At 69.5% G+C, this 446455-nt stretch carries 418 protein-coding genes, 2 tRNA genes, 1 other RNA gene and 7 pseudogenes (1 of these 428 running past the window's edge); 211 read left to right on the top strand and 217 right to left on the bottom strand.

Annotated features, from left to right (window positions below; translation table 11 throughout):
• Positions 1-378, bottom strand: partial view of a response regulator gene (locus ACQ66R_RS09185; protein WP_430421252.1) — the start only. Its footprint begins 3045 nt before the window's first position; the window shows 378 of its 3423 coding nt (coding positions 1-378); its start codon is at positions 376-378; the stop codon falls past the left edge of the window.
• A 313-nt stretch (positions 379-691) separates the two neighbouring features.
• Between ACQ66R_RS09185 and ACQ66R_RS09190 the strand changes: the two genes are divergently transcribed.
• The 10 genes from ACQ66R_RS09190 to ACQ66R_RS09235 all read left to right on the top strand — a co-directional run bounded on the left by ACQ66R_RS09190 (position 692) and on the right by ACQ66R_RS09235 (position 12968).
• Complete coding sequence (locus ACQ66R_RS09190; RefSeq protein WP_430421254.1) at positions 692-1285, top strand: RNA polymerase sigma factor; 594 nt, start codon at positions 692-694, stop codon at positions 1283-1285.
• The gene (locus tag ACQ66R_RS09195; RefSeq protein ID WP_430421256.1) at positions 1212-2186 is read left to right on the top strand and encodes a FecR family protein; all 975 of its coding nucleotides are present in this window, start codon (positions 1212-1214) and stop codon (positions 2184-2186) included. Before ACQ66R_RS09190 ends, ACQ66R_RS09195 begins: the two co-directional genes overlap by 74 nt.
• 160 nt (positions 2187-2346) lie before the next feature.
• Positions 2347-5067 (top strand): TonB-dependent receptor plug domain-containing protein, encoded by a 2721-nt coding sequence (locus ACQ66R_RS09200; protein ID WP_430421258.1) that lies wholly within the window; start codon positions 2347-2349, stop codon positions 5065-5067.
• A gap of 197 nt (positions 5068-5264) precedes the next feature.
• Entirely contained in the window at positions 5265-7280 is a 2016-nt protein-coding gene (locus ACQ66R_RS09205) for a penicillin acylase family protein (RefSeq protein ID WP_430421260.1), read from the top strand.
• A 16-nt stretch (positions 7281-7296) separates the two neighbouring features.
• Positions 7297-8787 carry a CRTAC1 family protein gene (locus tag ACQ66R_RS09210; protein WP_430421262.1) on the top strand — a complete coding sequence of 497 codons (1491 nt, stop codon included), beginning with the start codon at positions 7297-7299 and terminating at the stop codon, positions 8785-8787.
• A gap of 69 nt (positions 8788-8856) precedes the next feature.
• Positions 8857-10113 carry a P1 family peptidase gene (locus ACQ66R_RS09215; RefSeq protein ID WP_430421264.1) on the top strand — a complete coding sequence of 419 codons (1257 nt, stop codon included), beginning with the start codon at positions 8857-8859 and terminating at the stop codon, positions 10111-10113.
• A gap of 145 nt (positions 10114-10258) precedes the next feature.
• The gene (locus ACQ66R_RS09220; protein ID WP_430421266.1) at positions 10259-10954 is read left to right on the top strand and encodes an OmpW/AlkL family protein; all 696 of its coding nucleotides are present in this window, start codon (positions 10259-10261) and stop codon (positions 10952-10954) included.
• Positions 10954-11619 carry a DUF2490 domain-containing protein gene (locus ACQ66R_RS09225; protein ID WP_430421268.1) on the top strand — a complete coding sequence of 222 codons (666 nt, stop codon included), beginning with the start codon at positions 10954-10956 and terminating at the stop codon, positions 11617-11619. Before ACQ66R_RS09220 ends, ACQ66R_RS09225 begins: the two co-directional genes overlap by 1 nt.
• A gap of 37 nt (positions 11620-11656) precedes the next feature.
• Positions 11657-12310: a hypothetical protein gene (locus tag ACQ66R_RS09230; RefSeq protein ID WP_430421270.1), complete on the top strand. Its 654-nt coding sequence runs from the start codon at positions 11657-11659 to the stop codon at positions 12308-12310.
• Between the two features lie 94 nt (positions 12311-12404).
• A complete protein-coding gene (locus ACQ66R_RS09235; protein WP_430421272.1) occupies positions 12405-12968 on the top strand; it encodes a hypothetical protein in 564 nt (187 codons plus the stop codon).
• A gap of 26 nt (positions 12969-12994) precedes the next feature.
• Here the strand turns inward: ACQ66R_RS09235 and ACQ66R_RS09240 are convergent, their stop codons facing one another.
• From ACQ66R_RS09240 to ACQ66R_RS09250, 3 genes are all read right to left on the bottom strand, one after another.
• Positions 12995-13714, bottom strand: coding sequence for a response regulator transcription factor (locus tag ACQ66R_RS09240; protein WP_430421274.1), 720 nt, complete (start codon positions 13712-13714; stop codon positions 12995-12997).
• A gap of 9 nt (positions 13715-13723) precedes the next feature.
• Positions 13724-15343, bottom strand: coding sequence for a sensor histidine kinase (locus ACQ66R_RS09245; RefSeq protein WP_430421276.1), 1620 nt, complete (start codon positions 15341-15343; stop codon positions 13724-13726).
• A gap of 67 nt (positions 15344-15410) precedes the next feature.
• A complete protein-coding gene (locus ACQ66R_RS09250) occupies positions 15411-15929 on the bottom strand; it encodes a DUF4255 domain-containing protein (protein WP_430421278.1) in 519 nt (172 codons plus the stop codon).
• A 157-nt stretch (positions 15930-16086) separates the two neighbouring features.
• Between ACQ66R_RS09250 and ACQ66R_RS09255 the strand changes: the two genes are divergently transcribed.
• Positions 16087-17715 (top strand): ABC-F family ATP-binding cassette domain-containing protein, encoded by a 1629-nt coding sequence (locus tag ACQ66R_RS09255; protein WP_430421280.1) that lies wholly within the window; start codon positions 16087-16089, stop codon positions 17713-17715.
• 27 nt (positions 17716-17742) lie between these two features.
• Here ACQ66R_RS09255 and ACQ66R_RS09260 read toward each other — a convergent pair whose 3' ends face one another.
• The 4 genes from ACQ66R_RS09260 to ACQ66R_RS09275 all read right to left on the bottom strand — a co-directional run bounded on the left by ACQ66R_RS09260 (position 17743) and on the right by ACQ66R_RS09275 (position 24162).
• Complete coding sequence (locus ACQ66R_RS09260) at positions 17743-18711, bottom strand: hypothetical protein (protein WP_430421282.1); 969 nt, start codon at positions 18709-18711, stop codon at positions 17743-17745.
• 288 nt (positions 18712-18999) lie between these two features.
• Positions 19000-22008: a hypothetical protein gene (locus ACQ66R_RS09265; protein ID WP_430421284.1), complete on the bottom strand. Its 3009-nt coding sequence runs from the start codon at positions 22006-22008 to the stop codon at positions 19000-19002.
• 196 nt (positions 22009-22204) lie between these two features.
• Positions 22205-23092 carry an RNA polymerase sigma factor RpoH gene (gene rpoH, locus ACQ66R_RS09270; protein ID WP_421937259.1) on the bottom strand — a complete coding sequence of 296 codons (888 nt, stop codon included), beginning with the start codon at positions 23090-23092 and terminating at the stop codon, positions 22205-22207.
• Positions 23093-23460: 368 nt separating this feature from the next.
• Entirely contained in the window at positions 23461-24162 is a 702-nt protein-coding gene (locus ACQ66R_RS09275; RefSeq protein ID WP_430421286.1) for a hypothetical protein, read from the bottom strand.
• Positions 24163-24352: 190 nt separating this feature from the next.
• Here ACQ66R_RS09275 and ACQ66R_RS09280 point away from each other — a divergent pair, with 190 nt between their 5' ends.
• Entirely contained in the window at positions 24353-25078 is a 726-nt protein-coding gene (locus tag ACQ66R_RS09280; RefSeq protein ID WP_430421288.1) for a CPBP family intramembrane glutamic endopeptidase, read from the top strand.
• Here ACQ66R_RS09280 and ACQ66R_RS09285 read toward each other — a convergent pair.
• Complete coding sequence (locus tag ACQ66R_RS09285) at positions 25075-26055, bottom strand: RluA family pseudouridine synthase (protein ID WP_430421290.1); 981 nt, start codon at positions 26053-26055, stop codon at positions 25075-25077. The two genes, ACQ66R_RS09280 and ACQ66R_RS09285, sit on opposite strands and share 4 nt — an antisense overlap.
• The gene (locus tag ACQ66R_RS09290; RefSeq protein ID WP_430421292.1) at positions 26045-26362 is read right to left on the bottom strand and encodes a ferritin family protein; all 318 of its coding nucleotides are present in this window, start codon (positions 26360-26362) and stop codon (positions 26045-26047) included. Before ACQ66R_RS09290 ends, ACQ66R_RS09285 begins: the two co-directional genes overlap by 11 nt.
• A gap of 62 nt (positions 26363-26424) precedes the next feature.
• Between ACQ66R_RS09290 and ACQ66R_RS09295 the strand changes: the two genes are divergently transcribed.
• Entirely contained in the window at positions 26425-28071 is a 1647-nt protein-coding gene (locus tag ACQ66R_RS09295; RefSeq protein ID WP_430421294.1) for an alkaline phosphatase D family protein, read from the top strand.
• Here ACQ66R_RS09295 and ACQ66R_RS09300 read toward each other — a convergent pair.
• From ACQ66R_RS09300 to hisI, 4 genes are read right to left on the bottom strand one after another with little or no spacing between them, the layout of a single operon-like run.
• Positions 28068-28748 carry an HTTM domain-containing protein gene (locus ACQ66R_RS09300; RefSeq protein WP_430421297.1) on the bottom strand — a complete coding sequence of 227 codons (681 nt, stop codon included), beginning with the start codon at positions 28746-28748 and terminating at the stop codon, positions 28068-28070. The genes ACQ66R_RS09295 and ACQ66R_RS09300 overlap by 4 nt on opposite strands.
• A complete protein-coding gene (locus tag ACQ66R_RS09305) occupies positions 28745-29173 on the bottom strand; it encodes a hypothetical protein (RefSeq protein ID WP_430421299.1) in 429 nt (142 codons plus the stop codon). The genes ACQ66R_RS09300 and ACQ66R_RS09305 overlap by 4 nt, the downstream gene beginning before the upstream one ends.
• Positions 29174-29187: 14 nt before the next feature.
• Positions 29188-29817, bottom strand: coding sequence for a LysE family translocator (locus ACQ66R_RS09310; protein ID WP_430421301.1), 630 nt, complete (start codon positions 29815-29817; stop codon positions 29188-29190).
• A complete protein-coding gene (hisI, locus tag ACQ66R_RS09315) occupies positions 29814-30209 on the bottom strand; it encodes a phosphoribosyl-AMP cyclohydrolase (RefSeq protein ID WP_430421303.1) in 396 nt (131 codons plus the stop codon). The genes ACQ66R_RS09310 and hisI overlap by 4 nt, the downstream gene beginning before the upstream one ends.
• A gap of 90 nt (positions 30210-30299) precedes the next feature.
• Between hisI and ACQ66R_RS09320 the strand changes: the two genes are divergently transcribed.
• Both ACQ66R_RS09320 and ACQ66R_RS09325 read left to right on the top strand, forming a co-directional pair.
• Positions 30300-31154 (top strand): DUF817 domain-containing protein, encoded by an 855-nt coding sequence (locus ACQ66R_RS09320; protein WP_430421305.1) that lies wholly within the window; start codon positions 30300-30302, stop codon positions 31152-31154.
• 73 nt (positions 31155-31227) lie between these two features.
• Positions 31228-32448 (top strand): amidohydrolase family protein, encoded by a 1221-nt coding sequence (locus tag ACQ66R_RS09325; protein ID WP_430421307.1) that lies wholly within the window; start codon positions 31228-31230, stop codon positions 32446-32448.
• Between the two features lie 70 nt (positions 32449-32518).
• Here the strand turns inward: ACQ66R_RS09325 and folE are convergent, their stop codons facing one another.
• Positions 32519-33148, bottom strand: a complete 630-nt coding sequence (gene folE / locus ACQ66R_RS09330) for a GTP cyclohydrolase I FolE (protein ID WP_430421309.1) — start codon at positions 33146-33148, stop codon at positions 32519-32521.
• A gap of 165 nt (positions 33149-33313) precedes the next feature.
• On the opposite strand from folE, the gene cysS reads away from it, so the two are divergent.
• Complete coding sequence (cysS, locus tag ACQ66R_RS09335; protein WP_430421311.1) at positions 33314-34738, top strand: cysteine--tRNA ligase; 1425 nt, start codon at positions 33314-33316, stop codon at positions 34736-34738.
• A 2-nt stretch (positions 34739-34740) separates the two neighbouring features.
• Complete coding sequence (locus ACQ66R_RS09340) at positions 34741-35313, top strand: SRPBCC family protein (RefSeq protein ID WP_430421313.1); 573 nt, start codon at positions 34741-34743, stop codon at positions 35311-35313.
• Here the strand turns inward: ACQ66R_RS09340 and ACQ66R_RS09345 are convergent.
• Entirely contained in the window at positions 35310-36380 is a 1071-nt protein-coding gene (locus tag ACQ66R_RS09345) for a sensor histidine kinase (protein WP_430421315.1), read from the bottom strand. The two genes, ACQ66R_RS09340 and ACQ66R_RS09345, sit on opposite strands and share 4 nt — an antisense overlap.
• A gap of 142 nt (positions 36381-36522) precedes the next feature.
• On the opposite strand from ACQ66R_RS09345, the gene ACQ66R_RS09350 reads away from it, so the two are divergent.
• The 8 genes from ACQ66R_RS09350 (at position 36523) to ACQ66R_RS09385 (ending at position 45265) form a co-directional block, all read left to right on the top strand.
• On the top strand, positions 36523-38754 hold the full coding sequence (locus ACQ66R_RS09350) for a sulfatase-like hydrolase/transferase (RefSeq protein ID WP_430421317.1): 2232 nt from the start codon (positions 36523-36525) through the stop codon (positions 38752-38754).
• Between the two features lie 12 nt (positions 38755-38766).
• Positions 38767-40020, top strand: coding sequence for an aminotransferase class V-fold PLP-dependent enzyme (locus tag ACQ66R_RS09355; protein ID WP_430421319.1), 1254 nt, complete (start codon positions 38767-38769; stop codon positions 40018-40020).
• 36 nt (positions 40021-40056) lie between these two features.
• Positions 40057-40497: an iron-sulfur cluster assembly scaffold protein gene (locus tag ACQ66R_RS09360; protein ID WP_430421321.1), complete on the top strand. Its 441-nt coding sequence runs from the start codon at positions 40057-40059 to the stop codon at positions 40495-40497.
• A gap of 5 nt (positions 40498-40502) precedes the next feature.
• Entirely contained in the window at positions 40503-40793 is a 291-nt protein-coding gene (locus ACQ66R_RS09365) for a hypothetical protein (protein ID WP_421937247.1), read from the top strand.
• A gap of 220 nt (positions 40794-41013) precedes the next feature.
• Positions 41014-41682 (top strand): hypothetical protein, encoded by a 669-nt coding sequence (locus tag ACQ66R_RS09370; protein ID WP_430421324.1) that lies wholly within the window; start codon positions 41014-41016, stop codon positions 41680-41682.
• A gap of 393 nt (positions 41683-42075) precedes the next feature.
• Entirely contained in the window at positions 42076-42393 is a 318-nt protein-coding gene (yidD, locus tag ACQ66R_RS09375; protein ID WP_430421325.1) for a membrane protein insertion efficiency factor YidD, read from the top strand.
• Positions 42390-44330: a threonine--tRNA ligase gene (thrS, locus tag ACQ66R_RS09380; RefSeq protein WP_430421327.1), complete on the top strand. Its 1941-nt coding sequence runs from the start codon at positions 42390-42392 to the stop codon at positions 44328-44330. The genes yidD and thrS overlap by 4 nt, the downstream gene beginning before the upstream one ends.
• Positions 44330-45265, top strand: a complete 936-nt coding sequence (locus ACQ66R_RS09385; protein ID WP_430421329.1) for a glycosyltransferase family 2 protein — start codon at positions 44330-44332, stop codon at positions 45263-45265. The genes thrS and ACQ66R_RS09385 overlap by 1 nt, the downstream gene beginning before the upstream one ends.
• A 97-nt stretch (positions 45266-45362) precedes the next feature.
• Here the strand turns inward: ACQ66R_RS09385 and ACQ66R_RS09390 are convergent, their stop codons facing one another.
• Positions 45363-46265, bottom strand: coding sequence for a hydroxymethylglutaryl-CoA lyase (locus tag ACQ66R_RS09390; RefSeq protein ID WP_430421331.1), 903 nt, complete (start codon positions 46263-46265; stop codon positions 45363-45365).
• On the bottom strand, positions 46262-47947 hold the full coding sequence (locus tag ACQ66R_RS09395) for an ArnT family glycosyltransferase (RefSeq protein WP_430421333.1): 1686 nt from the start codon (positions 47945-47947) through the stop codon (positions 46262-46264). The genes ACQ66R_RS09390 and ACQ66R_RS09395 overlap by 4 nt, the downstream gene beginning before the upstream one ends.
• A gap of 46 nt (positions 47948-47993) precedes the next feature.
• On the opposite strand from ACQ66R_RS09395, the gene ACQ66R_RS09400 reads away from it, so the two are divergent.
• On the top strand, positions 47994-48731 hold the full coding sequence (locus ACQ66R_RS09400; protein ID WP_430421335.1) for a glycosyltransferase family 2 protein: 738 nt from the start codon (positions 47994-47996) through the stop codon (positions 48729-48731).
• A 222-nt stretch (positions 48732-48953) separates the two neighbouring features.
• Here ACQ66R_RS09400 and ACQ66R_RS09405 read toward each other — a convergent pair whose 3' ends face one another.
• Complete coding sequence (locus tag ACQ66R_RS09405; protein ID WP_430421337.1) at positions 48954-50771, bottom strand: DUF885 domain-containing protein; 1818 nt, start codon at positions 50769-50771, stop codon at positions 48954-48956.
• A 232-nt stretch (positions 50772-51003) separates the two neighbouring features.
• Here ACQ66R_RS09405 and ACQ66R_RS09410 point away from each other — a divergent pair, with 232 nt between their 5' ends.
• Positions 51004-51936, top strand: coding sequence for a DUF808 domain-containing protein (locus tag ACQ66R_RS09410; RefSeq protein WP_430421339.1), 933 nt, complete (start codon positions 51004-51006; stop codon positions 51934-51936).
• Positions 51937-52242: 306 nt separating this feature from the next.
• Here ACQ66R_RS09410 and argF read toward each other — a convergent pair whose 3' ends face one another.
• Positions 52243-53181 (bottom strand): ornithine carbamoyltransferase, encoded by a 939-nt coding sequence (argF, locus tag ACQ66R_RS09415; RefSeq protein ID WP_430421341.1) that lies wholly within the window; start codon positions 53179-53181, stop codon positions 52243-52245.
• Entirely contained in the window at positions 53178-54401 is a 1224-nt protein-coding gene (locus ACQ66R_RS09420; RefSeq protein ID WP_430421343.1) for an aspartate aminotransferase family protein, read from the bottom strand. Before ACQ66R_RS09420 ends, argF begins: the two co-directional genes overlap by 4 nt.
• Before the next feature lie 282 nt (positions 54402-54683).
• On the opposite strand from ACQ66R_RS09420, the gene ACQ66R_RS09425 reads away from it, so the two are divergent.
• The gene (locus tag ACQ66R_RS09425) at positions 54684-55358 is read left to right on the top strand and encodes a PEPxxWA-CTERM sorting domain-containing protein (protein WP_430421345.1); all 675 of its coding nucleotides are present in this window, start codon (positions 54684-54686) and stop codon (positions 55356-55358) included.
• 78 nt (positions 55359-55436) lie between these two features.
• Here ACQ66R_RS09425 and ACQ66R_RS09430 read toward each other — a convergent pair whose 3' ends face one another.
• From ACQ66R_RS09430 to ACQ66R_RS09450, 5 genes are all read right to left on the bottom strand, one after another.
• Positions 55437-58394, bottom strand: a complete 2958-nt coding sequence (locus ACQ66R_RS09430) for a TonB-dependent receptor domain-containing protein (protein ID WP_430421347.1) — start codon at positions 58392-58394, stop codon at positions 55437-55439.
• Positions 58395-58646: 252 nt separating this feature from the next.
• A complete protein-coding gene (locus ACQ66R_RS09435; protein WP_430421349.1) occupies positions 58647-59027 on the bottom strand; it encodes an ArsR/SmtB family transcription factor in 381 nt (126 codons plus the stop codon).
• Between the two features lies 1 nt (position 59028).
• Positions 59029-59400: an ArsR/SmtB family transcription factor gene (locus ACQ66R_RS09440; protein WP_430421351.1), complete on the bottom strand. Its 372-nt coding sequence runs from the start codon at positions 59398-59400 to the stop codon at positions 59029-59031.
• Positions 59397-60320 (bottom strand): LysR family transcriptional regulator, encoded by a 924-nt coding sequence (locus ACQ66R_RS09445; RefSeq protein WP_430421353.1) that lies wholly within the window; start codon positions 60318-60320, stop codon positions 59397-59399. Before ACQ66R_RS09445 ends, ACQ66R_RS09440 begins: the two co-directional genes overlap by 4 nt.
• 70 nt (positions 60321-60390) lie before the next feature.
• The gene (locus ACQ66R_RS09450) at positions 60391-60879 is read right to left on the bottom strand and encodes a hypothetical protein (protein WP_430421355.1); all 489 of its coding nucleotides are present in this window, start codon (positions 60877-60879) and stop codon (positions 60391-60393) included.
• Positions 60880-61043: 164 nt separating this feature from the next.
• Here ACQ66R_RS09450 and ACQ66R_RS09455 point away from each other — a divergent pair, with 164 nt between their 5' ends.
• Positions 61044-61898 carry a helix-turn-helix transcriptional regulator gene (locus ACQ66R_RS09455; protein WP_430421357.1) on the top strand — a complete coding sequence of 285 codons (855 nt, stop codon included), beginning with the start codon at positions 61044-61046 and terminating at the stop codon, positions 61896-61898.
• Between the two features lie 140 nt (positions 61899-62038).
• Here the strand turns inward: ACQ66R_RS09455 and ACQ66R_RS09460 are convergent, their stop codons facing one another.
• Positions 62039-62857 carry an ABC transporter permease gene (locus tag ACQ66R_RS09460; protein ID WP_430426247.1) on the bottom strand — a complete coding sequence of 273 codons (819 nt, stop codon included), beginning with the start codon at positions 62855-62857 and terminating at the stop codon, positions 62039-62041.
• A 220-nt stretch (positions 62858-63077) separates the two neighbouring features.
• Between ACQ66R_RS09460 and ACQ66R_RS09465 the strand changes: the two genes are divergently transcribed.
• The 3 genes from ACQ66R_RS09465 to ACQ66R_RS09475 all read left to right on the top strand — a co-directional run bounded on the left by ACQ66R_RS09465 (position 63078) and on the right by ACQ66R_RS09475 (position 65589).
• Positions 63078-63581: a GcrA family cell cycle regulator gene (locus ACQ66R_RS09465; RefSeq protein ID WP_430421358.1), complete on the top strand. Its 504-nt coding sequence runs from the start codon at positions 63078-63080 to the stop codon at positions 63579-63581.
• Between the two features lie 159 nt (positions 63582-63740).
• A complete protein-coding gene (gene xseA, locus ACQ66R_RS09470; RefSeq protein WP_430421360.1) occupies positions 63741-65345 on the top strand; it encodes an exodeoxyribonuclease VII large subunit in 1605 nt (534 codons plus the stop codon).
• A gap of 28 nt (positions 65346-65373) precedes the next feature.
• Entirely contained in the window at positions 65374-65589 is a 216-nt protein-coding gene (locus ACQ66R_RS09475) for a DUF2093 domain-containing protein (protein WP_293362610.1), read from the top strand.
• A gap of 146 nt (positions 65590-65735) precedes the next feature.
• Here the strand turns inward: ACQ66R_RS09475 and ACQ66R_RS09480 are convergent, their stop codons facing one another.
• Positions 65736-66650 (bottom strand): lysophospholipid acyltransferase family protein, encoded by a 915-nt coding sequence (locus ACQ66R_RS09480; RefSeq protein WP_430421362.1) that lies wholly within the window; start codon positions 66648-66650, stop codon positions 65736-65738.
• A gap of 103 nt (positions 66651-66753) precedes the next feature.
• Here ACQ66R_RS09480 and ACQ66R_RS09485 point away from each other — a divergent pair, with 103 nt between their 5' ends.
• Together ACQ66R_RS09485 and hisN are read left to right on the top strand one after the other, a co-directional pair.
• Positions 66754-67143, top strand: a complete 390-nt coding sequence (locus ACQ66R_RS09485) for a helix-turn-helix domain-containing protein (protein ID WP_430421364.1) — start codon at positions 66754-66756, stop codon at positions 67141-67143.
• 116 nt (positions 67144-67259) lie between these two features.
• Positions 67260-68075, top strand: coding sequence for a histidinol-phosphatase (gene hisN / locus ACQ66R_RS09490; protein ID WP_430421366.1), 816 nt, complete (start codon positions 67260-67262; stop codon positions 68073-68075).
• A gap of 1 nt (position 68076) precedes the next feature.
• Here the strand turns inward: hisN and ACQ66R_RS09495 are convergent, their stop codons facing one another.
• The 4 genes and pseudogenes from ACQ66R_RS09495 to ACQ66R_RS09510 all read right to left on the bottom strand — a co-directional run bounded on the left by ACQ66R_RS09495 (position 68077) and on the right by ACQ66R_RS09510 (position 71067).
• Positions 68077-68328, bottom strand: coding sequence for a hypothetical protein (locus ACQ66R_RS09495; RefSeq protein ID WP_430421368.1), 252 nt, complete (start codon positions 68326-68328; stop codon positions 68077-68079).
• 581 nt (positions 68329-68909) lie between these two features.
• A pseudogene (locus tag ACQ66R_RS09500) lies at positions 68910-69740 on the bottom strand (alpha/beta fold hydrolase); the annotation flags it as partial.
• Positions 69741-69747: 7 nt separating this feature from the next.
• Complete coding sequence (locus ACQ66R_RS09505; RefSeq protein WP_293362606.1) at positions 69748-70056, bottom strand: SCP2 sterol-binding domain-containing protein; 309 nt, start codon at positions 70054-70056, stop codon at positions 69748-69750.
• A gap of 174 nt (positions 70057-70230) precedes the next feature.
• Complete coding sequence (locus ACQ66R_RS09510; protein ID WP_430421370.1) at positions 70231-71067, bottom strand: class I SAM-dependent methyltransferase; 837 nt, start codon at positions 71065-71067, stop codon at positions 70231-70233.
• Positions 71068-71273: 206 nt separating this feature from the next.
• Here ACQ66R_RS09510 and ACQ66R_RS09515 point away from each other — a divergent pair, with 206 nt between their 5' ends.
• Positions 71274-71729: an Hsp20 family protein gene (locus tag ACQ66R_RS09515; protein WP_430421372.1), complete on the top strand. Its 456-nt coding sequence runs from the start codon at positions 71274-71276 to the stop codon at positions 71727-71729.
• 213 nt (positions 71730-71942) lie between these two features.
• Here the strand turns inward: ACQ66R_RS09515 and ACQ66R_RS09520 are convergent, their stop codons facing one another.
• From ACQ66R_RS09520 to gpmA, 3 genes are read right to left on the bottom strand one after another with little or no spacing between them, the layout of a single operon-like run.
• Positions 71943-73205: a pentapeptide repeat-containing protein gene (locus ACQ66R_RS09520; protein ID WP_430421374.1), complete on the bottom strand. Its 1263-nt coding sequence runs from the start codon at positions 73203-73205 to the stop codon at positions 71943-71945.
• Positions 73206-73242: 37 nt separating this feature from the next.
• On the bottom strand, positions 73243-73707 hold the full coding sequence (locus ACQ66R_RS09525; protein WP_430421376.1) for a bifunctional diaminohydroxyphosphoribosylaminopyrimidine deaminase/5-amino-6-(5-phosphoribosylamino)uracil reductase RibD: 465 nt from the start codon (positions 73705-73707) through the stop codon (positions 73243-73245).
• 54 nt (positions 73708-73761) lie between these two features.
• Positions 73762-74472 carry a 2,3-diphosphoglycerate-dependent phosphoglycerate mutase gene (gpmA, locus tag ACQ66R_RS09530; RefSeq protein ID WP_430421378.1) on the bottom strand — a complete coding sequence of 237 codons (711 nt, stop codon included), beginning with the start codon at positions 74470-74472 and terminating at the stop codon, positions 73762-73764.
• A gap of 84 nt (positions 74473-74556) precedes the next feature.
• Here gpmA and ACQ66R_RS09535 point away from each other — a divergent pair, with 84 nt between their 5' ends.
• The 5 genes from ACQ66R_RS09535 to ACQ66R_RS09555 all read left to right on the top strand — a co-directional run bounded on the left by ACQ66R_RS09535 (position 74557) and on the right by ACQ66R_RS09555 (position 79369).
• Positions 74557-74802, top strand: coding sequence for a hypothetical protein (locus ACQ66R_RS09535; protein WP_430421380.1), 246 nt, complete (start codon positions 74557-74559; stop codon positions 74800-74802).
• 10 nt (positions 74803-74812) lie between these two features.
• Positions 74813-75778, top strand: coding sequence for a KpsF/GutQ family sugar-phosphate isomerase (locus tag ACQ66R_RS09540; protein ID WP_430421382.1), 966 nt, complete (start codon positions 74813-74815; stop codon positions 75776-75778).
• A 156-nt stretch (positions 75779-75934) separates the two neighbouring features.
• Entirely contained in the window at positions 75935-77437 is a 1503-nt protein-coding gene (locus ACQ66R_RS09545) for a phosphomannomutase/phosphoglucomutase (protein ID WP_430421384.1), read from the top strand.
• Between the two features lie 104 nt (positions 77438-77541).
• Positions 77542-78840 carry a UDP-glucose dehydrogenase family protein gene (locus ACQ66R_RS09550; protein WP_430421386.1) on the top strand — a complete coding sequence of 433 codons (1299 nt, stop codon included), beginning with the start codon at positions 77542-77544 and terminating at the stop codon, positions 78838-78840.
• A 25-nt stretch (positions 78841-78865) separates the two neighbouring features.
• On the top strand, positions 78866-79369 hold the full coding sequence (locus ACQ66R_RS09555) for a DUF6886 family protein (protein WP_430421388.1): 504 nt from the start codon (positions 78866-78868) through the stop codon (positions 79367-79369).
• Between the two features lie 7 nt (positions 79370-79376).
• Here ACQ66R_RS09555 and ACQ66R_RS09560 read toward each other — a convergent pair whose 3' ends face one another.
• The 3 genes from ACQ66R_RS09560 to glmM all read right to left on the bottom strand — a co-directional run bounded on the left by ACQ66R_RS09560 (position 79377) and on the right by glmM (position 82037).
• Positions 79377-79535 carry a hypothetical protein gene (locus ACQ66R_RS09560; RefSeq protein WP_430421390.1) on the bottom strand — a complete coding sequence of 53 codons (159 nt, stop codon included), beginning with the start codon at positions 79533-79535 and terminating at the stop codon, positions 79377-79379.
• 112 nt (positions 79536-79647) lie between these two features.
• On the bottom strand, positions 79648-80523 hold the full coding sequence (locus ACQ66R_RS09565) for a c-type cytochrome (RefSeq protein ID WP_430421392.1): 876 nt from the start codon (positions 80521-80523) through the stop codon (positions 79648-79650).
• Positions 80524-80684: 161 nt separating this feature from the next.
• Positions 80685-82037, bottom strand: a complete 1353-nt coding sequence (gene glmM, locus ACQ66R_RS09570; protein ID WP_430421394.1) for a phosphoglucosamine mutase — start codon at positions 82035-82037, stop codon at positions 80685-80687.
• Positions 82038-82188: 151 nt separating this feature from the next.
• Here glmM and glmS point away from each other — a divergent pair, with 151 nt between their 5' ends.
• Positions 82189-84009 carry a glutamine--fructose-6-phosphate transaminase (isomerizing) gene (gene glmS / locus ACQ66R_RS09575; protein ID WP_430421396.1) on the top strand — a complete coding sequence of 607 codons (1821 nt, stop codon included), beginning with the start codon at positions 82189-82191 and terminating at the stop codon, positions 84007-84009.
• Positions 84010-84229: 220 nt separating this feature from the next.
• Here the strand turns inward: glmS and ACQ66R_RS09580 are convergent, their stop codons facing one another.
• Positions 84230-84481 (bottom strand): hypothetical protein, encoded by a 252-nt coding sequence (locus ACQ66R_RS09580; RefSeq protein WP_293362591.1) that lies wholly within the window; start codon positions 84479-84481, stop codon positions 84230-84232.
• Between the two features lie 162 nt (positions 84482-84643).
• On the opposite strand from ACQ66R_RS09580, the gene ACQ66R_RS09585 reads away from it, so the two are divergent.
• The gene (locus ACQ66R_RS09585) at positions 84644-85513 is read left to right on the top strand and encodes a UTP--glucose-1-phosphate uridylyltransferase (protein ID WP_430421398.1); all 870 of its coding nucleotides are present in this window, start codon (positions 84644-84646) and stop codon (positions 85511-85513) included.
• Between the two features lie 193 nt (positions 85514-85706).
• Complete coding sequence (locus ACQ66R_RS09590; RefSeq protein ID WP_430421400.1) at positions 85707-86531, top strand: response regulator; 825 nt, start codon at positions 85707-85709, stop codon at positions 86529-86531.
• Here ACQ66R_RS09590 and ACQ66R_RS09595 read toward each other — a convergent pair whose 3' ends face one another.
• Positions 86532-89180: an adenylate/guanylate cyclase domain-containing protein gene (locus ACQ66R_RS09595; protein ID WP_430421402.1), complete on the bottom strand. Its 2649-nt coding sequence runs from the start codon at positions 89178-89180 to the stop codon at positions 86532-86534.
• A gap of 170 nt (positions 89181-89350) precedes the next feature.
• Positions 89351-90637 (bottom strand): adenylosuccinate synthase, encoded by a 1287-nt coding sequence (locus ACQ66R_RS09600; RefSeq protein WP_430421404.1) that lies wholly within the window; start codon positions 90635-90637, stop codon positions 89351-89353.
• A gap of 164 nt (positions 90638-90801) precedes the next feature.
• Here ACQ66R_RS09600 and ACQ66R_RS09605 point away from each other — a divergent pair, with 164 nt between their 5' ends.
• The 4 genes from ACQ66R_RS09605 to ACQ66R_RS09620 all read left to right on the top strand — a co-directional run bounded on the left by ACQ66R_RS09605 (position 90802) and on the right by ACQ66R_RS09620 (position 93543).
• A complete protein-coding gene (locus ACQ66R_RS09605; protein WP_430421406.1) occupies positions 90802-91221 on the top strand; it encodes a VOC family protein in 420 nt (139 codons plus the stop codon).
• Positions 91218-92210 carry a threonine ammonia-lyase gene (locus ACQ66R_RS09610; RefSeq protein ID WP_430421408.1) on the top strand — a complete coding sequence of 331 codons (993 nt, stop codon included), beginning with the start codon at positions 91218-91220 and terminating at the stop codon, positions 92208-92210. The genes ACQ66R_RS09605 and ACQ66R_RS09610 overlap by 4 nt, the downstream gene beginning before the upstream one ends.
• Positions 92211-92272: 62 nt before the next feature.
• Complete coding sequence (locus tag ACQ66R_RS09615; RefSeq protein ID WP_430421410.1) at positions 92273-93259, top strand: flagellar hook-length control protein FliK; 987 nt, start codon at positions 92273-92275, stop codon at positions 93257-93259.
• Complete coding sequence (locus ACQ66R_RS09620) at positions 93256-93543, top strand: EscU/YscU/HrcU family type III secretion system export apparatus switch protein (protein WP_430421412.1); 288 nt, start codon at positions 93256-93258, stop codon at positions 93541-93543. The genes ACQ66R_RS09615 and ACQ66R_RS09620 overlap by 4 nt, the downstream gene beginning before the upstream one ends.
• A gap of 8 nt (positions 93544-93551) precedes the next feature.
• Here ACQ66R_RS09620 and ACQ66R_RS09625 read toward each other — a convergent pair whose 3' ends face one another.
• From ACQ66R_RS09625 to ACQ66R_RS09640, 4 genes are all read right to left on the bottom strand, one after another.
• Entirely contained in the window at positions 93552-94451 is a 900-nt protein-coding gene (locus ACQ66R_RS09625) for a hypothetical protein (RefSeq protein ID WP_430421413.1), read from the bottom strand.
• 140 nt (positions 94452-94591) lie between these two features.
• Positions 94592-97717: an efflux RND transporter permease subunit gene (locus tag ACQ66R_RS09630; RefSeq protein WP_430421415.1), complete on the bottom strand. Its 3126-nt coding sequence runs from the start codon at positions 97715-97717 to the stop codon at positions 94592-94594.
• Positions 97714-98790, bottom strand: a complete 1077-nt coding sequence (locus ACQ66R_RS09635; RefSeq protein ID WP_430421417.1) for an efflux RND transporter periplasmic adaptor subunit — start codon at positions 98788-98790, stop codon at positions 97714-97716. Before ACQ66R_RS09635 ends, ACQ66R_RS09630 begins: the two co-directional genes overlap by 4 nt.
• Positions 98791-98798: 8 nt before the next feature.
• Positions 98799-100229 carry an efflux transporter outer membrane subunit gene (locus tag ACQ66R_RS09640; protein ID WP_430421420.1) on the bottom strand — a complete coding sequence of 477 codons (1431 nt, stop codon included), beginning with the start codon at positions 100227-100229 and terminating at the stop codon, positions 98799-98801.
• A gap of 182 nt (positions 100230-100411) precedes the next feature.
• On the opposite strand from ACQ66R_RS09640, the gene ACQ66R_RS09645 reads away from it, so the two are divergent.
• The 3 genes from ACQ66R_RS09645 (at position 100412) to ACQ66R_RS09655 (ending at position 103847) form a co-directional block, all read left to right on the top strand.
• Positions 100412-101185, top strand: coding sequence for a TetR/AcrR family transcriptional regulator (locus tag ACQ66R_RS09645; protein ID WP_430421422.1), 774 nt, complete (start codon positions 100412-100414; stop codon positions 101183-101185).
• Positions 101186-101244: 59 nt separating this feature from the next.
• Positions 101245-102900 carry a M28 family metallopeptidase gene (locus tag ACQ66R_RS09650; protein ID WP_430421424.1) on the top strand — a complete coding sequence of 552 codons (1656 nt, stop codon included), beginning with the start codon at positions 101245-101247 and terminating at the stop codon, positions 102898-102900.
• Between the two features lie 122 nt (positions 102901-103022).
• Positions 103023-103847 carry a DUF72 domain-containing protein gene (locus ACQ66R_RS09655; RefSeq protein WP_430421426.1) on the top strand — a complete coding sequence of 275 codons (825 nt, stop codon included), beginning with the start codon at positions 103023-103025 and terminating at the stop codon, positions 103845-103847.
• Between the two features lie 6 nt (positions 103848-103853).
• Here the strand turns inward: ACQ66R_RS09655 and ACQ66R_RS09660 are convergent, their stop codons facing one another.
• On the bottom strand, positions 103854-105335 hold the full coding sequence (locus ACQ66R_RS09660; RefSeq protein ID WP_430421428.1) for a sensor histidine kinase: 1482 nt from the start codon (positions 105333-105335) through the stop codon (positions 103854-103856).
• 148 nt (positions 105336-105483) lie between these two features.
• Here ACQ66R_RS09660 and ACQ66R_RS09665 point away from each other — a divergent pair, with 148 nt between their 5' ends.
• Complete coding sequence (locus ACQ66R_RS09665; protein WP_430421430.1) at positions 105484-106407, top strand: SDR family oxidoreductase; 924 nt, start codon at positions 105484-105486, stop codon at positions 106405-106407.
• A 136-nt stretch (positions 106408-106543) separates the two neighbouring features.
• Here ACQ66R_RS09665 and ACQ66R_RS09670 read toward each other — a convergent pair whose 3' ends face one another.
• Positions 106544-106852 carry an energy transducer TonB family protein gene (locus ACQ66R_RS09670; RefSeq protein ID WP_430421432.1) on the bottom strand — a complete coding sequence of 103 codons (309 nt, stop codon included), beginning with the start codon at positions 106850-106852 and terminating at the stop codon, positions 106544-106546.
• Between the two features lie 173 nt (positions 106853-107025).
• Here ACQ66R_RS09670 and ACQ66R_RS09675 point away from each other — a divergent pair, with 173 nt between their 5' ends.
• The 3 genes from ACQ66R_RS09675 to ACQ66R_RS09685 all read left to right on the top strand — a co-directional run bounded on the left by ACQ66R_RS09675 (position 107026) and on the right by ACQ66R_RS09685 (position 110840).
• Positions 107026-108963, top strand: coding sequence for a methyl-accepting chemotaxis protein (locus tag ACQ66R_RS09675; RefSeq protein WP_430421434.1), 1938 nt, complete (start codon positions 107026-107028; stop codon positions 108961-108963).
• A 194-nt stretch (positions 108964-109157) separates the two neighbouring features.
• On the top strand, positions 109158-109781 hold the full coding sequence (locus tag ACQ66R_RS09680) for a TetR/AcrR family transcriptional regulator (RefSeq protein ID WP_430421437.1): 624 nt from the start codon (positions 109158-109160) through the stop codon (positions 109779-109781).
• A gap of 78 nt (positions 109782-109859) precedes the next feature.
• Positions 109860-110840 carry an NADPH:quinone oxidoreductase family protein gene (locus tag ACQ66R_RS09685; protein ID WP_430421439.1) on the top strand — a complete coding sequence of 327 codons (981 nt, stop codon included), beginning with the start codon at positions 109860-109862 and terminating at the stop codon, positions 110838-110840.
• On the opposite strand, the gene ACQ66R_RS09690 is transcribed toward ACQ66R_RS09685, so the two are convergent.
• Positions 110837-112057, bottom strand: coding sequence for a hypothetical protein (locus ACQ66R_RS09690; protein WP_430421441.1), 1221 nt, complete (start codon positions 112055-112057; stop codon positions 110837-110839). The two genes, ACQ66R_RS09685 and ACQ66R_RS09690, sit on opposite strands and share 4 nt — an antisense overlap.
• Positions 112058-112152: 95 nt before the next feature.
• Here ACQ66R_RS09690 and map point away from each other — a divergent pair, with 95 nt between their 5' ends.
• From map to ACQ66R_RS09725, 7 genes are all read left to right on the top strand, one after another.
• Positions 112153-112902 carry a type I methionyl aminopeptidase gene (gene map, locus ACQ66R_RS09695; RefSeq protein WP_430421443.1) on the top strand — a complete coding sequence of 250 codons (750 nt, stop codon included), beginning with the start codon at positions 112153-112155 and terminating at the stop codon, positions 112900-112902.
• Positions 112903-112978: 76 nt separating this feature from the next.
• The gene (gene rpmH, locus ACQ66R_RS09700; RefSeq protein WP_068877158.1) at positions 112979-113113 is read left to right on the top strand and encodes a 50S ribosomal protein L34; all 135 of its coding nucleotides are present in this window, start codon (positions 112979-112981) and stop codon (positions 113111-113113) included.
• A gap of 27 nt (positions 113114-113140) precedes the next feature.
• Entirely contained in the window at positions 113141-113509 is a 369-nt protein-coding gene (rnpA, locus tag ACQ66R_RS09705; RefSeq protein WP_430421446.1) for a ribonuclease P protein component, read from the top strand.
• 39 nt (positions 113510-113548) lie between these two features.
• Positions 113549-115354, top strand: a complete 1806-nt coding sequence (yidC, locus tag ACQ66R_RS09710) for a membrane protein insertase YidC (RefSeq protein ID WP_430421448.1) — start codon at positions 113549-113551, stop codon at positions 115352-115354.
• A gap of 56 nt (positions 115355-115410) precedes the next feature.
• Positions 115411-116010: a ribosome biogenesis GTP-binding protein YihA/YsxC gene (gene yihA, locus ACQ66R_RS09715; RefSeq protein WP_430426249.1), complete on the top strand. Its 600-nt coding sequence runs from the start codon at positions 115411-115413 to the stop codon at positions 116008-116010.
• Positions 116011-116090: 80 nt separating this feature from the next.
• Positions 116091-117224 (top strand): acyl-CoA dehydrogenase family protein, encoded by a 1134-nt coding sequence (locus ACQ66R_RS09720; RefSeq protein ID WP_430421450.1) that lies wholly within the window; start codon positions 116091-116093, stop codon positions 117222-117224.
• 68 nt (positions 117225-117292) lie between these two features.
• Positions 117293-118045 (top strand): Crp/Fnr family transcriptional regulator, encoded by a 753-nt coding sequence (locus ACQ66R_RS09725; protein WP_430421452.1) that lies wholly within the window; start codon positions 117293-117295, stop codon positions 118043-118045.
• Positions 118046-118054: 9 nt separating this feature from the next.
• Here the strand turns inward: ACQ66R_RS09725 and ACQ66R_RS09730 are convergent, their stop codons facing one another.
• A complete protein-coding gene (locus ACQ66R_RS09730) occupies positions 118055-119323 on the bottom strand; it encodes an amidohydrolase family protein (protein WP_430421454.1) in 1269 nt (422 codons plus the stop codon).
• Between the two features lie 107 nt (positions 119324-119430).
• On the opposite strand from ACQ66R_RS09730, the gene argB reads away from it, so the two are divergent.
• The 5 genes from argB (at position 119431) to ACQ66R_RS09755 (ending at position 122613) form a co-directional block, all read left to right on the top strand.
• On the top strand, positions 119431-120345 hold the full coding sequence (gene argB / locus ACQ66R_RS09735) for an acetylglutamate kinase (protein WP_430421456.1): 915 nt from the start codon (positions 119431-119433) through the stop codon (positions 120343-120345).
• Positions 120342-121004, top strand: a complete 663-nt coding sequence (locus ACQ66R_RS09740; RefSeq protein ID WP_430421458.1) for a pyrimidine 5'-nucleotidase — start codon at positions 120342-120344, stop codon at positions 121002-121004. Before argB ends, ACQ66R_RS09740 begins: the two co-directional genes overlap by 4 nt.
• Positions 121005-121012: 8 nt before the next feature.
• On the top strand, positions 121013-121843 hold the full coding sequence (dapD, locus tag ACQ66R_RS09745) for a 2,3,4,5-tetrahydropyridine-2,6-dicarboxylate N-succinyltransferase (protein WP_430421460.1): 831 nt from the start codon (positions 121013-121015) through the stop codon (positions 121841-121843).
• Positions 121844-121908: 65 nt separating this feature from the next.
• Positions 121909-122175, top strand: coding sequence for a type II toxin-antitoxin system prevent-host-death family antitoxin (locus ACQ66R_RS09750; protein ID WP_430421462.1), 267 nt, complete (start codon positions 121909-121911; stop codon positions 122173-122175).
• Entirely contained in the window at positions 122176-122613 is a 438-nt protein-coding gene (locus ACQ66R_RS09755) for a type II toxin-antitoxin system PemK/MazF family toxin (protein ID WP_430421464.1), read from the top strand.
• Between the two features lie 3 nt (positions 122614-122616).
• On the opposite strand, the gene ACQ66R_RS09760 is transcribed toward ACQ66R_RS09755, so the two are convergent.
• A complete protein-coding gene (locus tag ACQ66R_RS09760) occupies positions 122617-123081 on the bottom strand; it encodes a cupin domain-containing protein (protein WP_430421466.1) in 465 nt (154 codons plus the stop codon).
• Positions 123081-123557 carry a cupin domain-containing protein gene (locus ACQ66R_RS09765; protein WP_430421468.1) on the bottom strand — a complete coding sequence of 159 codons (477 nt, stop codon included), beginning with the start codon at positions 123555-123557 and terminating at the stop codon, positions 123081-123083. Before ACQ66R_RS09765 ends, ACQ66R_RS09760 begins: the two co-directional genes overlap by 1 nt.
• A gap of 42 nt (positions 123558-123599) precedes the next feature.
• Between ACQ66R_RS09765 and dapE the strand changes: the two genes are divergently transcribed.
• Positions 123600-124763: a succinyl-diaminopimelate desuccinylase gene (gene dapE, locus ACQ66R_RS09770; protein WP_430421470.1), complete on the top strand. Its 1164-nt coding sequence runs from the start codon at positions 123600-123602 to the stop codon at positions 124761-124763.
• A gap of 124 nt (positions 124764-124887) precedes the next feature.
• Here the strand turns inward: dapE and ACQ66R_RS09775 are convergent, their stop codons facing one another.
• The 4 genes from ACQ66R_RS09775 to fmt form a co-directional block, all read right to left on the bottom strand.
• Positions 124888-125835, bottom strand: coding sequence for a serine hydrolase domain-containing protein (locus ACQ66R_RS09775; RefSeq protein WP_430421472.1), 948 nt, complete (start codon positions 125833-125835; stop codon positions 124888-124890).
• 83 nt (positions 125836-125918) lie between these two features.
• The gene (locus ACQ66R_RS09780) at positions 125919-126749 is read right to left on the bottom strand and encodes a TIGR00266 family protein (RefSeq protein ID WP_430421473.1); all 831 of its coding nucleotides are present in this window, start codon (positions 126747-126749) and stop codon (positions 125919-125921) included.
• A 220-nt stretch (positions 126750-126969) separates the two neighbouring features.
• Entirely contained in the window at positions 126970-127707 is a 738-nt protein-coding gene (gene truA, locus ACQ66R_RS09785) for a tRNA pseudouridine(38-40) synthase TruA (RefSeq protein ID WP_430421474.1), read from the bottom strand.
• Entirely contained in the window at positions 127707-128633 is a 927-nt protein-coding gene (gene fmt, locus ACQ66R_RS09790; RefSeq protein WP_430421476.1) for a methionyl-tRNA formyltransferase, read from the bottom strand. The genes truA and fmt overlap by 1 nt, the downstream gene beginning before the upstream one ends.
• A gap of 86 nt (positions 128634-128719) precedes the next feature.
• Here fmt and ACQ66R_RS09795 point away from each other — a divergent pair, with 86 nt between their 5' ends.
• Positions 128720-129019: a hypothetical protein gene (locus ACQ66R_RS09795; RefSeq protein WP_430421478.1), complete on the top strand. Its 300-nt coding sequence runs from the start codon at positions 128720-128722 to the stop codon at positions 129017-129019.
• Positions 129020-129125: 106 nt separating this feature from the next.
• Here the strand turns inward: ACQ66R_RS09795 and ACQ66R_RS09800 are convergent, their stop codons facing one another.
• Positions 129126-129635, bottom strand: a complete 510-nt coding sequence (locus ACQ66R_RS09800; RefSeq protein WP_430421480.1) for a peptide deformylase — start codon at positions 129633-129635, stop codon at positions 129126-129128.
• A gap of 68 nt (positions 129636-129703) precedes the next feature.
• Positions 129704-130918: a DNA recombination protein RmuC gene (locus tag ACQ66R_RS09805; RefSeq protein WP_430421481.1), complete on the bottom strand. Its 1215-nt coding sequence runs from the start codon at positions 130916-130918 to the stop codon at positions 129704-129706.
• Positions 130919-131075: 157 nt separating this feature from the next.
• Here ACQ66R_RS09805 and ACQ66R_RS09810 point away from each other — a divergent pair, with 157 nt between their 5' ends.
• The gene (locus ACQ66R_RS09810; protein ID WP_430421482.1) at positions 131076-131759 is read left to right on the top strand and encodes a PEPxxWA-CTERM sorting domain-containing protein; all 684 of its coding nucleotides are present in this window, start codon (positions 131076-131078) and stop codon (positions 131757-131759) included.
• Between the two features lie 124 nt (positions 131760-131883).
• Positions 131884-133134 (top strand): MFS transporter, encoded by a 1251-nt coding sequence (locus tag ACQ66R_RS09815; RefSeq protein ID WP_430421484.1) that lies wholly within the window; start codon positions 131884-131886, stop codon positions 133132-133134.
• On the opposite strand, the gene recR is transcribed toward ACQ66R_RS09815, so the two are convergent.
• The 5 genes from recR to ACQ66R_RS09840 all read right to left on the bottom strand — a co-directional run bounded on the left by recR (position 133118) and on the right by ACQ66R_RS09840 (position 136566).
• On the bottom strand, positions 133118-133720 hold the full coding sequence (gene recR, locus ACQ66R_RS09820) for a recombination mediator RecR (protein ID WP_430421486.1): 603 nt from the start codon (positions 133718-133720) through the stop codon (positions 133118-133120). The two genes, ACQ66R_RS09815 and recR, sit on opposite strands and share 17 nt — an antisense overlap.
• 37 nt (positions 133721-133757) lie before the next feature.
• The gene (locus ACQ66R_RS09825) at positions 133758-134084 is read right to left on the bottom strand and encodes a YbaB/EbfC family nucleoid-associated protein (RefSeq protein WP_430421488.1); all 327 of its coding nucleotides are present in this window, start codon (positions 134082-134084) and stop codon (positions 133758-133760) included.
• Positions 134085-134177: 93 nt separating this feature from the next.
• A complete protein-coding gene (locus ACQ66R_RS09830; RefSeq protein WP_430421490.1) occupies positions 134178-135992 on the bottom strand; it encodes a DNA polymerase III subunit gamma/tau in 1815 nt (604 codons plus the stop codon).
• 65 nt (positions 135993-136057) lie between these two features.
• An RNA gene (ffs, locus tag ACQ66R_RS09835) (signal recognition particle sRNA small type) lies at positions 136058-136156 on the bottom strand.
• Positions 136157-136224: 68 nt separating this feature from the next.
• Positions 136225-136566, bottom strand: coding sequence for a hypothetical protein (locus ACQ66R_RS09840; RefSeq protein WP_430421492.1), 342 nt, complete (start codon positions 136564-136566; stop codon positions 136225-136227).
• Positions 136567-136798: 232 nt separating this feature from the next.
• Here ACQ66R_RS09840 and ACQ66R_RS09845 point away from each other — a divergent pair.
• Positions 136799-138406: pseudogene (locus ACQ66R_RS09845) on the top strand (ATP-binding protein); the annotation flags it as partial.
• Here the strand turns inward: ACQ66R_RS09845 and ACQ66R_RS09850 are convergent.
• The 4 genes from ACQ66R_RS09850 to ACQ66R_RS09865 form a co-directional block, all read right to left on the bottom strand.
• Positions 138403-138915: an SRPBCC family protein gene (locus ACQ66R_RS09850; protein ID WP_430421494.1), complete on the bottom strand. Its 513-nt coding sequence runs from the start codon at positions 138913-138915 to the stop codon at positions 138403-138405. The pseudogene ACQ66R_RS09845 and the gene ACQ66R_RS09850 sit on opposite strands and share 4 nt — an antisense overlap.
• Positions 138916-138996: 81 nt before the next feature.
• Positions 138997-140037: a DUF7064 domain-containing protein gene (locus tag ACQ66R_RS09855; protein ID WP_430421496.1), complete on the bottom strand. Its 1041-nt coding sequence runs from the start codon at positions 140035-140037 to the stop codon at positions 138997-138999.
• 95 nt (positions 140038-140132) lie between these two features.
• Positions 140133-141020, bottom strand: a complete 888-nt coding sequence (gene yghU / locus ACQ66R_RS09860) for a glutathione-dependent disulfide-bond oxidoreductase (RefSeq protein WP_430421498.1) — start codon at positions 141018-141020, stop codon at positions 140133-140135.
• A 63-nt stretch (positions 141021-141083) separates the two neighbouring features.
• Positions 141084-141848, bottom strand: coding sequence for an SDR family oxidoreductase (locus ACQ66R_RS09865; protein ID WP_430421500.1), 765 nt, complete (start codon positions 141846-141848; stop codon positions 141084-141086).
• Between the two features lie 135 nt (positions 141849-141983).
• Between ACQ66R_RS09865 and ACQ66R_RS09870 the strand changes: the two genes are divergently transcribed.
• Both ACQ66R_RS09870 and nudC read left to right on the top strand, forming a co-directional pair.
• Positions 141984-142556, top strand: a complete 573-nt coding sequence (locus ACQ66R_RS09870) for a DUF1353 domain-containing protein (RefSeq protein WP_430421502.1) — start codon at positions 141984-141986, stop codon at positions 142554-142556.
• Positions 142557-142598: 42 nt separating this feature from the next.
• Complete coding sequence (gene nudC / locus ACQ66R_RS09875; RefSeq protein ID WP_430421504.1) at positions 142599-143525, top strand: NAD(+) diphosphatase; 927 nt, start codon at positions 142599-142601, stop codon at positions 143523-143525.
• 98 nt (positions 143526-143623) lie between these two features.
• On the opposite strand, the gene ACQ66R_RS09880 is transcribed toward nudC, so the two are convergent.
• The 3 genes from ACQ66R_RS09880 to ACQ66R_RS09890 form a co-directional block, all read right to left on the bottom strand.
• Complete coding sequence (locus ACQ66R_RS09880; RefSeq protein ID WP_430421506.1) at positions 143624-144286, bottom strand: PEPxxWA-CTERM sorting domain-containing protein; 663 nt, start codon at positions 144284-144286, stop codon at positions 143624-143626.
• Between the two features lie 305 nt (positions 144287-144591).
• Positions 144592-145449, bottom strand: a complete 858-nt coding sequence (locus ACQ66R_RS09885) for a prephenate dehydratase (protein ID WP_430421508.1) — start codon at positions 145447-145449, stop codon at positions 144592-144594.
• Positions 145446-146168, bottom strand: coding sequence for a 3-deoxy-manno-octulosonate cytidylyltransferase (locus ACQ66R_RS09890; RefSeq protein WP_430421510.1), 723 nt, complete (start codon positions 146166-146168; stop codon positions 145446-145448). Before ACQ66R_RS09890 ends, ACQ66R_RS09885 begins: the two co-directional genes overlap by 4 nt.
• 124 nt (positions 146169-146292) lie before the next feature.
• Here ACQ66R_RS09890 and ACQ66R_RS09895 point away from each other — a divergent pair, with 124 nt between their 5' ends.
• Positions 146293-147042, top strand: coding sequence for a c-type cytochrome (locus tag ACQ66R_RS09895; RefSeq protein ID WP_430421511.1), 750 nt, complete (start codon positions 146293-146295; stop codon positions 147040-147042).
• A gap of 144 nt (positions 147043-147186) precedes the next feature.
• Here the strand turns inward: ACQ66R_RS09895 and ACQ66R_RS09900 are convergent, their stop codons facing one another.
• From ACQ66R_RS09900 to ACQ66R_RS09935, 8 genes are all read right to left on the bottom strand, one after another.
• Entirely contained in the window at positions 147187-148020 is an 834-nt protein-coding gene (locus ACQ66R_RS09900; RefSeq protein ID WP_430421513.1) for a C40 family peptidase, read from the bottom strand.
• Complete coding sequence (locus tag ACQ66R_RS09905) at positions 148017-149411, bottom strand: leucyl aminopeptidase family protein (protein WP_430421515.1); 1395 nt, start codon at positions 149409-149411, stop codon at positions 148017-148019. Before ACQ66R_RS09905 ends, ACQ66R_RS09900 begins: the two co-directional genes overlap by 4 nt.
• 39 nt (positions 149412-149450) lie before the next feature.
• The gene (locus ACQ66R_RS09910; RefSeq protein ID WP_430421517.1) at positions 149451-149966 is read right to left on the bottom strand and encodes an A24 family peptidase; all 516 of its coding nucleotides are present in this window, start codon (positions 149964-149966) and stop codon (positions 149451-149453) included.
• 126 nt (positions 149967-150092) lie between these two features.
• Positions 150093-150272, bottom strand: a complete 180-nt coding sequence (locus tag ACQ66R_RS09915; protein ID WP_293362531.1) for a Flp family type IVb pilin — start codon at positions 150270-150272, stop codon at positions 150093-150095.
• A 211-nt stretch (positions 150273-150483) separates the two neighbouring features.
• Positions 150484-151920, bottom strand: a complete 1437-nt coding sequence (locus tag ACQ66R_RS09920; protein WP_430421519.1) for an MFS transporter — start codon at positions 151918-151920, stop codon at positions 150484-150486.
• A gap of 142 nt (positions 151921-152062) precedes the next feature.
• Positions 152063-153232 (bottom strand): pyridoxal-phosphate-dependent aminotransferase family protein, encoded by a 1170-nt coding sequence (locus tag ACQ66R_RS09925; RefSeq protein ID WP_430421521.1) that lies wholly within the window; start codon positions 153230-153232, stop codon positions 152063-152065.
• A 45-nt stretch (positions 153233-153277) separates the two neighbouring features.
• Positions 153278-154069 (bottom strand): tyrosine-protein phosphatase, encoded by a 792-nt coding sequence (locus ACQ66R_RS09930; RefSeq protein ID WP_430421523.1) that lies wholly within the window; start codon positions 154067-154069, stop codon positions 153278-153280.
• Entirely contained in the window at positions 154070-154843 is a 774-nt protein-coding gene (locus tag ACQ66R_RS09935; protein WP_430421525.1) for a tyrosine-protein phosphatase, read from the bottom strand.
• A gap of 191 nt (positions 154844-155034) precedes the next feature.
• Between ACQ66R_RS09935 and ACQ66R_RS09940 the strand changes: the two genes are divergently transcribed.
• Positions 155035-156165, top strand: coding sequence for a helix-turn-helix domain-containing protein (locus ACQ66R_RS09940; RefSeq protein WP_430421526.1), 1131 nt, complete (start codon positions 155035-155037; stop codon positions 156163-156165).
• A gap of 140 nt (positions 156166-156305) precedes the next feature.
• Here the strand turns inward: ACQ66R_RS09940 and ACQ66R_RS09945 are convergent, their stop codons facing one another.
• Positions 156306-157754 (bottom strand): AMP nucleosidase, encoded by a 1449-nt coding sequence (locus ACQ66R_RS09945; protein WP_430421528.1) that lies wholly within the window; start codon positions 157752-157754, stop codon positions 156306-156308.
• 98 nt (positions 157755-157852) lie between these two features.
• On the opposite strand from ACQ66R_RS09945, the gene ACQ66R_RS09950 reads away from it, so the two are divergent.
• The 3 genes from ACQ66R_RS09950 to ACQ66R_RS09960 all read left to right on the top strand — a co-directional run bounded on the left by ACQ66R_RS09950 (position 157853) and on the right by ACQ66R_RS09960 (position 161137).
• A complete protein-coding gene (locus tag ACQ66R_RS09950) occupies positions 157853-159109 on the top strand; it encodes a dicarboxylate/amino acid:cation symporter (protein WP_430421529.1) in 1257 nt (418 codons plus the stop codon).
• Between the two features lie 167 nt (positions 159110-159276).
• Positions 159277-160659, top strand: a complete 1383-nt coding sequence (locus ACQ66R_RS09955) for a putative bifunctional diguanylate cyclase/phosphodiesterase (RefSeq protein WP_430421531.1) — start codon at positions 159277-159279, stop codon at positions 160657-160659.
• A gap of 181 nt (positions 160660-160840) precedes the next feature.
• Positions 160841-161137 carry a DUF805 domain-containing protein gene (locus ACQ66R_RS09960; RefSeq protein ID WP_430421533.1) on the top strand — a complete coding sequence of 99 codons (297 nt, stop codon included), beginning with the start codon at positions 160841-160843 and terminating at the stop codon, positions 161135-161137.
• A 61-nt stretch (positions 161138-161198) separates the two neighbouring features.
• Here the strand turns inward: ACQ66R_RS09960 and ACQ66R_RS09965 are convergent, their stop codons facing one another.
• Positions 161199-162395: an acyl-CoA dehydrogenase family protein gene (locus ACQ66R_RS09965; RefSeq protein WP_430421535.1), complete on the bottom strand. Its 1197-nt coding sequence runs from the start codon at positions 162393-162395 to the stop codon at positions 161199-161201.
• A 116-nt stretch (positions 162396-162511) separates the two neighbouring features.
• Between ACQ66R_RS09965 and ACQ66R_RS09970 the strand changes: the two genes are divergently transcribed.
• Positions 162512-163129 carry a DUF938 domain-containing protein gene (locus ACQ66R_RS09970; RefSeq protein WP_430421537.1) on the top strand — a complete coding sequence of 206 codons (618 nt, stop codon included), beginning with the start codon at positions 162512-162514 and terminating at the stop codon, positions 163127-163129.
• Here the strand turns inward: ACQ66R_RS09970 and ACQ66R_RS09975 are convergent.
• Positions 163126-163545, bottom strand: coding sequence for a PaaI family thioesterase (locus ACQ66R_RS09975; protein ID WP_430421539.1), 420 nt, complete (start codon positions 163543-163545; stop codon positions 163126-163128). The genes ACQ66R_RS09970 and ACQ66R_RS09975 overlap by 4 nt on opposite strands.
• Positions 163546-163636: 91 nt before the next feature.
• On the opposite strand from ACQ66R_RS09975, the gene htpX reads away from it, so the two are divergent.
• Positions 163637-164569 (top strand): zinc metalloprotease HtpX, encoded by a 933-nt coding sequence (gene htpX, locus ACQ66R_RS09980; RefSeq protein WP_430421541.1) that lies wholly within the window; start codon positions 163637-163639, stop codon positions 164567-164569.
• Positions 164570-164573: 4 nt separating this feature from the next.
• On the opposite strand, the gene ACQ66R_RS09985 is transcribed toward htpX, so the two are convergent.
• Together ACQ66R_RS09985 and ACQ66R_RS09990 are read right to left on the bottom strand one after the other, a co-directional pair.
• On the bottom strand, positions 164574-165545 hold the full coding sequence (locus ACQ66R_RS09985) for a DUF6607 family protein (RefSeq protein WP_430421543.1): 972 nt from the start codon (positions 165543-165545) through the stop codon (positions 164574-164576).
• A 14-nt stretch (positions 165546-165559) separates the two neighbouring features.
• Complete coding sequence (locus ACQ66R_RS09990; RefSeq protein ID WP_430421545.1) at positions 165560-167749, bottom strand: TonB-dependent hemoglobin/transferrin/lactoferrin family receptor; 2190 nt, start codon at positions 167747-167749, stop codon at positions 165560-165562.
• Positions 167750-168035: 286 nt separating this feature from the next.
• Here ACQ66R_RS09990 and ACQ66R_RS09995 point away from each other — a divergent pair, with 286 nt between their 5' ends.
• The gene (locus ACQ66R_RS09995; protein ID WP_430421547.1) at positions 168036-168473 is read left to right on the top strand and encodes an SRPBCC family protein; all 438 of its coding nucleotides are present in this window, start codon (positions 168036-168038) and stop codon (positions 168471-168473) included.
• A 42-nt stretch (positions 168474-168515) separates the two neighbouring features.
• On the opposite strand, the gene ACQ66R_RS10000 is transcribed toward ACQ66R_RS09995, so the two are convergent.
• The gene (locus ACQ66R_RS10000) at positions 168516-169463 is read right to left on the bottom strand and encodes an SDR family NAD(P)-dependent oxidoreductase (RefSeq protein WP_430421549.1); all 948 of its coding nucleotides are present in this window, start codon (positions 169461-169463) and stop codon (positions 168516-168518) included.
• A gap of 174 nt (positions 169464-169637) precedes the next feature.
• On the opposite strand from ACQ66R_RS10000, the gene ACQ66R_RS10005 reads away from it, so the two are divergent.
• Positions 169638-170540, top strand: coding sequence for an AraC family transcriptional regulator N-terminal domain-containing protein (locus tag ACQ66R_RS10005; RefSeq protein WP_430421551.1), 903 nt, complete (start codon positions 169638-169640; stop codon positions 170538-170540).
• 59 nt (positions 170541-170599) lie between these two features.
• Positions 170600-170803 carry a hypothetical protein gene (locus tag ACQ66R_RS10010; protein WP_293362513.1) on the top strand — a complete coding sequence of 68 codons (204 nt, stop codon included), beginning with the start codon at positions 170600-170602 and terminating at the stop codon, positions 170801-170803.
• Between the two features lie 9 nt (positions 170804-170812).
• On the opposite strand, the gene ACQ66R_RS10015 is transcribed toward ACQ66R_RS10010, so the two are convergent.
• The 3 genes from ACQ66R_RS10015 to ACQ66R_RS10025 are packed head-to-tail and all read right to left on the bottom strand — an operon-like array spanning position 170813 to position 171993.
• Positions 170813-171196 carry an MmcQ/YjbR family DNA-binding protein gene (locus tag ACQ66R_RS10015; RefSeq protein WP_430421553.1) on the bottom strand — a complete coding sequence of 128 codons (384 nt, stop codon included), beginning with the start codon at positions 171194-171196 and terminating at the stop codon, positions 170813-170815.
• 21 nt (positions 171197-171217) lie between these two features.
• A complete protein-coding gene (locus ACQ66R_RS10020; protein ID WP_430421555.1) occupies positions 171218-171607 on the bottom strand; it encodes a nuclear transport factor 2 family protein in 390 nt (129 codons plus the stop codon).
• Positions 171604-171993, bottom strand: a complete 390-nt coding sequence (locus tag ACQ66R_RS10025) for a hypothetical protein (protein ID WP_430421557.1) — start codon at positions 171991-171993, stop codon at positions 171604-171606. Before ACQ66R_RS10025 ends, ACQ66R_RS10020 begins: the two co-directional genes overlap by 4 nt.
• Before the next feature lie 58 nt (positions 171994-172051).
• Here ACQ66R_RS10025 and ACQ66R_RS10030 point away from each other — a divergent pair, with 58 nt between their 5' ends.
• Positions 172052-172591, top strand: a complete 540-nt coding sequence (locus tag ACQ66R_RS10030) for a TetR/AcrR family transcriptional regulator (RefSeq protein WP_430421559.1) — start codon at positions 172052-172054, stop codon at positions 172589-172591.
• Here the strand turns inward: ACQ66R_RS10030 and ACQ66R_RS10035 are convergent.
• Both ACQ66R_RS10035 and ACQ66R_RS10040 read right to left on the bottom strand, forming a co-directional pair.
• A complete protein-coding gene (locus ACQ66R_RS10035; RefSeq protein ID WP_430421561.1) occupies positions 172588-173472 on the bottom strand; it encodes a hypothetical protein in 885 nt (294 codons plus the stop codon). The genes ACQ66R_RS10030 and ACQ66R_RS10035 overlap by 4 nt on opposite strands.
• Positions 173473-173582: 110 nt before the next feature.
• Positions 173583-174842: a serine hydrolase domain-containing protein gene (locus ACQ66R_RS10040; RefSeq protein ID WP_430421563.1), complete on the bottom strand. Its 1260-nt coding sequence runs from the start codon at positions 174840-174842 to the stop codon at positions 173583-173585.
• A 116-nt stretch (positions 174843-174958) separates the two neighbouring features.
• Here ACQ66R_RS10040 and ACQ66R_RS10045 point away from each other — a divergent pair, with 116 nt between their 5' ends.
• On the top strand, positions 174959-175921 hold the full coding sequence (locus ACQ66R_RS10045; RefSeq protein WP_430421565.1) for an exonuclease domain-containing protein: 963 nt from the start codon (positions 174959-174961) through the stop codon (positions 175919-175921).
• 63 nt (positions 175922-175984) lie between these two features.
• Positions 175985-176620 carry a NeuD/PglB/VioB family sugar acetyltransferase gene (locus ACQ66R_RS10050; protein WP_430421567.1) on the top strand — a complete coding sequence of 212 codons (636 nt, stop codon included), beginning with the start codon at positions 175985-175987 and terminating at the stop codon, positions 176618-176620.
• 11 nt (positions 176621-176631) lie between these two features.
• Here ACQ66R_RS10050 and ACQ66R_RS10055 read toward each other — a convergent pair whose 3' ends face one another.
• A complete protein-coding gene (locus ACQ66R_RS10055) occupies positions 176632-177411 on the bottom strand; it encodes an SDR family oxidoreductase (RefSeq protein ID WP_430421569.1) in 780 nt (259 codons plus the stop codon).
• Positions 177408-177731, bottom strand: coding sequence for a hypothetical protein (locus tag ACQ66R_RS10060; RefSeq protein WP_430421571.1), 324 nt, complete (start codon positions 177729-177731; stop codon positions 177408-177410). The genes ACQ66R_RS10055 and ACQ66R_RS10060 overlap by 4 nt, the downstream gene beginning before the upstream one ends.
• A gap of 94 nt (positions 177732-177825) precedes the next feature.
• Here ACQ66R_RS10060 and ACQ66R_RS10065 point away from each other — a divergent pair, with 94 nt between their 5' ends.
• Positions 177826-178731: a LysR family transcriptional regulator gene (locus ACQ66R_RS10065; protein ID WP_430421573.1), complete on the top strand. Its 906-nt coding sequence runs from the start codon at positions 177826-177828 to the stop codon at positions 178729-178731.
• Positions 178732-178752: 21 nt separating this feature from the next.
• On the opposite strand, the gene ACQ66R_RS10070 is transcribed toward ACQ66R_RS10065, so the two are convergent.
• Genes ACQ66R_RS10070 through ACQ66R_RS10080 form a run of 3 tightly spaced genes read right to left on the bottom strand, consistent with a single transcriptional unit; the run spans position 178753 to position 182798 of the window.
• Positions 178753-181155, bottom strand: coding sequence for a TonB-dependent receptor (locus ACQ66R_RS10070; RefSeq protein ID WP_430421574.1), 2403 nt, complete (start codon positions 181153-181155; stop codon positions 178753-178755).
• A 13-nt stretch (positions 181156-181168) separates the two neighbouring features.
• Positions 181169-182179: a FecR family protein gene (locus tag ACQ66R_RS10075; RefSeq protein ID WP_430421576.1), complete on the bottom strand. Its 1011-nt coding sequence runs from the start codon at positions 182177-182179 to the stop codon at positions 181169-181171.
• Between the two features lie 55 nt (positions 182180-182234).
• Positions 182235-182798, bottom strand: coding sequence for an RNA polymerase sigma factor (locus tag ACQ66R_RS10080; protein WP_430421578.1), 564 nt, complete (start codon positions 182796-182798; stop codon positions 182235-182237).
• Positions 182799-182918: 120 nt separating this feature from the next.
• On the opposite strand from ACQ66R_RS10080, the gene ACQ66R_RS10085 reads away from it, so the two are divergent.
• The 6 genes from ACQ66R_RS10085 (at position 182919) to ACQ66R_RS10110 (ending at position 187916) form a co-directional block, all read left to right on the top strand.
• Complete coding sequence (locus ACQ66R_RS10085) at positions 182919-183602, top strand: thermostable hemolysin (RefSeq protein WP_430421580.1); 684 nt, start codon at positions 182919-182921, stop codon at positions 183600-183602.
• Positions 183599-185056 carry an AMP-binding protein gene (locus tag ACQ66R_RS10090; RefSeq protein WP_430421582.1) on the top strand — a complete coding sequence of 486 codons (1458 nt, stop codon included), beginning with the start codon at positions 183599-183601 and terminating at the stop codon, positions 185054-185056. The genes ACQ66R_RS10085 and ACQ66R_RS10090 overlap by 4 nt, the downstream gene beginning before the upstream one ends.
• 10 nt (positions 185057-185066) lie before the next feature.
• The gene (locus ACQ66R_RS10095) at positions 185067-185738 is read left to right on the top strand and encodes a TenA family transcriptional regulator (protein ID WP_430421583.1); all 672 of its coding nucleotides are present in this window, start codon (positions 185067-185069) and stop codon (positions 185736-185738) included.
• Entirely contained in the window at positions 185728-186483 is a 756-nt protein-coding gene (locus ACQ66R_RS10100; RefSeq protein WP_430421585.1) for an SDR family NAD(P)-dependent oxidoreductase, read from the top strand. Before ACQ66R_RS10095 ends, ACQ66R_RS10100 begins: the two co-directional genes overlap by 11 nt.
• Before the next feature lie 17 nt (positions 186484-186500).
• A complete protein-coding gene (locus ACQ66R_RS10105) occupies positions 186501-187148 on the top strand; it encodes a tetratricopeptide repeat protein (protein WP_430421587.1) in 648 nt (215 codons plus the stop codon).
• 99 nt (positions 187149-187247) lie between these two features.
• Positions 187248-187916 carry an alpha/beta hydrolase gene (locus ACQ66R_RS10110; RefSeq protein WP_430421589.1) on the top strand — a complete coding sequence of 223 codons (669 nt, stop codon included), beginning with the start codon at positions 187248-187250 and terminating at the stop codon, positions 187914-187916.
• Between the two features lie 15 nt (positions 187917-187931).
• Here ACQ66R_RS10110 and ACQ66R_RS10115 read toward each other — a convergent pair whose 3' ends face one another.
• Positions 187932-189041, bottom strand: coding sequence for an amidohydrolase family protein (locus ACQ66R_RS10115; protein ID WP_430421591.1), 1110 nt, complete (start codon positions 189039-189041; stop codon positions 187932-187934).
• Between the two features lie 141 nt (positions 189042-189182).
• Here ACQ66R_RS10115 and ACQ66R_RS10120 point away from each other — a divergent pair, with 141 nt between their 5' ends.
• Positions 189183-190013 carry an SDR family oxidoreductase gene (locus tag ACQ66R_RS10120; protein WP_430421593.1) on the top strand — a complete coding sequence of 277 codons (831 nt, stop codon included), beginning with the start codon at positions 189183-189185 and terminating at the stop codon, positions 190011-190013.
• Here the strand turns inward: ACQ66R_RS10120 and ACQ66R_RS10125 are convergent.
• Positions 189976-190992, bottom strand: coding sequence for a hypothetical protein (locus ACQ66R_RS10125; protein WP_430421595.1), 1017 nt, complete (start codon positions 190990-190992; stop codon positions 189976-189978). The two genes, ACQ66R_RS10120 and ACQ66R_RS10125, sit on opposite strands and share 38 nt — an antisense overlap.
• Before the next feature lie 31 nt (positions 190993-191023).
• A complete protein-coding gene (locus ACQ66R_RS10130; protein WP_430421597.1) occupies positions 191024-192019 on the bottom strand; it encodes an AraC family transcriptional regulator in 996 nt (331 codons plus the stop codon).
• A gap of 96 nt (positions 192020-192115) precedes the next feature.
• Between ACQ66R_RS10130 and ACQ66R_RS10135 the strand changes: the two genes are divergently transcribed.
• A complete protein-coding gene (locus ACQ66R_RS10135) occupies positions 192116-192994 on the top strand; it encodes a TauD/TfdA dioxygenase family protein (protein ID WP_430421599.1) in 879 nt (292 codons plus the stop codon).
• Between the two features lie 385 nt (positions 192995-193379).
• Here ACQ66R_RS10135 and ACQ66R_RS10140 read toward each other — a convergent pair whose 3' ends face one another.
• The 3 genes from ACQ66R_RS10140 to ACQ66R_RS10150 form a co-directional block, all read right to left on the bottom strand.
• Positions 193380-195977, bottom strand: coding sequence for a polynucleotide kinase-phosphatase (locus ACQ66R_RS10140; RefSeq protein WP_430421600.1), 2598 nt, complete (start codon positions 195975-195977; stop codon positions 193380-193382).
• Entirely contained in the window at positions 195974-197350 is a 1377-nt protein-coding gene (locus tag ACQ66R_RS10145; protein WP_430421602.1) for a 3' terminal RNA ribose 2'-O-methyltransferase Hen1, read from the bottom strand. Before ACQ66R_RS10145 ends, ACQ66R_RS10140 begins: the two co-directional genes overlap by 4 nt.
• 306 nt (positions 197351-197656) lie before the next feature.
• On the bottom strand, positions 197657-198706 hold the full coding sequence (locus tag ACQ66R_RS10150) for a ribonucleotide-diphosphate reductase subunit beta (RefSeq protein ID WP_430421603.1): 1050 nt from the start codon (positions 198704-198706) through the stop codon (positions 197657-197659).
• A 130-nt stretch (positions 198707-198836) separates the two neighbouring features.
• Here ACQ66R_RS10150 and ACQ66R_RS10155 point away from each other — a divergent pair, with 130 nt between their 5' ends.
• A complete protein-coding gene (locus ACQ66R_RS10155) occupies positions 198837-199499 on the top strand; it encodes a glutathione S-transferase family protein (RefSeq protein ID WP_430421605.1) in 663 nt (220 codons plus the stop codon).
• On the opposite strand, the gene ACQ66R_RS10160 is transcribed toward ACQ66R_RS10155, so the two are convergent.
• From ACQ66R_RS10160 to putA, 4 genes and pseudogenes are all read right to left on the bottom strand, one after another.
• Positions 199500-200177, bottom strand: coding sequence for a lipid A-modifier LpxR family protein (locus ACQ66R_RS10160; RefSeq protein ID WP_430421606.1), 678 nt, complete (start codon positions 200175-200177; stop codon positions 199500-199502). It abuts the gene before it with no gap.
• Between the two features lie 140 nt (positions 200178-200317).
• Positions 200318-202177, bottom strand: coding sequence for a ribonucleoside-diphosphate reductase subunit alpha (locus ACQ66R_RS10165; protein ID WP_293362483.1), 1860 nt, complete (start codon positions 202175-202177; stop codon positions 200318-200320).
• Between the two features lie 226 nt (positions 202178-202403).
• The gene (locus tag ACQ66R_RS10170; protein WP_430421608.1) at positions 202404-204185 is read right to left on the bottom strand and encodes an SLC13 family permease; all 1782 of its coding nucleotides are present in this window, start codon (positions 204183-204185) and stop codon (positions 202404-202406) included.
• A gap of 196 nt (positions 204186-204381) precedes the next feature.
• A pseudogene (gene putA / locus ACQ66R_RS10175) lies at positions 204382-207478 on the bottom strand (bifunctional proline dehydrogenase/L-glutamate gamma-semialdehyde dehydrogenase PutA).
• Positions 207479-207581: 103 nt separating this feature from the next.
• Here putA and ACQ66R_RS10180 point away from each other — a divergent pair.
• Positions 207582-208052 (top strand): winged helix-turn-helix transcriptional regulator, encoded by a 471-nt coding sequence (locus ACQ66R_RS10180; RefSeq protein ID WP_430421610.1) that lies wholly within the window; start codon positions 207582-207584, stop codon positions 208050-208052.
• Positions 208053-208200: 148 nt separating this feature from the next.
• Here ACQ66R_RS10180 and ACQ66R_RS10185 read toward each other — a convergent pair whose 3' ends face one another.
• Complete coding sequence (locus ACQ66R_RS10185; RefSeq protein WP_430421612.1) at positions 208201-209400, bottom strand: OmpA family protein; 1200 nt, start codon at positions 209398-209400, stop codon at positions 208201-208203.
• A 561-nt stretch (positions 209401-209961) separates the two neighbouring features.
• A complete protein-coding gene (locus ACQ66R_RS10190; RefSeq protein ID WP_430421614.1) occupies positions 209962-211743 on the bottom strand; it encodes a cation:proton antiporter in 1782 nt (593 codons plus the stop codon).
• Between the two features lie 83 nt (positions 211744-211826).
• On the opposite strand from ACQ66R_RS10190, the gene ACQ66R_RS10195 reads away from it, so the two are divergent.
• From ACQ66R_RS10195 to ACQ66R_RS10220, 6 genes are all read left to right on the top strand, one after another.
• Positions 211827-212207: a DUF2946 family protein gene (locus ACQ66R_RS10195; RefSeq protein WP_430421615.1), complete on the top strand. Its 381-nt coding sequence runs from the start codon at positions 211827-211829 to the stop codon at positions 212205-212207.
• A gap of 63 nt (positions 212208-212270) precedes the next feature.
• Entirely contained in the window at positions 212271-214325 is a 2055-nt protein-coding gene (locus ACQ66R_RS10200; RefSeq protein WP_430421617.1) for a TonB-dependent receptor family protein, read from the top strand.
• A 52-nt stretch (positions 214326-214377) separates the two neighbouring features.
• Entirely contained in the window at positions 214378-215100 is a 723-nt protein-coding gene (locus ACQ66R_RS10205) for a DJ-1/PfpI family protein (RefSeq protein ID WP_430421619.1), read from the top strand.
• An 8-nt stretch (positions 215101-215108) separates the two neighbouring features.
• Entirely contained in the window at positions 215109-216464 is a 1356-nt protein-coding gene (locus ACQ66R_RS10210; protein WP_430421621.1) for a PepSY-associated TM helix domain-containing protein, read from the top strand.
• Entirely contained in the window at positions 216461-216907 is a 447-nt protein-coding gene (locus ACQ66R_RS10215) for a copper chaperone PCu(A)C (RefSeq protein WP_430421623.1), read from the top strand. Before ACQ66R_RS10210 ends, ACQ66R_RS10215 begins: the two co-directional genes overlap by 4 nt.
• Positions 216908-216993: 86 nt before the next feature.
• On the top strand, positions 216994-219069 hold the full coding sequence (locus ACQ66R_RS10220) for a M13 family metallopeptidase (RefSeq protein ID WP_430421625.1): 2076 nt from the start codon (positions 216994-216996) through the stop codon (positions 219067-219069).
• A gap of 392 nt (positions 219070-219461) precedes the next feature.
• On the opposite strand, the gene hisG is transcribed toward ACQ66R_RS10220, so the two are convergent.
• The 5 genes from hisG to ACQ66R_RS10245 all read right to left on the bottom strand — a co-directional run bounded on the left by hisG (position 219462) and on the right by ACQ66R_RS10245 (position 225005).
• Complete coding sequence (gene hisG, locus ACQ66R_RS10225) at positions 219462-220412, bottom strand: ATP phosphoribosyltransferase (protein WP_430421627.1); 951 nt, start codon at positions 220410-220412, stop codon at positions 219462-219464.
• Positions 220409-221539 (bottom strand): ATP phosphoribosyltransferase regulatory subunit, encoded by a 1131-nt coding sequence (locus ACQ66R_RS10230; RefSeq protein ID WP_430421629.1) that lies wholly within the window; start codon positions 221537-221539, stop codon positions 220409-220411. Before ACQ66R_RS10230 ends, hisG begins: the two co-directional genes overlap by 4 nt.
• Entirely contained in the window at positions 221539-223011 is a 1473-nt protein-coding gene (gene hisS, locus ACQ66R_RS10235) for a histidine--tRNA ligase (protein ID WP_430421631.1), read from the bottom strand. The genes ACQ66R_RS10230 and hisS overlap by 1 nt, the downstream gene beginning before the upstream one ends.
• A gap of 265 nt (positions 223012-223276) precedes the next feature.
• A complete protein-coding gene (locus tag ACQ66R_RS10240) occupies positions 223277-224056 on the bottom strand; it encodes a DUF2189 domain-containing protein (RefSeq protein WP_430421632.1) in 780 nt (259 codons plus the stop codon).
• Positions 224057-224180: 124 nt separating this feature from the next.
• The gene (locus tag ACQ66R_RS10245; protein WP_430421634.1) at positions 224181-225005 is read right to left on the bottom strand and encodes a helix-turn-helix domain-containing protein; all 825 of its coding nucleotides are present in this window, start codon (positions 225003-225005) and stop codon (positions 224181-224183) included.
• Between the two features lie 102 nt (positions 225006-225107).
• On the opposite strand from ACQ66R_RS10245, the gene ACQ66R_RS10250 reads away from it, so the two are divergent.
• On the top strand, positions 225108-225833 hold the full coding sequence (locus ACQ66R_RS10250; protein WP_430421636.1) for a hypothetical protein: 726 nt from the start codon (positions 225108-225110) through the stop codon (positions 225831-225833).
• 44 nt (positions 225834-225877) lie between these two features.
• Entirely contained in the window at positions 225878-227374 is a 1497-nt protein-coding gene (locus tag ACQ66R_RS10255) for a CoA-acylating methylmalonate-semialdehyde dehydrogenase (protein ID WP_430421638.1), read from the top strand.
• 15 nt (positions 227375-227389) lie between these two features.
• Here ACQ66R_RS10255 and ACQ66R_RS10260 read toward each other — a convergent pair whose 3' ends face one another.
• Both ACQ66R_RS10260 and ACQ66R_RS10265 read right to left on the bottom strand, forming a co-directional pair.
• Entirely contained in the window at positions 227390-228190 is an 801-nt protein-coding gene (locus ACQ66R_RS10260) for an arginase family protein (protein WP_430421640.1), read from the bottom strand.
• Positions 228187-229086: a TylF/MycF/NovP-related O-methyltransferase gene (locus ACQ66R_RS10265; RefSeq protein WP_430421642.1), complete on the bottom strand. Its 900-nt coding sequence runs from the start codon at positions 229084-229086 to the stop codon at positions 228187-228189. The genes ACQ66R_RS10260 and ACQ66R_RS10265 overlap by 4 nt, the downstream gene beginning before the upstream one ends.
• 126 nt (positions 229087-229212) lie before the next feature.
• Between ACQ66R_RS10265 and zapE the strand changes: the two genes are divergently transcribed.
• Both zapE and ACQ66R_RS10275 read left to right on the top strand, forming a co-directional pair.
• Positions 229213-230334: a cell division protein ZapE gene (gene zapE, locus ACQ66R_RS10270; RefSeq protein ID WP_430421643.1), complete on the top strand. Its 1122-nt coding sequence runs from the start codon at positions 229213-229215 to the stop codon at positions 230332-230334.
• Positions 230334-231026, top strand: a complete 693-nt coding sequence (locus ACQ66R_RS10275; protein ID WP_430421645.1) for a class I SAM-dependent DNA methyltransferase — start codon at positions 230334-230336, stop codon at positions 231024-231026. The genes zapE and ACQ66R_RS10275 overlap by 1 nt, the downstream gene beginning before the upstream one ends.
• Here ACQ66R_RS10275 and ACQ66R_RS10280 read toward each other — a convergent pair.
• A complete protein-coding gene (locus tag ACQ66R_RS10280) occupies positions 231016-231897 on the bottom strand; it encodes a LysR substrate-binding domain-containing protein (protein WP_430421647.1) in 882 nt (293 codons plus the stop codon). The genes ACQ66R_RS10275 and ACQ66R_RS10280 overlap by 11 nt on opposite strands.
• A gap of 168 nt (positions 231898-232065) precedes the next feature.
• Between ACQ66R_RS10280 and sdhC the strand changes: the two genes are divergently transcribed.
• From sdhC to ACQ66R_RS10305, 5 genes are read left to right on the top strand one after another with little or no spacing between them, the layout of a single operon-like run.
• A complete protein-coding gene (sdhC, locus tag ACQ66R_RS10285; protein ID WP_430421649.1) occupies positions 232066-232473 on the top strand; it encodes a succinate dehydrogenase, cytochrome b556 subunit in 408 nt (135 codons plus the stop codon).
• The gene (gene sdhD / locus ACQ66R_RS10290; protein ID WP_293362459.1) at positions 232473-232856 is read left to right on the top strand and encodes a succinate dehydrogenase, hydrophobic membrane anchor protein; all 384 of its coding nucleotides are present in this window, start codon (positions 232473-232475) and stop codon (positions 232854-232856) included. Before sdhC ends, sdhD begins: the two co-directional genes overlap by 1 nt.
• A 3-nt stretch (positions 232857-232859) precedes the next feature.
• On the top strand, positions 232860-234647 hold the full coding sequence (sdhA, locus tag ACQ66R_RS10295) for a succinate dehydrogenase flavoprotein subunit (protein WP_430421652.1): 1788 nt from the start codon (positions 232860-232862) through the stop codon (positions 234645-234647).
• A gap of 16 nt (positions 234648-234663) precedes the next feature.
• Positions 234664-235449, top strand: a complete 786-nt coding sequence (locus ACQ66R_RS10300) for a succinate dehydrogenase iron-sulfur subunit (protein WP_430421654.1) — start codon at positions 234664-234666, stop codon at positions 235447-235449.
• Positions 235449-236396, top strand: a complete 948-nt coding sequence (locus tag ACQ66R_RS10305) for a tetratricopeptide repeat protein (RefSeq protein WP_430421656.1) — start codon at positions 235449-235451, stop codon at positions 236394-236396. Before ACQ66R_RS10300 ends, ACQ66R_RS10305 begins: the two co-directional genes overlap by 1 nt.
• 42 nt (positions 236397-236438) lie before the next feature.
• Here the strand turns inward: ACQ66R_RS10305 and ACQ66R_RS10310 are convergent, their stop codons facing one another.
• From ACQ66R_RS10310 to ACQ66R_RS10320, 3 genes are all read right to left on the bottom strand, one after another.
• Complete coding sequence (locus ACQ66R_RS10310; protein ID WP_430421658.1) at positions 236439-237119, bottom strand: PEPxxWA-CTERM sorting domain-containing protein; 681 nt, start codon at positions 237117-237119, stop codon at positions 236439-236441.
• 125 nt (positions 237120-237244) lie between these two features.
• Positions 237245-237826 (bottom strand): TetR/AcrR family transcriptional regulator, encoded by a 582-nt coding sequence (locus ACQ66R_RS10315; RefSeq protein WP_430421660.1) that lies wholly within the window; start codon positions 237824-237826, stop codon positions 237245-237247.
• A gap of 153 nt (positions 237827-237979) precedes the next feature.
• Entirely contained in the window at positions 237980-239254 is a 1275-nt protein-coding gene (locus ACQ66R_RS10320) for a cytochrome P450 (protein ID WP_430421662.1), read from the bottom strand.
• Between the two features lie 336 nt (positions 239255-239590).
• Here ACQ66R_RS10320 and ACQ66R_RS10325 point away from each other — a divergent pair, with 336 nt between their 5' ends.
• On the top strand, positions 239591-240823 hold the full coding sequence (locus tag ACQ66R_RS10325) for an NAD(P)/FAD-dependent oxidoreductase (RefSeq protein ID WP_430421664.1): 1233 nt from the start codon (positions 239591-239593) through the stop codon (positions 240821-240823).
• Positions 240824-240864: 41 nt separating this feature from the next.
• Complete coding sequence (locus ACQ66R_RS10330; RefSeq protein ID WP_430421666.1) at positions 240865-241185, top strand: 2Fe-2S iron-sulfur cluster-binding protein; 321 nt, start codon at positions 240865-240867, stop codon at positions 241183-241185.
• Positions 241186-241365: 180 nt separating this feature from the next.
• Here ACQ66R_RS10330 and ACQ66R_RS10335 read toward each other — a convergent pair whose 3' ends face one another.
• Complete coding sequence (locus tag ACQ66R_RS10335; RefSeq protein WP_430421668.1) at positions 241366-242625, bottom strand: cytochrome P450; 1260 nt, start codon at positions 242623-242625, stop codon at positions 241366-241368.
• Positions 242626-242729: 104 nt separating this feature from the next.
• On the opposite strand from ACQ66R_RS10335, the gene ACQ66R_RS10340 reads away from it, so the two are divergent.
• The gene (locus tag ACQ66R_RS10340) at positions 242730-243335 is read left to right on the top strand and encodes an NUDIX hydrolase (RefSeq protein ID WP_430421669.1); all 606 of its coding nucleotides are present in this window, start codon (positions 242730-242732) and stop codon (positions 243333-243335) included.
• Positions 243336-243338: 3 nt separating this feature from the next.
• Here ACQ66R_RS10340 and ACQ66R_RS10345 read toward each other — a convergent pair whose 3' ends face one another.
• Positions 243339-244580, bottom strand: coding sequence for an LLM class flavin-dependent oxidoreductase (locus ACQ66R_RS10345; protein ID WP_430421671.1), 1242 nt, complete (start codon positions 244578-244580; stop codon positions 243339-243341).
• A gap of 140 nt (positions 244581-244720) precedes the next feature.
• Here ACQ66R_RS10345 and ACQ66R_RS10350 point away from each other — a divergent pair, with 140 nt between their 5' ends.
• Together ACQ66R_RS10350 and ACQ66R_RS10355 are read left to right on the top strand one after the other, a co-directional pair.
• Entirely contained in the window at positions 244721-245989 is a 1269-nt protein-coding gene (locus tag ACQ66R_RS10350) for an MFS transporter (RefSeq protein ID WP_430421673.1), read from the top strand.
• A gap of 66 nt (positions 245990-246055) precedes the next feature.
• Positions 246056-247375: an aspartate aminotransferase family protein gene (locus tag ACQ66R_RS10355; RefSeq protein ID WP_430421675.1), complete on the top strand. Its 1320-nt coding sequence runs from the start codon at positions 246056-246058 to the stop codon at positions 247373-247375.
• On the opposite strand, the gene ACQ66R_RS10360 is transcribed toward ACQ66R_RS10355, so the two are convergent.
• Both ACQ66R_RS10360 and ACQ66R_RS10365 read right to left on the bottom strand, forming a co-directional pair.
• Complete coding sequence (locus ACQ66R_RS10360; RefSeq protein WP_430421677.1) at positions 247356-248135, bottom strand: aminotransferase class IV; 780 nt, start codon at positions 248133-248135, stop codon at positions 247356-247358. The genes ACQ66R_RS10355 and ACQ66R_RS10360 overlap by 20 nt on opposite strands.
• Entirely contained in the window at positions 248132-249490 is a 1359-nt protein-coding gene (locus ACQ66R_RS10365) for an anthranilate synthase component I family protein (RefSeq protein ID WP_430421679.1), read from the bottom strand. The genes ACQ66R_RS10360 and ACQ66R_RS10365 overlap by 4 nt, the downstream gene beginning before the upstream one ends.
• Positions 249491-249580: 90 nt before the next feature.
• Here ACQ66R_RS10365 and ACQ66R_RS10370 point away from each other — a divergent pair, with 90 nt between their 5' ends.
• Entirely contained in the window at positions 249581-250432 is an 852-nt protein-coding gene (locus ACQ66R_RS10370; protein ID WP_430421681.1) for an enoyl-CoA hydratase-related protein, read from the top strand.
• A 241-nt stretch (positions 250433-250673) separates the two neighbouring features.
• On the opposite strand, the gene ACQ66R_RS10375 is transcribed toward ACQ66R_RS10370, so the two are convergent.
• The 3 genes from ACQ66R_RS10375 to ACQ66R_RS10385 form a co-directional block, all read right to left on the bottom strand.
• Entirely contained in the window at positions 250674-252995 is a 2322-nt protein-coding gene (locus tag ACQ66R_RS10375) for a TonB-dependent receptor (protein WP_430421683.1), read from the bottom strand.
• Between the two features lie 39 nt (positions 252996-253034).
• Positions 253035-254846, bottom strand: coding sequence for a sulfotransferase (locus ACQ66R_RS10380; RefSeq protein WP_430421684.1), 1812 nt, complete (start codon positions 254844-254846; stop codon positions 253035-253037).
• Positions 254847-254907: 61 nt separating this feature from the next.
• Positions 254908-255906 (bottom strand): dipeptide epimerase, encoded by a 999-nt coding sequence (locus tag ACQ66R_RS10385; protein WP_430421685.1) that lies wholly within the window; start codon positions 255904-255906, stop codon positions 254908-254910.
• Between the two features lie 93 nt (positions 255907-255999).
• On the opposite strand from ACQ66R_RS10385, the gene ACQ66R_RS10390 reads away from it, so the two are divergent.
• Complete coding sequence (locus ACQ66R_RS10390; protein ID WP_430421687.1) at positions 256000-256815, top strand: hypothetical protein; 816 nt, start codon at positions 256000-256002, stop codon at positions 256813-256815.
• 13 nt (positions 256816-256828) lie between these two features.
• On the opposite strand, the gene ACQ66R_RS10395 is transcribed toward ACQ66R_RS10390, so the two are convergent.
• From ACQ66R_RS10395 to ACQ66R_RS10420, 6 genes are all read right to left on the bottom strand, one after another.
• The gene (locus ACQ66R_RS10395; protein ID WP_430421689.1) at positions 256829-257740 is read right to left on the bottom strand and encodes an RDD family protein; all 912 of its coding nucleotides are present in this window, start codon (positions 257738-257740) and stop codon (positions 256829-256831) included.
• Complete coding sequence (locus ACQ66R_RS10400; protein WP_430421691.1) at positions 257737-258735, bottom strand: stage II sporulation protein M; 999 nt, start codon at positions 258733-258735, stop codon at positions 257737-257739. Before ACQ66R_RS10400 ends, ACQ66R_RS10395 begins: the two co-directional genes overlap by 4 nt.
• On the bottom strand, positions 258735-260048 hold the full coding sequence (locus tag ACQ66R_RS10405) for a DUF58 domain-containing protein (RefSeq protein WP_430421693.1): 1314 nt from the start codon (positions 260046-260048) through the stop codon (positions 258735-258737). Before ACQ66R_RS10405 ends, ACQ66R_RS10400 begins: the two co-directional genes overlap by 1 nt.
• Positions 260049-260127: 79 nt before the next feature.
• Positions 260128-261084, bottom strand: a complete 957-nt coding sequence (locus ACQ66R_RS10410) for an AAA family ATPase (protein ID WP_430421694.1) — start codon at positions 261082-261084, stop codon at positions 260128-260130.
• Entirely contained in the window at positions 261071-262291 is a 1221-nt protein-coding gene (locus ACQ66R_RS10415; RefSeq protein ID WP_430421696.1) for a hypothetical protein, read from the bottom strand. The genes ACQ66R_RS10410 and ACQ66R_RS10415 overlap by 14 nt, the downstream gene beginning before the upstream one ends.
• Positions 262288-262920: a DUF4129 domain-containing protein gene (locus ACQ66R_RS10420; RefSeq protein WP_430421697.1), complete on the bottom strand. Its 633-nt coding sequence runs from the start codon at positions 262918-262920 to the stop codon at positions 262288-262290. Before ACQ66R_RS10420 ends, ACQ66R_RS10415 begins: the two co-directional genes overlap by 4 nt.
• 101 nt (positions 262921-263021) lie before the next feature.
• On the opposite strand from ACQ66R_RS10420, the gene ACQ66R_RS10425 reads away from it, so the two are divergent.
• Both ACQ66R_RS10425 and ACQ66R_RS10430 read left to right on the top strand, forming a co-directional pair.
• Positions 263022-263702, top strand: a complete 681-nt coding sequence (locus ACQ66R_RS10425) for a class I SAM-dependent methyltransferase (RefSeq protein ID WP_430421699.1) — start codon at positions 263022-263024, stop codon at positions 263700-263702.
• Between the two features lie 188 nt (positions 263703-263890).
• The gene (locus ACQ66R_RS10430) at positions 263891-264904 is read left to right on the top strand and encodes an adenosine deaminase (protein WP_430421701.1); all 1014 of its coding nucleotides are present in this window, start codon (positions 263891-263893) and stop codon (positions 264902-264904) included.
• Here ACQ66R_RS10430 and ACQ66R_RS10435 read toward each other — a convergent pair.
• Positions 264883-265311 (bottom strand): GNAT family N-acetyltransferase, encoded by a 429-nt coding sequence (locus ACQ66R_RS10435; protein WP_430421703.1) that lies wholly within the window; start codon positions 265309-265311, stop codon positions 264883-264885. The two genes, ACQ66R_RS10430 and ACQ66R_RS10435, sit on opposite strands and share 22 nt — an antisense overlap.
• 88 nt (positions 265312-265399) lie before the next feature.
• Between ACQ66R_RS10435 and ACQ66R_RS10440 the strand changes: the two genes are divergently transcribed.
• From ACQ66R_RS10440 to ACQ66R_RS10450, 3 genes are read left to right on the top strand one after another with little or no spacing between them, the layout of a single operon-like run.
• A complete protein-coding gene (locus ACQ66R_RS10440) occupies positions 265400-266623 on the top strand; it encodes a parallel beta-helix domain-containing protein (RefSeq protein ID WP_430421705.1) in 1224 nt (407 codons plus the stop codon).
• A gap of 3 nt (positions 266624-266626) precedes the next feature.
• A complete protein-coding gene (locus ACQ66R_RS10445) occupies positions 266627-267679 on the top strand; it encodes an SO2930 family diheme c-type cytochrome (RefSeq protein WP_430421707.1) in 1053 nt (350 codons plus the stop codon).
• A gap of 10 nt (positions 267680-267689) precedes the next feature.
• On the top strand, positions 267690-268487 hold the full coding sequence (locus ACQ66R_RS10450) for a CAP domain-containing protein (RefSeq protein ID WP_430421708.1): 798 nt from the start codon (positions 267690-267692) through the stop codon (positions 268485-268487).
• A gap of 153 nt (positions 268488-268640) precedes the next feature.
• Here the strand turns inward: ACQ66R_RS10450 and ACQ66R_RS10455 are convergent, their stop codons facing one another.
• Positions 268641-269003 (bottom strand): DUF6152 family protein, encoded by a 363-nt coding sequence (locus ACQ66R_RS10455; protein WP_430421710.1) that lies wholly within the window; start codon positions 269001-269003, stop codon positions 268641-268643.
• Between the two features lie 119 nt (positions 269004-269122).
• Here ACQ66R_RS10455 and ACQ66R_RS10460 point away from each other — a divergent pair, with 119 nt between their 5' ends.
• On the top strand, positions 269123-270196 hold the full coding sequence (locus ACQ66R_RS10460; RefSeq protein ID WP_430421712.1) for an NADH:flavin oxidoreductase: 1074 nt from the start codon (positions 269123-269125) through the stop codon (positions 270194-270196).
• Positions 270197-270394: 198 nt separating this feature from the next.
• Here ACQ66R_RS10460 and ACQ66R_RS10465 read toward each other — a convergent pair whose 3' ends face one another.
• The 4 genes and pseudogenes from ACQ66R_RS10465 to ACQ66R_RS10480 all read right to left on the bottom strand — a co-directional run bounded on the left by ACQ66R_RS10465 (position 270395) and on the right by ACQ66R_RS10480 (position 274356).
• Positions 270395-271093 (bottom strand): heterodisulfide reductase-related iron-sulfur binding cluster, encoded by a 699-nt coding sequence (locus ACQ66R_RS10465; protein ID WP_430421714.1) that lies wholly within the window; start codon positions 271091-271093, stop codon positions 270395-270397.
• A gap of 403 nt (positions 271094-271496) precedes the next feature.
• A pseudogene (locus ACQ66R_RS10470) lies at positions 271497-271709 on the bottom strand (4Fe-4S dicluster domain-containing protein); the annotation flags it as partial.
• Complete coding sequence (gene glcE, locus ACQ66R_RS10475) at positions 271706-272875, bottom strand: glycolate oxidase subunit GlcE (protein WP_430421715.1); 1170 nt, start codon at positions 272873-272875, stop codon at positions 271706-271708. The pseudogene ACQ66R_RS10470 and the gene glcE, both read right to left, overlap by 4 nt.
• Complete coding sequence (locus ACQ66R_RS10480; RefSeq protein WP_430421717.1) at positions 272875-274356, bottom strand: FAD-linked oxidase C-terminal domain-containing protein; 1482 nt, start codon at positions 274354-274356, stop codon at positions 272875-272877. The genes glcE and ACQ66R_RS10480 overlap by 1 nt, the downstream gene beginning before the upstream one ends.
• A gap of 81 nt (positions 274357-274437) precedes the next feature.
• Between ACQ66R_RS10480 and ACQ66R_RS10485 the strand changes: the two genes are divergently transcribed.
• Positions 274438-276102, top strand: coding sequence for a SpoIIE family protein phosphatase (locus ACQ66R_RS10485; RefSeq protein WP_430421720.1), 1665 nt, complete (start codon positions 274438-274440; stop codon positions 276100-276102).
• Positions 276103-276104: 2 nt separating this feature from the next.
• Here ACQ66R_RS10485 and ACQ66R_RS10490 read toward each other — a convergent pair whose 3' ends face one another.
• The gene (locus ACQ66R_RS10490) at positions 276105-276887 is read right to left on the bottom strand and encodes an enoyl-CoA hydratase/isomerase family protein (protein ID WP_430421722.1); all 783 of its coding nucleotides are present in this window, start codon (positions 276885-276887) and stop codon (positions 276105-276107) included.
• A gap of 170 nt (positions 276888-277057) precedes the next feature.
• The gene (locus ACQ66R_RS10495; protein ID WP_430421724.1) at positions 277058-278209 is read right to left on the bottom strand and encodes an acyl-CoA dehydrogenase family protein; all 1152 of its coding nucleotides are present in this window, start codon (positions 278207-278209) and stop codon (positions 277058-277060) included.
• 94 nt (positions 278210-278303) lie between these two features.
• Between ACQ66R_RS10495 and ACQ66R_RS10500 the strand changes: the two are divergent.
• Positions 278304-278680, top strand: a pseudogene (locus ACQ66R_RS10500) (GxxExxY protein).
• A 118-nt stretch (positions 278681-278798) separates the two neighbouring features.
• Positions 278799-280451: an AMP-binding protein gene (locus tag ACQ66R_RS10505; RefSeq protein ID WP_430421726.1), complete on the top strand. Its 1653-nt coding sequence runs from the start codon at positions 278799-278801 to the stop codon at positions 280449-280451.
• An 8-nt stretch (positions 280452-280459) separates the two neighbouring features.
• Here the strand turns inward: ACQ66R_RS10505 and ACQ66R_RS10510 are convergent, their stop codons facing one another.
• Both ACQ66R_RS10510 and ACQ66R_RS10515 read right to left on the bottom strand, forming a co-directional pair.
• Complete coding sequence (locus ACQ66R_RS10510; protein WP_430421728.1) at positions 280460-281674, bottom strand: CoA transferase; 1215 nt, start codon at positions 281672-281674, stop codon at positions 280460-280462.
• A gap of 90 nt (positions 281675-281764) precedes the next feature.
• Positions 281765-282694 (bottom strand): aldo/keto reductase, encoded by a 930-nt coding sequence (locus tag ACQ66R_RS10515; RefSeq protein ID WP_430421730.1) that lies wholly within the window; start codon positions 282692-282694, stop codon positions 281765-281767.
• Positions 282695-282952: 258 nt separating this feature from the next.
• Between ACQ66R_RS10515 and cpaB the strand changes: the two genes are divergently transcribed.
• From cpaB to ACQ66R_RS10550, 7 genes are read left to right on the top strand one after another with little or no spacing between them, the layout of a single operon-like run.
• Entirely contained in the window at positions 282953-283897 is a 945-nt protein-coding gene (gene cpaB / locus ACQ66R_RS10520; protein ID WP_430421732.1) for a Flp pilus assembly protein CpaB, read from the top strand.
• A gap of 14 nt (positions 283898-283911) precedes the next feature.
• Entirely contained in the window at positions 283912-285267 is a 1356-nt protein-coding gene (locus ACQ66R_RS10525; RefSeq protein WP_430421734.1) for a type II and III secretion system protein family protein, read from the top strand.
• Between the two features lie 8 nt (positions 285268-285275).
• Positions 285276-286475: an AAA family ATPase gene (locus ACQ66R_RS10530; RefSeq protein WP_430421736.1), complete on the top strand. Its 1200-nt coding sequence runs from the start codon at positions 285276-285278 to the stop codon at positions 286473-286475.
• A 2-nt stretch (positions 286476-286477) separates the two neighbouring features.
• On the top strand, positions 286478-287872 hold the full coding sequence (locus ACQ66R_RS10535) for a CpaF family protein (protein ID WP_430421738.1): 1395 nt from the start codon (positions 286478-286480) through the stop codon (positions 287870-287872).
• Positions 287872-288843 (top strand): type II secretion system F family protein, encoded by a 972-nt coding sequence (locus ACQ66R_RS10540; RefSeq protein ID WP_430421740.1) that lies wholly within the window; start codon positions 287872-287874, stop codon positions 288841-288843. Before ACQ66R_RS10535 ends, ACQ66R_RS10540 begins: the two co-directional genes overlap by 1 nt.
• Positions 288844-288847: 4 nt before the next feature.
• A complete protein-coding gene (locus ACQ66R_RS10545) occupies positions 288848-289801 on the top strand; it encodes a type II secretion system F family protein (protein ID WP_430421741.1) in 954 nt (317 codons plus the stop codon).
• A 58-nt stretch (positions 289802-289859) separates the two neighbouring features.
• Positions 289860-290429, top strand: a complete 570-nt coding sequence (locus ACQ66R_RS10550; RefSeq protein ID WP_430421742.1) for an energy transducer TonB — start codon at positions 289860-289862, stop codon at positions 290427-290429.
• Here ACQ66R_RS10550 and ACQ66R_RS10555 read toward each other — a convergent pair.
• Positions 290426-291538: a hypothetical protein gene (locus ACQ66R_RS10555; protein ID WP_430421743.1), complete on the bottom strand. Its 1113-nt coding sequence runs from the start codon at positions 291536-291538 to the stop codon at positions 290426-290428. The two genes, ACQ66R_RS10550 and ACQ66R_RS10555, sit on opposite strands and share 4 nt — an antisense overlap.
• A gap of 105 nt (positions 291539-291643) precedes the next feature.
• On the opposite strand from ACQ66R_RS10555, the gene ACQ66R_RS10560 reads away from it, so the two are divergent.
• The 3 genes from ACQ66R_RS10560 to ACQ66R_RS10570 all read left to right on the top strand — a co-directional run bounded on the left by ACQ66R_RS10560 (position 291644) and on the right by ACQ66R_RS10570 (position 294510).
• Positions 291644-292957 (top strand): cytochrome P450, encoded by a 1314-nt coding sequence (locus tag ACQ66R_RS10560; protein WP_430421745.1) that lies wholly within the window; start codon positions 291644-291646, stop codon positions 292955-292957.
• A 147-nt stretch (positions 292958-293104) separates the two neighbouring features.
• Positions 293105-294130, top strand: coding sequence for a phosphotransferase family protein (locus ACQ66R_RS10565; RefSeq protein ID WP_430421747.1), 1026 nt, complete (start codon positions 293105-293107; stop codon positions 294128-294130).
• Positions 294127-294510: a hypothetical protein gene (locus tag ACQ66R_RS10570; RefSeq protein ID WP_430421749.1), complete on the top strand. Its 384-nt coding sequence runs from the start codon at positions 294127-294129 to the stop codon at positions 294508-294510. Before ACQ66R_RS10565 ends, ACQ66R_RS10570 begins: the two co-directional genes overlap by 4 nt.
• A gap of 32 nt (positions 294511-294542) precedes the next feature.
• On the opposite strand, the gene ACQ66R_RS10575 is transcribed toward ACQ66R_RS10570, so the two are convergent.
• Positions 294543-295442 (bottom strand): DsbA family oxidoreductase, encoded by a 900-nt coding sequence (locus ACQ66R_RS10575; RefSeq protein WP_430421750.1) that lies wholly within the window; start codon positions 295440-295442, stop codon positions 294543-294545.
• A 108-nt stretch (positions 295443-295550) separates the two neighbouring features.
• Between ACQ66R_RS10575 and ACQ66R_RS10580 the strand changes: the two genes are divergently transcribed.
• Positions 295551-295721 carry a hypothetical protein gene (locus ACQ66R_RS10580; protein ID WP_430421752.1) on the top strand — a complete coding sequence of 57 codons (171 nt, stop codon included), beginning with the start codon at positions 295551-295553 and terminating at the stop codon, positions 295719-295721.
• On the opposite strand, the gene ACQ66R_RS10585 is transcribed toward ACQ66R_RS10580, so the two are convergent.
• A complete protein-coding gene (locus tag ACQ66R_RS10585) occupies positions 295718-296026 on the bottom strand; it encodes an NIPSNAP family protein (protein ID WP_430421754.1) in 309 nt (102 codons plus the stop codon). The genes ACQ66R_RS10580 and ACQ66R_RS10585 overlap by 4 nt on opposite strands.
• Positions 296027-296130: 104 nt before the next feature.
• Here ACQ66R_RS10585 and ACQ66R_RS10590 point away from each other — a divergent pair, with 104 nt between their 5' ends.
• Both ACQ66R_RS10590 and ACQ66R_RS10595 read left to right on the top strand, forming a co-directional pair.
• Positions 296131-296835 carry an ArsR/SmtB family transcription factor gene (locus ACQ66R_RS10590; protein ID WP_430421755.1) on the top strand — a complete coding sequence of 235 codons (705 nt, stop codon included), beginning with the start codon at positions 296131-296133 and terminating at the stop codon, positions 296833-296835.
• Between the two features lie 51 nt (positions 296836-296886).
• Positions 296887-297081, top strand: coding sequence for a hypothetical protein (locus tag ACQ66R_RS10595; RefSeq protein WP_430421757.1), 195 nt, complete (start codon positions 296887-296889; stop codon positions 297079-297081).
• Here ACQ66R_RS10595 and ACQ66R_RS10600 read toward each other — a convergent pair.
• Positions 297078-297521: a DUF1810 domain-containing protein gene (locus ACQ66R_RS10600; RefSeq protein WP_430421759.1), complete on the bottom strand. Its 444-nt coding sequence runs from the start codon at positions 297519-297521 to the stop codon at positions 297078-297080. The two genes, ACQ66R_RS10595 and ACQ66R_RS10600, sit on opposite strands and share 4 nt — an antisense overlap.
• A gap of 106 nt (positions 297522-297627) precedes the next feature.
• Between ACQ66R_RS10600 and ACQ66R_RS10605 the strand changes: the two genes are divergently transcribed.
• The 3 genes from ACQ66R_RS10605 to ACQ66R_RS10615 all read left to right on the top strand — a co-directional run bounded on the left by ACQ66R_RS10605 (position 297628) and on the right by ACQ66R_RS10615 (position 300766).
• Positions 297628-298035, top strand: a complete 408-nt coding sequence (locus ACQ66R_RS10605; protein WP_430421760.1) for a Zn-ribbon domain-containing OB-fold protein — start codon at positions 297628-297630, stop codon at positions 298033-298035.
• A gap of 4 nt (positions 298036-298039) precedes the next feature.
• Positions 298040-299182: a thiolase C-terminal domain-containing protein gene (locus ACQ66R_RS10610; protein WP_430421762.1), complete on the top strand. Its 1143-nt coding sequence runs from the start codon at positions 298040-298042 to the stop codon at positions 299180-299182.
• A 222-nt stretch (positions 299183-299404) separates the two neighbouring features.
• Positions 299405-300766: a CehA/McbA family metallohydrolase gene (locus ACQ66R_RS10615; RefSeq protein WP_430421764.1), complete on the top strand. Its 1362-nt coding sequence runs from the start codon at positions 299405-299407 to the stop codon at positions 300764-300766.
• Between the two features lie 106 nt (positions 300767-300872).
• Here the strand turns inward: ACQ66R_RS10615 and ACQ66R_RS10620 are convergent, their stop codons facing one another.
• Together ACQ66R_RS10620 and ACQ66R_RS10625 are read right to left on the bottom strand one after the other, a co-directional pair.
• Positions 300873-302012, bottom strand: a complete 1140-nt coding sequence (locus ACQ66R_RS10620; protein ID WP_430421766.1) for a pentapeptide repeat-containing protein — start codon at positions 302010-302012, stop codon at positions 300873-300875.
• 244 nt (positions 302013-302256) lie between these two features.
• A complete protein-coding gene (locus ACQ66R_RS10625; protein WP_430421768.1) occupies positions 302257-304752 on the bottom strand; it encodes an ATP-binding protein in 2496 nt (831 codons plus the stop codon).
• A gap of 323 nt (positions 304753-305075) precedes the next feature.
• On the opposite strand from ACQ66R_RS10625, the gene ACQ66R_RS10630 reads away from it, so the two are divergent.
• Positions 305076-306245 carry a Gfo/Idh/MocA family protein gene (locus ACQ66R_RS10630; protein WP_430421770.1) on the top strand — a complete coding sequence of 390 codons (1170 nt, stop codon included), beginning with the start codon at positions 305076-305078 and terminating at the stop codon, positions 306243-306245.
• A 128-nt stretch (positions 306246-306373) separates the two neighbouring features.
• Here the strand turns inward: ACQ66R_RS10630 and ACQ66R_RS10635 are convergent, their stop codons facing one another.
• Both ACQ66R_RS10635 and ACQ66R_RS10640 read right to left on the bottom strand, forming a co-directional pair.
• On the bottom strand, positions 306374-307126 hold the full coding sequence (locus ACQ66R_RS10635; RefSeq protein ID WP_430421772.1) for a PIG-L deacetylase family protein: 753 nt from the start codon (positions 307124-307126) through the stop codon (positions 306374-306376).
• A complete protein-coding gene (locus ACQ66R_RS10640) occupies positions 307126-307551 on the bottom strand; it encodes an Lrp/AsnC family transcriptional regulator (protein WP_430421774.1) in 426 nt (141 codons plus the stop codon). Before ACQ66R_RS10640 ends, ACQ66R_RS10635 begins: the two co-directional genes overlap by 1 nt.
• Before the next feature lie 122 nt (positions 307552-307673).
• Here ACQ66R_RS10640 and ACQ66R_RS10645 point away from each other — a divergent pair, with 122 nt between their 5' ends.
• Both ACQ66R_RS10645 and amaB read left to right on the top strand, forming a co-directional pair.
• Positions 307674-308780 carry a saccharopine dehydrogenase C-terminal domain-containing protein gene (locus ACQ66R_RS10645; RefSeq protein ID WP_430421776.1) on the top strand — a complete coding sequence of 369 codons (1107 nt, stop codon included), beginning with the start codon at positions 307674-307676 and terminating at the stop codon, positions 308778-308780.
• 3 nt (positions 308781-308783) lie between these two features.
• Complete coding sequence (amaB, locus tag ACQ66R_RS10650) at positions 308784-310307, top strand: L-piperidine-6-carboxylate dehydrogenase (RefSeq protein ID WP_430421778.1); 1524 nt, start codon at positions 308784-308786, stop codon at positions 310305-310307.
• A 9-nt stretch (positions 310308-310316) separates the two neighbouring features.
• Here the strand turns inward: amaB and ACQ66R_RS10655 are convergent, their stop codons facing one another.
• The 3 genes from ACQ66R_RS10655 to ACQ66R_RS10665 form a co-directional block, all read right to left on the bottom strand.
• On the bottom strand, positions 310317-311300 hold the full coding sequence (locus tag ACQ66R_RS10655) for a sensor histidine kinase (protein WP_430426251.1): 984 nt from the start codon (positions 311298-311300) through the stop codon (positions 310317-310319).
• A 91-nt stretch (positions 311301-311391) separates the two neighbouring features.
• Complete coding sequence (locus ACQ66R_RS10660; RefSeq protein WP_430421780.1) at positions 311392-311880, bottom strand: group I truncated hemoglobin; 489 nt, start codon at positions 311878-311880, stop codon at positions 311392-311394.
• On the bottom strand, positions 311880-312749 hold the full coding sequence (locus tag ACQ66R_RS10665) for a DUF3034 family protein (protein ID WP_430421782.1): 870 nt from the start codon (positions 312747-312749) through the stop codon (positions 311880-311882). Before ACQ66R_RS10665 ends, ACQ66R_RS10660 begins: the two co-directional genes overlap by 1 nt.
• 85 nt (positions 312750-312834) lie before the next feature.
• On the opposite strand from ACQ66R_RS10665, the gene ACQ66R_RS10670 reads away from it, so the two are divergent.
• Together ACQ66R_RS10670 and ACQ66R_RS10675 are read left to right on the top strand one after the other, a co-directional pair.
• Complete coding sequence (locus tag ACQ66R_RS10670; RefSeq protein WP_430421784.1) at positions 312835-313455, top strand: methylamine utilization protein; 621 nt, start codon at positions 312835-312837, stop codon at positions 313453-313455.
• 119 nt (positions 313456-313574) lie between these two features.
• On the top strand, positions 313575-314702 hold the full coding sequence (locus tag ACQ66R_RS10675) for a ferritin-like domain-containing protein (protein ID WP_430421786.1): 1128 nt from the start codon (positions 313575-313577) through the stop codon (positions 314700-314702).
• A gap of 56 nt (positions 314703-314758) precedes the next feature.
• Here the strand turns inward: ACQ66R_RS10675 and ACQ66R_RS10680 are convergent, their stop codons facing one another.
• Positions 314759-315841: a citrate synthase/methylcitrate synthase gene (locus tag ACQ66R_RS10680; RefSeq protein WP_430421787.1), complete on the bottom strand. Its 1083-nt coding sequence runs from the start codon at positions 315839-315841 to the stop codon at positions 314759-314761.
• A gap of 82 nt (positions 315842-315923) precedes the next feature.
• Here ACQ66R_RS10680 and ACQ66R_RS10685 point away from each other — a divergent pair, with 82 nt between their 5' ends.
• Positions 315924-317093, top strand: a complete 1170-nt coding sequence (locus tag ACQ66R_RS10685; RefSeq protein WP_430421789.1) for a citrate synthase — start codon at positions 315924-315926, stop codon at positions 317091-317093.
• A 12-nt stretch (positions 317094-317105) separates the two neighbouring features.
• Here ACQ66R_RS10685 and gltB read toward each other — a convergent pair whose 3' ends face one another.
• The gene (gene gltB / locus ACQ66R_RS10690) at positions 317106-321644 is read right to left on the bottom strand and encodes a glutamate synthase large subunit (RefSeq protein ID WP_430421791.1); all 4539 of its coding nucleotides are present in this window, start codon (positions 321642-321644) and stop codon (positions 317106-317108) included.
• A 5-nt stretch (positions 321645-321649) separates the two neighbouring features.
• The gene (locus ACQ66R_RS10695) at positions 321650-323095 is read right to left on the bottom strand and encodes an NAD(P)-dependent oxidoreductase (RefSeq protein WP_430421793.1); all 1446 of its coding nucleotides are present in this window, start codon (positions 323093-323095) and stop codon (positions 321650-321652) included.
• Between the two features lie 228 nt (positions 323096-323323).
• On the opposite strand from ACQ66R_RS10695, the gene ACQ66R_RS10700 reads away from it, so the two are divergent.
• A complete protein-coding gene (locus ACQ66R_RS10700) occupies positions 323324-324124 on the top strand; it encodes an undecaprenyl-diphosphate phosphatase (protein WP_430426253.1) in 801 nt (266 codons plus the stop codon).
• A 3-nt stretch (positions 324125-324127) separates the two neighbouring features.
• Here the strand turns inward: ACQ66R_RS10700 and ACQ66R_RS10705 are convergent, their stop codons facing one another.
• On the bottom strand, positions 324128-325105 hold the full coding sequence (locus tag ACQ66R_RS10705; protein WP_430421795.1) for a complex I NDUFA9 subunit family protein: 978 nt from the start codon (positions 325103-325105) through the stop codon (positions 324128-324130).
• Positions 325106-325320: 215 nt separating this feature from the next.
• On the opposite strand from ACQ66R_RS10705, the gene ACQ66R_RS10710 reads away from it, so the two are divergent.
• Positions 325321-325407 (top strand) — tRNA-Leu (locus ACQ66R_RS10710).
• A 32-nt stretch (positions 325408-325439) separates the two neighbouring features.
• Here the strand turns inward: ACQ66R_RS10710 and ACQ66R_RS10715 are convergent.
• The gene (locus ACQ66R_RS10715) at positions 325440-326711 is read right to left on the bottom strand and encodes a cytochrome P450 (RefSeq protein ID WP_430421797.1); all 1272 of its coding nucleotides are present in this window, start codon (positions 326709-326711) and stop codon (positions 325440-325442) included.
• Between the two features lie 100 nt (positions 326712-326811).
• Between ACQ66R_RS10715 and ACQ66R_RS10720 the strand changes: the two genes are divergently transcribed.
• Both ACQ66R_RS10720 and ACQ66R_RS10725 read left to right on the top strand, forming a co-directional pair.
• The gene (locus tag ACQ66R_RS10720; protein WP_430421799.1) at positions 326812-327453 is read left to right on the top strand and encodes a TetR/AcrR family transcriptional regulator; all 642 of its coding nucleotides are present in this window, start codon (positions 326812-326814) and stop codon (positions 327451-327453) included.
• A complete protein-coding gene (locus ACQ66R_RS10725) occupies positions 327450-327629 on the top strand; it encodes a rubredoxin (protein ID WP_430421801.1) in 180 nt (59 codons plus the stop codon). Before ACQ66R_RS10720 ends, ACQ66R_RS10725 begins: the two co-directional genes overlap by 4 nt.
• Positions 327630-327662: 33 nt before the next feature.
• Here the strand turns inward: ACQ66R_RS10725 and ACQ66R_RS10730 are convergent, their stop codons facing one another.
• Entirely contained in the window at positions 327663-328022 is a 360-nt protein-coding gene (locus tag ACQ66R_RS10730) for a CZB domain-containing protein (RefSeq protein WP_430421803.1), read from the bottom strand.
• Positions 328023-328207: 185 nt separating this feature from the next.
• On the opposite strand from ACQ66R_RS10730, the gene ACQ66R_RS10735 reads away from it, so the two are divergent.
• The 6 genes and pseudogenes from ACQ66R_RS10735 (at position 328208) to ACQ66R_RS10760 (ending at position 332920) form a co-directional block, all read left to right on the top strand.
• Positions 328208-328825 (top strand): ribonuclease D, encoded by a 618-nt coding sequence (locus tag ACQ66R_RS10735; protein ID WP_430421805.1) that lies wholly within the window; start codon positions 328208-328210, stop codon positions 328823-328825.
• A 9-nt stretch (positions 328826-328834) separates the two neighbouring features.
• Positions 328835-329485: an LPS export ABC transporter periplasmic protein LptC gene (gene lptC, locus ACQ66R_RS10740; RefSeq protein WP_430421807.1), complete on the top strand. Its 651-nt coding sequence runs from the start codon at positions 328835-328837 to the stop codon at positions 329483-329485.
• Between the two features lie 20 nt (positions 329486-329505).
• On the top strand, positions 329506-330090 hold the full coding sequence (locus ACQ66R_RS10745; protein WP_430421808.1) for an LptA/OstA family protein: 585 nt from the start codon (positions 329506-329508) through the stop codon (positions 330088-330090).
• A 29-nt stretch (positions 330091-330119) separates the two neighbouring features.
• Positions 330120-330863 carry an LPS export ABC transporter ATP-binding protein gene (lptB, locus tag ACQ66R_RS10750; protein WP_430426255.1) on the top strand — a complete coding sequence of 248 codons (744 nt, stop codon included), beginning with the start codon at positions 330120-330122 and terminating at the stop codon, positions 330861-330863.
• A 563-nt stretch (positions 330864-331426) separates the two neighbouring features.
• Positions 331427-331672, top strand: a pseudogene (locus ACQ66R_RS10755) (LPS export ABC transporter ATP-binding protein); the annotation flags it as partial.
• Between the two features lie 342 nt (positions 331673-332014).
• Positions 332015-332920 (top strand): hypothetical protein, encoded by a 906-nt coding sequence (locus tag ACQ66R_RS10760; protein ID WP_430421810.1) that lies wholly within the window; start codon positions 332015-332017, stop codon positions 332918-332920.
• 176 nt (positions 332921-333096) lie between these two features.
• Here the strand turns inward: ACQ66R_RS10760 and ACQ66R_RS10765 are convergent, their stop codons facing one another.
• The 3 genes from ACQ66R_RS10765 to ACQ66R_RS10775 form a co-directional block, all read right to left on the bottom strand.
• Positions 333097-333567 carry a hypothetical protein gene (locus ACQ66R_RS10765; RefSeq protein WP_430421812.1) on the bottom strand — a complete coding sequence of 157 codons (471 nt, stop codon included), beginning with the start codon at positions 333565-333567 and terminating at the stop codon, positions 333097-333099.
• Positions 333568-333792: 225 nt separating this feature from the next.
• The gene (locus tag ACQ66R_RS10770) at positions 333793-334344 is read right to left on the bottom strand and encodes a hypothetical protein (RefSeq protein ID WP_430421814.1); all 552 of its coding nucleotides are present in this window, start codon (positions 334342-334344) and stop codon (positions 333793-333795) included.
• 82 nt (positions 334345-334426) lie between these two features.
• Positions 334427-335266, bottom strand: coding sequence for a helix-turn-helix domain-containing protein (locus ACQ66R_RS10775; RefSeq protein ID WP_430421816.1), 840 nt, complete (start codon positions 335264-335266; stop codon positions 334427-334429).
• A gap of 196 nt (positions 335267-335462) precedes the next feature.
• On the opposite strand from ACQ66R_RS10775, the gene ACQ66R_RS10780 reads away from it, so the two are divergent.
• Positions 335463-336464 (top strand): hypothetical protein, encoded by a 1002-nt coding sequence (locus ACQ66R_RS10780; RefSeq protein WP_430421818.1) that lies wholly within the window; start codon positions 335463-335465, stop codon positions 336462-336464.
• 6 nt (positions 336465-336470) lie between these two features.
• On the opposite strand, the gene ACQ66R_RS10785 is transcribed toward ACQ66R_RS10780, so the two are convergent.
• Positions 336471-336962: a chemotaxis protein CheW gene (locus tag ACQ66R_RS10785; RefSeq protein WP_430421820.1), complete on the bottom strand. Its 492-nt coding sequence runs from the start codon at positions 336960-336962 to the stop codon at positions 336471-336473.
• A complete protein-coding gene (locus tag ACQ66R_RS10790) occupies positions 336962-338689 on the bottom strand; it encodes a methyl-accepting chemotaxis protein (RefSeq protein ID WP_430426257.1) in 1728 nt (575 codons plus the stop codon). The genes ACQ66R_RS10785 and ACQ66R_RS10790 overlap by 1 nt, the downstream gene beginning before the upstream one ends.
• Positions 338690-339276: 587 nt before the next feature.
• Here ACQ66R_RS10790 and ACQ66R_RS10795 point away from each other — a divergent pair.
• A complete protein-coding gene (locus tag ACQ66R_RS10795) occupies positions 339277-340737 on the top strand; it encodes a cryptochrome/photolyase family protein (protein ID WP_430421822.1) in 1461 nt (486 codons plus the stop codon).
• On the opposite strand, the gene ACQ66R_RS10800 is transcribed toward ACQ66R_RS10795, so the two are convergent.
• Entirely contained in the window at positions 340730-341101 is a 372-nt protein-coding gene (locus ACQ66R_RS10800; RefSeq protein WP_430421824.1) for a DUF3597 family protein, read from the bottom strand. The two genes, ACQ66R_RS10795 and ACQ66R_RS10800, sit on opposite strands and share 8 nt — an antisense overlap.
• Before the next feature lie 117 nt (positions 341102-341218).
• Between ACQ66R_RS10800 and ACQ66R_RS10805 the strand changes: the two genes are divergently transcribed.
• Positions 341219-342043 (top strand): transglutaminase-like domain-containing protein, encoded by an 825-nt coding sequence (locus ACQ66R_RS10805; protein ID WP_430421826.1) that lies wholly within the window; start codon positions 341219-341221, stop codon positions 342041-342043.
• A 7-nt stretch (positions 342044-342050) separates the two neighbouring features.
• Here the strand turns inward: ACQ66R_RS10805 and ACQ66R_RS10810 are convergent, their stop codons facing one another.
• Entirely contained in the window at positions 342051-343901 is a 1851-nt protein-coding gene (locus tag ACQ66R_RS10810) for a M3 family oligoendopeptidase (protein WP_430421827.1), read from the bottom strand.
• 282 nt (positions 343902-344183) lie between these two features.
• A complete protein-coding gene (locus ACQ66R_RS10815) occupies positions 344184-344912 on the bottom strand; it encodes a helix-turn-helix transcriptional regulator (protein WP_430421829.1) in 729 nt (242 codons plus the stop codon).
• A gap of 92 nt (positions 344913-345004) precedes the next feature.
• Here ACQ66R_RS10815 and ACQ66R_RS10820 point away from each other — a divergent pair, with 92 nt between their 5' ends.
• The 5 genes from ACQ66R_RS10820 to ptsN all read left to right on the top strand — a co-directional run bounded on the left by ACQ66R_RS10820 (position 345005) and on the right by ptsN (position 349348).
• The gene (locus ACQ66R_RS10820; RefSeq protein WP_430421831.1) at positions 345005-345736 is read left to right on the top strand and encodes a glutathione S-transferase family protein; all 732 of its coding nucleotides are present in this window, start codon (positions 345005-345007) and stop codon (positions 345734-345736) included.
• Positions 345737-345907: 171 nt separating this feature from the next.
• A complete protein-coding gene (rpoN, locus tag ACQ66R_RS10825) occupies positions 345908-347413 on the top strand; it encodes an RNA polymerase factor sigma-54 (RefSeq protein ID WP_430421833.1) in 1506 nt (501 codons plus the stop codon).
• A 90-nt stretch (positions 347414-347503) separates the two neighbouring features.
• The gene (locus tag ACQ66R_RS10830) at positions 347504-348145 is read left to right on the top strand and encodes an exopolysaccharide biosynthesis protein (protein ID WP_430421835.1); all 642 of its coding nucleotides are present in this window, start codon (positions 347504-347506) and stop codon (positions 348143-348145) included.
• A gap of 32 nt (positions 348146-348177) precedes the next feature.
• Positions 348178-348813, top strand: coding sequence for a ribosome hibernation-promoting factor, HPF/YfiA family (gene hpf / locus ACQ66R_RS10835; RefSeq protein WP_430426259.1), 636 nt, complete (start codon positions 348178-348180; stop codon positions 348811-348813).
• Positions 348814-348883: 70 nt separating this feature from the next.
• Complete coding sequence (ptsN, locus tag ACQ66R_RS10840) at positions 348884-349348, top strand: PTS IIA-like nitrogen regulatory protein PtsN (RefSeq protein ID WP_430421837.1); 465 nt, start codon at positions 348884-348886, stop codon at positions 349346-349348.
• Positions 349349-349540: 192 nt separating this feature from the next.
• On the opposite strand, the gene ACQ66R_RS10845 is transcribed toward ptsN, so the two are convergent.
• Both ACQ66R_RS10845 and ACQ66R_RS10850 read right to left on the bottom strand, forming a co-directional pair.
• Complete coding sequence (locus ACQ66R_RS10845; protein WP_430421839.1) at positions 349541-349966, bottom strand: globin; 426 nt, start codon at positions 349964-349966, stop codon at positions 349541-349543.
• Between the two features lie 4 nt (positions 349967-349970).
• On the bottom strand, positions 349971-351257 hold the full coding sequence (locus tag ACQ66R_RS10850; protein WP_430421841.1) for a cytochrome P450: 1287 nt from the start codon (positions 351255-351257) through the stop codon (positions 349971-349973).
• A gap of 147 nt (positions 351258-351404) precedes the next feature.
• On the opposite strand from ACQ66R_RS10850, the gene ACQ66R_RS10855 reads away from it, so the two are divergent.
• Positions 351405-352001, top strand: coding sequence for a TetR family transcriptional regulator (locus tag ACQ66R_RS10855; RefSeq protein ID WP_430421843.1), 597 nt, complete (start codon positions 351405-351407; stop codon positions 351999-352001).
• A 12-nt stretch (positions 352002-352013) separates the two neighbouring features.
• On the opposite strand, the gene ACQ66R_RS10860 is transcribed toward ACQ66R_RS10855, so the two are convergent.
• From ACQ66R_RS10860 to ACQ66R_RS10905, 10 genes are all read right to left on the bottom strand, one after another.
• A complete protein-coding gene (locus ACQ66R_RS10860; protein ID WP_430426261.1) occupies positions 352014-352283 on the bottom strand; it encodes a DUF1150 family protein in 270 nt (89 codons plus the stop codon).
• Between the two features lie 97 nt (positions 352284-352380).
• A complete protein-coding gene (locus tag ACQ66R_RS10865; protein ID WP_430421845.1) occupies positions 352381-352803 on the bottom strand; it encodes an Hsp20 family protein in 423 nt (140 codons plus the stop codon).
• Between the two features lie 98 nt (positions 352804-352901).
• The gene (locus ACQ66R_RS10870; protein WP_430421847.1) at positions 352902-353291 is read right to left on the bottom strand and encodes a GtrA family protein; all 390 of its coding nucleotides are present in this window, start codon (positions 353289-353291) and stop codon (positions 352902-352904) included.
• Positions 353292-353301: 10 nt separating this feature from the next.
• Positions 353302-354030, bottom strand: coding sequence for a class I SAM-dependent methyltransferase (locus ACQ66R_RS10875; protein ID WP_430421849.1), 729 nt, complete (start codon positions 354028-354030; stop codon positions 353302-353304).
• Positions 354030-354989, bottom strand: a complete 960-nt coding sequence (locus tag ACQ66R_RS10880) for a glycosyltransferase family 2 protein (RefSeq protein WP_430421851.1) — start codon at positions 354987-354989, stop codon at positions 354030-354032. The genes ACQ66R_RS10875 and ACQ66R_RS10880 overlap by 1 nt, the downstream gene beginning before the upstream one ends.
• 53 nt (positions 354990-355042) lie before the next feature.
• Entirely contained in the window at positions 355043-355564 is a 522-nt protein-coding gene (locus ACQ66R_RS10885; RefSeq protein WP_430421853.1) for a hypothetical protein, read from the bottom strand.
• 65 nt (positions 355565-355629) lie between these two features.
• Positions 355630-356988 (bottom strand): hypothetical protein, encoded by a 1359-nt coding sequence (locus ACQ66R_RS10890; protein WP_430421855.1) that lies wholly within the window; start codon positions 356986-356988, stop codon positions 355630-355632.
• Between the two features lie 2 nt (positions 356989-356990).
• Positions 356991-357560: a hypothetical protein gene (locus tag ACQ66R_RS10895; RefSeq protein ID WP_430421857.1), complete on the bottom strand. Its 570-nt coding sequence runs from the start codon at positions 357558-357560 to the stop codon at positions 356991-356993.
• A 206-nt stretch (positions 357561-357766) separates the two neighbouring features.
• Positions 357767-357842, bottom strand: a tRNA-Ala gene (locus ACQ66R_RS10900).
• Between the two features lie 136 nt (positions 357843-357978).
• The gene (locus ACQ66R_RS10905) at positions 357979-358440 is read right to left on the bottom strand and encodes a TIGR02300 family protein (RefSeq protein WP_430421859.1); all 462 of its coding nucleotides are present in this window, start codon (positions 358438-358440) and stop codon (positions 357979-357981) included.
• 121 nt (positions 358441-358561) lie between these two features.
• On the opposite strand from ACQ66R_RS10905, the gene aroA reads away from it, so the two are divergent.
• The 12 genes from aroA (at position 358562) to ACQ66R_RS10965 (ending at position 370895) form a co-directional block, all read left to right on the top strand.
• The gene (aroA, locus tag ACQ66R_RS10910; RefSeq protein ID WP_430421861.1) at positions 358562-359899 is read left to right on the top strand and encodes a 3-phosphoshikimate 1-carboxyvinyltransferase; all 1338 of its coding nucleotides are present in this window, start codon (positions 358562-358564) and stop codon (positions 359897-359899) included.
• Positions 359899-360555, top strand: a complete 657-nt coding sequence (locus tag ACQ66R_RS10915) for a (d)CMP kinase (protein ID WP_430421863.1) — start codon at positions 359899-359901, stop codon at positions 360553-360555. Before aroA ends, ACQ66R_RS10915 begins: the two co-directional genes overlap by 1 nt.
• Positions 360556-360732: 177 nt before the next feature.
• Positions 360733-362442: a 30S ribosomal protein S1 gene (rpsA, locus tag ACQ66R_RS10920; protein WP_430421865.1), complete on the top strand. Its 1710-nt coding sequence runs from the start codon at positions 360733-360735 to the stop codon at positions 362440-362442.
• A gap of 213 nt (positions 362443-362655) precedes the next feature.
• Complete coding sequence (locus ACQ66R_RS10925) at positions 362656-364608, top strand: DUF3857 domain-containing protein (RefSeq protein WP_430421867.1); 1953 nt, start codon at positions 362656-362658, stop codon at positions 364606-364608.
• A 132-nt stretch (positions 364609-364740) separates the two neighbouring features.
• Positions 364741-365031 carry an integration host factor subunit beta gene (locus tag ACQ66R_RS10930; protein ID WP_430421869.1) on the top strand — a complete coding sequence of 97 codons (291 nt, stop codon included), beginning with the start codon at positions 364741-364743 and terminating at the stop codon, positions 365029-365031.
• Positions 365032-365082: 51 nt separating this feature from the next.
• Complete coding sequence (mscL, locus tag ACQ66R_RS10935) at positions 365083-365493, top strand: large-conductance mechanosensitive channel protein MscL (protein WP_430421871.1); 411 nt, start codon at positions 365083-365085, stop codon at positions 365491-365493.
• Positions 365494-365534: 41 nt separating this feature from the next.
• On the top strand, positions 365535-366179 hold the full coding sequence (locus ACQ66R_RS10940) for a phosphoribosylanthranilate isomerase (protein ID WP_430426263.1): 645 nt from the start codon (positions 365535-365537) through the stop codon (positions 366177-366179).
• 15 nt (positions 366180-366194) lie between these two features.
• On the top strand, positions 366195-367415 hold the full coding sequence (gene trpB / locus ACQ66R_RS10945) for a tryptophan synthase subunit beta (protein ID WP_430421873.1): 1221 nt from the start codon (positions 366195-366197) through the stop codon (positions 367413-367415).
• Between the two features lie 12 nt (positions 367416-367427).
• Positions 367428-368255, top strand: coding sequence for a tryptophan synthase subunit alpha (gene trpA / locus ACQ66R_RS10950; protein WP_430421875.1), 828 nt, complete (start codon positions 367428-367430; stop codon positions 368253-368255).
• Positions 368256-368263: 8 nt separating this feature from the next.
• Positions 368264-369184, top strand: coding sequence for an acetyl-CoA carboxylase carboxyltransferase subunit beta (locus ACQ66R_RS10955; RefSeq protein WP_430421877.1), 921 nt, complete (start codon positions 368264-368266; stop codon positions 369182-369184).
• Between the two features lie 156 nt (positions 369185-369340).
• Positions 369341-370681 carry a bifunctional folylpolyglutamate synthase/dihydrofolate synthase gene (locus ACQ66R_RS10960; protein ID WP_430421879.1) on the top strand — a complete coding sequence of 447 codons (1341 nt, stop codon included), beginning with the start codon at positions 369341-369343 and terminating at the stop codon, positions 370679-370681.
• A gap of 4 nt (positions 370682-370685) precedes the next feature.
• Positions 370686-370895, top strand: coding sequence for a hypothetical protein (locus ACQ66R_RS10965; protein WP_430421881.1), 210 nt, complete (start codon positions 370686-370688; stop codon positions 370893-370895).
• Between the two features lie 136 nt (positions 370896-371031).
• Here the strand turns inward: ACQ66R_RS10965 and trxA are convergent, their stop codons facing one another.
• The 11 genes from trxA to ACQ66R_RS11020 form a co-directional block, all read right to left on the bottom strand.
• Positions 371032-371361, bottom strand: coding sequence for a thioredoxin (gene trxA, locus ACQ66R_RS10970; RefSeq protein ID WP_293360493.1), 330 nt, complete (start codon positions 371359-371361; stop codon positions 371032-371034).
• Positions 371362-371445: 84 nt separating this feature from the next.
• Positions 371446-371883 (bottom strand): PD-(D/E)XK nuclease family protein, encoded by a 438-nt coding sequence (locus ACQ66R_RS10975; RefSeq protein ID WP_430426265.1) that lies wholly within the window; start codon positions 371881-371883, stop codon positions 371446-371448.
• A complete protein-coding gene (gene addA / locus ACQ66R_RS10980; RefSeq protein WP_430421884.1) occupies positions 371804-374944 on the bottom strand; it encodes a double-strand break repair helicase AddA in 3141 nt (1046 codons plus the stop codon). The genes ACQ66R_RS10975 and addA overlap by 80 nt, the downstream gene beginning before the upstream one ends.
• On the bottom strand, positions 374941-377949 hold the full coding sequence (addB, locus tag ACQ66R_RS10985) for a double-strand break repair protein AddB (RefSeq protein WP_430421886.1): 3009 nt from the start codon (positions 377947-377949) through the stop codon (positions 374941-374943). The genes addA and addB overlap by 4 nt, the downstream gene beginning before the upstream one ends.
• On the bottom strand, positions 377946-378677 hold the full coding sequence (locus ACQ66R_RS10990) for a nucleotidyltransferase family protein (protein WP_430421887.1): 732 nt from the start codon (positions 378675-378677) through the stop codon (positions 377946-377948). Before ACQ66R_RS10990 ends, addB begins: the two co-directional genes overlap by 4 nt.
• Positions 378674-379768, bottom strand: coding sequence for an N-acetylmuramate/N-acetylglucosamine kinase AmgK (gene amgK, locus ACQ66R_RS10995; protein WP_430421889.1), 1095 nt, complete (start codon positions 379766-379768; stop codon positions 378674-378676). The genes ACQ66R_RS10990 and amgK overlap by 4 nt, the downstream gene beginning before the upstream one ends.
• Positions 379752-380192, bottom strand: coding sequence for a tRNA (adenosine(37)-N6)-threonylcarbamoyltransferase complex ATPase subunit type 1 TsaE (tsaE, locus tag ACQ66R_RS11000; RefSeq protein WP_430421891.1), 441 nt, complete (start codon positions 380190-380192; stop codon positions 379752-379754). Before tsaE ends, amgK begins: the two co-directional genes overlap by 17 nt.
• A gap of 10 nt (positions 380193-380202) precedes the next feature.
• Positions 380203-381075 carry a GNAT family N-acetyltransferase gene (locus tag ACQ66R_RS11005; RefSeq protein WP_430421892.1) on the bottom strand — a complete coding sequence of 291 codons (873 nt, stop codon included), beginning with the start codon at positions 381073-381075 and terminating at the stop codon, positions 380203-380205.
• Positions 381076-381097: 22 nt separating this feature from the next.
• Entirely contained in the window at positions 381098-382714 is a 1617-nt protein-coding gene (gene pgi / locus ACQ66R_RS11010; RefSeq protein WP_430421894.1) for a glucose-6-phosphate isomerase, read from the bottom strand.
• Between the two features lie 10 nt (positions 382715-382724).
• The gene (locus ACQ66R_RS11015; protein ID WP_430421896.1) at positions 382725-383342 is read right to left on the bottom strand and encodes a redoxin domain-containing protein; all 618 of its coding nucleotides are present in this window, start codon (positions 383340-383342) and stop codon (positions 382725-382727) included.
• A gap of 52 nt (positions 383343-383394) precedes the next feature.
• A complete protein-coding gene (locus ACQ66R_RS11020) occupies positions 383395-385512 on the bottom strand; it encodes a protein-disulfide reductase DsbD family protein (protein ID WP_430421897.1) in 2118 nt (705 codons plus the stop codon).
• Positions 385513-385650: 138 nt separating this feature from the next.
• Between ACQ66R_RS11020 and ACQ66R_RS11025 the strand changes: the two genes are divergently transcribed.
• Positions 385651-386043: an acyl dehydratase gene (locus ACQ66R_RS11025; protein WP_430421899.1), complete on the top strand. Its 393-nt coding sequence runs from the start codon at positions 385651-385653 to the stop codon at positions 386041-386043.
• 154 nt (positions 386044-386197) lie between these two features.
• On the opposite strand, the gene ACQ66R_RS11030 is transcribed toward ACQ66R_RS11025, so the two are convergent.
• A complete protein-coding gene (locus tag ACQ66R_RS11030; RefSeq protein WP_430421901.1) occupies positions 386198-386995 on the bottom strand; it encodes a SapC family protein in 798 nt (265 codons plus the stop codon).
• 174 nt (positions 386996-387169) lie between these two features.
• Between ACQ66R_RS11030 and ACQ66R_RS11035 the strand changes: the two genes are divergently transcribed.
• The 3 genes from ACQ66R_RS11035 (at position 387170) to ACQ66R_RS11045 (ending at position 389126) form a co-directional block, all read left to right on the top strand.
• Positions 387170-387934 (top strand): acid phosphatase, encoded by a 765-nt coding sequence (locus tag ACQ66R_RS11035; RefSeq protein ID WP_430421903.1) that lies wholly within the window; start codon positions 387170-387172, stop codon positions 387932-387934.
• 110 nt (positions 387935-388044) lie between these two features.
• Positions 388045-388650 (top strand): response regulator transcription factor, encoded by a 606-nt coding sequence (locus ACQ66R_RS11040; protein WP_430421904.1) that lies wholly within the window; start codon positions 388045-388047, stop codon positions 388648-388650.
• Complete coding sequence (locus ACQ66R_RS11045; RefSeq protein ID WP_430421906.1) at positions 388647-389126, top strand: hypothetical protein; 480 nt, start codon at positions 388647-388649, stop codon at positions 389124-389126. The genes ACQ66R_RS11040 and ACQ66R_RS11045 overlap by 4 nt, the downstream gene beginning before the upstream one ends.
• On the opposite strand, the gene ACQ66R_RS11050 is transcribed toward ACQ66R_RS11045, so the two are convergent.
• The 4 genes from ACQ66R_RS11050 to ACQ66R_RS11065 form a co-directional block, all read right to left on the bottom strand.
• Entirely contained in the window at positions 389123-389656 is a 534-nt protein-coding gene (locus ACQ66R_RS11050; RefSeq protein ID WP_430421908.1) for a GNAT family N-acetyltransferase, read from the bottom strand. The genes ACQ66R_RS11045 and ACQ66R_RS11050 overlap by 4 nt on opposite strands.
• A gap of 17 nt (positions 389657-389673) precedes the next feature.
• Positions 389674-390552, bottom strand: coding sequence for an N-carbamoylputrescine amidase (gene aguB, locus ACQ66R_RS11055; RefSeq protein WP_430421909.1), 879 nt, complete (start codon positions 390550-390552; stop codon positions 389674-389676).
• A complete protein-coding gene (locus ACQ66R_RS11060; RefSeq protein WP_430421911.1) occupies positions 390552-391541 on the bottom strand; it encodes an agmatine deiminase family protein in 990 nt (329 codons plus the stop codon). The genes aguB and ACQ66R_RS11060 overlap by 1 nt, the downstream gene beginning before the upstream one ends.
• A 122-nt stretch (positions 391542-391663) precedes the next feature.
• Positions 391664-394153, bottom strand: a complete 2490-nt coding sequence (locus tag ACQ66R_RS11065) for a TonB-dependent receptor (RefSeq protein WP_430421913.1) — start codon at positions 394151-394153, stop codon at positions 391664-391666.
• Positions 394154-394387: 234 nt separating this feature from the next.
• On the opposite strand from ACQ66R_RS11065, the gene ACQ66R_RS11070 reads away from it, so the two are divergent.
• The gene (locus ACQ66R_RS11070) at positions 394388-395968 is read left to right on the top strand and encodes an ArnT family glycosyltransferase (RefSeq protein WP_430421915.1); all 1581 of its coding nucleotides are present in this window, start codon (positions 394388-394390) and stop codon (positions 395966-395968) included.
• Here ACQ66R_RS11070 and msrA read toward each other — a convergent pair.
• Both msrA and ACQ66R_RS11080 read right to left on the bottom strand, forming a co-directional pair.
• Entirely contained in the window at positions 395934-396524 is a 591-nt protein-coding gene (gene msrA / locus ACQ66R_RS11075) for a peptide-methionine (S)-S-oxide reductase MsrA (RefSeq protein WP_430421917.1), read from the bottom strand. The genes ACQ66R_RS11070 and msrA overlap by 35 nt on opposite strands.
• 119 nt (positions 396525-396643) lie before the next feature.
• The gene (locus ACQ66R_RS11080) at positions 396644-396997 is read right to left on the bottom strand and encodes a phage holin family protein (RefSeq protein ID WP_430426267.1); all 354 of its coding nucleotides are present in this window, start codon (positions 396995-396997) and stop codon (positions 396644-396646) included.
• Positions 396998-397197: 200 nt separating this feature from the next.
• Here ACQ66R_RS11080 and ACQ66R_RS11085 point away from each other — a divergent pair, with 200 nt between their 5' ends.
• Together ACQ66R_RS11085 and ACQ66R_RS11090 are read left to right on the top strand one after the other, a co-directional pair.
• Entirely contained in the window at positions 397198-398937 is a 1740-nt protein-coding gene (locus ACQ66R_RS11085) for an ATP-binding protein (protein WP_430421919.1), read from the top strand.
• A 93-nt stretch (positions 398938-399030) separates the two neighbouring features.
• Positions 399031-399933: a YARHG domain-containing protein gene (locus ACQ66R_RS11090; protein WP_430421921.1), complete on the top strand. Its 903-nt coding sequence runs from the start codon at positions 399031-399033 to the stop codon at positions 399931-399933.
• Between the two features lie 173 nt (positions 399934-400106).
• Here ACQ66R_RS11090 and ACQ66R_RS11095 read toward each other — a convergent pair whose 3' ends face one another.
• Both ACQ66R_RS11095 and ACQ66R_RS11100 read right to left on the bottom strand, forming a co-directional pair.
• Positions 400107-400946: a TIGR00282 family metallophosphoesterase gene (locus ACQ66R_RS11095; RefSeq protein WP_430421923.1), complete on the bottom strand. Its 840-nt coding sequence runs from the start codon at positions 400944-400946 to the stop codon at positions 400107-400109.
• A gap of 10 nt (positions 400947-400956) precedes the next feature.
• On the bottom strand, positions 400957-401505 hold the full coding sequence (locus ACQ66R_RS11100; RefSeq protein ID WP_430421925.1) for a 5-formyltetrahydrofolate cyclo-ligase: 549 nt from the start codon (positions 401503-401505) through the stop codon (positions 400957-400959).
• A 260-nt stretch (positions 401506-401765) separates the two neighbouring features.
• On the opposite strand from ACQ66R_RS11100, the gene ACQ66R_RS11105 reads away from it, so the two are divergent.
• From ACQ66R_RS11105 to ACQ66R_RS11115, 3 genes are all read left to right on the top strand, one after another.
• Positions 401766-402899, top strand: a complete 1134-nt coding sequence (locus ACQ66R_RS11105) for a serine hydrolase domain-containing protein (protein ID WP_430421927.1) — start codon at positions 401766-401768, stop codon at positions 402897-402899.
• A gap of 59 nt (positions 402900-402958) precedes the next feature.
• Positions 402959-404017, top strand: coding sequence for a fatty acid desaturase family protein (locus ACQ66R_RS11110; protein ID WP_430421929.1), 1059 nt, complete (start codon positions 402959-402961; stop codon positions 404015-404017).
• Positions 404018-404125: 108 nt separating this feature from the next.
• On the top strand, positions 404126-404530 hold the full coding sequence (locus ACQ66R_RS11115; RefSeq protein ID WP_430421931.1) for an endonuclease domain-containing protein: 405 nt from the start codon (positions 404126-404128) through the stop codon (positions 404528-404530).
• Positions 404531-404579: 49 nt separating this feature from the next.
• Here the strand turns inward: ACQ66R_RS11115 and ACQ66R_RS11120 are convergent, their stop codons facing one another.
• Both ACQ66R_RS11120 and ACQ66R_RS11125 read right to left on the bottom strand, forming a co-directional pair.
• Complete coding sequence (locus ACQ66R_RS11120; protein ID WP_430421933.1) at positions 404580-404909, bottom strand: cell division protein ZapA; 330 nt, start codon at positions 404907-404909, stop codon at positions 404580-404582.
• 5 nt (positions 404910-404914) lie between these two features.
• Positions 404915-405190 (bottom strand): DUF4164 family protein, encoded by a 276-nt coding sequence (locus tag ACQ66R_RS11125; RefSeq protein ID WP_430421935.1) that lies wholly within the window; start codon positions 405188-405190, stop codon positions 404915-404917.
• Positions 405191-405344: 154 nt separating this feature from the next.
• Here ACQ66R_RS11125 and tkt point away from each other — a divergent pair, with 154 nt between their 5' ends.
• Together tkt and purT are read left to right on the top strand one after the other, a co-directional pair.
• Positions 405345-407312: a transketolase gene (tkt, locus tag ACQ66R_RS11130; RefSeq protein WP_430421937.1), complete on the top strand. Its 1968-nt coding sequence runs from the start codon at positions 405345-405347 to the stop codon at positions 407310-407312.
• 208 nt (positions 407313-407520) lie between these two features.
• Positions 407521-408717 carry a formate-dependent phosphoribosylglycinamide formyltransferase gene (gene purT, locus ACQ66R_RS11135; RefSeq protein ID WP_430421939.1) on the top strand — a complete coding sequence of 399 codons (1197 nt, stop codon included), beginning with the start codon at positions 407521-407523 and terminating at the stop codon, positions 408715-408717.
• On the opposite strand, the gene ACQ66R_RS11140 is transcribed toward purT, so the two are convergent.
• Both ACQ66R_RS11140 and ACQ66R_RS11145 read right to left on the bottom strand, forming a co-directional pair.
• Entirely contained in the window at positions 408698-409678 is a 981-nt protein-coding gene (locus ACQ66R_RS11140) for a TerC family protein (protein WP_430421941.1), read from the bottom strand. The genes purT and ACQ66R_RS11140 overlap by 20 nt on opposite strands.
• Positions 409679-409749: 71 nt before the next feature.
• Positions 409750-409932 carry a YdcH family protein gene (locus ACQ66R_RS11145; protein WP_430421943.1) on the bottom strand — a complete coding sequence of 61 codons (183 nt, stop codon included), beginning with the start codon at positions 409930-409932 and terminating at the stop codon, positions 409750-409752.
• A gap of 266 nt (positions 409933-410198) precedes the next feature.
• Here ACQ66R_RS11145 and ACQ66R_RS11150 point away from each other — a divergent pair, with 266 nt between their 5' ends.
• From ACQ66R_RS11150 to ACQ66R_RS11175, 6 genes are all read left to right on the top strand, one after another.
• Positions 410199-410513 (top strand): autorepressor SdpR family transcription factor, encoded by a 315-nt coding sequence (locus ACQ66R_RS11150; protein ID WP_430421945.1) that lies wholly within the window; start codon positions 410199-410201, stop codon positions 410511-410513.
• Entirely contained in the window at positions 410513-411127 is a 615-nt protein-coding gene (locus tag ACQ66R_RS11155) for a hypothetical protein (protein ID WP_430421947.1), read from the top strand. Before ACQ66R_RS11150 ends, ACQ66R_RS11155 begins: the two co-directional genes overlap by 1 nt.
• A 167-nt stretch (positions 411128-411294) precedes the next feature.
• Positions 411295-412305, top strand: coding sequence for a type I glyceraldehyde-3-phosphate dehydrogenase (gene gap / locus ACQ66R_RS11160; protein ID WP_430421949.1), 1011 nt, complete (start codon positions 411295-411297; stop codon positions 412303-412305).
• Positions 412306-412314: 9 nt separating this feature from the next.
• Positions 412315-413508: a phosphoglycerate kinase gene (locus ACQ66R_RS11165; RefSeq protein WP_430421952.1), complete on the top strand. Its 1194-nt coding sequence runs from the start codon at positions 412315-412317 to the stop codon at positions 413506-413508.
• Between the two features lie 20 nt (positions 413509-413528).
• Positions 413529-414614, top strand: coding sequence for a class II fructose-bisphosphate aldolase (gene fba / locus ACQ66R_RS11170; protein WP_430421954.1), 1086 nt, complete (start codon positions 413529-413531; stop codon positions 414612-414614).
• A gap of 33 nt (positions 414615-414647) precedes the next feature.
• Positions 414648-415256, top strand: coding sequence for a response regulator (locus ACQ66R_RS11175; protein ID WP_430421956.1), 609 nt, complete (start codon positions 414648-414650; stop codon positions 415254-415256).
• Positions 415257-415266: 10 nt separating this feature from the next.
• On the opposite strand, the gene ACQ66R_RS11180 is transcribed toward ACQ66R_RS11175, so the two are convergent.
• From ACQ66R_RS11180 to ACQ66R_RS11215, 8 genes and pseudogenes are all read right to left on the bottom strand, one after another.
• Positions 415267-417024 (bottom strand): hybrid sensor histidine kinase/response regulator, encoded by a 1758-nt coding sequence (locus ACQ66R_RS11180; protein WP_430421958.1) that lies wholly within the window; start codon positions 417022-417024, stop codon positions 415267-415269.
• A 61-nt stretch (positions 417025-417085) separates the two neighbouring features.
• Positions 417086-417901, bottom strand: a complete 816-nt coding sequence (locus ACQ66R_RS11185) for a PEPxxWA-CTERM sorting domain-containing protein (RefSeq protein WP_430421960.1) — start codon at positions 417899-417901, stop codon at positions 417086-417088.
• Positions 417902-418052: 151 nt separating this feature from the next.
• Positions 418053-418160: pseudogene (locus ACQ66R_RS11190) on the bottom strand (PEPxxWA-CTERM sorting domain-containing protein); the annotation flags it as partial.
• Between the two features lie 1029 nt (positions 418161-419189).
• The gene (locus ACQ66R_RS11195) at positions 419190-419612 is read right to left on the bottom strand and encodes an SgcJ/EcaC family oxidoreductase (protein ID WP_430421962.1); all 423 of its coding nucleotides are present in this window, start codon (positions 419610-419612) and stop codon (positions 419190-419192) included.
• 31 nt (positions 419613-419643) lie between these two features.
• Entirely contained in the window at positions 419644-420483 is an 840-nt protein-coding gene (locus tag ACQ66R_RS11200) for a helix-turn-helix domain-containing protein (protein WP_430421965.1), read from the bottom strand.
• 91 nt (positions 420484-420574) lie between these two features.
• Positions 420575-422233, bottom strand: a complete 1659-nt coding sequence (locus ACQ66R_RS11205; RefSeq protein ID WP_430426269.1) for an MFS transporter — start codon at positions 422231-422233, stop codon at positions 420575-420577.
• 97 nt (positions 422234-422330) lie between these two features.
• Positions 422331-422813, bottom strand: coding sequence for a bacterioferritin (gene bfr, locus ACQ66R_RS11210; protein WP_430421967.1), 483 nt, complete (start codon positions 422811-422813; stop codon positions 422331-422333).
• Between the two features lie 153 nt (positions 422814-422966).
• Positions 422967-423152 carry a (2Fe-2S)-binding protein gene (locus ACQ66R_RS11215; RefSeq protein WP_421937049.1) on the bottom strand — a complete coding sequence of 62 codons (186 nt, stop codon included), beginning with the start codon at positions 423150-423152 and terminating at the stop codon, positions 422967-422969.
• 172 nt (positions 423153-423324) lie between these two features.
• Here ACQ66R_RS11215 and ACQ66R_RS11220 point away from each other — a divergent pair, with 172 nt between their 5' ends.
• The 4 genes from ACQ66R_RS11220 to thiE are packed head-to-tail and all read left to right on the top strand — an operon-like array spanning position 423325 to position 426509.
• Positions 423325-424707, top strand: a complete 1383-nt coding sequence (locus ACQ66R_RS11220) for a cytochrome ubiquinol oxidase subunit I (RefSeq protein WP_430421969.1) — start codon at positions 423325-423327, stop codon at positions 424705-424707.
• On the top strand, positions 424704-425723 hold the full coding sequence (gene cydB, locus ACQ66R_RS11225) for a cytochrome d ubiquinol oxidase subunit II (RefSeq protein WP_430421971.1): 1020 nt from the start codon (positions 424704-424706) through the stop codon (positions 425721-425723). Before ACQ66R_RS11220 ends, cydB begins: the two co-directional genes overlap by 4 nt.
• A complete protein-coding gene (locus ACQ66R_RS11230) occupies positions 425707-425853 on the top strand; it encodes a hypothetical protein (RefSeq protein ID WP_430421973.1) in 147 nt (48 codons plus the stop codon). The genes cydB and ACQ66R_RS11230 overlap by 17 nt, the downstream gene beginning before the upstream one ends.
• Before the next feature lie 8 nt (positions 425854-425861).
• Positions 425862-426509 carry a thiamine phosphate synthase gene (gene thiE, locus ACQ66R_RS11235; protein ID WP_430421975.1) on the top strand — a complete coding sequence of 216 codons (648 nt, stop codon included), beginning with the start codon at positions 425862-425864 and terminating at the stop codon, positions 426507-426509.
• 286 nt (positions 426510-426795) lie between these two features.
• Here the strand turns inward: thiE and ACQ66R_RS11240 are convergent, their stop codons facing one another.
• On the bottom strand, positions 426796-427206 hold the full coding sequence (locus ACQ66R_RS11240; protein ID WP_430421977.1) for a GFA family protein: 411 nt from the start codon (positions 427204-427206) through the stop codon (positions 426796-426798).
• An 86-nt stretch (positions 427207-427292) separates the two neighbouring features.
• Here ACQ66R_RS11240 and ACQ66R_RS11245 point away from each other — a divergent pair, with 86 nt between their 5' ends.
• The 3 genes from ACQ66R_RS11245 to ACQ66R_RS11255 are packed head-to-tail and all read left to right on the top strand — an operon-like array spanning position 427293 to position 429415.
• The gene (locus ACQ66R_RS11245; protein ID WP_430421979.1) at positions 427293-428087 is read left to right on the top strand and encodes an inositol monophosphatase family protein; all 795 of its coding nucleotides are present in this window, start codon (positions 427293-427295) and stop codon (positions 428085-428087) included.
• 16 nt (positions 428088-428103) lie between these two features.
• Positions 428104-429138, top strand: coding sequence for a glycerophosphodiester phosphodiesterase (locus ACQ66R_RS11250; protein WP_430421981.1), 1035 nt, complete (start codon positions 428104-428106; stop codon positions 429136-429138).
• A 43-nt stretch (positions 429139-429181) separates the two neighbouring features.
• On the top strand, positions 429182-429415 hold the full coding sequence (locus tag ACQ66R_RS11255) for a hypothetical protein (RefSeq protein WP_430421983.1): 234 nt from the start codon (positions 429182-429184) through the stop codon (positions 429413-429415).
• Positions 429416-429518: 103 nt separating this feature from the next.
• Here ACQ66R_RS11255 and ACQ66R_RS11260 read toward each other — a convergent pair whose 3' ends face one another.
• Positions 429519-431378: an ABC transporter transmembrane domain-containing protein gene (locus tag ACQ66R_RS11260; RefSeq protein WP_430421985.1), complete on the bottom strand. Its 1860-nt coding sequence runs from the start codon at positions 431376-431378 to the stop codon at positions 429519-429521.
• 115 nt (positions 431379-431493) lie between these two features.
• Here ACQ66R_RS11260 and rpmE point away from each other — a divergent pair, with 115 nt between their 5' ends.
• Positions 431494-431718, top strand: a complete 225-nt coding sequence (gene rpmE / locus ACQ66R_RS11265; protein WP_430421987.1) for a 50S ribosomal protein L31 — start codon at positions 431494-431496, stop codon at positions 431716-431718.
• A gap of 250 nt (positions 431719-431968) precedes the next feature.
• On the opposite strand, the gene ACQ66R_RS11270 is transcribed toward rpmE, so the two are convergent.
• Positions 431969-432478 carry a DUF1465 family protein gene (locus ACQ66R_RS11270; protein WP_430421989.1) on the bottom strand — a complete coding sequence of 170 codons (510 nt, stop codon included), beginning with the start codon at positions 432476-432478 and terminating at the stop codon, positions 431969-431971.
• Positions 432479-432568: 90 nt separating this feature from the next.
• On the bottom strand, positions 432569-432775 hold the full coding sequence (locus tag ACQ66R_RS11275) for a DUF1192 domain-containing protein (protein WP_430421991.1): 207 nt from the start codon (positions 432773-432775) through the stop codon (positions 432569-432571).
• 82 nt (positions 432776-432857) lie between these two features.
• On the opposite strand from ACQ66R_RS11275, the gene ACQ66R_RS11280 reads away from it, so the two are divergent.
• Positions 432858-433850: an NAD(P)H-quinone oxidoreductase gene (locus tag ACQ66R_RS11280; protein WP_430421993.1), complete on the top strand. Its 993-nt coding sequence runs from the start codon at positions 432858-432860 to the stop codon at positions 433848-433850.
• Positions 433851-433995: 145 nt separating this feature from the next.
• Positions 433996-435504, top strand: coding sequence for an MFS transporter (locus ACQ66R_RS11285; protein WP_430421995.1), 1509 nt, complete (start codon positions 433996-433998; stop codon positions 435502-435504).
• A 150-nt stretch (positions 435505-435654) separates the two neighbouring features.
• Here ACQ66R_RS11285 and ACQ66R_RS11290 read toward each other — a convergent pair whose 3' ends face one another.
• Together ACQ66R_RS11290 and ACQ66R_RS11295 are read right to left on the bottom strand one after the other, a co-directional pair.
• Positions 435655-436887 carry a TetR/AcrR family transcriptional regulator gene (locus tag ACQ66R_RS11290; RefSeq protein WP_430421997.1) on the bottom strand — a complete coding sequence of 411 codons (1233 nt, stop codon included), beginning with the start codon at positions 436885-436887 and terminating at the stop codon, positions 435655-435657.
• Positions 436888-437156: 269 nt separating this feature from the next.
• A complete protein-coding gene (locus ACQ66R_RS11295) occupies positions 437157-438572 on the bottom strand; it encodes a helix-turn-helix domain-containing protein (protein ID WP_430421999.1) in 1416 nt (471 codons plus the stop codon).
• Between the two features lie 152 nt (positions 438573-438724).
• Between ACQ66R_RS11295 and ACQ66R_RS11300 the strand changes: the two genes are divergently transcribed.
• Both ACQ66R_RS11300 and ACQ66R_RS11305 read left to right on the top strand, forming a co-directional pair.
• On the top strand, positions 438725-440317 hold the full coding sequence (locus tag ACQ66R_RS11300) for an isocitrate lyase (RefSeq protein WP_430422001.1): 1593 nt from the start codon (positions 438725-438727) through the stop codon (positions 440315-440317).
• A 122-nt stretch (positions 440318-440439) separates the two neighbouring features.
• Complete coding sequence (locus ACQ66R_RS11305) at positions 440440-442599, top strand: malate synthase G (RefSeq protein WP_430422003.1); 2160 nt, start codon at positions 440440-440442, stop codon at positions 442597-442599.
• Between the two features lie 151 nt (positions 442600-442750).
• Here the strand turns inward: ACQ66R_RS11305 and ACQ66R_RS11310 are convergent, their stop codons facing one another.
• The 3 genes from ACQ66R_RS11310 to ACQ66R_RS11320 form a co-directional block, all read right to left on the bottom strand.
• Positions 442751-443113, bottom strand: a complete 363-nt coding sequence (locus ACQ66R_RS11310; protein ID WP_430422004.1) for a YdbL family protein — start codon at positions 443111-443113, stop codon at positions 442751-442753.
• Between the two features lie 12 nt (positions 443114-443125).
• Complete coding sequence (locus ACQ66R_RS11315; protein WP_430422006.1) at positions 443126-443311, bottom strand: YnbE family lipoprotein; 186 nt, start codon at positions 443309-443311, stop codon at positions 443126-443128.
• A gap of 69 nt (positions 443312-443380) precedes the next feature.
• Positions 443381-446320: an intermembrane phospholipid transport protein YdbH family protein gene (locus ACQ66R_RS11320; protein ID WP_430422008.1), complete on the bottom strand. Its 2940-nt coding sequence runs from the start codon at positions 446318-446320 to the stop codon at positions 443381-443383.
• Positions 446321-446455: the final 135 nt, after the last annotated feature.

The following is a 446455-nucleotide window of genomic DNA, read 5'->3' on the forward strand; positions in this document are numbered from 1 at the left end:
GAGACTCGCTCGAAGCTTCGCGATGTTGGTCTGCTGAACCACGTTTTCGCGCGTCAGAGTCGCCAGTTCATCCAGCCCCGGCGTCACCGAGGCGACGGCCTTCTGGTAGGGCTCGAGGTAGCGATCATCGCCGGTGAGCAGATAGCCGCGTTGGCCGGTCTCCGCGTCCTGGATGACCAACATCAGGTCGTCCAGCGCGACGATCACGTCGTGGGATTGCCGGATCCGCGCGTTGTTCTCCTGCAGCGTCGCGATGTTCCAGTACGAGATGGCGCCGCTCAGCAGGAAGAACGTCAGGACGGCGGCCAGGCCCAGGCTGTTCCACAGTTCGACCCGCGATCGGCCAGGTTGGGCGGGGTGGGAAGGCGGCGTCGGCATCGTCGTCCTGCAAAAGGTTGGATCCGGCGCCAGCGGCGACCCTGAGACGCGGACATGACGGGTCGATATCGGCAGAGCCGATGCCATCCCCGGCCGATGAAATGGCTCAGCTTGGCTTAGGTTCCCGGGAAATCGACAAGACTTGCCGTGGCCGTCATGGCGGCGAGTGTCGTGAGGCTGGCCGGCGGGCGCCTGCCGTTCCGACAGGCCGGCCGGTTCGAGCCGCCTCCCGTAGCGGAGGACTGGACGGAGGCGGCCAAGCGTGCCTCGACTGTCACACTGATGTCGTCATGGCCGCCTGGGGGAGCGCGGGGTGAGCGAGCTTCTCGTTCGGCTGGAATGGTTCAAGGCGGTAGTGCTGCCGCACGAAGCCGCCGTGCGCGCGCGGCTGAAGCGGGTCTGTCCGCCGGGCTTCGACGTGGACAACCTGGTCGCCGAGAGCCTGGCCCGGGCGTACCAGGCACACGACATCGAGCGGATCACGGCGGGCCGCGCCTACCTCTTCGCGATCTCGCGCAACCTGCTGATCGACGCCCTTCGTCGCGAGGCGATCGTGTCGCTGGACTTCGTGGCCGACCTCGACGTGCTGCGGTCGGACGAGGCCATGACCGTGCGGCAGATCCAGGCGCGGGACGAACTGCGCTGGCTGCAGGCGCTGGTCGACCGCATGCCGACGCAATGGCGGCGGGTCTTCCTTATGCGGCGCGTGCACGATCTTTCGCCCGCGACCATAGCGGGCGAGATGGGCTTGTCCGTTTCAACGGTCGAGAAGCACCTTGCCAGGGCGCTGAAGCTCGTCGCTCAGGCGCGGGCGGAACGTGAGGATCAAGAGTTTGGGCGAAACGCCCCCCAAGAGTCGCAACGACCGGCCGGCGATCGACGAACAGGCCGCCGCCTACGTCGCTAGGCTGGCCTGCGACGCCGACCCCGTCGAGCGGCAGGAGATCTACGCGTGGGTCTCGGCCGATCCGCGCAACGCCGTTGCGTTCGCGCGGATGGAGGCGGCGTGGGAAGCGTCGGAACGCCTGCGCGCCGCGCCCCCGTCGCTCGAGCCGATGTCGGGCGGTAGTCGCAGAACATTCATGCTCGGGGCTGCGGCGGCCGCCAGCGCGGCCGTCGCCGCGACCGTCGGCTGGCGCCTGCTGGACGATGGGGAGCGGTACCGCACGCGCGTCGGCGAGCGCCGCGTCATCGCCCTGAGCGACGGCTCCACGGTCACGCTGAACACCGCCTCGACGGTGGATGTGGCGTTCACGGCCAAGGCGCGACACCTGAGGCTGGTCCGTGGCGAGGCTCTGTTCGAGGTCGCGCACGATCCTTCGAAGCCCTTCCTGGTCGAGGCCGGCGCGGCGCGGTTCCGCGCGCTGGGGACCGCCTTCAACGTCCGGGTTCGCCCCGATGTGGTCGAGCTCACGGTGACGCAGGGCGTGGTGGCCGTCGTGGCCGGCGAAGCCGACGTCGATCGGATGCCTGGCGCGCGCCGCATCGTCGCCGGCGGCGGCGCGGTCGTGCGGTCGGGCGCGGTGGCCGCGACGGCGCTGGACGAGCAACTCCTGCGCCAGCGGATAGCCTGGCAGGACGGCGTCCTGGAGTTCGACGGCGAGTCGCTGGCCCAGGTGGTGGGCGAGTTCAACCGCTACCGCCGCCAGCCCATCGTGATCGGCGACGCGCGGCTGGAGTCCTTGCGCATCGGCGGGCGGTTCGAGGTGGACGAGGCCGACAAGTTCCTGACGGCGCTCACCAGCAGCTTCCCGATCGAAGCGGTCGCGACGTCGGACGGCGGCGTGCTGTTGGTCGAAAGACCCTAGCCGCAGATTTTTCAACGGCGGGATGGCGGCGACGCGCGCCCGGCCCGTTCCATCAGGCAAGGGCGTCGCACTGGGGGTTTGCTACATGCCGCGGAATTTCGATCATCTCGTCTGGGCCTCACCGATCGCAGCGGCCGTCGCCTTGGCCGCGGGGCCCGTCATGGCCGCGGAGTCCGTGACCAGCTTCGACATCGCGCCCCAGCCGATGCAGAGCGCGCTGAACGCGCTGTCGGCCCAGTCGGGCGTGCGGCTGCTCTATCCCTACGACCGCATCGCGGGCCTGAGCTCGCCGGGCGTTCGCGGCCGGATGGCGACCCGCGACGCGCTGGGCCAGATCATCGCCGGATCGCCCCTGCGGGTGGCGATGGCGCAGAAGGACATGATCGCGCTCACCGCTGCGGCGCCGCCGTCGGCGGGCCTGATCCGGACGGCGTCGACAGGTCCCGTGTTCGCCACCGCGACCATCGCCGCTCAGGACGCCGGCGGCGGCGCGGCGGCGCCCGCGGCCGAGCCTCAGGATGTCGAGGCGGTCGTCGTGACCGGCGTGCGCGGCGTGGCCCGCACGGTGATGGAAAGCCCGACGCCCATCGACGCCTTTACCGCATCCGACCTCGAGAAGTCGGGCCGGGCCGGCGTCTTCCAGGCGCTGCAGACGCTGGCGCCGTCGTTCAACCTGCCGTTCCGCGCCGGCGGCGGTACGTCCACCATCATCGCCACCGGCGGCCTGCGCGGCCTGAACCCAGACCAGACGCTGGTGCTGGTCAACGGCAAGCGCCGCCACAAGACCTCGCTGATCAACGCGGTGTCGTCGCTCTACAACGGCTCGGTTCCCGCCGACCTGGACATGATCCCCACGGCGTCGATCGAGCGGATCGAGGTGCTGCGCGACGGCGCCGCGGCCCAGTACGGATCCGACGCCATCGCCGGGGTGATCAACATCATCATGAAGGGCGACACAGACGCCGGCCTGATCAGCGCCACCTACGGCCTGAACTTCGACCGCAAGGACGGGGACCTCACCCAGTACGCCTTCAACAAGGGCGTCAAGCTCGGCGACGCCGGCTTCGTGAACGTCTCGGTGAACCACAAGGACCAGAGGCTATCGAACCGCGCCTATCCGATCGCCTCCACTGTCCAGCTGTTCCCGCGCCTCGCGGGGGGCGTGCCCGATCCGCGCGAGGCGACGATCGACCGGCTGGTGACGAAGAACTACGGCCAGCTGCCGCAGACCAACACGACGGTCGGGTTCAACGGCGAGTACGATTTCGGGAAGATCGCCGTCTATGCCTTCGGCACCTGGTCCAAGCGCGAGTCCGACCTGCCGTTCACCTACCGCACGCCCAACAACGTCAACACAACGCCCCAGCTCTATCCCCTCGGCTATCGCCCCAACGAGGTGGTCAACGAGGACGACTACGAGTTCACGGGCGGCATGAAGGGCGACCTCGGCGGCTGGGACTGGGACCTGTCCACCAGCTACGGCAAGAACAAGGCGACCCTGAACACCTCCAACACCGAGAACGCCAGCCTGGGGCCGGCCAGCCCCACGGTGTTCTACGTGGGCACGCTGAAGTCGGACGAGGTCACCAGCAACCTCGACGTGACCCGCGGCTTCGACCTGGGCGGCTCGACGCTTCAGGTCTCGTTCGGCGCCCAGTATCGCCGCGAAGGCTACAAGATCCTCGCCGGCGAGCCCGCCAGCTATGCCGAGGGCCTCTACCGTGCGCCGGCCGGCCAGCCCTTCGCCGGCGTCGCCCCGCAGACCGGCGCCCAGGCGACGCCGGGCTTCCGCCCCGCCGACGCCAGCACCAGCCACCGAGACTCCAAGGCCGTGTACGGCGAGCTGGGCTGGGACGCGACCGAGCAGCTCTTCATCGGCGCGGCGGTCCGCTACGAGGACTACAGCGACTCTTCGGGCGACACCCTGACCGGCAAGCTGACCGGCCGTTACGAGCTGACGGAGTGGCTCTCGATCCGCGGCGCCATCAGCAACGGCTTCCGCGCGCCGGGCCTGGCCCAGCAGAAATACGCCGCCACCTCCAGCCAGTTCCGAACCGTCAACGGCGTGCCGAACCAGCTGCTGCTCATCAAGACCCTGCCGGTCAGCGCGCCCGAGGCCATCGCTCTGGGCGCCGAGCCGCTGACGCCGGAAGAGTCGACCAACATCAGCGGCGGCGTCACGCTCCAGCCGCTTCCCGGCCTCGACATCACCGTCGATGGCTACCAGATCAAGGTGGACGACCGGATCGCCATCACCAGCACGCTCACGGGCACGGCGGTGAGCAACATCCTGATCTCCAAGGGTCTCTCGGGCGACCTGTCGGCCCAGTACTACACCAACGCCATCGACACCCGGACGCGCGGCATCGACGTGGTGGCCACCTATCGCTACGACCTGGGCGACTGGGGCCGGCTGCGGGCCAACGCCGGGTTCAACTACGGCAAGACCAAGATCACCAACATCATCCCGAACCCGCCCGAGCTGACGGCCCTGGGCGCCGGCTTCGTACTCTTCGCGCGCGGCAGTCAGGGCTTCCTCACCACCTCGTTCCCCAAGAGCAAGGTGGCGCTGGGCCTGAACTGGGACTGGAACAGGCTCAACGTGAACCTCCGCTCCACCCGGTACGGCAAGTTCACCGTGATCGCCGACCTGCCGATCAATGACCGCAGCTATGGCGCCAAGTGGATCACCGATCTGGAGGTCAGCTACAAGGTGCTGGACCGCGTGACCGTCGCCGCCGGCGCCAACAACCTCTTCAACGAGTACCCGGACAAGAACGGCCAGTACAACGCGGCGCTGGGCAGCGGTCAGTTCCCCGGCACCTCGCCGTTCGGGTTCACCGGGGGCTCCTGGTACGCCCGGGTGCAGTACAACTTCTGACGGGACGGATGATGCCGCAGCGCCCCCTCCACCACTTCGTGGTCCCCCTCCCCCGAAGTGTTCCCTTCGGGGGAGGAACTGAACGTCGTCACCCTGTTCCTCCCCCGTACTCACGGGGGAGGGGGACCACGAAGTGGTGGAGGGGGCGCTGGAGCGCGCTGGGCCTTGCCCTGGCCCTTTTTGCCGCCTCGCCCAGCTTGGCGGCGCCGCCGGTCAAGGGCGAGATTCTGTACGACAGCTACGGCGTGCCGCACATCTACGGGAAGGACGAGGCCTCGGTCTTCTACGGCTTCGGCTACGCCACCGCGTCCAACCACGGCGACGTGGTGGTGAAGCTGTACGGCCAGGCCCGCGGCCGCGCGGCCGAGTACTGGGGCCCCGCCGAGATCGAGTCCGACAAGTGGGTCATCGCCAACGACATCTATGAGCGGGCCAAGACCTGGTACGCGCAGGAGCCCGCCAGCTTCCGCGCCAATCTCGACGCCTTCGCCGAGGGCATGAACGCCTACTTCAAGGCCCATCCCGACAAGCTGGACCCGTCGGTGCGGCAGGTGTTCCCGATCAGCGGCGTCGACGTGATGGCGCATGCCCACCGGCTGATGAACTACGTCTACGTGGCGCCCCAGGCCCGAACCATGGGCGCCAACGCCGACGCGGGCTCGAACGCCTGGGCGGTGATGCCGAAGAAGTCGGCCAGCGGGAACACCCTGCTGCTCGCCAATCCGCACCTGCCCTGGGCCCCCAGCCAGCTCACCTACTTCGAGGCCGACCTGAACGGGCCCGGCATCAAGATGTACGGCGCGACCCAGGTGGGGCTGCCGGTGCTGCGCTTCATGTTCAACGACCGCATGGGCTTCACCAACACGGTCAACGGCATCCTGGGCGCCACCAACTACGAACTGAAGCTGGCCGACGGCGGCTATGTCTACGACGGCAAGGTGCTGCCCTTCACGACCCGCACGACGACCCTCAAGGTCAGGCAGCCGGACGGCTCGCTGAAGACCGAGACGCTGGAGCTCAGGTCCTCGGTCCACGGGCCGGTCTTCACCCGCGCCGACGGCAAGACCGTGGCCCTGCGGGTCGCCGGCCTGGATCGCCCGGGGGGCGTGCGCCAGTACTGGGACATGGGCAAGGCGAAGTCGTTCGCCGAGTACCAGACGATCATGAAGCGCCTGCAGGTGCCGTCCTTCAACATCGTCTACGGCGACAAGGAAGGCCACGTTCAGTACCTGCACAACGGCATCCTGCCCAAGCACGCCGACGGCAACGTCGCCAAGTGGGGCGGCCTGGTCCCGGGCGACACCTCATCGACTCTCTGGACGCAGGTGCACCCCTACGAAGACCTGCCCAAGGTCATCGACCCGCCCAGCGGCTACGTCCAGAACACCAACGACCCGCCCTGGGTGGCCACCTATCCGCAGGTGATCCACGCCAAAGACTATCCGGCCTATGTCGCCAACCCGGGCCCGCTGTCGCTGCGCGCCCAGCAGTCGTCGCACCTGATGGCCGACCCGCCGAAGATCACCTTCGACGACTTCGTGGCCCGCAAGCTGACCAGTCACGTCCTGATGACCGACCGCGTGCTGGATGAACTGCTGGCCGCCGCGGCCCAGAGCACGGACCCCGAGGTCACCGAGGCCGCCGCTGTGCTCAAGGCTTGGGACCGCACGGTCAACGCCGACGCCCGGGGCGCGCTGCTGTTCGAGGCCTGGGCGCGGAAGTTCGCCGGGCCGAACTACATCAGCGACGCCAACTACCGGGTGCGCTGGGATCCCGAGAAGCCCATCGACACGCCGATCGGCCTCAAGGACCCCGCCGCCGCCGTGGCGATGCTGAAGGCCGCCGCCCAGGAGGCCAAGACCAGCTACGGCGCGCTGGACCGGCCGTTCGGCGACGTCTCGCGCTTCGCCCTCGGGAAGGTGGACCTGCCCGGCAACGGCGGGTTCGGGAACCTGGGCGTCTTCCACGTGATGACCTGGAGCCCGCTGAAGGACGGCAAGCGCACGCCGGTCCACGGCGAGACCTGGATGTCGATGGTGGAGTTCTCGACGCCCATCAAGGCCCAGGGCCTGATGAGCTACGGCAACTCGACCCAGCCCGGCTCGCCCCACCGCAGCGACCAGCTGGAACACCTGTCCAAGAAGACGTTCCGCACCCTCTGGACCACCCGGGCCGAGGTCGAGAAGCACGTGAAAGAACGCGTCGCCTACTGAGTTCGAGGAGATGAGGATGTCCAAAGGCATGAAGCCGGCGCTGCTCGCGGGCGCCGCCCTGCTGCTGGTCGCCGCGGGTCCCGCGAAGGACCCGCCGTTCGCGTCCGTCCAGCCCGAGCTCCTGGGCCTGCCGGGGTCGCTGTCCAACGCCTGGGCCGATTTCGACAACGACGGCGACCTCGACCTGGCCGTCTCGCTGAAGAGCGGCGAGATCCGGCTCTACCGCAACGACAAGGGCGCCCTGACCAGCATCGGCGGAGCCATGGGCCTGCCGACCTCCGGCGGCGAGTTCCGGGCGCTGAGCTGGGGCGACTTCGACGCCGACGGCTGGATCGACCTGCTGGCCGGCTCCAGCCTGCCTGAGAAGCCCACCGCGGTGTTCCAGAACAAGGCCGGCAAGCGCTTCGAAAACGTCGCCGCCGAGATCGGCCTGACCATCCCCGGGCGCGCCTCGCGGCAGAACAACTGGATCGACTACGACAACGACGGCGACCTCGATCTCTACGCCACCAACCGGATGGGTCCGAACAAGCTGTTCCGCAACGACGGCGGCAAGTTCGTGCAGGTGTTCGCCGACGGCGGACCCACTGTCTTCCGGTCGACCGTCGGCGCCTGCTGGCTGGACTATGACAAGGACGGCGACCTCGACCTGTTCCTGGCCAACCAGTCCGGCAAGGCCGACAGCCTGTACCGCAACGACGGCGCGGCCTTCGTGGACGTGGCGCCTCAGCTGGGCATGGACCAGCCTGCCCGCAGCCCCGAGGACGGCGGCGTCGGCTGCGCGGTCGGCGACTACGACAACGACGGCGCCCTCGACCTCTTCGTCCCCAACTACGGCCACAACACCCTGTGGCGCGGCGACGGCAAGGGCGGCTTCTCCAACACCGCCCAGGCGATGGGCGTGGGCCTCGAGAACCACGCCGTCGGCGCGGCCTGGGGCGACTACGACAACGACGGCTTCGTCGATCTGTCGGTGATGTCCTACGAGGGTCCGCCCAACCAGCAGACGCCGCTGGACAGCCTGTTCCACAACGACGGCGGCAAGGGCTTCACCAACGTCCTGACCAAGGGCGGCCCGCTCGACGCCGGCGATCACGGCGTCGTCTGGGTGGACTACGACCGCGACGGCGCGCTCGATCTGTCGGTCACCCGCGGCTACAGCCCTGTCGGCGGCCACTTCCTCTTCCGCAACCTCCTGCCCAAGGCCCAGGCCCGCCAGAGCCTGCAGGTCACCGTGCTGGATGCGAAGGGCCGCTTCACCCAGCCGGGCGCCGAGGTCCGCGTCTACGGCCCGGGCGGCAAGCTGCTCGGCACGGGCCAGGTCTCCACCGGCGGCGGCTACGGCGCTCAGGGCGCGACCCCCGTCCACTTCGGCCTGCCGGGCGCCGCCAAGGTCGCCGTGGAGGTCACGTTCATGAGCAAGAGCGGCCGCAAGACGCAGACCGTCCGCAACGTCGACGTCGCATCCTACGCCGGCAAGTCCCTGGTCGTCCGGCGAGCGCCCTGAGCCGCATCCCGTCGCCGATGGCGTCCCGGACCGCCAGCGCGTAGCCTCCCCGTCTTCACGGGGGCATCCATGCGTACGACGGCGATCCTGGCGGCGATCTTCACCCTGGCGGCGGCCGCTCCGGCCCTGGCCGCCGAGCCGCGGGCGCGAGATCTCGGCGTGCCCTTCGACGGGACGCCCGGGCCGCTCAACGCTATCACCGACGTCGCCGGCGTCGAGGTCGGGTTCCGGACGATGATCTCGGGCGAAGGCGCGCTGGTCCGCGGCCAGGGCCCGGTGCGCACTGGGGTCACGGCGGTGTTCCCGCGCGGCAAGGCCGATGCCCGGGCGGTCTTCGCGGGCTTCTTCGCCGGCAACGGCAACGGCGACATGACCGGCACGCACTGGGTCGAGGAGAGCGGCGTCCTGGAGACCCCGATCCTGATCACCGGCACGGGCAGCGTGGGCGTGGTGCGCGATGCGGCGTTCCAATGGCTGGCCGACCACCGGCCCGGCGGCCTCTTCTGGTACCCGGTGGTGGGCGAAACCGCCGACGTCCCGCTGCACGACATGGCCGGCCAGCACGTGACGGCCAAGGACGCCTTCGCCGCGCTGGACTCGGCCAAATCAGGGCCGGTGGCCGAAGGGAACGTCGGCGGCGGCGTCGGCATGGTCTGCAACGGCTTCAAGGGCGGGACCGGCACGGCGTCGCGTAAGCTGAACACCCTGGCCGGCGGCTACACCCTGGGGGTTCTGGTCCAGTGCAACTACGGCTCGGCGCGCGGCCTGCGGATCGCGGGCATCCCGGTGGCCCGCGAGATGACCCTGCAGCGGCCCTGCGTCGCCAAACTGACCACGCCGCCGCAGTCGGTGATGGGAAACACGCCGCCGGTCTGCGATCCCAAGAAGCTGGCCATCGCCGACCTGCCCGACCAGGAGCACCGCGGCTCGATCATCATCGTCATCGCCACCGACGCGCCGCTGACGCCCGAGCAGCTGAAGCGCCTGGCGCGCCGCGCGGCGGTGGGGCTGGGCCGCCTGGGCGCCTACGAGTCGGACGGCTCGGGCGACATCTTCATCGCCTTCTCCACCGCCAATGCGGGCGCCGACGACGGCAACTGGACCACCGACGCGGCCAAGCCCGCCGCCCTCCAGCGCCTGAAGAGCGCCGCGCTCAATCCGCTGCTCGAGGCCACGGTCCAGGGCGTTGAGGAGGCGGTCGTCAACGCCATGGTCGCGGCCCGCACGATGACCGGCGCCGACGAGTGGACCGTCTCGGCCCTCCCCCACGACCAGCTGCAGAGCGTGCTCAAGGCGCACGGGATGCTGACGCCGCCGGCAAAGTAGCCGCCGCCCGCGGACGACGGCGCACCCCAAGACCCGGAGCTTGGCTGTAATCTGGCGTTAATCCTGGCGACAGGCGCGGTTCACAACCGCTGCATAGATGACTCTCCAACGGCGGCTCACCGCCCGCTTGAGGAGAGTATCGTCTATGAAATCAAGGTCTTGGTCCTTCGCCGCCGCACTCCTGGCCGCCAGCGCCACCGCGACGTCCGCCGCCGCCGCCGCCGCCGCCGCCGCGCCTGAGGCAGGCGATATCCAGATCAAGGCGATGGCCACCATGGTGGACGTCGACGGCGGGATCACCTCCGTCGTCCGCGACCGCATCCCGCTGCCCGCCCGCGCCGACACCAAGGCCGACACCGCCTACGTGCCCACGGTCGCAGCGGAGTACTTCGTCACGCCGAACATCTCGGTCGAGACCTACTGCTGCGTCAGCCGCCACGACGTCACCGGGACCGGCTCGGTCAAGGGCGTTCGGCTGATCGACAACGCCGAGGTCATCCCGGCGACGGTGACGCTGAAGTACCACTTTCCGCTGGAGAACGGCGTGAAGCCCTACGTCGGCGCCGGCGGGTCCTACTTCATCTTCTTCGGCGAGGGCCTGGGCGCCGGCGCCCGCAGCCTCGGCGCGACGCGGGCCGATCTGTCCAACGAACTCGGCGCGGTGATCCAGGCCGGGATCGACGTCCCGCTGAAGGGCATGCCGTTCGGCCTGTCGCTGGATGTGAAGCAGTACTTCATCGACACCACGGCCCGGTTCGACGCGGGCGCCACGACGGTCCTCAAGACCAAGCACAAGCTTGATCCGTTGGTGGTCAGCGCGGGGCTGGCATGGCGGTTCTGATGCGGTCTGCTGGCGTCGCGATCGGGCTCAGCCTGATCGCCGGCGCCGGCCATGCGGCCGATGTCGACAACCAGATCTGGACCGTCGCCCAGTTCAGCACCGACCTGGGCCCGCGCACCGTGGCGACCCTCGACACCCAGGCGCGGTTCTTCGACGACGCCTCGCGCCTGGGTCAGGCGGTCTTCCGCCCGGCCCTGGGCCTGCGCCTCAGCGACACCACCACGGCCTTCGTGGGGTACGCCTATGTGCGCAACAGCCCTGCGGGACGGCCGGTCACCCACGAACACCGGGCCTGGCAGCAGTTGACGTACCGGGCCGCCGGCGACGGCAAGGGCCTGACCCTGAACGGCCGGACCCGCGTGGAGCAGCGCTGGGTCGAAGGTCGCGACGACACCGGTCTGCGGTTCCGCCAGCAGTTCCGGCTCACCGCGCCCCTCACCGGCAAGGTCCGGGCGGTGGCGTCGAACGAGCTGTTCTTCGGCCTGAACAACACCGACTGGGGCCAGCGCGACGGCCTGCACCTGGTGCGCAACTTCGTGGGGGTCTCGGTTCCGGTCCGGGAGGGGCTCTCCCTCGAGCCCGGCTACCTCAACCAGTACGCGGTGCGCGCCGGACGCAACGCCTTCCAGCACGCCTTCAACGTCACCGCGAATGTCCAGTTCTGACCGATCGGGCCGCGTCCCGAAAACCTTGGAGATGACAATGAACCTCAGGCATCCGAGGGTCGGCGCGCGGCGCCGGCTGGCCGGCGCAGGGGTGCTGATCGGCCTGCTGGCGGCCGCGCCCGCGGCCAGCGCGATCGAGCTGCCGCGCTCGCTCGCCGGCCTGTCGCCACAGGACTTCGCCAGCCGAGTCACGGTGATCGACGATCCGCTGGAAGACAGCGTCGTGCTCTCCACCAAGCCGGCCTATCGGCGCGATCGCAGCGTCAGTGGAGCCCACGTCGGCGACGCCCACCTGCAGGCGGTCGTCGAGCGCAAGACCGGCGCGACGTCATGGCGGGTCTCGTACGACCTCTACTACGCCGGCCCGAAGAAATCGCTCGACGTGGCCCAGTTCCGCTCGGGCGGCGAGCTGCGCAGGGTGACCCCGCGCATCGCCTACCACTGGCAGGACGAATGCTACGAGGCGATCTCGACCTGCAGCCAGTACGTCCGCGTCGTGGTCGACATTCCCGAGGCGACCGTCCGCGAGATCGCCGGGTCCTACCGCGCCGCGGACCGCACCCCCTGGCTCATGCGGCTCAAGGACCGGAACGGCGCCGACGTCACGTTGGGCCTCGCCCCCGCGGAGGCCGCCGGCCTCCTCGCCGCCGTCCAGAAGAACAACGTCGCAAGGCCGCTCGCCGCCGACTGACCCTACCCCTCGCCGTCCCTCGGGGCGGCCTCGGTTCGCCCCCAGCCATCCTTCATCGGCGGCGCCGCCGTCGACCCAACCGGAGACCTAGACCATGAAGACCAAGTCCTTCGTCCTCGCCGCCTCGCTGCTCGCGGCCACCGCCCTCGTCCCCGCCAGCGCCTCGGCCGACGCCGTCTACCGCGGCACGCTCACGGAATCCGAGGTGCTGGCCGCGCAGAAGGCCTGGGGCGAAGCCCTCGTCGCCATCTCGAAGGAGTATGAGGCCGGCGGCATCGACAAGGCCCGCAAGCTCGCCAGCACGGTGCTCGACAAGGCCTACGGCTACAATCTCGGCCCCGTCCTCTTCAAGCCGACCCTGACCCAGTCGCCGCAGACCTTCCGCACCACCAAGGAGGGCGCGCTGGCCTACTTCGTGGGCCACGACTCCAAGTATCCGGCCGACACCGGCTTCGCCCTCAAGGGCTGGCGCTCGGTCGAAATCAAGAACGCCGCCCTGCAGATCCATGGCGACACCGCCAACACCATGGGCAACGTCATGATCACCGACAAGGACGGCAAGGTCACCAAGGTCGACAAGACCTGGACCTTCAAGAAGACCGACGACGGCGTGGTCCGCATCGTCCTGCACCACTCGTCCCTGCCCTACGGCAGCTGATCCGGCGATGGCGTACGGGTCCCGGCTCAGCCCGGGGCCCGGGTGCTCGTCTCCATCCGATAGCCCAGCCCTCGCACGGTCGAAATCAACGAGGGCTGGTCGCTGTCGTCGATCTTGGCGCGCAGCCGCCGCACATAGACATCGACGACGTTCGTCAGCGGGTCCTCGTCCACGCCCCAGACGTTGGACAGGATGCGCTCCCGGCTCAGGATCCGCCCGGGCGACGACATGAACAGCTCCAGCAGCGCCAGTTCGCGCGCCGTCATCACGATCTCCCGCCCGTCCCGCAAGACCCGCATGGTCGAACGGTCCAGCTCCAGGTCCTGCACCCGCAGCTGCCGTTCCGGCGCCGCGCGCTGGTTCCGGGGCCGACGCAGCAGCGCCTCGATGCGCGCCAGCAGCTCCTCGAAGGCGAACGGCTTCACCAGATAGTCGTCGGCGCCCATGCGCAGGCCCGACACCCGGTCTTCCACGGTTCCCAGCGCCGTCAGCATCAGCACCGGGGTCATGTTGCCCGCGGCCCGCAGCGTCTGGCAGACCTCCATCCCGTTCATCACCGGCAGCATCAGGTCCAGCAGGATGACGCCCGCCTGGTCCAGCTCGGCCAGCATCATCGCCATCTCGCCGGCCGCCTTCAGGCCAGAGGGCCCGTCGCGGGCGACGCGCACCTTGTAGCCTTCGGCCCGCAGCCCGCGGTCCAAGAAGTCGGACACCCGCGAGTCGTCTTCGACGATCAGAATATGCATGGCGCTGCTTTAGCCGACGGGCGCCAAAGCGCCAGTCAGCGGCAGGCTGAGGGTCGCCACCGTCCCTTCCGCGTTAGAGCTTTGCAGCGACACCGTTCCGCCCTGTCGCTCGGCCAGGGCCCGCGCGATGGAGAGGCCCAGGCCGGTGCCGTCCGGCCGGTGCGCCCGCGCATTGGCGGCCCGGAACCCCCGTTCGAACACCCGCGGCAGATCCTCGGCGGCCACACTCACGCCGCGGTTGGAGATCCTGAGGCGCCAGGTCCCCGGCGCGTCCGGATGGGGGCCGGCCGTCACCGTCACCTCGCCGCCGCGCGCCGAATAACGCAGGGCGTTGTCCAGCAGCAGCACCATGATCTGCTGCAGCCTCTGACCGTCGCCGCGCACCATCGCCGGCGCCGGATCGATGGCCGCCGACAGCTTCAGGTCCCGCTGCCGCGCCATGGACGACGCGCCCGCCAGGGCCTCCTCCAGCGGCGCGTTGGCGTCCAGGTCCGTCAGATCCAGATACAGGACCTCCGCATCGCTGCGGGCCATCATCAGCAGGTCCTCGATCAGCGTCCCCATCTGCCGCGACGCCTGGCTGATCCGCGACAGCGCCTCGCGATACGTCTCGGCCGCCTTCGCCCCGCCGCGCAGCGCCACTTCGGCCTCGCCGCGGATCGCCGTCGTCGGGGTGCGCAGCTCGTGGCTGATGTCGCCCAGCAGCTGCCGCCGCCGCGTCTCGGCCTGACGCAGCTCGCCCAGCGCCGCTTCCAGCTCTCGGGTGCGCGCCGCCACCTGGACCTCCAGCTGGGCCCGGGCGCCCGCCTCCTGCTCGCGTCGGGCCAGCAGCTCCTCGGCCATGCGGTTGATGCTGTCCCCGAAGCGGGCGAACTCCCGGTACCCGCCGGCGGGCATCCGATGGGTCAGCTGGCCCTGCTCGAACGCCTTGGCCACCGCCGACATCTCGGCCAGCGGCCGCCGCAGGGCGCGGGCGAAGTAGAACGCCAGCACCAGCGCCGTCAGCCCCAGCAGCACCGCCGTGGCCGTGGTCATCAGCGCCACCCGCTCCAGCGATCGGTCCGCCGCCGCCCGCGCCCGTTTGAGGATCTCGGCCTCGGTTTCGATGCGCTGGTTCAACAGCTCGCGCAGGTCGCGTCCGGCGCCCCGGTCGAACACCGACTCGATCGCCGCCCAGGCCGTCCGCGCGTCACGGGTCGGGCCGCGCCGGTTGATCTCGGCGATGGGCTCCTTCAGCGCCACCACGCTGGACTCCAGCAGCGCCAGGGTCTCGTCCCGCGCCGGTCCTTCGGCCGAGCCCACGCCCGCCTGCCGGTCCATCCGGTCAGCCTCGGCGCTCAGGCCTTGCAGCCGGTCGATGATCGCGGCCATCCGCAGGCGCAACATCTCCCCGTCGCCGGGCGCATGGTCGGCCCCAATCAGCGCCCTGAGCGACCAGGCCCGCAGCCGCTGCTTGGTGGCCGACAGCTCCCAGAACCCGGATTGCAGGTCGCCGGCCACGCGGCCGCGCATCACCTGATGCTCGGCGCGGTTGGCGTTCCAGCCCGCCAGCATCCCCTGGGCCAGCGCCAGCGAGGCCATGATCGTCAGCGCGATCACCAGCTGAGTGGAAAAGAGCCGTCGGGCCATCGCTCGCCTTCGCCTTGCGCCTCCACGCCAGATGGGGCGCGCAAGCGTCACCGTCCAGGGGCGCCGATCAGCTGGCCTCCGCGGCCCCGTACGAGAGCATGCGCAGCCTGTAGAAGACGCTCGGCAGGTAGGCGACGCCCATCATGCGCATAACCGCGCTGACGTCGGCCGGGGCCAGGGTTTCGAAGTCCAGCGTGATCCGCTCGATCCCGGCCGCCAGTCCGGTTTCGGCCGGCCGCGTGAACACCGGCGTCTGCTGGAAGAACGCGATCACGCGCGACAGCGCCGCAAGCCCGTCGGGGTAGTTGCGCTCGGTGAAGTTCGCCAGGAACATCAGGTGGACATCGAGATGCAGCGGCGGGCCGCTTCCTGGGTCCGCTGCCGACGGCTGCTGGCTCAGAAACGTTTCCTGCGAGAGGCCGTAGACGCTCATCACGACCTTGTCGCGCACAGCCTCATTCCGAGAACCCGCGTGGTCGACCAGGCTCGTCAGCGAGACCCAGTCGTCAGGCCGGCGGTCGATGTCCTGCAGGTGCTCGTTCAGTCGCCCGCAGACGGTCTCCAGGGCGTTGCGAAGAAGGTCCATGGCGATCTCGACCCTCCCGCCGCGCACGGCGCGTCACTGGGGGTGATGATACAGGGCCGCGCTGGTCCCTGGCAAACGACCCGCGCCCACCCCTGAGACCATCCGCCCACCGCCTGACGCTGGCCTTCTCCGCGCCCCCGCGCTAGCAGGCCGCCCCATGATCCGCCTCGACAACATCTCCAAGCAGAACGGCCACCAGATCCTGTTCATCGAAGCCTCGATGGGCGTCCAGAAGGGGGAGAAGGTGGGGCTGGTCGGGCCGAACGGCGCCGGCAAGACCACGCTGTTCCGCATGATCACCGGCCAGGAGCAGCCCGACGACGGCCTGGTGGTGATCGATCCCGGGATGACCATCGGCTACTTCAGCCAGGACGTCGGCGAGATGTCGGGCCAGAGCGCGGTCGCCGCGGTGATGGACGGCGTCGGCCCCGTCAGCGCCCTGGCCGCCGAGATGGCCACGCTCGAGGCCGCCATGGTCGATCCCGACCAGGCCGACCGGCTGGACGCCCACATGGAGCGCTACGGCGAGGTGCTGGAGCGTTTCCAGGAGCTGGATGGCTACGCCCTGGAAGCCCGCGCCCGCGAGGTGCTGGCGGGCCTCAGCTTCAGCCAGGAGCGGATGGACGGCGACGTCGGCCTGCTCTCCGGCGGCTGGAAGATGCGCGTCGCCCTGGCCCGCATCCTGCTGCAACGTCCCGACGGCATGCTGCTGGACGAGCCCAGCAACCACCTCGACCTGGAAAGCCTGATCTGGCTGGAGGCGTTCCTCAAGAATTACAGCGGCGCGCTGCTGATGACGTCGCACGACCGCGCCTTCATGAACCGGATCATCGGCAAGGTGGTCGAGATCGACGGCGGCGAGCTGATCACCTACTCGGGCGACCTCGACTTCTACGACCAGCAGCGGGCGCTCAGCGAACAGCAGCGCCAGGCCCAGTACGAGCGCCAGCAGGCGATGCTGGCCAAGGAAATCAAGTTCATCGAGAAGTTCAAGGCGCGCGCCAGCCATGCCGCCCAGGTCCAGAGCCGGGTCAAGAAGCTGGACAAGATCGAGCGCGTCGAGGCCCCGCGCCGCCGCCAGTCGGTCCAGTTCGAGTTCCGCAGCCCGCCGCGATCGGGCGACGACGTCATCAGCCTGAAGGGCGTCCACAAGGGCTACGGCGCCCAGCCGATCTACGAAGGCCTCGACTTCCTGGTGCGCCGCAAGGAGCGCTGGTGCGTCCTGGGCGCCAACGGCGCCGGCAAGTCCACCCTGCTCAAGCTGGTGGCCGGCGCGACCCAGCCCGACCGCGGCGCGGTCAACATCGGCGCCAGCGTCCGCATGGGCTACTTCGCCCAGCACTCCATGGACCTGCTCGACGGCGAGGAGACCATCTTCGAGTCTCTCGACAGCTCATTCCCCCAGGCGGGCCAGGGCGCCTTGCGCACGCTGGCGGGCTGCTTCGGCTTCTCGGGCGACGACGTCGAAAAGCCCTGCCGCGTCCTCTCCGGCGGCGAGAAGGCGCGCTTGGTCATGGCCAAGATGCTATTCGACCCGCCAAACCTCCTGGTCCTGGACGAGCCCACGAACCACCTCGACATGGTGACCAAGGAAATGCTGGTCGCCGCCCTGGCCGACTTCGAGGGCACGATGCTCTTCGTCAGCCACGACCGCCACTTCCTGGGCGCCCTGTCCAACCGCGTCCTCGAGCTCACCCCCGACGGCGTCCACCAGTACGGCGGCGGCTACACCGAGTACGTCGCCCGCACCGGCCAGGAAGCCCCGGGCCTCCACCCCGGCGGATAAGGGGGCCAAAGGCCGTCGCCGCCGGCCTCAGGTCTCCCCCGGCGGCGAGACGATGATGAACCTGGGCCCCTCCGGCGCCCCCCGCCGCGGCAGTCCCGGCCGCCGCTTCAGCCCGCCGATCCGCCGCAACGCCTTCCGGCGGCGCGACTGCCCCCGCGGCCCGCCCCCGGTCTCCGGCCCGATCAACTCGAACCCGTCGGCCAGGTCGCGATCGTCATAAGCGGTCCACACCGCGCGCGCGAAGTCGGGCCGCTGCCGCATCCAGCGATACAGGGTCGAGAGCGCCGGCATCTCCGCCTCGCGCGCCGCCGAGGCCAGCGAGCCGCCCCAGGCCACGTGCTCGATCACCCGGTCGCGCATCGCCTTCGAATACAGCGTCTCCCGCCACGGCGGCCGCGCCTGCGCGTGTGTGCGCCGCCAGCAGGCCATCGCCTCCCGGATCCCCTTGTCGAACTCGGGCTGCTCGCGCCGCCAGCGCGCGACGATCGACGCGCAGGGCATCCGCGCGTCCCCCGCCAGCGCCTTGGCCATCGACCCCCGGATCCACAACCGCGCATAGATCGCGTCGGCCAGCTCGGGGTCGTACGGCCGATACGCCGCCCGTCCCCCGGCCGCCAGCGCCGCCCGTTGCCCGGCGCGGATCAGCCCCATCTCGTGCGCGAACATCGCGTCCGTCGCCCGCCAGTGGAAATAGGTCGTCCGCCCGGGCATCCCGGGCTTGCCCCACAGGTCGGCCACCTTCTCGCCCGCCTTCACCCGCGCCAGGAAGGCCGCCATCCGCATCGGATCGGGCCCCCGCATCCAGCGCGCCCGCCCCGTCGCCACCGCCTGCGTCAACGCCGCCCGAAACCCCGCGTCCCGCTTCGCCCAGCTCTGCGCCGCCGTCGCCCCCAGCCCCAGCGCCCGCATCACCCCCGTCACCGCCTCCCCCTCCGCCACCCGCGCCAGCACCAGCGGCTTCAGGCGCGCAATCTCAGGGGCAGGTAGGCGGGGCATGAGGGCAGTGTAGCGGGGATTGAGGCAGATTGGAACAAATAAAGAACATTGCCGCGCCGTGACGGTCGCTAGTTGACTCTGAGGGGACGTTGGGAAGGGCCGCTAGTTGGCCCCAAGGCTTGTGTCGGTTCGACTGAGACCGTCCGCCCCGCGATACTGGCCAGACTAACACAATGGGCGGCAATTGGTGCGTCGGCCCGAACGAAGCTGGAAGCCATCGTGGCCTGCAGCATGTGCTTTCGCCGGGTCTGGACCGATCGCGCCGCCCACATTCCCGCCTGCATCACCTCAGTTGGGCGGCGACTGATGCCGGGCCCAAAATTCCTTCGTCCAATCCTTATCGCCCGCTTCGTTCAGGGCGCGAACAAATGCGTCGCGTTTGCCCCGCACATAGGTGTCGCGATCGGGATTCCGACCAGCGTCAATCACCGCTTTCCGGCTCCCGTGCCAGATCGCCTCTAGCCTGTGAAGGACCTCCGGTCCCACGCTGCCCGTGCCGTCTAGCAGGCCTTCGTGAATCGCTTCTTCTACCGTCTCCTTCATCAACTCGATGGCCATCCGCGGCTTTACCCAGCTGGAGAGCCGATAGGCGCGGTCGACACCTACCTCGTCATCGGTTTCGTCTCTGGCAGCGTAGAGAAGCGCATCCGCCGTGATTTTCGCGAGCACGGGCAGATCGCGACGCTCTCGGCTGCGACGTTGCAATTCGGCAAGGGCGTCATCGAGATCAACGATGTCTTCGTCGACTGCGGAATGAGCCAGAACTTCGGCGGCGACAGTCGCGAGGTCTTCTCGATCCTCATACGCCGGGGTCCACAGGATCCGCTCAATGGCTTCACGATTCGCCTTGTCGCGGTCCTCGCGAAAGCGCTGCCACATGGCCAAACCGAGGGAGGCTGCATATCGCAACATCTGCCGCCAATCGGCGTCTGGCGTCCGGCGAAAGTCCTCGGCCTGGGTCCGCATCCGTTCTAGGAGCGAAAAAGCGCGGTAAGTCTCGCCCCGGTCGACCAGCGCGCGTCCTACAGAATAGCCCGCGCGGCTCAGTTCATGTGCGGCGTCGATGAACTCGGGCGCCCCGGGCAACCAGTCAAGACGATCCAACAGCTCCGTTGCGCGGCTGACTAGGCCGGCATCGACCTTGATCGCGGCATATACACCGATGAAGGCGGTCGCGCTCACCCGGACGTCCTTGTTGGCCTGCATGCCTTCGCGCGCAACGACGACCGAGGCATACAAGTCTTCAAGCCATCCTTTGGGGGCGTGCGGCGCGAGATCGTCCAACGCATTGGCGAGCACCGCCATCCAGGTGGCGACCACGGGCGCAGATGCCCCCGGTGGAGGGGCGTTGTATAGTCCGCTGTGGAACGCCTCGCGGGGGAAGTCCTGGGCTAGCCGAGCCCGGAATCCGGCGTAGCCGTAGCGAAGCTGCGCGAAGGTCTCGATCAACGATCCGACGGCCTCGACCAGAACATCCGGCCGCGGATCCAGAGCATGTTGCTTGCCAAGTTGACGTAGCGTGAACCATTCACCGAGAATGTCAGGCTCCAGTGCGGCGAACTGGTCATCGCTCGGCGGGCGGCCCGTGATCGCGTCGGCCAGGTCACGATTGAACCTGTCGGCGTGGAAGGGAAGTTCTGGCGACGGTGTGTGATCGCGCGCCTTCGTCAGAACCAAACCACCGACCATCGTCGCGAGCGCGGCACCCAGCTCGTGTCGAGAGAGGTCGTTGCGATCGCGAGAAATCCGCTCCCAACGCGCCCGCTCCCGCAGGAAGATGTCGTTCAGCAATGCATCTCGGTCGAACTGCCAGATCTTCCGTCCCGCTACGGTTGCCTCCGCGGCAAGCGAAGTGAACAGAGGCGTACCTCTCGGATCGATCCGGTCGAGGCTGGTAAGGATCCTGTCGCGATCCCCTTCGCTATGCCTACCAGCGATCCGCTCAAACAGCGTGAGGCGGTCATCCCTCCCAAGCCCCCCGAGGTCGAGGAACTTTGCGCCATCCAGCCGCGATGCATGCCCCAGGAGCCGTGATAGTTGGCCGGCGTGGAAGCCTTCCCACCAGGGCGAGGCCGGTCCTGTGCGCTCGAGCAACAACACACGGATTGGTGAGGTGAATGGACGTTGAACACCGCCGTCAATGAGCGTGCGGATGACCTCTCCAGCCCATTCGGCCGCGAGGCTCACGTAATCGATGACAATAAGGGTCGGCCGCGTAGGGCGAAAGGCGGAGAATCGCTCAGCCGTCGCCAGCGCCGACCCCGGTGATAGGAAGCCGGCGTGCCAGCCATCGTTGGCAAGCTCGTGGCAAACCTCGAGGGCCAGGCGGCTCTTGCCCATGCCGCCGGCGCCAGTGACGAGGGTCCAGCTCAGCTCGCTCCCCTTGCGCGCCCAGCTCAGCAGCTTCCGCCGCTCCGCCTTGCGGCCCAAGAAAGCGACCCGATCGGCGGCACCGAAGAAGAACAACTTGCCCGCTGGATCGTCACGTGTGCGATCAGTCAGCGGTGGTGAATAACTGGGTGACTCAGGCTGCAGTCGACGCAGCAGGTCTGGCGGGACGAGGACGAGGTTTGCGTTGCGCATAATCCCCTCCAAGTCGGCCCGGCGAAGAACGCGGGAGCCAGCCGAACAGCTCTCCTTGATAACTTTGAACAGTACCGCGGTTCCCGCTCGGCGCGCCTCCATGGGAAGCTGCTGCAACTGGCCTCCACGAGCTATGATTGCCTCGTCGAAGCGCCTTTCAAGCTCGCCTGAATCGGCGGCTCCCAATCGCCAGGAAATGCGGCTCAGCAAGTCTCGTTGAAGTTCGTCCGGCGTCGCCTCGGCGATCCAGGTTTTAAGATCCTTCGGAAGGTTGAGGTTTCGTAGGAGCGCAACGAGTGGGGGCGGCACCTTGCCCGTGGCGGCTCGATTCCACGCCTCCAACCCGGTTTCGCCGGCTGGCAGAGGTGAGGCCTGCTCCCGCGCCGGTGGCGCGGTCGTGAGATAGACTGATCGAACAAGGCGCCCCTTGTTAGCCATCGCCAGCGACCAGTGATTCGCGATCAGCTGGCGGACCGACTTGGCACGAAGCGAGACCGGTCGCCGGGTCCGCTTTACCTGTACTAGCTCGATACTGCCGCGCGCCACCCGCGCGAAATCCTCGGCCACTTCAACTTGAAGGAACTCGTCCGCCGCGAGCGCGAGCCATGCGAGGGCCGTTGCGTAGGCTTGGTGAACGTAGCCACCCAGAGCATCGAGGGCTTGTTGCGCTTTGAGCTCATCAGGTACCAGCAAGAGCTGTTCAGTCTGAACCATGCTATACAGGTAACTCGCGGCAAAGCTGTGGGTCGAGGTGCTACGAGCAGAGCGCGTTGAACGGACGAAGGTCTACTTTTCGTGCCGACCTCAATGTCTGCACCTGGCGCAAAGCCGCCCTCGCCCCACCCCAACGAAAAGGGCGGCCAGGTCGCCCCGGCCGCCCCTCTCGTCTCTGACACCGGACCGTAAGGCTTTAAGCCTCGATCAGGTTCCGTTCGCTGGCCGCGGCCCGCATGTTCTTCTGGAGCTTCTCGAACGCGCGCACCTCGATCTGGCGCACCCGCTCGCGGCTGACGCCGTACTCGGCGGCCAGCTCTTCCAGGGTGGTCGGTTCGTCCTTCAGCCGGCGCTCGGTCAGGATGTGACGCTCGCGCTCGCTGAGGTCGGTCATCGCCGCCTGCAGCAGGGTCATGCGCAAGTTCATTTCCTGGTTGTCGCCGATGACGGTTTCCTGGCTGGGCGTCTGGTCGTCGACCAGCCAGTCCTGCCATTCGCTCTCGCCGTCCGAACGCAGCGGGGCGTTCAGGCTGGCGTCGCCCCCGCTCAGGCGGCGGTTCATCGACACGACCTCTTCGTCCAGCACGCCCAGCTTGGTGGCGATCTGGCTGACCTGGTCGGGGCGCAGGTCGCCCTCCTGCAGGGCGGCGATCTCGGACTTGGCCTTGCGCAGGTTGAAGAACAGCTTCTTCTGCGCCGCGGTGGTGCCCATCTTCACGAGCGACCAGCTGCGCAGGATGTATTCCTGGATCGAGGCGCGGATCCACCACATGGCGTAGGTCGCCAGGCGGAAGCCCTTGTCCGGGTCGAACTTCTTCACCGCCTGCATCAGGCCGACGTTGCCCTCGGAGATCACCTCGCCGATCGGCAGGCCATAGCCGCGGTAGCCCATGGCGATCTTCGCCACGAGGCGCAGGTGGCTGGTGACCATCTGGTGGGCGGCCTCGGTGTCGCTGTGCTCCTGCCAGCGCTTGGCCAGCATGAACTCTTCGTCCTTGGCCAGCATGGGGAACTTGCGGATTTCCGACAGGTACCGGCTGAGCCCGCCTTCCGGCGACATCACGGCAATAGCGTTCGCGGCCATGGTCTATCCCCTCAATCCAAAAGGACTTTCTTCGGGCCGCCACGCGCCTGGTCCGGTTCAACCCTCCGGGCGCGCGTCGACGATCGTCCCCTCTCAACCCTCAGATAGGTACGCGGTTGCGGTGACGCTAGGTCGCTGGGAGGAACGACCCGACGAAAGCCTGACTTCCATAGTCGGGATTTTTACGCTGCTCAGATGGCAGCAACAAGGCGCCGTTCCTCATCAGCCGGATAGGAAAACTGCATGACCGTGCGCTTTTGAGATCGTTCGGATCAGAATGATTGGGTGGCTCGACACCACCAGTTCCTCCCCGCTGGCGGGGGAGGGGGACCACGACGTGGTGGAGGGGGCGCTGAAGCGGCCGCGGCCTAGCGGAAATCCACGTGCAGGTGGTCGTCGTGGCGGGCGGCGGCGCAGCCTGCGAAGCGGATCCGACTGTCGCTGGCATACCCCAGCCGGCGCTTCAGGTGTGGCTCGAGGAAGATCCGGCGCACGCTCCGCTCGGCCAGCAGGGCGTCGATCAGCGCCTGGGTGCGGGCCGCGTCCATCCGCCAGCCTCGCGCCGCCGGCGGATCGGGCGCGCTGGCCGGGCCGCCCGCGCAGACCCGCTCGGTCTCCCGCTGCGGCGGCTCATAGGCGCCGTAGCCGCGCAGCAGGCGCACGTTCGGCGCGGGCGGCGGGCGATCCAGCGCCCGTCCCGCCCGGTCCTCATAGAAGGTGGCCAGGTCGATCTGGCGGCCGTCGCCGTGGCTGCGGTGGGGCGGCATCGGGCGGACGCCACGGGGCCACGAGGCCTCCATGTACCGGACAACCGCGCCGGGCCGCTCGCGCGCCACGCGCTCGGCAGCCCGCAGCAGCGCCTCGCGGGCGGCGGGCGTGACGTAGTGCCTCGCCTTCCGGCAGTAGACCGGATCGGCGGGCCGCAGCGGTCCCGCCTCACCGCACGGCAGCGGGACGAGCCCGCTCGGCGCATCTGCGAGGGCCGGCGCGCTCGCAAGCCACAGCGCCGCCAGAGCGCCGAGAGCGGCGCGTCGAGCCGGGCCATGTCGGGGGGCAGCGGGCTTTTGCACGGTTCGTCTCGCCGGTGATCGGGTGGACGCAGCCCAACACCGGGGCGTGCAGGGCCTGCCGGTAAAGCTGTGCAGTTTCGATGGCCGCTATCCCGACGCCTCGGCGTAGCGCGTTGGCCGACGGCCCGGCGCTCACGTCCATCGGAACAGGCGCGCGCCTGTCCGGTTGGCGTGCGAGTGTGGCCGCCCGATGCCGTACGTCCTGCTCGTCATCCTGCTCTCGCTGCCGTTCTGGGCCCTGGCCCAGGTGGCGCAGGCTGAGCCGCTGCCGGGGCTGCCTCTCAGCGGCCTGATGGCCTTCGTGCCCGCGGTGGCCGCCATCCTGCTGGTTGCGCGGGCGCAGGGCGCCGCCGGGGTCCGCGCATTGCTGGCCCGGTCGTTCGACGTGCGCCGCGTGCAAGGTCGTGGCGCAGCGTGGGCGCTGGTTCCGCTGGCCGTGGTCGTCACCTGGGCGCCGGCCCTGGCGCAGGGTGGGCTCGCGCCGCAGTCGTCGGCCGTCTACTGGGCGCCGTTGGTCATGCTGGCGGCGTTCTTCGTGGCCGCCCTGGGCGAGGAGCTGGGCTGGTCCGCCTACCTTCTCGAGCCGCTGGAAAACCGGCGGGGCGAGCTGGTCGCGGCGCTGCTCATTGGAGCGTTCTGGGCGGCGTGGCATCTGATCCCGTTCCTCCAGGCCGACCGGAGCTGGGAGTGGATCGCCTGGCAGACCCTCAAGACCGTCGCCGCCCGCGTGATCATGGTGCGCCTGTACGTCGCGTCGGGCCGCAGCGTCTTCGCCGTCACCCTGTTCCACGCCCTCGACAACGTCGCCGCCTTCTCGCTGCCGATGTGGGGCGCGACCTACGACCCACGGCTGACGGCGCTGGCGATGACCGTCGTGGCCGCGGCCCTGACGCTGGCGCGGCGGCGCGCCGGCTAAAGCGCCGAGAGCAACTGCTCCAACCGCGCCATGTCGGGGGGCAGCGGGCTTTCGCAACGGATCGTCTCGCCGTTGATCGGGTGGACGAAGCCCAGCACCGCAGCATGGAGGGCCTGCCGCGACAGCTGCGCCGCCTCCAGGGCCGCCTTCACCGGCCCGGCCGGACTGCCCGAGCCATAGACCGGATCGCCCAGGCAGGGCGTGCCCTTGCTGGCCAGGTGCACCCGGATCTGGTGCGTGCGGCCCGTCTCCAGCCGGCACGCCACCCGCGCGGCCAGCGGCCGCTGGACCGGGCCGAACGTGCTGACGACGGTGTAGTGGGTGACCGCGTGGCGGCCGCCGCTCTTCACCATCGCCATCTTCTTGCGGTCGTTCGGCGAGCGCCCGATGGCCCCCTCGATCGTGCCCTTGATCGGCGACGGCGCCCCGCGGGTGAAGGCCACATAGACGCGGTCGATGTCGTGGGCCGCGAACAGCGTCGATAGCCCCTGGTGCGCCGCGTCGGTCTTGGCGACCACGACCACGCCCGAGGTCTCCTTGTCGATCCGGTGCACGATCCCCGGCCGCGCCACCCCGCCGATGCCCGACAGCGTGTCGCCGCAGTGGTGCAGCAGGGCGTTGACCAGGGTGCCGCTTTCGCTCCCCGGCGCGGGGTGCATGGCAATGCCCGCCGGCTTGTCGATGACGATGAGGTGCGCGTCCTCGTACAGCACGACCAGCGGGATGTTCTCCGCTTTCGGCTCGGCGGCGACCGGCGGCGGGATCAACAGCCGATAGTCGCCCGCGACCGCCTTGGTCGAACCGTCCGAGACGGGCGCGCCGCCGCGGCTGACCCGGCCCTCGGCCATCAGCGCCTGGATGCGGGCGCGGCTGAACTCGGGCAGCGCCTCGGCCAGCGCCTTGTCCACCCGCCCCCCGCCCGCGAGCGTCACCACCCGCAGTCCGAGGACCTCGTCGTCGTCGGCTTCAGAGGCCATGCTTGTCGGCGGCGCCTTCCTCATGGCCCGCGATCGAGCCGTCCTTGAACAGATACTCCCGCAACTGCTCGTCCGTCTCCGGGTCGTTGCGCCGGATCCACTCCAGCACCATCGCCGCGTGCTCCAGCTCCTCGCGGGCATTGTGCAGGAGGATCTTCTTCAGCTCCGGATCCTCCGTGTCATCGGCCCGCTGGCGGTACCAGTCGACCGCCTCGAACTCCTCCATCAGGCTGGCGATGGCGTAGTGAAGCTCCAGGGTCTTCTTCGAGAGCTTCTCGCGGGGAACGTGCAGGCCTTCGCTCGACATGGACTGTCGCACTCCTGTGGTATGGATCGGTCATAGGGCGTTCGAAGCGGGGAGCAACGAACATGCGGATCGACCGTCGCAAGGCGCTGGCGCTGCTGGGTCTGGGGGCTGCAACGCCTGCGGCCGCACAAAGCTCCACCGTGAGCTTCAAACATGGCGTCGCCTCGGGCGATCCCCGGCAGGATCGGGTGATCCTCTGGACGCGCATCACGCCCGAAAAGCCCGGCGCCGACATCGCCTACACCTGGAGACTCAATCCCGTAGACCGCCGCGCCGGCGGCGCGAAGCGCGGTTCCGGCGTCACCGGCCCGGCGCGGGACTACACGGTCAAGGTCGACGTCACGGGGCTCGACGCCGGCCGCGCCTACACCTTCACGTTCGAGGCCGCCGGGGTGACGTCGCCGATGGGGCGCACGCGCACCCTGCCCAAGGGCGCGACCCAGGACGTGGTCCTCGCGGTCGCCTCGTGCTCGCTGTTCCCCAACGGCTACTTCAACGCCTACCAGGCCATCGCCGACGCGCCGCGCATCGACGCGGTCCTCCACCTGGGCGACTACATCTACGAGTACGGCGGGCCGGGCACCTACGGCATGGACTCGCCCGTCGCCGCCGAGCGGCCGCACGATCCGCCACGCGAAATCGTCAGCCTCGACGACTATCGCCGCCGGCACGCGCAGTACAAGACCGACCCCGGCCTGCAGGCGGCCCACGCCAAGGCCCCCTGGATCGTCGTCTGGGACGACCACGAGACCGCCAACGACAGCTTTTCGATGGGCGCCCAGAACCACACGCCCGGCGCCGAAGGCGACTGGACGGCCCGCAAGGCCGCGGCGCTCAAGGCCTACTTCGAGTGGATGCCGATCCGCGAGCCGGCGAGCGGCGGCCTGGCCGAGGCGGCTATGCGCAGCTTCGACTTCGGCGACCTGGCCAGCCTGATCATGATCGAGACCCGACTGACCGCCCGCGACCAGCAGGTCACTCTCGACGGCGACGCCCCCGAGGTCGACGGCAAGCGCGATCTGACGAAGCTGAAGGCCAAGCTGGCCGACCCCAAGCGCCGGATGATGGGCGAAAAGCAGGAGGCCTGGGTCGCCGGCGAGCTGGCCCGCTCGGTCAAGGCCGGCCACGCCTGGCAGGTGATCGGCAACGAGGTGGTCATGGCCCACGTCATGTTCCCCAGCCCGAAGAAGGAGCTGACCGCCGAGCAGTACGCGGCGATCTCCGCCTCGGCCCAAGGCCGGGTGCGCCGCTACGAGGCGGCCAATGCGCTGGGCCTGCCGGCCGGCCTCGACATGTGGGACGGCTATCCCGCCGACCGCGAGCGGGTCTACGGCCTGTTCCGCAAGAGCGGCGCGCGCCCGATCGTGCTGACCGGCGACAGCCACGCCTTCTGGGCCAACGAACTGCACGACGCCTCGGGCCAGCGGGTCGCCTGCGAGTTCGGCACGACCGGGATCACCAGCCCCGGCGCGGGCGAGCTGTCGCCCGGCATCAACGCCGGCGACCTGATCGCCAAGGCCAACAAGGACGTGGTTTTCAACGACCAGGTCTCGAAGGGCTACCTGCTGCTCACCCTCACCCGCACCGAGGCGCGCGCCGACATGATCGCCGTCTCGACCATCACCTCGAAGAGCTTCGAGACCAAAATGGTGAAGAGCTTCAAGGCCAGGCCAGAGGGCAAGGGCGTCTCGGCGCTGAGCGAGGTCTAGAAGAACCGCGCCTGCAGCCAGAGGATCGCAGGATAGGCTGCGAGCCATGTCCAGAAGAAGCGGTTGAGCCCGAACAGGCAGGCGTTGGCGAGGTGAAAGGCCGCTGCCACCGCCAGGCCCGCGATCAGCGTCTCGCGGGAGATCAGCGTCAGCGGCATGGCCAGCTCGAAGCCCATCACCGCCCAGGACATCGCCGCCAGCACGCGCGGCCGATCCGCCCACGCGCGCAGGTCTTCGCTCACCGGATAGGCGCTGAACCGGAACACGTCGCCCAGCGCCCGGCCGCTGCGCCAGTCGTGGTTGATCACCTTCACCCAGCCCGAGATGACGTAGCTGAGCACCAGTTGCAGGCCCAGGTAACCGAACGCCAGCTCGCGCCAGGCCGGCTCGGGCAGGACGCGGGCCAGCGTCAGGCACCACAGCGCCAGCAGTCCCATCCGGTCGCTGCCGCCGTTGTAGGGCCCCTGGTAGCGTTGGAGGATGGCCAGCGACAGGACCGCCAGGCCCACCAGCGGCCAGGGCTGCGCCACCCCCAGGATCACCAGCCCGCACAGCCCGATCCGGCCGGCGAACAGCAGCCGGTCGCGCCGTGGTCCGTGCAGATGCTCCAGGCTCTGCTGGACGAGGGCCAGCGCCAGCAGGATTTCGGTCAGGCGGACCGCGCTTTCGAGCGTCACGGGACCAGCTCCGCCAGCCGCCGCGGCTGCGCCTCGAACAGCACCTCGCGCTCGATCGCCTCGCCCTGGCGGCTGACGAACACCAGCCGGAACGCCAGCCAGGGCTCGCCGGGCTCGCGGATCAGGTCGGCGGCGATCCGCCGGAAGATCTCGTCCTCGCTGTGGGGCGTGGGGTGGTCGACCAGCCGCTCGGCGCAGCTGACCAGGAACAGGGTCTCGTTCCAGCGCGGGTTCCAGACCAGCCGGCGCACCATCTCCAAGGGCGAGACGCGCTGCGGCCGAGGCCGGAACTCATGCCAGGCGCGCGCATCGTCCGGCGCAGCAAACCGCGCGATCTCGATCCGCGGCGACGGCGCGATGACGTCGAAGAAGTTCCACGACGGGATCAGCGCCGGCAGCAGCAGGGCGAAGGGCCGCAGGATCACCGCCGCGCGGGCCGCTACCGTCGTTCCAGCGCCAGCCGCACGCCGAACGCCAGGAACAGGCCGCCCGTCACCCGGTCGAGCCAGCGCACCACCGCGGCGCGTTGCAGGACCCCGGCGATGGGCCGCGTCGCCAGGATCAGGGTCGCGGACCAGCAGCTGCCGATGACCACGTGGATCACCGCCAGCAGGAAGATGAAGGGCGCGGCCTGCACGCCCGTCGGCAGGAACTGGGGCAGGAACGAGACGTAGAAGACACCGACCTTGGGGTTCAGCAGGTTGGTCAGGAAGCCTCGCCGCATCCAGGCCACGTCGCCGCCCGTCATCAAGCCCGCTGGAGCCGTCAGCTGGAACGACTCGCGCGGCTTCAGCAGCAGGTTCAGGCCCAGCCAGACCAGATAGGCCGCGCCGACCCACTTGAGGATGTTGAACGCCAGCGTCGAAGCGGCCAGCAGCGCGCCCAGGCCAAGCGCCACCGCCGCGCCCCAGAGCAGGCAGCCGATGTTGATGCCCAGGGCGGCGAACGCGGCGCGCTTCGGCCCCTCGACCGCCGCCGTCCTCAGGATCAGCGCGGTGTCCAGCCCTGGCGTCAGCGTCAGCAGGCCGGCGGCGACCACATAGGCCGACAGCGCCTGGACGACCGTCACGGCCGCTTCACCAGCTTGCCGCCTTCCACCACGCGGTAGAAGCACGAGCGCGCGCCGGTGTGGCAGGCCCCGCCGTCGCCCTGCGGGAACACCTTCAGCCAGACCGCGTCCTGGTCGCAGTCGATGCGCATCTCGTCGATCACCTGCACCTGCCCGCTGGTCGCGCCCTTGTGCCAGAGTTCGCCGCGCGAGCGGCTCCAGTAGTGGGCCTCGCCGGTGGAGAGCGTGAGCTTCAGCGCCTCCTCGTTCATCCACGCCAGCATCAGCACCTCGCCGGTCTCGGCGTGGGTCGCCACCGCGGCGATCAGGCCGTTGGCGTCGAAGCGCGGACTGAGCGAGTTGCCCTGCTCGAGGGCTTCGGCGGAGCGGGCGGTCGGGAAGCTGCTGGTCATCCCTCCATATGACCCAGCCGCGCCACAAGCGCACCGGGTTTCAGCGCGGCGTGCACACGCACTCGACCCCCGCCGTCTACGACCGCCGGCATGAGCCTCAATGCCTGGGCCAAGGGCCGCTTGCTGGCCTTCGACGCCGTCGCCCGTCCCTGGGCCGAGCGCGGTCGCCTGCGGGCCTGGGGCTACGAGTTCCTGCGGTTCGGGTTGAAGCAGGCCTGGGCCTGCCTGTTCGGAGGGGCGCTGTTGGCGCTGTTGATCGCGACGCGTCTCTGGTGGCCCGAGGATTTCGCGCTCAGCCGCTACGATTTCCTGGTCCTGGCCGCGCTCGCTCTGCAGGTCTTCCTACTCGTCACCCGCCTGGAACGATGGGATGAGGCGCTGGTGATCCTGGTCTTCCACGTCGTGGGCACCGCCATGGAGGTGTTCAAGACCGCCCAGGGCTCGTGGATCTATCCTGAGACCAGCCTCCTGCGGATCGGCGGCGTGCCGTTGTTCTCAGGCTTCATGTACGCCGCCATCGGCTCGTACATCGCCCGCATCTGGCGGCTGATGGAGTTCAGGTTCGTGGCGTATCCGCCGCCCTGGGCCCCGGCGCTCCTGGCCGTGGCCGCCTACGTGAACTTCTTCACGCACCACTATGTGACCGACATCCGCAATGTCCTGTTCGTGCTGTCGGTGATGCTCTTTGCGCGCACCTGGGTGCAGTTCACGCCCGACCGGACGCCGCGGCGCATGCCGCTTCTGCTGGGCTTCGTATTGGTCGCCCTGTTCATCTGGATCGCCGAGAACGTCGGCACCTTCGCCGCGGCCTGGACCTATCCGGACCAGCGCGCCGGCTGGCGGCCGGTTGGCTTGGGCAAGCTGGGCGCCTGGTATCTGTTGATGCTGCTGAGTTTCGTACTGGTCTCGTGCGTCCACCGGCCCCGGCCGCCGGCGCCCGACTGACGCGGGGTTCGGTCTCGCCCCGCCGACGAATCGGCGTTAGGTCCGGCGCGGGGTGCAAAGGGATGGCGTAGGCATGCGACGGCGATGGCTCGGCGGGCTGGCGATGGCGGCCGCGGTCCTGGGCGCGGTCCCGGCCCTGGCGCAGCCTCTGGCCCTCGTCGGCGTCCGCGCCTTTCCCGCGCCGGACGCCGCGCCCATCGAGGACGCCGTCGTCCTGGTGGACGGCGGGCGGATCGTCCAGGTGGGCGCCCGGGCGGCGACGCCGATCCCCGCCCGCTATCGGATCCTGTCCCAGCCGGGCGGCAGCGTGATGGCCGGCTTCTGGAACAACCACATCCACCTGACACGGCCGGCCTTCCTGAAGGTGGAGACGGCCTCGGACGCCGAGGTCCAGGCCGAGCTGCAAGCCGACTTCACCCGCTGGGGTTTCACCACCATCGTCGATCTCGCCTCGACGACCGAGGTGGCCAACGCGCTCAAGGCCCGGCTGGCGGAAGGTCGGGTGACGGGGCCGCGTCTTCTCAGCGTCGCCGAGCCCTTCTATCCCCCGGGCGCGACGCCCGTGTACGCCCGCCCCCTGTACCAGGCCTTCAACCTGCCATCGGCCGAGATCGCGGGCCCCGCCGACGCCGCCGCCCGCGTCGAGCGCCAGGTCCGCGCCGGCGCCGATGCGGTGAAACTGTTCACCGGCTCGATCCAGGGCGGTGCCGAGGCGGTGGCCTACATGAGCCCGCAGGCCGTCCGGGCGATCACGACGGCGGCCCATCGCAAGGGGGTGCTGGCCTTCGCTCATCCCACGGATCGCCGGGGCCTGGAGGTCGCCGTGGAGAACGGCGTCGACGTCCTGGCGCACGCCGCCCCGCTGATGGGCTCCTGGTCGGCGGACGACGCCCGGCGCCTCGCCAGGCGCAAGGTTGCGCTGGTCCCGACGCTGTCGCTGTTCGAGGCGGCGGCCAATCCCCAGACGCCCGCAGCGGTCGCGGTCCAGCAGGCGCGCGCGTTGGCCCAGGCCGGCGGCGTGGTGCTGTTCGGAACGGACGCGGGCTTCACGGACGACTTCGACACGACGGCCGAGATGCGGCTGATACGCGAGGCCCTCGGCTGGCGCGGGTTGCTGGACTCCCTCACCTCTGCGCCGGCGCGCGCCTTCGGCGACGCCCGCCGGGGCCGCCTGGCCAAGGGAATGACGGCCGATCTGGTGGTGGTGGACGGCGATCCGGCCCAGGACGTCGGCGTCATGAGCCGGGTCCGGCTGGTGATCCGGGACGGGCGGGTGATCTACGCCCGGCCCTGAACCGTGATCGTCCCCGCGGTCGCCCGGCCCGGCGGCGGGCGCCAGGGCGGGAGCCGAGCGGCGGCGCCGATTACCGGTTCACGAAGTCCAGGAAGCGCTGGCGCAGCGTGGCGTCGGTCTTGAAGACGCCGGTGAACTGGGTGGTGATCGTCGAGACGTGACGGTGGTGCACGCCGCGGGTGGTCATGCACTGGTGCGCCGCGTCGATCAGGACCGCGACGCCCGCCGGGCGCAGGCTGTCGGTGATGGCGTCGGCGATCTGTTGGGTCATTGTCTCCTGGGTCTGGAGACGGCGGGCGAAGATCTCGACCACCTTGGCCAGCTTGGAGATGCCCACCACGCGGTTCGTCGGCATATAGGCCACGTAGGCCTTGCCCAGGAACGGCGCCATGTGGTGCTCGCAGTGGCTCTCGACCTCGATCTCGCGCAGCATGACGATGTCGTCGTAGCCCTGCACGTCCTCGAACGTGCGGCTCAGCTCCTTCGACGGGTCGAGCCTGTAGCCCTCGAACCATTCGCCGTAGGCGTCGACGACGCGCTTGGGCGTGTCGATCACGCCTTCGCGGCGCGGATCATCGCCGGCCCACGCGATCAGCGTACGCACGGCGTCCATAGCTTCTTCGCGGGTGGGCCGCTTGAAGGGCTCAAGAGTACCGTCCTCGGACCCGATCAGGGTTCGGTCGCGGGCAGGAGCGTCCATGAGAGAGCGTTTCTTTCCAGGGCTGAGTTGCGCCAGGACGATGGTCCCGGAGATTACGCGTGCCACCCTTCACTGCGGACTTGGGCGCTTGGCCTCGCGTCCGGGCGATCTGTATATGGGCGCGAGCCCATCCTGGGCAACCGTTCCGCAGCGTAACCGTGAGATATGACCCTTAGCCTCTACGACACCATGAGCCGTTCGAAGCGGCCCTTCGTCCCCAAGGATCCCAGCCGGGTGACGATGTATGTCTGTGGGCCCACGGTCTACAACTTCGCCCACATCGGCAACTTCCGGCCCGTGGTGGTCTTCGACCTGCTGTTCCGCGTGCTGCGCGACGCGTACGGCGACCACGCCGTGCTCTATGCGGCCAACGTCACGGACGTGGACGACAAGATCAACAAGAAGGCCGCCGACGAAGGCGTGCCGATCCGCACGATCACCGACCGCTATCTCGACGCCTACAACGCCGACGCCGCGGCGCTGGGGGCGCTGCGGCCCACGTTCCAGCCGCGGGTCACCGAGACCATGGACGCGATCATCTCGATGATCAGCGACCTGATCCGTAACAACGGCGCCTACGCCGCCGAGGGCCATGTGCTGTTCGACACCCAGGCGTTCGCCGACTACGGCAAGCTGTCGAAGAAGCCCATGGACGACCTGATCGCCGGGGCTCGCGTCGACGTCGCGCCCTACAAGAAAGACCCGCGCGACTTCGTGCTCTGGAAGCCGTCCAAGCCCGGAGAGCCCGAGTGGGAGAGCCCGTGGGGCAAGGGCCGGCCCGGCTGGCACATCGAGTGCACCGCCATGATCGAGGAGGCCCTGGGCCTGCCGATCGACATCCACGGCGGCGGCGTCGACCTGATCTTCCCGCACCATGAGAACGAACTGGCCCAGGGTGTCTGCTCGGGCCACGGCGAGCGCGAGTACGCCCACTACTGGCTGCACAACGGCTTCCTCAACATGGGCGAGGAGAAGATGAGCAAGAGCCTGGGCAACGTCGCCCTCGCTCACGACCTCCTGAAGTCCTATCCGGGCGAAGCCCTGCGCTGGGCGCTGCTGGCCGGCCACTACCGCCAGGAGCTGGAGTGGACCGACAGCCTGATCGAGCAGGCCAAGAGCGCGCTGGACCGGCTCTACCGGGTGCTGGACGACTCCGCCCGGTTCCTGGCCGGCGAGCCGTCGGCCGACGGCTGGCAGAACGCGTCCGCCGCCGCCGACCACGCCGCCGTGCGCGCCGCCCTACACGACGACCTCAACACGCCTGCCGCCTTCGCCGCCCTGTTCCAGCTGGCTGACAAGGTCCGCGCGGCCGTGATGGCCAAGGACGCCCGGGCCGCCGCCAGCGGCCGCGGCCTGCTGGTCGAGGCGGGTAACCTCATGGGCTTCCTGACCGCCGACCCGCAGTCCTGGTTCCAGAGCGGCGCGGACGACGACCTGAAGTCCCGCGTCGAGGCCCTCATCGCCGACCGGCACACCGCCCGCGCCGCCAAGAATTGGCCCGAAGCCGACCGCATTCGCGGCGAACTCGCCGCGCTCAATGTGGAGGTTATGGACGGCCCCACCGGCGCCACATGGCGGATCAAGGAGTAGGCATGAGCCCCTTCAAGTCCGGCCCCGACCTTCTGGCCAAGCCCGGCGGCCGGAAGGGCGGCATGGGCCCCCAGATCATGAACCTGAGGACCGAGGGCCGGCCGCCGCCGCCCAAGCCCCCATCGGGCCTGCGGGTCGAGGACCGGATCGGCATCCAGGCGCCGGCCGAGGTGATCTGGGACGTCGTCTATGACCTTGGTCGTTGGAGCGAGTGGAACCCCACCTATCCCAAGGCCGAGGGCCAGATCCGCATCGGCGAGATCCTGACGGTCTCCCTGGCCCTCCCCGACCAGCCCGTCCAGGAACTGAAGCCCAAGGTGCTGGAGTGGGTGCCCAACGAACAGCTGCACTGGCGGCTGACCATGATGGGCGGCCTCATCAAGACCCTGCGCTATATCGAGATCTCGCCCGTCTCCGCGTCGGGCTGCATCGTCGACAACGGCGAGATCTTCGGCGGCTTCATGGGCCCCTCGCTGGGCAAGCGCGTGGGCCGCGTGGTCCGTCGCGGCTTCCAGGCCATGAACCAGGCCCTCAAGGAACGCGCCGAAACCGAGTGGGCGCGGCGCCGCCCCTAGGCCACAGACTTCATCACCTGCATCCGCTCGCTCGCCGGCGCATGGATCGTGCAGACCAGCCCGGCCTCCTGGAAGTCCAGGTCCACCTGTCCGTGCACCTCCATGGCCACGCCGCGCTCCAGCAGGCGTGACCCGAAGCCGCGCCGCGTGGGGGGCGGCACCGGCGGGCCGCCGCTCTCGCGCCAGACGATGGTCAGGGCCTGATCGCCGTCTAGGCCCACGTCGATGTCCACCCGCCCCTCGCCCAGCCAGGCCCCGTGCTTCACCGCGTTGGTGGCCAGCTCGTGCAGCGCCATCCCTAGGCTCACCGCCAGGTTGGCGTCGAGGCGGAGGTCCTCGCCCGCCATGCCGTAGGGTCGCCCGTAGGGCCGCAGCGTCGCCTCGACCAGCTCGCGAAACGAGGCGCTCTCCCATTCGCGCGTCACCAACAAGTTGTGCGTCGACGACAGCGCCATCAGCCGCTCGATGAACAGGTTGCGCGCGGTGTCCGGATCGCGCGTGTCCGAGAGCGTCTGCACCGCCACCGACTGCACCGAAGCCAGCGTGTTCTTCACGCGGTGGTTCAGCTCGTCCAGCAGCAGCTTCTGGCGCGCCTCGTGGACGCGCATCTCCATCATCGTCTTCATCGCCGTGCGCAGCTCCTCGAGCGCCGCGTCGCGTTCGGCCAGCCCGGCCTGCAACGCCGCCGTCGACGGCAGCGCGATAGCCTTGGGCAGCAGCGGCCAGAGCGCCGCCGCGGTCACCAGCGACGCCGCCGCCGTCGCCGCCTTGATGATCGCCTCGACCCCGTAGTCCGGGTTCCACAGCGTCCAGATCATCATGAAGTGGGTGACGCCGCACAGCATGATGAAGGCCACGAACAGCCAGATCGCCCAGCTGAAGCGGACGTCCCGGCGGTGGTACAGGAACACGCCCAGCGCCAGCGGAATCGAGAAATAGGCGACGCCGATCAGCAGGTCCGAGATCGCATGGGTCCAGATCAGCTCGGGTCGCCAGAGCAGGCAGATGCCGTGCGGACTGAGCGCCTCGGTCTCGAACAGCGAGCGAACGGAGTCGAATAGGCCCATCGAAGGTCCCCCCGGCCGGGTCGACGTGACACGCCTAGCAATCCCAGGCTGAGACTGATCCAGCAACAACCAACGCATACGGGCCATTGGCGTTTCTGACTTTTTAGTTCAATATTTTGGAGAACACCGAGGGAGACGGGACATGGCGGGCAGGATCGGACGGACGGTGGCGGACTCGACGCCGCAGTGGCCTGAGCCCCCGCAGCCGCCCAAAGGCGCGCCCAACATCCTGGTGGTGCTGTTCGACGACGTCGGCTTCTCGGACTTCGGCTGCTACGGCTCGCCGATCCGCACGCCCAACATCGACAAGGTCGCCGCCCAGGGCCTGCGCATGGCCGGCTTCCACACCACCGCCATGTGCTCGACCACGCGGGCCGCCCTGCTCACCGGGCGCAACCATCACTCGGTGGGCGTGGGCTGCCTGGCCAACTTCGACAGTGGCTATCCCGGCTATCGCGGCAAGATCGCCAAGGAGGCCGGAACCCTGCCCGAGATGCTGCGCCCGCACGGCTATCGGAACTACATGCTGGGCAAGTGGCACGTGACGCCGCTGACCGAGACCGGCCCGTCGGGGCCCTTCGACGGGTGGCCGCTGGGCCGCGGCTTCGACCGCTTCTACGGCTTCATGGACGCCGAGACCGACCAGTATTCGCCCGAGCTGGTGCGCGACAACACACCGATCACGCCGCCCGGCACGTTCGAGACCGGCTACCACCTGACCGAGGATCTGGTCGACCAGTCGATCCGCTACCTCGCCGACCACATGGCCGACGCGCCCCAGACGCCGTGGCTGCTCTGGCTGGCCCCCGGCGCCTGCCACGCGCCCCACCAGGCGCCGGCCGACCTGATCAAGAGCTACGACGAGGTCTTCGAGGGCGGCTGGGACGCCGAGCGCGAGCGCCGGCTGGCGCGCCAGAAGGCGCTGGGCATCGTGCCGCGCGACACCCGCCTGCCCGAGCGCAACGAGGGCATCCGGCCCTGGGAGAGCTATTCCGACGACGAGCGCCGGGTCTTCACCCGTCTGCAGAGCGCGTTCGCCGCCATGCTGGACCACACCGACCAGCACCTGGGCCGCCTGTTCGACTTCCTCGAGCGGGCCGGCGTGCGCGACGACACCCTGATCCTCATCCTCAGCGACAACGGCGCGTCGCAGGAAGGCGGCCCCCTGGGCTTCGTCAACGCCATGGGCCCCTTCAACTTCCGCGGTGAGCCGATGGAGGAGAAGCTGGCCCGGATCGACGACATCGGCGGGCCCGACACCCACTCCAACTTCCCGCAGGGCTGGGCGATGGCGTCCAACACGCCGCTGCGCCGCTACAAGCAGAACACCCATGGCGGCGGCATCCGCGATCCGCTGGTCATCTCGTGGCCCAAGGGGCTGCCCGCCCGCGGCGAGGTGCGCGACCGCTTCGCCCATGCCAGCGACCTGGTCCCGACCCTGCTGGACCTGATCGGCATCCAGCCGCCCGAGCACGTGGCGGGCGTCGCCCAGATGCCGCTGGAGGGCGAGAGCTTCGCCGCCGCCCTGACCGACCGGGCCGCGCCGGCGCGGACGAAGCCGCAGTACTTCGAGATGTTCGGCCACCGCGGCCTCTGGAAGGACGGCTGGAAGGCCGTCGCGTTCCACCCGCCCGGGACGCCCTTCGACAACGACAGGTGGGAGCTGTTCCACCTCGACAAGGACTTCTCCGAGACCGACGACTTCGCCGCGCGCGAGCCGGCGAAGCTGCAGGCCATGATCGACGAGTGGTGGGCCATGGCCGAGGCCCACAACGTGCTGCCGCTGGACGACCGCTTCGGGCCCCGCTTCGCCGAGAACTCGGAACGGTTCCGCGCCAGCCGGTCGCGCTTCGTCTTCCACGCCGGCATGGGCCACCTGCCCACCGACGTGGCGCCTGACGTGCGGGCGCGCAGCTATGTGATCGAGGCCCACGTGGCGCTGACCGGCGGCGAGGAGGGCGTCCTGCTGGCCCACGGCGACGCCACCAGCGGCTACAGCCTCTACCTCAAGGACGGCCGGCTGCATCACACCCTGAACATCGGCGGCCAGAAGACCACCGTCAGCTCGGACCGCCCGGTCCCGCCCAACGCCACCCGCCTGGGCGTCTCGGCCCGGCGCAGCGACGAAGGCCCGCGCACCTTCACGCTGACCATCGATGGCCAGCCCGCGGGCAGCGTCACCGCCACCACCGGCTTCGTCACCCTGATCTCGTGGTCCGGCCTCGACATCGGCCTGGATCGCGGCAGCCCGGTCGCGGACTACCCTGCCCCGTTTTCGTTCACCGGGGTGCTGAAGAAGGTCACCGTGAACCTGGCCGACGACCAGACGCTTGACGGCGATGCGGTGGGCGAGGCGGAGATGGCGCGCCAATAGCCGGAGCCCGCCATGGACCTGTCCCGCCGCACGATCCTGGCCGCCGCCGGCGCGGCGCCTGCGGTCGGCGGGATGGCCCTGGCGGCCGACGCGCGGGCGGACGACGAGGCCTACTGGGCCAAGGTCGCGACCCTGTTCGACCCGCCGCCGCCCGGCGTGATCCAGCTCGAGAACGGCTACTTCGGCGCCATGGCGCGTTCCACCCGCGCCGCGTTCGAGCGCAACATCCTGCGCGTCAATCGCGAGACCTCGATCTACGCCCGCGACGCCTACAACGCCGACCTCGAGACGGTGCGGGCCCGCTGCGCGAAGCTGCTGCAGGTCGACGCCGACGAGATCGCCTTCACCCGCGGCGGCACCGAGTCGATGGTCACCCTGATCGGCGGCTACAACCGGCTGAAGCCCGGCGACGCGGTGCTGTACGCCGACCTCGACTACGACAGCATGAAGACCAGCATGGCGGCGCTGGAGCGGGTGCGCGGCGTGCGCGTGGTCCGTATCGACCTGCCGGAACCCGCCAGCCGCCAGAACCTCATCGACGCCTATGAGCGCGCGCTTGCCGCCAACCCCGACGTGCGGCTGATGCTGCTCACCCACCTCAGCAACCGCACGGGACTGGTCCCGCCGGTGAAGGAGATCGTGGCGCTGGCCAAGGCGCGCGGCGTCGACGTGCTGCTGGATAGCGGCCACGCCCTGGGCCAGACCGAGTTCACGCTGCGCGACCTTGGCGTCGAGTTCGCGGGGCTGGGCCTGCACAAGTGGATCGGCGCGCCGGTGGGCGTGGGCGTGGTCTACATCAAGAAGGACCGTATCCCCGACATCGACGTCTCGATCCTGGAGGCGCCGAGCAACCCGCGCATCGACGCGCGGGTCCACACCGGCACCGTGAACTTCGCCGCCATGCTGACCGTGCCCGACGCCATCGCCGCGCATGAGGCGATCGGCCTGGGCCCCAAGGCGCGCCGCCTGCGCTACCTGCGCGACCGCTGGGCCGAGGCGATCCGCGGCCATCCCGGCGTCGAGGTGCTGACGCCGCCCGATCCGGCCCTGCACGCCGGCATCACCTCGTTCCGCCTAACCGGGCGGACCAGCATGGACGACAACCGCGCGCTCCGGGCGCGGCTCTTCGAGCGCTATCGGATCTTCACCGTCGAACGCGCCGGCGTGGCCAAGGGCTGCTGTATCCGGGTCTCGCCGTCCTTCGTGAACACCGCTGCCCAGATGGACGCCCTGACGGCCGCGCTTCGCGACCTGGCGAAAGCCTGATTTGACTTCGGCGCCCCGAACCCCGACCTAGGGGCCATGATCGACGACCTCTACTCGGCGAGGCTTCTCAAGCTCGCGGCGAACCTGCCGCGGGTGGGACGGCTGGCCGATCCCGACGCCACGTCGGAAAAGGTCTCCAAGCTGTGCGGCAGCCGCGTCACGGTCGATGTGAAGGTCGAGGGCGATCGGGTCGCCGACTTCGCTCAGGACGTGAAGGCCTGCGCGCTGGGCCAGGCGTCGGCGGCGGTGCTGGGCGCGCACGTGATCGGCGCCAGCCTCGCGGAAATCGAGACCACCCGTGATGCGTTCCGGGCGATGCTGAAGGCGGATGGCCCCGCGCCCGAAGGCCGCTTCGCCGAACTGGCGTTGCTGGCTCCGGTGAAGGATTATCCGGCCCGTCACACCTCGACCCTGCTCGCCTTCGAGGCGGCGGCCGAGGCGGTGAAGAACGCGATCGTGAGTGGTGGAGAGCGATAGACGGCATGCGGGATTTCATCTTCCTCCATCATGACGACGCGGCGGGCGGCGACGGACTGGACTGGGACCCGTACCTGTCGCGCCTGCGCGAAGCCGGCGTCTTCCAGGGCGGCAGCTCCATCGGCCAGGGCTGCTGCGTGAAGAAGTCGGGCGACGCCCCCGAACCCACCGCCCACATCTCGGGCTTCATCCGCGTCACCGCCGCCACCCTGGCCGACGCCCGCGAGCTGTTGCAGGGCAACCCGGTCTACGAAGCCGGCGGCACCGTCGAAATCCGCGAACTGCCCAAGGGCTAGCGGCCCCTCCCGCACCCGCCATCCCCCCAGAACGTCATGGCCGCGCCTGTCCCGGCCACCCAGATACGAGGCGCTGGCCGCAAGGCGCCCGGACCTTTCCGCCCGCGCCCTCTCCGGAAACGGCGGCGCTTCTGGGTGGCCGGGACAGGCCCGGCCGTGACGTTCAAAGAAAAGTTGGAAGCGAGGCGCGGTTCTACGACCGCTTTTGTCGTAGGGCCGTGTGCCACTCCCGATCATGTCCGAGCCCGCGCCCGACATCTTCGAGGAAGACCAGCTGCTGGCCCGCGCGGCCCGCATGGACTTCGCCTTCGCCGAGCGCCTCCACAACAAGGCGCTCGCCACCGACGATGTGGCCGAACTCTCCGACCTGGCCCGCGCCTACACCCGCCTGACCCGGTCACTCCGCCAGACGCTCGCCCTGCTCAGCAAGCTGCGGGCCGAGCGCGCCAGGGCCGAACGCGAGGCGCCCCGCGCTTCCGCACAAGACATCCAGGATCAGGCCATCGATGAGCGCACCGCGCAGGTGCAGGACGCCGTCGAGCGGGTGATCTCCGCCGCCGCCGACGGCGACGAGCAGCTCCACACCGACTGGTGTCACCGCTTCGACCGCGAAGTGGACGACTGGACCGAAAAGCCCGACTGGATCGTGGACGACGTCGACGCCGTCATCCGCCGCGTCTGCAAGGCCCTGGGCCTGCCTGACGACTATGCCCAACGCTGGCGAGACCTGCCGGCCCCCACCTTCTTCCCCGACCCCGAACCCGCCACACCCGAAGACATCGCCGCCGCCAACGCCGCCGCCCGCGCCTTCACCGCCGGCCTGCGGCCCATGGCCCCGGATCACACCCCGGCGCGTCCCGCGAAACCGCCCTGGCGCCCCTCCGGCTGACGCGCCGCCCGCGCGAAGCGCCCTAAATCCAAACCACGAAATACACGAAATACACGAAAGCGAGCCGGCTCCCGCCGCCCGCGGGCCGCCTCATGCCCTTTCGTGTATTTCGTGTATTTCGTGGTTGAATCCAAACAGCGCCTGCGGCGCGCACGGCGTCCGAGGCCCAGCGCCCCCGTGTCTTTCCCGCTCCAAACCCGGAAGGTTCCGTTTTCACCCCGCCTGTGATACCTGCCCCCGCATGGTTCGCCAGATGGACATCGCCGCCCTGGTCGCCCGGACGTTTGCGCCGGCGCTGACGGCTGGAACGCGAACTACTACCGCCGGCGCGGCTTGAACCTCTCGGGGTTCTGGGCGTAAGCCCGGGCCTGCAATCGCAAGACCGCAGCCGGCATGAGCTTCTACGAGAGATGCGTCCGTGGGCTCCTCAAGGCCTACAAATGGACGCTGTCGCCGCTGATCGGGCGGTCCTGCCGGTTTGCTCCGACGTGCTCGGAGTACGCCGCGGAAGCCCTGATCGGCCACGGCCCTGTGCGAGGAACGGTCCTCACGGTGCGCAGGCTGTGCAGATGTCATCCCTGGGGCGGTGCGGGCTGGGACCCGCCGCCGCCGTCGCCCCGGAGGGGCGCAAAGGGAAAACTGACGCGCCATAAGGCCGAGCCCATGGAAGGGCAGGCCGGGGCGCGCGATTGGAAGTGTGAAGAACCATGATCGACCTGATTTTCCCCGACGGCTCGAAGCGCGAGTACGAGCCCGGGACGACGGGCAAGCAGGTGGCGGCCTCGATCGCCCCCTCGCTGGCCAAGCGCGCCGTCCTCATCAAGCTGGACGGCGAACTGCTGGACGTAGACCGGCCGCTCGCCAAAGGCGGCAAGTTCGAGATCCTGTCGCGCGAGGCGCCTGAGGCGCTGGAGACGATCCGCCACGACGTCAGCCACATCCTGGCCGAGGCGGTGCAGGAGCTGTTCCCCGGCACGCAGGTGACCATCGGCCCTGCGATCGACGACGGCTTCTACTACGACTTCGCCCGCGACGAGCCGTTCAGCCTGGACGACCTGGCGAAGATCGAAGAGCGCATGAAGCAGATCGTCGACCGCGACGAGCCGATCGTGCGCGAGGAGTGGGACCGTGACGAGGCCATCGCCCACTTCAAGTCCATCGGCGAGCACTACAAGGCCGAGATCATCGGCGGCATCCCCGCCGGCGAGGCGGTCAGCGTCTATCGCCAGGGCCAGTGGAAGGACCTCTGCCGCGGGCCGCACCTGCCGTCCACGAAGGCGGCGGGCAAGGCGTTCAAGCTGACCAAGCTGGCGGGCGCCTACTGGCGGGGCGACAGCAACAACCCGATGCTCCAGCGCATCTACGGCACGGCCTGGGCCAACGAGGCCGACCTCGAGGCCTACCTCAAGCGTGTCGAGGAAGCCGAGAAGCGCGATCACCGCAAGATCGGCCGCCAGATGGACCTCTTCCACATGCAGGAAGAGGGCCGCGGCATGGTCTTCTGGCACGAGAAGGGCCTGACGCTGTGGCGCACGGTCGAGGCCTACATGCGTCGCCGCCTCGAGGACGCCGGCTACGTCGAGGTGCGCACGCCGCAGGTGCTGGACCGCGTCTTCTGGGAGAAGTCGGGTCACTGGGAGAACTACCGGCCCAACATGTTCGTCTGCGAGACGGTCGAGGGCGAGGAGCTGGCGCTCAAGCCGATGAACTGCCCGGGCCACATCCAGATCTTCAGCTTCGGCCAGAAGAGCTACCGCGACCTGCCGCTGCGCATGGCCGAATTCGGCGCGTGCCATCGGTATGAACCTTCCGGGGCCCTTCACGGGTTGATGCGGGTGCGCGCCTTCACGCAGGACGACGCCCACATCTTCTGCCGGGAGGATCAGATCGTCGACGAAGTGGCCTCCTTCATCGAACTCGCCACGTCCATCCACGAGGACTTCGGCCTGACGCGCGACCACATCACGCTGGGCACGCGGCCCAGCCCGCGCGCCGGCACGGATGAGTTCTGGGACATGGCCGAGAACCAGCTGCTGGACGCCGCCCGCAAGGCCGGGGTCGAGCCGGTGGTGGCCGAGGGCGACGGCGCCTTCTACGCGCCCAAGCTCGACTTCCAGCTCAAGGACGCCATCGGCCGCTCGTGGACGTGCGGCACGATCCAGAACGACTACGTGCTGCCTGAGCGCCTCGGCGCCGAGTTCGTCGGCGAGGATGGCCAGAAGCACAAGCCGGTCATGCTGCACCGGGCGATCCTGGGCTCGTTCGAACGCTTCATCGGCGTGGTGATCGAGAACTACGCCGGCGCCTTCCCGCTCTGGCTGTCGCCGGTGCAGGTGGTGGTGGCCACGATCACCTCCGATGCCGACGACTTCGCGCGCAAGGCGGCGGCGCAGCTCCGCGCCGCGGGCCTCCGCGTCGAGACCGACCTTCGCAACGAGAAGATCAACTACAAGGTCCGCGAACACAGCCTGGCCAAGACGCCGATCATCGCCGTCGTCGGCCGCCGCGAGGCGGAAGAAGGCAAGGTCGCGTTGCGCCGCCTGGGCTCCGACGGTCAGCAGATCCTGGGGTTGGACGAGGCCTGCAACGTCCTTGCCTTGGAGGCCCAAGCGCCGGATGTTCGGCGTAAGGGCGGGTTGGAGGCCTGATGAACGGTATCGCCACACCGATCGTCGCCGCTTCGCCGGCGTCGAGTGCGGACTCCCTGCGGCCCCGCCGCAGCGTGTCCGTGGTGATGGTGGTCTACATGACGGGCGAGGCTCTCGAGCAGAGCCTCGCCTGCGTGCTCGCCGATCCGCTGGTGGACGAGCTGGTCGTGGTCGACAACGGCTCGGCGCCGGTCCAGCTCGAACGCCTGCGGGCGCTGGCCGCCCAGGATGGCCGCGTGGTGCTGGTCACGGGCCACGGCAACGTGGGCTTCGCCAAGGGCGCCAACCTGGGCGCGCGGACGGCCAAGGGCGACCATCTCGTCTTCCTGAACCCCGACGCCTTCCTGCAGCCCGGCTGCGTGGCCGCGCTGGTGCGCGAGATCGACGGCCAGCCGACGCCGTCCATCGTGGGCGGCCGCGTGCTGAACCCCGACCGCACCGAACAGCGCGGCGCCCGGCGCGGCGAAATCACGCCCATCAGCGCCCTGCTCTCGCTGAGCGGCCTGGCCAAGGCCGTGCCCGCCTGGGGCCGTTTCGAGGTGCACTGGGAACAGGACGCCCTGCCCGACCAGGTGGCGCCCGCCCCCACCATCTCCGGCGCCTGCTTCTGCATGCGGCGCGCGGACTTCGACGCCGTCGGCGGCTTCGACGAGGGCTACTTCCTGCACGTCGAGGACGTCGACCTCTGTTGGCGCGTCCGCGAGGCCGGCGGCAAGGTCCTGTTCCACCCCAAAGCCGAGGTGGTCCATATCGGCGGCACCAGCCAGACCAGCCCGCTGAAGGTCGAATTCCATAAGGGCGTGGGCCTGGCCCGCTACTTCCGCAAGCGCGCCGGCGCCAACCTCAGCGGCCACCTCGCCGCCCTGGTCCTGGGCCCCGTCGTCATCGCCGCCGCCGTCGCGCGGCCGCTGATGCGGCGGCTGAAGAAGCGTTGACGCTCGCCCCCTTGTGCGAAGGGCAGGTAAGCGACCGATTCTGACGTAGCCGCATGGCTCAGTGCTCGACATGCGACACATGTCTCTTCGCCGGTCGTCAGGCCGGCTGCGGGAATCCCCCGGCCTTGGCCACCGACGACGCGACCCGCTTGCCCAGAAGGTCCGAGGCCCAGACGCCGATCTCGATGAGCTGCTCAAGGTCGTAGCCGGTCTCGTAGCCGGCGCGCTCCAGCATGTAGACGAGGTCCTCGGTGCCGATGTTGCCCGTGGCGTTCGGCGCGAAGGGACAGCCGCCCAGGCCGCCCACCGAGGCGTCCAGCACATCGACCCCGGCCTCGACGCCTGCGAAGGCGTTGGCGAGGCCCGTGTTGCGGGTGTCGTGGAAGTGCAGGCGCAGCGGGATGTGGCCGGCGGCCTTCTTGGCGAGTTCGACTCGGCGGCGCACGGTCCAGGGGTCGGCCACGCCGATGGTGTCGGCCAGCGCGATCTCGGCCACACGCAGATCGGCGGCGGTCCGGACGATCTCCATGACCCGTTCCTCGGGCACCTCGCCCTCGAACGGACACCCGAAGGCGACCGAGACGGTCACGCTGATCGGCGGGTCTTCCTTCTTCCGGGCGGAGACGATGTCGGCCATGGCCTCGACCTGCTCATCGACCGAAGCGCCCTGGTTGCGGATGCCGAAACCGTCCGAAGCGCAGACCACCACATTGGCCTCGTCGCACCCGGCCGCCACGCAGCGCTCCCAGCCCCGCATATTCAGCACCAGCCCGATGCGCGAGCGGCCGTCCTGGTGCGGCAGGGCGGCCATGATCTCCTCGGCGCCGGCCATCTGCGGCACGCGCTTGGGGTTCACGAATGAGACCACCTCCATGCGCCGGGCGCCCGCGGCCTCGAGCCTGCGGATCATCTCCAGCTTCTGGTCGATCTCGAAGAGGGTCTTCTCGTTCTGCAGGCCGTCGCGCGGCCCGACTTCCACGATCTCGATACGCCGGCTCATGGCTGCAACTCCCTGATGGGCGCCATGTAGACCCGAAGCGTCATCGGATCACCCTTCGAGTAGTTCACGCCTTTCACGACCGCCACTTCGATCGCCTTGCCGCCACGTGCGGCAAGCGCCTTTCGGAACTCGGCCTCGTCGGCCTGCTCGACGATCGCGGGGCGGCGCTCGACCACCGCCTGGGCGGCCTCGGCGGGGCCTTCGAGGCCGGTGTCGGTGCCGAGCGCGAAGACCAGGCTGGGCTCGGCGTAGCCGGCCACCGCCACGGGCGCCTCGGCGATGCCCTGGCGCGGCAGCAGGCGGGCGTCTCCCAGCGCGCGCTCCAGCCGCGCCGACAGCCAAAGGGGGTCGAGGCGCGGCGCGAACAGGGCCGCCAGCGCGCCGTGACCCAGCAGCCCCAGGGCCAGCGCCGCGGCGATCGCGGTCTCGGCGTCCCGTCGCAGCAGCAGCCAGCCGCCCACCAGTCCCGCCGCCGCCAGCAGTCCGGCCGACAGCACCGCAGCCCAGGCGTCCGGCGCTTCGCCGTATTCCGCCAGCAGGTAGAAGACCCCGCCGGCCAGCGCGAGGCCCACGAAGGCGGTCAGGCCCGCGCCAATCGCCTTCGCCACCGCGCCCAACGGCTCGCCGAGCGCGCGCGCCGCCAGCCAGGCGATCGCGCCATAGGCCGGCATCAGATAGTGCGGCAGTTTGGTGGGCAGGAGCTCGAACATCAGCCAGGTCGGGACCAGCCAGGCCAGGGCGAACCGCACGCCCGGCTCACGGCGGAACCGCCACGCCGCCACCGCCGCGGCCGGCAGCAGCAGCGTCATCGGGAACGCCAGGATCGGCGTCAGCAGCAGGTGGTAGCCGGGCGGCGCGCCGTGGCTCTCCTGCCCGCCCGCCAGCTTGGGCGCCAGATCCGAGCCCACGGCCTCGCTCCAGAACCCGCCGTCGGTGGCCACCGTCACCGCGCCGGCCCACGGGCCCACGACGGCCAGGATGATGATCAGGCCCCACCACCACTTCAGCCCGCCGATCCAGCCGGCGCGGCGGTCCCAGACCGCCAGCACGATCATCGCCAGGCCCACCACGAGCAGCGCCACCGGCCCCTTGATCAGCATCGCCACGGCCAGCGCGCTCCAGAAGGTCCAGATCACCCACCGCCCAGCCGGAGGTCCGCCGTTCCGCGCGGCGTAGAGCCGCGCCAACGCGGCCATCGCCAGGGTGGTCGCGCCGGCCAGCGCCGCGTCGGTCTTGGCTATGAAGGCCTCGGTGGAGAGCAAAAAGCTCGCGCCCAGCATCGCGCCCGCCATCACCGACGCGCGGCGGCTGAAGAACGCCGCCGCGCCCCAGGCGCTGGCCGCCGCCGCCAGCATGGCGCCCAGCAGCGAGGGGATGCGATAGGCCCAGATCTGCCGCGCCTCGGGGCTGGACAGCACGCTGACGCTGGCGGCCTGCAGCCAGTGGATGCCCACCGGCTTCTTGAAGCGAGGATCATCCTGGAAGCGGATCACGACATAGTCGTCCTGCTCCAGCATCTGGGCCGTGGCCTGGGCGAAGCGCGCCTCGTCCCGATCCAGCGTCGGCATGGCCATCAGGCCCGGCAACCCGGCCAGGAAGGCGACGAAGGCGGCCAGCGCCGGCCCCCGCCAACCGCCGCTCCAGCGCGCCAGGATCCTGTCGAGACTCATCTCGCCGTGCATAGCACGATCCTTTCGCGAGCCGGCTTTTCCGCTATGGAGGGCGCACATGGCCCAGACCTCCGGCACATCACCCGACATCTCGATTGTGGTCCCCGTCTTCGACGAGGAGGGCGCTGCGCCTGCGCTGGCGCGCGAGATCGCCGCGGCGTTCGCGGGACGGGCGTTCGAGATGATCTTCGTGGACGACGCCAGCCGCGATGGGACCCGGGCCGCGCTGAAGGCGCTTTCGGCCGAGATCCCGCAGCTGCGCGTGCTGGCTCACCGCCGGAATTCCGGCCAGAGCCGCTCGATCCGCTCGGGCATCCTGGCGGCGCGCGGCGCGGTCGTCGTCACGCTGGACGGCGACGGCCAGAACGACCCGGCCGACGGCCCGGCGCTGGTGGACGCGCTACTGGCCGGTCCGCCCCAGCTGGCCCTGGTGGGCGGCGAGCGGGTGAAGCGTCAGGACAGCCAGGCCAAGAAGCTGGCGTCCAAGGTCGGCAACGGCGTGCGAAAGCGGCTGCTCAAGGACAGCGCCAACGACACCGGCTGCGGGCTGAAGGCCTTCCGGCGCGAGGCGTTCCTGCGCCTCCCCTACTTCGACCACATCCACCGCTACCTGCCGGCGCTGATGCTGCGCGAGGGTTACGAGGTGGCGTTCCGGCCGGTGAACCACCGCCATCGCCAGACGGGCCGCTCGAAGTACACGAACCTGGGCCGCCTCTGGGCCTCGGCGTCAGACCTGTTCGGCGTGATGTGGCTGCAGTCCCGCGCCCGCAACCCGGACGGCGTTGACGAGGTGTAGGGCCCTACACGGTCGCCAGCAGCCAGACGGCGACGCCCGCGAACAGCAGGCTCCCGGCGAAGAGCAGCTGGGCCCACGCGGCGGGGGCCTGAGCAGCGGATTTGGCGGAAGCGGGCTTGGACATGACGACCCTGGACGCTGGAACAACCGATGGTCCCAGCGTCGCGTTCGCCGCCTGAACGCAGCCTGAAATCCCTGTTTAGGTTTTGCTGACGATCTTCGTCAGGCGCGGCTGCGGATCCAGGCCCGCACGCGGGTGTCCAGCACGCTGAGCGGCAGCGCGCCGGCGCCCAGCACCGCGTCGTGGAAGCCCTTGATGTCGAAGCGCGGCCCCAGAGCCGCCTTCGCTTCCTCGCGCAGCGCCAGGATGCGGACCATGCCCACCTTGTAGGAGGTCGCCTGGCCCGGCGTGACGAAGTAGCGGCGGATTTCCGAGCGGATCTTGGCCGTCGGCTGCGGCGAGTTGGCGGTGTAGAAGTCCAGCGCCTGGGCCTCGCTCCAGCCTTTGGCGTGGATACCCGTGTCGACCACCAGGCGGATGGCCCGCCAGATCTCGCGGCCCAGCCGCCCGAAGTCGCTGTACGGGTCGACGTACAGCCCCGCCTCCTTGGCCAGCAGCTCGGAGTAGAGCCCCCAGCCCTCGGCGTAGGCGCCGTAGTTGCTCTGGCGCCGGAACAACGGCACGCCGGTCATCTCCTGGGCGAGCGAGATTTGCATGTGATGGCCCGGCCAGCCCTCGTGGTAGGCGGTGCCTTCCAGCTCGTAGGTGGGCGTGGCCCCGGTGTCCGACAGGTGGACGTAGAACACCCCCGGCCGCGATCCGTCAGGCGCGCCCGACGAATAGTGCGCCGCGCCGCCCGGCTCTTCCCGGAACGCCTCGACCCGCTTCACCACCAGATCCGACCTGGGCATGCGGGCGAAGTACTGCGGAAGCTTGGCCTCCATGCCCGTGAGGTAGCCGTCGGCCAGGCGCAGGTACTGCTCGCGCCCGTCGGCGTCGTTGGGCAGATAGAAGCGCTTGTCGGTCCGCATGAAGACGAAGAACTCGGCCAGCGACCCCGCAAAGCCGATGTGGGCCTTCAGCGCCTCCATCTCACCGCGGATACGGGCGACCTCGCGCAGACCCAGCTGGTGGATCTCCTCGGCGGTCATGTCGGTGGTGGTCTCGTCCCTAAGCTGGGCGGCGTAGAAGGCCGCGCCGTCGGGCAGCGAGCCGGCGCCCTTCGGATCGGCCGCCGCGTTCCCGCGATCGGCGGTCAGCCACGCCGACAGGCGGTCGTAGGCCGGCTTCACCTCGCCGCCCAATGTGGCCGAGACGGCGGAGATGACCTTGGGCTCCGCGGCGGCGTCGATCAGGCCCCGCTCGCGCAGCCTGCGCAGCTTGGCCATGGCGTCGACGAAGAGCGCCGACTCTCCATCCCCGGTGAACGGCGTCCCGGTCGTCAGGCGGGCGACCTCGGCGATGGTCTGGTCGTAGGCGAAGCGCGGCATCCGCACGCCCGCCGCGGCGGCGGCCTTCGCCCGGTCCAGGTTCTGGTCCAGCACCTTGGCCATGGCCGAGAGGCGCGCGACGTACGCGTCCATGTCGGCCCGCGTGTCCACGCGGTGGGCGTTGATGAGGAAGTTCGGCAGCGTCGTGTGCGGCCCGCCGCGATCGAAGATGTACTTGTGGTTCCGCCACTTGCGCGCCGCCTCGGCCCGATCCAGCGCCAGCGCCCAGAGGTCGTAGCTGACCTGGGCGTCGGGCCCCAGCCTGGCGCGGTCGAACTGGGCCTTCATGCGGGCCACGCTGCCCCGCCGCCAGGCCAGCCCGCGATCGGCGGCCGCATCCGTGGGATCCGACAGCTTGTCGTATAGTTCCTTGCGGCCCAGTCGGGTCAGTTGCTCGGGGCTCTGGCGCAGGGCTGCCTCGAACTCGGCGTCGAGAAAGGCGGTCAGCTGGGCGTCGGCGCCCTTCGCGGGCTGGGCTGTCGCCGAGGCGGACAGCGCCAGGGCGGTCGCCGCCGTGCCGAACCCGAAGTCACGCCGTGTGAGCCGCATGGTGATCCTCTTTCGCGATACGCGCGTTCACCTCGCCTAGAGCATTCACCGGTTCGCTTGAACCGGTGAATGCTCGAGAGTCTTACAAAGGCAGACCATTCGTCGTTTTGAGCCTGAACCGACCACCGCGACGAGTGGTCGGCCGGCTTTGTGCGGACGGGACAAGGGCCGCTTTACGCGCGCGCCGCTTGCCTCTACCGACCCAGGGGATAGATCGAGAAGAGGATCGCATATGGCTTCGGGACTGGTCGCCCTGCTGGACGACGTCGCCGCTATCGCCAAGATCGCCGCGACGTCGCTCGACGATGTCACGGCCGCGGCGGGCAAGGCGGGGTCCAAGGCCGTGGGCGTCGTGATCGACGACGCCGCCGTGACGCCCGGCTACGCCGTCGGCTTCACGCCCGATCGCGAGCTGCCGATCATCGCCAAGATCGCCTTGGGGTCGCTGGCCAACAAGTTCCTGCTGCTGCTGCCGGGCGCGCTGCTGATCTCGGCCTTTGCGCCCTGGCTGCTGACGCCGCTGCTGATGCTGGGCGGCGCCTACCTCTGCTTCGAGGCCGCCGAGAAGCTCTACGAGGCGGTGGTCAAACACGAGGACACCGACACGGTCGAGGAGCTCGCGCTCAGCTCGAAGGAACTTGAGAAGCAAAAGGTGACCGGAGCGATCCGCACCGATCTGATCCTGTCGGCCGAGATCATGGCCATAGCCCTCAACGACGTGGCCGACCAGCCGCTGGCGCTTCAGGCCGGCGCCCTGGCGCTGGTGGGCCTGCTGATCACCATAGGCGTGTACGGCGTCGTCGCGCTGATCGTGAAGATGGACGACATCGGCCTGCACCTCTCCAAGGGCCGCGCCGCCGCGATGCGGGCGCTGGGCCGCGGGATGGTCAAGGCGATGCCCGTGGTCCTGGACGCGCTCACGCGGATCGGCACGGCCGCGATGCTGTGGGTGGGCGGCGGCATCATCGTCCACGGCCTGGAGCACTACCACTTCAGCCCCATCCCGACCTGGGTGGAGGGCCTGTCCCACTGGGCCGCGACGGCCCCGGCGGTGGGCCCGGTCACCGGCTGGCTGGCGTTTGCGGTGGGCTCGGCGGCGGTGGGCTTGGTGGTCGGCGGCCTGATCGTGGCGGCCCTGCATCTCGTGCCGAGCAAGAAGCACTGACGCCAGACACCACCTTCTCCCCTTGCGGGAGAAGGTGTCGGCCGAAGGCTGACGGATGAGGGGTCGCGCTGGACTTGCCGCCGCTGCGCGCGCCGTCGGCGCAGTCTTGTTGACCACGAACCACACGAACGGAGTTTGCAGCTCGCAGGCGTGCGGCTTTGGAAGCCTTCGTGTGGTTCGTGTGGTTCGTGGTCAATCTGATCGGCGCTGGCGCGCCACCCCGGCTGAAGCGGTGGCGCGACCCCTCATCCGACCTGCTGCGCAGGCCACCTTCTCCCGCAAGGGGAGAAGGAACCGGCTACGTGGTCAGATCGCGCCAAAGCACCAGGCCAGGATCGACTTCTGGGCGTGGATGCGGTTTTCCGCTTCGTCCCAGACCAGGCTCTGCGGGCCGTCGATGATCTCGTCCGTCACTTCCTCGCCCCGGTGCGCCGGCAGGCAGTGCAGGAAGACCGCGTCCTTCGACGCCTCGTCCATCAGCTTGCGGTCCACCTGGTAGGGCTCGAGCGCGTCGAGGCGCTCGTCGTGGTCGGTGTCGCCCATCGAGACCCAGGTATCGGTGATCACGCAGTCGGCGCCGCGCACGGCTTCGCGCGGGTCATGCGTGGTCGTGACCTGGCCCTGCTGCTCGGCCGCCCGCGCCAGGTCCATCATGTCGGGATGGAAGACCGCCGGGGTCGCGATGTTCAGCTTGAAGCCCAGCTTCGGCGCGGCGTGGATGAAGCTGGAGCAGACGTTGTTGCCGTCGCCCACCCACGCGAACGTCTTGCCCGTCACCGGGCCGCGATGTTCCTCGAAGGTCATCAGGTCGGCCAGGATCTGGCAGGGGTGGCTCTTGTCCGACAGGCCGTTGATGACCGGGATCGTCGACCACATGGCCAAGCGCTCGACGTCCTCGTGCACGTTCGACCGGATCATGATCGCATCGACCATCCGCGAGAGCACGCGGGCGGTGTCCTCGATCGGCTCGCCGCGGCCCAGCTGCATATCGACCGCGTTGGAGATGATCACGTCGCCGCCCAGCTGGCGCATGGCCGCGTCGAACGAGAAGCGGGTCCGGGTGGAGTTCTTCTCGAAGATCATCGCCAGCGTCCGGTCGGCGCCGGGCCGATCGGCGTCGGGGCGCCCCTGAGGCCAGCCCTTGCGGGCGGCCTTGCGGGCCTTGGCGTCCTCCAGGATGGCGCGAAGTTCGTGGCCTTCGAGCTTCCAGATGTCGAGGAAGTGCCGCGGAGCCGCGGCGCTCATGCCGGGACCGCCGCTCTGGCCTTGGACTGGGCCGCCTCGCAGGCGCCTTCCAGCCGCGTGATCGCTTCGCGCGCCTCGTCCAGCGACAGCGTCAGCGGCGGCAGCAGCCGCACGCAGTTGTCGCCGCCGCCGGCGATCAGCAGGTGCTGGTCGCGGGCCAACTGCATGAACTCGCGGTTGGGCGTCTTCAGCTTCACGCCGATCAGCAGGCCCTTGCCACGGACATCCTCGACCACGTCGGGGAAGCGCTCCTTCAGGCCCGTGAGCTGCTGGTTCAGGTAGCCGGCCACCTCGCGGACGTGGGCCAGCAGTTCCGGCTTCACCAGTTCCTCCATCGAGGCCACGCCCACGGCCATCGCCAGGGGGTTGCCGCCGTAGGTCGAGCCGTGGCTGCCGGGCGTCATGCCGCGGGCGGCCTCGGCAGTAGCCAGGCAGGCGCCGACCGGGAAACCGCCGCCCAGGGCCTTGGCCACCGCCATGATGTCCGGCGGCGCGTCGGCCCACTCGTAGGCGAACAGCTTGCCGGTCCGGCCCAGGCCGCACTGGATCTCGTCGTAGATGAGCAGGATGCCGTGTTCGTCACACAGCTCACGCAGGCCGCGCAGGCAGCTCACCGGCAGAGACCGCGCCCCGCCCTCGCCCTGCACCGGCTCGATGATGATCGCCGCGGTCGTCGGGCCGATGGCGGCCTTCAGCGCCTCGTGGTCGCCGTAGGGCAGATGGACGAAGCCCGGCATCGGAGGGCCGAAACCCTCCAGATAGCTGGCGTTGCCGGAGGCGTTCACCGCCGCCAGCGTCCGGCCGTGGAACGAGCCGTCGAAACCGATGATGTCGATCCGCTCGGGCTGGCCCTTCACATAGTGATACTTGCGCGCGGTCTTGATCGCGCACTCGATCGCCTCGGTCCCCGAGTTCGTGAAGAAGCAGACGTCGGCGAAGGTGTTGTCGGTAAGCAGCTTCGCCAGCTTCTCCTGGTTGGGGATCCGGAAGATGTTGGACGTGTGCCAGAGCTTGTCGGCCTGATCCTTCACCGCCTGCACCAGCTTGGGGTGGTTGTGCCCCAGCGCGGTCACGGCGATGCCGGCCATGCAGTCGAGATAGGCCTCGCCTTCGGCGGTATAGAGTCGCGAGCCCTCGCCTCGCTCGAACGCCAGCGGGGCGCGCGCATAGACGCCCATGATGTGATCGCTGGGAACGGGGGCGGTGGTCGACTCGGCCACGGCGTTAGCCCTCCTCAAAAGGAAGCGTCCCCGACGCGGTGGCGACGGGGACCGGAAGGCTTGGCGTTTTCGTCTCGAAGCGCCGCCAAGTCAATGTTTTGCGACGGGGACGCGCGGCGCGCAGCTCCCCTGAAGTCTGCCATGCGCGGGTTGCCGGGTTAACAGAAGTTCACCCATTGGGGGAATTCGGTTTGCGAATGGCAGAGCTTGGGTTCAGCTAACGATGTTCAACCACGCGCCCAGGATGGGGACTGGCGCAATGCAATCTGGGGTGCATCGCAAATGAATATCAAAACTTTCCTGGCCGCTGGCGCTGGGGCTCTGGCCCTCGCGGCTTCCGCGGCGCCCGCGCACGCCTATCTGTTCGGCTACTCAGATGGGGGCAACAACGGCACCATCGTGCAGCTGACGCTGGATGGTACGACGGTCGTGAACTCGTTCGACACCGGCTGGTACAATGGCGCGGATCACACGACCGACAACACCAACTATATCGTCGTCCGGCCGGGTGACTTCGGCACCAACGGCTACAACAACTGGTTTGCCTTCGACCTGTCGAACCTGACGGGCTCGTTCTCGACGGCGACCCTGACCTTCAATTCCTATGATGTCACCGAGACGGCCAACTATCAGCTGTTCGATTTCGGCGGCAGCATCAGCAGCCTTGTCGCCGGGACCGGCGGCCTGTCCGCTTTCAATGACCTCGGCAGCGGCAACAGCTACGGCGTTTTCGGCTACAGCCCGTCGGACAGCTACAACTCGCGCACCCTCGCGCTGAACGCGGCGGCGGTCGCGGACATCAACCGGGCCGTCGGCGGCCAGTTCGCGCTGGGCGGCACGCTGGAGCCGAGCTCCGGCGCCGTGCCCGAGCCGGCCACCTGGGCGATGATGCTGCTGGGCTTCTTCGGCCTCGGCGGCGCGCTGCGGGCCCGCAAGGCGGCCGCCGCGGTCGCCTGATCGATCTAACGAGTCAGCGTAGCAAAGACGCCGCCGTCCCGACGGGGCGGCGGCGTTTTTCGTTGGGTCGGCAGCGACCTAGAAGTCGATCGTCGCGCCCACGAACAGGAACCGGCCCAGCGCGTCGTACACCTGGGGCCAAGTGTTGCCGTTGCAGGGCCCGGAGGGGCAGTTCGACGAGCCGTTGAGCGGCGGATCGTTGTCGAACAGGTTGTTGACGCCAGCGCGCATGTTGACGTTGTCGCGCATGGTCCAGCTGAGCGAGAGGTCGAAGTAGCTCTGCGCCGCCAGTTTCAGGTCGGTCGCCGGGCCGCCGGGAGACGCGCCGCCGAGCCCAGGCTGGCTGGACGTGGTGTCCAGGTCGACCTTGCCGAAGTAGCGCCACTGCAGCGAGACGCGGACGTCCTTGACCCATTCGTCGTAGGTGAGCGGCGTGGTCCAGGTGATCCGGGCCTTGTGCCGCCACTCGGGGTTCGGGACCGGCGAGCCGCCCAGTGACGAGCAGAGCGCGCCGTAGAGGCCCGCGCAGTCGGTCGGCTTGTCGCCCTTCAGCGAGGCCGCCTCCAGCTTGTCGAGCCAGGTGCCGACGAAGTTGAAGTTCAGGCCGCCCATATCGCCCATGCCCAGATCGGCCAGGTCGGTGCGGTAGTTGACCTCGAAATCCATGCCTCGGGTGTGCAGCTTGCCGGTGTTGAGCGTCGTGTCGGTCACGAAGCCGGCCGGCGATAGCCACAGCGAACCCGCGTTGTCACGGCGCACCAGCGAGCAGAAGTCCGGATCCAGCGTGCTGATGCAGCGCTGGATGATCGTGTCGGCGCCGATGCCCGAGATGAAATCCCGGACCTCGATGTCGAACCAGTCGGCCGAGACGTTGAAGCCGGGGAGGAACGACGGCTGCCACACGACGCCGGCGGTGAAGGTGTCGGCGGTTTCCGGATCCAGGTTCGGGTTGCCGCCGGTCAGGCCGTTGTACTGGTTGGCAGGGTTGGCCTCGATCGCCAGCACCTGGGCCGTCGTCAGACCGAAGGCCTGCGAGCAACGCGCCACCAGCGGGTTGGTCGCCGTCAGGCCGGCGCAGGGGTCGGTGTTGCCGTCGAGGACGACGTTCTGCGGGCTGAACAGCTCGAGCACGTTCGGGGCGCGGACGGCGCGGTTGTAACCGCCGCGGATCCGCAGGCCGTCGATCGGCTCCCACTCGCCCGAGAGCTTGTAGGTCTCGGTCGTGCCGACGGAGGAGTAGTCCGAGTAGCGGAAGGCGAGTTCGGCCGTCAGCGACTTGGCGAACGGCGCATCCTGGACCAGCGGGATGCGGGCTTCGGCGAACACTTCGTAGACGTCGAAGCCGCCGCTCACCGGCGGCGACGCCCCGCCCGAGCCGTTCAGCAGGCCGGCGCGCGAGACGAAGTCGGACGTGAAGTCCAGGTTCTCGCGGCGGTACTCGGCGCCCACCGACACGCCCACGCCATCGTCCGACCAAGGCGTCTTCACGCCGTAGGAGGTGAGATCGCCCGCGATCGAGAAGTTGACGACCCGCTCCTTGGTCGTGCCCTCCGTGAAGCTGGGCGTCGTGAGGTAGTTCAGCGCGGCGGGCGTGACTCCGCCGTTCTGCCAGATGTTGTAGGGCACGCAGGCCGGGTCCGTGCCGGTCAGCACCGACAGGCAGGTCGGTTGCCCCGCCGCGTTGCGGCCAACCAGTAGAGAATTCTGGATCCGCTGGGTCTGGAAGAAGCCGCCAGTCGACGCGTCGAACTGGACGGTGCCGTACTGCATGTAGAAATCGTAGTTCCAGTTCTCGTTCAGGTCGCCGCGCAGGCCGATCAGGGCGCGGTACGAGGCGCGCTTGAAGTCGGTGGTGCGGCCGCCGCCTTCCACGTTCCGGCGCGCGACGATCAGGGTCCGCGTCGCGGCCGTGCCAGCGTCGGCGCCGCAGAGCTGGGTGAGCTGGGCCGCGGTGGCCAGGGCGTTGTTGCAGTTGATCTGGAAGTTGCCGGCGAAGATGCCACCGGGCGCGATCTGGGCCAGCGACCGGTCGTCCATGAACATCAGGTCGGCATAGGCCTCGGCCCACGGCGCGATCTCATAGTGGGCGAAGGCGCCCAGGCCGTAGCGTTCGTCCGGCCGCATGTAGAAGTTGGTGGGGCCGAAATTGTAGACGTCCCGCGCCGCCACCCGCGGGCGGAACTGCTGGTTCGGCGAGGTGATGTCGACCACGAAGCTGCCGAAGCGGGCCGGGAACGCCGTTCCTGAGCCGCCGCACGAGAAGGTGTCGCCCGAGTTCAGCGTGCACGCCGAGTAGTCGCGGTCGCGCTGCAGGATCTTCTCGTTCTGGCGGTACATGGCGTAGGCGGTGATGTTGCCCTTTCCGTCGCCGCTGTTGACCCCGAACGTCAGCGTGACCTGGGTGGCCTCGCCGTCGCGGACGTTGTCCTTGGGCACCACGAACTGGGTCGCATCGGCCGCGCCGACGGCCCGGGCGCGGATCACGTCGGCGATGTCGCTCGAGTTGTCGTGCTGGTAGATCGAGTACTGCGCGTCGACCCGCACCCCCTCGAAGTTCTTGTTCATGATGAAGTTGACGACGCCGGCCACGGCGTCGGCGCCGTACACGGCCGACGCGCCGCCGGTTAGGACGTCGACGCGCTCGACCAGAGCCGTGGGGATGAAGTTCACATCCGACGCCAGGTTGGCCGCATTGGCGGCCGGGTCGCCCGGCATCAGGCGGCGGCCGTCGATCAGCACCAAGGTGCGCGAGACGCCGAGACCGCGCAGGTTCAGGGTGGCCGCCCCGGTCGCGCCGTTCGAGATCGTCGAGCCCTGGGCGGCGAAGGCCTGCGGCAGGCTGTTGATCATGTCTTCGACCCGGGTCACGCCCTGGGCCTTGATGTCGGCGGCGGTGATCGCCGTCACGGGACTGACGCTCTCCAGGTTGGGCGAGGGGATGCGGGTGCCGGTGACCACCACCTCGGAGATCTCCTCGGTCCCGGCGGCCTGCGCGAGGGCCGGACCGGCGGCCGCGACGGCGATGCCACAGATCATAGAAGACGCCATAAGGCGCGCGCGTACGGATTGGCTTTTCACGATCAAAGATCCCTCCGCGGACCCCCACCCGAAGGCGGCTCCGCTCCCCAAAATATAAGGTTTCAAGATCCCCCAGCGGGATCTAATGATCGTGAGTTACGTTTCGGTCATGAATACGGTCAATCAATTACCAGACAACAGACGATGACTGTAAAGCAACACGCCCGGTGAACCGACACAATTTGCTGATTCCGCATTTTATTCAGTTGACTACGATATTTGATTTGTCGGATTCTGTGCTTCCCGCGCCACAGACCGAGACATGTCCGGCGCGCTGATCGCGGCCGTCGTCAACGCCATGTCGAAGTACCGCCGAAGCCGCGTCAGAGCGTCGGGACGCACCGCCGCGCGGCGCCCTCGCAGGTCGATCAGGCCGGCCTCGGCCAGGACGCCCAGGTGGTGGCTCACGTTCACGCGCGGCAGACCCAGGCGTGAGGCGAGTTCGCCCGCCGAGGACGGGCTGGAGACCAGATGCTCGAGGAGCCGCCGGCGCGTCGGGTCGGCCAGGGCCCGGAACAGCTCGGCGGGCGCCTCGCGCGCGGCGCTCCGCCAGGCTTCGCCCAGGCCGTTCGCCAGGGAAGCCGCCTCCACGTCAGGCCGTCCGCGAGCGCGGTGAGGTCGGCTGCGCGCCCAACGCGTACAGCCGCCGCGAGACGGCGAAGCGCTCACGCAGCCAGCCCTCGCCGACCGAGGCCTCGAACCACAGGCGATCGAAGTAGGTGCGCAACTGCGGCAGGGGATCGACCACCGCCACCAGCAGGCCGTCCTCCTCACGGACCAGCCCTGAATCCTTCAGGACTCGCACGTGGTGCGACACCGCCGGCCGGGTGACCGCCACGGCCGCGGCCAGCGCCGTGATGCGGGACGGCCGGGCCAGGATGCGCTCGTAGAGGTCGCGCCGTGTCGGATCGCCCAGGGCGTCCAGCGCCGCGCCCAGTTCTCCCGCCTGCGTCGGCCCGCTCACCGCTGGCCACCGGCGGCGCGCAGCGGTTTCACCACCGAGGCGTCCAGCGGCAGGGTGCGCAGCAGGCTGACGAACCGGCGCAGCGCCGGGTTGTCGTGATCGTTGCGCCACGCCGCCGTCACGCTGAGGGAAGCAGGATGCCCCGGCAGCGGGGAGAAGGCGACGCTGGCGCGGGTGGCGTGGACGACGCTCTGCGGCACGATCGCGTGGCCGGCGCCGGCCGCGACCAGGCTGAGGACGCCGTCGTGCGAGGTCATCTGGACGCGAACGCCGGCGCGGGCGGCGCCCCGCTCGGCGACCAGGCGCTGAATGCGGCTCCAGTCGTCCCCCGCGGCGCACAAGACCGGGGCCTGGCCCAGGGGCTCGTCAGGGGCGTCCAGCGACCGGGCCACCAGCCACGGCTCGGACCAGAGGTGCAGACGGTCCAGGCCCGGGGGCGCATCTTCGACATCGATCAGGACGGCGTCGAGTTCACGGTCCAGGACGGCGGCCACCAGGTCGGCGGCCGATCCGACCCGCAGCTCCATCTCCACATCGGAGGCCGAGCGGCGGTAGGCGCGCAGCACGCCCTCGGCCGGGCCGGCGGTCACCGGCCAGACATGCCCCAGGCGCAGCCGACCCACCTCGCCCCACCCGGCGGCGCCGGCGCGGACCGCGGCCTTGGTGATCAGTTCGAGGGCGCGCTCCACCTCGGTGAGGAAGCGTTCCCCCGCCCCCGTGGGCCGCGCGCCGCCCGGGGTGCGCTGGAACAGCGAGACGCCCAGGGCGTCCTCCAGAGCCAGGACCCGCCGCGAGAGCACCGAAGGGTTCACGCCCAACACCTCGGAGGCGCGGCGGAATCCCAGGTGCTCGCGAACCAGGAGCGCGGAGCGCAGGGCGACGATGTCCTGAGCCGCCGTGGCCTCGGCCGAACGCTTCATCGCGAAAACCTGTGACGTGACGGGTGCATGCGCTTTCCTTAGGACCGCCCCTGGCGACCCCGCTTGGGGATTATTGCGGCCGGCGGCGGGTCACGACGGCCACAATGGCCACGGCGACGCCGACGTGGGCTGCGATATCGAGGACGGAGAGGACGCCGTTCCATCGCCAAGGGGCGCCGAACCGCAGGGGAAGAACGCCAAGGTACATGACGGCATAGAGGACCAGGCCGTAGGCCGGCGCCGTCGCCCAGGGCCGCGCAACGACGGCGGGAGTCCGGCGGGCCAGGTGGATGTAGGCGGCGGCCATGGCGGTCGCGACGCCGAAGTGGGTGAGGATGCCGAGGCCGGTGACCATGGGTCCGCCCTCGACGGCGGCGCGGCCGATCCAGCCGCTGGCGACCATGTCCCAAGGACGCGTCCACGGACGGCCCCGCGAGAGCGCCACCCCGCTGGCGTAGACAAAGTCGACGCCGCCGCCGGCGAGCCCCGCGGTCACAAGACGCAGCAGCGTGTCTCGCAGGGGCTGGGAGACGCTGGAAGCGGCGACGACGGCGGTCATGCGGGGTCCCTCTCTGCAACGGCATGAGGGTGAAGAGCCGCCGCCGACCCGTCGCGCACGTTCGGACGGTCAAAAGCACGTTCCGATGATGACGGCCGGCGAAACGGGCGTTGACCTTTGACTCGGCGGGATTCTGGCGTTGGTCTTGCAGCCGAGACAGCCCGATGACCTACCCGTTCAAGTTTCCAGACACTGCGCCGCCGACCCTCTCGCTCGGTCGATCCCGCACGTGGGGTCCGCTGGCGGCGACCGAGGTCCACGCGTCCCCGGGCCGGTATCCCGGCCTGGTCGCGCCGGACCACCGGCTGATCTTCTATCTGACGCCCGACGTGCCGACCGACTGCGCCTGCGAGGGCGTCAAGCAACGGCGCATCCAGACCCCTTATGACTTCGACATCGTGCCGGCCGGCGCCTCGGGCTTCTGGGAAGACCACCTGCCCTGCGACATGGTCGCGGTGCGTTTGGCGCCCAAACTCATGACCTCTACCGCCGAAGCGCTGGCGCTGCCGCTGGACCGGATCGAGCTGGCGCCGCGGCTGGGCGCACGCGATCCGATGATCGAGCACGTGGTGCGCGCCCTGGTCGCCGAGCTGGCCGCGCCGGCGCCGGCCGGCCGCATCTATGCCGACAGCCTGGCCACCGCGCTGACCACCCGCCTGCTGCAGAGCTTCGGCGTGTTGGGGGCGGCCGGCCGCCAGACCCTGTCCAAGCCGCAGGTGCGCCGCATCGTGGAGTTCGTTGACGCCAACCTGGACGGCGAACTCACCCTGGAACAGCTGGCCGAGGTGGCGGGGATGAGCATCCCGCACCTGACCACGCTCTTCCGCCGCACCATGGGCCAGTCGGTGCATGCCTATGTGATGGAGCGCCGCGTGCAGCGCGCCCGCGCTCTGTTGCTGGAGCGGCGGATGACCATCGCGCAGGTCGCACTGGAAACCGGCTTTGCCCACCAGAGCCACATGGCCCGTTGGATGCGCCGTCTCCTGGGCGTGACGCCCTCAGAAGTTCTGCGGGTGTAATCCCTCCTGTTGTGGGGAGGGACAGATCGCGAAGCGATCAGGGTGAGGAGGTGTTGATCCTCACCAACGTCAGCACTCCGGCCCCTACTCCCTCACCCTGGCCGCTCCGCGGCCTTCCCTCCCCATCAAGGGAGGGAAGGCTACGTCTTGATCTTGTAGCCGACCTTGAACATCCACAGCGACACCCAGCCGAGGGCCAGGACCAGCACGGCGGTCATGATCGCGCCGACCATCAGGTTGCTCTCGGCCTGGCCGGTGAACCCGTAGCGGAAGCCGTCGATCAGGTAGAAGAACGGGTTGTAATGGCTGGCCGTGCGGAACGGCTCGGGCAGGCGCTCGACCAGGTAGAACGTCCCCGACAGGAACGTCATCGGCATGATGACGAAGTTGGTCACCGCGGCCATGTGGTCGAACTTCTCGGCCCACAGCCCGGCCATGATGCCGATGAAGCCCATGATGAAGGCCGCGCCCAGCCCGAAGTAGAGGATGGCCCAGGGCTGAGCGATGGGCAGGCGCGCGAAGGGCAGCACCGCCACCATGCTGACGAGGCCCACAAGGATGCCGCGGGTCGCCGCGCCGCCGCCGAAGCCCGCCACGTGCTCGGCCGGGGTGAGCGGCGGGGTCAGGAAGTCGCCCATCAGCCCGTTGAACTTGGCCTGGAGCAGCGATGACGAACTGTTGGCGAAGGCGTTCGACAGGATCTGCATCATGATCAGGCCGGGCGCCACGAAGGTGCCGTAGGCCACGCCGTGCACCTCGCGCCCGCCGCCGACCGCCACCACGAACACCAGCATGTAAAGCAGCGCCGTGACCACCGGCGCCGCCAGCGTCTGGGTGCCCACCTTCAGGAAGCGGCGGATCTCGCGCACGTACAGGGTCTTCAGACCCTCCCAGTTCACCCCGTGATAGGCGCGCGGCTGGGGCGGCAGGATGGTCGGGGCGTCGGGCAGATCTCGCATGGCCGAGATGTGCGCGCTGCGGCGCCGTGGCGCAAGTGCGTCCAAATCCGACTCAACATCTAGTTCCTGTGGATGATCGCGATGGCGCCTATTGTGGGTCTTAGGCGTTTGTTTACTACTGATGGTGGTTGGTGGGCAGCGAGAGTGCTGGTCGCCACAAGATGTTGATTACCGGCGCAGTCCTGGGGCGCGCCGGACCCTCTGGGTGGGAGGCGGGACCATGGGCTGGACCGACGAACGGGTCGAACTACTGAAGAAGCTCTGGCAGGACGGCCTTTCGGCCAGCCAGATCGCCAAGCAATTGGGCGGGGTGACCAGGAACGCTGTGATCGGCAAGGTCCACCGTCTGGGCCTGTCGGGTCGCGCGACGCCGTCCAAGCCGCAGCGCACGGTGTTCAAGGCGCCGCGCCCGGCGCGTCCGGCGGCGGCTGCGCCGTCGGCCCCGCGCCGCATCGCCGAGCCGGTGACCGCGCACCCGGCGCCCGCGCCGGTGCGCTACGTCGATGAGTCGCCCGGCACCGCCACGGTGCTGACCCTGGGCGCCCACATGTGCAAGTGGCCGATCGGCGACCCGTCGCTCGACAACTTCACCTTCTGCGGCCGCCGCTCGGAAGAGAACGGCCCCTACTGCCACGAACACGCGACGGTGGCCTACCAGCCGGCGCAACAGAAGAAGAAGTCCAGCGCCGCCGAGCTCGCCCGGAGCCTGCGCCGCTACATCTGAGATCCGCTGGAGAGCGGTCGTCTATCCGTTGGGGATGGGGGACGCGGTCGGAGCCGAAGCTGGCGCAAGCCTGCTTAAGGCCCCGACCGCGTTCCTTTCTGTTTCCGGCTTTGCGCCGCCAAGGTTTGGCCGGGTCGCGCAACCCGCTAGGTTGGGCGGATGACCGACTCGGCGACCCTCGCTGACCCCGGCGGCAACGCCCAGCCCTACTCCGTCTCGGAGCTGGCGTTCGCGCTGAAGCGGACGCTGGAGAACGCCTACGGCTTCGTGCGCCTGCGGGGAGAGCTGTCGAAGGTGACCCACCATTCGAACGGTCACGTCTATCTGACCTTGAAGGACGACCGTTCGGCCATCGACGGCGTGGTCTGGAAGGGGTCGGTCCGGAACCTGTCGGTGCGGCCCGAGCACGGGCTGGAAGTGATCGTCACCGGCAAGATCACGACCTATCCGCAGGGCTCGCGCTACCAGATCGTCATCGAGACGATGGAGGTGGCCGGCGTCGGCGCCCTCCTGGCGCAACTGGAACGCCTGAAGCAGAAGCTGCACGCCGAGGGCCTGTTCGACAGCGCCCGCAAGCGGCCCCTGCCCGACATGCCCGCCGTCGTGGGCGTGATCACCAGCCCGACCGGCGCGGTGATCCGAGACATCCTGCACCGCATCCGAGACCGGTGGCCGTGCCGGGTGATCGTGTGGCCCGTGGTGGTGCAGGGCGACGCCGCCGCCCTGCAGGTGGCGAACGCCATCCGCGGCTTCAACGCGCTGTCGCCCGGCGGCCCGGTCCCGCGGCCCGACGTGCTGATCGTGGCGCGCGGCGGAGGCTCGGTGGAGGACCTCTGGGCGTTCAACGACGAGGCGCTGGCCCGCACCGTGGCCGAGGGGACCATCCCGCTGATCAGCGCCGTCGGCCACGAGACCGACACCACCCTGATCGACTTCGTCTCGGACCGCCGCGCCCCCACGCCGACCGGCGCCGCCGAGATCGCGACGCCGGTGCTGGCCGAGCTGAAGGCGCTGGTCTCGGACCTGGGCGCGCGCATGCACCGGTGCGGCGGTCGGGTGGTGGAAGATCGGCGCGCGCGCATCGAGCACGCGGACCGGGCGCTGAAACGTGTGCCCGACCTGGTCCGGCTGGCCGAGCAGCGGTTCGACATTGTCTCGGGCCGCCTCGGCGCGGGCCTGGCGAAGAACGCCGCCGTCCATGAGCGCGACCTGGTCCGCGTGGCCTCGCGCCTGTCACCGCTGCTGCTGCAGCGTCCGCAGGCGGTGCAGAAAGACCGGCTTTCGGGACTTTCAGGGCGCCTCTCCACGGCGCTTGAGCGCAACGCCGCCGCGCATGGCCGAGACTTGGCCCAGGTCTCCGCTCGCCTGACGCCCACGCTGCTGGCGCGCCCCCTGGGCCTCCAGCAGGAGAAGCTCGACGGCGTTGCGTCGCGGCTGACGCCGTTGTTCGCGCGGAAGCTGGATCGGCTGGCCGAGCGGCTCGAAGGGGCGTCGCGGATCCACCTGTCCCTGAATCCCGACGGGCCGCTCAAGCGAGGGTTCGCGCGCGTGACCCGAGCCGACGGCTCGCTCGTCCGCGCCGGGGCGTCGCTGGCGCCCGGGGAAGCTGTCGCCATCAAGTTCGGTGATGATGTCACCCGCCAGGCGGTGATCGATGGCGCGGGCGAGGCTCCGCCGCCGGTCGCGCCGCCCCCGCTCGCGGCCCCCCGGCCGGTGCGCGCCAGGCCCAAGTCCGAGGCCCCCGAACAGGGCGATCTGTTCTGACGCCGCTACACGCGCTAAACAGGCGGCCATGAACGCCCATGACCGCAACCTCGGGGCCAACGACCTCGCCAAGCTGCACTACGGCGACGGCGACTACGCCGTGCTGCGCCCGGGCCGCTACGTGCTTTGCGCCGTGACCGGCCAGAAGATCCCGCTGGAGCAGCTCCGCTACTGGAGCGCCGAACTTCAGGAGGCCTACGCCAGCCCCGCGGAGTCGCTGAAGCGCTGGCAGGAGACGCGCTGAGCCGCGCGCATCCCTCCCCGCCGGGGAGGGATCGGCCGCACAGCGGCCAGGTTGGAGAAGTCGATCCTCCCAGACCGCGGCGCCCCGGCCCACACATCCCCACCCGTCTCGCTTCGCTCGCCACCCTCCCCGAGAGGGAGGGAAGTTCACATCTTGCGATACACCTCGCTGGGCCAGCGCCGGTGGACCCAGAACCAGTCGTGCGGCCGAGCGCGGATGCGGTCCTCGATGAATGCGTTGATGCGCCTGACGCCCGCCTTGAGGTCGGCCGCCTTGTCGCCGGTGTTCTCCAGGACGATCGGGTCGTGGACGATGATCTTGAACCGCGCGGCCTCGCCCACCCGCTGCACGCTCATCGGCTGCAGCGGAACGCCGAAGCGGAGGGCGAAGGTGGAGGGCCCCGGCGCCGTGTGGGCCATGACGCCGAACAGCGGCGCCTCGACGCCACCGTTGAACTTCTGGTCGTTCATGAGCGCCACGGACTCGCCGCGCTCCAGCGCCCGCATCAGCTCGCGCGCCCCCTCCAGGCCCTTCGGCGCGAACAGGCGCACGCCGTAGCGGTAGCGAATGCGGCGCACCCGCTCATCCACATAAGGGTTGTTCATGGCCCGGTAGGTGATCTGGGACTTCACGCCCGCACGCACGATGGCGGCGGCCATGAGTTCGAAGTTCGAGAAGTGGCCCGAGATGAAGACCGCCGGCCCATCGCCCGCCGCAATCGCCTGCAGGCGCTCCAGGCCTTCGATCTCGATACGGCCTGTGTCGGCTACGATGCGGTCGATGATCATGAATTCGACTAGGGATCGGCCCAGTTCAGACCACTGAGCCCGCAGGAGTCGCGCAATCTCGGGGTCGTCCGCGTTAGGGAAGGCGATGCGCAGATTCCGCTCGGCCACCCGGTGCGCGCGGGTCAACGGACCCAGCGTGCGAAATAGTCCGGCGCCAAAATTCGACACAGAATCAACAGCAAACAGACGCGCCAAGGCGCTAGCTGCATCAAACAGCAGAGCCTGAAGCATCCAAATCGCGGTTGCGACGTATGAGTGATTAGGGGCCGCCATTCACCTTGTTAGGCATGGCAGACCCCGGTGGGCAATGGAGGCGGCTGGCGTGGGAATTGCGATGTCTCAACCACGGAGTCCCGAAGCGGGACGAAGGGAAATCATGGTCGGGGATTCCATGGACGAGATCGACATCCATCTGGGCCGGCGCCTTCGTCGCCGTCGTCGCCTTCTGGGCCTGACCCAGCAGGAGCTCGCGCACGCCTGCGGCGTCCGCTTCCAGCAGATCCAGAAGTACGAGTGTGCGGCCAACCGCATGTCGGCCGCCCGCCTCTGGCAGCTCGCCGAGGTGCTGGAAGTGCCGATCAGCTACTTCTACGAGGGCCTGACCCGTGACCAGCGCGAAAGCCTGGAACGCGAGAGCTCGTCGAACGAGACGATGGCGAGCAAGGAAACCCAGGATCTCATCCACGCCTACTACCAGCTCGGCGAGCGCCCGCGCCGCCGGCTGCTCGACCTCGCCAAGGCGATGAACGGCGAGATCGAGGCCTGAGCCCCGCTTCCCGAGCCTGTTGAAAACAGGCTCGAATTCAAGAGTCTGAGCGCGTTCCGGACGCAATCGCAGTGTCCACTTTTGCGGATCGCGCTGGGGCAGGGTAAGCGAGGGCCATGACCCTCTCCGCGCCCCGCCTCGCCGAGCTCGACGCCTTCTGCCTCGAGCTCAATCGCGCCGCCGCCGGAGCAATACTCCCCTTGTTCCGCGGCGCACACGGCCTCTCCAACAAGTTCGAGGTGACGGGCGGCTTCGACCCGGTCACCGAGGCCGACAAGGGCGCCGAGCGCGCCATCCGCGCGCTGATCACCGAGCGCTATCCCGATCACGGCGTCATCGGCGAAGAGTACGGCGAAGACCGTCCCGACGCCGAGTTTGTCTGGGTTCTCGATCCCGTGGACGGGACCCGGGCGTTCATCGCCGGCCTGCCGCTCTGGTGCACGCTCATCGGCCTGCGCCACCAGGGCAAGCCCGTGCTGGGCTCCATAGGGCAGTCGTACCTGGGCGAGATCTACATCGGCCACGCCGGCGGTTCGCGCCTGGTGACCGCCGCGGGCGAGCGACCCCTCAAGGTCCGGACCTGCCCCCGGCTGACCGACGCCGTCATCGCCACCACCGATCCCGAGGCCTGCTTCACCGGCGCCGAGCTGGGCGCCTGGCGCCAGGTGCGAGCGGCGGCGCGCCTCGCGCGGCTGGGCTGCGACGCCTACGCCTACGCGATGGTGGCGGCGGGCACCATGGACATGGTGATCGAGGCCGGGCTCAAGAGCTGGGACATCGAAGCCGCCATCCCGCTGATCGCGGGCGCGGGCGGGCTCACCACCGACTGGCGGGGCGAGCCCGTGGGACAACATGGCGGCCAGATCGCCATCGCCGGCGACCGCGCCTGCCTCGAAGAGGCGCTGGTCGCTCTGAAGCGCTCGGCCGTCTGACCTATTTTTTCGCCGGCGCCTTCTTGGCGGCGGCAGGCTTCTTCGCAGCCGCAGGCTTCGTGGCCGCAGCGGCCTTCGGCGCGGCCGGGGCCTTCGCCACGGGCTTCGCAGCCGGCTTGGCGGCGGCCTTGGCCGGCGCCGCCTTGGGCGCGGCGGCTTTCGGGGCGGCCTTCGCCGCAACGGGCTTTGCCGCGGGCTTCGGAGCCTTCGGGGCGGCCTTGGACGCAGGCTTGGCCGCGGCAGGTTTGGCCACAGCAGCCTTGGTCGCCGGTTTCGCGGCGGGCTTCGCGGCCGCCTTAGGCGCAGCCGTTTTGGCCGGGGCGGCCGCCTTTTTCGCCGGAGCCGCCTTCGCCGGCGCGGGCTTCGCAGCCGCTTTGGCCGGAGCCTTCGCGTTGGCGGCGGGCTTGGCTGCGGTCGGCTTCGTCGCCGCGGGCGCCTTCGCGGCCGCCGGCTTGGGCGCGGCCGCCGGTGCGGCGGCCGCTCGCCGAGCGCCGCGGCCTTCGGCGTCGCAGGCGTCTTCGCGGCCGGCTTCTTCGCCGCCGCAGGCTTGGCCGCTGGAGCCGCCGCGGCCGGAGCCGGGGTGGCGGCCGGCGCCGGAGCGGGAGCCGGAGCGGGCCTCGGCGCTTCCGCCACCGGGGCGGGCGCAGGGGCAGGCTTGGGAGCCGCTGCGGCGGCCGGGGCCGGCGTCGGCGCGGGCTTCGGAGCCTCGGCGGGCTTCGGCGCGGCCTTGCCGGTGAGCGCGTCGAACACTCGCAAGAAGATGTTACGCATGTCGTCCGTCTCCATCAGGATTTCGTGGTGGGCGCCCGGAACGGTGATCAGGCGGCCCTGAGGCAGGTTCCGGGCCGCAGCGGCCTGGGCAATGTTGTCGACGAGGGCGTCTTCGCCGGCGGAAACGATCTCGACCGGAATGGTCACGCTTCGCAGACGTTCCGGCTTGGCCAGGGCCGCCATGGCCTTGAAGGCGAAGTCCAGCCACCCCCAGGTGGGACCGCCCAACGCCAGGTCGGGATTGGCCCGAACCTGGGCGCGATAGCGATCGAACCGCGCGCGGTCGTGGGTGAGCACATTGCCGTCGAACGTGTCATCGAACGGCTTGCCGGGATCGTTGCGGGCGTAGCGGCTGCCCTGGCCCAGGCTGAGATTCAACGCGGTCAGCGCGATCGCCGCCGCCTGCGGGACATTGCCCAGATGCAGCCCCAGCATCGGCGCCGACAGGCAGGCGCCGGCAAAGCGCCGCTCACCGTTCGCCAGCGCCAGCAGGGTCAGGCAGCCGCCCATCGAGTGGCCCACCGCGATCCACGGCGTCGGCAGCCGCTCCTCGTAGGCGGCCAGCAGGCGCCGGTAGTCCTCAAGGAAGCTCTTGAAGCCCTTGGCGTGGCCCTTCAGCCGGTCTCCCAGCTCGCGCGCCGAAAGCCCCTGTCCGCGCCAGTCATGCGCCAGGACGACGAAGCCCCGGTCCAGGAACTCGCCGATCACCTCGAAGTACTTCTCGATCGGTTCGGTGCGGCCGCCCGAGAGCACCACCGAGCCGCGCGCGCGACCCTTGGGCGTGAACAGCGCCGCGCGCAGCTTCGCCCCGCCGGCGCCCACGAACCAGCCGGCCTCGGCGCCCGCCGGGACCGGCGCTTCGGGAATATCGACGAGGGGGGCCGGCTCGAACATCGGGCGCCTAGACGGCCCGCTCGAAGAGGGCCTGGATCTTCGGCTGCAGGCTGAACGCCAGGCCCATGTCCGAGAGCTTCATGCGGCCGGTCATCACGGCCTTCATCGGGTCCAGCTCGCGCTTGCCCAGCCTGACCAGGTCGGCGCGGCTGACCGAGACGGTCAGGTCGGCGGGCCGGTCGTCGTTGGTCACCGAGGCGCCGTCGACGTGGATCACGCCCTCGCCGCGCAGGTCGAGCTTGACCGTGCGGTCGAGGCCGTCGCCGGACGCGGCCGCGCGGCGGATGCGGTCCGTCAACTCCTCGAGGGTGGCCATGGCCCCAGCGGCGCTCCTGAATCGAGCGGGGAGCTTCGCCGCGCCCGGTGGCTGTGTAAACCGCCCGTGACGACGTTACGCAGGATTGAAGAACTTGAGCGCCATGAGGGGCGCCCGCCGCGGGCCCACGACGCCAGCGTTGGCGCCGTGGGCCGCGAGGTCAGAGGACCAGGGTCAGCCCACCTTCACGAACTTCAGCGTCATGCGGTCGCTTTCGCCGATGGCGTCATACTTGGCGCGATCGAAGTTCGGGTCCGAACCGCGGCCGCCGGCCACAGTCCAGCGCGACGGCGGCAGCGTCCAAACGCCGAACGGGTGGTCCTTGGTGTCCTTCGGGTTGGCGTTCACCTCGGACTTGGCCGCCAGCTTGAAGCCGGCCTTCTCGACCATGGCGATCACCTCGGCCTGGCTCATGTAGCCGGTCGACCAGTTGGGCGCGGACGGCTTCGGATCCGACCGATGCTCCTCGACCGCCAGGACGCCGCCGGGCTTCAGGACCGCATGGACATCCTTCAGCACCTTGTCGAGGAAGGTCGCGTTGGGCGCCCAGTTGTGGAGGTTGCGGGCCGTGATGACCATGTCGGCCGAACCCGGCGCGCCCAGCGGGCCCGAGACCGGCCCGAAGCCCACCACCTTCACCTCGCCGAACTTGGCAGTGTCGGCGTACTTCTTCTCGAAGTTGGCCCGCGCCGCCTTCGCGCCTTCCGAGATCTGCGGATTCGCGAGGTCGGCGCCGGTCGCATAGTAGGTCCCGCCCGTGGCCTTGGCGTAGGGCGCCAGGATCTCGGTCCAGTAGCCGCTGCCGGGGGACAGCTCGATCACGGTCTGCTTGGGCTTCACGCCCCAGAAGGCGAGCGTCGCCTCGGGATTCCGGGCGGCGTCCCGGGCCTTGTGCTCGGGCGCGCGCTGGGCGCCGGCGACGGCGGATTTGAGTTGGGCGTCAGCGGCCTGGACAGGGGCGGCGACGGTGAGAGCGACGGCCACGGCGCAGGCCGAAGCAAAGCGGAGCATGGGGGAGTTCCTCCTGGTTGGGTGAACGGAACCTAGAGCGCGAATTCATACGCGAACAGCCCCTTGAACGCCGATTTCCGGCGCCTAACTGATGGGGCGGAGGCGCTGGATGTCCGGGCCTTCTGGGCTGCAGGCGAGGCCGATTTCGGGTCGCCACAGGTCCAAACCAGAACCGCAACCTTGCTTTGAAAGAAGGATGTGACCGCATGCGTACGATCGACTTTTCCCCTCTGTATCGCTCCGTCGTCGGCTTCGACCGCCTGGCGAACCTGCTCGAGACGGCCGCCGCTGACGGCGCCGCCGGCTACCCGCCCTACAACATCGAGCGCACCGACGAGAACGCCTACCGCATCGACATCGCGGTGGCCGGCTTCCGTCCTGAAGAGCTGAACGTCGAGGTGAAGGAAAATCTCCTCACTGTGACCGGTCGCAAGGCCGCCAATGACGAAGCCAAGAAGTACCTGCATCGCGGCCTGGCCGAGCGGAACTTCGAGCGCCGCTTTCAGCTGGCCGACTACGTGGTCGTCACCGATGCCAACCTGGCGGACGGCCTGCTCTCCATCGCCCTGAAGCGCGAGCTTCCTGAGGCGCTGAAGCCCCGCACGATCGCCATCACGACCGGCGTGCAGGGCAGCCTGATCGAAGGCGAGAAGGCCGCGTAAGCGCGCTTTTCGCCGGCGCCTCCCCCAGCGCGGCAGTGATGGGGGAGGGACACCGCCCGCCGCAGAACGGGCGGTGGAGGGGGCAGGCCTCCTCAACTGAACTAGAACGAGCTGGGTAAATCCGCAGAGCTTGCGGTTCGCCCCCTCCACCCTTCGCTCTTCGGCGACGGATCCCCCTCCCCCGCTGCTGCCGCATCGGGGGAGGTTTCTGTTCTAGATGATATCCTCCAGCCCGCGGGCGCCGTGGCGCTGGACGCGGGTGAAATCGGCCTGCTTCAGCATCGCGCCCGAGAAGTTGGCGCGGCTGACGTCGGCGTCCACGAACAGCGCATGGCGCACATCGGCGCGGGTCAGGTCGGCGCCCTTGAGCTGCGCGCCCGTCAGGTTGCAGGGCAGCACCCGGTCGGCGCCCAGCAGCAACGGACCCATCTGAGCCTCGCGCAGGTCGGCGCCCGACAGCTTGGCCCCGGCCAGCCGCGCGCCCCGCAGGTCGGCGCGGCGCAGGGTGCAGTTCCGCAGGTCGGCGCCCTCCAACTGAGCGCCCTGAAGCTGCACGCCCTCCATGTCGAGGCCGTAGAAGACCGCCTGCTTGGCCGAGAGCGCCGTCAGGTTATAGCCGCGGACCGCCGCCAATCCGCGCAGGTCGGCATTGTCGAACGACGACGGCTTGCCCTCGGCGCCCCCGGTCTCGCACCAGCGGGCGTGCTCCTTCAGCATCTCGCCGTAGGGCAGCTCGCTCAGCGCGCGGCCCGACGGGGCGTCGGTCAGCACGCCGGCCATGTTGCACTCGGTGACGTTCCACGAGACCGTCCGCGCGCCCACCAGGATCGCATCGCGAAGATCAGCCCCGGCGAGGTCCGCGCCCGACAGATCGGCGCCCGACAGGTTCGCCCCCCGCATCGAGCACTGCTTCAGGTTCGCCCGGATGAGCTTGGCGTCCTTCATGATGGCGTCGGTAAAGTCTGCCCGCACGGCCATGGCGCCCGACAGGCGCGAGCGCTCCAGGTTGGCGCCGGCCAGGATGGCGCCCTGCAGCTCGCCCGAGTTCGGCGCGCCGATCTCCAGCTTGCGGAAGCCGAACTCGCGACTGCCCGCGGCCAGGGTGCCTTCGCGCAGATCGGCCTCGAACAGGTCGGCCCCCGTCAGGTTCACGTTGCGCATGCACGAGCCGCGCAGATCGGCGCGGCGCAGCGAGGCCTCGCGAATATCGGCGCCGCTCAGGTCCGCGCAGAACAGCGTGGCGTTGTCGAGCCGCGCGCCCCGCAGGTTGCAGTCGTTCATGATCGCGCCGGTGAAGTCCGCGTCGCAGAGATTGCGCCCTTCGAGGGTCACGCCCGACAGGTCCTTGAAGGCGAAGACCGCCCGGGCGCCGCCGGGTTTGGAACTCCACAGCCGATCGTGGCGCGCGCAGATCGCGTCGACCACCGCCTGACTCAGGCGGGCGTTCACGAGCTCTCTGGCGTTGTCGGAAGGCATGGCCTTGCAGGCTTACGAAAAGGCGTTGTGAACCATGCTAGGTTCGCGGGATTAACGGCGACTTTCCAGGGCCTTGCGCCGGCCGATACGCCGCATAAAGGGGCTCGGCGACGCCCTGCAGCAACCCCTGATCGGTGATTATGCCCGCGGCCTGCAACCGGCGGGCGCCTTCGCCGGCGGCGTAGACCGACGAATCACCGCAGGCGATCACGACCCGGACGACGCCGGCCGCCACCAGCCGCTCGCTGCACGACAGCCCGCCGGCCGAGCGCTTCGCACAGGGCTCGAGGGTGACATAGGCCGTGGCGCCCCGGGCCGCCTCGCCCGCCGCGGTCAGCGCGTTCTCTTCGCCGTGAACCTTTCCGCCCACGCTGGTGACGCCCTCGCCGACGATGACGCCGTCCTTGGCCAGCACGCAGCCCACTGACGGATTGTCGCCCGTCAGGCCCACATGAGCCTTCGCCAGGGCGATGGCGCGCGCCATGAAGTCCTCGTCGGTCATTCCGCCATGATGGCGGCTTGCCCCGCGAGGCGGAAGGGCTGGTCTCGTCGCGTCCTAGACCGCCGGGATCGCCGTCGCGCGGCTTTCGTCCAGGTAGCGCGCCGCCGTCGGCTTCAGGTTGGCGTCCAGCTCGATCACCAGCGGGTTCGAGGTGGGGATCTCGACGTGGACGATGTCGTCGTCCGACACGCCGAACAGCACCTTGACGATCGCTCGCAGAGAGTTGCCGTGCGCCGCGACCAGCAGGGTCTCGCCGGCCTTCAGGCAGGGCGCGATCTCAGCGTCCCAATAGGGCTGCACGCGGACCAGCGTCGTCTTCAGGCTTTCGGTCGAGGGCAGGTCCAGACCGGCGTAGCGGCGGTCCTTCGAGAAGTCGAACTCGCCGCCCGGCGCCAGTTCCGGCGGCGGAATGTCATAGCTGCGGCGCCAGACCTTGACCTGGTCGGCGCCGTGCTTGGCCGCCGTCTCGGTCTTGTTGAGGCCGGTCAGGCCCCCGTAGTGGCGCTCGTTCAGCCGCCAGTCCTTCACCTCGGGCACAAAGGCCTGCCCGGCCGCGCCCAGCGCGAGCCAAGACGTGCGGATGGCCCGCGTCAGCACCGAGGTGAACACCTTGTCGATGGCGATGCCGGCGGCCTTGATCAGTTCGCCGCCCTTTCTCGCCTCGGCCTCGCCCTGTGCCGTCAGGTCGACATCCACCCATCCGGTGAAGCGGTCTTCCAGGTTCCACTGGCTCTGGCCGTGACGCAGCAGGATCAGGGTGGGCAAGGCGGACACTCCTTCGAGGGCAGGACCGGTCGGCTAGAGCACTAGGGCCTAGGGCGTCAAGGCGAGCCGGGCTATAGCGGGCCGATGCTCGACCGCTTCTACCTGCCGATGCTGGCGCTTGGCGCCATCGCCGCCGTCGCGCTGGCCCTGGTGTGGCCGCAAGGTCTGGGCGACCGCTCGCCCGACCCGTTCGGCCACGAACCCGTGCAGCGCACCGCCGAACGCCAGGCCGCCATGCGGCGCGAGACCGAGGCCGCCCAGCGCCGGGTCGACCAGGCGCGGGAGGCGGTCCGCAACATCCAGAACCAGGCGATCGCCCCCTCCCAGTGAAACCCCCGCAATGACGCTCAAGGACACCATAGCTGTCGGCCGGCGCGTCCTGGAGACCGAGGCCGAGGCCCTGGTCCGCATGGCCGCCAACCTCGGCGAGCCCTTCGCCCAGGCTGTAGAGACCCTGTTCACGGCGCGTGGCCGCATCGTCTGCACGGGCATCGGCAAGTCGGGCCACGTCGCGCGCAAGATCGCCGCCACCCTGGCCTCGACCGGCAGCGCGGCGATGTTCGTCCACCCCAGCGAAGCCAGCCACGGCGATCTGGGCATGATCGGCGCCGACGACGTGATCCTGGCGCTGTCGAAGACCGGCGAGACCCGCGAACTGGCCGACGTCATCGCCTACGCCGCCCGCTTCGACATCCCGCTGATCGGGCTGACCGCCGCGGCGGACGGCACGCTGGCGCGGGCCTCCGACATCGTCCTGCTACTGCCCGACGCGCCCGAAGCGACCGATGCGGTGAACGCGCCCACCACATCCACCACCCTGCAGATGGCCATGGGCGACGCGCTGGCCGTGGCCCTGCTGGAGCGGCGCGGCTTCCAGCCCAAGGACTTCAAGGTGCTGCACCCAGGCGGCAAGCTGGGGGCGATGCTGCGCACGGCCGCCGACCTGATGCACGGTCGCGAGGAGCTGCCGCTGGTCGCGCCCGAGACGCCGATGCAGAAGGCGCTTCTGGTGATGACCGAGAAGCGCTGGGGGATCGTCGGCGTCGTCGACCCCCAGGGCTGCCTGCTGGGCGCCATCACCGACGGCGACCTGCGCCGCCACATCGTGGGCCTGCTGGACCACACCGCCGGCGAAGTCATGACGCCTGGCCCCCGCAAGACCGCCCCGCCCGGCATGTTGGCCGGCGAAGCCCTGGCCCTGATGAGCGACCCGGCGCCGGCCGTGACCGTTCTCTTCGTGGTCGACGACGGCAAGCCCGTCGGCATCCTCCACGTCCACGACCTGCTGCGCGCCGGGGTGATGTAGAGGCCCCTTTCCTGCAATGCGGGAAAGGCAGAGGTTGGCGCTCCTCCGTGGAACACGTTCTCGCCGTTAAGGCTTCCGCAGTGGCGCCCCCTCTATCCGGCGGGTAAACACGCGCCCGACACGCCGCTTCCCCCAAGTCGCTGCCCCGGAGTCCCGATGCTGCCCGTTCCCCGCGCCGACCTGGTTCCCAACACCTGGGACTACGAGATCACTCCGCTGGTGAAGGCGACGGGCTTCCGCGAATACGACGCGCGCTGGCTGTTCGGGCCCGAAATCAACCTGCTGGGCATACAGGCGCTGGGTCTGGGCCTGGGCACGCTGATCCACGAGATGGGCCAGAAGCGGATCGTGGTCGGCCACGACTACCGGTCCTATTCGCTCTCCATCAAGCAGGCGCTGACCATCGGCCTGGTCGCCGCGGGCTGCGAGGTGCTGGACATCGGCCTGGCCGTGTCGCCGATGGCCTACTTCGCCCAGTTCGATCTCGATGCGCCGTGCGTGGCCATGGTCACCGCCAGCCACAACGAGAACGGCTGGACCGGCGTGAAGATGGGCGCGCAGCGTCCCCTCACCTTCGGCCCCGACGAAATGGGCCGGCTGAAGGAACTCGTCCTCGGCGGCAAGTGGGAGCAACGCCCCGGCGGCTCGGTGGCCCACATCGCGGGCGTGGCCGAACGCTACATCGCCGACGCCGCCTCGCGGGTGAGCTTGAAGCGGCCCCTCAAGATCGTCGCGGCCTGCGGCAACGGCACCGCCGGCGCCTTTGCGCCCCAGGCGCTGCGCAAGATGGGCGTGGTCGACCTGATCGAGATGGACTGCGAGCTCGACTACACCTTCCCCAAGTACAATCCGAACCCCGAAGACAGCGTGATGCTGCATGCCATGGCCGCGACCGTTCGCGAGCACGGCGCCGACCTGGCCTTCGGCTTCGACGGCGACGGAGATCGCTGCGGCGTGGTGGACGACGAGGGCGAAGAGATCTTCGCCGACAAGATCGGCCTGATGCTGGCCCGCGACCTGTCGGCCCTGCACAAGGACGCGACCTTCGTGGTCGACGTGAAGTCGACCGGCCTCTTCGCCACCGACGAGGTGCTGAAAGCCAACGGCGCCAAGACCGTCTATTGGAAGACCGGCCACAGCTACATCAAGCGCAAGACCGCCGAGTTGGGCGCCCTGGCCGGCTTTGAGAAGAGCGGCCACTTCTTCATGAACCCGCCGATCGGACGCGGCTACGACGACGGCCTGGTGGCCGCCGCGGCGATCCTGGCGATGCTGGACCGCAACCCCGACAAAAAGCTCAGCGACCTGAAGAAGGCGCTCCCGGTGGCCTACACCTCGCTGACCATGAGCCCGCACTGCGCCGACGAGGTGAAGTACGGCGTCGTCGACAGCGTGGTGGCCGAGTACACCGCCCTGCGCGACGCGGGCGGGACCATCCTGGGCCGCAAGATCGTCGACCTGATCACCGTCAACGGCGTACGCGTAGCGCTGGAGGACGGCTCTTGGGTGTTGGTGCGCGCCTCGTCCAACAAGCCCGAGGTGGTGGTCGTCGTCGAGAGCACCCAGTCCGAGGACGACATGCGCCGCCTGTTCCACGAGGAGGTGAAACCCCGCCTCGCGAAACGCCCCGAAGTGGGCAAGTACAACCAGGAAATCTGACCATTCACCGGCGCGGCGCGGATTTTGCTGCAGCGCGAAACCGTTGTGCCGTTGCGGCAGCCTGCAGCCCATGTTGAAAGGCGCTGCCTTCGAGGGAGTTCTGAATGCGCGTTGCGATGATCGGGACAGGCTATGTGGGCCTCGTCAGCGGCGCCTGTTTCGCCGACTTCGGCCACACGGTCACCTGCATCGACAAGGATGCGGGCAAGATCGAGCAACTCCGTAGCGGCGGGATCCCGATCTATGAGCCGGGGCTCGACACCCTGGTCGCGCAAAACGTGAAGGCCGGCCGCCTGTTCTTCGACACCGACGCCACGCAGGCGATCAAGGAGGCCGACGCGGTCTTCATCGGCGTGGGCACCCCCTCGCGGCGCGGCGACGGCTATGCCGACCTCTCCTACGTCTATGCGGCAGCCGAAGAGATCGCCGGTCTGGTCCAAGGCTTCACCGTGGTGGTCACCAAGTCGACCGTGCCGGTGGGCACCGGCGACGAGATCGAGGCCATCTTCAAGCGTGTGCGGCCCGACGCCGACGTGGCCATCGTCTCGAACCCGGAATTCCTCCGCGAAGGCGCGGCGATCGAGGACTTCAAGCGCCCCGATCGGGTTGTCGTCGGCACCCAGGACGAGCGCGCCCAGGCGATCATGCGCGAGCTATACCGCCCGCTGTACCTGAACGAGACGCCGATCCTGTTCACCAGCCGCCGCACCAGCGAGCTGATCAAGTACGCCGCCAACGCCTTCCTGGCGCTGAAGATCACCTACATCAACGAGATGGCCGATCTGTGCGAGGCCGTGGGCGCCGACGTACAGCAGGTGGCCAAGGGCATCGGCCTGGACGGCCGCATCGGCGGCAAGTTCCTGAACGCCGGCCCCGGCTATGGCGGCAGCTGCTTCCCGAAGGACACCATCGCGCTGGTCCGGACGGCCCGCGACGCCGGCGCGCCCGTCGAGCTGGTCGAGACCACCGTGAAGGTGAACGACGAGCGCAAGCGCGCCATGGCCCGCAAGGTGGTCAAGGCGCTGGACGGCGACGTGAAGGGCAAGACCGTCGGCATCCTGGGCCTGACCTTCAAGCCCAACACCGACGACATGCGCGACGCGCCATCCCTGGCCATCATCCCGGCGCTGCAGGACAAGGGCGCGAAGATCCAGGCGTTCGATCCCGAAGGCCACGAGGCGCGCCAGATGCTGAAGGACGTCGACTTCAAGGACGATCCCTATGCCGTGGCCGAAGGCGCCGACGTGCTGGTGATCATTACCGAATGGGACCAGTTCCGGGCGCTCGACCTCGATCGCATCAAGCTGATCATGAACAAGCCGGTGCTGGTCGACCTTCGCAACATCTACAAACCGGCCGACATGCATGCCCGCGGCTTCGAGTACGTCAGCGTCGGCCGCTGAGCCGATGGCGCCCCGGCTGTTCCACGTGAGTGAGGACGCCGGGATCGCGCGGTTCGACCCCCGACCGTCGCCATCCACCGATGCCGGCGTCATCGGCACGGCCGTCTGGGCGCTGGCCGAGCCGTTCCTGCCCAACTACCTGCTGCCCCGCGACTGCCCGCGCATCTGCTTTCGCGCCAAGGACTCGACCACCGCGCGAGACCGCGAGCGGTTCCTGGGGGCCGCGCGCCATGTGGTGGCGTTCGAGGCGGCGTGGCTGGATCGGGTGCGCTCGGCGCGACTGGCGCTCTACGAGATGCCGCCGCAGAGCTTCACCGATGCGCTGCTCGAGGCGGGCTACTGGATCTCGCGGGAGAGCGTGACGCCCCTCGGCACGACGCACATCGACGACTGCCTCGCAGCGCTCACGGCCGCGGGCGCCGAGGTGCGGGTGGTGCAGGACTTCTGGCCGCTAAGCGACGCGGTGGCGGAATCGAGCCTTCGCTTCTCGATCATTCGCAAGCGGAACGCAGCGCCTCGGAAGGTCTAGGCAGGGCCTAGAATAGCCCCGGCGTCTGCATGAACTGCTCGGCGATCCAAACGGCGCCGGCCCAGAAAGCCACGCCGAGGAGAGCCACGAAGGCAAGGCACGCGATGGAGCGGGCGGGCCGCTCGGCGTGCCGCGCCACGCCCGAAATGGCGAGATCGCGCCGCATATATCCTCCCAAGTCCGTCTTCTCTGTCGAGACACCCGGGTCGAGCCGGATGAATTGTGTGGACGATGACACAACATTTCAGCGTTCGCTAGGGTTGTCTCAACGGTGAGGTTTACGGCGTGGACGGGCGTTGGGAGGCGGCGAACTGGCGCTGAGCGCGGGCCTTCAGATAGGCCTGCAGTGCGGCGATCTCCTGCGAGCTCAGGGCGTTGAACCGCGCCGGCGCCACTTGCGACATCAGACCCACCTTCCGGTCTCCCGCCGCGACGCCCGTGCGCAGCAGCCGCTCGAAGTCGGCCGGGTCGTACGAGGCGACCATGTTCAGGTTGGGCGACTTCAGGATGCCGCCGCCCTCCAGCTTCTGGCCGTGGCACTCCACACAGGCCCGGGCCACCTGGCGGCCTAGCGCGTGCTCCGGGCCCAGGTTCTCCAGTTTCAGCGCGCCGTTGGCGGCGATCGCGTCCGGCTCGGACTTGAACTGGCCCAGCAGCACGCCCAGCCGGCCGACGGGGCCAATCTGGAAGCGGGGTTGCCTCTCGCCGGTGGGCTTGTAGGTGCGCAGATAAGCCGTCAGGTCGGCCATCTCCTGATCGCTCAGGTGGGCGAAGGCGCTGGACGGCATGATCCACAGCCGCCGCCCGTCCGCCGCCACGCCATGGCGGACTGCGCGGTCGAGGTCTGCGTCCGACTGCTGGGCAAGGGTGCGGCTGAGGTTGGGACCCCAGGCCCTGATGATCGGCATCTCGTCGTGAAACAGCAGGCCTTCCAGCTGCTGGCCGTGGCAGTCGTGGCAGCCATTCAGCTTCGCCACCCGGCGACCCCGTGCGACGGCGCCGGGGTCGGTGGCCGCCGTCAGTGTCACTTGCGGCTTGTCGACGGGCCAGCGGATCATCGCTTCGGACACGGCGAAGGCCCCGCCGACGGCGAGCGCGCAAGCGCCCGCGACGCCGGCCAGGCCATAGCCGGCCCACTTCAGAATACGGTTCATAGACACACACCTTTTTGGACAACGCGGCCTCTGGCGGGCCGTCGTTCGGGGGAGGCGTGGAATTAGGTTCAGCCGTCAGGCCGTACAATCAGCGCCTTTGCAGCACCGTTTTGCAGCTTTGCAGTGCATCCGGATCCGCTCCGGGGCGTATCCGCGCGGCCTTAAGCCGCCGCCTTCTTCACGGCGCCGGCGATCTCCTTGATCACCTGTCTGACCAGGTCTTCGTCGTCGGCCTCGGCCATGATGCGGATGAGCGGCTCAGTGCCCGAGGCGCGGACCACCAGCCGGCCCGTGCCGGTCAGGCGCTGCTCGGCGTCGGCCATCACCGCCTTCACCGCCTCGTTCTCCAGGGGCTTGCCGCCCGCGAAGCGCACGTTCTCCAGCTTCTGCGGCACCGGCTCGAACTGGCGGGCCAGCGCGCTCATCGGCTTGTCGCTCTCCTTGAGCACCGCCAGCACCTGCAGCGCCGCCAGCAGACCGTCGCCGGTGGTGGAGAAGTCCGACAGGATCAGGTGCCCCGACTGCTCGCCGCCCAGGTTGAAGTCGCCCTGGCGCATGCGCGCCATCACATAACGGTCGCCCACCTGGGTCCGCTCCAGCTTCAGCCCCTTCGCGCCCAGGAACCGCTCGAGGCCCAGGTTGGACATCACGGTGGCCACCACGCCGCCCCCGCGCAGCTTCTCGCGCCGGCTCCAGTCGGCGGCGATCAGCGCCATGATCTGGTCGCCGTCGACCAGGTGGCCCCTCTCATCGCAGATCACCAGCCGGTCCGCATCGCCGTCCAGGGCGATGCCGATGTCGGCGCGGTACTCCTTCACCGCCTTCTGCATCGCGGCGGGCGCGGTCGAGCCGCACTCTTCGTTGATGTTGAAGCCGTTGGGGTTCACGCCGACCCGGATCACCTCGGCGCCCAGCTCGTAGAGCGCCTCGGGCGCCACCTTGTAGGCCGCGCCATTGGCGCAATCGATCACGATCCGCATGCCCGACAGGTTCAGCCGACGCGGGAACGTAGCCTTGGCGATCTCGATGTAGCGGGCCTGGCTGTCATCGATTCGCTGCACGCGGCCTAGGTCGGCGGGACCGGCCAGGTTGGTCTCCAGCCCCTCGCCCATGCGTGCCTCAATGGCGAGTTCCTGCTCGTCCGACAGCTTGTAGCCGTCGGGGCCGAACAGCTTGATGCCGTTGTCGGTGAAGGCGTTGTGCGAGGCCGAGATCATCACGCCCAGGTCGGCGCGCAGGGACCGCGTCATCATCGCCACGCCGGGCGTAGGCAGAGGTCCGAACAGGCGCACGTCCATGCCCACGCTGGTGAAGCCCGCCACCAGCGCCGGCTCGATCATGTAGCCCGACAGCCGGGTGTCCTTGCCGATCACCACCAGGTGGCGGCGCTCGTCCCGCGACATGAAATGCTTGCCGGCCGCCATGCCGACCCGCAGGGCCACCTCGGCGGTCATGGGATGGCGGTTGGCCTCGCCGCGGATGCCGTCGGTGCCGAAATAGGCGCGCTTACTCATGGGAATATCCGTCGGAGATGCTCTGGAAACGATCCGAAACTGAGATTTAGTCGACGCGGACTTTGCTAATGCTAAAGGCGCCAATCGCTCAGCGCGACCCACGGATTCGCTCCGGGATCGCCTAGTCTATAGCAAAGGACGCCACGGCCACATGTGCGGGATCATCGGCATTGTCGGCGCTTCTTCCGTGCAGGAGCGACTGATCGAGAGCCTCAAGCGGCTGGAATACCGTGGCTATGACTCCGCGGGCGTGGCGGGCGTGGTGGACGGCAGGGTCCAGCGCCGCCGGGCCGCCGGCAAGATCCGGGCGCTGGAGGAGGTTCTGGCCGCCGACGCGCTGAACGCCACTGTCGGCATCGGCCACACCCGCTGGGCCACCCATGGCGCGCCCACCGTGCGCAACGCCCACCCGCACACCTCGGGCCGGGTCACCCTGGTCCACAACGGCATCATCGAGAACTATGCCGAGATCCGCGAGCGCCTGCAGGCCGTGGGCAAGACCTTCGAGAGCGACACCGACACCGAGGTGATCGCCGCCCTGCTGGACCACGAGCTCGGCTCGGGCAGGTCGCCCACCGACGCGCTGAAGGCCACCCTGGACCAGCTGGCCGGCGCCTACGCCCTGGGGGTGCTGATCGAGGGCCACGATGCCCTGGTGATGGGCGCACGGCGCGGCAGCCCTCTGGTGGTGGGCTACGGCGACGGCGAGATGTTCATCGGCTCGGACGCGCTGGCGGTCGGGCCCTTCACCAACCGCGTCGCCTTCCTGGACGAAGGCGATTTCGTCGCCATCGACCATACCTCGGCCCAGATCTATGACGCGGCCGGCAACCGCGTGGAGCGCGCGATCCGCACCGTCCCCACCTCAGCCGCCCTGGTCGAGAAGGGCAACTACCGCCATTTCATGGAGAAGGAGATCCACGACCAGCCCGAGGGGTGCCAGCGCACAATCGCGGCCTATGTGGACACGCTGACCGGCCAGGCCTCGGTCCCCGGCGGCGTGGACTTCGCCGCGCTCGAGCGGATCCAGATCGTGGCCTGCGGCACCGCCTACATCGCGGGCCTGATGGGCAAGTACCTGATCGAACAGCTGGCCGACCTGCCGGTCGACGTCGAGATCGCGTCGGAGTTCCGCTATCGCCAGCCGGCGCTGCGGTCCGGCGCCCTGGTGATCGCCGTCAGCCAGTCGGGCGAGACGGCCGATACTCTGGCCGCCCTGCGCTACTGCATGGCCAAGGGCATGAAGAGCGCGGCCATTGTGAACGCCCAGGAATCCACCATGGCCCGTGAGGTCGATGTGGTCTGGCCGATCCACTGCGGCCCCGAAATCGGCGTGGCCTCGACCAAAGCCTTCACCGCCCAGGTCGCCGTGCTGACCGCGCTGGCCGTGGCCGCCGCCCGCGCCCGGGGCCGGATCGACGCGGCCGAGGAGCAACGGCTGGTCCGGCTGCTGATCGAGGCGCCGCGCCTGCTGGCCGAGTCGATCGAGTTGGAGGAGGCGGTGAAGGGCGTCGCGCTCGAGGTCTCAAAGGCCCGCGACGTGCTCTACCTGGGCCGCGGGCCGATGTATCCGCTGGCCCTCGAAGGCGCGCTGAAGCTGAAGGAGCTCAGCTACATCCATGCCGAAGGCTATGCCGCCGGCGAGTTGAAGCACGGCCCCATCGCGCTGGTCGACGAGCAGACGCCGATCGTGATCCTGGCGCCCTTCGACAGCTACTTCGAGAAATCGGCGTCCAACATGAGCGAAGTGATGGCGCGCGGCGGCCAGGTGGTCTTCATCACCGACCCGGAAGGCAAGAAGCACGCCCCGCCCGGCGCCCGGGTGGTAGTGACCGCGCCGCGCTGCGACCCGCTGATCGCGCCGCTGGTGTACGCCCCGCCGATCCAGCTTCTGGCCTATCACGTGGCCGTGCTGAAGGGCGCGGATGTAGACCAGCCGCGGAACCTGGCGAAGTCGGTGACGGTGGAGTAGCGAGCCGAAGGCGAGCGTCCCCTCCCTTGATGGGGAGGGACAGGCCGCGCCAGCGGCCAGGGTGAGGAAGTCGGGGCCAGAACTCAGAGGGTGGGAGGATCGATACTCCCTCACCCTGGCGGCTTCGCCGCCTGTCCCTCCCCATCAAGGGAGGGAAGAAAGAAAACGGCCGCTCCAGGGGAGCGGCCGCCTCTCATTTCGTCGATCGGAAAAAGAAGTCTTACTTCTTTTCCGGCTCGGCCGGGGCCGGCGTGGCGGACATCGCGCCAGCGTCAGCGGCCGGAGCGGCAGCGGCGTCAGCCGGCGGCGCAGCCGCGTCGGCGGGCGGAGCCGCGGCGGCGTCGGCGGCCGGAGCAGCAGCGGCGTCAGCGGCAGGCGCTTCGGCCGGGGCGGCTTCTTCTTTCTTTTGGCAAGCAGCCAGGCTCAGAGCCAGGACACCGGCGGTAGCGATCGTCAGAATGCGAAGCTTCATGAGATAGGCTCCCCGTTGGGGGTGAATCCCCCTGGACCCGCTGACGTTACACAACTTCGCGAGTTCTCAAAATCGTGATGGTTGCCCGATCCCCGAAAATCCTCCCCCGCACCCGCGGAACACATTACGGAGACCTGCGGGGTGAGTGTCTGGAGGGTGTGAATGGCGAAGCCTGTGCGCAAAGCGGTCCTGCCGGTGGCGGGACTGGGGACCCGGGTGCTGCCCGTCGGGAAGACGACGCCTAAGAACCTCCTGAACGTCGTCGACCGGCCGATCCTCTCGTACATCGTCGAGGAGGCGCGCGCGGCCGGCATCGAGCACATCGTCTTCATCGTGAGCCGCGGCCAGGGGGCCATCGAGGACTACTTCGACTCTATTCCCGAGATCGAGAACGCCCTGTCCGCCAAGGGCAAGGTCGAAATCCTGGAGGACCTGCGGCGCGACCTGCCCGAACCCGGACAGATGAGCTTCATCCGCCAGATGGCGCCGCTGGGCCTGGGTCACGCCGTCTGGTGCGCCCGCCACGTCATCGGCGACGAGCCGTTCGCCGTCATGCTGCCCGACATGCTGATGCAGGCCAGCCCGCCCGCGCTGGTCCAGGCCGTCGCCGCCTATGAGAAGACCGGCGGCAACATCGTGGTCGTGGAGCCCGCGCCTGAAGGCGAGACTCACAAGTATGGCATCGTGGCGCTGGACGGCCAGAAGGGCCGGCTCAACCGCATGACCGGCATGGTCGAGAAGCCGCCGCTTGGGACCGAACCCTCAAACCTTTTCATCTCCGGCCGCTACATCCTGCAGCCCGAGATCTTCAACATCCTGGAGACCCAGGAGCGCGGCGCGGGCGGCGAAATCCAGCTCACCGACGGCATGGCGGGCCTGATGAAGACCCAGGACTTCCACGCCCTGGAGTACGAGGGGACCACGTACGACTGCGGCGACAAGCTGGGCCTGCTCCGCGCCAACGTCGCCTTTGCCCTCGCCCGTCCCGACCTGGGCGACGCCGCACGCGAGGCGATCAAGGTGCTGCTGTAGCGGCGCTTGCCCGCGGCTATTGGAGCCTGAAAACGGGGCGACGCCCTTCGCTCATTTCGGGTAGCCGCCGCACGCAGTGGCTTTGCGCCGCACCCCTACATCCACCGGCTGTTTACCGGTCTCCGCATACATCTCCCTGCGTTTACCGGGGGGTAGGTCCTTGTTTGATGGTGATAGCCGGCTAGTCGAGAAGATGGCGCCGAAGCTCAAGCGGATCCTGGTGGCGGATCCCGAGCCCGGCTCCGCGCGCCTGTTCAACGACGTCATGCGCGAGATCTGCCACAGCCACATCTGGGTTGCGGCCAATAACGAGCGAGCGGAGAAGATCGCCGAGACGTGCGATCCGCAGCTCGTCATCGTCTGCCTGGGCGACGAGCGGTTCGACGGCCTCGGTTTCGTGCGCAAGCTGCGCCGCTCGACCTGGACTTGCCGGACATCGCCGGTGATCACCATCACGGGCGTGGCCACCCAGGGGATGATCCTGGCGGCCCGGGACTCGGGCGTGCACGAGTTCCTGCGCAAGCCCTACAGCATGAAGGACCTGCTGCGGCGGCTCGAGGCGGTGACGCTGAAGGACCGCGACTGGGTCGAGGGCGTCGCCTACATCGGCCCCGACCGGCGCAGGTTCAACTCGGGCGACTACGCCGGCCCGCTGAAGCGCAAGACCGACGGGTCGGAGACGCCCTACCAGCAGAAGATCAACCAGTGCCTGAAGATCATCCGTGCGGCGGCCGCCGCCGCGGAGAGCGATCCGGCGCAGGCCATGCGGGCGATGTTGGCTCAGGCCACGGCTCTGCAGTCGATGGCCACCGACTTCCACCTGACCCTGGCCGCGTCCGAGTTCTACCGGAACCTGGTCCGCCACACGCAGAGCGGCAAGGCGCTGACGCGCGATCTGGCCGACGCCTGGACCGTGAAGCTGCTGGGCTTCCTGCCGAAGGACGCCGACGCCGGCCGCAAGAAGCCCGTGGCGGCCGCCGAGCCCGAGGACTCGGCCCAGCCGCTCATGCTGGGCTAGCTACTTCTCGGTGAGATTCCAGACGCCGTCCCAGTCGGCGTCTGGGGGCGCGGCGGCCAGCAGTTCGACGCGCTGGCGATACACCTGGCTGGGCTTGTCGTCCGGATAGAGTTCGAGCGCGCCGTCGAAGGCGCGACTGGCGGCGGTCCAGTCGCGTGCACGGTAGGCCGTCAACCCCTGGGCGAACAGCTCCAGAAGCGCGCCCAGCGCCGGCTCGTGCGCGCGGTAGCCCAGCGACTCGTAGACCGCCACGGGCCGATCCTTGCCCTTCACCCGGATCAGGTCGATCTCGCGCAGGGTGGCTGGACCCTTCAGGTCACGGACCGACATCTCCGACAGCATGATCTTGGCGCCATACTGCTTGGTGACGCCTTCCAGCCGGGAGGCGAGGTTCACGGTGTCGCCGATCACCGTGTACTCCATCCGCCGGACCGAGCCGATGTTGCCGATGACGGTGGGGCCGGTCGAAAAGCCGATGCCGATGTCGAGCGGGGCCTCGCCCTTCGCGGCGCGGCGGGCGTTCAACGCAGCCAGGCGCTCCATCATCTCGTCGGCGGCGGCGAGCGCGTTGTCGGCGTCGTTCGGCCCCAGGAACGGCGAGCCGTAGAGCGCCATGATCCCGTCGCCGATGTATTTGTCGAGGATGCCGTCGTGGCGGAAGATCACGTCGACCATCTCGGTGAAGTAGTCGTTGAGCAGCGAGACGGTCTCGCGCGGCCCCAGGGCCTCGGCGATCGAGGTGAAGCTCCGGACGTCGGAGAACATCACCGTGACCTTCTGCTCCTTGCCTCCCAGTTCGGCCTCGCCCGCGGACAGCAGCTGATCGGCCACCTCCTTCGACATGTAGCGGCTCATGGTGGAGCGGACGCGCTTTTCCTCGGTGATGTCCTCCAGCACCAGCATCGAGCCGATCCGGGCCTCGCTGGAGTCGATCAGGGGCATGGTGGTGAGATTCACCGAGGCGGTGTCGCCCGACCATTTGGCCAGCTCGGCATCGACGGCCAGCACGGTCTCCCCGCTGGCGTCGGTCTTCGCCAAGCCGTCCAGAACCCAGGGGTTGCCGGCGAACACGTCGCTGGCCGGGCGGCCGACCATGGCGTCGCGGTTCTGGTCGAGCAGGGTCTGGGCGGCGTCGTTGGCGGTGACGATCCGACCCTCGGCGTCGAGGGTGACGATCCCGTTCGAGGTGCTCTTCAGGATGCTCTCGTTGTAGTTCTTCATCGAGAGCACGTCGTCGAACAGCTTGGCGTTCTCCAGGCTGACGGCGATCTGGGCGGCGAAGGCCTTGAGACGGGCCTCATCCTTGGCGGTGAAGGCGCCGCCCTTCTTGTTCAGCGCCTGAGCCACGCCGATCCGGGCGCCGGCCTTGTTGGTGATCGGCACGCACAGGATGCTGCGGGTGCGGAAGCCGGTGCGCTGATCGACCTCGCGATTGAAGCGGCTGTCCTCGTAGGCGTCGGCGATGTTCTCGACATGACCGGTCGTGAAGACCGCGCCGGCGATGCCGCGACTGGTGGGCACGTGGATGCCGCGCGTCTCGACCCCGTCGGCATAGAGGGTGAACAGCTCCTCGGCCTTTTCGTCATAGACGAACAGGCTGGCCCGCTCGGCGTTCAGGAGGCCCGTGGTGGCGTGCATGATCCGCTCGATCAGCACCTCCAGCAGCAGTTCCCCGGCCAGGTCCTGCGTGACCTCCAGGATCTGCTGCTCCTCGCGCAGCGACGCCAGCATCAGCCCGAAGCCACGGTTGATCTGGGCGTACTCATCGGCGGTGAGCACGGCGACGTCGGCGTCATCAAGACGCCCGCGCTCAACCTGGCGCATCGCCTCGACCAGGCGGGCGGCCGACCGGGACACCTCGTTGGAGGTCAGCACCGCCATGGCCACAGCGCCCATGATGCAGACGGTCACCACCGCGCCGCTCCAGATGTACAGCTGGGTCAGCTCGCCGGCCGGCAGGACGAATCCATGCCCCGCGACCATCCGGTCGAACTTGTAGAGGAACGACCCGGCCGCGAAGATCAGCGGCAGCGCGCAGACGAAGACCGCCAGGAACAGGAGCTTGCTGCGCAGCGGCACTTCGATCAGGGCCGCCTGCTGCTCCGCGGGGATCAGCCCGCCCAGCTCGCGCGACAGTCGCTGGACGATGGGCTCGATGGTGCGGCTGACGGCGAAGTATTCGAAGATCGCGTGCGCCGGCGAGGCGAACACCAGGATCAGCACCGCCAGCCCGATCTGCTGCCAGTTGGCGACTTCCGCCCCCATCAAGGTGTTCATCACATAGACGGCGATGAACAGCGACAGGGTCGCCATCGGCCCGTGCAGGACGGTGACGCGGACGGCCGAGATCTGGGGCAGGTTCAGCGCGCGCACCACCGCGGCGGCCAGGATTGCATCCGGGGGGCGCTCCCCTCGATCCAGGGCGCTGAGCACCGGAGCCAGCGGCTTCAGGTGCCAGCGGATCACCACCATGTCGATCGAGGTGAAGAAGGCGGTGGCGAACGGCACGCAGATCCAGAACTTCAGCCACTGCATGGGCGTGAACTCGAGCCCCAGAAGGCCCAGGCCCATCGACACGGTCACCGCGGTGCCGGTCGCCAGCATGTAGATCCAGATCAGACGCCAGAAGAGCGCCCGGCCTGAATCCACGGCGCGGGCAGGCGATCGCGCGAGAGGGGGCGCCGCTGCGGTCACCCGCGCTCCAGCCCTGATGCGTCCAACCCAAGGCGCATCGCCCGCACGCTCCGTACTCTACGTTCCCCGATCCGCGACACTGTAGCCCGCGTTCGCCGCAACCGACAAACTGCGTTACGCTAACTTTAGTCGTGGAACGGGTCGCGCATCAGGATGGTGTCGTCCCGCTGCGGGCTGGTCGAAAGCAGGGCGACCGGCGCCCCGATCAGCTCCTCGATGCGGCGGACGTACTTCACGGCGCTGGCCGGCAGGTCCTTCCACGAGCGGGCGCCCTGGGTGGTCTCGCTCCAGCCTTCCATCTCTTCGTAGACGGGCTCCAGCTGGCCCTGGGCCTTCAGGCCGGCCGGCAGGTAGCCGATGTCCTGGCCGTTCAGCCGGTAGCCGGTGCAGATCTTCAGGGTGGGCAGGCCATCCAGAACGTCCAGCTTGGTCAGCGCGATGCCCGAGATGCCGTTCAGCGCCACCGACTGGCGAACGAGCGCCGCGTCGAACCAGCCGCAGCGGCGCGAGCGACCGGTGACAGTGCCGAACTCGCGACCCACCGTGCCCAGATGCTGGCCTACCTCGTCAAACAACTCGGTGGGGAACGGGCCCTCGCCGACCCGGGTCGTGTAGGCCTTCACAATCCCCAGCACGTAACCGGGCCCCTTGGGCCCCAGGCCCGAGCCGGCGGCGGCCTGGCCGGCGACAGTGTTGGAAGAGGTCACATACGGATAGGTGCCGTGGTCGACGTCCAGCAGGGCGCCCTGGGCGCCCTCGAACAGCACCCGCTTGCCCGACTTCACGATGCCATCGAGCTTGAGCCACGCCGGCTGGGCGAAGGCCAGGATCTTCGGCGCAATGTCTTCCAGCTCAGCCAGCAGCGCAGCGGCGTCCACCGGCGGCAGGCCCAGGCCCGCACGCAGGGGCGCATGGTGGGCCAGCAGGCGGTCGATCTTGGCTTCCAGCGCCTCGCGGTCGGCAAGGTCGGCGACTCGGATGGCGCGGCGGCCCACCTTGTCCTCATAGGCCGGGCCGATGCCGCGGCCGGTGGTGCCGATCTTGTTGGTGGCGGCCGCCTCGCGCGCCTGGTCCAGGTCGCGGTGGATGGGCAGGATCAGACAAGCGTTGTCGGCCAGCACCAGCAGCTCGGGGCCGATCTTGATCCCCTGCGCGCCGATGCCCTCGATCTCCTTCAGCAGATGCCAGGGATCGACCACCACCCCGTTGCCGATGATCGAGAGCTTGCCCTGGACCACGCCCGAGGGCAGCAGGCTGAGCTTGTACGTCTGATTGCCCACCACCAGCGTGTGGCCCGCGTTGTGGCCGCCCTGGAAGCGGACGACCACGTCGGCGCGGTTGGAAAGCCAGTCGACGAGCTTGCCCTTGCCCTCGTCGCCCCACTGGGCGCCGATCACGGTGACATTGGCCATCTGGATACGATCTCCCGACCTGCCCGGAGAACACATCGCGGCCCTTCGACAGGTGCTCGACCGGATGCGGAGATCGATTGTAGCGCGGGCAGACGCCCTGCGCGGCGCCGATGTAGACGAACTGGCCCTCGCCCTCAAGGGCCGTGTCTTGCTATCAGCCGATCATGGACATTCCGCGCTTCCACCTGGCCTTTCCGGTCCGCGACCTGGACGAGGCCCGCGCCTTCTACGGCGACCTGCTGGGCTGCCCCGAAGGGCGATCCAGCGACGAGTGGGTCGACTTCGATTTCTACGGCCACCAGATCGTGGCGCACCTGTCGCCGGATGAGGTGGGCCATAATGCTACCAACGCCGTCGACGGCCACGACGTGCCGGTCCGCCACTTCGGCGCGATCCTGACTTTGCCGCAGTGGGAGGCGCTGGCCGCCAAGCTGAAGGCTGAGGGCACAGCGTTCGTGATCGAGCCCAACATTCGCTTCAAGGGTCAGCCCGGCGAACAGGCGACGATGTTCTTCCTCGACCCCTCCGGCAACGCGCTGGAATTCAAGGCCTTTGCCGACGACAGCATGGTGTTCGCGAAATGAGTGAGCTGGCCATCTCCTTCGCCGACGTGGAGGCGGCCGCCGACCGCCTCAAGGGCGTCGCGGTCGAGACCCCGCTGGTCGAGAGCCCGGCGCTGAACGAGCGCCTGGGCCTGCAGGTGCTGTTGAAGCTGGAGACCCTGCAGCGCGTCGGCGCCTTCAAGTTCCGGGGCGCCTACAACCGCCTGGTCCAGTTGAATGAGGCCGAGCGGAAGGTCGGCGTCGTCGCCTTCTCGTCGGGCAACCACGCCCAGGGCGTGGCGCTGGCGGCGAAGCTGCTGGGCATGCCGGCGCTGATCGTGATGCCGGCCGATGCGCCCAAGGTGAAGGCCGACGCCACCCGCGGCTACGGCGCCGAGGTGAAGTTCTACGACCGCCTCACCGAGAGCCGCGAGAAGATCGCCGCCGCCATCGCCGCCGAGCGTGGCGCGGTGATGGTCCCGGCCTTCGACGACCCGCACATCATCGCAGGCCAGGGCACGGCCGGCCTCGAGCTGGTTCGCCAGGCCGCGGCGCGGGGCGTCAACAAGCTGGACGTGGTGATTACGCCCTGCAGCGGCGGCGGCCTGCTGGCCGGGGTGGCCACGGCAGTGAAGGCGCTGTCGCCCTCGACCGCGCTGATCGGCGCCGAGCCCGCGGGCTACGACGACACGCTGAAGTCCCTGCAGGCGGGCGTGCGCACGCCGATGACGCCCACGCACCGCACCTTGTGCGACGCGCTGGAGACCCCCTGCCCTGGTGAGCTCACCTTCCCGATCGTGCATCGCAACGTTTCCGACGTGGCCGTGGTGACCGACGCCGAGGTGGCCGAGGCTGTACGCTATGCGTTCTCGGTGCTGAAGCTGGTGGTCGAGCCCGGCGGGGCCGCCGGCCTGGCCGCTCTGCTGGCCGGCAAGGTCAACATGTCAGGCGGCAAGACGGTGGGCCTGGTGCTGTCGGGCGGCAACATCGACCCCGACCAGATGGGCCAGATCCTGCGAGGCGAACTGTAGGCGACTCCAGCCTGTTTCGAGCCCGGGGCGCGACTCAGCCGCAATCGCGCTAGACTGGCGCCATGAGCGTTGGTCCGACCCCACCGGTCGGTGGCCCGCCCCCGGGGCCGCTCGCGACCGGTCAGGCCGTCTCGGCGGCCGCCACGCCGCTGGCGCAGGCGCCGGACCCTGTCGCCCCCCTCATGCAGCGCGCCGTGGAGGCCGCACGCGCCGACGGGGCGATCCGCCAGTCGGGCCAGGGGCCGCTGCTGGCCGACCTGAGCCGGGCGCTCGAGTCTCCGCATATGCCGGCCACCCTGAAGGCCGCGATCCGGCAGTTGCTCGCGTTCGGCCTGAACGCCGGCGCGCCGCCCGACGCCGCCGCGCTGCGGGCGGCGGTCGCCCGCTCGGGTCTGTTCCTCGAGGCGCGACTGGCGCAGACCCCGACGGCTCCGCCCTACGACATGAAGGCCGCCCTGCTGGCGCTCTCGCAGGCGCTCACCGCAGCGGGCGCGACCAGCCCGGGGCGACCCGCCCGGGCCACCGCAGCCCCGCCCACGCGCGGCGGCGCCGTCGCCGGCCAGGCGGCTGGCGCAGCCATCCTGAGAGCCGACGATCCCCCCGAACAACAGCTGGCCATCCTGCGCGACGAGACCGACCAGGCCCTGGCGCGTCAGACCCTGCATCAGCTGGCCTCGCTGCCCGACGACTCCGGCCAGCGCTGGATGTTCGAGCTGCCGATGATGACGCCGCAGGGCGCGGCGGTGGCCCAGTTCGCCATCGAGCGCGACGACCCAGGGCCGGGCGGCCGGCCCGACGCGGCCCCCGCGTGGCGCGCCCGCTTCGCGCTGGACATTCCGCCGCTGGGGCCGGTGCTGGTCCACGTCCGGCTGCAGGGCGAACGCAGCACTGCGGTGCTGTGGGTCGACCGTGCGGAGAGCCTGGCGCACCTGCGCGAACAGGCGCCGCGGCTGGCGCAGGCGCTGTCGGGCGACGTGGTGGTCCATCCCGGCGCGCCGCCCAGTGCGCCGCCACCCGCGCCCGGCGCCCTGGTGGACCGCAGCTCATGACCGACGAGACCTCGCGCCCGCTGGCCGTGGCCCTGCGCTACGACGCCCCCGACGCGCCCCGGGTGGTGGCCGTGGGCCGCGGCGAGCTGGGGCAACGGATCATCGAAACCGCCCGCGAGCACGGCGTGCCTCTGGAAGCCAACCCGGCCCTGGCCGAGGCGCTATCGACCATCGAACTGGACACCGCGATCCCCGAGGCGCTGTACGAGGCGGTCGCGGTGGTGATCGCCTTCATCCTGCAGGCCGCCCGCGAGCCGCAGGGTGCGGCGCCGATGCACCGCTGACGAGGGCTCTAATCGAAGGTGGCGGCCACCGAGGTCGGGCGCAGCTGTCGGTACATCTCCGCCCACGGCGCCATGAACGCCACAAGGAAGCCGACGTAGAGCACGCTGATGACCGCAGAGTAGGCGAGCCTCGCTCCGACCGACATCTGGGAGAACTGACCCAACATCGCCAGGAACGCATTCGACCGGTCGGGCGAGGCGGCCGCCAGCCCGCCCATCATGACGCCGGCCAGCAGCCCGAACACGACGAGGCTGGCGACCGTCAAGGCAAGGCCGACCAGAAACATCGCCAGGCCGTGGCCCTTGGTGAAGCGCCATGACGCCAGCACCCGCAGGCGGTTCTCCGCAAAGCTCATGACGGTCGCCATCGACAGTCGCAGCGAAGCCCACACGTAGGCCCACAGCGCCAACGGAACGACGATGAGCATCATGATGACCGAGACGATGGCGCCCGCTTCTCCGGCCGCCGCCGCGACCCCTCCCACGCCAATGCCGATGACCAGAACGAACGCGAGGTAGCCCGCGAACCAGAGCAGGGTCGCCAGCACGGCCGACAGAGCGACCCACAGTTCGCGCATGCCCAGCCGCAGATAGAAGAACCGCCGGTCGTCGGGCCGTAGCACGGCGCGCATGATCGCCGTGTAGATGGTCAACACCAGGACGAGGCTCACCAGCATCGCCAGCCATTGCGCCGGGCCGAACGGAGCGGCCGGGAGGGTCGCAGCCGATCCGCCGACGCTGGCCGCAAGCGCGTCGTAGTAAGCCGCCGTATCGCCCCAGTTGAGGACCAACGACAGCGCGCTGAGCAGGAAGTAGGCGGCGCACCACACGGCAAAAGCCATGGGCTCGCGTCCGATGAGGCGAAAGCCCGCGCCGATGGCTTCGCCCACCGCGATCTTCTGAGTCATGCGCCCCCCCGTACCGGACACACGATGGCAAGACGTGGGACTTGCGACAACCCCCGGTCGGCATTGCGCCTAGGCTCGCCCCGCGGGGCAAGGCTGTCAGGCCCGCTTCGCGGTCGCGACGACTTGGTTCCGCCAGAGGCCTACAGCCGGTCCTCGGGCAAGGGCTGGCGGGGGTCGAGGCGGGGGGTGGTCATGCGGGCCAGCTTGGGCTTCAGCCAGTTCTCGAAGTCGTCGACGAAGCGATAGACCACCGGCACCAGCACCAGCGACAGCACCGTAGAGGTGATCAGGCCGCCGATAACGGCGACCGCCATAGGCTGGCGGAACTCGGCGCCCTTTTCCAGCGCGAACGCCGTGGGCAGCATGCCGGCGGCCATGGCGAAGGTGGTCATGACGATCGGGCGGGCCCGTTCGCGACAGGCCTCGATGATGGCGTCGTGCTGGCTCATGCCTTCGCGCTCGCGCTCGATGGCGTACTCGACCAGCAGGATCGAGTTCTTCGCCGCCAGACCCAGCAGCATCAGGAACCCGATCAAGGACGGGATCGACAGCGACAGGTTGAAGGCCAGCAGGCCGGCGAAGGCGCCGCCCACCGCCGTCGGCAGGGCCGACAGGATGATGATCGGCTTGAAGAAGCTGCGGAACAGCAGGACCAGCACGCCGTAGATCATCGAGACGCCGGTGAAGATCGCCATCCCGAAGCCGCCGAACAGCTCGGCCATGGCTTCCGCCGTGCCGATGGAGGCCGGTCGCACGCCCTCAGGCAGCTTTTTCATGATCGGCAGGTTGTTCACCGCCTTCTGCGCCTGGCCCAGCTGATAGCCGCCGTTGAGTTCGGCCTGGATGGTGATCCGCCGTTCGCGGTTCAGGCGGTCGATCCGCGCGGGGCCGGCCTTGAAGTCGATCTCGGCGACGCTCTCCAGCGTGGTGACGCCGCCGGACGCCGTCGGCACGCGCAGCGCCTTCAGCCGTCCCAGGTCGGTCCGAGCGTCCTCGGGCAGGCGGACGCGGATGGGGATGCGCCGTTCGCCCTCGTTGAACTTGGCGACGTTGGCGTCGATGTCGCCCACGGTGGCGATGCGCACGATGTTGGCGATGGCGTCCGAGGAGACCCCCAGGCGCGCGGCCTCGTCCGGCTTGGGTCGGATGACGATCTCCGGGCCCACCGGCGGCGTCGACTGCTTCGGGTCGGCCACCTCGGGCAGCGAGCGCATCTGACGCTCCAGCTCCAGGGCGGCGGCCTCAAGGTTGTCGGGGTTGGTGCCGGTCAGGATCTGCTGGAAGCCGGCGCCGCCCTCGAAGTCGAGGAAGCCCAGGCGCACGTCGGGAATCTTGCGCAGTTCCTCACGCAGCCGGTCACGGATCTCGGCGCCGGGAACGCTGCGGTCCTCGCGCAGCAGGATCGTCGCCGTGCCCTTACGCAGGTCGCCGCCGCCGCTGGCGCCCGAGCCCGGGCCGAAGCTGGAGACCGTCGAGCCGATCTGGATGAAGACGGCGGTGACCTCGGGCTGGTCCTTGAACAGGTTGTTGATCCGCTGGGCGGTCGCTTCCATGTCCGCGACGGTCGCACCGGGCGGGCCCTGGATGTCGACGTACATGTAGTCAGGGTCGCCGGCGGGCTGGAAACCGGCCGGCAGCAGCGGCACCAGGGCCAGCGATCCGATGAAGAACACGCCGCCGATGATCGCCGAGATGATCCGGTGGGCCAGCGCCCACTCCAGGGCGTTGCGGTAGAAGCCCTCGAACGGCTTGCGCGGGTGCGGGTCGGGCGTCGCCTTCAGGAAGTAGGCGGCCATCAACGGAGTGACGAGGCGCGCCACCACCAGCGAGAACAGCACCGCCACCGAGACGGTCAGGCCGAACTCGCGGAAGAACTGGCCGGGGATGCCGGGCATGAACGACACCGGCGTGAACACCACGACGATCGAGAAGGTGGTCGCCACAACGGCCAGACCGATGGCGTCCGCGCCTTCCAGGGCAGCCTGGAACGGTCGCTGACCGCGCGCCACCCGCTTCTCGATATTCTCGATCTCGACGATGGCGTCGTCGACCAGGATGCCGATGACCAGGGTGAGCGCCAGCAGCGTCACCATGTTCAGCGAGAAGTCGGCCAGCTTCATGACCAGGAAGGTCGGGATCAGCGAGATGGGCATGGCCAGCGCGGTGATCGCCGTCGCCCGCCAGTCGCGCAGGAAGAACAGCACCACCAGGGCCGCAAGCAGCATGCCCTCGCCCAGCACGTTCTTGGTGGCCTGGAAGCTGGCGCGCGTCTCGGTGACCGACGAGAAGATCGTGGAGAACTTGACCGCCGGATAGGCCTTCTCCAGCTCGGCCACCTTCTTGAGGACCGCGTCCTCGGTGTCGACATCGCTGGCCTCCTTGGTCTTGGCGACCTGGAAGCCCACGACGGGGCGGCCGTTCAGGCGCGCGAAGCCACGCACGTCCGAGGCGCCGTCGCCGACCTCGGCCACATCGGTCAGCCGCACGTACTGGCCGCCGCCGGTGGGGATCGTCATGTCGCGGAGCTTGGCCACCGTGTCGACCGTGCCCAGCACGCGGACCGTCTGTTCGCGACCACCGATGGAGACCCGACCGCCGGGCGCATCGACCTGGAAGCCGCGCAGCGCGTTGTTCACCTGGCTGGCCGTCAGGCCGCGGGCGGCCATGCGGTCAGGGTCGATGATGATGTTGATCTCGCGCGCCACGCCGCCCACGCGGGAGACCTGCGAGACACCCTTGGCCGCCTGCAGCGTGCGGGCCACCGTGTCGTCGACGAACCAGGACAGTTCGTCGTCGGTCATGTCCGGCGCCTCGACGGCCATCGTCATGATGGGCGCCGCGTCGTCAATCTCGAGCTGGTTGACCTGGGGCTCGTCGATGTCGCGCGGCAGCTGCGCGCGCGTCTGCGCCACCTTCGACCGGATCTCGTCGGTCTTCTTCTGGAGGTTCGTGCCGATCTCGAACTGCACCGAGGTGGTCGAGACGCCCTGGGTCACCACCGACTGGATGTTGCGCACCCCGGTGACGCTGGCCACGGCGTCCTCGACGGGACGGGTGATCTGGGTCTCCATCTCCCCCGGCGCGGCGCCGGCCTGGGTGACCGTCACGGCGATCACCGGGAACTGGATGTTCGGGTACATCTTCACCGCGAGCGCCTGGTAGGCGATCAGGCCGGCCATGATCAGGCCGATGAAGAGCACCGCTACGGGGATCGGGTTGCGGATCGCCCAGGCGGAGATCGCGAAATGGCGTGGCTGTTCGCTCATTTGGCGACCGCGGTCTTGGCGGCGGGTTGCGCCGGCGCGCCAGACGGGCGGACCAGGTCGCCGTCCAGGAACAGGGCGCCGGCGTTGGCGATGATCCGGGTGCCGGCGGGGGGACCCTTGACGATCTGGACCACGCCGCCGCCGCGGGCGCCCGTCTGCACGGGCACGCGCTTCACCTTGTTGTCCGGGCCAACGACCATCACCTTGGCGCCGTCGGCGTCGTAGCGAATGGCCGCTTCGGGCGCGCCCAGCACATTGGCCGAGGCGTCGTTGAACACCGCGCGACCGAAGCCGCCGGCGCGGATGTCGCTGCGGACCGGGAGCGTGATGCGCACCTCGCCCAACTTGGTCTGCGGGTCGATCTGCGGGCTGATCAGACGCACCCGGCCGGTCGCCACAGCGCCCGAGGGCAGGTTGACGGTGGCCTGCTGTCCCACGCGGATGCGCGACAGGTCGTCCTCGGCCACGTCGGCCGAGAGCTCGATCTGGCCGTCACGGGCGATGCGGAACCACGGCGTGGCGCTGGGCGTCGAGATGTCGCCGGGGCGCGCGTTCTTCTCGAGGATGACGCCCGAGACCGGCGCGGAAACCGCCAGCTTTTGCCGCTGGGTCGTCAGCGCGCGCAGGTTGGCGCGGGCGACCTCGGCCTGGAACCGGCGCGAGGCAATCTGTTCCTGGCTGATCACGCCCTGACCGTCGAGGTCCTTGACCCGCTGGGCCTGATCCTCGGCCTGGGCGGCCTGGGCGCGGGCCTGGGCGACCTGGGCGTCCAGCAGGGCCGGGTCGATCACCGCCAGCGTCTGGCCGGCGCGAACATATTCGCCCACGTCGGCGAGCACGCGGGTGACGCGGTAGCCCGAGACTTCCGGAGCGACGGCGGCCTCCTCGCGGGGCACGAGGTCGCCCGAGGCGGCGAGCGACCCGACGATGGCGCGCGGGCCGATGGTGACGACCGTGACGGCGCGGGCGCGCTGGGCCTCGGTCTGCTTCTCCGGGGGCTTCTTGCAGCCGGCCACGGCGAGGGTGGCGGCGAGAACGGCGACGACGCCGAAGGAGGAGGGGGCGAGCTTCATGGCGCGTCTCATTTTGCGGCGTAGGCCTGGGCGGGCCAGCCGCCGCCGATAGCCTTCATGGCCTGGACGGAGCGGCGGAGCGCCTGGACCTGGGCCGAGGTGAGCTGGGCGCGCACGCTGCGCCAGGCCTGCTCGGCCGAGAGGGTGGAGGAAAGGTCGGTGAGCCCACGGCCGTAACCGGTGCGGGCGGCTTCATAGGCGCGTCGGGCGCGGGCCTCGCCGTCGGTCAGCAGCGCCACGCGGCGGCGGTCGGCATCCAGACTGACCAGGGCGCCCTCGGCTTCCTGGAATGCGGTCTGGACGGTCTTTTCGTAAGCGGTGACGGCCTGTTCGGTGCGGGCGTTCTGGACCTTCAGGTCGGACAGCAGGCGCGGGATCGACAGCACCGGCTGCATCACCGAGCCGCCGATCGACCAGTTCTGGGTCTCGGACGAGAAGCCCGGCTGCTCAATGCGCGACCACCCGATGCCGGGCGAGAACGTGAACGACGGGAAGAAGGCCAGGCCCGCCAGCTTCTGCTGGGCTGCGGCCGAGCGCAGGGCGGCCTGCGCCTGACGCACGTCAGGCCGGCGTTGCAGCAGCTCGCTGGGCAGCACCTGGGGCACGGTCGGGGCCTGGCCGACTTCGGGCGCGGCGTTGATGTTGGCCGTCGGCTCGACGATACGGCCAGCGAGGATCAGGATCGCGCGCTTCTGCACCTGGAGCTGGGCTTCCAGCGCCTCGACCTGGGCCTTCGCCTGGGAGAGGTCGCCCGCGATGCGGTCGGGTTCGGTTCCGGCGGCCAGGCCACGCTCGGCGCGCTTGGAGGCCACGTCGTAGAGGTCCTGCTGGATACGGGTGGTCTCGCGGGCGTCGGCCAGCTGGATGGCCAGGCCCTTGGCCTCGAACCAGCTGTCGGCCGTCTCGGCGGCGAGCTGGGCCCGCGCCACCTCATAGGCGTAGCGGACGCGGTCGACCTCGGCGTTGGCGGCCCGGTAGGCGACAAACCCGCGTCCCCACGGATCGATCTCCCAGCTCACGGTGAAGCCGGATTGGTACTGCTTGGACACGCCCGCCGTCGAGAACCCCGGGATGTTGGCCGCCGTGCCGCCGATCTGGTCGGTATCCGTGCGGCGCCCCTGCAGGGTTGCGTCTCCTTGGGGCAGGTACTGCAGGATGGCGCCGGTCCGTTGGGCCTTGACCTCGTCGAGGCGCGAGCGGGCGGTACGGATATCGGGATTGCGGGTCAGCGCCTGCTCGATCAGGGCGGTCAGCTCAGGATCGTTGTAGGCCGTCCACCAGGTATCCAACGCCAGCACGCCGGGGGGCGGCGCGGCGGCCGATGCGCTGGTCGATGCCTCGAAAGCGGCGGGCAGGCGCAGATCAGGGTCCCGCGGGCTGGCGCAAGCGGCGAGCGCGAGGGTGGCCATGACGGCAAGGTAGCCAGGGCGACGAAGCATGGGGTTCAGGATTCTGCAGATCGGCGTTGTTGAACAGGACTCGCACGCCCGGCGCAATTGAAGCGTGGGCCCATATTCCGGATGTCGCCTCCGCCGGCGACTCTTGCGGCCACCGTGCGACGGCTCGTCTCGCTCAAACTCTGTATGATGTAAAGTGTTTTCTCTGTAATGTACGGACCAGCATGACGAAGGATACGACGGTCGGGGCGGACCCCAAGCGCAGCATCGACCTGCTGTGGGGCGACGCCGAGCCCGGCCGCCGCGGACCCAAGCCTCGCCACTCGGTGGACAAGGTGGTCGAGGCTGCGATCGCGGTCGCCGACGCCGAAGGCCTGACCGCCATCTCCGTACGCCGGATCGCTCTGGAGCTCGGCGTGTCGGCGATGTCGATCTACACCTACGTCCCCTCGAAGGCCGAGCTGGTCGAACTCATGTTCGACCGCGTTCTCGGTGAGATGGCTGCGCCGCCTTCGGCGGACGTGGGCTGGCGCGAGGCGCTCACGGACGTGGCCCGCGAACGCTGGCGGATGAGCGAACGCCACCCGTGGATGCTGGACCTGGCGATGCACCGCCCGCCCCTGGGTCCGAATCTGGTGCGCCGCCACGAGTCGGCGCTGGGCGCGCTCGACAGCACGGGCCTGGACGACCTGACCAAGGACCTGGTCATCGACGTGCTGCACAACTTCCTGCTGGGAGCCCTGAAACAGGCGCGCGACGCCCGCGAGGCCGAGCAGTTGAGCGGGCTGACCGACGAGCAATGGTTCGCCGTGGCCGAGCCCGCCATCACGGCGCGGCTCGATCCGTCGCGGTTCCCTCACCTCCTACGGCTCAGCGAGGCGTGGCGGGCCGCGGACAAGAGCGTGGTCGCCGATCCGCTGTGGCGCTTCGGCTTCGGCCTGGACGTGGTGCTGGACGGCATCGAGGCGTTGATCGCCGCGCGTCGGGCCGCGGCCTAGCCGAGGGGCTGCGAACCCCTTACGGTCGCCGCAACATCCCCCCTCCTTCGAGTACATGCATGCATAAGCTTCTCCTGAGCGCGGCGGTCATGGTCCTGGCCGCCAGCTCGGTCTCGGCCGCGCCCTCGGTCATCGATGCGCAACGGGTGTTGCGCGACACGCAAGTGCTTTCGTCCGACGCCTATGAGGGCCGCGCGCCCGCCAGCGAGGGCGAGAAGAAGACCGTCGCCTACCTGGTCGAGCAGATGAAGGCCGCGGGCCTGCAGCCCGCCGGCGATCCCCTGCCCGGCGGCGGCCGCGCCTGGACCCAGGACGTGCCGCTGGCCCGCTTCGCCACCAAGGGCCCGATCGCCGTCAGCGCCAATGTCGGCGGGACCGTCGAGACCTGGACTCAGGGCGAGCAGATCGCCATCCGCGCCGCCCAGACCGGCGTCGATCGGCTGACCATCAAGGACGCGCCCGTCGTGTTCGTGGGCTATGGCGTCAAGGCGCCCGAGCGCAATTGGGACGACTTCAAGGGCATGGACCTCAAGGGCAAGGTGGCCCTGGTGCTGGTCAACGATCCTGACTTCGAAACGGGGTCCGGCGACTTCGGCGGCAAGGCCATGACCTACTATGGCCGCTGGACCTACAAGTACGAGGAAGCCGCGCGCCAGGGCGCGGTGGGTTTCCTGGTCATCCATGAAACCGCGCCCGCCGCCTACGGCTGGGCGACGGTCAAGAACTCCAACACCAACGAGATCTTCGACGTCATCCGCAAGGATCCGTCGCAGGCGCACGCCCCGCTGGAGGGCTGGGTGCAGCGCGACGTGGCCGCGGGCCTGCTGAAGGCCGCGGGCTTCGACCTCGATACCCTGAAGAAGCAGGCCCAGACCCGCGCGTTCAAGCCGGTGGCGCTGAAGGGCGTCACCTTCTCGGCCGACTATGCCGTCGATGTGCAGAAGGTGGTCTCGAAGAACGTCGTGGGCGCAGTGATCGGGAGCAAGCATCCCGAGGAGCGCGTCTTCTACACCGCCCACTGGGACCACCTGGGCGTGGGCCAGCCCGACGCCAAGGGCGACACGATCTACAACGGCGCGCTCGACAACGCCTCGGGCACGGCGATGCTGCTGGAACTGGGCCGCGCTTTCGCCAAGGGTCAAAAGCCGCAGCGAACGGTCGTGTTCCTGTCGGTGACCGCCGAGGAGAAGGGCCTGCTGGGCTCGGAGTACTACGCTCGCAACCCGCTGTATCCGCTGGGCACGACGGTGGGCGTGCTCAACATGGATGGCGTGGGCCCGACCGGCCTGGCGCGCGACTTCACCACCTCCGGCAATGCGCCGCTGACCCTGCAGGACGAGCTGATCGCGGTGGGCAAGACCCACGACCGGTACTTCACGCCCGACCCCCGCCCCGAAGCCGGCAGCTTCTTCCGTTCGGATCACTTCCCGTTCGCGAAGGTGGGCGTGCCGGCGATCAGCTTCGGCGGCGGCCAGGATCTGGTGACCGGAGGCAAGGCGGCCGGCCTCGCCAATCGCACAGCCTACACCGCCGACAAGTACCACCAGCCGGCCGACGAGTTCGACCCGACCTGGGACCCCAAGGGCTTCGAAGCCGACGGCGCGCTGCTGTTCGACCTGGGCCAGAAACTGGCGAACAGCCGCATCTGGCCCGATTGGAAAGCCGGCGCGGAGTTCAAGGCCGAGCGCGACAAGACGAAGGCGCAGCGGAAGTAGGGCAGCGGACGTAGGAACGCCTCTCCCCCGAGCGTCGCGAAGCGAGGGGGTTGGACAGAGAACATCTTGAGAACTTGCGCAACCGCCGGTACCTGTAGCGTCGGCAACACCGGAGGCGTGACATGGCTGAAGCAGGTCGGATCCGCTGCGGCATCGGCGGGTGGACGTTCGAGCCGTGGCGGGGGGTATTCTATCCCAAGGGACTGAAGCACGCCGCCGAGCTGGAGTACGCCAGCCGCCATCTGACCTCGATCGAGATAAACGGCACCTACTACTCGTCGTTCAAGCCCGACAGCTGGGCCAAGTGGCGGGCCTCGACGCCCGACGGGTTCAAGTTCGCCGTGAAGGCCTCGCGCTTCTGCACGAACCGCAAGGTGCTGGCCGACGGCAAGGCCAGCATGGACATCTTCCTGGGCCAGGGCCTGACCGAGCTGGGCGACCGGCTGGGGCCGATCCTGTGGCAGTTCATGCCGACCAAGAAGTTCGACTACGACGACTTCGCGGGCTTCATCGACCTGTTGCCGGAGAAGGTCGGAGACCTGCCCGCGCGGCATGTGCTGGAGGTGCGCAACGGCACGTTCAACGACCCGAAGTTCATCGGCCTGTGCCGCGACCGGGGCGTGGCGATCTGCAACTCCGACAACGAGAACTACCCCTTCATCCCCGACATCACCGCCGACTTCGTCTATCTGCGCCTGCTCTCGGCCGACGACGAAATCCCAACGGGCTACGAGGCCAAGGACCTCGATCTGTGGGCCGGTCGATTCCAGAGCTATGCACGGGGCGAGGTGCCGGGCGATTTCACGCCGGTGGACCGCACGGGTCCGCCGGAAGGCCCGCGCGACGTCTATGCCTACGTGATCCACGAGGGGAAGGTACGCGCCCCGGCCGCGGCGATGCAGTTCATCCGACGCGTCGATCCGGCCTTCGAGATTCCCGCGGACTGACCCGCTCTAGTGCGCCGGCGTGCGGTCGCCGTCGAACTCCGGCCGCGGCGGATCGGGCGCCTCGCCGGGCTCGGGGTCGAAGGGGGCCACGATCTCGCAGCGCACCCCGGCCGGCAGGAAGCGGATGGTGACTTTGCCGCCCAGTTCGTGGGCGAGCCCCCGCTCCAGCAGCCGTGCGCCGAAGCCGCGGGTGGCCGGCGGCGTCACGCGCGGACCGCCCCGCTCGCGCCATTCCAGCCGCAACATCGGGGCCGGAGCCTCCTCGTCCAGCCGCCATGCGATCTCGACGCGCCCCCCATCGACCGACAGCGCGCCGTACTTCACAGCATTGGTGGCCAGCTCGTGCACGCCCATGGCCAGCGCCAGCGCCATCTTGGGCGAGATGCGCAGGTCGGGACCCGAGAGCGCCAACCGGCCGGGCCCGTGCGGCGACATCGTGCGGGTGAGGATCGTCGTGAGCGATGCGCCGGCCCAGCGCTCGCGGGTCAGGATGTCGTGGGTCCAGGCCAGCGCCATCAGCCGGTTCTCGAAGTCGGCCAGCGGCCCGGCCCCACCGGCGCGGCCCAGGCTCTGGCGAGCCACCGACTGGACGGTCGCCAGCATGTTCTTCACCCGGTGATTCAGTTCGTGGATCAGGAGCTGCTGACGTTCCTCGGCGCGCCGGCGCTCGCCCACCTCGCGTTGCAGCTTGGCCTCGGCCAGCTTGGACGGGGTGATGTCGAGCGTGACGCCCACCACCCGGCCGGGCCCGCCATCGGCGCGGCGGTCGACGACCGCGCAGCTCGAGCGCAACCAGCGATGGCGGCCGTCGGCGGCGGCGACGCGAAACTCGAAGGACGCTTCGTCGCGATCGACCAGCCCGCGCAGGGTCGCCATCACCCGGTCGATGTCGTCGGCGACGACGAAGGCGCGCCAATCCGCCACGGCTTCGTCGGCCCCATCGACGGCGGACAGCCCGATCAGGGCGCGGGCGGCCGCGACGTCCAGCCAGCGCATCGCGCCGCCGTCCCGCCACTCCCAGGTAGCCGCGCGCGCCGCCTGGTGGGCGAGCCGCAGGGTCTCGTTGGCGGCGCGCAGGCGTCGGGCGTTGCGGCGCAGGGCGCGCTCGCTGCGTTCGCGCTGGGTGACATCGCGCAGGATGAAAATCATGCCGCTGGCGATCGGCAGGCCGACGATCTCGACCCATTCGTCGTCGCCGCCCGGCCGCTCAGCCACGAACTCGACCGCGGCGTCGTCGCGCAGCGCGCTGCGGAGACGCAGTTCCAGGGTTGGATCGTCGAGGCCGGCGAGCATGTCGCCCAGCGACCGGCCCAGCGCCTCGCCGTCGTTCGCCCGCAGGAACCGCGCGGCGGCGGGGTCACAGAAGCTTAGCACGGCGGACCGGTCACAGGCGAACACGCCGTCGAGGCTCGCGCCCCGCAGCAGAGCCTCGCCGATTTCCATCGCGAGGCCGCCCGGATCACCGGGCGAACGAACTTCGGCCGCCATCAGCTCCTCGATGCGGCCCCCGACCCACAGCAAAGATGACGCAATGCACGCCGCGGCGCCGGACGGCGCAGTGTCGCAGGGGCCGGCGCCATTGACGCCCCCTGCGTCATGGGGCCGCATGCTCGGAAAAACGGAGGAAGCTGCCGCCATGACCGAATTCACCCTCGACGACCTGATGTTCAAGCCGGGCCTCATGAAAGGCCAGCGCATCCTCATCACCGGCGGCGGCACCGGACTGGGCAAGGTGATGGCCGAAGGCTGCTCGATGCTGGGCGCCGACGTCATCATCTGGGGCCGCCGCGGCAACGTGATCGAAGACACGGCCAAGGAGCTCTCTGACCATGCCGCCAAGGTGGGCGGCGGGACGGTCACCGGCATGGCCTGCGACATCCGAGTGGCCGAGGCGATCCACGACACGATGGATCAGGTCTGGGCCGGCGGCGCGCTGACGGGCCTAGTCAACAACGCGGCGGGCAACTTCATCAGTCGCACCGAGGACCTTTCGCCCCGCGGTTTTGACGCGATCGCCAACATCGTCTTCCGCGGTTCCTTCTTCGTCACCCTCGACGCGGGCAAGCGCTGGCTGGCCGAGGGCAAGCACGGCTCGGTGGTCTCGATCCTGACTACCTGGGTCTGGCACGGCGGGCCGTTCACGGTGCCCAGCGCCATGTCGAAGGCCGGCCTGAACGTGATGACCCAGTCGCTCGCGGTGGAATGGGGTGGCCGCGGCATCCGCTTCAACGCCATCGCGCCGGGCCCTTTCCCGACCGAGGGCGCCTGGGCGCGCCTGAACCCGGGCAGCGGCGTGGGCGCCGACGGCGAGAAGCCCGACCCGACCATCCCGCTGGACCGCAATGGCGAGATGCGCGAGCTGGCGAACCTGGCCGTCTATCTGCTGGATCCGGGGTCGGCCTATGTGAACGGCCAGACCATCGCCATCGACGGCGGCGGGCACCTGAAGGGCGGCGGCGGCTTCGGCCGACTGTCGGAGTGGGGCGACGCCGAATGGGCCGCGGCCCGCGACGCCATCAAGGGCGCCAATGAAAAGGACCGCGCGCAACGCACGGTCTGACGTCCGCGCCCGACGCACATCGCGCGATGAGCGTTCCCGCAAACGAAAAGGCGCCCCAGGGAGGTGGGGCGCCTTGATGTTCTTTATGTTGATTCAGCCGGGTCTTGCGCCCGGCCGCCACCGCCAGGGCTGGTGCTTACGCACCACCGGGGAAGCGCATCGGGATCTTCACGTCACCCGACTTGTCGCCCATCGGCATGGCTTGGGCCACGCACAGGGCGGCCTTGTCGAAGCCCTTGCCCGGCGCGCTGTCCGAGAGAACGGTGCAGCCGTCCAGCTTGCCGCCGTTCGCAGTGCACTGAAGCATCACGGTCGCAGCGTCCTTGGTGTTCGCATTCTTAACAAGGCATTTAGCCATGTTCTCTTGGAACGACGCCGCGCTCACGCCGGACGCCAAAGCCAAACTCAGAGCAACACCACCGAAAAGAGAGACAGCTTTCTGCATCCCCACCTCCTGTTGAAGAAACGATGGTGAGAGGAATACCCGGAGGCGGTGAATCATCTCTAAATTTCTCACAGAAGTGGGAAAAGTGAGAATCCGTTAGGGACCTTCGTTCATTGTGAACAGGCTCGCGGGGTCTATCCCGAGTGGGAAGAAAAACTGGGGGGCACCCTCACATGAAACGCTTCAGATTGGATGACCTGCCGTTGCTGGTGAAGGTCGGCTTCGCGCCCGCGCTCGCGCTGGTGATGATGGCCGTTCTGTCCGCCGGCGCGGTTGTGCTGCAGCAAAGCCAGACACGCGAGTTGGAACGCGTCGTCCACACGGACATGCCGAACAGCCTGCGCATGCAGAAGGTCTCGGAACGCATCACGGCCGTGCACGGAGACCTGTATCTCCTGCTGACCCACCAGGCCGCCTCCATGGAGCCCGAGAAGATCCCGGAGCAGAGCAAGGCCCTGCTGGCCCAGATGGACAGCATCACGAAGGACGTCGGCATCGCCCGCGCGGCGGCCCCCGCCTCGCAGAAGGCGGCCTACGACCGGCTGTTGAAGGACCTCAAGGAAAACCGGGAGGCGCTTGACGTCATCATCGCGATGATGAGCGCCGACTTCGCATCGGCCGCCGGCTTCGCCGCGCCGTTCGAAGACCAGTACAAGAAGATGACCGGCAACCTGCAGTCCATCGTGACTCAGGCTCAGGCCGAAACCGACAAGAAGGCCCAGGCCACCAGCGACGCCGCCAAGGCGGCGCAGATGGCCACCATCGGGGCCGCCCTGGTGACCCTGCTACTCGTGGGTTCGATCGCCGCCTTCCTCGTCCTCAACATGAAGAAGGCCGTGCAGCGCATCGCCGGCGCCACCGAGCGCCTGTCGCGGGGCGACAACGACGTCGATGTCGAGGCGCTCGAGCGCAAGGACGAGCTGGGCGCCATCGTGAAGTCGCTGGCCGTCTTCCGCGAGAACCAGCTGCACCTTGAGCAGATGCGCACCGAGCAGGAAGAACAACGCGCCGCCGCCGAGGCTGCGCGGCGCGAGAATGCCGCCCTCGCCGAGGCTTCGGCCGAGGAGCAGGGTCGCGTGGTCAATTCGCTGGCCACCGGCCTGGAACGCCTCGCCATGGGCGACCTCACGGTCCGCCTGAAGGAGTCGTTCCCGGGCGGCTACGAGAAGCTGCGCAACGACTTCAACGACGCGGCCGACAAGCTGGAAGTCGCGCTGGCCGCGATCGCCAACTCGACCTACGCCATCCGCTCGGGCGGCGGTGAGATCGCCTCGGCCACCGACGACCTGTCGCGTCGGACCGAACAGCAGGCGGCCACCCTGGAACAGACCGCCGCCGCGCTCGACGAGATCACCGTGACGGTGCAGCGCTCGGCGCAGGGCGCCAACCAGAGCCGCGAAGCTGTGGCTTCGGCCAAGGCCGAGGCCGAGCGTTCAGGCGAGGTGGTGAGCCGCGCCGTGGCCTCGATGACCGAGATCGAACGCTCGGCCCGCGAGATCAGCCAGATCATCGGCGTCGTCGACGAGATCGCGTTCCAGACCAACCTGCTGGCCCTGAACGCCGGCGTCGAAGCGGCGCGAGCCGGCGACGCGGGCAAGGGCTTCGCGGTGGTGGCGTCGGAAGTCCGCGCGCTGGCCCAGCGCTCGGCGGAATCCGCCAAGCAGATCAAGGGCCTCATCTCCACCTCCACCTCGCAGGTGGCGGAAGGCGTGAGCCTGGTCGGCGAGACGGGCGAGGCCCTGCACCGGATCATCAGCCACGTGGATGACATCTCGAAGCTGGTGGGCGAGATCGCGCAGTCGGCCAAGGAAGAAGCCACCGGCATCGCGGAGGTGAACACCGCCGTGAACCAGATGGACCAGGTAACCCAGCAGAACGCGGCCATGGTGGAAGAGACCACTGCGGCCTCGCGCATGCTGGCCGGCCAGACCGAAGAGCTGTTCGGCCTCGTGCAGCGCTTCCAGGTCAACGGCTCGGCCCATCAGGCAGAGCGCCCCGTCGCCCGCGAGGCGGCTCCGGCCGTCGCGCCGCGCGCCACCGGGAGCAGCGGGAGCAGCTTCCGCACGCAGGGCAATGCGGCGGTCGCCGAGGACAACTGGACCGAATTCTGACGGTCAAAGAGATCCGAACACGGGCGTGGGACCATCCGCGCTCGATTTCGGAGGGCCGGCGCACGGGACCATACGTGCGCCGGTCCTTTCGCATCTGGAGGCCGCGCGGAGACGCGCGGCCTTTCCGTTTGCGGAAACCAACCCGGGCCTTCTAGAATGACACCCGTCACGTTTTGAGTTGCGTCGAGAACAGAATGTCTCAGGTCGCCTATCTCCCCGCCGGCAAGCGGGAGCAGACGAAGGTCCAGAACCGCCAGGCGATCCTGGATGCGGCGCGCGAGGTGTTCGGCGAGCTGGGGTACGAGGCCGCGACGGTGCGCGACATCATCCGTCGCACGGGTCTCGCGGCCGGTACGTTCTACAATTACTACCGCTCCAAAGAGGAGGTGTTCGCCGCCCTCGCCGACGACGGCGCCCGCCGCTTCGCCCCGATCCTGAAGGCCCTACGCAACAAGGGTGGTCCGCTGGATGGGTTCGTCCGCGAGGCCATCGTCGCCTACTTCGAGTTCATGGCCGACGAGCATGTGAGCTGGATGGCTCGCCGACCGGCCGGGGAAGCACAGCCGCACATCCAGGGCGAGACGCCCGAGATGGCCGCCGTCTTCAACGAGGTGAAGGACGCGCTGGAGCACGCCATCACCGAGGGCCGCGGGCCCCTGGGCGACACCGAATACATGACCGCCGCGTGCATCGGCGTCGCCCGCGAGGTCTGCGACAAGATGCTGATGCGCCGCCCGATCGACACCGCGGCCGCCGCCGACTTCACCGTCGAGATGATCCTGGGCGGCCTGCGCGGCCTTCCCGGCGCGAAGTGCTGACGGCGGCGCGCCGCTCGGCTTCCGTCCCCTTGCGGAACACCCTCTACGGTATCGGCTCCGCCTTCACGGAGTAGCCGCATGCGTGCCCTGGTCGTCGAGAAGCTCCTGCCGGACTACGGCGGCTGCGTGGTCAAGGACATCCCCACGCCAGAGCCCGGCCCCGGCCAGGTGCGCATCAAGGTGCGCGCGGCCGCGGTGAACTTTCCCGACCTGATGCAGACGCGCGGCGAGCACCAGCACAAGCCCGAGATCCCGTTCGTGGGCGGCATGGAGCTGGCCGGCGACGTGGACGCCCTGGGCCAGGGCGTGACGGGCTTTGCGGTGGGCGATGCGGTCTGTTCCGGCGGCCGCGGCGGCTTCGCCGAGTACGCCATCCTGCCGGCCGCCACGCTGCGGAAGAAGCCGGCGAAACTGACCTACGGCGAGGCCGCGGGCTATCCTGTGGCCTACCTGACCGCCTATGTCGCGTTGAACCGCGTGGCCAACGTCCAGCCCGGCGAGTGGGTGCTGGTGCATGGCGCGGCCGGCGGCGTGGGCCTGGCCGCGGTCGACTACGCCAAGCTGATGGGCGCGAAGGTGATCGCCGCCTCGGCCTCGGACGACAAGCTGGCGACGATCGAGACGGAATACGACGTCGACGCAACCGTGAACGTCACCCGCGGCTTCCGCGAGCGGGTGAAGGAGCTCACCGGCGGGCGCGGCGCAGACGTGATCTACGATCCTGTGGGCGGCGACGTGTTCGACGAGAGCGTCCGCTGCATCGCCTTCGGCGGGCGCATCCTCTCCATCGGCTTCACCAGCGGCAGGCTGCCGACGCTTCCGGTCAACATCGCCCTGATCAAGGGCTTCTCGGTCCACGGCGTGCGAGCCGGCGAGTACGGCCGGCAGTTCCCCGAGAAGGGCCGCGAGAACAACGAGGCAATCTGGAAACTGGCGGAAGAGGGCAAGGTCCGCCCCCGCGTCGACCACGAGTACCCGCTGGCCGAATGGCGCGAGGCTTTCGAGACGCTGGCCCAGCGCAAGGTCGTGGGCAAGACGATCATCCGGCCGGATCTCTAAGGAACCGGAAAGCCCGTCAGGTCCCAGGCCGCCTTGCGGCCGCCGGGCAGTACGACGATCGCATCGTGGGCGTGAATGTAGTCACGCAAGTCGGACTGGCGCGCCGGCACGAGCTGGTTGGCGAAGGCGCGCACCCAGGGCTTCAGGGGTCGCAGATCGACCATCACCGGGGTGGCCGGCGGGCCATCGGGGAACAGCGGGGCCAGGAACGGCGCGTCCTCCAGCCAGGGGAAGCCCTCGCCCACCGGGATCACGTCGACGCCGTAAGCCTCCATCCCGCCCGCGATGGCGAACTCGTGGGCGAAATTGCCGATCGTGTAGGCCCCGCCCGGGCTGCGGCCGCGGTACATGTGCCAGCTGCCGAACTTGAACATCACCTTGGGTGGAACGCCGGCCTTGGCGGCGCGGCGATAGTTCTCCAGGAACGTCCGCTTGAAGAGCGCCTCGCGCTCGGTGTTGTTGTAGAGGCCCACCCGCTCGCCGGCGTTGGCGCGGCGGTTGTACGAATAGATCTCGGCGCTGGTGATCAGGCCCGTGAACAGCCGGTCAGCGCGCGAACCGGGCTCGGGATCATAGGCCGCCTCCAGCGCCTGAAGCCGCGCAAGCGTGGTCGGATCGTCGTGCAGGAAGGCGCCCTGGTTGGCGCGCGTCTCCTTGCTCTTGGCCTCCTGGTACAGCTCCTGGGCCGTGGAGCGGGTCTGGGGCGGCGCGAGGCCAACCAGCTCCTCCAGATAGCGGGTCGCCCCCTGGGCCTGCTCCAGGCCCCAGAGCACAGGATCACCGGGTCGCGACCCCTTGCTCACCTCGGCCAGCAGCCGCAGGTCGTCATCCGAGGCGAAGCCGATGTGCGGCGGATAGCGCCTGGCCAGCGCCGCGATCTTGCCGAGGTCGCCCTTCATGCCGTTGACCGCGTCGATGGCCAGCGGGTCCTGTTCGACCGCCAGATAGCGGAAGCCCCGTTCACGCTGCAGTCGGTTGAACAGGGCGCCGGCGAACCGCGGGGTGTCGCGGTCGTGATGGTTCTCGCCCATGAGCAGAAACTGGGCCCGCTCGGTCTGAGTCAGGAGGAAGTCCGCGCCCGGCCCCTTGATCCCTTCCGCCGTGAGCTCGAACGCCCGGGTATTGGCCGCCAGCAGCGCGCGGGTGTCAGTGGGCGTCTGGGCCAGGGCCGGCGCGGCCAGCCCCACCACCGCGGCCAGGATCAGAAGGAATCGCATCGCCATCTCCGGCTTTTCCGGGCGTGACTATGGAAGCCGCGGCTGCGACGGCAAGCGGGCTTGGGTCGCGCGCCGACTTGCGCCAGGATCGGCCCATGACGATCGAGAACGAAGACCAGCTCGACAAGCTGAAGGCCGCCGGGCGGCTGGTGGCGCGCACCCTGAAGGCGATGGGCGAGGCCCTGGAGCCCGGCATGACCACCCGCGAGCTGGACCAACTGGGCCGCGCGATGCTGGAGGCCGGCGGCGCCCGCTCAGCGCCTGAGCTCACCTACGACTTCCCTGGCGCCACCTGCATCTCCGTGGGGCCCGATATCGCCCACGGCATCCCGGGCGACCGGGTGATCCAGGCCGGCGACCTGATCAACATCGACGTCTCGGCCGAGTTGGACGGCTTCTACGGCGACACCGGGGCCTCGTTCGCCGTGCCGCCGGTGACCAGGCGCGTCGAGCGCCTGTGCCGCGATGGCCGCCGCGCGCTGTGGACCGGCATCCGCGCCGTGCGCCCCGGGGCCGACCTCAACGCCCCGGGCCGCGAGATCGAGGCCTTTGCGCGCCGCAACGGCTACAGCCTGGTCCGGAACCTCGCCAGCCACGGGGTCGGCGCCTCGCTGCACGAGGAACCCACCGAGATCGCCACCTGGGCCGACCGCTCCGATCGCCGCAAGATCACCGAGGGCCTGGTCTTTACCCTGGAGCCGTTCCTGTCGCTGGGCGCCGAGTGGGTCGACGAGGTCGGCGACGGCTGGACCCTGCGGCCACCGGGCGGTGAACCCACGGTCCAGTACGAACACACCCTGGTGGCGACACGCCGCGGGCCGTTGGTGATGACTCTGGCGGAGTAGCCGGCCCGAGGTGGTTGACAGTCCCCCGCCCTTCCACTATCCACCGCCGCTCGATTTTCGACCCGGAGCTTTCCTCGTGAAGCGCACTTTCCAACCGTCTCGCCTGGTGCGTGCGCGCCGTCACGGCTTCCGCCTGCGCATGTCCACGAAGAATGGTCAGAAGATCCTGGCGCGCCGCCGCGCCAAGGGCCGCAAGCGCCTGAGCGCCTAAGCGCAAGCGTTGCTCTAAGGTGTCCGGGTGACGGACGCCAATCCGACCATCTCCAGACTGACCAAGCGCAGCGAGTTCCTCGCCTGCGCCAAAGCCCCCTCGCATGCGAAGGGGGCTGTCGTCGTTCAGGCCCGTCCGCGCGGCGACGACGACCCCCGCGTCCGGGTCGGCTTCACCGCCACCAAGCGCATCGGCGGCGCCGTCGAGCGCAATCGCGCCAAGCGCCGGATGCGGGAGGCCGCGCGCCTCATGCTGCCCCTGCATGGCGCCCCCGGCGTCGACTATGTGATCATCGCCCGGGGCGGCGCGATCAGCCGGCCCTGGGACCGTCTCCTTGACGATGTGAAAACCGCGCTGATAAGGCTCGCCCCCGACCGTGCGGCTCACCACCTGTAGCCCGGCCCCGCCCTTCTCTCCGACGGAAACCTGCGTTCCATGCGCGACGACAACACCCGCAACACGATCATCTTCTTCGTGGCGGCGGCGCTCCTGCTTCTGGTCTACCAGATCTTCGTCATCGAGCCGCAGACCAAGCGGGCCATGGAGGAGCGCGCGCGCCAGGCGCCCGCCGCCGCCGTCTCGACCGCGGCGCCCAATGCGCCGCAGATGTCCCAGGTGGTCACCCGCGAGGCCGCGGTGGCCGCGACGGCCCGGGTGCCGATCGACACGCCGGCCCTGAAGGGCTCGCTGTCGCTGCGCGGCGCGCGCCTCGACGACCTGTACCTCGTCCAGTACCGCCAGACGCTGGACAAGAACTCGCCGCCGGTCGAGCTGCTGCGGCCCGACGGCACGCAGTACGCCATGTTCGCAGAGCTGGGCTGGGTGGGCGCCAATGTCGCCGGCATGCCGGGCCCGAACACGCTGTGGACGCTCAGCAGCGGCTCGAAGCTCGCGCCGGGTCGGCCCGTGACCCTGACCTACACCAACGGCCAGGGCCTCACGTTTACGCGGGTGATCTCGGTCGACGACAAGTACATGTTCACGGTGGCCGACACCGTGGCGAACACGTCCGGCATGCCGGTCACGCTGCGCCCCTATGGATCGGTCCAGCGCCAGGGCGTGCCGCCCAGCCTGGGCAAGAACGGGGTGATCCACGAGGGCGGCGCCGGCTGGCTGGAAGGCAAGCGCCGGCCGCTCAAGTACGCCAAGTGGCAGAAGGACGGCTCAAGCCCGACCTACACGTCGACGGGTGGCTGGGTCGGCATCACCGACCACTACTGGCTGACCGCGCTGATCCCCGACCAGAAGAGCCAGATCGACGGCCAGTTCCGCCTGACCAAGGCCCCCACCGCCAACATTCTCGACGCCAAGTTCGACGGCCAGGTGCGCACCATCGCCGCGGGCCGCCAGATCACCGAGACCACCCGCATATTCGCCGGGGCCAAGCAGCGCCCGGTGCTGGAGGCCTACCAGGACAACCTGAGCATCGCCCACCTGGACGAGGCGCTGGACTGGGGCATGTTCTGGTTCCTCACCCGTCCGATCTTCGGGCTGCTGTCGTGGCTGTACGGCTACGTCGGCAACTTCGGCCTGGCCATCCTGGCGCTCACCGTCATCGTGCGTCTCGTCTTCTTCCCGCTCGCCAACAAGCAGTACGAGTCGATGACGAAGATGAAGAAGGTGCAGCCGGCGATGGAGGAGCTGCGCGCCAAGTACAAGGACGACCCCCAGAAGCAGCAGCAGGAGCTGCTGGCGCTGTATCAGCGAGAGAAGGTCAACCCGCTAGCCGGATGTCTGCCGATCTTCCTGCAGATCCCGGTCTTCTTCGCGCTCTTCAAGGTGCTGCAGCTCGAGATCGACATGCGGCACGCGCCGTTCGTCGGCTACATCAAGGACCTGTCGGCGCCCGACCCGACGACGGTGTTCAACCTGTTCGGCCTGATCCCCTGGGATCCGGGCACGCTGCCGCTGATGGGCAGCCTCTTCGCCTACGGCTCGCCTCCTGGCTTCCTGCACATCGGCGTCCTACCGATCCTATACGGCTTCACCACCTGGCTCACGACCTCGATGAGCCCGCCGGCGCCTGACCCGATCCAGCAACGGATCTTCCAGCTCATGCCGCTGCTCTTCACTTTCATCATGGCCCAGTTCGCCATCGGCCTGCTGGTCTACTACACGTGGTCGAACTGCCTGACGGTGCTGCAGCAGTACGTGATCATGCGCCGCTTCAAGGTAGACAACCCGATCGACCAGATCATCCGCAAGGTGACCGGCAAGCCGAAGCCCGAGGGCGTCGGGTGACCGACGCCGCCGCGCCCGAGCCGACGTTCGACGACGAGACGCTGGAGGCGGCGCGGGTGTTCTTCGCGCACCCGGTGACCTTCATGATGGGCGCCGTGGCCATGACCGGCCTGCCACCCGCCGACCTGCCCGAGGTGGCCTTCGCCGGCCGTTCGAACGTGGGCAAGAGCTCGCTGATCAACGCCGTGACCGGCCGCACGCACCTAGCCCGGGCCTCGACGGCCCCCGGCCGCACCCGCGAGATCAACTTCTTCGTGGCGGACGAGACCCTGCGGCTGGTCGACCTGCCCGGCTACGGTTTCGCGAAGGTGGGCCGCGGCGAGAAGAACAAGTTCCAGAACCTGGGCCGCGCCTATCTTCGCGGACGCCCGAACCTCAAGCGCGCCTACCTGCTGATCGACAGCCGGCACGGCCTGAAGGACGTCGACCTCGAAGCCATGGAGGCCTTCGACCTGGCCGCCGTCAGCTATCAGATCGTGCTGACCAAGGTCGACAAGCTGCGCAGCCAGCGCGACGTCAACCAGGTGGTGGCGGAAACGCTGCGCAAGATCGCCAAGCGCCCCGCAGCCTTCCCGCGGGTGGCCGCGACCTCGTCCGAAAAGGGCACGGGCATCCCTGAGCTCCGCGCCGAGATCCTCGCGGCCTGCGCCGCGTAGCGAAGCGCAACCTACCCACTGCGTGGGAAAGGAAGTTTCCGTCCCCAGCGTCACCGCGCTATCTGGCGGACATGATCGACATGTCCGCCCGCCCCGTCTTCGACGAGGACCTGAACCTCTTCCGTGACCAGGTGCGGAAGTTCTACGAGCGCGAACTGACGCCTCATCTCGACCGCTGGGAAAGCCAAGGGATCATCGACCGCGAGTTCTGGCTGGCGTGCGGCGAGGCTGGGCTGCTGTGCCCCGGCGTGCCGGCCGAGTACGGCGGCCTAGGCCTCGACTTCCGCTACAACGCGGTGATCTCCGAGGAACTGTTCTACGCGGGCTCCACGGCCGGCATCACGCTGCAGAGCGACATCGTCGCCGACTACCTCGTCCACTACGGCTCGGAAGAGCAGAAGCGCGAGTGGCTGCCCAAGATGGTCTCGGGCGAGGCGATCACCGCCATCGCGATGACCGAGCCCGGCACCGGCTCCGACCTGCAGGCCGTCCGCACCACCGCGATCCGCGACGGGAACCACTACGTCGTCAACGGCTCGAAGATCTACATCACCAACGGCCAGCACGCCGACCTGATCATCGTCGTGGCGAAGACCGATCCGACCCAGGGCGGCAAGGGCATCTCGCTGATCCTGGTGGAAGCCAGCCGCGAGGGGTTCAAGCGCGGGCGCAACCTCGACAAGATCGGCCAGCACGCCGCCGACACCTCTGAGCTGTTCTTCGAAGACGTGCGGGTGCCGGTGACCAACTGCCTCGGCCAGGAGGGCAAGGGCTTCGCCCAGCTGATGACCCAGCTGCCGCAGGAGCGCCTGGGCATCTCGGCGCAGGCGCAGGCCGCCGCCCAGCGGGCGTTCGACGAGGGCGTGAAGTTCACCAAGGAGCGGAAGGCGTTCGGCCAGACCGTCTTCGACTTCCAGAACACGCGCTTCACGCTGGCGGGCCTGAAGGCCAAGCTGCAGGCGGGCTGGGCGCACCTGGACTGGGCGATCGCGCGGCATCTGGAAGGCAAGCTGACCGCCGCCGAAGCCTCGGCCGCCAAGCTGTTCCACACCGAGCTGCAATGGGAGGTCTGCGACGCCGCCCTGCAACTGCATGGCGGCGCGGGCTACATGAACGAGTACCCGATCGCACGGCTGTGGCGCGACGCCCGGGTCCAGCGGATCTATGGCGGGACATCCGAGATCATGAAGGAAGTCGTCGCCCGCACGATCTGACGCGCACCAACGCAACAAGCGCAGCCGTTCAGGCGTTGTCCCATGGTCAGGTCATGGGGAACGCTCGCATGCAAACGTCTTTCGCCCCGGAGCGCGATGGCGGCGCGCGCGACACCACCCATCGGTCGAACCGGCTGCTGGCGGCGCTGGCTCCGCGCGACCTGGCGGTGCTCAAACCCCACCTGGAGCCCGTGGCGCTGAAGCGGGGCCAGGTGCTGTTCGAGCCCGGGGACGACGTGGTCACCACCTACTTCCCATGCCACCGGACCATGGCCTCGCTGCTGATCGTCACCCGCGACGGCCGCGAGGTGGAGGCCGCCACCATCGGCCGCGAAGGCGCCGTCGGCGGGATCGTCAGCGAGGGCCACAAGCCCGCCTACGGTCGCGCAGTCGTGCAGCTCCCGGGCGACGCCTACGCCATCTCCACCAGCCATCTGGAAGCGGCCAAGACCGGCTCGCCCCGGTTCGGCGACCTGTTCTCGCGGTATGCCGACAGCCTGCTCGCCCAGATGATGCAGGGGGTGGCCTGCAACGCCCTGCATCGCGTGGATGAGCGGTGCGCCCGCTGGCTGCTGGCCGTCCACGATCGCGCCGGCCATGGCGTTATCCACCTCACCCATGAGTCATTGGCCGAGATGCTGGGCGTCCAGCGCTCGACCGTGACCACGGTCACCGGCGAGCTGCAGGCCCGCGGCCTCATCCGCACCCACCGCGGGCGCGTCGAGGTCGTGGACCGCCGCGGCCTCGAGCGCGTGGCCTGCGAATGCTACGCCGCGGTGGAGGAGCACTTCGCCACGCTCCTGCCGGAAGTGGCGGAGTAGGCGTCGTGCCTACCGCTTCGCCACCTCGCCGCCCTTCATCACGAACACCGGCTTCTCCAGCACCGTGATGTCGGCGAGCGGGTCGCCCTTCACGCCCACCAGGTCGCCGAAGAAGCCCTTGGCCACCTGTCCCACGTCGTTCTGCCAACCCAGAGCCTCGGCCGAATTGACCGTGGCCGACTGGATCGCCTGCAGCGGCGTCGCGCCGTAGCGCACCATCACGGCGAACTGCTTGGCGTTCAGGCCGTGCGGATACACGCCGGCGTCCGTCGAGTAGGTCATGCGCGCGCCGGCCTTCAGGGCCTTGCGGTAGTTCTCGCGCTGGATCTCGCCGATCTCGCGGTCCTTGCGGAGGTTGTCCTCCAGCTCGCCGTTCTTCTTGCCCTCGGCCTGGGTGTAGTCGGTGTTGTAGATGTCGAAGCCCAGGAAGGTCCCCTTCTGGACGGCGAGCTTGATCCCCTCGTCATCGATCAGGCTCACATGCTCGACAGTATCGACCCCGCCCAGGATCGCGGCCTTCACGCCCGGGGCGCCGTGGGCGTGCGCCGCCACCTTCATCCCCGCCATGTGGGCCTCTTCGACCACGGCCTTGATCTCCTCCAGCGTCATCTGCTGGGCTCCCGGCTCGGCGCCGCGGGAGAAGACGCCCCCAGTCGCGCAGATCTTGATCGATCGCGCGCCGTACTTGCGCTGGGTGCGCACCATCTTGCGACCCTCGTCGGGGCTGTCGACCAGCGCCGGGCTCTTTTCCTCCATCGAGGGCGGGAAGAACGTCTCGTCGCAGTGGCCGCCCGTGGCGCCCAGGGCATAGCCCGAGGCCATGATCCGGGGCCCCGTGATCCACCCCTCGTCGATCGCCTCGCGCAGGCCCACGTCGGCGTAGAAGGCCGTGCCGACGTTGCGCACCGTCGTGAAGCCCGCCTCCAGCGTCGTCTTGGCGTTGGCCACGCCGACCGCCGTCCAGAAGCTGTCGGTGAACTCGTAGGGCCGGTATCCGCCGTATTTGCCGGCGCTGGTCAGGTGGACGTGCATGTCGATCAGGCCGGGCAGCAGGGTGACGCCGGGCAGGTCCACACGCTGAGCGCCCGCAGGGACCGCATCGCCCGCCTTGCCCACCGAGACGACGCGGCCGTCGGTGATGACGATCAGGGGCTTTTCGACGTACTTGCCGGTCTTCACGTCCAGCAGCCGCTCGGCGCTCACGACCACCGTCCCGGCCTGGACGGACCCCGCCACCAGCATCGCGGCCAGCGCCGCTCCCACCCCTAGACCACGCATCGCCAACTCCCCGGATTGCCGCGTCTCGACTAACACGCCCAAGCGCCCGTGACAGCGGGGGCCCCGTCCGCTATCGGACGCCCGGATTTCTCTGGCGGGACGGTGACGTGAGCGAAGACACGGAAGAGCAAGGTTGGGCGACGGCGAAGACGCTGGCCGAGTCCCTGCCGTTCATCCAGATCTACGACCGCGAGATCGTGGTCATCAAATACGGCGGCCACGCCATGGGCGAGGAGTCGGTGGCCAAGCTGTTCGCCGCCGACGTGGTGCTGCTGAAGATGCTGGGCGTCCATCCTGTGGTCGTGCACGGCGGCGGCCCGCAGATCTCGGCCTGGCTGGAGAAAGCGGGCGTGAAGTCCACTTTCATCGACGGGCTGCGCGTCACCGACCAGGCGACGATGGAAGTGGCCGAGATGGTGCTGTCGGGCGCCATCAACAAGGAAATCGCCAGCTGGATCACCCAGGCCGGCTCCGAGGCCGATGTGCGCGGCGTGGGCCTGTCGGGCAAGGACGCCAAGCTGATCACCGTCGAGAAGGTCACGCGCACCACTCGGGCCGCCGACAGCGTCGAGGAAAAGATCGTCGACCTGGGCTTCGTGGGTGAGCCCAAACACATCGACACCACGCTGATCGAGGCCCTGATCAAGGCCGAGCACGACTATATCCCGGTCGTGGCGCCCATCGGCGTCGACGACAACGGCCAAACCTTCAACATCAACGCCGACACGGTGGCCGGCGCCCTGGCGGGCGCACTGGGCGCCAAGCGGATGCTGCTGCTGACCGACGTGCCGGGCGTGCTCGACGCCAACAAGCAGCGCGTGGCCCAGATGACCATCGCCGAGGCGCGCGGCGCCATCGCCGACCGGGTCGCGACCGGCGGCATGATCCCCAAGCTGGAGACCGCCATCGCCGCCGTCGAATCGGGCGTCGAGGCCGTGGTCATCCTGGACGGCCGCCGCCCCCACGCCATGCTGGTCGAGCTCTTCACCGAGCACGGGTCGGGGACGATGGTGAAGCCGTGAAGGCCGACCTGAGCCACGTCGACACCTGGCTGTTCGACCTGGACAACACGCTCTACCCGGCCGAATCCGGCTTCATGGCCGAGATCGTCGATCGGATGACCGACTTCGTGGAGCGGGTCACCGGCCTGCCGCGCGACGAGGCCTTCCGTCTGCAGAAGGCCTACCTCGCCGAGCACGGCCTGACCCTGAAGGGCATGATGCTCAACCACGGCGTGGACCCCAAGGACTTCCACGCCATCTTCCACGACATGTCGCTGGACGCGCTGGCCCACGACGCCGCCCTGCTCAGCGCCCTGGAGCGACTGCCGGGCCGCCGGCTGATCTTCACCAACGCCGACGACATCCACGCCGAGCGCGTGCTGAAGCACCTGGGCCTGGGCCACCTGTTCGACGACGTCTTCCACATCGGGACCGCCGACTACGAGCCCAAGCCCAGCCTGAAGGCCTTCGAGCGGATGGGCGAGCTGCACGGCATCGAGCCCGCCACGACCTGCTTCTTCGAGGACTCCGAGCGCAACCTCGCGCCCGCCCACGACCTGGGTATGACCACCGTGCTGGTCGGGCCCTGGGCGCCCCAGTCCACCGCCGCCTTCGTCCACCACCGCACCGACAAGCTCGCGCCGTTCCTCATGGACGCGCAGCTCAAGCCCGCCGCCTGAGGAAACCCATGTCCGAAGACCTGAAGTCCGTGATCGAGGCCGCCTGGGAGGCGCGCGACGGCATCAACACGTCCACCACCGGCCAGGTGCGCGACGCCGTGCACGAGACCATCGAGTTGCTCGACGCCGGCAAGGTGCGCGTGGCCCAGCGCGACGCCGACGGGACCTGGACCACGAACCAGTGGGCCAAGCAGGCGATCCTGCTGTTCTTCCGCCTGACCGCGAACCGGCTGATCGACGCCGAAGCGCCGCATCCCTACTGGGACAAGGTCCCGCTCAAGTTCACCGGCTGGGACGCCGCGCGCTTCGAGGCCGCCGGCTTCCGCGCCGTGCCGGGCTGCATCGTGCGCAAGGGCGCGTTTGTCGCCCGCAACGTGGTGATGACGCCCTCGTTCGTGAACATCGGCGCCTATGTCGACGAAGGCACGATGGTCGACACCTGGGCCACGGTGGGGTCTTGCGCCCAGATCGGGAAGAACTGCCACATCTCGGGCGGCGCCGGCATCGGCGGCGTGCTGGAGCCGCTGCAGGCCAACCCGACGATCATCGAAGACAACTGCTTCATCGGCGCCCGCGCCGAGGTGGCCGAGGGCGTGATCGTGCGCGAGGGCTCGGTGCTGTCGATGGGCACCTTCATCACCTCCACCACGCCGATCATCGACCGCCGCACGGGCGAAGTCCGCACCGGCGAGGTCCCGCCCTATTCCGTCGTGGTTTCCGGCAGCCGCCCCAACCCCCACGACCCGACCCTGCCGTCGACCTACTGCGCGGTGATCATGAAGCAGGTGGACGAACGCACCCGCTCGAAGACCTCGATCAACGAGCTGCTGCGGGAGTAGCGGTCAAGGCGAGCGACGCCGACCTCACGCCTTCACGAATTCGATTTATTCGAATAATATGAGGAATGCCCAATCTTCGCGTTTCCTCAGCCGAATTTCTGAAGAGCTACGGCCGGATCAGCGAGGCAGCCCTTCGCGAGCCGGTCTCGATCACCAGCCACGGGCGTGAGCGGCTGGTGCTGATCTCGGCCCAGGAATACCAGCGGCTCAAGCGCAACGACCGTGAAGCTCTCTACCCGTGGGAGCTGACGGCAGATGATCTTCGCGCTCTCGAGCGCGCCGAGCCACCGGCAGAGGCCACGGCTTTCGATCATGAACTGAAGCCCGAATAGGTGACCGCTCTACCTGAGCCGCAGCCCGGCTTGGTCATCCGTTACGCCTACCTCTGGCGCCACGAGGCCGCGCGAGGCCAGGAGGAGGCTCGAAAGGACAGACCCTGCGTGGTGGTTCTGGCCGTGCAGGATGGAGGAGACCACAAGGTCGTCACCGTCGCGCCGATCACCCACACGCGGCCAGAACGCCCGGATCTGGCGATCCCTGTGCCACCCGCCGTAAAGCGACGGCTGGGCTTGGACAGCGAACAGTCCTGGATTATCGCCGCGGACCTGAATCGATTCGTATGGCCCGGCGTTGATCTGCGCCCGGTCGGAGTGGATGAGCGAACCTACGCCTATGGCCTGCTGCCCGCCGCCCTCTACGACCAGCTGCGGCTACGCGTTCTCGCGCTGGCTCGCGCAGGCCAGGCGGCGCTGACGCGGCGCAAGGAATAGAAGTCACCCCTCCGGATACGGCGTGCCGTCGTTGTGGCGGTAGAAGCTCTCCCCCGGCCGCGCGTCCATGTCGATATCGGGGTAGTGGCAGGCGTCGGTGGCCGGGCGGCGGGAGCCGATCTCCAGGTAGACGGCGTCGCGGTCGCTCAGGTTCTGGAGGCAGTGCGCGTTGGTGTCCCCGGCCTTCCACGCCGCCACGTCGCCGGGCCGCAGGATGTGGGGGCCGTCGTCCTCAACCAAGGTGACCTCGCCCTCCAGGACGTAGACGAGCTCGTCTTCCTCGGAGTGCCAGTGCCGCTGGCTGGACCATTTTCCGGGCGGAAGGCGCACCAGGTTCACGCCGAAGTCGGTGAGGCCGGCCGCGTCGCCCAGCTTGTTCCACGCAGCCCCCAGGCAGATGTCCTTGTAGGGGAGCGGATAATTGCAGCCGCTGTGGACCTCCAGGCTTAGGATGTCGATCTTGGGCATCAGCGCTTGCGGCCTCCATCCAGCTCGTAGGGCGTCCCGTCGCGGTGACGATAGACGTCGTCGGGGGTCACGATCATGTCGAGGTCGGGATAGTCGGCGCTGTCGACGCCCGGCCGCCGCGACCCGATCTCCAGGAGAACCGCCTCGGCGGCGGATCGGTTCTGGATGTGATGGCCGTTGGCGATGCCGGCCTTGAAGCCGGCGCAATCGCCGGTTTTTAGCACCGTCTCGCCCTCGTCCTCCACCAGCACCACTTCGCCGGACACGACCCACACGAACTCGTCCTCGTGGCTGTGCCAGTGACGCTGGCTGGTCCAGACGCCGGGGGCCAGCCGCATCAGGTTCACACCGAACTGGTCCAGCCCCGCCACGTCGCCCAGCTTCCAGCGCCTGCGCTCGCGGCAGGGTTCGTCGAACGGCGGCGGATAGGCGCTGCCAAAGCGCGTCGGCGCCTTGTCGATATCGATCTTGGGCATGATCCCCTCGCCTCGTTCGTGATTGCCAGATATGGCGGGGCCATGCCGTCCGAAAGCCCCCGCAACAGCCGTCCCATCGACGCCGTCGAGCTGACCCGCGACCTGATCCGCCGCCCCTCAGTAACGCCAGCCGATGCAGGCGCGATGGCGATCGTCGAGGAGACCCTGGTGAGCCTGGGCTTCACGACGCGGCGGATGAAGTTCGGCGAGATCGAGAACCTCTACGCCCGCTACGGCACCGCTCGGCCGAACCTCTGTTTCGCCGGCCACACCGACGTCGTGCCGGTGGGCGACGCGGCGGCGTGGTCGAAAGACGCCTTCGCCGCCGAGATCCAGGACGGCATCCTGATCGGGCGCGGCTCGGTGGACATGAAGAGCGCCATCGCCGCCTTCGCCGCCGCCACGTCAGAGGCCATCGCGGCGGGCATCGTCACCGGGTCAATCTCGTTCCTGATCACGGGCGACGAAGAGGGCGTAGCCACCCACGGGACAGTCAAGGTGGTCGAGGCGCTGGCCGCCGAGGGCGAGGTGATCGACCACTGCGTGGTGGGCGAGCCGACGTCGGCGGAGACCTTCGGCGACATGGTCAAGGTGGGCCGGCGCGGCTCGATCAATGCCGAGATCGTCGTGGAAGGCGTCCAGGGGCACGTGGCCTATCCGCACCGGGCGGCCAACCCGGCTCGGCCGCTGATCAAGATGCTGACCGCGCTGCAGGAGCGTAAGCTGGACGAGGGCTACCCCGAGTTCCAGCCGTCGAACCTGGAAGTGACGATGATCGAAATGCCGAACACGGCGACGAACGTCATCCCGGGCGTGGCGCGGGCCCGGCTGAACATCCGCTTCAACCCGAACCACACCGGCAAGCAGCTGGCCGACTGGTTCGACCTGGAGGCCTGGCGCGCCTCGGTCGACTTCGGCGGCAAGATCACCGTCACCTCGTCCATCAGCGGCGAGGCCTTCCTCACCGAGCGCGGCGACTTCACCCAGCTGGTGGCCGACGCCGTCGCCGACGTGACTGGGGCTGCGCCCGAGCTCTCGACCAGCGGCGGCACCAGCGACGCCCGCTTCATCCGCGCGCTCTGCCCGGTGATCGAGGTGGGCCTGGTCGGCAAGACCATGCACCAGGTGGACGAGCGCGCGCCGGTCAACGAGATCCGCCGCCTGCAGCAGGTCTACTCGCGGATCATCGCCCGCTACTTCGCCTGAGGCCTCAGGCCTAGAGCCTGTCCGGTTCAGATGGAGTCATCTGAACCGGATTAACAGGCTCGATCGCTTTGATTCAGAGCGTGTTCTCGGGGCGAAACCGGCGTCCACTTTCGCCCAACACGCTCTATCCGAAACAGTCCACGACCTCGCCGACCCAGTCGCGGAGACGGTCCTTGGCCTCCAGCGGCGTATCGCCGTTGCGCACGACGATGAGGTCGCGGTCGGGGCAGACGATGATGAACTGGCCGGCGTAGCCGTTGGCCGAGAACGAACCAGGCCCGCCGATCCCCAGCCACCAGTGCGCGCCATAGGGGCCGTCGGTCACGCCGGCCTGCTGGAACGTGGGCGTGCGCGCATAGTCGACCCAACCCTCGGGAAGCAGGCGTTCGCCGTCCCAGATCCCGTCGCGCAGGTAGAGCAGCCCGAAGCGGGCGAAGTCACGCGGCGTACAGAAGCAGTAGGATGAGCCGATGAACGTGCCGGCGGCGTCGAACTTGGGCGTGGCGCTGGCCATGCCCAGGGGCTCGAACAACCGCGAGCGCATGTAGGCCGCGAAGTCGCCGCCCTGGGCCTGGGCGGCGAGGCGGGCGACGATGTTGCTGGTCCCGCTGGCGTAGCTCCAGAACGACCCCGGCGGATGGGCCAGCGGCCGGCTGGCCGCATAGGCCGCCGCGTCCGCCTTGCCCGAGCCGTACAGCATCTCCAGCACGTCCGAGACCGAGCCAGGGACATAGTCCTCGACGAAGGCGAGCCCGCTCGACATGCGCAGCAGGTGATCCAGCGTGATCGCGGCGCGCGGGTCGCTCGCGCCCTTCCACTCGGGAACATCGGCCGGCGCCTGGGGGTCGAGGCGACCGTCCAGCACCAGCATGCCCACCAGGGCCTGGGTCATGCTCTTGGCCATCGACCACGAGGGCTGGGTCGTCTCGGGCGTCGCGCCGAAGCCGTAGCGCTCGTAGGTCAGCCGGCCGCCCTGGATCGCCAGCAGCGCGTAGGTCTTGCCCAGCGGTCCGTCGGACGGCGCGTCGAACGCCTGGGCGAGCAGGGCCTCCAGCCGCGCGGCGTCGCGCACCCGGGCTTCGCCGGTTGGCCAGGCTTGCGTCGGCCAGGGCGTTCCCGGGGACTGCGCCGGAAGCGGCGGGAGGCCCGCCGGGCTCACCGGTTGCCGCCGATCAAGTCGCCGAGACCGCCCAGGACCGACCCCTCGCCCTGATTGCCGCCCGTTCCGCCCGCGGCGGCCAGCATCCGGCCGGCGAGACGCGAGAACGGCAGCGACTGGATCCACACCTTCCCGGGCCCGGTCAGCCGCGCATAGAACAGGCCCTCACCGCCGAAGATCATGCTCTTCACGCCGCGCACCATCTCCAGGTCGAAGTCGACGCTGGGCGTGTAGGCGGCCAGACAGCCGGTATCGACGTGCAACACCTCGCCCGCGGCCAGCTCGCGCTCGACCAGCGTGCCGCCCATCTGGACGAACACCCAGCCGTCGCCGTCCAGCTTCTGCATGATGAAGCCTTCGCCGCCGAACAGCGCGGTCCCGATCCGCCGCTGGAAGGCGATGCCGATCGAGACGCCTTTGGCCGCCGCCAGGAAGCTGTCCTTCTGGCAGATCAGCGTGCCGCCGACGCTGTCCAGCTTGATCGGCAGGATCGCGCCCGGCGTCGGCGAGGCGAACGCCACCTTGGCCTTGCCGCGGCCCTGGTGGGTGAAGACCGTCGTGAACAGGCTCTCGCCCGTCAGCAGCCGCTTGCCCGCGCCCAGCAGCGCGCCCATGAAACCGCCGCCCTGGCCCGCGCCGTCCCCGAAGACCGTGGTCATGTCGACCGAGGCGTCCTTCCAGACGAAGGAGCCGGCCTCGGCGATGGCGCTCTCGCCGGGATCGAGCTCGATCTCCACGAACTGCAGTTCCTGGCCCTTGATCTCGAAGTCGATGTCGTCCGACACGGCGGCGTTGCGGCTGTGGTGGCTCCAGGGGCCTTGGGACATGGGGGGTGGGTCTCCGGTTGAATCGGAAGCCTATTTAGCGCGCGATCCCTCGCGTGCGGATGACATCTTTTTCACGGATGAGGCCCCAGCGCCCCCTCCCCCACTTCGTGGTCCCCCTACCCCATTGGCATGGGGGAGGAACTGGAGCGGACGGATCAACCGTAGTTCCTCACCCGCTTGCGGGGGAGGGGGACCGCGAAGCGGTGGAGGGGGCGTTGGCTCAGTAAGCGACGCCCGTCAGATACAACCCCTCGGCCGGCGCGACGGGCCCGCAGGCCTTGCGGTCCCGCGCGGCCAAAGCGGCCTCCACATCAGCCTTCGTCCAGCGGCCCACGCCCACTTCGGCGATCGTCCCGGTCATCGAGCGGACCTGGCGGTGCAGGAACGAGCGCGAGGCGAACTCCAGCAGCACCTCGTCCCCCTCGCGGCGGACGTTGGCCACATCCAGGGTCTTCACCGGAGACTTGGCCTGGCAGGCAAGGTCGCGGAACGTGGTGAAGTCGTGGTGGCCCACCAGAACCTGGGCGGCGTCATGCATCGCCTGGGCGTCCAGCGGCTTCTTCACGTGCCACACCCGCCCCTGGTCGAGCGCCGGCGGGCTCATGCGGTTGAGGATCCGGTAGAGGTAGCGCCGCCCGGTCGCCGAGAAGCGGCTGTGCCAGTCGCCCACCGCCACCTCGGCCGACAGCACCGACACCGGATCGGGCATCAGATGGAAGTTGAGCGCGTTGCGCACCGTCTCGGCCGGCCAGTCCTTGGTGAGGTCGACGTGGACCACCTGGCCCGTGGCGTGAACGCCGGTGTCGGTGCGCCCGGCGGCGCCGACCCGCAGGTCCTCGCCGCAGAACTTCTTCACCGCCCGCTCCAGCGAGCCCTGCACGCTGGGCAGATCGGCCTGGGCCTGGAAGCCGTGAAACGGCCGGCCGTCATACTCGATCAGGAGGCGGTACCGGGGCATCAGCCAAGCCTGGTCCCGGCGGGCACCGGCGTGCCGCGGAGGAAGACGTCGGCGTCCTGCGGGCCCTTGCCCTCGCGCTGCACCTTCAGCAGCCGCACCGCGCCCTCGCCCGTCCCTACCAGCAGCCGGTCGTCCAGCGTGACGCCCGGCGGGCCGGCCTCTTCCTCATAGGCCGACAGCAGGGCCTTTACGCGCACCGGACCCTTGTCGGTCGGCAACTCGAACCACGCGCCGGGAAAGGGCGACATGCCGCGGATCTTGCGGTCCAGAACGCGGCCCTCCCGGGTCCAGTCCAGGCGCGCGAACTTGGGGCTGATCTTCTTGGCGTAGGTGACGCCCTCCTCGGGTTGCGGGACGGCGACGGCGCGCCCCTCGGCGATCTCGGCGAGGGTCTCGACGATCAGTTTGGCGCCGGCGGCCGCCAGCCGGTCGTGCAGGGTCGCGGCGGTGTCGAGCGGGCCGATGCGGACTGTCGCGGTCGACAGCACGGGGCCCTCGTCCAGGCCCTCGGTCATCCGCATGACCTGGACGCCGGTCACCGTGTCGCCGGCCATGATCGCCCGCTGGATGGGCGCCGCGCCCCGCCAGCGTGGCAGGAGCGAGCCGTGGACGTTGTAAGACCCCAGCGCCGGGGCATCCAGCACCGCGCCCGGCAGGATCTGGCCGAACGCCACGACGACCGCGGCGTCCAGGTTCAGGGCCGCGAAGGCCGCGACCTCGGCGGGGTCGCGCATCGAGACGGGCGTGCGCACCGGGATGCCGTGCGCCTCGGCGAACGCCTGCACGGGGGATGGTTTCAGCTCATGGCCGCGGCCCCGGGGCGCGGGCGGCTGGGAATAGGCGCACACGACGTCGTGCCCCGCCTCGACGATGGCGGCGAGGGCCAAGACGGCGAAATCGGGCGTACCAAGGAAAGCCAGTCGCATGGGCTGGCGTCTTAGCGGTCGGGGCGCGGGAAGGGAACTTCGCGCCAAGCGGGACCGTTGGATGGCCGACACATGGGAGCTCTCAGATGATCCGTACGCTCACGATCGCCGCGGCCGCCGCATTCGCCCTGTCGGCCTGCAGCGAGGCCGAACGCCGCGACACCGGCAACGACGTCGAAGCCGCCGCCGACAAGATCGCCGCCGAGAGCAAGGACGCGGTGAACAGTCCGGAGCTCAAGGAAGTGGGCGCCGAGATCAAGGACGCCGCGGGCGACGCCGGCAAGGTGCTGAAGGAAACCGCCAAGGGCGCCGTCGAAGGCGCGAAGGAAGGCGCGGCCAAGGTCGAGGCCGAAAGCCAGGACGCCGCGCACGACGCTAAGCACTGACCTCCCTCCCTTGATGGGGAGGGACAGATCGGGAAGCGATCAGGGTGAGGGAATGTGGGCCAGACCTGAGAGGGTGGAGAGGATCAACACCTCCTCACCCTGGCGGCTACGCCGCCCGGACCAGCTTCTTGACCTTCTTGACCGCCTGTTCGCGCTTCAGTCGCGAGAGATAGTCGATGAACAGGACACCCTCGAGGTGGTCCATCTCATGCTGGATGCAGACCGCGTAGAGCCCCTCGGCGTCTTCCTCGACCTGCTCACCCTGGTAGTTCAGGTAGCGCAGCTTCACCCGCGCCGGCCGCTCCACCTCGTCGTAGATCTCGGGGACCGAGAGGCAGCCTTCCTCGTAGGGGGCGGTCTCGTCCGACTTCCAGATGATCTCCGGGTTCACGAAGTACTGCGGAGCCTTCTCCTCGCCCTCGCGCGAGAGGTCCATCACGATCACCCGCTTGGGCACGCCGATCTGCACCGCGGCCAGGCCGATGCCGGGGGCGTCGTACATGGTCTCCAGCATGTCATCCATCAGCGCGCGAAGCTCGTCGTCGACCTTGTCGACGGGCTGCGACACCTGCTTCAGCACGGGGTGCGGGACGGTCAGGATCTCTCGGATGGCCATGGCGGGCAGGTAAGGGGCCTATTGTTGAGCGTCAAGGTAGGACAAGCCCACGGCGACTCTGTGTCCCCCTACTCGCCCGCGTGTAGCCGCACCGGCGGCACAGGCTCGTCCGCCGAGAGCTTGGCCAGCGGCCGCACCGCCGCCTCCAACGCCTCCAACGACGGCACGTCGCGGCCTTCGTGGTCGACCTTCAGGTCCTCGAAGCGGCGGGCCTGGGTCAACACCTGGGTCTCCAGGGAGCCCACGAACTGGTTGTACTTGCTGACCGCGGTCTCCAGCGCCTTGCCCACCGACCCGGCGTGGGCGCCCATCACGGCGATGCGCTTGTAGAGCTCGCGGCCCAGGTCGGCGATCTTGCGGGCGTTGGCGGCCTGCTCCTCCACGCGCCAGCCGTAGGCCACCGCCTTGCACAGCGCGAACAGGGTCGACGGCGTCACGATCACCACGCGGCGGTCCATCGCTTCGGTCATCAGGTCGGGCGCGCGGTCCAGGGCTGCGGCCAGCGCCGAGTCCAGCGGCACGAACATGGCGACGAAATCGGGCGAGTTGTCGAACTGGTCCCAATAGGCCTTCGCCGAGAGCCCCTGGGTGTGGCTGCGCACGCTCTGGACGTGACGCAGGCCGATCAGGTCGCGGGCCGCCTCGTCGGCGGCGTCCTGCAGCTCGAGGAAGGCGTTCAGCGAACACTTGGCGTCGATCACGAACACGCCGCCGCCAGGCATCTTCACCACCACGTCCGGCCGCCGGCGGCCTTCCTCGGTGTCCGTCGAGGCCTGCTCCTCGAAGTCGAAACGACCCGACAGCCCCGCCGCCTCCAGAACGTTGCGCAGCGTCTGCTCGCCCCAGCGCCCTTGCACGCCGGCGCCGCGCCGCAGCGCCGCCGACAGCTTGCGCGCCTCGTCCTGGGTCGCGGCCGACGCGGCCAGCATCTGGGAGATCTGCTCCTTCAGGCCGCCCTGCTCCTCGGCCCGCTGCTTCTCGACGGCGGTCACCTGCTCCTGAAACTTCTGCAGGCTCTCGGCGACAGGCTTCAGCTGAGCCTCCAGCCGCGCCTGGGCCAGCTGCTCGCGGTTGCGGACCGCCTCCTCGTTCCGTCGCAGGAGCTCCTCGGCCACATTGGTCGCCGACTGGGTGAGTTGCGCGCGCACCAGTTCGCCCTGCTCGGCCATCAGCCGCATCTTGAGCTCCGCGTGAGCGGCGCGGCTGCGCTCGCGTAGCGCCCAGGCCAGGGCGCCTGCGGCGATCAGCACGCAGACGATCGACAGGAAGAGAAGTCCGTTCATGGTGCGTTCTTACCGCACCGGGTGAGTCGGCGGAAGGTTCTCGAACGGGGTCACGGGGGGACAAAAAAGTCGCCCGCGCCTGACCCGTCATCGCGCCCCACGGCGCCTAGGGGTTTTGAGGCGCTCTCCGCGCCCTGAAAACCTGTGGGGTGTATCAATGCGTAGTCTCGCTCTCGGCCTGATGGCCGCACTCGTCGCCGGGACGGCCCAGGCGGCGACCACGACCCTGACCTTCGACACCGGAACCGTCGCCTGCACCGCGACCGACGGCGGCGCCACGAACCAGACCTGCACCACCGAGAACCAGCTCATCGGCGGCGACTACGGCAGCACGTCCCAGCTGGCCGTGTCGTACGACGCCGCCGAGAACACCGGATCGCTCACGTCGCTGCTGTTCACCACCGATCGGTTCTTCTCGGCGGGCGGCGGGATGGCCAAGGCCCGCGCTGCGCCGGCCAACGAGCTGTCCAAGATCATCTTCACGCCGCTCTCGGGCTACGAGGTTTCGTTCACCAGCTTCACCTGGGACAAGCTGACCGCGACCACCAGCGCGCGGTTCATCTTCGAGGTCCGCGACGCGGCCGACACACTACTGTTCAGCGCGGGCAACTCGTCCACCTTCCACTCGGTCAACACGGCCTACTTCACCGGGCCCCTGACCTTCCTGTTCGGCAACGGCGGCCAGGGCGCGGTCGCCGTGGACAACATCAAGGTCGATGTGCGCGCCGCGGCGACGACCGCCGTCCCCGAGCCGTCCCAGTGGGCGCTGATGATCGCGGGCTTCGGTCTGGCGGGCAGCGCCCTGCGGGGCGCCCGCCGCCGGTCAGTGATCGCGGCCTAGCCTGACGCTACCCCGGGGCTTCGCTCCGGGTAGGCGTCCTGGACGGCGGCGCCCGTGGCCCCCTGGCCACGCCGGAGGTTCGATGCGACGGTGGCCCCCGGTATTCGAGGGGGGAAGCGTACCGATGACCAACGGGGCTGTTGCGCCGACCACCAAGGCCGCCTTCGGGCCGCTGATCGTCCCGCTGCTCGCGCTGGCGGTGTTCATCAACTACGTCGACCGCGGGAACCTGGCGACCGCCGCGCCGCTGATCAAGGGCGAGCTGGGCCTCGACGCCACCCAGATCGGCCTGCTGATCTCGGCCTTCTTCTGGGCCTACACGCCCGGGCTGGTGCTGGCCGGCTGGCTGGCCGACCGCTTCAACGCCTACCTGACCCTGGCCGCGGGCCTGGCGCTCTGGTCGATCGCCACGCTGGTGACCGGGTTCGCCAGCGGCTTCGCAGCGCTGCTGCTGCTGCGGCTGGTGCTGGGCGTGGGCGAGGCGGCGGCCTTTCCCTGCAGCTCGGCGCTTTTGGCCCGCCACGTGGACGCCTCGCGACTGGGCGCCGCCAACGGCCTGATCATCGTGGGCCTGTCGCTGGGTCCCGCGGTCGGTATCTTCTTCGGCGGCCACCTGATGGAGCAGCTGGGCTGGCGGGGCGTGTTCATCCTGTTCGGCGCGGTGTCGCTCCTGTGGCTGCTTCCCTGGATGATCGCCACCCGCCATCTGTCCGGCGCGGCCGCTCAGCCGACCACCCACGACGGCCCCTCCTTCGCCGCCATCCTGAAGCGACCCGAGCTGTGGGGCGCGAGTCTGGGGCACTTCTCGGTGAACTTCGGCTTCTACTTCATCGTCTCGTGGATGCCGCTCTACCTCGTCCAGGCCCAGGGCTACACGGTGGGCCAGATGGCCAATATCGGCGGCGCGCTCTACCTGGCCTACGCCGCCGCCTCGTTCGCCAGCGGCTGGATCTCGGACCGCTGGATCGCCTCGGGCGCGACGCCCAACCGGGTGCGCAAGACGTTCTTCGTGGGCACCCATGCGGTCGCCGCCACCGGCCTCCTGGTCGGCGCCCTGGCGCCCCCGCAGATCGCCGTGGCCAGCCTGTTCGTCGTGGCGATCGGACTGGGCGCTGTGGGTCCGCACATCTTCGCCACCGGCCAGACGCTGGCCGGCCCCAAGGCGGCGGGCAAGTGGGTGGGCATCCAGAACGGCTGGGCCAACTTCGCCGGCATCCTGGGCCCGATCTTCACCGGCGTCATCGTCGACCGCACCGGGGCCTGGGAGGGCGCGTTCCTGCTGGCCGCGGGCTTCACCTTGATCGGCGTGATGGCCTGGTCGGTGATGATCCGGAAGATCGAGCCGATCGAGTGGGGGGCTAAGCCGGCCGCCTAGCCCGCATCGCCTGGGCGATGGTTCCGTCGTCCAGCCAATCCAGCTCGCCGCCGACGGGCACGCCACGCGCCAGCATGGTGATGCTCACCTCGCAGCCCGCCAGCCGGTCGGCCAGGTAGTGGGCCGTGGTCTGGCCGTCGACGGTGGCCGGCAGCGCCAGGATCACCTCCTTCACGCCCTGCTGGCTGGCGCGGTCCACGAGGGGCGCGACGCGCAGGGCCTCGGGGCCCACGCCGTCCAGCGCCGAGAGCAGCCCGCCCAGCACGTGGTAGCGGCCGCGGAACGCCGAGGCGCGCTCCATGGCCCAGAGCGCCCCCACCTCTTCGACCACGCAGATCAGCGTGCCGTCGCGGGCCGGCTCGGCGCAGATGGCGCAGGGGTCCTGGGTGTCGAGGCTGCCGCAGAGGCTGCAGGTCATCACCCGGGCCGCCGCCTCGGCCATGGCGTCCGTCAGCGGCAGCAGAAGCTGGTCGCGACGCTTCAGCAGCGCCAGCGCCGCGCGCCTGGCCGACCGCGGCCCCAGCCCCGGCAGCTTCGCCAGGAGGCCGATCAGGCGTTCGATCTCGGGTCCGGCGGAGGCGGCCACTAGGCGGGCGTCTTCGCTTTGGGCGAGGCGAGCCGCATCAGAACTTGGGCATGCCGGGGATGTTCAGCCCGGCCAGCGGCCCGGCCGCTTCGCGCATCACGTCGGCTTGCTTCTCGTCCAGCTTGCGCTTGGCGTCGGCGTGGGCGGCGACCATGAGATCGGCCACGACCTCGCCCTCGCCGGGCGCCATCAGGCTCTCATCCAGCTCCACGCGCGCCAGCTCGCCCGTGCCCTTCAGCGTCAACTTGACCATGCCGCCGCCCGAGGTGCCCTGCACTTCCAGCGCGGCGATCTTCTCCTGCGCCTCGGCCATGCGCTGCTGCATGGCCTGGGCCTGTTTCATGATGGAGCCGAGGTCTTTCACGGGGCGATACTCACTTCAGATGTGGACAGCGGCGCTGCGGCCGGCGCCTGGACGATGTAGTGCGCCGGGCCGGGAATTTCAGACCCGCTGTGCTCAGTCCTCATCCTCGGCCTCCTCTGGCGGCGCGGCCTCAGCGGGCTGGGGCTGCGACAGCTGGCGGACGCCGACGATCTCGGTCCCGGGGAACGCCTGCATCACGCTCTGCACGAACGGGTGCTGCTCGACCTCGGCGCGGACCTCGCGCTCCTCGCGCTTCTGCTTTTCCCACAGGCTCTCGGCGCCGCCGCCGCCCTGGGTCGAGAGCAGCCAGCGCTCGCCGGTCCATTCCTTGAGCCGGGTGACCAGCCGTTGCGCCAGGTCTGGCGGTGATCCCGGCCCGGGCTCGTACTCGATGGCGCCGGGCCGGAAACTGATCGGACGGATGAACCGCTCCACGTCCAGCTTCAGCCGGATATCGCGGCGCCGATCGATCAGCGCCAGCATATCCTCGAAAGTCTTCAGATTGGCCGCCGGCTCGGTCGACGGCATCGGCGCCGTCATCTGCCGCGCCACGGCATTGGTCGCCACACCGCCCTGCCGCGCCGTCGGGCCGCCACCGCCGCCGGAGGGGCCGCCCGCCGGGCCGCCGCCGCTGACGGGCTCTCCCGACTGCAACCGCTTCAAAGCCTCTTCCGGCCCTGGCAGGTCGGCCGCATAGGCCAACCGGATCAACGCCATGTCGACCGCCGCCGCCGCGTCGGGCGCGCGCCGCACTTCCTCATAGGCCTTCAACGTCAGCTGCCAGGCCCGAGACAGCACGCCTGCCGACACCGCCGCGCCCACCGCCGCCAGCCGCAGCGCCTGCTCCTTGGGCATCACCAGCGCGTTGGGCCCGATGGCCTTGGCGACCGACGCGCCATGGGTGTGGTCCAGCAGGTCCATCACCACCTGATCGGGGTTCGCGCCGTAGCCGTAGAGCTGGCGGAAGGTCTCGATGGCGGCGCCGGCCTCGCCGCGCATCACCTGCTCGAACAGGGTGATGGTCTGCGCCCGGTCGGCCAGGCCCAGCATGTCGCGGATCGATGCCGCCGAAACGGTCTGGCCCGGATCGGCCTGGACGATAGCCTGGTCCAGCATCGACTGGCCGTCGCGGACCGAACCCTCGGCGGCCCGGGCGATCAGCATCAGCCCTTCGGCCTCGACACGGGCGCCCTCGTTCTCGCAGATCATCTCCAGGTTCTTGACCAGCACCTCGGGCTCGACCCGGCGCAGATCGAACCGCTGGGTGCGCGAGAGGATCGTCACCGGCACCTTGCGGATCTCGGTGGTGGCGAAGATGAACTTGGCGTGCGGCGGCGGCTCCTCCAGCGTCTTCAGGAGCGCGTTGAACGCTCCCGTCGACAGCATGTGCACCTCGTCGATGATGTAGACCTTGTAGCGGGCCTCCACCGGGGCATAGCGCACCCCCTCCAGGAGATCGCGGATGTCGCCCACGCCGGTGCGGCTGGCGGCGTCGAGCTCCAGCACGTCCATGTGCCGGCCCTCGATGATCGAGCGGCAGTGACGGCCCTCTTCGCGCAGCTCCAGCGAGGGCTCGCGGATCGTATCGGTCTCGTAGTTCAGGGCCCGGGCCAGCAGGCGCGCGGTCGTGGTCTTCCCCACCCCGCGGACGCCGGTCAGCATGAAGGCGTGCGCGATCCGGCCGGTGGCGAAGGCGTTGCGCAGGGTGCGGACCATGGCCTCCTGGCCATAGAGGTCCTCGAACGCCCGGGGCCGGTACTTCCGCGCGATGACGGTATAGGCCGCGCCCTCGTCCTCGACGGGCGTCCGGGCGGGAGGCGCGACCGGCGCGCCGCCGAACATGTCCTGGGCGTTCGGATCCGGTTCGTGCGGAAGTTCAGAATCGTCGCGGTCGAAGTCGTCGCCCATGCCGCCATCTAACGGGACGGCAGGCGGCGGGCAAAGCGATAGCGCCAGAAAATGTGGGGAAGGTTGGGTGGAGACCGAACGACAACCCGAAGCGTGATTCGTTGTGGCTGCTGCCTTCCGGCCCTGACCAGGTTGGCGAGGCGCTCGTCCGCCGCCGATCTCCGAGGCGGCATATGGCGGATCGGAGGCCTGGGGGCAAGAGCCGGCCGCTTTCGCCGCAGGGGTGGCGCCGCTAGTGCCCGCCCTCGACCCAGGGCACGCCCGCCGCGCGGAACGCCTCGGCCAGCGCCGACTCAAGGTCCAGCGCTTCCCAGCGTCGCATCGGGTTCAGGTGGGCCACCAGGTCGGGCAACAGCTGCTGGCCGAACCGGCGCGCCGCCCCGCTGGCCTTGTAGCCGGCCTTGTGCTGGTCGAACCGCAGGTCTGGGTCGCGCGAGGTTTGACCGACATAGAGGCCCCAGGGATCGGACCGGCGCGGATCGCGCAGCAGCACGACATAGACCGAATGCCCCGCGCCGCGGGTCTTGCGCGTCGTGGCGCTGAGCGAGCGGGCCGCCCGCGTCGCCTCGGCCATCCATGACGGACCCTCGTGGAACATGGCCAAGCCTAGGCGGCGGCGGGCCGAGCCTTCAAGCCGGACACGCGCCCAGGACCGCCGCGGAACAAGCGCCACTTTTCTTCGGGTGAGCGTGGCACCAATCTGCTTCTGGCGCGTTCCCCCGCCATGCGGGGGCGCGTGAGGCAGCCCGAGAGGGCTGTGAATGAGCGACACGCGGCAGGATATCGACACGGACAGTATCGCCCGCGACCTCGCCCGCTACCGCGCGCTGTTCGAGACGATGGACGAAGGTTTCTGCGTCATTGAGTTCCTCGATGGGCCGCATGGGCCGCTCAGCGACTACATCCACGTCGAAGCCAACCCCGCCTACGAACGTCACGCCGGCATCTCCCAGGTCGTGGGCCAGAAGGTCCGCGATATGGTGCCCGACGAGGCCCAGGGCTGGGTCGACCTCTATGGCGCGGTGCTGGCCACCGGCCAGCCGATCCGCTTCCAGCGCGAACTGGTGGCCACACGCCGCCACCTCGAACTTTCGGCCTTCCGCCTGGAGCCGCCCGAGCTGAAGCAGGTGGCGGTGCTCTTCCAGGACATCACCGCCCGCAAGCGCGCCGAGGAAGACCTGCAGCAGCTGAATGAGACGCTGGAGGCCCGCATCGCGGCCGCCCTGGCCGAACAGACCCGCGAGCAGGAGCGTCTGCGGGAGGCTGAAGAGGCCTTGCGTCACGCCCAGAAGATGGAAGCCGTCGGCCAGCTCACAGGCGGCCTGGCCCACGATTTCAACAATCTGCTGGCCGGCATCTCGGGCGCCTTCGAGATGATCGAGAACCGCCTGGCCCAGGGGCGCCACCGCGACGTCGAGCGCTATCTTGCCGCCGGTCAGGGCGCGGCGCGGCGGGCGGCCTCGCTCACCCACCGGCTGCTGGCCTTCTCACGCCGCCAGACGCTCACGCCGCGCTCGGTCGTGGTCAACCGCCTGCTGCCCGACTTCATCGAGTTGGTGCGTCGCACCGTCGGGCCCGGGATCCAGGTCGAGACCGTGGCCGCGTCGGGGCTGTGGCCGACGCTGGTTGACGCCAACCAGCTGGAAAGCGCGCTGCTCAATCTCTGCATCAACGCCCGCGACGCCATGCCGGGCGGCGGCCTGATCACCATCGAGACGTCCAACCGCTGGCTCGACCAGCGGGCCGCCAAGGAGCACGGGCTCGACGCCGGGCAGTACGTCACCGTCTGCGTGTCGGACACCGGGACGGGCATCGACAAGGCCACGCTGGCCCGCGTGTTCGACCCCTTCTTCACCACCAAGCCGATCGGCCAGGGCACCGGGCTGGGCCTGTCGATGGTCTACGGCTTCGCCCGGCAGTCGCACGGGCATGTGCGGATTTACTCAGAGGTGGGCCAGGGCACGATGGTCTGTCTGTACCTGCCCCGACACGTGGGGGTGGAGGACACCGACGTCCCGCCGCCGGCGCAGCCCCCAATTCGGATGGAAGGCCGCTGCACCGTGCTGGTGGTCGACGATGAGCCGACGCTGCGCATGCTGGTGCTGGACGCGCTGGCCGAGATCGGCTGTGTCGGCCTCGAGGCCGCCGATGGGCCGACGGCGCTGAAGCTGCTGGAGTCCGAGCCCGACATTGATCTCCTGATCACCGACGTGGGCCTGCCGGGCGGGCTCAACGGTCGACAGGTGGCCGACGCGGCGCGGACGCAGCGGCCGAAGCTGAAGGTGCTCTTCATCACCGGCTACGCCGAGAACGCGGCCTTCAACCACGGCCATGTGGCGCATGGCATGGAGGTGCTCACCAAGCCCTTCGCCCTTGACGACCTGACGTCGCGGGTCTCCCGGCTCCTGAACTAGGCAGGCTCAGGTCGAGCCAGCTCGGCGCGATAGGCGTCGCGCCAGATCTTGAATGTCTCGAACGGGAACTTGATGGGCACCCCTTCGAGGGCCGCTTCCAGCATCTCGAGATGCGCCTCCCATCCGGCGCAGGCGCGGCCGGCGTCCTCGTCCTCGGGCACGCGCAGCGTCAGGGTGAGCGACGTGCCGTCCCCGTCGGGCGCGAGCTCCCAGCGCACCGGCCGGGCGGGACCGCTCCTGCCGCTCCAGGAATACTCGAGAAGCCGCCCAGGCGCGTAGGCGGTGATCGTGCTGTCGACGACCGTGCCGCTGTCGGCGAAATCCAGCCGCACCGCGCCGCCCAGCCGCGTCTCGATCGTACCCGGGGCCAGCCACAGCGGCAGCCGCGCGGAGTCAGTCAACATCGACCAGACCGACACCGTGAGATGGTCGAAGCGACGGCGCATCATGGCCTGAACCTGACCACCCGCGTGCGAGAAGACCGCCTTCACATGATCTTCGTCCGACATCCGATCCTCCATCGACCCACCGCGCCAACGTCGTGCGGGCCGGGCCGACAGGCGTTGATCTGGGTCAACGTCGGATGACGCTCAGTAGCCCGCCGTGCGCCCGGTCGGCTGGCCGTCGACGATCTGGTCCAGGTACTCGCTGAGGCCGTAGCCCACCAGGTCGCCGCAGCGGTACTCGGTCATGCCCTCGGTGATGCGGGTCTGCAGCGTCTGCCCGTCCGGCGTCGTGCGGCGATTGCGCAGCGGGATCAGCGACACCACCCGGCCCGTCACCTCATAGGCCTTGCCGCCCTCGGTCTTCACCTTGGCCCGGAGCGCGGTCTGATAGCCGTGCTCGTCCCAGTCGCTGTCGATCACGCACTCCGAGATCAGGTCGTAGATCCCGTCGCGGAACACCATCCCGCCCTGTCGCGCGCCGCCCTTCCCGTCGCCGATGACGGAGAGCATCATCCCGAAGTCGCGGCCGAAGTTCATCGGGCACCAACGATACCAGTCGATGGCCTGCCAGTGGCGTGGGCCCCACGACTTGTCTCGCAGACCATGGCCGTCGATCTCGAACCGCTCCTCGCCCACGGTGATCACGCCGCGCGCCGCGCAGTGCTGCTCGTAGTGGGCCTTGGCGAACGACTTCTCGGGGTCGATCTCGATCGGCGAGCCGTCCGCCGTCACCGTCTCCCCGCCGTACATCGGCGACACGCCCTCATAGTCCAGGTCCACGGCGCAGGGCAGGGTCGGGTTGTCGCGGAACGCCTGCTTGGGGTCGGCCATCTCGAAGGGCCGCTCCAGCACCAGGGCCTTGCCGGAATAGGTGACCTTCAGCCGCTTGAAGGGCTCGACCACGTCCACCTTCAGCCCGCCGGCGTCCATCGCCGTGTTTCCGGTGATGGCGGGGCGACCGAACATGAAGGCGACCCGCCCGTCCGGCAGATAGATGCAGACGCTGATCTCGGCGTATTTCTCGTTGGGCCGGTTGCCGATCCGGAACCACCCGCCCGTCTTCTTCCCCGGGTCGAAGACGTTGAAGTACATGCTTTCGTTGTAGTTTCCGGCGTCTCCGGGATCGTGCGGATACTCGTCCTGCGGCTCCAGGCGGGTCTTGAACCCGGTGGGTGGCTTGGCCATGGGCGGCTCCTCTCGCGTCGCTGTCTGCCGACGCTAGCCACCCTGACGTGGAGGCCGCCAAGCGCCTTGAGATGGCGCAAGGCGGCCTTGCGCCGCTACTTCGTCTTCGCCGCGTCCTGCTCGGCCAGGTACTTGTCGATGTCGGCGGCCGAGTGGCGTTCCGGCAGAGCCCGGTTGATCACCCGGCCGCGCTTCACCGCCTCACGCTGGCCGATCTGGTCGGTCCAGCGCTGCACGTTCTTGTAGCTCTGGGTGTCCAGGAACTCGCCGGCCTCGTAGGCCCCTCCCTTGGCCAGCAGGCCGTACCAGGGCCAGACCATCATGTCGGCGATCGTGTAGTCCGAGCCGCCCAGGTACTCGACCTCGGCCAGCCGGCGGTCCAGCACGTCCAGCTGGCGCTTGGCCTCCATGGCGAAGCGATCGATGGCGTATTCGATCTTGAACGGCGCGTAGGCGTAGAAGTGGCCGAAGCCGCCGCCCAGGTAGGGCGCCGAGCCCATCAGCCACATCACCCACGACATCACCTCGGCCCGCGCCGCCGGCTCGGTCGGCAGGAAGGCGCCGAACTTCTCGGCCAGGTGCAGCAGGATCGCGCCCGACTCGAACACGCGGAACGGCTTGTCGGGGTTCGAGCGGTCCAGCAGCGCCGGGATCTTGGAGTTCGGGTTGAGCTCCACGAAGCCCGAGCCGAACTGGTCGCCCTGGCCGATGTTGATCATCCAGGCGTCGTACTCGGCGCCGCTGTGGCCGGCGGCCAGCAGCTCCTCGAGCATCACCGTGACCTTCACCCCATTGGGCGTGCCCAGCGAATAGAGCTGGAACGGGTGTTCGCCCACCGGTAGCACCTTGTCGTGCGTGGGCCCGGCGATCGGGCGGTTGATGTTGGCGAAGCGTCCGCCGCTGCCCTTGTTCCACTGCCAGACCTTGGGGGGCGTATAGTCCGCCGGGTGGTTGGGCGGCGGTGTCGCGGCGTCGTCGGCCATGGTCAGGCTCCGTTTCCTCTGGTCGTCTTCAAATTGGGGGTCGTGCGGCCGTTTGGCGAGGCCCTAGCCCGCGAACCGCCGGTTCAGCTTGCGCATGCCGCCGATCCAGCGGTCGTAGTCGTTGGTCTTGTTGCGCATGTACTGCAGCACCTCCGGGTGCGGCAGGATCAGGAACTCCTCCTTGGAGAGCGACTGGACCACCACGTCGGCCAGGAACTCGGGCTCCATCATGCCGTCGATCGAGGCCACGCCATCCGGGTTGTCCGCCGTCATCGCGGTCTTCACCGCCTGAGGACACAGGACGCTGACCTTGATGCCCTGGTCGCCGTGGGTGATCGCCAGCCACTCCGCCAGACCCACCGCCGCATGCTTGGTCACCGCGTAGGGCGCCGAGCCGATCTGGCTGAGCAGGCCCGCCGCCGAGGACGTGTTCATCAGGTAGCCGCCGCCGCGCGCCGCCATCAGCGGCACCAGGTGGCGGGCGGCCCAGACGTGGGCCATGACGTTGATGTCCCAGATCCGCTGCCAGTCGGCGTCGGGCGTCTCGGCCCCGCCGCCCACGCCGATGCCGGCGTTCGAGCAGAACAGGTCGATGGGCCCGACCTCGGCCTCGACGGTGTCGATGAGGGCCTTGATGTCGGCTTCCTTCGAGACATCGGTCCGGAACGCGCGGCCGCCCACCGTCTCGGCGGTGGCCTTGGCGCCCGGCTCGTCGCGGTCTGCACAGATGATGGCCTTGGCGCCTTCCTGGGCGAAGCGGACGCACAGCGCGCGGCCGATACCGCTGGCCGCGCCGGTCACCACCACGATCCGGTCCTTGAGTTCCATCCCCGTCCTCCAAACAAGCGTTTGAAGCACCTTAGCCGCCCGCCGTGGCGCCGACACCCCCAAAGCACGCACGCGACGGGTTTGTGGCTCGCCCTGGCCGTGTATCGTCTGGCGACGCGACGGAGAGTTTCACGGATGAACGACGTGACCGAGCTGGCCCAGACCCAGCAGATCGGCGGCCACCTCGACGGCGAGCCCACGGGGTGGGTCAACCGCTTCGGCGGCAAGCTGGTTCTGGTCCTGCTGGACAACAAGTACACCCCGTCGATCCGGGGCGGTCGCAGCCTCTGGGCCCTCTTCGAGACGCTGTCCTACCGGCCCAGCAACGACGTCCACGTGATCACCGTGCCCCGGGGCTGCGTGACGGACCTCACCTCGATCCCGCGGGTGTTCTGGAACCTGTTGCCTCCGGACGGCCCCTGGGTAAAGGCCGCCGTCATCCACGACTACCTCTACGCGACGCAGGGGACCGGCCAGCTGCCGCCGGGCGTGCCGGGCAGCCGACAGCCGGTGGGGATTTCGCGGGCGCCCTACTCCCGCGCCGAATCGGACTGGATCCTACGCGACGCCTTGGCGAACCGCGGCGTCGACGTCCTGCGGCGCAACCTGATCTGGCTGGCGGTGCGCATGGGCGGCTGGATCCCCTGGAAGCGCAGCGGGGCCGCCAAACAGCGGGCTGCGGCTCAGCAGGACGTCGCCAACCGCTGAACCACGTGACGAGACGGCTCAGCTGCCGTTAGAAAGGCAGCCATGCCGCTTCAGTCCTTCCAGAACACCTTCGCCGGCAACCCGCTCAATCGGGCGTCCGACCGCCGCATCGACGCCGAATGGCTTGCCGGCCAGCTGGCCTCGTCAGATTCCCTGGGCGTCGCCCTGTGGAACGGCAAGCCGCTGGTCGAGAAGACCAAGGACGGTGGCCTGCAGATCGCCTACCTGCCCGCCAAGATGGCCGACGAGCTTGCCGGCGGCCGCGAGCGGCTGTTGTTCCTGGGCCTCTGGCAGGAGACCGCGGTCTTCGCCGTCGACCTCGAGGGCACGGCTGATCCCGCGCAGGGCCCGGTCCAGGGCCTGGGCGAGTTCAAGGAACTCCGCACCATAGCCGCGCAGCTGCCCGCCACCGACGCGGCGATCCTGGCCACCGCCAAGTCGATGTTCGAATGGCGCCGCCGCCACCAGTACTGCGCCGCCTGCGGTCAGCCGTCCGAGACGATGGACGGCGGCTGGAAGCGCCAGTGCCCGTCCTGCAAGGTCGAGCACTTTCCGCGGACCGACCCGGTGGTGATCATGCTGGCCGTGCATGGCGAGCGTTGCATGGTCGGCCGCCAGGAGACCTGGCCCAAGGGGATGTTCTCGGCGCTGGCGGGCTTCCTGGAGCCCGGCGAGACCATTGAGGAAGCCTGCGCCCGCGAGCTGGAAGAAGAGGCAGGCCTGAAGACCGTGCGGGTCCGCTACCACTCCACCCAGCCGTGGCCCTATCCGTCATCGCTGATGATCGGCCTGATCGCCGAGGTCGAGAACGAGGACGCCACGCCCGACCAGACCGAGCTGTCGGAAGTGCGGTGGTTCAGCCGCGAGGAGGCCCGGGCTCTGGTCCGCGGCGAGGTCCCCGACACCTTCTGCCCGCAACCGATGGCCATCGCCCACCAGCTGATCAAGGCCTGGGCCTTCGACGAATAGAGGGCGCGCCGCCGCGGGTGCACACGGCGGCGCTGCCCCGCCCTTTCACCGCCGATGGGTGGCGGACTCCGAGCGATGAAGGGGCGTTGTCGATCCGGCTAGGTCAGCGCAATGCCGCGCCGACGACGCATCAAGGCGCCGGTGCCGGCGAAGCCCAGGATCATCATCGCCCACGTGGCCGGCTCGGGCACGACCGTGTCGGGGACATCGAAGGTGATGTTGTCGATCACCTCGATCAGCCCGACGTTCACCGCGCCCCCGCCCGTGAAGACGCTCCCCGCGCCGTCGGTGAAGGCCAGGGTGAAGCTGTCGAAGGACCCGAAGTTGAATCCGATCGTCTGATCCATCACGTCGTTGCGGTTCATGATGACGAAGGTCTGGCCCACCATCGCGGCGCCCAGGAACACGGTCAGCACCGCCCGGTCGCCGGGATTGGTGAAGAACGGGTCGTCGTTGCCGAAGTCCATGGACAGGAACGTGTGCGGGCCGTCCGAGAAGACGCCCTTCAGGAAGTTCCCGTTGGTGTCGTTCTGGACCACGAGCGAGTTTCCGTCGCCCTCCGCGATGCCGTTGAGGAGCTCCAGGCCGGCTCCCAGGTCGGTGTAGAGGGCCAGTCCGGCGTAGTCCGTCGAGGAGAACCCCTCGGCGAGGGCGCCGGACGGGTCCGATTCGAAGTCCAGGGTGACCAGCGCGGCCTGAGCCGGATTGGCCATGACGAAGGCTGCGGCCGTTGCGGCCGCGGCAAAGAGTCTGAGGTTCATAGTGGCAGCTCCAGAAGGGTTGTCGTTCGTCCTCAGGGTTAGGCGCGCACCCATCGCCCTGGCGGACTCCCCGTGGGGTGCGATTCTCCAACGCTCACTCGTTCGCGCTCACGCGCCGTCCGCACGCAGGCGCTCCCCGCGCGCAGGGCGCGGCGATATGGGGTGATCTCAGATTTCAGACGCCGAACGACCCCAACGCCACACCCCCAGGTCGTTCAAGGGGTCAACCAGCAGTGGCGTCGGAAAGTTTCCGGGGTCGGTGGAAAAAGCGGAGCCGCGGCTGAGAGGCGCTCGCTCGCCGTCGCCTACCGGCTGCGGAACGGATCCGCCGGATAGACGCCCAGGATCTCGAAGCGTTCCGAGAAGAAACCCAGTTCGTCGAAGGCGCGGGCCAGGTTCAGATCCTCGGGCCTACCGTCGACCTCGGCGTAGAAGAACGTGGCGGTGAAGGCGCCGTTCTCCATGTAGCTCTCGAGCTTGGTCATGTTGACGCCGTTGGTCGCGAACCCGCCCAGCGCCTTGTAGAGCGCGGCCGGCAGGTTCTTCACCCGGAAGATGAAGCTGGTCACGCAGGGTTGGGTGAAGGGCGGCGCGGGCGGCGTCTTGTCGGCCGTCATCACCAGGAAGCGGGTGGTGTTGTGGTGCTCGTCCTCGATGTCGCGCGCCAGGATGTTCAGGCCATAGACCTCGGCGGCCAGCGCCGGCGACACCGCGCCACGGGTGGGGTCGGGATTCTCGGCCAGGTGCTTGGCGGCGCCGGCGGTGTCGCCCGCCGCCTCGGTCCTCAGTCCCATCGACCGCAGCGTGCGGCGGCACTGGCCCAGCGCGATGGGCATCGAGACCGCCGTCTTGATCTGGTCCAGCGTCACGCCGGGATTGGCCATCAGGTGGAAGTGGATCGCCTTGAACCGCTCGCCGATGATCCTCAGGCCCGACGACGGCAGCAGGTGGTGCACGTCGGCCACGCGCCCGGCGATCGAGTTCTCCACCGGGATCATACCCAGCTGGCAGTCGCCCGACCGCACAGCCTCAAACGCTTCTTCGAAGGTGGGGTGGCCCACCGGCTCCAGCTCGGGAAACGCCGCCATGCAGGCTTCATGGCTGTTGGCCCCCAGCTCGCCCTGGAAGGCGATGCGTCCCCCCTCGCTCTTAGCGCCGCTCATGAGAGTGTCCTTGCGTGGGCGCGCGCCCGTTCGAGGTCAGAAGGGTTGTCGACCGAAATGGGAGCGTCGTCGGCGATCGCCGCCCAGATCGAGAGCCCCAGCTCCATGGCCCGCAGCTGCTCCAGCTTTTCGCGGGTCTCCAGCGGCGACGGTGGCGCGGCGTTGAACGCCGACAGCGCTGCGCGTCGATAGCCGTAGATGCCCACGTGCCGCCAGACCGGCTCGTCGCCGTAGAGGGTAGAGCGTGTGAAGTAGAGGGCGCGGCCATTTGCCGCCAGCACGGCCTTCACCACGTCGGGATTGGTCCGGTCCCCCGGCGAGGACTCGGGCGCCACGACGGTCGCGATGTCGCACTCGGCCCGTTCCGCCAGCAGGCCTGCGCAGGCGCTCAGCACCGACGGCGCGACAAAAGGCATGTCGCCCTGCAGATTGATGATCGCGTCGTGGATGCCCGCAGGGTCCAGCACCGCCAGCGCCGCAAGAATCCGGTCCGAACCCGAGGGCAGATCGGGATCGGTCAGCACGGCGCGGCCTCCAGCCGCTTCGACGGCGGCGACGATCTCAGGATCGCCTGCGGCCACCGCCACTGGGCCCACCGCGGCCGCCTGAGCCTGACGCAGAACGCGAACGATCATGGGTACGCCGGCGATGTCCGCCAGGGGCTTCCCCGGCAGGCGAGTCGCGGCCATGCGCGCGGGGATGAGGACGATCGGGTTCATGCGGCGGTCTGGAGGTTGCGCGAGCGCCGGTAGCGTGTAAGAGAGCCGCACGCAATAAGGGGCGGGATTCCCGCGCGTCCGCGGGCGTCGATCCGTGGCCGATGAGAGGCGTGACTAGGGGACTATGAGCGACCTGACGTTCAACAAGATCGCCGGCGCCGTCCTGGCGACGGGCCTGGCCATCGTCGGCCTCGGACAACTGTCGGCCGGCGTTTTTGCACCTGAGAAGGTGACCAAGCCCGGCTACGCCGTGGAAGTCGCTTTGGAAGGCGGCGGCGACGCCGCCGGTCCCGAGCTGCCGCCGGATTGGGGGACGGTCCTGCCGGCCGCCAACGTCGCCGCGGGCGAGGCCACCTTCGCCAAGTGCAAGTCGTGCCACAACATCGAGAACGGCGGCGCCAACGGCACCGGCCCGAACCTTTGGGCCGTCGTCGGCCACAAGCCGGGCGCCCATCCGGGCTTCTCGTATTCGTCCGGCATGGCCACGTTCGCCGCGGCCAACCCGCAGTGGACCTACGACCAGCTGAACGAATTCATCAAGGCGCCGCAGAAGCACATCGCGGGCACCAAGATGACCTTCGTCGGCATCAAGAAGGCCGACGAGCGCATCAACCTGATCGCCTACATGGCGACGAAGGGCGGCACGCTGGCCACGCCGGCGCCCGACCCGTCGCGTCAGCCCGGGGCCGCCGCGGCCCCGGCCGCCGAAGGCGCTGCGGCTCCGGCCGCTGCGGCAGGCGAGCCCACCGCGACCGGTTCCACGGCCAACCCGACCGCCCCCGGCGGCGGCCCGGCGGGCCAGGCTCCGGCGTCCCCGGGCGCCAAGCCCGCCGCTACGCCGACCCCGGCGCCGGCCGCGCCCGCGAAGAAGTAGTCTCGCGAGCATCGCAATTCGGAATGGCCGGGCTCAGTCCCGGCCATTTTCGTTTGGGGCCGCCACGCCCTTGCGGGGGTGACGGATGGCGCGGTGGCCCGCATCCGTGTGGTTCCAAACGGCGGCGCCTGCGGCGCGCAGTGGTCAAACCCGTCGATAGGCTGTCGGCTGGCCCGATCCGGCCGCGTCGATCCGGGTGATGGCCTCGGTCAGGGGCTCGACCACGGTGGCCATGTGGTAGCCGTTGGCGTGGACGATCTCGCCGTCGCCCAGCCCCATGGCCACATGGCCCTTCCAGAACACCAGGTCGCCGCGGCCGAAGGCCTCGGCTTCGATCGGTGCGCCCAGCGCCTGCTGCTGGTCGGTGTCGCGGGGACAGGCGTGGCCGCAGGCGAACAGCGCCTGCTGCACGAGGCCCGAGCAGTCCAGGCCCAGGCTCTCGCGCCCGCCCCACAGATAGGGCGCGCCCACGAAGCGTTCGGCCACGGCCGCCCAGTCGTCCTCGAACATGCCGATCGGCTCGAGGTGCGCGGCGGTCATCCAGCCGGCCCCGGCCACCTTGGCCAGCTTGCCCTCGACGGCGTCCACCGCCACCAGGCTGTTGATCGAGTACGGGCCCGAGGCGCGCGACTTGATGCTGTTCGCGGCGAAGGCGTAGGTGCGCAGCGCGGATATCCGGTGCGTCGGCAACGGGCCCGCCGGTCCCATGGCCGCGGCCTCGACGAAGCCCACATAGCCGTCGCGGGCCGCCTGGCCGAACAGCCACGCGCCCTCTTCCTCAAGCACCTCGAACCGTTCGCCGAACAACAGCTGGTCCATCTGCTCGGCGCCCGCATCGGGCGCCGAGCGGATGCCGGTGGCGGCGGCCGTGCAGCTCATCGCCTTGGGGTCCAGATAGACCTCGGCTTCGATCACGCCTTCCAGGCTGCGGGCGGCGATGCCGTCGCGCCACGGGGTGATGCGGGGATCGTGCTTCATGCGAAACGCTCGCGGATCATGCGGTAGAGGCCGCGGATGGCCTGGGCTTCCCCGCCCGACGGGAATCCAGGGCGCCCTCGGGGGTTCCAGGCGAAGATGTCGAGATGGACCCAGGGGCCCTTGGGCGCGAACCGCTGCAGGAAGAGAGCCGCGGTCACCGATCCGGCCTGCGCCCAGCCGTCGGGGTCGTTCTTGATCTCGGCCACATCGCTGTCCAGCGCGTCGGCATAGGGCTTCCACAGCGGCAGGCGCCACACCGGATCGTTCTCGGATCTGGCCGCGACCTCGATCTGGCCGGACAGTTCGTCGTCGTCGGTGAAATAGGGCGGCAGCTGCGGCCCCAGCGCGATGCGCGCAGCCCCGGTCAGGGTGGCCATGTCGATGGTCAGCGCCGGCTCCAATTCGCAGGCGCGGGTCAGGGCGTCGGCCAGGATCAGGCGGCCCTCGGCGTCGGTGTTGCCCACCTCGATCGACAGGCCCTTGCGCGACGCCAGGATGTCGCCCGGCCGCATGGCGTCGCCCGAGATGGCGTTCTCGACCACCGGCAGCAGCACCGCCAGGCGCACCGGCAGCCTGGCGGCCATCACCATGCGGCCCAGCGCCAGGGCGTGGGCGGCGCCGCCCATGTCCTTCTTCATGTTGCGCATGCCGGCCGACGGCTTGATGTCGAGGCCGCCGGTGTCGAACACCACGCCCTTGCCGACGATGCAGACCAGCGGCTTGTCGGCCCCGTCCTTGCCTTCAGGGGCCCAGCTGATCTCGATGAACCGCGGCGCGCGGTGCGGATCGGCCGCGCGGCCGACCGCGTGCACGGCGGGATAGTTGGCTTCCAGCAGGCCCTCGCCCTCGATCACGGTGATCTGGGCGCCGTATTGCTCGGCGATCTCGCGGGCGATGCTCTCGATCTGCCGCGGGCCCATGTCGTTGGCCGGGGTGTTGACCATGTCGCGGGCCAGGGCGCAGGCGTGGGCCACCTGGCGCGCCTCGGCCACGTCGGCGCCTTCGGCCAGCAGGCGCGGCCGCTCGCCCTTAGCGGGCTTGTAGCGATCGAACCGGTAGCTCCCCAGCGCGAAGGCCAGGGCGATCTGGTCGGCGCTGATGTCCTCAGGCGACTCGGCGATTCGGTAGACGCCCGGCGGCAGCTTCGCGGGCAGACTCCGGAAGGCGCCTGAGTCGCGCGGCCCGGATCCCAGGCCCAACAGCACGCGGTCGAGCGTTCCGTCGGCGGCGGGGACCAGCAGCACCTGCCCGGCCTTGCCCTTGAACTCGGCGGTCTTCGCCAGCGCGGCTGCAAAGGCGTCGGCCTCCAGCGCGGCCGTGCAGCCGGCTTCGCTCAGCGCGTGCACGGGCGTGAGCGGCCCGTCCCAGGTTTCGAGGATCACGTCCGACATGACGGCCAAGCCTGTCGCGATATCTGCTGAGTCCGCAAGCTAGAGTCCAACGCCGTGCATCAGCGCCGACTGCGGCAGCGCGACCAGGGCGCCGGCCGCGATGGCCACGCCATAGGGCGCAGCCCCGCCCGGCTCGGACAGTTTCACCAGCCAGCGCGGGCCGATCATCACCATCGGGCGGAAGGCGGCGGTGCGCAGCGACATCAGCACCATCGCCAGCATCCCGCCGGTCAGTGCCGTCCACAGAACGAAATCCATGGCCGCGGGCCAGCCCATCCAGAGGGCCGCGGCGGCGAACATCTTGGCGTCGCCCCCGCCGATCCAGCGCAGGGCGAACATCGCCATCCCCGCAACCAGCACAGCGGCGCCGACGCCCGCGTGCAGGCCGATCGTCGCCAGCGGCAGTCCGGCGGCCAGGGCCGCAACCGGGAACAGACCGATGATCGCCAGCGAGATCCAGTTGGGGATCGTGTACGAAACCAGGTCCTTGATGGCGCCCGTCAGCAGCAGGCCTGCGAAGGCGGCGACGAACGCGGGGACCACGAAAGACAGCATGGGCGAACCTCTTGGAGCGGCATTTTCGCCCCCACCCATGAACGGAGCGTTGCAGCAAAGCTTGAATCCGAAAGGGCCCCGGCGTTTCCGCCGGGGCCCCTCGGGTCGTCTCTGACTGGCGTCGCCTTACGAGGCGGTCGCGGCGGTCACGTCCGTCTTGATCTTGTCGAAGGCGCCTTCCAGCGCGGTGCCGACGCCTTGCAGCGAGGCCACCAGCACGACAGCGATCAGGGCGGCGATCAGGCCATACTCGATGGCGGTGGCGCCGGATTCGTCCTTCAGGAAGCGGGTCACGAACTTCGACATGGGGTCATCTCCTTGGTTTCTGCGAGCAGACTATGAGGGGGCTTCAAGCTCGTTTGCCTGCTCGCCCCTAAGAACATGACCAATGTCGCGAGGCGCGTTTAAGTTGGCATGAATTCGGATGCCTAAAATATCTACATCATTATTCGAAATTCATGATTAATGACAGGAAACCATGTTCACGAAATCTTTGATTCCGCTGGTTTTTGCGGGATTATTGCGCGGTCAGGACCCAGGTCTTGCCGCCGCCGCGGACCCACGCCAGCCCCGCCAACCCCACGCCCAGTAACACCAGCAGGGTCGCGAAACCGCCCTGCTGGGTGCCGGAAATCCGCGTTCCCAGGTTGACCATGGTGGGCGCCAGCCAGGCGGTGGCCACGCCCGACAGCGCATAGACCCCGAAGAACGCCCCGGTCTGGTCCGGCGGCGACAGGCGGGTCAGCAGCGTGCGGCTCGAGGCGTACTGGGCGGTGATGAAAATCGCATTCGAGAAGCCCACCAGCACGAAGACCACGTCGGGCCAGGTCTGGAACACCGGCCCATCCCACAGCGGGCCGTGGGCAGCCGCGTCGTAGGGCCAGAAGAACAGGATGGTGTCGGGCGCCATGCCCAGGAAGGCCGTCAGCCCCACCATCGACATGATGATCTCGATGGCGACCGCATTCTTCGGGCCCACCGCCGCGTCCAGCCAGCGCCCCACGAAGCCGCCAAGCACCGCGAACATCGAGAGCAGGATGCCGTAGGCCAGCATCTCGAGCGCGCCCCACTTCATCACGCCCACGGCGAAGACGCCGGCGTAGACCAGCACCCCGTTCATCCCGTCCACGAAGAACATCCGGGCGCCGACATAGACCGCCGCATCGCGGTGATGGCTGACCGTGCGCAGCATCCGCCAGAGTTCGGCCGCCCCTTGCGCGAAGGCGCGAGGGATCGGCGTGCCGGTGCGCGGCGCGTCGGGCGTCCAGAGGAACAGCGGGATCGAGCCGAACAGCAGAAGGCCCGCCGCCAGCCAGGCGACCACCCGCTCGGGTTCGTGGGTGGCGGGGTCCAGGCCGAACAGCGGCGTCTTGGGCACCCAGCTCCAGTCCACCGATCCCGGCAGCGCGAAGGCCCAGGCGGTGAACACCAGCGCCAGCACCGAGAACAGGTTGCCCAGCGACAGCGCCAAGCCCGAGGCCTTGTGCGCCGCATGCATACCCGCCGCCCGGATCAGCAGCGAGTTATGCAGGATCTCATTGTAGGCGAAGAGCACCTGCACGGTCATGGCGAACAGCATGGTCGTGGCCACCGACAGGCCGGTCCCGTCGGGCTTGGCCCACCACAGCGCCGCGGTCAGCGGGATCATCAGCCCGACGATCAGCGCCAGCCCGGCCTTGCGTCCGCCCAGCTTGTCGATCGAAGCGCCGATGAACGGCGCCGTCGCCATCACCGCCCAGCCGGCCCACTGCTGCCACTGGGAGATGACTTCCTGGCCCTTCACGGGGTCCCCGATCATCGAGCCGGCGACGTAGGGCATGAAGATGTAGATCGTGATCAGGATGACGAAGGGGTCGCGGCCCCCCTCGAAGATCGCCCACGACAGCGCGCCCTTGTTCAGCTTGCCATCCGGCGCAGGCGCGCGGACATCCTGGGCGGCGTCGGTCACAGTCATCTCTCCCCGGCCGCTCTCTCGACGGCTTTGTCGGCACCGTAGCGACACGGGTCAGGTTGTCGACGTTTAGCTAGCCCCAACCCCGCCCCACAAGCTCGTCCTCCCGCTACTTGTTCGCGGGATGACGGCTAAAGGAGAACTGCTAGCCGAGTTTCGCGTCGGCGGCCGCGAGGGCCTTGTCCACGTCGGCCTTCACGCCTTGCGCGGCGAGCGCCTCGCATAGCGCCGTCAGGCAGAGGCGGACGTGCCAGGGGGTGGCCGAAGCGCCCATCAGGCCGATGCGCCAGACCTTGCCCTTCAGCGGCCCCAGGCCGGCGCCGAGTTCCAGGTCCCAGCGCTTCAGCACGTGCGCGCGTACCGCCGCCTCGTCGACGCCATCGGGCACGATCACGGTGTTCAGCTGCGGCAGCTGCCACTTCGCATCGACCAGGAACCTAAGCCCCGCCGCCTCGATCCCGGCGGCCAGCGCCTCGTGCATGCGGGCGTGACGGACAGAGGCCGCCTGCACGCCCTCTTCGAAGATCGCCACCAGCGACTCGTGCAGGCCATAGAGGGCGTTGATCGGGGCCGTGTGGTGATAGGTCCGCCCACCGTCGCCGCCCCAGTAGGCCATGATCAGGTTGAAATCGAGCAGCCAGTTGCGGACCTTCTCCTTGCGCCCGGTGATCGCCGCCTGCGCCCGCTTGGAGATCGCCACCGGCGACAGTCCGGGCGGCGCCGACAGGCACTTCTGGGTGCCGGAATAGACGAAGTCCGCATCCCATGCGGCGACGTCCACCGTGATCCCGCCCAGCGAGGTCACGCAGTCGACCACCGAAAGCGCCCCGTGCTTGCGGGCCAGGCCGCACAGCGCCGCCGCATCGCTGCGCGCGCCGGTCGACGTCTCGGCATGCACGAACGCCAGCACCTTGGTCGGCGCTTCCGCCAGCGCGGTCTCGACCCGCGCCGGGTCCACCGGCTGGCCCCAGTCGTGATCCACCGTCACCACGGTTGCGCCCGCGCGGCCGGCCATGTCGGCCATCCGGCCGCCGAACGCCCCGTTCACCGCCACCACGCAGCGGTCGCCGGGCTCCAGCAGGTTCATCATCGCCGCTTCCATGCCGGCCGTACCGGGCGCGGGCAGCGGGATGCAGGCATGGTCGGGCGCGTTGAACAGCCGCGACAGCGCCGCCTTGGTGTCCTCCATGAACGCCTGGAACTCGGGGTCCAGGTGCCCGATCGTCGGCCGGGCCAGAGCGGCGAGCACGCGAGGGCTGACATCGGAGGGACCCGGACCCATCAGGATCCGGCGCGGCGGTTGGAAGCTTTGCATGGGGGCGATCTCTAGAGAATGTGCGCCTGTCGGCGCAACCTTCGATCAGGCGACGAGGCGTTCGATCAGCGCGGTCTTCCGCCCGGCGTCCAGGCCCAGGACGTCGCGCAGGTAGCCGTCCACCGAGCCATGGCGCTCGATCATCGAACCGAACGCCGCCTCCAGGTAGTCGGGGCCCACCGAGACCCGCGCCAGAAGTTCATCGTCGCCCACCTCGCGACCGGCCGCGGCGTTGGCCAGCTTTCGCAACCCCGGCAGGCGCGGGCCCAGCAGCCCATTGGTGGCCAGGAAGTCGCCCATCAGCTCGTCCTCACGCACGCCCACCGCCCAATGCGTCAGCGCTGCCAGGAGGCCCGTGCGGTCCTTGCCCGACGCGCAGTGGATCAGCACCGGACCATCGCCGGGGGCGACGAGGGCCTGGAAGTAGCGCCGGAAAAGGTCGATGTGCCGCTCCTCATACGCCGCGCGCGCGTAGAAGCCTCGCGAGCGGGCCCGATGCGCCTCGACGTCCAGGTGCATGGGGAAGCCCTGGTTCGGGGTCGGGCTGGGCTGCAGAAACGCTTCCTCGATATCGTTCTCGATCACCTCGGCTCCGAAGCCGTTCCAGCGGCGACAGGGCTCGGCGGCGCGCTCGACAGCGCGGCGGAGATCCACCACGGCGCGGATCCCATAGCCCGCCAGAACCGCGAGGTCGGCATCGCTGGCGTGCGCCAGGTGTGCGGATCGGAAGAGACGGCCCAGTCTCAAGCGCCCGCTCGCGGTCTCATAGCCGCCGAAGTCCCGGAAGTTGCCGACGCCCTCCAGAGCGACCATGCGCGAGGTCGCCGGCGAGGTCATCTAGGCGAGCAGGCGGTCGTGCAGCCGGCCGCGCAGGTCGGCGTCGAGGCCCAGCACGTCGTCGAGGTAGCCGTCGAGCGAGCCGTGCTCGTCGCACATCACCTTGAAGGCCATGTCCAGGTATTCGGCCTCGACCCGCATGGCCACCATCAGCGCCTCGTCGGACGCGGTGCGGCCGGTCTGTTCGCGCACCACGTCGCGCATCTGGGGCAGTCGGCGCTCCAGCCGCTCGGGATCGTTGGTCAGCAGGTAGTCGTCGCGGATGTCGTCGTCGTGCACGCCCGCCACGTGGTGGGTCAGCGCGCAGATGATCCCGGTCCGGTCCTTGCCCGCCGCGCAATGAACCAGGATCGGCCCCTCGTGCTCCACCAGCGCCCGGAAGTAGCGGCGGTAGAGGTCGATGTGGCGCGTCTGATGCGGCAGGTGGCGGTAGTACTCGAGCATGTAGTTGCGGAACGAGGCCGCGGTCAGGTCGGACGTCTGGATGAACGTCGCCCACTCATCGGCGCTCTCCTGGCCGATGTCGTTCTCGATCACCTGGGCGCCGAACCCGGCCCAACGGCGCGACGGCTCGCGCTCGCGTTCATTCGAGCGCCGCAGGTCGACGATCACCGACAGCCCCAGCCCCGCCAGCTTTTCAAGATCGGCGTCGGTGGCCCGTGACTGGCTGGCTGAGCGGTACAGCAGCCCCCGCTTCAGCCGCCGCTGGCCGGCGGCGTAGTCTCCGAAGTCGCGGAAGTTGTCGATGGACTCGAAGGGAATGCGGCGGGTCATTCCGGCGTCATACCGGTCTTCCACGGATTTTTCGAGACAGCCGCAGGGGAAGGGATCGCCTTCCCTCCCTTGATGGGGAGGGACAGATCGCCGTGTCCTGCCCGGATAGAGAGGTGACAGACCAGCCCGGATAGAGGGGTAACAGTTCTCGCTTTGGGGGCTGTGCGATGCCGTGGCTTGAGGCGTTCGCGATGGATCAGCGTCTTCGGTTTGTGGGTGAGTGTCTGGCGGGCGAGGCTTCGATGACGGAGCTTTGCGAAGCGTACGGGATTAGCCGGCGCGTGGGCTACAAGTGGCTGGGTCGGTATGCGGCGGAGGGTCCGGCGGGGCTGGCGGATCGCTCGCATGCGCCGTTGAGGCATGGCCGCTCGACGTCGCCGGAGTTGGCTGAGAAGATCGTGGAGTTGCGGCGGGCGCGGCCGCACTGGGGGCCGCGCAAGATCGTGGCGCGGCTGGAAGCGCTGCATCCGGACCTGGCGTGGCCTTCGCACTCGACGGCCGACGAGATCCTGCGCAAGGCGGGGCTGGTGAAGGGCCGGCGGCTTCGGCGGCGGGCGCCGGTGCGGGCTGGAGCGCTGGTGACGCCGGAGCGGCCCAATCAGGTGTGGGCGGTGGATCACAAGGGTTGGGTGCGACTGGGCGACGGGTCGCGCTGCGAGCCGCTGACGCTGGCGGACGCCTACAGCCGCTTCCTGCTGACGGTCTCGGCCGGCGGCGGGACGTCGGCGGCCGAGGCGCGGCCGGTGATGGAGCGGGCCTTCCGCACCTATGGTCTGCCGCAGGTGATCCGCTCCGACAACGGCCCGCCCTTCGCCACCGCCAGCCCCACGGGCCTCTCGGCGCTGTCGGTCTGGTGGATCAAGCTGGGCATCCAGCCCGAGCGCATCCTTCCTGGCCGGCCGCAGGAGAACGGTCGCCTGGAGCGCCTGCATCTCACCCTGCTCGAGACGCTCTCGCCGCCGGCCGCCGATCGAAAGGCTCAGGCCCGGCGCTTCGCCGCCTTCCGCGCGGAGTACAATCACGACCGGCCTCATCAGGCGCTCGACCAGCTCACCCCCGCCCGGTTCTACAGCCCCTCGCCCCGGCCCATGCCCCGCCGCCTTCCGGAGCCCGAGTACGGATCAGACCTCGCGGTCCGCAAGGTGCGCACCACCGGCGAGATCAAGTGGCGCGGCGAACTCGTCCAGATCAGCCACGCCCTCGCCGGCGAGGGCGTGGCTATCGAGGAGATCGACCACGGCTGGCGCGTCTGGTTCTACCGCCAACCCATCGGCCTCATCGATCCACACGGCCGCAAACTGTTACCTATCCAACCGGGCTAATCTGTTACCCATCATGCCGCTAGACAGCCGAAGGCGATCAGGGTGAGGGAGTAGCGATCCTCCCCGCCCTCTCAGCCTAGCCCACACCGCCTCACCCTGGCCGCTGGCGCGGCCTCTCCCTCCCCATCAAGGGAGGGAAATCACCGGAACGGCGGCTCGTCGAAACTGCGGAGCTTGCGCGAGTGAAGGCGGCTGCCTTCCTTGCGGAGCAGGTCGATGGCGGCCAGGCCGATCTGCAGGTGCTGGCCGATAGCGCGGTCGTAAAAGGCGTTGGCCTGGCCCGGCAGCTTGATCTCGCCGTGTAGCGGCTTGTCCGAGATGCAGAGCAGCGTCCCATAGGGCACCCGGAACCGGTAGCCCTGGGCCGCGATCGTGGCGCTCTCCATGTCGATCGCCACCGCCCGGCTCTGGTTGAACCGCAGCGCGCTGGACGAATACTTGAGCTCCCAGTTGCGGTCGTCGGTGGAGACCACCGTGCCGGTCCGCAGCCGCTGCTTCAGCACATCGCCCGTCTCGCCGGTCACCTGCTCGGCCGCCGCGTTCAGCGCCAGCTGGATCTCGGCCAGCGGCGGGATCGGAATCTCGGGCGGCAGCACCTTGTCCAGCACATGGTCGTCGCGCAGGTACGCGTGCGCGAGGACGTAGTCGCCGATCTTCTGGCTGCCGCGCAGGCCGCCGCAGTGCCCGATCATCAGCCACGCCTGGGGCCGCAGCACCGCCAAGTGGTCGCATACCGTCTTGGCGTTGGACGGGCCCACGCCGATGTTCACCAGCGTGATCCCCGCCCGGCCGGGCGCGATCAGGTGATAGGCCGGCATCTGGTGCTTGCGCCACGTGCCCGCCGCCACCGCCGCCTCCGGATTGGGCGTATCGGGCGTCACGTAGACATGACCCGCCGCCGACAGCGCCGTGTACGGCCCGCCGGACTGCAGCTGCTTGCAGGCCCAGCTGACGAACTCGTCCACATAGCGGTGGTAGTTCGTGAACAGGATGAACTGCTGGGTGTGGTCGGCCGGCGCGCCCGTGTAGTGGGTCAGCCGGGCCAGCGAGAAATCGGTGCGCAGGCCGTCGAACAAGGCCAGGGGGCGCGCCTCGTCCTCCAGGCCGATCCAGGCGCCGTCGACGATCTCGTCGCCGATGTAGGCCAGCTCGGTCGTCGGGAAATACCGGGCGATCTCCACCGAGCTGACGTCGGCCATGGCCATGTCGGCCGGATCCAGCACGTAGGGGAACGGGATTTCCTGGTTCGACCGCCCGACCTCGAGGGTGATGTCGAACCCTTCCTGCAACAGCGTCAGCTGCTCGATCAGGTAGTCGCGGTACAGGTCCGGCCGCGTCACCGTGATCGCATAGCGGCCGGGCGCCGGAATCCGCGCATAGGCGCGGCTGGTCCGCGGGTACGGCAACCCGGGCGGCCAGGTCAGGCGCAGTTCGGGATAAACAAAGGCCCCGCCGCGCCGCAGGGCGCCGTCGGGAGGTGGGCCGCCCGCGAGGAAGGACTTCAGGGCGGTTCGGAGCGAGTCGACGCTATGGCGGTACTCAGTCTCCAGCCGATCAACGATGCCGGCTGCGTCTTGCTTCTTCATCACGCGGCTTATAGCGCCGCTCCGTGACGGTTGCGACTCGCCACGCTGGACGAAGCGTCGCTTCCCGGCGACAAAGACCCCCGAACTCCTCAGGAATGAGCATGAATCGTCTCTTCACCGCCTTCATCGTGGGCGCCATGGTCCTCGGTGTCCTCGTCGGCTGGGTCCTCAACACCACCCTGCCGGCCGCCGAAGCGGCCGCCTGGGCGGGCAACCTCCAGATCATCACCGACATCTTCCTGCGGCTGATCAAGATGATCATCGCGCCCCTAGTGTTCACCACTCTGGTGGCCGGCATCGCCCACATGGGCGACGCGTCCGAGGTGGGGCGCATCGGGGTCAAGACGATCGGCTGGTTCATCGTGGCCTCGGTCGTGTCGCTAACGCTGGGCCTGGTGATGGTCCACATCCTGCAGCCGGGGTCCGGGCTCAACCTGGCGCTTCCGCCCGATGGCTCGGCGGCGGCAGGTGTCGACGTCGGCAAGTTCACGCTCCGCGAGTTCGTCACCCACCTGGTTCCGGCGTCGATCTTCGACGCCATGGCGCGCAACGAAATCCTGCAGATCGTGGTGTTCTCGGTCTTCGTCGGCACCGCGGTATCCGCCATCGACGACAAGGCGCCACAGGTGCTGGCCGTCGTCGAGCAGGGCGCCCAGATCATGCTGAAGGTGACCGGCTACGTCATGAAGACCGCGCCGTTCGCGATCTTCGCCGCGCTCGCCGCCTCCATCGCCACCAAAGGCATCGAGGTGCTGTTCACCTATGCCAAGTTCGTCGGCGGCTTCTACCTGTCGCTGGGGATCCTCTGGGGCCTCCTGATCCTGGCGGGCGTCGTCATCGTCGGGCCGCGGATCCTCAAGCTGATCGCCCAGATCCGCGCGCCGACCTTGCTGGCCTTCTCCACGGCCTCGTCCGAGGCCGCCTACCCGCGCACCCTGGAAGAGCTCCAGAAGTGGGGCGTGAGCCGCAAGGTGGCCAGCTTCGTCCTGCCACTGGGCTACTCGTTCAACCTCGACGGCTCGATGATGTACTGCACCTTCGCGACGCTGTTCATCGCCCAGGTCTATGGGATCGAGATGACGGTGGCGCAGCAGTTCACGATGCTGGGGCTCTTGATGGTGACGTCCAAGGGCATGGCGGGCGTGCCGCGGGCCTCGCTGGTGGTGATCGCGGCCACGCTCACCTACTTCGACCTGCCCGAGGCGGGCATCGCCCTCATCCTCGCCGTCGACCATCTGCTCGACATGGGCCGCTCGGCCACCAACGTCGTCGGCAATTCGATCGCCTCGGCCGTCGTCGCGAAGTGGGAAAAGCAGATCGAGGTCCCCGCCGAGGAGCCTGCGCCGGCGAGGGTGTGACACGCCTACTCATTTTGAGTGGCGGCAAGACGGCGCAAGGGAAATCACCGTGCGCCGAGCGGCGTGCGCCCCCGGCGTCCTAACGGCCGGTAACCCTATCCCTCAACGCGGAATTAGCCCCGTTCGATGATGCTCGGCATGGAGAGAGAACTCCTTCCAGAGCATCCGTGGCGCAACTGTCCGACAGACTTTCCGAGCTGGCCGCTCGCGTGGCCGAGCTGGAGGCCGAGCGCGAGCTGACGCTTCGGCTTGCCCAAACGGACTCGCTGACCGGCCTGGTCAACCGCGGCGCCTTCACCTCGGGCCTCTGCGAGCGCCTCGACGAGGCGCGTGCGGCCGGCGGCCAGGTGGCCCTCTTCGTCATCGACCTCGACCGCTTCAAGAGCCTGAACGACAGCCTGGGCCACCACGCCGGCGACATGCTGCTGGCCGAGCTGGGCCAGCGACTCCGCGAAGACGCCTTGCCCGGCGAGTTGGTGGCCCGCCTCGGAGGCGACGAGTTCGCCGTCATCTCCAGCGCTCCCGACATCGCCGCGCGCGCCGAACGGCTGATCCAGACGCTGGGCCAGCAGCACATCATCTATGGTCGCACGGTCGCCTCGGGCGGATCGGTCGGCGTGGCCGTGTTCCCCCGCGACGCCAGCGACGCGGTCGACCTGCAGCGCTTCGCCGACATGGCGCTCTACCGGGCGAAGTCGGGCGGCGGGCGGCGCTGGCATTGCTTCGACTCCGACCTGCGCGCCGCCTCCGAGGCCCGCCGCACACTCGAGGCCGAACTGCGCCGCGCCATCCCGGCCGGCGAGATCGAGCCCTGGTTCCAGCCCATAATCGACGCCATGACCGCGCGCATGGTCGGCGTCGAGGTGCTCGCCCGCTGGCGCCACCCCGAGAAGGGCCTCTTGGCCCCCGGCGCCTTCGTGCCCATGGCCGAGGAACTGGGCCTGATCCGCACCATCGACGAGGCCGTCTTCGAGGCGGCCTGCGCCACCACCGCGCCGTGGGTGGCCGACGGGCTGATCGAGGTGGTGTCGGTCAACGTCTCCCCGCGCGACCTGCTGGACCCCGGCTTCTCGCGCAAGCTGATCGGCCGCCTGGGCAAGACCGCGTTGCCGGCCACGGCCCTGACCGTCGAGATCACCGAGACCTTCCTGCTGCAGGACCTGGCGCTGGCGCGCCGCCACATCGAGCGCCTGGCCGCGCGTGGCGTGAACGTGGCGCTGGACGACTTCGGCACCGGGTATTCCAACCTGCGCGCCCTGATGCACCTGCCGATCCAGACGGTGAAGCTGGACCGCTCGCTGATCGACGACGTGGGCCGCGACGCGCGGGTCTCCAAGCTGGTGGCGGCCATGCTGCACGCCGCCCGCTCGCTGGGCGTGCGCATCGTGGCCGAAGGCGTCGAACACGAGAGCCAGGCGCTGTTCCTGCGCTCGGCCGGCTGCGAACGCATGCAGGGCTACTTCTTCGCCAGACCCATGTCGGCCGACGCCATGGAAGCCATGCTGCGTGAAGCCAACGGCCCCGCCCTGCCGCTGGCGGTGGCGAGCTGAGGGCGACCTTCCGGGGGGCGCCGCCCTGCCTGGCGAGAACGCAGCGCCGTCTCCCGACCCGTAGGCGATCTTTAGGAGGTCCGCTAAGAGATGTTCGGTGACACACCCACTTCCCCGAATACTCAACCTACGCCTTCGGCGGGGCTACTTTTGGGCCGGGCTTCTTGCCTTGGCGGCGGCTGTGGCCCTTCTGGCCAAGCCATTTCCTTGGTTGCTCAACGGCGGGTTTGTTCCTGTATGGCTGCTTCTACACGCAGCGCGCCTCCATGATTTCGGTCGCTCGGGAATGTGGGCCTTCGCACCCATCATCGCGTTCCTCGGGTTGCTAAGCGGGCTCGCCACTTTGAAGCCTCCCAGCGTGGTCTACGGTGGACTGGCCATCGCAGCTTTCCTTGGACTGGCCGCCTTTACGCTCTGGGTTGGCGCCAGGCGCGGTGATCCCGGCGCGAACCGCTTTGGCCCAGGTCTAGCCGCTTAGCGGACGTCCGCTGCGCGACGGGACATTGCCAACCGCGCCCCCGGGGCAGACGCGCCCCGACTCAGAGCCCCAGCTGGCGGGCGATGATGTTCTTCTGGATCTCGTTCGTGCCGCCGTAGATCGTCTGGGCGCGGGTGAAGAAGTAGCTGGCTGTCCCCGGCGCCGCGAAGGCCGGAATGTCCTCCAGCCCGGCGCGCCAGTCGGCGCGCTCGCGATCGGCGAAGAACGGCTGGGCGTATGGGCCGGCCAGCTCCAGGTAGCGCTCGGTGATCTTCTGGGCCGTCTCGGTGGCGGCGATCTTGATGATCGAGGCCTCGTCGCCGGGGGCATCGCCGTTCGTGAGCGGCGCCAGCGCGCGCAGCGTCGTCATCTCCAGGCCCATCAGGTCGATCTCGGCCTCGGCGGTGCGACGCCGCAGGCCCGAGCCCTGCCGCGCCAGCTCGTCCCCCCAGGGCGCCTCGGCCGAGGCCTCGCGCAGCGCCTCCAGCTGGCGCCGCTTGCCGGCGACGTGGGCGTAGGAGGTCCGCTCGTGGTTCAACAGGTGCCGCGCATAGGTCCAGCCCAGACCCTCGTCGCCGATGCGGTTCTCGACCGGCACGCGGACGCCGGTGAACGTGATGCTGTTCAGGTGGTGGCCGCCGTCGATGGTGATGATCGGCTTCACCTCGATCCCCGGCGTCGCCATGTCGATGCAGAGGAAGGTGATCCCCGCCTGCTTCTTGCCCTCGTCCGAGGTCCGCACCAGGCAGAAGATCCAGTCGGCGTAGTGGCCGTTGCTGGTCCACGTCTTCTCGCCGTCCACGATGTAGTGGTCGCCGTCGCGCACGGCGCGGGTGCGCAGCGACGCCAGGTCAGAGCCGGCGTCCGGCTCGGAATAGCCCTGCGCCCAGAACGTCCGCGACGCCAGGATATCGCCCAGCCAGCGGTCCTTCTGCGCCTGGGTTCCGAAGGTGTAGATCACCGGAGCCACGTACAGCAGCCCCATCGGCGACACGCCCGGCGCCCCGGCCCGCTCCAGCTCCTCGTCGAAGATGAAGCGTTCGGCCACGGTCCACCCGGTGCCGCCATAGGCCTTCGGCCATCCCGGCGCCAGCCAGCCCTTTGCGCTCAGCGCCCGTTCCGAGGCGACCAGGTCGGCCTTGTCCAGCGTCTGGCCGTTGGCGAGCTTGGCCAGGATGTCCTGCGGATACTCGGTCTCGAAATACGCCCGAACGGTCGCCCGGAACGCGTCGTCCTGTTCGCTGGCTTCAAGGTTCACGCCGCTCTCCCGTCCATCCGCATCTTCTCCCGACTAGACCGCACTCGCCCCTGCGTCAGGAAAGCCCGAACTGTCCGGCCCTCGCCCGCCGCCGCCGGGGCGCGGTAAGAGACCTCATGTCCGACACTCCACCCTCCGGCGCCCGGGTCTCGCCATCGACGGCGCGCAATCGCGAGCCGATCCTCAAGGCGCTGGCGCCGCGCCTGCCTGCCCGCGGCCTGGTGCTGGAGATCGCTGCCGGCGCCGGCGAGCATGCCGTCCACAACGCCGCCGCCCTGCCCCACCTGCAGTGGCAGCCCACCGACCCGGACCCGGAGGCGCTGATCAGCATCGCCGCCTGGCGCGATCACGCCGCCCTGCCGAACCTCCTGCCGCCCCTGCGCCTCGATGCGTCCGATCCGGACAGCTGGCCCGTCGGCCACGCAGACGCGGTGGTGAACATCAACATGATTCACATCTCGCCGTGGTCGGCGACACAGGGGCTGATGACGGGCGCCGCGCGCCTGCTGCCATCGGGCGGGTTGCTCTACCTCTATGGCCCGTACCTGGAAGCCGACGTCGAGACGGCGCCAAGCAACCTGGCCTTCGACCAGAGCCTCAAGGACCGCAATCCCGCCTGGGGTTTGCGCCGCCTGGAAGATGTCGCCGCGCTCGCCTACGGGTACGGCCTCACGCTGGCCGAACGCATCGCCATGCCCGCTAACAACCTCTCGCTGGTCTTCCGGAAGCGCTAGCTCAGCGCCTTCTTCGCCGCCGCCTCGACCGCATCACGCGGGATCAGGCGGATGGTCGAGCTGGCCTTGGCCAGCACCTTGCCCTCGGGGTCGAGCAGGCGGCCCTCGGCGAAGCAGGTGGCGCGGCCGCGCCGCTCGATCCAGCCCTCGGCGGTCACGCGCCCCGGCCGGGCGGGCGCGAAGTAGCTGACCTTCAGCTCCAGCGACATCGGGGTCATCTCGGGCATGAGCGAGATCGAGGCGTGCGCCATAGCCGCGTCGATCCAGCCACAGACGAAACCGCCCTGCGCCACCCCGCCCGAATGGCACATCTGCGGCCCGACCTCGTACTCGATGACCGCCTTGCCATCCTCCAGGCTCACGACGCGTATCTGGCCCAGGGTCGACTGCAAGGTGGCGGCGACGGCGTCGGACATCTGGTTCTCTCCCACATACGCGTACGCTCTTTCATACGCGTACGACCGATCCCATATGGTGGCCTAGGTTTAGAACCACTTCGCAAGGACCATGAAGAACCACCTTCGCACCTTCACCCTGCTCGCGGCCATGACGGCCCTGTTCCTGGGCGTGGGCTATCTCATCGGCGGGGCCACCGGCATGCTGATCGCCTTCGTGCTGGCGGCCGGCATGAACGTGTTCAGCTACTGGAACGCCGACAAGATCGTGCTCTCCATGTACCGGGCGACCGAGGTCGACGCCTCGCACCCTGAGCCGCTGATCCGCAACTATGTGAACGACGTGCTGGAGCTGGCGGCCCGCGCCAACATGCCGGCGCCCAAGGTCTATGTGATCGACCAGGACCAGCCGAACGCCTTCGCCACCGGCCGCGATCCGGCGCACGCCGCCGTCGCGGCGACCCGGGGCCTGCTCAGCATGCTGGACCGTCGCGAGATCCGGGGCGTGATGGCCCACGAGCTGGCTCACGTGAAGCATCGCGACACGCTGACCATGACCATCACCGCCACCATCGCCGGCGCGATCGGCATGCTGGCCAACTTCGCCTTCCTGTTCGGCGGCCGTGACGAGGAAGGCCGCCCCACCGGCATCGTCGGCATGCTGGTGATGATGATCGTGGCGCCCATGGCCGCGGCCCTGGTGCAGATGGCGATCAGCCGCGGCCGCGAGTACGAAGCCGACCGCGAGGGCGCCGAGATGGCCGGCGATCCCCAGGCGCTGGCCTCGGCCCTGCAGAAGATCGACGCCTATGCGCGCGGCGGCTACTTCAACGCTGACGCCGAGCGCAATCCGGCCACCGCCCACATGTTCATCATCAACCCGCTGGCCGGCAGCGGCACGGACAACCTGTTCTCGACCCACCCGGCCACCGAGAACCGCGTCCGCGCCCTGATGCAGATGGGCGGGCAAGGCCCAGCGGTTGCCCGCGTGCGCGCCAGCGCCGTGCCGCTGACGCGAGCCCGCCGCGCCGGACCCTGGAGCTAGCGGACTACTTCAGCGCCGCCAACGGGCGGGCCTTTTCGGCGCTGGCGATCAAGGCCCGAGCCTCGGCCGAGGCCCGGGTCGCGTCGATCCGGCCTTCGGCGATCTCGTCAGCCAGGCCCATCAGCTTGGGACCCGTCACCGATCCGGCCTGAGCCTCCTCGGTCACAGCCACGCCGCCGCCCTTGGCGATCGCCTGGTCCCAGGCGCCCCGCACGTCGGCCCAGTAGCCCTTGGTCTTGGTCCAGTAGTCGTCCGCGGCGGCCACGTTGTAGCCGTTGAACCGCTCGTAGGTGTTGACCACCACCTCGTGAACGTAGGTCACCGGCTTGCCGTCGCGCACGCCCACCTTCGCGTTGTCCTGCTCGTGCACCCAGCCGTTCGGCGTGAGGGCATGGCGGTTCACACCGACGTACCAGGTGTAGGCCGGGTGACGCACGGCGTCGCGCCGGGCCAGGGGGCGCAGGGTCTGGTCGCTCTGCCAGCGGGCGACGCCGTGGTCGTAGACCCACTTGCCCACGCCGCCGTAGCGGGGCGAGTCGTCGGTCTGCCACACCGTCTGGGACCAAGCGCCTTTGCGTTGGGCCGCAGACACGGGCTTCTGGATCCAGCGGCCGGCGCTCTCATAGACCACCACCTTGGTCGGCTCGTACATCCAGTCCTGACGCCAGTGTTTCACGATGACGGGCGTCTTGTCCTCGCCCTCGACCACCAGCAGGTGCTGCAGGCTGATGAAGTCGCCGCGATCCTCGACCACGCGCACCACCTCGTGGCCGCCGCTCCGCTTCGGCTCCAGTGGCGTGTAGTCAGGAACGAACGCCGTCGTTTCACGCATGTCGAAGCGCACCTTGTAGTCGCCGGCCATTGCGAGGATCGACTGGCGGTCTTGCTCGGGCGGCTTGCCGGCGGCCAGCGCAGGCGCGGCGGCGGCGAGAGCAAAGGCGAAGCTCAGGGTGATGTAGGTTCGGCGCGTCGTCATGAGGGTATCCTTCGTCAGAAGTCGTAGGTGAGCGAGAGCGAAACGTTGCGGCCGGGCAAGGTGTAGGCGTCGCGGCTGGCGGCCGTGGACGACAGGCCCCGTGCGTCGTTCCAGTAGGCGTATGTCTCGTCCCCCAGGTTGAAGACGCCGGCTCGCGCGGTCAGGCCGTCGGCGACGCGCCAGAAAGCGGTGACGTCGATCACAGTCGAGGCGGTTGGGCGGAAGCACGCCGGCGTGCAGGCCACGGCCACGCGCTCGGCCGCCTTGCGCTCGGTTCGCACGACGGTCAGCTCGCCGCCGAAGCGCCCTTCGCCGTCGCGATAGCTGACCCCGGCGGTCACCTTCACCGGATCCACCGAGTCCAGCGGCGCCTTGGTCGGGTTGTAGGTGTCGCCTTTGGCGTAGGCGACGCCCAGGAACGCACCCAGGCCGTTCTCCAGCTTCAGCCGCGCACGGCCCTCGATCCCGTGGATCTTCACTTTGCTGAAGTTCACGTACTGGAACACGCCGGGATTGGTCGGCGTGAACGCGCCCGCCACCTGCACCTGCTCGATGAAGTTCTCGTACTCGCCCGAGAACCCCACGACCTCCACCGACCAGATCGGCGACACCCATCGGGCGCCGACCTCGAGCGCCTCGCTCGTTTCCGGCTTCAGATCGGGATTGGGCAGGGAGGTGTAGTTCTGGATCGGGTTGGAGAACACGTTGTTCACCTGGGAAGGCGCCGGCGCCTTGAAGCCCCAGGCGTAGTTGGCGAACAGCCGGGTCTGCTCGGTCGGCTTGAACACCACGCCCAGCTTCGGCGAGACCCGCCCGCCGGAAGAGTCGGCCGGCGCGAAGGTCGGCAACAGGGGGTCGGCCTTGGGGTTCAGGTCGTAGTGGTCGTAGCGCAGGGCCGGATAGACCATCAGCCGGCCGGCGGCGAAGGCGATCTCGTCCTGCACGAACGCGCCGACCAGGACGTAGTCGGTGGTCGGGAACGCCCGGGTCGGGAAAGGTTCTCCGGCCGGCGGCACGGTCCCGTCGCGAAGGCCCGTCTGGCGCGTCTTCGAGGCGTCGAAGCCGTAGATCAGCCTGTGCTCGACGGCTCCGACGGCGAACCCGCTCTCAAGTTGCGCGGCCACGCCCAGGATGCGGTTGTTGAAGGTGTTCCGCCGCGTGCGGTCGGCAGAGACGTTGCGGTCCTCCGCCGTGAACTGCGCCGACCTCGAATCCTGCCAGTAGGCCGACCAGGCGACGCGCTCGACCGGCCCCCCGTCCAGCGTCAGGCGCTGGTCCAGGGTGATGCGGTCGCGTTCGATGTCGTCGGCCGCATGCAGCGCCAGCACGCTGGCCGCGCTCAGCGGCGGCTTGGCGATGCCGCTGAGCACGTTGGTGTCGATGTTGCGGTCGAAGTGTTCGGCGCTCAGGCGGATCCGGTTGTTGTCCGAGGCCTCGTAGACCAGCTTGCCCAGCAACGAGCGGGTCAAAACATCCTGGGGGTTGGCCGTCGTGCGGTCGGTGTTGGCCGCGTCGTTCGACCCTTGCGTTTCGGTCTCATGGCCCTGGCGGTAGGCATAGGCGAGCATCGCCGAGACCCGGCCCTGGCGACCGGCGACGATCGTCGTCCCGCCGAGACTGCCGTCGGCCGAGCCGTAGACGCTGCGCACCCGGCCGCCGAAGCTGGCGTCACCCTTCAGAAAATCGGCCGGATCCTTGGTGGTGAAGCTGACCGCCCCCGCCACACCGTCGCTGCCATAGAGGGCCGATGCCGGACCGCGCAGGATCTCCACCGACTTCATCAGGTCCAGATCCTGATAGTCCCCGCGGCCCGTCGCCTGTGCGCCAAAGCTGAACCCGTCCGGCACGCGCACGCCGTCCACCTGGATCAGCACACGGTTGCCTTCCAGGCCGCGGATGTTGAACCCGGCGTTGCCGTCGCGGCCTGTCGCGCCCAGCGCCGCCCCGAACCGCGTCGGACTGGACCGAACCGACACGCCGGGCTCCAGCTTCACAACGTCGCGGATGTCGGCCGCCAACCGATCTTCCAGGTCTTCGGCGGTGATCACACTGATCGTCGCCGGGACCTCGCTCTGAAGCTTCTCGGTCCGCGAGCCCAGGACGGTGACAGGGTCGACAGACGCGGCCGCGTCCCCCTCGTCTGCGAGGGCCGGCACAGCCGCGAGCACGATCGCCGAAGCGAAGCCGAACAGGGCAAGGCGCATGAAAGTCCGATCTCCGAGCTGAACTGGAAGCGCTCTTATTGCGAATGATTCTCAGAATCAATCGTATTGTCGATCGGATCGCATTGGAGGTGCGACAATTTGGCGGCGACACGTTTTCGCCGCCATCGGGCAGGCTACCTCCTGTCGGTTGAACCGCGCTGCAGTCCGGAAGGGGGAAATCCCGAAACGGGCTCGGATCGGCTCAACCTCCGCGTTTGGCAGGGTGCATCCAAACTCGGGAACTTCGTCGTTCCACAGAAGGTTGGTTGTCGAGTTGAGCACGCCCATGACGACGCTGAAGCACACCCTGGACATCGATGCGCCGCCCCATGAGGTCTGGCGCGTCCTCACCACGCCCGAGCTGGTTCGAGAGTGGGCGGCCGCCTACCAGGACGGCCTGCACATCCGCACCTCCTGGCGCGAAGGCGAGGAGGTCACCTGGAAGGAAGCCGGCGGCCGCACCCGCGCCCGTGGCGCCGTCACCGCCGTCCGCCCCGAGAAGCTGCTCAAGTTCGAGTACACCGAGGGCGTGGTGGCGCCCGAGGGCCGCTCGTTCTGCGACACCTTCGAAATCACCCAGAACGGCCGCATGACCCGGCTCGACTTCACGACCGGCCCCTACGCGGCCAACGACGCCCCAGCCCTGGATCGACAGGCCGAGGACGCCATCCGCGAGATCAAGAGCCTCGCCGAAGAATCCGCCCAGATCCACGGCGTCCGCTAAGGACGCCCCCTTCTCTCCGGCCGGGAGAAGGGGGCGCCGTTTTCAGCTCTTGAAGGCCTCGCCCACCATTTCCTCGCTCTTCGCCCAGAGCGCCTTGGCCCGTGCGGGGTCCAGGGCGTACGAGCGGATGCCGCCGCGCAGGCCTTCGGCGTCGACCACCTCGGCCACGTGGCAGTCTTCGCAGTATCGGCCGCCCACGGCCTCGGCCGGCGCCACCACGCCCGCCCAGACCGAGGTCGCCGCGCCCTGCGGAATGGTCTTCCAGCGGAACGCCGTCGCCCCGCCGGCCGGGGCGGCCTGGGTCGCGGCGGTCAGCATCTGCTGGCGCACCTCCTCGGTCATGTAGCGGCCGAGCTCGGTCTGGATGCCGCCGGGATGCACCGCCGTCGCCCGCACGCCGCGGTCCCTGTGGCGCCGGTCGAACTCCACCGCGAACAGCACGTTGGCGGTCTTCGACCGACCGTAGGCGACGAACTCGGCATAGGGCGTGCGCTCGAAGTTCGGGTCGTCCAGGTCGACGTCCGAGAAACGGTGACCGGCCGACGACAGGTTCACCAAACGCGAGCCGGGCGCGAACAACGAGGCGATCCGGTTCACGAACACGAAGTGGCCCAGGTGGTTGGTCCCGAACTGGGTCTCGAAGCCGTCTGCGGTCTTGCCGAACGGTGTGGCCATGACGCCGGCATTGGCGATCACCAGATCGAACGGCTTGCCCGCCGCCGCCAGCGCGTCGGCCGCCGCGCGGACGCTGGCCAGCGAGGCGAGGTCCAGTTCGATCAACTCGAGGCCGGGGATGCCGGCCGTCACGGCGCGGGCCTTGGTCAGATCGCGGGCCGCGCCGGTCACCTGCGCGCCATGCGCCGCGAGCGCGCGGGCCGTCTCGACGCCCAGGCCGGCCGAGACGCCGGTGACCAGCACACGCTTACCGGTCAGGTCCACGCCCTCCAGCACCTCGTCGGTCGTGCTGTCGTGTCCAAAGGCCTTGCTCATGATCGTTCTCCGCATTGGGGCGACGGCAGGGCCGCGCCGTTGTCCGTGAATTTGGCGGCGAACGTCTCATCACGCGCGCCCAATCGCCTCGAACCGTTGCCTGATCCTCTCACCGAAGCCCTTCGCACGCGTCCGGCCCTTGCGCGTATAGGCATACGATCCGATCATCCGACCATGGCCGACCTGCTCGAATCCCTGCGCGCGACCGCCCTGCGCCACGCCGCCGACACCCGAACCGCCACGCCGCTTTCGGGCCTGTTCATCCATCGGGCGGAGGCGCCTTCGGGCCTGATGTCAGGCGTCTACGAGCCGATGGTCTGCCTGGTCCTTCAGGGCGCCAAGGAGGTGCTGATCGGCGATCAGGTGCTGCGCTACGATCCCCAGGGGTACTTCATCGCCTCCCTCGACCTGCCGGCCGCCGGCCGCATCGTCGAGGCCAGCCGAGACCGGCCCTACCTGGCGGTCAGCCTCCGCCTGTCGCGCGACGTGCTGGCCTCGCTTCTGCCCAGCGTGCCTGCCCCGCCCGAACGGCCCGACGCCCGGGCGCAGGCGTTCGCGGTCAGCCCCGTCACCCGCGACCTGGTCGATCCCTGGACCCGGCTGATCGCGCTGCTCGATACACCCGCCGACCTGCCGGTCCTGGCGCCGCTGATCGAGCGCGAGATCCTCTACCGGCTGCTCCAGGGGCCGCAGGGCCCGGTCCTGCGCCAGATCGCGACCGGCGACAGCCGCCTCTCCCGCGTGCGCCGCGCCGTCGAGTGGATCCGCACCCACTTCGACCGGCCCATGCGCGTGGAAGACCTGGCCGACCTGGCGGGCATGAGCGCCGCCTCGTTCCACCGCCATTTCAAGGCCGCCACGGCCATGAGTCCGTTGCAGTTCCAGAAGACGCTCCGCCTTCAGCACGCCCGCAACCTGCTGATCGCCAGCCGCGACGTCAGCCGCGCCGGCTACGCCGTGGGCTACGAAAGCGCCTCGCAGTTCAGCCGCGAATACGCCCGCCACTTCGGCGCCCCGCCTGCCCGCGACGCCGTGCGCCTGCGGGGCGAGACCGCCGCCCTCGAAGCCCTGACCTGACAGGTTGACGTCACGGGCGGCTTGGCAGGGCCGGCGCGGATGGGGCAAGGTCCGCCGCGATGCCTGACGAACGCAAGAGAGACCGCTACGCCATCCGCCCGGACAAGTCCGGCTTCACGGTTTTCGTCATCTGGACCAGCGAGCCGGCGATCGTGGGCGGCGCGCCCCAGGTCGGCTTGTCCGAGGAAGACGCCCGCCACACCCTGGGCCTGCTCAACGAACAGTCCCGCCGTGGCGACTCGTCGATGCGGCGCAATCCCTGAGGCGGGCGCTCAGCCCAGCGCCGCCAACTCGGCCCTCTGCTTTTTCGTCAACCCCTTGCAGATGAGCCGGTAGCTGCCCTCGGCCAGCCGCACGATCTCATCGGCCGGCACGTCGCTGTCCAGGTCGATGCTGATCCAGAACCGCCGGTCCAGATGCGAGCGGTGGCCGACGCCCGCGTACTGCTCGCGCAGGATCTCGGCCAGATGGGGATCGCATTTGACGATCACGTTCTGGGGTCCGCGCACCGCCAGGATCGCGAACATCTTGCCCATCACCTTGTAAAGGATCACCAGCGGCTCGCGGCCGCGCGAGGCGGTCATCGGCTCGCCCACGGCTCCCGGCAGCGCCTCCAGCCGCGCCTGCAGCGCCAGCGTCTGTGGACCCAACTCCATGGCTGGAGCGTACGGCGGGGCTCAGGCCTTGGCCAGTTGCTCGCCCATCAGCCGGTGCAGCAGGTTGATGGCCTTCAGCGGCCGGATCATCACCTTGAAGTGGACAATCCGCTCGCCGTCCGGCGTGCATTCGATCAGGTCGACGCCGTTGATCGTGATGCCCTCGATCTGCGTCTCGAACTCCAGCACAACGCCGGTCTCGTTCGCCCACTCGCGGGTGTAGCGGAAGCCCTCGCCCCCGAGCACCGACAGCGCCCCGACCAGGTACTTGAACGTGATCTCGCGCCCCCGCTGCGGCGTGTGCACCACCGGGCTCTCGAAGACCGCGTCTTCATCCAGCAGCGCCCAGAGCACCTTCGTGTCGTGGCTCTCCATGTAGGCGCGCCAGCCGTCGATCGCGGGCAAGGTCATGCGATGTTCCCCCAGAGGCCAAAGACGATCAGGCCCAGGCCGACCGCATAGAGCGCCCAGCCCGGATGGCGGCCGCGCGTGCCCCAGAAGTTGCCGACCACAGCGAACAGATACGACGATCCGACCAGCAGGCCCACTGCCAGCTTGGCCTGCGGCCCCACCGCCGTGACGGCCACCAGCATCAGGGCTGCCCCGCCCAGCAGCCAGTTGAACGTCGAATACTGCAGCAGCGCCGCCGTCAGCCGCCGGATCACCGGCGACAGCCGCGTCTGCGCGGTCACCGGCGCCACCATCAGCTTCTGGGTCAGCACGCCGTGGATCACCGCCACGCCGCCGCCGATCATTCCGGCCCACAGGAGGGCCCAGTCCTGAACCTGCATGACCATACACTTATGTATGGTCGGAGCGCTTGGCGAGTCAATACACTCGTGTATGGTACCCGCGATGACCCCAAAGCGGCTCTCCAGGAACGCGTGGCTCCGTCACGGCCTGCTCACTCTGGCAGGCGAGGGGCACAACGGGCTGAAGGTGGGCGCGATGGCCGCGGGCCTGGGCGTGTCGCGCGGCAGCTTCTACTGGCACTTCGCCGACATCGACGACTTCCGCACCCAGCTGCTGGCCGCCTGGCGGAAGGCCACGACCGACCAGGTGATCCGCGACCTCGACGCCCGCGCCACGGGTCCTGGAGGATTGAAGCTGCTGCTCCAGCGCACGATGCGCCCCGGCCGCAGCCTCGAGCGGGCCGTCCGCGCCTGGGCCGCCGAAGACGCCCAGGTCGCCGCAGCCCTCGCCGAGGTCGACAGCCGCCGCCTGGCCCGGGTCGAAACCCTGCTCACCGACGCCGGCGTCCCCGCCGATCGCGCCGCGCCGCGCGCCGCCTTCCTCTACTGGGCCTACCTGGGTCAGTCGGTGGTCATGGACCCGCGCCACAACGCCATCCCGCCCGAGGCCCTCGACGACATCGCCGCGCTGTTCGAGAGCTAGGCTCGCAGCCCCGCCGCGACCGCCCGGTTGGCCTCGTTCTCGGCGCGCCGCCGTGCGATTTCCTCGGGCGTCAGCCCGTCCAGGTTCATGTAGTCCCGCTTCCACCCCGCGACCGGCCACGTCAGCGGCGTCTGCACGGTCGTCCGCGGCGCCGTTGCGCTCTCCAGCAGCGCCAGCGCCATCTCGATCACCAGGTCCTGCGAGCCAACGTCCCGCGGCAATCCCGCGGCGTTGCCCAGCGGCACGTCCGAGAACAGGAACCTGGGCGCCCCCACCTGCTCCACGACATCCTTCGCCGCGCCCACGACCACCGTGGCGACGCCCGCCGCCTCCAGCGTACGCGCCACCAGCGTCATCGACTGGTGGCAGACAGGACAGTTGGCCACCAGCACGGCGGCGTCGGCGCCGTCCTCCCGCACCCGGGCCAGCACCTGCGGCGCATCGACCTCCAGGGTGTGCCGCTGGCTGCGGTTGGTGGGCACGCCGTGGAAGCGCGCCGCCACCTCGCCGATCCGCCCGGCCGCCGCCGCCCTCTGCAACGCCCGCAGCGGGAACCAGCAATTCTGGTCGTCGGATAGGTGTGCCTGGTCCACCGCCACGTGGCTGACCCGCAGGTCGTGCGCGACGCTCACGTCCCCCGACCACACCTCATAGAACTTGGCCGCCGCGTTGTAGGCCGCCCCTGGTCCCTGGTCGCCCAACTCGGGCCGATAGGGCGCCGCCGTCGTCAGCAGCGCCACTCGCGCCTCGGCCAGCCTCCGTCCCAATGGGGCGAAGGGCGTCTCCTCGAACGCCGCATACCGATACGGCGCATACCCCAGCGCGCCGTACCAGGCATGGGTGCGCGCGATGTAGTCGATGGGCGGGTCGGGCGACGACATGCGCCCAACCTACCGCAAACCCTTCCTGTTTGCGGCGGCGCTCTCGCACATGGTCGGTTCGTGTGGCGGGGCCCTCTCCCCCTTGCGGGGAGAGAGACCTGCTCGGCCCCCTACTTCACCAGCGCATCGTAGACCCACGTCCGGTTCTTCCGCTGATACTCCTGCGCCAGCTCGCGGGCCTGGATCATGAAGATCACGAAGGTCTCATTCTTCGGGTCGACCCAGAACTCGGTGCCGGCGATGCCCCACCACGAGAACGTCCCGTTCCCCGGCCGCTGAAGCTTGTCGTCGTTCACCAGGCTGAACCCGAGGCCGAAGCCCATGCCCGGACCGGGGAAGAACACGCCGGCGCGCCGGGTCTCGGGCGTCGTCTCGTCCTGCCGCATCCGCATCAGCGTCTCCTTCTTCAGGATCCGCACGCCCTTGTACTCGCCGTCCCCGGACAGCATCAGCGCGAAGCGTAGGTAGTCCTCGGCCGTCGACGAGAGCCCGCCGCCCGCCGACTGCATCACCGGCGGCTTGGTGTAGTCGAAGTACATGAAGGGCACGGCCGTCTTCGGCTCGGCGAACCGCGCCGCCTTGGCCGCGGGTTGCCAGAAGCCCGTGTCGGTCATGCCCAGCGGGCCCGTCACGCGCTCGCGAACCAGGACGTCAAGCGGCTTGCCGCCCGCCACCTCGACCACCGCGCCCAGCACGTCGGTCGAGCGCGAGTAGTTCCACGCCGTCCCCGGCTCGGCCTTCAGCGGCAGCGCCGCGATCAGCTTGGCGTACTCGCGATTGTTCACGTCGTTGCGGTTCTCACCGCCCGCCGCCCAGGCCTTGGCGATCGGCGCGTTCGGCTGGATGAAGCCGTAGATCAGGCCCGAGGTATGGCTCATCAGGTGGCGCACCAGCATCGGCTTGGTCGCCGGGACGCTGGACCCGTCGGCCTGCCACACCTTCAGGTCCTTGTATTCCGGCAGGTACTTCGAGACCGGCGCATCGACGTCCAGCTTGCCCTCTTCGACCAGCGTCATCGCCACGACCGATACGATCGGCTTGGTCATCGAGAAGATCCGCCAGATGGTCTCGGCGTCGGGCGTCTTCGTCTGGCCCGGCCCCTGCACGCCGAAGCCTTCCTGGAACGCCACCTTGCCCTTGCGGCCCACAAGCAGATACGCGCCGGCGATCTTGCCGCTGGCGACGTCCGCCTTCAGCGCCTGCCGCGCCACATCCAGCTTGGCCGGATCGAACCCCAGCGCCGCGGCATCGCCCATCACCAGCGACGACGCCTTGGCGTCCACGGCCTTGGCCGCGACCGCCGGCGATCCCGCGGCCACCGCCGCCGCCAACGCCCCGGCCAGCAATCCGACCTTTAGAAACCCCGCCATGTTTTCCCCCTCATGCTCTTTCGCGCCAGGGTAGCTCGCGCCCTCACATGTCTCCAGGATTTCAGAATGTCGCCACCCCTTGGCCTCGCCTGACGGGGTCGCCACACTGCGTCGGGATGACCGCGCCGATTCTGCAGGACCTGGCCCGACAGTACGGCCTGAAGCCGGCGTCCGCGCTCGACCCGTTGGTTGAGCCACGCGACAGGCCGCTGCCGTTCTCCCCGGCCGCCGCTGACCCCGACTTCGTCGTCATCGATGTCGAGACCGCCTGCAACCGGGCCTCCAGCATCTGCCAGATCGGCATCGTGGGGTTCGCGGGCGGCCGCGAGGTCTTCGCCTACGAGACCCTGGTCGACCCGCAGGACTCCTTCAGCCCCTTCAATACCCGGCTGCACGGCATCGGCCCCCAGCACGTCGCCGACCAGCCCAGTTTTCCGCGCCTGTATGGCACGCTGCTCGAACACCTGGGCGGCCGCGTCACGGTGGCCCATTCCAACTTCGACCAGGGCGCGCTCAATGCCGCCTGCCGGATCGCGGGGCTGCCGATGATCCGCAGCCGCTGGCTCGACAGCGTGAAGGTCGCCCGCCACGCCTGGCCCGACCTGCCGACCCACCGGCTCAACGCGCTGGCCAGCCATCTCGACCTGGAGCACAAGCACCACGACGCCCTCAGCGACGCCCGCGTCGCCGGCTGGGTGGTCGTCCGCGCCATGGAGACGACCGGCCTCGACCTCGCGGGCTACCTGGCCGCGCCCTGGAGAGGCCAGACCCCGCGGCGGGGTCGAAAGCTTCGCCCCGCCCCGGCCGCCAAAGGCCCTCTGGCCGGCGAGAGGGTCGCGTTGATCGCCTCGCCGCACGACACCGACCTGCCGGCCCGGATCGCCGCCGCCGGCGGCCGCGTCATGGCTGGCGTCGGCCGCACCACCACCCTGCTGGTCGTCGCCGGCCCCCGCCCCTTCTCCGCCGGGGTCCGCACCAGCGCCGACTTCCTCAAGGCCGAAGCCCTCGCCGCCGACGGCGGGACCATCAGCATCCTCACCGCCGACGAGCTGCGCGACCGCATCGCCGCGGCGGCATAGACTGCCGAGCCAGGAGACGAACCAGATGTCGGCCTGCCACGCTTTTTCGGACAGAGCCTAGGCATGCGGCCGCTGATCATGGTCGGGGCCGGGCGCGGATCGCTGCCCCGCATCGTCGCCGAGGCCGCGGCCGCCCGGGGCCGCCCCCTGTCGGGCTACGTGGAGTTCGGCGACAATCCCGAGCCGCCCACAACCCCGCTGGAGCGACTCGGCGACGCGGCGCTGCTGGATGACCCGGCCTTCCTGGCGGGCGTCGATCTCGTCGTCGCCGTTCAGGGCGCCGCGCGCCGGCCGCTCGCGCTCCAGCTGTTGCAGGCCCAGGCCAGCCTCCCGCCGCTGGCGCACCCCGCCGCCACGATCTCCACGACCGCGACCCTGGGCGCGGGCACGGTCGTGTCCGCCGGAGCGATCGTGCAGTCCGACGCCCGCATCGGTCGCTTCTGCCTGCTGAATACCGCCGCCTCGATCGACCACGACAATTCGGTCGGCGACTTCGTCTCGATAGCGCCAGGCGTCCACGCGGCGGGCTACGTCACGATCGAGGACGAGGCGTTCGTGGGCCTCGGCGCCGTCATCATCAACGGCGTGACCGTCGGCGCCGGCGCCACCGTCGGCGCGGGCGCCGTCGTGACCCGCAACGTCCCGGCCGGCGCCACGGTGGTCGGCAATCCGGCCCGCGTCCTCCCGCCGAAGACGTAGGGCCACACACGTCAGACCGTGGGCACGGTCCCCCCGTCGATGAGGAACTCCGCGCCGGTGATTGCGGCGGCGCGGTCCGAGGCGAGGAAGGCGATCAGGTTGGCCACCTCCTCCGGCTTCGCCGGACGGCCCAGCGGGATGCCGCCCAGCGAGTCCATGATGATCCGCTTGCCCCCTTCGCGATCAACCCCGGCCTCCCGCGCGAGACGGTCGGCCAGCGCCACGGACGCCTCGGTCTCGATCCAGCCGGGCGAGACGCGCACCACCCGCACGCCCCGGGGCGCGACCTCCTTCGAGAGGCTCTTGCTGTAGGTCGACAGGGCCGCCTTCGCCGCCGCGTAGGCAGTCGTCGCTTCCGGCAGCGGCATCACGCCCTGGATCGACGTCACGTGGACGACCACGCCGCCGCCCTGCTCGAGCATGCCGGGGACCAGCGCGCGGTCCAGGCGGACCGCGGGCATCAGGTTGAGCGCGAGCTCGCCGGCCCAGACATCGTCGCTCAGGGCCGCGAAACCACCGGCCGGGGCCGACGACCCGCCCAGCATATGGACCAGGATATCCACCCCGCCGAACCGCTGCCGCACCGCGGACGCGACCGTCTGACAGCCCTCAGCCGTGCTGAGGTCCGCGGCGAGGAAATCGTCATCCGCCGCGCCGTCCCCTCGCGACCTTGCGACCGTCAACACCCGCGCGTCCAGTTCGCGAAACAGGGCCGCCGTGGCGGCGCCTGCGCCGCGCGTCCCCGAGGTGATCAGGGCGCGCCTGCCCTCCAGCGACAGGAACCCGCTCATGCGCCGATCTCCAGCGAGCTGATCCCATGCGCGTCCAGCCGGAAGGCGAACTTCAGGACCGCCGGACTGCCGGGGAAGTCGCCGGTCACCTGCGCCTCAACCACCGTCGCACCGTCGACCTGGTCGGCGCTCAGCGGCTCCAGCACCGTCCGATAACGCGCCTTGGTCTCCGTCCAGCAGTCGCCGATCGCCTGGCGCCCGCGATAGGTGCGGCCCTCGTCGGTCACGGCGGCGTCGGGCGTGAACGTGCCGGTCAGGGCATCGCGCGCGCCCTCACGGTCGGCGTCGAAGTAGGTTTCAATCGCGGGGTGCAGGTCCATGCGTCGCTCCTGTGTCTGAGCCTGAAAGTTAGACCTCGACATTTGTCGCGATAAGCGGGACGAACTGGGATCATGCATCCCGTAATCCGCAACAATGTACCGCCCCGGCCTCGGTGACCTGGACGCCGTGCTGGCGATCGCCCGGCACGGCTCGTTCCGCCGCGCCGCGCTCGACCTCGGCGTCTCGACCACCGCGCTCAGCAACGCGGTGGCGAAGCTGGAAGCGGCCCTCGGCGTGCGCCTGTTCAATCGCACGACGCGCAGCGTGGCGCTGACCGACGCCGGGCGCGGCTTCGTGGACCAGGTCGGACCAGCCCTCCACGACATCCATGGCGCGATGGACTTCGCGCGCGGGCAGCAGGCGACGCCGTCCGGCGTCCTGCGGATCAACGCGTTCGCGACCGCCGCCCGCGAGGTCCTGTCGCCCCTGATCCTCGAGTATCTGCGGCGTCACCCCCAGGTGCACGTCGAGCTCGTCACCGAGGGCCGGCTGGTCGACGTGGTGGCCGACGGCTTCGACCTGGGGATCCGCGTCGCCGACCTGGTCCCTACCGACATGATCGCCGTACCCCTGGGACCCGCGCTTCGCTACGTGGTGGTGGGCTCGCCCGACTACCTTGAGGCCCACCCCGCGCCGCAGGTCCCGAGCGACCTCCTGGGCCATGCCTGCATCCGCGTCCGCCTGCCGAACGGCGCACCCTTCCGCTGGCCGTTCGACCTGCGCGGCGAGACCATCCACATCGACGTGGACGGGCCGATCACCCTGGACGAAGCCGGACTGTCGAGGACGGCGGTCCTGGAAGGGCTGGGCCTCGGGTTCTTCATGGAGCCCGACGTGCGCAGCGACATCGCGGCCGGCCGCCTCGTCCCCGTCCTCGACGCCTTCGCCCTGCAGCGCCCGCCGCTGTGTCTCTACTATCCGGGACGGCGCAACCCCTCGGCCGCCCTGAAGGCGTTCATCGCCCTGGCCCGCGAGGTCGGCGCCCACACAACACGCTAACGACTTCCGTCGCGAGACCGATCAGAAGTCGCGGGTGACCCGCAGGGCCAGGGTGCGGGGGCGGAGCGGCGTCTCCTGGGCCTGGGTCCGGAAGCTGAACGGGTTGCCGAACGCCAGGGTGTCGCCGCGGCTGTCGAGGGCGTTGTCCAGCGCGAGCCGCAGGCTGTGGTCGCCGGAGCGAACCGTCGCCGACAGCCGCAGTTCGCCATAGCCGCCCATGGCCGCCGCGTTGCGCAGGTCCAGGTTCAGCCGCGATCGTCCTGTGTAGGCATAGCTGGCGGCGACATCGAGGTCGCGGGCCTCGCCAAGGGCCACGCGATAGCTCGCCGAGGCAGCGAAGGTGAGGTCGGGCACGCCGGGAAGTCCGGCGTCGGACCGTCCCGGCGACCCCGGGGCCGGGCGCCGCAGATCCGGGTCCTGCCAGACCATGTTCGCAGCCAGCGACAGGGCGCCCCGCTCGAAGCCGCCTTCGATCTCGACACCCCGGCTGCGGCCCTCGCCGAGGTTGGCGGTGAAAGGCAGTCCGGAGGGCAGAACAAGGTCGGCCTGGATGGCGGTCCACTTGGCCTGGAACACCGCGGCGCGCAACGCCAGGCCATCCCGACGCCACCGCAGGCCGGCCTCGTAGCTCCACAGCTCGTCGCCGGCGTAGCGCCGCAGGGGCTGGGGGTCGCCGGGCCCGACGCCGAACGCCTGGCGGGTGTCCCCGCTGGTGTTGAACCCCGCCGTCCGATAGCCCTCCGCCGCCAGCACATACACCGTCAGGCCCGGCGCCGGTCGATAGGCCGCCAGCAGCTTCGGCGCGAAGCCCGTGTCGTGGGAGACTCCGGCAAAGCTGCGGATGGGGACGCCCAGCCTAATGTCCGATCGCGTCCGCAGGCGCGCGGCGTACAGGCGGCCGCCGACGGTCAGGGTCAGGTCCCGGCCGACGTCGTACGACACCTCGCCGAAGGCGGCGCTTTCCCGCAGGCGGTCGCGCCGCACCTCCGCATAGGCCGCCACGGGGTCAGCCGCATGGAGTTCGCTGTCCAGGTGCTGGTCGCCGATCGCGTTGAAGACGCCGGCGGTCAGCCGCAGGCCCCGCCCGTTCCTCGACGAGACGCGGACCTCGGACACCACGCCGCGGATCTCGTTGCCATCCTCGAAGGTCGAGGGACGACCCCCGCCCGCCACCAGGGTCGCCGGGGCCTGGGCGGCGTCGTAGATCGTGCCGACCTCGTGATCGAGCGCGCCGACGCTGGCTGTCAGCTCCCCCCAGCCCGGCGTCCAGCGCGCCGTGGCGAACGCGGCCAGGAAGTCATTGTCATGCGGCTCGGCGGCCGCCGTCGTGCGCACGCGCGCGCCGCCAGCGGCGTCGACGTAGTGGGCGTCGCGGGTGTTGATCGCCTGATTCACCAGGGTCGCCTCCAGGACCAGATCGTCCTGGGCGCGCCACAGCCCCGAGACGCGCAGGCCCCGACGCGTGGAGCGACCCACGTTCGAGCGCCCCAGTCGCGGGTTGTCGAGGTATCCGCCGGCGACCTCGGACCAGGCGACGGCGCGCACCCCGCCGCGGCCCTCCGCGAGGGGCAGGTTCCACACGCCCTCGGCCAGGCCCGACGGCGCGCCGTGGGCCGTGACCGAAGCGCCCAGCGACACCCGCCCCGACGCCAGCGCCGTGTCGGCCGCCTTGGGGACCAGCTGCAGGATGCCGCCGATGGAGCCCGCGCCATACAGCGAGCCCTGGGGCCCTCGCAGCACTTCGACGCGGGCCAGGTCGATCAGCGGCAGGTCGGGGTTCGGCGCGTTGTAGGTGAGCCGGAAGTCCCCGAGATAGAGCCCCACCGTCGACTGGGTGTGTCCCGTCAGCGGCCCGTCCGACAGCCCCCGCAAGAGAACCTTATCCCGCCCGGGTCCCAGATTGGTGACGGTCACGCCCGCCACGAGCAGCGTCAGGTCAGCAACGTCGCCCACCCCCCGCCGCTCCAGCTCGGCCCCGGAGGCCGCCGTCAGGCCGTAGGGCGACGCCGACAGCAGCGTCTCGGTCTTGTCGGCTGTGACCACCAACTCGCCCACCTCGGTCGGCGGCGGCGCCTGCTGCGGCGCCGCGACCGGTCGTTGCGCGCGCGAAGACGGACGGGCGCGGATCACCACGGTGCGCTGGTCCGGGCGGGCGGCGACGCAGTCCGAGCCGTCCAGCAGCCGCGCCAGCGCCTGATCCAGGTCCAGGCGGCCGGAGACGCCGGCCCGCCCGCCGCAGCGCGCGCCCGGCGCGAAGCCCAGGGAAACCCCGGCCTGCCGGGCGAGCGCCATCAGGGCCGCCTGGCGGGGCTGCTCGGGAATGGCGATCGACACGGCTGTCTCGCGCGCCAGGGCGGTTCGCGGCACGGCCCCCAGGGCGACGAGGATTGCGGCCAGACCCAGGGTCCGGCGGCGACTAGGCATGCAGACCGCCGACTCAGCGCGCCTGGCGACGCAGGCTCAGCCTGACACTATCGGGAAGCCGATCGGCCTGCACGGGCAGGAACGCAGAAAGGGACTGCAGCATGGCGTCCTCGCCGCCGACGGCCAGGATCGCGGTGACCGGCAGTCCGGCGGCGTCGGGGGCCACGGTGATGGGCGTCTTCACATAGCGGTTCAGGGTCGCGACGACCTCGCCGAGCGGCTCGCCGCGGAAGACCAGGCGGCCTTCGGTCCAGGCCAGCACGGCGTCGGGATCGGCCGCCGTGACGACGTCTTCGACCCCGCCCGCGCGGTGCGACAGCGCCTGCCCGGCCCGGAGGCGGGCGATGGGCTGCGCCTGCGGCGTCGCCGCGGGCCGGACTTCGACGACGCCCCGCCGGACCGTGACGCGCACGACGCCCCCGTGACGCAGGACGTTGAACTCGGTGCCCACGACCCGGATCTCGCGGTCGCCCGCCTCGATCAGGAAGGGCCGGCCCGGGTCCTTCGCGACGTCGAACACCGCCTCGCCGGCGTCGGCCATGACCACCCGCCGTTCGCTGCGGCCCATCCGGGCCGTCAGCCGCGATCCGCCGTTCAGCGTGATGTGGCTTCCGTCCGCCAGCGCGAAGACCTGCCGCTGGCCGGCCGCGGTCTCCAAGGTCTGCGTGCGGGGCATCCCCGTCCAGAGCATCGTGCCGAGGAAGATCACCGCGATCAGGCTGGCGGCGATCGCGCCCAGCCAGGGCAGCGGCCGCCGGGCCACGCGCGGCTTCAAGGTCACCACCGTCGGCGCGAGCGTCACCTGGTCCAGATCGGACCAGACCTGCTCCACGGCCTCGTAGGCCGCCAGATGCTCAGGAGATTCCGCCAGCCACGCCTCGAAGGCCAGCCAGTCGTCGCCGTCGGCGTCGTCGGACGACAGCCGGACATGCCACGCCACCGCTCGGTCGCGCACGATCGCCCCAAGCGGCGGAGGACCGGGCGGGGGCTGGTCGGGCGGCAGGTTGTCGGACGGCGCGCTCATGGCGTGAAAAAGGTCTCCTCAGCCATAGACGCCGCCGCGCGGTCAGGTCCGCAATTCATCGCTCGATCTCGGCCATCAGCGTGCGCAGCGCGGTCATGATGTACTTCTCCACCGAGCTTCTGGAGAGGCCCAGCCGCTGGGCGACCTCGGCGTGGCTGAGCCCGTCGAACTTGTGCAGGCGGAACGCCGCGGCCACCTGGGGCGGCAGGCGCTCGACCCCGTCCAGCAGCTTCTGAAGCCGCTGGCGCGACGCCACCGCCTCGTCGGCCGGGGTGTCCGGCGCGGCGGGCTCGGAGCCTTCCCCGACGGTCTCCCGGTTCCAGGTGTCGTCGCGCGCCGCTTGTCGCCGCTGCTGCTTCGCCCGGTCCAGCATCAGGTTTGACCCGACGCGATAGAGAAAGGCGTCGGCGCTGCGCAGGTCTTCCGGGGGCTCCATGTCGCGGATCTTGAGGAACAGATCCTGGACAACGTCCTCCGCCATGGCCGCCGAGCCCGTGCGCAGGGTGAAGAACCGCACAAGGTCGGGCCGCTTGCGCAGGTAGGCGGCGATCAGCGGCGGCGGATCGGCCATGTCGTCGCAAGGCGTCCCGGTTTCAGCGAAGCCCGACTGTTCGGGCATTTGCCCTGGCCGCGCAATCGAGCGCTTCGCCGCGCCGCTGAAAAAAGATTCGCCGGCGATTGAGGAGGTCCGCCCGCGGCGTCGTCAGCTCATCGGGGGCCGATGCCTGGAGGCCAAGACTTGAGCGAACCGTTGCGTAACACCGAGCTGCCGCCGTCCGTCGCGCCGCGTCCGCAGGCCAGGGCCCAGATGGTGGTCGCCGGTCCATCCCATCCGCAGAGGCTGGACTTCGAGCGCTTCGTCGAGGCGCGCTTCGAGCAGGCTTTCGGGGCCCGCGTCCCGCGCCACTATCCCCTGGTGACGGGTCTGCGCGCGCCGGATGGAGCGGTGCTGGCCGCCGCCGGCGTGCGGTTCGCCGAGGCCGCCCCCCTGTTCCTGGAACGCTATCTGGACAGTCCGGTCGAGCAGGCTGTCGCCGAGGCGTTCGGTCGCCCGGTGGCCCGCGAAAGCATCGTGGAGATCGGGTCGCTGGCGTCCGACTCCCCCGCCGCGTCGCTGCAGATGTTCAATGCGCTGGCCACCTGGCTGGCTTCGGTCTGCGGCCGCCGCTTCGCCGTCGCCACCGCCCGGCCCGACCTGCAACGGCTGCTGGGCCGGGCCGGCTTCGGCCTGCGACCGCTGGGCGACGCCGATCCGGCCCGCCTGGGCGAAGGCGCCCACGACTGGGGCAGCTACTATGACCGCGCGCCGCGGGTGTTCGCCGGCGAGATCGGCGTGTCCAGCGCGCTGCCAAACCTTCGCGAGCGTCTGCGCGCCCGGTCGACGGCCCGTGCCGTCCGTCGTCTGCGGGCGGTGACGTCGTGAGCCGGGTTCTGTCGGCGATCGCCGACCACGCCCGGACATCGCCTGACGCCGCGGCCCTCGTGGGCCCGGACGTCCGGTTGACCTGGGTCGAACTCGGGCAGGAGATCGCGCGCACCGAGGCCTGGCTGCGGGAGCGGCTCGCCAGATCGTCGCCCGGCGCTCCGGTGGGCGTTGCGCTCGACAATGGTCCAGCCTGGGTCGTCGTCGACCTGGCGCTGATGGCGCTGGGCCGGCCCAGCGTCCCCCTGCCCCCCTTCTTCACGCCCGAACAGCGCATGCACGCCCTCACCGACGCAGGCGCCTGCCTGCTGGTGCGGCCCCCCGCCACGGCGACATCCCCCATCCTCGCCGTGGCGGGCTCGGCCATCGCAGCCGACGAGCTGGCCCTGCCGCCGCGCACGTTGCATCCCGGCACGGCCAAGGTGACCTACACCTCCGGCTCCACCGGTGCGCCCAAGGGGGTCTGTCTCTCGTTGGCGCAGATGGAGGCCGTGGCCGCCTCGCTGGTCGAGGTGATCGGACGCGAGTTCGCCGGACGCCATCTGGCGGTGCTGCCGCTGGGCGTGCTGCTTGAGAATGTCGCCGGTCTCTATCCGACCCTTCTGGCAGGCGGCTGTTACGAAGCGCGAGGTCTCGCCGACCTGGGCTTCGCCGACGGCCTGCACCCCGACATCGCCCGGCTCGCCGAGGTGGTCGAGGCCGCGGGCGCCAACAGCCTGATCCTCGTGCCAGAACTGCTGCGCGCTCTGACCGCGTGTCTGGCGATGACCGGGCGCCGGCTGCCGGCCCTGAAGCTGGTCGCCGTGGGCGGCGCCAAGGTCGCGCGACAGCTCATCCTCGGGGCGCGATCCGTCGGCATTCCCGCCTACGAGGGCTATGGCCTCAGCGAGTGCGCCTCGGTGGTCGCGCTGAACACGCCCCACGCGGACCGCCCCGGCGCCGTCGGCCGTGTCCTGCCGCACCTGTCGCTCAGTATCGCCGCGGATGGCGAGGTGCTGATCGGTCCGGCGCCCTTCCTGGGCTATGTGGGCGGGCCGCCGCAGGCCGGCGCGCTGGCCACGGGCGACATCGGGACGATCGACGCCGAGGGCTTCCTGTCGATCACCGGACGCAAGACGAACCTGATCATCACCGCCTTCGGCCGCAATATCGCGCCCGAGTGGGTGGAGAGCGAACTGCTGGCCCAGCCCGAGATCGCCCAGGCGGCGGTCTTCGGAGAAGGCGCGGCGGAACTCTGCGCCGTGCTGGTCCCCTCGCGCGCCGACATCCCGCCCGCGGCCCTTCAGGCCGCCGTGGCCCGGGCCAACGACAGCCTGCCGGCCTACGCCCGCGTCGGCCGCTGGCGCGGCTCTGCGCCCTTTGACCCCGGCCGGGGCGAGCTGACCGGCAACGGGCGCCCCCGCCGCGCGGTGCTGCGCGAAACCCACCGCGCCTTCATCGACCCACAGACCTGAGGCAAAGCCGATGTCCTTCTTCGAGCGGCTCGAGCGGGAAACCTCCGCCGAGCGCCTGGCCCTTTATTCCGTCCCGCAGCTGGTGGACGGGGTCTCCGGCCGGATCACCCGCGAAACCTATGTGGCCTACCTGGCCGAGGCCTATCACCACGTCAGCCAGACCGTGCCGCTGCTGACCGCCGCGCGCGATCGGATGGACGCCGCCCACGCGCCGTTCCGCGCCGCGCTCGACGAGTACATCGCCGAGGAGACCGGCCACGAACAGTGGGTGCTGAACGACATCGCCCGCGCCGGCGGCGACGCCGAGGCGGTTCGCACCGGCGCCCCGCGCGCCGCCACCGAGCTGATGGTCGCTTACGCCCACGACTACGTCTCGCGAATCAATCCGATGGGCATGTTCGGCATGGTCTACGTGCTGGAGGGCACCAGCATCGCGCTCGCCACCCATGGCGCCGGCGCAGTGTCCAAGGCGCTTGGGCTCGGTCCCGAGTGCTTCAGCTACCTCAGCTCCCACGGGTCGCTCGACCAGGAGCACATGAAGTTCTTCGCCGGGCTCATGGACACCGTCGAAGACCCCGCGGACGAGGCCGCGATCCTGCACGTCGCCAGGCGGATCTTCGTCCTGTTCGCCGACATGTTCCGGTCCATCCCCCACGAAGCGAGGCTCGCCCATGCGGTTTAAGGGACAACGCATCGCCGTCACCGGCGGCGCCGGCGAGATCGGCGGCCGCATCGTCGAACAGCTGCTCCGAGAGGGCGCGACCGTCGCCGTCCTGGACCGCCAGCCGCCCCAGGGCGTGCAGGCCCGCCACATCGCCTGCGACCTGGCCGATCCGGAGGGTCTGGAGGCCGTCGCCGCCACCCTGGCGACCGAGCGGTGGGACGTGCTGATCAACCTGGCGGGCGTCCAATACTTCGGCCCGATAGAGGGCGAGACACCGGACAGCCTGCGCCGCACCCTGGCGATCAACCTGCTGGCGCCCATGCGCCTGGCCCAGGCGGTGACGCCCGGGATGCGGGCGCGCGGCGTCGGCCAGATCGTCAACATCGGCTCGATCTTCGGGTCGATCAACTTCGCCCACTTCGCCAGCTATTCCAGCTCCAAGGCCGGGTTGCGCGCCTTCAGCCAGGCCCTCCGTCGCGAGCTGGCCGGGACGGGCGTCGACGTCACCTACGTCGCCCCGCGCGCGGTGAGGACCGCCTTCAACAGCGCCAAGGTCCTGGAGTTCGCGGCCCTCACCAAGATGGCCATGGACCCGCCCGACCAGGTTGCGGCCCGCATCGTGGACGCCGTCGCCGCACGCCGGCGCGACGTCTACCTGGGCTTCCCCGAGGCCCTGTTCGTCCGCCTCAACGCCCTGTTTCCCGCCGTGGTCGACAGCGCGCTGGCCGCCGCCGACCGGCGGGTCGCCCAACTCTTCGCCTGATCCAAAGGACTTACCCCATGTGCAAGACGCTCATCGCCCTCACCGCCCTGGCCCTGATGTCGGGCTCGGCCCTCGCCCAGCCCGCCGGGCTGGACGGACGCATCGACGCCCTCGCGCGTAGCTGGGACCACGTGAACTACGAGACAAAGGGACCGGGCAAGGTGACCCAGCTCGCCGCCATCGCCGCCCAGGCCGACGCGCTGGCCAAGCAGTACCCCGGCCGCGCCGAACCCCTGATCTGGAAGGGCATCGCGCTCAGCACCGAAGCCGGCGCGAAGGGCGGCATGGGGGCGCTGGGCCTCGCCAAGGAGGCCAAGGCCAACCTCGAACGGGCCGAGAAGATCGACCCCAATGCCCTGAACGGCTCGATCTACACCAGCCTGGGTTCGCTCTACTATCAGGTCCCCGGCTTCCCCGTCGGCTTCGGCGACAAGGATAAGGCGCGCGCCTATCTCAAGAAGGCTCTGGCCGCCAATCCGAACGGGGTCGATTCCAACTACTTCTACGCCGACTTCCTGTTCCACGAAGGCCAGTATGCCGAGGCGGAGCGGGCCCTGCAGAAGGCCCTGGCCGCTCCGGCGCGTCCGGGCCGCGAGGTCGCCGACAAGGGACGCCATGCCGAGGCCGCCGTCCTGCTGGCCCAGGTCCGCGCCAAACGCGGCTAGCCGGGCGGACCGCAAGACCGGGCGGGGTGCTGGCGTGCCCCGCCCATGAGTGCGCCTGGCGCCGTTGACCGGCCCGGCGGTTTGCAGCACCTCCAAGCCATGACCGAACTGACCCGCCTCACCGGCCCCATGGCCGCCCCGGCCAGCGGCCGCGATCCCCAGTCGATGGTGATCCTGCTGCACGGCTACGGCTCGAACGGCGCCGACCTGATGGGGCTCGTCCCCTACTGGCGCGCGATCCTGCCCGACACCGTCTTCATGGCGCCCAACGCCCCGGAGGTCTGTCCCGGCGCGCCGGGCGGCTATCAGTGGTGGTCGCTCACCGACCTCGGACGCGAAGCCCGCGCCGCGGGCGTGCGGCAGGCCGCGCCGCGGGTGAACGCCTTCATCGACATGCACCGCGCCGCCTACGACCTGCCCAACCGCAAGGTGGCCCTGGTCGGCTTCAGCCAGGGGACGATGATGGCTCTGCACGTCGGCCCGCGCCGGCCCGAGGTCCTCGCAGGCATCGTAGGCTATTCCGGCATGCTGGCCGACCCCGACGCCCTGCAGACCGAGATCCAGACCCGGCCGCCCCTCCTCCTGGTCCACGGCGACGCCGACCCGATGGTGCCCTTCGCGGCCATGGGCCAGGCCCAGGCCGCTTGCGAGCGCCTGGGCTTCGAGGTCGCCACCCACGCCTCGCCAGGCCTCGGCCACAGCATCGACGAAGCCGGCCTGCGCCTGGGCGGCGAGTTCCTGGCCCGCGTGCTGGCCGGCGCCGGCTAGGGTCTCGGACCCGTATTAGCCCGGCCAGATCGCCGCCGCGTTGGCGCCCAGCACGCGGGCCTGCCGCTCCGGGCTCAGGCCCAGGATCGAGCCGCGGATCAGCTCGGCGGCGTCCATCCGCGAGTCCACGTGCGGGAAGTCGCTGCCCCACAGGATGCGGTCCTCGCCCACCAGCTCCAGCATCGCCCCCACCGTCCGCTCCTCGGGCTCGGCCACGAAGTAGACGTTGCGGCGCAGGTACTCGCCGGGCCGCAGGGCCAGCGGGGACGAGGCCTTGAAGAAGTGATGCTTCTCGTCCAGCCGGTCCATCAGATAGGCCGCGAATCCGCAGCCCGCCTCGACGCACGCCACCTTCAGCGCCGGGAAGCGGTCGAACAGGCCGTCCAGAACCATCGAGGCCACCGCCGGGATCAGTTGCCCCGTGGCCCCCAGGCCGAAGCCGAAGATCGGGCCGGGCGCGGTCTCCAGCCACGACGCGAACGGCCGCGCCGAGCCCCCGAACCGCACGATCACATGCAGGCAGCCGGGCACGCCCGCCTCTTCGCACAGCCGCCAGATCGGATCGAAGTGCGCCTGCCCCGGCCGCTGGCCCGACACGATCTCGGGCGGCACGAACACCCCGCCGAACCCCAGCGCCAGACAGCGCGCCAGCTCGGCCGCCGCCGCCTCCACGTCGCGCCAGTTGATCAGCGCCATCGGGACCACGCGCGGCCCCGCCTGCTGGCGGTACTCGGCCTGCCAGGTGTTGTAGGCCCGGCAGTAGGCGTTCGCGAGGTCCATGTCCTCGGTGGGAAACGGCAGGATCCCGATCGTCGGGAACAGCACGCACCGGTCCACGCCCCAGTCGTCCATCAGGGCCAGCCGCGCCGCCGGCTCATAGCTGGCGGGCGGGCAGCCGTCGGCATAGCGCAGCTTGCCGCTGAACAGCTCCTCGCGCGGCACATGCGCCCCGCCCAGTCCCGCCAGCACCCCGGACAGCACCACCTGCTCGCCGATGATCAGGTGCTCGATCCCGTCGCGCTCCTCGATCCGGATCGCCCGGTCGCGGAACCGCGGCTCCAGGTAGCGCCGCCACAGATCGGCCGGCTCCATCACGTGGGAATCGCAGTCGATGACCGCCGCCATGCCCGGGCCCCTCTCCGCCAGAGCCTGCAGCCTCGCCGACTGCCCCTGGGGGAGGTCAAGCGATGCGGCGCCCTCGCCTTCCGTCACGGAGCGGTCGCTAGCCTGACCTCAACAGGTCCGCATCGGCAGGGAAGCAGCGACATGACCGATCACATCGCAGGCAAGACCATCGTCATCACCGGCGCGGGGGGCGGGTTCGGGCGCCTGGTGGCCCAGAAGGCGGCGGCCCGGGGCGCCCGGGTCACCTGCGGCGACATCGACGCCGCCGCCGTCCGCGAGACGGCCGATCTCATCGTGTCGGCGGGCGGCCAGGCCCAGGCCCTCACCGCCGACGTGACCCGCCTCGAAGACCTGGTCGCCCTGGTCGGCGCCAGCGTCGAGGCCTTCGGCGGCGTCGACGTGATGGTCAACAACGCCGGCATCATGCCGCTGGCCTTCTTCTCCGATCACGCCGCCGCCCACGCCGCCTGGACCCGCTGCATCGACATCAACATCAAGGGCGTGCTGAACGGCATGGTCGCCGCCTACGACCCGATGGTCGCCGCCGGCCGCGGCCAGATCGTCAACATCTCCTCGATCTACGGCAACTTCCCGGTCGTCGGCGCCGCCGTCTACGGGGCCAGCAAGGCGGCGGTGAACTTCCTCTCCGAGTCGCTGCGCATGGAGGCCCGCGGCAAGATCAAGGTCACCACGGTCAAGCCCACCGGCGTCCCCGCCACCGGCCTCGCCGGCGCGATCGTGAACCCGGCCGCCGTGGTGGGCATCGTCGGCCACAACATGCCCGACTTCATGCAGGCGATGGGCGAGATGCGCGAGGGCAACGCCGCCCGCCTCGACCCCACCGAGATCGACTACGTGGCCTTGGCCCCCGAGCACATCGCCGACGCCGTCCTCCACGCCATCGACCAGCCCTGGGGTGTCTCCATCGGCGACATCACCGTCCGCGCGGCGGGGGATCACTACGTGCTGTAGGGGACCCGGCCTCCGCCGCCCGCTTCCACCCCGGCCGCTTGCGCAGCCGCACCCGCTGGGCGTTCAGCCGCGCAATCGCCCTGCGGGCGCCCCACGTCGCCCCACCTCCGTTCGCCCCACCTCCATTCGACCCGCCTGCCTTCGCCGCCGCCTCGGCGATCTTCACCGCCTGGTCCAGGTAGAACTCCTCCCGGTCCTCGCACGCATAGGCCACGAACCGCGCGAACTGCGGCCGGTCGCGACACCAGTTGTAAAGCGTCCCCTGCGACGGCATCCCGGGCAGCCGGCTCAGGCTCCGCAGCGAATGTCCGCCGGCGATCGCCGCCAGGATCTCCTCCTGCAGCGCCTCGGTCAGCAACAGCCGCGCCCGTCCCCGCTGGCGCCGCCACCCGCCGATCGCCACCTGCAGCATGGCCTCGAACGCGGGGTTCTCACGCCGCCACCTGGCCAGCACCGACAGCGACGGGAACGCCGGGTCCGACTTCAGGATCTCCCTCAGCGTCTCCTCACCCTTCCACAGCCGCACATAGATCCGCTCGCCGATCGCCGGGTCATACTCGCGATAGGCCCGCCCGCGCCGCCGCGCGGCCTCCGCCGCCAGCTGCGCCCGCACCTCCGCCACCTCCGCCACCTCTGCCGCAAATGCCGGCGACTGCGCCAGCCACGACCGGAACACCGCCCGGCTCGGCATCGCCGGATCGCGCAGCAGCGCCTCGATCGCCCGCCCCGCCCGCGCCTGCGCCAGGAACGCCGCCGCCACTGTCTCGTTGAACGCCAGCCCCCGCCGCGCGAACTCGCCCCGACTCCGCGCCGCCCGCACCTCGGCCGCGAACTCGGGATCGGCCCGCATCCACCCCGTCACGCTCGCCGGGCAAGGCCACCCCTCGTCCCGGCACATATGCTTGAGCGCCTCCCCCGCCGCGAGACGCGCCAACAACTCGGCCCGCAGGCCGGGACGGTATCGGTCGGGGAGGGACATGGGTGGACATGTGGGAACACAAATAGAACATTCAACTGTCCTCCTGGGGGCTTGGCGATCGCCCCGAGGCCCCGGCGCCCCGCCGTCGCCATCTGGAGAACGCGCTGAGGCTGCCGTAACCCAGCCGCCCGGCGATGTCGGTGAGCGTGTGGTGGCCGTCCGCCAGATACCGGCGCGCCAGTTCGCGACGCATCTCGTCCAGCAGGCCTTCGAAGGTCATTCCCCCGGCCGCGTGGAGGCGGCGGTGCAGGGTGCGCCGGCTCATCCCCATCAGCGCGGCCACGCGAGCGATGCCGCAGGTTCCCGTCGGCAGCAGCGCCAGGATCAGCTCGCGCACCGTCGCCACCGTGTCTTCGGCGCGGGCGCCCATCTCCCACTCGGCATAGCGCAGGGCGCGGCGGGCCGCGACGGGATCTGCCCCGGCCACCGGCGTCTGCAGGTCGCGCGCCTCGAACACCAGGCCGTCGAAGTCCTGATCGAACGCCGGCGTGGTCCCGAAGACCCGCCGGTGCAGGGTGATGTCGGCGGGCCTCGGATGCATGAACCGCGCGTCGGTTGCGGCGGCGCCTGCGAGCTGGCGAACGGCCCGCGCGATGACGCCCAGCGACAGCTCGACGCTCTGGCGACTGCGGCCCGCCCCGGCCGTCGTCTGCCGCAGCACCGCCACGTCGTCGCCGATCTCGAGCCGCAGCGTCAGCGACTGGTTCTGGGCCCAGGTGTGGCTGACGAGCATCTCCAGCGCCCGGCCCAGCGTCGGCTGCTCGCGCAGAACGAAGGCCACGACGCCCAGGTTGGACAGCTGCCGCGTCTCGGCGAGGCGCAGCCCGAAATCGTCCGCGCCCGATCGCCGGGCCGCCCGTTCCAGCAGGCGGCCGACGGCGCGGGCGGGAACCTTCAGATCGGGGTTGGTCAGGCACGCGTCGGGCAGGCCCACCTCCGCCACCAGACGAGCCGGATCCAGCCCGAACGACCGCGCGAGCTCCGCATAGCCGGTCAGGCTGGCGCTGCGTGTCAGGGGCTCCAGCATGGCCCCAACTGTCAAATCCGTGTCCCCAGATGTCAATCATCCGGCTCTTGCCGGGGCTATCGTCGCGCCAACACCCGCAAGAGGCAGGAGACCGGCATGCACAGGGAAGCGCTGCAGGCGATCGAGGCCATCGTCACGGCCGACCGCGAACCGTATGAGACCATCCAGGTGCGTCCCCTGACGCCGGTGATCGGCGCGGAAGTCGAGGGCGTGGACCTCGCCGGCGACCTCTCGAACCGCCAGTTCGCCGAAGTGCGGCGCGCCTTCCTCGAGCACCACGTCCTCGTCTTCCGCGATCAGCGCCTGGGCGCCGAGGACCACAAGCGCTTCGGCCGCCGGTTCGGCCGCCTGCATGTCCACCCGCTGCAGGCCATGCGCGAGGGCGACAAGGAGCGGCTGGAGATCAAGGCCAGCAAGGATTCGAAGTTCGTCGCGGGCGAGGGCTGGCATTCCGACGTGACCTGTGACGCCGAGCCGCCGATGGGCTCGATGCTGTACCTGGAGACCACGCCCAACATCGGCTTCGGCGGGGACACCCTCTTCGCCAACATGCATCTGGCCTACGAGATGCTGTCGGCTCCGATGCGGGCCTTCCTTGAGACCCTGTCCGCCGTCCACGACGGCGCCATCCCCTGGGTCCAGGGCTACGGCTATCGGCCCAACCAGGAGTTCCAGGTCAACGAGCATCCCGTCGTCGTGCGCCACCCGGAGACGGGGCGGAAGGTGCTGTACGTCAACCGCGGCTTCACCTCCCACATCCCCCAGCTGGCGCGGTTCGAAAGCGCCGCGCTACTGGAGATGCTGTACCGGCACATCGAGACCCAGCCGGCCCTCGCCTGCCGAGTCCGCTGGACGCCGAACACGCTGGTGTTCTGGGACAACCGCTGCACCCAGCACCAGGCGATCTGGGACTACTACCCCCTGGATCGCGCCGGCCACCGCGTGTCCATCGTCGGCGAACGCCCGGCCGCGTGACGCGCCGGCCGGCCTACGCGCGCGCGACTGCCCGATCTCCGCCAGCACCGCCGAAATGTTCATGTGCTTGAATTCGACCGACCGGTGCCTCCGCCCGATCTGCGCCATCAGCGCCCCACTGTGATGCGACTTCACATAGGCCCGGCCCGCCTGCTCGGCCGCCAGCATAGCGAAGTAGTCGGCGAGGATGAGATCCGGCTCCTCGTCCGTCCATACCGTGCCGATCTTGTCGTCGTCCGCCGCCAAGCCACACCCCGTGCAAAGGAGAATGCGGCCCGCGAGGCTCTTGAAGCAAGCCCGCCGCTCTAGCGCCCACCGCCACAAGCATTCATCAGCGAACGCAAGAGAATCGGCGCCCGCGCTTCGATCCCGTGGAGCCGAACGGCTAAAGCCTGGGGTCGATCGGCTCGCTTTCCATCGCCAGGACCCCGAAGACGCACTCATGGACCCGGCGCAGCGGTTCGTTGGCCACGAACCGCTTCAGCGCCTCATGCCCAAGCGCGAACTCGCGGAGCGCCAAGTTGCGCTTGCCGTTCAGGCCGCGTTCGCGGAGCCGGACCAGGTGCTCAGGCGCGTCGTACTCGGGCCCGTAGATGATCCGCAGGTACTCGCGACCCCGCACCTTCAGCGCCGGTTGCACCAGCCCCTTGGGGCCGCGCACGACGAAGTCGCGCGGCTTGACCACCATGCCTTCGCCGCCGCTCGCCGTGAGGGTTTCCCACCACGCGCCCGCCTCGGCGCAGGCGGCCTCGTCCGCCAGATCCACTCTGCGCCAGCGCGTCGGCGCCACGACGCCGTCGCCCGCGCTGGCCAACCTGTCGGCCCAGCCCATGTGCCAGAGATGGTCCTGGCCGAACCAGACGTTCCCTTCGCTGGCCAGCACGTGGAACGGCGCGACCTTCAGGTCCTCGACACCCGAGACCGGCCAGACGTAGGGCGCCCAGGCCTTGGCGTAGAGGCCCGCCCGCTCCGCGCGGCCGGTGAAGCGTTCGGCGATCTCGCCCACCTCGACGCCGCTGGCCGCGGCGCGGGCCAAGGCATGGTTGGCGGCCGCGAGGCCGACCTGGGCTGACGCCGAGACCGGAGCGTACTGGGCCTCGATCAGCGCGCCGGCCTTGGCCGACCAGGGCATGATCTCGGCGTCCAGGAGAACCCAGTCCGTCCCGAGTTCATCCCATAGGCCTGCCGCGTCCGCCGCCGTCCGCAGGCGCGCCAGCAGCGCCTCGCCCATGGCCGTATCGTTGAAGAACGCACGCCCGGTCCGGGTCCAGATTGCCCCGGTCTCGCCGGCCCGGGCATCGAATCGGCGCGAGGCGGCCTCGGCGTTGCGACAGAGCGCGATCACCGCCCGCGAGCCCATGTGCTTCTCCTCGCACACGACCTCGGCGATACCGCGCTCACGGAAGTGGGCGAACGCCTCCTCTGGCCGCTCGAGCCAGCCTTCTGCGCTGCTGGTCTCCGACGGCGACATGGTCGGCGGCAGATAGGCCAGCCACTGGGGCGCCAGGGCGAAGCGGCTCATGACTTCCAGTGCGGCGGCGGCGTTCTCCTCCGCCACCACGACGCGACCGCGCAGCTCCGTCTCGATCCAGCGCCGCCCGCTGACGTCCTCCATGTCGAGGAGATCGTCGGCTTGGGCCTGCAGGCGGCGCGTGTCGGCCGGCTTGGCGAGCGGCCGCATCGGCTCGCACCAGACCTGGGTCGCCGGCACTTCCACCAGCGTCCGCTCCGGCCACTGCAGCGCCGTCAGCTTGCCGCCGAACACGCAGCCGGTGTCGACGCAGAGCGTATTGTTGACCCACTCGGCGTCGGGCACGGGCGTGTGCCCATAGACAATCGTCGTCGGCCCTCGGTAGCCCGCCGCCCAATCGGCGCGGACCGGCAGGCCGAACTCGTCGATCTCGCCGGTGGTCTCGCCATAGAGCGCGAACTCGCGCACCGCGCCGGAGCCGCGCCCAACCATCTCCTCCTTCAGGCCGGCGTGAGCCACCGCGAGCCGGCCGCCGTCCAGCCAGTAGTGGCTCCGCAGGTCGTCGAGGAAGGCGGGCAGCGCCTCGCGCAGCCCGCGGGTTTCGCCCTCGAGCTGGTCGATGGTCTGCTGCAGGCCATGGGCGATGGTGACCTTGCGGCCCTCCAGCCACCGGCCGAGCTTGCGCTCGTGGTTGCCCTGCACGCAGTAGGCGGACCCCGCCGCGACCATGCTCATGGCGATGCGCAGGGCGTCCGGCGAGTTCGGGCCACGGTCGACCAGGTCGCCCACGAACACGACCTTGCGGCCGTGCGGCGCGGCGACGGAGACCATGCGTTCCCCGCGATCCTCCGACCACGCCACCTCGTAGCCGAGCTTGGCCAGCAGCGCCTGCAGTTCGTCGGCGCACCCGTGGATGTCGCCGATGATGTCGAACGGGCCCGCGTCGTCGCGACGGTCGGTCCATAACGGCTTCGTCGCCACCACGGCCGCGTCGATCTCGGCCTCACTGGAGAGGTCCCAGACCTGCCGGAAGCCCTCGCGCTGCAGCCCGCGCTGGCTGCGGCGGATCTCGTCGGCCATCCGCTTCACAACCTGCGGTCCGAACGCCCGGTCCGGGCGATGGCGGTTGCGCTCGATGCAGACCTTGATGCCCGGATCGATGATCACAGCGACCGGCAGCGCGTGCCATCGCCGCGCTAGCTCGATCCAGCCCTTGCGGTCGGCGGCGCGCACATTGGTGGCGTCGATCACCGTCAGCTTGCGGTGCTTCAGGCGCTTCTCGGCGATCGCTCGCACTAGGTCGAACGCGTCGGCCGTGACGGATTGATCGGCTTCGTCGTCGGCGACGAGCGCGCGGGCATAGTCCGACGAGATCACCTCGGTCGGCTTGAAGTGCTTGGCGGCGAAGCTGGACTTGCCCGATCCGGTCGCGCCGATCAGCACAACCAGCGAGTAGTCGGGGATTTCCAGCCGTTGAACGCGGACCTCCGAGGACTCAGACTTTTCACTCACGCGCCGCCCTCCCGGCTGAACACCGCCATCTGCGTCGGCGAACCGAGTTGCTCATCCATCGGCCCGATGCCGCTCAGCTCGAACCGGTAGCCGTGGGCCTGGGCGACACCGTCGCACCACGCCGCGAACTCGCCCCGGGTCCACTCGAAACGATGGTCCGGGTGGCGGAAGGCCCCCGCCGGCAGGTTGGGGAAGAGTGCGTTGTAATCGGCGTTCGGCGTGCTCACGACGACGGTCGCCGGACGCGCGGCGCCGAACACCACCTTCACCAGCGCCGGCAGGCGGTCCGGCTCCAGGTGCTCGATGACCTCCACCAGCGCGGCGGCTTCGCAACCTTCCCAGCGGGCGTCGCGGTAGGTGAGCGAGCCATGCAGCAGGCGCACGCGTCCCTCCGTAGGCCCGCTCGCAATGTCCAGCTTCAGGCGCTTAGACGCCCGCTCCAGGTCGCGGGCCGCTGCGTCGACGCCCACGAGACTCTCGACCCAGCGCTCCCGCACCAGCCGCTGCAACAGCTTGCCTTCCCCGCAGCCGAGGTCGGCGATGGACTTCGCGCCGGACGCCTTCAGGGCATCGACAACCGCGGCCATGCGCTCGTCGTTGAGTCGCAGGGGCGTTTCCAGCGCCTCCTCACGCTGCGGCCGCGCCTCGGGTTCGACGGCCGCTTCGCGGGTCTCGGGCGCGAGCCGCTCCAGCGCGTCACGGGCCAGGCCGCGGCGGTGGATGAGGTAGCGGCGCACGATAAGGTCCTGCGACGGATGGCTCTCCAGCCAGCCTTCGCCACGCTTCATGAGCTTGGTCACTTCGTCGTCGCCGACCCAGTAGTGCTTATCGTCGTCGAGCACCGGGATCAGGACGTAGAGGTGGTTGAGCAGGGCCTGCAGCCGCGCGCGCCCGGACAGCCGCAGGGTGACGTAGTTCGCGTCCTCGACGGTCTCGACCTCCACGGTCCAGCCCAGAGGCTCGAACAGCTCGCGCACCAGCCGCTCGCCGCCACCCCGCGCCGGCAGGGGCGTCACCAAGGCTTCGAGCGGGATCTCGGCCTCCGCCAGGTCCTGACGCTCGCGCGACATGCCCGTCATGGCCGTGCGCAGCGCCCGGCCCAGCGCCACCGCCAGGAACGAGGAGGCCGCGTACGGCCGGTCGTTCACGTACTGGTCGATGAGGCCTTCGCCCCTGCCCTTGCCGCGAACCAGGGCGACGGGATCGACGTCCAGCACCAGCGCCGCTTCGCACCGTGCCTCCGTGGCCTCTGGATAGAAGACAAGGGCCTTGCCGAACGCGAGTTCGGTCTCGTGCACGCGGCCGGGATGCTTGTGCATCAGGAAGCCGAGATCGGTGGCCGGTCGGTGGGTGGTGGCGACGGAAAGGTACATTCGGGAAGCTCGATACCGGTAGCGGATGGGACTGAAGATCAGGCCAGACCGGTGGAGCTCTTACGAAAAACCCCTCCGCGTCAGGCTGGAGGGGTGGCTGGTCACGACGAATGTGTCTGACGCTATCCCTCTGGGCGCACGCGCACGCGCTCGCCTGCATGACCAGGTCGATTCAAGGCGGCACACGAGAAGCGGATAGGTTTCATCGATAATCTCTGCCACGGCGGATAACACGTGGAGATTGCGTCCGCTAGAGGTTCGGGTATCGGAGCTCATGTACCGAGGAGCGGGCAGTCAACGCCCCCCTCACTCCGCCGGCAGCTGCGCCCCCGCCTCCGCCCGCTTCGCCTGCATCGCGTCGAACGAGGCCCACACCCCGTCCCCGCCGTGCCACTGACCCTTGGTCGCGGCCTTGGAGTACTCGGTGCTGCGCGCCTCGAAGAAGTTCGCGTGTTCCACGCCGCTCAGCATGCTCTGCAGCCAGGGGAGCGGGTTTTCCTTCACGCCGTAGACTTCCGGCAGCTGCAGCTGCTTCAGGCGCCAGTCGGCGATGAAGCGGATGTAGCTCTTGATGTCCTCGGGCGTCATGCCCTGCACTTCGCCGGCGGAGAACGCCAGATCGATGAACTTGTCCTCCAGACCGACGACGGTCTTGCAACAATCGACGATATCGTCGGCCACCGCCTTGGTGACGCAGCCCGTCTCCTTGTTGAAGGCGTGGTACAGCTTGATGATGCCTTCGCAGTGCAGGCTCTCGTCGCGCACCGACCAGCTGACGATCTGGCCCATGCCCTTCATCTTGTTGTGCCGCGGGAAGTTCATCAGCATGGCGAAGCTGGCGAACAGCTGCAGGCCCTCGGTGAATCCGCCGAACATCGCCAGCGTTCTGGCGATATCGGCGTTCGTTTCGACGCCGAACTGCTGCATATAGTCGTGCTTGTCGCGCAGTTCCTTGTAGTCGAGGAACGCCGTGAACTCGCTGTCCGGCATGCCGATCGTCTCGAGCAGCAGCGCGTAGGCGGCGATATGGATCGTCTCCATGTTGGAGAACGACGCCAGCATCATCTTCACCTCGGTGGGTTTGAAGACTCTGGCGTAGCGCTCCATGTAGTTGTCGTTCACCTCGACGTCTGACTGCGTGAAGAAGCGGAAGATCTGGGTAAGCAGGTTGCGCTCGCGGTCGGTGAGGTTCACCGCCCAGTCCTTCAGGTCCTCGCCCAGCGGAACCTCTTCGGGCATCCAGTGGACCTGCTGCTGCTTCTTCCAGAAGTCGTAGGCCCACGGATAGCGGAACGGCTTGTAGGCGTAGGACGGGGTCAGCAGGCCCGGAAGCTGCTGTATGTTGGAAGACGCCATCGAACCCATCCTCGTCGTCGAATCAGGAGCCCCTCTCCCGTTAAGACAAAGGTAAGCCTGTTCCGCGCCGGGCGCAGCCGTCGTTTCGCCGCAGGCGGTGGATAATTTCGCTACAGATTGTGGACTGACGATGACTGACCGCTACATCTTGTATTCCGCAGCAGGTTCGGGCGGGGTGGCCGTCGAGGCGGCGCTGACCCTGATGGACGCGTCCTATGAGCTGATCGAGGCGCCCACCTACGATCCCGACCAGGCCGCGGCCGGCGATGTGATCCTGCCGGTCAACCCCCTGCGCCAGGCGCCCGCGCTCGTGCTCCCCTCCGGCGAGATCATGACCGAGAGCGCCGCCATCCTGGTGCGGCTGGGGGAACTGCACCCGGGCGCCGGCCTCGCGCCCGCGACGGACGATCCGCGCCGCTCGGCCTTCCTACGCTGGATGGGCTTCGTCAGCTCGGCGATCTACGCCCACTACTGGCTGAAGGACGATCCGCTGCGGCTGGTGTCGGACCCGGCCCAGGCGCCCGTCGTCGAGCAGCGCCTGAACGACCGCATCGCCGACTGCTGGGGGATCATGGAGGCCGGGACCGCGCCGGGCCGCTATATCCTGGGCGAGGCGATGAGCGTGCTCGACCTCTATGTGACGGTGGTCAGCCGATTCCGCCCGCGCCGACAGCGGTTCTACGAGGTCGCGCCGCGGCTGGGCGAAGTTGCGCGCCGCGTCGACGCCGACCCGCGCCTCGCCGCGTTCTGGCCGCAGCGGTATCCGTTCGAGGCAGGGTGGGACCGGCTGTAGCTAGCGCTGCGGTCGGAAGCTGAACGTGAAAGCGGCGACGGTGTCGTCGCGGGTGCGCTGGCCGAAGGCCATGTGCTTGCCCTTCACCTCGCGGTGGATGACGCCGAACGAGCTCTGAGTGTCGCCCTTGCGCCAGCCGACGCCCAGCTGGACGTCGCCGACCAGGGCGCCGGTGGGATCGGTGGTCCAGCCGCCGCGGTCCCAGCCGGTCTCGCCCCTCAGCATGTTGAGGCCCACGGCCCGGCCGCTCGCGGCGGCGAACAGGTACCAGCGGCCCGCGTCGCCCAGCTTGGCGCCGTCCTCGACGCCCATGTCGCGCAGCCGGTCCATCGCCTGCTGCTCGCGCGACCTGGAGACCGTCAGCATCGCGCCGCCCTCGGCCTGACCGCCGCGGCTGCCGACCCCCAGGCCGGCGTGCGGGGCAACGTCGAACTCCAGCCCGCTCTCGGACCGGAAACTCAGCGCGCCCGGCCAGTTTCGCACCAGGGTCACATCGATCCGGTCGTCGGAGAGCCACGCCGGCGCGCGCACGTCCCGGTCCGTCTCGACCCTGACCGTGAAGGCCGCGCGGTTCAGAAGGTCCGCCGTGATGTCGGGTACAAGGGTCTGGGCGCTCGCCTGGCCCGCAGCCCCGGCGGCGATTGTCAGCGCGATGGCGGCGCAGGCCACCCGACGCATGCACATCTCCCGATCCCCCGCCCGCGCGGCAGGGTCCCCGCGCCCATACTTCCACGACTGGAACGGGCGACAAGACGATAATCGTGCGACGCGAATTGCGGCGTCGTTAATCGCCCCGCGACCGGGCGCCGCAGCCTACCCTACTGGCAGGCTAGGCACTCTTCGTAGTCTGTCGGGCCCTGGGCCTGGATCTCGACCACCGCCGCCTCGTCGCCCCCTGCATGCGCCGCCCGCTGCACCGACTTCGACCGCAAGTAGTAAAGCGACTTACAACCGCGCTCCCAAGCCGTCCAATGCAGCATATGCAAATCCCACTTCTCAACGTCCCCTGGAAGGAACAAGTTGACGGATTGGGATTGGCAGATATCAGGCGTCCGGTCTGCGGCGAGCTCTACCACCCAGCGCTGATCGATCTCGAAGGCTGTTTTGAAGACGTCCTTGTCGTCTTGCGACAGGAAGTCCAGATGCTGAACGGAGCCTTCATTCTGGAGGATCGAATCCCAGGTGGCCGAGGTGTTCTGGCCCGCCGCATCGAGCACCTTCTCAAGGAAAGGGTTCTTCACCGCGAACGTGCCCGACAGAGTCTTGTGCGTGTAGACGTTGGCCGGGATCGGCTCGATGCCGGCGCTGGTGCCGCCGCAGATGATCGAGATCGAGGCGGTCGGGGCGATCGCCAGCTTGTGGCTGAAGCGCTCCATCACCCCGCGTTCGGCCGCGTCCGGGCAAGGGCCGCGCTCGGCGGCCAGCTTGCGAGAGGCGGCGTCGCACTGGCGGCGCAGGGTCTTGAACAGGCGCATGTTCCAGCTCTTCGCCATCGCGCTCTCGAAGGGAACGTTCTGGCTCTGCAGGAACGAGTGGAAGCCCATGAGGCCGAGGCCGACGGACCGTTCCCTACGGGCCGCGTACACGGCGTGCTTCATCTCGGGCGGCGCGCGCGTGATGAAGTCTTCCAGCACGTTGTCGAGGAAGCGCATGACGTCCTCGATGAACGTCGGATGGTCGCGCCATTCCAGGAAGGTCTCGGCGTTGACCGAGCTCAGGCAGCAGACCGCCGTGCGCTCCAGGCCCTGATGGTCCTTGCCGGTGTGCAGCATGATCTCGCTGCAGAGGTTCGACTGGCGCACCGAAAGTCCCAGCTCGCGCTGGTGCTGCGGCATGGCGCGGTTCACGGTGTCGGAGAAGATCAGGTAGGGCTCGCCGGTCTGCAGGCGGATCTCGAGGATCTTCTGCCAGAGCGAACGCGCGTCGACCTCGCGGAGCACCTCATTGTTCTTGGGGCTGCGCAGGCCGAACATGGCGCCGTCGCGGACAGCCTCCATGAACTCGTCGGTGATGTTGATGCCATGGTGGAGGTTCAGGGACTTGCGGTTGAAGTCGCCCGACGGCTTCCGGATCTCCAGGAACTCCTCGATCTCCGGATGGTGGATGTCGAGATAGACCGCCGCCGAACCCCGGCGCAGCGAGCCCTGGCTGATGGCCAGCGTCAGCGAGTCCATCACGCGGATGAAGGGGATGATGCCGCTGGTCTGGCCCGCGCCCTTCACCTTTTCGCCGATCGAACGGACGCCGCCCCAGTAGGTGCCGATGCCCCCGCCATTCGAGGCCAGCGCTACATTCTCGTTCCAGACGCTCTGGATGCCTTCGAGCGAATCCGGCACGGCGTTGAGGAAGCACGAGATGGGCAGGCCGCGACCGGCGCCGCCGTTCGACAGCACGGGGGTGGCCGGCATGAACCAGAGTTGGGAGATGTAGTCGTAGATGCGCTGAGCATGATCGGCGTCGTCGGCATAGGCCGTGGCGACCCGGGCGAACATGTCCTGGTAGCTCTCGCCCGGCAGGAGGTAGCGATCCTCCAGCGTGGTCTTCCCGAAGTCGGTCAGCAGCGCATCGCGCGAACGGTCGACCTCGACCTTTCGGACCAGCTGCAGCTGCGGTCGATCCGCTCGGGCCGCAACCCGTTCAGAAGTCTCGGCAATCCCAACCTTGGCCGCTTCACTCATGTCCCGCCTTAGCCCCTCGAAGGAAGGCTCTATGGCCCTCCGCCCTACATATAGTGGTTCTACCCCCGAACCAGTCCACATATGGGGCACTGACACCGTCGACTCGTCAATGAGGCGGACCCCGCCGCACACAGACTTTTTCGCTAATGAGACGTTAACGCGCACCCCCTCGCTCTCGGCAGAGTCCGTTACGCGAAACGTGGACTCACGGAACTGTGAACACTCGCTAGACGAGTGGCCAAACCATCGCGATCAGCCCCGTTCCCACCACCAGGACGATCAGCGAGAGCGGCGCGCCCAGGCGCGGATAGTCGATGAACCGGTAGCCGCCCGGGGCCATGACCAGCGTGTTGCACTGGTGGCCGATCGGCGTGAGGAAGTCGCAGGCCGCGCCCATCGCCACCGCCATCAGGAAGGGATCGGGCCGCAGACCCAGCAGCTGGGCCAGGCTGGCCCCGATAGGCGCCACGATCAGCACGGTCGCGGCATTGTTCAGGAACGGCGTGGCGGCCATCGCAACGGCCATGACGGCCGCCAGGGCGAGGATGGGCGATTGGCCGCGGAACACGTCCGCCATGGTCTGGGCGATCAGCTCCGACCCTCCGGTAGCCCGGATGGCGTCCGAGACGGGGATCAGGCAGGCGATCAGGACCAGCAGCGGACCGTCCAGGGCCGCGTAGGCCTCGCGCATGCGAATGGCGCCCACCGCCACCATCAGCGCCGCCGCGCCGAAGAACGCGATCGCCACGGGAGACACCTTCAGGGCCACCAGGATCATGGCCCCGGCCAGGATCGCCGCCGGCGCCAGGGCATGGCGTATCCCGCCCAGGCGCACCGCGCGTTCGGCCAGCGGGAGCAAGCCCAGGGTCTTCAACACCCCCGGCAGCGCACGCTCGCCCCCCTGGACCACCACCACGTCGCCGCTGCGCAGCCGAACCGTATTGAGCTCAGTGGTCATTCGGTATCCGGCGCGACTGACGGCCAGCAGGTTCACGCCATAGGCGCCGTGCAGGTCGGCCTGACGCGCGGATTGACCGATGAGGATGGACTCGGCGCCCAGCACGGCCTCGACGACACGGACCTCTTCGGTCGGCGCCTCCATGGCGATGGGCCGGTCCGATCGGGTGAGCTTCAGCTTCAGCCGCGTGATCAGGGCGTCCAACTCCGCGTGGTCGCCCTCCAGCAGCAGGGTGTCGCCCGGTTTGAGCCGGGTGTTGGCGTGGGGCGCGGCCTTGCGCTGGCCATCACGGAGCAGGGCCAGAACCGTGACATCGCCGCCGGCCAGCCGGTCGAGCTTGCCGACGGTGGTGACGGCCCCCGGGTCCCAGGCCTCAGGCACCTGCACTTCGGTCATATAGGGATTGGCGGCCAGCGCCGCGTCCAGGGTCTCGGGCGTGGGTCGGTGGGCCGGCAGCAGGCGGAAGGCCAGCGCCAGGAACACCAGCCCCACGGCCGTGACCCCCAGGCCGACGGGTGCGTAATCGTACATCTCGAACGGCTTGCCGAGAATCTCCTCGCGCACCTGGCTGACGATGATGTTGGGCGAGGTGCCGACCAGAGTGACCGTGCCGCCGAGGAGCGCGCCGAACGACATAGGCATCAGCAGCCGGGACGGCGACGTGCCCGTACGCTTCGCCACCGACAGCGCTATGGGCATCATGATCGCCAGGGCGCCGACATTCTTCGTAACCATCGACAGTATGGTCACCGCGCCGGCAAACAGCAGCACCTGGGAGGTCGCGCCCTTCAAGTGCGGGAGCAGCGGCCGCAGCACGAGTTCGACCACGCCCGACTTGGCGAAGGCGGCGCTGACCACGAGCGCGCAGGCGATGATGACTGTGATGTCGTTCTTGAAGCCGTCGAAGGCCGACTTGGCCGGCACGATGTTGAGCGTGACGCCGACGAGCAGCGCCATGACGGCGATCACGTCATAGCGCCATCGACCCCAGATGAAGCCGATGATGGTCACGCCCATCAGGCCAAAGGCCAGGGCCTGCTGCAGCGTCATTGTCCCTCGCCCCGTCACCGGCTCCAAGGAGCTAAACGCCAAGCTGGGCCAGAGGTGGCGCCATGGGGAGAAATCAGCAGGCCCGAAAGCCGGCTTCTAGGCGTTCGTCGCAGCTACCCTGCTGGGTGGCATTTTGGCCGCCCCGGCGCCGCGCGAACGCAGGCGCCGGGGGCGGCCCCTCGGGGGGAGGTTCTGGTCAGGCGTCGAGGTTGAGGAGCGCCGGGTCCCCGCCCTGGGCCGCGATGTTCACAGACACGGCCCGTTCGACCGCGAAACGCAGCAACGCGTGCGGGCCGCCGGCCTTGGGGCCCGTACCCGACAGGCCCTCGCCCCCGAAGGGCTGAACGCCCACCACCGCGCCGATCATCGAGCGGTTCACATAGGCGTTGCCGGCCGGGACCATCCGCTGGACCTCTTCGGCGAAGGCTTCGATGCGGCTGTGGACGCCCAGCGTCAGGCCGTAGCGGGCCTCGACCAGCGGGGCCGCCGCTTCGTCCAGCTTCGCCGGGTCATAGCGGACCACGTGCAGGATGGGGCCGAACACTTCCCTGGCCAGGAACGAGGCGTCGGGGACCTCGGCGAGGGTCGGCGCGAAGAAGTGGCCGCCTTCAGGCGTCGCCAGCCGGCCCAGCACCTTGGCGTCCCGCTCCAGGCGCTCGAGATGGGCGTCCAGCGCCGCCTTGGCGTCGGCGTCGATGACCGGGCCGATGTCGGTGCGGGGGTCGGCGGGGTCGCCCACCACCAACGTCTGCATGGCGCCCTTCAGGCCGTCGATGAGCATGTCGGCGGTGTCGTCGGGCACGAACAGCATCCGCAGCGCCGAGCAGCGCTGGCCGGCCGAGCCGAAGCCCGAGGTCAGGACGTCGTCGATCACCTGCTCGCGCAGCGCCGTGGTATCCACGAACATGGCGTTCAGGCCGCCGGTCTCGGCGATGAAGGGCACGATCGGGCCGTTGCGCGCCGCCAGCCCACGGTTGATCGCCCAGGCCGTCTCGGTGCCGCCCGTAAAGGCCACGCCGTCGCAGCCCGGGTGCGCCGTCAGCGCGGCGCCCACCGTCGCGCCGTCGCCCGGCAGCAGGTGCAGAAGGTCGGCCGGCACGCCCGCGGCGTGGAACAGCCTCACCGCCTCGGTCGCGATCAACGGCGTCTGCTCGGCGGGCTTGGCCAGCACGCCGTTGCCGGCGGCCAGGGCCGCCGCGATCTGGCCGGTGAAGATCGCCAGCGGGAAGTTCCAGGGACTGATGCAGACGAAGACACCGCGGCCGTGCAGGCTGAGCTGGTTGGTCTCGCCCACAGGTCCGCGCAGCGTCTCCGGGCTTGCGAACTGCCGCTCGGCCAGGTGGGCGTAGTAGCGGCAGAAGTCGGCCGCCTCCCGCACCTCGGCGATGGCGTCGGCCAGGGTCTTGCCGGCCTCCAGCACGCAGATCGCGATCAGGCGTTCGCGATATGCCTCCAGGGCGTCGCCCATGGCGCGCAGCACCTTGGCGCGGCCCTCGCCGCCCCGCTGGTCCCACGCCGGCTGCGCCTTGCGGGCGGCGGCGAAGGCGGCGTCGATGTGCTCGGGCCGGGCGAACACCACCTCGCCGACCGGGTCGCCATTGGCCGGATTACGGACCACCGCGTCGGTAGGCAGTTCCAAGGTCGACAGACCGGCGCCGACGGGCCCGGCCCAATGCGAGGCGGCGGCTTCGCGCTTCACGGCGTCGATCAGGGTCTCGCGGACGTCGGCGATGGACAGGTCCAGTCCCCCGGAGTTCCGGCGGCTGGGGCCATAGAGGTCGCGGGGCAGCGGGATGCGCGGGTGGGGCCCGGCGCCGGCGGCCTCGACCACGCCGATCGGGTCTACGACCACCTTGTCGACCGGGGTCTTCTCATCAAGCAACGCGTGCACAAACGAGGTGTTGGCTCCGTTCTCCAGGAGGCGGCGCACCAGGTATGGCAGCAGGTCCTCGTGGCTGCCGACGGGCGCGTAAACGCGCAGCGGAAAGTCGCCGTAGCGCTCGTGGGCGGCGGCGTAGAGCGCCTCGCCCATGCCGTGCAGGCGCTGGAACTCGGGTGACAGGCCCATCTGGCTGGCCATGAGGCGCACCGCCGCCAGGGTATGGGCGTTGTGGGTGGCGAACTGGCCGTAGAGATGCGGCGCGGCCCCCAGCAGGGCGCGGGCGCAGACCAGGTAGCTGACGTCGGTCGCGGCCTTGGTCGTGTAGACGGGATAGCCCTCGAGGCCCGCCACCTGGGCGCGCTTGATCTCCGAGTCCCAGTAGGCGCCCTTCACCAGGCGCACCATCAGCCGGCGGCCGCTGGCGCGGGCGATATTGGCCACCGCCTCGATCGTCTGGGGCGCGCGCTTCTGATAGGCCTGAACCGCCAGGCCCAGGCCGCGCCAGGCGCCCAGGGCGGGCTCGCGGGCCAGCCAGTCCAGAATCTCCAGCGAGATCGCCAGCCGGTCGGCTTCCTCGGCGTCGAGCGTCAGGTTGATGTTGGCCCCGGCCGCCAGTTCGGCGAGCCGCTTGATGCGGGGATAGAGGTCCGTGAAGACCCGCTGCGACTGGCGCGCCTCATAGCGCGGGGACAGGGCCGACAGCTTCACCGAAACGCCGTGGCCCCGCTCAGGCCCCTGGTCGGCGGCGTGGCGGCCGACCACGAGGATGGCGTCGGCGTAGGCCTTCTCGTAGCGGTCGGCGTCGGCATCGGTGCGGGCGCCCTCGCCCAGCATGTCGAAGCTGAACAGCGCAGTCGTCGCCCTTGGCGCGGCGGATCGCCGTCTCAATGGTGGCGCCCAGCACGAACTGCTCGCCCATGATGCGCACGGCCGCGCCGACTGCGCGACGGATCACCGGTTCGCCCAGCCTGCCCACGGCGCGCTTGATGAATCCAGGGAGGTCGGCCCGCGCCGCGTCGTCGGGGTCGATCAGCTTGCCGGTGAGCATCAGGCTCCAGGTCGAGGCGTTGACCAGCACCGAGTCGGATTTGCCGGCATGGCTGGCCCAGTCGGCCGAGGCGATCTTCTCGGCGATCAGCTTGTCGCGCGTTTGCTCGTCCGGGGTGCGCAATAGCGCTTCGGCCAGGCACATCAGCGCCAGGCCCTCGCGCGTCGACAGGCTGAATTCCTGAAGGAAACTCTCAACGACGCCCTGGCGGTTGGCCGCCTTGCGCGCCGCGCGCACCAGCGCCTCGGCTTCTGTCTGAACCGCCTCGCGGTCCTGCTGGCTCAGAGGCTTGGCCGCCAGGGCCGTGGCCAGCGCCGTACGTTCATCGGTGAACTTGCCGTCGTCCAGGTGATCGAACGCCATCTGCGAGCCTCTCTTTTGAGTGCATCCGGAGTAATCCACAGTTTGCCGAATGTGCTACGTTAGATGTGACGGTTCGCCGAACGATCGCGCCTGAGGACGACGAATGCCGAATGCTCTACGGCTGGATGACACGGATCGCCGTCTGCTCCGGACTCTGCAAGCCGATGGCCGCATATCGAACGCGGATCTGGCCGAGCGGTGCAACCTGTCGCCATCGGCCTGTTCCGACCGCGTCCGGCGCTTGCGGGAGAGCGGCTACATCATGGGCTTCGCCGCCCTGGTCGACCCCCAGATGGTCGAACGCGGGGTGCTGATCTTCGTGGAGGTGGTGCTGGACCGGACGACGCCCGAGGTCTTCGAGACCTTCGCCGCCGCGGCGCGCCGCGCGCCCGACGTCCTGGAGTGCCACATGGTGGCGGGCGGGTTCGACTATCTGATCAAGAGCCGGGTGCGCGACCTGGCCGCCTGGCGGAAATTCCTGGAGGACGTGCTGGTCCGGATCCCCGGCGTGCGCGAGACGCGGACCTATGCGGTGCTCGAGGAAGTGAAGTCGACGACGCAGCTGCCGATCTGATCTGTGTGGGCCGAGTGCCGAGGTGGGTGACGATTATGCGTTCCCCACCTGTCTCGCTTCGCTCGCGACCCTCCCTCCGAGAGGAGCAAAAGAAAAGGGCCCGGCGTTTCCACCGGGCCCCGATCTCGTTCGCTGATCTCAGATCGACTTAGAAGTTGATGTCGATCGTCGAGCGGCGGTTCAGAGGTTCCTTCACGCCGTCGCCGGTGGCGACCGCGAGTTGGGTTTCACCCTTCCAGTCGACCGACAGGGCCGTCTGGTTGACGCCCGAACCGACCAGCGCGTCGGCCACGGCCTTCGCACGACGTTCCGAGAGTCGGACGTTGTAGGCGGGCGAACCCGAGCTGTCCGTGTGGCCGACGACCACGACGCGGGTGGCGTTGCCGCCCTTGGCGTAGTTGGCCGCGTCGTTGATCACCGCCTGGGCTTCCGGCGTGATCACGTACTGATCAAACGGGAAGTAGACGATGAACTGCCGGGCCTCATAGGCCGGCGGCGGAGGCGGCGGCGGCGGCGGAGGCGGCGGAGGCGGAGGCGGCGGAGGCGGCGGCGGCGGGGGCGGCGGCGGCGGAGCTTCCGGAGCCGCGAACAGGTAGCGCAGGCCCAGCGTCACCGACTGGTCGCGATACTCGCCCGAGAACACGCCCGGCTGCAGGTTGCTGGTGCCCACCGAGGTGAAATCCACGTCCGAACCACCGAGGTAGCGGTAGGTCAGGTCGACGCTCAGTTGTTCCGTGGCCTTCCAGGCCAGACCGGCGATCAGCTGATAGGCGAACGCCGTGTCGCTGTCGTCGATCGTCAGGTTCTGGATCGCCGGGTTGGCCGCCGAGATGGCGCCCGGGACGTTCGAGAACTGGCCGAACGCATCAACCTTCACGTGGTTGGCGCCGATACCGCCGCCGATGTACGGGTTGAGAACCGAACCGGGCAGGATGTCGTAGATGATGTTGCCCATCACGGTCCACGACGTCACGTCGCCGTCGGGGCTGCCGCAGGCCGGAGCGGCCGCGGTGCGGGTCACGCCGGGGGTGCAGAGGCCGATGACCGCCTGGTTGTTGATGCCGCGGATCGACTCGACGTCGCCACCGCGGTAGCCGACTTCCAGTTCGACGCGCCAGTGATCGTTCAGCTGATAACCGAGGCGGGCGAAGCCGGCCCAGTCATCTTCCTGATTGATTTCCCAGGCGTAGGGTTGGCCATTCGCGGCGTTGTTCGACGACGTCGTGTCGAACTCGACCGGCCAGTGGTAGCCAAGATCGACGGCGCCGTACCAGCCTTCTTGCGCGGAGGCGGCAGTCGCGGCGCAGGCCGCTGCCATCGCAGCCCCAGCCAGGAGTTTGAACTTCATAATCAGAGCCCTCTCGTTGCCCTCAGGTGGTGCGGCCGTTTGACCCAGCCGCCGTTATAACAGGGACCAACCGTTGCGAAAGTGTCGCTACGGCCACACCCCGGACGCTTTTCTGGCGAGCCTCTCCAAGCTCTACCAGGACGCGGGGCGACAAGTCGCCCGCAATTGACCGGATTTGCAGGGATGCGCAACGCGGTGTCGAGCATCCATGCCGCGAGACTGACCGCTTCGCGGTCGCGGCTCGCTCCATAGACCTTGGCGATGCTGCGGCCAACGATTGAATTCGTTCGTCGAGATCTGACCGAAGTCCTTGGGTTTGTTTGTAAAGCGGCGGCATGGTCGCAGGAGCTGCGCGTCGAACGTTCGGGCGCGACGTCGTCTCCCCCATCCTTGCCGATACCGCCATTAGAAAGTCCCCGAACGCCGGCATTCGTCCGGCGTCCGCATGCAAACGGAGAAAGTCACGCTTGGTTCCGCCGCCATGAACCCCCGATGAATTTTTTCGGCCGCCGTGTTTCCGCCGCCGATTGGGCGCCGATGCGCCGAAGGTGAACTCGCGGGTCAGACGTCTCGTTCCCGCTGGAATCGGCGGGAGCGGCCACCCAGCGACTCAGGTCGGTTCAGCGCCTTGCGGAACTCGTCGCGTCGCTCGTGGATCGAGGCGATGACCAGCCCCATGGGCACGCCGATCTCCACCAGCACGGCCTCGGACAGCTGCAGGCTGGCCTCGACCGTCTCGGGCACCGCGTCCGTGGCGCCGAGGTCGTAGAGTCTCTGCGCGTGGCGCGCGTCGCGCGCGCGAGCCACGATGGTGAGATCCGGCCGCAGTTCACGCGCCACGGCCACGATGGCCTCCACGCCCTCGGGATCGTCCATGGTGACCACCAGCGCCGGCGCATCGGCCAGGCCGCACCGCATCAGGAACTCGGCCCGCGCCGCGTCGCCGAAGTAGATCAGTTCCCCGGCGCGGCGGCCCTGCTCCACCAGTCTGGGATCGAGTTCGGCCGCCACCCAGCGCAGGTCGTGCCGCTTTAGCATGTCGCCCACCAGTCGCCCGACCCGGCCGTAGCCCACCACCAGCACGCGCGGATCGGACGGTCGCTCGCCCTCCGCCTCCTGCGGCAGTTCCGTGGGCGCCACTTTGCGGCCGCCCAGGCGCAGGCTGAGCTGGGCCAGGAACGGGATCGAGAACATCGACAGCGTGGCCGCCACCAGCGCGGTCTGGCCGACGGTGCGATTGACGATGCCCTGGTCCATCGCCTGGCCGAGGATCACGAAGGCGAACTCGCCGGCCCCGGCCAGCAGCAGCGCCGCCTCGATGGCGCTGCGGGTCTTCAGCCGGAACAGCCGCGCCAGGCCGAAGACGATCGCAATGTTCAAGGTCACCAGCCCGATCGCCGAGCCCAGGATCACCAGGGGCCGCTCCAGCAGCAGCGGCACGTTCAGCCCGATCCCGACCGAGATGAAGAACAGCCCCAGAAGGAGGCCCTTGAACGGCTCGACCCGGGTCTGGACCTCGTGGCGGAACTCGGTCTCGGCCAGCAGCAGACCGGCGACGAAGGCGCCCAGGGCCATGGACAGACCGGTCAGCGCGCTGACCATCCCCGCGCCGATGACCACCAGCAGGCAGGCCGCGACGAACAGCTCCTCGCTCTTGGCGCGCGCCACCGAACGCAACATGGGCCGCAGCAGGATGCGCCCGAACAGAAACAGCGCCGCCATCCCCAGCACCGCCGGCAACAGCGACCAGAGCATGGTGGGCGACCAGGGCTCGTCCGAGCGCCGCCCCATCAGCGTCAGCGTGATGAGGATCGGGGCGACGGCCAGGTCCTGGAACAGCAGCACCGAGAACGTGGCGCGGCCGGCCATGGCGTGCTGGCGCTTCTGTTCGGCCAGAATCGGCATCACGATGGCCGTCGACGACAGCGCCAGCGCCGCCCCGATCGCGATCGCCGCGCCCGGTGGCTGGCCGACGGCGTAGGCCGCGACCGCGGTGGCCGTCAGGCAGAGCAACACCTGCAGGGCGCCCAGCCCGAACACGTAGCGGCGCAGGCTGCGAAGGCGCTCCCACGACAGCTCCAGCCCGATGGAGAACAGAAGGAAGACGACGCCGAACTCCGCCAGCTGCGCCAGCTCGTCCGGATTCTCGATCGTGAAGGCGCCCAGCCACTGGACCTCGTGCGCGAGGCTGCCAAGGCCGTAGGGCCCCAGCACGACGCCAGCGCCCAGAAAGCCGAGGATCGGGCTGATCCGCCATTGGCGGAATATTGGGACGACCACACCTGCCGTGGCGAGGAACAGAACGACATCCTTGTACGCGCCGGGCTGAACGTGGCCTTCCATCAGGTCTCCGATTTGACTGTGGCCCCACTATGCATGACGGCGGCCTCTTGCGGAATCCCACGCTGGGTTTAGGAGACGCGCTCGTGGGAGCGTCGTCGACCAGACATGCGGGGGCCGAACGCCGGGCGATGATCGCCCTGGTGGCGGTGTTCACGCTGCTGGTTCAGACGCTGATGCCGGCCTTCGCGGCCGCCGGGCCGATGCCCGATGGCGGCGGCGTCATCTGCACCACCATGGGGCTGCAGACCGCGCCCAGCGATTCGGGCCCGCCTGCGGCCGATCACAGCTGCAAGCACTGCGTCTGTCCGGCGCCGGCCTCCGAGCCGTCGACCACCGCCCTCGTCGCGCGGGTCGCCTACGTCGAAGGCCCCGCCCTCGTGGCCCCGACACCTCGCGGGCTTGTTCCTCAGGCCCGCGCGCCCCCACGGCCGCCCGGGCAGGGTCCACCGCTTCCGAACGCCTGATCGATCCGTCGGCGCGCGAGCCCTCGCGCGCCCGTCTCATCACGTTCGGAAAGCCAGAAATCCATGTCTCTCTCTACCCGCGCGCTCGGTCGCGCGCTGCTGCTGGGCGCGTGCGCCTGGCCCGCTCTCGCGCTGGCCGATGAGGCCGCGCCCAATACCGTCGACAGCGTCATCGTCACGGGAGCTCGCAATCCGGAGGACCCGCCCGTGGTCCAGGATGCGCGCAAGCGGCTGTCGGAAACGCCCGGCGCCGTCTCGGTGATCTCGCAGGAGAGCTACCAGAACCGCTTCGCCGTCGGTCTCGACGACGTCCTGCGCGACGCGCCGGGCGTCTACGCCCAGAAGAAGTGGGGCGGCGACATCCGCATCTCGATCCGCGGCTCGGGGCTCGGCAACGCCAATCACAACCGCGGCCTCCTGATCGCCCAGGACGGCGTGCCCCTGAACGAGGCCGATGGCTTCGGCGACAGCCAGATCGCAGATCCCCTGAACACGCGCTTCACCGAAGTCTATCGGGGCGGCAACGCGCTGAGGTTCGGCGGCGCGCTGCTGGGCGGCGCCGTCAACATGGTCACGCCGAACGGCCGCAACGCCGGGTTCGACAACCGCGTCCGCGTCGACGGCGGCAGCTTCGGCCTGCACCGCGAGCATCTGGCGGCGGCCCGCGTGTTTGGCGACTGGGACGTCTACGTCGCGGCCACCAACCAGCGGGGCCAGGGGTGGCGGTCCCAGAGCCAGCAGAACATCCAGTTCGGAACGCTCAACATCGGCCGCAGCTTCGGCGAGGACCGCGAGGTCCGGCTGGTGATCAACGGCTCGAACATCAACCAGGAGATCCCGGGCGCGTTGACCCGGGCCCAGTTCGACGCCAATCCGCGGCAACCGACGCCCGGCAACTACGCCAACGACCAGGGCCGCAATTCGCGCGGCGTGCGCACCTCGCTGCGGACCACCTGGCGGCTGAACGAGTCGACCGTTTTCGAAGGCGCCCTCTACGGCGTCTGGAAGGACCTCGACCATCCGATCTTCCAGGTCATCGACCAGGAGAGCCGCAACTACGGCGCATTCGGACGCCTGGACTGGGACGGCGAGATCGGTGGAAAGCGGGCCGACGCCTATGCCGGCCTGTGGCTGCGTTCCGGCGATCTGGACTCCAACTTCTATGTCAATGTGAAGGGCGCCCGCGGCGCGCCGACCTCGCGCACCCGTCAGAACGCGGACGCCGTGGACGTCTTCGCCGAAGGCCGGGTGTTCGTCACCGAGCAACTGGCCCTGGTGGCGGGCGGAACCTGGGGCCGGGCCGAGCGCGACTATCAGCAGTACCGTGTCCCCGGCGTGGCCTCGACCTTCGACCTTAAGGCGTCCAAGGACTACGAGTGGTTCGCGCCGCGGATCGGGGTCCTGTGGGAGGATGAAACCGGCACGCAGGTGTTCGGCAACGTCACCCGATCGGTGGAGCCCCCGAACCACGGGTCGCTCTCGCCGACGGGGACCGGCTTCGCGCCGGTGAAGCCGCAGGAGGCCTGGACCGCCGAGTTCGGGGCCCGAGGCCGCCGCGGGCCGCTGACCTGGGACATCACGATCTACCGCGCCTGGCTGGACAAGGAACTGCTGCAGTTCACCGTCGCGCCGGGGATCCCGGCCTCGACCTTCAACGCCGATGAGACGGTCCACCAGGGCATCGAAGCGGCGCTGGACTGGGAGATCGTCAAGGGCCTGCGCCTGCGCCAGACCTACACCTACTCGGACTTCCGCTTCCGCGACGATGTGCAGTACGGCGACAACCGCCTGCCGATCGCGCCCAAGCACTTCTACCGCGCCGAGCTGCGCTACCAACACCCGGCCGGTTGGTTCGTGGCGCCGTCGGTGGAGTGGTCGGCGTCGGACATCTGGGTCGACTACAGGAACACGACCCAGGCGCCCTCCTATGCCGTCTGGAACGTGGGCGCCGGCTATGCCGTCAACGAGCGGATCAGCCTGTTCCTCGACGTCCGGAACCTGGGCGACAAGGACTACATCTCCAACGTCCAGGCCCAGATCGCGGCGACGGCGGCCAGCGCCGCCTACTGGCCGGGCGACGGCCGCGCGGTGTTCGGCGGCATCACCATCGACTTCTGACCCAAACGGCCGGCGCGCAAGCGCCGGCCTCATCCCTTGAGGAGACGACGTCATGACGACTGAGACTCAATCCCACTCCCAGCCGGCCTCCGACACGCGGCGCGGCTGGATGACCCGCCTGGCGCTCGGCGCCGGGGTCGCGGCTCTGGCCTCGACGGCCGGCGCACAGGCCCAGTCGGGCAAGAAGACCGTGGGCGTGGTGCTCTACCCCGACTTCGAGGTCCTGGACGTGTTCGGCCCGGTGGAGATGTGGGCCAACGTCCCGAACATGAAGGTGGTCTTCGTGGCCCAGACGGCCGGACCCGTGCGCTCGGCCCAGGCCGTGTCGGCCGTCGCCGAGTACGGCTTCGACACCTCGCCGCCACTGGACATCATGATGGTTCCGGGCGGCATCGGCACGCTGCTGGAGCTGAAGAATGAGGCCCTGCTGCAGTTCATTCGCGAGCAGGACAAGCGCACCGAGCTGACCACCTCGGTCTGCACGGGATCGGCGCTGCTGGCGAAGGCCGGGCTGCTGAAGGGCCGCCGCGCCACGTCGAACAAGAAGTTCTTCTCGATCGCGCAGTCCCAGGACTCCACCGTCACCTGGGTGAAGCACGCGCGATGGGTCGAGGACGGCAAGTACGTCACCTCCTCCGGCGTCTCAGCCGGGACCGACATGGCCCTGGCCGTGGTCGCGCGGTTTCACGGCAAGGACGCCGCCCGCCAGCTCGCCCGCACGCTGGAGTACCAGTGGAGCGAAGACCCCACCAACGATCCGTTCGCGATCGGATGAGGGGGCCGATGTCCGCACAGTCCGCCTCGGCCCCGCAGGGGTCGGAACTTCACCGCGCCTTCTGGCGCTGGCACTTCTACGCCGGTCTCCTCGTGATGCCGGTGTTGATGCTGATGGCCGCGACCGGCGCGGCCTATCTCTTCAAGCCCGAGATCGAGGCGGCGTTGTACCGGCCGCTCATGACCGTAGAGGCGCGGGCGGCCCAGGCCGATCCCGACGCCTGGGTGACCGCCGCGAGCCAGGCCGCCAAGGGCCGGGTGACGCGGATCGAAGTCCCCGCGCGCGCCGATCAGTCGGTGCGGATGGTGGCCGAAACCGCCGATGGCCAGCGCACCGTCTTCGTTGATCCGCATGACGGGCGGGTCCTCGGCTCCATCCCGGGCCTGGGGCTCATGGAAACCGTGAAGCGGGTCCACAGCCTGGTTCTGCTGGGGCCCGGCCCCAACATGCTGGTCGAGGTGGTGGCCGGCTGGGCCATCGTCATGGTGGTGACCGGCGTGGTGCTGTGGTGGCCGCGCGGCCCCTCGGGCGGCGTGGTGACGATCCGCGGCAGGCCGCGCCAGAGGCTGTTCTGGCGCGACGTGCATGCCGTGACCGGCGTCTTCGCCGCGGGCGTCATCCTGTTCCTCGCCGTCACAGGCATGCCCTGGTCAGCCGTGTGGGGCGATCAGGTCCGCAAGCTGACAAACGCCGCGGGCTGGGGCGCGCCGAAAGCTCCCGCGGCCGCAGCGGCCTGGAGCCATGCCGGCCACAAGCCCGACAGCGGCGCAGCGCCCCCCTGGGCGTTGGAAGGCATGGACCTGCATGCCGCCCACCATGGGCACGGCGTCGGACTTACCCTTTCCGGGGCGATCGAACGCGCCGACGCGGCGGGGCTGTCGCGCCCCTTCACCGTTGCGATCCCGCTCGGCGGCGAGGGAAAGGCCTGGTCGGTGTCACAGGTCGCCGACCGCGCGGAAGACCTCCGGACGCTTTACCTCGCGGCCGACGATGGCCGTGCTCTCGCCGATCTCGGCTGGGCGCGCTACGGCCCGGCGGCCAAGGCCATTCAATGGGGCATCGCGACCCACCAGGGTCAGGAATACGGACCCGCCAACCGCTGGCTGATGCTGGCCGGCTGTGTCGCGATCTGGCTCCTGGGCGTCTCGAGCCTCGTGATGTGGTGGAAGCGCCGCCCCAGACGGACGTTGTCGGCGCCGCCGCAGTCTTCGGATCCGCGCGCGCGCTGGCTCGCCGTCGCCACAATTGCGCCCCTGGCCGTCATCTATCCGCTGACGGGCGCTTCGCTCCTCGTTGTCCTTGCCCTCGACTTCGCCGTAAGGCGAGTTCGCAGCGCCTCCACGCCTCGTGAGATCACACCATGACCCTCCGCGCTCTCCTCCCGCTCACCTTTGTCCTGGCCATCGCCTCGCCCGCCCTGGCCGCACCCAAAGTCGAGGCCGCCTGGAGCCGGCCGGCCGCGCAAGGGGCCACGGGCGGCGGGTTCATGATCCTGGCCAACCCCGACAAGGCGGCCGACGCCCTGGTCGCCGCCGCCTCGCCCGTCGCCCGCGAGGTGCAGATCCACCAGTCCAGCATGAAGAATGGCGTGGCCTCCATGCAGCGCCTGGAGCGCGTACCCGTAGCGGCCGGCGGACGTGTCACCTTCGCGCCCGGCGGATACCACCTGATGCTGATGGGCCTGACCCAGACCCTCAAGGCCGGCGACACCGTTCCCGTCACCCTCACGTTCGCCAGCGGCGCCAAGGTCAAGGCGTCGTTCGTCGTGGGCATGGGACCGCCGGTCGCAGCTCATCCGCACCACTGAGTTCCTGACAGAAATGTAACGGGCGTTACCGTCGGACCTGCGCTCAAGGTCCGGCCGAGACGCCCACCTTGAACGAGACGAGTTCCATGAAAGCCGCCTGGCTCGCCGCCTCCGCCGCCGCCGTTCTCCTGGCCGCCGCGCCTCCGCCCGCCTACGCCGCGGACGGGGCCGCGAGCACCCAGCAAGCGCCGGCCCGCGACCTGTCCAAGGCGCCGCGCATGGGCCCGTGGGGCTTCGACATGGCCGGGCGCGACACCACGCTCACGCCCGGCCAGTCGCTGTTCGGCTACGCCAACGGCGGCTACATGAAGTCGCTGGAGATCCCGGCCGACCGCAATTCGTTCGGCGCCTTCAATGTCCTGGACGACCTGTCCAAGGCGCGGCTGCAGGCTGTGATCGACAAGGCCGCCGCCGGCAAGGCGGAGTCGGGTCCCGAAGCCAAGGTCGGCGCGCTCTATCGCAGCTTCATGGACGAGGCCCGGGTCGAGGCCTTGGGCGCCACGCCCCTGGCCGGCGACCTGGCCGCGATCCGCAAGGCCAGGACCCACGACGACGTCGCCCGGCTGATGGGCGCCACCGCGATGGGCTTCGGGCAGAGCTTCTTCGGCCCCTTCGTCTACGACGACGCCAAGGACCCGCTGAAATACACGGTCTACCTGGGCCAGGGCGGCATCACCCTGCCCGACCGCGACTACTATCTCGAGGCGCGCTTCGAGAAGGAGCGCGCGGCCTATCAGGTCTACGTCGCCCGGATGCTGACGCTGGCCGGCTGGCCCGAGCCCGAGGCCCACGCCAAGGCGATCCTGGCGATGGAGACCGAGGTGGCCAAGGCGTCGTGGAGCAAGGTCGAGCAGCGCGACGACGACAAGACCTACAACCCCTACGCCGTGGCCGACCTGCCCAAACTGGCGCCCGGCTTCAACTGGAGCGCTTTCCTGAGCGGCGCCGAGCTGTCGAACGCCAAGCGCGTCATCGTGTCCGAGAACACCGCCTTCCCGAAGATCGCCACGATCTACAGCAAGGCCGACGTCGACACGCTGAAGGCCTGGCTCGCCTTCACCACCATCGACCAGGCCGCGAGCTACCTTTCCAAGGACTTCGACCAGGCCAAGTTCGACTTCCGCAGCAAGACGCTCTCCGGCACCCCGGCCCAACAGCCGCGCTGGAAGCGGGCGGTGAACCTGGTGGACGGCAACCTGGGTGAGGCCGTCGGCAAGCTGTACGTCGACGCCTACTTCCCGGCGAAGGACAAGGCCGCCATGGAAGCCCTGGTCGGCGACCTGAAGAGCGCCATGGGCGCGCGCATCCAGAAGCTCGACTGGATGAGCCCCGAGACCAAGAAAAAGGCCGCCGAGAAGCTGGGCAAGTTCACGGTCAAGATCGGCTATCCCGACAAGTGGCGCGACTACGGCAAGCTGGAGATACGGGACGGCGATCTGTACGGGAACGTCCAGCGGGCCTCGGCCTTCGACTGGCGCTTCCGGGCGGCGCGGCTGAACCAGCCGGTCGACCGCAGCGAGTGGGGGATGACCCCGGCCACGATCAACGCCTACTACTCGCCGACCAAGAACGAGATCGTCTTCCCGGCCGCGATTCTGCAGCCGCCGTTCTTCGATCCCGACGGCGACGCGGCGATCAACTACGGCGCCATCGGCGGCGTCATCGGCCATGAGATCACCCACGGCTTCGATGACCAGGGCCGCAAATCGGACGGCGACGGGCGCCTGGCCGAATGGTGGACCAAGGACGACGAGGCCAAGTTCATGGTCCAGGCCGAGCGGCTGGGCGCGCAGTACTCGGCCACCGAGATCCTGCCCGGCGCCAAGATCAACGGCGAGCTGACCATGGGCGAGAACATCGCCGACCTGGGCGGCCTGCTGCTGGCGCTCGAGGCCTACAAGATCTCGCTGCAGGGCAAGCCCGCCCCGGTGATCGAGGGCATGACCGGCGAACAGCGCGTGTTCCTGGGCTGGGCCCAGGTCTGGCGCGCCAAGTACCGCGACAACTTCATGAAGCAGATCCTGGTCAGCGACCCGCATTCCCCGCCGCTGGCCCGCGTCGATCTGCCGGTCCGCAACATCGACGCCTTCTACGACGCCTTCGGCGTGAAGCCGGGCGACCCGATGTACCTCCCGCCCGAGAAGCGCGTCCGGATCTGGTAGGGCGGCCATTTCCGCGGGAAGTCTTGGGGCGCCGCACGCTGCTGCGCGCCCGCGTGAAAACTCTGGCGGCAGGGTTCCAGCGATCGGTCGGACGTCGCTCGGCTTGGACTTATATTTTTGACGATCCCGTCAAAAATGGGTTCAGCACAAAAAGAATCGGCCTGCAGCGGGGGATAATCGCTGCAGGCCGCCTTGAGCAGTCGCTCTGATTGAGCGGGCGTTTCCTCCCCGAAACGCCGGAGACTTCAGGACTAGGCGCCTTCTTGTCTCTCGCCACATGACAGAACGGCAATTTTCTGCCCGAGTCAACGGGCCAAAACCCCCTTCACGGCATGTCCGGGGGGAAATTTCGCGGCCGGAGGAAAATTTTACGCCGTCTTTTTACATCTGCGTCAAAATATTTTCGACCTGAGCGTGTCAAATGGCGCGCACTTCACGTCAAAGACGAAGTCGGGCTTGGAAACCGTCACCGGCCCCAAACCGGCGGCGCTCAGCGCAAGACTCGCATCCGCGACCTGGGCCGAATCGACCAGCAGGCCGTTCGGACGCCGCGAGGCGCCGGCGTCGACCAGCCCCTCGACCACCGCCGCCTCGGCCTTGTCGCCCCGCGTCGGCCACGCCAGCGTCGCACTGCGCAGCGCGCCTGCCCGCGCCTCGACGATCCGCAACAGGCGCTCGGCCTGCGCCAGGGCCTCGGGGCTCCATCCGGCGCGAAGGTTGGCCGCCAGTTGGGCCTGGCTCTTCAGCATGACGCCGTCGCCCAGCACCTTCAGCCCGTTGGCCACCAGGGTGGCGCCCGTGGTGGTGATGTCGACCACCAGTTCCGCCGCGCCCGTCGCCGGCGCCCCTTCGGTGGCGCCGCCCGACTCCACGATCCGATAGTCGGCCACCCCGTGGCGCGCGAAGAAGCTGCGGGTCTGGGCCAGGTACTTGGTCGCCACCCGCATGCGCCGCCCGGTGCGGGCCAGGAAATCGTGGGCCACCTCTTCGAGGTCGGCCATCGTGTCGACGTCCAGCCAGCTCTTGGGCACCGCCGTCACCAGGTCGGCGCGGCCGAAGCCCAGCGGGCGCAGCAGCAGGACCCGCTCGTCCAGGTCATCGCCACGCTCGCGCAGCAAGTCCTCGCCCGTCACGCCCAGATGCACATCACCGGCGTCCAGCGCCTCGGCGATATCGGCGGCCGACAGGAACCGCACCTGCGCGCCCGGCAGACCCTTGAGGCTGGCGACATAACCGCGGGCGCCGCCGGTGACGTCCAGCTTCAGGCCGCAATCGACCAGCCAGCCCTCGACCTGCTCCTTCAGGCGTCCCTTCGACGGGATCGCAATGACCAGCCCGCTCATCCTTCGGCTCCCGTCCAGGCGCGCCAGGGCCGGACCATGCAGCCCACGGCCCGGGCCTGGCCCGCCCCGCCCAGCCGCGCCAGCAGCCCGTCGTAGCGCCCGCCCACCGCCACCGGCAGGTCCGCGCCCAGGGCGGCGCTGCGCACCTCGAACGTCAGGCCGTCATAGTAGTCGAAGGCATGTCCCAGCGCCGGGGTGAACCGTGTGCGGTCGGCGGGCGCCACCAGGGCCAGGTCGATGAGCCGTTGCTCCCATCCCGACAGCGCCGCCTTCAGCGCGCCATCGTTGGCGCCTGCCAGTTCGCGCATGCGGGCGAAGGCGTAGGCGGGCTCGTCGTCGATCGCCATGAAGGCCCGCACCGCATCCGCCTGGAGCTGCGTCAGCGCCGGGGCCTGCGCGGCCTCGGCCTTGCGCACGAGGCGGGCCGCGATCTCGGCCGGCCCGCGGCCGCCCACCGGCTCCACGCCGGCCAGCGCCCAGACTTCTTCCAGAAGCGCGCCGGCCTGGGTCTCGGACAGACCGGCCAACAGGCCCGACAGCGTACCCGCGCTATCGCCTGTGGTTTCGCCGGTCCGCGATAGCTCGGCCCAGAGCAGGCGCGGCCGTCCGGCCACGCGCTTCAGCCGGCCGCTGAGGCTTTCGGGCAGGTCCAGGCTTTCCACGAAGGCGCCGAAAAGGGCCACATCGCCCAGCCACAGTGAAAGGTCGTCGCGCCCGCCGGCCGCGGCGGCCCGCCAGGCCAGTCCGGCGATCTCGGCGTCGGCCGCCTCCACACCCCCGCCGCCCGGCGAGAACATCTCCAGCCCGATCTGCACGAACTCCTCGGGTCGGTCGGCGCCCGACGAGGCCCGGAACGCCGCGCCCTGGTACCAGTAGAGCCCGGCTGCACGATTGCTCTCGATGTGCTGGCGCGCGATGGCGACCGTGAAGTCGGGACGCAGGCAGCTTTCCGCCCCGCCCTCGGCCTGGACCACGAACAGACGCGCGCGCATGGCCTCGCCGGCCAGGTCGAGCAGCAGGTTCAGGGGCTGCAGCAGGGGCGCGTCGGCCCGTTCGGCCCCGGACGCTTCCAGGGGCGCGCGGACGGCGGCCAGCACCGCGGACGGAACGGCAGGCTCGACGCGCATCAGCCGCCCGCCAGGATGCGTTGCAGGACCGCCACCAGCTCGCCGCGCGGGATGGTCTGCTGGCCCGGTCGCTGACCGCGCCACTCGGCGTTGTCGGCCACCTTCGAGGCCAGCTCGCGGCCCAGGTCCAGGTCCTTCACCGTCACCGTGCCGGCGGCCAGTTCGTCGTCTCCGACGATGATGGCGGCGGGCGAAAGCCTGCGGTCGGCGTACTTCATCTGCGCCTTCATGCCCGAGCTGCCCAGGTAGACCTCGGCCGGGATTCCCGCGGCGCGAACCTCGCGGGCCACGGCGAAGTAGTCGGCCATGCGATCCTGCGAGAACGCGATCACCACCACCGGGCCCCGCGCTGCGGTCGCCAGGTCCTTGCCCGCCGCCTTCAGCGCCGACGCCAGGCGCGAGACGCCGAACGAGAAGCCGGTGGCCGGGGTGCGCTCGCCGGTGAACCGCGCCACCAGATCGTCATAGCGACCGCCGCCGCCGATCGAGCCGAACCGCATCGGCTGGCCCTTCTCATCCAGGGTGGACAGCAGCAGCTCGGCCTCGAAGACCGCGCCGGTGTAGTACTCCAGCCCGCGCACCACGGCGGGGTCGAAGGTCGCCCGGTCGGCGCCGACGCCCAGGCCCGCGAGCGCCGCATCGATCGCCGCCAGTTCCACCAGGCCCTCGTCGCCCTCGGCCGAGCCGCCGACCACGTCCGCCAGCTTCGCCAGCGTCGAGGCCCGGTCGCCCGCGCCGGCCGCGGTGAACGCCAGCACCCGCTCGGCGGCCGAGGCGTTCAGCCCAGCCCCCTTGGTGAAGTCGCCGCTCTCGTCCTTGCGGCCCTCGCCCAGCAACAGGCGCACGCCGTCGGGGCCCAGGCGGTCCAGCTTGTCCACCGCCCGCAGCACGGCCAGCTTCTGGCCCTCGTCGGTGACGCCGGCGGCGCTCATCAGGCCGTTCAGGAGCTTGCGGTTGTTGATCTTGATAAGCGCCGAGCCGGCCGGCAGGCCCGCGGCCTCAAGACCTTCGACCGCCATGGCGATGATCTCGGCGTCGGCCTCCGGACGCGCCGAGCCCACCGTGTCGGCGTCGCACTGGACGAACTCGCGGAAGCGGCCCGGGCCGGGCTTCTCGTTGCGCCAGACGGGCCCAAAGGCGTAGCGGCGGAACGGCTTGGGCAGGGTCTCCCAGTTCTGCGCCGCGAACCGGGCCAGGGGCGCGGTCAGGTCGTAGCGCAGGGCCATCCACTGCTCGTCGTCGTCCTGCAGGGCGAAGACGCCCTCGTTGGGACGGTCAGCGTCGGGCAGGAACTTGCCCAAGGCGTCGGCGTATTCGAACGCGCCGGTCTCCAGGGGCTCGAACCCCCAGCGTTCATAAACGCCGCTAACGGCTGTCAGGATCGCCCGCTCGGCGACCACGTCGCGGGCGCGGCGGTCGTTGAATCCGCGGGGGGCTCGGGCTTCGGGTCGGCTGGGGGCATCGGCGGTCATGGCCGCGCGCTTACCGGCTGCAGCGTCCGTACTCAAGGACAGCTCTGGGGAAAGGTCGTTCATCGGTCGTCTCACTCAGGAAGGAGGGCGACGGACGAAGCTGGAAGAAGGTCGAGCCCCGTCCGTATCGGCGGGGCTCGGGAGGGGTTCGCGTCAGGCCGCGCGCACCCGCTCCGAACCCGCCAGGGTCGGATGGTGGTGGTGGCCGTGATGGTGCGCGATCCGCGTCATGACGGCGGCCCTATAGAACAGCGCCGCGCCGGAGTCACGGCTGCACGGCAGGCTCGACCGCCACGAGGCCCCGGTAGGCCCGCCAACTGGCCAGGCCCAGCCAGGGAAACACGACGACCAGCGCCGTGAAGCCGGTGGCGGCCGACGCCAGCACGAGGCTCGCCACGATCGCCGCCCAGAGCAGCATGGGGCCAGGGTTGCGCATGACGACCCGAACGCTCGTGACCGTCGCCATGAAGACGTCGAAGCGCAGTTCCAGCAGCATCGGGGCCGAGACCACCACCAGGGTGTAGGCGACGAACGCGATCGCGCCGCCGATCACCCCGCCGATCGCCAGCATCCGCTGGCCATCCTCGGTGTTGAACGCGAACTCAAGGAACTCGGGCAAGGTGGCGTGAAGCTGGTAGGTGGACAGGCCGTAGACGATCTGGGCCGCCTGAATCCAGAACGAGAAGACCAGGAACAGGGCCAGCCCGAGGAAGAACGCATCCTGCCGCAGCGCCGAGCGCACCACGAAGATCTGCGCCAGCCGCGGACGCTCGCCAGCTTCGAGCCGGCGACCGGCCTCATAGGGTCCCATCGCCAGGATCGGCGCGATCAGGACCAGGCCCAGCGCCAGGATCACCACCTGAAACGCAAGGCCAGACGCATAGAGCGCGTAGGTCACCAGCGACAGCAGCGCGGCGATGAATCCGCCGTACACGAGGCAGGGACCCGGCGCCTTCCAGAGGTCCGCCCACCCGTTGCCGAGCCAGCGCAGGGGCGCGCCATAGCCTACGCGGTTCACGTCCGGCAGCCGCCCTGGCGCGCTCATCGCCGCCCTCCCCTGCGGGCGCGCTGGGTCGCGCGCCTCTCTGCGTTGTTCGGCGGCAAGCGTGGCGACGCCGCACCAGGGGCGCTTTGCGCGATGTCAAATGTCCGAAGGACGGAAAGAGCTGTCAGGCCGCCTTGCGCCACGTCCGCGGCGAGACGCCGAACGCACGGCGGAACGTGGCGTTGAAGTGGCTGATGTCGTTGAAGCCGACGTCGAAGGCGATCTCGGTGATTGGCGCCCGGGTGTCGACCAGGCGGTCGGCGGCGGCGCGCAGGCGCGCGGCGATCTGATACTGTCGAGGCGTCTCACCTGTGACCGCCCGGAACGCGCGGATGAAGTGGTAGCGCGACAAGCCCGCCAGCCCGGCCAGATAGGACAGGCTCAAGGTCTCGGCGGGGCGAGCATCGATCAGGGCCGCCACATCGCGCACGCGGGCGTGATCGCTGACCGGCGGCGGCGACAGGCGGGATCCGGCGCGAAGGCACGCCGCCGCCAGTCGCACCACCGCCTCCTCGTCCGGCGCCTCGCTGACCGCCAGCCGGCGCGCCATGGCGTAGAGCGGAGTCGCCGCCCGCCCGGCGTTCAGCGCGGCCATCGGGAACGCCGGGGTCTTGCAGCGGCAGTCGTTCGCCACCTCGCTCAGCAGGCCCTCGTCCAGCGCCACCACGGCGCGCCGCACACCGGCCGCGTCCAGGTAGCGATAGTCGAAAGCCTCGCGGGCGTTGCCCAGCAGCACCATGCCGGGCTGCAGGCTGGCCGCGCCGATAGGCGAGCGATAGTCGAACCGGCCCGACACGATCACCCCGATCGAGGCGAAGGCGTAGCAGCTCTCCAGTCGCGGCCGGTCGGGATCGGAGTGGCAACGCGCCTCGCCCGCGCCATAGAGCCCCCGTTGCGACGGCAGCTCTGGCCCGTGCATCTCGATACGAAACGGTGCGGTCTCGCCCATGGGCCGGACTCTGACGTCGTGTGACGGAGAGGCAACCGCAATAATCCCCAAGTTCCGCGCCGACGGCCCGGCCATGGTCCCCTGGTCATCGGGGGAACGTCATTGGACCGCACGCGCCTGATCTACGGCCTGGGGGCGATCGGCCTGGGCGTCCTGGGCCTGGTCGTTGGGGACTTCGCCCTGCAGTGGCAGCCCGTGCCGAAGGACCTCCCCGCCCGCGAGACCCTGGCCCGCATCAGCGCCGGCCTACTGATCATCGGCGGGCTGGCGACGATCTGGTCGCGAACGGCGGCCTGGGGCGCGCTGGCGCTGGGCGGCATGTACAGCGTCTGGGTCGTCGCCCTGCACCTGCCCAACGCCCTCAGCGTTCGGCCCAACGACATCGCCTCGTGGAACGCCGTGGCCGAGCTCTCCGCGCTGGCGCTGGGCGGCCTCGTGGGCTGGGGCGCCGTCCACCGGCCGGCCTGGGCCGAGATGGGCCGCCGGCTCTTCGGTCTGTGCCCGGTGATCTTCGGCCTGGCCCACTTCGGCTACGCCGAGTTCACCGCCGGGATGATCCCCGCATGGCTGCCCGCGTCCTTGGCCTTGGCCTACATGACCGGGGCCTGTCACATGGCGGGCGGCCTCTCCCTGATCGCGGGCGTGGTCCCGCGGCTGGCCGCGAGGCTGCTGGCGGCGATGTGCGGCGCCTTCGCACTCGTCCTGCACCTGCCCCGCGTCATCGCCGCGCCCGGGGAGCGGATCGAGTGGACCATGATGTTCATCGCCGTCTCGCTCTGCGGCGCGGCCTGGATCGTCAGCGCCACGGTTCAGGATCGCCGGGGCTAGAAGACCCCTAGGCTCGCTCCGCCAGCCAGCCTAAAACGCGGCTCATGCGAGAGATCACCCATTTCATCGACGGCGCGGCGTTCGCAGGCGCTTCCGGTCGCTACGGCGACGTGTTCAACCCCAACACCGGCGAGGTGCAGGCCCGGGTGCAGCTGGCGACCGTCGCCGAAGTGGACCGCGCGGTGCAGTCGGCCGTCCGGGCCCAGCAGACCTGGGCGCTGGTGAACCCGCAGCGCCGCGCGCGGGTGATGTTCGAGTTCAAGCGCCTGGTTGAGCGCGACATGGATCATCTCGCCGAGATCCTGTCGTCCGAGCACGGCAAGGTCATCGCCGACTCGAAGGGCGACATTCAGCGCGGCCTGGAGGTTATCGAGTTCGCCTGCGGCATCCCGCATGCGCTGAAGGGCGAGTACACCGAGGGCGCGGGCCCCGGGATCGACGTCTATTCGATGCGCCAGCCCCTGGGCGTAGCGGCGGGCATCACCCCTTTCAACTTCCCGGCGATGATCCCGATGTGGATGTTCGGCATCGCCATCGCGGTGGGCAACACGTTCATCCTGAAGCCCAGCGAGAAGGATCCCACGGTTCCGGTGAAGCTGGCCGAGCTGATGATGGAAGCGGGCGCCCCGTCGGGCGTGCTGAACGTCATCCACGGCGATAAGACTGCCGTCGATGCGATCCTTGATCATCCCGACATCAAGGCCGTCAGCTTCGTCGGCAGCTCGGATATCGCCCACTATGTCTACTCGCGCGGCACGGCCAACGCGAAGCGCGTCCAGGCCATGGGCGGGGCCAAGAACCACGGCCTGATCCTGCCCGACGCCGACCTGGAGCAGGCGACCAAGGACATCATCGGCGCCGCCTACGGCTCGGCCGGGGAGCGCTGCATGGCGCTGCCCGTCGTGGTGCCGGTGGGCAAGAAGACGGCCGATGAAGTGCGTGAGCGCGTGCTGGCGGAACTGGACACGCTGAAGGTCGGTCTCTCCACCGACGCCGCGGCGCAATATGGCCCGGTCGTGAGCCAGGCCCACAAGCAGAAGATCAGCGACTACATCCAGCTGGGCGTCGACGAAGGCGCCGAGCTGGTGGTCGACGGCCGCGGCTTCCAGCTGCAGGGCTACGAGCAGGGCTTCTTCATGGGGCCCAGCCTGTTCGACCAGGTGAAGCCCACGATGAAGACCTACCAGGAGGAGATCTTCGGTCCCGTCCTGCAGATCGTCCGGGCCGAGACCTTCGAGGAGGCGCTCGCGCTGCCCTCCAACCATCAGTACGGGAACGGCGTCGCGATCTTCACCCGCAACGGCCGGGCCGCCCGCGAATTCGCGGCGCGGGTCAACGTCGGCATGGTGGGCATCAACGTGCCGATCCCCGTGCCCGTCGCCTACCACACCTTCGGCGGCTGGAAGCGCAGCGCCTTCGGCGACGCGAACCAGCACGGCATGGAGGGCGTGCGGTTCTACACAAAGGTCAAGACCATCACCGCCCGCTGGCCTGAAGGCTCTGTCGAGGATTCGGCGTTCGTCATCCCGACGATGAAATGAGCCGCGCCCTCCCCATCAAGGGAGGGAATCGGCGCTGATCCGCGCGGCGAGCTCCTTCAGGAGCTTGGCCGCCAGGGTCGCGGTCATGTCGTTCACGTCGCGGGTCGGGTTCAGCTCCACGATATCGCCGCCGATCACCGGGCCGGGGGTTTCCCAGATCACGCGCAGCACCTCGCGCGTCGTGAGCCCGCCGGGCTCATGGTGCGACACGCCGGGCGCGTAGGCCGGGTCCAGGCCGTCAAGGTCGATGGAGATGTAGGTCGGCCCCGTCGGCAGCGACCCCATGCCCGCCGCGTGCGTCTCGGGCGAGAACACGTTCACCCCGAACCGCTTCGCCTGGGCGACGAGATGGGCGTTCGGCGTACGGATCCCCAACTGGGTCAGTCCCGCCGCCAGCCCGCGCTCCATGATCCGCGCGAACGGCGAGGCGTGGCTGAGCGGGTCGCCCTCGAAGTCGTCATAGAGGTCGGAGTGGGCGTCGATGTGCACGATCTGCGGCGGCGCAAGTCCCGCCGCGGCCATCCCGGCCAGCACCGGGTAGGTCACCGCGTGGTCGCCCCCCAGCACCACGGCCGGGCCAGCCCGGAACGCCGCGGCCACCGCCTCCACCATGCGGTCGAAGTCGCCATCGTCTTCCCGCAGCGAGGCGTCGCCCAGGTCAGCCAACACGGAATCCATCTCTGCGCCGTTGGTGGCGGTCAGGTGCGCGTGGGGCGAATGCAGCGCAGCGCGTACCACGGCTGGCGCGGCCGCCGCCCCCCGGAGGAACGACGAGTGGCGGTCGGTCGGTAAACCCAGGAGCCCGACGCGGCTCATGGCTTCACGAAAACGCCCTGCCCGGTGGGCATGGGCAGGATGTGCAGGCCCCGCTGGGCGAACCAGGCCTTCTCGACGTCGTGCTGGGCGCGCGACACCTCCCAGCAGTAGTCGTCGAACAGGATCACGCCCCCCGACGGGATGCGGTCGAACACCAGATCAAGCGCTGCGATCTCGGCGGCGGAGTTGTTGAGGTCCATGTGGAGGAACGCGATCTGATCGGGCAGCGCGTCGGCCTGCAGCACATCGGGCACCCGACCCTTGATCACCTTGATGTTCGGATAGGCGGCGAACCGGGCCTGCACTTCTTCGAAGCTGAACGTGCCCTCGTAGGCTCGCGTATTGCTGTCGCGCCAGTTGGGGTCCAGCTGGTCCTCGGGAATGCCCTCGAAGGTGTCGTAAAGCCACCATGTCCGCGGCATGGCCTGGAACTCCAGATAGTCGGCGAGGAACAGGGTGGTGTGCCCTCGGAACACACCCAGCTCCATGAAATCTCCCGGGACCTTGGCCACCTGCTGGACCGCCCATAGCGCCGTCTGAAGGTTCCAGTGCCAGTTGGGGATCGGCAGCAGGTTCTCGTGCCGCGCCGCCGTCTGCATGAATCTTACGTCTTCCAGGAACGGCAGGATCTTCATCCACGTCGCCATGCCGTCCGAAACGAAGGCCGACGTCTGGAAAGACTTCAGCGCGTCCATCAGGTCCAGCAACACGTTGGTGCGCAAGGTCGGGCTTGCGACGATGCCCCGGCGGACGCGGATGTCGAGCCGCGCCGGCACCGTCTGCAGCGCCGAACGAAGCAGCTGGTGGGCGCGGGCGTGCGAGCCGCGGCGCGCCAGGGCCTCGGCGATGGCCACGGTCTCTCCGACGGTCAGGTCGTCCAGAATCGTCTGCGGCAAGCTGCGATCTCCTTTGTGGCGCCGGACCGCCCAAGGCGTGCTCGGTAGCAGGGCGCGCATCGGTTGGCGACCGGCCCAGACTCCCGTTCCTTGCGCCCGGGCCTCGACGCAGATAGGCCGGGCGCCATGGCCTCCGCCCTCCAAGCTGCCTACGACGCGCGTGTCCGCGACGGCCTGATCCGGCCCGACCCCGCGCAGGCCGCCGCGCTTCTGCCGCTGATCCGCCTGGAGCTGGATTTGGCCGAGGACGAACCCGAAGGCGGCATCCTGGCCCTGCTGCGCCGACGCCACTACGAGCCCCCCCGCGGGGTCTACCTCATCGGGCCCGTCGGTCGCGGCAAGTCGATGCTGATGGACCTGTTCTACGAGACGGCTACCGGCTTCAAGAAGCGTCGCACCCACTTCCACGTCTTCATGGGCGAGGTGCACCGGCTGATCGACGCCTGGCGCAAGGGCGACCGCGACGCGCGCAAGAAGCGGTTCGGCCAGTTCAAGGGCGACGATCCGATCCCGCCGGTCGCGGACGTGATCGCGAGCGAGGCGCGGCTGCTCTGCTTCGACGAGTTCCAGGTCACCGACATCGCCGACGCCATGATCCTGGGGCGGCTGTTCGAGGCCCTGTTCGGCCACGGCGTGGTGCTGGTCGCCACCTCCAACCGGCTGCCTGACGACCTCTATCAGAACGGCATCAACCGCCAGCTCTTCCTGCCCTTCATCGAGCTCCTGAAGCAGAAGGCCGAGGTCGTGGTGATCGCCGGCCCGCACGACTATCGCCTCGACCGCCTGCGGGCGGCGGGGACCTGGTTCTCGCCGCCGGATCCGGACAACCGCCGGTCCTTCGACGCGCTCTGGAAGGAGATGCTGGGGCCAGAGGCCGAGGACGGCGAGACCATCGAAGTGCTGGGCCGCAAGCTCAGCTTCCCGCGCGCCGCCGGCGGCCTGCTGCGCGCCACGTTCGACGACCTGTGCAAGGCGGCCCTGGGCCCCAACGACTACATCGCCATCGCCCAGCGCTTCCACACCGTCTTCCTGGAGGGCCTGCCCAAACTGTCGCCGGCCCAGCGGCAGGAAGCGCGACGCCTGGTGATCCTGATCGACGCCCTCTATGAGGCCCGGACCCGGCTGATCGTATTCGCCGACGCCGAACCCACGAAGCTCTACCCCGAAGGCGACGGCGCCTTCGAGTTCGAGCGCACCGCCTCGCGCCTCCAGGAAATGCGCTCCGCCAGCTGGCTCGAGGAACGCTGATGGTCGACTTCGCCCGCTTTGACGCCCGCCACTATCCTACCCTCGGGGTCCGGGAGGGCTACGCCGCCTGGGCGCCGACCTATGAGGACACCGTCGTGGACCTCATGGACCTGCGCCTGCTGGAACGGCTGCAGATTCAGTGGCGCGCGGCGGGCCGGGTCCTGGACCTGGCATGCGGCACGGGCCGGATCGGCGCCTGGCTGCGCGCCAAGGGCGTTCAGCGGATCGATGGCGTGGATCTGACGCCGCAGATGCTGGCCCAGGCCCGGGACAAGGGCGTCTACGAGGGCCTGACCGTCGGCGACATCACCGACACCGGCATCCCCTCGGACCGCTACAACCTCATCACCCAGTCGCTGGCCGACGAGCATCTGAACGACCTGGGCCCCCTTTACGCCGAGGCCTTCCGCCTCGCGCGACCCGGGGGCGGCTTCGTGCTGGTGGGCTACCACCCATGGTTCCTGATGAGCGGCATCCCCACGCATTTCGACCGCGCGCCGGGCGAGCCGGTGGCGATCGAAAGCCACGTCCATCTCTTCTCCGACCACGTCCGCGCCGCGCTCGGCGCCGGATGGCGCCTGGCCACCCTGGAGGAAGGCGTCATAGACGACGCCTGGGTCGCGCGGAAAGCCAAGTGGGACCAATATCGCGACCGTCCGGTCAGCTTCGCCTTCGTCTGGCTCAAGCCCTGAGGCTCTCCACCAGCTCGCGGGCATAGGGCCGCAGCTCGGCCTCGGCCCGCACAACGATCGTCAGTTCCCGCAGCGCCCAGTCGTCAGCCAGATCGATCACCGCCAGCGACATGGTCCTGGCCGCCCGCCCGGCGGTGGTCTGCGGCACCACGCCCACCCCGACGCCCGCCTCCACCAGCCGGCACACCGCATCGAAGCTTCGCAGTTGCACCCGCGCCTTCAGCGGCCGGCCCTCGCGCGCCGCCTTGCTGACCAGGAACCGCTGCAGCGAACTGGATCGCTCCAGGCCTACGACGTCGTACTCCAGCACCTCGGCGAAACTGACCCGGTCGCGCGCGGCCAGGGGATGGCCCGGCGCCGCCACCACCACGAACCGGTCGGAGCGGAACGGGTAGGTCTGCAGGGCGCCCACATCGACCGTACCGGCCACGATGCCGACGTCGCCGACGCCCTCGGCGATCAGGCCCACGATCTCGTCCGAAAGCCGCTCCTCCAGGTCGACGCTCATGTGCGGGTGGGCGGCCAGGAACGAGCTCAGCGCCTCCGGCAGGAACTCGGTGAGCGCGTTGGTGTTGGCCAGCAGCTTCACCTCGCCCGACAGGCCGCCGGCGAAGGCCGAGAGTTCCTCGCGCATCCGCGCCGCCTGGCTCAGCATGTTACGGGCGTGCTTCAGCAGCATCCGCCCCGCGGCGGTCGGCGTCACGCCCTGGCGCGAGCGGATCAGCAACGCGGCGCCCAGGGTCGCCTCCATGTTGCGGATCCGGGTCGAGGCGGCGGCCAGCGCCAGGGCGCTCTTCTCGGCGCCGGCCGTGATAGAGCCTTCGTCCACCACGTCGCAGAACAGCCTAAGGTCAGTGAGATCGAAGCGCATTCCTTCGCCTTTCGCGAAGGATCCCTAACGCAACGACGCATTGCGCCGAAGCGAAATTCCGGGAAATTCCAGACTATGGCGGGTCATCCGCGCGCGCCGCGGCGCGTTGACACACCTGAAGCGACGCCTAAAACCGACAGGGCTGAGGGCATTGGGGGCCTGTTACACATGACATCCGTTCCACGCGGTCCGGCCGACCGGCCCATGTCGCCGCATCTGCAGATATGGCGCTGGCACGTCACCATGCTGACGTCGATCCTGCACCGGGTGACCGGGGTGGGCATCTACATCGGCGGGCTGATCGTCGCCGTCTGGGCGATCTCGCTGGCCAGCGGACCTGAGGCCTACGGGACCTTCAAAGCGCTGCTGGGGTCGCCGCTGGGCAAGCTGGTGATGTTCGGGATGAGCGCCTCGGCGTTCTACCACCTGGGCAACGGCGTCCGGCACCTGATCTGGGACCTGGGCTACGGCCTCGACAAGGAACAGGCCAACAGCTCGGCCTTCGTGGTCTTCGGCTTCGCCATCGCCGCCACCCTCGCGGTCTGGGGCATCGCCTACATGACGGGAGCGCTCTGATGTCGTTCCGCACGCCGCTTTCCACCGCCCGCGGCCTGGGATCCGCCAAGCACGGCGTCGGCCACTGGCTTTCCGAGCGCGTCGCCGCCGTGGCGCTGGTCCCGCTGGTGATCTGGGGCGCCTTCGCCGTGATCCGGCTGGCCGCGCTCGACTACTACGGCGCCGTCGCCTGGATCAGCGAGCCGGTCAACGCGACCCTGATGATCCTCACCATCGCGGTGTCGTTCATGCACATGCAGTCGGGCCTGCGCGTGGTCATCGAGGACTACGTCTACACCCACCTGAACAAGGCGGCCTGCCTGCTGGCCAACCTGTTCATCTGCGGCCTCTTCGGAGCGCTCGCGGTCTTTTCCATCCTCAAGGTCGCGCTGGGGGGCGCCTAACCCATGGCGACGTACGAATTCATCGATCACAAGTTCGACGTTGTGGTGGTCGGCGCGGGCGGCTCGGGCCTGCGGGCCGCGCTGGGCTGCGCGCAAGCCGGCCTCAAGACCGCCTGCATCACCAAGGTGTTCCCGACCCGCTCGCACACGGTTGCGGCTCAAGGGGGCATCTCGGCCTCCCTGGGCAACATGGGCGAGGATGACTGGCGCTGGCACATGTACGACACCGTCAAGGGGTCGGACTGGCTGGGCGACCAGGACGCCATCGAGTACCTGTGCCGCAACGCGCCGGCCGCCGTTTACGAGCTCGAGCACTGGGGCGTGCCGTTCAGCCGGACGGCCGACGGCAAGATCTACCAGCGCGCCTTCGGCGGCATGACCAAGAACTACGGCGAGGCCCCGATCCAGCGCACTTGCGCCGCGGCCGACCGCACCGGTCACGCCATGCTGCACACGATGTACGGCCAGTCCCTGGCCAACGACACCGAGTTCTTCATCGAGTACTTCGCCCTCGACCTGATCATGGACGAAGGCGTGTGCCGGGGCGTCACGGCGTGGAAGCTGGACGACGGCACCCTGCACCGCTTCCAGGCCCAGCTGGTGATCCTGGCCACCGGCGGCTACGGCCGCGCCTACTTCTCGGCGACCTCGGCGCACACCTGCACGGGCGACGGCGGCGGGATGACCCTGCGGGCGGGCCTGCCGCTGCAGGACATGGAGTTCGTGCAGTTCCACCCGACCGGCATCTACGGCTCGGGCTGCCTGATCACCGAAGGCGCCCGCGGTGAGGGCGGCTACCTGACCAACTCCGAGGGCGAGCGGTTCATGGAGCGCTATGCGCCGACCGTGAAGGACCTGGCGCCCCGCGACATGGTCAGCCGCGCCATGACCATGGAGATCCGCGAAGGCCGCGGCGTGGGCCCGAAGAAGGACCACATCTTCCTGCACCTCGACCACCTGGATCCCAAGATCCTGGCCGAGCGGCTGCCGGGGATTTCCGAGAGCGCCAAGATCTTCGCCGGCGTGGACGTGACCAAGGAGCCGATCCCGGTCTTGCCCACGGTGCACTACAACATGGGCGGCATTCCCACGAACTTCTACTCCGAGGTCGTGACCAAGGCGGGCAAGAATCCGGACCAGGTGGTGCCCGGCCTGATGGCCGTGGGCGAGGCGGCCTGCGTGTCGGTCCATGGCGCGAACCGCCTGGGCTCGAACAGCCTGATCGATCTGGTGGTGTTCGGCCGTTCGGCCGCGTTGCGGGCGGCCGATATCCTGAAGGCCGGCGCGACCCAGCCCGAGCTGAAGCCGGCGATGACCGACGGCCATCTGGCGCGGCTGGACAAGTTCCGCAACGCCTCGGGCGGCACGTCGACGGCGGCGCTGCGGCTCGAGATGCAGATGGCCATGCAGGAAGACGCCGCGGTCTATCGCACGTCCGACGCCCTGGCCTCGGGCGTGAAGCGGATGGCCGCGGTCAACGCCAAGCGGCCCGACCTGAAGGTCACCGACCGCTCGATGGTCTGGAACTCGGACCTCATGGAGACGCTGGAGCTGGACAACCTGATCGGCCAGGCGGTCGTGACGGTGACGGGCGCCCACAACCGCACCGAAAGCCGCGGCGCCCACGCGCACGAGGACTTCCCGGATCGCGACGACAAGACCTGGATGAAGCACACGCTCAGCTGGTTCGACGACGCCACGGGCAAGGTGAAGATCGATTATCGCCCGGTCCACGACTACACGATGACCAACGAGATCGCGCCGTTCCCGCCCAAGGCGCGGGTCTACTAGGAAGGGATGAAGACAGATGGTCCAGCTCACCCTTCCCAAGAACTCGAAGATCAAGCCGACGGGTAAGCACTACCCGGCCCCGGCCGGCGCTTCGAAGGTCAAGACCTTCAAGGTCTATCGGTACGATCCCGACAGCGGCGAGAACCCGCGCTGGGACACCTATGACGTCGACACCAGCCAGTGCGGCCCGATGGTGCTCGACATCCTCATCCACATCAAAAACAACATCGACCCGACGCTGACCTTCCGCCGCTCGTGCCGCGAAGGCATCTGCGGCTCGTGCGCCATGAACATCGACGGGCGCAACGCCCTGGCCTGCATCCAGGGCCACGAGGAGTGCTCGGGAAACAAGATCGCGATCAGCCCGCTGCCGCACATGCCGGTGGTGAAGGACCTCATCCCGGACCTGACGCTCTTCTACGCCCAGTACGCCTCTATCCAGCCCTGGCTGCAGACCGAGACGCCGCAGCCGCAGAAGGAATGGAAGCAGTCGCCGGAAGACCGCGAGAAGCTGGACGGCCTCTACGAGTGCATCCTCTGCGCCTGCTGCTCGACCAGCTGCCCCAGCTACTGGTGGAACCAGGAGAAGTACCTGGGCCCCGCCGCCCTGCTGCACGCCTACCGCTGGATCATCGACAGCCGCGACGAGCAGACGGGCGCGCGCCTGGACGAGCTGGAAGATCCCTTCAAGCTCTACCGCTGCCACACCATCATGAACTGCGCCCAGGTCTGCCCGAAGGGCCTGAACCCCGCCAAGGCCATCGCCGAGGTGAAGCTGATGCTGGCCGACCGCGTGGTCTGATGCGATCGGTCGTCGCGATCCTCGCCCTCTGGATCGGGATCGCGGCGCAACCGGCGGCGGCGCAGGCGGTGCTGATGCCAGGCGCGCCGCCCGTCAGCGCCGAAACCGCCGCCGCCTTCGAGGCCGGGCGGCGCGGCGACCCGTCGGCCTTGCTGCGTCTGGCGCAAGCGGGGCGAGACGACGCCCGCACCTACGCCGGCCTCTTGCTGGTCTTCAGCGGAGAATCTCCCGAGCAGAAGCGAAAAGGTTGCGCCTGGCTCGAGGCGGCTTCCGTCAGCCGAGCCGACGCCATGCACACGCTGGGTGAGGCCCATCAGAACGGGCTTTGTGGTCCCGTCGACTTCGGCAAGGCCATGGCGACGTTCCGCAAGGCCGGCGACATGGGCATGGCCAAGTCGCGATGCGCCGAGGGCAATCTGCTGATCGCATCCGGCGGAGACGCGGCCAAGGGTCTGGATCTCTGCCGGCAGGGCGCCGAGCTGGGTGACGCCGACGCGCAGACCGACCTCGGCGACCACTACCTGAGGGGACAAATCGTGCCCCGTGACGTGGTCGCGGCGCGCGGCTGGTACGAGAAGGCCGCGGCGGCCGGGCATCGGAACGCCAGCGTCTCGCTGGGCAAGATCTACTGGAACGGCGACGGCGTGGCGCGGGACACGGCCGCTGCGGCGCGCCTCTGGCGGGCTGCCTATGCCGCAGGCCGCACCGATGCGGCGATGCTCTTGGGCGACGAGGCCATGCAGCGCGCCGTCCGAAAGCTGGATGGCAATCGCGCGGCCCTGGTCGTGGCCGGCCAGGCGCAGCTGGACCAAGCGATCGTCGCCGAGGCGGTGGACTGGTACGAGAAGGCGCTGGCCGCCGCGCCCGCTGATGCGCGGCCCGAGATCGCAGAGCGCCTGAAGCGCGCCCGTCTGTTCAAGACGCCGGGCGCGCAGCCGAGCCGATAGGCGGGTCGACGCGGCAGGCAAGCCCGCCGCGTCGAGACCGGGTCAGGCGGCGGTCGGCGCCGAGCGACGGCGGCGCAGCATCGCGCCGGCAGAGCCGAAGCCCAGGATCATCAGCGCCCAGGTTCCCGGCTCAGGAACGACGGAGTCGGTCCCCCTGGCCGCCATGATCGCGTAGGAGCCGCCGAACTCGAACCGCTTGATCAGTTGGCCGCCGCCGTCGATCCCGCGGAAGGCGAAGGCGTCGGTCGCGCCGGGCGTCGCGATGGGCGCCAGATCGCCGATGTCATACTCGGCGATCAGCACGTCGGCCTCGTCGAAGGCCCGGATGATGACGGCCGCATACAGGGGCGTGCCATTACCGTCCGAAGTGGCGTAGTTGAAGCCGCCGCCGAACATGGCCACGGCGGTGTCGAACTCCAGGGTCACGAACGTGCTGTCCGTGTTCGTGCCGATAATGTCGGTGTTCTCGCTGACACCGTTGCCGTTGATACCGTAGCCGCCGATGCCCAGGACGGAACTGGGGCTCTGAGCGGAGTAGGTGATGCCGCCCGGCAGCGTCAGCGGACCGGCGGTGAAAGTGTAGTACTGGCCACTGTACACGCCGAGATCCAGGATCGGCCCCGTATAGCCCCCGCTGGACGTCAGAAGCGACGCGGCGCCGGCCGGCGCGGCTCCCATCAGCGAAACCGCGACCGCGATCGCGGCGAAACCCATCTTGCCCATTTTTCAATCCCCAGATCCGGTGACCCTAAGGCGAGCGTGCGGCGAACACGGTTACACGACAATAAGCTTCACCTCACAGGCGAAAACGGGCGGTCTGCCGAGCAATCGTCACCGCAAGCCGGAGGCTAGCTCCGGTTCGGCGGAAACAGCGCGCCAAGCCCGGTGATCACGTCCTCGATCAACTGCGGCTGTTCCGGTCGGGCGGCGGTGAGGCCGGCGGCGCCGTGGGCGGCGGCCCAGACGGCCAGGGTGATCTTGTCGATCGGGGCGCCGTCGCGGCCGAGGGCTGCGGCGACCTCCTCGACCACGTGATGCAGGCGGCCGAGCGCGGCGTCGCGCGCCTCGGCGACCACCGGCGCTTCGGCGATGTCGGGGTCGAACATCAGGGCGAACATCGCGGGCTCGGTGCGCGCGTACTCGAAATAGCCGATGGCCCAGGCGCGCAGGCGGCCGCCGTCCGCGGCCTCGCGGTCGGCCTTCTCGAGGTTTCGCCGCAGCTCACCGAACCCGAGCGCGGCCAGTTCGGCCAGCAGGGCGCGCTTGTTCTCGTAGTGGTGATACATCGAGGCGGGCGTGAACCCGGCGCGGGCCGCCAGGGCGCGCAGGTTCAGCTTCTTGAGACCGCCCTCCTCCAGCATCTCGCGCGCCTCGCGCAGGAGACGTCCGGGCAGGTCGCCCGCGTGGTATCGGCGTCCTTCGATGGTCACGTGCTGAGTGTAGGCGCGATCCCAGCGCCCCCTCCACCACTTCGTGGTCCCCCTCCCCCATTGGCACGGGGGAGGAACTGCGGATCGATGGCCCCAAGTTCCTCACCCGCTTGCGGGGGAGGTGGCAGCGAAGCTGACGGAGGGGGCGTTGGATCAGTTCCGGTAAGGGATCACCACCGGCAGGGTCTCGTAGCCCTTTACGAACACCGAGTGGGTGCGGAGGGGTTCGCGGACGAGGCGGATTTCGGGGAAGCGGGCGAGTATCTCTTCCCAGATGATCGTGAGCTGGAGCTCGGCCAGGCGATTGCCCACGCAGCGGTGGATGCCGAAGCCGAACGACAGGTGGTTGCGGGGCCGCTCACGCTCGATGTTGTAGCGGTTGGGGTCCTCGATCTGGGCCTCGTCGCGGTTGCCCGAGACGTACCACATCACGACCCGGTCGCCGGCCTTGATGGTCTTGCCGCCCAGCTCGACGTCGCGGGTCGCGGTGCGGGCCATGTGGGCCAGCGGGGTCTGCCAGCGGATGGTCTCGGAGACCATGTTCGGGATCAGCGACGGGTTGGCGCGCAACTTGTCGTACTGGTCCGGGTTCTTGTTCAGCGCATAGACGCTGCCCGAGATCGTGTTCCGGGTGGTGTCGTTGCCGCCGATGATCAGCAGCACAACGTTGGAGTGGTAGTCGGTCGCCGAGAGGTTTCGGGTGGCCTCGGCGTGGGCCATCATCGACACGAGGTCGAACTTCGGCGGCGCGTTCACCCGTTCGGCCCAAAGCTGGTCGAAGGCTGCGAAGCAGGCGTCGGCCTGTTCGCGCTTGTGCGCCCAGCTCTTCGCCGGTCCGAAGCCCGGCGCGTTGGTGAACATGTCGGACCAGAACGTCAGCTCGCGGCGCTTGGCCTGCGGGTAGTCGAAGAGGGTGGCGAGCGTCATCGCCGTCAGTTCCTTCGACACCAGGTCGACCCAGTCGAACTCCTGGCCGATCGGCAGGCTGTCGAGGATCTTGCCGGCCTCGGCGCGGATGATCGGCGCCATGGCCTGCAGGTTGTGAGGCGCCACGGCCGGGCTGACCGTCTTGCGCTGGATGTCGTGACCCGGCGGGTCCATGGCGATGAAGCTGTTGCCGCGCGGGCGCTTCTCGGACTCGGCCTTGGCCTCCAGCGACTGCAGCACGATGCCGTCGGCTGACGAGAACACCTCGTGATTGGTGTCCACGGCCATGATGTCCTGGTAGCGGGTGACCGACCAGAAGCCGTCGTACTCGTCGCCGCGGGGCGTCCAGTGGACGGGCGATTCCTTGCGCAGGCGCTCGAAGACCGGCCACATCGCGTCGTTGACGAAGAGGTCGGTCTGGGCCGGGTTCAGCGCCTCGATCGGCGTGGCCCACGCCTCGGCGGCGGCGGCTTCACGGAACTCGAGCGATCCGTCGTCCATGGCTGTTCCTCCCGGGCGCTGACGGCCCTTTGCGAACAGGACGCCTATCCAAACACCGTTCGGCAAGCCCTTGTGAGCGCTGGGGAGGCGCAGTGGCGCGTCAGCGCTCCAAGATTCAAGACCACGGAAACACAGAATACACGGAAGGAGCCCGGACCGGCCCGCGTGCCCTTCCGTGTTTTCCGTGTCTTCCGTGGTTCGAGATTCCTGCGCCTGCGGCGCGCTGGGCGTGCGCGATTGCCCTCCGTAGGGTCAGCGGGCAAAGAGAGGCGGTCGGTGGGTGACGTTTCGCCATTGAAGTTGACGCCAGTGTCACTTTTGGGCATCGGATAGGGTATGAGCGGGTCGGGCGGACATGTGGTGATCGTGGGCGCGGGTCATGCCGGTGGCACGGCGGCCGCGCTGCTGCGCCAGTACGGTTTCGAGGGCCCCATCACGATGGTGGGCGATGAGCCGATCCCGCCCTATCAGCGCCCACCGCTCAGCAAGGCCTGGCTCAAGGGCGAGGCCGACGCCGACTCGCTGGCCCTGAAGCCGTTGGAGTTCTACGCCGAGAACGGCATTGACTTCCGCCCCTCGGTCTCGGCCACGGCCATAGACCGGGCGGCCAAGACCGTGGCGCTGTCGGACGGCTCGACCCTGACCTATGAGCACCTGATCCTGGCCACCGGCGCGCGGGCCATCGCGCTGCCGATCCCGGGCGCCGACCTGAAGGGCATCCTGTTCCTGCGCACCGCGGCGCACGCCGAGGCGCTGAAGGCCACCGTGGGCCCGGGGAAGACGCTGGCCGTCGTGGGCGGCGGCTATATCGGTCTTGAGGTCGCCGCCTCGGGCCGCGCGCTGGGCGCCGAGGTGATCGTGCTGGAGCGCGAGGCGCGCATCCTGGCGCGCGTGGCCTGCGAGGCGCTGTCGGACTTCTTCACGGCCTATCACCAGAAGCATGGCGTCCGCTTTGAGCTGGGCGCCAGCGTGACGGCCTTCGAGGGCAAGAATGGCCATGTCACGGGCGTGAAGCTGGCCGACGGCCGCATCATCGCCTGCGACGCGGTCGTGGTCGGCGTGGGCGCGACCCCCAACGACGAACTGGCCAAGGACGCGGGCCTGGAATGCGCCCGCGGCGTCGTGGTCGACCTCGATGCGCGCAGCGTGACCGATACGGCGATCTTCGCCATCGGCGACGTGGCCCACCGGCCGATGCCGATCTACGATCGCATGTTCCGCATGGAGAGCGTGCCCAACGCGCTGGAGCAGGCCAAGCAGGTCGCGAGCGCCATCATGGGCCGGCCGCGCCCCGCGGGGGAATGCCCCTGGCAGTGGAGCGACCAATACGACCTGAAGCTCCAGATCGCAGGCTATGCCTTCGACGTCGATCAGGTGCTGATCCGCGGCGAGCCGGCCAGCGGCAAGTTCGCGGTCTTCCATCTGAAGGGCGACCAGGTCCAGTCGGTCGAGGCGATCAACGCCCCGCCCGAATTCATGATGGGGAAGCTGCTCATCCTCAACCGCAAGCCCGTGGACAAGGCGAAGCTTGCGGACCCTTCAATTTCCATGAAAGAGGTCACCGCCTAACGGAACGGCGGTAAGTCACTCTTCGATTCTCAGGGACGCCCATGGCCAAGATCACCTACGTCGAGCACAACGGAACCGAGCACGTCATCGACGTGAAGACCGGCCTTTCCGTCATGGAAGGCGCCGTGAAGAACAATGTGCCCGGCATCGACGCCGACTGCGGCGGCGCCTGCGCGTGCGCCACGTGCCACGTCTATGTGGACCAGGCCTGGCTGGACAAGACGGGCGACCGCTCGGCCATGGAAGACTCGATGCTCGACTTCGCCGAAGGCGTCGAGCCCAACAGCCGCCTGTCGTGCCAGATCAAGGTCACCGACGACCTGGACGGCCTGCGCGTGACGATGCCGGAGAGCCAGCACTAACGACCGGGTGTGGCGGTTTAGGTAACCGTCTCCCCTCACCCCTTGAACGTCATCCCCGGCCTTGTGCCGGGGATCCATGTTTCCGCCCCTCCGTCGCTCTGCGGCGAGCCGCGCCGCGCGGCCCGCTCCGACGGCCTCGCGGCTGAGCGATGAATCCCCGGCACAAGGCCGGGGCGCCCCCTACCCGTGGATCACCACCGGCAGGGTCTCGTAGCCCTTCACGAAGCTGGAGCGGACGCGGCGGGGCTCGCCCACCACCTCGATGTGGCGGAAGCGCTTGAGGATTTCTTCCCAGACGATCCTGAGCTGCAGCTCGGCCAGGCGGTTGCCGACGCAGCGGTGGATGCCGAAGCCGAATGACAGGTGCTGCCGCGGGCGCTCGCGGTCGATGAGCAGGACGTCGGGGTTGTCGATGACGCTGTCGTCGCGGTTGCCCGAGACGTACCACATGACCACCTTGTCGCCCTTCCGGATGGGCTGGCCGGCGATCTCGGTGTCTTCGCGGGCGGTGCGGCGCATGTGGGCCAGCGGCGTCTGCCAACGGATGATTTCGGGCACCATGTTGGGGATCAGGCCGGGGTTGGCCCGCAGCTTGTCGAACTCGCCCGGGAACTTGTTCAGGGCATAGAGGCCGCCGCTGATCGAGTTGCGGGTGGTGTCGTTGCCGCCGACGATCAGCAGGATGACGTTCCCGAGATACTCGTCGGGCGTCATGTTCCGGGTGGCCTCGGAGTGGGCCATCATCGAGACGAGGTCGCCCTTGGGCGGGGCGTTCACGCGCTCGTTCCAGAGGTCGTTGAAGTAGGCCAGGCACTTCATCAGCTCGTCCTGGCGTTCCTCCTCGGTCTCCACCAGGCCGCCCTTGATCGGCAGGGTGGTGGCGATGTCGGACCAGTGGGTCAGCTTGCGGCGATCCTCGAACGGGAAGTCGAACAGGGTGGCCAGCATCTGGGTGGTGAGCTCGATCGAGACGCGGTCGACCCAGTCGAAGGTCTCGCCCACCGGCAGTTCGTCGAGGATGCGGGCGGCGCGTTCGCGGATGATCGGCTCCATCAGCGCCAGGTTGGCGGGGGCCACGATCGGGCTGACCGTCTTGCGCTGAACGTCGTGCTTGGGCGGGTCCATGGCGATGAAGCTGGGGCGGCGCAGGTCGGGCCGCGCATCGCGGATGGTGATGCCGCCCAGGGCCGCCTCGGACGAGAACACCTGGTGGTTGGTGTCGACGGCCATGATGTCGTTGTAGCGCGTTACGGACCAGTACGGCCCAAACTCGCTATCCTTGCACCAGTGGACCGGCGCCTCCGCCCGCAGGCGCTCGAAGTAGGACCAGTGGCGGTCGGTGCGGAAGAGTTCGGGATCGCCGGGGTTCAGGTCTTCCAGCGGCAGCGCATAGGCCTCGGCCCGCGCCTGGTCCCGCAGCGTGTTTGCACCGTCCGCCATCGCCTGTTCCTCCTCGCGTTTTGGGCAGCATGGACCCAATGGCCGACTTCGCCAAACACGGTATGCGGTGCCCGACGCTGGGGAACCTGGGTTAGGCTGCGGGCATGGATGCGTTGCGGGTGCGGATCGAGACGAACCTGGCCGGGTTCGAACGGGTGGCGCTGGACCCCACGGGCCGCCGGCGCGCGGCCGTGGCCATCGTCCTGAACCCGACCGAGACCGGGCCGGCCTACCTCCTCACCCGCCGGGCGCTGCACATGCGCCGGGGCGCCGGCAACTACGCCCTGCCCGGCGGCAATGTGGATGCCGACGAGGACGCGATCGACGCGGCGCGTCGCGAGACCGAGGAGGAGGTGGGCGTGCGCCTGCCGCGCGAGGCGGCGCTGGGCCTGCTGGACGATTTCCTGACGCTGGGCGGGCACGTGGTGACCCCGGTGGTCTTCTGGACGCCCACGCCCGTGACGCTCACTCCCAATCCGCAGGAGGTGCATGCCGCCTGGTTCGTGCCGCTGAGCGACCTGGACCATCCGCGCGCGCCCAAGCGGGTGAAGAACCCGGCCGGCGGGCCGCCGCTCTTGCGGATGTATGCGCGCGGCGGCTGGGTGAACGCGCCCACCGCCGCGTGGCTGTGGCAGTTCCGCGAGGTCTGCCTGCACGGCCGCCCGTGCCGCACCGACGCCATCGGACAGCCCAGCTGGACGGCGCGGTAGAATCTAGCGCGCGCCCTCGTTGATCTGCGCTTTGGCGCGTGAGGCCGGAACGACGGGGATCTCGTGGTCTTGCAGCGGCGCCATCCAGCGCTTCCGGGCCATCGCGGCCTCCAGATAGGGCGCGAACTCGGCGGCCTTCCTGGCCTCTCGCTCGGCGGCCCCTGCCTTGAAGGCGGGCATCACCTCGGCGGCGAACAGCTCCAGCGACTCGCAGATGTGGTCGTGGCGGTTGCGGCCGGCCTGCTGCATGAAGATCACCTGGTCGACGCCCGCGGCCTGGAACCGCTCGATGTGCTGGCGGATGTCGTCCGGCGTGCCGATGCCGTTGGCGTTGTTCTGCGCGGCGCGTCGGGCCGCGATGATCTCCTCGTCGCTGGCGGCGCGGCTCTTCTGGAAGTCTGCGAAGAGCGCCGAGCGGCCGGGCAGCACGTCGTGGGCCACCAGGGCGTTCACCGCGTAGGAGAAGAACTCGAAGCCCTCCTGCCCCCTCCGGATCGCCTCGTCGCGGTCTTGGTGGACCGAGAAGTTCGACACCATGGCCAGGTTGGCGTTCACGGCATGGCCGATGGGCACACAGGCCTCGGACTTGATGATGCCATAGTAGATTTCGGCCCAGGTCCGGGCCTCATCGGGATCCAGGAACGAGAAGGCCAGGGCCCCGAGGCCGTTCTGCGCCGCCACCTTGATGGTGTCGCGGTTGGTGCAGGCCATCCACATCGGCGGGTGCGGCGTCTGCATCGGCTTGGGCAGCACGTTGCGGCAGGGGAATGAGAAGCCGCGGCCCTCGAAGCCGGGATAGGGCTCCATGACCATCATGTTGGCGATCTGCTCGGCCGCCTCCAGCGCCAGGGCCCGCTTCTCGCGCGCCGGAATGCCGAAGCCGCCCAGCTCCAGCCGGGTCGCCCCTTCGCCGATCCCGAACTCGAGGCGGCCGTGGCTGATGATGTCCAGCGTCGCCAGGCCCTCGGCCGTGCGGGCGGGGTGGTTGTAGTTGGGGATCACCTGGCGGATGCCGTGGCCCAGGCGGATATTCTTGGTCAGCGCAGCGCAGGCGGCGAGGAACACCTCAGGCGCTGAGGAGTGCGAGTATTCCTCCAGGAAGTGGTGCTCGACCTCCCAGGCGTAGTCGTAGCCCAGCCGGTCGGCCAGCTGCACCTGCTCCAGGGCGTCATGGAACAGCCGGGCCTCGTCGCCGGGGTTCCAGGGCTTGGGCAGCTGGTGCTCGTAGAAGATCCCGAAGCGCATGGTGTTCCCTCCTGCCGGCTGTTCCCGCCGATCGTGGCCGCCACCTTCGGGCCCGAACGACGAGGAAGGCAAGCGCCCCCCCTCCCCATCAAGGGAGGGAGGTTCACACCTGCCGCGACTCGGCGGCGTGATTCGCGGCCATGGCGCACCCCTATGCGGATTTGCTGAAGGACCGGGACGTCCGGGTCCTGTGGAGCGGCCTGTCGCTGTCGGCGGTGGGCAGCGAACTGTTCCGCGTGGGCGCGATCTGGCTGGCGGCCGAGATGGCGGGGGCCAACGCCTCGCTCATGGTGACGGCGCAGGCGGCGGCGATGCTGGCGGTCAGCCTGCTGGCCGGGCCGCTGATCGAGATGGTCCCGCGCCGGACGTTCCTGGTCGCGGGCGAGATCGTGTCGGCCGTGGGCGCCGGGCTCGTCGTGCTGGCCGGCCTGACCTGGGGCCTCAGCCTGCCCATGCTGGTGGCCTCGAGCGCGGCGTTGAGCGCCATCGGCGTAATGGCGCGGCCGGTGTTCCTGTCCAGCCTGCCGCGCGTGGCGCCCGCCAAGGTGCGCGAGGTCAACGGGCTGTTCGACTCCAGCGTCCGGATCGCCCAGGCGGCGGGGCCGTTCCTGGCGGCGCTGGCGCTGAAGTTGATGGCGCCGATCCACCTGCTATCGGTCAACGCAGTCACCTTCCTGGCCTCGGCCCTGGCCGTGGCGATGATGGGCCGCCGACTGGAGAGCGAGACGCGCGCGCCGGCCGCAGGTCCGGGCGTGCTGCGCCGGCTGGCGCGCGGCGTCCACGCGGCGAGCGCCTGCCCCGGCGTGTGGAGCGTGCTGATCGCCACCGGCGTGCGTGGCGGGGGCTATGCGCTGGGCTACACGGTGGCCGTGCCGCTGTTGTTCGTCCAGGGCGGCGTCGGCCTGCCCGGGCTGGCGATCGTGATGGGCGTGGGCGCGACGACCGAAATCGTCTCGACGCCGCTATTGGTTCTGACCCACCCGAAGCGCCCGCTGCGGCGGCTGTTCCAGGGCTATGTGATGATCGGAGCGAGCCTGACGGCGATGGGCGCGGTCGCCATCGCGCTCGCGGGCGCGCCCACGGTGTGGCTGGTGGCAGGCCTGGCGGCGGCCGCGGCGCTGGTGGGCGTGGGCAACAGCATCGCGACGCTGCAGATCACCACCTTCTTCGCCACCCGGCTCTCCAGCGACGACTACGCCGCGGTCCTGCGCCTGCGCATGGTGACGATCATCGGCTCGATGATGGCCGCCACCGCCGCCGGGCCCTGGATCCTGCGGGCGCTGGGGCCCGCCAACACCATCCTCGTCTGCGGCCTGGTCGCCACGATTGCCGGTCTGGCGGGCATGCTGGGCGGACCGTCCCGCCGATTGGGCCCAGGATTCGCCGAGCCCGTCCCGAAACCCCAATGACACGGCCCCAGGGGTAGCGAGACCGTCGCGAAGCTGATTTCGTACGGCCAGCAAGGAACACACGCCATGGCCTACGACCGCGACAACCGACCGGACCTGTCCAACCACTGGATGCCGTTCACGGCCAACCGCCAGTTCAAAGCGGCGCCGCGGCTCCTGGTGTCGGCCAAGGGCATGTACTACCGCTCGGAGGACGGCCGGGAGGTGCTCGACGGCACCTCGGGCCTCTGGTGCGTCAACGCCGGCCACGCGCGGCCCGAGATCGCCGCGGCGGTGAACCAGCAGCTGATGAGCCTGGACTACGCGCCCTCGTTCCAGATGGGCCACCCGATCAGCTTCGACTTCGCCCAGGCGCTTGCGGGAATCGCGCCCGCCGGGCTGGACCGGATCTTCTTCACCAACTCGGGCTCGGAGTCGGCAGATACGGCGATCAAGATGGCCATCGCCTACCACCGGGCGCGCGGACAGGGGCACCGCAGCAAGATCGTTGGGCGCGAGAAGGGCTATCACGGCGTGGGCTTCGGCGGCATCTCGGCCGGCGGGCTGGTCAACAATCGCCGCATCTATCCGCTGCTGCCGTCGGACCACATCCGCCACACGCTGGACGTCGAACGGAACGCCTTCTCCCGGGGCTTGCCGGAGCACGGCGCCGAGCGGGCCGACGACCTGGAACAGCTGGTGGCGCTGCACGGCGACACCCTGGCCGCCGTGATCATCGAACCCGTCGCGGGGTCGGCGGGCGTCATCGTGCCGCCCAAGGGCTACATCGAGCGGCTTCGCGCGCTGTGCGACAAGCACGGTGTGCTGCTGATCTTCGACGAGGTGATCACCGGCTTCGGGCGGCTGGGAGCCCCGTTCGCCAGCCACTGGTTCGGCGTCACCCCCGACATCATGACCACCGCCAAGGGCATCACCAACGGCGTGATCCCGATGGGCGCAGTGTTCGCGAAACGCGAGATCCACGACACCGTGGTGAACGCGTCCGAGACGGCCATGGAGTTCTTCCACGGCTACACCTACTCCGGCCACCCCGTGTCGTGCGCGGCGGGCCTGGCGACGCTGGACATCTATCGTCGCGAGGGCCTGTTCGAACGCGCCACCGAGCTCAGCGACATCTGGGCCGACGCGGTGCACAGCCTTCGCGACGCGCCGTACGTCACCGACATCCGCAACCTGGGCCTGATGGCCGGCATCGACCTGGAGGCGAAGGCGGGCGTGCCCGTGGGCAGCCGCGGCTATGCGGCGATGGTGGCGGCCTTCGAGGCCGGCATCCTGATCCGCGCCACCGGCGACACGCTGGCGATGTCGCCGCCGCTGATCGTCTCCAAGGCCGAGATCGACCGGCTGGTCACCGTGCTGCGCCAGATCATTTCGGCGCTCGACTGACCGCCTTGGCGATCGCCGCCACCAGCGGCGAGCCGGGCAGGTCGCGGCCGTCCAGGCGATCGACGGCGCGCACGCCCACCAGGCTGTTGGTGATGAACATCGGCGCGCCCGCGATGCGGCTGAGGTTGGTGAACACCTCCTGCAGCGGCAGGCCCAGGGCGTGGCAGGCCGCGATCACCTGGCGGCGCATGATCCCGTCCAGCACGCCGCATTCCAGGCTGGGGGTGAACACCTCGTCGTGACGCACCCAGAAGATGTTGGCCGCCGCCGCGCAGGCCACCTCGCCCGCCGTGTTCAGCATCAGCGCTTCCTCGGCGCCGGCCTCGCGGGCCTCGGCGCGGGCGAGGACATTGTCGATGTAGGAGAGCGTCTTCAGCCGGGCCGCCGGCGAGCGGTCGTTGCGGCGCACCCGCGCGGTGGCCAAGCTTACCCCACCCTTCGGCAGGGTGGCGATCGCGGCGGTGGCGGTCAGAACCGGCTGCGGCGTGTCGGGCGGATCGAGGCCGCGGGCGCCTGAACCCGCGCTCCAGTTCAGCCGCACCGCGGCGCGGGGCGGACTGGCCACGGCGTCCAGGGCGACCAGGGCGGCCCGGCGCAGGGTTTCGGCGTCAGGCGCCGGCAGGCGCAGGGTGCGACAGCCGCGGGCCAGCCGTTCGACGTGGTCGTCCCAGTGCTCAAGCCGATCGTTCGCCCACAGCACCGTCTCGAACAGGCCGTGGCCGAGTGTGAAGCCGCGGTCGTCGAGGGCGATCTCAGTCATGCGGAATCCGTCAGCGCGCGCAGGATGGCGCCAATCTTGGTCGTCGTCTCGGCAACTTCGGCGAGCGCCTCACTGTCGGCGACGATCCCGCCCCCGGCGCGCGCTTCGAACGTCCAGCCTGCCGCGGTTTCGAGCAGCGCGACCGTGCGGATCAGCACGCTGGCCTCCAGCGCCCCGTCGACGCCGGCCCAGAACAGGCTGCCGCAGTAGGGGCCGCGCGGGGTCTCGTAGTCGGCGATCACCTTCATGGCCTGCAGCTTGGGCGCGCCGGTGACCGAGCTCGGCGGGAAGGCGGCGAGAAACGCGTCCCAGGCCGAGCGCCCGGGCGCCAGACGCGCGCGGACCCTGGAGACCAGGTGGTGGACGTTGGCATAGCTGCGCAGGCCCCACAGCTCGGGCACACGGACGGTGCCCGGCACGCTGACCCGCGCCAGGTCGTTGCGCATCAGGTCCACGATCATCAGGTTCTCGGCGCGGTCCTTCTCGCTGGCGGCGAGTTCGGCGGCCAAGGCGGCGTCCGCGGTCGGGTCGGCGCCGCGCGGGCGGGTGCCCTTGATCGGGTCGGATTCGGCCCACAGGCCGTCGGCCTGCGGACGGACCGACAGGAACCGCTCCGGTGAGTTGGAGACCAACGCGCGGCCCGGGAGGCGCAGGTAGGCCGCGTAGCCCGCGGCGCTCTGGCGGGCGAGGCGACGGAAGAGATCGTATGGCCTGGCGCCGACTGCGAGCGCGCCGCGCCATGGCCGCGCCAGGTTGGCCTGGAAGATCTCGCCGGCGGCGATGCGGCCCACGGTCTCCTCGACGGCGGCGGCGTGCTGGTCGTCGGTCGTGCCCAGGACGACAGCGTCGGCGAGTGCGCCACATCGGGCCGGCGGGCTTGGCGCATCCAGCCAGCTCAGCGCGAAATCGGCGGCGGCCGCCGCCGCGCGGGAATCGGCGCCACGCCCGATAGCCAGCCCGCGGCGCTGACCCGCGTGGAAGGCCAGCAGCGCCGGATAGCGGATCAGGGTCAGGTCGGGCCACTCGCCGACGCGAACCTGCGGGGCCGTAGCCTCCAGCTGAGCCGAGAACTCGTAGGCCGCCAGGCCCACCACGCCGCCCTGGAAAGGCGGGCCGTCGGCCATCGGCGCGGCGTCGCCCAGAAGGGCTGGGAGGTCGGCGCCCTCCTCCGCCACCGCGTCGGGCGCCCGCAGCACATAGCTCCAGCCGTCGGCCGACAGCAGGACGCAGGCATGGATGTCTTCGGCGAAGGCCGCCGCCACCTCGACCGGGTCGGCCCAGGCGGTGGCGCGCGTCACAACGCAGGCGAGATCGCGGCAGGGCGGGTCAGGCGGGGTGGCGGGGCGGCTCCACATTCGTCGCGGCCTATAGCGCATCCGCGCGCTGTTGACCTGCCGCCTCGTAAAGCGCGCGTGATGCGGCAAACAACAGGGAGGACACCGCCGATGGCCTACGAGACGATCCTATACGAGGTCGACGGCCCGGTGCTGACGATCACGCTGAACCGGCCCGACAAGCTGAACGCCTACACCGCGGTCATGGGCGCCGAGCTGCAGCAGGCGTTCCAGCGGGCCGATGCGGACGACGACGTGCGCGTGGTGATCGTGACCGGGTCGGGGCGCGGATTCTGCGCCGGCGCCGACATCTCGGGCGGTTCGGGCGCCTTCGACACCAAGGCCGAGGGCTCGGTCGCCTTCGCCGCGCCGAACGCGCCGCGCCAGACCGGCGGCGGCTTCGTGGGCGCGATCTTCCACTGCCGCAAACCCTCGATCGCCGCGATCAACGGGGCGGCCGTGGGCGTGGGCGCGACCCTGACCCTGCCGATGGACATCCGCATCGCCGCCGAGGGAGCCAAGATCGGTTTCGTCTTCGCCCGCCGCGGCCTGGTGCCGGAGGCGGGCAGCGCCTGGTTCCTGCCGCAGCTGGTAGGACTGCCCACGGCGCTGAAGTGGTGCCTGACCGGCAGCCTCCTGTCGGCGGCCGAGGCTCAGGCCGGCGGCCTGCTGGCCGAGGTGGTCCCGCCCGACCAGCTGCTGGCCCGGGCCCGCGAACTGGCGCTGCTGATCGCCGAGAACACCGCCCCGGTGTCGATCGCGCTGGCGCGCCAGATGCTGTGGAAATTCGCCGGCGAGGACAGTCCCGACGGCGCCCTGGCCATCGACGGTCACCTGTCGATGGTGCTGGGCGCGGGGCCCGACGTGAAGGAGGGCGTCGCTGCTTTCCTGGAGAAACGCCCGCCCAAGTTCCCTGGCAAGGTCTCGAGCGACATGCCCGAGGCGTGGACGAAGCTCATGTGATCCCTGAGGCCGCCGCGCGCGCCGCAGGCGCTGTCTTGTTTGACCACGAACCACACGAACCACACGAACGGGATCGGACCCTCTGCGCCCCTGCGATCGGCAGGCCGCGTTCGTGTGGTGCGTGCGGTTCGTGGACAATTTTGTCGGCGCCAAAGCGCCAGGGCGGCCGGGCGGCTCGCGCCAACCCGCCGCGCAGGCCGCCTTCTCCCGCTAGGGGAGAAGGGGCTCATGCGTATCGTCGTTAGAACGTCTGGCCGAACTTCAGGCCGATGGTGCGGGGGCGGATCGGGATCGTGTAGACCCGCGAGCACACCGAGGCGGCGCACTGGACGAAGCGGTCGTTCTGGCCGTCGTCGTCGAACAGGTTCTTGGCGTAGGCCTCGACCCGCCAGCTGCCGCTGTCCACGCCGATCGCGAAGTCGAACGTGGTGGAGGCCGGCAGCTTGCCGATCACCGCACGGTCGGCCGTGCGCAGGTCCGGGAAGGCCGAGCCGGTGTGAACCAGCGCGCCCTGGACGTGGGCGTCCATGTCGTTCCAGGTCCACTCGTAGCGAGCCGTCAGGTTGCCCTTGAACTTGGCGGTGACCGGCAGGGAGATGCCCTTCGGCGCCTCGATCGGCGACGTGGGCGAGGGCCGGTAGTCCTGGTTCAGTTCGGCGTCCGTGTAGGCCATCCCGCCGTTCAGCGTGAAGCCGTCGGTGACCAGCCAGCTGATGTCGGACTCGATGCCCTTCATCTTGGCCTTGCCGCCGTTGCGGATCTCGGTGAGGCCGTTCGCGCCCAGGAACGAGAACTGATAGTCGTCCCACTTCTCGGAGAAGATCGCACCGTTCCACCGCAGGCGGTTTTCCAGCCAGCTGGTCTTCCAGCCCACCTCGCGGTTCTTGAGGAAGTCGGCGTCGTAGGGCGGCAGGGTGCCGCGCCGGTTGATGCCGCCCGGCCGGAAGCCCGTCGACAGGGTGGCGTAGACCATGTGGTCGTCGGTGACCTTGTAGGTGGCGTTGATCCGGTAGGTGCGGCCGTCGCCCTTGGTGGTCTTGTCCACGTTGGTGCACGGCCCGCCCTTCACGATCGCGGTGGGATTGAAGCAGGCCGCGACCCCCGTCCGGGACGAGAAGTCCCTGTCGAAGCCGAAGAAGCCCTCGAGCGAGTTCTTGTACTTGAAGAAGCGGACGCCGCCGGTGATGGCGAACTTGTCGGTGATGTCGAACGTGCCGTCGACGAAGGCGGCGTAGTCACGGTCGGTCCGCAGCTGCTTGGTCAGCCACAGGGTGTCGGGCCACCCCGGGACCTCGATCAGGTCCTGCAGGTTGTCGATCCGGTAGCGCTGTTCGATGTTGTGGGTCTGCTTCTGATAGAACAGGCCCGCCACCACCTTGAAGCGGTTCTCGGCCGGACTGGCGATCCGGAACTCGTGGCTGGTCTTCTTGAAGTAGTCGCGGCCCTGGATGTACTGCGACGTGTTGATGAAGTTGCCGGCGTTGTCGGTGGTGTAGGCCCCGTAGCCGGCGGTCACATCGTAGAAGTAGCTGTAGTCGGAATAGTCGCTGTCGGTGTCGATCCACCGGCGCATGTGGGCGCCGGCGTACAGGATGTCGAAGTTGGCGACCTTGCCCTCGATGGTCAGCGCGGCCTGGGCCCACTTGTCGTCCGAACCTTCGGGGTAGTAGCGGCGGACCTTGAGGTCGCCCACCGTGGGGTCGGCCGCGAAGCCGCCGTCGGCCTCGGTGCGCTGGCCCATGAGGGCGGGCGTGACCGTCCAGTTGTCGTCCAGGTCGATTTTCAGCGCCGCGCGGGCGCCGTAGATGTCGACCTCGTTGTAGTCGTTCTCGACCTGGCTGGCGTTGTTCACGCGGATATTGCCGGTCGGGAAGACGAACGAGCCCGGCACGTTGTCGATGTAGCCGGCGTCGTGCTGGGCCCAGGCCACCAGGCGCACCGCGGCGCGGTCGCCCAGCGGCTGGTTGATCATGCCCTCGGCGGCATAGCCGATGTCGCCATGGGCGACGCTGTTGACCTCGAGGTCGTACATCGCCTCGAAGCCCTGGGTGGACGGCTTGTTGGTGATGATGCGGATCGTGCCCGCCTGCGAGCTGGCGCCGTACAGCGTGCCCTGCGGACCGGCCAGCACCTCGACGCGGGCGATGTCATAGACGTGGACGTCCAGCGGCCCCGTGATCGTCGTCACCGGCTGTTCGTCGAGATAGACGCCGACGCTGGGCAGCGGGCCTGAGTGGTTGTTGTTCTCGCCCGAGGCGACGCCACGCATGTAGAAGTTCGAGAAGCCCGGCGCGCCGGTGGGCGCGGTCACGCTGGGCATGAAGCGCACATAGTCGTTGGTGTCCGAGACCTGCAGCGCGTCGAGGCGGTCGGAGCCGATCGCCTGGATGCTGATGGGCACGTCCTGAAGGTTCTCCGACCGCTTCTGCGCGGTGACGACCAGTTCCTCCAGTTGGGCGTCGCCGGTCTGGGCCAGGGCCGGCCCGGCGACCGCGGTCAGCATGGTGGTGGTCAGCAAGGCCATCGACCAGTGCGCGGCGCGCCGCGACGTTCGATCCGTCATAGTCATATTCCCCCAACAAACAGAGTGCGCGCCTCAGGTTCAAGGCGCATCCGGGTACGCGTCGAGCACCGGGCCCAGCGCCGCCTTGAGCGGGCCGAGCCAGGGCTCGTAGTTCCGCCAGTGGTCGGCGGCGTCGGTGAAGATCGGCCGGCGCACCTGCTCGGAACTGGCGGTGCGCACGGCGCGGTCGTTGTCGTAGAAGCGCAGGCAGGCGTCCTCGAACGGCAGGCCGCAGTGATCGAGCAGCGCGCGGGTCTGACCCTCGGGATCGGCAACCATGCGCTCATAGATCACGCGATGGACGCGCCCGGGCAGAATTGCGTCGAAGTGCGCCATTAGCGCGACGTAGTCGCCATAGTACCGGCCGATGTCGGTCAGGTCGTAGGTGAAGCCCTGGCCGCGGGCGAAGTGCTGCTTGAAGCCCGAGAAGCAGCAGCCCAGAGGATGGCGGCGCGCGTCGATGATCTTCGCGTTCGGCAGGATCAGGTGGATGAGCCCGACGTGCGTCCAGTTGTTGGGCATCTTGTCGATGAACAGCGGCCGGCCCAGCTTGCGGTGCACCTGGGCGCGGTCGAGGTACTCCTGGCCCAGGGCCTCAAGGTCGGCGGGCGACAGCTCGGCGAGGACCTCGGGGTAGCGGCTCTCGGAGGCCCGGCGCGCCTTGCCGCCCAGGCGGCGGACCAGGGCGATGATGTCGGGCAGTTCCTGGGTGCCTTCGACGGCGGAGTGGCTGGCGAGGATCTGCTCCACCAGCGTCGAGCCCGAGCGCGGCAGGCCGACGACGAAGATCGGGTCGGGAGCCGGGCAGCCCTGGCCCGCGCGGGCGGCGAACAGCTCAGGCGTCAGCACCGCCTTCGCCCGCTGTACCTGGCCGGTGATCTCGGAGGCCTCGTAGGCCAGCGACCCGCGGCGCAGCGCGTTGCCTCGGAGGTAGTGGCCGAAACTGGCCTCGTAGTCGGCGCGGTCCTCGCGCGCCTTGCCCAGCGCGAACTCCAGGTGGAATCGGTCCTCCTCGCCCAGGTCGGCCCGGTGCAGCTCCATCTCCATCGCCAGGATGTCGGGGTCCTCGAAGCGGACGGTCTTGAGGTTGGCCAGGCTCCACCAGGCCTCGCCGAACTGCGGCGCGATCGCCACGCAGCGGCGGTAGGCTTTGATGGCGTCGGCCTGGCGGCCCACCGTCTTCAGCGCGTGACCATAGCTCATCCAGACCTTGGCCTGGCCGGGCTGGTCCTGCAGCACGCCGCCGTAGAGGTCGATGGCCTGATCGTACTCGCCGATCTTCGCCAGCGCGGCGGCCTTCAGGTTGCGGTAGCCGGGGTTGCGCGGGTCGTCCGCCAGCAGCCGGTCGATCTGGGCGATCGCCGCCTCGGACTGGTTCTGACGGTAGAGGACCGTGGCGTAGTTGTGCCGTGCGGCCGTAAAGCCGGGGGCCAGCTCGACGCAGCGCGCCAGCAGGTTCTCGGCGTCGTCGTAGCGGCCCAGCCGCATGGCCGTCTCGGCCAGCATGCGGATCGCCGCGACATCGGTCGGCCGGGCCTTCAGCACCGCGCGCAGCGTGTGCTCGGCGACCCGCAGGTCGTTGTCGCAGAGGGCCCTCGCGGCCTGGACCAGCGCCGGATCGCCCACCGAGGCGCGGACGCCGCGCAGGTCGACGGCTTCCGCGGCCTCGGTCTCGCCCTGCCGGCGCAGGGCGGCGGCCAGCAGGCGCAGCGCGGCGGGATGCTCGCCCACCGATTTCAGGATCTCGCGGGCCTGGGCCTCGGCGGCCATGGCGTCCGCCGCCAGCAGGCGCGCGGCGTGCTCGAGGGCGACCTCGAGGGTTCCGACCGTCTCTGCCGCCGCGCCAGCCACGGGGTCTCCGAACTGAAATATTACGCGGCGATGAAACGGATGATGCGCTTACCGTGTCAACTCAAGGGCGGGCGCCCGACACACCCCAGAAGCCCGCCTGTGGCGGATAGAGCACGCCCCGCTCGACGCGGCAGCCCCCCGTCCGATCTTTGACAAGCCACCAGGGCCCATCCAGATCGACGGCGTCCGCCTGCGCGCCGATCCACATGGCGGGGGCGATGGACAGCGAACTCGACACCATGCAGCCGGCCAGGACGCCCAGCCCCAGGTCCCGTGCCCGGTCAGCCATCGCCAGGGCCGCGGTCAGTCCGCCGGCCTTGTCCAGCTTCACATTGATGACCTGATAGCGGTCGGCGACCTGCAGCACGTCGGCGGCGGTGTGGACCGCCTCGTCGGCGCAGATCGGCGCCGGATAGGCGAGACCTAGCAGGCCGGCGTCGTCGTCGGCCGGGAGAGGTTGCTCGACCATGATGACCGGCAGGCGTGCGATGGTGTCGGCCATCGCGTTGAGCACCGGCAACGTCCAGCCCTCGTTCGGATCGACGATCAGGCGCGCGCCCGGCGCCGCGCCGGCGACCGCAAGCAGGCGCTCGGCGGGGTCGTGGGCGTCCAGCTTCACCTTCAGCACCGGCGCGTCGGACGCGGCCGCGGCGGCGGCGGCCATGGCGTCGATGGTATCCAGGCTGATCGTCACGGCTGTCGCCATCGCGGCGGGCGCACGGCCCAGGCGCTCGGCCACGCCGCCCAGACCCAGCCGCGCCTCCAGGTCCCAGAGCGCGCAGTCCAGGGCGTTGCGCGCGGCGCCGGCCGGCAGGGCATCGACCACCGCCCGCGCCGACTCTCCTGTCGCGAGGCGCGCGCCGGCAAGGACCAGCTGGTCCTGGACCGACGCCGGGGTCTCGCCATAGCGCGAATAGGGCACGCATTCGCCGAAGCCGACCTGACCGTCGGCCCGCAGCTCGGCGACGACGACCTCGGCATGGGTCTTCACGCCGCGCGAAATGCGGAAGGGCGCGCGCAGCCGCAGCCGCTCGATGCGGACGATGAGTTCGAGGCTCATGGACGCCGGCCGGGCGGCGCCGCCCACGCGCGTCGACAGTCGCCACAACCCATGATTACCATCGTCCGCAAAGCCGCTGCCGGGAGCCGGGCCATGACCGCAGAAGCCATCGAATCCCGCAAGCTCGATATCGGGGTGGTGCTGCAGACCACGTTCCAGGTGCTCGGCCGCAACCTCGCGACCTTCTCGATCCTGGGGCTGGTGCTGACCGGGCTGCCGGCGACGATCATCGCCTATGCCTCCTTCGCGACGATGGGCGATCAGGCCACCCAGCTGGCGCGCGGCGCCTTCACCCTGAGCCCGGGCTACCTCCAGGCCATCGGCCTCAGCGGCATCGCGGGACTCATCCTGACGACGATCCTGCAGGGCGCGCTGATCTACGCCACCGTCCAGGACCTGAATGGCCAGAAGGCTTCGGTCGCCGACTGCCTCGCCACAGGCCTGCGCAATTTCCTGGCTCTGATCGCGGTGACGATCCTGCTCTACCTGGCCGTCGGTTTCGGCATGGTCCTCCTGCTGGTTCCAGGCCTCATGATCGCCTGCGCCTGGTGCGTCGCCATCCCCGCCCTGGTCGCCGACCGAACGGGGATCTTCGGGGCGTTCAGCCGGGCCGCCGACCTCACCCGAGGCAACCGCTGGCGGATCTTCGGCCTCGGGATCCTGCTCTGGATCGTGCTGCTGATCATCTCGACCATCTCGAATGCGGTCAGCGGGGTGAGCAATCTCGCGAATCTGGACGGCGCCGAAGGTCTCGCGGTGCTGACCAGCCCGGCGTTCCTCGTCCTCTCGGTGATCCGCAGCACCGTGTCCGCCGTGGTGGGTTCGACGCTTGTAGCCGTGCTGTACGTCGAACTCCGCCGCCTGCGCGACGGCGCCGGCCCGCAGTGGCTGGCGGAGATTTTCAGCTAGTCCCGACGTCCGCCTAGTCGACGTCGAACTTGTCCTTTCGGCGACGGCCGAACAGCAGGCGGCTCTCCAGGCGTCCGCGCAGCGCGGCGTAGTAGGCGTTGAGGAAGGTCCGGTCGGCGATGTCGCCGCCTTCCCAGCCGATCTTGGCGCGGATGCGGGCGGCCACTTCGGTCATGGCCTTGCGATCGCCCACGCGGATCACATCCTCCAGGACGTGCAGCTCCTTGATGCCGTAGGCGTCGAGCTGGGGCCCGGTGAAGGCGATGCCGCTCGAGGCGGTGCGCTCGGTATCGGCGAGGTCGGACTGCAGGCGGACCTTGGGCTGCTTCACCACCATCGTGCCGGCGGCCAGGTCGCCCAGCCGGCGGCGGTCGCGGTTGAACAGCGGGAACAGCACCAGCACGCCGCCCCAGATCGCGCCCAGCCCCACCAGCGCCGCGTCCACGCCCTCGCCTTGGGCGAGAAAGAAGGTCAGCGGCAGGAACACCTCGACCTCGCGCATGGCGTTGCGTGCAAACACCGCGTCGGCGGTCAGCGCCCCGCCGTCGGCGGTGATCACCCGCAGGCCCATGGCCCGCTTGCCCGGCGTCGCCGCCCGCTGCCGGGCCTCGAACCAGAAGAAGTAGAAGTTGCGGCCCAGGAACATGCCCAGCAGCCAGACGATCGCCAACGCCTCGGACATCCACGTGACGCGCGTCGCGAAGGCCACGATCAGCATGACGATCGAGAATGCGCCGAGCACGCCCACGATGATCAGGAAGTCGAGCAGCAGCGCCAGCCCACGCTCGGCGTACGTGCCCACCCGCAGCCGCAGGTCCACCCCTTCCGGCGTCACCAGCTCGCGCCAGCCGTCGAAGGGCTCGCGCCGCGGCTTCCCGGCCTTGCCCGGCTTGGGGGCCTTCAGGGGCTTGCCGATCGCCGTCATGCCGGGACCTTGGCGCGCGGCCAGTAGAAGTAGGCCAGCCATCCGGCCAGCATCACGCTGGCGATCCCATAACGGGCGATGTCGTTGACGATCAGCTGCCGCGCGAAGCCTTCCAGCAGCCCCGCGACCGCCAGCATGCAGACCACGCCGGCCATGGCGGTGGCGGCGCGGCGGCCGGCCTCGGCGGCGGCGTCGACCCGGCTGCGCGCGCCGGGGAAGGCCACCGCCCAGCCGATCGAGAATCCGGCGGCGCCGGCGATCACGATGGCGAACAGCTCGGTCGTGCCGTGGATCATCAGCCAGCCGATCTCCTCCACGATCAGGCCGCGCGCGGCGAACAGGGCCACGAAGGCCCCGATCATCCCGCCGGTCATCAGCATCAGCGCCGCGGTCGGCAGGCACAGAAGGAAGCCCAGCGCAAAGGCGAACAGCGCCACCTGGGCGTTGTGGGTGAAGAGGAAGGTGGCGAAAACGCCCAGGCCGTCGGCGGCGTCAGGCTTGGCGTAGAGCGACTCGCGCAGCGACGCGGTGGTCGCCATCGGGTCGCGCCCCGAGGCCAGCTCGGGATCCACGAAGCTGAAGAACCAGTCGGCGTCGCGCCGGACGAGGACGTAGGCCGTGATTGTGCCGACGGCCATCAGCAGAAACGACACCACCGTCTCGCGCCACAACGCCTGGATCGACGCCGGCCAGTCGCGCACGAAGAACCGCGCAATCCGCTGCGGCCATCTCGCTCGCGCGCCGTAGACGAAGAAGTAGGCCCGGGTGCACAGCGTCTCGAGATAGGTGGTCAGGCTCTGGTCCAGCGAAATGGAACGGGCCACCGACAGCGACGACAGCGCCTGGCGGTAGAGCAGCGGCAGCTCCAGCAGCTCGTCGCGCTTCAGCCGTTCGACCCCCTGCGTCTCGGCCTTGTTGAGCAGGGTTTCCAGGCGCCGCCAGTCCTGTTCCCGCTCGGCGCGGAAGCGCCAGCTCTTCAGCTGCAGCTCGGGCATCAGACGAGCCCCCGCCGCTTCACATCGAGATAGCCGTTCAGCAACGCCGGCCCAAGGCCCTCGCCGGGGGCGTCGACGATCTGGGCGCCCAGGCGTTTCAGGCGACCGATGACCCCCTCGCGCTGCCTGACCAGCCGCTCGGCGATCACGGCGCGGGACACGTCGTCGGGCGTCTCGGGCGCGCGGGTGACCAGGCCGTCCAGCTCCTCGTCACGGAACACGACGAAGAGGACGAGGTGCGTGCGCATCAGGCGCGCAACGTTCTCGATCATCAGTTCGGCCGAGGTGGCGTCCGCGAAATCGGTGAAGACGACCACCATCGCGCGACGGTCCAGGCGGCCGGCCAGCGCCGTGAGGCCCAGGGTGAAGTTCGTCTCTTCCGTGGAATAGTCGACCTGGGCGCACATCCGCTGCAGCAGCGGGAACGCCGCCGAGCCCGAGGTCAGACCGCTGGCCAGGCGCGGCCGCGAGTCGAAGGCGAAGAGGCCCACTCGGTCGCCCATCCGCAGGCTGACGAAGGCCAGCAACAGGGCCCCGTTGATGGCCCGGTCAATGCGCGGCAGTCCGGCCGTGGGCGCGCTCATCAGCCGGCCGGTGTCCAGCGCCAGCAGGATGTGGTGGTTGCGCTCGGTGCGGTACTCGCGCCCGATCAGCTTGGCGTGGCGGGCCGACTGCTTCCAGTCGATGTCGCCCAGGTCCATGCCGGTCTGGAACTCCTTCAGGGCGTGGAAGTCCGAGCCCTCGCCGGCGTCGGTCAGCGGCTTGGCGCCCAGGGGCGCGTCGCGGGCGAACAGGCGCAGCGCCTGGTCCTTCACGCCGGCCACGTCGGGCGTGATGGCCAGCGGCGGCAGGGCCGGCTCATGCCGCTGCAGCCAGACCAGGCCCAGGGGCCCTTGCCAGCGCGCCCACAGGCCCTCGATCAGCCCCTCGCCCCGGCGCACCGGGTCCAGCCGCACGTCAGCCTCGGCGCGGCCCTCATGGGTGCGCACGATCTGGCGGTCGGGAACAGCGGTGAGGCGGGCGTTGACGCCCACCGCCAGCTCGATCTCGCGCGGGCCGCCCTTGGCGAAGGCGGCGGTGAGCCGCGCCGTCTCGGGTCGCCCGACCCCCACCACGCGCGGCGCGGCCATGGCGAGGTCCAGGCCCCTCGGCGAGGCCGCCATCAGCGCGTCCGCCAGCATCAGGCCGATGGCCAGCACGATCCACGCCGCCGCCGCGGTCCATAGGCCAGGCGCGACCAGGGCGACGCCCAGGGCCGGGGCCGCGCCCACGGCCATCAGCGCGATCGCACGGCGGGTGGGGTACAGCCTCATCAGCGCGCCTCCAGGCGAAGTGGACGCCGGTTCGCCGCCCGGGAGGCGCGACCTCCCAAATGCTGATGCGCGGCGCGCATCAACGGGGGGCAGCCGCCAGATCAACAAGCGCCTGCAGGATCTGGTCGGGACGGCGGCCATCGATCTCGGCGGCGGGCGACAGGATGACCCGGTGGCGCAGCGCCGGTAGCGCCAGCGCCTTCACGTCGTCGGGGATCACATAGTCACGCCCGTCCAGGGCCGCGCGCGCCCGGGCCGACAGCGCCAGCTGGGCCGCCGCGCGGGGCGAGGCGCCGCTGGAGAGGTCGGGCGTCTCGCGGGTCGATCGCACCAGGTCCAGCACATAGCCCACGATCTCGTCGGTCAGGCGCACGGACGAGACCGCCTTGTGCGCTTCGGCCAGCTGCTTGGCGGTGGCGACGCGGCCCACGCCGCGGTCGGCCGGGTCGGCGTGGCCGCTCTGGACGCCGTACTCGGCGACGATGCGCCGCTCTTCCTCGCGTCCCGGATAGCCCAGGGTCTGCTTGAACAGGAACCGGTCCAGCTGGGCCTCGGGCAGCGGATAGGTGCCCTGCTGCTCCAGGGGGTTCTGGGTGGCGACCACCATGAAGCTGGGCGACAGCGCGCGCGACTTGCCGTCGATGGTGACGCGCCGCTCCTGCATCGCCTCCAGCAGGGCCGCCTGGGTCTTGGGCGGCGTGCGGTTGATCTCGTCGGCCAGCAACAGCTCGCAGAACAGCGGCCCCTCGGTCAGCGAGAAGGTCGAGGTCTGGAAGTTGAAGACGTTGGACCCGATGATGTCGGCGGGCATCAGGTCGGGCGTGAACTGGATGCGGCCGAAGTCCAGGCCCAGCGTGCGCGCGAAGCTCTGCGCCAGGTAGGTCTTGGCCACCCCGGGCGGTCCCTCCAGCAGCACGTGGCCGCGGGCGAACAGCGCCGTCAGCAGCAGGTCTATGGTGTCGTGCTGGCCCACGATGGCCTTGCCGACCTCGGCCCTGACCTGCTCGGCCAGCGCCTTCACCTCAGCGACGTTCACGCGTCATCTCCCCTCGCCAGTCGTACAGTTTGCGCGCGACGGCCAGCAGGTCGTCGCGGGTCTTGGCCGTGTCGGCCTCGGCGGCCAGTTCGCCGGGCGAAGTCGCCCCGCGGCGTTCCGCAAGATGTTCCAGCCAATGCTCGTCGGCCGCATGCCCGCCGCCGGCCCGCATGACCCGGCCGCGGATCAGGGCCGCATAGGCGGGGGCCAGCTCGTGCTCGCGCCGCGCCATCCGCACCAGGTCGGCCGAATTGTCCACCAGCGCGCGGGCGCCCAGAGCGAAGGCGCGCTCGCGCCGCCGCGGCTGGCCGAAGCGGGCCAGGGCGTGGACGCCCATCAGCAGGCCCGCCGCCACGCCGATCAGGGTGGCCACCAGCCAGGGCGGCTCCAGCATGGTGCGCCAGATGCCGCGGCCGCGCTCGTAGCCGTTCAGCGTGACGTCGAAGGTGATCGGCCGCTCGCCCCGGCGCGCCGTCTCGAAGATTGCGGCGGCCGCGCGGGTCGTGTCGCGGCTCGACAGGCCGTGGTTGTTGATCAGGTCGGGGTCGGCCAGCACCCAGATGCTGGGCGTCTTGCGGGAATAGGCCAGGACCATGCGCCCCTGCCCGTCCACCAGGGCCGGCGCCCAGCCCTCGCCCGACAGCGTCTGCAGCCGGTCGATTGCGCCCAGCGGCAGGGTCTGCCCCGCGAACGGCCCCTCGCCGCGCAGGGTCCAGCGATAGACGCCCTTGGGATGGGCGATGCGGGTCGTCTTGGCATAGGACGCGAGCATCGGTTCGAAGCCGTCGCCGTCCACGATGGTGGTCACCTTGCGGACATAGCCCTTGCGGATCGGGTCGGGCGTCGCGACCCACTTGGGCAGCACGATCAGGGTGAGCGGCCCCTTCGGATAGGCCTGCAGTTCTTCGGGGCTGAGGCTGGCGTCGGGCGTCAGCACCACGACCGCCTCCTGCGGCCGCGTGGGCCGGATGCGGCTGACCACCGCCGGCGCGCCCAGGGCCTTCAGCAGGATGGGCGCTCCGGCAAAGCCGATGGCCGATTTCGACAGCGCGTGCGCCCGGCCGTCGTTGCCCGAGCGCAGGTCGGGCGCGAAGGCCGACAGCACCGCAAGGCCCGCCATGGCCACCAGCCCCACCAGCACCAGGGCGATGATCACCTTGGGCGAGAAGTTGGGGGCCGAGGCCGGCTGGTCGGCGACGGCGCTCATCGCCAACCCTCGGCGAAGGCGAAGGCCTGATAATCGGCGCGCGCGACCGAGAAGGCGTCGGAGTCAGCAGGCCGCCCTCCGAAGAACGTGCGCTCGACCGCCTGGGCCAGGCGGGCGAAGGCCGCGCGGGCGTCCTCAGGCAGCACCTTGAGGGTGGCGATGTCGCGGCTGGTGAGGGCCGGCTGAACCACGCCCGGGCGTCGCGTCACCAGGTCGTCGATCGAGCGGAACAGCAGGATGTGGATCGCCTCGTCGAACCGGCCGTCGGCCGCCAGCCGGTCGGCGTCTTCCAGCAGCGCCTGGGCCTTGCCCGCGTCGGGTCGCCAGTCGGTGACCGGGATCACGGTCTTCTTGCCCCGGAACCAGCTCTCGGGCGCGATCTCGCGGACGACGAAATAGATGATCAGCAGCGCGCCGACCGCCAGCCCGCCCCAGAACAGCACCTTCAGCACCGGCGCGATGGCGGCGAGGAACTGAACCAGCGGCTCCAGCCAGTCGGGCGGCTTCTGGTCCGGCGTGGCCTTGAAGTCGAACTGGACGCCGGGCGTGTTCAGGAGCGCCTTGTGCGCTGCGGCGAGCTTCGCCTCAGCCGCCGGTCCGCCCCCTACCGCAACGCTATCCCCCTGCACGCACACTCCCCAGTTGCGGCAGACCCTAGAGCACCCCGCGCGGCTCGCAAGCCTGTCGAATGCGACTAGGGTCAGGCGTCTCATATGCAGGAGGATGATCGATGACTGTGCTGATCCTGCTCGCAAGCCTGGCCGCGCTGCTCACCGCGCCGGGTCGAACCGACGCCGACCGCGCCCGCGACGCCGCGCGCAAGCCCGCAGAGGTGCTGGCGTTCGCCCAGGTGCGGCCAGGCTGGAAGGTGGCCGAGTACACGCCCGACGGGGGCTACTTCACCCGTGTGTTGTCGCCGGCCGTGGGGGCGAAGGGCCACGTCTACGCCTATCCGCCGGACGAGATCGTGAAGCTGCTGCCCGGCCACCTGACTGACGCCCGCAGCAACGCGGCGGCCGCGCCGCTGAAGAACGTGACGGTCCTGACGGGGCCCACGACGGCGTTCGCGGCGCCCGAGCCGCTGGACCTGGTGTTCACGGCGCAGAACTACCACGACCTGCACACCCGATACGCCGTGGCCGGCGCCCCGGCAGCGTTCAACGCGGCGGTGTTCAGGGCGCTGAAGCGGGGTGGCCGCTATGTGATCGTCGACCATCGCGGCGACCAGCCCGACCGGCTCCACCGCATCGACCCGGCCCAGGTTCGGCGGGAGGTCGAGGCCGCGGGGTTCGTGTTCGAGGCCGAGAGCGACATCCTGGCCAACCCCGCCGACCCCCGGACCGCCAGCGTCTTCGACCCGTCCGTTCGCGGAAAGACCGACCAGTTCGCCCTGCGCTTCCGCAAGCCCTAGGCGCGCTGCGCCGCCAGTTTTGACCACGAACCACACGAACCACACGAACGCCGTGGGCTGCGCCATGAGCCGTTGGGAGGTCGCCCGTTCGTGTCGTTCGTGTGGTTCGTGGTCGATCCTTGAGGCGCCTGCGGCGCGCTGGTCCTATCCGGCTTGACCCCTGCGGATTTCGCGGTGAGGTGGATGGCATGACGACCGCCGACTTCATCCGTGGCCTGCCCAAGGCCGAACTGCACCTGCACATCGAGGGCAGCCTCGAGCCCGAGCTGATGTTCGAGCTGGGCAAGCGCAACGGGATCGCTTTGCCCTTCAAGTCGGTGGAGGAGGTGCGGGCCGCCTACGCCTTTTCGAACCTGCAGGACTTCCTCGACATCTACTATCAGGGCGCCGGCGTGCTCATCACCGAGGACGACTTCAAGGACCTGGCGCTGGCCTATTTCCGCCGCGTGGCGGCCGACGGCTGCCGACACGTCGAGCTGTTCTTCGATCCGCAGACCCACACCGACCGCGGCGTGCCGTTCCGGGTGGTGATCGAGGGGCTGCTGGCCGGGATGAAGGAGGCCGAGACCAGCCTGGGCGTCACGTCCAGGCTGATCCTCTGCTATCTGCGCCACCTGGACGAGGAGGCCGCGTTCGCCACGCTGAAGGACGCCGAGCCCTATCTCGACCGGATCGTGGGCGTGGGCCTGGACTCCTCGGAGGTGGGCCACCCGCCGTCGAAGTTCGCGCGGGTGTTCAAGGCCTCGCGCGAGCGCGGCCTGAAGCTGGTGGCCCATGCCGGAGAGGAAGGCCCGCCCGCGTACGTCTGGGAAGCCCTGGACCTCCTGGGCGTCGACCGCATCGACCACGGCAACCGGGCGCTGGAAGACGCCGCGCTGGTGAAACGGCTTGCCGCAGAGGGCATGACGCTCACGGTGTGCCCGCTCTCAAACCTCAAGCTCTGCGTCGTCGACGACCTGAAGGCGCACCCGCTGAAGAAGATGCTGGGCCTGGGGCTGAAGGCCACGCTGAACTCGGATGATCCCGCCTATTTCGGCGGCTACCTGGGCGCCAACTGGACCCAGACCAGCGACGCCCTCGGCCTCACAAGGGACGAGCTGGTCACCCTGGCGAAGAACAGCTTCACCGGCTCGTTTCTGCCGCCGCAGACCATCGCCCGCCACCTGGCCGACATCGACGCCTACGTGTCGTCGAAGGCGTAGAAGTACAACACGAAGGTCTCGGCCTCCGAGCCGCGCGCCTCGTAGAGTGCGCGGGCTGGCTCGTTGTCGGGCTCGGTGCCGACCCAGGCCTCCTCGCAGCCATTCTCCCGACCCCACCTCACCAGCTCGTCCAGCAGTCGCGTCGCGATGCCCTCGCGCTTTCGGGCCGGGGTGACGCCCAGGTTGTCGATGTAGAGCTCGGTCGGAAGGTCGGGGTGGCGATGCACGATGCCGCGGGCCTGACCCACCACTTCGCCGGCGCTCACCGCCAGAACCATGAGATGGTTGGGTTCGGCCAGATAGGCCGCAACGCGGGCAGGGTCGATGGCGTCGTCGAAGACGTCCTCCGCCACCCGCTCCAGGACCGCTGCGTCGCCCGGTCCGATGCGCAGAATATCGACGTTCATCCGGGGACCTTAGGGGTTGCAGACCCCCCCTGAACAGCGTCTACCCTCAAAGTTGAACGGCACGTCACGATGCCGGGGAGGCCACGACATGATCCGATTCACCACCGCCCTGCTGGCTGCGACCGCCATCGCCGGCGCCGCCCACGCCAAGACGATCACCGTCGCGCCCGGGCCCGACGCGCAGGAGCGCATCCAGACCGCCCTGCTGGACGCCAAGCCGGGCGACACGGTGGCGCTGGGCGCCGGCCGCTTCGACCTGACCGACGGCCTGTCGCTGGACGTCGACAGCGTGACGGTGAAGGGCGCCGGGCCCGAGGCCACGGTGCTGTCGTTCAAGGGCCAGAAGGGCGCGGGCGAGGGCCTGCTGATCACCTCCGACAAGGTCACGGTCCGCGACTTCGGCGTCGAGGACACCAAGGGCGACGGGGTGAAGTCCAAGGGCGCCGACCAGATCAGCTTCATCAACCTGCGCGTCGAATGGACCGGCGGGCCGAAGGAGACCAACGGGGCCTACGGCGTCTATCCGGTCGCCTCCACGAACGTGCTGATCGACAAGGTGCTGGTGCGCGGCGCGTCCGACGCCGGGATCTATGTCGGCCAGTCGAAGAACATCATCGTCAAGCGCAGCCGCGCCGAGTTCAACGTCGCCGGTATCGAGATCGAGAACTCGATGAACGCCGACGTGTTCGACAACGTCGCGACCCGCAACACCGGGGGCATCCTGGTGTTCGACCTGCCGAACCTGCCGCAGATGGGCGGGCACTCGACGCGGCTGTTCCGGAACAAGGTCGTGCAGAACGACACGCCCAACTTCGCCCCCAAGGGCAACATCGTCGCCAATGTGCCGATGGGCACCGGCGTGATGATCATGGCCAACCGCAACGTCCACGTGTTCGAGAACGACATCGACGGCAACGCCTCGAGCGGCGTCATCCTGGTCAGCTACACCCAGACCTTCGACGACAAGTCCTACAATCCGCTGCCCCGGGACGTGGTCGTGCGGAACAACAGGATCGGCAAGAACGGCTTCGACCCCAAGTTCGCCGGCGGCGGGCTCATCAAGATGATGCTGAAGTCCGACATCCCGCCGATCGTGTGGGACGGCGTCACCAGCTTCCCCGGCACGACCGAGCCGGTGCGGGTGCGCCTGCTGGACGGCCCGGTGCTGAATCTGCGCCTGCCGGGCCCGGGCCAGGTGGAGAAGGCCAATCCGGCGGTGACGGCCACGGCGGTGATCCCCGATCCGACGCCCGAGATGGCCGAGCCCAAGGCCGTGGTCCTCCCGAAGGCCCAGGCCGATCTCGGAGCGTAACCTTTGAAGCGTCTGGCCGCCGTCCTGGCCGCAATCGCCTGCCTGGGCGCGGCCCCGCAGCCCCCGGCGGTGGCGCTGGACGTGCTGCTGACCGAGGCGCCGGCGCCCAAGCTGGCCGACTACCGCCTGTTCCGCGACGAGGCCGGCCGCACGCCGAACGGCGGCTTGACGCCCTATGCGCTGAACACGCCGCTGTTCAGCGACTACGCCGAGAAGCTTCGCTTCCTCTATCTGCCGCCTGGGACCAAGGCGAAGTACCGGGTCGACGGCGTGCTGGACTTCCCCGTCGGCGCGACGCTGGTGAAGACCTTCGCCTATCCGGCGGACTTCCGGCGGCCGAGCGAGAACGTCCGCTACCTCGAGACCCGCCTCCTGATCCGCAAGCGCGACGGCTGGGTCGCCCAGACCTACGTCTGGAACGCCGCGCAGACCGAGGCGGTGCTGAAACGCGCCGGCGCGCGCCTTGACGTCAGCTTCGTCGACAGCCGGGGCCAGACCCGCCACGTCGACTACGCCGTGCCCAACCAGAACCAGTGCAAGGAGTGTCACCAGCTCGACAAGGCGGTGACGCCGATCGGGCCCAAGGCGCGCAACCTCAACGGCGACTTCATCTATGCGACCGGGCGCGAGAACCAGCTGGCGCACTGGACGCGGACCGGCGTGCTGGCCGGCGCGCCGAAGCCGGCGGCCGCGCCCCGCACCGCGCGCTGGGACGATCCAGCCGAACCCGTCGAGGCCCGCGCGCGGGCCTACCTCGACGCCAACTGCGCCCACTGCCACGGGCCCCGCGCCATCGCCTCCAACTCGGGCCTGTTCCTGGGGCTGGAAGAGAATCGCGCGCCGCAGCTGGGCGTCGGCAAAGGACCGGTGGCGGCGGGGCGCGGGTCGGGCAACCTCAAGGTCGGAATCGAGCCCGGCGACCCGGACGCCTCCATCCTGGTCTACCGCATGGCCTCGAACGAGCCGGGCGTAATGATGCCCGAGCTCGGCCGCACCCTGACGCACGACGAGGGACTGGCGCTGGTCCGCGACTGGATCGCCAGCATGCCGCAATGAGCGCCCCCGCGTGAGCCTCGCGCGGCGGACCGTCCTGGGCGCCGCCCTGTCGGCCTGCGCGGCCCCGGCGCTCGCCCAGGTCGTCACCGACTCCGCCCCCGCCGCCACCGACGCCGCGGCGTGGAAAGCGTACGAGGCCCGCCTGCGCGCGCGCCTCGCCGACATCGGCGGCGGCCGCGCCGACGCCGCCACCGGCCGGGCGATGCTGGACCTCACCAACCGCATCCGCCGCGACGCCGGATCGCCGCCGGTGAACTGGCACGAGGAGCTGGCCATGGCCGCCCTCGCCCATGCTGGCGACCTGGCGCAGCGGTCGTATGTGGAGCACCTGTCCCCCGAGGGTTTCGATCCCAGCCACCGGCTCTGGCTGGTGGGTCGCACCACCATCGGCTCGCCGTCCGAGAACATCGCCTACCACCGCGGCCCCCCGATCAGCGCCGCCCAGATGCTGCAGCGCCTGAAAGGCAGTTCGGGCCACTGGAAGAACCTGCGGCGGCCCACCCACACCCACGCCGGCTACGCGTTCGTCACCCGCGGCGAGCGCTACTGGCTGGTGGGGCTGTATTCGCGCCCGCTGGTCTCGCTGGCCGAACCGCTGCCGTTCCTGGCCCAGGGCCCGGCGATCCGCCGCGCCCTGACCAGCCTGCCCAGCGAGAACCGCGCCCGCCTGGCGATCCCGCAGGGCAGCCGCCTGGGTAAAGTGGAAGGCGACCCGCCCGTCATGCAGATCACCGCGCTCCGCCCCGAAGGCGTCGGCCGCTTCGACATCGTCGGCGGCCCGATCTTCATCGCCGCTGAAGCCGGGTAGCGGCGGCCTACCAGCCGCCATGGCGCGTCAGCGCCGATTGGATTTGTCCACGAACCACACGAACGCGGCTTGCCACGCGAAGGCCGTCGATGGTCCGCCCATGTTCGTGTGGTTCGTGTGGTTCGTGGTCAGAGAGGCGGCGCCTGCGGCGCGCTAGGGCCTCGCCGGATAGAGATCGAACGTGCGGTCACCGATCACCAGGCGCTCGGTCTTGATCTCCCGCGTCCCGTCCGTGCGCTTGTGGCCGCGGGCTGTGACACGGGTTCCCTTCGGGACCGCCCTAAGGGTCAGGCCCGAGCGTTCGATGGCGGCCGGCGGGGCCAGCATCACGTCCCAGACGCCGTCGGCGGCGCGGACCTTCAACAGCCCGTGCGGCTGGCCCAGCTGGGCGGCCTCGATCACGCCCACGATCTGGCCGTCCTGATCGCTGTAGGCCGTCCAGCCGTGGTGGGCGAAAGCGGCGCCGGCCGTGAGGGCCAGAGCGCCGGCAAGCGTTACAACGCGCAGTCTTGTCATCTCGACCTCCTGCCCCCATGGGGAGGTTAAGCTCTGAACGCGCTTGCAGAAAGGCTCGTTTGCCGTCCGTGACGGAAGGCCGGTATCTCGCATCGAAACCTGCACTCCCGGAGCCTGCCTTGGCCGACCTGTTCTCTCCCCTGACCCTGGCCCGTGGCCCGGCGCTCAAGAACCGCTTCATGCTGGCGCCGCTCACCAACACCCAGAGCCACCCGGACGGGACTCTGTCGGACGCCGAGTTCAACTGGCTGACCCTGCGGGCCAAGGGCGGCTTTGGCCTGACCATGACCTGCGCCGCCCACGTCCAGGCGGTGGGCCAAGGCTTCCCCGGCCAACTCGGCGTGTTTGGCGACCAGCACCTGCCGGGCCTCACCCGGCTCGCCGCCGAGATCAAGCGCCACAACAGCGTTTCCTCAGTCCAGCTGCACCACGCCGGCAACCGTTCGCCGAAGGACCTCGTCGGCACGCCGGTGAGCGCCTCGGATGATCCGGAGACCGGCGCCCGCGGCCTGACCCTCGCCGAGGTCGAGCAGCTGGTGGAAGACTTCGTCGCCGCCGCCGTCCGCTCGGAAAAGGCCGGCTTCGACGGCGTCGAGATCCACGGCGCCCACGGCTACATCCTGGCCCAGTTCCTCTCGCCCGAGCTCAACAAGCGCGACGACCGCTATGGCGGCTCGGTCGAGAACCGCGCCCGCATCATCCACGAGATCATCGACGGCGTGCGCGCCCGCACCCGGCCCGATTTCCAGCTGGGCCTGCGCCTGTCGCCCGAGCGCTTCGGCCTGAAGCTGGCCGAGATCATCGAGATCACCCGCAAGATCCTGGCGGACGGCAAGATCGACTACCTCGACATGTCGCTGTGGGATGTCTTCAAGGAGCCGGTCGAGGACGAGTTCAAGGGCAAGAGCCTGATGAGCTACTTCACCGAGCTGCCGCGCGGCGACGTGCGCCTGGGGGTGGCCGGCAAGGTCACCTCGCCCGCCATCGCCGCCGAGATGCTGGAGAAGGGCGCCGACTTCGTGCTGATCGGGCGCGCGGCTATCCTGCACCACGACTTCCCGGAGCGGTCGCGTGACGCGACCTTCACGCCGGTGGCGCTACCGGTGACGGCCGAATACCTGGCCAATGAGGGCCTTAGCCCGACCTTCGTCCAGTACATGTCGGCGTGGCCGGGGTTCGTTCAGGCGGCGTGATGTGCGCCGGCGCCGTCCGGTCCAGTACGCCACCCCCAGTGTGATGGCGGCATAGGCTCCATAGGCGGCCACGACGACCTCGGGCTTCAGGATCGGGCGCATCGGAAAATTCCCCTCGATGCCGCGATCCCTGCGCCGAGGCGTCGAAGTTGGACATTCCGGAACGGCGCCTACGGGCCGATACCGTGGGATCCCACCCTAGGGGTCGATACGGAGGCGGTCGGGTTCAGGCGCCGCCAGCGCCGCGGGCTTCGGCCCGCCCGTCGCCCAGTCCAGCAACTCCACCGGGTGGACGATCGGCGCGGCCAGCGCCGGGGCCAGCTGGGTCATGCAGCCCACGTTGCCGGCCGCCACCACGGTGGCCCCGGTGGCGGTGATGTTGGCGGCCTTGCGATCGCGCAGGCGGGTCGCCAGCTCGACCTGCAGGATGTTGTAGACACCGGCCGACCCGCAGCAGAGATGCCCCTCGGCCGGCAGGCGTACATCGAAGCCCGCGTCGGCCAGCAGCTTCGGCGGCGCGGCCTTGATCTGCTGGCCGTGCTGCAGCGAGCACGCCGCGTGATAGGCCACCGCGATGCCCGGCGGTTTGGCCACCCGGGGCAGGCCGACCTCGGCCACGAACTCCAGGATGTCCTTCGCCGGCACGTCCTGGCCCACCAGGTGGCGGTAGTCCTTCAGCATGGTTCCGCAGCCGGCCGCTGTGGTGACGATGGCGTCCACCTGCCCCGCACGCCCCCAGGCCGCGAGGTTGGCCCGCGCCATGGCCCTGGCCTCGTCGGGGCGGCCCAGATGCTGCGAAAGCGCGCCGCAGCAGCCCTCGCCCTCGGCCAGCACGACCTCGTAGCCACAGCGTGAGAGGAGGCGCTGGGCGGCGGAGCGGATGTGGGGGGCGACCACCGACTCGACGCAGCCTTGGAGAAGAACAACTCGCCCCCTCCCCCTTGCGGGGAGGGGTTGGGGGTGGGGGTGTTCTCCGCTCGCGCCGCGCCAACACCCCCACCCCCGGCCCCTCCCCGCAAGGGGGAGGGGAGAGCGCGAGCATCGCCGCCAACGGGGTGAGTCCCAGCTTCCGAAGCGTCGGCTCGAGCGGCCGCGCCAGCCGGCCCAGGCCCATGGCGAGCCTCAGCCGCCTCGGGTGCGGCAGCACCCAGGCCAACGCCCTCCGCAGCAGCCGCTCGGGCAGCGGCCGCACATGGTGGGTCTCGATATGCGCCCGGGCGTGGTCGATCAGTTGCGCGTAGTCGACGCCGGACGGGCATGTGGTGGTGCAGGCCAGGCACGACAGGCAGCGGTCGACGTGGGTCACCGTCGCCGGCGCCGGCGGGCCACCGTGCTCCAGCATCTCGCGGATCAGCTCGATCCGGCCGCGCGGGCTGTCGCGCTCGTCGCCCAGCAGGACGTACGTCGGACAGGTCGCAGTGCAGAAGCCGCAGTGCACGCACTTGCGGATCGCCGCGGCGCTGGCGGCGGTCTCGGGATCGGCCAGCTGGTCGGGGGTGAAGGCGGTCCTCACGCCGCGCCCTCCATCCGGCCGGGGTTCAGCACGCCCAACGGGTCGAACGCCGCCTTCACGCGGCCCTGCAGTTCGCCCAGCGCGCCCTCGCGCGGCCCGAACGCCTCGGCGCCGCGCAGGCACAGCGCATGCCCGCCCAGGTCACGCGCGACCCGACGCACCTTCTCCGCCGGCTCTTCGGTCAGTAGCCAGGCCAGCCCGCCGCCCCAGTCATAGAGCGCATCGCCCGGCAGGGCATGCGGACCCTTCCAGCCTTGGGCCGGCGGCAGGCTGAGGCGCCACAGCGGCCGGGGGTCGCCCGCGAACGCCTCGGCCTCGCGCACCTGGACCCAGAAGTCGCGGGAGTGGTCGCCCTCCAGCTCGTCGATCCGCCCGAAGCCCGACAGGGCCGCCACCAGCGCCTGGGCGCGGGCCTCCACCGAGGCCTCGAACCCCTCCAGCCGCAACGCCGTCACCGGCATTTCGGCCTTCAACGGCCGCGAGCGCGCCGCAAAGGTCGGCAGGTGGGCCGCGCCCGACACCTCGAACGGCCCATTGAGCGCCGCCTGCATCGCCTCGGCCGCCCGCACGTCGGCCAGGCCGAACAGCAGGAGCGTGAGTTCGGTGCGCGGCGCCGGCAGCACCTTGATGGTCAGCTCGGTGAAGATCGCGAGCGTCCCCCACGACCCGGCCATCAGTTTCATCAGGTCGTAGCCGGTGACGTTCTTCACCACCTTGCCGCCGGCCTTGAACACCTCGCCCCGCCCCGACACGCCCTCGAACCCCAGCAGGTGATCGCGGGCCGCCCCGGCCCGGATGCGTCGGGGCCCGGACAGATTGGCCGCGATCACACCGCCCAGGGTCGGCTCGCCCCGCGCGGCCAGCAGGCGCGTCCAGCGCGGCGGCTCGAACGCCAGCATCTGGCCGCGACTGGCGCAGATCTTCTCCAGGTCGGCGATGCGTACGCCGGGCTGGGCGGTCAGCACCAGCTCCTCCGGCGAGTAGTCGACGATCCGATCCAGCCGCTGGGTCGAAAGCACGACGTCGATGGGGTCCATCGCCCCGATCGACCGCTTGGTGCCGGCCCCGACCACCTCGATGTGGCGCGCATGCGCCCCGGCCTCGGCCACGATGGCCTGGACTTCCTCGGGGGTCGCGGGCTTGAGAGGGCGAACCTGGTCCAGCATCAGAAGCGCGGCAGCTCCGGAAAGGCCAGCTTGCCCTTGTGCACGTGCACGCGGCCCAGCTCGGCGCAGCGGTGCAGCACCGGGAACACCTTGCCGGGATTGAGCAACAGGCCCGGGTCGAAGGCGCACTTCACCCGCTGCTGGCAGGCCAGGTCGGTCTCGTCGAACATCTCGCCCATCAGGTCGCGCTTCTCGACGCCGACGCCGTGCTCGCCGGTCAGCACGCCGCCCACCGCGACGCACAGCCTGAGGATATCCGCCCCGAACGCCTCGGCCTTCTCCAGCTGTCCGGGGATGTCGGCGTCGTACAGGATCAGCGGGTGCAGGTTGCCGTCGCCCGCGTGGAAGACGTTGGCCACCCCCAGGCCATACTGCGCCGACAGCTCGGTGATCCGGGTCAGCACCTGCGGCAGCGCCTTGCGGGGGATCGTGCCGTCCATGCAGAAGTAGTCGGGCGCGATGCGGCCCACCGCCGGGAACGCCGCCTTGCGCCCCGCCCAGAACGACAGCCGCTCGGCCTCGCTCTCGGAGGTCTTCATGAAGTCGGCCCCGCGCTGGGCGGCCAGCATGCGGATGTGGCCGGCCAGTTCGGCGCACTCGGCCTCGGGCCCGTCCAGCTCGCAGATCAAGAGCGCGGAGGCGTCCACCGGATAGCCCGCCCCCACGAACGCCTCGGCCGCCCGGATCGCCGGGTTGTCCATCATCTCGAGCCCCGCAGGGATCACGCCCGCGGCGATGATGTCGCCCACGCAGGCGCCGGCCTGCTCCACCGACGGGAAGCCCAAGAGCAGCGCGCGCGCCGTCTCCGGCTTGGGGAGGATCCGCACCGTCACCTCGGTGACCACGCCCAGCAGCCCCTCCGATCCGGTCACCAGCCCCAGCAGGTCATACCCCTCGGCGTCCATCGCCTTGCCGCCGAACCGGACGACCTCGCCGCTCATCAGCACCAGTTCGCAGCCCAGCAGGTTGTTGGTCGTCAGCCCATACTTCAGGCAGTGCACCCCGCCGGAGTTCTCGGCCACGTTGCCGCCGATGGTGCAGGCGATCTGGCTCGAGGGATCCGGGGCATAGTAGAAGCCGCGCCCTTCGACGGCGCCCGTAATGGCCAGGTTGGTCACCCCCGGCTGCACCACGGCGCAGCGGTTGGCGTAGTCCACCTCCAGGACGCGATTGAACTTCGAGAGCCCCAGGACCACCCCGTCGGCCAGCGGCAGCGCGCCGCCCGACAGCGACGTGCCGGCGCCCCGCGGCACCACCTTCACGCCGTTGGCCTGGCACCAGCGCAGGATCTCCGACACCTGGGCCGTGGTCTCGGGCAGCACCACCGCCAGCGGCTGCTGGCGATAGGCCGACAAGCCATCGCTCTCGAACGGGACCAGGCCGGCGGGTTCCGACACCACGCCCTCGCCGGGCACGATGCGCCGCAAAGCGCGCACGATTTCGGCCTTTCGGGCGATCAGCGCATCATCGGGCGCAGGCATCTTCATGAGCGCGACGGTAGGCGCAGAATCTCCCACCACAAAGCCGTCATCCGGTTATGCTGCTTCACCGTAGGAAGGGGCATGGACCAGGATATCCGAGACGCGGACCGCGCAATCGCCGACGAAGCCCGGCGGCTCGCGGCGTTGCGGGCGCTGGATGTGCTGGACACCGAGCCCGAGGCGATCTTCGACAACCTGACGGCGCTCGCCGCCCAGACGTTCCAGACGCCGGTCGCCCTGGTCTCGCTGATCGACGCCGAGCGTCAGTGGTTCAAGTCGTGCGTCGGCATGGGTGGCGGCGAGACGCCCCGCGACATCGCCTTCTGCGACCACACGATCCGCCAGGCGCGGACGATGTTGATTCCCGACGCCGCGGCCGACCCGCGCTTCCGCGACAACCCTCTGGTCACCGGCGAGCCGTTCGTCCGCTTCTATGCCGGCGCGCCGCTGACCAGCCCCGACGGCTTCCGGCTCGGCAGCTTCTGCGTCATCGACTATCGGCCGCGCCATGACTTCGGCGAGGCTCAGTGCGCCCAGCTGGAGGCGATGGCCGCCGCCGTCTCGTCGGCCATGACGCTGCGCCGCGATCTCAAGGCTTATGTGTCGATGGAGCGCGAGCTGCATGACGCCCAGGCCCGGATCCGCCGCCACGAGGCCGAGCTGGCCTTCCTGGTCGAGAACTCGGCTGACCTGATCCTGCGGCTGGATCCCAGTTCGAAGATCACCTGGGCCTCGCCCAGCGTCCGCCGTTACGGCTACGCCCCCAGCGACCTGATCGGCGTCCCCGCCGGCAGTTTCGTGCACCCTGAGGACCGGCCCCGGCTGGCCGAGCGCCGTCCGGGCCGCTTCGCCGCCCTGGGCGACCTGGACGGCAGCCGGCGCGAGTACCGCATCCGCCGCAAGTCGGGCGACTGGACGTGGGTCGAGGAGAGCCCGACGGTCATCCGCGACGCCTCGGGCGCGGCGGTCGAGCTGGTGAACATCCTGCGCGACATCGAGGACCGCAAGCGGGCCGAGCGCGCGGCGGGCGACATCCAGGCCGGCATGCTGCTGCCCCGCGCCGCGCTGGCGGCGCTGTCGGGCCGGGCCGAGGTGGACGCCGTGCTCGAGCCCGCCCGCAGCGTGGGCGGCGACCTCTATGACGCCTTCAAGGTGGGCGACGACCATCTCGCGTTCCTGGTCGGCGACGTGACCGGCAAGGGCGTCGGCGCCTCGCTGTTCATGGCGCTGGCCAAGGCCCTGTCGCACAGCCTCATCACCCGCAAGGCCGACCGGCTGGGCGACGCCTTCCGCGCCATCGAGGCCGAGCTCCAGCGCAACAACGGCGAGGCCATGGCCATGTCGCTGCTGGCGGGCGTGCTCAACCTCGACACCGGCGCCCTGGCTCTCTGCAGCGCCGGGCATGAGAACCCGCTGGTGGTGAGCGCCGAGGGGGTCGTGGCCGCGCTGGAGATCGACGGCGGCCCGCCGCTCTGCGCCGGCGCGGGCTTCGCCTACCAGGCCGAGATGACCCGGCTGGAGCCCGGCGCGACGCTGGTGGCCTTCACCGACGGCGTCACCGAGGCGCAGAACCGGTCCCGGCAGCTGTTCGGCCAGGCGAGACTGCGAAAGGCGTTGGCCGAGGCGCCCCGTGACGGCCCGCTCTCGGCGCTGACCGACAGCCTGGTCGCCCGCGTCCGCGCCTTCGAAGCCGGCGGCGACCCCAGCGACGACCTCGCGATCCTGGCGCTCCGCCGGCCGCTGTAGGCCTACTTCCCTTCGAACACCGGGGCGCGCTTCTCGTTGAAGCTGCCGACGCCTTCGCGGCGGTCCTGGGTGGTGAAGAGCTGGTTGTAGATCGACAGCTCCAGGTCCATGGCGCGCTTCAGGTCCAGGTCCTGGCCCTCGTGCACCACGCGCTTGGCGCCGCGCACCGACAGCGGCGCCTTGCTGGCGATCACCCGGGCGACGCCCAGCACGGTCTCCATCAGCGCTTCGGGGGCCACAACGCCGCTCACGAGTCCCCATTCCAACGCCTGCGCGGCGCTGAACGGCTGGGCCGTCGTCAGCAGTTCGATGGCCCGCCGGGGACCCACCGCCCGCGTCAGCAGCTGCGTGCCGCCCAGGCCCGGCAGGATGCCCAGGCCCGCTTCCGGCAGCCCGAACCGCGCGCCCTCCGCGGCATAGGCGAAGTCGCAGGCCAGCGTCATCTCGCAGCCGCCGCCCATGGCCGCGCCCTGCACCGCGGCGATCACCGGGACCGGACAGGCCAGCTGGGCGCGGATCATGGCCTCGAACAGCCGGTGCTGCTCGGCCCACGTCTCGTCGCTCATGCCGTTGCGTTCCTTGAGGTCGGCGCCGGCCTGAAAGTGCTTGCCCTCGCCGCTCAGGATCACGCAGCGCAGCCCGTCCGCCGAGCGCAACTGGCTCCAGATGTCCAGCAGCTCGCGGCCCATCTGGGTCGACAGCGCGTTGGCCACCTCGGGCCGCGCGAAGGTGATGACGGTGATCCCGGCCTCGGGCTCGCTCACCTTGATCGTCTCGTAGGCCATCGTCTTACCCTCTGCGCGCCGCAGGCGCTGTCCAGTTGAACCACGAACCACACGAACCACACGAACCCGCGATCTACCCGCACGCCGCGCTGATCGTCAGGCCCCGTTCGTGTGGTTCGTGTGGTTCGTGGTCAATTTCTTTCGGCGCTGGCGCGCCAACAGACCTCGCGTCAGAAGCTCTTCGGCTGGCCCAGCACGTGGGTGGCCACGTGGCTGAGGATCAGGTTCGTGGAGATCGGCGCCACCTGGTAAAGCCGCGTTTCCCGGAACTTCCGCTCGATGTCGTACTCCTCGGCGAAGCCGAAGCCGCCGTGGGTCTGGATCGCCATGTCGGCGGCGAACCAGCTGGCCTCGGAGGCCACGAGCTTGGCCATGTTGGCCTCGGTGCCGCAGGGCTCTCCCGCCTCGAACAGGGCGGCGGCCTTGTCGACCATCAGGCTGGCGCTGGTCATCTGAACGTACGCCCGCGCGAGCGGGAACTGCACGCCCTGGTTCTCGCCGATCGGGCGGCCGAACACGACGCGGTCCTTGGCGTACTGGCTGGCCCGGTCGATGAAGAACTTCGCGTCGCCGATGCACTCCGACGCGATCAGGATCCGCTCGGCGTTCATGCCGTCCAGGATGTACTTGAAGCCCTTGCCCTCCTCGCCGACGAGGTTCTCGGCGGGCACCTCCAGGTCTTCGAACAGCAGCTCGGTGGTGGCGTGGTTCAGCATGGTGCGGACCGGCGTGATGGTCAGGCCGTTGCCCCTCGCCGTCCGCATGTCGACCAGCAGCACGCTCATCCCGGCCGAGGTCTTGGCCTCGTCGCGCGGCGAGGTCCGGCACAGCAGCACCATCAGGTCGGAATGCTCGGCCCGGCTGATCCACAGCTTCCGGCCATTCACGACGTACTTGTCGCCGACCTTCTTGGCGAAGGTGGTGATGCGCGTGGTGTCGGTGCCGGCGTCAGGCTCGGTCACCCCGAAAGCCTGCAGCCGCAGCTCGCCGGTGGCGATCTTCGGCAGGTAGGCCTGCTTCTGCGCCGGCGTCCCGTGCCGCAGGACCGTCCCCATCGTGTACATCTGGGCGTGGCAGGCGCCGCCGTTGCAGCCCGACCGGTGGATCTCCTCCAGCACCGCGTTGGCGGCCGCGAGGCCCAGGCCCGAGCCCCCGTACTCTTCCGGGATCAGCACCGACAGGAACCCCGCCTCGGTCAGGGCCTGGACGAACGCGGTCGGGTAGGCCCGCTCACGGTCCAGCTCGCGCCAGTAGGCGCCGGGGAAGCGCGCGCACAGCTTGCGCACCGCCTCGCGGATCTCGGGAAAGGTTTCCTGGCTCACGCCCGCTCTCTGCCACGGGAACCCTGCGTGAGCCTAGACCAGTCCACTTGTTCATGTATTGTTCCGTCACGCGTAGCCGCTGAGCGCCCCAGAAATGGACCACGAACCACACGAAACACACGAACGGCTGCTTCACCGTGACGAGGTCTTCCTCCTCCAGGGCGCCATCTTCGAGGTGAACAGGGTGCTCGGCGTCGGCTTCTTGGAAGCCGCCTATCAGGAGAGCCTCGCGCTCGAATTTGGGGCTCGGGGCATAGCCTTGAGTACAAAGGGACGGCGCTCCGCGCCGTCTACATTCCAGACTTCGTCTGTTTCGGCCGGGTCCTGGTCGAGCTCAAGGCGGTCAGCGCCTTGGGGCCAGAGCACCGGGCCCAGGTCATCAACTACCTGAAGGCCTCCGGCCTTCGCGTCGGCCTACTCGTCAATTTCGGCGGATCGCACAAGGCGCAGATCGAGCGGATCGTTCACTGACGTTCGTGTGGTTCGTGTGGTTCGTGGTTGATTTCGGGGCGGCCGCCACCGCAGCCCCCTAAGGAGATGACACCGGACCGTCCCGGCTCCATCCTCGCCAAACCAAGGGAGGCGGACGATGGCGCTCAGCTACGTCCATGGGGCGAGCACGCAGCCGCTGGTCGGCAAGACGATCGGGGCGCTGTTCGACGAGACCTGCGCAGCCTGGCCCGACAACGTCGCGCTGGTCTCGCGCCATCAGGGCGTCCGCTGGACCTACGCCCAGCTGAAGGACCGGGTCGACGCCTTCGCGGCCGGCCTCCTGGCGCTGGGGCTGGAGCCCGGCGACCGGGTCGGCATCTGGGCGCCGAACTGCGCCGAGTGGGCGATCACCCAGTTCGCGACCGCCAAGGCGGGGATGATCCTGGTCAACATCAACCCGGCCTATCGCCTGAGCGAGGCCGAGTACGCGATCAACAAGGTGGGCTGCCGCGCCCTGGTCATCGCGGTGCGCCACAAGACCAGCGAGTATCTGGCCATGGTGCGCCAGCTGCGGGAGGGCCGCCGGCTGCCGACTGTCGAGGCGGTGATCACCATCGGCGACGACCCGCATCGCGGCTGCCAGTCGTTCCCGCACATCCAGGGCACGGCCAAGCGCGCGGACCGCGCCCGCCTGGCCGAAATCGGGCCGACCCTGCAGTTCGACGATCCGATCAACATCCAGTTCACCAGCGGCACCACCGGCTTCCCGAAAGGCGCCACGCTCAGCCACCACAACATCCTGAACAACGGCTTCTTCGTCGCCGAGGCGATCCGGCTGAAGGCGGGCGACCGGCTGTGCATCCCGGTGCCGCTGTACCACTGCTTCGGCATGGTGATGGGCAACCTGGGCTGCGTGACCCACGGCGCGACGATGGTCTATCCGGCCGAGGCGTTCGACCCGCTGGCGGTGCTGCAGGCCGTGGCCGAGGAACGCTGCGTGGCCCTCTATGGCGTGCCCACCATGTTCATCGCCGCCCTGGCCCACCCGGACTTCGCCGCCTTCGACCTGTCCTCCCTGCGCACCGGTATCATGGCGGGCTCGCCGTGCCCCATCGAGGTGATGCGTCAGGTGATCGACCGGATGCACATGCCCGAGGTGACGATCGCCTACGGGATGACCGAGACCTCGCCGGTCAGCTTCCAGTCGTCCACCGACGATACCGTGGAGCACCGCGTCGCCACCGTGGGCCGCATCCAGCCCCACCTGGAGGTGAAGATCGTCGACGCCGACGGCCGCATCGTGCCGCGCGGCGAGTCCGGCGAACTCTGCACCCGCGGCTACTCGGTGATGCTGGGCTACTGGGACGATCCCGAAAAGACCGGCGAAGCCATCGACCGCGCCGGCTGGATGCACACGGGCGACCTCGCCACGATCGACGACGACGGCTTCTGCAACATCGTGGGCCGGATCAAGGACATGGTCATCCGCGGCGGCGAGAACGTCTACCCGCGCGAGATCGAGGAGTTCCTCTACCGCCACCCGGCCATCCAGGACGTGCAGGTGATCGGCGTGCCCGATCCGAGGTTCGGCGAGGAGATCTGCGCCTGGATCTTGCTGAAGCCCGGCGAGGCGCTGGACGGCGAGGCGGTGCGAGAGTTCTGCCGCGGGCAGATCGCCCACTACAAGATTCCGCGCCACATCAGGTTCGTGGACGGCTTCCCCACCACCGTCACCGGCAAGGTCCAGAAGTTCGCCATGCGCGAGGCGATGATCGCCGAGCTCGGCCTCGCCGTTGAGGCGACCGCCTAGGCGCCCGCCTAGGCGCCCGCCACGACCTTCGCGTCATGCAGCCGGGCGATCTCGCCGCCCGACAGGCCCAGCACCTCGGCCAGCACCTCGTCGGTGTGCTGGCCCAGTTTCGGCGCCGGCGCCACCGGCCGCCGCACATCCTGCGGGATCGTGCCCATGGCGCCCGGGGCCGGGTAGGTCAGCCCGGACGGATGCGTCACCGACTCGAACATCGGATTGTCCTTGAAGAGGCGCGGATCGTTCAGCGCCGCCTCCATCGTCTGATAGCTGCCCCAGGTGACGCCGCCGGCGTCAAACGCGGGCGTCAGCTCGGCCGCCGTCTTGGCCGCGAACGCCTGCTCGAACAGCGGATAGAGCCGGGCCCGGTGAGTGAACCGCAGGCCCTCGTCCTTGGCGAACGAGACGCCCAGCTCGGCCTCGACCGCCGCGACGCCGGCGCCGATGCCCAGCACGTCCAGGGCCTTCTCCCACTGCTTGGGCGTGATGCAGAGCAGCATCAGCTTCTCGCCGTCCCGGGTGGTGAAGTCGCGGCCGAACGCGCCGAACACGTCATTGCCCATCCGCGGCCGCTGGTGGCCGGTCAGCATCGTCTCGGCTGAGAAGCCCAGGTTGGCCATGGTGGCCGCGCCGATATCGCTGAGCGGCGCACGGATCTCGCGCCCGCCCATCCCGCGCATCCGCGCCAGCAGCGCCGAGACCATCGAAAACGCGCAGTAGGCGCCGGTCAGCAGGTCCCACGCGGCCAGCACATGGTTCACCGGCGCATCGTCGCCCACGGGCCCGGTCATCAGGGGCAGGCCCAGCGCCGAGTTGATCGTGTAGTCCATGCCCTGCGAGCCATCGGCCCAGCCCATGACGCGCACGCAGATCAGGTCGTCGCGCAGGGCCTTCAGCTTGTCGTACGAGAGGAAGCCCTCGACCGGGAAATTCGTGACGAACAGGCCGCCGTCCTCGCCCGGAGCGGCTGCCAGCCGCTGGGCGATCTCACGGCCCTGGGGGCTGGCGAGGTCGATGGCCACCGACTTCTTGCCCTTGTTCAGGCCCTCCCAGTAGAGGCTCGACCCGTTGTCGGCGAGCGGCCAGCGGCGGAAGTCGGGCCCCCCGCCGATGTTGTCGAACCGGATCACCTCGGCGCCCATCTGGGCCAGGTACAGCCCGCACGTGGGCGCAGCGACGAAGGCTGAGCCCTCGACCACGCGGAGGCCTTTCAGGAGGTCGTACATGTTCTCTCCGCGCCGCTCGCCATAAGCCTCATTCGCAGGCTGACGCTCCGTCGGCCAACCCTTCCCTCCCTTGATGGGGAGGGAGGCGGCTCAGGCCACCAGCTTTCCGACCTCTTCCACCTCGTCCGGCGTCAACCGCCAGTCGGCCGTCGCGGCGTTGGTCTTCACCTGCTCCACCGTCGTGGCGCCGGCGATCACCGAGCTCACGGCCTCGTGGCCCAGCAACCAGGCGAACGCCAGTTCCAGGATCGTGTGGCCGCGCGCCTTGGCCCACGCCTCCAGCGCCTCGACCTTGTCGAAGTTGGCGTCGCTCATCGCCGCCTGGCCGCGCGCGCCCCAGGCCGCGAGCCGGGTGCCCTCGGGCGGGGCCTCGCCGCGCTTGTACTTGCCGGAGAGCAGGCCCGAAGCCAGCGGGAAGAACGGCAGGAAGCCCAGGCCGAAGTGTTCGCACGCCGGGAGCACCTCGCGCTCCACATCGCGCTCCAGCAGCGAATAGAGGTTCTGGGCCGAGACGAAGCGGGTTCCGCCCGCGGCCGTCCAGTCGGCGTCGGCGATCTGCCAGCCGCTGTAGTTGGAGTTGCCCAGGTAGCGGACCTTGCCCTGCGACACGAGGTCGTCGAGGGCCCGCAGCGTCTCGTCGACGGGGGTCTCCGGGTCGGGCTGGTGGTGCTGGTAGAGGTCGATGTAGTCGGTGCCCAGGCGTCGCAGGCTGTCCTCGACCGCCTGCATGATCCACTTGCGCGACCCGCCCTGTTTCTTCGGGTCGCCGCCGATCCGCATCCCGAACTTGGTGGCCAGCACGATGTCGTGGCGGCGCTTGCCCAGCGCCTTGCCCAGGAACTCCTCCGACTTGGTCCCGCCGTAGATGTCGGCGGTGTCGAAGAGGGTGATGCCGGCGTCGATGGCCGCGTCCACCACGGCCTGCGTCTGGTCGGCGTCGATGCGCATGCCGAAGTTGTTGCAGCCCAGGCCCACGACACTGACCTTAAGGCCCGAATTTCCCAGCCGGCGAACCTTCATCGGCCGTCCTCCCGTTCCGTGTTTTCGAAGGCTGCGACCCTAGGGCCTATCTCCTCCGGTTGGGAAGGGCGCGACCTCCTCCCCCTACGGGTGAGGAGGTGAGCTTCCGCGGCCGAATGGGGAGCCGCAATCGCCCCCTCCACGGCGACGGTTCTTCAGAAACCCTACCGCGATCTTCACTGTGTTTCTTGGCGAGTTCGCAAGGCGGTCGTCGTTAACTCCTCGGCATAACAACAGAATTGTTGGCCGGATCAGCGCATGCGCGTCGTCACCATCGTCAGTCTCGCCGCGTCCGCCGTCCTGGGCCTGGGCGCCCTCGTGGTGGCGAAGGTGATGCTGCCCAACGCCGCCGCCGCGAAAAGTCCCATCGTCCAGGCGCAGGCCCAGGGCGAGCCGATGGTCGTGGCCAGCCGCGCCATCAAGTACGGCGAGAAGCTCCAGGCCTCGATGCTGACGGTCATCAAGGCCCCGAAGGATGCGATCCCCGAGGGCGCGTTCACGACGGTGAACGCCGTGCTCGCCGCCGACCGCGGCGGCGCCCCGGTGGCCCTGACCCCTATGTCGGCGCGCGAGCCTCTGCTGCCTTTGAAGATCTCGGGTCCCGGCTCGCGGCCGATCGTGTCGGCGGCCATCGCCGAGGGCATGCGCGCCTACACGCTGAAGGTGGACGACGCCAGCGGCGTGGGCGGCCACGCCCTGCCCGGCGACCACGTCGACGTGGTGCTGCTGCGCGACCTGACCCCCAGCGGCCCCGAGCGCAACTTCATCTCCTACGTCGTCGTCCAGAACGCCCGCGTGCTGGGCATGGACCTCAACGCCGACCCGACGTCGGACAAGCCCGCCAGCCCCAACACCGCCACCATCGAGGTCTCGGTCGAGGACTCGCAGAAGCTCTCGTTGGCCGCGACCCTGGGCAACCTGTCGCTGGCGCTGCGCCGCAACGGGGCCGCCGAGATCGCGGCCGCAAAGCCGGTGCGCACGAACGACTTCCTCTCGGGCGGTCGCTCGACGGCGCCGCGCGCGGTGCGGACGGCCTCGGCCGGTCCGGCGCGCAGCTACGCCATCCTGATCGTCGAAGGCGAGCCCTCGAAGCGCAGCAGCGGCGGCGGCCGCAGCCGCGCCCCCGCGGCGGCTCCGGCGCCGGCCCCGCCGAGCAGCCCCGCGCCCGGCCAACCCGCGCCGAACGCCTCGGGCGTGAGCTGAGCCGGATGACCCGCATGCACGTCTTCCCCATGTCCCGCGCTCTGTCCGGGGCGCTCGCCGCCCTCACGCTCGTCACCGTGGCCTGTGGCGCGCTGCTGCCGGTCGCCCCGGCTGCCGCCCAGACGCTGGGCAGCGAACCGGTCATGCGCCGCACGATCCACGTGCCGCGCGACAAGTCGCTGCAGTTCCGCCTGCCCGGCCCGGCCTCGAAGATCGTCATCGCCCAGCCCGAGATCGCCAAGGTCACGGCCACGTCGGAGTCGAGCTTCTACGTCCAGGGCATGGAATTCGGCTCGACCAACATGCTGGTCTACGGCCGCGGCGGCGGCCTGTCTGAAGTGATCGACATCCGCGTCGGCTATGACGCCGAAGGCCTGCAACAGGACCTGAAGGCCGCCTATCCGACCGAGCCCATCCAGGTGAAGAACCTGGGCGAGATGCTGCTGCTGAGCGGCGACATCTCGACCGCGGGCGTGCAGGCCGGCGCCGAGAAGCTGGCCGAGAAGTACGCGCCTGACTCGGTGCTCTCGCGCCTGACCGTGCGCAACTCGCAGCAGGTGATCCTCGAGGTCCGGATCCTGGAAGCCAGCCGGTCCGGCCTGAAGGACATCGGCGTCGACCTGAACGTCTTCAACAGCTCGTTCGGCGTCGTCACCGGCTCGGGCCTCATCGGCGCGCTGACACCCCCGCATGCCGTGATCGGAACGAGCGGCGGGTGGAACTCGGCCAACATCAACACCACGCTGCAGGCGCTGGAAGAGAAGGGCCTCGTGCGGGCGCTCGCCAAGCCGAATCTGGTGGCGATCTCGGGCGAGAAGGCGACGTTCCTGGCCGGCGGCGAGTTCCCCTTCCCGGTGCCGCAGGACCTCAACACCATCGCGATCGAGTTCAAGCCCTATGGCGTAAAGCTGAACTTCACGCCGACCGTGAAGGAGAACGGCTGGATCCGCATCGCGGTCGAGCCCGAGGTCAGCGAGCTGGACTACGGCAACGCGCTGACCCTGCGCGACCTGACCGTGCCGGGCCTGACGGTCCGCCGCGCCGCCACCACCCTCGACCTGCGCCCCGGCGACACCTTCGCCATGGCCGGCATGTTCCAGCGCAACAACCGCAACTCGGTCCAGCAGACCCCGGGCCTCGGTTCGGTCCCCGTGCTGGGCGCCCTGTTCCGGTCGGCGCAATGGAAGCGGGCCGAGACCGAACTGCTGATCATCGTCACCCCGCGGCTGGCGACGGCCGAGGACCGCGCGATCCCGGCGGTCGACGAGCTGCCCGGCCGCGAGGCCACCCAGTCCGAACTGTTCCTCTACGGCAAGACCAAGGGGCGCGATTCCGGCCCGAGCGCCGGCGCGCGGCCCGCCACGAAGTGACCCCACCCATGTTGCGTCCCAAGTCCAGTTCCACGCCCACTGTCGAGATCGCAGGCCGCCGCATCCTGGGGCTCGGCGCCGGTTTCGACGGCTATGCCAAGGGGCCGTTGGCCGGGGCCGTGCTGGATCACGGCTCGGTATCGCAGCTGGAAAGCCTGCGGGTGGGCGCCTACGACCTGGTGCTGATCGACGCCGACGCCTCTGAAGACCACGCGCTGGCCGCCGCGGTGAAGGCGCTGTCGGGCATGCGCAACGCCCCGCCGCTGCTGATGCTGGGCAAGAGCCTCCCCGCCGGCCTCGTGCGCAACGTGCTGCGGATGGAGGCCGCCGACATCCTGGAGGCGCCGTTCACCGCCGAACAGCTGATCGCGGCGGTGAAGGCCCTGCTGTCCGAGGCCGCGCCCGCGGCGGCGGCGGCGATGTCGAGCGGAACCGAGTCGCGGTGCTGGGGCGTCAGCGGCGCCGTGGGCGGCTCGGGCGCGACCACCATCGCCATCGAGATCGCCTATGCGCTGGCCGCTCAGTCGGGCAAGGAGCACTCGGTCTGCCTGGTGGATCTGAACCTCGCCGATGGCGCCACCGCGGCCTACCTGGGCTGCGCGCCCACCACCCGCCTCGCCGATTTCGGCCAGGCCGCCGACCGCATCGACGCGGCCATGCTGCACGCCTTCGTCACCCCGGTGTCGAAGGGCCTCGACCTGATCGCCGGCGTCCGCGACGCCACCGCCTTCGACGCCGTCAGCCGCGAGGCGATCCTGCGCATGCTGGAGGTCGCCTGCGAGTGCTACGAGTGGGTGATCCTGGACATCCCGCGTCACCGCCGCCCCTGGACCCTCGAGGCCCTGGCCGGATGCGACGAGGTGCTGGTGATCTCCGAGCTGACCGTGCCGGCCCTGCTGGCCGCGCGCGCCTATTCCGACGAGATCGAGGACGGCCTGGGCACCGGCCTGCGCCCGCGCATCGTGCTGAACCGCCTGGCCAGCCGCATGTTCGGCCCCGCGCCGTCGATGACCGAGTCCGAGAAGGCCCTGCAGCGCAAGGCCGAGGCTGGCATCAGCTCGGACTGGGAGGCGGCCGCCGCCTCGGTGAACCTGGGCGGGCCCATCGCCCAACACCGGCCCAAGTCCAAGATCGTCAAGGACGTCCAGACCCTGGTCACGCAGCTTGCGGCCCAGCCGCCGAGGCGCGACTCCGCCAAGGCCGCCTGAGGATGGGTCGGTTCAGCCTCGCGCGGCCCGCCGCCCAGCCCGCGCCGCAGCAACCCGCGCCCGCCCCGACGCCGGTCGCCGCGCCGGTCGCCAAGGTCGAACCCAAGACGGCCAAGGCCCCCCCGCGCGACGCCAGCCTCGATCTGCGCCTGCGCCTGCACGCCAAGCTCATCGACGAGCTGGATCTCGCAAAGCTGGACAAGCTGGAAGAGGGCGAACTGCGCCGTCAGGTGCTGGGCCAGGTGAACGAGTTCGCCCGCGCCGAGCGGATGGCGCTGAACGCCAAGGAACTGGACGTCCTGGGCGCCTCGATCTTCGACGAGATGGTCGGGCTGGGGCCGATCGAGCCGCTGCTCAAGGACGAGTCGATCAACGACATCCTGATCAACGGCCCCTTCCAGGTCTACGTCGAGCGCCGCGGCGAGCTGGAGCTGACGCCCATCCGCTTCCGCGACAACGACCACCTGCTGCGCATCGTTAACCGCATCGTCGCCGGCGTGGGCCGCCGGATCGACGAGAGCCAGCCGATGGTCGACGCCCGCCTGCCCGACGGCAGCCGCGTGAACGCCGCCATCCCGCCCATCGCCATCGATGGCTGCTCGGTCTCGATCCGGAAGTTCTCCAAGAAGCCGCTGACCCTGGAGAAGCTGGTCGAGTTCGGCGCCATGACGCCGGCCATGGCCGAGTTCCTGCACGGCGCGGTGAAGAGCCGGGTCTCGACGGTGATCTCGGGCGGCACCGGCTCGGGCAAAACGACGCTGCTCAACGCCCTGTCGGCCGCCATCAGCCACGGCGAGCGCCTGATCACGATCGAGGACGCCGCCGAGCTGCAGCTGCAGCAGCCGCATGTGGTGCGCATGGAGACCCGTCCGCCCAACATCGAGGGCAAGGGCGAGATCCGCCAGCGCGAGCTGGTCAAGAACGCCCTGCGCATGCGTCCCGACCGCGTGATCCTGGGCGAGGTCCGTTCGGAAGAAGCTTTCGACATGCTGCAGGCCATGAACACGGGCCACGAAGGCTCCATGGCCACGATCCACTCGAACAACCCGCGCGAGGCCGTCAGCCGCCTGGAGCAGATGGTGGCCATGGGCGGCCTCAACATCGGCGCCGAGGCCGTGCGCTACCAGATCGCCTCGGCCGTCGGGATGGTGGTGCAGGTCAACCGCCTGTCGGACGGCAAGCGCAAGGTCACCCACGTCAGCGAGATCGTGGGCATGGAAGGCAACGTCGTGCAGATGCAGGACATCTTCCTGTTCAACCGCACCCACACCGACGCCGACGGCACGGTCCACGGCGAACACCGCGCCACCGGCCTGCGGCCCCGCTGCCTGGACGAGATGCTCCGCCGTGGCATCCCGTACGACACCGCCAACTTCGACCCCAACAAGACGCTCTGATGCTCCCGGCCTTCGAGATCGACGCCAAGTTCATCGTCATGCTGATGATCGGCGCGGCCGTCTTCGCGCTGGTCCAGGGCCTGACGGGCATCTTCACCGTCGCCACCCAGAAGCGCCAGGTGAACCGGCGACTGCAGGTCGGCGAAAAGGTCGAGGGGATCTCGGCGCTGGTGGTCGAGCTGCGCAAGCAGCGGGGCCTCACCGCCGCCGGCGGCCGGTCCGAGAACCTGCGCTGGCTGTCGAACATGATCGTCGCCTCGGGCCTGCCCTACGACCAGCGCAAGTGGCTGACCTACATCGGCGCCTCGGCGCTGATCTGCGGCGTCGGCGGCTATGTGCTGCTGAAGACCCCGCTGGCCGTGCCCGCCGGCCTGGTGCTGGGCGGCGTGCTGATCCCGCTGGGCGTGCTCAAGTGGAAGGCCGGCAAGCGCAACGCCGCCCTGGGCTTCCAGCTGCCGCAGGCGCTGGACATCATCGTCCGCTCGCTCGAGGCCGGTCACCCGGTGCCCGCCGCCGTGGCCCTGGTGGGCCGCGAGATGAGCGACCCGATCGGCACCGAGTTCGGCATGGCCGCCGACGAGATCGCCTATGGCGCCACCCTAGAGCAGGCGGTCGAGCGGATGGCCGAGCGCTGCCAGCACGCCGACGTCGACCTCTTCGCCGCCACCGTGCGCCTGCAGGAAAAGACCGGCGGCAACCTGACCGGCCTGCTCAAACTCAACGCCAACACCGTGCGCGACCGCCACAAGATGCGCCTGAAAATCAAGGCCGCGTCCTCGGAAGGCCGCGCCTCGGCGATGATCCTCACCGCCGCCCCGTTCGTGGCCCTGGGCATGATCATCATGATGGCCCCCAACTTCTACGGCGAGGTGATCGACGAGCCGCTGGTGAAGTACGGCCTCGCCGGCCTCGGCTTCTGGGTCTTCCTCGGCAACATGATCATGCGGCGCATGATCGACATGCGGCTCTGATCCGATGGCGATCGACACCATCATCTACATCGCGGGCCTGGTGCTCACCCTGGGCGCCCTGGCCGGGCTGGGCTGGATCGGCTTCGGCGAGCTGCGCGTCCGCGCCCTGCGCCGTGGCCGCCTGGCCGGCGTCGGCGGCAGTCACCAGCCGGTCGTCGAGAAGCCCGGCGGCGAGATCGGCGCGCGGATCCTGGGCGCCGTCCAGCGTCTGGGCCAGCAGAACGCGGTGCGTGACCCGGCGAAGGTGTCGCTGCTGCGCTCGCGCCTGATGCAGGCCGGCTTCTACAGCCGCGAGGCGCCGGTGATCTTCCTGGGGATCAAGGCCGCCTGCGTCGCCGCCGCGACCCTGGCCGTGATGCTGACCCTGCCGATGCTGATCGGCCAGAAGAACGGCAACATGGGCGCCCTCCTGCTGGCCGTCGGCGTCTCGGTCGCCGCCCTCTATGGTCCCGACCAAGTGCTGAAGCAGCGCAAGACCACGCGCGAGCGCGAATACTCCGAAGGCTTCCCCGACCTGCTCGACCTGCTGGTCGCCTCGGTCGAGGCGGGCCTGTCGCTGGACGCCGCCGTCACCCGCGTGACCGAGGAGCTGGAGCGCCGCTACCCGACGCTGACCGTCCACCTGCGCTTCCTGGTGCTGGAGCTGCGCGCCGGCCGCGCCCGCAAGGACGCCTGGAGCGCCTTCGCCGACCGCCTGGGCATCGACGACGCCCGTGCACTGGCCACCATGCTGCGCCAGGCCGAGGAGATGGGCACCAGCCTGGGCGAGACGCTGTCGGTGTTCTCGGCCGACATGCGCTCCAAGCGGATGCTGCGGGCCGAGGAAAAGGCCCTGGGCCTCTCGGCCAAGCTGACGGTGCCCCTGATCCTCTTCATCTTCCCGTCGCTGCTGGGCGCCCTGATGCTCCCCGCCGCCGTCCGCCTGGTGAAGGTCTTCTCGAACGGCGGCCTGGGGTAACGGCTAGACCCTTGTCGCGGTCGCGCTAGATTTGGCGCGACATGGGGGAGCTGCCGCTGTGAACGAGCCTGCGCGATGGCGGCGTGTGCCAGGCCAGCTTGAGCACCCGATCGCCTGGGTGTTCTGGGCGATCCTGATCTACACGATGTTGGCGATCGGCTTTCTGCTCGGAGACTACTTCCTCCTCGCGTTCCCCATCGCAATCGCGGTGGCGTGCGCGGCCATCTGGCTTGGCCACATGCTGCTCTGGATCGGCATCGCCCCGTTCACAGCACGCTTCTGGCCAGCCGTGACAGTGCACGCTCCACCCGCGTCCGACAGCGCCGATGCCAAGTACCTGACCGAGCCGAAGATCCAGTACCCGGCCTTCGCGCATGCCCGAGGGCAATGCGGTTGGGTCCAAGTCGCTATGCGTGTCTCAGCGGACGGGCAGGTTCTTCGTTACCGCATCATCGCTCAGGCGCCGGCCCGTACGTTCGCGGCGACGACGGCGCGCGCCCTAAGTTCGGCTCGCCTCCCGCCGGGCGAAGGGGTGCGCGAGTTTACGAGCGTGATCACGTTTGTGCTGGAGACCCCGACTGCTCCCGAGTGGGCGCGGGCGCGACTCGCCCAGCTTCAGGTCGCCTAGAGTCCCAACGGCCGATAGGGGCCGAGGATCAGCTGTTCGAAGACCCCGATGCCATGCTGGTCGGCCTGGCCGGGGACCTTGAGCGTCGCCTTGCTGATCGCCTGGATGTGCAGGTTGCTCATGTCGTTCGGATCGAAATTGGCGCAGTCGATGTCCTCGCGGGCCACCGCCAGCTCGCCCTTCAGCCCGCCATGGCGCCACTCGCCGCCATAGCCGATGCCGCGCATCAGGAACGTATTGCCGGTGGGCTCGATCGTCACCGTCGCCGCGCCCTGCTCCATCGGGATGGTCAGCACCCCGCGCCTGGCGTGCTTGGTCCCCGGGATCAGCTCGGTCTCCATGGTGGCCGCCTCGGTGTGATGCCCGCCCTCGGGCCCCGCGCCGTCGGGCAGGATCACCGCGCGCGTGTTCCACGGCTTGCCGTCGGCGTCGGCGTTGATGTGGAAGAACACCGAGCGGTCCTCGAAATTGATCGGCGACCACTGCCAGAAGAACTGAGCCATCATGCCGCCCGGGGTCGGCTGGGGATCGGGCGCGCCCACCGGCCGGATGCCCCACGAACGGTCGCGCGTGCCCACCCAGCCCGAGATCGCGATCCGCTCGCCGTCCACCTCGACCCAGCCCGACGCCCGCACGTTCTGTGTCAGCCGCGTGTAGTCCATGAACAGGCGCGGGCCGTTGCGCCGCACGAAGCGGGGCTCCTCGATCGGGAAGCTGCGCCCTTCGAAGGTGATCTCTCCGGCGATCCCGTCGGTCCCGGCCACCGTCACCTTCAGGATCTGCAGCGGCTCGACGATGTCGATGGCGATCGGGCCCACGCGGATGTCCATCCGCTCCATGCCCAGTACGCGGCTGGCATGCAGGCACCGCTCCTTGCCGTCCTTGACGATGGCGATGTGCGCGTCGGCCACGTTGAGGGCCGGATAGACCCCGAACGCCACCGCCACGAACACCGACCCGTCGGGCGCATAGGCGTTGAAGAAATAGCGGTCGTAGAAATTGCGGTCAGAGCCGGCATAGGCGATCGGCTCCGGCGTCTGGTGAATCGGATAATCGTCGCCCTTGGTCAGCACGCCGTTCTCTCCCTGATGACGTTGACGCGCGGTCATGCTTGCGGCCCGTCGCGTCGAGGTGTCTGTTCGGCCCCACGATAAGGACAAACTGGAGGCGTCGTCCCCGGTGACCTCGCGTCACTCGGACGGCGAAATTTGCGAATGAGCGTCATGACCGCCGCCGACCCCCGGATTCCTCAGCACGTCGCCGACAGCCTGGCGACGCCGGCCGACTATGCCTCGGGCAAGATCTTCGAATCCTATCGCTGGCTGCGCGCCAACCAGCCGTTCGGCGTCGCCAAGATCGAGGGCATCGACCCCTTCTGGGTGGCGACCAAGCATGCCGACATCCTGGAGATCAGCCGCCAGAACGACCTGTTCCACTCGGGCGACCGCTCGCCGACCCTGACCACCCAGGTGATGGACAAGAAGGTCCGCGAGATGATGGGCGGCAGCCCGCACCTGCTGCGCACGCTGGTCCAGATGGACGCGCCCGACCATCCCAAGTACCGGGCCCTCACCCAGGGCTGGTTCATGCCGCAGAACCTGCGCGGACTCGAGGATCGCATCCGCAAAATCGCGCGCACCGCCGTCGACAAGATGGCGGCCCTCGGCGACGAGTGCGACTTCGTCAACGAGGTGGCGCTGCACTATCCGCTGCACGTCATCATGACGATCCTGGGCGTGCCCGAGAGCGACGAGCCCCGCATGCTGAAGCTGACCCAGGAGCTGTTCGGCGCCGCCGACCCCGAGCTGGGGCGACGCAACGAGGCCGGGGCGCCCGCGGTCGGGGCCGGCGGCGGCGGCGAAGAGCCCCAGATGGACTTCGGCGTGATCATCGACTTCTCGAACTACTTCCGCGCCTTGTCCGAGGACCGGCGCAAGAACCCCACCGACGACCTCGCCACGATCATTGCCAACAGCCAGATCGACGGCCAGCCGATCTCCGACCTCGAGGCGATGAGCTACTACATCATCGTCGCCGCCGCGGGCCACGACACGACCTCGTCGTCTGTCGGGGGCGCCATGTGGGCGCTGGCCGAACGGCCGAGGGAACTGGCCAAGCTGCACGCCGATCCGTCGCTGATCGCGGGCCTGGTGGACGAGTCCATCCGCTGGACCACGCCGGTGAAGACCTTCATGCGCACCGCCACCGCCGACACCGAGTTCGCCGGCCGGCAGCTGAAGAAGAACGACTGGATCATGCTCTGCTACGCCTCGGGCAACCGGGACGAAGAGGTCTTCGACGCCCCCGACGATTTCCTCGTCGACCGCAAGCCCAACAAGCACCTGGCCTTCGGCTACGGCGCCCACCTGTGCCTGGGCCAGCACCTGGCCAAGATGGAGATGCGGATTCTCTGGGAAGAGATGATCCCGCGCCTGAAGTCGGTGGAGCTGGCCGGCGAACCCGCCATGAGCGAGGCGGTCTTCGTCAACGGCCCCAAGCGCCTGCCGATCCGCTTCAAGCTGGCCTAGCCGATTGGCCTGTCTCTCCTTACCCGTAGGGGGAGGGGGACCGCCGAAGGCGGTGGAGGGGGAGCGCCTCATCCGCCGCGCTCGGGCCCTGACCCCCTCCACCATGCGGCGCGTGGTCCCCCTCCCCCTAGGGGGGAGGAGGGCGGAATGACCCATCCCCTTGAACCCCGCCTGGCGACCTACATCGCCGGCCGGATGCCGGAAGCGACCGGCGTTGCTGTGCGCGCGCTCGAACGGATCTCTGGCGGGGCCAGTCGCGAGACGTACCGGTTCGTACTCGACTGGGTCGAGCACGGCGAGACGCGTACGCGGCGGATGATCCTGCGCCGCGACCCGCCCGCCAGCCTGATCGACACCGAGCGGCGCGTGGAATTCGAGGCCTATCGCGCCTTCCACGGCTCGGCCGTGCCGGTGCCTGAGATGCTGTGGCTGGAGGAAGGCTCCGACGCCCTCGACCATCCCTTCTTCGTCGCCGAGGAGATCGCCGGCTTCCAGGCCTCGCCGCAGATGCTGTTCGCCAGCGCGACCGCGGACGTCCTGGCCCGGGTCGCCGAGCGCAAGTGGACGATCCTGGGCGAGATCGCCAAGGCCGATCCCGAAGCTGTCGGCCTGACCCCCTGGATGGAAAGCCCGCCGCTTGCCGGCTGCTGGAAGCGCGAACTCGACCATTGGGAAGCCCTGATCGACAAGGACCAGGCCGAGCCGCTGCCGATCACCCGCGCCGCCATCCGCTGGCTGCGGGCCAATCCGCCGCCGCCGGCCCAGAAGATCAGCGTCGTCCACGGCGACTTCCGGACCGGGAACTTCCTCTACGACCCGGCCGGCGAGATCCACGGCGTGCTGGACTGGGAGATGGCCCACCTGGGCGACCCGCTGGAGGACCTGGGCTGGAGCCTGCAACCCGTCTGGAGCTTCGGAACCGGCCGCGCCGGCGGGCTGACCAGCCAGGCCGAGGCGGTGGCCATCTGGGAGCGCGCCAGCGGCCTCGAGGCCGACCCGGCCGCGCTGCACTGGTGGACGCTCTTCAACTGCGTGAAGGGCCAGGGCATCTGGGTGGGCTCTGCCGCCGCCTTCAACCGCGGGGGCAACAAGGCGCCGATCATGATCTATCCGGCCTGGTGGCTGATCAACGCTCAGGACCGTGCGATGCTGCAGGTAATGGGCAGGCTATGAACCCTTCCGTCCCGCCCGTGCTGGCCGAACTGGCGGCCCTGATGGTCCGCAACGCCGCGCCCGACGTGGCGCCCGCCGAACGCGCCAGCGACCTGGGCCTCACCTCGGCCCTGCTGGGCCTCGCCGCCGAGGTCTGGGACCGCCAGGCCGCGATCCTCGTCGACGAGAACCGCGCCGTCCGTGCGTTGCTGGGCGAGACGGGCGAGGACGCCGACCTTCGCATCTCCGCCCTCCAGGCCGAGAACAACCGCCTCCGCGCCGCGCTGATCGAGGCCCACGCCGCCGCCGAGGCCGCGGGCGACACCGCGCGCGAGGACGCGATCTGGGCCGAGCTGGTCGCCTCCACCGAACGCCGGAAGCTCTCCACCGCGCCGGTCTAGCCCTGCCTTCCCCCCGCAGTGGGAGAGGCAGGCTAAGCCCCGACCGCTTCCACCAGCCCCCGCGCCTTCGCCTCGACTGGCGTGAAGAACACCAGCCCGTCGCCCCAGTCATGGGTCACCACGCCGGCGGGCGGCTTGGCCCCCTCGCCGCACAGGAACGACAGCTCCTTGTCGGTCAGCACGCCCCAGCGGGCGAACGCCTGCGCCGGCGTCGGGTCGGGTCGACCGTTCGCGAGAATGCCCGGCGAGGCCGCTTCCAGCGCCGCCTCGTAGTCTTCGTAAGGCACCCAGCCCGCCGCCGTATGCTCGCCGCCGGGCCCGCGGAAGATCACCGTCGGCAAGGCGTAGCGGTCGTGGCCCTCGGAGTGCTTCAGCTCGCCATTCATCGGACTGTCGTGCTTCAGGTTCCGCACCCAGTCGTTGGGCTCGCGCGTCTCCTGCCAGTCCGCACGATAGGCGGCCGCCACTTCGGGCAGGTCGTAGTCGGCCAGCCAGCGGGCGACGTCGAGGCCCGGCACGTCCACCGCGGCGGCCGCGAACTCCTCAGGCGTCTGCGGGCCCAGCCCGAAGACGAAGATCTGCTCGCGGAACCGGCGCAGCACCGCATCGGCCACGTCCTGCCCCTGCCGCTCGGCCGCCTTGACCGCCTGGCCCAGCGGGTCGGTGGAGCGCAGCATCAGCTTCATCGGATTGGGATAGGGCATGTCGGTCAGGCGCCAGACGCGCTTCCAGTAGGCCCGCATCGGCTCGGCGGCGCTGACGCGGTCCCAGCCGTCCTTGCCCGTGGACGCGTCGCCCACCAGTCCGCCCATCACCTTGCGCCAGGCCAGGTTATGCCCATGCCGCCACGCCAGCCGGCGCAACAGTGGCTCTGCGCCCCAGGCCGTCGAGCAGACGGCGTCGGTGTATTCCACGACCTCGACGTGTTCCATGGACCGTTCCTCCGCTGTTTCGACGAACCGTCCGCCAAAACTGCGCCCACGTAAATCGCGCAGAAACCCCGCCGCGCTCTTCATGGGGGGCAACAGGGGGTGATGACGATGGCGGCCACCAAGCCGAAACCGGTCGACGCGCGCAGCGTCGAGTACAAGCTGATGGACGGTCACTACGACCGTATGCTCGCCGACTTCGAAGCCCAGATCGCCGACGCCGCCGCCACCCTGCGCCGCGCCTACGAAGCGATGAAGGCCGAGAACACGCTGCAGAGCTAGAGGGCCACCGGCGTCAGCCAGGTGCGTTCCTCGCTCAGGATGAACCGCTTGGCCTGGGCCATGGCGAAGTTGGCGGCGCCGGCCGCGTCGGCCCGTAGGCGCGCGCGGTACGCCTCATAGGCGGCCAGGCTTTCGAACGAGATCATCGCCAGAGCGACGTTGTTGGTCCCCTCGTGCGGCAGGAAATAGCCCAGCAGGTCGCCCCCGCACGCCGGGATGATGGTGAGCCAGTTGCGGGCGTAGGCCTCGAACTCGGCCGTCTGGAACGGGTCGATGACATAGCGGATGCAGCAGGTGACGGTCATGGGCGGGCTCCGGTTTCGGGTCGCCGTTCCCTAGCCGCCGGGCCGCCCGCGACGGTTCGGCCGTGGCCGAAGCATCCCGCCGCCGGCCGCGCTATGGTCGGCCCATGAAGCTCGGCCCCGACATCACCCGGATCGCCGCCCTGCTGGGCGAGCCGGCCCGCGCCAACATGCTGTCGGCCCTGATGGGCGGCGAGGCCTGGACCGCCGGAGAGCTGGCCCGCGAGGCCGGCGTCACGCCGCAGACCGCCAGCTCGCACCTGGCCCAGCTGGAGGCCGGCGGACTGATCCGCCGCCGCTGCGAAGGCCGCCACAACTACTTCGTCCTCGCCGGGCAGGACGTCGCCGACGTGATGGAACAGTTGGCCCTGCTGGCCGGCCGCGCGGGTCACATGCGCACCCGCCCCGGCCCCCGGGACCCGGCGATGCGCAAGGCGCGCGTCTGCTACAACCACCTGGCCGGCGACGCGGGCGTGGCCATGCTGGACGCCCTGATCGCCCAGGGCCGCATCGTCGACCGCGAGGGCTCGCTGGTCATCACCGACGCCGGCCGCGCCTTCGCCCGCGACTTCGGTGTCTGCCTGGACGCCTCGGCCAAGCGCCCGCTCTGCAAGGCCTGCCTGGACTGGAGCGTGCGCCGCAGCCACCTCGCCGGCCAGTTCGGCATCGGCCTGCTGGACCGCATCTACGCCCTGGGCTGGGCCCGCCGCGTCGAGGGAACCCGCATCGTCGCCTTCTCAGCCCCCGGCCAGCACGCCTTCGAACAGATCTTCGGGCGGATCGGCGAGCCAGTCGCCATGACCAGCCCTTAGGTTTTCGTTCACCATGCTCATCCGTCGCGGGTGTGCGCACGTACAAGCTGTATGAGCCATGTTTCGCCCCGGTCCTGGGCCCCCGCCCAACACGACCTCAGCCTCCCGCGCTGGGCGTTCGTGGCGTGGCTGACGCATTGCCGTCAGGCCGACGCGCCGCGGCCGGTGCTGACGCTGGCGCCCGCCGGCGATATCGAAACCAGCCTTCGCGCGCGCCTTCTGCGGGAAGTGGCGCCGCAGGCCTAGACCCCCAGGCGCTTCAGGGTCTGCTTGTCGAAGCCGCCGGGGAAGTACTTCACCAGCGCCATCATGAACTCGGTGTTGTCGTCGGTCGCATGCGCGAACAGCGTCAGGCACGCGCGGAACTTCCGGTCGTCAGGTCGGCCGAAGATCTGGAACGCCGACCGACCCTGCACCCCGTTCAGCGCCGCCACGCAGCTCCGCAGCCGCGGGCCCAGGATCGGGTGGCCCAGGTAGGCCTTCGCCTCGCCCAGGCTGATGATCCCGTACGTCCGCGACATCGCGCTCTCGCCCAGGCCCAAAAGCTGGGGCAGGACGAACCACATCCAGTGGGTCTGCTTCTGGCCCGCACGCAGCTCGGCCAGGGCGGCCTCGTAGGTCGTCCCCGTCCCCGCCGGCGCGTCCTGCGCCCGCACGTATCGCCCTAGGTCATAGTCGTCGCCCATCGCGGCATTCCAGCACGTGACAACGGCCGCGGTCTCGTCTTTCCTGCGGCGCTGCTATTTCGCAGCCCAGACCAAACCGATTTTTCGAAGGGGACGGATTTTTCAGATGCCATCACGCATGTTGCCGGAGCCGACGCCGGAGACCCGCCATTTCTGGGAAGGCGCGCTGAAGGGCGAACTCCTTCTGCAGCGCAATCGAGACACCCAGGAAGCCTATTTCCCACCTCGTCCCTTCTGCCCGAAGACCGGCTCGCGCGACGTCGAGGTCTTCAAGGCCAGCGGCCGCGCCGTCCTGTGGTCGTATGTGATCAACCACCGCCCCCGTCCCGACATGGGGACCGAGCCCTACGCCATCGCGGTGGTGAAGCTCGAGGAAGGCCCCACCATGATGACCAACATCGTGGGCTGCCCTCAGACGCCTGAAGCGCTGCAGCTCGACATGCCCCTGGAGGTCGTCTTCGAGAAGATGAGCGACACCATCGCCCTTCCCTTCTTCAAGCCGGCCGGAGCCTGATCCCATGAAACCCGGATCTGTCGCGGTCGTCGGGGCCGCTGAAACCACCAAGATGGGCGTCATCCCGGACCTGTCCGTGATCGGCCTGCACGCCGACGCCGCGCTGAACGCGATGGCCGATGCGGGCCTGAAGCCGTCCGACATCGACGGCGTCGCCACCGCCGGCGTCAGCCCCACCGAGCTGGCCTGGTACCTAGGGATCAAGCCGAACTACGCCGACGGCACGTCGGTGGGCGGCTGCTCGTTCATGCTGCATGTGCGTCACGCCGCGGCGGCGATCGCGGCCGGCCATGCCAAGACCATCCTCGTCACCCACGGCGAGTCGGGTAAGAGCCGCGTCGGCGCCGGCCGCTTCAGCGCCTCGCCCTCCAGCCTCGCCGGCCAGTTCGAGATGCCGTACGGCCCCGTCGGCCCGCCCAGCATGTTCACGGTGCCGGTGCTGCGCTACCTGAAGACCCGCGGCTACACCCAGGAGGACCTGGCGCACGTCGCCGTGGTCCAACGCGAGTGGGCGGCGAAGAACCCGCGGGCCACCTTCAAGGACCCCATCACCGTCGACGACGTGATGAACTCGCGGATGATCGCCTATCCGTTCCGCATCCTGATGTGCTGCCTGGTCACCGACGGCGGCGGCGCCCTGATCCTCACCTCGGCCGACCGGGCCAAGGACTTCCCGCAAAAGCCGGTCTACGTGCTGGGCACGGGTGAGAGCGTCGAGACCCCGCTGGTCAGCCAGATGTACGACTCGAACTCGTCCACCGCGTTCCGCATCAGCGGCAAGGCGGCGTTCGAGGAGGCGGGCATCAAGCACGCCGACGTCGACCACCTGATGATCTACGACGCCTTCGCCCACCTGCCGCTCTACGGCCTGGAGGACCTGGGCTTCGTGAAGCCGGGCGAGGCGGCGGCCTTCATCCGCGAGGGCAACACCCGCGCGGGCGGCAAGCTGCCGCTCAACACCAACGGCGGCGGCCTCAGCTACATGCACTCGGGCATGTACGGCATGTACGCCCTGCAGGAGAGCGTCCGGCAGATGCGCGGGATCGCCCCCGCCCAGGTGCCGGGCGCCAAGATCAGCGTCTGCCAGGGCGTCGGCGGCATGTTCGGCGCCGCCGGCACCGTGATCTTCGGCAACGAGGCGCCGTAGGCATCAGTGCGGCCTCAGCGCCCTCTCCACCGCTTCGCGGTCCCCCTCCCCCATGGGCATGGGGGAGGACCTGATGCGGCGCGATCGGCCCAAGTTCCTCCCCCGCCCGGCGGGGGAGGGGGACCCGAAGGGTGGAGGGGGCGCTGGGCCGGCGCGATCGTCGCGGGTCTGCTGCTCGCCACGCCGGCCTTCGCCGCCGAGACGTTCACGCTCACCGGCGTCATGACCGGCGCCGATCACCAGACCTACCGGGAGGTTCCGTTCCGGGTGCCCGCCGGGACCACCGCGGTCACCGTCCAGTTCAGCTACACCGGCAAGGACGAGAAGTCGGTGATCGACCTGGGGCTCCGCGATCCCCAGCGCCTGCGGGGCTGGAGCGGCGGGAACAAGTCGCGGTTCACGCTGACCGAGACCTGGGCCACGCCCTCGTACCTGCCCGGCCCGCTGCCGGCCGGCGAGTGGAAGCTGATCCTGGGCGTTCCCAACCTGCGCAAGGACGCCCGCGCCGAATACAGAGCGACCATCACCCTGGACGACAGCCTGGTATTCCACGGCTTCGCCGAGGCGCCGCTGAAGGCCGGCCCCGGCTGGTACCGCGGCGACCTCCATGTCCACACCCAGCATTCCGACGGCGGCTGTCCCTCGCAGACCGGCCGCCGCGTCCCCTGCCCCACCTTCCGCACCCTGGACGCGGCCGTCGCGCGCGGCCTCGATTTCGTGGCGGTCACCGACCACAACACGCCGTCCCACTTCCAGGACCTGGCCGAGCTCCAGGGCGCCTACGACGCCCTGCTGGTCATCCCCGGCCGCGAGGTCACCACCTTCCAGGGCCACGCCAACGTCCTGGGCATGACCGCGCCGCTGGACTTCCAGCTGGGCGGCCCGCGCGCCCCGGACGTGGCCGCGATCCTGAACCAGGTCGAGAAAGCCGGCGGCCTCTTCGTCATCAACCATCCCGGCCTGCCCTCGGGCGAGGCCTGCATGGGCTGCGGCTGGACGGCCAAGACGGACGACGCCCGCGTGCCCGCGATCGAGGTGGTCAACGGCGTGGGCGCCACCGGCCCGCTGTCGGGCATCCCCTTCTGGGAGACGCGGCTGAACGCCGGCCACCGGGTCACCGCCGTGGGCGGTTCCGACAACCATGACCCCAGCCTGACCGGTCTGCGCGGCGTGGGGACGCCCACCACCGTCGTGCGCGCCGACAACCTCTCTCAGGACGCCGTCCTGGCCGCCATCCGCGCCGGCCACGTCTTCGTCGACACCCAGGGAACCCGCGATCGCCTGCTTGACGTGACCGCCCGGGCGGGCGGCGTCACGGCCGGCATGGGCGACGTCCTGGCCTTGGAGAAAGGCGCCCTGCTCCGGCTGCACATCCAGGTGAAGGGCGCGGCCGGCGGCCAGATCGTGGTCCGCAGCGACGAGCCGAAGTTCGTCCCGCCGCCCATTCTCATCGAGAGCGCCGACATCACCACCGACGTCGCCTTCGGCATCGACGGCAAACGCCACTGGGTCCGTATCGACGTCCTGGGCCCCGACGGCGCCCTCTGGCTCCTCGGCAATCCGATCTACCTGGCGAAGCCCTGAGGCAGCACGCTCCTCTCCCAGGCGCGGAGCGCCGTGGGTTTAACGCACCTCAGAATTGCGCGATCACTGCCGCCCTTCAGCCGTTTACGGCCCGTGCGATGGGCGCTCATACGTCTGCAGGTCGTGCGCGGACCATTGAGGCCAAGCCCGTCCCTGACAACACAGCGCCGTCAAGTTCCACGAGCTTCACCGCACCGTTGACAAGCCTGAGGCTGCCAACGTCACTCCGCGCGAATGATGCGTGCGCCAGATTTGCGCCCTTGAAAGAGGCGCCTCGCAGGTCCGCCTCATTGAAATCCGCCGCCCGGAGGTCCGCGCCGTCGAAGGTCGCCCCGGCCAACTGGGCGCCGCGGAAGCTGACGCCGACCGCGAGAGCACGACGCGCCGATAGGCCCGGAAGCGAGAGCCCGGCCAGTTGCCCTTTCAGCGGTCGGATATCTCCGCCGTCTAACGCGAAAGGAGCACCCTCTCGGCCACCCGTGCGCGCCCAGAGGTCCATGCTTCGCGCGCCTTGCAGCAGGACCTCGGCGGCCTCAACCGCTGTCTCGTCGGGATCGAGGAGGCAGTCCTTGAAGCGCGACGGCGGCAAACCGAGCGCACGAATATCAATCCCGGTGAGAATCGATCCTCGTAGCACTGCGCCCTCCAGCCGTGCTCCCTGGAGATCAGCGTCGGCAAGGTTGGCGTTGGACAGGTTTGCATTCTTGAGATTTGCGCCGCGTAGTCGAGCTCCCCTGAGCGTCGCGTTGCTGAAGTCGACGGAGTGGGCTGTCACATCGCTAAGCTCCGCATTTTCCAAGCGCGCTCCCGCGAGGCTTCCGGCGCCCCCGATCCATTGCAATCCCACGAGATCGTCCGCCGCGACGAGGACAGCGGCTCGCAGATCCGCCTCGTCCATGACAGCATCTTTCAGGACGGCGCCCGCGAGGTTCGCCCCCCGCAGGTCTGCCCGCGTGAGATCCGCTCCGGTGAAATTGGTGTTCGCCAGGTTCGCACAGTGCAGGCTGGTGCGCTGCAGTCGACTGGCAATGAATGTCGTGGCCGACAGGTCAGCTCCGGTGAAGTCGGCGTCGGACAGATTTCTGCGGTCGCACCTTAGTCGACGAGCGACGATTAGGCGTTGGATCGCTCGAGTTCCGCCGCGCCGTCCGCCGACGAACGCCTCGTGGCGCCTCACGAGCAACTCGAACTCCTCGGGCGTTAATGCCCTCGGAATGATCTGCGGTTGATATCCGCGCCAAGCCATGGAACGTGGATACCCGGGCGGCTTAAAGGTCAAGTTAACGCGCTTAGCGGCGGCATCGTCTCAAATGGTCAGATCGCACAGGATCGGTGGCCGCCCGCGGATTTTGCGGGACGACGCCCCCGCGCACGGCGTTGGCGAATCTTGCTGGTTCCCGGCAACATCGCAGCGCGGCGCCGCCCTCTCCCGGCCTCTCCCACCGCGCTCCGCGCCTGGGAGAGGAGGTGCGCGTCTGAAAGGGTCCGCGCTACGCCGCCGCCTCTTCCGCCTGTCCCTCGGCGCCAGCCATCGCATGCAGGATGGCTTCGATCAGGGCGTCAGCGCGGATCGGCTTTGAGAGGTGGGCGTCGGCCCCCGCCTCAAGGCTGGACTTCACATGTTCATCCAGCGCGTTGGCGGTCAGCATGATCACCGGTGTCCGCGGCGCGCCCTGCTCACGCTCCCAGGCGCGCAGCTGAGCGGTCGCCGACAGGCCGTCCAGCTCGGGCATCTGCATGTCCATCAACACCACGTCGAACCGGCCCGCCTGCAGCGCCTCCAGAGCCAGCCGGCCGTTCTCGACGATCACCGGCTCGATCCCGACCGAGTCCAGCACCAGCTGGACGACCTTCTGATTGGTCGGATGGTCCTCGGCCAGCAGCACGCGCGCGCCCGCGATATCGAAACCCTCGAAGGCGTCTTCCTCGACCTCGACCGCCGCGCCGTCCAACAGCTCGAGCGGGGTCATCACCGAGAAGGTCGAGCCCTTGCCGGGTTCCGACGCCACCGAGATCGTGCCGCCCATCAGCTCCACCAGCGAGCGGCTGATCGCCAGCCCCAGGCCCGTCCCGCCGAAGCGGCGGCGGATCGAGGCGTCGGCCTGCTCGAAGCGGCGGAACAGGCGCTCGCGCACCTCGTCGTCGAAGCCGATGCCCGTGTCGGCGACGGTGAAGCAGACCGCGCCGCCGGCCGCCTCGACTTCCAGCCGCACGTCGCCCGCCTCCGTGAACTTCACCGCATTGGACAGCAGATTCGACAGCACCTGGGTCAGGCGTACCGTATCGCCCGCGAACCGGCGGTCGGCCTCGGGCGCCACCACCCAGCTGAACCCAAGGCCCTTGGTCTCGGCCGAAGCCCGATGCAGCTCAGCGATCCGGCTGACCAGGGTGGTCATCGAAAACTCGTCGCGGCTCAGCTTGATCTCGCCGGCCTCGATCTTCGAGAAGTCGAGGATGTCGGTCAGCACCCGCTCCAGCAGGCGGCCTGACGAGACGATCAGCTCGGCCAGCTCCTTGCCCTTGGGCGTCGCCTGCTCGCGCGACAGGGTCTCGGAAATGGCGATCACCCCGTTCAGGGGCGTGCGCAGCTCGTGGCTCATGTTGGCCAGGAACCGCGACTTCTCGGCATTGGCGCGTTCCAGCTGGGCGGTGCGCTCCTGCACCCGGTCCTCCAGCGAGGCCATGATGCCCTCGGCCTTCTCGCGGTCGGCGCGCAGCGCGCGGGCCAGCACGCCGATCTCGTCGTTGCGGGCCTCCTCTTCGCTGACGTCCGGTCGCGCCGACTGGCCCGGCTCGCACGAGTCCGCCAGCCGCTGAAGCGGCCAGACGATGGCGCGCCGGGCCACGAACACCACCAGCAGCGTCTGCATCACCGCGAAAATCGCGCCCACCACCAGCAGCCACGAGGCCGATCGCGCGGCCGAGGCCGCCACCTGGGCCCGGGGATAGGTCAGCATCAGGTACCAGTCCGGCCCCGCCAGCTGGCCGAACGCCACGATCTGCTGGCCGTCGGGACTGGTGATCACTCCGCTGATCTTGCCGGTCTTGCGGATGGCGTCCACCAGGGCCTTGAGTTGCAGTTCACGCTCGTACCGGGCGACGGTCTTTTCCGAGGCCTTGCCCGGCGTGGTGAAGCCCGGATAGGCGATCAGCTCGCCCTTGCCGGTGACCAGCAGGGTCGAGGCGCCCGGCAGCGAGGTCTTGACCGCATTGGCCAGGAACCCGGTCAGCTCGATCGTAGAGCCGAAGGCCCCGACGTAGCGGTTGTTGACGTAGACGGGCGTCAGGCAGGCCGTCGCCAGGCGCTCGCCCACCGTGTCCTGGATCAGCCGCTGCAGGTTGGTGCAGCGTGTCAGGCGCCGCGGATTGTTCGCCGGGATGGTCAGCGACATCATCTCTTCCTTCGAGATGTCGAGATCGGCCGGCGCCTCGTGGCGGTAGAACATCAGCTTGTCGGGACGTTCGGGCCCGAACATCACCAGCCGAGTGTGCGGCGGGATGAAGAAGTAGAAGTTGTCGTAGTCCTTGCGCGCCGCCTGGCCGAAGGTCGCCACCAGGCGGAACGACGTCACCAGCGCCTTCTTCTGGTCCATCGGCAGGGTCTCGGCGTCGCCGATGAACGAGCCCATCCCGTAGAGGTAGCTGGCGTTGATCATGGTGCCGTCGAAGTACGCATCGCGGCTGCGGCGGGTCCCGTCCGGCCGCAGCGGGAAGTACTCCTCGAGCATCCGCTCGGTCTCGGCCTCGGAGATGTGATTGATCCGCCGCTCGAGCTCTTCGCCGGCCGCTTGGTGCAGCGCCGTCAGGTTGGAGAAGCGGCGTTCGACGTTGCTGGAGCGCTCGCGGACATAGTCCTGCAGGAACGCGATCTGGCGCTGCTCCAGCTCGCGCTTGAAGACCAGGAAGGCGCCTAGCGTCCCCAGGATGGTCACGAGCAGCGACATGACGCCGACGCTGACCAGAAACCTGCGCGAAAGAGATCTCATCGCCCGACGGGGCTCCCCAAGTGCCGGGCATCCTTGACGCTCTTATGTTTAAGCGGGGTAACCGAGCCGTACCATTCGCCCAATCGTCGCACGCTGTTCTGTCGAACACTGTGGTTGGAGCAACGAGTTCCTCCCCCGATGTCGGGGAGGGGGACCACGAAGTGGTGGAAGGGGCGTTGGGGCCGCCCGCCGAGCGGCTGACCCGTCTTGCCACGAGCAGCGCCCCCTCCACCGCTTCGCGGTCCCCCTCCAGCATCGCGATGGAGAGGAACTTGGCGCGCCTTGCCTGGCGTGGCTTGATGCGCCCAAGGGGGAGACATCACATGACCACCTACCGCATCGGCGTCATCGGCCTGGGCCAGCGGATCGCGCATGTCCTGGCGGCGATGAAGGAGGTGGGCTGGAGCTTCGTGCTCGAGGCCTATGCCGATCCCGCCCCGGTCGGCGCACCGATCCTGGAGGCGGCCGACATCCGCATGGGCCGGCCATGCGCCGATCCGGCCGAGCTGATCGCGCGAGGGCCCTACGATCTCCTGATGCTGGGCGCGCCCAACCATCTGCACTTCGAGCACCTGATGGTGGCGATGCAGACCGGCTGGCCGATCTTCGCCGAGAAGCCGATCGTGCGCACCGAGGACGAGACCGAGGCGCTGGCCCGCCGGCTCGCCCAGCCGGCGCCCCCGATCTACGTGGGCCTGGTCATGCGCTCGCTGCCGATCGTGCGCGAGGTGATCGATCGGATCGACCGCGGCGAACTGGGCGAGCTGGTCTCCATCGACGCCACCGAGCACCTGGGTCCCGAACACGGCGCCTACCTGGCCCGCAACTGGCGGCGCAAACAGGCCTGGGGCGGATCGTATCTGCTGGACAAGGTGGTCCACGACTTCGACGTCTTTGGCCGCTTCGTCGGCGCGCGGCCCGAGCGGGTGGCCAGCTTCGGCGGTCGCCGCATCTTCAGGTCGGACCGCGGCGAGATCGCGCGCGTCTACGAAGACGGTTCCGACGCCTACGCCTATCGCGACGCCGGCTGGAACGCCTCGAACGACGCCTTCCAGTCCGACATGGACGTCACCGACCATCAGGTGGCGCTGGTCGAGTACGAGAACCAGGTGCGGCTGTCGTTCCACGCCAACAGCCACAGTTCGCTGACCGAGCGCCGCTGGTACGTGGCCGGGACCGACGGCACGCTGATCGCCGACCTCGTGCGCAACAAGCTGATGGTCCGCCGCGCCCTGTTCCGCGGCAAGCCCGAGAAGGTGGAATACGGCGGCGTCACCGCCGACGCCCACAACGGCGCCGACCAGGCCATGGCCCTGGACCTGCTGGCCGCCCTGGAATCCCGCGCCGCCTTCCCCGTGACCCCATACGAGTCGATGGAAGCCGGCCTGACCGTCATGGCCATCGACCGTGCCATGGAAGCCCGCCAGGTCATCAACTGCGCCCCGATGTGGGCGAGGTATGACGCGGCGTGCAAAGCGCCGGCGAGCGCCTGAAGCATCACCTCCTCCTCCGTAGGGGGGAGGGGGACCATGCGCAGCATGGTGGAGGGGGCTTCGCCGGGAGCGCTGAGCTAAGGGTGTTCCCCCTCCCCCTACGGGTGAGGAGGGGTGCGAGGCGCCCCTCAGGGATTCAGAACCACCGCGCCCAGCAGGTGCTGCAGCTTCATCTCGCGCGGGTACGGCGGGTGGCGGTACTGGCGGAAGCCCTCGGCGTAGCTGACGCCGAAATCGTGGCCGACCTTGCGGGTCCAGGCGTCCATGTCGCCCACGAAATCGGAGATGCCGTGCTGTCGGGCCACCCAGGCTACCTGGCTGCGATGCTCGGCCACCATCGCCCGCTTGGTGTCGTAGTGCCGGCCGATGTCGACACCGAACTCGCGACGGAGCGGGTTGCCGTCGCGGTCGCGGCCGCCGATGGCGTCGGTGAAATAGAGCGGCGGGATGCCCGGCAGCGCCGGCGCGGCGCCGGTGCGATAGTTGGCCACAGGAGCGGCGAAGCAGGCGTCGCGCACCAGCAGGCTGATCGCCTCGTGGTCGGGGTGGTAGTCGGCGGGCGAGGCGGTGATGACCACGTCCGGCGTGGTCTCGCGCAACAGCTCGGTCACCTTCCGGCGCGAGGCGTCGTCGTTGAACACGCCCAGGTCCGGGAAGCCCAGGCACCTGTGATGGGCGCCGATCCGGCCCGCGGCCGCCGCGCCCTCGGCCAGCCGCGTTCGACCGGTCTCGTTGGGCGGGAGGTCGGCCGAGCCGCCCTCGCCGGCCGTGGCCGTCACCATCGTCACCGCATGTCCCAGGGACGCCAGATAGGCCAGCGTGCCGCCGGCCAGGATCTCGAGGTCGTCAGGGTGGGCGTGGACAGCGACGATTTTGGCCATCAGCGATCGAACTTCGTGGACAGGACAAGCGACGTGTTGGTCCGCTCGACGCCCTTCACGGCGCCGATCTCGTCGATCACGGCGTCCATGTCGGCGACCCCCGCGGCCTCAACCGTAGCGATCATATCGAACGGCCCGCTAACAGACTGTAGACGCCGCACGCCCGGCATCCGCTTGAGCGCCGCCGTCACGGCCGCCGCCTGCTTGGGCTCGACCGTCAGCATGACGAACGCCTGCACCCGGCCGGCCTCGTAGGCGCCCGCCAGACGCACCGCATAGCCCGCGATGACCCCGCTGCGCTCCAGCTTGGCCAGCCGGCTCTGCACCGTGGTCCGCGACAGCCCCAGCGCCCGCGCCAGCTCCGCCACCGGCGCCCGCGCATTGTCCCGCAGCCGCGCCAGCAGATGCTCGTCGAGGTCATCCATTCGTCGTTCCGCACAATAGGATCGTCAATTCGCCCAAACTACACCAGCATATCGCCGGTGCGCCAATTGAAAGTGGCCGCCAAGGCCCAGATCCTGGGGTCAGTACAACAAGGGGTCACACCATGCGCAAGGTCGCCGTCGTCGGGGCAGGCAAGATCGGATCCACCGTCGTCGACCTGCTGGTCGGCTCGGGCAGCTACGAGGTCGTGCTGATCGACCAGTCGGCCGAGGCGCTCGCCGAGTTCGCCGGCCGCGCCCAGATCTCCACCGCCGCCCTCGCCATCGACAACCCGGCCCAGCTGGAAGGCGCTATGACCGGCTGCTTCGCCGCCGTGAACTGCGCCCCCTACCACCTGACCATCGCCGTCGCCCGCGCCGCCAAGGCCGCCGGCGCCCACTACCTGGACCTGACCGAGGACGTCGCCTCCAGCCGCGTGGTCCGCGACCTCGCCGCCGACGCCGCGACGGCCTTCATCCCGCAATGCGGCCTGGCCCCCGGCTTCATCACCATCGCCGCCTGGGACCTGATCAAGCACTTCGACCAGCTGCACGACGTGCGCCTGCGGGTCGGCGCCCTGCCGCGCTATCCCTCGAACGCGCTGAACTACAATCTCACCTGGTCGACCGACGGCGTCATCAACGAGTACTGCGAGCCCTGCGAGGCCATCGTCAACGGCGCGCTGCGCGAGACGCCGGCCATGGAAGAGCGCGAGGAGTTCGCCCTCGACGGCGTCACCTACGAGGCTTTCAACACCTCGGGCGGCCTGGGCACCCTGTGCCACACGCTGGACGGCCAGGTCCGCAACCTCAACTACAAGACCATTCGCTATCCGGGCCACGCGGCGATCATCAAGGCGCTGCTGAACGACCTGAACCTGCGCAACCGCCGCGACGTTCTCAAGGACATCCTCGAGAACTCGGTCCCGGCCACCATGCAGGACGTGGTCATCGTCTTCGTCACCGTCTCGGGGATGAAGAAGGGCCACCTGATGCAGGAGACCTACGTCAACAAGGTCTTCGCTCAGGAAGTGGGCGGCGAGGTGAAGAGCGCCATCCAGATCACCACCGCCGGCGCCATCTGCGCGGTGCTGGACATGCTGGCAGACGGCTCACTGCCCGCGCAGGGCTTCATCCGGCAGGAGGATATCCCGCTGCACGCCTTCCTCGCGAACCGCTTCGGGCGCTATTACGCGCCGGAGGCCCCGCTCCTTCGCGCTGCTGCAGAGTAGACCATGACCGTGCAAGCCAAGATCACCTCCGCCGCCGCCGAAGCCGCCGACGTGCTCGGCCGCCTGGGCGTCGCCGAGGCCCTCTGGAACGGCGGGAACCGCCCCGTCCGCTCGCCCGTCACCGGCGAAGTCGTGGCCCATGTGCATGACGCCTCGAAGGCCGAGGTCGACGCCGCCATCGAGGCCGCCCACGGCGCGTTCCTCGCCTGGCGCAACGTACCCGCGCCCCGCCGCGGCGAGCTGGTCCGCCTGCTGGGCGAAGAGCTGCGGGCGGCCAAGGCAGACCTGGGCGCCCTGGTCACCCTGGAAGCCGGCAAGGTCACTTCGGAGGCCCTCGGCGAAGTCCAGGAGATGATCGACATCTGCGACTACGCCGTCGGCCTGTCGCGCCAGCTGTTCGGTCTGACCATCGCCACCGAGCGTCCGGATCACCGGATGATGGAAACCTGGCACCCGCTGGGCGTGGTGGGCGTGATCTCGGCCTTCAACTTCCCCGTGGCCGTCTGGTCGTGGAACTCGGCGCTGGCCTTCGTCTGCGGCGACGCCTGCGTGTGGAAGCCCAGCGAGAAGACGCCGCTGACCGCACTGGCCACCCAGGCGCTGTTCGAGCGCGCCTGCGCCAGGTTCGGCGACGCGCCCGCGGGCCTGTCGTCGGTCGTGATCGGCGGCCGCGAGGTGGGTGAGGCCCTCGTCGACCATCCGAAGGTCCCGCTGGTCAGCGCCACCGGATCCACGGCCATGGGCCGCGCCGTCGGCCCGCGCCTGGCCCAGCGCTTCGCCCGCGCCCTGCTTGAGCTGGGGGGCAACAACGCCGCGATCATCGCACCCACCGCCGACCTCGACCTCGCCATCCGTGGCGTCGCGTTCGCGGCCATGGGCACCGCCGGCCAGCGCTGCACCACCCTGCGCCGCCTGTTCGTGCACGAGAGCGTCTACGACGCCTTCGTCCCGCGCCTGAAGGCCGCCTACGGCACCGTACCGGTGGGCGATCCTCGCGCGGCCGGCACGCTGGTGGGCCCGCTGATCGACAGCCAAGGCTTCGACCTGATGCAGACCGCCCTGGCCGACGCGAAGGCGGCCGGCGGCGGCGTCACCGGCGGCGAGCGCGTCGAGATGGGCGAGGCCTTCTACGCCCGCCCAGCTCTGGTCGAGATCGCCTCACAGGTCGACGTGGTGAAGCGCGAGACCTTCGCGCCGATCCTCTACGTCATGAAATACCGCGACCTGGATCAGGCCATCGCCCTGCAGAACGATGTGCCCCAAGGCCTGTCGTCGTCGATCTTCACGAACGACATGCGCGAAGCCGAGCTCTTCATCTCAGCGCGCGGCTCGGACTGCGGCATCGCCAACGTCAACATCGGCCCCTCGGGCGCCGAGATCGGCGGGGCGTTCGGCGGCGAGAAGGAGACGGGCGGCGGCCGCGAAGCCGGTTCCGACTCCTGGAAGGCCTACATGCGCCGCGCCACCAACACGATGAACTACGGCTCGACCCTGCCCCTGGCCCAGGGCGTGAAGTTCGACGTCTGATGCCCTCGGTCAGGCGGGGAAGATCAGGCGGGTCGTCACGCCGGCCGCGTCGGTGACTTCAACTTGGCCGCCAAGCTGTGCGCCAAGGTTCTTGACGATGCGGTCGCCAAGGCCGGCGCCCGGCTTGGTCTTGGCATGGCCCAAGCCCCGCCCATCGTCGCGGACAGTCAATTCGAACTGGTCGTCGCCTCGGCGGCGCAGGCTGATCCAGATGCGGCCTCCCGGGCGGCCGACGAAGGCGTGCTTCAGGGAATTCATCACCAACTCGGCCAGCAACTGGGACAGCGTGATGAGCCGGGGCAGATCGATGGACTCCTGGGGCATGTCGACATCGACCTGGACGCCGGGAACCCCCGAGATCTCCACCAGATCGGCGGCGAGCGCTTCGAAGGCCGCCTGAAGCGAGCGGCTGGAGGTCTCGGGATCGTACAGGCGCCGGTGGATCCGCGACATGGTGTCGATCCGGACGATCGCAGCGTCGAGGGCCGAACCGGCGTCGTCGGACTTCGGCGCGCTACGTTTCTGCAACTGCAGGATGGCGGCGATGAAGGCCATGTTGTTGGCGACCCGGTGCTGCAGTTCCTGGAACATCGTGCGTTGCTGGTCGTACAGCTTGGATGTCAGCCGCCGCTCCGCGTTCAGGCGTTCGGTCGCCAGGCTCATCAGGTGGATCAGGGCGATGTCGATCGTGACGATGAAGACGTAGAAGCCCAGCGCCAGAACGGTCGGCCCGTTCATCGCGAACGAATTGAACGGCGGGATGAAAAAGTACCAGGCCGCCAGGCCCGAGAGCACGGCGCACAGGATCCCCGGCCACAGACCCGCGACGAAGGTCGTCAGGATCACCGCGGGGAAGAACGTCAGGTAGGGGAAGCCGGGCGGCAGGCCGGCGCTGATGTCCAGGCGCAGGACCAGCGCCGCCGCGAATGCCGCCAGCGACAGGCCGTATCCGGCCCACGGCCGCTCACGCAGCCCGCGATAGGTCTCGAGAATGGTAGCCTGCCCGTTCGAAAAGCCCCCCTTGGCTTGGCCTCAGGATCGCGTCGCGGTCAAGATGGGACGCGACGGTTCGGGTCTTCCCGGGTCAGCGTTCCACGGTCTGCCGCTGCATCGGGGCCAGCTTGGCCAGGAAGCGGTTCTGGACGCGGAACGGTATCTTCTCGCGGTCCATCGCCACCTGCAGGTGCTCAACCAGCGCGTTGAAGTCGGCGTTCTGGACGCCCAGGTCCTTGTGCGCGTCCGCCATCGACCGGCCCGTATAGTCGCAGCCCCCGTTCAGGATGTAGCAGAACTGCTCCTTCAGCGTCCGCCGCAGGCGCACCAGATCGTGGGACTTGAAGATCTCGGAAATGCGCGGGTCGGCGACGCTGCGATCCACAAGCTCATCGACGATCCGATCGACGCCTGCCTGTCCGTGGAAAGCCTCCCACATGGCCTTTTCGGCGAAGGGCGTGGCGCCCGCATTGGCGTTGGACTGGGCGTAGGGCTCGACGGCTTCCTCGTTCGGATGGGTCGGCGACGGGTTTTCAGGCGCGCCGGCGAGCGCGGCGGCGACGATCAGGACCTTCAGCATCAGAAACCTGCCTGCAGCGAGAGGTAGAGGCCGCGCTGGCCCTTGAACGTGGCGACGGTTCCGAGGTCGGCGTAAGCCGCCGTGACCGAAAGGTTCTTGTTCACCGCGTAGCCCGCGAACACGTCGAACCAGTCGTCTTCCTTAAGACCAAGCTTGTTCGGCTTGGTCCGGTACTCGGCGCCGACCAGGAGGCGTTTGGACAGCAGCATGCCGGCCGAGCCTTCGAACTGAACCGTGTAGTCGTCCGCGCCGGGTCCGCCGAAACCCAGGAGGCCGGTCTGGTTGGCCTTGGTGGCGCGCAGCGTCCCGTTCAACACCAGGCTCTCAGCCAGCAGCACCTTGGTGGCGGCGACGTAGACGTCGACCCCGTCGTCATCCTGGCCGCCCAGCAGCCCGATCACCGCGGCTTTGTCGGCGTTCTTGTACTGCACGCCCACCGCCACCTGCGGGACCCAGGTGTCCTGATTGTAGACGGCGTCGCCCAGCACCCGGACCTTCGCCCCGAAGATGTCCTGGTGGAATGTGAACCCCTTGCCGAGGCCCAGCTTGGCGCCCGTCCCCTGGGTGTCGAACGCCTGGCGCGTGTAGCTGAGCTCGACGCGGTCGTAGAGTCCGACCGCGGCGCCATAGGCCCGGAATTGGTAGTCCGGCAGCGCGACCAGCGTGGCATGCGCGTTGGCGCCGATGCCTTCCCGGGTCTCGTAGCCGGTGATGACGGCCCAGCTGGCCAGGCCGCCGCCGGCGGAGCCCTCCACCGTGGTGACGCCGCCGGTCAGCAGCAGTTTGCCCAGCGTGCGGATTTCCTCGGCGGCGGCTGGCGTCGCCGTGAGCCCGGTCGCTGCCGCCAGGGCAATCCAGCCCAGTTTCATGACGCCCTCACGCACAGATCGAGCCGCCACAACTAGACGGGGAAGCCTTTACATCCGGTTCAGGCGATCGACGGTACTAAGGATCATGCGCCGCACACTTGCCCCGCTCGCCCTGGCCGCCGCCTTGGCCGCCGCCCCCGCCGTCGCCGGCGATGTCTCCGTCGAGGTCCGCGACCAGACCGGCAAGCCTGTGCGCGACGCCGTGGTCATGATCCGGCCCGCCGGCGGCGTGCCGCCCGGCACGCCCATGAAGGTGAGCTGGCCCATGGTGATGGCGCAGCAGAACACGCAGTTCACGCCCTACGTCCTGATCGTGCCGCTGGGCTCGACCGTCTCGTTCCCCAACAAGGACAAGGTGCGCCACCACGTCTATTCGTTCTCGGCGGCGAAGAAGTTCGAGCTCAAGCTTTACGGCCGCGACGAGACCCGCAGCATCACCTTCGACAAGCCGGGCGCCGTCTCGCTCGGCTGCAACATCCACGACAGCATGATCGCCTTCATCTTCGTCAGCGACACGCCCTTCGCGGCCAAGTCCAATCCGCAGGGCGTGGCCGTGGTCCAAGCCGCGCCGGCCGGGGCGGCGACGCTGCTGGTGTGGCATCCCGACCTGAAGGCTCGCGCGCCGATCGCTCGCACGCTGGCAGTGGCCGGCGCCGCCCAACGAACCGCGGCCACCATCGAGCTACGGCCGGCCCTCACGCGTTGAACGGTGCGAGCGAACGCGCCGCGCCGTAAGGTTACGAAAGTGACACCCGCGTCACTTTCTTGACTCGTAGCCATTCCGCCATCAGGGTGCCGCCACACAAAACGGTGAGGAACTCCCCCATGGCCGCCGACGGCAACATCACCAAGGACATCATCTACGACGCGGTTGCCCCCGACGACTTCGAGTCCATGCTTGAGCTCGACCGGTACAACAACCGCTCGACCGCCTTCGACAAGATCATCAGCGCGACCCACGATCACTTCTGGGATCCGCTGGACAAGAAGTACATCGACTTCGACGAGCCCTTCGACATGGAGAACCAGATGGTTCTCCCCGAGGACATGGTCGTCTCGCTGCAGACGAAGTACGTCTCCGACCGGCTGTCGGACCCGAAGGACCGCATCCGGTTCGTGAACCAGTTCGCGCTCCGCTCCTTCTCCTCGATCCTGCACGGCGAACAGGGCGCGCTGAACCTGTCGGCCAGCCTCTGCCACGTGCTGAAGGACCAGGGCGCGCAGGAGTACGCGGCGAACCAGACCCGCGAAGAGGCCCGTCACGTGACGGCCTTCGCCAAGTACATCAAGGCCCGCTGGGGCCGTCCGGTCGAGTGCGGCCCGACGCTCAAGGCGCTGCTGGTCGACATCATCGGCAGCCCCGAGGTCTACAAGAAGATCGTCGGCATGCAGATGCTGGTCGAGGGCCTGGCGATGGGCGCCTTCGCCACCTTCTTCAAGGTGAGCAACGACCCGCTGGCCAAGAAGCTGATGCAGCTGGTGATGACCGACGAGGCCTTCCACCACAAGTTCGGGAAGATCTGGGCCGACCGCACCATCCCGCATCTGTCGGAGAAGGAGCATGAGGTCATCGAGCTCTGGGCCGCCCAGTGCTTCCAGACCCTGCTGTTCAACCTGGTCGGGCCGTCGCAGCAGCGCAGCCTGTACGAGGAATTCGGCCTCGACCCGGACAAGGTGATCGAAGAGCTGGCCACCATCATCACCGACGAGAGCCGTCGCGAGGGGATGAAGGAACAGGCCAACATCTTCCGCGTGCTGGTGAAGACCCTGCTGAACGCCGGCATCATCACCGACCGCACCAAGGGCTTCTACGCCATGTACGTCGACATGGACGAGCTGAAGTCCGAGGGCGACGCGATGGTCGGCGATGCGATCGCCGAAGAGGGCATCCGCTACCTCCAGGAGATCAACTTCGCCGACAAGGCCAAGCAGATCCTGATCGCGGCCGAGTAGGGTTCGCGTCGGACAAGGTCGGGGGGCGGCAGGGCGACCTGCCGCCCCTTTGCGTTTCAGGCCGCCTTCTTCGGCATCGGCCCCACGTAGACGCTCGCCGGACGGATCAGCCGGCCGCCGGCGAGCTGTTCGCGGGCGTGAGCCAGCCAGCCGGCCACGCGGCCCATGGCGAAGACGTTGGTGAAGGCGCTGGGGGGGAAGTCTAGGGCCTCCAGCAGCAGCGCCGTGTAGAACTCGACATTCGTCTGCAGCGCGCGGTTGGGCTTGTGCTCGCGTAGGATGGCCAGCGCCGCGGCCTCCACGGCTTCGGCGAACTCGAGCCGGCCCTGGCGCGCGTCCAGCCAGCGAACGGCGGCCTTCAGCGCGTCGGCGCGCGGGTCGCGCACCTTGTAGATGCGGTGACCGAAGCCCATCAGGCGATCGCCACGGGCCAGCGCGCCCTCGATCCAGGCCCTGGCGTTTCCGGGTTCGCCGATCTCGTCCAGCATCTCGATCACCGGACCGGGCGCGCCGCCATGCAGCGGGCCCTTCAGGGCGCTGATGCCCGCCAGGACAGCCGAGGTCAGGCCGGCTCGGGTCGAGGCCACGACGCGGGCCGCGAAGGTCGAGGCGTTCAGCCCGTGGTCGGCCACGGTCACCAGGTAGGTATCCAGCGCATCGGCCTCGGCCGCGCTCGCCGGCGCGCCGCGCAGCATGCGCAGGATGTCGGCGGCATGGCGCAGCGTGGGGTCGGGCGCCACCGGCGCCTCGCCGGCCTGGGCGCGGACCACCGCGGCGGTGAACACCGCCGGCGCGGCCAGCAGGCGGAACGCGACCTGGGCGTCGTCGCCATCGCCCAGGCGGGCGGTCAGCGCGCGCATGGCCTCGATCGGCGTGCGGTCCAGGAGGCCGGTGTCAAGCGCGGCCACCTCCTTGAACACCTCGACGCGCGCGGCGCCCAGGGCGGCGAGGATATCGGCCGGCAGGTCGGCATAGAAGCCGTCGAACAGCAGGCCGACCATGTCTTCGTACGTCGTGCGGCCGGCCAGTTCGTCCAGCGAACGGCCGCGGACGATCAGGACGCCGTTCGAGCCGTCCACTTCGCTCAGCACGGTTTCAGCGGCGACGACGCCTTCCAAGCCATCGGAAGCAGCGGTCATAGGGTTCTCCTTCTCTCTTGCGGAGCGAGGAAAATGCCTTCAACCTTCTACCGTCAATCTTGATCAATATGATCAATATATAATGCCGCAGACCGACTGGATCGCCGCCGAGGAAGCACAGGCCCGCCTGAAGGTGCGGCCCCAGACGCTGTACGCCTATGTGAGCCGGGGCCGGGTGAGCGTGCGGCCCGATCCCACCGATCCACGCCGCAGCCTCTATCGGGCCGCCGACATCGCGGCGCTGACTGAGCGCAAGTCGCGCAGCCGCAAGATTTCCGAGGTGGCCGAGGGGGCTATCAGCTGGGGCGAGCCGGTGCTCAGCTCCGAGATCACCACCGTCAGCGGCGGGCGGCTGTTCTACCGCGGGCGCGACGCGATCCGGCTGGCCGAGACCGAGACACTGGAATCCGTGGCGCGACTGCTGCGCGGCGGCCATGGCGCCGCGCTGAAGCGCACCGACCGGCCCCAGCCACCGCCCGGCCCCGACATGCGCACGCGGGGCTATCTGGCCCTGGCGCAGCGGGCGGCGACCGATCCCCCCGCGCGAGGCCGCGCGCCCCTAGCGCTGGCGGTCGAGGCCGCGACCCTGCTGGACGTGCTGACCGACGCGATCGCCGGCGAGGTGGGCGGCGGCGCGATCCACAATCGTCTGGCGCTGGCCTGGGGCCAGGGGCCGGGCGGGCCGGGCGCCGACCTGATCCGCCGCATCCTGGTGCTGGTGGCCGACCATGAGCTGAACGCCTCGGCCTTCGCGGCGCGGGTGGCGGCGTCGACCGGCGCCTCTCTGGCGGCGTCAGCGCTCGCGGGGTTGTCCACGCTCTCGGGCCCGCGCCATGGCGGGGCGACCGAGGCCGTCCGCCGCTTCGCCGCCGAGGCCGCCGAGCGAGGCCCGCGCGAGGCGATCGCCGCACGGCTCACCGACGACCGCGCCCTGCCCGGTTTCGGCCACAACCTCTATCCCGACGGCGACCCACGCGCCGCCGCCCTGCTCGACCGCTTCACGCCCCCGCCCGGGCTGGCGCGGCTGCAGGAGATGGTCTGGGCCATCACCGGCCAGGCCGCCAACGTCGACTTCGCCCTTATGGCCGGCTGCGAAGCATTGCGCCTGCCGCAGGACGCGCCGTTCGCGCTCTTCAGCGTCGCGAGATGCGCCGGCTGGATCGCCCACGCCATCGAACAGGGCCAGCAGGACCGGCTGATCCGGCCTCGGGCGCGGTACGTCGGTCCGGAGCCGGAACCTTCCCTCCCTTGATGGGGAGGGAAGCTACGCCCGCTCGTGGACCCGTTCTTCGGCCTCGAGCGCGTGATCCAGCCGGCCGACCATCTCCTTCGGGCAGACCTGCAGGAACTGCTTCAGGGCCACATCCCAGTTGCGCAGGAGGTCGGCGGCGAAGGGCGAGCCGGTTTCGGCGGCGTGCTCTTCCACCAGAGCCTTCAGCACGCCCCGCCAGTGGGCCGAGGCCACCGGGCAGGTGACCACGCTGTCGGGGTTCAGCGACAGGCGGAGGCGCGCGTCGGGATCGTGGACGAAGGCCATGCCGCCGGTCATGCCGGCCGCGAAGTTGAAGCCCACAGGCCCCAGGATCACCGCGGTCCCGCCGGTCATGTACTCGAGCCCGTTGGCGCCGCAGCCCTCGATGACCGCGACGGCGCCGGAGTTGCGCACGCCGAACCGCTCGCCCGCCACGCCCGCGGCGAACAGCCGGCCCGACGTCGCGCCGTAGAGCACCGTGTTGCCGATGATCGCCTGCCGGTGCGGGTTGGCCAGCCCCGGCGTCGGCCGCACCACGATGGTGGCGCCCGACAGGCCCTTGCCCACATAGTCGTTCGCCTCGCCCGTCACTTCCAGACGCAGCCCCTGGACCGCGAAGGCCCCGAGGCTCTGGCCGGCCGAGCCCTTGAGCTGAACGGTCAGGTGGCCGGGCGCCAGGCCGTCCATGCCGAACTTGCGGACCATGTGCGACGACGTCCGCGTGCCGATGGCCCGCGCCGTGTTCTGAACGGTATAGGTGAGCTGCATCTTCTCGCCGCGCTCCAGCAAGGGCGCCGCGTCGCGGACGATCTGGGCGTCGAGGGTATCCGGTACTTCGTTACGACCGACGACCGTCGAGTAGGGCTTGTTGGCCCCGGGGTCGGCCTTCACCAGCAGCGGGTTCAGGTCGAGGTCGTCCAGGTGCTCGCCGCCGCGGCTCACCTGCATGAGCAGATCGGTGCGCCCCACGATCTCCTGCAGCGAGCGCGCGCCCAGGCCAGCCAGGATCTCGCGAACCTCCTCGGCGATGAAGGTGAAGAGGTTGATCACCTTCTCAGGCGCGCCGGTGAACTTCGCGCGCAGCGCCTCGTCCTGGGTGCAGACCCCCACCGGGCAGGTGTTGGAGTGGCACTGGCGCACCATGATGCATCCCATGGCGATCAGGCTCGCGGTGCCGATCCCGTACTCCTCCGCGCCCAGCATGGCGGCGATCACCACGTCACGGCCCGTGCGGATGCCGCCGTCCGTCCGCAGCCGTACGAAATGGCGCAGGTTGTTCAGCGTCAGTACCTGGTGGGCCTCGCTGAGCCCCATCTCCCAGGGGCCGCCCGCATACTTGATCGAGGTCTGCGGGCTGGCCCCCGTGCCGCCGACGTTGCCCGAGATCAGGATGGTGTCGGCCTTGGCCTTGGCGACGCCGGCCGCGATCGCGCCGATGCCGGTCATGGCGACCAGCTTCACGGTCACCCGGGCGTCGGGGTTGATCTGCTTCAGGTCGTAGATGAGCTGGGCCAGGTCCTCGATCGAGTAGATGTCGTGGTGCGGCGGCGGGCTGATCAGCATCACACCGGGCGTGGCGTGACGCAGCTTGGCGATCAGCTCGGTCACCTTAAAGCCCGGCAGTTGGCCGCCTTCGCCGGGCTTGGCGCCCTGGCTGACCTTGATCTCGATCTCGCGGCACTGGTTCAGGTACTCGGCGGTCACGCCGAACCGGCCCGACGCGATCTGCTTCACCGCCGAGTTGGGATTGTCGCCGTTGGGCAGGGGCTTGTAGCGGGCGCTGTCCTCGCCGCCCTCGCCCGAGACGCTCTTCGCGCCGATCCGGTTCATGGCGATGTTGAGCACGCCGTGCGCCTCGGGGCTGAGGGCCCCCAGACTCATGCCCGGCGTGACGAAGCGCTTGCGGATCTCGTTGACGCTCTCGACCTCTTCCAGCGGCGCGGGCTTGCCCTCGGCGCGGATGTCGAGGAGGTCGCGCAGCTGGATGGCCGGGAACGTCCGCACGCCCTCCGAGAAGCGCTTGTAGAGGCCGTAGTCACCGCGGTCGCAGGCCGACTGCAGCACGTGGATCATCCGCGCCTCGAAGGCGTGCGCCTCGCCCGAGCGCCGGGCCTTGTAGAAGCCGCCCACCGGCAGGCTGATCGCCGCCGGGTCCCAGGCCTTGCGGTGCAGCTCGACGGCCTTGGCCTCGATGCCGGCCAGGCCGATGCCCGAGATCCGCGACGGCATGCCGGGGAAGAACTCGGCGACCAGGCAGCGCGACAGGCCCACGGCCTCGAAGTTGTAGCCGCCCCGGTACGACGAGATCACCGAGATGCCCATCTTGGAGATGATCTTGAGCAGCCCGCCCTCGATCGCCTTCTTGTGGTTGAGGCACAGGTCGCGAAGGCTGAGGTCGCCCGTCAGGCCGCGCTCCAGGCGATCCAGGAAGCTGTCCTGCGCCAGGTAGGCGTTCACGGCCGTGGCGCCCACGCCCACCAGGACGGCAAACGCGTGCGTATCCAGGCACTCGGCCGAGCGGACGATGATGGAGACGTAGGAGCGCAGCCCCTTGCTCACGAGCCAGGCGTGCACCCCGCCCGTCGCCAGGATCATCGGCAGCGCCACGCGATCCGGCCCCGAAGCCTCGTCGGTCAGCACGATGGTCGAACACCCGCGCAGCGCCGCGTCCTCGGCCTCGGCGCGGATGCGGTCGAGGTTGGCGCGCAAGGCGTCGCCGGCCTGCGCCTCGGGCGCCGGGATCGGCATGGTGCAGTCGACGACGGCGATGTTCTTCTCGCCGATCTCGCCCACCACCCGCAGGAACATGCCGGTGGTCAGGACCGGGCTTTCCATGACGAAGACGTCGGTCTGGGTCTCGTCCTCGGCCAGGATGTTCCCCAGGTTCTTGAACCGGGTCTTCAGGCTCATGACCGCCGTCTCGCGCAGGGAGTCGATCGGCGGGTTGGTCACCTGGCTGAAGTTCTGCCGGAAGAAGTGACTCAAGGGGCGGTACTGGTTCGACAGGACCGCGAGCGGCGTGTCGTCGCCCATCGACCCCACGGCCTCCTTCGCCTCCTCAACCATGGGAGCCAGGATCAGCTCCAGGTCCTCAAGGGTCAGGCCGGCGGCGGTCTGCCGGCGGACCAGCTCTTCGCGGGCATACATGCGGGGCTCGTCGCCGGGCCCGATGCGGGCCTCCAGCTCGACCATGTTGCCCAGCCACTTGTCGTAGGGATGCTCGGCGGCCAGCCGGTCGAGGATCGCCTCCTCGTGGTAGAGGCGGCCCTCCACCAGGTCGACGGCGATCATCCGACCGGGCTCGACGTGGGCCTTGCGCACGATCCGGCTCTCCTCGACCCGGCACATGCCGGCTTCGGAGCCCACGATCAGCAGGCCGTCCGACGTCTCGGCCACCCGCATCGGGCGCAGCCCGCTGCGGTCCTTGCCGGCCACCACCCAGCGTCCGTCGCTGGCGCAGATCGCGGCGGGGCCGTCCCACGGCTCCATCACCGCGTTGCAGTACGAGAACAGCGCCTTGTGGCTGTCCTTGATCTGCTCCGGCGAGCGCGCCGCCCAGGCCTCGGGCATCAGCAGCGTCTTGGCCATCGGCGCCTCGCGGCCGGCGCGCACCAGTACCTCGAAGGTGTTGTCCAGCGCCGCGGAATCCGATCCGCCCGGCTGGATCACCGGCTTGATGTCGTCCTGGTAGTCCCCGAAGGCCCCGGCCGCCATGCGGATCTCGTGGCTCTTCATCCAATTGATGTTGCCCTTCACGGTGTTGATCTCACCGTTGTGCGCCAGCATCCGGAACGGCTGGGCCAGCCGCCACTCGGGGAAGGTGTTGGTGGAATAGCGCTGGTGGAACACCGCCACCGCCGCCTTGAAGCGCGGGTCGGTGAGATCCGGATAGAACTCGTCGATGTGCTGAGCCAGGAACATGCCCTTGTAGATCAGCGCCCGGGCCGACAGCGAGCAGATGTAGAAGTGCTGGATGTTGGCCGCGGCCACGCGCTTCTCGATCCGCTTGCGGCAGAGGAACAGAGCCCGCTCCAGCGCCTCGCCCTCCAGGCCCTTGGGCGGCGACAGCATGATCTGCTCGATCTCGGGCCGCGTCGCGTTGGCCTTCTCCCCGATCACCGAGGTGTCGATGGGCGCCTGCCGCCAGCCATAGATGTAGAAGCCGAAGCGCAGGGCCTCGCTTTCCACGATGGTCCGGCACGCCTCCTGAGCGGCGAGGTCGACGCGGGGCAGGAACACCTGGCCGACCGCGATGGGCCCGGGGCGCACCTTGTGGCCGATGCGCTCGACGTGGGCGGCGAAAAAGTCCTGCGGCACCGAAACCAGCACGCCGGCGCCGTCGCCGGTCTTGCCGTCGGCGTCGATGGCGCCCCGGTGCCAGACAGCCTTCAGCGCGCGGATCGCCAGCTCGACGACCTCGCGGCGCGGCTGGCCGTCGATCGCGCAGACGAGGCCGACGCCGCAAGCGTCGTGCTGCTGCGTGATGTCATAGCCGTTGGCCTCGATGAGGCGGGCGCGGTCGCGTTCGTAGCGGTCGGTGAACTCGGTCATCGTCGTCACTCCGCGGCGATCAGGTCGGCGCGGGCGTGCGCCTCGAGGTAGCGGTGGATGGCCTCGGCCGCGTCGCGGCCATCGCGGATGGCCCAGACGACGAGCGAGGCGCCGCGGACAATGTCGCCGGCGGCGAAGACGCCCGGGATCGCGGTCTGGAGGTTGCGCAGGTCGGCCTTCACCGTGCCCCAGCGGGTGACGGCCAGCTCCGGCGCCGCAAAGGCGGTTGGCAGGTCCTCGGGATCGAAGCCGAGCGCCTTGATGACGAGATCGGCCGAGAGGTCGAAGTCGCCGCCGGGGACTTCCTCCGGCGCCTGCCGACCCGAAGCGTCCGGCGCGCCCAGGCGCATGCGCGCCGCCACGACGCCGGCCGCCTTCAGCGCGTCGCCCGTCACGGCCTTCGGCGCGGCCAGCCATTCGAAGACCACGCCCTCTTCCACCGCATGGCTCACCTCGCGGTCCGAACCCGGCATGTTGGCGCGGTCGCGACGGTAGAGGCAGGTGACCGAGGTCGCGCCCTGGCGGATGGCGGTGCGCACGCAGTCCATCGCGGTGTCGCCGCCGCCCACCACCACGACTGCCTTGCCCCTGGCGTCCAGGGCGCCGGAGTCGAAGTCCGGCACGGCGTCGCCCAGGCCCTTCCGGTTGGAGGCGATCAGGTAGTCCAGCGCCGCGACCACGCCGGTCGACCCGGAGCCCGGGATGGCCATGTCGCGCGCCGCGTAGACGCCCGTGGCGACCAGGACGCTGTCGTGCTTCTCGCGCAGCTGGGCCAGCGTCGCATCGCGACCGACCTCGAAGTTCAACACAAAGACGACGCCGCCCTCGGCCAGCCGGCGCGTGCGCCGCTCGACGATGTCCTTCTCCAGCTTGAACCCGGGGATGCCGTAGACCAGCAGGCCGCCGGGCCGGTCGTGGCGGTCATAGACGGTGACGTCATAGCCCAGCTCGCGCAGGCGCTCCGCCGCCGCCAGACCCGCCGGTCCGGCGCCCACGATCCCCACCGAGCGGCCTCGCGCTTCCCCGGCGGCCAGTGGCTTCACCCAGCCCATCTCCCAGGCCTTGTCGGTCAGGTACTTCTCGACCGAGCCGATGGTGACGGTGCCGTGACCCGACTGCTCGATGACGCAGTTGCCCTCGCAGAGGCGGTCCTGCGGGCAGATGCGGCCGCAGACCTCGGGCATGGCGTTGGTGGCCTGGGAGAGCTGGTAGGCCTCCTCCAGCCGCCCCTCGGCGGTCATCCGCAGCCAGTCGGGGATGTTGTTGTGGAGCGGACAGTGCGTCTGACAGAACGGCACGCCGCACTGGCTGCAGCGCGAGGCCTGCTCAGTCGCCTTGGCGTCGATGAACTCGCGATAGATCTCGTGGAAGTCGCCCGCGCGCGCGGCAGCGTCCCGCTTCTCAGGCGTCGCCCGCGGCGTGACCGTGAACTTCAGCATGCGCTCGGCCATGGGGCCTCTCAATCTGTCCGAGCCGGCCATCTAGAGCGCGATTTCAGCGCTGGAAAGGTCATTGTCTATTTTATGGATTATATGAGCGGGCGTTCGAAGCGTTCAGCAGGCGTCCCGTTCTTCATTCGCCTATTTAGTCCAATTTTAAGATCATTGCGTTTCTCCCTATGGTCGGAGTACGGGTCGGTCGTCGCCGAATCCCTCGCGATTTGAAGTGAGCGCGCCGTGCTGCCGGACTGGGTCTATGCCGTCATCCTGGGGATCATCGAGGGCCTGACAGAGTTCATTCCGGTCTCGTCGACCGGCATGATGCTGCTGGCCAAGCAGGCTCTGGGGCTGCCCAACGGCTTCTGGGACACCTTTGCGGTGATGATCCAGCTGGGCGCCATCCTGGCCGTGGTCGTCCTCTACTTCGGCAAGCTCTGGAAGCAGGTGGTCGGCCTGCCGACCGACCCCGAGGCGCGGAAGTTCGCGCTGACCGTGATCGTGGCGTTCCTCCCCTCGGTGGTGCTGGGCCTGATCTTCCACGACTTCATCAAGGCGGTGCTGTTCGACAACCCGACGGTCCAGTGCATCTCGCTGATCATCGGGGGCGTCGTCCTGCTGTTCATCGACCGCCTGGCCCCCAAGCCCGTGGCGCACGATCCCTTCAAGCTGCCGATCCTGAAGGCGCTGGCCATCGGCCTGTTCCAGGTGCTGGCGATGATGCCGGGCGTCTCACGCTCGGGCGCCACCATCGTGGGCGGCATGCTGTTCGGCGTGGAGAAGCGCGCGGCCGCCGAGTTCACGTTCTTCCTGGCGATCCCGACCATGCTGGGCGCGTTCGTGCTCGACGCCTGGGAAAGCCGCGATCAGCTGACCGCCGATACGATGCCGCTGATCGCCATCGGCTTCGTGGTCGCATTCCTGGTGGCGATCGTGGTCATCCGCACCATGCTGGCGGTCGTCACCAGCCGCGGCCTCGCGCCGTTCGGCTGGCTGCGGATCGCGATCGGCGGCGTCGGCCTGGCGCTGCTCAACTTCGCCTAGGGCTTAGGCCCGACCGGCTTCCATCTCGCGCGCGTCCTGGTCGGCGTACTGGCCGCCCTTGCGGTAGCGATAGAGGTAGGTCGGCAGGATCGCTTCTAGCGTCGTGGGCGTGACGCCCAGCTCCCTGAGGCCGGGGTATTGGCCGCTGACCACATTGTCGACGGTCAGGCTTTCGACCTGGTCGGCGGTGACAGGCGGGGGCAGCAGGAACGACCCGAAGTCGGCGACGCTGCCCAGCATCCGCGCCACGGGCCACGGCACGGGAACGAGCAGGCGCCGCTGCCCGGTTTCGGCGAGCAGCATCTCCATCAGCGCCTTGAAGGTGAATACGCCGGGACCGCCCAGCTCGTAGGTCTGCCCCGCGGCCTCGGCGTCGCTGACCACACGGGCCAGAGCCCGGCCGACGTCGCCCACGAACACGGGCTGGAAGCGCGTCTCGCCGCCGCCGATCAGCGGCAGCGCGGGCGAAAGCTGGGCCATGGCGGCGAAGCGGTTGAAGAAGCCGTCGCCGTTGCCGAACACGATGGAGGGCCGCACGATCACGGCGTCGGGACGGACTTCGCGAACCGCGGCCTCGCCCTCGGCCTTGGTGCGGGCGTACTTCGACGGGCCGTCGGCGTCGGCGCCGAGCGACGACATCTGAACCACCCGACCCACGCCCTGGGCTGCGGCCACCTCGGCCACGGTCTTGGCGCCCATCGCGTGGATGGCCTGGAAGCCTTGGCGGCCGGTCTCGCGCAGCACGCCGGCGAGGTTCAGCGAGGCGCCGGCGCCCTGCAGCGCGCGCTCGATCGAGGCGCGGTCGCGGATGTTGGCCTGAACGACGTCGATCTGCCCCACATCGCCCAGCAGGCGCATCTTGTAGGCCAGGTTCGGGTTGCGAACGGCGACGCGCACGTTCCAGCCGGCCTTGGCCAGGAACCGGACGGCCTGCGTGCCGACGAAGCCGGAGCCCCCGAAGACGGTGACGAGGTTCTGCATGGCGGTTTCAAATACCCCTGGAAGTCGCCTGCGGATTAGACGATGCGGCCGCGCGCCGCAATGCATGCTCCCCCTGGCGAGGGAGCTGGCGCGCAGCGGCGGAGGGGGCATGGCGTCGCACCTGCGACGCCATGGGGTGAAAGACTCTCGCCAAGGCCCCGTTGACGCCGTCCAGACCTTGCCATAAGTAGCCGCCTCCCGATCCGACGGACGGGGCCCAGGTGGCGGAATTGGTAGACGCGCTGGCTTCAGGTGCCAGTGGCTTAACGGCCGTGAAGGTTCGAGTCCTTTCCTGGGCACCACCGTTGGGGGTGGTCGCCACTCTCTCCAGACCTCAGTTCATCTTGAAGCGGATCGGCACCGATTTCGGGCCGCAGACGAAGCTGGCTTCCATGCGGCGGGGCTGGCCGTCCAGTTCGACCGACTCGAGGCGGGGGAGGAGTTCCTCCCAGAGGATGCGCATTTCCATTCGGGCGAGGTGCTGGCCCAGGCAGACGTGGGCGCCGTAGCCGAAGGCGATGTGCTTGTTGTTGGGCCGCGTGACGTCGAAGTCGAAGGGATTGTCGAAGACGGCTTCGTCGCGGTTGCCGGAGGGGTAGCTGAGCAGCAGCCAGTCGCCCTTGGCGATCTTGCGGCCGGCCAGTTCGGCGTCGGCGGTGGCGGTGCGCATGAAGTGCTTCACCGGGGTCTCCCAGCGGATCGACTCTTCAATCAAGCCCTTGATAAGGCTCGGGTCTTCCTTCACCGCGCGGAACTGCGCCGGCCGCTCGGCCAGGGCCCAGAGGGCGCCGGCGGTGGTGCTGGAGGTGGTGTCGTGGCCGGCGGTGGCGGCGATGATGTAGTAGCTCATGGCCTCGAGGTGGCCCAGCGGCTGGCCCTCGATCTGGCCGTTGGCGATGACGCTGGCCAGGTCGTCGCGCGGATTGCGCCGGCGGTCCTCGGTCATCTCGTTGAAGTAGACGATGAAGTCGGCGACCGTGGCCTGCAGGTTGGCCAGCGCCTGGTCGGTGTCGTCGACCTTGCCCTGGGCGCGGTTGAGCTCAGGGTCGGCGCTGCCGAACAGCTCCTGGGTCAGCTTCAGCATGCGCGGCTCGTCGGCCTCGGGCACGCCCAGCACCTCCATGACCACATGCAGCGGGTAGAGGAAGGCCACGTCCTTGGCGAAGTCGCAGCGGTCGCCCTTGTCGGCCATGCGATCGATGAAGCCGCGGGCGATCTCGCGGATCCGAGCCTCGAGCGCGCGCAGGTTCTGCGGCGCGAACGACGGCTGGGTCAGGCGGCGGTAGTTCCCGTGGTCGGGATTGTCCATCTGGACCAGCGATCGGACCAGGTGCGGCGAGCCGCCCATCATCTGGCGCACCTTCAGGTCGGCCTCGATGGTGGTCAGCACGGTCGAGCGATCGCCGTTGTGGAACAGCTCGTTCTGCAGTTCGACCTGGCGGATGTCGTCCTGGCGGGTGACCACCCAGAACGGATCGAAGCCCTCGGGATGGGCCACGTCCAGCGGCGCCTCGCGGCGCAGGTAGGTGAAGGCCTCGTCGATCGGCTGGCCGGCGGCATAGGCCTTGGGGTCGATGATGGTCTTGGCGATGTGATCGGGGATCATGACTGGCGTCCTGCAACGGGGCGTCCGAGACCGGCGCCCGCCTCGACCAGCAAGGTACGAGTAACTTGCTATACGTTCAACAACTAAGTACGGTTCCCCCATGAGCAATGCTGCCCAGGTCGCCGTCGGGCGACGCACCCAGGCGGAACGACGAGACGAGTCCGAGCGGCGGCTGCTGGACGCGACGGCCCATGTGGTGGCCAACCAGGGCGTCTCGGCCGCCACCTTCGAGGCGATCGGGCGCAGCGCCGGCTACAGCCGCGGCCTCGCCACCCAGAAGTTCGGGTCGAAGGACGGGCTGATCGAGGCCCTGATCGCCGACCTGCACGAGCGGCAGAACGCCCTGCTGGACGGCCACCACATCGCCGACCTGGGCGGGCTGGAGGCGGTGCTGGCCTATGTGGACCTGTACCTGCGCCACCTGGGCGACGGGGAAGCCACGCGCGCCTATTTCATGCTGCTGGCGAGCGCAGTCGCCGACGCCTCGCAGCTGCGGACCGCCTTCGCCCACTCGCACGAGCTGGTGAAGACCCGGCTGGCGGCGCTGGTCGAGCGCGGCCAGGCCGAGGGGTCGATCCGCCGCGAGGTCGATCCGCAGGCCGCCGCCCTGATGGTGGGCAGCCTGCTGCTGGGCCTGTCGGTGCAGTGGCTGGTCGATCCCGACACCGAGCTCGACGCCATTCGCACGACGAGCCTGGAGACCCTGCGGCTGGCCTTCGCCACATCCCGGGACCGCCCATGACGCAAGCGCCCTATAAGACCTGGCAGTGCCGGACCTGCGGCTATCTCTATGACGAGGAGGCGGGCGATCCGGGCGAGGGGCTGGCCCCCGGAACCCGCTGGGCCGACATCCCGGCCGACTGGGTGTGTCCCCTGTGCGGAACCCCCAAGTCGGACTTCGACATGATCGAGATCTAGAGGCCGTCCCCGGCCTAAATCCCCATCAGCGGGTCAGGCCGCTTTCGCGAGTTCGCGTCTCAAGCCGATAATGGCGGCGCCCACGTCGGCGCTGGCCGAGGCATATTCGGCGCCCGCATCCAGCAGCTTCCGCGCCACATCGTAGTTGCGGGCGTTGATCTCGCGGGCGACCCTGCCGGCCGCGCGGTGAAACACTGCATGCTTGGCGACCACGTCCTTGAAGACGGGCGAGGCGCCGCAGGCGCGCCTTCCGTCACCATGCAGCCAGCGTCCCAGTTCGCAGCAGTTGTCGGCGGCGATGCTGTCGGCGTCGACGCTCTCGCAGCGGTCGATCGCGCCCCGCAGCTTCATCTTCCACTCGGCGTGGGCCGTGATCGCATTGTCCAGGTTCATTGTAAGCTCCCCTTCCTTCGGGCGGTCGGAGCATCGGCGGTCGCCGTGAAGGCCCGCTTAACAGCGTCGGTCGTCGTGACAGGCGGTAGCGGGCGACCTATAAGCCGATAGAACGGTCGTCGAAGCGACCTCGGCCGGGAGCGCGCGATCGCGCCTGCGGCGCTGAAGTTGGAGTTCTCGGCGAAGTGACCACCCACGTCCATGAAGGCGACCTGCCGGCCGGCGCGCTGGCCGGCGCGACCGCGGTGGCGATCGATTCCGAGACCATGGGCCTGCGCCTGGGCCGCGACCCCCTCTGCGTGGTGCAGCTCTCGGACGGCGGCGGCGACGCCCATGTGGTGAAGCTGAACCGCGACACCTACGACGCCCCCAACCTGAAGCGCCTGCTGACCGATCCGGCGGTCGTGAAGATCTTTCACTTCGGCCGCTTCGATATCGCCATGTTCTGGCTGCACCTCGGGGTCGTGACCGCCCCCGTCTACTGCACCAAGATCGCCTCGAAGCTGGCCCGCACCTACACCGACCGCCACGGCCTGAAGGACGTGTCGCGCGAGCTGCTCAGCGTCGACATGTCGAAGGCCCAGCAGAGCTCGGACTGGGGCGCCGCCAAGCTTTCCGACGACCAGATCGCCTACGCCGCCTCGGACGTGCTGCACCTGCATGCCCTGCGCGAGCGGCTGGACGCCATGCTGGTGCGCGAGCGCCGCGACCACCTGGCCCGCGCCTGTTTCGAGTTCCTCCCGCACCGCGCCCTGCTCGATGTCGCCGGGTGGGAGGATGCGGACATCTTCGCCCATACCTAGGTAGGTCCCATGACGGCCGCCGATCCCGCCCTGCCCCAAGCGCCCCTGCCGCAGCCTCCGCTGTCCGAGCCCCGGCGCGCCGATTTCGAGCGCTGGCGTCGCCGTTCGCGCCTGATCCGCACGCTGCGCGTGGCGCTGCCGGCCGCGATCGTGCTGATCTTCGCGGGCCTGATCGGCAGCGTGGCCTGGTCCACCTTCAGCGCCCAGCCCAGGGCGGCCCGGGTGGGCGACGAACCCATCAAGCTGATGAACCCCCGCTTCGTCGGCCGCGACGACAAGGGCCGCGCCTTCATTCTCACCGCCGACTCGGCGATCCGCGACCCCAAGGACTACCAGCGCGTGATGCTGCAGAAGCCCAACCTGGTCCTCGACGAGAACGGCCCCGACCAGATGCGCATCAACGGCGCCTCGGGGATCTTCCACGAGCAGACCGGCAAGCTGGAACTGTCCAACGGCGTGCGCATGGCCGACAACAAGAACGCCTTCGCCACGGCCGCCTCGCTGTTCGACACCAAGACCGGCGAAGTCGTCGGTTCAGGCCCCATTCAGGGCGCGGGAGGTCTTGGAGAAATCAGCGCGGAGTCCTATGGCGTGTACGGCAAGGGCGACCGCATGGTCTTCAAGGGCGGTGTCCGCACCCGCCTCGAGCAGAAGAAGTGATGCGGCGAGCAAGGGCAGTCATGACGTCGTTCCGTTCCGTTTCCGTCTTCGCCCCCTCCTGTCTGGGCCTGGCCCTTCTGGGCGCGGTTCTGCTGTCGGGCCCCGTGATGGCCAAGGGCCTGGGCCCCAGCTCGGACGGCCCCATCGACATCACCGCCGACGAGCTCGAGGTGCAGAACAAGACCTGCATCTCCACCTGGCGCGGCAAGGCCGAGGCGCTGCAGGGCGACGCCCGCCTGCGCGCCGACATGCTGAAGGCGATCCTGGAGGTGAAGGCCTCGGCGCCCGGACAGTCGGCCGGCGGGACCGGCGCCTGCGGCGAGATGGTGCGCATGGAGGCGACCGGCAACGTCTATTACGTGACGGCCAAGAACCAGCGCGTGCGCGGCGACGCCGGCGTCTATGACGTGCAGGCCGAGACCGTCACCCTGACCGGCGACGTGGTGGCCGTGCAGGACGAGAACGTGCTGCGCGGCAGCCGGATGGTGTTCAACACCGCCACCGGCGAGGGCCGCATGGTCGGCGGCGGCGCGGGCGCCAATTCGAAGAACCGTCCGCGCGGCGTCTTCTATCCCTCGAAGAAGTCGGAAAGCCCCAAGAAGTGAACGCGCCGCAGCGGGTCGCCGCCCAGGGTATGAAGGCGCAGGGCGCCATCCCCAGCGAGGGGCTGGTCGTCGACAACGTCGGCAAGTCGTTCCGCGGCCGCGCGGTGGTGAAGGGCGTGAGCCTGCGCCTCTGCCGCGGCGAGGTGGCGGGCCTGCTCGGTCCCAACGGCGCCGGCAAGACCACGACCTTCTACATGATCACCGGCCTGATCCCGGCCGACTACGGCGCGATCTATCTCGACGGCGAGAACATCACGGCCCAGCCGATGTACCAGCGCGCCCGCATGGGCGTGGGCTACCTGCCGCAGGAGACCTCGATCTTCCGCGGCATGAGCGTCTGGGAAAACGTCATGGCCGTGGTCGAGCTGCGCCAGAACGACAACAAGAAGGCCCGCGAGACGGTCAGCCAGCTCCTGGAGGAGCTGCACATCGAGCACCTGAAGAACTCGCCCGCCGTCTCGCTGTCGGGCGGCGAGCGCCGAAGAGTCGAGATCGCCCGCGCGCTGGCCTCCGAGCCCAGCTTCATGCTGCTGGACGAGCCCTTCGCCGGCATCGACCCCCTGGCCATCGCCGACATCCGCGAGGTCATCAGCTACCTCAAGCAGCGCGGCATCGGCATCCTGATCACCGACCACAACGTCCGCGAAACCCTGGACATCATCGACCGCGCCTCGATCATCCACGCGGGCGAGGTGCTGTTCGAAGGCTCGCCGGACGAGATCGTGGACGATCCCGAAGTGCGGCGGGTTTACCTGGGCGATCGGTTCAGCTGAGGCGGGGGCGGCTGGTGGGCTGCGGCTGACTCAGCGGCGACACTAGAAGGTCCGCTTGAGGCCGTCTTAGGCTATGCTGCTGCGCGCGGGAGGGGGCGTCGCAATGGCTCGGTATGCGCCGTCGGATGTAGTGCTGGGATGTGGTGTTGCGATCGCACTTGCAGACTGTGTTGACGGCTCAGGCGAGTCTGTGGCCGCAGACCTAGCCAAGGGTTATCGCGGCTACGACGATTCCGCCGACCTAGAATCGCACTTCCTTGAGTGGGCGGAGATCGTGAGCGTAGCAGTCGGGGAAGGGAACTCCGATTGGAGAGCCCGCCAACTCTTTGCCCTCTCGGAGTTGGTCAAGCGCCGAACACCTGCTGGCCGGCCACGACCTTGGAAGCTGTTCAATGGGACGTGGTTCAACGCTGACAAGCGTTCGATCGCAGCGCGCAGGTCAGCGCTCATTACCGATCTCTCCGGCTACGTCATGCAGCTTCGTGGGTTACGTCGCCCTTAGCCCACGGTTGCTGAACGAGCCTGGGGCCAAGAAGACATCAGGACAGGAGCACCTGCCACCGCTGCTGGACGAGCCGTTCGCCGGCATCGACCCCCTGGCCATCGCCGACATCCGCGAAGTCATCAGCTATCTCAAGCAGCGCGGCATCGGCATCCTGATCACCGACCACAACGTCCGCGAAACCCTGGACATCATCGACCGCGCCTCGATCATCCACGCGGGCGAGGTGCTGTTCGAGGGCAGCCCGGACGAGATCGTGGACGATCCGGAAGTGCGGCGGGTCTACCTGGGCGATCGGTTCAGCTGAGGCGGGGGCGGTGGTGAGCTGCGGCAGGCCGTTTCGGTGGCGGCTCAGCCCTGGCCGCTGATCCCGCCTTGATGTAGGCCGACCAAATCGCGGAAGCACCGGGCGTGGTGGGCGGCGTCGCCCATCGGGTCGCGCTGTCGAGGCGACGGTTCGCGTGGCCGTGTCGGTAATCCTATTGCAGCTGAATCCGACTGAGACACGTACCGCCATGGGGCGGGATGTTTGCAAGACCGCCCGCCTGCTTCACAGCGAGCCGGAAAATCGTGACAGTTCCAACGTTCGCCGGGCGCGGGTCGTTGCGCCATGGGGCGCCGACAGGCCCCTGACAGGAGGGGCCGAAGCATGACGAACGACAATGACAACGACGTTTGGGGACATCGGAGCTCTACGGAATACACACCTGGAACCCCGAACTGGGTGATCGCCAAACGAAGGGAACAGGACGAGTTTGAAGCGCTGCAAGCCAAGCGCCTCCAAGAGGCTCTTGAAGAACGACGCCGCAAGACGCCCCCAAAGGCGCCCATAGAGTGGGCCGCCTACGCCGCTTGCCTGGCGGTTATCCTTGCCGTCCTGTTTGTCGTTCTCTTCTGGGACTACCTCTTGATGGCGGCGGCGACGGTTGTCGTGGTCGCGGCGCTCGGACTCTATTGGTATCGCCACGAAGCTTCCTGGGAGCGGAATGCTGAGCAGTCCGGCTGGTCCCAGGCGCTGATGTCCCGACGGACGCCCTTGATCATCACCGCCATCGTTCTCGTCGCAGTGACCATCGGGTGGGTTGTCTTCCTGCAGAATAAGGAGCGGCCAAGGCCCCCAGACCTTGGCGGTGAGACACCGCTACAGATTGCGCAACGCCTGCAGCAACACGACCAGGCGGTGAAGCGGACCGAGCTCAATGCCTTCGTTCGCGGCGAACTTCCCCAGACCTTCGCGGGACGTGCTCTCATCACAAATGGCGCGACGGCGTCGTTGGTGTCATCGGCCCAAGCCTCGCGCAATGTCGTCGAAGGATGCTGGTTGAGCGCGCTGTCGGACGCCACCGAGACGACGCGGGGCAACATTCGCAGCGGCGGGCTGAAGCGCGACGCCATCAAGAGCGCCCTCGGCGCCGAGGCGATCAGCAAGGCAAAGACCTGCGTTGGCTTGGCCGGAGCGACCCCAGCTGACCTGCCAACCGCCTCCATGACGGACGAGCGGATGCAGGCCGCGCTCGATGTGCTGTCGGCGGCGATAGAGGCAGAGACGCGATAGCCCTGCGTCCCTGGCATCATCGGGTGTTGGAGGACAAGATACCTAGCCTACCGCGGACGCGACACCTGTCCCCGGCCCGCGGCGGCTTGAGCGGCAGGGTCGCAAGGGAATAGGTGTCATGCCTCCGCCGCACCTTCTCGAGCGCGTCGGCCTGGCGCAACAGCTCGGCCCGGTCCTCAGCCCTGGGCGTCTGGGCGCGGCGGAAAGTTGGCGATCCCGTCCCCGTATCCCCAGGCGGACATCTGCGCGTCGGCGGCGGCCCAGCGGGCCAGGTCGCGGGCGCAGGCCATCGCCTGGGCCCACTCGGGATTGAGTCGCATCCAGGTGTGGACGGTGGAGCGGCTGGGCATGTCGGGGTCGCGGCAGATGGTGCGCAGGGGCTCGCCCGCGACCAGCCGGTCGAGGATGACGTCGCCGATCCCGTTCCGGAAACCCGACGGGAGGCCCACGCCGTCGAGGCCGCCCATCCGGCGCAGGGCCTGCGCCGTGGCGGCGAAGTCGGGGCGTTCGCGCAGCCAGCGCATGACCGTGGCGCGGGTGGGCATGCCGGGCTGGCGGCAGAGGCGGCGCAGGCCGTGGCCCTCGTTGAGGCCACGCCAGATGCGCCAGGCGATCTCGGCGCTGAACGGGACGCGGGGCTTTCGCATCCCCCCGGAGATAGGAACGGAACTTATAGGGAACAAGAGCGTCGGGCTGTCGGGACAACGGCGCCGATCCCCGGCCCCCAGCGGGTCGGCGGGCGGAGGGGAGGCATCATGTCGCCGCCCACCCGCGGCCTGACCAGGACCCGTCGGCGTTGCGGCAAAAGTGGCGACAACAGCTTCCTCGTCGCCGTCGGCGCGGGGCTCCCGCTTCAACCGAAGGCCCACCCCCTACTTCCGCCGGAACGAGCGCTCGTAGGCGTCGCGGGCGGCGGCGTCGTAGGCGCGGAGGGCCGGCTCGGTGGCGCCCTCGCCCTTGCCGCTCAGCAGCACGTTGACGTAGGCCGACCAGAGTTCATAGGCGCGGACGCAGCGGGCGTGGTGGGCGGCGTCGCCGCGGGGGTCGCGGTAGGTGGTGTAGCTTTCCTGGTTGTAGCCCGCGCAGGCGCCGGTGGGGGTGAGCCACTCCGTGCGCCCGTTGTGCTGGGCCAGCAGCTGTTCGCCGAAGGTGAGCGGGGCCCTCTGTACGGCGTCGGCGGGGGCGTAGCTGCCCGCGCGCACCTCCTGCTCCATCTCGTCGGCCTGGCGCAGCATCTCGGCCCGGTCCTCGGGCGTGAGGCTGTCCTTCAGCCGCTCGGCGTCGGCGCGGATCTGGCGGGCCAGGTCGAGCAGCTGTTGCGACGGCGGCGTCGCGGACGCCGGGGGCGCCTGGGCCAGGGCGGCGGACGGGGCGACGGCGGCGGCGAGGAGAGTGGCGATCAGGGCGAGGCAGACGGGACGCATCCGGGCACTCCGGTGAAGGTTACGAACCGGGAAGTACGGGAGGCGACGGGGTTTGGACGAGGGAAAATGCGCGACCGGCCGGTCACCCCTGATCGAGGCCGGGATGCTGGCGCAGCGAGCGGCGGAGCTGGGCGGCGCTGGTGAACCCGGTCTGGGCGGCGACGTCGGCCAGAGCGGCGTCCGCCCCGAGCTGACGGCGCGCCACGGTCAGGCGCATGTGCAGGACATCCTGGTAGGGCGTGCGGCCCACGGCGGCCTTGAACGCGCGCACGAAGTGGAACTTGCTGAGCCCCGCCACGCCGCTGAGGTCGGACAGGGTGAGCGGCGCGTTGAGGTTGGCGGCGATGAACTCGCGCACGCGCGCGACCTGGCCCGGGGCCAGCGTGGGCGCCCGGCGCGGGGACGGCTGGGGCTTGCCCCGCCACAGCGCGAACTCGACGATCGCGACGTCGCAGAGGGACTCGGCGAGCAGCCCCAGCATCGGCTCGTCGCGCGACATCGCCCGGTCGAGCTTGGCCAGGGTCTCGCAAAGCCCGCGGTCCTGGAAATAGACGGCCGGATCGTCGAAATTGGCCGAGCCCTGCAACGGCGCGGGGATGGCGGCCGCGTCGAAGTGGATGGCCACGAACGAGTTCGGCCGCGGCAGCGGATCGGTCCAGCCGGCGACGGGGACGCCGGCCGGGAGGAAGGTGATCTTGCGGCGAAGATCGGTCTGGCGGATGGGGGCGTCGCCGTTCACACGGATCTCTCCGTCGCGCATCACGATGTCATGCAGCGCGAGGTAGTGCGTCACGCCGGTGGTGGCGTATTCGAAGCGTGACGGCGCGAGCCCGACGCGTTCGGCGTCCAGCCAGGCGCCGGGCAGGTTGACGCGCTCGGGCGCGCCGTCCGCTCCAAACGTCAGTTCCACCTGGCTTCGCAACGGCGCTCGCTCTCACGGGTCGTGATGGCGGCAGACTGCTGGAATTCTCCCCAACTGCAAGTTTCCCTTGCATTTTCGGAGCAAAGCGCGACCAAAGATTGCTGTCAGAGCCGAAATTGCGCTATTCGGCGCCCTGCTCAGGCTGTTCTGGCGCGAGGCGTCCCATCCGATGCTGATGACCATGGGTTGGTGAACGATGGGAGCCCGTCCGCCGATTTCAGACGCAGAGTCGCCCACTATCGGCGCCCCGACGCCGCTGGCCGACACCGGACGGCGCGAAGGCGGCGCGAGCCTACAGGGGATCGCCCCGCACCCGGTGGTGAGCCGCGCCTCGGCTGTGTTCGTGCGAAACTTCCTGCAGGACGCGGCGATGGCCAGCGGCGGCGACTTCATCGACGCGATGATCCGCATGGCGATCACCGAGGCCAACGTGCGCCACGTCCTCGCCGACGACGCCGAAAGCCGTCGCTTCGCCGCCTTCGATCAGCCCGTGCCGGACGACCTCCGCCGCCCGGTGAGCATCCATGGCGTCTCGACATCCCTGTCGATGCCCTTCGAAACGGTGCGTCGGCGGGTCGCGCGTCTCACCAAGCGGGACCTGTGCTCGCCCGTTCCGGGCGGCCTCATCGTCACTCAGGCTCAGCTCTCCACCGAGGCCATGCGGGTCCTGCAGGACCGCACCTATCGCGGCGTCGTCGATCTGTACGCACGCGTCAAGCCGCACGCGCAGCTCAACGATGCCCGGGATGACGAGCCGGCTCTGGAGGTTTCGGCGCCTCCGGTGCGCGTCGTGACCCGCCCCGCGCTGTCGTATGTCCTGCGTTATCTGGAGTCCGCCGAGCCTGTGGCCGGAAGCATGCTCGACGGCATTCTTCTGATCTTCATCGCGGGCGCCAACATTCAGCACCTCGCCACTCCCGGCACGGACGCCGCCTCCGACGAGGTGGTGGACGACGCGTTGCGCCAACCCATCCCGGTCTTCGCCCTGGCGCGCGGCATGAGCTTGCCGGCGGAGACGGTGCGGCGCCACGTGAACGGCCTCGTCGAACAGGGACTATGCCAGCGTGACCATCGGGGCGTGTTTGTGCCCGCCGCCGTCTTGCGCTCTCCGGCCCTGACGGAGCATCGCGCGCGCAACCTCGTCAGCCTGCAGAGACTGTTCGCCGCGCTTCGGCGGGCGGGCGTCCGGTTGGACTGAAGGGGCCTAGGCCGCGACGACCGCAGGCTGAAGCGACGCCTCGCTGATCCCCGCCTCGGGCAGCAGGGCATTCAGCACCAGGCGGGTCAGCATCCGGCCCTCCAGCGTGAGGATGGCGTCCACCAGCGGCGGCGCGGATCCATAGTCCAGCACAGGCGGCGGGTGCAGCATTTCAGGCCCAACCGTGAAGGTCTCCTGCACGGCATCCACCAAGAGACCCACAACCCGCTCGTCCTGCTGGGCCACGATGTACACGTGCCGCGACGAGGCGGTGGTCTCGCCGAAGCCCAGGCGCTCGCGCAGGTCCAAAACAGGCATGACCACGCCGCGCAGGTTGATGACGCCCAGAACGTAGGGCGGCGCGTTGGGCATCGGCGTGGGCGGCGTCCATCCGCGGATCTCGCGCACCGAGCGGGTGTCGATGCAGAACTCCTGGCCGGCGATCTCGAACGAGATGAGCTCCAGCTTATCCCCGCTTTTCGCGGCCTCGCCGTGCATCAGAACTCGCTCCACTCGGTGTCGGCGCCCACCGCGGCCGCCAGCTTCGCCTGCTGACGGGCGACGGGGTTGGGCGCCGCGCGGTGGGAGGTGGACGCGACCAGTTCCGGACGGCTGGGCCGGGCGGCGGCCGCGCCGGTCTGGAAGCGTCCGATCAACCGCGTGAGTTCCTGCGATTCGGCGCGCAGGTTCGCCGCAGCCGCCGTCGCCTCCTCGACCATGGCCGCATTCTGTTGCGTGACCTGGTCCATCTGGTTCACCGCCGTGTTCACCTGGCTCAGGCCCGTGGCCTGTTCCTGCGACGACTGGGCGATCTCGCGGATCAGGCCGTCGATCTGGGTGACCTTGCCGACGATGCCCGACAGCGCTTCGCCGGTGTCGCCCACCAGCTTCACGCCGCGCCCGACCTGGCTGGTCGAGGTGGCGATCAAGGTCTTGATCTCCTTGGCGGCTTCGGCCGAGCGCTGAGCCAGCGCGCGGACTTCCGAGGCGACGACCGCGAAGCCCTTGCCCGCGTCGCCGGCGCGCGCCGCTTCGACGCCGGCGTTCAGCGCCAGCAGGTTGGTCTGGAACGCGATCTCGTCGATCACGCCGATGATCTGGGTGATCTGCTGGGCCGAGCTTTCGATCTCGCCCATCGCGGCCACGGCCTCTCGGACCACGTCACCCGACTTCTGGGCGTCGGTTCGCGCCTCGGAAGCCGCCGCAGACGCCTCCTTCGCGCCGTCGGCGCTGCGTTTCACCGTGGCGGTGATCTCGTCCAGGGCGGCTGCGGTCTCTTCCAGGCTCGCGGCCTGCTGCTCGGTGCGACGCGAGAGGTCGTCGGACGCCGCGGCGATTTCCGCCGAGCCGCCGCCGACGCTGACGCTGGATGCGGACACCGCGGCCAGCGTCTCGTCGAGGGCGTTCATGGCGTTGTTAAAGTCGCTGCGCAGCTTCTCGAAGGCCGGATCGGCGAGCTGCCCTACCCGGTGGGTCAGATTGTTCCGGGCCAGATTCTCCAGGCCCTCCGCGATCGACTCGACCGCCGCGACGCGGGCCGTCACGTCGGTGGCGAACTTCACCACCTTGGTGACCCTGCCCTGATGGTCGAAGATCGGGTTATAGGAGGCCTGGATCCAGATCTCCTTGCCGCCCTTGCCGAAGCGCTTGAACTCGGCGGCGACGAACTCGCCCGCCTGCAGCTTGCGCCAGAGCTCCTGGTACTCCCCGGACCGGGCGTAGCCGGGCTCGACAAACATGCTGTGGTGGCGGCCCTGGATTTCGCCCAGCGCATAGCCCAGCGCACTCAGGAAGTTCTGGTTGGCCGTGACGATCTCGCCTGACGGGGTGAACTCGATCATCGCCTGGGCCCGCGAGATCGCTTCGATCTTGCCCGCGTGGTCGGCGCTGCGCAGCTTCTCCTCGGTGATGTCGGTCGCGACCTTCACGACCTTGATCACCGCGCCCCGCGCGTTGCGAACGGGATTGTACGAGGCCTGGATCCAGACCTCCCGCCCGCCCTTGCCGATGCGCAGGTACTCGCGGGCGTCAAACTCGCCGCGCCCGAGCTTCGTCCAGAACGCCGTGTAGTCATTGCTGCGGGCGTATTCGGGCTCGACGAACATGCTGTGGTGCTGGCCGACGATCTCGGCGGCGGCGTACCCCATCGCCCGGCAGAAGTTCTCGTTGGCCGAGAGGATCTTGCCCTTCGGGTCGAACTCGATGACGGCCAGAGAACGATGCATCGCCTCGAGCGTCGCGGCTGCATCCTTGAAACCACCCTTGTGGATACCGATCACGATTGAGCCCTCCTCTTCGTTCGCGTTGCTTCGAACCACTCCAGAAACCTATCCCGACGACGACCTTTAATCTTAATCACCGGCCGTATGGACAACTTAGGATCTTTAGTATGTTCAAACAGACAGTCTTCATGACAATTTTCGCGAAAAACCTCTTGCGATCGGAATGCCTAACAACGATATAACTATGAACATGCCACTCACCATTTTGAGCAATGCGCTGAGCATCAGGCATCCCTAGCTGAATACTTGATCTTTAGTTGAGCGCATCCGGACGGCAACGTAAGGTCGCAACGCGGCTATCCGTTGCAACTTCCACTCACGTCACGCCGCGCCCGGCGCATTGCTGGCCGCGAAACGGTTTGCGGACGCGGAGCCGCAACGCCTAGGCTGGCGCGGCAGCACAGCCCTGTGCGACTGACGGGCGCGGCGAGGAGTCGATGCCCGCGGCCGCCAGACCGACACGCACGCCGGCCGCGGCCCCCGCGTCCGGGTCGGCGACCGAGGGCGCGCAGCTTGGAGAACCGATCCCCATGACCGTCCTCGTCTGGTTCCGGCGGGACCTGAGGCTTTCCGACAACCCGGCCCTGCAGGCGGCGTTGGCGACGGGCGGGCCCATCGTGCCGGTCTATGTCCGCGACGACGAGGACGCCGGCGACTGGCGGCCGGGCGGCGCGTCGCGCTGGTGGTTGCACGGATCGCTGGCGGCGCTGGACGCCGATCTGCGTCGGCGATCGGGGGGCGCGGGCCTGGTGCTGAGGTCGGGCCGGGCCGAGGCGGTGATCCCGGCGCTGGCCGCCGAAACCGGCGCGCGCACGGTGGTCTGGAACCGTCGCTACGAGCCCTGGGCGATCGCGCGTGATGGGGCGTTGAAGGCGGCGTTGCGCGCGGACGGACTCGCGGCCCGGTCGTTCAACGGCGCGCTGCTGGCCGAGCCGGCCAAGTTCTTCAACAAGACGGGCGGCCCCTATCAGGTGTTCACGCCGTTCTGGCGGGCCTTGCGCGCCGCCGCGCAGCCGCCCGCCTTCGTGCCCGCGCCCGACCGGGTGGAGATCGCAGGCGGCGTCGCGGGCGAGGCGCTGGACGACTGGGCGCTGCGGCCCAGCCGGCCGGACTGGGCGGGCGGCCTGCGCGAGGCCTGGACGCCCGGAGAGGCCGGCGCGCAGGCGCGTCTGGCCGCCTTCACGCAGAAGGCGGTGTTCGCCTATGCCGACGCACGCAACGTGCCCGGCGTGACGGGGACGTCGCGGCTGTCGCCGCACCTGCACTTCGGCGAGATCGGGCCCTGGCAGGTGTGGTGCGCAGCGATGGCGGCCGGCGAGGCAGCCCAGGGCGATCCGATGCCGCGCGGGGTCGAGACGTTCCTGTCCGAGGTGGGCTGGCGCGAGTTCAGCGCGCATCTGCTGTACCACTTCCCCACCCTGCCGACGGCGGCGCTGAAGCCCGAGTTCGATCGCATGTCCTGGCAGGACGACGCCGCGGGTCTGGCGGCCTGGCAAAAGGGACGGACCGGCTATCCGATCGTCGACGCCGGCATGCGCGAGCTGTGGGCGACCGGCTGGATGCACAACCGCGTGCGGATGATCGTGGCCTCGTTCCTGATCAAGGACCTGATGGTCGACTGGCGCCGCGGCGAGGACTGGTTCTGGGACACCCTGGTCGACGCCGACCTGGCGAGCAATTCGGCCAGCTGGCAGTGGGTGGCCGGGTCGGGCGCGGATGCGGCGCCCTACTTCCGGGTGTTCAACCCGGTGAGCCAGGGGGAGAAGTTCGATCCTGACGGGGCGTATGTGCGCAGGTGGGTCCCGGAACTGGCCCGGCTGCCCAAGGCGCTGATCCATGCGCCGTGGACGGCGACGACGGCGCAGCTGGACGCGGCGGGCGTGCGCCTGGGCCGCGACTATCCCCGGCCGATCGTGGATCACGCCGAGGCGCGCGAACGCGCGCTGGCGGCCTACGCCGAGATCCGCGGGAAGGACGCCGCGGCTACCTGAAGAAATCCTGAGGCGCCAGCGCGTCGTTCTCGGCCAGGCGCTGGATCATCGCGGCGTGGAGGCGGGCGTCGGTCTCAGCCGGGTCATCCTCGTCGATGTCGAGGTTGAGGCTCTCGGCGGTCTGGCGGCGGGACTCGGACGTGTCGGGCAGGCCGACCAGGGCGAAGAGCGCGCCCAGGTCATCGCGCCAGCCGCTGCCGAAGCCGGTGCGGGCCGCGCGGGCGTCGAGGATCATCGCCACGTCGGGCGGCGTCGCCATTCGGGTGCGGACCGGTGTCGGCGGCACGCGATGAGGGTCGCGGGCCGGCAACGGCGGTGCGTCGGACGGGGCGCCGGTGAAGGCGTCGTGGATTTTCTGCAGCATCCGCATCGGACGAACTCCATCGGGCGTGCGCCGCCCTCGCTGCGGGAACGGCAGGTCTGCGTCGCGGTTCCGGCGCGTCCGCGGGATCGACTGCGATGACGGCGCGTTGGCGAGGACATGGCCCTGCACATCCGCGCCGACCTCACCTACGATTTTCCGTCGCCCAGCGAGACGCTGCTGTTGCTGGAGGCGTCTCGCGACGCCGACCAGACGGTGCTGCGCGAGCGGCTGTCCGTCACGCCACAGAGCGATCTGGTGCGCCTGGACGACGGGCCCAGCGGCGAGCGGCGCGCGGTGTTCACCGCCCATGGACGGGTGCACATTCTCTATGACGCCGAGGTGTCGGTGCGGCGCGAAACGCCCCGCCTGGAGGGGGCGGCCCAGGCGCCTATCCGCGACCTGCCGCCCGGCGTCTTGCGCTACCTGCGGCCCAGCCGGTTCTGTCCGTCCGACAGCTTCGAGCGCTTCGTGAATCGCGAGTTCGGGGCCCTGCGCGGCGGCGACCGGGTGGCGGCGATCCTCGACTGGATCGAGGGGCATGTGGACTATGTCGCCGGCGTCAGCGACGCCCAGACCACGGCGCTGATGACGTTCGCCGACCGCGCCGGCGTGTGTCGCGACTTCACGCACCTCGCCATCTCGCTGCTGCGCGCCAGCGACATCCCGGCCCGCGCGGTCAGCGCCTACGCCTGGAAGCTGGATCCGCCCGATCTGCACGCGGTGACCGAGGTGTTCGTGGGCGGCGGCTGGCGGCTGGTGGACCCCACGCGCAAGGCGGAGGTGCGCGACCTTGTGCGGGTGGCGACCGGGCTGGACGCCGCCGACATCGCCTTCATGAGCGTGTTCGGCCGGGCCTCGCTGGTGTCGCAGTCGTTCGCGGTGACCCAGTCCGACGACGAGACGTCCCAGAGCGTGGGCCGCCTCGAAGCCGTCGAGGTCTGATCGGCCGTCAGGCGATCAGCTTCTCCATCTCGTCGAGGGTCTTCTCGAACTTGCCCAGCATGGCGCGGAAGGGCTCGGGCGTCGTCATGTCGACGCCGGCGCGCTTCAGGACGTCCACCGGATAATCCGAACCACCGGCCTTGAGGGCCCCCAGGTAGGCCTCGCGCTCCTTGACGCCCCCGCCCAGGATCCGCTCGGCGAAGGCCGAGGCAGCCGTGACCGAGGTGGCGTACTGGTAGACGTAGAAATTGTAGTCGAAGAAGTGGCCGGGCAGCGCCCACTCCAGGCCGTAGACGTCTTCGATCTGCACCCTGGGGCCGTGGTAGCGCTTGAGCAGGTCGAGGTAGATCGCCGAGGCCCGCTTGCCCGACAGGGCTTCGCCCTTCTCGGCCGTCTCGTGGATGGCCAGCTCGAACTCGGCGAACATGGTCTGGCGGTAGAAGGTGGCGCGCATCATCTCGCAGACGCGATCCAGGTAGAACAGCTTCTCCGCCTTGGTCTTGGCGCCCTTGACCATGTGGGCGACCAGCAGCTGCTCGTTGACGGTCGAGGCGACCTCGGCGGTGAAGGTGGGGTAGCCCGCCAGCTCCCAGGGCTGGGCCTTCTGGGCCAGCAGGGTGTGCATGGCGTGGCCCCACTCGTGGGCGTAGGTCGACAGGCCCTCGTAGTTGTCGGTGTGGTTCAGCAGCATGTACGGGTGGACGTCGTAGGCCGCGCCGAAAACGTAGGCGCCGCCGCGCTTGCCGCGGCTGGGATAGACGTGGACCCAGGGCTTGGACGTGGCGTCGGCGAAGGTCGCCGAGTACTCGGGCCCCAGCGGCTTCATGGCTTCCAGCGACAGCTTGCGGCTGGTCGCCAGATCGAACTTGGCGTCCAGCTTGGTCACCGGGGGATAGAGGTCCCAGTAGCCCATGTCGGACAGGCCCAGCAGCCGGCGGCGCAGGTCGAAGTAGCGGTGCAGGATGGGCAGGCCGCGGTTCGCCTCGGCGATCAGGGTCCGGTAGACGGCCTGCGGGATGTTGGGGCCGTCGACGGCGGCGGCCAGGCTCGACTCGTACTTGCGGGCCTTGGCGTTGAAGATGTCGCCGTTGACCTTGGCCGACAGCGAGGCGCCCAGGCTGCTCTCGAAGCCCTTGAAGGCGTTGAAGAAGGTGTCGAACACCATCTTTCGCTCGCCGCGGTCGGCGGCGGTGCGGGCGCGGGTGTAGCCCTGCTGGTCCAGGCGGACGTCGGCGCCGCCGACCTTGACCGTGGGCCAGGGGATGTCGGAGGCGACCAGCTGCGTGCGGATGTTGCGCGGGCCCTGCAGCGGGTTGCTGGCGGCCGCCAGCAGCGCCTCGCCTTGGTCGTCCAGGGTGTGGGCGGCCTGGCGTAGGGTGTCCATCAGGCCGAAGCGGAACTTCTCCAGGCCCGGGTCGGCCTTCACGAAGCCTTCGATCGTCCGGCGGCCGACACGCAGCAACTCGGGGCTGGTCCAGGCGGTGGCTTCGCCCAGCTTGGCGCTGAGGGCCTGGGCGTTCTGCCGGCGCTCCTGGTCGACGGCGACCTGCAGGTCTTCGTCGCCCTTCAGGGTGGCGTAGACGAAGAGGCGCGCCACCCGCTTGGTGATGTCGGAGATCAGCTGCATCGCGGCCTTCAGCGTCGCGGCGCTCTCGCCCAGCCGGCCCTTGTAGGCGGCGATCCCGGAGAGGGCGGCTTCCACCGCCTTGCGCTCGGTCTCCCAGGCTTCGGGGGTGGGATAGAGATGGGTCAGGTCCCAGACGGTCGGCAGGGCCGCGTCCGCGGCGTTTGCGGCGGCGGGCGCGAAGGCCGCGGCGGCCGCGAGCAGCAGCGCCTGGCGGCGGCTGACGTCGTTCATGGCGTGTAACTCCCCAGGGTCTGGGGTTACGCTTAGGGGCGCCGGGGGTCCGCGCCAAATTACCGAAAAGTCACGGTGGCGAGCGGGCGTCGTGGCGCGACGAGCGGGGCGCGCGCCCTCATATCCCTTCTGAACGTCATGGCCGGGCTTGTCCCGGCCATCCAGAAGCACCGCCTTAGCAGGAGACCCGCAGCGGCGCCGTTCGTACCCGTTCCGGAAGCCGCCTCGTATCTGGGTGGCCGGGACAAGCCCGGCCATGACGTTCCTATTTGTGGCGGGGGCCTAAGCGCTCTCGCGGTGATCCTTGTGGCTGGCCTGCATGCGTTCCCACTGTTCCTGCTGGTGGCGGCGCCAGCGGGCGCGCAGGGACGCGGGACGGTCGGGGTAACGGTCCTCGGTGAACTCGGCGCCGGCGACGCGGTCGGTGCGGAAGCTGCGGAAATCGGAACGCATCTCGCACCAGGCCATGATCAGGCGGCTGGTCTCGTAATAGCCGATGGCGAAGGGCCAGACGGTGCGCCGGGTCTCGCGGTCCTGCTCGTCGCGGTAGGTGAGGATCAACTTGCGGCCGGCGCGGATCTGCTGGCGCACACCCGCCATGTCGATGTTGTCGGGCGTGGTCTTCCAGCTGGGCGCGGCGCGGGTGGCGGGCTCGACCACCAGGGGGCGGAGGTTCTCGGGGATCACCGCGCCGATCTTGGCGATCAGGTCCTCGGCGGCGCGGCGCAGCACCGGGTCGCCCCGGGCGGCCACCATCTGGGCGCCCAGCACCGCGGCCTCGATCTCGTCGGGCGTCAGCATCAGCGGCGGCAGGTCGAACCCGTCCTCCAGGATGTAGCCGACGCCGGCCTCGCCCCGGATCGGCGCGCGCTGGCCGATCAGGTCGGCGATGTCGCGGTAGACCGTGCGCTTGGAGGTCTCGAGCTCCTCGGCGATGGCGTCGGCCGTGATCGGCTTCTTCCCGCGGCGCAGGATCTGGATGATCTGGAAGAGACGATCCGCCCTTCGCATGTTCTTGCACCGTTCTGCTGACAGGATGCTGTCAGCAAGGCCCTGCCATGGTGCCGGTGTCAAGCAAGGCGGTTGGGCAAGGGAGAGGACCGATGATCACGCTTTATGGGTTGGGCGAGGGGTTCGGCCTCCCGGAGATCAGCCCTTATGTCACCAAGACCGAGGTGCAGCTGAAGATGGCGGGCCTGGGCTATGTGAAGGCGCTGGCGCGGCCGGAAAACTCGCCCAAGGGGCAGATGCCGTTCATCGACATCAACGGGACGAAGGTGGCGGACTCCACCTTCATCCGCGCCTTCCTGGAGCGGACCTACGGCCTCGACTTCGACGAGGGGCTGGACGGCGTACAGCGGGCCCAGGCCTGGGCGATCGAGCGGATGATCGAGAACCACTTCGGCTGGGCGATGATCGCCGAGCGGTGGCTCTGCCCGGCCAACTTCGCCAAGGGCCCGGCCCACTTCTTCGACGGCGCGCCCGAGGGCGTCCGCGAGATGGTGCAGGGCCAGGTGCGCAGCAACATTCACGCGGTGGGGATAGGCCGTCACACCGACCTGGAGATCGTGGCCCTGGCCGTGAACTCCCTGGCGGCGGTGTCGGCGATCCTGGGCGACAAGCCCTACCTGTTCGGCGCGCGTCCCTGCGGCGCGGACGCCACCGTGTTCGGGATGCTGGCGGGCGTGCTGACGCCGTTCTTCGAGGGCGAGATCCGCCGCCGCGCCGAGGGCTTCGGCAACCTGGTCGCCTACGTCGACCGGCTGATGGCCCAGTTCTACCCCGCGTTTGAATGGGACCTGGAAGCCGCTGTGAGGAAACCCGTCGCCGCCTGACCCCTCGCAGGCGCTGTCGCCAACTGGGCCTCCGCACGCGCGGGGGCCCTCTTTTTTGGGCCCGTCTGAGGAGGTGCGACAGGGCGCGCCGGCAGAATTTGCCCGCGTTAACCAGTCAGTGGGGAAGCCCGCCTAGCTTGAAGCAAGAAACAGGCCACGGGGGCGGGTTCTTTGGCGCTCAGCGCACGACTAGAGGTTCGGCAGGGACAGGGGCTGGTCATCACCCCCCAGCTGCAGCAGGCGATCAAGCTGCTGCAGATGTCGAATCTCGAACTCGAGGCCTTCGTCGAGACCGAACTCGAGCGCAATCCGCTGCTGCAGCGCGACGAGCGCGACAATGAAGCCGACGAGGCGCCGGTCGCCGACAGCGCGGTCACCAACGAACATGCGGCCGACGCCGATGCGCGCGCCGACATGGACACCACCTACGACGAAGCTTCGCCCGGCGAGCGCGCCACGGGCGACGCGCCGGATGTGGCGGATGCCCCCGCCGCCGACGCCGGCGGCGCCATCGACTGGTCCAAGGCCGGCTCGGGCGGCAGCTTCGACCGCGACAGCGAGCTGGGCGACGGGGCGCTGACCCGCGAGAAGACGCTGATCGAACACCTGCAGGAACAGCTGGCCGCCTCGGGGCTGCGCGGGCCCGACCTGATGATCGCCGGCATGCTGATCGATGCGGTCGACGAGGGCGGATACCTGCGCGCCGAGGTTGGCGAGGTGGCCCAGCGCCTGGGGTGCGCCGCCGAACGCGTCGAGGCGGTGCTGACCGTGATCCAGGGCTTCGACCCCGTGGGCGTCGCCGCGCGCGACGTGCGCGAATGCCTGATGATCCAGCTGAAGGACCGGAACCGCTACGACCCGGCGATCGCCGCGATGCTGGACAACCTGCCGCTCCTGGCCAAGCGCGACCTGGCGGCGCTGCGCAAGGTGTGCGGCGTCGACGACGACGACCTGCGCGAGATGATCGCCGAGATCCGCGGCCTGACGCCCCGGCCCGGCGCCGCCTTTGCGGGCGGCGAGCCGGCGACGCCGGTCACGGCGGACGTGTTCGTGCGCGAGGGCGCCGGCGGCATGTGGAACGTCGAGCTGAACTCCGACACCCTGCCCCGCCTGCTGGTCGACCAGCGCTATCACGCCCGGGTCTCGGGCCAGACCAAGACCGACCAGGAAAAGACCTTCGTCGCCGACTGCATGGCGCAGGCCAACTGGCTGATGAAGAGCCTGGACCAGCGGGCCCGCACCATCCTGAAGGTCAGCTCCGAGATCGTGCGCCAGCAGGACGCGTTCCTGGCCTATGGCGTCGAGCACCTGCGGCCGCTGAACCTGAAGACCGTCGCCGACGCCATCGGCATGCACGAATCGACCGTCAGCCGTGTGACCTCGAACAAGTACATGGCCACGCCGCGCGGCCTGTTCGAGATGAAGTTCTTCTTCACCTCGGCGATCCAATCGTCCGAGGGCGGCGAGGCCCACTCGGCCGAGAGCGTGCGTCACAAGATCAAGCAGCTGATCGACGCCGAGCTGCGCGACGAGGACGTCCACTCGGACGACGCCATCGTCGATATCCTGAAGGCCGCGGGCGTCGACATCGCCCGCCGCACCGTCGCCAAGTACCGCGAGGCGATGCGCATCCCCTCGTCCGTCGAGCGCCGGCGGATGCTGAAGACCCCCGCGTAGGGCCAAAACGCCACAATCGCTGAACTTTTCCAGGCGCTCGGACCTTCCAGCCCTTGGCGCAGCACGTGTGGCGCTCCAGATGCGATTGTGATGTCCGAGACCGTGCACCCTGCCGAATTGCCGGAAGCCGAGCTGCCGCTCTCGGCGGTGCTCGCGGACATCGCCGACTATCCCGAGGAGTCGATCTCGGTTCAGCAGCTGACCGAGCGGTTCGGCGGCCGCGCGATCGGCGCCCTGCTGTTCGTGTTCGGCCTGGCCTGCATGCTGCCCCTGCCTCCGGGGGCGACCACGATCTTCGGCTTCCCGCTGGTGCTGCTGGCGCCGCAGCTGATCATCGGGGCCGCGGTCCCGTGGCTGCCCAAGGGCGTGAAGCATCGCACCATCTCGACCGCGCAACTGAAGGCGAGCCTACCGCGCGCCATCCGCTGGCTCAGGAAGGTCGAGGCCGTGTCCAGGCCGCGGCTCGTGTTCCTGTTCGGTCCGGTGGGCGAGCGGCTGATCGGGCTGGTCTGTCTGGCGCTGGCGCTGGTGCTGATCCTGCCGATCCCGGGCGGCAACATCCTGCCCGCCATGGCGGTGTCGGCGCTGGCCTTCGCGCTGATCCAGCGGGACGGCCTTATCGCGCTGATCGGCTACGGGCTGGCCATCACCAGCGCCTCGGTCCTCGTGCTGGCGGCTCACATTATTGTCAGGATGTTCCTGCACGCCTGGACCGTCGTCACAGCCGCTTGACACCACTCGCGCACTGGCGCGTTGTCATGGGTATGCAAGTCCAGGTGACCGGCAAACATGTCGATGTCGGGGAGGCTCTGCGTTCGCGAGTCGCCGACGAACTCTCAAACAGCATCCTGAAGTATTTCGACCGTGACGGCGGCGGCGCCGACGTCGTGGTCAGCCGAGAAGGCAGCGCCTTCAGGGTCGATTGCTCCGTCGTCCTGGCCTCAGGCCAGCAGCTGACGACTCAGGGCGTCGGCGGGGACGCCCATGTGGCGTTCGACGTCGCGCTCGAGAAGATGAGCAAGCGCGTCCGACGATACAAAAACCGATTGCGCGACCACCATGGACAGGCGCTGGCCAAGCAGGCCGAGAGCGCGGCCTACTTCGTCATCGCCTCGACCGACCTGGACGAGGATGTCGAAGACGTCGACGAGGCCGCCCCCGCCTTCGCCGACCCCATCATCATCGCCGAAACCGAGAAGCCCGTGCGTTCCATGACGGTGTCCCGCGCCGTGATGGAATTGGACTTGACCGAAGCTCAAACAATCGTGTTTCGAAACGCCGCGCACGGCGGGCTTTCGGTGGTATATCGCCGCCCCGACGGGAACATCGGCTGGATCGATCCGGAGCGGACCAAGGGCCGCAACGGGGTCGAGGGAGAGGACACCGGTCCGGCCCACTAGGTGCAACGACGACCCCGGACGCCCGCTTGATAGGCGGCCCCGGGGATCTAGGGGTTAGTTTTTCACGGCCATGAACATCGGCGAACTGCTGGATCGCTCGGCGATCTCGTTGCGCGTGAGCGCAGCCAACAAGAAGAAGGCCCTGGCCGTGATCGCCGAGATCGCCGCCCGCAACTTCCACCTCGACGCCGGAGAGGTGCTCGAGGCGCTGACTGAGCGGGAAGCCGCCGGCTCGACCGGCGTGGGTTATGGCGTGGCCGTTCCGCATGCGCGGCTCGACGGCCTGGAGCGCATGCGCGGCGTCTTCGTGCGCATCGAGCAGCCGGTGGAGTTCGAGGCCGTCGACGACCAGCCGGTCGACCTGCTGTTCGCGCTGTTCGCGCCCAAGAACGCCGGCGCGGATCACCTGCGGGCGCTGGCCCGGGTGTCGCGGGTCATGCGCCAGGGCGAGCTGCGCGAACAGCTGCGCAAGGCTCGCACCGCTGACGCCCTGCACGCCCTGCTGGTCCAGGACGCCGCGCGCCCGGCGGCCTGAGCGGGCCAACGTCGAGGGACGACCCTCCCCCCTTCAGGAACGTCATGGCCGGGCTTGTCCCGGCCACCCAGACACGCAGGCGGTTCAAGGCGGCGGGGCGCAGCAGCGCCACCGCGAACCTTCCGATGGCGTTGCTTCTAGGTGGCCGGCACAAGGCCGGCCATGACGTCCAGAAAAGGTGTTGGGGCGAACCTACGCCGTGATCCGTTCAGGATGCGCCACGTAGCAGTCGAGCTCGGCCAGGGTGATCCGCCAGGCCTGCGCCATCAACGGCGACCACCCGGATCCGCAGACCTCCTCCACCACCTCGGCGATGATCCCGAAGAAGGTGGCGAACACGTCGGGCGGGACGTCGTATCCGGCGTGGGTCACCACCTCGGTCTGGATCATGTGGTCGGCGAACTGGCGGGCGCGGATGAAGTCGAGGATGGCCTCGAACGCCCGCATCAGCATCTCGCCCTTGATGCTGTCGTCTTTGTCCCGCCAGAACAGCGCCTGCATCGGCGGCTGCCGCGCAAAGAGGCGCGCGTAGACGATCGGCGTGAGATCGCCGGCGCGTTCGCCGGCCAGCTCGAGACTGCGTTCGATCGCCTCGGCATACGCCGGGTCGGTCAGCATCCGGCTAGTTCCGGTAGGGGATGATCACCGGCAGGGTCTCGAAGCCGTGCACGAAGGCCGACCAGTTCAGCACCGGCTCGCCCGTGACCTTGATCTCCGGGAAGCGCTTCAGGATCTCTTCCCAGATGATGGTCAGCTGCAGCTCGGCGACGCGGTTGCCGACGCAGCGGTGCACCCCGAAGCCGAACGACATGTGCTGGCGCGGACGCTCGCGGTCGATGATGAACTCGTTGGGGCGGTCGATCACCGTCTCATCGCGGTTGCCCGAGATGTACCACATGACCACCCGGTCGCCCTTCTTGATGGTCTTGCCGCCCAGTTCGACGTCGCGGGTCGCCACGCGGCTCATGTGGGCCAGCGGGGTCTGCCAGCGGATGGTCTCGGAGACCATCGGCAGGATCAGGTCGGGATTGGCGCGCAGCTTGGCGTACTGGTCCGGGTACTTGTTCAGCGAATAGACGCTGCTGGTGATGGTGTTGCGGGTGGTGTCGTTGCCGCCGACGATCAGCAGGATGACGTTGCCCTGGTACGTCTCCATCGACATGTTCCGGGTCGCCGGATTGTGCGCCAGCATCGAGATCAGGTCGTTCTTCGGCGGCGCGTTGACGCGCTCGTTCCAGAGGCCGGCGAAGGCGCCAAAGCACTCCATCATCGCCGCGCCTTTCTGCTCCCAGCTCTCGACGGGGCCGTGACCGGGCATGTTCATGACCATGTCCGACCACCAGGTCAGCTTGCGGCGCTGCTCGAACGGGAAGTCGAACAGCGTGGCCAGGGTCATGGCCGTCAGTTCCTTGGAGACCAGGTCGACCCAGTCGAATTCCTGGCCGATCGGCAGGCTGTCGAGAATCTGGCCGGCGCGCTCGCGCACCAGCGGAGCCATGTTGTGCAGGTTGCTGGGCGCCACCGTCGGGCTGACCGCCTTGCGGGCCGGGCCATGCTCAGGCTCGTCCATGGTGATGAACCCGGCGTTGCCCCGCCGGCGTTCGCCCATCACGCGTTCCTGCTCCTTCAGGGCCTCGAGATTGGCCAGGCCGATGCCGTCGGCCGACGAGAAGGACTCATGGTCGGTGTCGACCGCCAGGATGTCGTTCCACTTGGTGATCGACCAGTAGGGGCCGAACTCGCTCTCGGGCGTGAAGTGGACCGGGTCTTCGCGGCGCAGGCGCTCGAACACCGGCCAGATGGTGTCGTGGTAGAAGCGGTCCACCTTGGCGGGGTTCAGCTTTTCCAGCGGCGTGGCGGCGATCTCGGCGGCCGCATCGGCGGCGGTGACCTTCACGGCGATATTCATGTTTCTTCCCGGTTGGAGACCGCCGACCGCGTCTGACGCGCAGCTTCGGCAAATTGACAGCCCACAAGCTGAGCCCACTTCCGGATTATGTCAACGCACATTGACTTGGTGGCTGACGTCCACGGTCCTTCGTGCCAGGATCGTGCGATGACCGACGCCCTGCTCGCCCGCGCCGCGCCCCGCAAGCGAAACGCCGAGGCCACGCGTGCGGCGATCCTTGAGGCCGCCAAATCGCAGTTCGCGATGCTGGGCTATGACTGCGCCGTGCTGCGCGACATCGCCCGCGAGGCCGGTGTCGATGTCGCGCTGGTGAAGCGCTACTTTGGGGGCAAGGAGGCGCTGTTCGTCGAGGCGCTGAAGGCCTCGTTCGTGGCCGACGGGATGGGCGGCTGGGACCGGGCCACGATCGCCCAGGAACTGGCGACCACGCTCGCCGGCAGCCCGCACGAGGACCAGGCGAGGACCCACAGGTTCCAGTTCCTGCTGCGGGCCGCCACGTCGCCCACCACCGCGCCGCTGCTGAACGTGCTGGTGCACGACCGCTTCATGGACCCGATCCGCCAGTGGCTGGGCGGCGTCGACGCCGATGCGCGGGCCCGCGTGTTCGCCGCGACCTACATCGGGTTCCTGGTCGAGCGCCTGGTGCGGGGCGATGCGCTCCACGGTCGCGAGCGCGACGTGTTCATCGACCGCGTCACCGCCGTCTTCGCCGGCCTGATGACCGACGAGCCCGCACAGGCGTAAGGCCTCTCTCGGCTAGTGGACGGACACCGGGGCCAGTTCGTGGGCCAGGGCGGCGGCCATGGCAGCATCCCGATCGGTCAGGACCGCCAGGCGTTCGCCATCGGCGCGGTGCACCGCATACAGCGTCTGGTTCGGATCCAGCTCGAAGCTCTCGATCTGGGATTGGGGCGTGTTGGCGATGATCTCGGCGGCCTTGATCGGCCGCACGTAGACAAGGCTGGGCGCGCCCAGGGCGGCAAAGGCTTCAGTCGTCAGAATAGGCGTCATCATGACCACCTCCATAAAACTCAACGCTTCGAAAGGCCGCGGGTTCAGCCGACCTTTCATTTGACGGGACTCCGGCTTGTCCGGCCGCCCCAGGGACTATTCCTTGCTCAGCTCAGCCCGCCGTGCGGATCGGGATGGATTGCACGCGTTTCTCAGGCTCGGGCCGCGCCAGGTCGATATGAAGCAGACCGTGCTCAAGGATCGCGCCTTCCACCACCATGCCGTCGGCCAGCACGAAGCTTCGCAGGAAGCCCCGGGCGGCGATGCCGCGGTGGAGGTAGGCGTCTTCGGACCGGGCCGTGCCGCCGTCGCGCTTGCCGATGACCACCAGCTGGCGGTCCTCGACGGTCACGCTGAGCTGGTCGGGCGAGAAGCCCGCCACCGCCAGGGTGATGCGCAGATCGCCGTCGCCGCGATCCTCCACGTTGTAGGGCGGATAGCTTTCGGCGGCCGCCTTGGCCGCCCGTTCGATCAGGCTGCGGGTATGCTCGAAGCCCAGCAGAAAGGGACTGTCGAAGATCAGGCTACGGTTCATCCAAAGAGTCCTCGCGGGAAGCGACTCTCCGGCCGACACGCCCGATATCGGCACGTCTCGACCGGACCCTCCCTATGTGGGGATCGGGACCGAAAGGATCAATGCGCGCGGAAGGCCCAAAGGCGCTGGAGCACGAACGAGAGGGCGGGCACCGCCACGGCCACCACCGCGAGGCCGGCCTCGAACGGCCAGCCGCCCCGTTCCACCAGGAGCCAGGTCAGGCCCTGGGTCAGCGCCAGGCCGAGCAGGGACACCACCACGAAGCGCACGAACTGCGGCCCGTGCCAGAGGGCGCGGCGGAAGGTGAAGCGGGCGTTGCCCAGATAGCTGACGCCGACGGCCGCCGCGTAGCCCACGAAATTGGCCGCCATCGGCGTGAGGCCCGCCAGCTCGCGGGCGGCGAGGGCGGCGGCCACATGGGTCAGGGTGGCGGCGGCGCCGACGACGGCGAACAGCGGGACCTGCTGGAGGAGCGGCCGCTCGGTCATCCTTCGCTCTTCATGGGCGCTCGGCGATCAGCAGGATCGAGACGCCGAAGGGGATATCGGTGGCCCGCAGGATCGCCTTCTCGGCCCCGAACAGGCGGCGCAGCAGACCGTTGAGCGGCGCGGGCGGCAGGGCCTCGTCGTCGCCGCCCTTGATCCTCGCCGCGGACTTGGCCAGGCGCACGGCGGCGATCGGCGGGAACAGCACCGAATTGAAGTGGGTGGCGCGGCGCACCTTGAGCCCCGCGGCGTCGAACAGGCGGCGGTAGGCGGGCATCGTGTAGCGGCGCTTGTGGTGGTGGTGGGCGTCGTGCTCGCTCCACATCCACGGGTAGGCCGGCACGGTGGTGACCAGGAACCCGCCGGGCTTCAGCAGGGCGCCCAGGGCCGCGACGGCGCCGGCGTCGTCGTCCACGTGCTCGACCACGTCGAAGGCGGCCACCATGTCGAAGGGACCGCCCAGGTCGGGCAGGCCGTCGGGCAGCAGGCCGCCGTCCACCGGCACGCCCGACTGCTCGGCCGCATAGGCGCGGGACTCGGCGTCGGGCTCGATGGCGCGGACGTCGCCGAAGGCCTTCAGGAGCTCCAGATTGCCCCCGGGGCCGCAGCCCACCTCCAGGATGCGCGCCGGCCGGGGCAGCGGCAGGCGGGCGATCTCGGCCGACAGGATCTCGCGCCGGGCGGTGAACCACCAGTGCGTCGCCTGGAGGCCCCGCATGCGATCGTAGATGCGGCGTTCCATCAGTCGTCGAACCCGACGCGGTCGCGGATGAGGTAGATGGGGCGGCCCTTCACCTCCTGGTACATGCGCCCGATGTACTCGCCCAGGACGCCCAGGGCGATCATCTGCAGCGCGAAGGCGAACAGGATCACCACCATCAGCGAGGCGTAGCCGGGCACGTCGCGCCCGACCACCAGCACCCGGACCACGATGATCGCCGCCGCCAGCAGCGCGACGACCGCCGACGTGGCGCCCACCACCGTCCAGACCCGCAGGGGGGCCGTCGAGAAGGAGGTCATGCCGTCCAGCGCAAAGCGGAACAGGCGGCGATAGGGAAACGAACTGGTCCCCGCCACGCGTTCGGGCCGCACGTAGGGCACGCCCACCTGGCGAAAACCCACCCAGGCGAACAGCCCCTTCATGAACCGGTTGCGCTCGGGCAGCGCCTTCAGGGCCTCGACCACCGCGCGGTCCATCAGGCGGAAGTCGCCGGTGGAGGCCGGGATCTCGCGCTCGGCCAGCCAGTTGAATGAGCGGTAGAACAGCCCCGCCGTCCAGCGCTTGGCGCGGGTGTCGGACGAGCGGTCGGCGCGCACGCCGTAGACCACGTCGTAGCCCTGCTCCCACAGCGCCACGAAGTCGGCGATCAGTTCAGGCGGATCCTGCAGGTCGGCGTCCAGCGGGACCACGAGGTCGCCGAGCGCGACGTCGAGACCGGCGGTCAGCGCCGCCTCCTTGCCGAAGTTGCGCGACAGACCGACCAGGCGGATGCGCGGGTCGGCGGCGGCCCGGGCGGTCATCCGCGCCCAGGTGTCGTCGCGGCTGCCGTCGTCGACGCAGACGATCTCCAGCGCCAGGCCCAGCTGGCCCACCGAAGCGTCGAGGCGCTGGAACAGGGCGTCCAGCACCTCGGCCTCGTCGTGCATCGGGATGACGAGGCTGAGCGTTCGGCCGACGCGGGTCCGCGCCGGCGAGGCCAAGGGTGCGCCCGCAGTCGAAACGCTCGGGGGCGAAACGCTCGGCGGGGCCGGGGTCACTGGGCGACGAAGCCGATGGTCACCGAATCGAACACGCCCGTCTTGTCGGCGGAGACGACCCGCACGACGGCCTGGTGCGGGCCCGGCTTGATGACGCCGGCGGGCAGGGTGACCGTGAAGCCCGTGTTCTCCAGCGCCGGGGTCTTGAAGTAGTCGGCCACGTCCTTGCGCTGATGGCCGTAGCTGGTGGGATAGGCCACGCCGTCGATCACGATATCGACCGCGGCGCCGGGGGCCTTGGCCACGGGATCGAAGCCGAAGCCGGTCAGGGTGACGGGACCCGCGGCGCTGATCCTGGCGGGCGTATTCACCGGGTCCTTGGCGTCGTTGATCACGTCCAGCGAGAAGCCGGCCATCTCGGCGCGCTTGGGCAGGTTGGCCGAGGCGGCCGCGGGCGCGGCGGGCGCGGCGGCGGGGGGCGGCGGCGCAGCGGGCTCGGCCGGGCGGGGCTTGGGCTGGTCGCAGGCGGCGAGCGAGAGGCAGGCCAGGACGGCGAGCGGCGTCGTAACGGATTTCAAGTTCGGATCTCCCGGTCAGGAGGGCTGATTGCCACAACCGTCAGGCGCGGAGAAGGCCGCGGGCGTCATCGCCGCCCAGGTCTGGCGATCAGCAGCCCGAGCGAGGACAGGGCCACCAGGGCGGCCAGCACGTTCGAGGGGAAGATGTAGCGCGCGTCGGCCGCGGGGCTGGCGACGAACAGGAGCGCCGGATAAGTGAACGCCCCGGCCAGCATGGCCAGCAGCAGCGGCGCATAGGCCCGCTCGCGCAGGGCCGCCATCCCGCCCAGCCCGAGGGCCAGGACGTAGAGCCAGAACGGCCGGGTCCACAGCGACGGCTGGGCCTCAAGGATGTGATGCACGACCTGGGCCGAGAGGTCGGGGTGGGCGAGTGTGAGGCCGAAGCTGTTGGCGTCGATCCCGGCGTGGGTGGGATAGAACACCCCGTCCCTGGCCATGCCCATCTGTTCGACGAAGACGGTGGTGCGGTGCGAGAGGTAGCAGACCGGCTCCTTCAGGATCACCGGCAGCCACGCGCGCGCGACCTGTCCGCCGGCCTCGCCCTCGACCAGCTCTGGGACGCCCGGCCGCTTGGCCAGCGTCATGTGCAGATGGCGCGGATCGTAGGCCTTGCGCAGGTGGTAGGCGCTGGTCCCCGGCGGCGCGATGCCGGGAGGCAGGTAGTTCCGGTCGGCGCAGGCCGAGATGCCGATCAGGTCGAACTGCTGGGTGCCGCCCAGGCTGGCGGGCGCCGGCATCCGCAACAGATCGGGCAGCCGCCACTGGGTGGAGGCCCAGGCCAGGCCCAGAGCGCCCACGACGCACACCACGACGAACGGACGGGCGAAGCGGGCGGGCCGCCCCAGCAATGGCGACCAGACCATCAGCGCCAGCAGGAAGGCCACCAGCACGAAGGCGTTGTAGCGCAGCGCGACCGCGCACCCGAACGCCAGGATCGCCGGCGCCAGCAGCAGCGGCTGTCCATAGCGCGCCGCCAAGAGCCAGAGCGCCAGGCCGAGGAAGGCGAAGCTCGCGGTCGGCACGTCGCGCCAGTGGGCCAGCATGGGGCCCAGCACCGCCGGCGACAGGGCGATCAGCGCGCCGAACCCGACGCAGAGCAGGAAGGCCACGGCGCGGTTGCGCACGAGGAGGTGCAGCACCACCGCGGCCGATGCGAAGAGCGTGGCGGTCTGGAAGACGAAGACGCCCCAGGTGGAGGCGCCCAGCCGCTCGCTGACCTGGAACATGTAGGTGTGCAGCGGCGGCCACAGCATGGTCTGCACGCCATAGCGGGCCTGCTGGTAGGCGAAGAGACTGTCGTACGACATGAAGCCCGGCCACGCCGGGTAACAGACCAGGGCGGTGGCGACGGCGGCGAACAGCAGCGAGGCCAGCCAGCCGGGTTCGCCCAGTTGCGCGGCCAGGGGAGAGGTCGGGCGCGCCACGGCTAAAGCTCCACGGCGCCCAGCGCGCAGACCGCCTGGCCGTTGTCGATGACGCCGTACGCCTTGACGTGGCCCGTGAGCGCATAGGCGACCCCCTCCCAGCCGGTCGTGGGCGAGGTGACGGCCGGGACGACGCGCGGCACGTCGGGACGGCTCCGGCCCGTCTCGCCGACCCCCACGATGATGTCCGAGGCGTCCACGAGGATCACCCGCGGCACGGGCGCCTTGGCCGCGTACTCCCAGCCCCAGCCCTCGATGATCGCGCCCGGCGGCTGGCCGCGGTGGACGCGGATCACGCGATCGGTGTTGCCCATGCAGACGCCGTCCGCGGGAAACGCCGTGCGCAGCGGCTTGCCGATCAAGGCCGCCGCCCAGGCCGGAGCCGTCGGGGCCGCAGCGTCGTCGGCGGGCAGCGCCTTCGCCGCGGTCGGCGGCGGCAGGGCGCGCGGGGCGCGGGACTTTTCGGGGTCGGTCCAGTCGGGGCGCGAGCAGGCCGAGGCCGCGAGGAGGACCAGCCCGGCCACGGCGATCCGGGCGGCGTTGGCGGTCGTCCCTGCGGCCGGCGTCAGCATGCCCCATTCCTAGAGCGTTGGACGGTTCCTTTGAACCGCCCAACGCTCAAGACCTCTGCTTGAAGATAGACCATTCGTCGTGCCGCGCCTGAACCAACCAAAGCGACGAATGGTCTAGGGTGCGAAGCAGAGTCGCGTCGAGGCCTGGGTTGAGAGCGGTGGTCGCTGAAAAGGAGAAGGCCCGCAGCGGTAGCTGCGGGCCTCCATGGTGGAGCTAAGCGGAGTCGAACCGCTGACCTCTTGAATGCCATTCAAGCGCTCTACCAACTGAGCTATAGCCCCGAGGTCCGGGTCTTCCCAAGGGCGGGCCCCCAGGAAGGCGCGGAACCTATTCAAACCGGTTCCCGCGATCAAGCCCACTTTGTAAGCTTTTTTGACGCGGGGTCCGCGCGGGCTTGGTGACCCGCGCGGCCGGAGTTTATCGGTCGTCTTCGCCCTCGCCGGGAAGGCCTTCGATTTCCGAGTCGTCGAAGTCGTCTTCGTCCTCGTCCTCAAGGAACGGAACGTCGTCGTCTTCAGCTTCGGCGTCGTCGTCGGTGAACTCGCCGAGGTCTTCCGAGACCGCGCCGGCGCCCGGCTCGTCGGCCGTGTCGTCGTCGTCGGTGACGAGCGGCGGTTCGTCGACCACCTCGTCCAGTTCCGGCGTGACGGCCTCGTCCTCTTCTTCGTCCTCGTCGGCGTCCTTGTCGGCGACCTGATCTTCGACCTGATCGTCGTCGGGCACGATGGTGCGCGCACGGACACGGCGGTTACGCACGGCTTCGTCAGGATCGAACTCGTGCGCGCACTTCGGACAGTGCGCGGGACGTTTGCCCAGATCGTAGAACTTAGCCTGGCAGTTCGGGCAGATTTGCTTGGTGCCCAGTTCGGGATTTGCCAAAGGCGGCGACCCTCTAATATTGAAATTTCGCGGAGGCGGCGTCCCTTGCCACGGAGGGGGCCGCCTGTCAAAGCAATCGCCCCCGACATTTCACCCCGCATCCGGAGGCGCGTTTCGAGACATGACGGCGGCGAACCTGACCGCCAGGCGCGCAGGCCCCCTGAAGGGCGTCGTGCGGGCTCCGGGGGACAAATCCATCAGCCATCGCGCGCTCATCCTGGGCGCCCTGGCCAGCGGCGTGACCGAGATCGAGGGCCTGCTCGAGGGCGACGACGTCAAGCGGACGGCCGCGGCCATGGCCGCGTTCGGGGCCGGCGTGGAGCGGCTGGGCGACGGAAAGTGGCGCGTGGAGGGCCGGGGCGGCTTCTCCGAGCCGGCCGACGTGGTCGACTGCGGCAACGCCGGCACCGGGGTTCGGCTGATCATGGGCGCGGCGGCCGGCTTCGACATGGCCGTCACGTTCACGGGCGACCAGTCGCTGCGCGGTCGGCCGATGAACCGCGTGCTGAAGCCGCTGGGCCAGATGGGCGCCACGTGGATCTGCCGCGCCGGCGGCCGCCTGCCGCTGACGCTGAAGGGCGGGAACCTGCGGAGGATCGCCTACACGCTGCCCGAGCCGTCGGCGCAGGTGAAGTCGGCGGTGCTGCTGGCGGGCCTGCATGCCGAGGGCGGCGCCGAGGTGATCGAGCCCGAAGCCACCCGCGACCACACCGAGCGAATGCTGCGGGGCTTCGGCGCCGAGATCGAGGTGCGTGAGGTCGGCGCCGGGCGCCACGTGATCCTGCCGGGCGGCCAGACGCTACGCGGGACGAAGATCCACGTGCCGGGCGACCCGTCCTCGGCCGCGTTCCCGCTCGTGGCCGCCCTGGTGACCCCAGGGTCCGAGGTGACGGTGCAGGGCATGCTGCTGAACCCGCTGCGCATCGGCCTGCTGGAGACGCTGGGCGACATGGGCGCCGACATCTCGGTGACCAACGTGCGCGACGAGGGCGGCGAGACGGTGGCCGACGTCACCGCGCGGCATTCCGAACTGGAAGGCGTCGAGGTGCCGCCCGAGCGGGCGCCGTCGATGATCGACGAATACCCGATCCTGGCGGTGGCCGCCGCCTTCGCCCGCGGCAAGACCGTGATGCGCGGCATCGGCGAGATGCGCGTGAAGGAAAGCGACCGCATCGCCCTGATGGCGGCGGGCCTGGCGGCCTGCGGCATCGGCGTCGAGGAAGAGCCCGAGACCCTGACCGTCGTGGGCGCCAAGCGCGGCAACCACCTGGTGGCCGGCGGGGCGGGCGTCACCACCCACGGCGACCACCGCATCGCCATGAGCCACCTGGTCCTGGGGATGGCCGCGGAGGCGCCCGTCAGCGTCGACGAACCCGGCATGATCGCCACCAGCTTCCCGGGCTTCGTCGGGATGATGCGCGGGCTGGGTGCGGAGATCGGCGAAGCGGTCGACGCCTGATGCCCTTCGTCATCGCCGTCGATGGGCCTGCGGCGTCCGGGAAGGGGACGATCGCGACGCGGCTGGGGGCCATGTTCGGGCTGCCGGTGCTGGACACCGGGCTGTTGTATCGGGGCGTGGGCGTGCTGACCGAGCGCGCGGGCGAGAACCCGGACGACCCGCAGGCGGCGGGCGCGATCGCCGCCACCCTGACCGCCGGCCAGCTGGACGATCCGACGCTCAGGACCCGGGCGGCCGGCGAGCTGGCCAGCCGGGTGGCGATCCACCAGACGGTGCGCTCGGCCCTGCTCGACTTCCAGCATGCCTTCGCCCGCCAGCCGGGCGGCGCGGTGCTGGACGGGCGCGACATCGGCACGGTGATCTGCCCGCAGGCGCCGGCCAAGCTGTACGTCACCGCCACGCCGGAGGTGCGCGCCGAGCGCCGCTGGAAGCAGCTGACCGGCCAGGGCGAGGACGTGGGCTACGACGATGTGCTGGCCGATATCCGCAAGCGCGACGCCCGCGACGGCGCCCGCGAGGCCGCCCCCATGGTGGCCGCCCCGGACGCGGAGTTGCTCGATACGACCGAAATGACTATAGAGCAGGCCGCCGATGCAGCCCGCCGCATCGTCGAGGCAGCGCGCGCGCGCTGGGAAGGCTCGCAAGAGACGACCTAGCCCGCAAATCCAACCGCGCCTTTCCCTCGGTCGCTGCGGGCAAATCTCACCGCGTGGGCCCTTCCTCCGGGAAGCCGACTGCGCCTTCGGTTGCAACCCTTAACCCGACCCGCGGGACTCCGTCCGTCATCTCTCGGGATGAACGGCGCCAACGGTCATTTGAAGACGAAAGACAATATGGCTGACGATATGAGCCTGAACCCCTCGCGCGACGACTTCGCCGCGCTGCTCGACGAGTCCCTCGGCGGGCGCGACTTCATGGAAGGCCAAGTGGTCCACGGCAAGGTCGTGGCCATCGAGAAGGACTTCGCCATCGTCGACGTCGGTCTGAAGACCGAAGGCCGCGTGTCGCTGAAGGAATTCTCGGCGCCGGGCGAAGACAAGCCGCCGCTGAAGGTGGGCGACACCGTCGAGGTGTTCCTGGAGCGCGTCGAGAACGCGATGGGCGAGGCCGTCATCAGCCGTGAAAAGGCCCGCCGCGAGGAAGCCTGGACCCGTCTGGAAGAAGTCTACGCCAAGAACGAGCCGGTGATGGGCGTCATCGTCGGCCGCGTGAAGGGCGGCTTCACCGTCGACCTGGGCGGCGCCTCGGCGTTCCTGCCCGGCTCGCAGGTCGACATCCGCCCGGTGCGCGACGTCGGCCCGCTGATGGGTCGCGAGCAGCCCTTCGCCATCCTGAAAATGGACCGTCCGCGCGGCAACATCGTCGTCTCGCGTCGCGCCATCCTGGAAGAAGCCCGCGCCGAGCAGCGCACCGAACTGGTGTCGCAGCTGCAAGAGGGTGAAGTCCGCGAAGGCGTGGTCAAGAACATCACCGACTACGGTGCGTTCGTGGACCTGGGCGGCATCGACGGCCTGCTGCACGTCACCGACATGAGCTGGAAGCGCGTCAACCACCCGAGCCAGGTCCTGGCCGTGGGCGACACCGTCAAGGTGCAGATCGTCAAGATCAACCCCGACACCCAGCGCATCTCGCTCGGCATGAAGCAGCTCCAGTCCGACCCGTGGGACGGCGTGGAAGCCAAGTACCCGGTGGGCGCGAAGTTCACCGGCCGCATCACCAACATCACCGACTACGGCGCCTTCGTGGAGCTGGAAGCCGGCGTCGAGGGCCTGGTGCACGTGTCGGAAATGTCGTGGACGAAGAAGAACGTCCACCCCGGCAAGATCGTCTCGACCTCGCAGGAAGTGGATGTGGTCGTGCTGGACGTCGATCCGTCCAAGCGCCGCGTCTCGCTGGGCCTCAAGCAGGCCCTGGCCAATCCGTGGGAAGCCTTCGTGGCGGCTCACCCGATCGGCTCGGTCGTCGATGGCGAAGTCAAGAACGCCACCGAGTTCGGCCTGTTCATCGGCCTGGAAAACGACATCGACGGCATGGTGCACCTGAGCGACCTGGACTGGGCCGTGTCGGGCGAAGAAGCCATCGCCAAGTACCAGAAGGGCGAGTCCGTGAAGGCCCGCGTCCTGGACGTCGACGTCGAGAAGGAGCGTATCTCGCTCGGCATCAAGCAACTGTCGGGTGACCCGCTGCAAGGCGACACCTTCCGCAAGGGCCAGACCGTCACCACGACCGTGACCGAGATCACCTCGGGCGGCATCGAGGTGAAGTTCGGCGAGGACGACGCGCCGATGACGGCCTTCATCCGCAAGTCGGACCTGAGCCGCGACCGCGCCGACCAGCGCCCCGAGCGTTTCGCCGTCGGCGACCGCCTGGACGCCCAGGTGACCAACGTCGACAAGGCCGCGCGTCGCGTGTCGCTGTCGGTGAAGGCCCTGGAAATGGCCGAGGAAAAGGAAGCCATCGAGCAGTTCGGCTCGTCGGACTCCGGCGCCTCGCTGGGCGACATCCTGGGCGCGGCTCTCCGCGAGAAGGCCCAGAAGGAATAGTCCAAGCCTCAACAGCTTGAACATCGAGCGGCGGATCGGGAAACCGGTCCGCCGTTTTCGTTTTCGGGGGAAGCCCCCTCCACCACCCACCGGGTCGCAGAGAGCGACCCGGCGCCCTCTTGAACGGCAGCCCGCAACGCGGGCGGTGGGGTCCCCCTCCCCCTGAGGGGGAGGAACATCTATCGTCCTGACGAAGCCTTCGAAGGACCGCCAGTGCTGCTGCGTCTCGCCACCACCCTCACCCTCGCGTTCGTGATCGCCGCGCCCGCGTTCGCCGCGCCAAAGCCTGCGTTCGGTCCGCCCGCGAAGTGGGTGCAGGTGGCCGAGGCGCCGCCCCCGCCACCGGCCGACAACGCCCCCGCTGTCCAGACCCTGCTCGACGACAACCAGAGCCGCCTGACCCCGCAGGGCGACGCCTACTACAACCGCCGCGTCCGCAAGATTCTGAAGGCCGAGGGGCTGCCCTCGATGACCTCGTTCAGCGTGACCTGGGATCCCGACGACGAGCAGGTGACCATCCACACCCTGCGGATCATCCGCGACGGCAAGACCATCGACCTGCTCGACAAGGGCAAGAAGATGCTGGTCCTGCGCCGCGAGCGCGACCTGGAGCGGGCGATGCTGGACGGGCGGATGAGCGCCAGCCAGCAGATCGAGGGTCTGCAGGTGGGCGATATCCTGGACGCGTCCTGGACCCATGCCGGGCGCGATCCGGTCGCGGGCGCCCGCAGCTATGACATGGAGGGCCTGTCGTTCCCGGGCGTGGCCAGCCGCTACCGCGCGCGCCTGTCTTGGCCGACGGGAACGCCGGTCCGTTACCGGACCACCGAGGGCTTCGGCGAACCCAAGACCACCGAGGCCGATGGCTGGACCTACCTCGAGCTGGACGCGACCAACATCCAGGCGCCGAAGCCGCCGGTGGGCGCGCCCCAGCGCTATCGCCGGCTGGGCACGCTGGAGGTCTCCAGCTTCGCGAGCTGGAACGAGATTTCCCAGATCATGGCGCCCCTGTACGCGCGCACCGCGGTCATCGATCCGACCTCGGACCTGCGCGCAGAGATCGCCGCCATCGCCCAGAAGAGCGCCGACCCCAAGGTGCGCGCCTTCGAGGCGCTGAAGCTGGTCGAGGACAAGACCCGCTACTTCTTCATCGGCATCGGCGACGGCGGCTATGTGCCCGCCCCGGCCGACGAGACGTGGCGGCGCAAGTTCGGCGACTGCAAGGGCAAGACGGTGCTGCTGCTGGCGATCCTGAAGGAGCTGGGGGTCGAGGCCGAGCCCGCCCTGGTCAGCCTGGGGTTCGGCGACGGGATGGACGAGCGGCTCCCCTCGCTGGCGGCGTTCAACCACGTGATCGTCCGCGCCACGGTGGGCGGCAAGGTCTACTGGCTGGACGGCACCCGCACCGGCGACCGCAGCGGGCTGGACGCCCTGAAGCCGCCGCCGCACCGCTGGGCCCTGCCCATTCGCCCGGCGGGCTCGGGCCTCGAGGCCATCGTCCAGCCGCCGCTGGATGCGCCGATGATCGAGGCCCGGCTGCGGTTCGACGCCACCAAGGGCCTGGACGAGCGGGCGGCCGTGTCGATGAGCACGCGCCTGACGGGCGACGCGGCCAACGCCATGCGCCAGGCCGTGGCCACGAACACCCGCACCGACCTGGAACGCGCGTTCCGCCAGCAGATGTCGGCGGGGATGAGCTGGATCGAGCTGGAGAAGATCGACTGGCAGGACGACGCCCAGAACGACGCCTTCGAACTGCGCGCCAGCGGCGCCGCCGACCTGGACTGGCGCAAGAACCCCGATCTCGGCATGCGCGAGTACAAGGTCTCGACCTCGACCAACCAGACGCCCGGGTTCCCGCGCCGCGAACCGGGCCCGAACCGCGATGCGCCCTATGCGGTGGCGTTCCCGTTCTACATCCGGGCGACGACCGAGATCGTGCTGCCGGCCGGCGGCAAGGGCTTCACCGTCCGTGGGCCCAGCGGCCAGGAGACGGTGGGCGGCATGGAGCTGCGCCGGGCCTCGGGCATCGAGAACGGGGTCGCGCGGTTCGTCACCGACATGCGCTCGCTCACGCCCGAGATCTCGGCCGCCGACGCCGAGGCCGCCACCCGCAGCCTGCGCCGGATCGCCGCCGAGGACAGCCTGGTCCGCGCGCCGCTCTGACCCCCTGGAAGCGCGCGTGGGTTGTAGCGGCGCAACGCCCGGCAAGCTTCACCTTAGATACGCCGAATCCCTTTTTGCGCCTTGATCCGCGCACCCGCATTCGCCATGGTCGCGCCGGTTCAAGGGGCGTCCATGATCAAGTCCGAGTTGATCGCGAAACTCGCGGAGGAGAACCCACACCTCACGCAACGCGACATCGAGCGCGTCGTCGGTGTGATTCTCGAGCGGATGATCGAGGCGCTGGAAGAGGGCGGCCGGGTCGAGCTGCGCGGTTTCGGCGCTCTGTCGGTCCGCTCGCGCGACGCCCGCGCCGGCCGCAATCCGCGCACCGGCGAGCCGGTTGACGTGCGCGCCAAACACGTCCCCTTCTTCAAGAGCGGCAAAGAGCTACGCGAGCGCCTGAACGCCGAGGACGAGGGCTAGTCCCGATCCTCGCCGCGCTCACGGGCCGCTCGCACAGGGGGAGGGTTTAAGATGGGCGTCTTCTCGGAATTTCGTGAGTTCATTGCGCGCGGCAATGTCGTGGACCTCGCCGTCGGCGTGATCATCGGCGCGGCCTTCAACGACATCGTCAAGGTGCTGGTCGACCAGGTGGTGATGCCGCCGATCGGCCTGCTCACGTCGGGCGTCGACTTCTCGAAGCTGGCGATCATCCTGAAGCCGGACGATCCGGCCACCGAGGCCAGCGAGCTGGTCGCGATCCAGTATGGCGCGCTGATCAACTCGGGGATCAAGTTCCTCATCGTGGCCTGGGTGGTCTTCATCATCGTGAAGGCCGTGAACGCCATGCGCCGCGCCCCGCCGCCCGCCGAGGCCGCGCCGGCCGCGCCGCCGCCCCAGGAGGCGCTGCTAGCCGAAATCCGGGATCTGCTGAAAGCGAAGTAGCGCCCCTCCCGCAACAGGGCGCGATGCCCTATCTGCGGGGCATGACCGCGACCGCGAAGATCTGTGGACTGACGACGCCCGAGGCCGTGGCTGCCGCGGTGGACGGGCGGGCGAGCCATATCGGCTTCATGTTCTTCCCGAAGAGCCCGCGGAACATCGCGCCCGACGCCGCCGCGCGGCTGGTTCCGGCGGCGCGGGCCAGGGGCGTGAAGATCGTGGCGGTGGTGGTCGATCCCACCGACAACGAGCTGGACGCCATCGTGACGGGTCTCTCGCCCGACCTGATCCAGCTGCACGGCAAGGAGAAGCCGGCCCGCGTCCGCGAGATCGCCCAGCGGACGGAGCGGGGGCTGATCAAGGTGATCCCGGTCTCGGAGGCCGCCGACTTCGCCGAAGCCGCCGCCTACGAGCCCCTGGTCGAGCACCTGATGTTCGAGACCAAGCCGCCCAAGGACGCCGACCGCCCCGGCGGCCTGGGCGTGGCCTTCGACTGGACCCTGCTGGAGGGCCGGAGGTTCCAGCGGCCGTGGTTCCTGGCCGGGGGTCTGGATCCCTGGAACGTGGCCGGCGCGATCAACGCGTCCAAGGCCCCGATCCTGGACGTTTCCTCTGGCGTGGAACGCGGTCCCGGACTAAAGGACCCCGCCTTGATCACGGCGTTCCTCGACGCTGTTCGCCGCGCCTGAGACGCTTTGCCGACCATGAACGCGCCCACACGACCCAACGACTACGCCGCCTTCCCTGACGCCCGTGGACGCTTCGGCGACTACGGCGGCCAGTACGTGCCCGAAACCCTGATGCCGCTGGTCCACGACCTGACGGCCGCCTGGAATGCGGCCAAGGTCGATCCGGCGTTCCAGGCCGAGCTGAAGGGCTTCCTGACCCACTATGTGGGCCGGCCCTCGCCGCTCTATTTCGCCGAGCGGCTGACGCAGCACTACGGCGGCGCGAAGATCTATCTGAAGCGCGAAGAGCTGAATCACACCGGCTCGCACAAGATCAACAACTGCATGGGCCAGATCCTGCTGGCCCGCCGCATGGGCAAGACCCGGATCATCGCCGAGACCGGCGCCGGCCAGCACGGCGTGGCCAGCGCCACCGTCTGCGCGCGCTTCGGCCTGCCCTGCATCGTCTACATGGGCGCGGTGGACGTCGAGCGGCAGAAGCCGAACGTGTTCCGCATGAACCTGCTGGGCGCCAAGGTCGAGGCTGTCACCTCGGGGTCGGCGACCCTGAAGGACGCCATGAACGAGGCCCTGCGCGACTGGGTCACCAACGTCCACGACACCTATTACATGATCGGCACCGCGGCCGGCATGCACCCCTATCCCGAGATGGTCCGCGACTTCCAGGCGGTGATCGGCCGCGAGACGCGCCAGCAGATCCTGGAGATCGAGGGCCGGCTGCCCGACGCGGTGGTCGCCTGTGTGGGCGGCGGTTCCAATGCGATCGGCATCTTCCACCCCTTCCTGAACGACGACGGCGTGAAGCTGATCGGCGTCGAGGCGGCCGGCGACGGCATGGACACCGACCGGCACGCCGCGGCCATCAACGGCGGCCGCCCGGGCGTGCTCCACGGCAACATGACCTACCTGCTGCAGGACCGCGAAGGCCAGATCACCGAGGCCCATTCGATCTCGGCCGGCCTGGACTATCCCGGCATCGGGCCGGAGCACTCGTGGCTGCACGACGTGGGCCGCGCCACCTACATGACCGCCACCGACGCCGAGTCGCTGGAGGCTTTCATGCTGCTGTCGAAGTTGGAGGGCATCCTGCCGGCCATCGAGAGCGCGCACGCCCTGGCCCGCATCGGCGACGTCGCCCGCGACGTCGGCAAGGACGGCATCGTGGTGCTGAACCTGTCCGGTCGTGGCGACAAGGACGTGAACACGGTGGCCGCGCACCTTGGCCGTCAGATCTAGGGGGCGGCAGAGTTGACCAAGGCCCGTATCGACGCGCGCTTCGCCGCGCTGAAAGCGGAAGGCCGCGCGGCCTTCGTCAGCTATGTGATGGCCGGCGACCCCGATCCCGAGACGGCGGCGAAGATCCTGAAGGGCCTGCCGGCCGCCGGCGCCGACGTGATCGAGGTGGGTTTCCCGTTCTCCGACCCCATGGCCGAGGGCCCGCCGATCCAGCGGGCCGCCCAGCGGGCGCTGGCCAAGGGCATGACGCTGGCGGGCACGCTGGCGGCGATCGCGGCGTTCCGCGAGGACGACCAGGACACGCCGATCATCCTGATGGGCTACACCAACCCGCTGGTCACCTGGGGCTACGAGGCCTTCGCGCGCGACGCGGCCGCGGCCGGGGTGGACGGCGTGATCGTCGTCGACCTGCCGCCCGAGGAGGCCGAAGACCTGGCCGACGCGCTGGACGCAAACCAGCTGTCGCTGATCCGCCTGGCCACGCCCACCACCGACGATCAGCGCCTGCCGATCGTGATCCGCCGCACCTCGGGCTTCGTCTACTATGTGTCGGTCGCCGGCGTGACCGGGGTGAAGGAAGCCGACGCCGACGCCGTGGCGCCGCACGTCGCACGCGTGCGCAAGGCCTCGGGACTTCCGGTCGCCGTGGGCTTCGGCATCAAGACGCCCGAGCGCGCCGGCGCCATCGCCAAGGTCGCCGATGCGGTGGTCGTGGGGTCCGCGCTGGTGGACGAAGTGGCTGAAGCGGTGAAATTGAACGAAGACGTGACCGCGCGAGTGCTTTCCAAAGTGGCTTCCCTTGCCCAGGCTGTGCGCCTCGCGCGTCGGGTCCCGGCCTAAACAACATCATGGCGATGGCTGAACAGCGAAACGACAAGCCTGGGCGTGCGCCCACCTCCGAGCGACGCCGCGGCTGGCTCTCCCGCATTGCCCCCGGCGTTCGGGGCCTGACCAAGAAGGACACGCCCGAGAACCTGTGGGTGAAGGATCCGGACAGCGGCGAGATGCTGTACCGGCCCGACCTGGAGGCGGCGCTGTGGGTGACGCCGTCGGGCAATCACATGCGGATCGGCTCGAAGCTGCGCCTGCAGTACACCTTCGACGACGGCCGGTTCGAGCGCATCTCCACCCCCGAGGTCGTGGAAGACCCCCTGCGGTTCCCCGATGACAAGCCCTACCCCGAGCGCCTGAAGGCGGCCCGCAAGGCCACCGGCGAGCAGGACTCCATGGCCATCGCGTTCGGCAAGATCGCGGGCCAGGAGGCCGTGGTGATCGTGCAGGACTTCTTCTTCATGGGCGGATCGCTGGGCATGGCCGCCGGCGAGACCTTCGTGAAGGCGGCCAAGGAGGCCGTGAGGCGCGAGGTCCCGCTGGTGATCTTCACCGCGTCGGGCGGCGCGCGCATGCAGGAGGGGACGCTGTCCCTGATGCAGATGGCCCGGACCACCCTGGCGCTGAACGAGGTCAAGTCGGCGGGCCTGCCCTACATCGTGGTGTTCACCGACCCCACCACCGGCGGCGTCAGCGCCTCGTACGCCATGCTGGGCGACGTGCACCTGGCCGAGCCCAACGCCACCATCGGCTTCTCGGGCCGGCGCGTGATCGAGCAGACCATCCGCGAGACCCTGCCCGCCAGCTTCCAGCGCTCGGAGTTCCTGGTCGAGCACGGCATGGTCGACCAGGTGGTGAAACGCGCCGACATCCCGGAAAAGCTGGGATCGATCATGAAGACCCTTATGATGGGGCGTGAGCGCCGTTCCGCCGCCTGAGGACTTGAGCACCGGGGTCCCAACCCTCCTCCCCCGCTGGGGGAGGGGAACCATGCGCAGCATGGTGGAGGGGGCTTGCCGCCGGACTCAGCGAGCGCCTTGCTCCCCCTCCACCGCCTTCGGCGGTCCCCCTCCCCCTATGGGTGAGGAGGCCAGATGAGCACCTTGCCGCCCGATCCCGGACACGACCCGATCCGCGCCTCCGACGCGGTGATCCAGCGCCTGCGCGCCAATCATCCGACCCTGATCGACCTGACCACCGGCCGCGTCGAGCGGCTGCTGGCGGCGGTGGGCCGGCCCGACCTGAAGCTGCCGCCGGTGATCCATGTGGCGGGCACCAACGGCAAGGGCTCGACGGTGGCCTACCTGCGCGCCATCGCCGAGGCCGCGGGCCTCAGTGCGCACTGCCTGACGTCGCCGCACCTCGTGCGGTTCGCCGAACGGATCCGGCTGGCCGGCAAGCTGATCACCGATGCGCAGCTCACCGAGCTCACCGACCGGCTGGAGGCCGCCAACGCCGGCGAGCCGATCAGCTTCTTCGAGATCACCACGGTCCTGGCCTACCTGGCCTTCGCCGAGACCCCGGCAGACGTCTGCATCGTGGAGGTGGGCCTGGGCGGCCGCTTCGACGCCACCAACATTTTCGAGGCGCCGGCGGTCAGCGTGATCACGCCGGTCGACTACGATCACGTGGAGATGCTGGGGCCGGGCCTGTCCAAGATCGCCTGGGAGAAGGCCGGGATCATCAAGCACGGCCGCCCCGTCGTGGTCGCCCGCCAGCAAGATGAAGCGCTGGAGATGATCGAGCGCGAGGCGGATGACCGCATGGCGCCCATGCTGCTGATGGGCCGCGACTTCGACGCCTGGGAGGAACGCGGGCGGCTTCTGGTGCAGATGCCCGACCGGCTGCTGGACCTGCCGGCGCCCAGCCTGTTCGGCGGCTATCAGTTTGACAATGCGGGCGTGGCGGTGGCCGCGGCGCTCACCTTCGACCGCGAGCTGTCGGACGAAGTGCTGGGCGCGGGCATGACCTCGACCGTCTGGCCCGCGCGGATGCAGAGGCTGACGGCCGGGCCGCTGGCCGAACTCGCCAAGGCGCGGGGCGCAGACCTGTGGCTGGACGGCGGGCACAATCCGCACGCCGGGCGCGCGCTGGCCGAGGCGGCGAGCCGCATCGTCGACCGCGATCCGCGCCCGCTGGTGCTGGTGACGGGCATGTTCGCCCGCAAGGACGCCGAGGGCTTCTTCCGCCCGTTCGCCGAGATGCGGCCACGGGTGATCTGCACCACCTTCGACAGCCCTATCGCCGCGAGCGCCGAGGAGCTGGTCGCGGCGGCGGTGAAGGCCGGCCTGTCGCCCGAGACGTCGTCCAACGTCATGGACGGCGTGGCGCGGGCGATGGAGATGGACGGCCCGGCGCCGCACGTGCTGATCTGCGGCGGCCTGCACTTCGCCGGCGAAGTGCTGGCGATGAGCCCCGAGACGTGGCCGAGTTGAGCTGATGTTCGGAAAACGCACCTGGCGCCTGGCGCTGCCGATCCCATGGCTGGTCACCCTGGCGGCGGGCCTCGTGGTGCTCGCGGGACTGGTGCACGTCTACGGCCGGGGCCCGGAAGTGATGTTCGGCTGGCTCATCGGCTGGCTGATCGTCAGCCGCGTCGTGAACTATTTGGCGGGCCGCCGGAAGCCGAAGCGCTCGCCCCTCCCTTGATGGAGAGGCGCAAGCCGCGCCAGTCGCCAGGGCGAGGAATTACGGGCCAAAGCTCGAAGGGTGGGGAGGATCGATACTCCCTCACCCTGATGGCCTTGCCATTTGTCCCTCCCCATCCAGGGAGGGATGGCGCCGCCTACGCCGCGACGCCCGCTTCGGTCAGCCACTCCAGAATCTTCTGCTTGGGCATGGCGCCGACCTTCATCGAGGCCATCTGGCCGCCCTTGAACAGCATCATGGTGGGGATGCCGCGCACGCCGTAGCGCGAGGGGGTGGTCGGGCTTTGCTCGATGTCGAGCTTGGCGATCGTGACCTTGCCTTCCAGCTCGGCGGCGAGCTGTTCCAGGGCGGGCGCGATCTGCTTGCAGGGGCCGCACCACTCGGCCCAGAAGTCCACCAGGACGGGGGTCTCGGATTGCAGGACGTCGGCCTGGAAGGTGTCGTCGGTGACCTTCACGGTGCTCATCGGGTAACTCCTATCGCGCGGCGTTCATCCTAACGAGATTCCGCACGTCTTGATCCGGCCATGTAGGCGGGCTCCTGCCTTGTATCAACCGTCACGGCGGAGGTCGGCAAGGGTTTGGGCCAACAGGATTTCTGGAACCGGCATCAGCTTCGGGCCGTCGGTCCAGACGATGGCGGCCTCGATCCGGCGGCCCGGAAAGATGTCGGCGAGGACGGCGGCGTAGAGCGCCATCTGGCGCAGATAGGCCGGGTCGGCGTCCTCGATGCGGTCGGGCGAGGGCCGGTTGGTCTTGAAGTCCACCACCAGCACCCGGTCGGGCAGCACCACCAGGCGGTCGATGCGCCCCGAGATGCGCAGGCCGGGCGGCAGGGCGGCGGCAGTCCCCGCGACGGCCACCTCGGCGCGCGAGCCCGGGCCGAACACCTCGGCGAAGCGCGAATCCTCAAGAACCGACAGCGCGGCCGCGGCCGGCTGCCCGCTGGGCGTCGGTGAGGTCGGGCTCGCGGGCCAGCAGCGCCGCAGAGCCCGCCGCGCGCTCGGACGTCGGCAGGTCGGGCAGCAGCTGCAGAAGGCGGTGGACGATGTCGCCGCGGCGGAAGCGGCCCAGGCCGGTGGCCTCGGCCAGAGGCGACGGGGCGGCGGCGACCACGCCCTCGCCCAGGTCGGACGGCGAGGCGTAGCGGGCGAAGGCCTCGGCCTTGGCGACGGCGCGGGCCCAGCCCGGCAGCTCGGGCGCGGGCCCCGGGACGACCGGGCGGGCGCGGACCCGCTGGGGATCGGGACCATAGCGGCGGAACCGGCCCCCGGCGTCGTCCTCCAGTTCGCGCACCTGGTCGGCCAGGCCTGCGTCAGTGACCGCGTCGCGGATCGCGCCCCACCAGCCCTTCAGCTTGTCGGGATCCGTGCGCTCGGCGCGGCGGCCGCACAGCACCAGGCGGTCGCGGGCCCGGGTCAGGGCCACATAGAGCAGACGATAGGCCTCGGCCTCCTCGCGGTCGGCGCGCAGCTTGCGGGCGGCGGTGGTGGGCGGGCAGTCGTTGGCCGACCGCGCGCTCCAGAGGAACCCCTGGCCCTCGGGCCCGCGGTCGATGGCCATCAACGGCGAGCCGCGCTGGGCGCCGGCCAGGTTGGTCTCGGGCAGGAAGACGATCGGCGCCTCCAGGCCCTTGGCGCCGTGGGCGGTCATGACCCGGACCTCGTCGCGCGAGGCCTCCATCTCGCGCTTCACCAGGATCTCCAGGCCCGATAGCTCGTCGGCCAGGCTCTCCAGGTCGTGGGCGCCGCGCTCCTCGGCCGCCAGCACCTGGTTCAGGAACTCGTCCAGGGCGTCCTTGGCCTCGGCGCCCAGCCGGCCCAGCAGGCGCTGGCGCATCGAGCGGCCGTCAGGTCCGACGTGCTCGACCAGGCGGACGTAGAACTCGAACGGCCGCGACCCGCGCGCCGTGTCGCGGGCCAGCTGCAGGAAGCGCTCGGCGGCGGCCCAGGCGGGCGCCTCGTGCGCGCGGTTGCGCAGCGTGGCCCACAGGCCGGCCGATCGGCCGTAGGCCAGATCGTAGAGGCCGTCGTCGTCCAGCCCGCAGAACGGGCTCTTCAACAGCGCGGCCAGGGTCAGGTCGTCGCCGGGGAACAGGGCGAAGCGGGCCAGCGCCAGCAGGTCGTCGAAGATGATGTGGCCCGACAGCGACAGCCGGTCGGCGCCGGCTACGGGCAGGCGCTTGTGCTTCAGCTCGCGCAGGATCTCCTCGAACAGGGCGCCCCGGCGGCGCACCAGGATCAGCACGTCGCCGGCGGTGGCGGCGCGCAGCTGCTGGGTCTTCTCGTCGTAGACGCCTTCGCCACGGGCGATCAGGCCGTCGATCTCGGTCGCGATCCGCCGGGCCAGGCGGCGATTGGCGCTGTCCTCGGATTCCAGGTCCAGCGGGGCGTCCCAGGCGCCGCGCTCCTGGCCCTTCCGGTCGACCTCCATGTCCCAGACGTCGACGCAGCCCAGGTGTTCCTGGCGCGGGGGCGCCACCTCGTGGACGACGGCATCGCCGGGCTGGACCGCCTCGACCAGGTGGGCGGGCGTGAAGACGGCGTCCACGAACCCCAGCACCTGGGGCGTCGAACGCCAGGATTTCAGGAGGTCGATCCGCTTCACCGGATGGCCGGCGCCGGCGGCGCGGTCGCGGTAGAACAGGAACTTGTCGGCCAGCAGCTCGGGCCGCGCGCCCTGGAACGAGTAGATCGACTGCTTGCGGTCGCCCACCACGAACACGCCCCGCGCCAGATCGCGCGCCTTTCGCGGCCGACCGGCGCCCGAGAAGAAGTCGTCCGTCAGCGCGTCGATGATCGCCCACTGCTCGGGCGCGGTGTCCTGGGCCTCGTCCAGCAGGATGTGGTCGACGCCACCGTCCAGCTTGTAGAGCACCCAGGCGGCCGCATCGTCCTGCAGCAGCGCGCAGGTCTTCTCGACGAGGTCGGCGAAGTCGAGGGCGCCCGAGGCCTCCTTCTCGATGCGGTAGGCGTGCAGGTAGGCGTGGGCGAGGCTGAGGGCGTCGATGCTGTCGCGACCGACCTGGGCGGCGCGCAAGCGCTGGCGCAGGTTGTGCAGCCGCTCCTGCTCCTCGAGCAGGAAGGCGCGGACGGCGGGCTCGGTCTGCAGCCGCTTGGCCGTCTCGACCCACTTCCGGGGCTCGTCCTCCTTCGTGAAGAAGAGGTCGACCGCATCGTCCAGCGACGGATGCGCGTCGGCGGCGAGGGCCATCAGGTCGGCGGCCCGCTGGGCGTCGGTCTTGCCGCCAGGCTGCAGCGCCTCGGCGGCGCGGCGGTACATGTGGCGATCCAGGCGCGCCATCGCCTCGGCAGCCAGCGCTTCGGGGTCGGTATCCGGCGGGATGTCGACGGCGCGCCAGACCCAGCCCTTGGCGCCCTCCAGGCCGCCTTGCCGGTCGAAGAACGTGGCCAAAGCGCCCCGGCGATTCTCGAACTCTGCGAACATCGCCTGGAAGCGGCGGAAGTCGAGCGAGACCGCGAGGCGGCCGTAGGCGTCGGCCAGTTCGCCGGGCACATTCAGGACGCGGTGGGCCACGTTGCGCCGCGCGGCGGCGGCCACGGCGGCGGCGGCCGGCTCGTCCATCACCCGAAAGCCGGGCGGGACTTCGGCCTCTATCGGGAAGCGCTTCAGCACCTTCTCGCAGAAGGCGTGGATCGTCTGGATCTTCAGGCCGCCGGGCGTCTCCAGGGCGGCGGCGAACAGGCTGCGGGCCTCGGACAGGTCCTGCGCGTCGAAGCTCTTGGGCGCGCGCGAGCGCAGCTTGCCCAGGGCGTCGCGCAGCTCGGCGTCGCTGGCCACCGACCATCCCCCCAGCCGCTCGTAGAGCCGCCGCTGCATCTCGGACGCGGCGGCCTTGGTGTAGGTGACGCAGAGGATCGTCTCGGGCTTGGCGCCGCCGAGCAGCAGGCGCGCCACGCGATCGATCAGGGTCTTGGTCTTACCCGAGCCGGCGTTGGCGGTGACGAACACCGACAAGGTCGGATCGGCCGCTTCCTCCTGAGGATCGCGCGTCTCGGCGATGGTGAAGAGGTCGACGACGTTGCTCATTCGTCTTCCTCGCCGCTGGTGGACCACTCGAAGACGCGGGCCAGGTGGTCGTAGTCCGAGACGTACATCTTCACGAACTGAGGCGCCGTGCGCGAGGTGTAGCCCTGGGCCGGGTCGGCGTAGCGGGTGATCAGCTTGTCCAGGCCCTGCAGGGCGGCGTCGACGGCCTCGCGGGTGTTAAGGGTCTTGTCGCCGTCGCCGTCGGGCGCGGCGCGCACCTCCTCGCGACCGGCCGGGCGACGGCCGGTGATCTCGAGATAGGTCAGGTCGCCGGCCGTGACGCGGCCGATGTCCTTGAAGCCGCCGCCTTCCAGAATGGCGGCCGTCAGGGTGAGCTGGGGCGAGAAGCCGGTCTGAACCATCCGCTTCGACGGCGCGCGGCCGGTCTTGTAGTCCAGCACGTGGCCCAGGCCGTCGGGCGAGACCTCGATGCGGTCGGCCTTGGCGGCGAGCGTGAAGGGCCGCCCCGCGATCTCAAGGGTGAGCTTGCCCTCCTTCTCCACATGCAGCCGACGGCCATCCGCGCGACGCCGGGTCTCCATGTCGGCGACCCACGCTCCAGCTTCGACCGCGAGCGCGGTCTCCGTGGCCAGCTTGTCGGGCGGCATGCCGGCCTTCTCCAGCTCGTGCAGATAGAGGCTGCGGAAGATCGCGGCGGCATTCGGCGGCAGCGCCGCGGGCCAGTCGAGGACGAAGCGTTCGAAAGCCGCGTGGATGGCGGTGCCGCGGGCGCGGGCCTCCACCTCTTCGTCGGGGCGCTCGATCAGGCGCAGCTGGAGGATGTCGCGCGCCCAGACGGCGTAGGGGTCGCGGGTCAGGGTCTCGACGCGGGTGGCGAACAGTTCGGTGGGGCGGGCCTCGACGGGCGGCTTTGGCGAGGGCCTCGGATAGGGCGTGTAGGGGCCGGGCGCGTCCAGCGCGGCGGCCCAGGCCAGGGCCTCGGGGCGGCCGGGGATCTCCAGCCCCGCGCCCTTGGCCAGGGTCTCCAGTCGCCACAGCCAGCGCGACTTCACCGCCGGCTGGCCGTCGCGACGCTCGGTATGCAGCAGGACCACCTCGGGGGCGCAGACCGCCTGGGCGAAGTCGTGCGCGGCCAGGCCGATGCGACGCTCTGGCGACGGCAGGCCCAGGGTCTCGCGCATGGGCCGCGACAGGAACGGATCGGTGGGCGCGGCGGCCGGCCAGACCCCCTCCTCCAGCCCGGCCACCACCAGCCGATCAGCGCGGACCAGACGAGCCTCGATGGCGCCCAGGATGCGTAGACGCGGGTGCGTGGCGCCGCCCGAACGCACCGTTTCGCCCGACATCAGCCGCTGCAGCAGATCGGCGTACTGGCGGGGGGTCACTTCGGGCAGATCCTGGCCCTCGCGCATCAGGCCCGACAGCAGACGCGACATCGCCTCCCCGGCATGACCCGCCCACAGGTCGCCGGTCCGCCCATCCTCGCCGGTCGCCAGGGCTTCCATGGCGGTGACCAGGCGCAGGGTGACCGCAGCGGGGGCGTCGTAGCCGTCACGAGGCCACGTCAGGGCCTCGACGATGGCCTGCAGCCGCTCGGCCAGCGGCAGGGCCTGAGGGGCGCGTTCTTTGCCGCCCCGATCCTTGGCGAGGAGGCGCCCCTTGAGCTCGTCCCAGGTGCGGGCGCGGGCGCCGCGCAGGGCGTGGCGCTCCAACCTGGTGGGGTCGCCCAGGCGCGTGAAGGGGTGCTTCAAGAGGCCCAGCAACGCCACGGGATCGACGGGATCGACGGCGGCCCGCGCCAGGAGGCTCGCCAAGGCGCCGCAAGCCGACCCGGCGAGGCTTTCGCCGGCCGATGAGTCGGGGACCACCCCCCAGCGGGCCAGCTTGGCGGCGACGCGGCGCGCGATCCGCTGGTCGGGCGTCACCAGGGCGGCGGTTCGCTCGGGCGTCTCCAGCGCCTCGCGCAGCAGCAGCGCGGCGACGGTGGCCGCCTCCTCCTCTGTGCGGGCGCTGACCAGCGACAGGCCCTTCAGCGCCTCGGCGATGGCGTCGGGGTCCTGGGCGCGCAGGTCGTCGATGACGTGCAGCCAGTCAGCGGTCTCCTCGGCCGGCCGCAGCGCCTCGTTGACCACCCGGCGACGCCAGCGCTGGGCGGCGGTCTCGGCGGTGGAGGCGGGCCAGATCGCCACCTGCTCGCGGGTCACGCGCGCGGTGTCGAGCAGACGACGCAGCGCGCCCTGGGGATGCTGCACGTCGACCTTGCGCCAGGCCTTCTCGGCCAGATTGACGTCCACGCCCGGCAGCACGACCGCGCCCCTGGGCGCCGCGGCGATGGCGATCATCAGGGCGCGGGTGGCGGGCGCGGTGCCCGTGGAGCCGGCGGCGACCAGGACGCCCTGCGGCGGCCTGTCGGACCACCGCTCGGCCAGACGGTTCAGCAGGCGCACGCGACGTTCGCTGACATCCACCACGCCCAGCTCGTCGAGGCGACGGGGCCAGGCCTCGAGCGCCCGGTCCAGGAACCGGCGCGAAATGTCCCAGTGCTTCGCGAGGTCGCCGGGCGCGAGGTCGACCAGGGCGCCGCGCACGTCGATCTCCTCGATCTGGAGGCTGTCCAGGAACGCGCCCAGGGCGTCGGCCAGGTCGAGCGCCGCGCCGGCGCTGTGCACGCCGCCCGGCACATCGTCGGACAGTTCGGCGACCAGTCGCACCAGTTCGAACCGGCGGCGCAGCGGGTCGATGGCGGCCGGCAGGTCCAGCACCAGATCGCCGGGCTCGAACGGCGGCTCGCCGGCCTCCAGGTCGCCCAGCGGACGCATCTGGGGCGGCAGGACGGCGCGGCCGCCCGCGGCCTTGATGAAGGCGTCGGCCAGGGCGCGGGCGCCCCGGCGGGTGGGGGTCAGGACGACGGCGTCGGCCAGGGCCTCGGGGCCCATGGGCGCGAGCGCGTCGTAGAGGCCCTGGGCCAGGTCTTCCGCGAACGGCCGGTGCGCCGGGATGTTGAACCAGCGCGAGCCCGGCTGCTCGAAGAAGGCGGGAGTCATGAGGCCTGCGCCGCCTCGCGCAGCTTGGCTTCGGCCAGGTCGCGGGCGCCGGGGTCGCCGACGTGCATCCAGAAGCCGTCCATCACGGCGCCGTGCAGCCGGCCCTCAGCCTGCAGCCGATGCCAGATCGGGATGATCGAGAAGGCGCCGGCCGGCTGGTCGTCCAGCAGTTCGGGCTTGAGGATGGCGATGCCCATGTTGGCGAAGGGCGTCGCGGGCTGGGGCGCGGTGGAGTGGGTCAGCCGGCCTTCGTCGTCGCGGAAGAAGCCTTGCGGCCCTTCGAACCCGATGCCCTGCCCGCGCTTCACCAGCAAGAGCAGGATGTCCATGGCGGCCGGATCCCAGGCGGCCTTGAGCGTCTCGAGCGCCGGCGTCGCGCCCTCGATCCAGAGGCTGTCGATATTCGCCACGTAGACGGGCTCGCGCCCCAGCTTGTCGGCGGCGTGCCGGATGCCGCCGCCGGAATCAAGGAGTTCGGCCCGCTCATCCGATATCAGCACCTCCAGGTCGCGGCGCGCGGCAAGGTGGGCTTCCATCTGGTCGGCCAGATGGTGGACGTTGACCACCACCCGCTCGACGCCCGCGTCATGCAGGCGGTCCAGGACATGGTCGATCAGCGCCTTGCCGCCCACCGGCACGAGGGCCTTGGGCATGGCGTCGGTCAGCGGCCGCATGCGCGTGCCCAGGCCGGCGGCCAGCACCATCGCGGTCCGGGGCCCAGGCGTCACGCGCGCGCCTCGGCGGGAACGTGACGGTCAAGCCAGGCCTTCAGCGGCGCGAGGTCGGGATCGACCAGGCAGCGGTCCAGGTAGCCCCAGAGCCGCGGCATCAGCGTCGCGTACTTCGGCTTCTTGTCCCGCGTGGTCAGGCGAGCGAAGATCCCCAGGATCCGGCAGATGTTGAGCGCCCCCAGGGCGTGGAAATCAGCCAGGAACCCGGCGCGGTCGACCTGGGGCCGCAACGCGAAATAGGCGGCCAGGCAGGCCTCCTGCCGCTCCGGCGTCACCTGGCGGCGCGCGTCGTGCAGCAGCATAGACATGTCCCACGCCGGATGCGCCCTGACGGCGTCCTGGAAATCGATGAGGCCGACGCGGGCCGGGCCCTCGCGGCCAGGCAGCCAGAGCAGGTTCTCGGCGTGGTAGTCGCGATGGCAGAAAACGGTGGCGTTCGCCGCGCCATAGGCTCGGACCGGCGTCCAGACCGCCTCCCACTCGGCGCCGGCCTCGGGGCCGAAGGCGAGCTGGGGCTTCAGCTTGGGCAGCCATTCGACCAGCAGCCGGTCGGCGGTGGCCAGCGCGGTCTCGTCGTAGGTCAGGAAGGGCCAGGTCACGCCGTCATACGACAGCACGTCGCCGACCGGCGCCTCATGGATCTTCGCCAGCGCCGAGATGGCGGCGTCGTACAGCGGCGCTTCGTCCTGCCCGGCCTGGATGAGGCTGGCGAACAGGTCGTCGCCCAGATCTTCCAGCACGGCCAGGCCCTGGGCCGGCTCGGCGGCCAGGATCGCCGGCGCCGACAGCCCCTGGTCGCGCAGCCAGCCCGCGGTAGCGATGAAGGCGTCGACCCGGCCGGCGGCGAGGCGGGCCAAAGCGTTGTAGCCCAGCGCCTCGCGCTCGGCCGGCGTGGCCGCGGGCGGACAGGGCGCGGTCTCCAGCGACGGCGGCTGGTCCATGAAGATGAAGGTCTGGCCGTCGCGATGCAGCCGTTCGTACTGGCGCGTGGAGGCGTCGCCGCCCAGAGGCTGGCGGCGGGCGTCGCCGAAACCGGCGGCCTTCAGGAACCCGGCCTTCATGGCCTCGCGCTCAGAACTCAAGGTCACGTCCTTCCCAGGCGCCATGCGGCGTGAGCCGCGCTGTGCGCCCGCCATCTTGGGCGAGGGCGATCTCTATATCGAGTCGGTCGGGCGGCAGGCGACCCTCAAGGCGCTCGGGCCACTCGATCACCGCCGCGCCGGCGTCCAGCGCCTCGTCCAGCCCGATCTCATAAGCCTCGTCGGGGTCGGACAGGCGGTAGAGGTCGAAATGGGCCACCGCGAGCCGCGGGCCCTCGTAGAACTGCACCAGGGTGAAGGTCGGGCTGGGAACCTCCTCGTCCGGGGTCGTGAGCGCCCGCACCAGGGCCCGCGCCAAGGTGGACTTGCCGGCGCCCAACGGCCCCGTCAGGCAGACCGCCTCGCCCGGCCGCAGCTGCGCCGCCACCGCCTGGCCCAGCCGCCCGGTCGCCGCCTCGTCCGCCAGGTTCATGGGGGCGGGATCATGCGAAGCGCCGGTCGGGATCGGCCGGCAGGTCGCGCTCGACGAACGCCTTCAGGCGCACGGTCACCTCGCCCGGATCGCCGTCCAGCTGCCCGGGAGGAATCGGATGCCCGACCGTAAGGGCGAATTCGCGGCCGCGCTTGTTCAGCAGCTCGTGGAAGAGGGTGATGTCGCGCAGCTCGGTCGAGAAGCCGTGGAAGAAGTGGAACATCGCCGACCAAGGCCCTGCCACGTGGATCGGCACGACAGGGGCCTCGTACTTGCGGGCGATCGAGACCGCCGAGGACATCCACTCCGGGTCGGCCAGCGTGCCGTCAGGCTCCTTGCGGGCCAGGCGGCCGGCCGGGAAGATCGCCAGGCATCGCTCGGCGTCCAGCGCCTCGCGGGTCATCGTCAGCGTGGCGCGGGTCTTCTCGCGGGTCCGCTTGGCGTCGACCCATTCCACCGGAATCAGCACCTCGCCGAAGCCTGGCGAGACCCGGTGCGCGTCGGCGTTGGCGTAGAAGCAGATATCCGGGCGCAGCGGCCTGACGGCGTCGTAGACCGCCACGCCGTCCGCGATGCCCGTGGGGTGATTGCAGACCAGCACCACCCGGCCGGCGGCGGGGATTCTCTCCAGGCCGGCGGCGGCCACCTTCAGCGCCAGCAGGTCCGACACGTAGGCCAGGGCCTTGGCGCCGGGCATCGGATGAATCGCGTCGGCCATACGCCGGGCCTTGGCGTAGTCCAGCAGGGCGTACAGCAGCGGGCGCGCGATCGGCCAGAACGGTCCGCCCGCGAGCCTGGGCGCCCGCTCGGCGATCAGGACATCGACGATATGATCATGGCCCCCGGATCTCGCGACTCCGGCGGCCGGCGTGGCCAGCGTCATGACGGGAAGATGACAGCCAGGACTAGGACTTCAACCGGGCGATCAACGCCCGGGTCGACGGGTCGTGCGCGCCGGCGGGGCCGCCGTTCAGTTCGCCCAGCACGCGGGTCGCCAGCGACTTGCCCAGTTCGACGCCCCACTGGTCGAAGCTGTTGATTCCCCAGAGCACGCCCTCGACGAACGTCTTGTGCTCGTAGAGGGCGATCAGGGCCCCCAGGCGTTCGGGGTCCAGGCGCTCCAGCAGGATGAAGCTGGTGGGCCGGTCGCCGGGGAAGGTGCGCTGGGGGGCCAGCATGTCGATCTCTTCGGCGCTGCGGCCGGCGGCGGTGAGCTCAGCGCGGACGTCGGCTTCCGAGCGACCCACCATCAGCGCCTCGGCCTGGGCGATGGCGTTGGCCAGCAGCTTGGTCTGGCCGTCGATGTCGCCCTCGGTCCCGCGGTGGACGGCCACGAGGTCGACAGGGATCACGTCGGTCCCCTGGTGCAGCAGCTGGAAGAAGGCGTGCTGGCCGTTGGTGCCGGCGTCGCCGAACACGCTGGCGGCCGTGGCGTGCGGCGCGGGGCGGCCGTCGGCGGTGACCCGCTTGCCGTTCGATTCCATCTCCAGCTGCTGGAGGAAGGCCGCGAAGAGGCGCAGGCGCTGGGCGTAGGGCACCACGGCGCGGATGGGCCGCCCCAGGCCGTTGCGGTTGAAGATGTGCGCCAGCGCCAGCAGCACCGGGGCGTTCAGGGCCAGGGGCGCGGACTTGAAGTGAGCGTCCATGGCCCGGGCGCCCGCCAGCATGCGCTCGAACACGTCGTAGCCCAGGGCGACAGCGCACGAGAGGCCGACCGACGACCAGATCGAATAGCGACCGCCCACCCAGTCCCAGAAGCCGAACACCTGGTCGGCGGGCACGCCGAACGCCTGAGCCTTGTCGGGCGCGGCCGATACGGCGACCAGGTGGCTGTCGCTGGCCGGGCCCAGGCTGGCGCGCAGCCAGGCGCGGCCGACCTCGGCGTTGGTGAGCGTCTCAAGCGTCGTGAAGGTCTTCGAGACCGTGACGATCATCGTCTCGGCCGGATCGAGGCCGGTCAGGGCCTGGGCCAGTTCGGCGGGATCGACGTTGGCGGTGAAGCGCAGGTCGATCGGCGGATCCAGCGGCTTGAGCGCTTCCCAGACGAAGCGGGGACCCAGGTCGGAGCCCCCGATGCCGATATGGACGATGGCGCGGAACGGCTTGCCCGTGCAGCCGTGACGGACGCCCGAACGCACCTGGTCGACGAAGGCGCGCATCGCATTGCGGATGGCCTCGACCTCGCGCGACACCGGTTGGCCCGCCGCGCGATAGTCGGCGCCGTCGGCGGCGCGCAGCGCCATGTGCAGGGCCGGTCGGCCTTCCGAGGCGTTGACGATCCCGCCGGCGAACAGCCCGGCCCGCGCGGTGTCGACGCCCGAGGCGTGCGCCAGGTCCAGCAGCACCTCGAGGTCGGACAGCGACCAGGGCTGCTTGGAGAGGTCGATCTCCAGCCCGGCCGCGGCAAGCGTCAGGTGCGATAGCCGGTCGGGCTCGGCGTCGAACAGGCCGGCGATCCGGCGACCGCGCGCGGCCTCGGCGGCCTTTGAGAGGGCCGCCCAGGCGGCGTCGACAGGGGTCAAGCGATACCTCTTAGCCGGCCGAGCCGTACTTCACGCTGCAGCCGTAGGGGCGCGTGGCCGCCTGGGCCACCGCGCGGCCGGCCTTCACGTCCGCCAGCGCGGCGGCGACATAGTTCGTCGCGCCCTTCAGGCTGGCCGGATCGGACGAGGCCTTGTCGTCGATGCCGCCCATGTAGACCAGCTTGCCGGTCTTATCGATGACGTACATGTGCGGGGTGGTCTTGGCCTCGTAGGCGCGGCCGACGACGCCCTTGGGGTCGAGCAGCAGGCCGGTGTGGGCGGCCTTTTCCTTGGCCTTCCAGGCCTTGGCGTCGGCGCCGGCCACATAGCCCTGCATGCCCGGCGCGGACGAGATGACGGTCAGCCAGACCATGCCGTCCTTCGTCGCCTGACCCTGCAGGCCCTGCATGTTGCCGCTGTCGTAGTGCTTGCGGACGTACGGACAGCCGCTGTTGGTCCACTCCAGGACGACGGTCTTGCCCTTGAATTCGTCGAGCGAGCGGGTCTTGCCGTTGGCGTCGACGGCGCTGAAGGTCGGGGCGGGCTGGCCCACGACCGGCGCGGCCATGGCGGCAGGGGCGACAAGCGCCGAGGCGGCGGCAAGGGCGATCACGAGGCGGCGGTTCATCGGTTCGGCTCCCTGGACGGAATGGACTGACGGTCAGAAACGAGCAGGCGGATCAACTGTTGCGCCCTGCGGCGTCGATGGCCTTCACCACGACGCCGGAGGTCAGGATCGACGGGAGGATAGCGGGTTCGCCCCCCTTCGCGCCATACACGAGGTAGAGCGGCACGCCCGCGCGACCGAAGCGGGCCAGCTCGGCGGCGATGGCGCCGTCGCGCTTGGTCCAGTCGGCCTTGAGGTAGACGGCGTTGTTGCGGCTGAGCGCGTCGGCCACCGACTTCGTCGACAGCGCGACCCGGTCGTTCACCTGGCAGCTCACGCACCAGGCCGCGGTGTAGTTGACCAGCACCGGGCGGCCCTCGGCCTGCAGCGCGGCCAGGCGCTCGGGCGTGTAGGCCTCGGCGTCCAGCTTCGCGGCCTCAGGCGCAGCCTCGGGCAGCGCGTAGGCCGGCCAGAAGGCCCCGCCGACCACTGCGGCGGCGGCCAGGACGGTCGCGGCGGCGGCTACGGCGACCGGGCGTCCGCCCGCGGCCTGGCGACGCTGGGCGATGCCGAAGAGCCAGGCGGCCAAGGCCAGGATCACCGCGGCGCCCAGGATGCGCGGCACGGCGTCCGAACCGATCTGCACCGTCAGCACCCAGACCAGCCAGGCGACGGCCGCGTACATCGGGAAGGCCAGCAGCTTCTTGAAGCCGTCCATCCACGCGCCGGGGCGCGGCAGGCGGTTGACCAGCGCCGGCACGAAGGCCACGGCCACGAAGGGCGCGGCGAAGCCCAGGCCCAGGGCCAGGAAAACCGTCAGCGCCGCGGCGGGCGTCTGGGTCAGGGCCCAGCCCAGGGCCGGGCCCATGAACGGCGCGGTGCAGGGCGCCGCCACGGCGACGGCGAGCGCGCCGGTGAAGAAGCTGCCCGCCAAGCCCCCGCGAGACGCCAGCCCCGAGCCCGCGCCCTGCAGCGAGGTCCCGACCTCGAAGACGCCCGAGAGGTTCAGCGCCACCAGCAGCATGAGCAAGGCCAGCGCCGCGACCACCGGCGGATCCTGCAGCTGGAAGCCCCAGCCCACGGCCGAGCCGGCCGCCCGCAGCGCGATGAGCAGCGCGGCCAGACCCAGGAAGGTGGCCAGCACGCCGGCGCCGAACGCCAGCCCCTGCCGCCGTGCATCGCCGTGCGCGCCGCCGTGGCCGGCCAGCGACGCGGCCTTCATGGCCAGCACGGGGAAGACGCAGGGCATCAGGTTGAGGATCAACCCGCCCACGAAGGCGAAAGCGGCAGCCGAAAGCAGGCCCAGGTCGGCCCCGGCGGCGGCCGGGCCGGCCTTGGCGGGCGGCGGCCCGAGGCCGGCGGCGGTCGCCGGCAGCGGGCCCGCCACGGCGGTCAGCTCATAGCCCTTGCCGCCGACGACCAGCACCCCGCCCAGTTCCTTGGGCGGCGTCGGGCCCTGGAAGTCGTAGCCGGGGGTGATGCTGAGGGTCAGGCCCTCGGGGCCGCGGTCGATCGTCTGCGGCTTGGCGTGATCGATCACGGTCCCGGCGAACGGGAAGAAGTAGGCCTCGGACAGGTCCGCGCCCTTCAGCGGCGCGCCGGTGATGGCGAGCTTCAGGGCGCCGCCGGCGACTTGGAACGCGCCGGCCAGCCCGGCGGGCTTGGGCGCCTCGGCCAGCGCCTTGGCGATCTTCGGGCCCCAGACGGGGTCGGCCGGCGCGGGACCGGCGGTGACCGGCAGCTTCAGCTCGAGATTGGCGCTCTCGGGAATGCAGATGTCGGCGCAGACCAGAAAATCGGCCTTGGCCTTGAGCGTCACCGTCGAGCCCACCGCCGCGCTGCTCGGAACGGTGAGGCGGACGGGCAGCAGCACCTCCCCCTCGAAACCGTAGTTCACCAGGGGGCCGATCGGCAGCCGGTGCGGGACGGGCCAGGTGAAGTCCGAGGCGCTCCACCCGGCGGGCAGGGTCCAGGTGAGCTTGGTGGCCTCGCCGGAGTCCCCGGCGTTGCGCCAATAGGTGTGCCAGCCCTTCTGGATCTGCTGGCGCAACGCCACGTCCAGGGTCTGGCCGGGGGCTGCGCCCTGGGCCGAGGCGACCAGTTCGGCCGTCAGGTGCCCGGTGTTGACGGGCTGGGCCGCAGCCATCGCGGGCAGAATAAGGGCGCACAGGAGGCCCAGCAGAAAGCGCATCGTCACCTCAAAGGCCAACATGCCTTTACCGGCGCTATATGGCGCGTGGATGTCGCGGGCGCAAAGCAAGGCTCGACTCGTGGCGTCCGACGGCCATGATCCTTAAGAATCGCGTTCCGCCAGACCAGGAGCCTCCGCTTGCCCGCATCCTTCGACGACATCCAGATCGGCCAGGTGGCTTCGCTGGGGGCCGCAGCCGTGGACGCCGCCGCGCTCGACACCTTCGTGGCCGCCTTCACACCGGGCTGGACGGTCGACCGGGGGGCGCCTGACGCCATGGTCTTCGCGATCTGGGCCAAGCTGGACGCCATGGCCTCCAGCAACTTCAGCCAGACCAAGCGCCTGGGCGTCGACGCCCTGCGCTGGATGCGCAATCCGCCGCCGGGCGAGCTGCTGCGCGGCCGGATGACGGTGATGGCGAAGGATGCGGTCGGCGACGACAAGGGCATCGTCATCGCCCAGCACGACCTGCTCGACGAGGCGGGTCGGCTCGTCTTCTCGTGCCTGACCCGGAGCGTGTTTTCGAGGTGATTTCCCTCCCTTGATGGGGAGGGACAGCTCGCCGAAGGTGAGCAGAGTGGGGCCGTAGCGGCCAGGGCGCGGAGTCGAACCTTGATCGCGACTCCCTCCACCTGGCCGCTCACGCGGCCTGTCCCTCCCCATCAAGGGAGGGACTGCCTCTCACCTAGTTCAGGTTGGCCGGCTGCTCGGCGGCGGCCTTGGTCATGGCCAGGGCGATCAGGCGGTCCCAGCCGACCAGCGAGTGCATGTGGGCGTAGATCTGGCCCAGGGCGCCATTGTCGCGCAGCTCGATGAATTTCGCGTGCGGCAGGGCGTTCAGCTTCTCTTCCGAGACGCCGAAGTACTCCGCGATCCGCTGGGGCTCGCCGGGCGTGCCGTCGGGGTTCGCCGGCGTGAAGGTGGCTTCCTTCGTCTCGAACAGGTCCAGGTCCTTCAGGATCTGGACGAAGCCCATCGTACGCTGACGCTCGATCTCGAAGTTGTTGCAGAACTCGATGCAGTTCTTCGTGTACTCGGTCGGCTCGCCCTTCTCGTCGAAGAACGGCATGTCGTAGCCCGACTCGACGATGAACTCGGCGTTGCGGTCGATGCACAGCACCATCTGCTTGTTCGCGTCGTCGTTGGCGAACACGAACGGATAGCGGCGCACGTAGGCTGGAATGTAGATGCCGCTTTCGAACGTGCCGTCGTCCTTGACGAACATGTTCTCACCCGAGTTCAAGCCCATCACGGCGATCGGCAGCTTCTCGTCGCCCACGAAGATGATCGGACCCGTCACCGCCGCCAGCGGGAACTCGCCCACGGTCAGCGGAATGGCGTGGCCGGCCTTGGCGAAGCTGAACGGACCGTCCATGCGCTTCACGCCGAGCTTGGAGTGCAGTTCCTTCGCCAGCGGCTCGGGCTTCGAATAGAACAGGACGTTACCGGAGAGCTGGCCCGGCACTTGTTGGGCGGTGGTCATCTATCAGCCTTCAGAATTCATGGAGGCGCGACGCTCGGGTCCGGGGGCGTGCGGGCAGACGCGCAAGGTCGCCGCTTCTAGCCGATCCGGCTTTCGCTCGCAAATGCGACGGCGCGCTTGCACGCGCGCGCGTCCGACCGTTCTATCGCGGGCTTCACTGGCAGGACCTTGACCGTGCTCCGCTCTCTGCTGACCGCCGCCGCGATCTGCGCGCTCACCGCCTGCGCCTCGGCGTCGTCCGACACGCCCGACGACGTCTCGATGGGCCCTCGCGACACCCAGCTCACGGGCTACCTTGCGGCCAATCCGCTGGACGGGAAGACCATCCTGGGCCCGCCGCCGGCGCCCGACTCCGCGCACGGCAGGGCCGACCGGGCGCTGTTCGACGAGACCCGCGCGCTGGAGGGCACGGCCCGGTGGAAGACGGCCATCCAGGACAACGACCTCTGGGGCGGCGGCGCCATCAAGCGGTTCTCTTGCGCCCTGGGCGTCGACATCAACGCGACCCAGACCCCGGCGGCCTGGCGCATGTTGCACCGGATGGAGCTGGATGTGCGCACCGTCGGCACGCCGGCCAAGGACGCTTACGGTCGCCTCCGTCCCCTGATCGGCAATGACAAGCCGGTCTGCGTGCCGCGCGAGGACTGGATGAAGACCAACTCGTCCTATCCGTCCGGCCACGCGATGACGGCCTGGTCGTGGGCGCTGGTGCTGAGCGAGGCGGCGCCCGCGCGGGCCGACGCGCTGCTGACCGTCGGCCGCGAGTCGGGCGAGAGCCGGATGATCTGCGGCGTGCACTTCATCTCGGACGTCGAGGCCGGCCGCACACTGGGCGCGGCGATGGTGGCGCGACTGCACGCCGAGCCGGCCTTCGCCGCCGACCTGGCCCGCGCGAAACGTGAGGTGGCCGCCGCGAAAACGAAGCCTCAGGGTTGCTAAACTGCGGCGAGCTGCCGCACCCCCTGCGGGCGCCCGAATTTATCAACGCGAAAGATGTGCGGGCTAGCTCTGTCGGGTGCGCCGCAGGGCGTGCGTCTCATTCGGACCGTATGCCCCTCGTCGCGAAGCCTCTGGCGAAGTTCAATCTGTCGCAGTCGGTCATCCTGCTGCTTGAGCATTCGCGCGCCGAGCAGGACCTGTATGGGCAGATGCTGTTCGGCTTCGGCGGCAAGCAGCTCCACCGGTGCCAGACCCGCGAAGAGGCGAAGCTCGTCCTGGTCGGAAACCAGGTCGACCTGATCATCGTCGACGCTCAGCTGGGGCCCGACGACGAGGACGGATACACCTTCGTGCGCGAGCTTCGCCGTTCGGGCGCCGGCTTCGCCTTCCTGCCGGTCGTGATGATCACCGGTCACACGCCCAGCTCGCAGATCACCTTCGCCCGCGACAGCGGCGTGCACTTCGTGGTGCGCAAGCCGGTCAGCCCGGGTGTCCTGCTGGAACGCATCCTGTGGATCGCCCAGGAAGCTCGGCCGATCATCGAGTGCGAGACCTACGTCGGCCCCGACCGTCGATTCCAGCGCCTGGGGCCGCCCAAGGGCGTTGAAGGGCGGCGCGCAGACGATTTGGCTATGGAGGTGGGCGAACCCGAGGGTCCCGACCTGCACCAGGACGAGATCGATCAGCTCCTCCAACCCAAGAGAGTGGCCCTATGAGCGAGGTCAAGGTCCACAAGGTGCAGTATCGTCTGGCCCGCCAACTCAAGTCGGGCGCGATGATTTCGACCGCCACCGCCCTTGGCGTGGCGAAGGACCGCGTGAAGAAGATCGAGCCGAAGGTGCTGGCGGCCATCGAAGAGGAATTCGCCCGACAGGACGCGGCGTTCGCCGACCTGAAGCAGGGCGAAGCGATCGGGCTGATCCGCATGTACGGCTCGACCAACCGGCTCTTGGGGCTGGCAGGCGGGGCGCACCGGCTGGAGAACATGGGCAAGGCCGCGCTCAGCCTCTGCGATCTCCTGGACGCCATGAACGGCGTCGTGCCGACCGACCTGCGGCCGATCCGGGTTCACCTCGACGCCCTGCGGATCCTCAAGACCGACCTGGACGAGCGCGATCAGGAAGTTGTTCTGGCGGGCCTCACGAAGGTCCGGGCCCACAAGGCCCAGAAGGCTACCGCCCCGGGCCTTTAAGGTCGCTTCGCCGCAAAGACGACGTGCCGGCGCAGGGGATGGCCTTCGGCCAGTCGGGGGTGGTCGAAATCACGACCGGGGTCGGGAGCCAGGCCGATACGGCGCATCACCGCTTGGGAGGCCAGGTTCGTTGTCGCGGTAAAGGCGATGATCTCCGACGTGTCGATGTGATCGAATCCCCAGTCGAGCGCGGCCTGGGCGCCCTCGGTGGCGAGACCGCCGCCCCAGGCCTCCGGCGCCAGCCGCCAGCCCATTTCGATGGCGGGGCCGACCGGGAGGGCGCCGGCCTTGACGGTCGACAGGCCGATGAACCCAATCAGGCGCGCGTCCGCCTTGCGTTCCGCTGCCCACAAACCCCAGCCGGTCTCCTGGATGTGCGCGTTGATGCGGTCGAGCATGGCGTCGCTGGCCGCTCGATCGATGACGCCCCCAAGCCAGGCGCCCACACGCGGGTCGCCGTTGATCGCGGCGAACGCCTCGCGGTCGGCCTCGCGGAAGGCGCGCAGGATCAGGCGGTCGGTCTCGATCATGGCCCTTCTACCTTTCCCTATTGAGGCCGCGCTCCGACCAGGCCCCCGTACAGGTCCGTACGCCGATCGCGGAAGAAGCCCCAGGCGGCGCGGTGGGTCTTCAGGAAGTCGAGGTCGAACGACGCCTGCAGCACGCCTTCGTCCTCGCGCCCCAGCGCGGCCACCAGGTCGCCCCGGTGGTCGGCGATGAAGCTCGAGCCGTAGAACTGCTGGCCGCCGTTGGGGTAACCGTCCCACGGTTCGAAGCCGGTGCGGTTGGCGCCGATGACGGGGATCACGTTCGAGACGGCGTGGCCCTGCATCGCGCGCCGCCAGGGCGCGGCGGTGTCGAGGGTGGCGTCATGCGGCTCAGAGCCGATGGCCGTGGGGTAGAACAGGACTTCAGCGCCCATCAGGGCCATGGCGCGCGCGCACTCGGGATACCATTGGTCCCAGCAGATGCCGACGCCGACGCGACCGAAGCGCGTGTCCCACACCTTGAAGCCGGTGTCGCCGGGGCGGAAGTAGTACTTCTCCATATAGCCCGGGCCGTCGGGGATGTGGCTCTTGCGGTAGACGCCCATCAGCGACCCGTCCGCGTCGGCCATCACGAGGCTGTTGAAGTAGTGCGGCCCTTCGCGCTCGAAGATCGAGATCGGGATCACCACGCCCAGCTCCCCCGCCAGCGGGGCCAACGCCGTCACCGCCGGATGCTCGCGCCAGGGATAGGCCGTCTCGAACCAACGCTCCTCCTGGGCCACGCAGAAGTAGGGCCCCTGGAACAGCTCAGAGGGAAGGACCAGATGGGCGCCCTGCCCCGCCGCCTGGCGGATGAAGTCGGCGGTCTTGGCGATGTTGGCCGCCATATCCTGGCCATACGAGGTCTGGATCGCGGCGACGTTGATTGTGCGGGGCATCAGGCCGGCTCCTGCTGGGTGATGCAGTGGAAGGATCCGCCGCCGGTCAGGATGGCGATGGACGGAAGCCCGATCACGGCCCGGTCGGGGAAGATCTGTTTCAGCACCTCGACGGCGAACTCGCCGGGCTGCTTGGCGTAGATGGGCACGATCACCGCCTTGTTGGCGATCAGGAAGTTCATGTGGCTGGCCGGGATCGGGCCGTCGTCCCCATCGATCCAGCCGGGCGACGGGATGCGGATCACCTTCAGCTTCTGGCCGTTCGCATCGGTCATCGACGCCAGTCGCCGGGCCGCATCGTCATAGGCCTCGGCGTTGGGATCCCCACGGCCCCAGGCCACGGGGATCGTGACCGTCGCGGGCGCGACGAAGCGAGCCAGGTTGTCGACGTGGCCGTCGGTGTGGTCGTTGCGCAGGCCCTCGCCCAGCCACAGCACCTTGCGCGCGCCCAGGCTGTGGCGCAGCGCGTCCTCGGCGGCCTCGACCGTCCAGCCGGGGTTGCGGTTCTTGTTCAGCAGGCACTGGTCGGTAGTCAGGATCGTGCCCGCGCCGTCGTGATCGACCGCGCCGCCTTCGAGGATGAAGTCGTTCATCATCAGGGGCGCGCCGGCCGCCTCGGCGATCTGGTGGGCGACCGTGTCGTCGTGTTCCAGGCTGTACTTGCCGCCCCAGCCGTTGAAGCGGAAGCCGTTGGCCTGGCCGCCCGCGAAGATCGGACCGGTGTCGCGCAGCCAGATGTCGCCGAAGCGGCCCTGCACCAGCTCGACGCCCGGGACGTCGCCCAGCATCTCGCGGGCCACGGCCTCGCCGCCCGGATGACCGGTCATCACCCGCACGCGCTCGCCGCCGGGGCCGGCCAGCGCCCGCGCCAGGTCGGCCACCTCGGCCTGGGCGGCCTCAAGGTCGTCCTGCCAGAGGTCCGCATGGCTGGGGAAACCCAGCCACATGGCCTTGTGAGGCGCCCATTCCGGCGGAACGACAAAGGTCATCGGGAACTGTGCTCCTCAAAGGCGTGCGCAGATGGGCTTCACGGCTGCCGCCGTCAAGCATCCAACGAAAAGGGCGGCCCACAAGGACCGCCCTTCCGCAATTCAAGTCCTGTCGCTGAGGTCTAGAACTCGGCGTGCAGGGTGGCGATGAAGCTCCGGCGATAGCCGGGCTGGCCCAGCGCCGTACCCGTCAGGTTCGGCGTGATGTCGCCCAGGTAGCGCTTGTTGAAGGCGTTACGGACGTTGAACTGGATGTAGGTGTTGTTCCCCATGGCATCGAGGCCCGGGATTTCGTTCAGCTTGAAGCGGGCGTCGAAGTCGACCAGCTCGTAGCCGCGGAACTTCTCGGTGTTGACGAGGTTCGTCCAGCGGTCGCCGACCCACTTCGCCTGCGCGCCGAGGCTCAGCCATTCCGTCGGGTCGTACTGGACCCGCGCGCCGCCCTGATGCTTGGGCGTTTCATACACGCTCTTGCCCTTGGTCGGCAGGATGCCGGCCACGGCGTTCGGGATGTTGTCCAGGATCTCGGAGTCGATGAACGAGTACGACGCGTAGAAGCTGAACTCTTCCACCGGCTTCCAGCCCAGCTGCAGGTCGAGACCCTTGTTCCGCACGTCGCCGACGTTCTGCGAGAAGGCCACGCCCGACGGCTCGTCCAGCACGCGCTCGATGCGGTTGGAGAAGTCGGTCAGGTAGATGGCGCCGGCGAGCATGAGCTGGGGCGTCTGGTAGCGGACGCCCAGGTCGTAGGTCTTCGACCGTTCCGGGCCCGGATCGACCAGGATCTGGTCGTACAGGTCGTCGGTCCGCGGCACCGACAGGGTCTCGGCGTAGCTGACGTACACCGACAGGTCGTCGGTGAACTCGTAGCTGGCGCCCAGGTTCGGCAGGACGTCGTCGTACTTGCGCGTGAACGAGCGCGGGTTGCCGTAGCGCAGCGCGGCGTTGCTGTTCAGCGTCGCGGCCGGGAAGGTCACCAGCGGACGACCCGTGCCGTCGTTGGTGCCGGGAACCGGCGTGCCGACCTGCGTGGTGCAGTAGGCGTTGAACGTGTTCTGCTGGAAGCAGTAGTTGTTCAGGTCGCGCTTGAAGAACGGAGCGCGGACGCCGACGTTCAGCAGTAGCTTTTCTTCCATGAACCGGCCGCGCCATTCGGCGGCGACCTGATTCAGCAGGGCGACCGAAAGGCGGTCGCGACGGCGCAGGTTGGTGCCGTCGGGCAGCGTGACCTGACGGCCTTCGCCGTCCTTGCCGCCGAAGACGTTCTCGGGAACGCCGTCCTGCCCGATGAAGCCGACGTCGCCGGTCTGGCGGTGCTTGGCGCGGTCATAGGTATAGGCCAGGCGGACGCTCTGGTTGTCGGCGAACTTCCAGATCAGCGAGGTGGTGAGGCCGTAGCGGCGGGTGTTGGTGGTGTTCGGCCGGTACAGATAGACGCGGTCGAGGATGTCGCCGTCGCCGTTCAGGTCGACACCGGCGGCCGTCGAGTTGCCGCGCAGCTGCGGATCGTTCTCGGGGAAGATCTGCGCGCCGCCGCCGTTGGCCAGCACGTACTGGAACGACGGGTCGAACGTGAGCGTGATGTCGTCGGTCAGCTTCCAGCTCGACAGACCCCGGATGTTGCCGGTGTTCGACGGGTTGATGCTGTATTCGAAGAAGTTGCTCGGGCACAGCGTTGCGCCGGAGTTGTCCACCTGGGCGCCAGCGCCGGGCGTCGGACGCGAGCAGACCGAAGGCGCGACGATGCTGGTGTCCGGCGCGCCGGCCGCGGTCACACCCTGGCGCTGGAAGGTCGCCAGGTTGATGCGGTTGATGAAGGCATTGCGGTTTTCGTTGTAGTTGAAGATCAGGCTGGCCTGACCGATGTCGCCGAAGTCCTGATCGATCCGCGCGTTGAACTGCTTCTTCTCGATGCCGCCGGGCGCCGGGATCGGCGAGTTGTGCGGCCGGAAGTGGTCATACTTCTGGTACATGCCCGAGATCCACATGCGGGTCCCGAACGGGCCGACCGCGCCGCTGTTGATGGTGGCGTAGTAGCGCTGCATGTCTTCGCTGCCGACGCCGACCTCGGCGCGAACGCCGAAGTCCTGCGTAGCGCGCTTGGTCACGTAGTTGACGGTGCCGCCGGCGGCCGCGGCCGTCGGGCTGTCGACGTCGGTCGTGCCCAGGTTCACGGTCACGCGCTCGATCAGGTCGGACTCGAGCTGCTGGTTCGGGAACACGGCGTAGTTGCCCGAGTCGTTCAGGGGGACGCCGTCCTGCACGACCGCGACGCGCTGGCTGTCGAAGCCGCGGATCACGAAGTCGCCGCCGGCCGAGCCGTAGGCGTCGTTGTTGGTGAAGTTGACCGACGGCAGCAGGTTGATCGAGTCGAGGACCGACTGGCCCGGCGTCTGGCGGCTGATGAACTCGGCGGTGATCCCGACGCGCGACTTGGGCTCTTCGATCGCCATGATGGCGCCGTCGAGGTTGCGCGGTCCCGTGGAGCCGGTGACGACCAGCTCTTCGACGAGGGCCGTACCCGTGGATTGGGCGAAGGCTTGGCCGGACACCAGCAGGCCCGTGGCCAGCGCAGTCGTCGCGCAGAGCGCTCGGCTCAGTTTGAGTTTCATGTAGTAACCCCTTCTAAAGACCCTTAGCGATGGGGCGCCCCTGGCCCCGAGTCTTGTCCGCCCTATAGCCGCAAAAATCCGGGCGTTGGTGACTGTTTTGCGACGGTTGGCGCGTCGGTGTCATACTGAGGCGATTGTGCATCACTCTCCTGCAACACCGCTCAAAACCCACGCGATCCGGGATGGTCGGCCGCGACCGCAAGGACTAGGGCTTGGCGCTGTCGGAAGCACAACATGTCACCTGTCCTGAGGTCGCCAGCGACCGGAAACGATCTGCGCTCAGCGCTCATGCTGACCCTGGCGCTGACCGCCGCGCGGCTGGTGGCCCTCTTCAGCACGCCGCTCGAGCTCTATCCTGACGAAGCCCAGTACTGGCTTTGGTCGCGCACTCTGGACTTCGGCTATTACTCGAAGCCGCCGATGATCGCCTGGGCGATCTGGGCCACGACCGCCATTGGCGGCGACGCCGAGGCCTGGGTGCGGCTGTCGGCCTGCCTGTTCCAGGCCGGCGCCACGGTCGTCGTCTTCCTGATCGCGCGACGACTCTACGACGGGGCCACGGGGCTGGCGGCCGCGGCGCTCTACGGGCTGATGCCGGGCGTCCAGCTCTCGGCCCTGGTGGCGGCCACAGACGCGCCGCTGCTGTTCTTCCTGGGTCTCTCGGTGCTGGCCTACGTGGCGCATCTGCAGACGGTCGACGCGCGCCGCCGGCTGCTGCTGGCGGTGGGGTTCGGCGCGGCGCTGGGGCTGGCGTTCCTGTCGAAGTATGCGGCGGTCTATGTCGTCATCGGCCTGGCGGCGCACCTTCTCGCGTCGGCCGAGGCGCGGCGGGCGTGGTCGCCGCCCACGGCGGCGGCGGCGATGCTGGCGGCGGCTTCGGTCCTGGCCCCCAACCTGGCCTGGAACGCGACCCACGGCTTCGCCACCTTCCAGCACACCGCCGCCAACGCCGCCTGGAGCGGAGTTCAGCTGTTCAATCTGGCCGAGGCCGGGACGTTCCTGGTCTCGCAGTTCGGGGTCTTCGGTCCGATCCCGATGGGCGCGCTGATCGCCGGCGTCGGCATCGCGGCGGCCCGCAGGCGGCTGTCGCAGTCCGACCTGCTGCTGCTCTGCTTCACGCTGCCGCCGCTGCTGATCGTGACGGTGCAGGCCTTCATCAGCCGCGCGAACGCCAACTGGTCGGGCGCCGCCTACCTCACCGGGACGATCCTGGTCGCGGCCTGGCTGCTGCGGTGGCGGGCGCGGCGTTGGCTGATCGCGGCGATCGCCCTGCAGGGGTTCGTGGCGGCGTTCTTCCTGGCGGCGGTGATCTCGCCGGCGCTGGCCGACAAGGTGGGGCTGGCCAACGGCCTGAAGCGCGCGCGGGGCTGGTCGCAGACCGCAGACCTGATCCTGGACCGCGCCTTCCGTGAGCCGGGGCTGACCGCCATCGCCGTCAACAACCGCTTCCTGTTCTATTCAACGGCCTACTACGGCCGCCAGCGGCTGGCCGAACTGGGCGTGCCGCTGGCCAGCTGGCTGCTGATGGAGGGACCGCGCAATCAGGCCGAGACGGCGGCGCCGCTGACGCCGGCCATCGGCGGCCACGTGCTGATGGTGTCATACGAAGGCTGGCGGCGCGGCGAGATGCAGGCCGACTTCGAAGCGTCCTCGGGCTTGGAGATCGGCAGCGTCTGGCTGGACCGCAAGCACAAGCGCAAGATCGAGATGTTCACGGGCCAGGGCTTCCGCCCCAGCCCGCGAGATCCGGTCAGCGGCCTGCCGGCCAGCGTTCCTGCGGCTAGCGCCCCGCCTGGGCGCCCCACACCACTTTGAGCACCCGGTCACGGCCGCAGCCGACGCGGTAGCGCTCATAGTGGGCCGGGTTCTTCTTGGCGAAGTCCTGGTGATAGCCCTCGGCGTTCCAGAACGGCGCGGCGTTCCGGGTCGTCACGGTGATCGTGGCCCCCAGTTCCTTGGCGTACTTGGCCTTCGCCGCCTCGGCGATCGCCCGCTCCTCAGCGTTCGCAGTGAACACGGCCGTGCGATAGGACGGGCCGGTGTCGCAGATCTGGCCCCGCGGATCGGTGGGGTCGATGTTGTGATAGAAGCGGTCGACCAGCTGGGCGTAGGTGATCTTCGCCGGGTCGTAGGTGACCTTCACCGCTTCCAGGTGGCCCGAGTGGTTCTCATAGGTCGGATTGGCCGTCGTGCCGCCCGAATAGCCGCTCACCGCGGCGGTGACGCCCGGCGTGGCCTCGAAGAACTTCTCCACCGACCAGAAGCAGCCGCCGGCGAACACCGCCGTCTTGGTGGCCGCCTGGGCCTGGGTCGCGATCAGGGCTGCCGCGAGCGCGGCGGCGATGGCTAGGGGTTTCATGGACAAAAGCATTCCTCACGTCTTGCCCGCCCGGCAAGCGCCAATGACCGACAATACGTGAGCATCGCTGTGGCGGCTTCAAGGCCAAGCCAGCGAGGAGGCTCTCCTCGCTGGGAAAAACGCGACCCCGCCTAAGCCCGGTCGTCGCGGATCACCATGCCGCCGATCCAGCTGGCGATGCCGGTGATGATCGCCGCCATGATCCCGGCGAACAGCCCGCGCACGTCGAAGCCGCCCAGCATCAGGTCGACCAGGCCGATCATCATCGCGTTTACAATCAGCAGGAACAGCCCCAGCGTCACAATGGTCAGCGGCAAGGTCAGGATCGTCACGATCGGCCGCACGAAGGCGTTCACCACCCCGAGCAGCAACGCCGCCACGATCAGGGTGCCGGTGTTGGCCACATAGATGCTGCCGCGCAGCAGCACCGAGGCGACCCAGAGCCCCAGGGCGGCGAACACCGCCCGGACCAGGAACTTGGCCAGCATCTGAACCCTCCTCGTAACGTAACCGCTACAGCTGAGCCTAGACCGCGCCGACGCGCCTGGGGAGACCCGAAGCGCTTCCCGCCGTTCGCCGAACACGCTCATGCGACAAGGGTCCATTCATATTTGTCGGGCAAACTTCTGCGTCATTGCGCCGCACATGCCGGGTGCGCGCGTGGATTTCTGGGGACGGCGCCACCGTGTTCGGCAAGCTGAAGGGTCTGCTCGACGAGAGGCTCGACGCCGTGGCGGCGACGTCGCGGCACATGTTCTTCGTGCGCCTTTGGATCGGCGTCGGGACGACGTTCCTGACCGCCTGCATCTACAGCGTCCGCACCGGCGCGATCTGGCTGGCGGCCTTCCTGGCGACCGAGACCTTCAACCGCTTCATCACCAATCCCATCGTCGGGGGGACGCCTTTGAGCGACCTTCGCCGCCTCGCGTATGTGGGTGGCATGGCCGCCTCGAGCCTGCTCTGGTGCGGGCTGGCGGTGCTCTACTGGATGGACGGGCAGGAGCCGTTCCGCCTCGCCGCCATGGCGGTTCTGGCCGGGATCCTGGTGCATGCCCAGGGCTTCTCGTTCCGGTCGCCCGCGGCCCTGGCGGCCATGGGCGTCGCGCCGGCGACTCTGTGGTTCGTGCTGCCCGCGGGGTTCGGCGGCTTCTCCGGCCCGCCACTGATCACGCTGACCATCGCCCTGAGCCTGCTGCTGGCCTATGTGGCCGCCAGCGCGCAGGCCAATCTGCGCACCGCGAACGCCCTGGCCGAGGCCCAGCGCGCGGCGGTCGCGGCCAACGACGCGAAGTCGGCCTTCCTGGCCATGATGAGCCACGAGCTACGCACGCCGCTGAACGGCGTGCTCGGCATGGCGCGCGCCCTGTCGCGAACCGAGCTCGACCGCCGCCAGCAGGGCTACGTCGACACCATCCTGCGCTCTGGCGACGGCCTGATGGCCATCCTCAACGACGTGCTCGACATGTCGAAGATCGAGGCCGGCCGCATGGACCTGGAGGTCGCAGCCTTCGACCTGGCCGCCCTGGGCGAACAGACCGTCGAGCTGTGGGCCGAAGGCGCTGCGGCCAAGAGCCTGACGCTGACCTGCAAGGTCGAACCCGGCCTGCCCGAACTGGTGCTCGGCGACGAGCATCGCGTGCGCCAGATCCTGATGAACCTGGTCTCCAACGCGCTGAAGTTCACCGAGAAGGGCTCGGTCACCATCCGTCTGCGCGCCGCCCCGGCCGCCGACGGCGACGGCGGCGTCGAGATCGTGGTGGTCGACACCGGCGTCGGCATGACCCACGAGCAGGTGAACGCGCTGTTCAATCCCTATGTCCAGGCCGAGGCGTCGACAGCCCGCGTCTATGGCGGGACCGGGCTTGGCCTGGCCATCTGCCGCAAGCTCGCGGCGATGATGGGCGGCGACATCTCGGTGCTGAGCGACCCTGGCCAGGGCTCGGCGTTCCGCGTCTGGTTGCCCCTGCCGGCCGCCGAGGCCGCCGCCGCCGCGGCCGAGGACTACGAAGGCCTGCCGACGCTGCGCATTTTGGTGGCCGACGACAATCCCATCAACCAGGCCGTCGCCCGCGCCGTGCTGGAGGCTGCCGGCGCCGTGGTCGAGACCTGTTCCGACGGCGCCCAGGCGCTGGAACGGCTGCGCGTCGAGGCCTTCGACGTGGTGCTGATGGACGTCCACATGCCCAACATGGACGGCATCGAGACCGTGGGTCGCCTGCGCGACGGACAAGCCGGGCGCGCCGACATCCCCGTCGTGGCCCTGACCGCCGACGCCATGCCGGGCGAGGAGGCGCGCCTGAAGGCCCTGGGCTTCGACGCCCTGCAGCACAAGCCCGTCCAGCCTGCCGCCCTCATCGCCGCGATCATGGAGGTGCTGATCGCGCCCCGGCCGGCGGACGCGAACGCCGACGAGGCGGCGGCGTAGCGCCTCTCTCCGCTCGCTCAGCGCTCGGGGCAGAGGAGGCCATGACGGCCGCGTCTTGCTGATGCTAAGCCTTGCTCCGACAAGGGAGCGGTCATGGTCGACGTCGTCATTTCCTACGGGCGCGAGCAGGAGCCGATGGCCGCCAGCGTGGCGCGCGCTCTGGAGGCCGACGGCTATTCCGTCTGGTGGGACCACGACATCCCCGCTCACAAGGCCTACGCCACCCTGATCGAGGAAAAGTTCCAGGCCGCCAAAGCGGTCATCGTCATCTGGTCGCCGGCCGCGGTGAAGTCCGAGTGGGTGCGCGCCGAGGCCGATCTCGCGCGTTCGCAGCAAAAGCTGATCCAGGTCGCGGTCGAAGGGACGATCCCGCCGCTGCCGTTCAGTCAGATCCAGTTCGCCGCGCTGCAGGCCTGGGACGGCACGCCCGACCATCCCGAATGGCGTCGCGTGCGCGCCAGCCTGAAGACCCTCTGCGGCGAAGGGGCCGAACCGCGCCCGCAGCCGACGCCGATCCCGCCCCCCGCGCCGCCGCGGCGCGATCCGCCGGCTGCGCAGCGCCGGTCCACCGTACTCGCGGCGGTGATCGGGGGCGTGGTCGCGGCCGCTATCGCCGTCATGGTCGCCCGCCAGCCGCCGCAGGCGCAGGCGCCCGCCTCGCAGCCTGTCCGGATCGACCCGGCGCCGACGCCACAGCCGACGCCCACGCCCAGGCCGCCGCCGCCGGCTGCGGAGGCCCGGCTGGGAGACTTCCTGCTGCCCCAGTCCAGCGCGCAGCCCCTGTCGCCGGACGCCATCGCCGGCCTCGACAAGGCCCAGTTGCGGATCGCCCGCAACGAGATCTACGCCCGGCACGGCCGCATCTTCAAAAGCCCGGACCTCGCGGCCCACTTCGCGAAATTCGCCTGGTACAAGCCCGTCGCCGACGAGGTCACGCTCTCCCCCGTCGAACAGGCCAACGTCAGCCTCCTCCAGGAGGCCGAAGCCAGCCGTTAGGCGCTCTTATCAACCCCCTCCTGAACGTCATGGCCGGGCTTGTCCCGGCCACCCAGATACGAGGCGGCGCAGAACGGGCATGGCATCGACGCCGCGGGCCACGATCCGGCGACGGCGCTTCTGGGTAGCCGGGACAAGCCCGGCCATGACGTTCGAGAGATGAGGGCTAAGCCCTACTCGGCCGCGATCTTGTCCAGCCGCGGCGCCGTCTGCGACAGCCGCCCGCCCACGCGGATCGGCTCGATGCGGCGGGCGAGCCCGGTCTTCAGGTCGGTCTCCACGAACACGCCGCACACGGTGGCCGGGCCCTCGGCGGGCTTGTAGCGGCCGCCCGGGATGCGGGTGGTGAACCGGCGCAGCGGCTCTTCCTTCTGGTTGCCGATCACGCTGTCGTAGTCCGCGCAGGCGCCCGCATCGGTCTGGTAGGCCGTCCCGCCCACCAGGATCTGGCAATCCGCCGTCGGCACGTGGGTATGGGTGCCTACCACCAGGCTGGCGCGGCCGTCGCAGAAGTGACCCATCGCCATCTTCTCGGACGTGGCCTCGGCGTGCATGTCCACGACGACGGCGTCGGCCACCATGCCCAGCGGCGCCGACTCCAGCGCCTTGTCGACGGCGGCGAACGGGTCGTCCAGCGCGTCCATGTGGACGCGACCCAGCACGTTCACCACCAGGATCCGCTTGCCCTCGGGCGTCTCGAACAGGTTCGAGCCCCGCCCGGGCACCTCCGAGAACTCGGAATAGTTCGCGGGCCGGATCAGCCGCGGCTCGCGCACGATGTAGGTCAGCGCTTCCTTCTGGTCCCAAGAGTGGTTGCCCAGGGTCAGGCAGTCGGCGCCCGCATCGAACAGCTCGCGGGCCGTGCCCTCGGTGATCCCGAAACCCGCCGCCGCGTTCTCGGCGTTGACGATCACGAACTCCAGCTGCAGCTCACGGCGCAATGCCGGCAGGTGCTCGGCCAGGCCCTCGCGACCCGAACGGCCGACCACGTCTCCAAAAAAGGCGAACCTCATCCCCGGGTCCTTACCCGAACTCGACGTATTCCGTCTCGGTCAGTATGGCGTCGAGGCGCTGATCGTGCGGCTCCATGGGGATTTCCGGCCGTTCCTGGCCAGCGTACGCCAGCCCGATGACGAAAATCGCCTTCATGCGGCGAAGGTTGGCCAGGGTGCGGTCATAGTGGCCGCCGCCCTGCCCCAGCCGCCCGCCCCGGCGGTCGAACGCCAGCAGCGGGGCGAACACCACATCCGGCAGAACCGCCGCGTTCACGTCAGGCGCCGGGATGCCCAGGGCGTCGGGGACCAGCGCCTCGCCGGTCATGTGCCGTCGGAAGATCAGCGCCCCCTGCCGCGACTGGGCCACCGGCAGACAGACGGAACCCGCCGGCACGCGGGCGCGCAACGGCGTCGGATCGATCTCAGAACCGGCGGGGTGGTACAGCGCAAAGGTCCCGGCGCCCGGCCGGCCTGGCCAAAGCGCGGCGGCCCGTTGTCCAGCGTCGGGCGCTTCAGCCGCCAGCTTGCGCCTCAGGCTGCGCAGCTGCGCGCGAAGGGCCGTCTTGTCAGAGGTCACACAAAGCTCCGCGAGGACGGAGAAGGGTGGCGGCGCCGCGAAGAGCCGTGAAGGACTGTGCAATTCCCTCGACCTGGATAGACCAGGTGGGCGCCGTAGTGCCGAGGACCACGATCCCCGGCAGGGACAGCTCCCTATGAGTGAATTAAGGTCGCTGGAATTTGATCGCCTTCGACGAGAGCCGCAGCAGGACCCGCCGAGGCGCAAGGTAAGGCCGCAGGCGCGCAGTCTCAAGCGCTGCTGCACGATCCGGGGGGAATATGGCGTCGCAGACGATCCAGGACATCCTGAACGAGGCGGTGGCCAAGGGCGTCGCGCCCGGCCTGACCGCCGCGGTCGCCCATGGCGATGGCCGCGACAGCGTCTACGCCGCCGGCGTGCGCGGGGTGGCCGATCCCGCGCCGATGTCGCCGGACGACGTCTTCTGGATCGCCTCGTGCACCAAGGCCATCACCTCGGCGGCGGCGCTGCAGCTGGTCGAGCGCGGGATCCTTGACCTGGATGCCCCGGTGGCCGAGCGCCTGCCTGGTCTCGCCGCGCCGCAGGTTCTGGAGGGCTTCGGCGACGACGGCAGCCCGCGCGTCCGCCCGGCCCGCACGCCGATCACGCTGCGCCGCCTGCTCACCCACACCTCGGGCCTGGCCTACGACTTCTTCCATGCCGATCTCGGCCGCTACTACGCTCACACGGGCGGCAGCCTGATGGAGCAGGCGCCGACCGCGCCGGTCCTGGCGTTCGATCCCGGCGACGGCTGGCAGTACGGGATCGGCATCGATGCCGTCGGCTGGCTCGTCGAGCAGGCGACCGGTCAGGGCCTGGACGCCTATGTGGCCCAGAACATCACCGGCCCGCTGGGCATGGCCGACACCAGCTTCACGCCGTCGGCCCAGCAGGAGGCCCGCTTCGTCGGCATGCACGCCCGCGGCCCCGAAGGGTTCATCGCGTCGCCGGCCTTCCCCTCGTCCCCGATCTACTACGGCGGCGGAGGCCTGCGCTCGACGGCGCCCGACTACCTGAAGTTCCTGCGCGCCGTGATCTCGCCCGATGGCGCCGGCGTCCTGGGGCCGCAAACCCTGGTCAGGCTCCGCGAGGCCGACAGCGACCGGCCCGCCGGCGACCTCAGGACCGCCGCCCGGCCGCTCAGCCATGACTTCCGCCCGCTGTCCGGAACGCCCACGACCCACACCCTGGGCTTCCTGCGCAATGAGGCCGACGTCCCTGGCGGTCGCCGCGCCGGCAGTCTGGCCTGGGCCGGTCTGGCCAACTGCTACTACTGGGCCGACCCGGCGAGCGGCGTGGCCGGCATCCTCTGCGCCCAGTTCCTCCCCTTCGCCGACCCGGGCATGCTGGCGACCTTCGAGGCCTTCGAACGGGCGGCGTACGCCGACGGCTGAGCGCGGCATTTCCGCATTCCCCCTTGGGCGACGGCCGGCTTCGCCTTACATCGGGCGCCTTGAACGCGCACACCGACATTCAGGCCCGTGAACGGGCGGGGCAGAGCCTGGCCCGGCAGGCCAACGACATCGCCCGCGACCTCACGCGGGCCGATCCCAAGGTCTATTGGCTGGACCTCGTCGTCACCGCCGCCGTCACCTGGCTGGCGTTCGCGATCGCCGCGACCGCAGCCCAGCCGGGCTGGACCCTCGTGGCGGGTCTGGTGGCCATCCTCGGCCTCTACCGCGGCATCAGCTTCATCCACGAGCTGACCCACCTGAAGCGCGACGACGTGCCGGGCTTCCACGTCGCGTGGAACGTCCTGATCGGCGTGCCCTGGCTGACGCCGTCGCTGCTGTACGAAGGCGTGCACATCCTGCACCACGCCAAGGACCGCTATGGCACCGCCCGCGACCCCGAGTACCATCCCCTGGCGCGGCGCCCCCTGCACGAGCTGGCGGTGTTCTTGGGCATCGCCCTGCTGGCGCCGGTCGGCACCCTGCTGCGCTTCGGCGTGCTGGCGCCGCTGGGCTTCCTGATTCCGGCCGTGCGCCGCTTCACCATCGCCAAGGCCTCGGGGATGGTGATCAACCCCCACTTCTCGCGCGACGATTTCGACCGCGCCAACCGCGCCCCCTGGCTGGCCCAGGAGATCGGCGCCTGGCTGTGGTGCTGGACCGTCCTTGGCCTGACGATCACCGGCGTCGCGCCGCTGCGCGTGTTCCTGACCGCCGCCGTGATCTTCAGCCTGATGACGTTCCTGAACCAGGTCCGCACGGCGGTCGCCCACCGCTGGGACAACGACGGCGAGGTCATGGCCCCGCTGGATCAGTTCCTGGATTCGGTGAACGTACCGCCGCCGGCGCTGCTGCCGTTCCTGTGGGCGCCCGTGGGCCTGCGCTACCACGCCCTGCACCACCTGATGCCGCGCCTGCCCTACCACAACCTGGGAACCGCCCACCGCCGGCTGGTCGAAGCCTTGCCGCCCGACCACGACTACCGCCGCGCGGAGGAGCGCGAGTTGATCCCGGCGCTGGGCGCGCTGGTGAAGCGGATGCGCAGATCCTCCCTCCCTTAACGGGGAGGGACAGCTCGCCGAAGGCGAGCAGGGTGGGGAAGTGTGGGCCGGAGCGCCGCGTTGCAGGCAGAACTTGATGCCGGAACAAATTAAGAACAATATTGCGAGATGCGCCCGCAGATCGCCCGTGCCCGCGCCATGCGGGCCAACCTGAGCCGCCCAGAGGTCGTCCTCTGGAGCCGGCTCAAGCGCCTGCGCGAACGCGGCTACCACTTCCGCCGCCAGGCTCCGTTCAAGGGCTACTACCTCGACTTCGTCTACTACCCCTACCGACTTGTGATCGAGGTCGATGGCTTCCAGCACGGCGAGGATCGGCAGGCCAATCATGATGCCGTCCGCGACGCCGTCCTGCGTCGTCACGGCTTCACAGTGCTTCGGTTCTGGTCCAGTGACGTGCGCCACGACACCGACCGGGTGATGGACCAGATCGTCCGCACCCTTGCGGCCTCATCAAGGGTGCATGGGCGGGACGTTCCCCAAGCTCAGAGCCTGGACCACACTTCCCCACCCTGACCGAGCTTCGCTCGGTCTGTCCCTCCCCATTAAGGGAGGGAGGACGCCCCTACCCCGCCGCCGCCAGCTTCTCGATCTTGATCGCCGCGCTCTCCAGCGCGGTCACGGCCTTCGTCTCCAGCCTCGAACGATCCGCCTGCAGCCGGCCGACCTCGACCTGCAGCGCGGCCAGCCGGTTCTTCGCATCCAGCAGTTCGTCGGCCAGCAATAGCGCCCCCATCAGGAACAGCCGCGTGTCGCCCAGCTGGCCCATGTCCTGGCTCACCTGGCGGACCTGGTGGTCGAAGAGCTTGGCCAGTTCCTGGAGGTGATGCTCCTGCCCGTCCTCGCAGCCGACGGCGTAGGGGCGGCCGTTCACGTCGATGTTGATCTGGGCCATCGCCCTTACGCCTCCTGCGTCTGGCCGTTGAGGGCGGTGCGGATTTCCTGGATCGCCCGGCCCAGCGCCTCCGAGGCCTGGGCCCCGGCCTCTTCCAGCTCGCGTTCGCGGGCCCGGGCGGCGTCGAGTTCGGCCGCCAGCATCGATCGGTCGTGGTCGAACAGGCCGCCGGCGTCGTCGCTTGCCGCCTTCAGCCGCTGGGCCAGGCGCTGCTCCAGCACATGCAGCGCGTTGTCCAGCCGCTTGGCCGCCAGGTCCAGGGCGCTCTCGCCAGGGTTCATGCGATCCTCCGATGGCCGTCCCGACCCGTATACCTGCGCCGGTGAGTCTCACGAAGTGCTGGGGCCATTTCTTGACCCCGTTCTTGACCCCCTGCCCCTCGCATGCGAGGCGGCCCGCAATTCCTCGGAAGACAGAGACTCAGGAAAGCCGCCCATGCCCGCGCCGACCCAGCTCATGGCCAACGCCATCCGCATGCTCTCTCTCGACGCGGTCGAGGCGGCCACCTGCGGCCACCCCGGGATGCCGATGGGCATGGCCGACGTCGCCACGGTGCTCTGGACGAAGTTCATGAAGTACGAGGCGGCAAGGCCCGACTGGGCCGACCGCGACCGTTTCGTCCTGTCGGCCGGCCACGGCTCGATGCTGCTCTACAGCCTGCTGCACCTGACCGGCGTGAAGGCCGTGCCGATGCAGAGCCTGCGCGACTTCCGCAAGCTGGGCTCGAACACGCCGGGCCACCCCGAGTTCGGCCACACCCCCGGCGTCGAGACCACCACCGGCCCGCTGGGCCAGGGCCTGGCCACCGCCGTCGGCATGGCGATGGCCGAGCGCAAGCTGGCCGCCCGCTTCGGCGCCGACCTCGTCGATCACCGGACCTGGGTCGTGGCCGGCGACGGCTGCCTGATGGAAGGCGTCAGCCACGAGGCGATCAGCCTGGCCGGTCGCCTGAAACTCGCCAAGCTCACCGTCCTCTGGGACGACAACGACATCACCATCGACGGCCACGTCGGCATCTCGGACTCGACCGACCAGATCGCCCGCTTCAAGGCCGCCGGCTGGGCGACCAAGCGGATCGACGGCCACGACGAGAAGGCGATCAAGAAGGCGCTCGCCTGGGCGCTGAAGCAGGACCGGCCGTCGCTGATCGCCTGCAAGACGGTGATCGGCAAGGGCGCCCCCAACATGGGCGGCACCCACAAGGTCCACGGCGCGGCGCTGGGCAAGGACGAGATCGCCGCCACCCGCGTGGCGCTGAACTGGCCCTACGAACCCTTCGTGGTGCCGGACGAGGCGCTGAACCCCTGGCGCAAGGCCGGCAAGCGCGGCGCCAAGGACCGCAAGGCGTGGGAGGCCCGCCTGGCCGCCTCGCCGCTGAAGGCCGATTTCGAACGCGCCATGAAGGGCGACCTGCCCGCGCACGCCTTCGAGGCGCTCGACGCCTTCGCCGCCAAGGCCGCCGCCGAGAAGACCGCCGCCGCCACCCGTGTCCACTCGGGCGCGGTGCTGGAGCAGATCTTCGGCTCGATCCCCGAGATGGTGGGCGGCTCGGCCGACCTCACCGGCTCGAACAACACCTTCGTCAAGAACACCCAGATCTTCGACGCCCCCGATTACGCCGGCCGCTACGTGAACTACGGCGTGCGCGAGTTCGGCATGGCCGCGGCCATGAACGGCATGGCCCTGCACGGCGGGGTGATCCCCTACGGCGGCACCTTCCTGGTGTTCTCGGACTACGCCCGCCCGGCGATCCGCCTGTCGGCGCTGATGGGCGTGCGCAGCATCTTCGTGGGCACCCACGACTCCATCGGCCTGGGCGAGGACGGCCCGACCCACCAGCCGGTCGAGCACGTGGCGTCCCTGCGCGCCATGCCCAACCTCTATGTCTTCCGCCCCGCCGACGCGGTGGAGACCGCCGAGTGCTGGAAGCTGGCCCTGGAAGCCAAGACCACGCCGTCCGTCCTGGCGCTGTCGCGGCAGAAGACCCCCGGGGTCCGCGGCGACGCGGGCGAGAACCAGTCGGCGCGCGGCGCCTACCAGCTCGTGGGCGCTTCCAAGCCTGCGCAGGTGACGATCTTCGCCTCGGGCACGGAAGTGCCGATCGCGCTGGCCGCCCGCGACCTGCTGGAAGCCCAGGACATCGGAACCCGCGTTGTCTCGGTCCCCTGCTTCGAGCTGTTCGAGGCCCAGCCGGCCGACTACCAGGCCGCCGTCATCGGCGAGACCGACGTCCGGGTGGCCGTCGAGGCCGGCGTGCGCCAGGGCTGGGACCGTTTCATCGGCTCGGACGGCGCCTTCATCGGCATGACCGGCTTCGGCGCCAGCGGCACGGACAAGGCCCTCTACGCCCACTTCGGCATCACCGCCGAAGCGGTCGCCGCAGCGGCCAAGGCCAAGCTCTGAGCCCCCACCCTTTCGGATCGTCATCCCCGGGCTTGTCCCGGGGACCCAGATACGCAAGCGATGGCGGAAGTCCTGGACGGCGCCGCTACGGGCCTTGGGCTGACGACGGCGCTTCTGGGTGGCCGGGATTTACCCTGGCCTCGGGCGGGCCGCGTAGCGGCGCGTCCCGGGGCCCGGCCACGACGTTGAGAGGTTGATGGAGAACCACATGCGCCTCGGCACCCCCAACTCGCCCACCGCCGTCCGCGTGATGCTCCTGGGCTCGGGCGAGCTCGGCAAAGAGGTGGTCATCGAGCTGCAGCGCCTGGGCTGCGAGGTCATCGCCTGCGACCGCTACCCCGATGCGCCGGGCATGCAGGTCGCCCACCGCAGCCATGTGCTGGCCATGACCGATGCGGCGGCCCTGCGCGCCGTCGTCGAGCTGGAGCGCCCGCACTTCATCGTCCCCGAGATCGAGGCCATCGCCACCGACGAGTTGGCCCGGATCGAGGCCGACGGCCTCGCCGTGTGCATTCCCACCGCCCGCGCGGCCCAGCTCACCATGAACCGCGAGGGCATCCGCCGCCTGGCGGCCGAGGAGCTGGGCCTGCCCACCAGCGCCTACGCCTTCGCCTCCACCGAGGCCGAGCTGGCCAAGGCCGCCGCCGAGGTGACCGGCTTCCCCTGCTTCGTGAAGCCGGTGATGAGCAGCTCGGGCAAGGGCCAGTCCTATGTCGAGAGCCCCGACCAGATCGCGGCGGCCTGGACGTACGCCCTGGAGGGCGGCCGGGTGGAGCAGCCCCGCGTGATCGTCGAAGGCCGCGTGGACTTCGACTTCGAGATCACCCAGCTCACCGTCCGCTCGATGGCGAACGGCGTCGTCGAGACCAGCTTCTGCGCCCCCATCGGCCATCGCCAGATCAAGGGCGACTACGTCGAGAGCTGGCAGCCCCAGCCGATGTCGGCCCAGGCGCTCGCGAAGTCCCGCGACATCGCCCAGGCGGTCACCGACAGCCTGGGCGGCCTGGGCCTGTTCGGCGTCGAGCTGTTCGTGAAGGGCGACGACGTCTGGTTCTCGGAAGTCAGCCCCCGCCCGCACGACACCGGCCTCGTCACGCTGGTCACGCAGTACCAGTCCGAGTTCGCCCTGCACGCCCGCGCCATCCTGGGCCTGCCCACTGACGTCACCCAGCGCGAGCCGGGCGCCAGCGCGGTGATCTATGGCGGCCTGGACGCCAAGGGCATCGCCTTCGAAGGCGTGGCCGAGGCGCTCAGCGTCCCGGGCGCGGACCTGCGCCTGTTCGGCAAGCCCGAGAGCTTCGAGCGACGCCGCATGGGCGTCGCCCTGGCCCGCGCCCACGACATCGAACAGGCCCGCGAGCGGGCGCGGGAGGCTGCGGCCAAGGTCAGGCCGGTCGCGGGCTGACGCCCCGCGTCCGCCAGATCGAGTAGGCCACGCCGCCCGCCAGGAGCGCGCCCGTCACCGCCAGCGAGATGTGCGCGGGGAACTTCTCCCAGCCCATCGCCGCGGCCACGAACACCTTGCCGCCGATGAAGACCAGCAGCAGGGCCAGCGCCTTCTTGAGGTAGGCGAACCGCGAGACGATGGCCGCCAGCGCGAAGTACAGCGCCCGCAGGCCCAGGATCGCGAAGATGTTGGACGTGTAGACGATATAGGGGTCGGTCGTGATCGCGAAGATCGCCGGGACCGAGTCCACCGCGAACACCACGTCGGCCAGCTCGACCATCACCAAGGCCGCGAACAGGGGCGTGGCCCACAGGACGCGGCGGCCCGTGGCGTCCGGTTCGCGGACGAAGAACCGCTGCTCGCGCAGGCCGTCGGTCAGCCGCACGCGGGCGGCGAACCAGCGGTAAACCGGATTCTCGCGCGGGTCGGACGGCGTCGCCTTGGCGACGAACATCTTGGCGCCCATGACGATCAGGAACGCCGCGAAGATCCACAGCACCCACTCGAAGCTGGACACCAGCGCCGCGCCCAGGCCGATCATGATGCCCCGCAGCACGATCACGCCCAGCACGCCCCAGAACAGCACGCGGTGCTGGTAGGCCGGGGGCACGGCGAAGGCCGCGAAGATGGTGGCGATGACGAAGACGTTGTCGAGCGCCAGGCTCTTCTCGATCAGGAAGCCGGTGACGTACTCGAGACCCGCCTGATCGCCGAGCTGGGTCCAGACCCAGCCGCCGAAGCCCAGGCCCAGGGCCAGGTAGCCGCCCGACATCAGCAGGCTTTCGCGGACGCCGATCTCGCGATGCTTGCGATGCAGGACGCCCAGGTCGAAGGCGAGCAGAACCACGACGAGGCCGGCGAACGCCGCCCACATCCAGACCGGCGTCCCCAGGAAGGACGCCGTCAACAAATCCAGCATGAACTTCCCCAGATGTTAGCCTGGGGCGCGCCGACCCACGGGTCAGCGCGCCCTCGGACCGCCCTTCGCAATCAGGCGCGGACGGGAACCAGCCCCGCCTCGGCGAGGAAGATTTCGTCCTTCACCCGCAGTTTGCGGCGCTTCAGGTCGAGCACGACGTACGCATCGGGTTGCGGCCGGCGCAGTTCCTGCCGGATACGGCTTTCCAGCCAGCGGTGCTCTTCGCGAAGACGCCACAGTTTGCGTTGGTTCATCTTGGTGCTCCTCCGTACGTGGAGGTGCGCCTGGGGCCGTGCGGCGACGCCGCAGACCAGATAAGCCGGACCCAGTTCACACCTCGTGCGGTCCGACATCGCGATCGCCATCGATCGCCAGAGGGGCCCGGCCCGCATCGCTGAGGTAGGCGCGTCGGGTCAGGTTGCAAGAGACTCCCAGGGAGAAATTAGAGGCCGGCGCGGATCGGGCAGAGCGCGGTCACAGGCGCTTGACTATCAATTCGATGTTTAGCTAAATGTCTTCCATGAACCGCGTGTTCAAAGCCCTGTCCGATCCAACCCGCCGCCGGGTGTTGCAGCTCCTGCGGGAGCGGCCGATGTCGGCGGGCGAGCTGGCCGACCATTTCCCGGTCGCCAAAGCCACCATGTCGGCCCATTTCGCCGTCCTGCGCGAGGCCGACCTGATCGCGGCCGACAAGCAGGGCAAGACCATCACCTATCGCCTGCGCCTGTCGGTCCTGGAGGATGCCCTGCTGGCCTTCGCCGACTCGTTCGGCATCGGCTTCCCGGCCGCGGCCGCACAGCCCGCGCGAGACAAACCCACCGAGGAGAGCGCCTGATGAGCCGCACGCTGAAACTCGTTCTCACGGCCGCCGTCGTCGAGATGCTGCTGCTCGCGATCGCGGTCGCCGTCTGGCGCCGGCAGAGTGTCGCTGACGCGCCAAATGGGCGCTGGTTCGTGGGCACGTTCGGCGCCTTCTTCATGCCCCTGTGGCTGGCGACGGGCGCCTGGCTGGAGGCCCGCAAGATGGCCCGGCCCGGCCTCACCGCCGCCCCCGACACCCGCCGCTACAACGAGATCACGCTGATGGCCGCCGCGGCCCTGGCCGTCGGCGTGCAGGCCTGGATGGCGGGCTCGATCGTGGGGTTCATCCCGAAGGACAGCCTCCAGATCCGCGCCATCGAGGCCCTGACCGGCGTCTTCTTCATGGTGGTCGGCAACTTCGCGGCCAAGACCAGTCCGCCGACCGGCCCGCGCGCGCCCGACGTCGCCGTCTGGACCCGGGGCATGCTGCGGATCGGCTGGGCCGGCGTGGCCGCGGGCCTGGTGATCCTCGTCGCCGCCATCACGGTCGACATCGACCAGATGGTGTGGGTGATCTTCGGCGCGACGGGCCTCTATGCCGCCGCCGCCCTCCTGCAGCAGCGCGCCATGCGCCGCGAGCTGGCCTGACCGCCGCTCAGCGGTCGCTCCCGAGTCGGCACACACGCTCCGGCGCCGGACTTGCACACGCGCGCCGCAGGGTCATCCACGCGCTCTCTATGGGAGAGCAGGGGTTGACTCCGCGGGTTCGCGCCTCAAGAACCCGGCCACACAAAAATTCGAAGGAGCTCCGCCTCATGGCTGTCCGCGTCGCCATCAACGGTTTCGGTCGCATCGGCCGCCTGGTCCTGCGCTCGATCGTGGAACACGGCCGCAAGGACATCCAGGTGGTCGCCATCAACGACCTGGGTCCCGTCGAGACCAACGCCCACCTGCTGCGCTACGACAGCGTGCACGGCCGCTTCCCGGCCGAGGTGAAGGTCGACGGCGACTACATCGAGGTGGCGGGCCACGGCCGCATCAAGGTCACCGCCGAGCGTGACCCTGCGAAGCTCCCGCACAAGGACCTGGGCGTCGACATCGCCCTCGAGTGCACCGGCATCTTCACCAGCAAGGAAAAGGCCCAGGCCCACCTGGACGCCGGCGCCAAGCGGGTGATCATCTCGGCCCCGGGCACGAACGTCGACAAGACCATCGTCTACGGCGTGAACCACGCGTCCCTCACCAAGGACGACGTGATCATCTCGAACGCCTCGTGCACCACCAACTGCCTGGCCCCGGTGGCCCACGTGCTGCAGGAGCTGTGCGGCATCGAGCGTGGCTACATGACCACGATCCACTCCTACACGGGCGACCAGCCCACGCTGGACACCCTGCACAGCGACCTCTACCGCGCCCGCGCCGCGGCCATGTCGATGATCCCGACCTCGACCGGCGCCGCCAAGGCGCTGGGCCTGGTGATCCCGGCCCTGGCCGGCAAGCTGGACGGCAGCTCGATCCGCGTGCCGACCCCGAACGTCTCGGTCGTCGACCTGAAGTTCGTGCCGAGCAAGTCGGTGAGCGCCGCCGACATCAACGCGGCCCTCGAAGCCGCCGCCAACGGCGCGCTGAAGGGCGTGCTGGCGGTGACCAAGGACCCGCTGGTCTCGATCGACTTCAACCACAATCCCGCCAGCTCGACGGTGGCCCTGCCCCAGACCCAGGTGATCGACGGCGGCCTCGGCCGCGTCCTTTCCTGGTACGACAACGAGTGGGGCTTCTCGACCCGGATGAGCGACACCGCCGTCCACATGGCGTCGCTGATCTAAGAGACGACGATGACCTTCCGAACCCTCGACGACGCCGATCTGCAGGGCCGGCGCGCCCTGGTTCGTGTGGACTTCAACGTACCGATGGCCGACGGGCAGGTGTCTGACGACACCCGCCTGCGCGCCGCGCTGCCGACGATCGAGAAGCTCCGCAAGGGCGGGGCGAAGACGATCCTCTTGGCCCACTTCGACCGGCCCAAGGGCAAGCGCATCCCGGAGATGAGCCTGAAGCCCGTCGTCGGCCCGCTGTCCAAGCTGGTCGGCGCGACCGTGGCCTTCGCCGACGACTGCGTGGGCGACGACGCTGCGAAAGCCGTGGCGGCCATGAAGGACGGCGACGTCCTGCTGCTGGAAAACGTCCGCTATCACGCGGGCGAAGAGAAGAACGAGGCCGACTTCGCCCAGGCCCTCGCCGCCAACGGCGACCTCTTCGTCAACGACGCCTTCTCGGCCGCTCACCGGGCGCACGCCTCCACCGAGGGCCTGGCCCACCTGCTGCCCGCCTACGCCGGCGAGCAGATGCGCCGGGAGCTGGAGGCCCTGGACGCAGCGCTGGGCAATCCGCAGCGGCCGGTGCTGGGCATCGTCGGCGGCGCCAAGGTCTCCACCAAGCTGGACCTCTTGAACAACCTGGTCGGCAAGCTGGACTACCTCGCCATCGGCGGCGGCATGGCCAACACCTTCTGCTACGCGCAGGGCGCCGAGATCGGCGGGTCGCTGTGCGAAAAGGAGATGGCCGACACCGCCCGCGAGATCCTGAAGAAGGCCGAGGCCTCGGGCTGCAAGGTTCTCCTGCCGGTCGACGTGGTGGTGGCGAAGGATCTGGCAGCCAACGCCCCGAACGGCACGATCGACCTGGCCGCCGGCGTCCCGGCCGACGAAAAGATCTTCGACATCGGCCCCAAGGCCCTGGCCCAGGTGCTGGCGGCGATGGATGCGGCCAAGACCCTGATCTGGAACGGCCCCTTCGGCGTCTTCGAGGTGGAACCGTTCGACAAGGCCACGGTTGAATCGGCGAAGCACGCGGCCGCTCTGGCCAAGGCCGGGAAGCTGGTGGCAGTGGCGGGTGGCGGTGATACCGTGGCCGCCCTCAACGCGGCCGGCGTCTCTTCGGACTTTACGTTCGTATCGACTGCGGGCGGCGCGTTTCTTGAATGGATGGAAGGCAAGGAGCTGCCCGGGGTGGCCGCTCTGGCCCGGTAAGAGACAGGTTGGGATCTGAAATGGCTCGCATCACGCTTCGACAGCTCCTGGATCACGCGGCCGAGTACGGCTACGGCGTACCGGCGTTCAACATCAACAACATGGAACAGGCGCTGGCGATCATGGAGGCCGCGGAGGCCACCGACTCGCCGGTGATCATGCAGGCCTCGCGCGGCGCGCGGTCCTACGCCAACGACGTGGTGCTGAAGTACCTCATCGACGCCATGGCCGAGATGTATCCGCACATCCCGATCTGCATGCACCAGGACCACGGCAACAACGAAGCCACCTGCGCCACCGCGATCCAGTACGGCTTCACCTCGGTGATGATGGACGGATCGCTGAAGGCGGATGGCAAAACGCCCGCGGATTACGATTACAACGTCAAAGTGACGAAGAACGTCGTCGATATGGCGCACTGGGTCGGCGCCTCCGTGGAGGGCGAGCTGGGCGTGCTGGGCAGCCTCGAGACCGGCATGGGCGAGAAGGAAGACGGCCACGGCTTCGAAGGCAAGCTGGGCCACGACCAGCTGCTGACCGACCCGGACCAGGCGGTCGATTTCGTGAAGGCCACTCAGGTCGACGCCCTGGCCATCGCCATGGGCACCAGCCACGGCGCCTACAAGTTCACGCGCAAGCCCGACGGCGACGTCCTGGCCATGAACGTGATCGAGGAAATCCACCGCCGCCTGCCGAACACCCACCTGGTGATGCACGGATCGTCCTCGGTGCCGCAGGACCTGCAGGACCTGATCAACAAGTACGGCGGCGAGATGCCCCAGACCTGGGGCGTGCCGGTGGAAGAGATCCAGCGCGGCATCAAGCACGGCGTACGCAAGATCAACATCGACACCGACAACCGCATGGCCATCACCGCGGCCATCCGTCAGGTCTTCGTCGAGAAGCCCGGCGAGTTCGACCCGCGCAGCTACCTGAAGCCCGCCAAGGAAGCGATGCGCAAGGTCTGCATCCAGCGCTTCGAGGAGTTCGGCACCGCCGGCCACGCCTCGTCGATCAAGGCGATCCCGCTGTCGGCCATGGCCAAGCGCTACGCCTCGGGCGAGCTGTCGCCGAAGATCGGCATCACGCAGGTCGCCGCCGAGTAGCGCCCGGGCGCGGGCCTCCGGAAAGACGGACCGATGAAGTTCCTGGTGGTCGATGATCATGCGGTCATGCGCCAGGGCCTGACCGCCGTGCTCCTGGCCCTGGCGCCGGAGGCCACCGTGTTGGAGGCGGCCGACTGCGCCTCGGCCCTTTCGCTCGCGGCCAGTCATGCCGACCTCAGCCTGGTGCTGATGGACCTGACGATGCCCGACGCCGCGGGCCTGTCGGCGGTGGCCGCCTTCGTCGCGGCCTATCCGGCGACCCCGCTCATGGTGGTGTCGTCGTCGGAAGCGCCCGCGGATGTGCGCGCCGCCCTGTCCCTGGGCGCCATGGGCTATGTCGCCAAGGCGGCCAACACCTCGACCCTGGCGGCGGCGATCCGGCTGGTGCTGTCGGGCGAGGTCTATGTGCCGCCGTTCATGGCGCAGGCCGCCCCGGACGCGTTCACGACCCCCGACGCCGCGGACGCCCTCACCGAGCGGCAGCAGGCGGTGCTGGCCCTGATCCGCGAGGGCGTGTCCAACAAGGAGATCGCCTACCGGCTGGGCGTGACGGAGGGGACCGTGAAGGCGCACCTGACCGCGATCTTCCGGGCGCTCGGCGTCGCCAACCGCGGCGAGGCGGCGCGCCTGACCCGGCACTGATCGCCCGGCCTCAAGCTGTCGGGCGATCGCGCAGGAGCTGGCCGATGGCCGCCCGCAGGACGGCGTTGGGCACGGGCTTGTGCAGCACCAGATCGGTCGGGCGGTCGGCCTCGGCGGCCGTGGCGTCGCCGGTGACCAGCAGGGCGGGGATGTCCTCGCCGCAGGCCGCGCGAAGCCGCCGCAGGGCCTCGGCCCCCGTCTCGCCGCCCCGCAGACGATTGTCGCAGATGATCAGGTCGGGTGTCGCGTCTTCGCCCAGTCGCGCCAGGGCCTCGTCGGCCGAGCCCACGGCCAGGACCCGGTGACCCCAGCGGCTGAGCAGTGAGGCCATGGCCCGCTGGATCGCGTCCTCGTCGTCGACCACCACGATGAAGCCGGTCCGCAGGGCGCCCACGGCGATCGGCGTCGAGACGGGCGCAGGAAGGTCCTCCGGACGGCCACGGGGCAGGGTCACGCGGAAGACGCTGCCCCGGCCCGGCGTCGAGCGCACGTCGAGGTCGGCCCCGATCAGCTGGGTGATGCGGCGCACGATGGCCAGGCCCAGGCCCAGCCCCTTCTCGCGATCGCGCTCGGGATTATCGATCTGGTAGAACTCCTCGAAGATCGCCGCGACGTGCGCCGGCGCGATGCCCCGCCCGGTGTCCCAGACCTCGATCGCCACCTGGCCGCCCCGCCGCCGCGCCCCCACCACCACGCCGCCCGCGTCCGTGTACTTCACGGCGTTCGAGATCAGGTTCCGCACCACCTGCTCCAGGAGGACCGGGTCGCTGAGCGTGACCAGCGAGGTGGACGCCAGCCGCAGCGTGACGCCCTTGGCCGCGGCCTGGGCCTCGTAGTCCACGACCAGGCGGGACAGCAGCGGCCCAAGCGCCAGCGGCTCGGGCCGGGTCTGGACGACGCCCGCGTCCAGCCGGGAGACGTCCAGCAGCACGGCGAACAGGGTGTCCAGCGCGCGGACCGAGCCGGTGATGTGATCGGCCAGCCGCCGCGCCTGCGGCGACAGGCGCAGTTCGCTCAGGGCGCCGGCGAAGAGGCCGAGGGCGTGCGCGGGCTGGCGCAGGTCATGGCTGGCGGCGGCCAGGAAGCTGGACTTGGCGCGGTTGGCCTGATCGGCCCGCTCGCGCTGCAGCCTCAGGTCCTCGATCAGCCGGATGTTCTCGAAGCGCAGCTCCAGGCCGTTGACGAACTGCCGTCCCACGATCACGGCCAATGCCGGCGCCGCCACCAGGAACGTGAGCGTCAGGACGGTGAGCGCCTCATGGAACGGGTACGACTGGAAGAGGCCCACCACCAGCTGCGGCGTCACAATGGGAAGCGCGAGCGCGAGATAGGCCGGCAGATAGGCGCTGAACACCGGCAGGGCGCCCAGCACCACCATCCCGGACACCAGCAGCACGATCACGGCCTGGGCGGTGTCTGTGGGCGAGGTCATCCACACGGCGCCCGGAATCCACGTCGCCCCCTGGAGCGCGGTCAGAACCGTGAAGGCCAGCGCCCAGCGCCGCCATTCGGCATCGGCGGGCCGCCGGCGGCGATAGAGGGCGCAGAGCACGTGGTGGCCGCCCACGAGCACGATGGTCATGGCGCAGAAGGCGGCCGCCGCGTCGTCGGCCATGCGCCCGTCACGGGCCAGGAACACCGCGAGCGTGATGGCCGCCAGACCGCCGAGCGTCACGCCGACCGGGCTTCCCCGATAAAGCGCGCGAACCTGCTCGGCCCGGATCCAGTCCCGGCGTGAGGTGTCGTCGAGGCCGGACGGTCGATCCAAGGGGACGGCTGGGGTTCAGGGCGACGCCAACCTATGCGGGTAGCGGATATGGAAATGCCGGTCAAACGGCCCCGACCACGGCGCCTCGCGGCCGTCGGCGCACCGCCGCGCCGACCAGCCCGAAGCCCAGGATCATGATCGCCCACGACGACGGCTCGGGAACCGCGCCGGGCTGCACGACCGGATCGACCGTCGCGGACAGGCTGTCGAATCGCAGGTTGAGATCCGCCACCCGGGCCGGGCCGATCACGTATCGATCGCTCGGGCCCGCGGTGTTCCTCAGCGTGATCTGGAGGTGGCCGCGTTCGGCCAGCGGCGCGCCTGAGAACGTGAAGGGTTCCTCGAAGTCGACGGCGCCGAACGTGTCGGCCGCAAGGCTCAGGCCGAAGGACAGTGAGCCCTCGAACTCCGTAAAGACCCCGTCCATCACCGGGCGCAGGCGGGTGGAGACGAAGGAGCCTCCGAGGCCGTCGCGGGTGGGGGTATTGTTCTTCTCCAGCCCCGAGAAGGCGGTGCTGTCCGAAGCGCTGCCCAGCTCGTACGAGATGCCGTTCAATGTGAAGACCGCCTTGCCCGGGCTGTCGGCGCCAAATCCGTAGTAGACGCGAGTGTTGGGGTAGTCATCACGGAAGCCCCGCGAGGTGTCCATCGTGAGGGTCAGGGTGAAGGCCTTGCCCATGGGCGTGCCAAACGCCTCGCCCGTGTCGATATTGGTCGCGTAGGGCGGGCTGCCGAAGGGCGCCTCGAACCCGGGAAACACGTAACCGTTGTCCGATCCGGACGTGACCACGCCGGTAAGGGTGAAGTGCACAGCGGCCGTCGCCGGGGCGGAGGTCAGGGCCAGCGCTGCGGCGAGCGCGAAATGGACGGGACGCATGGAAGCCTCTCGGTGACGTCGTAGGTCCCCATTGGGATTGCGGCCGGCGTTTCGTCAATTAGACCAAGGTCTTACGACGTCGTGGGGAAGGTCATATGACCTGGGCCGCTCCCTGGGGCCCCCGTCGCGCGGCGGGCTCCGCAGGCCGCCTCTAGCCGGGCATGCGGGGACGCGGGCGCCGGCGCACCGCCGCGCCGACCAGCCCGAAGCCCAGGATCATCAGCGCCCAGGTCCTGGGCTCCGGAACCGCGCCGGTCGAGGTGATGGGGGTCAGGATGAAGGCGCTCTGCCGCCCGTTCACATAGCCCGCGCCCGTGATCTGGCCCGCGTCGTTGATGTCGTAGGCGGCGGCCAGCTCCCAACCCAGCGCCGGGTCGATCAGCGTCTGCAACTCCAGGGTCTCGCCGTCGCGGCGGACGAAGGCGGTGAACCACCGGTCGTCACGCTGCGAAACGCCCACCGCCACGCCGTCCCGATTGATCGCCCAGGGCTGGGTCGACAGGAACGGCGTAACCTTCCCGATCGGGCCGAAGGCGCTGATCGTGGCGCCGTCGTAGATGAAGGCGCTGGTGGCGCCGCCCGGGACGAGTTCCGAGAGGCCGGTGACCCAGCCGTTGTCGTTGATGTCGGTGACCGTCGTGGCGCCGCCCAGGGTGCCGATGTCGACGAAGCCCCCGGCATCGGTCCAGGTGAAGCCTCGGCGACCGCTGTTGCCGGCCACCTGGCCGAGGTTGTTGATCGCCACGGCCCGCGCGTTTCTCTCGCCCGGCATGACGCCGAAGTCGAGCACGCTGGAGGCGGTCCAGATCGCGGCATGTTCATGGCCCTGGAGGGTGATCATGCTGCCCGCGGCGACGCCGGCGTTGTTCATGTCCACCGGCGCGTCGACGCGATAGCCCAGGGACGGCAGCGGGATGCGCCCCGTGGCGCCGGTCTGGAACGCGCGCACCCCGCCGCCCGCACCCAGGCCATACCCGACGACGTACCCCGCATCGTTGAGCCCACGGACGAGGCCGCTGGGCCCGGCCAGGGGGCTGAGGTCGGTGACGCCGCCGCCTGTGAACAGCGCCGCCTGTCCGGAGTCGAGACCCAGCACGGTCCCGCTGCTGTTGATCCGGTAGCCGATGCTGGATCCGCCGGGCTGGGAGGCTGGCAGCTCGGTGACCGTGTAGAGGATCGCGGCGGCGGTCTCGCCCGCGCCGGCCCCTGCAAGCGCCAGGGCGAGTGTCATCGTCCGCAGGACGCGGAGGCTTCGGGGCGTCATGGGGTGTGTCCTTGCTGTGTGGGCTCAGCCGGCCCGGATCGGATCGTGCGGCTCGGCGAGGGGATCGATGTTGATGTTGGCGCCGTGGGCGATGGCGAGGTCGTCGCCGCGCGGGACGAGCACCAGGGTCATGCGACTGCGGGTAGCGGGGAAGGCCCGGCCGTCAGGGGCCTCAAAGGCCGCCATGGCCCAGCCGATCACGGCCACCCGCGCGCCGCCCGGCAGCGCGACCTCGCTCTCGATCGCCTCCAGGCGGATCGGGGCGTCCTTGAACATGGACTGGCAGAAGATCTCGTGGGCCCGGGCGACGTCGTCGAAGCCCTGCCAGTGCATGCCGACCACGTTGACCCAATGCACCTGCGGCGCGTTCAGCGCCGCCAGCGCCGTCATGTCGGCGGCGTTCCAGGCGGCTTCATAGGCTCTTGCGAGACGTTCGACGGAACTCATGCGTCACTCCTTGGCCCGGAGTGTGCCGCGATCAGGCCAGGCGTGGCTTGGAAAAATCGGACGTGCTGAGCATCGGAAGCGACGGCGTCTCGCGGATCAGGGCGGTCGGCGGGGCGCCGGCCAGCAGGCGACAGTCGCGGATGAAGTGGGCCTGGTCGAAGTAGCCCGCTTCCAGAGCCAGCTCCGTCCAGGCCCGCTCGGGAGCGGACGCCTGCGCGCGCAGCACGGCGTGCAGGCGCGAGATGCGGCCGAACAGCTTCGGCCCCATGCCGACGCGGGCGGTGAAGGCGCGGGTGAACTGCCGCTCGCTGAGGTCCAGCCTTGCCGCCAGATCGGCGATACGCGGGGCGCCGCCGAACCGGACGATGGACCAGGCCGCCGTGTCCACGGCCGCGCCGGTCCTGGCGATGTCCAGTCGCGCGTAGAGCCAGGCCTCAGCCGCCTCGGCCCGCTCCTGGAAATCGCGGGCCGCGAACACCGCCGAGCGCAGGTCGTCGCCGCAGGAGCCGAGGACGTCGCGCAGGGGCGCGGCCTGGTTGACCAGCTGGGGCATGTCCATCCCGAAGAGCCGGTGGAAGCCGGTCGGCCGGAAATGGATCGTGAAGGTCAGGACCTCGCCGGCGAAGTTGATCTCGGCCCGGCGGTAGGTCTGGGGGCCGACGACCACGGCCTCGGGGGTCGGCTCGGGCGCGGCCCCGTCCACGCGCACCCTGTAGGGCTCGGCCAGGTAGAACTCGATGAATTGCTCGGTCCGCGCCGGCAGCGGCAGGCCGACGCCGGCCGACGGAAAGACCCCACTGCGCTCACGGAAGCCGGCGACCAGTCGTCCGAGGGGCCCCCGCGCCCGGCGGCCGTACAGCTTCGTCTGCATGATCCGGTCCGGTTGCGGGGCGGGCTGGGCCTAGCCAAAGCGCATTCCGCGGCCGTTCGGAACCCCTTTCCCCTGGCGCACGAGGTCGGGATCAGTCCTCGATGCGATTGCCGCCCATCTCCTTGACGAACAGGAAGCCCACCACCGCCGTGAAGGCGGCGACCGAGATCGGGTACCAGAGTCCGTAGTAGATGTTGCCCGTGGCGGCGACCATGGCGAACGCCGTCGTCGGGAGGAACCCGCCCAGCCAGCCGTTCCCCAGATGGTACGGCAGCGACATCGAGGTGTAGCGGATCCGCGCCGGGAACATCTCGACCAGCGCCGCCGCGATCGGCCCGTAGACCATGGTCACGTACAGCACGAGCAGGAACAGCAGCCCCACGACCATAGGCTTGTCGACCTTGGCCGGATCGGCCTTGGCGGGGTAGCCGGCGGCCTTGAGCTGGGCGGCGAAGGCCTTGGTCCAGGCCTCCTTGGCCGCCTTGAACTCCGCCGGGGCCATGGCGGTCCCGTCCAGGCTGGGGACCTTCGTCTGGCCGATCATGATGAACGCCGGCTCGGTGGCGACCTTGGGCGAGACGTTGACGTAGTTGACGCCGGCGCTGGCTAGCGCGCCCTTGGCGACGTCGCATCCTGTCGTGAAGGTCTGTTTGCCGACCGGGTCGAACTGGAAGCTGCAGGTTGATGGATCGGCCACCACCATCACCGGCGCGCGCTGGGTCGCATGCGCCAGGTCCGGGTTCGCGGCCTCGGTGAGACCCTTGAAGATCGGGAAATAGGTCAGCGCCGCCAGCACGCAGCCGGCCAGGATGATCGGCTTGCGCCCCACCTTGTCCGACAGCCAGCCGAAGAACACGAAGAAGGGCGTGCCCAACAGCAGCGCCACGGCGACCAGGGTGTTGGTCAGCGCCCCGTCCACCTTCAGCATCTTCTCAAGGAAGAACAGCGCGTAGAACTGGCCCGTGTACCAGACCACCGCCTGACCGGCGGTCAGCCCCAGCAGGGCCAGGATGACCAGCTTGAGGTTGCCCCACTGGCCGAAGCTCTCGGTCAGCGGCTTCTTCGAAGTCTTCCCCTCGTCCACCATCTGCTGGAACACCGGGCTCTCGTTCAGCCGCAGCCGGATCCAGAGCGAGACCCCCAGCAGCAGGATCGAGACCAGGAACGGGATGCGCCAGCCCCAGGCCTTGAACGCCTCCTCGCCGATGTTGGTGCGCACCAGCAGGATGACGACCAGGCTGAGGAACAGGCCCGCGGTCGCCGTGGTCTGGATCCAGCTGGTGTAGAGGCCGCGCTTGCCCGGCGGCGCATGCTCGGCCACGTAGGTGGCGGCCCCCCCATACTCCCCTCCCAGCGCCAGGCCCTGCACCAGCCGCAACGCGATCAGCAGCGCCGGCGCGGCGATCCCGATGGTCTCGTAGCTGGGCAGCAGGCCCACGACGAAGGTCGAGAGGCCCATCAGCAGCATGGTGACGAGGAAGGTGTTCTTGCGCCCCCAGAGGTCGCCCAGCCGCCCGAACACGATCGCCCCGAACGGCCGCACCGCGAACCCCGCGGCGAACGCCAGCAGCGCGAAGATGTAACCGGTGACCTCGTTCACGCCCGAGAAGAAGTGGGTGGTGATGAAGCCGGCCAGCGAGCCGTAGAGGTAGAAGTCGTACCACTCGAACACGGTCCCGACCGAGGCGCCCGCGACCACGGTCGCGTTGCCCCTCGCCTTCGCCGGCTGTGCCTCGGCCGCTGCCGCCATACGCCCATCCCCCGCCACGCTCTCGTTGGGCGGGACGGTAGGGCGCATGCGGCCCTTCGGGCAATGCCTTCTCCCGCCAGCGGAGAAGGATGTGGCCCTATCCCTCGGCCAGCTCGCCCATGGCGCTCTGCAGGTAGTTCTGCTCGCCCAGGCTCTTCACCAACGAAAGCTGGGTCTCGAGGAAATCGATGTGCTCCTCGGTGTCCGACAGGATCTCGCGCAGAACCTCGCGGGTCACATAGTCGGCCTGATCCTCGCAGAGCTTGATGCCGTCGATCAGCGTCCTGCGCCCGCCCACCTCGACGCCCAGGTCGGCCGCCAGGGCCTCGGGCACGTTCTCGCCGATCGAGAGCTTGTGCAGATCCTGCAGGTTGGGCAGGCCGTCGAGGAACAGGATCCGCTTGATGAGCTTGTCGGCGTGCTTCATTTCGCCGATCGACTCTTCATAGGTGATCTTGCCGAGCCGCGCGAAACCCCAGTTATCGTACATGCGCGCATGCAGGTAATACTGATTGACCGCGGTCAGCTCGTTGGTGAGCACTGCGTTCAACAGCTTAATGATGGCCTTGTCGCCTTGCACCGTAGAGCCTCCATCCAATCACTGGATTCGGAATGCCTTCGGCAGGCGCGCGGTGTCAAAGGCTATATATGCGAGTGATTTGCGGTTGCTCAAAAAACCGCCGAAAACTCTGCGAATGATTTTCGCTCGCCGAATACCGGCGTGCGCAGGGCCCTACTCGGCCGCGTAGCGCAGCGTTTCCCGCTCTTCCTGCAGGATCTTGCGCATGTCGCAGACGCAGCGCGCGCACTGGGCTTCGGAATCGCAGGCCTTGAAGATCAGCGCCGGGCGCGTGGCGCCGGCCGCGATCGCCGCACGCACTTCCCGCTCACGAATGCCGTTGCAGTTACAGACGTACATGGGACGCGCGAGCGGCTCCTGGCTGAGGCTCAATGGCTAGCAACTTGCGACTGCCTTTGCAAGTCATTCGCATAAGTTGGTTAACGCAGAAGACGTCCACACCGATGTCGCAGGCGGCCCCCCGAGTCGCTATACGTCGTGCAGCCGGCCAGGCCGGCGACGGGGTACGGCTATGGAATTCGACGCGCTCATCCTGTCGCGATTGCAGTTCGCGTTCACGATCGCCTTCCACATCATATTCCCAAGCTTCACCATCGGCCTCGCCAGCTACCTGGCCGTGCTGGAGGGCATCTGGTTCTTCACCCGGAAGGAGGCGTTCAAGACGCTCTACCTGTTCTGGGTGAAGATCTTCGCGATCTCGTTCGGGATGGGCGTCGTCTCGGGCGTGGTGCTGAGCTACCAGATCGGCACGAACTGGAGCGTCTTCGCCGCCAAGACCGCCCCGGTCATCGGCCCCCTGCTGGCGTTCGAGGTGCTGACCGCCTTCTTCCTCGAGGCCTCATTCCTGGGGGTCATGCTGTTCGGCTGGCGCAAGGTGGGGCCGGGCCTGCACTTCGCCTCCACCTGCCTGGTGGCTGTCGGCACACTGATCTCGGCCTTCTGGATCATCTCGGCCAACAGCTGGATGCAGTATCCCACCGGCCACATCGTCCTGCCCGACGGGTCGCTGCACACCGAGAGCTGGCTGAAGGTGATCTTCTCGCCCACCTTCCCCGAGCGTTTCGCCCACATGGCGCTAGCGGCCTACCTGACCACCTCGCTGGTTGTGGGCGCCGCCTCGGCCTGGCGGATCCTGGGGCGCGGGCCCGAGCCGGAGTCCAGGATCGCCCTGCGGATGGCCATCGGCATGTTCGCCGTCGTGGCCCCGATCCAGGCGTTGGTTGGCGACCTCTCGGGCAAGGAGGTGCTGCACGTCCAGCCGGCCAAGCTGGCCGCGATCGAAGCCTTCTGGGAGACCAGGTCCGAGCAGGCGTTCCACATCGTGGCCTGGCCGGACCGCGCCACCGAGAGCAACCGCTTCGAGATCTCGATCCCCAAGCTCGGCAGCCTGATCACCGCCGGTAGCACCGACGCCGAGATCAAGGGCCTCAAGGACTTCACCAAGGAGGACCGGCCGCCGGTCTTCATCGTGTTCTGGGCGTTCCGGGTCATGGTGGGCCTGGGCCTCCTGATGATCGGCCTGGGCGCCTGGGGCGTCTGGCTGATCTGGCGGCGCAGGCTGGAACAGACACGCCCATTCCTGTGGGCCGCCGTCGCCATGGGCCCGGCCGGGTTCCTGGCCGTGATCTCGGGCTGGGTCGTGGCCGAGGTGGGCCGCCAGCCCTGGACCGTGACCGGCGTTCTGCGCACCGCCGACAGCGTCTCGCCGATCGGCGCGGGCGAGGTCACCGCCTCGCTGCTGGGCTTCATGATCGTCTACGCGGTCATCTTCACGGTGGGCGTGCTCTACATCCTGCGGCTCATCGCCGAGGGCCCGAAGCCCGAGGACGCCCCCAGAGCCGACGGCGAACCGCCCGGCAACCCGTTGGCCGCCATCAAGGAGGTCCGGTCATGAGCCTCGACCTGCCGCTGATCTGGGCCGCGATCATCGCCGTCGCTGTCCTGCTCTACGTCCTTCTGGACGGCTTCGACCTGGGCATCGGCATCCTCTTCCCCTTCGCGACGCGGCGTGAGCGCGACGTGATGATGGAGAGCATCGCGCCCGTCTGGGACGGCAACGAGACCTGGCTGGTGCTGGGCGGCGGCGGGCTCTTCGCGGCTTTCCCGCTGGCCTACGCCGCAATCATGCCGGCGCTCTACCTGCCCATCGTGCTGATGCTGCTGGCGCTGATCCTGCGCGGCGTGGCGTTCGAGTTCCGCCACCACGGTCGCGTCCGGGGCAAGGCCTTCTGGACCGCAGCCTTCGCCGGCGGGTCGCTGGCCGCCGCCCTGGCCCAGGGCCTGGTGCTGGGCGGTTTCATCCAGGGTGTGACGCTCAAGGGCGGCGCCTTTGCGGGCGGCCCCTTCGACTGGCTGACGCCCTACAGCCTGCTCGTCGCGTTGGGCGTCGTCGCCGGCTATGCGCTGCTGGGCGCGGGCTGGTTGATCTGGCGCACGGAAGGCGACCTTCAGGCCAAGGCCCGCCGCTGGGGATGGATCGCCGCAACAGCGACCGCCGGCCTCCTGGCGGCCGTGAGCCTGGCCACCCTGGTCGTCCACCCGCGCATCGCCGCCCGGTGGGGCTTCGCGGACGGGACGTTCGACCTCCCGACGCTCCTCCCGCTGCTGCCCATCCCGCTCATCGGCCTCGCTGGCCTCGCCGTCGTCGCCTGGGGTCTGCGCGGCCGGCAGGCCACCGCTCTTCTGGGCGCCTACCTGGTCTTCCTCTCGGGATACCTCGGCCTGGCCGCGGGGTTCTTCCCCTATATCGTGCCCTACGGCATGGACTTCCGCGCCGCGGCCAACGCCGACAATGCGCTCGCCCTGATGCTGGTGGGCGTCACCATCCTCCTGCCGGCGATCCTAGGCTACACCGTGTGGGTCTACTGGCTCTTCCGCGGCAAGGTGGGCGCCCATGCGGGCTATCATTGAACCTCCCCCGGAAGCAGACGCCCCGCTGCCCCCGCTCTGGAAGCGTCTGGCCTGGTTCGCAGGCCTGGCGGTGACCGGCGCCGTCTCCTGCGCCGCGATCGCCTATGCGCTGAGGCTGCTGCTGCGGTAGGTAGGGTCATGGCCCAGCCGATTTGCCGTCTCTACCTGATCACCCCGCAGCGCCTGGACGACCTGGCCGCGTTCGGTCAAACCCTTGCGCACGCGCTGGATGCCGGCGATGTCGCCGCCCTGCAGGTTCGCCTCAAGGACCAGCCCGACGACATCATCGCCGCGGCCGTCGACGTGATCGCCCCCATCGCCCAGGCGCGCGACGTGGCCCTGATCATGAACGACCGTCCGGACCTGGCCGCCAGGCTGGGCTGCGACGGCGTCCACATCGGCCAGACCGACGCCAGCTACGCCGAGGCCCGCCGCATCGTGGGCAAGGACCGGATGGTCGGCGTCACCTGCCACGACAGCCGCCACCTGGCCATGGAGGCCGCCGAGGCCGGCGCCGACTACGTCGCCTTCGGGGCCTTCTTCCCCACCACCACCAAGGACGCCCCCACCCGCGCCGACCCCGAGATCCTGACCATCTGGCAGGAGGTGATGGAGGTCCCCTGCGTCGCCATCGGCGGCATCACCTCGGCCAACGCCCGCGTCCTGGCCGCCGCCGGCGCCGACTTCCTCGCCGTCTCGGCCGGGGTCTGGAGCCACGCCGATCCCGCCGCGGCCGTGAAGGCGATCAACGCCGAGATCGAAGCAGGGTTGGCGGACAGAAACTAACCCGCCCTTCTCCCCTTGCGGGAGAAGGTGTCGGCCGCAGGCCGACGGATGAGGGGTCGCGCGGGCTGTTGTTGCAACCAGAGAAGACACAGGAAACACGGAAGGAGTCGGAGCGAACTGAGCCGCAGCGCGTATCCCGCGCTTCTGTGTTTTCTGTGTTTTCCGTGGTTTGACACCTCATCGGCGCCGGCGCGGCTCCGCGGCTGATAGGTTCGCACGACCCCTCATCCGAGCCGCGTTGCGGCCCACCTTCTCCCGCAAGGGGAGAAGGACGTGCTGAAGCCCCCTACTGCGGCGCGTCCTCGAACGTCGGCAGCCCCTCGGGCACGCACACCCACGGGTGCTTCGTCGCCGTGAACACCATCCGCTGCGGTCCCGGCAGGTCCTGGCCCACGAAGCAGCCGCCGGCCAGGCCCACCACGTCATCCTCGCCGTCGGGGACCCACCACATGCTGGTCCCGCAGTGCGCGCAGCGGTGGAAGGTGGTCGAGCCGTCGCTCAGGTGGAACGTCCGCGTTTCGCCGGACCGCGAGAGAATCTGGGCGGGCCGCACATAGACGGTCACCCCGAAAAAGCCCCCCGTCCGCCGCTGGCAGCGTGTGCAGGCGCAGCTCGAGACATAGAAGGGATCGCCTTTCAGCGTCAGCCGGAGGTCTCCGCAGAAACAGCGGGCCTCACGCGTCACATCGTCGTGCATGCGGTACAGCTTAGCGACGCCGCTTGCGCCGGGCGACCCCCGGCACTAGGTTCCGCGCCCAATTTCGCCCGAGATCTTTTGAAACCGTGAGCACCCAATCCGCCCTCCTGAAGGTGATGAGCGACGCTGCGCGCAAGGCCGCGCGCGGGCTCAACCGTGACTTTGGCGAACTCGCCGAACTGCAGGTCGCCAAGAAGGCCCCGGCCGACTTCGTCTCGGCCGCCGACCTCAAGGCCGAGCAGGTGCTGTTCGAGGCGCTGACCAAGGCGCGCCCCGGCTACGGCTTCCTGGGCGAAGAGCGTGGGATGATCGAGGGCTCCGACAAGACCCACCGCTGGATCGTCGACCCGCTGGACGGCACCACCAACTTCCTGCACGCCATCCCGCACTTCGCCATCAACATCGCGCTCGAGCGGGAGGGCGTGGTCGTGGCGGCGCTGACGCACAACCCGATCACCAACGACACGTTCTGGGCCGAAAAGGGCAAGGGCTGCTTCGTCAACGACAAGCGCCTGCGGGTCGCCGCGCGCAAACATATGGACGAGGCGGTGTTCGCCACCGGCATCCCGTTCCTGGGCCACGGTCAGCACGCCACCTTCCTCAAGGAACTGCACCAGATCAGCCAGCGCGTGGCCGGCGTCCGCCGCTTCGGCGCCGCTTCGCTGGACCTGGCCTGGGTCGCGGCCGGTCGCTTCGACGGCTACTGGGAGCGTGACCTGAAGCCCTGGGACCTGGCGGCCGGCGTGCTGCTGGTCACCGAGGCGGGCGGCAAGGTGACCGACGCCGACGGCGGCGAGGCGATGCTCACCAAGGGCTCGATCTGCGCCGGCAACCTCGATCTGCACCCGCAGCTGCTCAGTCGCCTGACTGCCGCAAAATAGCGGCTAGTATGGCGGCATGATCACCCGCCGCACTCTCGCCGCCACCGGTCTCGCCGCCCCGGCGCTCGCCGCCGCGCCCGCCTTCGCAAAGCCTGCGAAGCCCATCGTCATCGCCCACCGCGGCGCCAGCGGCGAGCGGCCCGAGCACACCCTCGCCGCCTATCGCCTGGCCGTCGAGCAGGGGGCCGACTTCATCGAGCCCGACCTGGTGGTCACCAAGGACGGCCATCTCGTGGTCCGCCACGAGAACGAGATCCGCTACACCACCGACGTCGCGACCCGGCCCGAGTTCCGCGCGCGCAAGGCCATGAAGCGCATCGACGGCGAGCTGATCGACGGCTGGTTCACCGAGGACTTCACGCTGGCCGAGCTGAAGACCCTGCGCTGCAACGAGCGCCTGGCGGCCCTGCGCCCCGGCAGCGCCAAGTTCGACGGCCAGGAGACGATCCCGACCTTCCAGGAGGTGGTCGACTTCGCCAAGGCCGAGAGCAAGCGGACGGGCCGCACCATCGGCGTCTATCCCGAGATGAAGCACCCCACGTACTTCTCAGGGATCAACCTGCCGATTGAGAAGCGGCTGGCCGATGCTCTGAAGAAGAACGGCCTCGACCGCCGTGACGCCCCGGTCTTCGTCCAGTGCTTCGAGGACGGGCCGCTGAAGACCTTCAAGACCCTGTCCAAGGCGCGCCGCGTGATGCTGGTGGCCCGCGAGGGCGCCGCCGTCCCCACGAAGACACCCGAAGACCTGAGGGCCATCGCCGCCTTCGCCGACGGGCTGGGCCCCGAGTGGCCGCTGGTCGTGCCGGTCGTCGACGGCGGCCTGGGTCCGCCCACCAAGCTGGTGGAGTACGCCCACGCCGCGGGCCTGCAGGTCCACCCCTGGACCGTCCGCGCCGAGAACCAGTTCCTGCCCGCCAAGCTGAAGCGCGGCGACAGGCCCGCCGATCACGGCGACGCCGAGGCGTTGCTGAAGGCGCTCTATGCCGCCGGCGTCGATGGCGTCTTCAGCGACTTCCCCGCGCTGGCGGTCAAGGCGCGGGCGGCCGCCTAGGACATCATGGCGGCGGGCATCACATGAGGCGTGGACCGCAGGCGTGAAGCCCGTTCGTTGGACGATACTGGCGATCGGTGCGGCCATGGTGGCGCTATTCGCCACTATGCTCGTGTTGTTCGCGACGACCCTGGAGCGCTTCGGCGGCATTCCGTGGAGTTGGGACTTGCTTCGGCTCAATGCCGGCTGGGTCGCGCTGTTGCTATGCGGCCTTCTTCTTATCGGCGTCGCTCTGCGTCTGTTCCGAAACGACCGCAACGGATCGAATTCAAACTGAGGCGCCACGCAGATCCGCGAGATCGCGACCTCGCTCGCCGCCGTGGGCAGCAAGCGCGCGGACCTATATCGGCAGACGCAGACCTTCAACCATGGCCGACACGCTAAGCCGCCTCGAACTGCAGCGCCGCGAGGCGCGCATACAGCCCCTTCTTTGCGACCAGCTCGTCGTGCGTGCCTTCTTCGACCACGCGGCCGCCATCCATCACCACGATGCGATCGGCCTTCAGCACGGTGGCCAGGCGGTGGGCGATCACCAGCGTCGTACGGCCCTGCATCGCCTCGTCCAAGGCGCGCTGCACCAGGTGTTCGTTCTCGGCGTCCAGCGCGCTGGTGGCCTCGTCCAGCAGCAGGATCGGCGCCTCGCGGATCAGGGCGCGTGCGATCGCCAGCCGCTGACGCTGGCCGCCCGAGAGCGTCCGGGCGCGGTCGCCGACCCGGGTCTGCAAACCCTCGGGCAGGCTTGAGAGGAAGCCCTCGGCCTGAGCCGCGCGGACCGCGGCCTGGACATCCAGGTCGGTGGCGCCGTCGCGCCCGAAGCGGATGTTCTCGGCGGCCGAGCCTGAGAACAGCGGGCTCTCCTGCGCCACCAGGGCCATGCGCGCGCGCACCTCGGACGGATCGGCCTGGCGCAGGTCGACGCCGTCCAGCACCACACGCCCGTCTTGCGGGTCGTAGAAGCGCAGCAACAGCCGGAACACCGTGCTCTTGCCGCCCCCCGACGGCCCCACCAGCGCGACCCGCTCGCCCGGCCGCACGCTCAGCGTAAAGTCCTTCAGCGCCGGCGCGTCGGGCCGCCCAGGATAGGCGAAGGTCACGCCCTCGAAGGCCACTTCGCCCCGCGGCGGGACCGGCAAGGCTGTGGGGTTGGCGGGCGCCGCGACGCCCGGACGCGCGTCCAGCAGTTCGCCCACCCGCTCCATGGCGCCGGCGGCCTTCTGCACGTCGCCCCAGGTCTCGCCCAGGGCCCCCACCGAACTGGCGGCCATCACCGACAGGAAGGCGAACTGGAATAGGGCGCCCCACGAGATGTCGCCACGCAGGCCGGCGTGCACGCCCAGCCAGAACACGCCGACGATGCCGCCGAACACCAGGATGATCACCGCCGCAGTCATCATCGCCCGCGTGGTGATGCGGTTCATCTGCGCCCTGAAGGCGGTCTCCACCGCGCCGCCGAACCGGTCGGCGGCCGCCCGCTCGCGGCCGAACGCCTGCACCGTCTCCAGCGCATCCAGGCTCTCGCCGGCCGAGCCCACCGCGTCGGCGAACCGGTCCTGGGCCGAGCTGGTCAGCTTGCGCACCCGGCGGCCGAACAGGAACAGGGGCGCCAGCACGAACGGGAAGGTCAGCAGCACCAGCCCCGTCAGATGCGGGCTCACGAACACCAGGAGGATCAGCGCGCCCACCAGGATCAGCAGGTTGCGGATCGCCACCGAGATCGAGGTGGCCAGCAGCGTCTCGACGATGGCGATGTCGGTGGTGAGCCGGCTCAGCACCTCGCCCGTGCGGGTCTGCAGGAAAAACGACGGGTCCAGTTTCAGGATGTGGGCGTAGGTGGCCTTGCGCAGGTCGGCCACCACCCGCTCGCCCAGGCTGGTGACGAAGTAGAAGCGCATGGCCGTCGCGATCGCCAGCGTCGCGGCCACCGCCCCCACCACCAGGAAGCGGCGATCGACGTCCGCCGCCGAGAGCCCCGCGTCGGTCAGGTGGTCCACCACCAGCCGGATCGCGCCCGACATCCCCAGCGTCGCGGCGCTGGACATCAGCAGGAAAACGAACGCGCCGGCGCCCCGGCCCCAATGGGCGGCCACGAACGGGGCCAACCGTCGCAAGGCGCCGATGTTGCGGCTCTTGCCGCGCTTCGCCGCGCTTTCGGCGAGACTCTGCGCCAGCGCCTGGCCCTCGCTGGGCCGGCCTTCCGCTGCAGCGCTGGCCGCGGAAGTCTGTGACGCCGGCTCACTCATCGCATCGTACCTTGCATTCCGCCCCGCGTTTCTCTATACGCGCGGCTTCCAATTTCACCGCCCTTCTCGGGCGGCCGGCCAAATTCGGCCGCTCCATACGTCAGGCGTCCGTTCGATGAAACAAGACATCCATCCCGACTATCACTTCATCACTGTCGTGATGACCGATGGCACCTCGTACAAGACGCGTTCCACCTACGGGAAGGAAGGCGACACGCTGAACCTGGACATCGATCCGAAGACCCACCCGGCGTGGACCGGCGGCGGTCACCAGATGCTGGACCGCGGCGGCCGCGTCTCGCGCTTCAACGCCAAGTTCGGCGCCTTCACGCGCAAGTAGGCGAAAGCCCGCGTCTGAGTTTCGAAAGCGCCGCGAGGGCATCCCCCTCGCGGCGTTTTTTCGTGTTCGCGAGCCTTTCGGCTGCGGTGGCGCGTCAGCGCCGATAAGCTTGACCACGAACCACACGAACGGAGCCTGCTACTCGCAGGGCCCAGGTTGGTTGAGCGCGTTCGTGTGGTTCGTGGTCAAACAAGACAGCGCCTGCGGCGCACACTGAGCGCGTCGCCTCGCACCGCAGCCATAAAGGGCGTCAGCCGCCGAACGCGCTCTTCAGGCGGTCGAGTTGACCCAGGACAGGATTGGCCGGCTCGGCGGTCTGGCTTTCCAGGTACATGCGGCGGTCCAGGTGGCGGACGCGCTCGTACAGCCGCTCGGCGCGGTCGGCGAGGCCGGTCAGGCCGCGGGGCAGTTCGCCGCGCGCGGTCTCGGACTCCTTGCGCGACACCTCGTCGGCGTTGAGCCGGTAGCGGTCCTCGCAGGCGGCGGCCGGGGCCATGTCGCCCTCGCGCACGGCGCGCTGGACCAGCAGCCACGAGGCCACCTGCATCAGGCGCGTGGTCAGCCGCATGCTCTCGGCCGCGTACGCCAGGGCGGCGTTGCGCGACAGCAGCTTGGATTCCTGGCGACCTTCGCCGTCGAGGTAGGAGGCGGTCTCCTCGACCAGCTCCATGCCCTCCTGGAAGGTGCGTTCGAACAGCTCGGACCTGGCGAAGTCCTGAATCACGTCGTCGCGCCAGTCGGGCTTAAAGGTGTCCTGCATCGGCCCCACTCTACATCGGATGTGGTTTCCACGCTCTGAACGAAAACGTCGCGGATGACCGGCCGCTGCAACGGCCATGCCAGCGAGGATTCAGCCGGCGCGTGGCGAGAAGAGGGCGTCGGCGGCGGCGCGGCCCGACTTCTTCTTGTCGATCTGGGCGCTCACCCGTTCGCGTTCGGACGCCAGGATCTCCAGGCGTTCCTCCAGCTCGGACACCGAGTACAGATCGAGGTCCTCACGGCAGGCTTCGACCAGCCTCTGGCCGCGGCCGACCCGGACGTCAGCAGGTTCATCCATACCGAACCCTCCCTTTGCGTCCCCCGAACACAGGGCCTATCTGACCTTTCACCGCCCCAAAACGCAAGATTCAGGACGATCCATGACCGCCTCCACCGAAGCCGAGACCATGACCGCCATCGCCGTCGAAGGCGGGCGAGGCCCCGCTTCGGCGTTGAAGCCCGTCCGGATTGCGCGTCCGCAGCCCAAGGCGGGCGAGATCCTGATCAAGGTGCGCGCCGCCGGCGTGAACCGTCCCGACATCGTCCAGCGCCTGGGCATGTATCCCCCGCCCCCCGGCGCGCCCGACACCCTGGGCCTTGAGGTCGCCGGCGAGGTGGCCGTGGCCGCCGGGCGCTGGAACGTGGGCGACAAGGTCACCGCGCTGCTCGGCGGCGGCGGCTATGCCGAGTACGCCGTGGTCGACGCGCGCCACGCCCTGCCGATCCCGGCCGGCTTCAGCTTCGAGGACGCCGCGGGCCTGCCCGAGACCGTCTTCACCGTCTACGCCAACGTCTTCGAGCACGGCGGCCTGAAGGCCGGCGAGACCCTGCTGCTGCACGGCGCCACCTCGGGCATCGGGGTCACCGCCATCCAGATGGCCAAGGCCGCCGGCGCCAAGGTGATGGCCACCGGCCGCGGCGCCGACAAGGCCAAGGCCGCCCTGGCCCTGGGCGCCGACGTGGCCGTCGACGTCACCGCCGAGGACTTCGCCGAGGTCGCCAAGCGCGAGGGCGGCGTCGACGTGGTTCTCGACATGGTGGGCGGCGACTACGTGTCGAAAAACCTGGACGCGCTGAACACCGGCGGCCGCATCGTCTTCATCGCGGCCCTGGGCGGCGCCGAGCTCAACATCCCGATCTTCCGGATCATGATGAAGCGCGCCGTGATCACCGGCTCGACGCTGCGCCCCCGCGATGCGGACGAAAAGGCCCGCCTGGCCGCCGAGATCGAACGGGTCGTGTGGCCCTGGATCGCCGCCGGCAAGATCAAGCCTCAGGTGGACAAGACCTTCCCGCTGGCCGACGCGGCCGCCGCCCACGCCCACCTGGAAGGCGGCGCCCACGTCGGCAAGGTGATCCTGGTCGCCGGCTAGTTCGGCGCGGCCGCCTCGCTGCAATCGGCCGGACAATGTGTCCGTGCCGAAAACACGAGGCGCTTCCCCTGGGTTAGCGTGACCCCCTCGGGCCGGCGGATGAGCGCACAGACGCTCACGCCGACCCCCGCGGGAGGAACGTTGAATGAAGGCCGCCGCCGGCGCGCAGGATGCGCCACGCCTCGGGTTCGCCACCAAGCTGGCCTATGCGGTCGGCTCCACCGCCACCAACCTGAAGCTCCGGGCGCTCTCGACCTTCCTGGTGATCTTCTACAATCAGGTGGTCGGCCTGCCGCCGCAGATGGTGGGCGGCATCCTGGCCATGGCGCTGCTGCTCGACGCCGTGCTCGACCCGATCCTGGGCCAGATCTCGGACAATGTCCGCACGCGCTGGGGCCGCCGCCACCCGTTCATGCTGGCCGCCGCGCTGCCCTATGCCGTCTGCTTCTTCATGCTGTGGAACCCGCCCATCGGCTGGACCAACGAGGCGCTGGGCCTCTACCTGATGGTCCTGATCTTCGCGGTCCGGTTCTTCGACACCTTCTTCGAACTGCCCCACCAGGCGCTCGCGCCCGAGCTGGCCAAGGGCTACGACGAGCGCACCAACCTGATGGCGCTGCGCCACTTCTTCCTGGTCGCCGGCGGCCTGGGCATGACCATCGCCGCCTATGAGTGGTTCCTCAAGGAGCAGCCCGACGGCACGGGCGGCGTGCTGGCCCGCGAAGGCTACCTCGGCTACTCGCTGACCGGCGCGATCATCATCTTCGCGACCATCCTGATCTCGGTGTTCGGCACCGCCCATCGGATCCCCTACCTGTCCGAGGCCCCCACGCGGCGGGTCACGCTCAAGGGCATGGCGGTGGAGATGTTCCACACGCTGAACAACCGCTCGTTCATCGCCATGGCGCTGGCCAGCATGTTCGTGGCCGTCGGCGTCGGCGCCCGCAACGGGCTGGAGATCTACTTCGGCATCTACTTCTGGGAGCTCTCGCAGCGGCAACTGGCGGGCCTCGCCACCATGAGCGTGGTCGGCGGCTTCATCGGGGTGTTCCTGGCGCCCGTCGTCGGCAGGTGGATGGGCAAGAAGTGGGGCGCCGTCTTCACCTTCATCGCCGCGGTGGCCGTCCACATCACGCCCGTGTCGCTGCGCCTGCTGGATCTCGCGCCCGCCAACGGCACGCCCGAACTGCTCTGGCTGCTCTACGGCGAGGAGATCATCAACGCCACGCTGGCCGGCATCATCGCCATCCTGCTGTCCTCGCTGATCGCCGACGTGGTCGAGGACGCAGAGGTCAAGACCGGCCGCCGCTCGGAAGGCCTGCTGCTGTCGGCCAACAACCTGCTGCGCAAGGCCACCTCCAGTGGCGGCATCCTGGTGGCGACCGGCGTCCTGGCCTTCGTCGGCTTCCCGGAAAAGGCCCAGCGCGGCCAGGTGCCCGAAGACGTCCTGCGCAACCTGGGCCTGGCCTATATCCCGATGATCGTCGGCTTCTACGCCATCGGCATCGGCCTGATCTCGCTCTACACGATCAACCGCAAGAAGCACCTCGAGAACCTTGAGGTCCTGAAAGCCCGCGACGCCGCCGGCGAAGTCGCCGCCGCCGAGGCCGGGCCAGGCGTGGGCTCAGGCGAGATCCCACAGCAGAAGGCATAGCCGCGCCAGCGCCCCCTCCACCGCTTCGCGGTCCCCCTCCCCCATTGGCATGGGGGAGGAACTGATGCGTCGATCGGCCCCAGTTCCTCACCCGCTTGCGGGGGAGGGGGACCGCGAAGCGGTGGAGGGGGCGTCGGGCTCGACGGGCGCTTACCGCTCGAAGATGCCCATCAGCAGGGGCCGCACGAACACCGACCCCGCCGCCTTCGGCCGCACGTCGGGCACCAGGTAGCCCAGCTCGGCGCAGGCGTTGAGCGTGGCGTTCAGCATCTGGGCGGCGATGAAGGGATCGACCGGCCGCAGCGACCCTTCCGCGATGCCGTCAGAGATCATCGAGGCGAAGCGGTCCGACACCCGGTTCGAATGCTCGACCATCACCTTGCGCATCGTTTCCGGCAGCGCGGTCAGCGCGTTGGTCCGCAGCAAGGGGCCGTGGTCCGACAGCTGGAATTCCGCCAGCGCCGCGGCGCAGGCCGAGACCTTGTCCCACTGGCTGCCCGGCAGCTCCATGGCCATCCGCTGGGCCCGCGTCATCACCTCGAAGCTGCGCTCGAAGCAGGCGACCACCAGATCATCCTTGGCCTCGTTGTGGTGATAGAAGCTGCCCTTGGTGACGTTCAGCTCGGCCGAGATCTTGTCGACCGAGGCGCCGCGATAGCCGCGCAGGTTGATCAGCCGCGTCGCCGCCAGCAGGAACGTCTCGCGCGCCAGCTCGGGTCCCTCGCGCGCGGCCAGCTGGTCCATGGCGATGGTCGCCGGCGCCCACGCGTCGCGCTCGGTGGCGATGCCGTGCACCAGGATGTCGACCATCCGGTCGCGGATGCGCGGATAGTCCTCGGGGTCGTACTTCGACAGCCATGCGCCGCCCCAGAACACCTGCTCCAGCAGCATGCGGGTGCGCGCCGTGCGCCGGCCGCGCGACATCCAGCACAGGTCGGGGTGGTCGAAGATCTGCCGCGCCTTGCGGAACAGGCGCCCATACGCCGTGGCCACCTCTTCGCGCCGGGGCGACGTCAGCGCCCGCAGCTCGGAGATGATCGGCAGCGGCGCGGCCGTCCCGGCGGCCACGCGGGCCAGCGTGTCGAGATAGCGGGTCAGGAAGCTGTGCAGCCGCTCCGCGGGCGTGCCCGACCGGGTCGCCAGGTCGGCGATGTCATGCAGCGTCTCGATCCCGCGGGTGATGCAGGCCGCCGCCAGGTCGTCCTTGCGCTTGAAGTAGTAGGTGACGCTGGTCGTCGACAGATCGACCGCCGCGGCCGTGTCGCCCAGCGTCAGGCCTTTGATTCCCTTGCGGTTCAGGATCTGGGTCGCCGCATCGAGGATTGCCTCACGCTTGCGTTCGAACCGGTCCGTGGACTTCGCCGCGGCGCTACGTGGGGCCATGTCGCTGTTATGTCTCCTTTGCAACGACGGTTTTCCCCGAATTCCTCAATCCCGCCAAGGAGAAACGTCGGCTGGCCGACCCCTGGCGACCCGCCCGGCGCAGGGCTTTCCGCCGACCCGCGCGGGAAAAACAAACCGGCTTCTGAATTCTGGCTGGGCGTACGGCTTTTTCGAGACAGCGCCGTGTCTCCGGAGGGCCCGGAATGCCGGTCGCCGCCAGACCGGATATTCGAGAAATCCCCCGCCCCGGGAGACGCCTTTTCGAAGACCTAGTTATCCGAAAAGCCGAACGGCGCGCTGGTGCGGCGGATGTCGTCCGGAAGGATCTGTCGGCCGATCGGCGGCGCCGAGCGGGCCGTGCATTCCGTGCGGTGGCAGATGCGGCACGTGACCCCGATCGGCGTCGCCTGCTCGGGTCCCTGAGGATGCCCGTCGGTGTAGACCAGCCGCCCGGCGTGCTCGGCCGAACAGCCCAGGGCGATGGCGCGCTCGACGCGCACCTTGCCATAGCCGCCGCCGCCCGCGGTCACGGTGCGCGCCACCGAGAAGAATTTCTGTCCGTCGGGCAGCTCCAGCCACTGGGTCACCACCTGGCGGGGCGTGCGGAAGGCCTGGTGCACGTTCCACAGCGGGCAGCCGCCGCCGTGCCGCGCGAACGGGAAGCCCGCCCCGTCCAGCCGCTTGGAGATGTTGCCGGCCTCGTCCACCCGGATGAAGAAGAACGGCACCCGCTCCTGCCCGGGCTTCTGCAATGTCGTCAGCCGGTGGGCCACCTGCTCGAAGCTGGCCCCGAACTGCCGCGACAGGGCCTCCAGGTCGTAGCGCCGCGCCTCCACCGCCCGGGCGAACGCCGTGTAGGGCATCAGCAGGGCCGCCGCCGCATAGCTCGACAGCGCCCGGCGCGTCAGCCGCTCGCCGCTCTCGGTGGCGAAGCTGCCGTCGTCGGCGATGGCGGCCACGTCATCGTCGAGTTCCAGGTAGGCCAGCTGCAGGGCCAGCTGGAAGGTCTGGCTGGCGTTGTCCAGCTCGTCGCTCAGCAGCACCTCGCGGCGGTGACGGTCCAGCCGGCGGGTCGAGCCGACCATGACTTCCGGCGGTAGCCGTCGCACCCGCAGGCCGTGGCGCGCCTTGAAGTAGCCGGCCAGACCGTCGTGCTGGGCCACCTGTTGCGCCAGCCGCTCGGCCGCGTCGTCCAGGCTGGGGAAGCTGTTGCGCCGCGCCTCCAGGAACCGCCGCGACTCCGCCACCGGGTCAGACGGATCGGCGCCCGCCGGCTGGCCCGCATCGATCGCCACGCCCCGGTCGGCCAGCGCCAGCTGTTCCTCGCGATAGGCCGTGTAGAGGCGCAGCAGGGCCTCGGTCACGCCCGGGAAGTTCGTGGTGACGTCGGCGGCTTCCAGGCTGGGCAGATCGATGTCGGCGAACATCGGATCCTTCAGCACCGCCTGCAGCCGCGCGATATCGTCGGACGAGGCGTCGCCGGCCAGGGCGTCCATGTCGATCTTGTAGGTGCGGGCCAGACGCAGCAGCAGCTCGGCGCTGAGCGGCCGGTGGTTGCGCTCCAGCAGCGCCACGTACGACGGCGAGATCTCGAGGTCCGCAGCCATGTCGGACTGAGTCAGCCCCAGGTCGCGGCGAAGGCGTCGCAGGCTGGGCCCGACGTAGAGCCGGCGGTCGGCCGCCATCCGGGCCTCCTGTAAAGTCGCGGCGTGTAAGCCTTTACAACATTACAGAGAAATCTTGTAAAGTATGACAGCTAGACCACGGACGCTCTCGCCGGACGCCCGACCCGCGGGTACGTCGCCGCCAACTTCTCTTTCTGCCAAGGGATCCGGCAATGGCGTACCAAGACCACATCATCGAGATGGGCCAGCTCATCAAGAGCAAGAACGGCCCGTGGGACGGCATCAGCGCCGAGTCGGTGGCGCGCATGCGTCTCCAGAACCGCTTCAAGACCGGCCTCGAGATCGCCAAGTACACCGCCGGCATCATGCGCGCCGACATGGCCGCCTACGACGCCGACCCGGCCAACTACACCCAGTCGCTGGGCTGCTGGCACGGCTTCATCGCTCAGCAGAAGCTGATCTCGATCAAGAAGCACTTCGGCACCACCAAGCAGCGCTACATCTACCTGTCGGGATGGATGGTCGCCGCGCTCCGCTCGGACTTCGGCCCGCTGCCGGACCAGTCGATGCACGAGAAGACCTCGGTGCCGGCGCTGATCGAAGAGATCTACACCTTCCTGAAGCAGGCCGACGCCCGTGAGCTGGGCGGCATGTTCCGCGACCTCGACGCGGCCCGCGCGGCCGGCGACAAGGCCAAGGAACAGAAGCTGCTCGACGCGATCGACAACTACGAGACCCACGTCGTTCCGATCATCGCCGACATCGACGCCGGCTTCGGCAACGCGGAAGCCACCTACCTGCTGGCCAAGAAGATGATCGAGGCGGGCGCCTGCGCCCTGCAGATCGAGAACCAGGTCTCCGACGAAAAGCAGTGCGGCCACCAGGACGGCAAGGTCACGGTTCCGCATGAGGACTTCCTCGCGAAGATCCGCGCCCTGCGTTACGCCTTCCTCGAAATGGGCGTCGACAACGGCATCATCGTCGCCCGCACCGACAGCCTCGGCGCCGGCCTGACCAAGCAGATCGCCGTCAGCACCACCCCGGGCGACATCGGCGACCAGTACAACAGCTTCCTCGACTGCGAAGAGATCGCCCCGGCCGACCTCAAGAACGGCGAAGTGATCCTGAACCGGAACGGCAAGCTGCTGCGTCCGAAGCGTCTGCCGTCCAACCTGTTCCAGTTCCGCGAAGGCACCGGCGCCGACCGTTGCGTGCTCGACTGCATCACCTCGCTGCAGAACGGCGCCGACCTGCTGTGGATCGAAACCGAAAAGCCCCACATCGAGCAGATCGCGGGCATGGTGGACCGGATCCGCGAAGTCATCCCGAACGCCAAGCTGGCCTATAACAACAGCCCGTCGTTCAACTGGACGCTCAACTTCCGCCAGCAGGTGTACGACGCCTGGAAGGCGGCCGGTAAGGACGTGTCGGCCTACAGCCGCGACGGCCTGATGAGCGTGGACTACGACGCCACCGAGCTGGCGGCCGAAGCCGACGAGCGCATCCGCACCTTCCAGCGTGACGCCGCCAAGCGCGCGGGCATCTTCCACCACCTGATCACGCTGCCGACCTACCACACGGCCGCGCTCTCCACCGACAACCTGGCCAAGGAGTACTTCGGCAGCCAGGGCATGCTGGGCTACGTGGCCGGCGTGCAGCGCAAGGAGATCCGCGAAGGCATCGCCTGCGTGAAGCACCAGAACATGTCGGGCTCCGACATCGGCGACGACCACAAGGAATACTTCGCCGGCGAAGCGGCCCTGAAGGCCGGCGGCGCGCACAACACGATGAACCAGTTCGCGTAACCCGCGCGCCGGTTCATCATGTCCGACGGGCGGCCTGGGATGTCTCGGGCCGCCCTTTTTTTCGCATCGCCTCCAGGGGATGATGCGACCGTTCCCCAGTTACCAAGAGCCCGGTCAGGCCCATGAACATCACGCCCCGCCTCGTCGTCGACGCCCTGCTGAAGTCCTTCGTGGAGACCGAGCTGCTCCCCGGGACCGACGTGGGCCCGCAGGCCTTCTGGTCGTCGCTGGAGGCCATCCTGGCCGACTTCACCCCCACCAACGTGGGCCTGCTGCGCCGCCGTGACGAGCTGCAGGAGAAGATCGACGCCCGCTGGAAGGCCCGGAAGGGCCAGCCCTTCGACGTGGCCGACGACACCGCGTTCCTGAAGAGCATCGGCTACCTCCTGCCCGAGCCCGCCGACTTCAAGATCGGCACGAAGAACGTCGACCCCGAGATCGCGCTGGTGGCCGGTCCGCAGCTGGTGGTCCCCGTCTCGAACGGCCGCTACGCGCTGAACGCCGCCAACGCCCGCTGGGGCAGCCTGTACGACGCGCTCTACGGCACCGACGCGCTGGAGCCGCCGACCGGCGGCAAGGGCTATGATCCCAAGCGCGGCGCCAAGGTGATCGCCTACGCCCGCGCCTTCCTCGACCGCATCGCCCCGCTCACCCAGCGCAGCCACGCCGACGCGGTCAGCTACGAGATCATCAACGGCGACCTGAACGTCCGCTTCGAGAACGGCCAGGAAGCCGGCCTCGCCACCCCCGGCCAGCTGGCCGGCTGGCGCGGCGACGCCGACGAGCCTGTCGGCGTGCTGCTCAAGCACAACGGCCTGCACGTCGAGATCCTGATCGACCGCACGCACAACATCGGCAAGGACGACCCGGCCGGCGTCGCCGACCTGCTGGTCGAGGCCGCGCTCACCGCCATCCAGGACTGCGAGGACTCGGTCGCCGCCGTCGACGCCGAGGACAAGACGAACGTCTACCGCAACTGGCTGGGCCTGATGCGCGGCGACCTCACCGCCAGCTTCCAGAAGGGCGGCAAGACCGAGACCCGTCGGCTGGACGACGACCGCACCTACGCCACCCCCTCGGGCAAGCCGCTGACGCTCAAGGGCCGCAGCCTGCTGCTGGTCCGCAACGTCGGCCACCACATGACCACCGACATGGTCCGCTTCGATGGCGAGCCGGTGTTCGAGACCGCGGTCGATGCGCTGATTACCGTCACCGCCGCCCTGCACGACCTCAAGGGCGCGCGCCGCAACAGCCCCGCGGGGTCGGTCTATGTGGTGAAGCCCAAGATGCACGGGCCCGACGAGGTCGCCCTGGCCGTGCGCCTGTTCGACCTGGTCGAGGACGCGCTGGGCCTCAGCCGCAACACCGTCAAGATCGGCATCATGGACGAGGAGCGCCGCACCAGCGCCAACCTCAAGGCCTGCATCGCCGCGGCCAAGGACCGGGTGGTGTTCATCAACACCGGCTTCCTCGACCGCACCGGCGACGAGATCCACACCGCCATGGAAGCCGGCCCCGTGGCCCGCAAGGACGCCATCAAGGCCGAACCCTGGCTGCCCGCCTATGAGCGCCGCAACGTCGAGATCGGCCTGGCTGCCGGCTTCCAGGGCCGCGCCCAGATCGGCAAGGGCATGTGGGCCGCGCCCGACATGATGGCCGACATGCTCAAGGCCAAGATCGGCCACCCCAAGGCCGGCGCGAACACCGCCTGGGTGCCCTCGCCCACCGCCGCAGCGCTCCACGCGCTGCACTATCACGAGGTCGAGGTCCCCGCCCTGCAGGCCCAGATGGCCGCGTCAGGGACCGTGACCGGCACGGACGAACTGCTGACGCCGCCGCTGGCCAAGTCCAACTGGAGCCCGGCCGACGTGCAGCAGGAGCTGGACAACAACGCCCAGGGGATCCTGGGCTATGTCGTACGCTGGATCGACCACGGCGTCGGCTGCTCGAAGGTCCCCGACATCCACGACGTCGGCCTGATGGAAGATCGCGCCACCCTACGCATCTCCAGCCAGCACATCGCCAACTGGCTGCACCACGGCGTCTGTTCCGAGGCCCAGGTGCGCGAGACCATGGCCCGCATGGCCAAGGTGGTCGACGGCCAGAACGCCGACGACGCGGCCTACACGCCGATGAGCGCCGACCTGGACGGCAGCATCGCCTACCAGGCCGCCCTGGACCTGGTCTTCAAGGGCCGCGAACAGCCCAACGGCTACACCGAACACATCCTCACCCGCCGCCGCCGCGAACGTAAGGCCCAGGCCGCGAAGGTGCTGGCTTAGGCTCCCTTCCCTCCCCTTCGTGGGGAGGGACAGGCCGCGCCAGCGGCCAGGGTGAGGACGTGTGGGCCAGAGCTCTGAGGGTGGGGAGGATCGTTGCTCTCCCACCCGTCTCGCTTCGCTCGCCACCCTCCCCACGAGGGGGAGGGAGACCCTACTTCCGCGTCCAGCCGCCGCCGGCGGGCTTGTAGTACTCGCCCGGCTTCACGCGGCCCTGGATGACGTTGGTGAAGGCCGAGGCGCCGGCGGCGGCGGCCGACACCTTATTCTCGGCGGCGGCCTCCCGGTAGAGCTGGGCGCGGCCGGCGTTGATCGAGGCCACGGCGGCCTGCTGGGCGGCGTCGCCCGGCTTCACGAAGCCCAGGAAGCCGTCGGCCTGCTCACCCACCACGCCCGCGGCCTTCGCCGCGTCGACGGTGGCCTTTTCGGCGGCGGTCTGCGCGACGGCAGCGGGCGGCGCCACGGCCAGCGCCAGCAGCACGGCGGCGCCCACATTGAAGAAGTCGGTCTTTTGCATCTCTCTCAAGCCTCAGAAGAGGTTCGGGTTCTTCTGGATGAGGGCTTTGACGTCCTCGTCCAGCTGCAGCCGGACGTTGGCGTCCAGCTTGGCGTAAATGGTGATCGGCGCGACCTCGACCCTCACGGTCGGGGTGCACGCGCCCAGCCCCAGCATCGCGCCTGCGAGCAGGGGGGCGGCGGCGAAAGCGGCTCTCATGGATGGGACCTCATCATGTCTCCTATTCAATACGGTCACGGCTGAACCGGACCTGAACTGTCTATTGCTTCAAGGTTGGGGCGCCTGGGGCGTCCGGGCCTTCTGGAATTCCCCCCAGTCGGCCATCAGGTCGTCCAGGTTCAGCGTCGTATCGAGCGTCAGGTTCACCCCCGTGCCCGACGGCAGCGGCAACTTCTGGCCCAGGAACTTGCGCTGGATCAGCTCCAGCACCGTCAGCCGGATGCGCTGCTTGGTGGGCGGGTCGTGGCGGCCCACGATGTGGAACAGCATCCCCAGCCGCCCGTCGTCCTTGCTGGCCACCGTCACGTCCAGCGTGTCGAACGCCAGGTTCTCCATGGCCTGGTAGGCGAAGTCGGTGAAGGTGTCGTTCGGGTTCGCCTCCGACGGCAGGGTGGTCGGCGTGTCGGCCGAGACGCCGGTCAGCGCCTCGCGGCTGATCGACAGCCGCCCGGGCTGGTCGGCCTTCAGGAAGCCGCCCGAGATGCGCACCTTGTTCCCGGTCATCTCGAACGGGATGCGGCCCGACACCTTGGCGTCCAGGTCCACCTTGTCGCCGAACGGCGAGGCCTCGACCAGGTCGTGCAGCTGCACGCCCTCGACGTAGATCACGCCGCGCGTCGGCGCCCCGGGCGCCAGCGGCACCTCCAGCGTCTCGGCCCGGATGCGCCCGCCGCCGACACTGGCTTCGCCGCCTTCCACCTTCAGCAGGTTGTCGGCCAGCTCGAACCGCGCCCGCAGGCCGGTGAGCAGCACCATCGACTGCACCTCGGCGACGGTCAGTTCCTGGCCGGGCGCCGCCTTCAGCGGGGCGAGGCTCTCGAAGGCGATCTCGCCCTTCAGCCCCCGCACCGGGCCGGCCGGGCTCTGAAAGTCCAGGCCCGGGATGATCACCTTGCCCGAGCTGGTCGAGCCCTCGGGCGCCCAGTCGAAGCGGCCGGTGAACCTGGCCTGCCCCACCGCGGGCGAGCCCACGGACGACGCCAGCGGCGAGATCTGCACCGGCTGCAGACCCCCCTCGGCGAAGGTCAGGGTCTCGGTCTCGATCACCGCGACCCCGAAGCCCAGCCGCCCGTCGTGGGTGACCAGCGCCGTGCCCAGCCGCCCGGCGTCGGGCCGCGTGAACGCCAGGTCCGCCCGCCAGATGAACTCGCGCAGCGTCACGTCCCCGCTCATCAGGATCGGGTTGAACCGCGTCTCCGGCGCCGTGTCCTCGAGGCGCGCGGTGTTCGCATGAAGGGTGGCCGTCATGTTCGGCCCCGAGCCGGACGCCTGCACCCGGCCCGCGCCGCCCACCACGCGGCCCTGGACGAACGCCGCCGCGCCCGCGACCCGCTCGGCCCGGCCCGACACCCGCCACGCGCCGCCCCGCATCGCAAACAGCGGCCCGCCCGCCGGGCACAGCCGGCCCGAGATCGCCTCGATGTCGTTGGCCCCGAACTCCAGCCGCTGGACGGCGAAATCGGCGCAGCGGCTGGCGGTGAAGGTGATCCCGCCGCCCGCCATGGCGACCCGCCCCGCCGCGCCCAGCCGCGCGTTCACGGCGGGCCCGGCCGAGAGGCCCGAGACCGCGAGCGCCACGTCCGCCGAGGGGGCCCCGCCCAGCTGCAGCCGGCTGATCGTAAGGTCGACCTTCGGCAACCCGCCGCCGGAAAGCGAGACCCGCTGCGGGCTGGTCATGAGCAACTGGGCGCCGCTGTCCGACACCAGCCGCACCGGCTCGCGCATCGCGAGGCTCCAGCTCGGCGGCTGCCGCCGATCGTAGCTGGCGGTCAGGCCGACTTCCGGCGCCGCGATCCGGAACCCCCGCGCCGCCCGCTTCAGCGCCAGCACGCTGCCGGCGTCGCCCGCCACCGGCGCGCCCATGCCGCTCCACGCGCCCCGGCCGACCACCGAGCCCGTGAGCTCGGCCTTGCCGCCGTTCGCCGTCGCCGAGACCGGACCCGTGGCCGCGACGACAAAGTCCGAGAGTCGCAGGTCGGCCGCCCGGAACACCTGCGCCGCGGCGCTCAGGGTGACAACGCCCGCCACCCGATCGCCGCCCGCCCGCGTCCAGGTCAGATCCTTCGAGGTGATCGCCGCGCGGATCGCCTCTGCGCGCGCCTCGCCGAACCGACCCGAGCCCGCAGTAAAGCTGCCTGCCATCTGGCCCCGCACCGCCAGGTCATTGAGCCAGCCCCGCGACTGGCCGGTAAACCCGACCCTGAACTCGGCCGTCTCCAGCGACTGGCTCGCGACGTCCGCGCGCGCGCCGACCGCCGTCAGGTTCGCCACGACCGCGCCCTCGCCCCGGCGCGCCTGGACATCGGGATAGGGCAGCTGGGCGGTGAACGTCAGGCGCGCGTCCGACAGCGTCGCGCCCGCCGCGGTCGCCCGGCTTACCGGCGCCGAGAAGGCCACCTCCGCGCGCCCGGATCGCGTGACCTCGGTCAGCGCGCCCGCGCCCATGGCGACGTCGAAGTCCCGCCCTCGCAGCCGCGCCGGCGCCGACGTGGCGGTCAGGGTCTTCAGCTGCCCGTCGTCCACCAGCGCGTCGGCGGTCACGCGCATCGGGCCATAGTCTGTGCGCAGCACCAGCACGCCGTCGTCGATACGGATGCGCGGGACCTTGGCGCCCGGCTTCGGCGGCCGGCTCAGGATCTCGGCCACCAGCGGGTCGAGCGATCCCATCTTGACCCCCGCGGGCGTCAGCCGCGCCCGAAGCACCGGCTTGCGCAGCGTGACCGAGACCACCTCCAGCCCGGACAGCCGCGCGCGATAGCGCACGTCCACCTGCTGGGCCTCGAAGTCGGGGTTCCTGGGGTCGCCGAGGCTGAGCCTGGCCGTGAAAGTCGACGGCCCCAGCTCCTCGACCACGGCCCGCGTCGCGACGCCCCGGCTCTCCAGCCAGCCGGTCAGCGCCTCGCGCGCCAGGCTTCGGCGGTTCAGCCAGGTCAGCGCCCCGAGCACAAGCACGACGACGCTCGCCACCGCCAGGAGGCGGAGCAGCATGCGGCGCGGTCGCGGCGGGCGCGTCTGAGGTTCGTCGGTCAAGGTCGATGGTTCTGGCGTTCGTCCCCTAGATAGACGGAATCGCGCGGGAACCGTGACCGTTCCATTTTACAAAGGCGGGAGGACCTGTCCTCC

The organism is Phenylobacterium sp. (genome assembly GCF_965284355.1).
Lineage (GTDB): Bacteria > Pseudomonadota > Alphaproteobacteria > Caulobacterales > Caulobacteraceae > Phenylobacterium.

What these genes read in the sequence shown, in the direction of transcription:
- ACQ66R_RS09200 (WP_430421258.1), top strand. Translation starts at nt 2,347, where the DNA reads ATGGCCGCGGAGTCCGTGACCAGCTTCGACATCGCGCCCCAGCCGATG.
- ACQ66R_RS09210 (WP_430421262.1), top strand. Translation starts at nt 7,297, where the DNA reads ATGTCCAAAGGCATGAAGCCGGCGCTGCTCGCGGGCGCCGCCCTGCTG.
- ACQ66R_RS09215 (WP_430421264.1), top strand. Translation starts at nt 8,857, where the DNA reads ATGCGTACGACGGCGATCCTGGCGGCGATCTTCACCCTGGCGGCGGCC.
- ACQ66R_RS09220 (WP_430421266.1), top strand. Translation starts at nt 10,259, where the DNA reads ATGAAATCAAGGTCTTGGTCCTTCGCCGCCGCACTCCTGGCCGCCAGC.
- ACQ66R_RS09225 (WP_430421268.1), top strand. Translation starts at nt 10,954, where the DNA reads ATGCGGTCTGCTGGCGTCGCGATCGGGCTCAGCCTGATCGCCGGCGCC.
- ACQ66R_RS09230 (WP_430421270.1), top strand. Translation starts at nt 11,657, where the DNA reads ATGAACCTCAGGCATCCGAGGGTCGGCGCGCGGCGCCGGCTGGCCGGC.
- ACQ66R_RS09235 (WP_430421272.1), top strand. Translation starts at nt 12,405, where the DNA reads ATGAAGACCAAGTCCTTCGTCCTCGCCGCCTCGCTGCTCGCGGCCACC.
- ACQ66R_RS09240 (WP_430421274.1), bottom strand. Translation starts at nt 13,714, where the DNA reads ATGCATATTCTGATCGTCGAAGACGACTCGCGGGTGTCCGACTTCTTG.
- ACQ66R_RS09245 (WP_430421276.1), bottom strand. Translation starts at nt 15,343, where the DNA reads ATGGCCCGACGGCTCTTTTCCACTCAGCTGGTGATCGCGCTGACGATC.
- ACQ66R_RS09250 (WP_430421278.1), bottom strand. Translation starts at nt 15,929, where the DNA reads ATGGACCTTCTTCGCAACGCCCTGGAGACCGTCTGCGGGCGACTGAAC.
- ACQ66R_RS09255 (WP_430421280.1), top strand. Translation starts at nt 16,087, where the DNA reads ATGATCCGCCTCGACAACATCTCCAAGCAGAACGGCCACCAGATCCTG.
- ACQ66R_RS09260 (WP_430421282.1), bottom strand. Translation starts at nt 18,711, where the DNA reads ATGCCCCGCCTACCTGCCCCTGAGATTGCGCGCCTGAAGCCGCTGGTG.
- ACQ66R_RS09265 (WP_430421284.1), bottom strand. Translation starts at nt 22,008, where the DNA reads ATGGTTCAGACTGAACAGCTCTTGCTGGTACCTGATGAGCTCAAAGCG.
- rpoH (WP_421937259.1), bottom strand. Translation starts at nt 23,092, where the DNA reads ATGGCCGCGAACGCTATTGCCGTGATGTCGCCGGAAGGCGGGCTCAGC.
- ACQ66R_RS09280 (WP_430421288.1), top strand. Translation starts at nt 24,353, where the DNA reads ATGCCGTACGTCCTGCTCGTCATCCTGCTCTCGCTGCCGTTCTGGGCC.
- ACQ66R_RS09285 (WP_430421290.1), bottom strand. Translation starts at nt 26,055, where the DNA reads ATGGCCTCTGAAGCCGACGACGACGAGGTCCTCGGACTGCGGGTGGTG.
- ACQ66R_RS09290 (WP_430421292.1), bottom strand. Translation starts at nt 26,362, where the DNA reads ATGTCGAGCGAAGGCCTGCACGTTCCCCGCGAGAAGCTCTCGAAGAAG.
- ACQ66R_RS09295 (WP_430421294.1), top strand. Translation starts at nt 26,425, where the DNA reads ATGCGGATCGACCGTCGCAAGGCGCTGGCGCTGCTGGGTCTGGGGGCT.
- hisI (WP_430421303.1), bottom strand. Translation starts at nt 30,209, where the DNA reads ATGACCAGCAGCTTCCCGACCGCCCGCTCCGCCGAAGCCCTCGAGCAG.
- ACQ66R_RS09320 (WP_430421305.1), top strand. Translation starts at nt 30,300, where the DNA reads ATGAGCCTCAATGCCTGGGCCAAGGGCCGCTTGCTGGCCTTCGACGCC.
- ACQ66R_RS09325 (WP_430421307.1), top strand. Translation starts at nt 31,228, where the DNA reads ATGCGACGGCGATGGCTCGGCGGGCTGGCGATGGCGGCCGCGGTCCTG.
- folE (WP_430421309.1), bottom strand. Translation starts at nt 33,148, where the DNA reads ATGGACGCTCCTGCCCGCGACCGAACCCTGATCGGGTCCGAGGACGGT.
- cysS (WP_430421311.1), top strand. Translation starts at nt 33,314, where the DNA reads ATGACCCTTAGCCTCTACGACACCATGAGCCGTTCGAAGCGGCCCTTC.
- ACQ66R_RS09340 (WP_430421313.1), top strand. Translation starts at nt 34,741, where the DNA reads ATGAGCCCCTTCAAGTCCGGCCCCGACCTTCTGGCCAAGCCCGGCGGC.
- ACQ66R_RS09345 (WP_430421315.1), bottom strand. Translation starts at nt 36,380, where the DNA reads ATGGGCCTATTCGACTCCGTTCGCTCGCTGTTCGAGACCGAGGCGCTC.
- ACQ66R_RS09350 (WP_430421317.1), top strand. Translation starts at nt 36,523, where the DNA reads ATGGCGGGCAGGATCGGACGGACGGTGGCGGACTCGACGCCGCAGTGG.
- ACQ66R_RS09355 (WP_430421319.1), top strand. Translation starts at nt 38,767, where the DNA reads ATGGACCTGTCCCGCCGCACGATCCTGGCCGCCGCCGGCGCGGCGCCT.
- ACQ66R_RS09360 (WP_430421321.1), top strand. Translation starts at nt 40,057, where the DNA reads ATGATCGACGACCTCTACTCGGCGAGGCTTCTCAAGCTCGCGGCGAAC.
- ACQ66R_RS09365 (WP_421937247.1), top strand. Translation starts at nt 40,503, where the DNA reads ATGCGGGATTTCATCTTCCTCCATCATGACGACGCGGCGGGCGGCGAC.
- yidD (WP_430421325.1), top strand. Translation starts at nt 42,076, where the DNA reads ATGAGCTTCTACGAGAGATGCGTCCGTGGGCTCCTCAAGGCCTACAAA.
- thrS (WP_430421327.1), top strand. Translation starts at nt 42,390, where the DNA reads ATGATCGACCTGATTTTCCCCGACGGCTCGAAGCGCGAGTACGAGCCC.
- ACQ66R_RS09385 (WP_430421329.1), top strand. Translation starts at nt 44,330, where the DNA reads ATGAACGGTATCGCCACACCGATCGTCGCCGCTTCGCCGGCGTCGAGT.
- ACQ66R_RS09390 (WP_430421331.1), bottom strand. Translation starts at nt 46,265, where the DNA reads ATGAGCCGGCGTATCGAGATCGTGGAAGTCGGGCCGCGCGACGGCCTG.
- ACQ66R_RS09395 (WP_430421333.1), bottom strand. Translation starts at nt 47,947, where the DNA reads ATGCACGGCGAGATGAGTCTCGACAGGATCCTGGCGCGCTGGAGCGGC.
- ACQ66R_RS09400 (WP_430421335.1), top strand. Translation starts at nt 47,994, where the DNA reads ATGGCCCAGACCTCCGGCACATCACCCGACATCTCGATTGTGGTCCCC.
- ACQ66R_RS09405 (WP_430421337.1), bottom strand. Translation starts at nt 50,771, where the DNA reads ATGCGGCTCACACGGCGTGACTTCGGGTTCGGCACGGCGGCGACCGCC.
- ACQ66R_RS09410 (WP_430421339.1), top strand. Translation starts at nt 51,004, where the DNA reads ATGGCTTCGGGACTGGTCGCCCTGCTGGACGACGTCGCCGCTATCGCC.
- argF (WP_430421341.1), bottom strand. Translation starts at nt 53,181, where the DNA reads ATGAGCGCCGCGGCTCCGCGGCACTTCCTCGACATCTGGAAGCTCGAA.
- ACQ66R_RS09425 (WP_430421345.1), top strand. Translation starts at nt 54,684, where the DNA reads ATGAATATCAAAACTTTCCTGGCCGCTGGCGCTGGGGCTCTGGCCCTC.
- ACQ66R_RS09430 (WP_430421347.1), bottom strand. Translation starts at nt 58,394, where the DNA reads ATGATCTGTGGCATCGCCGTCGCGGCCGCCGGTCCGGCCCTCGCGCAG.
- ACQ66R_RS09445 (WP_430421353.1), bottom strand. Translation starts at nt 60,320, where the DNA reads ATGAAGCGTTCGGCCGAGGCCACGGCGGCTCAGGACATCGTCGCCCTG.
- ACQ66R_RS09450 (WP_430421355.1), bottom strand. Translation starts at nt 60,879, where the DNA reads ATGACCGCCGTCGTCGCCGCTTCCAGCGTCTCCCAGCCCCTGCGAGAC.
- ACQ66R_RS09455 (WP_430421357.1), top strand. Translation starts at nt 61,044, where the DNA reads ATGACCTACCCGTTCAAGTTTCCAGACACTGCGCCGCCGACCCTCTCG.
- ACQ66R_RS09460 (WP_430426247.1), bottom strand. Translation starts at nt 62,857, where the DNA reads ATGCGAGATCTGCCCGACGCCCCGACCATCCTGCCGCCCCAGCCGCGC.
- ACQ66R_RS09465 (WP_430421358.1), top strand. Translation starts at nt 63,078, where the DNA reads ATGGGCTGGACCGACGAACGGGTCGAACTACTGAAGAAGCTCTGGCAG.
- xseA (WP_430421360.1), top strand. Translation starts at nt 63,741, where the DNA reads ATGACCGACTCGGCGACCCTCGCTGACCCCGGCGGCAACGCCCAGCCC.
- ACQ66R_RS09475 (WP_293362610.1), top strand. Translation starts at nt 65,374, where the DNA reads ATGAACGCCCATGACCGCAACCTCGGGGCCAACGACCTCGCCAAGCTG.
- ACQ66R_RS09480 (WP_430421362.1), bottom strand. Translation starts at nt 66,650, where the DNA reads ATGGCGGCCCCTAATCACTCATACGTCGCAACCGCGATTTGGATGCTT.
- ACQ66R_RS09485 (WP_430421364.1), top strand. Translation starts at nt 66,754, where the DNA reads ATGGTCGGGGATTCCATGGACGAGATCGACATCCATCTGGGCCGGCGC.
- hisN (WP_430421366.1), top strand. Translation starts at nt 67,260, where the DNA reads ATGACCCTCTCCGCGCCCCGCCTCGCCGAGCTCGACGCCTTCTGCCTC.
- ACQ66R_RS09505 (WP_293362606.1), bottom strand. Translation starts at nt 70,056, where the DNA reads ATGGCCACCCTCGAGGAGTTGACGGACCGCATCCGCCGCGCGGCCGCG.
- ACQ66R_RS09510 (WP_430421370.1), bottom strand. Translation starts at nt 71,067, where the DNA reads ATGCTCCGCTTTGCTTCGGCCTGCGCCGTGGCCGTCGCTCTCACCGTC.
- ACQ66R_RS09515 (WP_430421372.1), top strand. Translation starts at nt 71,274, where the DNA reads ATGCGTACGATCGACTTTTCCCCTCTGTATCGCTCCGTCGTCGGCTTC.
- ACQ66R_RS09520 (WP_430421374.1), bottom strand. Translation starts at nt 73,205, where the DNA reads ATGCCTTCCGACAACGCCAGAGAGCTCGTGAACGCCCGCCTGAGTCAG.
- ACQ66R_RS09525 (WP_430421376.1), bottom strand. Translation starts at nt 73,707, where the DNA reads ATGACCGACGAGGACTTCATGGCGCGCGCCATCGCCCTGGCGAAGGCT.
- ACQ66R_RS09535 (WP_430421380.1), top strand. Translation starts at nt 74,557, where the DNA reads ATGCTCGACCGCTTCTACCTGCCGATGCTGGCGCTTGGCGCCATCGCC.
- ACQ66R_RS09540 (WP_430421382.1), top strand. Translation starts at nt 74,813, where the DNA reads ATGACGCTCAAGGACACCATAGCTGTCGGCCGGCGCGTCCTGGAGACC.
- ACQ66R_RS09545 (WP_430421384.1), top strand. Translation starts at nt 75,935, where the DNA reads ATGCTGCCCGTTCCCCGCGCCGACCTGGTTCCCAACACCTGGGACTAC.
- ACQ66R_RS09550 (WP_430421386.1), top strand. Translation starts at nt 77,542, where the DNA reads ATGCGCGTTGCGATGATCGGGACAGGCTATGTGGGCCTCGTCAGCGGC.
- ACQ66R_RS09560 (WP_430421390.1), bottom strand. Translation starts at nt 79,535, where the DNA reads ATGCGGCGCGATCTCGCCATTTCGGGCGTGGCGCGGCACGCCGAGCGG.
- ACQ66R_RS09565 (WP_430421392.1), bottom strand. Translation starts at nt 80,523, where the DNA reads ATGAACCGTATTCTGAAGTGGGCCGGCTATGGCCTGGCCGGCGTCGCG.
- glmM (WP_430421394.1), bottom strand. Translation starts at nt 82,037, where the DNA reads ATGAGTAAGCGCGCCTATTTCGGCACCGACGGCATCCGCGGCGAGGCC.
- glmS (WP_430421396.1), top strand. Translation starts at nt 82,189, where the DNA reads ATGTGCGGGATCATCGGCATTGTCGGCGCTTCTTCCGTGCAGGAGCGA.
- ACQ66R_RS09580 (WP_293362591.1), bottom strand. Translation starts at nt 84,481, where the DNA reads ATGAAGCTTCGCATTCTGACGATCGCTACCGCCGGTGTCCTGGCTCTG.
- ACQ66R_RS09585 (WP_430421398.1), top strand. Translation starts at nt 84,644, where the DNA reads ATGGCGAAGCCTGTGCGCAAAGCGGTCCTGCCGGTGGCGGGACTGGGG.
- ACQ66R_RS09590 (WP_430421400.1), top strand. Translation starts at nt 85,707, where the DNA reads ATGGCGCCGAAGCTCAAGCGGATCCTGGTGGCGGATCCCGAGCCCGGC.
- ACQ66R_RS09600 (WP_430421404.1), bottom strand. Translation starts at nt 90,637, where the DNA reads ATGGCCAATGTCACCGTGATCGGCGCCCAGTGGGGCGACGAGGGCAAG.
- ACQ66R_RS09605 (WP_430421406.1), top strand. Translation starts at nt 90,802, where the DNA reads ATGGACATTCCGCGCTTCCACCTGGCCTTTCCGGTCCGCGACCTGGAC.
- ACQ66R_RS09610 (WP_430421408.1), top strand. Translation starts at nt 91,218, where the DNA reads ATGAGTGAGCTGGCCATCTCCTTCGCCGACGTGGAGGCGGCCGCCGAC.
- ACQ66R_RS09615 (WP_430421410.1), top strand. Translation starts at nt 92,273, where the DNA reads ATGAGCGTTGGTCCGACCCCACCGGTCGGTGGCCCGCCCCCGGGGCCG.
- ACQ66R_RS09620 (WP_430421412.1), top strand. Translation starts at nt 93,256, where the DNA reads ATGACCGACGAGACCTCGCGCCCGCTGGCCGTGGCCCTGCGCTACGAC.
- ACQ66R_RS09625 (WP_430421413.1), bottom strand. Translation starts at nt 94,451, where the DNA reads ATGACTCAGAAGATCGCGGTGGGCGAAGCCATCGGCGCGGGCTTTCGC.
- ACQ66R_RS09630 (WP_430421415.1), bottom strand. Translation starts at nt 97,717, where the DNA reads ATGAGCGAACAGCCACGCCATTTCGCGATCTCCGCCTGGGCGATCCGC.
- ACQ66R_RS09635 (WP_430421417.1), bottom strand. Translation starts at nt 98,790, where the DNA reads ATGAAGCTCGCCCCCTCCTCCTTCGGCGTCGTCGCCGTTCTCGCCGCC.
- ACQ66R_RS09640 (WP_430421420.1), bottom strand. Translation starts at nt 100,229, where the DNA reads ATGCTTCGTCGCCCTGGCTACCTTGCCGTCATGGCCACCCTCGCGCTC.
- ACQ66R_RS09645 (WP_430421422.1), top strand. Translation starts at nt 100,412, where the DNA reads ATGACGAAGGATACGACGGTCGGGGCGGACCCCAAGCGCAGCATCGAC.
- ACQ66R_RS09650 (WP_430421424.1), top strand. Translation starts at nt 101,245, where the DNA reads ATGCATAAGCTTCTCCTGAGCGCGGCGGTCATGGTCCTGGCCGCCAGC.
- ACQ66R_RS09655 (WP_430421426.1), top strand. Translation starts at nt 103,023, where the DNA reads ATGGCTGAAGCAGGTCGGATCCGCTGCGGCATCGGCGGGTGGACGTTC.
- ACQ66R_RS09660 (WP_430421428.1), bottom strand. Translation starts at nt 105,335, where the DNA reads ATGGCGGCCGAAGTTCGTTCGCCCGGTGATCCGGGCGGCCTCGCGATG.
- ACQ66R_RS09665 (WP_430421430.1), top strand. Translation starts at nt 105,484, where the DNA reads ATGACCGAATTCACCCTCGACGACCTGATGTTCAAGCCGGGCCTCATG.
- ACQ66R_RS09670 (WP_430421432.1), bottom strand. Translation starts at nt 106,852, where the DNA reads ATGCAGAAAGCTGTCTCTCTTTTCGGTGGTGTTGCTCTGAGTTTGGCT.
- ACQ66R_RS09675 (WP_430421434.1), top strand. Translation starts at nt 107,026, where the DNA reads ATGAAACGCTTCAGATTGGATGACCTGCCGTTGCTGGTGAAGGTCGGC.
- ACQ66R_RS09680 (WP_430421437.1), top strand. Translation starts at nt 109,158, where the DNA reads ATGTCTCAGGTCGCCTATCTCCCCGCCGGCAAGCGGGAGCAGACGAAG.
- ACQ66R_RS09685 (WP_430421439.1), top strand. Translation starts at nt 109,860, where the DNA reads ATGCGTGCCCTGGTCGTCGAGAAGCTCCTGCCGGACTACGGCGGCTGC.
- ACQ66R_RS09690 (WP_430421441.1), bottom strand. Translation starts at nt 112,057, where the DNA reads ATGCGATTCCTTCTGATCCTGGCCGCGGTGGTGGGGCTGGCCGCGCCG.
- map (WP_430421443.1), top strand. Translation starts at nt 112,153, where the DNA reads ATGACGATCGAGAACGAAGACCAGCTCGACAAGCTGAAGGCCGCCGGG.
- yidC (WP_430421448.1), top strand. Translation starts at nt 113,549, where the DNA reads ATGCGCGACGACAACACCCGCAACACGATCATCTTCTTCGTGGCGGCG.
- ACQ66R_RS09720 (WP_430421450.1), top strand. Translation starts at nt 116,091, where the DNA reads ATGTCCGCCCGCCCCGTCTTCGACGAGGACCTGAACCTCTTCCGTGAC.
- ACQ66R_RS09725 (WP_430421452.1), top strand. Translation starts at nt 117,293, where the DNA reads ATGCAAACGTCTTTCGCCCCGGAGCGCGATGGCGGCGCGCGCGACACC.
- ACQ66R_RS09730 (WP_430421454.1), bottom strand. Translation starts at nt 119,323, where the DNA reads ATGCGTGGTCTAGGGGTGGGAGCGGCGCTGGCCGCGATGCTGGTGGCG.
- dapD (WP_430421460.1), top strand. Translation starts at nt 121,013, where the DNA reads ATGTCCGAAGACCTGAAGTCCGTGATCGAGGCCGCCTGGGAGGCGCGC.
- ACQ66R_RS09750 (WP_430421462.1), top strand. Translation starts at nt 121,909, where the DNA reads ATGCCCAATCTTCGCGTTTCCTCAGCCGAATTTCTGAAGAGCTACGGC.
- ACQ66R_RS09760 (WP_430421466.1), bottom strand. Translation starts at nt 123,081, where the DNA reads ATGCCCAAGATCGACATCCTAAGCCTGGAGGTCCACAGCGGCTGCAAT.
- ACQ66R_RS09765 (WP_430421468.1), bottom strand. Translation starts at nt 123,557, where the DNA reads ATGCCCAAGATCGATATCGACAAGGCGCCGACGCGCTTTGGCAGCGCC.
- dapE (WP_430421470.1), top strand. Translation starts at nt 123,600, where the DNA reads ATGCCGTCCGAAAGCCCCCGCAACAGCCGTCCCATCGACGCCGTCGAG.
- ACQ66R_RS09780 (WP_430421473.1), bottom strand. Translation starts at nt 126,749, where the DNA reads ATGTCCCAAGGCCCCTGGAGCCACCACAGCCGCAACGCCGCCGTGTCG.
- truA (WP_430421474.1), bottom strand. Translation starts at nt 127,707, where the DNA reads ATGCCCCGGTACCGCCTCCTGATCGAGTATGACGGCCGGCCGTTTCAC.
- fmt (WP_430421476.1), bottom strand. Translation starts at nt 128,633, where the DNA reads ATGCGACTGGCTTTCCTTGGTACGCCCGATTTCGCCGTCTTGGCCCTC.
- ACQ66R_RS09795 (WP_430421478.1), top strand. Translation starts at nt 128,720, where the DNA reads ATGATCCGTACGCTCACGATCGCCGCGGCCGCCGCATTCGCCCTGTCG.
- ACQ66R_RS09800 (WP_430421480.1), bottom strand. Translation starts at nt 129,635, where the DNA reads ATGGCCATCCGAGAGATCCTGACCGTCCCGCACCCCGTGCTGAAGCAG.
- ACQ66R_RS09805 (WP_430421481.1), bottom strand. Translation starts at nt 130,918, where the DNA reads ATGAACGGACTTCTCTTCCTGTCGATCGTCTGCGTGCTGATCGCCGCA.
- ACQ66R_RS09810 (WP_430421482.1), top strand. Translation starts at nt 131,076, where the DNA reads ATGCGTAGTCTCGCTCTCGGCCTGATGGCCGCACTCGTCGCCGGGACG.
- ACQ66R_RS09815 (WP_430421484.1), top strand. Translation starts at nt 131,884, where the DNA reads ATGACCAACGGGGCTGTTGCGCCGACCACCAAGGCCGCCTTCGGGCCG.
- ACQ66R_RS09830 (WP_430421490.1), bottom strand. Translation starts at nt 135,992, where the DNA reads ATGGGCGACGACTTCGACCGCGACGATTCTGAACTTCCGCACGAACCG.
- ACQ66R_RS09840 (WP_430421492.1), bottom strand. Translation starts at nt 136,566, where the DNA reads ATGGCCGAGGCGACGCGGGCGGCCCGCTCGCTCAGCGCCACGACGCGC.
- ACQ66R_RS09850 (WP_430421494.1), bottom strand. Translation starts at nt 138,915, where the DNA reads ATGTCGGACGAAGATCATGTGAAGGCGGTCTTCTCGCACGCGGGTGGT.
- ACQ66R_RS09855 (WP_430421496.1), bottom strand. Translation starts at nt 140,037, where the DNA reads ATGGCCAAGCCACCCACCGGGTTCAAGACCCGCCTGGAGCCGCAGGAC.
- yghU (WP_430421498.1), bottom strand. Translation starts at nt 141,020, where the DNA reads ATGGCCGACGACGCCGCGACACCGCCGCCCAACCACCCGGCGGACTAT.
- ACQ66R_RS09865 (WP_430421500.1), bottom strand. Translation starts at nt 141,848, where the DNA reads ATGGAACTCAAGGACCGGATCGTGGTGGTGACCGGCGCGGCCAGCGGT.
- ACQ66R_RS09870 (WP_430421502.1), top strand. Translation starts at nt 141,984, where the DNA reads ATGAACGACGTGACCGAGCTGGCCCAGACCCAGCAGATCGGCGGCCAC.
- nudC (WP_430421504.1), top strand. Translation starts at nt 142,599, where the DNA reads ATGCCGCTTCAGTCCTTCCAGAACACCTTCGCCGGCAACCCGCTCAAT.
- ACQ66R_RS09880 (WP_430421506.1), bottom strand. Translation starts at nt 144,286, where the DNA reads ATGAACCTCAGACTCTTTGCCGCGGCCGCAACGGCCGCAGCCTTCGTC.
- ACQ66R_RS09885 (WP_430421508.1), bottom strand. Translation starts at nt 145,449, where the DNA reads ATGAGCGGCGCTAAGAGCGAGGGGGGACGCATCGCCTTCCAGGGCGAG.
- ACQ66R_RS09890 (WP_430421510.1), bottom strand. Translation starts at nt 146,168, where the DNA reads ATGAACCCGATCGTCCTCATCCCCGCGCGCATGGCCGCGACTCGCCTG.
- ACQ66R_RS09895 (WP_430421511.1), top strand. Translation starts at nt 146,293, where the DNA reads ATGAGCGACCTGACGTTCAACAAGATCGCCGGCGCCGTCCTGGCGACG.
- ACQ66R_RS09900 (WP_430421513.1), bottom strand. Translation starts at nt 148,020, where the DNA reads ATGAAGCACGATCCCCGCATCACCCCGTGGCGCGACGGCATCGCCGCC.
- ACQ66R_RS09905 (WP_430421515.1), bottom strand. Translation starts at nt 149,411, where the DNA reads ATGTCGGACGTGATCCTCGAAACCTGGGACGGGCCGCTCACGCCCGTG.
- ACQ66R_RS09910 (WP_430421517.1), bottom strand. Translation starts at nt 149,966, where the DNA reads ATGCTGTCTTTCGTGGTCCCCGCGTTCGTCGCCGCCTTCGCAGGCCTG.
- ACQ66R_RS09915 (WP_293362531.1), bottom strand. Translation starts at nt 150,272, where the DNA reads ATGTCGAAGTTCGTGACCCGCTTCCTGAAGGACGAATCCGGCGCCACC.
- ACQ66R_RS09920 (WP_430421519.1), bottom strand. Translation starts at nt 151,920, where the DNA reads ATGACTGTGACCGACGCCGCCCAGGATGTCCGCGCGCCTGCGCCGGAT.
- ACQ66R_RS09925 (WP_430421521.1), bottom strand. Translation starts at nt 153,232, where the DNA reads ATGCAAAGCTTCCAACCGCCGCGCCGGATCCTGATGGGTCCGGGTCCC.
- ACQ66R_RS09930 (WP_430421523.1), bottom strand. Translation starts at nt 154,069, where the DNA reads ATGACCTCGCCGGCGACCTCGCGCATGGTCGCTCTGGAGGGCGTCGGC.
- ACQ66R_RS09935 (WP_430421525.1), bottom strand. Translation starts at nt 154,843, where the DNA reads ATGACCCGCCGCATTCCCTTCGAGTCCATCGACAACTTCCGCGACTTC.
- ACQ66R_RS09940 (WP_430421526.1), top strand. Translation starts at nt 155,035, where the DNA reads ATGGATCAGCGTCTTCGGTTTGTGGGTGAGTGTCTGGCGGGCGAGGCT.
- ACQ66R_RS09950 (WP_430421529.1), top strand. Translation starts at nt 157,853, where the DNA reads ATGAATCGTCTCTTCACCGCCTTCATCGTGGGCGCCATGGTCCTCGGT.
- ACQ66R_RS09970 (WP_430421537.1), top strand. Translation starts at nt 162,512, where the DNA reads ATGTCCGACACTCCACCCTCCGGCGCCCGGGTCTCGCCATCGACGGCG.
- ACQ66R_RS09975 (WP_430421539.1), bottom strand. Translation starts at nt 163,545, where the DNA reads ATGTCCGACGCCGTCGCCGCCACCTTGCAGTCGACCCTGGGCCAGATA.
- htpX (WP_430421541.1), top strand. Translation starts at nt 163,637, where the DNA reads ATGAAGAACCACCTTCGCACCTTCACCCTGCTCGCGGCCATGACGGCC.
- ACQ66R_RS09985 (WP_430421543.1), bottom strand. Translation starts at nt 165,545, where the DNA reads ATGACGACGCGCCGAACCTACATCACCCTGAGCTTCGCCTTTGCTCTC.
- ACQ66R_RS09990 (WP_430421545.1), bottom strand. Translation starts at nt 167,749, where the DNA reads ATGCGCCTTGCCCTGTTCGGCTTCGCTTCGGCGATCGTGCTCGCGGCT.
- ACQ66R_RS09995 (WP_430421547.1), top strand. Translation starts at nt 168,036, where the DNA reads ATGACGACGCTGAAGCACACCCTGGACATCGATGCGCCGCCCCATGAG.
- ACQ66R_RS10000 (WP_430421549.1), bottom strand. Translation starts at nt 169,463, where the DNA reads ATGAGCAAGGCCTTTGGACACGACAGCACGACCGACGAGGTGCTGGAG.
- ACQ66R_RS10005 (WP_430421551.1), top strand. Translation starts at nt 169,638, where the DNA reads ATGGCCGACCTGCTCGAATCCCTGCGCGCGACCGCCCTGCGCCACGCC.
- ACQ66R_RS10010 (WP_293362513.1), top strand. Translation starts at nt 170,600, where the DNA reads ATGCCTGACGAACGCAAGAGAGACCGCTACGCCATCCGCCCGGACAAG.
- ACQ66R_RS10015 (WP_430421553.1), bottom strand. Translation starts at nt 171,196, where the DNA reads ATGGAGTTGGGTCCACAGACGCTGGCGCTGCAGGCGCGGCTGGAGGCG.
- ACQ66R_RS10020 (WP_430421555.1), bottom strand. Translation starts at nt 171,607, where the DNA reads ATGACCTTGCCCGCGATCGACGGCTGGCGCGCCTACATGGAGAGCCAC.
- ACQ66R_RS10025 (WP_430421557.1), bottom strand. Translation starts at nt 171,993, where the DNA reads ATGGTCATGCAGGTTCAGGACTGGGCCCTCCTGTGGGCCGGAATGATC.
- ACQ66R_RS10030 (WP_430421559.1), top strand. Translation starts at nt 172,052, where the DNA reads ATGACCCCAAAGCGGCTCTCCAGGAACGCGTGGCTCCGTCACGGCCTG.
- ACQ66R_RS10035 (WP_430421561.1), bottom strand. Translation starts at nt 173,472, where the DNA reads ATGTCGTCGCCCGACCCGCCCATCGACTACATCGCGCGCACCCATGCC.
- ACQ66R_RS10040 (WP_430421563.1), bottom strand. Translation starts at nt 174,842, where the DNA reads ATGGCGGGGTTTCTAAAGGTCGGATTGCTGGCCGGGGCGTTGGCGGCG.
- ACQ66R_RS10045 (WP_430421565.1), top strand. Translation starts at nt 174,959, where the DNA reads ATGACCGCGCCGATTCTGCAGGACCTGGCCCGACAGTACGGCCTGAAG.
- ACQ66R_RS10050 (WP_430421567.1), top strand. Translation starts at nt 175,985, where the DNA reads ATGCGGCCGCTGATCATGGTCGGGGCCGGGCGCGGATCGCTGCCCCGC.
- ACQ66R_RS10055 (WP_430421569.1), bottom strand. Translation starts at nt 177,411, where the DNA reads ATGAGCGGGTTCCTGTCGCTGGAGGGCAGGCGCGCCCTGATCACCTCG.
- ACQ66R_RS10060 (WP_430421571.1), bottom strand. Translation starts at nt 177,731, where the DNA reads ATGGACCTGCACCCCGCGATTGAAACCTACTTCGACGCCGACCGTGAG.
- ACQ66R_RS10065 (WP_430421573.1), top strand. Translation starts at nt 177,826, where the DNA reads ATGTACCGCCCCGGCCTCGGTGACCTGGACGCCGTGCTGGCGATCGCC.
- ACQ66R_RS10070 (WP_430421574.1), bottom strand. Translation starts at nt 181,155, where the DNA reads ATGCCTAGTCGCCGCCGGACCCTGGGTCTGGCCGCAATCCTCGTCGCC.
- ACQ66R_RS10075 (WP_430421576.1), bottom strand. Translation starts at nt 182,179, where the DNA reads ATGAGCGCGCCGTCCGACAACCTGCCGCCCGACCAGCCCCCGCCCGGT.
- ACQ66R_RS10080 (WP_430421578.1), bottom strand. Translation starts at nt 182,798, where the DNA reads ATGCCCGAACAGTCGGGCTTCGCTGAAACCGGGACGCCTTGCGACGAC.
- ACQ66R_RS10095 (WP_430421583.1), top strand. Translation starts at nt 185,067, where the DNA reads ATGTCCTTCTTCGAGCGGCTCGAGCGGGAAACCTCCGCCGAGCGCCTG.
- ACQ66R_RS10100 (WP_430421585.1), top strand. Translation starts at nt 185,728, where the DNA reads ATGCGGTTTAAGGGACAACGCATCGCCGTCACCGGCGGCGCCGGCGAG.
- ACQ66R_RS10105 (WP_430421587.1), top strand. Translation starts at nt 186,501, where the DNA reads ATGTGCAAGACGCTCATCGCCCTCACCGCCCTGGCCCTGATGTCGGGC.
- ACQ66R_RS10110 (WP_430421589.1), top strand. Translation starts at nt 187,248, where the DNA reads ATGACCGAACTGACCCGCCTCACCGGCCCCATGGCCGCCCCGGCCAGC.
- ACQ66R_RS10115 (WP_430421591.1), bottom strand. Translation starts at nt 189,041, where the DNA reads ATGGCGGCGGTCATCGACTGCGATTCCCACGTGATGGAGCCGGCCGAT.
- ACQ66R_RS10120 (WP_430421593.1), top strand. Translation starts at nt 189,183, where the DNA reads ATGACCGATCACATCGCAGGCAAGACCATCGTCATCACCGGCGCGGGG.
- ACQ66R_RS10125 (WP_430421595.1), bottom strand. Translation starts at nt 190,992, where the DNA reads ATGTCCCTCCCCGACCGATACCGTCCCGGCCTGCGGGCCGAGTTGTTG.
- ACQ66R_RS10130 (WP_430421597.1), bottom strand. Translation starts at nt 192,019, where the DNA reads ATGCTGGAGCCCCTGACACGCAGCGCCAGCCTGACCGGCTATGCGGAG.
- ACQ66R_RS10135 (WP_430421599.1), top strand. Translation starts at nt 192,116, where the DNA reads ATGCACAGGGAAGCGCTGCAGGCGATCGAGGCCATCGTCACGGCCGAC.
- ACQ66R_RS10145 (WP_430421602.1), bottom strand. Translation starts at nt 197,350, where the DNA reads ATGTACCTTTCCGTCGCCACCACCCACCGACCGGCCACCGATCTCGGC.
- ACQ66R_RS10150 (WP_430421603.1), bottom strand. Translation starts at nt 198,706, where the DNA reads ATGGCGTCTTCCAACATACAGCAGCTTCCGGGCCTGCTGACCCCGTCC.
- ACQ66R_RS10155 (WP_430421605.1), top strand. Translation starts at nt 198,837, where the DNA reads ATGACTGACCGCTACATCTTGTATTCCGCAGCAGGTTCGGGCGGGGTG.
- ACQ66R_RS10160 (WP_430421606.1), bottom strand. Translation starts at nt 200,177, where the DNA reads ATGCGTCGGGTGGCCTGCGCCGCCATCGCGCTGACAATCGCCGCCGGG.
- ACQ66R_RS10165 (WP_293362483.1), bottom strand. Translation starts at nt 202,177, where the DNA reads ATGAGTGAAGCGGCCAAGGTTGGGATTGCCGAGACTTCTGAACGGGTT.
- ACQ66R_RS10170 (WP_430421608.1), bottom strand. Translation starts at nt 204,185, where the DNA reads ATGACGCTGCAGCAGGCCCTGGCCTTTGGCCTGATGGGCGTGACCATC.
- ACQ66R_RS10180 (WP_430421610.1), top strand. Translation starts at nt 207,582, where the DNA reads ATGCCGAATGCTCTACGGCTGGATGACACGGATCGCCGTCTGCTCCGG.
- ACQ66R_RS10185 (WP_430421612.1), bottom strand. Translation starts at nt 209,400, where the DNA reads ATGAAGTTCAAACTCCTGGCTGGGGCTGCGATGGCAGCGGCCTGCGCC.
- ACQ66R_RS10190 (WP_430421614.1), bottom strand. Translation starts at nt 211,743, where the DNA reads ATGGAAGGCCACGTTCAGCCCGGCGCGTACAAGGATGTCGTTCTGTTC.
- ACQ66R_RS10200 (WP_430421617.1), top strand. Translation starts at nt 212,271, where the DNA reads ATGTCTCTCTCTACCCGCGCGCTCGGTCGCGCGCTGCTGCTGGGCGCG.
- ACQ66R_RS10205 (WP_430421619.1), top strand. Translation starts at nt 214,378, where the DNA reads ATGACGACTGAGACTCAATCCCACTCCCAGCCGGCCTCCGACACGCGG.
- ACQ66R_RS10210 (WP_430421621.1), top strand. Translation starts at nt 215,109, where the DNA reads ATGTCCGCACAGTCCGCCTCGGCCCCGCAGGGGTCGGAACTTCACCGC.
- ACQ66R_RS10215 (WP_430421623.1), top strand. Translation starts at nt 216,461, where the DNA reads ATGACCCTCCGCGCTCTCCTCCCGCTCACCTTTGTCCTGGCCATCGCC.
- ACQ66R_RS10220 (WP_430421625.1), top strand. Translation starts at nt 216,994, where the DNA reads ATGAAAGCCGCCTGGCTCGCCGCCTCCGCCGCCGCCGTTCTCCTGGCC.
- hisG (WP_430421627.1), bottom strand. Translation starts at nt 220,412, where the DNA reads ATGAGCGGGCTGGTCATTGCGATCCCGTCGAAGGGACGCCTGAAGGAG.
- ACQ66R_RS10230 (WP_430421629.1), bottom strand. Translation starts at nt 221,539, where the DNA reads ATGCGCGTCGAGCCTGCCGTTCCGTCCGCGGTGCTGGCCGCCGTCCGC.
- hisS (WP_430421631.1), bottom strand. Translation starts at nt 223,011, where the DNA reads ATGACCGCCGATGCCCCCAGCCGACCCGAAGCCCGAGCCCCCCGCGGA.
- ACQ66R_RS10240 (WP_430421632.1), bottom strand. Translation starts at nt 224,056, where the DNA reads ATGAGCGCGCCAGGGCGGCTGCCGGACGTGAACCGCGTAGGCTATGGC.
- ACQ66R_RS10245 (WP_430421634.1), bottom strand. Translation starts at nt 225,005, where the DNA reads ATGGGCGAGACCGCACCGTTTCGTATCGAGATGCACGGGCCAGAGCTG.
- ACQ66R_RS10255 (WP_430421638.1), top strand. Translation starts at nt 225,878, where the DNA reads ATGCGAGAGATCACCCATTTCATCGACGGCGCGGCGTTCGCAGGCGCT.
- ACQ66R_RS10260 (WP_430421640.1), bottom strand. Translation starts at nt 228,190, where the DNA reads ATGAGCCGCGTCGGGCTCCTGGGTTTACCGACCGACCGCCACTCGTCG.
- zapE (WP_430421643.1), top strand. Translation starts at nt 229,213, where the DNA reads ATGGCCTCCGCCCTCCAAGCTGCCTACGACGCGCGTGTCCGCGACGGC.
- ACQ66R_RS10275 (WP_430421645.1), top strand. Translation starts at nt 230,334, where the DNA reads ATGGTCGACTTCGCCCGCTTTGACGCCCGCCACTATCCTACCCTCGGG.
- ACQ66R_RS10280 (WP_430421647.1), bottom strand. Translation starts at nt 231,897, where the DNA reads ATGCGCTTCGATCTCACTGACCTTAGGCTGTTCTGCGACGTGGTGGAC.
- sdhC (WP_430421649.1), top strand. Translation starts at nt 232,066, where the DNA reads ATGACATCCGTTCCACGCGGTCCGGCCGACCGGCCCATGTCGCCGCAT.
- sdhD (WP_293362459.1), top strand. Translation starts at nt 232,473, where the DNA reads ATGTCGTTCCGCACGCCGCTTTCCACCGCCCGCGGCCTGGGATCCGCC.
- sdhA (WP_430421652.1), top strand. Translation starts at nt 232,860, where the DNA reads ATGGCGACGTACGAATTCATCGATCACAAGTTCGACGTTGTGGTGGTC.
- ACQ66R_RS10300 (WP_430421654.1), top strand. Translation starts at nt 234,664, where the DNA reads ATGGTCCAGCTCACCCTTCCCAAGAACTCGAAGATCAAGCCGACGGGT.
- ACQ66R_RS10305 (WP_430421656.1), top strand. Translation starts at nt 235,449, where the DNA reads ATGCGATCGGTCGTCGCGATCCTCGCCCTCTGGATCGGGATCGCGGCG.
- ACQ66R_RS10310 (WP_430421658.1), bottom strand. Translation starts at nt 237,119, where the DNA reads ATGGGCAAGATGGGTTTCGCCGCGATCGCGGTCGCGGTTTCGCTGATG.
- ACQ66R_RS10320 (WP_430421662.1), bottom strand. Translation starts at nt 239,254, where the DNA reads ATGGACGACGGATCGCTCGAGTTCCGTGAAGCCGCCGCCGCCGAGGCG.
- ACQ66R_RS10325 (WP_430421664.1), top strand. Translation starts at nt 239,591, where the DNA reads ATGAGCGGGTCGGGCGGACATGTGGTGATCGTGGGCGCGGGTCATGCC.
- ACQ66R_RS10330 (WP_430421666.1), top strand. Translation starts at nt 240,865, where the DNA reads ATGGCCAAGATCACCTACGTCGAGCACAACGGAACCGAGCACGTCATC.
- ACQ66R_RS10335 (WP_430421668.1), bottom strand. Translation starts at nt 242,625, where the DNA reads ATGGCGGACGGTGCAAACACGCTGCGGGACCAGGCGCGGGCCGAGGCC.
- ACQ66R_RS10340 (WP_430421669.1), top strand. Translation starts at nt 242,730, where the DNA reads ATGGATGCGTTGCGGGTGCGGATCGAGACGAACCTGGCCGGGTTCGAA.
- ACQ66R_RS10345 (WP_430421671.1), bottom strand. Translation starts at nt 244,580, where the DNA reads ATGCGCTTCGGGATCTTCTACGAGCACCAGCTGCCCAAGCCCTGGAAC.
- ACQ66R_RS10350 (WP_430421673.1), top strand. Translation starts at nt 244,721, where the DNA reads ATGGCGCACCCCTATGCGGATTTGCTGAAGGACCGGGACGTCCGGGTC.
- ACQ66R_RS10355 (WP_430421675.1), top strand. Translation starts at nt 246,056, where the DNA reads ATGGCCTACGACCGCGACAACCGACCGGACCTGTCCAACCACTGGATG.
- ACQ66R_RS10360 (WP_430421677.1), bottom strand. Translation starts at nt 248,135, where the DNA reads ATGACTGAGATCGCCCTCGACGACCGCGGCTTCACACTCGGCCACGGC.
- ACQ66R_RS10365 (WP_430421679.1), bottom strand. Translation starts at nt 249,490, where the DNA reads ATGTGGAGCCGCCCCGCCACCCCGCCTGACCCGCCCTGCCGCGATCTC.
- ACQ66R_RS10370 (WP_430421681.1), top strand. Translation starts at nt 249,581, where the DNA reads ATGGCCTACGAGACGATCCTATACGAGGTCGACGGCCCGGTGCTGACG.
- ACQ66R_RS10375 (WP_430421683.1), bottom strand. Translation starts at nt 252,995, where the DNA reads ATGACGGATCGAACGTCGCGGCGCGCCGCGCACTGGTCGATGGCCTTG.
- ACQ66R_RS10385 (WP_430421685.1), bottom strand. Translation starts at nt 255,906, where the DNA reads ATGAGCCTCGAACTCATCGTCCGCATCGAGCGGCTGCGGCTGCGCGCG.
- ACQ66R_RS10390 (WP_430421687.1), top strand. Translation starts at nt 256,000, where the DNA reads ATGACCGCAGAAGCCATCGAATCCCGCAAGCTCGATATCGGGGTGGTG.
- ACQ66R_RS10395 (WP_430421689.1), bottom strand. Translation starts at nt 257,740, where the DNA reads ATGACGGCGATCGGCAAGCCCCTGAAGGCCCCCAAGCCGGGCAAGGCC.
- ACQ66R_RS10400 (WP_430421691.1), bottom strand. Translation starts at nt 258,735, where the DNA reads ATGCCCGAGCTGCAGCTGAAGAGCTGGCGCTTCCGCGCCGAGCGGGAA.
- ACQ66R_RS10405 (WP_430421693.1), bottom strand. Translation starts at nt 260,048, where the DNA reads ATGAGGCTGTACCCCACCCGCCGTGCGATCGCGCTGATGGCCGTGGGC.
- ACQ66R_RS10415 (WP_430421696.1), bottom strand. Translation starts at nt 262,291, where the DNA reads ATGAGCGCCGTCGCCGACCAGCCGGCCTCGGCCCCCAACTTCTCGCCC.
- ACQ66R_RS10425 (WP_430421699.1), top strand. Translation starts at nt 263,022, where the DNA reads ATGACTGTGCTGATCCTGCTCGCAAGCCTGGCCGCGCTGCTCACCGCG.
- ACQ66R_RS10430 (WP_430421701.1), top strand. Translation starts at nt 263,891, where the DNA reads ATGACGACCGCCGACTTCATCCGTGGCCTGCCCAAGGCCGAACTGCAC.
- ACQ66R_RS10435 (WP_430421703.1), bottom strand. Translation starts at nt 265,311, where the DNA reads ATGAACGTCGATATTCTGCGCATCGGACCGGGCGACGCAGCGGTCCTG.
- ACQ66R_RS10440 (WP_430421705.1), top strand. Translation starts at nt 265,400, where the DNA reads ATGATCCGATTCACCACCGCCCTGCTGGCTGCGACCGCCATCGCCGGC.
- ACQ66R_RS10455 (WP_430421710.1), bottom strand. Translation starts at nt 269,003, where the DNA reads ATGACAAGACTGCGCGTTGTAACGCTTGCCGGCGCTCTGGCCCTCACG.
- glcE (WP_430421715.1), bottom strand. Translation starts at nt 272,875, where the DNA reads ATGCTGGACCAGGTTCGCCCTCTCAAGCCCGCGACCCCCGAGGAAGTC.
- ACQ66R_RS10480 (WP_430421717.1), bottom strand. Translation starts at nt 274,356, where the DNA reads ATGCCTGCGCCCGATGATGCGCTGATCGCCCGAAAGGCCGAAATCGTG.
- ACQ66R_RS10485 (WP_430421720.1), top strand. Translation starts at nt 274,438, where the DNA reads ATGGACCAGGATATCCGAGACGCGGACCGCGCAATCGCCGACGAAGCC.
- ACQ66R_RS10490 (WP_430421722.1), bottom strand. Translation starts at nt 276,887, where the DNA reads ATGGCCTACGAGACGATCAAGGTGAGCGAGCCCGAGGCCGGGATCACC.
- ACQ66R_RS10505 (WP_430421726.1), top strand. Translation starts at nt 278,799, where the DNA reads ATGGCGCTCAGCTACGTCCATGGGGCGAGCACGCAGCCGCTGGTCGGC.
- ACQ66R_RS10510 (WP_430421728.1), bottom strand. Translation starts at nt 281,674, where the DNA reads ATGTACGACCTCCTGAAAGGCCTCCGCGTGGTCGAGGGCTCAGCCTTC.
- ACQ66R_RS10515 (WP_430421730.1), bottom strand. Translation starts at nt 282,694, where the DNA reads ATGAAGGTTCGCCGGCTGGGAAATTCGGGCCTTAAGGTCAGTGTCGTG.
- cpaB (WP_430421732.1), top strand. Translation starts at nt 282,953, where the DNA reads ATGCGCGTCGTCACCATCGTCAGTCTCGCCGCGTCCGCCGTCCTGGGC.
- ACQ66R_RS10525 (WP_430421734.1), top strand. Translation starts at nt 283,912, where the DNA reads ATGCACGTCTTCCCCATGTCCCGCGCTCTGTCCGGGGCGCTCGCCGCC.
- ACQ66R_RS10530 (WP_430421736.1), top strand. Translation starts at nt 285,276, where the DNA reads ATGTTGCGTCCCAAGTCCAGTTCCACGCCCACTGTCGAGATCGCAGGC.
- ACQ66R_RS10535 (WP_430421738.1), top strand. Translation starts at nt 286,478, where the DNA reads ATGGGTCGGTTCAGCCTCGCGCGGCCCGCCGCCCAGCCCGCGCCGCAG.
- ACQ66R_RS10540 (WP_430421740.1), top strand. Translation starts at nt 287,872, where the DNA reads ATGCTCCCGGCCTTCGAGATCGACGCCAAGTTCATCGTCATGCTGATG.
- ACQ66R_RS10545 (WP_430421741.1), top strand. Translation starts at nt 288,848, where the DNA reads ATGGCGATCGACACCATCATCTACATCGCGGGCCTGGTGCTCACCCTG.
- ACQ66R_RS10555 (WP_430421743.1), bottom strand. Translation starts at nt 291,538, where the DNA reads ATGACCGCGCGTCAACGTCATCAGGGAGAGAACGGCGTGCTGACCAAG.
- ACQ66R_RS10560 (WP_430421745.1), top strand. Translation starts at nt 291,644, where the DNA reads ATGAGCGTCATGACCGCCGCCGACCCCCGGATTCCTCAGCACGTCGCC.
- ACQ66R_RS10565 (WP_430421747.1), top strand. Translation starts at nt 293,105, where the DNA reads ATGACCCATCCCCTTGAACCCCGCCTGGCGACCTACATCGCCGGCCGG.
- ACQ66R_RS10570 (WP_430421749.1), top strand. Translation starts at nt 294,127, where the DNA reads ATGAACCCTTCCGTCCCGCCCGTGCTGGCCGAACTGGCGGCCCTGATG.
- ACQ66R_RS10575 (WP_430421750.1), bottom strand. Translation starts at nt 295,442, where the DNA reads ATGGAACACGTCGAGGTCGTGGAATACACCGACGCCGTCTGCTCGACG.
- ACQ66R_RS10580 (WP_430421752.1), top strand. Translation starts at nt 295,551, where the DNA reads ATGGCGGCCACCAAGCCGAAACCGGTCGACGCGCGCAGCGTCGAGTAC.
- ACQ66R_RS10585 (WP_430421754.1), bottom strand. Translation starts at nt 296,026, where the DNA reads ATGACCGTCACCTGCTGCATCCGCTATGTCATCGACCCGTTCCAGACG.
- ACQ66R_RS10590 (WP_430421755.1), top strand. Translation starts at nt 296,131, where the DNA reads ATGAAGCTCGGCCCCGACATCACCCGGATCGCCGCCCTGCTGGGCGAG.
- ACQ66R_RS10595 (WP_430421757.1), top strand. Translation starts at nt 296,887, where the DNA reads ATGAGCCATGTTTCGCCCCGGTCCTGGGCCCCCGCCCAACACGACCTC.
- ACQ66R_RS10600 (WP_430421759.1), bottom strand. Translation starts at nt 297,521, where the DNA reads ATGGGCGACGACTATGACCTAGGGCGATACGTGCGGGCGCAGGACGCG.
- ACQ66R_RS10605 (WP_430421760.1), top strand. Translation starts at nt 297,628, where the DNA reads ATGCCATCACGCATGTTGCCGGAGCCGACGCCGGAGACCCGCCATTTC.
- ACQ66R_RS10610 (WP_430421762.1), top strand. Translation starts at nt 298,040, where the DNA reads ATGAAACCCGGATCTGTCGCGGTCGTCGGGGCCGCTGAAACCACCAAG.
- ACQ66R_RS10615 (WP_430421764.1), top strand. Translation starts at nt 299,405, where the DNA reads ATGACCGGCGCCGATCACCAGACCTACCGGGAGGTTCCGTTCCGGGTG.
- ACQ66R_RS10620 (WP_430421766.1), bottom strand. Translation starts at nt 302,012, where the DNA reads ATGGCTTGGCGCGGATATCAACCGCAGATCATTCCGAGGGCATTAACG.
- ACQ66R_RS10625 (WP_430421768.1), bottom strand. Translation starts at nt 304,752, where the DNA reads ATGAGATCTCTTTCGCGCAGGTTTCTGGTCAGCGTCGGCGTCATGTCG.
- ACQ66R_RS10630 (WP_430421770.1), top strand. Translation starts at nt 305,076, where the DNA reads ATGACCACCTACCGCATCGGCGTCATCGGCCTGGGCCAGCGGATCGCG.
- ACQ66R_RS10635 (WP_430421772.1), bottom strand. Translation starts at nt 307,126, where the DNA reads ATGGCCAAAATCGTCGCTGTCCACGCCCACCCTGACGACCTCGAGATC.
- ACQ66R_RS10640 (WP_430421774.1), bottom strand. Translation starts at nt 307,551, where the DNA reads ATGGATGACCTCGACGAGCATCTGCTGGCGCGGCTGCGGGACAATGCG.
- ACQ66R_RS10645 (WP_430421776.1), top strand. Translation starts at nt 307,674, where the DNA reads ATGCGCAAGGTCGCCGTCGTCGGGGCAGGCAAGATCGGATCCACCGTC.
- amaB (WP_430421778.1), top strand. Translation starts at nt 308,784, where the DNA reads ATGACCGTGCAAGCCAAGATCACCTCCGCCGCCGCCGAAGCCGCCGAC.
- ACQ66R_RS10660 (WP_430421780.1), bottom strand. Translation starts at nt 311,880, where the DNA reads ATGCTGAAGGTCCTGATCGTCGCCGCCGCGCTCGCCGGCGCGCCTGAA.
- ACQ66R_RS10665 (WP_430421782.1), bottom strand. Translation starts at nt 312,749, where the DNA reads ATGAAACTGGGCTGGATTGCCCTGGCGGCAGCGACCGGGCTCACGGCG.
- ACQ66R_RS10670 (WP_430421784.1), top strand. Translation starts at nt 312,835, where the DNA reads ATGCGCCGCACACTTGCCCCGCTCGCCCTGGCCGCCGCCTTGGCCGCC.
- ACQ66R_RS10675 (WP_430421786.1), top strand. Translation starts at nt 313,575, where the DNA reads ATGGCCGCCGACGGCAACATCACCAAGGACATCATCTACGACGCGGTT.
- ACQ66R_RS10680 (WP_430421787.1), bottom strand. Translation starts at nt 315,841, where the DNA reads ATGACCGCTGCTTCCGATGGCTTGGAAGGCGTCGTCGCCGCTGAAACC.
- ACQ66R_RS10685 (WP_430421789.1), top strand. Translation starts at nt 315,924, where the DNA reads ATGCCGCAGACCGACTGGATCGCCGCCGAGGAAGCACAGGCCCGCCTG.
- gltB (WP_430421791.1), bottom strand. Translation starts at nt 321,644, where the DNA reads ATGACCGAGTTCACCGACCGCTACGAACGCGACCGCGCCCGCCTCATC.
- ACQ66R_RS10695 (WP_430421793.1), bottom strand. Translation starts at nt 323,095, where the DNA reads ATGGCCGAGCGCATGCTGAAGTTCACGGTCACGCCGCGGGCGACGCCT.
- ACQ66R_RS10705 (WP_430421795.1), bottom strand. Translation starts at nt 325,105, where the DNA reads ATGCAGAACCTCGTCACCGTCTTCGGGGGCTCCGGCTTCGTCGGCACG.
- ACQ66R_RS10715 (WP_430421797.1), bottom strand. Translation starts at nt 326,711, where the DNA reads ATGATCCCCGATCACATCGCCAAGACCATCATCGACCCCAAGGCCTAT.
- ACQ66R_RS10720 (WP_430421799.1), top strand. Translation starts at nt 326,812, where the DNA reads ATGAGCAATGCTGCCCAGGTCGCCGTCGGGCGACGCACCCAGGCGGAA.
- ACQ66R_RS10725 (WP_430421801.1), top strand. Translation starts at nt 327,450, where the DNA reads ATGACGCAAGCGCCCTATAAGACCTGGCAGTGCCGGACCTGCGGCTAT.
- ACQ66R_RS10730 (WP_430421803.1), bottom strand. Translation starts at nt 328,022, where the DNA reads ATGAACCTGGACAATGCGATCACGGCCCACGCCGAGTGGAAGATGAAG.
- lptC (WP_430421807.1), top strand. Translation starts at nt 328,835, where the DNA reads ATGACGGCCGCCGATCCCGCCCTGCCCCAAGCGCCCCTGCCGCAGCCT.
- ACQ66R_RS10745 (WP_430421808.1), top strand. Translation starts at nt 329,506, where the DNA reads ATGACGTCGTTCCGTTCCGTTTCCGTCTTCGCCCCCTCCTGTCTGGGC.
- lptB (WP_430426255.1), top strand. Translation starts at nt 330,120, where the DNA reads ATGAAGGCGCAGGGCGCCATCCCCAGCGAGGGGCTGGTCGTCGACAAC.
- ACQ66R_RS10760 (WP_430421810.1), top strand. Translation starts at nt 332,015, where the DNA reads ATGACGAACGACAATGACAACGACGTTTGGGGACATCGGAGCTCTACG.
- ACQ66R_RS10765 (WP_430421812.1), bottom strand. Translation starts at nt 333,567, where the DNA reads ATGCGAAAGCCCCGCGTCCCGTTCAGCGCCGAGATCGCCTGGCGCATC.
- ACQ66R_RS10770 (WP_430421814.1), bottom strand. Translation starts at nt 334,344, where the DNA reads ATGCGTCCCGTCTGCCTCGCCCTGATCGCCACTCTCCTCGCCGCCGCC.
- ACQ66R_RS10780 (WP_430421818.1), top strand. Translation starts at nt 335,463, where the DNA reads ATGGGAGCCCGTCCGCCGATTTCAGACGCAGAGTCGCCCACTATCGGC.
- ACQ66R_RS10785 (WP_430421820.1), bottom strand. Translation starts at nt 336,962, where the DNA reads ATGCACGGCGAGGCCGCGAAAAGCGGGGATAAGCTGGAGCTCATCTCG.
- ACQ66R_RS10790 (WP_430426257.1), bottom strand. Translation starts at nt 338,689, where the DNA reads ATGCATCGTTCTCTGGCCGTCATCGAGTTCGACCCGAAGGGCAAGATC.
- ACQ66R_RS10795 (WP_430421822.1), top strand. Translation starts at nt 339,277, where the DNA reads ATGACCGTCCTCGTCTGGTTCCGGCGGGACCTGAGGCTTTCCGACAAC.
- ACQ66R_RS10800 (WP_430421824.1), bottom strand. Translation starts at nt 341,101, where the DNA reads ATGCTGCAGAAAATCCACGACGCCTTCACCGGCGCCCCGTCCGACGCA.
- ACQ66R_RS10805 (WP_430421826.1), top strand. Translation starts at nt 341,219, where the DNA reads ATGGCCCTGCACATCCGCGCCGACCTCACCTACGATTTTCCGTCGCCC.
- ACQ66R_RS10810 (WP_430421827.1), bottom strand. Translation starts at nt 343,901, where the DNA reads ATGAACGACGTCAGCCGCCGCCAGGCGCTGCTGCTCGCGGCCGCCGCG.
- ACQ66R_RS10815 (WP_430421829.1), bottom strand. Translation starts at nt 344,912, where the DNA reads ATGCGAAGGGCGGATCGTCTCTTCCAGATCATCCAGATCCTGCGCCGC.
- ACQ66R_RS10820 (WP_430421831.1), top strand. Translation starts at nt 345,005, where the DNA reads ATGATCACGCTTTATGGGTTGGGCGAGGGGTTCGGCCTCCCGGAGATC.
- ACQ66R_RS10830 (WP_430421835.1), top strand. Translation starts at nt 347,504, where the DNA reads ATGTCCGAGACCGTGCACCCTGCCGAATTGCCGGAAGCCGAGCTGCCG.
- hpf (WP_430426259.1), top strand. Translation starts at nt 348,178, where the DNA reads ATGCAAGTCCAGGTGACCGGCAAACATGTCGATGTCGGGGAGGCTCTG.
- ptsN (WP_430421837.1), top strand. Translation starts at nt 348,884, where the DNA reads ATGAACATCGGCGAACTGCTGGATCGCTCGGCGATCTCGTTGCGCGTG.
- ACQ66R_RS10845 (WP_430421839.1), bottom strand. Translation starts at nt 349,966, where the DNA reads ATGCTGACCGACCCGGCGTATGCCGAGGCGATCGAACGCAGTCTCGAG.
- ACQ66R_RS10850 (WP_430421841.1), bottom strand. Translation starts at nt 351,257, where the DNA reads ATGAATATCGCCGTGAAGGTCACCGCCGCCGATGCGGCCGCCGAGATC.
- ACQ66R_RS10855 (WP_430421843.1), top strand. Translation starts at nt 351,405, where the DNA reads ATGACCGACGCCCTGCTCGCCCGCGCCGCGCCCCGCAAGCGAAACGCC.
- ACQ66R_RS10860 (WP_430426261.1), bottom strand. Translation starts at nt 352,283, where the DNA reads ATGGAGGTGGTCATGATGACGCCTATTCTGACGACTGAAGCCTTTGCC.
- ACQ66R_RS10865 (WP_430421845.1), bottom strand. Translation starts at nt 352,803, where the DNA reads ATGAACCGTAGCCTGATCTTCGACAGTCCCTTTCTGCTGGGCTTCGAG.
- ACQ66R_RS10870 (WP_430421847.1), bottom strand. Translation starts at nt 353,291, where the DNA reads ATGACCGAGCGGCCGCTCCTCCAGCAGGTCCCGCTGTTCGCCGTCGTC.
- ACQ66R_RS10875 (WP_430421849.1), bottom strand. Translation starts at nt 354,030, where the DNA reads ATGGAACGCCGCATCTACGATCGCATGCGGGGCCTCCAGGCGACGCAC.
- ACQ66R_RS10895 (WP_430421857.1), bottom strand. Translation starts at nt 357,560, where the DNA reads ATGCTGACGCCGGCCGCAGGGACGACCGCCAACGCCGCCCGGATCGCC.
- aroA (WP_430421861.1), top strand. Translation starts at nt 358,562, where the DNA reads ATGACGGCGGCGAACCTGACCGCCAGGCGCGCAGGCCCCCTGAAGGGC.
- ACQ66R_RS10915 (WP_430421863.1), top strand. Translation starts at nt 359,899, where the DNA reads ATGCCCTTCGTCATCGCCGTCGATGGGCCTGCGGCGTCCGGGAAGGGG.
- rpsA (WP_430421865.1), top strand. Translation starts at nt 360,733, where the DNA reads ATGGCTGACGATATGAGCCTGAACCCCTCGCGCGACGACTTCGCCGCG.
- ACQ66R_RS10930 (WP_430421869.1), top strand. Translation starts at nt 364,741, where the DNA reads ATGATCAAGTCCGAGTTGATCGCGAAACTCGCGGAGGAGAACCCACAC.
- mscL (WP_430421871.1), top strand. Translation starts at nt 365,083, where the DNA reads ATGGGCGTCTTCTCGGAATTTCGTGAGTTCATTGCGCGCGGCAATGTC.
- ACQ66R_RS10940 (WP_430426263.1), top strand. Translation starts at nt 365,535, where the DNA reads ATGACCGCGACCGCGAAGATCTGTGGACTGACGACGCCCGAGGCCGTG.
- trpB (WP_430421873.1), top strand. Translation starts at nt 366,195, where the DNA reads ATGAACGCGCCCACACGACCCAACGACTACGCCGCCTTCCCTGACGCC.
- ACQ66R_RS10955 (WP_430421877.1), top strand. Translation starts at nt 368,264, where the DNA reads ATGGCGATGGCTGAACAGCGAAACGACAAGCCTGGGCGTGCGCCCACC.
- ACQ66R_RS10960 (WP_430421879.1), top strand. Translation starts at nt 369,341, where the DNA reads ATGAGCACCTTGCCGCCCGATCCCGGACACGACCCGATCCGCGCCTCC.
- ACQ66R_RS10965 (WP_430421881.1), top strand. Translation starts at nt 370,686, where the DNA reads ATGTTCGGAAAACGCACCTGGCGCCTGGCGCTGCCGATCCCATGGCTG.
- trxA (WP_293360493.1), bottom strand. Translation starts at nt 371,361, where the DNA reads ATGAGCACCGTGAAGGTCACCGACGACACCTTCCAGGCCGACGTCCTG.
- addA (WP_430421884.1), bottom strand. Translation starts at nt 374,944, where the DNA reads ATGAGCAACGTCGTCGACCTCTTCACCATCGCCGAGACGCGCGATCCT.
- addB (WP_430421886.1), bottom strand. Translation starts at nt 377,949, where the DNA reads ATGACTCCCGCCTTCTTCGAGCAGCCGGGCTCGCGCTGGTTCAACATC.
- tsaE (WP_430421891.1), bottom strand. Translation starts at nt 380,192, where the DNA reads ATGAACCTGGCGGACGAGGCGGCGACCGGGCGGCTGGGCCAGGCGGTG.
- ACQ66R_RS11005 (WP_430421892.1), bottom strand. Translation starts at nt 381,075, where the DNA reads ATGACGCTGGCCACGCCGGCCGCCGGAGTCGCGAGATCCGGGGGCCAT.
- ACQ66R_RS11015 (WP_430421896.1), bottom strand. Translation starts at nt 383,342, where the DNA reads ATGAACCGCCGCCTCGTGATCGCCCTTGCCGCCGCCTCGGCGCTTGTC.
- ACQ66R_RS11020 (WP_430421897.1), bottom strand. Translation starts at nt 385,512, where the DNA reads ATGCGCTTTCTGCTGGGCCTCCTGTGCGCCCTTATTCTGCCCGCGATG.
- ACQ66R_RS11030 (WP_430421901.1), bottom strand. Translation starts at nt 386,995, where the DNA reads ATGACCACCGCCCAACAAGTGCCGGGCCAGCTCTCCGGTAACGTCCTG.
- ACQ66R_RS11040 (WP_430421904.1), top strand. Translation starts at nt 388,045, where the DNA reads ATGCCCCTCGTCGCGAAGCCTCTGGCGAAGTTCAATCTGTCGCAGTCG.
- ACQ66R_RS11045 (WP_430421906.1), top strand. Translation starts at nt 388,647, where the DNA reads ATGAGCGAGGTCAAGGTCCACAAGGTGCAGTATCGTCTGGCCCGCCAA.
- ACQ66R_RS11050 (WP_430421908.1), bottom strand. Translation starts at nt 389,656, where the DNA reads ATGATCGAGACCGACCGCCTGATCCTGCGCGCCTTCCGCGAGGCCGAC.
- aguB (WP_430421909.1), bottom strand. Translation starts at nt 390,552, where the DNA reads ATGCCCCGCACAATCAACGTCGCCGCGATCCAGACCTCGTATGGCCAG.
- ACQ66R_RS11060 (WP_430421911.1), bottom strand. Translation starts at nt 391,541, where the DNA reads ATGACCTTTGTCGTTCCGCCGGAATGGGCGCCTCACAAGGCCATGTGG.
- ACQ66R_RS11065 (WP_430421913.1), bottom strand. Translation starts at nt 394,153, where the DNA reads ATGAAACTCAAACTGAGCCGAGCGCTCTGCGCGACGACTGCGCTGGCC.
- ACQ66R_RS11070 (WP_430421915.1), top strand. Translation starts at nt 394,388, where the DNA reads ATGTCACCTGTCCTGAGGTCGCCAGCGACCGGAAACGATCTGCGCTCA.
- msrA (WP_430421917.1), bottom strand. Translation starts at nt 396,524, where the DNA reads ATGCTTTTGTCCATGAAACCCCTAGCCATCGCCGCCGCGCTCGCGGCA.
- ACQ66R_RS11090 (WP_430421921.1), top strand. Translation starts at nt 399,031, where the DNA reads ATGGTCGACGTCGTCATTTCCTACGGGCGCGAGCAGGAGCCGATGGCC.
- ACQ66R_RS11095 (WP_430421923.1), bottom strand. Translation starts at nt 400,946, where the DNA reads ATGAGGTTCGCCTTTTTTGGAGACGTGGTCGGCCGTTCGGGTCGCGAG.
- ACQ66R_RS11105 (WP_430421927.1), top strand. Translation starts at nt 401,766, where the DNA reads ATGGCGTCGCAGACGATCCAGGACATCCTGAACGAGGCGGTGGCCAAG.
- ACQ66R_RS11115 (WP_430421931.1), top strand. Translation starts at nt 404,126, where the DNA reads ATGCGCCCGCAGATCGCCCGTGCCCGCGCCATGCGGGCCAACCTGAGC.
- ACQ66R_RS11120 (WP_430421933.1), bottom strand. Translation starts at nt 404,909, where the DNA reads ATGGCCCAGATCAACATCGACGTGAACGGCCGCCCCTACGCCGTCGGC.
- ACQ66R_RS11125 (WP_430421935.1), bottom strand. Translation starts at nt 405,190, where the DNA reads ATGAACCCTGGCGAGAGCGCCCTGGACCTGGCGGCCAAGCGGCTGGAC.
- tkt (WP_430421937.1), top strand. Translation starts at nt 405,345, where the DNA reads ATGCCCGCGCCGACCCAGCTCATGGCCAACGCCATCCGCATGCTCTCT.
- purT (WP_430421939.1), top strand. Translation starts at nt 407,521, where the DNA reads ATGCGCCTCGGCACCCCCAACTCGCCCACCGCCGTCCGCGTGATGCTC.
- ACQ66R_RS11140 (WP_430421941.1), bottom strand. Translation starts at nt 409,678, where the DNA reads ATGCTGGATTTGTTGACGGCGTCCTTCCTGGGGACGCCGGTCTGGATG.
- ACQ66R_RS11145 (WP_430421943.1), bottom strand. Translation starts at nt 409,932, where the DNA reads ATGAACCAACGCAAACTGTGGCGTCTTCGCGAAGAGCACCGCTGGCTG.
- ACQ66R_RS11150 (WP_430421945.1), top strand. Translation starts at nt 410,199, where the DNA reads ATGAACCGCGTGTTCAAAGCCCTGTCCGATCCAACCCGCCGCCGGGTG.
- ACQ66R_RS11155 (WP_430421947.1), top strand. Translation starts at nt 410,513, where the DNA reads ATGAGCCGCACGCTGAAACTCGTTCTCACGGCCGCCGTCGTCGAGATG.
- gap (WP_430421949.1), top strand. Translation starts at nt 411,295, where the DNA reads ATGGCTGTCCGCGTCGCCATCAACGGTTTCGGTCGCATCGGCCGCCTG.
- ACQ66R_RS11165 (WP_430421952.1), top strand. Translation starts at nt 412,315, where the DNA reads ATGACCTTCCGAACCCTCGACGACGCCGATCTGCAGGGCCGGCGCGCC.
- fba (WP_430421954.1), top strand. Translation starts at nt 413,529, where the DNA reads ATGGCTCGCATCACGCTTCGACAGCTCCTGGATCACGCGGCCGAGTAC.
- ACQ66R_RS11175 (WP_430421956.1), top strand. Translation starts at nt 414,648, where the DNA reads ATGAAGTTCCTGGTGGTCGATGATCATGCGGTCATGCGCCAGGGCCTG.
- ACQ66R_RS11185 (WP_430421960.1), bottom strand. Translation starts at nt 417,901, where the DNA reads ATGCGTCCCGTCCATTTCGCGCTCGCCGCAGCGCTGGCCCTGACCTCC.
- ACQ66R_RS11195 (WP_430421962.1), bottom strand. Translation starts at nt 419,612, where the DNA reads ATGAGTTCCGTCGAACGTCTCGCAAGAGCCTATGAAGCCGCCTGGAAC.
- ACQ66R_RS11200 (WP_430421965.1), bottom strand. Translation starts at nt 420,483, where the DNA reads ATGCAGACGAAGCTGTACGGCCGCCGGGCGCGGGGGCCCCTCGGACGA.
- ACQ66R_RS11205 (WP_430426269.1), bottom strand. Translation starts at nt 422,233, where the DNA reads ATGGCGGCAGCGGCCGAGGCACAGCCGGCGAAGGCGAGGGGCAACGCG.
- ACQ66R_RS11215 (WP_421937049.1), bottom strand. Translation starts at nt 423,152, where the DNA reads ATGTACGTCTGTAACTGCAACGGCATTCGTGAGCGGGAAGTGCGTGCG.
- ACQ66R_RS11220 (WP_430421969.1), top strand. Translation starts at nt 423,325, where the DNA reads ATGGAATTCGACGCGCTCATCCTGTCGCGATTGCAGTTCGCGTTCACG.
- cydB (WP_430421971.1), top strand. Translation starts at nt 424,704, where the DNA reads ATGAGCCTCGACCTGCCGCTGATCTGGGCCGCGATCATCGCCGTCGCT.
- ACQ66R_RS11230 (WP_430421973.1), top strand. Translation starts at nt 425,707, where the DNA reads ATGCGGGCTATCATTGAACCTCCCCCGGAAGCAGACGCCCCGCTGCCC.
- thiE (WP_430421975.1), top strand. Translation starts at nt 425,862, where the DNA reads ATGGCCCAGCCGATTTGCCGTCTCTACCTGATCACCCCGCAGCGCCTG.
- ACQ66R_RS11240 (WP_430421977.1), bottom strand. Translation starts at nt 427,206, where the DNA reads ATGCACGACGATGTGACGCGTGAGGCCCGCTGTTTCTGCGGAGACCTC.
- ACQ66R_RS11250 (WP_430421981.1), top strand. Translation starts at nt 428,104, where the DNA reads ATGATCACCCGCCGCACTCTCGCCGCCACCGGTCTCGCCGCCCCGGCG.
- ACQ66R_RS11260 (WP_430421985.1), bottom strand. Translation starts at nt 431,378, where the DNA reads ATGAGTGAGCCGGCGTCACAGACTTCCGCGGCCAGCGCTGCAGCGGAA.
- rpmE (WP_430421987.1), top strand. Translation starts at nt 431,494, where the DNA reads ATGAAACAAGACATCCATCCCGACTATCACTTCATCACTGTCGTGATG.
- ACQ66R_RS11270 (WP_430421989.1), bottom strand. Translation starts at nt 432,478, where the DNA reads ATGCAGGACACCTTTAAGCCCGACTGGCGCGACGACGTGATTCAGGAC.
- ACQ66R_RS11275 (WP_430421991.1), bottom strand. Translation starts at nt 432,775, where the DNA reads ATGGATGAACCTGCTGACGTCCGGGTCGGCCGCGGCCAGAGGCTGGTC.
- ACQ66R_RS11280 (WP_430421993.1), top strand. Translation starts at nt 432,858, where the DNA reads ATGACCGCCTCCACCGAAGCCGAGACCATGACCGCCATCGCCGTCGAA.
- ACQ66R_RS11285 (WP_430421995.1), top strand. Translation starts at nt 433,996, where the DNA reads ATGAAGGCCGCCGCCGGCGCGCAGGATGCGCCACGCCTCGGGTTCGCC.
- ACQ66R_RS11290 (WP_430421997.1), bottom strand. Translation starts at nt 436,887, where the DNA reads ATGGCCCCACGTAGCGCCGCGGCGAAGTCCACGGACCGGTTCGAACGC.
- ACQ66R_RS11295 (WP_430421999.1), bottom strand. Translation starts at nt 438,572, where the DNA reads ATGGCGGCCGACCGCCGGCTCTACGTCGGGCCCAGCCTGCGACGCCTT.
- ACQ66R_RS11300 (WP_430422001.1), top strand. Translation starts at nt 438,725, where the DNA reads ATGGCGTACCAAGACCACATCATCGAGATGGGCCAGCTCATCAAGAGC.
- ACQ66R_RS11305 (WP_430422003.1), top strand. Translation starts at nt 440,440, where the DNA reads ATGAACATCACGCCCCGCCTCGTCGTCGACGCCCTGCTGAAGTCCTTC.
- ACQ66R_RS11310 (WP_430422004.1), bottom strand. Translation starts at nt 443,113, where the DNA reads ATGCAAAAGACCGACTTCTTCAATGTGGGCGCCGCCGTGCTGCTGGCG.
- ACQ66R_RS11315 (WP_430422006.1), bottom strand. Translation starts at nt 443,311, where the DNA reads ATGAGAGCCGCTTTCGCCGCCGCCCCCCTGCTCGCAGGCGCGATGCTG.
- ACQ66R_RS11320 (WP_430422008.1), bottom strand. Translation starts at nt 446,320, where the DNA reads ATGCTGCTCCGCCTCCTGGCGGTGGCGAGCGTCGTCGTGCTTGTGCTC.